The organism is Arthrobacter sp. U41, assembly GCF_001750145.1.
Lineage (GTDB): Bacteria > Actinomycetota > Actinomycetes > Actinomycetales > Micrococcaceae > Arthrobacter.
Genome location: NZ_CP015732.1, coordinates 3,820,267 through 4,276,127 on the forward strand (window position 1 = coordinate 3,820,267; position 455,861 = coordinate 4,276,127).

Genomic DNA, 455,861 nt, shown 5'->3' on the forward strand with positions numbered 1-455,861 from the left:
CGTCGTCCTGGTAGCTGTAGGGGACCTCACGGTCGAACCACCCCGGAAGGTCCAGGGTGACGACGTCCACTCCGCCCAGCGGCGGCAGACGGCGGACCACGACGCGCTCGGCGACCGGGCCGAACGGCACCTCGAACGCCAGCACCTTGCTCCCGCCGAGCCCCCGATACCCCGGGATCACCAGGCGGACGTCGAAGCCGAGATTGGCCAGCCTCTTCGGCAGCGCACTGCTGACGTCGGCCAGCCCGCCCACCTTAACGAACGGATAAGCCTCCGCGCTGGCGAACAGCACGCGCTGAGTCTTTGGCGGCGGGCTGTGGCCGCCATCAAGCACGGTGTCCATCACGGGGTCCGCGAGTATTCGAATGGAGCCGGAATCGGCATTTTCCCACCTCACTCCAAGTCGCTGGAAAGTCCATCAGCGTTTGTTGTGTGGAGACAGTCTTGTCCCGTCCGAAGAGGAGTGTCAACATCAAAGCCAAAGGTGATGACGCCGGCGGAATACCGGGCGGCGGAATACCGCTAGGAGCAAGAGATGGCTCGATCCGGATCGCGGCTGGCCAAGGCCCTCCGAAGGGTGCTCGGGTACTTCACGGTGAGCGCGGTCTGCGGCGTACTGGCCGCCAGCCTCGTGGTTCCTGCCGTCGCCGGGGCGGCTGTCGCGCTGCGGGAATCGATCGTGTTCTTCAATGGCCTGCCGTCCGAATTGAGAGTCGATTCGCCGTCGCAGTCGACCACGGTTTTGACCTCGGACGGGAAGCTGATCGCCACGTTTTACGCGGAGAACCGGGTGAAGATCAGCCTGGACCAGATGTCCCCCCACATCAAGGACGCCATTGTCGCCGTCGAGGACCGCCGCTTCTACGAACACGCAGGGATAGACCCCCAGGGGATTCTTCGCGCCCTGACATCGAACCTGACCAGTGGCAGCAGGCAGGGAGCCTCAACCCTGACCCAGCAGTATGTCACCAACATTCTCAATGAGTCCCTGATGTCGGCGGACAAGGGAGACCGGATCGTCCTCAGCGGGCAGAAGAGCGTCGGCGACAAGGTCCGCGAAATAAAGCTCGCGCTCGAACTGGAGAAGAAGTACACGAAGGACCAGATCCTCGAGGGCTACCTGAACATCGTGTTCTTCAGCCGGGATGCCTACGGAATCGAAGCCGCGTCGCGCCACTTCTTCAGCACCACAGCCAAGGACCTGACCCTGCCGCAGGCAGCCCTCCTCGCCGGCATGGTGAAAAGCCCCAGCTTCTACAATCCGGCCGTCTACCCCGACAACGCCCTCGCCCGGCGCAACCAGGTCCTCGACGCAATGCTCGAGGTCGGCCACATCTCCCAGGCAGAACACGATGCCGCCGCCGCCGCCGGGGTGGAGCTCAACATCACGCCGGGGAAACAGGGGTGCGCCGGTGCGGAGATGGCACCGTACTTTTGCGACTACGTTTCGCACCTCATTCTCAACAACCCGGCCTACGGCGTCGACCTGGCCACCCGGGTCAGCAGTCTGTACCGCGGCGGTCTGACCATCACCACCACGCTGGACAGCCGGCTGCAGCTGGCAGCGCAAGCGCAGGTTGATGCCACGGCGGGCGCTAACCCGGACAAGTGGGGCGCGTCGCTGGTCTCCATCGGTCCGGGCACGGGGAAGATCCTGGCGATGGCGCAGAACACCGTGTTCCTCCCGGAACCCGGGAAATTCGATACCCAGCTGAACTTCAACGTGGATTCCAAGGACGCCAAGGGAAATGACCTGAACGGCGCCGGCGGATTCCAGCCCGGATCCACCATGAAACCGTTCACTTTGGCGCAATGGCTCAACGAGGGCAGGTCCCTGGCTGACACGGTGGATGCCTCCCGGCGGACGTATCCCCTCGATTTCCCTTGGAAGTCCAGCTGCGGCGAGGTGCTCGGTGCCTACAACACGAAGGAGAAGAACCGCGGCGCGGCGGACGACCTGCAGAACAACGACGACGGTTACTACCACAAAATGCGCGTCGACTACGGGTTGTACAACTCCATCAACACCGCCACCTTCGCGGAGGCCGCCCAGCTGGACTTTTGCGGCATCCAGAAGATGGTGGATGCCGCTGGAATCCACAGCGGTCTGGATCACGCACCGGTCAACATGCATCAACTCGGCAACCTGCTGGGGGCGACTGGCGTGGCGCCCCTCGTTTTGGCCAATGCCTTTGCCACCTTCGCCAACGACGGCACGTACTGCGAGCCCGTCGCCATTGTGGCAGTGACCGACTCGGCGGGACAGCAGTTCCCGGCCCAGACCACATCCTGCCGTGAGGCCATCAAGCCCGACGTCGCCCGGGGCGTGAACTCCGTGCTCCAGGACGTGCTGAAAAAGGGGTCAGGCATCTACATCAAACCCAAGGTCCACACCCGCTTCCCGGTGGCGGCTAAGACCGGCACCTCAAACACCAACGGCGCCACCTGGGTGGTCGGCTACACCAGCGGCCTGGCCACAGCATCCTTCTTCGGGGACGCCCTGGAAGGTCAAAAGCGGCCCGGCCAGAACATCACCGTCAACGGCAAGTTCTACAAAAGCATTGACGGCTATATGCTCGCCGGCCCGCAGTGGGCGAACTACATGCTCGAGGCCGGCGGACTCTATCCGGCGGAGCGATTCCCGCCGCCGCCGGAGGCGATGACCCAGAAACCTGATCGGGACGACGATGACGATGACGACGACGACGACCGGGACTGAACCGCGCACGGGCAGGCACCGCGCCGACGCCGCCATCGGCGCCGGCCGGCCTCCTGCACCCGTAGCTCAGCGGGCAGAGCAGTGGATTTTTGATCCTCGGGTCATGGGTTCGAATTCCACCGGGTGCACCCCAACTTCGTGGCGGATGGACTAGGTAGTTCCGGGTTCAGGCCCTGACGGGGACGATTTCCCCTCGCTCTGGGGGTTGATAAGGAACCCGGGCCCATCGAGCGGGCGGTAGCCGCTGAGGAACCAGTGGGCGCCGGCGCCCATCAGGAGAAAGCCGATGACGCCGATGATTGTGAGCTGGGTGATGATCCCCGCGATTATCAGTGCGAAACCGGCCAAAGCGGCCAGGATACCGAAGACTGCGCGGGCAGCCATCCCGCGCGGATGTCCGGACTGCAATTCGAGGTTGAGGTCCGGGTCGCTTGCGGCCAGGTCCTGTTCGAGCATTTCAAGTCGTCTGCGCTCTTCATCCGACAGCGGCACGGGATCCTTCCTCCCCGAAAGTGCGGCCGGAAACCCAGAGCCGGAACCATGGCGCCGACTCCCCGGCCATGGGCACGGGACGTGCTTGCGTCTATTATCTGCCTGTTTCCGGACACTATCCAGAGGCCCGCCCACGGATCGCCCCCGGGCACCCACGAGGTATTATTCAAGGTTCCTCCGGATGCGAATTCGTGGCGGTCACCCGGATCCGGGCAACGCGCAGGCCGCCCCCGCCCATCGCGACCACCGTCAACACGTGGTCGCTCACTTCCACCCGATCCCCCCTGCGGGGCAGGCGGCCCAACCGATCCATGACAAATCCGGCGACTGTCTCGTAGTGACCGTCTGGCAGTGCAATGCCGGTCACCGACTCAAACTCCTGCAGAATCAGTCCGCCGTCGACGTCGACGGATCCGTTGGCCACGCTGACGCGATCCTCGTGGTCGGCCCCGGTGTCGTACTCGTCGTAGATTTCACCCACCAGTTCCTCGACCAGATCTTCCAGGGTGACGATGCCGTCCGTGCCGCCGTACTCGTCAACCACCAGCGCGATGTGATGACCCAGCCTGCGCATTCTGGCCAGTGAAGGCAGGACCCTGTTCGTTCCCGGCAGCGGAAGGATTTCCCGAACAATTTCGTTCACGGTCCGCTCGTCAAAGTCTTCTTCATGCCGGGGCATCAGGTCTCGAATGTGGACGAATCCGAGGACGTCATCGGCGGTCCGGCCAATCACCGGATAGCGCGAGTACGGGCCGTCCTTGACCATGCTGCGTGCGGCCGCAATGCTCAGTGTGCCGTCGATGAAGGCCACCTCCGTGCGGGGGCGCATGACTTCCTGCAGCGAACGGTCCCCCGCCCCAAACACGTCCTTGAGGATGCTTCGGCTGTTTTCCTCCAGCATGTCGCTCTGTGCAACCATGTCCCAAAGTTCCTCGGAGCTGACACTGTCCTGTTTGGCGTTGGGATCCCCGCCAAATAGCTTGACCAGGGCATTGGTTGACACGGACAGAATCCAGATGACGGGTCGCATGATTTCCGAAAGCATGATCAGCGGAGGGGCCAGAACCTTCGTGAAGCCAACAGCGTTCTGCATCGCCAATCTCTTGGGCACCAGCTCACCCAGCACCAGGGACAGATATGCCACCAGCAACGTCATGCCGATAAAGGACGCCGGCTCGGCCGCAGGACCCAACCCCAGACCTGCCAGGAGGGGCTCTATGTCGGGTGCAATCGTGGAAGCACCGTAAGCGGCTGAGAAAAAGCCCGAAAGCGTCACACCAATCTGGACGGTGGAGAGGAATCGGTTGGGGTTCCGCGCCAAGGCGGCAGTCTTGGCCCCGCCCCTCCCCGCCTTCTCTATCAGGCGCACCTGACTTTCGCGAAGCGACACCAACGCCATTTCCGTACCTGCGAAGACCCCTCCCAACAGCACAAAAAAGAGAACCAGGAAGAAATTGCCCAAGGTGCCGCTGTCCATGAACCGACCCTACCGAACCCCACAGATAGCTGGCAGCCCGAGGGGCACCCAATCTACAGGCATCGGCCAGTCGGCAGTGATCAGAAAATGACGTCGGCGAGGTCCTCGTTGGCTTCTTCCACGTCAAAGGCCGTGGGGTCCAGCGTGTCTCCCGGCAGCATTCCGAGCCATTCCCGGTATTCCTTGTGGTCTTCGTGGCGGGGATCATTGACCGCCTGGACAATGTTCGCCCACCCCGCGGTGCCGCCGCTGTCCTCCACCGGCGCCGCGCCGCGTCCCGAGGTGCACCGCGGAAGCTGCCCGCCGCCGTCGTCGTCCGCCAGAACTTTCTCTACCTTGAGGGCGAGCACCCAGTTGTCGCCAAAGTCGTAGGTGTAGCTCATGGTGCTTCCCACAGCAGGCATCAGTTCACCGACTGTCGCCTTCGATTCGTCGCGGGATGCATGACCGTAGAAATCGTCCTCGCCGTCCGGATTCAACGGCGCATACGCCCGTCCGCGGAATCCTCCGATCCGGAACTCGTGCAGGTGATAGTCGAGCCAGCCGAACAGTGCCTGGATCGCCTGGTGCAGTTGAGGGAGCGGCATGCCGGCCGGAACCAGGATGCGCCGCCAAACGGGCGGTTTCGAATCGTTGAGCGTGATCTTCAGCTGAAGAATTGGCGTAGCGGCAGGCCGCGCTGCTTCCCGGGCCGGGGACATTGCCGGGGCCGGAGCTGTCGGCTCCTGAGCTGCATGGCTGTGCCCGGTCGGTTCGACCTCGATATCGTCCGGGTCCGACCCGAGGCCCAGGTCAGCCAGCACCCAGTCGTCGTCGAAGACATTCGCAACGCACCGGATGAGGGCCGGCGGGACCCGGAAGTGGGTGTCGATGGTCAGCAGCCCCAGCTCCGCGAGCTCCTCCATCCGGGTCAGGGCCACGCCGGTCAACAGGCCCGCCATGGCCCGTTCCGCGGGCGGCGCGTGGTCCGGGGCGGCAAGAACCCGTGCCTTCTCCGGCGGGTCCGCCGTTGCCGCGGCGAGCAGGATCGATGCCTGCAGCCCCGCTACCATCCTTTCCCACGGCTGCGCCGGATCCCATCCGAGCACGGCTCTGTCCAGGAACTGGTCAACGAAGAACACCATTTCCTCCAGCCGCTCCGAAGGCCCCCCGGTCAGGAAGACGCCGGCATCGGCCAAGGGAGTTGCCTTCGTCGGCTTGATCTCAATGAGCTCGGCCGCTTCCAGCGCGTTCCAGAGCTGCGCCAGCAGCGGCACCTCGTACATGCTCCGGACCGTCGGCACGGGGCCATCGGTACCCGCTGTGCCCGGAAGCGGGAAGCCGGACCGCTGCCTGCCACCCCTAACGGCGACGCCGACACAGGCAGCGGCCGCTTCAACGTCGCGCAGGCGGAGGGCGCCGGTGGCCGTGACGGGTTTCCCCTCTCCGATCCACTGGAGCAACGCGGTGGCCCGCCGGATGAGCGGCAGCCCGGCGAAGGCAGCCAGGGCCTCCCGGTCGGGGACGTCCGGTACGTCGATGAAACCCTGGCCGCCCTCATCCTCCGCGGTGGTGTCCAGGAAGGCGAGCACTGCCGCCAGTTGATCCTCGGAGCCGCTCCACCGGCCGGTGTCGACGAGGAATTCGACGAAGGCGCCAACGGAGTGAACGACGTACGTGGTGCCATCGAAGCCACCCGTTTCGCCAGCCGGGGCGCTGCCGTCGTCCAACGCGGCCTCGATCTCCTCCGAGACGGCGACCGACAAACCGGCAGGTTCCAGGCTCGTCACGTCGGCCGCGGCCATGCATTCCATATAGCGGCCCATGACTGCCTTTATCGGCACCAGGCTCTCCAGGGCGGCAGCAGCCGAGCCGGGTGATACCTCCTCGAACCACCGGACAAATGCCGGAGTGAGCACGTCCACGGCACGGCCGGCCCGGAACGTGCTCAGGGATTGGGGTGCGGAGGACCGGGCGCCGGAGCCTCCCGCCCCGCCCGCGCCCTGATGCCGGTTCCTGCTGTTTTTACTCATGGTTCCCTGCCTGGTCGCGAACTTTTTTCCTACGACGACGGTACTGAGCCTGCGGGCGGCATGCCAGTGCCGTTCGTGAATGCCCCGCAACTTTTCAGGAGGCCGCCACCCGCGGGGAACTCAGCAAGCGACAGGCCACGTCTGGGACACGTCGCCCCTGGACCTCAGCGGTCAGTCGCGCGGCCGCATGAGCGGTGGGTTGAGCACGGCCCGCGTCGGCTGACCGGCGGCCGGGCGGGCGGCCCCGGCCAGCCGGAAAAGCGCCGCAGGGCGGCCGGTCTCGCCCGTCGTCATCCGTCCCGTGTCTTCCAGAAAACCGGGCGTTCCCGTGGCCTTGCGGTGGAAATTCCGGGCGTCCAGACGCACGCCCCAGACGGCCTCGTACACAGCCCGGAGCTGGGCGACGGTGAACTCCTCGCCGCAAAAGGCCGCCCCCAGCGGCGAGTATTCGAGCTTTGACTTTGCCCGCTCCAAGGCGTCGGCGAGGATCCGCTCGTGATCGAAAGCGAGCTGAAGGTCGCCATCTTGGACCTGGCCCACCGGGTACCAGGCGGCGTGCTCGGCGTCGCTCCCGGCGGACAGGACGGGAAAGTTGGGTGCCAGCAGCAGGTGGGCCACCGTGAGCACATCCCCGCGCGGGTCGCGCCCCCTCGGGCCGTAGCTCCCCAGCTGTTCCAGGTGGCCCGGGACCTGCTCGACGCCGGTTTCCTCCGCCAGTTCGCGGCACGCCGCCGTCACCAGGTCCTCGCCGGGCAGCACGAAACCTCCCGGCAGTGCGAGCATTCCGCGGAAAGGCTCGATCAGGCGGGTGACAAGCAGGACGTTCAGGACGTTGTTGGCCACGGTGAGGGCGACGACGTCGACCGTCACCGGGAAGCGAGCGGGCGCCGGGTGGGATTCAGGCATGAACCCATAGTAGGTAGTTATCGTCACCTTGACAATAACGATGAGCGGGCCCTAGGGTTTGGTTATCGTCAACCTGACGACAACATCGAACGGTTTAGGAGTATCCCAAATGGCCAGCATCAAGCGCTACCCCTGGATCAGCCACTTCCTTGGCAGCCCCACCGGCCACGTCGTCCACCTGCAGAAAGGCACGGTCAGGCACCAGGGTGTTGGCCAGGCCTTCTGGTTCCGGCCGGCGAATTCGGTGCTCAGCGAGGTTCCCGTGGATGACCAGGAACTGCCGACGCTCTTCCACGCCATCACCCGTGATCACCAGGACGTGAGCGTCCAGGCAAACGTCACCTACCGCTTCATCGACCCGGTGTCCGTCTCCACCCGGCTCGACTTCGGCCTCCAGCCGGCCGGCTCGGCCCAGGCGGCCGGGAAGGAGCAGGTCGCCACCATCATCGGCCAGCTGTGCCAGAGCCACGCCATCGACCAGATCGCCACCACCACGCTCGCCGAAGCCCTGGAGCGCGGGGTCAGCCAGCTCCGCAGCGTTCTCACCGCAGCACTCCGCGCGGACACCCGGCTCCTGTCCACCGGTATCGAGATCCTTGCGGTGCAGGTTCTGGCGGTCCGGCCGGAGGCCGACGTCGAGAGGGCACTGCAGACGCCGGTCCGGGAGCAGCTCCAGGCCGAAGCGGACCGGGCCGTGTACGAGCGGCGGGCCGTCGCCGTCGAGCGGGAACGGACCATCTCCGAGAACGAAATGGCAAGCCAGATCGAACTGGCGACTCGTCGCGAAAACCTGGTCGCCCAGGAAGGCGCCAACGCCCGGCGCCACGCCGAGGAAAGGGCCGCGGCGGGACTCATCGAGGCACAGGCCTCGGCCGAACGCTCGGGCATCAGCGCCTCCGCCGAGGCGAACCAGATCCGGCTCGTCGGCGAGGCAGCCGCGGCGCGCGAGGCCGCCACCATGGAGGTTTACCGGGGCGTGGAACAGGCCACCCTGCTGGCCCTGGCACTCCGCGACGCAGCCGGATCACTGCCCAACATCGGCAACCTCACCATCACCCCGGACCTGCTTAGCGGGGCACTTGCCGGGCTGTTCCGGGAGCCCGCAGGCGGCCCGGTCCCGGCTGCGGCAGCCGGCGTCAGCGCTGCGGCAGCCACCCGGGCCGGGAAGTAGGATCCGGAGATGGCAACCCCCCGTCTCGTCATCGTCCACCGGCGGACCGAGCTCCAGGAACTCCTGGACCGGCACGCCACCCGCGGCCAGGCCGAATTCTTCCTCCGCACCCGCGGCCGCACCCTCCAGGATGTCCAGGAGCGCCACGACGGGCTCACCGCGGCCCTGGCGACCATCCGCTCCGCGGTTCCTGCCGAGTGGCGCCACGCCGAGGTGGAGCGCGCGGACCTGAGCCGCTTCCTGCTCACCCCGGAGGACATCATCGCGGTGGTGGGCCAGGACGGGCTGGTGGCCAACGCGGCGAAGTATCTCAACGGCCAGCCCGTCATCGGGATTGATCCCGAGCCGGGAGCGAATCCGGGCGTGCTGGTCAGACACACGCCCGGCGCGGGGGCAAAGCTGCTGCAGGCGGCCGGACAGGCCGGCCCGGCGGAGCGGCTGCGCTGCCAGGAACTCGCCACCGTGACGGCACGGCTCGACGACGGGCAGGAACTCTCTGGGCTCAACGAGGTTTACATCGGGCACGCCTCGCACCAGTCGGCCCGGTACCTGCTCACCGCCCCGGACGGCCGGGCCGAGCGCCACTCCTCTTCGGGCCTGATCGTCTCCACGGGCACGGGCGCGACCGGCTGGTGCGCCTCGATCGCCCTGGAACGCGGAGGACGCGCCTTGCCGGCACCCACGGATCCCCGGCTCGCGTGGTTCGTCCGCGAGGCCTGGCCCTCCCCCATCACCGGAACCGCGCTGACCGAGGGTGTGCTGGGCGCGGGCGAAACACTCCGCGTCACGGTGGCATCCGACCAGCTCGTGGTGTTCGGGGACGGCATGGAAGAGGACCGCCTCACCGCCTCCTGGGGCCAGGAAATCACGGTCCGGTTGGGCGCACGGCCGCTGCGGCTGGTGGGGTAGGTCATCCAGCCCGCTGAAAGTCGCCTTGCCCTAGAGCGTTTCGCGGAGCCGTGATCAGTACAGAAAGATCGGCAGCCAGTCGCGATTGTGCGCGTGCACCAGCGCGAGGAACAGCACGAAGTCAAAGAGCAGGTGCACCGTCACGACGTAGGTGAATGACTTTGTCAGCTTGAACGTGTAGCCCTGCAGCAGCGCGAACGGGAACGTCAGCAGCGGGCCCCAGGCCTGGTAGCCGATTTCCCACAGGAAAGACGAAAAGATCACGGCCTGCAGGATGTTGGCGAGCCAGTCCGGGAAGTGCCGCCGGAGCAGGGTGAAGGTGGTGCAGATGAAGAACAGCTCATCCCAGATTCCAACCGCGTTTACGCCGAGGAAGAGCCGCCAGAAGATGGTGGGTTCGGAGGCGTCCGGCCAGTTTTGATACACCCCCGTGCGGATCAGGTAGGCAGGCAGGATCAGGTAGGCGAGTGCCACGACACCGAGCAGGTACACCTTCGCCGCCAACGGCCATTTGTGTCCCGTTTTCACCGGGAAGGTGATGAGCTTCTCGCGGTAGGCGAACCGCGACACCAGCCACGGCACGAGCACGGCCAACGCAAGGACTCCACCCATCAGCGCCATGTGCGTCAGGCTCAAATCAGCGTTCAGGGGAACCACGCTGATGACAACCATTCCCACCGCCACCAGCGCAAGGTGCCGCAGGAATTCGCGGTCGATCAGAGCGGCAGAGACCACGCTCGACGCGAGCATGCCGTAGCCGGCGAGGTCATTTTCGACGCCGAAAAGCAGCACTCCGGAGACCGAGAGCAACACTGCCGGCACAAGCTTCCGGGTCAGCGCGGTGCGCGGCGGTTCCGTCGAGATCGTTCTCACCCCACAAGCATGTCAGCGCCGGCCCCCGAGCGAAACGCTTACCTGCCGGCTCGGTGACTGTGCTTCCTAGTAGGCTCAAGCCCACATGTGACTGACAGGAGGCTGCAGTGGCCGAAACACTGACTGAGACAACGGTGGCCGAGGTGATGGCCGAGCTGGCCGGGCTTGAGGATCCGAGGGCACGCGCGGTGAACGAGAAACACGGTGACGATCACGGCGTGAACCTCAGCAAACTGCGCGCGCTCGCGAAACGGCTGAAGACGCAGCCCGTCCTCGCGCGCCGGCTCTGGGCGACGGGTGACACCGCGGCGAGACTGCTGGCGATCCTGATCTGCCGCCCGAAGGCGCTTGGGCGTGACGAGCTGGACGGCATGCTGCGCGAGGCGCGGTCCCCCAAGGTGCACGACTGGCTGGTGAACTACGTGGTGAAGAAGAACCCGCACTCCGAAGAGCTGCGCCGGGTGTGGTCCGCCGATCCGGATCCGGTGGTGGCGAGCGCCGGCTGGGCGCTGACCACCGAACGCGTGGCGAAAGAGCCCGAGGGCCTCGACCTGCCAGGACTGCTCGACGTCATCGAGGCGGAGATGAAAAACGCCCCGGACCGTTTGCAGTGGGCGATGAACCACTGCCTGGCGCAGATCGGAATCGAGCATGCCGGGCTGCGTGCCCGCGCACTCGACATCGGCGAGCGCCTGGAAGTGCTCAAGGACTATCCGACTCCCCCGGGCTGCACGTCCCCATTCGCGCCTGCCTGGATAAACGAGATGGTGCGGCGGCAGGAGGATAAATAGGGAGACGTTCGCGTTCGGGGTTCGTGCCGGACAGTGCGAGGTGACGGCGGGAATCTGCGCCGATGAGTATGCGATAGCCGTCAGTGTCCTCGAGCGCGCGAGTGACGATGCCGACCGGCGAATAACGTCCCGGGCAGACCCGACGTTGCAGGCCGCGGCGCTATTCCTCGACGGAGCGGAGGATCCAGCTGGTGCGTGCGGGTATTTTGTAGACGGCGCCTGCATGGACCCTTGTCGGGGCCGGGCCGTCCCAGCTTGTCAGGGCAACTTCCCACTGCGCCGGAAAGTACTCGGCGGTGTCAACCCGTCTTAGCAACGTCGTCGTTGAGTAGCTTGGTGAATACTTCCCTCGGTGTGAAGTAGCCCAGGACGGCGCGTGGTCTGTCGTTGAGTTCATCGGCGATGGAGTCCAGGAACGGCTGGTGGCTGGGAAGGACTTCGCCTTTGGGCAGGTATTCCCGGATGAGGCCGTTGGTGTTTTCGTTGCTGGGCCGCTCCCACGGTGAGTGCGGGTGGGCGAAGTACACGGGCAGGTCCGTGGCGAGTGTCAGCTGGGCGTGGCGGGCCATTTCGGTGCCCTGGTCCCAGGTCAGGGATCCGCGCATCAGTGCCGGCAGGTCATTGACTTTCTCGATCAGCACATCGGCCAGTCCTGCAGACTTTTTGCCGTCGGGAAGGCCGAGCATGATCAGGAATCTGCTGTTCCGCTCCACCAGCGTGGCCACAGCGGTCCTGCCGGCCTTGCCGACCACGAGATCCCCTTCCCACGCCCCTGGAACCCGCCGGTCCGCGGCCTCTTCCGGGCGGTCATCGATGCTGACCATGCCGATGATCCTCCCGCCTGTCCGCTCACCCAACGGCTTGCGGGTTTTTCGCTTGGTTCGTTTGGACTGCAGCAGGATCCCGGACTTCGCCAGCTCGCCCTTGGGCAGGGCGTAGATCCACCGGTAGATGGCCTCGTGGGAGACGGTCCGGCCTTGCGCGTCAGGAGATTTAACCATGGTCTCAACGCTGGTCTCCGTGGCTTCCAAACGCAAGCGCCCGGCGATCTGCCGCGGCGTCCTGGACCGGAACAGGTCAGCCTTCACCCGTGCCGCGAGGACAGGATCGGTGTCCATCTTCCGGGCCTGCGGACGGCTGCGTTTCCGCTCCGCCCTCACGTCTGCGGTGACAGGGCGGTAGCCACGGGTCTTGGTGGAATTCCGCCGCCGTTCACGCCACACGATCGTGTGGTCCCGGCCGATATCGGACCCGATCTGCCGGTCCGTTTTACCGGCCTGAAGCCCCACCGCGATATCCGCCCGATCCGAAAAAGTCAACGCCCTGCGCGCCACCGGCAACCCCTCTATTCAACGTGTTGTTGCTTCGAGGGTATGACACCGCCCTCCTTTGGCGTTTGGTGCAGCACATCCTTCGAGGAAGCGTTAAAAACGATGAGAAAGTCGTCTTCGGGTTCGTTCCGGCGGGTCCGGACGCCCCTGCCGCTCAGGTAGCAGGCGAGGGATTTTCCCCAGGACTGGTCCCACTGGCTTCCTGACCGGGGTGATCCGTCGGCATTGAGCCACAGGATGTCGGGCAGCCTGAGTCCCTCTGCCGGAGCGACCGGCCTCCCGTCGAAGTAGGTGCGGCGGCGGAACACCGGGTGGTCCCGGCGCAGCGTGGCCAGCTTCGAGCTGAAATCGATCATATTCTCGTCCGCCAAAGCCCAATTGATCCACGAGATCTCGTTGTCCTGGCAGTAGGCGTTGTTGTTGCCTCCCTGGCTGTGGCCCAGTTCGTCGCCGTGGCGCAGCATGGGGACGCCCTGGGCGAGGACGCAGGTAATCATGAGGTTGCGCATTTGGCGCGCGCGGAGGGCGGTGATCTCCGGGTCGGTGGTGGGTCCCTCGGCGCCGCAGTTCCAGGAATAGTTGTTGGGCTCGCCGTCGCGGTCGTCCTCGCCGTTCGCCATGTTGTGCTTGTGGTCGTACGAGACGAGGTCCCGCAGCGTGAAGCCGTCGTGGGCGGTGACAAAGTTTACGGACGCGCTTGGCTGGCGGCCGTCGTCCTGATAAAGATCGGCGGAGCCTGTGAGGCGGTTTGCCAGCTCGGCGGTGAGACCCGGTGTACCGCGCCAGAAGTCGCGGGCGACGTCGCGGAATTTGCCGTTCCATTCCACCCACCGTAGGGGAAAGTTTCCGAGCTGGTAGCCCTCGGGGCCGAGGTCCCACGGTTCGGCGATGAGCTTGACCCCGTCAAGCACAGGGTCTGCGTTGATCAATTCGAAGAATGCGGACAGCATGTCGACCCGGTCCGAGGCGCGGGCCAACGCAGGGGCGAGATCGAACCGGAATCCGTCGACGTGCATCTCCTCCACCCAGTAATGGAGCGAATCCATCACCATGCGCAGGACCGTCGGCGAACCCACGTTCAGGGTGTTGCGGGTTCCGGTGTAGTCCTGATAGTTGGCCTCGTCGCCGGGGACCAGATGGTAGTAGGCACTGTTGTCGATTCCGCGGAAGCACAGGTTGGGTCCGTCGGCGCCGCCTTCGGCGGAGTGGTTGTAGACGACGTCGAGGATCACTTCGATGCCTGCCTGGTGGAGGGCCTTGACCATGTCTTTGAACTCGGCGACCTGACCTCCGGGCCGCAGCACGCCGGAGTCCACCGCATAGGCGTTGTGGGGTGCGAAATAGCCGATGGGGTTGTAGCCCCAGTAGTTTGACCTGCCATCGCCGGGTTCGTCGGTGACGAACTGCTGGACCGGGAGCAGTTCCACCGCGGTCACGCCGATCCGCTTGAGGTGCGCAATGACGGACGGATGCACCAACCCCGCGTAGGTACCGCGCTCGAGGGCGGGAACGTCAGGGTGCAGCCTGGTCATGCCCTTGACGTGGGCCTCGTAGATGACTGTCCGGTTCAGGGGAGTTGCGGGGCGGGTGTCCGTTTCCCAGTCGTAGGCGGTGTCGACCAGGACGGAGACGAAGGTTTGGCTCCGGTTGTCCCTCATGTCCGGCGTGGACGGGTCGTTGAGGTCGAAGGCATACAACTCGGGTCCCCAGATGAGCCGGCCGTCGATGGCCTTGGCGTACGGGTCCAGCAGGAATTTGTGCGGATTGTGGCGGAGGCCCCGGGCCGGCTCCCAAGGTCCGTCGACGCGGTAGCCGTAACGCTGGCCGGCCCGGAGCCCTGGCAGGTGCGCGGTCCAAACCTCGTCGTCCAGGGCCATGGGGTGCAGGGTCTCGACGCCGGCGTTGTCCACCAGGCACAGGTCGACAGCGGTCGCCGTGGTGGAGACCAGCGCGAAGTCCGCGCCCTCTGGGGTCAATGTCGCGCCGAGGGCCGCGGTGGGGCGTCGGACATCCGGGAGTGCTTCCACGGCGCCATGCTACGTGGCAACGGCGAACATCAGGGGCGCGGGAGCTTGTTCCTGGAGCGTGTCGGGTTAACTTGATGCCCCCGGTAGCCGGGCGCTGCGAAAGGCCTCGATTGTGAAACCTTGTCCGCAGGATTGGTTGACGCCGGTTCTGCCCCGGGTAACACTGTCGAGGTGAGCGAATCGGAAAAAGAAACCATTGTCCGCGCGGTTGTCGACCGGCTGTCAGCCCGTTTTCCGGAGGCGCCGCGGCCGCATATCGCCGGTGTCGTGGGAGAAGAGTATGAGTCCTTGGCCAACGGTCGAATCAGGAGTTACATCCCCACCCTGGTGGAGCATGAGGCGAGGACCCGGCTTCAACGGGAATTTTCCTTCGAGTCCCCTGACGGCCACTTTTAGGCTGTGATCCCCGCATCAGCCGGCAACGGCTGAGCCGTCACGTGGGACTCCGCGCGCTTTGATCCCGAGCCCTGGAAACCGCCAGGGTCATGCCCTTTGAATCCTCGGGCTTTGTTGAATCCGTCCTTTGCCGAGCCGCCGGGAAGCTGGCGAATGCTTGCCGCGAGGGCCTTGCGTTCAGAGTGTTTGGCTTAGGTCAGAGTCCATGAGCGTTTTGACAGGCCGAACCAGAACCCTTCGATGGCGGTTTTGGCGTGCAGGTCGCCGGAGCCGTAGGCTGCGCCGAGCGCCACATACAGCGGGGCCCAGTGTTCGCTGCGAGGGTGCGCCTCGCGGGCTGCCGGGGCCTTGTGGAGGAAATCCAGGATGGAGTCGACGTCGCCGCGCGCCATTGCTTCCTCCGCCCATTGATCGAACTCACGGGAGACCGAGGGCGGGGCACTGTCGGGTCCGCCGGCGGGGTTGAACCAGCGCAGATTGTGCGTGGTGAACCCCGAACCGACAATCAGCGTGCCGCGGTCGCGCAACGGCGCCAGCGACTTGCCCAGATCAAACAGGCCCTGCGGATCAAGGGTGGGCATGGACATTTGCACGACCGGTACATCCGCGTCCGGGAACATCTCCTTGAGCGGGACGTAGGCGCCGTGGTCCAAGCCGCGGTTCTCGTCGCGCTCGACATGGTGGCCATGGCCGCCCACGAGCTTCTCCACCTCGGCAGCCAGCCCGGGAGCCTGCGGGGCGTCGTAGGTGACGTCGTAGTACTTCTGGGGGAAACCGCCGAAGTCATAGACGAGACCCGGTTTGCGCCCGGTGGCGCTGAGCGTGACCGGGGCGTTTTCCCAGTGGGCGGACACCATGAGGATGTCCCTGGGCTTGTCAAAGGTGCCGGCCCAATCGTTGAGTTCGCGGGTCCAGGTGCTGTCGTCAGCCAGCGGCGGCGCACCATGGCTGAGGAAGAGTACTGGAGGGCGGTCGAGTGTCGTTGTCATGACAGCATTCTATCCGGTTTTACTTGAAGGTTCAAGCGTCCGAGCTTGCTCCTTGCCAATCAGACGCACCAGCTGCCAGCAGATAGCCGGCACCGAAAACGGGCCCCGCACGTGGGCCGGGCCGGGCCGGGACCGAGAACCACCAGCACGGGGTCACGATCACCAGGTGCTCGCACCAGCGCATCGTCGCGGGCGTTCGCCAGCGGCGGCTCCAGCGGCTGGGGGTGGGTGAAACCGCCGGGAAGGACCGGGGCGAAGTCCATCTCCCTCAGCATCAGGTGCTCGACCTCGTGACCGGCAGCGCGGGCACCTTCCACCTAGGCCCGTGCCAGAGCGTCGCAGTAGCTGCCGGCGTCGGGATGACCGTCGATCGCCAGAACCCGCGTATCGTCCTCCAAACTGCATCCTTCGCTCCGGGGCGTCAGCACATCCCGGGTCACGAGTGGTCGGTGGCGGCTCTGGGGTCCCCTGCCAGCTGCGCGGCGATGTCCCGGGCCCATCCCTCGATCTCCCCCCATTCCCGGTAGTCACCGAAATGGATGCCCAGGGCCCGGACCAGCATCCCGGATGAGCGCGGGAACTGTTCAGGCCAGGCGGTCCCGGAGAACAGGTGGTGGCCCCGCGTGCGGACGAGCTCCCGCAGCGCTTGGGCGATCCGCCGGTCCTGCGCCGCACGCCCTGGCTTGCGTAACCACCGGGGCAGTCCGGCGGACATTCCCACGCTGAACAACCACACCGGCCGGGCCCGCAGAGCATCCTGGTGCCGGTGGACGAACTCGGTGGCCTCAGGCAGCCACGCCTGGCCGTGGATCGCACTGCCCAGCACGACCGCAACATAGGTACCGGGATCGGCAATCTCCTGCACCGCCACGACGTCGACCGCCCAGTTCGAGTGCTGCAGGGCACCGGCGATCCAGCGGGCGATCTCCGCCGTCGATCCGTGTGCACTGGCATATCCGACCAGGATCCGCATGCAAGCCACTCCCTTTGTGGGCCATGGTAGTACGGACTAGTGGACGGCAGTAGAGGACCGTTCATAACATTGCCGGCTGGGAACCCAACAGCCGGGTTGACTCGCGCCGGACCCGTTGACGGTTGCGTGTATCGTTCTCCGGCGTCATGCCGCGCCGTTGTAGGGCGCGCCATGCGCCGCTAGCCTTGAAGCCAGCACACCGCACCACCGGCGCGCCAGGCCGTGCGCCGGTTCCACCGAAGAACCCGGGAAGGGTGCCAGCTGTGGAACAACACATGATCCGGCGGCTCACTGGGTGGGCCGCCGTCGGAATGGTGGTTTTCTGGGCGGCCCAGTTCCCGTTGTACCTGGTGAATGCCGTCCGTGGAAATTTACGACGGCGTCGGCGGCGCGGCGGAGGCCTACCGGATCCGTAACATCATCTTCACCAGGATATTGCTTGATCTGGGTCTCTACGTGGCTGCGATGGTCTTCGCTGCCGGACTGGGCCACCTCATTAGTCGAGCCAATCCGGACTACGGGTGGGCGGGGTCGCTGGTGGTTGCTTCCATGGCCGTGTGGGTCGGCGTGACCCTGGTGGCCAACGGATTAGAGGGGGGTCTTGCCCTGGATGCCATGGCACCGGACCCGGACCCGTCAGTGAACCGCGCGCTGACGCTGGCCTACATCCTGATTTACAACAGCTCCATCGCGTTTACAACAGCTCCATCGCGTTCGCCATCACCGGCCTCTTTCTGGGTGCTGCCGGCTGGGCGGCCGCCGCTACCGGCGTCCTTCCGCGTTGGACCCGGTGGGTCGCCTACTTTGGGGTCCTGTTGTGTGCGGCGGCGGTGCCATCCATGTATGGCGGGCCGCTGGACCGGGGCGGTTTCTACAACGCCGCCGGCTGGGGCCCGGTGATTATCGCCAACCCCCCGCCGGCGCTCTGGGTGGTGATCGCGGCGGTGCTGCTGTTGCGTCGGCCTGCCACGCCGCCGGCCGGAGAGGCAGGCAGACGGTGAAGGTTGTGGTGGCTTCTGTGTCCGGACACGGATCCACCTGGGAACCGGGCATGACGTAAGCACATCCTTACGGTGATTGAGGCTGGATTGGGGGCGTTGTAAGCTCTCGACCAACCCAGGGGTGCCGGGTATGGCTAAAAGCTAAACGGCTGGACTTTGCGTCACGGCTCCGAAGGAATGGCCGCCCGGACACCCCGCGATGGCTCGACCGCTAATTGAGAGAAGCGATCCGATCGCGATGTAAGGACACGACGGCGCGGCCATCCGCTTGGGCCCTAACAGGACAACGCGATGGAGGCATACATGCCTGAACTCTGGGCCGGCATCGACGCCGGAAAAGCTCATCAAAAACAGGCGCCAAAGACGCGGCAGTCATCGCCGACCAAGCAAGGATGCGACGGGACCTGCAATCCATCCGCAGCGGCGACCAGATCAGCACCGATCCGCGCCTACTCACCTCACGCCGCAAAGGCCTGGTCTGCGACCGAACACGCGCCCTCGAAGCATCCGGATGCACAGTGTGCACCATGGGCGCCGGCCCTGGAAGTTGGCACTAGGACCGCGCCCGAAGACGGGGTACCGGTGTCGGTTTCCGCCGCCGCAGAATTTGTCACTTGAATTGAAAAAGCCCGAGATACTATCTCCATACGCGCCCCGATGTATCCCCCAATAACATCGGGGGCGCTTCCACGCTCTTAGACGATGTCCAACCCCTGAGAACCGCCGGTCCCGACTACACAGGAGGCCGAAAGTCGGTCAACGCGCCCCGCCGCGCCGTAGCCCTCGGCACCGCCTTCATCGAACCGGTCGTTTTACTCCGGCGATTTCTCCGCTGATCGTCAGATCTTCTGCCACCTCACGCAGTTTCCTGTTGGAGCTGGAGCTGGCGCGGGTAAGGACAAGAAAGGCCTGCTGGGCGCTTAATTTGTAGCGTTCCATCAGGATGCCCTCCGCCTGGCCGATGAGCTGGCGGGACATCAGAGCTTCCTTGAGCTGACTGATTTTCTGGGAGTCGGCGAAAGCCACGGCTGCATGGGCGGCAACGAGCAGCCCAATCTGCTCGGACTCGAGATCAAAAGCGTCCGGCCTGGCTCCGAACAGGTTCAACGCCCCCATCCGGTCGCCTTCGACGAACAACTGGAGTGAAAGCATGCTGCGCGCCCCAAGCTCAACGGCGCCACTGCAGAACGCCGGCCAACGGGTCTCAGTGCTGAGGTCGGGCACCCGCACAATCCGGTGCTCGTAGGCCGCATCCAGGCAAGGCCCTTGCCCGGTGGAACTTTGCAAAGCATCAACCCTGCGGGGGAGGACTCCCGAAGCGATTTTTGCCTCAATCGTCCGACCGGTGACCAAGCTAATGGACGCATCGGCGGCGCCGGGGATGAGCTCGACGGCGGCCTGGACTATTCCGGCCAGGACGGTGTCGAGGTCATCTTCCTGCTGCAGCTCCCTGGCCAGCTCGCCGAGCTGAGCGGCCAGGTCACCGCTGACACCCCCACTCTGTCCTGACGTCCCGGAGGGACCATCCATCTCTGACGCGTCGATGCTCATCGACCCACCTCGTTCTTCCGTTACCTCTGAGCCTATGCCCGACATCCGGCAATAGATCCATCCCGTACCGGACTTATTCTCCAGCGCGGCCAGCACAGTCCCGCTGTCCACAAAAGGGGACACTTCTTGCGGGTTATCCACCGCTACGACTGCGCGACATTCCAGCTGGGCGGGGGCGGGGTACCCTCGACCTCCCTGGCCTCGAAGTGGCTCAGAAGATCGCCAGTGGCCTTCGCCATTACATACCAGGCGTTTTGGCTACTAAGGGATCCAGCCTCTGGGGGCGGCCGGTGTAGTGGTGGCCGCCCCCAGACTGCCGGTCTCAGGCTCGCTGGGCCCCGGGCTGGCCGTTCCGGACCACGAAGGAAGCGTCGACGACGGCTGGCGAAGTGGTATCTGCGGCCGACGCCACCACGAGGTAATCGCTGCGGAACTCGTCCGGGGTCACGGTGCAGCGGGTCCAACCTCGCTTGTCGGGGTTGATGTAGTGGGTGTGCGGGTTGGCTGGCAGGCCATTCTTGATTGCCTGGGCCCAGCCGCAACCGGAGCTGATGGAGGTTCCGACGAACTCTGCGGCGACCACTTTCGAACCCGGGTCCGCGTGGTCGAGCAGGACATCGTTGACGAACGCGGAGTGCCAGTCGCCGCTCAGGATGACGGGGTTAGCCGGGTTCTGCTGGTTGATGAAGTTCGTGAGGCGGTTGCGGGAGACGACGTAGCCGTCCCACTGGTCGTGGTTGACCGAGAGGGTTTCGGACGGGTCATAGTCGTACTGAGCCATCATTGTCTGCTGGGCGATGACGTTCCAACGGGCGGACGATGACGCGAGCCCCTGGAAAAGCCACTGTTCCTGCGCATCACCCATCAGGGTGCGTGAGGGGTCGTAGACGCCGGGGTGCTGCGGTCCGCCCGGGAAGTTATCGGTCAGCTGGTCCGAGCGGTACTGGCGCGTGTCCAGGACGTGAAATCTTGCCAGGTTGCCGTAGTCCAGCCCTCGGTACAGGACCATGTCCGGGCCTGTGGGCCGTTGCGGGCGGCGAAGCGGAAGGTGCTCGTAGTAGGCCTGGAAAGCGTTGGCGCGCAGCTGGAGGAAACGCTGCGGTTCGTTGGAAGCCTCGTTGTCGGCCTGGGACACACCGTCAGCCCAGTTGTTCTCGATTTCGTGGTCATCGAAGGTGACGACGAAAGGGAACCTCGCGTGCGCGGCCTGCAGGTCGGGCGAGCTCTTGTACTTGGCTTGGTTGTTGCGGAAATCGGCCAGCGTCTCGTGGTTTTTGCCCTCGTAGGTGTAGTCGCCCACATGCACGACGAGGTCGAGGTCCTCCTGCGCCATGGTGCGGTAGGCGGCGTAGCGGCCGCCGGCCCACGACTGGCATGAGGCCAATCCGAAGGTGATCCGCCCCGGATCCGATCCGGCCGCCGGTGCAGTGCGGGTGTGCCCGACCGGGCTTTCCTCGCTGCCGACGCGGAAACGGAACCAGTAGTCCGCGGACGGGCGCAGCCCCTCGACCTCGGCGTGCACGGAGTGGGCCAGTTCGGGGATCGCGCTCTCAGTACCTGCTTTGACGACAGTGCGGAATTCCGGGTCGGCGGCAATCTGCCAGTTCACCTGGACCTTATACGGTGGCATGCCGCCCAGCCCGTCTGCTGCCAGGGGCTCGGGTGCCAGACGGGTCCACAACACGATGCCATCGGGGGTAGGGTCACCCGACGCGACGCCCAGGGTGAAGGGGTTCTGCGGAAATTGGGGTTCAGCCCAGGCGGGTGCCGTGGAGAAGCCGTAGATGGCAGCTGTCGCGGCCGCGCCCCCGGACAGGGCGAGGAAACGGCGGCGGGACGTGGCAAAGGTACGGGACAAGTTGTCTCCTGAGGGGGTTCGGCTGATACCCAGCCCATTCAGCCAGTGGGAGCTATGGGGAGTGTGAACCCGTAGTGAACGCACCACGAACCTTGGCGGGAGTCTTGGTCAGGGCCCTTCAGGACGCGTTTGCCACACGAAGTCGGCCGGGGCCCGCACCTGCGTAGCGGGGTGTTTTCTTGTGCGGCACTGCTGCGTCGGTCCTGGTTCATTTGCCCCCCGTACCGTCAGTCCGGGGGCGCCCCCGGCACAAGGCTCAGGCTGGCTAATCAGCCCCCCATAAACAAAGGAATCACGGATGCGCATCCCCACACGACCCTTCATCCCCGCTGTTGCAGCCACGTTGGCTCTTGGCGTGGCAGCGTCCGCGCTGTCCCTGTCCCCGGCCACGGCGGCCCCGGCGTCCGGCGAGGGCAAGCCTCTCTTCGAGTTCGGTGTCGTCGCCGACGTCCAGTACTGCGACTGCGACACGAAGGGAAGCCGCAACTACCGGGGGTCGCTGCAAAAGCTGTCCGAGGCGGCCACCACCTTCAACAGTGCAGACCTGGCCTTCACCATCCAGACCGGTGACCTCATCGACAGGAACAAGGAAAGCTTCGACCAGATCCTTCCCGTTTGGGAGCAGATCCAAGGTCCACGGCACCACATTCTGGGCAACCACGACTTCCCCGTCTACACCGACGAAGTAGAGAGCCTTCTGGGAATGCCAAACCAGTACTACGACTTCAGCCGGGACGGCTTCCGGTTCGTTGCCCTCGACACCAACGACATCAGCACCTACGCGAACGCTCCTGAGTCCCCCAAGCGCGGACAGGCGGAGACCATCCTGGCCGCGAAGACGTGGGAGGGCGACAGCAACGCCCAGTCCTGGAACGGCGGAGTCGGCGAGGAGCAGATGCGCTGGTTCGAGAGCGTGCTCAGTGACGCAGAAGCGAAGGGCGAAAAAACTGTCGTCCTGGGCCACATGCCGGTCGCTCCCCTGAACGAACATAATGCCTGGAACGACTCGGCCATCATCGCAACCATGGAGAAGCACCGTAGCGTTGTTGCCTACCTCAACGGACACAACCATATGGGCAATTACGAAGAGCGCAACGGCATCCACTACGTGAACCTTGAAGGCATGGTGGAGCAGGACACCAACGCCTACTCAGTAATCAAAGTCCACGAGGACCGACTGGTCATCGACGGTTACGGCCGCGAGCCCGACCGCCAGTTGAAATTCGCCTCCAAGTAGGCCAGGGCCGCTCCGCACGTTGACGTTGCCTTGTTCGCGGGAAGTGACCTTGTGTATGTCAGCAGTTCGCAGGGGCGGGTAATCGCAGTCGCGGGTGAGTGGGAGGAGGTCCTGCTCGTCAGGGGTCAGGGAGTCGAGCAGGGCATCGTCCCAAAGCTCGACGCCCCCAGAGCTGCACGAAATCCGGATAGCCTTCCACGTCGTCCATTACGGCACTAAGGAGCTCCTCCGTAGCCTCTTTCCCGGTGCCATCCAACGGGCGGCTGGAGTGTGTTGACTGCGGCGACGGGCAGTGACAGCGGATGCTGTCCGTCGCGGCCTTTGTCGTCCCCGAGTACCTGCGCCTCGTCGCGCATCAGGACAAGCCCGGCCCTTCCGGATTTCACCGCAATGCGAGCTGTGTCCAGGAGGTCGGCTGCCAGGTTGGCTTCCTTCGAATTTGCCGAGCCCCCCAGAGGCACGGTGACATCTTCAAATTCAAATGTCACGGTCGCCAGCGACCGCGCACCGATGATGACGGCCTCCGTCTTCTGCCGAAGGTTCTCGGCCCGCGAAACCTGGGTCTGAACGTCCAGGAGAACATCGTGGAGCACTCCGACGGTCGCGTCTTCGCGGTTGTGTCGAGGCTCCAGCTGCAGCCTGCCGACGGCCCAGTTGAGCTCCCCCTTCGTCACTTCTTCAGAGTGCTTGAGCAACACCGTCTTCCCTACCCCGCGGAGACAGGTAATGCGATAGTTGGCGGGGATCTTGGGTGCTCCCCTGAAACAGAAATTCTTTAGAACTGAATAGCCGGGCAGCTAAGGACTGGTTTGCCCGGCAGCCTCGTCCTGGTTGCCAAAGAGTTCAAGGAGACGCAGTGCCTGGCCGGGCGACTACGGGTTCAGCGCGCTATCCCGGACGCCGATCCGATCTGCCGGGATAGGCTCGCACCATGAAGCGTCGGGGGTTACTTCTTGTGCTGCTGGGTGCGGTGGCCGTTGTGCTGGCTCTGGTGATGTTCAGCCGCGGATCCGGCAGCACCGTCTGCCCGGCCATCGGGTACGCCTACGTCGGCGACGTGGAGTTGGTCTTCCCGCAGGATCCGGTGTCGGTCGCGGCCTGTTTCGGGGAGGGCTGCACTGCCGCCGCCGTGACCAGGAGCCCTGACGGCAAGTGGCTGGTGCCGCAGTCACAGCCCTATCTGGTCCCGCCTGTCAGCGTCACGTCTGTCTACGTTGAAGCGGCGGACTCTTCAGGTGCCCGCATCGCCAGCGCGCTGCCCATCGTGACGGAGCCGACTGGGGAATATCCCTATGGGCGAGAATGCGGAGGACCGGTCAGGTTCAAACCTGTACAGGTGCCGTTCGGCTGAGGCATCATGCACCGATGCCGTGCCGCCAGATGGGCATCCATCTCGGGGAACTGTGTCAGCTTCGTTTTGACCGGGGCAATATCTGCAGTGGATTTATTTGCGTGGCTGGCCACGAGGACGCGGTCCCGGACAGGGTTCTCGTCCAGGATGGCTTCGACAGGGCAGCCCAAAGCCCGGGCAATGGAGATGACATCGTCCATCCTGGCCGCGTGGCTCCCGCTCTCGAGGCGATTCAAGGTGGGCAGCGAGATGCCGGTGAGGGTCTCAAGATTCCGCTGGCTTAGGCCTGCTTCAATGCGGGGTTCGGCGATGGAACATCTCCCCCGATCTCTGAGCCAGTCCATGCCGAATGCTCCTAGAATGACGCCGTGGACACCATCACCCCGGCATACGCCCGTCTCCGCAGCGCCGTCACGGAACGCCTCAACGCCCATGACCTGCCCGGCGTCATGGACCACGGGGCGCCGGAGCCGCCCAGCGCCAAGATGGCTGCCCTGGCCGCTGGCCTGCAGGCCATTCACAGCGGTTTCGTGCAGTCCTAACCAGCTCTCAGCGCAGTCATTATCGACACCCAGAGTGGCCGCCTGCTCAGAGCCGCCCACACAGCGGAACCCGCGAATGCTAGGGATCCGGGAAAGATCAGGCCGCGCCCTTCCGCGTCTGTGGGTGAGCGGACGATGAAGCTGAAGTTTAGGGCCGGTCCGCATGCGACGCCGGCGGCAACATAGGCCAATGACGGACCAATCTCGCGCAGGATTGGTGAGCGCCATGCCGTCCATACCATCGGGCATCTGGCCACTCGATTCTGCTAGCGTCTACCTTGAAGAAGTCAGAAAGACCCTCGAAGACGTCTTTGGAGCTGACGAATCTTGGAGAGGACTTGTCTTTCCTGTGGTGCCAGCGGGTAACGACGGCATCAGACCGGAGGGCAAACTTTCCGGAGCGCGACGCAAGAGAGTTCTCGCCGATAATCTAGATTTATTTACATCAGGGATCTTCGGGAACCCCAATGACGTCGCCTACTATCAAAATGAAGTCGAAGGTTCTAATCGAAAGGAGGACCTTCCTCCAAGGCCAGTGTTTGCCGGATGTGACGCTCACAGCTTCGATGAACTGGAGAGCTGGCTGGGACGCGAATCACGCGGAGCGACCCACAAAAACGTTACATGGATTAAAGCCGACCCAACATTTGAAGGGCTTTTACAAACTGCCATCGAGCCATCGGAGAGGGTCCGGCTTCAGGCAACCAAACCAGACCGAAAGCAGCCGTACCAAGTCATAACTTCGGTCAGCTTCACGGACTCGGCTAACTTTCCGTCCACCGTGACTCTTAATTCGAATCTAGTTTCCATCATTGGAAGCCGTTCCTCAGGAAAGTCGTCCTTACTTGCTCATATTGCCCACGCGGTGGATAGCAAGTATACGAAGAAACAACAACTCGAAAGCGGATTCTTCGGCTCGCTGGAAGAGACTGGGCCGGCAGCCGGCAGAACATGGAAGGACACACCACCGGGGCTATGCGAGGTTACCTGGGGAGACTCTGCGGGCACAATGGGGAAGGTCATCTACATTCCGCAGAATTCTCTCTTCAATCTCAATGAGCGTTCTTCAGAAATTACCGCAAGGATCGAGCCCATCCTCTTTAGAGCCCGCGGTGATTTTGAAATAGCTCACCGAAAGGCGTCCACCGACATCGAAAACATCGGCGGAGAAGTACAGAAATCCCTGAAGAGCTGGTTTTCCAGATCTGCTGAAATTCGGGATTTCTCAGAAAAGATGGCTGATGTTGGTGACCCCGAAGCGATCCGGAAGCAAAAGGAAGCTTTGGCTTCCCAACTAGCCAAACAACGCGCTGATGCCCAATTGCTAAGCGACGATATTGTCAAATACCAGTCTGTCATGGAGCAGTTATCGACGCTTAGCGTAGATAAGGTGAGCAAGCTCGGGGATCTGAGTGCGCTGGGTCCGTACTTCACTTCGGCAGCCGATCAGTCCGAGGACGCGATATCCGCTAATGTGGCAGTGTCAATCACCACATCGCCTACTCCGGCGGCGCTGCCCCTGGCAGTTCAGCAGCCCGCGGCCAAGCTCATATCCGACGCTTCCGCAAGCTTGAGCAAGGCTATTGCAGATCTCCTTGTCGCCCACCACCAGCAGGTAACAGCCAAAGTCGCGGCCATTGAAGTGGAAATCAGCGATTTGAGGGCAGAAAATAGCTCCCTAATCGAACGGAATGAGGCGAATACGGTTGTCGATGAATTGGTCAAGCAGCTCGCTCAGCAAGATAGTGCCCTTGCTCTTATTGACAAGTTCGAACTCGAGCTCAAGTCGCTCGTGGAATCTCGAGACGAAAGCATCTCCAGCCTAGTTTCCAGTTTGGAATGCCGCGCTCAGCTGATTGACAATCACCTCCACTACTTTGCCGACGGGCTTGTGGAAGTCGATGGAATGTATTTCGGTATCGAAGGCGGCCATGATGCGGGGAAGCTGTCAGCTATTTCTCAAGATTTCGATCAGCGATCAAACACGGACTTTGTAGAACGCAATGTCGGCCTAAAGATCGAGCAGGTTCTCGCCAAGCCCTCTGATTTTCTTGAGGCACTGGTTGCGGGGGACCAGAAACTGAAACAAGGGAAGTCAATGACCGCAGTTGCCGAGCAGGTCTTCACGTTTGTGCCTGACTTTCACTTCTTTGCGGAACTCGAAGGCGACAGAATCGGAGGATTTGGCCGGTCGTCGATGACACCAGGGAAACAGGCGATGTTTGCGCTCCAACTCATCCTCAATGAGTCGGATGATCGCTGGCCGCTCTTGATCGACCAGCCTGATGACGACCTAGACAGCCGCTCGATCTACGATCATGTTGTGCCGTACCGGAAAAGGCGCAAAACCGAACGTCAAGTGATTATGGTGACGCATAATGCCAACCTTGTCGTGGGCGCTGACAGCGAGCAAGTCATCGTAGCGAACCGCCATGGATCCGACAGCAAGAACGCTGGGGGCAGGACTTTCGACTACCTAGCTGGGTCCCTCGAGCACACGCTGACCTACAGAGAGAGACCCCACAAACTCGAAAGCTGCGGCATACGTGAACATGCCTGCGAGATTCTGGATGGCGGTACAGAAGCATTTCAGAAACGGAAAGACAAGTACCGCGTTTAGTCTCCGCTCCTGTCACGCCAATATGAATGGCCCCGCACGCGGAGCGTGCAGGGCCATTCAGGTTTCGACATCCTTCATCAAGAAAGAATTGCGGGCCGAAACCTCACAGCTGACGCGGGAAACGACTGATCTAGAAGTCCCAGTCGTCATCTTCAGTATTGACAGCCTTGCCAATGACATATGACGAACCCGACCCGGAGAAGAAGTCGTGGTTCTCGTCGGCGTTCGGCGACAGCGCCGACAGGATGGCCGGGTTCACGTCGGTGACGGAGGCCGGGAACATCGCTTCGTAGCCCAGGTTCATCAGGGCCTTGTTGGCGTTGTAGTGCAGGAACTTCTTGACGTCCTCGGCCAGGCCGACGGAGTCGTAGAGGTCGTGCGTGTACTGGACCTCGTTCTCGTACAGCTCGAAGAGCAGCTCGAACGTGTAGTCCTTGATCTCCTGCTTGCGCTCCTCGGACAGGCCTTCCAGGCCCTTCTGGAACTTGTAGCCGATGTAGTAGCCGTGCACGGCCTCATCGCGGATGATCAGACGGATCAGGTCGGCCGTGTTCGTCAGCTTGGCCCGTGAGGACCAGTACATCGGCAGGTAGAAGCCCGAGTAGAACAGGAAGCTCTCCAGCAGCGTGGAGGCCACCTTGCGCTTCAAGGGATCGTCGCCTTGGTAGTAGTCCATGACGATCTGGGCCTTCTTCTGCAGGTTCACGTTTTCGGTGGACCAGCGGAATGCCTCGTCGATCTCCTTGGTGGAGGCCAGCGTGGAGAAGATGGAGGAGTAGCTCTTGGCGTGCACGGACTCCATGAAGGCAATGTTCGTGTAAACAGCCTCTTCATGAGGGGTGATCGCATCCGGAATCAGCGAGACAGCGCCCACAGTGCCCTGGATGGTGTCCAGCAGTGTCAGACCGGTGAACACGCGCATGGTGAGCTGCTGCTCGTCCGGGGTCAGCGTTGCCCACGACTGGACGTCGTTGGACAGCGGGATTTTCTCCGGCAGCCAGAAGTTGTTGACCAGGCGGTTCCAGACGTCCACGTCCTTGTCGTCCTGGATGCGGTTCCAGTTAATGGCTTCAACGTGGCTAAGCAGCTTGACCTTCTCGGTCATGTCATCCCCTAAAAGTTGGGTTCTTCGTTAAGTTAAGCGTACGACGGCGGGCGGACGCCCGCCGTCGTACTGGCACAATTTAGTTGAATATTAAAGCATGCAGCTGACGCAGCCGTCCACCTCAGTCCCTTCCAGCGCGAGCTGGCGGAGACGGATGTAGTAGATGGTCTTGATGCCCTTCTTCCAGGCGTAGATCTGGGCCTTGTTGATGTCGCGCGTGGTGGCGGTGTCCTTGAAGAACAGCGTCAAGGACAGGCCCTGGTCCACGTGCTGCGTGGCGGCGGCGTAGGTGTCGATGACCTTCTCGTAGCCGATCTCGTACGCGTCCTGGTAGTACTCCAGGTTGTCGTTCGTCAGGTACGGCGCCGGGTAGTACACGCGGCCCAGCTTGCCTTCCTTGCGGATCTCGATCTTGGACGCCACCGGGTGGATCGAGGAGGTGGAGTTGTTGATGTAGGAGATCGAGCCCGTCGGCGGAACGGCCTGCAGGTTCTGGTTGTAGATGCCGTGCTCCATGACGGAAGCCTTCAGCTCGCGCCAGTCATCCTGCGTGGGGATGTGGATGTTCTGGAACAGCTCGGCAACCTTGGCGGTCTGCGGGACCCATTCCTGGTTGGTGTACTTGTCGAAGAACTCACCGGAGGCGTACTTGGACTTCTCGAAGCCGCCGAAGGTCTGGCCGGTCTGGATGGACAGGCGGTTGGAGGCGCGGATCGCGTGGAACACCACCGAGTAGAAGTAGATGTTGGTGAAGTCGATGCCTTCTTCGGAGCCGTAGTGGACCCGCTCGCGGGCCAGGTAGCCGTGCAGGTTCATCTGGCCCAGGCCGATGGCGTGGCTCTGGTCGTTGCCGCGGGCGATCGAGGGCACCGAGGTGATGTTGGACATGTCCGAGACGGCCGAGAGCGCGCGGATGGCGGTCTCGATGGTCAGGCCGAAGTCCGGCGAGTCCATCGCCTTGGCAATGTTCAGCGAACCCAGGTTGCAGGAGATGTCCTTGCCGGTCTGGTCGTAGGACAGGTCATCGTGGTACGTCGTGGGCTGGGAGACCTGGAGGATCTCGGAGCACAGGTTGGACATAATGATCTTGCCGTCGATCGGGTTTTCCCGGTTCACGGTGTCCTCGAACATGATGTACGGGTAGCCGGATTCGAACTGGATCTCGGCGAGGGTCTGGAAGAACTCGCGCGCCTTGATCTTGGTCTTCTTGATCCGCGAATCGTCCACCATCTCGTAGTACTTCTCGGTGACCGAGACGTCGGAGAACGGCATGCCGTAGACGCGTTCGACGTCGTACGGCGAGAACAGGTACATGTCCTCGTCCTTCTTGGCCAGCTCGAAGGTGATGTCCGGGATCACGACGCCGAGCGAGAGGGTCTTGATGCGGATCTTCTCGTCCGCGTTCTCGCGCTTGGTGTCCAGGAAGCGGTAGATGTCCGGGTGGTGGGCGTGCAGGTACACCGCGCCGGCACCCTGGCGGGCACCGAGCTGGTTGGCGTAGGAGAAGCTGTCCTCGAGGAGCTTCATCACGGGGATGACGCCGGAGGACTGGTTCTCGATCTGCTTGATCGGCGCGCCGACCTCGCGGATGTTGGTCAGCGCGAACGCCACGCCGCCGCCGCGCTTGGACAGCTGCAGCGCGGAGTTGATGGAACGGCCGATCGACTCCATGTTGTCTTCGATCCGGAGCAGGAAGCAGGAGACCAGCTCGCCGCGCTGCTTCTTGCCGGCGTTCAGGAACGTCGGGGTGGCCGGCTGGAAGCGGCCCTCGATGATCTCGTCGACCATCTGGGTGGCGAGCTGCTCGTCGCCGCGGGCCAGGTGCAGGGCCACCATGCAGACGCGGTCCTCGTAGCGCTCCAGGAAACGCTTTCCGTCGAACGTCTTCAGCGTGTACGAGGTGTAGAACTTGAACGCGCCCAGGAAGGTCTCGAAGCGGAACTTCTTCTTGTACGCGCGGTTGTAGAGATCGCGGATGAAGTTCATCGTGTACTGGTCGAGGGTTTCGCGCTCGTAGTAGTCGTTCTTGACGAGGTAGTCGAGCTTTTCCTCGAGGTCGTGGAAGAACACGGTGTTGTTGTTCACGTGCTGCAGGAAGTACTGGTGCGCGGCCTCGCGGTCGGCCTCGAACTGGATCTCCCCGTTCGGGCCGTAGAGGTTCAGCATGGCGTTGAGCTCGTGGTAGCCCAGGCCCTGGAAGGCAGCCGGCATCGACGGCTTCTCACCGGGGACCGTGTGCTTCTCCACGGCTACTTCTGTTCTTGCGACAGTCGTGTCCAAAATACTTCCAATCCTTGTTGTACACGGCTGACGTCTTCCGGCGTCCCCATGAGTTCGAATCGATATAGGTGCGGGACCTGGCATTTCGCGGCGATGATGTCACCGGCCATGCAGTAGTTGTCCCCAAAGTTCGTGTTGCCCGCCCCGATCACTCCGCGGATCTGTTGCCGGTTGCGCGGATCGTTCAGAAAGCGGATGACCTGCTTCGGAACGGATCCCTCTCCCCCGGTGCCGCCGTAGGTGGGAAGCACCAGCACATAGGGCTCGGTGGCCACGAGCGCGGGTTCCTTCGCGTGGAGGGGAATCCGTGCCGCGTCGATGCCCAGCTTCCGGACGAAGCGTGCGGTGTTCTCCGACGTGGAGGAGAAGTAGATGAGGTGGCTGCTGGTGGTTTGGACGGTGTCTGCTGCCAGCGGCGTATCGGCTGTTGCCAGTGCCATGGAGTCACTCACCTCATCTGACGTGAATTCTTGCGGAGCGTTTCAGGCTACGGCGACGGCGACAGCCTGCGCCAGTTCCTCGATCTTGTCGGGGCGGAACCCTGACCAGTGGTCCTGGTCGGTAACGACAACCGGGGCCTGCATGTAGCCCAGGGCCTTCAGGCGCTCGAGGGCATCCGCATCCTGCGAGATGTCGACGCTCTGGTAGGTGATGCCCTTCTTGTCCAGCGCGCGGTATGTCGCGTTGCACTGAACACAGGCCGGCTTCGTGTAAACCGTAACGGTCATGGTCCCTGTCCCCTTTTACTAAAGTCTGTATTTTTCGTTCACAGGGCCGGTGCGGGACAGGAATCCTTATCCGTTGCTGGCCCCAATCGGCGGACTTTGCCGCTGGTGGAACTGTAGTCCGATACTACATGCGGCACTACATGTAGTGCGCGATGCCGGCGCGGACCCCTAGATGATGTATTACAAGTATGTCATTTTATGCACCGCCCGTCCACAGGCTGCGGGCTCAAAAATGTCCGGGTTTCCGCGCTTTTGGGAGACGAAATCCACAGGCTGTGGAGTACCTTTGCACAATTAACTCCCCTGCGTGTCGCGCTGGAGACGGCGTGTCGCCGGTGGCGCCGAAGCGGCCCAGCGGTGCCGCACACCACTAGATATGGTGTCCGGGAACACGAAGAAGGCGGGCACCCAGGAGGTGCCCGCCTTCCACGGCGTGAGGTGTCTAACAGGACCCGCTAGTTGCCGGCTTCGCCCGCCTTGCGGCTGTCCAGCACGATCTGCTGCACGTCGAGGTAGCCGGTCTCGAAGCCGGCGCGGGAGTAGCAGAGGTAGAACAGCCACATGCGCTGGAAGATCTCGTCGAAGCCCAGGCCGTGGACCTCGGCGGCGCGGGCCATAAAGCGTTCCTCCCAGAGCCGCAGCGTCTGGGCGTAGTGCTCCCCCATGGCGAGGCGTTCACGGACGCGGAGTCCGGTCTGCTTCTCGGTGATCTCCTCGATGGCGCGCACGGAGGGGATCACCCCGCCCGGGAAGATGTACTTGTGCACCCAGGTGTAGCTGGAGCGGGTGGCCAGCAGCCGGTCGTGCGCGATCGTGATCGCCTGGATGGCGACCTTCCCGCCGGGGGCGAGGACCCGCTCGATTGTCTGGAAGTAGGTGGCCCAGTACTCGAAGCCCACCGCCTCGATCATTTCGACGGAGACGACGGCGTCGTACTCGCCCTCGACGGCGCGGTAGTCCTTGAGCTCGATGGTGACCGCGTCGGCGTAGCCGGCCCCGGCCACCCGCTGGCGGGCCAGTTCCTGCTGCTCGCTGGAGAGGGTGACCGAGTAGACCGTGGCGCCGCGCTGGGCCGCCCGGAGCGCGAGTTCGCCCCAGCCGGTGCCGATCTCCAGCACCCGGGTGCCCTGGGTGACACCTGCCTTGTCCAGCAGCCGGTCGATCTTGGCCTGCTGGGCGTCGGCGAAACCGTCCCATGCAACGCTCTTGAGTGCCTCGCCGGACTCCGGGAAGAGCGCACTGGAGTAGGTCATGGTCTCGTCCAGGAAGGTGGCGAAGAGCTCGTTGGAGAGGTCGTAGTGCCGGGAGATGTTCGAGCGGGTGTTCTGCTCGGTGTTGCGTTCCTTGCGCGGCTGGCGCGGCAGGTAGAGGGCGCGCAGTTTCTGCAGCGGTTCGGGCACGAGGTTGCCGACGCTGGCCGCGAACACCTCGAGCACGGCGGTGAGGTCCTCGGCGTCCCAGTCACCGGCCATGTAGGACTCGCCCAGGCCGATCAGTCCGCCGTCGCCGAGCCGGGCCGCGAAGGCTTCGGGCCGGTTGATCGTCATCACCGGGTAGGCCGTCAGGGCCCCGGCCTGCACGGAGGCGTGCTTGCCGAGCACGGTGCCGCCGGGGTACCGGACCTCCAGCGGCAGCCGGCGCACGGCGGCTTTGAAGATGGCCTCCGCCACGCGGCCCGCGACCGCTGCTTTCAGCCCGGACGGGACGGTCGCGATGCCGGGCCAGATGTCGGCGTCCACCACCGCGGGCGGCTGCGGGACGGTGTAGGGCACCCCGGACCGGGCGGCCACGGCAATTGAGGCTGCGGAGACGGAAACCGCGGAATCAGGAGCAGCGGCCTCGGGGGCAGCGGAGCCGGGGGCCAGCCCGGCGGAGGCAGCCGCCGGCGCCTTCTGGGGGCGGCCTGCAGCGGATCCGGTCGCTTCGGTAATGGTCACTGAACTGCCTCCTGTGAAGGGTGGTGTGGTCGTTTGATGACGGGCAGCCGACGTGCCCAAAGCTTAATTCCCTGCCAGCGGATCTGCACGGAGACGCGCAAGGGTGCCAGCGGGACCGCGAGCGCCGCCGCGAGGATGTTCCGCACGGTTGCCTCGTGGCGTTCGCCGTCCACGCTGGCGATAAAGGGCTGCTGCCCCTCGCGTTCCAGCACGATCGAAACAGCGAGCCGCTCGCCGGGCTCCGGCAGCTTCATCCGGTACTGGCCCTCGACGTCATTGAACGGTGAGACGTAAAACGCCTTCGGCACGCTCGCCCGGCCGGCGTCGTCCGTTTCGAGCAGGTAGCAGTGCCGTTCCCCGTAGGTGTTGTGCACCTCGGCGAGGACGCAGCGCAGCTCCCCGGCACCGTCGTGGCACCAGAACAGGCTCAGCGGGTTGAACACGTGCCCGAACATCCGGGCGCTGGCCAGCATGGTGATCCGGCCGCCGTCGAGGTCGATCCCCCGGGTGGCGAGGAACGCCTCGACATTGCCGCGGAGGGTGCCGTCCGGGTCGCCCAGGTGGTCCGCGGCGCTGAAGCCGGCCAGCGGCCGGAGCAGGCGGGGCAGCGCGGGGATCCGGTCGACGTCGACGTACCAGCTGTAGCTGCGGTAGGTGAAGGCGTTCTTCAGCGGGGTGCGCCGCACATGCGCGATGGAGGTGCGGTAGATGGCAGCTGGTGCGCTCATGAGCCCTCCGCGGAGACAGTCTGCAGGTCAGGATCTATGGCGACAGTATCAAGTGCGACGGCGGCATCGTCCCAGGAGCGTCCGAGCCGCGCAGCCGCCCGGACCCCGGAGAGGGCGCCGTCCTCGTGGAAACCCCAGCCGTGGTAGGCGCCGGCGAAAGCCAGCCGGCCATCGCCGAGCCCGAGGATCCGCTGCTGCGCCTGGAGGGATTCGGGGGTGTACTGCGGGTGCTCGTAGACCATGCGCTCCAGCACGGTGTCGTCCGCAATCAGCTCCGATTCGCCCAGGCTGACGATGTAGCGCCCGCCGTCGGCGGGGTCCAGCCGCTGCAGCCGGGTCATGTCGTAGCTGACCAGGACCTTGTCCGGCCGGGCGTCGCAGGAGGGCAGCCGGTAGTTCCAGGACGCCTTGGCGTTGTCACTGGACGGCAGGACGGCGTCGTCGCGGTGGAAGACGGTGTGGTTGACCGAGTACGGCATCCCGCCGAGCGCTTCCTGCTCGGCAGGCGAGGCGTCGGTGAGCATGTCCAGTGCCTGGGCCGGGTGGGTGGCGATCACGACGGCGTCGAAGGTCTCGGTGGTCACGGCGCCCGTTCCGGTCCTGATGGTCAGTTCCACACTGCCGCTGTGGCGGCGCACTCCGGTGACCGGGCTGGCGAGGCGGATGTCCGGCAGCGTGGCGGCAAGCTTGTCCACATACGTGCGCGAGCCTCCGGTCACGGTGCGCCACTGCGGCGAGCCTGAGACGCCGAGCAGGCCGTGGTGGGCCAGGAAGGTGAAGAGGTAGCGGGCCGGGTAGGCGAGCGCGGTGGTGGGGTCGCAGGACCAGACGGCGCTGACGATCGGGGTCATGAAGTGCGAGATGAAGTAGCCGCTGAATTTCTCCCGGGCCAGGAACGCGCCCAGGGTCAGCTCCTCCCCCGCGGGGGCCGTCTCGGCGAGCAGGGCGCGGGCCTTGCGGTAGAAGCGCATCACCTCGAGCAGCATCAGCAGGTACCGGCCGCGCAGCAGGGTGGCGGGCCCGGGGAGGATGCCGCGCCCCTTGGCCCGGGCGCCGGCGTATTCCAGGCCGCAGCCGTCGCAGCGGACGGACATGCTCATTTCCGACTCCTGGGTTTCAATGCCGAGCTCGGCGAAGAGCCGCAGCAGCGTCGGGTAGGTCCGTTCGTTGTGGACGATGAAGCCGGTGTCGATCCCGAGCATCGGGCCGCCGGCCTGAGGCACGTCGTGGGTGTGGGCGTGGCCGCCGAGCCGGGGTTCGGACTCGAAGAGAGTCACGGTGTCGTGCCGGTTCAGCACATACGCGGCGGTCAGTCCGGCCACGCCGCTGCCGATCACGGCTATCCGACGGCCCTCGGGAATCCCTGCTGCATCTGACACTGATCTGCTCCTGTTGGCTGGTACGTCGACTGGCTGAATCGTCCTGGTCAATCCTCTTAGGGGCAATTCGTCGCCGGAGCGTTCACGGATGTGTCCGGGTTCCAACAATTTCCCCTTCTGCCAAATGTGCCAGAATGAAGCGGGATTGCGGTCCCGGCTCACCGGAATTAGGCGAAGGGCAACCCTTGATTAACCCCGTCCACCTGCGGACCCTTGTCGAAGTGACCCGGCTGGGCTCCTTCGCGGCGGCCGCCACCCGGCTGGGCTACACGGCGTCGGCAGTGTCCCAGCAGATGTCCGCACTGGAGCGCGACACCGGCGTCGAGCTGTTCCAGCGCTCCGCCCGCAGCATCCAGCCCACCGAAGCCGCCCTGGTCATGACCCGGCACGCGGCCAAGGTCCTGACCGATATCGAGGCGCTGATGGCTGCGGCGTCCCGCACCGGGGACACCACCCGGCAGGAACTCCGGCTCGGCATCTTCCCCAGCCTGGCCACCTATGTGCTGCCGCGGATCCTGGCGAACCCGGCATGGAAGAAGCTCGGCATCGACCTGCGCGTGTCCGTGGCGGAGCCCGCCCAGACCATCCAGGGCCTGCGCACCGGCGGCGAACTCGACGTCGCACTGGTCTACCAGGTGGGGCAGTCCGGCCTCGCCTGGCCGCACACCGTGAACCGGCAGTGGATCGGCGACGACGACTTCCGGGTGGTGCTGCCCGCGGCCTGGGGCATCGGCACGGACTCCAAGGTCGCCGCGGACCACCTCTCCGACATGCCGTGGATTGTGCACCACCCGGGCACCTCCGACGCCACCGTGATCGAGCGGCTTTTTGCCAGCTGCAACCTGCACCCGCGGGTGGTGGCGTACAGCGATGACTTCCACGCGAGCCTGGAGATGGCCGCGGCCGGGCTGGGCGCTGCGCTGGTCCCCGAACTTGCCCTGCTGCACCGCCCCGCCGGGGTGGTGGTGCTGGACGTTCCCGAGATCCGGCTGGCCCGCAACGTCTTTGCGCTGCTGATCAATGAGAAGCAGACCGCCCAGGTCCAGCTCTTTCTCGACCTGCTGGGCGATACCTTCAACTCCCCGGCCCTCAAGCCGGCGGGTCCCCGCAAGGGCTGAGCCTGCGGTTGGGGACGGGTCAGTTCTTGCGCAGCCGCTGCATCAGCCGCTGCCGGAGGCCTGCCCCCGCCCCGGCAAGGGTGCTGATGATCCGGTGCTTGGTCTTGTTGTAGGGCGGGTAGATCAGTTCCAGGGTGTCGGGGCGGAACGGCTTGGCCAGGGTGGACCGCTCGTGCGAGAACGTCCGCAGCGAGTGCTCCCCGTGGTAGGCGCCCATGCCGCTGCCGCCGACACCGCCGAACGGCAGTCCCGGCACCGAGAGGTGCGCCGCCGGGACGTCGAAGCACAGCGCCCCCGAGGAGGTGCGTTCGGCGAAGGCCCGGCGGGTGTCGGCGTCGTTGCTGAACACGTAGAGCGCGAGCGGCTTGGCGCCGTCGTTGATGATCCCGATGGCCTCATCCCGGCCGGAGACCGGGACCAGCGGAAGCAACGGGCCGAAGATCTCCTCCCCCATGACGGTGTCCCCCGGGGCGGGCCGGAGCAGGGTCGGGGCGAAGTGGCGGCTGGCGGCGTTCCGCTCGCCGCCGTGGACCACGGTGCTGCCGTCGGCGAGCGCGGCGATCCGTGCGAAGTGGCGGTCGTTGACGATCCGGCCGTAGGACTCGCTGAGGGAGGAGTCCGTGCCGAACATCGCGCCGATCGCTTTGACCAGTTCGCGCTCCAGCGGAACCAGCACGTCCTCGGTGGCCAGGATGTAGTCGGGCGCCACGCAGGTCTGCCCGGCGTTCATGAACCGGCCCCATGCGAGGCGCTTGGCCGCCTTGGCCAGGTCCGTGGAGGAATCCACGTAGGCCGGGGACTTGCCGCCCAGCTCCAGGGTCACCGGCGTCAGGTTCTCCGCCGCGGCGCGCAGCACCACCTTGGCGGTGGCTTCGCCTCCGGTGAAGAAAATGTGGTCGAAGCGCATCGCCAGCAGGGCGGTGGTTTCCGGGATGCCGCCCTGGACCACCTCCGCCGCACCGGCCAGGTATTCCGGGATCCAGCGGGCCAGGGCCGCCGAGGTGGCGGGGGCATGTTCGCTCGGCTTGAGCACCACGGTGTTGCCGGCAGCGAGGGCGCCGGCCAGCGGGGCGAGCAGCAGCTGCAGCGGGTAGTTCCACGGGCCGATCACCAGCACAACCCCCAGCGGGGTCAGCTCCGTCCAGGCCTTGGCCGGCTGGACGGCAAGCGGCACGGCGACGGGGCGCGGCCGCAGCCACGCCTCGAGGTTCTTTTCCAGGTGCGCCGCTTCGGCTGTGACAAATCCTATTTCCGTCAGCAGGGACTCGGTGGCGTGCTTGCCCAGGTCGCTGTCCAGCGCTTCGGCGAACTCCGTGTGGCGCTCGGCCACCATCCGGCGCAGGCTGCGCAGTTGCTCCAGCCGCCAGGCCAGCGGACGGGTGGCACCGCTGTCGAAAAATGCACGGGCACGGGCGACGGCGGGGGCAACGTTTTGCATCCGCCCAATGTACCGGCGCCGGGTCCGATATCCGTCAAGTACGAGAAGAATTTTCCTGTGCCCCGGGCCTTCCGCGCGTAGCCTTGAAGAATGGCTGAGCAGACGAAAACGCGCGTAGTCGAACCTTGGGTATTCTGGCCGGCCGCCGTGGCGGTGACGCTGTTTGCGGGGTTTGCCCTGCTTTCTCCCGCAACCGCCGAAGCGATGTTTGCTGCCGTCCAGGCCAACATCGTCAATTCCTTCAACTGGTATTACGTCCTGATCACCAGCTTCTTCGTGGCCTTCAGCCTGTTCCTTGGATTCAGCCGGTTCGGAGACATCAAGCTGGGCCATGACGACGACAAACCCGAGTTCTCGCTGATGGCCTGGTTCTCCCTGCTGTTTGCCGCCGGCATGGGCATCGGGCTCGTTTTCTACGGCGTCAGCGAACCTCTCAGCCACTTCGCCAGTCCGCGTCCGGGAGTCTCGGGAACGCCCCCGGAGCTGGCGCAGCAGGCGTTGAGCCAGACCTATTTGCACTGGGGCGTGCATGCCTGGTCCATCTACGTGGTGATCGGGCTGTCCCTTGCCTACGCCATCCACCGGCGCAAGCGACCGGTGTCCATCCGCTGGGCCCTTGAACCACTCCTGGGCAAGCGGGTGCAGGGGGCGTGGGGCAATGTGATCGATGTTGTCGCCCTCGTCGGCACGCTCTTTGGCGTGGCCACCTCTTTGGGACTGGGCGTTCTGCAGATCAGCGCCGGGCTGGAGAGCAAAAACCTGGTGCAGGCCAGCCAGGGTTCCGAGATCATTATCATCATCGTGATCTCCTTCTTCGTGCTGATGTCCGTCCTGTCGGGAGTGACGAAAGGCATGAAGTGGCTGTCCATCATCAACCTGGTGCTCGCCGGGATCCTGGTGGCGTACCTGCTGGTCCTGGGACCGTCCACCTTCCTGCTCCGCGAGTTCGTGCAGTCCATGGGCTCCTACATCCAGAACTTTGTCAGTCTCTCCTTCAACGTCAATGCGTTCACCGGCGAGGCCGGGGCGGCCTGGCAGGCCTCCTGGACTTCGTTCTACTGGGGCTGGTGGATCTCCTGGGCCCCCTTTGTGGGGATCTTCATCGCCCGTATTTCCCGCGGGAGGACGGTCCGCCAGTTCGTTGCGGGAGTCATCCTGGTGCCCACCCTGGTCGGCGTCCTCTGGTTTAGTGTCCTTGGCGGAACCGCCCTGGCTGTGCAACTGGGCGGAAACGGCACCCTCCTGGAGCCCGACGGCAGCGTCGACGTTTCCAGCGCGCTGTTCAACATGCTCTCCTACGTACCGGGCACCGCGGTCCTGACTGTCGGCGTGATCCTCCTGATCGCGATCTTCTTCATCACCTCCGCTGATTCCGGCGCCCTGGTCATGGGGATGATCGCCACCGGCGGCCAGGTCAACCCGAAAAAGCGGGTGCGTACCTTCTTCACCGTCATTACCGCGGTGCTGGCCATTTCGCTGCTGATCTCCGGTGGCCTGGTGGCCCTCCAGACGGCGGCGATCATCATCGCCCTGCCGTTTAGCATCATCATGCTGCTGATTTGCTGGGCCACCACCATCGCCTTCAGCAGGGAACGCCGGGCCTACGAAAGGGCCCGGCGCGCCCAGCTGGTCGATCACATCGGCGATTTCTACGGCCTGGAGGTTGAGGAGCTCGCCGAGCACGGCATCCTTGGCAGCAGTCCGCGGTGGATGCAGATGCTCCGCCGCCGGGGCGCTCCGGCCGGGACCGCTGTACCGGAGGAAATCATGCCAAGTCCCGAGCCGTCCACCGCCGCGGTGGACACCGTCATGGCGGCCGGGCCAACGCCCAAGCACGCCTCCGAGCGGGCGCTGCTGGTGGAGAACGCCGAACCGGACGACGTATTGATCGCCGATGTGGACACCGTTGTTGACCATGATCCCCGGGCGTCCCAGGACGTCCAGGACGTCCCGGATCGCGGGGACGCCACGCCGAGCCGATGGTAAGCCGGCCAGACAAAGACCGCCGGAATGCTGGAACGGAGCGGTTTTCAGGGCTATGTTGAAGATATGAACAAGGTAGCGAGCAAGCACTTCGGAGAGGTTGAGCTCAACCACGGACGGGACCACAGTTTCACTGCCAAGCATGAACTGGCGGGCCAGACCGTGGAGCTTGACCTGAATGTCAACGCGCATGACCGTTTCGACGAAGCGGCGTTGCACAAAGTTGACTACCGGTTGCGTTTCCTGCCTGAACTCGTGGACCAGGTCCGCGAAATGATCGCCGACGAGCTGGAGCAGGACGGCACCAGCCCGCAGGAGTACCGGCACTTCCACTGCAACGCGATCAAGGACGAGCACCTGAAGACGGTGTTCGGCGTCGAGGACAAGAGCCAGCTCACCGACGCGGTGTTCCTGAAAGCGCTGAAGCTCGGCCATGTGGGCATCTTCCCGGGCCAGCCCGAACGCTACTTTGTCCTGGACTTCACGCTCGGCAAGCATTTCACCGACGAGGTCCTGGTTGCCTCGGCGGACGAGGACGGCGTCGTGGACGACGAGATCCTCTGGGAATCCTGAGTCGAGTGCTCCGAAACGGCCCTTCTGAGCGTTCCAAAGGGCCGCAGCTCAGCAATCGATGAGTAAAACGTACGACGCCGGCCGGTCACCTTTGAAAGGTGGCCGGCCGGCGTCGTTGGTTCAGCCCGTCAGGCGGGCCGATCCCTGGCTCCGCGGAGCGCTACTTGGCAGCTTCCAGCAGTCCGGCGCGGACCGTCTTCGTGGCCGCGACCAGGTTCCGCAGGGACTCTTCGGTCTCGGCGTAGCCGCGGGTCTTCAGGCCGCAGTCCGGGTTGACCCAGAGCTGGCGGGACGGGACGTGCCTGACGGCCGTGCTGAGCAGTTCGGTGACTTCCTGCTCGCCCGGGACGCGCGGCGAGTGGATGTCGTAGACGCCCGGACCCACGCCGCGGCCGAAGCCGTGGGTCTCGAGGTCGTGGACGACCTCCATCCGGGAGCGGGCAGCCTCGATCGAGGTGACGTCGGCGTCGAGGCCGTCGATGGCGTCGATGATGGCGCCGAACTCCGAGTAGCACAGGTGGGTGTGGACCTGGGTGGCATCCCCGGCGCCGGTGGTGGCGAGGCGGAAGGACTTGACCGACCAGTCCAGGTACGCGGCCTGGTCGGCCTTGCGCAGCGGCAGGAGTTCGCGCAGGGCGGGCTCGTCGACCTGGATGATCTTGATGCCGGCGGCTTCCAGGTCGGCGATCTCGTCGCGGAGGGCCAGGGCGACCTGGTTGGCGGTCTCGCCAAGCGGCTGGTCGTCGCGGACGAAGGACCACGCCAGGATGGTGACCGGGCCGGTGAGCATGCCCTTCATCGGCTTGTTGGTGAGGGTCTGCGCGTACCGCGCCCATTCCACCGTGATGGGGGCGCTGCGGGTGACATCGCCCCACAGGATGGAGGGCCGGGTGCAGCGTGAGCCGTAGGACTGGACCCAGCCGTGCACCGTGACGTCGAAGCCTTCGAGGTTTTCGGCGAAATACTGGACCATGTCGTTGCGCTCGGGCTCGCCATGGACCAGGACGTCGAAGCCGAGCTCTTCCTGCAGCTCCACAACGCGCTTGATCTCATCCTTCATAAGCTGTTCGTACTGTTCGGTGCTGAGCTCGCCCTTGTTGGCGCGGGCCCGGGCGGTGCGGATTTCAGCGGTCTGCGGGAAGGAACCGATCGTGGTGGTGGGCAGCGGCGGCAGGTGCAGGGCCTTGGACTGGGCGGCTTCGCGGACGCCGTAGTCGGCTCGGCTGAAGTCGGCGTCGGTCAGGGCCGCCGTGCGGTTCCGCACCTCGGCGCGGCGGACGCCGTCGGCTGCGGCGCGGTCGGCGATGATGCGGGTGGCCTCATCGATGGCCGGCCGGACGGCGTCCGGGTCGGTCAGCAGGCCGGCGAGGGTGACGACCTCGGCGGCCTTCTGGTCGGCGAAGGCGAGCCAGCTGCGCAGCTGCGCGGAGAGCTGGACTTCCTCGTCGACGTCATGCGGGACGTGCTGGGTGGACGTGGAGGTGCTGACGGCGAGCCTGGCGACGGACTTCTTCAGTTCGGCGATTTTCGCCGCGGAGGCGGCCAGATCGTTGCGCCAGATGTTGTGGCCATCCACGACGCCGGCGACGAGGGTCTTGCTGCCCAGGGCGGCCAGGGCCGCGGCGGACGGGACTTCACCCTTGAAGACGTCCAGGTGCAGGGCGTCGATGCCGGTCGCGACGAGGGTGCCCAGCTGGCCGTTGAGTGCGCCGTACGGCGTGGAGACGAACAGCTGCGGGCGGTTGGCGGCGGCGGAGAGCGCCTCGTAGGAGCGGGCGACGGCGGCCTGGATCTCGGCGGCGGGGGTGTCCTGGTCCACCACGAGGGCGGGCTCGTCCAGCTGGACCCAGCTCGCGCCGGCGGCGGCCAGCTTCTCCAGCAGTGCGGTGTAGACCGGCAGGACATCCTCGAGGCGGGACATCGGGTTGAAGCCGGCCGGGGCGTCATCGGAGGCCTTGCTCAGCAGCAGGAAGGTGACCGGGCCGACGATGTAGGGGCGGGTCTGAACGCCGTTGGCGAGGGCGTATTCGAATTCCTCCACGATGCGGTTGGAGGTCAGCGAGAAGCTGGTCTCCGGGCCGATTTCCGGGACGAGGTAGTGGTAGTTGGTGTCGAACCACTTGGTCATTTCCAGCGGCTGCTGGTCCTTGGTGCCCCGGGCGAGGGTGAAGTAGCCGTCAATGTCGAGCTGGCCCTGCGCGTTCAGGAGGTTGCCGAAGCGGGCGGGCACGGCGCCGAGGTGGGCGGCGGCGTCGAGCACCTGATCGTAGTAGGAGAAGGTGCCGGGCACGGCCGCGGCCTCGGTGAGGCCCAGGCCCTGGAGGCGCCTGGCGGTGCCGAGCTGGATTTCCTTGGCGGCGGCGTCGAGGGCGGCGGCGTCGATCTTGCCGGCCCAGTAGGCCTCCACGGCCTTCTTCAGTTCGCGCCGCCGGCCGATGCGCGGGTAGCCCAGGATCGAGGCAGCCGGGAATGGAGTGGGGTTGAGCGTGTTCTTTTCAGTCATGGGAAGTCCTAAGAGTTGGGGGTGTGGTGCGGAGGGAAGATAGGAGTTGGTGAAGGCGCCGTCAGCTGGCGAGCTGGCGGCGTCCGGCCGTGCGCTGCTGCCGGCGGCCGGCGGTGCGCTGGTGGCTGCGGCGCGGCCGGGGCAGCGCGAGCTTGTCCAGCACGTCAAGAGCCGCGGTGTGTTCGTTGAAGGTGTAGAGGTGCAATCCGGGGGCGCCGGCGTCCAGGGCCGCGTTGGCCAGGTCCACGGTGGCGCCGACCCCGATGCGGGCGCGCTGGGCATCGCTGTCGGCGGCGGCAAGCCGTTCGATCAGTGCCGGGTCCGGCTCCACGCCGGTCAGCTCGCCGAGGCGGGTGAGCCGGCGGATGCTGGTCAGCGGCATCACGCCCGGGATGATCGGGATGGTGACGCCGGCCCGGCGTGCCCGGGTCAGCAGATCCGCGTATTGCTCGGTGTGGAAGAAGACCTGGGTGATCGCGAAGTCGGCGCCGGAGCGCTGCTTGGCGAGCAGCACCTCGACGTCGTGCGCCTCACTCGGGGATTCCGGGTGCCGGGTGGGGTACGCGGCGACGCCGACAGCCACCTTGCCGGCGCAAAGCAGCGCGGAGCGGCGCTGTTCGACGCGGCGGATGAGCTCGATCAGGTCCTGGGCGTAGCGCAGCGAACCCTCGGGAGGGACGGCACCGTCGTTGGGCTGGTCGCCGCGCAAGGCCAGGATGCCGCGCACGCCGACGTCGAGCAGTTCGCCGATGATCTCGGCGAGCTCCTGGGGGGAGTTCCCCACACAGGTCAGGTGCGCCAGGGGCCGCAGGGTGGTTTCCTGGACGAGGCGGTTGATGAGTTCGACGGCGGTGTTCCGGTTGGAGCCGCTGGCGCCGTAGGTCACGGAAACGTAGTCCGGGTCCGTGCTTTCCAGTTCGCCGATGGTGGTCCAGAGCGATTCAGCCGCCGCGGGCGACCGCGGCGGGAACAGTTCGTAGGACAGTGCGACAGGGGCCGGTCCGGCAAGATTTGGATGGGTGTCAATAAGGCTTGGTGGAGACATTTGCGTCCTTGGCTGTGAACACAGACAGCACTGCCCGGAAAACGGGAGCCGTCGGTGAATTGAGTTTGGGGAACACGGAGGAAACTCCAGCAGGACGCAGCCGCGACTGTTACGCCTGATACGAAGTTGTCCGTGAGCAAATGTCAGGCCCACATGGGGGCACCCACACCCTCCTGGGCCGCCGCGGGGCTGACCTTTCAGCGGAGGATCGCTGACACGTTACTGAGGTAACTTGGATAGAACTGTACGGGCCACCCGGGAGGCGTTCAAGTCGGCCCCGAATTAAGACGCACCTTTACGGCGCATTTCCGGCCCGGACAGAATTTTCTTCGCCAAGGGGCTCCCCGGGGCCTGTCCGTGATCGGTGCCGGAGGCCGGGCCGGCGGGCGCCGGCACTCCCCATCGGGCCCGTGCAGGACTATCCTTTTGCCATGATCCAGCTTCCAGCCAGCTACCAGGAGTATCTCGCCGGCAAGAGCGAGAGTTTCATCAACACGGTCCGGCCGATTCTGATGCAGTCGGCGGCGGACAAGTCACACGGTGTCCGGGTCTCCTACAACCCCGGCCCCACCGGCCACCAGGCGCACCTGGACGAGTCGATCCCCTTCGGCACGATCATCGAGGACATCGACTGAGGCCATAATCCCCGCCCGGAGGGCCGGGGACCTGCCCTAATCCCCCAGCAGGAGGCGCTGGGAGCGGGGTGCCAGCGTGTGTTCGAGCACGAGGCAGGCGGCGCCGATCGCGCCGACATCCTCGCCGACGCCGGTGCCGACCACCTCGATCGCATGGATCTTCTTGGTGGCACTGCCCTCCCGGACCAGCTCCGGGATCCGTTGGAGGTAGCGCTGCGAGAGGCAGGTCCAGAACGGTCCGCCGAAGACAACACGGTCCACATCCAGGGCGTTGGTCACGGTCGAGACGGCCCGGGCCACCAGCACGGCGGAGTGGTCGATGATTTCCACTGCCCTGGGGTCGCCGGCTGCGGCGGCGGCACACAGTTCCAGGAAGCTCTCCTGGAGGGAGGGGCCGGTCACCTCGGCGAGGGGTCCGTCCAGCACTCCGGCTGCGACGCCCTGGGCGACCAGCACCGGGGGGATGCAGGAGGACTTGACGCAACCGCGCAGCCCGCAGTCGCAGGGCGGGCCGTCAGGATCAACCAGGATGTGCCCGATTTCACCGGCGTTCCCCGACGTGCCGCGCACCACCTCATCGTTGAGCACGATCCCGCAGCCGATTCCGGTGCCCATGTACATAAAGATGAAGCTGCCGGCGCCGCTCGGCCCGCCTGCCCAGGTCTCCGCCACGGCGGCGCTGGTCACGTCCTTGTCGACGATGGTGGACAGGCCGGTGGCCGCGGCCAGGGCATCGCGGAGCGGCACCCGGTCCCAGCCGAGCAGGAGCGGAGGGTCGACGACGGTGCCCTCCTCGAGGTCGATCGGTCCGGGCGAGGCGATGCCCAGGCCGGCGATCCTGGCCGGGTCGACGCCGGAATCCGAGATGAGCTGCTTGATTTCGGCGGCGATGGTGTCGATGACGGCCCCGGCGTCGGTGCCGGCCGGGGTCTTGATCCGGGAATGCTTGACCACGGCTCCGACCAGGTCCAGCACCACGAACGTGGTCAGGGCCGGATCAAGATGGACGCCCACGGCATACATGCCGGAGGAATTGAGCCGGAGCATGGTCCGTGGCTTGCCTGGTCCGGTGCCTTCCTTGCCCGCCTCGTAGATGAGGTCCTGGTCCAGGAGACGGCGGGAGATGTTGGAGATTGTCTGCGGGGACAGCCCGACGATCTGGGCCAGCTCGACCCGGCTCAGGCCGGCCGGGGAACGCCGGATGGCGTCGAGGATCACGGTGAGGTTGAAGTCCCCCATGCGGGGCAAATTGGTTCCGCGCCGCGGCGAGGGCTGGCGGATCTCAGTCACTGATAACCCCTAAACGTCTTTGGCTGGGCACTGCTTATGTCAGAATCGTACGTTACGCCCCTGTGACCGCCCACCCGCCCGCTTCACACTTCGGCTGATTTTCGGATGCTTGCCGTCACAGTGAATTTAGGGTTTCGGCCGACTTCACGGGTAGGGCCGATCAGCCGCTGCAGGGCGGGCTGGTAGTGCAGGTGGCTGTTGAACACCGTCCAGAGCTCCCCGCCGGGGGCGAGGACCCGCGCGGCCGCCTCAATGAGTTTAACGCCTGCCCCCGCATGCACCGCCGCGCCGACGTGGAAGGGCGGGTTCAGCAGGATCAAATCGGCGTCTCCGGCCGGCAGCAGGCCCATGGCGTCGTCTTGGAGGACAGTGATCTGTGCGCCGAGGCCGTTGGCTTCCGCCGTCGCCCTGGCGGAGTCGACGGCGGCGGCGGACTGGTCGGTGGCCGTGACCCGGGAGCCCGGGTGGCTGCGGGCGTACATGGCCGCGAGGATCCCGGTGCCGCAGCCCAGGTCAATGGCGTGCCGTGCCGGCGGCATCCGGGGCAGGAACTCCAGCAGGAACCGGGTGCCGATGTCCAGCCCGGTGCCGGCGAAGACGGCTCCGCGGGCGCACACGGTCAGTCCCAGCTCGGTGTTGACGTCGGTGATGGGGAACGGCGGGGCGCCGTCGGCGGGCCGGGGGCTGCGGGCCAGCAGGATCCGGGATTTTTGCCGGGCATGCTGGGGCTGGACCTCGCTGAAGTGGCGCTCGAGCACCGCATTCATGCCCAGGCTCATGTGTTTGACCCGGCCGCCGGCCAGCAGCACCACGTCGGGGGCGGCGTGGCGGGCGATGGCGTCGGCGATCTCCTCGAGCTCCGCCAGCGACTTGGGCAGCTGGAGGAGCACCACGGTGGCCCCGGCCAGTAATCCGGCACCGAGCGGAAGCTGCTCGAAGCCGCCGTCGACGCCCAGCTTCCCGGCGTTGTGGCGAAGGGCACGCTCCCCGGTGATGAGGTCCTGGTGCACCCGGACCGGACCGGTCACCCCGCCGCCGGGGCTGGCTGCGCCGAGAGCAAGGGCCCCGAGGGTCAGCGCACCGTAGCGGTCCCCCACGATGGCGAGCTGGCTGCCGGGGCGCAGGAAGCCGGCAGCGGACAGGTCCACGGCCGTGTCCAGGAGGAGCTTGTCCGTGGCGTCCCAGGCCTGCAGGTTGGCGGCCTCCACGTCCGGGAACCTGCCCAGCCGGGAGAAGAGGGATTCAAGGGTGTTGTCCGCCACGCGCGAGCTGCCGCCTTTTTTGTGAGTCAGGGTGTTCGGGCCTGGAGGTTGCGGGCCCCTGCCAACTTATCCTGCTCCCCGAAAATATGCAGGATGGCCGCCACCGCGGTCCGGCCGGCCCGGTTGGCGCCGATCGTGGACGAGGACGGACCATAGCCAACCAGGTGGACCCGCGGTTCCGCCGAGACCTGGGTGCCGTCCAGCGCGATCCCGCCGCCGGGGCCGCGCAGGCGCAGCGGGGCGAGGTGCTCGAGTTCGGCCCGGAAGCCGGTGGCCCAGAGGATCACGTCGGCGTTACGGAAGCTGCCGTCGGCCAGCCGCACTCCCCCGGGCTCGATGGCGCTGAACATGGGGTGGCGCTCCAGCACCCCGCGGGCGGCGGCCGCGCGCAGTACCGGGGTCCAGATCAGTCCGGTGACGGCGACGACGCTTTGCGGCGGGAGTCCTTGCCGCACGCGCTCCTCGACGAGGGCGACGGCGTCGTGCCCGGCCTGCCGGTCGAAGGCGGCGTCCCGCCAGACGGGTTCCCGGCGGGTAAACCAGCTGGTGCTGGTGACGTGGGAGATTTCCTCGAGCAGGCCGACGGCGGAGATGCCGCCGCCGACCACAATCACGTGCCGGCCGCGGAACTCCTCGGCGGAGACGTAATCCGCGACGTGCAGCTGCCGGCCGCGGAAGCTCGCCTGGCCCGGGTAGATCGGCCAGAACGGCCGGGTCCACGTGCCGGTGGCGTTCATGACGCCCCGGGCGGTCCAGTCGCCGCGGGAGGTGGTGATCCGCAGCCGGCCGGCCGGGTCGTTGTCCTCCCGGGAGACGGCCCGGACCTTGACGGGACGTTCGATGGCCAGCGCGAGCTGGTGTTCGTAGCCGCCGAAGTAGCGGGTCAGGAAGCTTGAGCTGGCTTCGTCCGGGTCGACGGAGGGCTGCGGGATGCCGGGCAGGTCGCTGATGCCGTTCACGGTGGCCATCAGCAGGCTCTTCCAGCGGTGGCGCCAGGCTCCGCCGGGGCCGTCCTCGGAGTCCAGGACGATGTAGCTTTTGGCCGGCCCCCGGGGTGGATCCCGGTCCTCTGTCCCGGTCGCCGCCGGGACAAAGCCCCGGCGCTGCAGGTGGTAGGCAGCGGAGAGACCCGCTTGGCCTGCGCCGATGACGACGACGTCGGCGGGCCTGACCGGGCCGTCATTCGCTGCGGTCATGCCGGTCGTGCCGGTCAGATCTTCTTGACCACGCTGGATTTCAGCTGCATGGGACCGACGCCGTCGACCTTGCAGTCGATGTCGTGGTCCCCGACGCCGTTGACGAGCCGGATGCCCCGGACTTTGGTGCCGACCTTGATGACGGTGGAACTGCCCTTGATTTTGAGGTCCTTGATAACCGTGACGGTGTCCCCGTCTGCGAGGATGTTGCCGACGGCGTCCTTGATCGGCTTCGCTTCCTGAACTTCGGACTCCGGCTCCGCGGCCGGCGACCACTCGTGGGCGCACTCCGGACAGACCAGGAGCGCCCCCATCTCGTAGGTGTATTCACTGGAGCATTCGGGGCACGGGGGCAGGGTCTCGTTCACGTCCCCAATATTAGTCGAGCGGGCGGGACCCGGCCCGTGGAAGCTGCATTGCTAAGCCGCCGACCCGGCTCCCGAGGGACGGGGACCTGCGGTGAGCAGTAACCGTAGTCAGTGCGGGCGTCTGGGGCCAGCTGCCATCCATCCGGTAACGCCGCCGAGCACAGTGAGGCCGGGAACGAGATTCCACGACAGACCCTGCAGCTCCCGGAGCAACCCGGGGCTGGCCTCCAGCACCGGGGTGATCAGCAGGTATGCGACGGATGCCAGCACGAAGCCTGCGGCTGCCCCGCCGAGCGCTCCCCACAGCCTCAGACGGCGTTCCCGTCTGCCCGGTGCCGGGGACGGTGGAGTCATCATGGCCCTCCTGGGGTTGTCTGGGTTTACGCAAAAGTGACGGCGAGCAGAAACAGCCCGCCGAGGCCCAGAACAAAGCTGAGCGTGTGGGAGAGCTTGGCTACGGCGCTTGCGTCGGCGGTGAACTGCGGGATCAGGTCGGCTGCCGCAATGTAGATGAAATTGCCGGCCGCGAAGGGGACAAGGAAGGCCACGTTTAGAGTGCCGGAGAGCCCGTAGGCCGTGACCCCGCCGATCAGGAACGTCAGTGCCGAGGCGACATTGAACATCAGTGCGTGACGGCGGCTCCACCCGCTGTGGACGAGGAGCCCGAAATCGCCAAGTTCCTGGGGAATCTCGTGAGCGGCCGCGACGAGCCACGTGATGATCCCAAGCCTGATATCCAGGACGAAAGCACTGCCAACCGCCAGGCCCCCGATGAAGTTATGCAACCCGTCGGCCATGAGAATCAAGTATCCCACCGGACGGTGTGCACTTTTGCTGCGGTGGCAATGATGCCAGTGCAGGAACTGCTCCAACACCAGAAATGACACGAACCCGAGAGCCAGCGACCCGTAGACGGCCAGGACATTCCCCACGGCCTCCACCGCTTCCGGGAGCATGTGGAACAGCGCGCCGCCGAGGAGGGATCCGGCGGCCAGGGCCACCAATGGAAGGACAACCCGTCCAAAGTATTTCTCCGGGAGTAGGAGCGTCACACTGCCGACCAGGGCCAGGGAACTCATCAGTACACCGCTGATCACAATCCACACCAGGGTCGGCACGCTCGCTTGCTCTCCTGCCTCAGAATGACATAACTGCCCTCTTGCTCGGGCCACGGCGCCGTTGTAAAACGTAGGCATGCGCCCGGCGAAAAGGAGGCCAGCCATGTCCTGCCATCACTGCAACGGCGATGCCTCCGGCATCCCGTCGCCGAGACACCGAAGTAGCGTTCGTTAGTCCGTGTGTTTCTTGTCCTCCACCCAGGTGTGGCCTTGTTCGTCGCGTTCCACTTCCAGCTCGGAAATTTGTTCGTCCGACATCAATTCCGCTTCGTCGTGCTTGTGAACGACCTGGGTGGTTGAGTCACCCCGGTCAGCCGGTCCGAACACGGCCCTAAAATGCCCCGTCGCACGCATGAATCGGTCTACAAAACGTGGTTTGCTCACCATTCAGATGCACCTCCCTCTGCCAACACGCGGTTGTAGGTGACCGTACAGCGCCCTCCCGCATCGGGCTAGGGCCGAAGGCCCGGCCTTCAGGTGTCTCATGAAATGTGAGACAGGTTGGTTTCTTGTGAGGTGGCCGCAGGACGGGGCTCGGTATCGCTGGTGAACTTGCCCAGGCAGTCATCGGCGGACCGAACCGGGCCATCAACCCTGCGGACATCCGCGGCCGGGCCCGTGGAAGCTGCATTGCTAAGCTGGCTCGACACAGCGAAGGCGGCACACCCATGACTCACACCCCGGTTCAATCCGACGGCACGGTTTCCCGGCTGCGCCTGGTCTGGCGCACCGCCGGGCGGCTGGTGCTGGGCGGGTTCCTGCTGGTGGCCGGCATCAGCCACCTCTGGTGGAGCCGGGAAGCCTTCTACGCGCAGGTGCCGCCCTGGCTCCCGCTGGACCGGGATTTTGTGGTGGTCGCCTCGGGATTGGTGGAGATCGCCCTGGGCCTGGGCCTGCTGCTGCTCAGGCGGCGGCGGGTGGCCCTCGGGTGGATTGTTGCGGCCTTCTTCGTGGCGGTCTTCCCGGGCAACATCTCGCAGTTCGCCACCGGCACCGATTCGTTCGGCCTGGATTCGGACCTGAGCCGCGGAATCCGCTTGCTCTTCCAGCCGGTGCTTGTGCTGTGGGCCTTGTGGTCCACGGGTGCGTGGAGGGCCTGGCGGGAGAGCCGGCGAGGCGGCCAGTAAAAAAGCCCCCGGGGGTTCCGGGTTGGCGGCCAGACACCGGGAAACAAAGGAGGCCCTGCTCAGTGAGCAGGACCTCTTCGGTGGAGCTGAGGGGACTCGAACCCCTGACCCCCTGCATGCCATGCAGGTGCGCTACCAGCTGCGCCACAGCCCCGAATTTGCGTGGGGAAACCGCCCGGCGAAGGACCATTTTCCCGTAAGCAACCTGTTTATCTTAAACCACAATTCCCGTTCACGCGAATCGGCACGCCCTTGCGTGAGAAAAAAACCTGGCAGGCCTTCATTTCTTCAGAGGGGGCACCCATCCGCAGACAAAAAATCCGCCGGAATCTTTCGATTCCGGCGGATTATCCGGTGGAGCTGAGGGGACTCGAACCCCTGACCCCCTGCATGCCATGCAGGTGCGCTACCAGCTGCGCCACAGCCCCGAATTTTCGTTGCTCCGACTCCGTCAGCTTCCGCTTTCGACTCCGGCTCTTTGTCCGGATCTCTCCGAAGCAACTCAAATATCTTAGAACAGCCCTTCGGAAAATTCCAAATCGGGCATATTCAGCTTTTGCCGCGTGGCTGCTACTCCGATTCGGCTGCTGCCGGGGCCTTGGCCGAGGCGTCATCCCCAAGCTGCAGGTCCACGACGGGGCAGTCCTTCCAGAGGCGCTCCAGGGCGTAGAAGACCCGGTCTTCCTCGTGCTGGACGTGGATGACGATGTCGCCGTAGTCCAGCAGGACCCAGCGGCCGCCTGAGCGCCCTTCGCGGCGGATCGGCTTGAGGTCGAACTTGGAAAGTTCCTCCTCAATGCCGTCAACAATGGCGTTGACCTGACGCTCGGACGGTGCGGAGGCAATCAGGAAGATGTCGGCCAGGGCCAGCCGCTCGCTGACATCCATGGCGATGATGTCCTCGGCGAGTTTCTCCGCGGCAGCTCGGGCTGCGTGGCGGGCTGTTGCGATGGATGAATCTGTTGCAGTCACGGGACTCCTTGTTGGGGTGAAAAGCTTGTGTTGGGAAATGCGTGGGGTGGCCGGCGGCCGGGAGGGCCCGGCCAGAGCGAAGCTGCCTAGCCGGACAGACCGGTGATGATCAGCGTGATGCCGGCGATCAGCGCGATCAGGCCCATGGCCAGCACTGCCAGCTGGATCCGGCGCAGACTGCGTGCCCTGCCGAGGCCGGCGGTGGCAGCGTCCAGGGGTTCGAGGCCGTAAGCGGCATTCGCTGCGACTGGCGTCCTGCGGGAGAAGTCGTCTTCGGACCGGGCCGCGGCGGGGTTGGCCGCTGCAGGCCGGGCTGTTGCCCCAGGAGCCGCTGCCTCGAGGGCCGCTGCTTCGTGGGCGGAGGCGGCCAGGGCGGCGGCCTCCGCGCGAGCCAGCACTCCGGCGCGGCCGATGGTGGAGCCCGAACCCCGCTGGCGGGACGACGACGGACGGCGGGTGCCGGACTTCCGGGGCGACTCAACCCGGGGACCCGGGTGGGTGACGACCGGAACGTGGGACGTGGCAGGGCGCTTCAGGACGGGCCGCTCCACGCCGGGAACCTGGACGAACTCCAGGGGTGTGACCATGGCCAGGTTGTTGGCCGTGGTCGGATCATTCCGCGCTGGTTCCGGCGTGCTGTTCTGCTCGGCCAGCTTCAGTTTCGCGGCGGCCCGGCGGTTCAGCACCGCGGCCCGCTCGGCCAGGGCAATCTGCTCCGCCAGCACGTCAGGGTCGACGGCGTCGGGATCGGTCGCGTTGATGTGTCCCATTTTGGCGAGCTGGTTTTTGGCCTGCTCGGCCAAGAGTTCCCGGGCGGCCAGGGCCTGTTCCACGGTCATTCCCTCGGGGCCCTGACGGCCCGTGCCGGCGGAGCCGCCGTCGTCGGTCTTCTGCGCCGGCTTTTTGGCAGCGGGTGCAGGCAGAGCACCGGGCTGGACAGCGGGGGCCTTGTTGGGCCGGGGAACGACCGGGGTGGCCCGGGTCCGCGGCGAGGCGGGGACGATCAGGTTGGCCGCGGTTGCCGGGGCTGTTTCGGCTGCCAGCTGCAGCAGCCGGAGCTGGCGCCGGGTGGGCGGTCCCCCGCCGGCGAGGTTGCCCTCCTTCTCGGCAAGTTCCTTGATCGTGCGCAGGGTGGCGCGGTCGCGTGCGCGGACCTGCGAGGACCGCTCCGGGCCGGCAGTGGTGCGGATGGAGTCCACGGGGCCCGGATTCCGACGGCGGCCGGTGCTTTCCGCCTCAGTGGGCTCGCCGGGGTCGACAACGCCGGGGGCAGCAACGCCGGGGGCCCGGGGGCTGGCAGGACGCTGCGCACCGGCAGCAGGCGAGTCGGCAGCCGGCGCAGGGCCATTCGAGGCAGCACGAACCGCGCCGGGGCCGGTGGTGCCGGGCTCCTGGTTCGCTTCCAGGCGTTCATCTCTGGCCTGGCGCAGTTCGCGGCGGCTGCGGATTGGTGGCTGTTGCTGACTCATGGCAAACTCATTCGGTGCTGGCGGGTTGGGCTAACTCGGTGCTGCGGTCATAGCGTGCGGCGCCATTGCCGGCGGAAGTGTCCCCCGGGTCCGGGTCGCCGCCGTACAGCCCGTACTTGGCGATGTACTGGACGACGCCGTCGGGGACGAGGTACCAGACGGGGTTCCCCGCCGCGACCCTGGTGCGGCAGTCCGTCGAGGAGATCGCCATGGCGGGGACCTCGAGCAGGCTTACGTCCTTGCGGCCCATCCCGTCCAGGACATGCCCGGGGCGGGTGACGCCGACGAAGTGCGCGAGGGACCACAGCTCGTCGATGTCCTTCCAGGACAGGATCTGCGCCAGGGCGTCAGCTCCGGTAATGAAGAACAGGTCCGCATCGGGACGCAGCGTGTGCAGGTCCCGGAGGGTATCGATCGTGTACGTGGGCCCGGGCCGGTCCACGTCGACCCGGCTGACGGTGAAGCGGGGGTTTGAGGCGGTGGCGATGACGGTCATGAGGTACCGGTGCTCGGCCTCGCTGACCTTTTTGCTCATCTTCTGCCAGGGCTGGCCCGTGGGCACGAAGACTACTTCGTCCAAGTCGAACTTGGCCGCGACCTCGCTGGCCGCGACAAGGTGGCCGTGGTGGATGGGATCGAACGTGCCACCCATCACACCCAGACGCAGGCGGCGCTTGGCGCCGCGCTGCTTCACGGTGGCCGAAATATTAGTGCCCTTGGCCGTGGTCGTGCTTGTTCGGGTGCTGGCGGTGCGGGTCCACGTGCTCCTCGACGGCCTCGTGGCGCTTGCCCAGGTTGGAGTAGGACAGCGTGATGAACAGCATGACCATCAGCAGCGCGAACATAATGGCGCCAATGGCGAGGGGCGGCGCAATGAGCGGCGCGAGCTCCTCATGGCCTGATCCGCCGGCGGCGGCGACGATTGTGGCGATCTGCTGCGACAGCATGTTCTCCCCTAGTGAGTTCAAGATTTGAGGACGGCGGGTATCCCCGCCGTTCCGGACTTCTGTTCCATGTTACAGCGTTACTAGACCCTGATCTGGCCCTCGCCCTGGACGATCCACTTGGTGGTGGTCAGTTCGGTCAATCCCATCGGGCCGCGGGCGTGCAGCTTCTGGGTGGAGATGCCCACCTCGGCGCCCAGGCCGAGCTCGCCGCCGTCGGTGAAGCGCGTGGAAGCGTTCACGATTACGGCGGCGGAATCGATCTCCGCGATGAAGCGCTCTGCGTTGGCCAGGTCATTGGTCAGGATCGCTTCGGTGTGGCCGGTGGTCCAGGTGCGGATGTGCTTGACTGCCTCGTCGAGGCTGTCCACCATGGCCACGGCGAGGTCCAGGTCCATGTATTCGGTGGCCCAGTCCTCATCGGTGGCGGGGACGGTTTCGACCGTGTCCGGAAGCGCGGCGCGGATCCGTTCGTCGGTGTGCAGGGTGACACCGGCAGCGCGCAGGGCTGCGGCCACGGCCGGCAGCACTGTTGAAGCGGAGTGGACCAGCAGGGTTTCGACGGTATTGCAGACACTCGGCCGCTGGGTCTTGGCGTTCAGCAGGATCTCCACCGCCATTTCCTCGTTCGCGGAGGCGTCCAGGAAGATGTGCACGTTGCCCTCGCCGGTCTCGATCACGGGAACCTTGGCGTTGGCCACGACGGACTGGATCAAATCCCGGCCGCCGCGGGGAATCAGGACGTCGACCCGTCCGCGGGCGCGCATCAGGGCGTTGGCCCCTTCGCGGCCGAACTGGTCGACGCTCTGCACGGCGTCGGCGGGCAGGCCCACCGAGTCGAGGGCCTCGCGGAGCACGGTGACGAGGGCGGAGTTCGTGGCGGCCGCGGCGGTCCCGCCGCGCAGGATGACGGCGTTGCCGCTCTTCAGCCCCAGCCCGGCAATGTCCACGGTGACGTTGGGTCGCGCCTCGTAGATGGCGGCGACGACACCCAGGGGCACGTTGATCTGGCGCAGCCGCAGCCCGTTGGGGAGGGTCTGGCCGCGCACCACGTTCCCGACCGGGTCCGGCAGGTTGGCGAGGTTCTCCAGCGCGTCGGCGAGGCCCTGGATGCGCGCGTCGGTGAGGGTGAGCCGGTCCAGCATGGCAGCGGATGTGCCGTTTGCTTTCCCTGCGGCGACGTCCGTGGTGTTGGCGGCGAGGATCTGGGCCTTGCGCTCCAGCAGGGCGGCGGCAATGGCACGGAGGCCGCGGTCTTTCCAGGCCCGGTTGGCGCGCCCCATCCGGCGGGCGGCCTGGCGTGAGCGGTCGGCGATGGCGTGCACGGCTTCCTCGACCTCGGCCGGTGAAGGTTGCGTCTTCACTTGCCCGGGCATCGGGGATACCTCTGTGGCATCGATGGTATTCTCAGCGGCTTGGGGAATCAGTGCCTCAGTCATCCTTCAAGTCTAGGCGGGCGTGCCGGCTAAACCAGAACCAGGTCGTCAACGTGGACAACCTCACGGTCAAATCCCCGGCCCAGCGACTCCCCGAGTTCCACCGTGGAGCGGCCCAGCATCTGCGGCAGCTCATCTGCGGAATAGTTGACCAGCCCGCGCGCAATGACGGTGCCGTCGGCAGCGACCATTTCCACGGCGTCCCCTGCTTCGAAATTGCCTTCAACCGCCGAGATCCCGGCTGGGAGCAGCGAGGTGTGGTTTTTACTCACGGCAGTCACCGCGCCGTCGTCGAGGATCAGCCGGCCCTGCACGTGCGCGAGGTGGGCGAGCCACATCATCCGCACCGGCTTGCGTGCCCCGTTCACGGTGAACCAGGTTCCAACGTCTTCGCCGGCCAGGGCCGCGGCCACATTCGCCGTCGACGTGACCATCGCAGGGATCCCGGAATCGGCCGCCATGATGGCCGCCTCCACCTTTGTCTGCATGCCTCCCGTTCCAACACCGGCCTTGCCGGGATCGCCGATGGTCACACCCTCGAGGTCCTGCGGGCCGTCGACGCGGGGAATCCGTTTGGCGCCCTTCGCCGGAGGTCCGTCGTAGAGCGAATCTACGTCGGACAACAGCACCAGGGCATCGGCGCGGACCAGGTGGGCCACCAGGGCCGACAGCCGGTCATTGTCGCCGAAACGGATCTTGTGCGTGGCGACGGTGTCGTTTTCGTTGACCACCGGCACTACGCCCAGGTTAAGGAGCCGATTCAGGGCGCGGAAGGCGTTCATGTGGTGGCTGCGCCGCATGAGGTCATCTGCGGTCAGCAGCACCTGGCTGACAGTCACGCCGTGGGCGCCGAAGGCCTGCGTGTAGCGCGCCATCAAAAGGCCCTGACCCACGCTGGCGGCTGCCTGCTGGGTGGCCAGGTCCCGGGGCCGCTTGGCCAGTCCCAACGGTGCCAGGCCGGCTGCGATGGCCCCGGAGGACACCAGGATGATTTCCATGCCCGCGTTGCTTTTGACCGCCAGGGCGTCCGACAGTGCGATGAGCGCTTCTTCGGAAATGCCGCCCTTGATGCTGGTGAGCGACGACGAGCCGACCTTGACCACGATGCGACGCGCTCTGGTGAGCACGCTCCTGTCGTCGCTGGGTCCCTCGATGACTACTGCGGAATTAACACTCACGTCTGCGGGTTCACTCCTCATTTTCTTCGCTGAGTCCGCTCTCCGTGAGCGGCTTGGGGCGGCGTCCGCTGACGGATTCGGTCCAGATTCCGGCCTTGCGCTCGGCTTCGAGCTCGGCGCGGGCCGCGGCCTTGGCCTCGCGGCGTTCGACCTGCTCGTCGCGCTTCTGTCCACGGGTGGGGCGGTCGCCGATGTCGGCGAAGCGCACGTCGGTGCCGCGCGGAGCGGCCAGCAGTTCGGCGCCGGCCATCATGGTCGGCTCCCAGTCGAAGACGACGCCGTCGTCCTCGCCGATGACGACCATGTCGCCCGGCTTGGCGCCCTGCTTGAAGAGTTCGTTTTCGACGCCGAGCTTGGCCAGGCGGTCGGCGAGGTAGCCGATGGCCTCCTCGTTGGTGAAGTCGGTCTGCTTGACCCAGCGCACGGGCTTGTCGCCCAGGACGCGGAACAGCGGCTCCAGGTTCTTCTCCTCGCGGCGGATCTTGAAGCCGGATTCGTTGACGGCGCGAGGCTTGAGCACCGGTGCGTGGACCTTCGGCGGAGCAGCGGCGACGGCGTCGCGGGCGGCCTGGACGATCTCTGCCATGGCGAAACCAAGCTGGCGGAGGCCCTCGTGGCTGGTGGCCGAGATTTCGAAGACCTTGTAGCCGCGGGATTCAAGTTCCGGGCGGACGAATTCGGCCATGTCCTTGCCGTCCGGGAGGTCGACCTTGTTCAGGGCGATCAGGCGCGGACGGTGGTTCAGCGGAACGACTTCACCGTCGGAGCCCGCAAAGCTCATGTCCACGGCGTACTTTTCCAGCTCGGCCTCGATGACGGCGAGGTCGGAGAGCGGATCGCGGTCCGACTCGAGCGTGCCGCAGTCGAGGACGTGCACCAGGGCGGCGCAGCGCTCGACGTGGCGCAGGAAGTGGTGGCCGAGGCCCTTGCCTTCGCTGGCGCCTTCAATCAGGCCCGGGACGTCGGCGATGGTGAAGCGCACCTCGCCGGCCTGGACCACGCCGAGGTTCGGGATCAGGGTGGTGAAAGGGTAGTCGGCGATCTTGGGCCGCGCGGCGGACATCGCGGCGATCAGGCTGGACTTGCCGGCGGAGGGGAAGCCGACGAGGGCGATGTCGGCGATGGACTTCAGTTCCAGGACGACGTCAGCGGCTTCGCCTTCGATGCCGAGCAGCGCGAAGCCGGGGGCGCGGCGCTTCTGCGAGGAAAGCGAGGCGTTGCCCAGCCCGCCGATGCCGCCGGCGGCGGCGATGTATTCGGTGCCTTCGCCGACGAGGTCCGCGAGGACACGTCCGTCCTTGGACTTGACCACGGTGCCCTCGGGAACCGGGAGGATCAGGGTTTCGCCGTGCTTTCCGGCGCGCCAGTCGCCCATGCCGGGGCCGCCGTTGGTGGCGTGGCGGTGCGGGGCGTGGTGGTAGTCGAGCAGGGTGGTGGTCTGGGGATCGACCCGCAGGATGACGTCGCCGCCGTTGCCGCCGTTGCCGCCGTCGGGGCCGCCGAGGGGCTTGAACTTCTCGCGGTGAACGGAGACACAGCCGTGGCCGCCGGTACCGCCGGATACGTGCAGTACTACCCGGTCTACAAAGCTCGCCACGTGGATCTCCTCAGTGCTGTTCCCCGGGCCTCCAAAGAGTCCCAAGATGATTGTAATGCGGTTAAAACACCGGTGGAGCGGACCTAATGGCCCGCCCCACCGTTTTAAGACTTGTTGTTACTCTGCAGCTGCAGCAGCCACAATGTTCACAACGCGACGACCGCGGCGGGTGCCGAACTCGACTGCGCCGGGGGCCAGTGCGAACAGGGTGTCGTCCCCGCCGCGGCCAACGCCGGCGCCCGGGTGGAAGTGGGTGCCACGCTGGCGGACGATGATCTCGCCTGCGGAAACTACCTGGCCGCCGAAGCGCTTGACGCCGAGGTACTGGGCGTTGGAGTCACGACCGTTGCGAGTGGAACTCGCGCCTTTTTTATGTGCCATTTGAAAATGCCTGCCTTAAAAATTCTGGGGAATCTGCGGAAAACCTGAACAGTAACGGTTAGTTACTTGATACCGGTGATCTTGACCTTGGTCAATTCCTGACGGTGACCCTGGCGCTTCTTGTAGCCGGTCTTGTTCTTGAACTTCTGGATGACGATCTTCGGACCACGAAGGTCTTCGAGGATCTCAGCCGTAACCGTTACCTTGGCCAGGTCCGCGGCAGCGGACGTAACCTTGTCACCGTCTACCAGGAGCAGTGCGGGCAGCTCAAAGGTGCTGCCGGCTCCACCGGGGACGCGGTTCAGGGTAACGAAGTCTCCAACGGAAACCTTCTCTTGGCGGCCGCCTGCGCGGACAATCGCGTACACCACTGGGGAACTCACTTCTCTCGACGTTTATTACTAGATTTGCGTGCGGAACCTGGGTCCAAAGTTTTCTGGTCCGGCTCACGCTGTGCCTCTACGCCGGTGGATTCCCCGGGGGAACCCATGAGCTATCCCGTGGACATTCGCACTCGAAATCAAGTGGAGCGTCCTCAAGGTCATAACCCAAGTGTTGGCGTAAGCACCGAAGATCTAGACTACGCTAATTTTGCCTTCGGCCGCAAATGAGGCTGGTTCCGAAGGGAGGTACGTGATAGGCGCCACTCTGTATGGACAGAGCCTTGCCGCAACGACTTCCGGAACCGTGCCCAACCATCGTACAGGCTCCCCCGGCTCCCCACGTCAGGCGTGCCGGCGCGGCGCGTCGAAGAAATCGACCTCGTAGCGGGCAGACTGCCGGAAGGCCAGGGCCATCGCGTCCCGTTCGCTCTCCGACGCCGCCCGCGCCGCAGCGTCTGTGTAGGCGACGGCCTGCCGGGTGGCGGCCGCGAAGTCCTCATCGGCATAGGTGCGCAGCCACACCGCGTAGCGATTCTCGGCCGGGGCGCCCGCGGCGAGGAACTGCCCGTGCAGGGTTTCCCCGACCTCGGCGTAGAGCCAGAAGCACGGCAGCACCGCGGCGAGCAGCACCGCGTAGCTGCCGGACACCGACGCGGCCAGCAGATGGTCCACGTAGGACTTGGTGACCGGCCCGGGCGTCACGTGTGCCGTGCGGCCGCTCAGCCAGGTCCGGTGCAGATCGGATTCCACTTCGAGGCAGTGCTGGGCGGAGCGGGCCCAGAAGAGCTGCTCAGCCTCGGTGGGTGCGATGGCGGCGGCACGGGCCAGGACCCGGGAATAGCCGTTGAGGTACAGGGCGTCCTGGGCGAGATAGTAGGCGAATTCGTGCTCCGGCAGCGACCCGTCGGCAAGGGCCTTGATGAAGTCCAGTCCGTAGATCGACTCGAGGTCGGCGGTTGCGGAGGCCCGGAGGGCGGCGGCGAATTCACCGGCGGCCGGTATCCGCCGGGTCCGGCCGTGGTCCTCGGTCTGCTGCTGGACATGATGGAAGTGGTGGACCGGACCGTTGCCGGTTCCGACGTCAAGCTTGTCCGAGCTGCGCAGTGCCCCCTGCAGCCAGGGTTTGACCTCGCGGAGCGCAGCCTCCCAGTCCCCCGCCCCGGCGTGTCCAATGGTTCTGGCTTGCACGGTAGCCATGGCCGAGGACAGCGAACATCCTGTCCCGTGGCTGTTGCGGGTGGATACCCGCTCCCCCGGCACCACCACGACGTCCTGGGCGAGGAGTCCGCCGGTGTTGACCAGCGCGTCGGGGCATCCGCCGCGCTCAAGGTGTCCGCCCTTCACCAGGACCGTGGTTCCGGTCTGCGCGGCGAGCCGTTTGCCCTGTTCCAGCGCCCCGGACCAGTCCTCGGCGGCGGGTTCCCGAAGCAGGATGGCGAGCTCGGCGAGGTTGGGGGTGATCAGGTCCGCATACGGCAGCAGGGCGTGCAGGGCAGCCTCTGCGGACTCCTGCAGCAGCCGGTCGCCGCTGGTCGCCACCATCACGGGATCCAGGACCACGACGCCGGGGCGGGTCTTCGCCAGCCAGCTGCGCACGGCGTCGATCACGGAGGCATCCCCCAGCATCCCGATCTTGACGGCGTCGATGCTGATGTCCTGGCTGACGGCGTCGAGCTGGGCGGTCAGGAAGGCCGCGGGCGGGACATGGACGGCGCTGACGCCGCGGGTGTTCTGCGCGGTCAGGGCCGTGATGGCCGCCATGCCATAGCCGCCGTGGGCGGCAATGCTCTTGAGGTCGGCCTGGATCCCGGCGCCGCCGGAGGGATCGGAGCCGGCGATCGCCAGCACGCGCGGGATCCGGGGCGCCAAGGGGGCAGGGTCAGACGGAAGAAATGATGAGGCGGTGGTCAAGAGAGACATCCCTTCGCCGGTGCTAACCGGACAGGTTCAACGGGTCTGGATCTCAGCCGGCTCGATGCGCGGCACCCCGTGTCAGTGATCCAGCCTAGCCTCATCCGTTAACGAAACCGCGGGCACGGCCCGAACCTGGCGTATTGCTACGCCGTCCGGACCGCACCCGCGGCCTTGCTGAACTGTTTCGGTTAGAGCTCCGAGGCCGGAACTCCGACGCCAAGGATGATCGGCTCGCTCGCAGCAGGCTTGGCGGCCGGCGTTGTTGCTGCCGGTACCTTCGCCTCGTGCACCGAGACCGCTGCGGCGTGCGGAGTTTCCTGCCGCTGTTCCACGGAGGTCTCGTTGGCTGCACCCTGGGCGCGGCTGGCGCTCCGGTTGCGGCGGCCGCGACGGGCACGTGAGGTTCCGGCCTCGGCTTCCGCCTCGGTCTGGGAACCCGGCGCCTGGGTGCGTCCCGGGCCGGTTCCGCCGGTGCGCGCCGGAGCTGCCGCCGCGGACCGGGCGGCCGGGGCCGTCGCCGCGGCTGACTTTGCCGCCGGCGCCTGGGCTGCCTCGGCCTCACCCAGGTGGGCGAAGGCCTCTGTCAGCAGGTCCAGGGTCAGCGCGGGCGCATTGGCCTTGTCGGCGTGCTCCACGAACGGCAGGGCGACCTGCTCACCGCCGAACGTCAGCACGGCGGCGGGCCGTCCCGCTGCTTCCTCTGTGGCGGCCAGCTCGACGACCGCATCGACAGCGGCCTGGCGGGTCTCGGCGTCGGCAGCGGTGGCTGCCTCCCCGTCATGCAGGTGCGCGGCGTGGGCCGCCGCGGCGATGTTCGCCAGCGCTGCCCGGGTTGCCTCGGCCTTGGCGTGGCGTTCGGCCTCGGTCGGCTCGGGATGGACTGCTGCCGGGACGTACTGGTCCTCCTGCCCCTGGCCGCCCCTGCCGCGGCGCCGGCTCTTGCGTTCGGTCCGCGCGGCCGGCTGCTGGTGTTCCGTGCGCGGGACGTGGTGCTCGGCGGCAACAACGTTGGCGCGGCGGTGCTCGACCGGCTCGTCGTGGGTGACGATGCCGCGGCCGGCGCAGGTTTCGCACTGTTCGCCGAAGACTTCCAGCAGCCCGGTGCCCATCCGCTTGCGCGTCATCTGCACGAGGCCCAGGGAGGTCACCTCCGCCACCTGGTGTTTGGTGCGGTCCCGGCCCAGGCACTCGACCATTCGGCGCAGCACGAGGTCGCGGTTCGATTCAAGCACCATGTCGATGAAGTCGATGACGATGATGCCGCCGATATCGCGGAGCCGCAGCTGCCGGACGACTTCCTCGGCAGCTTCGAGGTTGTTCTTGGTGACGGTTTCCTCAAGGTTGCCGCCGCTGCCGGTGAACTTGCCGGTGTTGACGTCCACCACGGTCATGGCCTCGGTGCGGTCGATCACGAGGGAGCCGCCGGAGGGCAGGAAGACCTTGCGGTCCAGCGCCTTGTGGATCTGCTCGTCGATGCGCCAGGCCGCGAAGATGTCTGTGTCCTTGGTCCACTTCTCGAGCCGGCCCACGAGGTCGGGCGCCACGTAGGTGACGTAGGCCTCGATGGTGTCCCAGGCTTCCTCGCCGGAGACGATCAGCTTGGAGAAGTCCTCGTTGAAGACGTCACGGACTACCTTGATGGTCAGATCGGGTTCGCCGTAGAGCAGCTCGGGGGCGAGGATCTTGGTGGAGGTCGACTGGCCCTCGATGCCTTCCCACTGGGCGCGGAGGCGGTTGATGTCGTGCGTGAGCTCTTCCTCGGACGCGCCCTCGGCCGCGGTGCGGACAATGACGCCGGCATCTTCCGGCAGCCGGTCCTTGAGGATCCGCTTGAGCCGGTTGCGTTCGACGTCGGGCAGCTTGCGGGAGATTCCGGTCATGGAACCGCCGGGAACGTAGACGAGGTAGCGGCCGGGCAGGGAGATCTGGCTCGTGAGGCGTGCGCCCTTGTGGCCGACCGGGTCCTTGGTGACCTGGACCAGTACCGAGTCGCCGGACTTCAGCGCGTTCTCGATCCGGCGCTGCTTGCCTTCGAGGTTGACGGACTCCCAATTGACTTCGCCGGCGTAGAGCACGGCGTTGCGGCCGCGTCCGATGTCCACGAAGGCCGCTTCCATCGACGGCAGCACGTTCTGGACCTTGCCCAGGTACACGTTGCCGATCAGGGAATCCTGCTGGGTCTTCGAGACGAAGTGCTCGGCCAGCACGCCGTCCTCGAGGACGCCGATCTGGATTCTGTCGTCGCGCTGGCGGACGATCATCTGGCGGTCAACCGATTCGCGCCGGGCCAGGAACTCGGCCTCGGTGATGACGGTGCGGCGGCGACCGGTATCGCGGGATTCACGGCGGCGCTGCTTCTTCGCCTCAAGCCGGGTGGAGCCTTTGAGGGACGTGACGCGGTTGTTGACCGGCGCCTCGGTGGCCGCACGGGGTGCGCGGACGCGGGTAACCGTGTTGGGCGGATCGTCGTCTTCCCCGCCGGTCAGTTCCAGGTCCTGGTCACCGCGGCGGCGGCGGCGGCGGCGGCGCGAGGTCACGCCGTCTTCAAGCGGCTCCTCGGAGCCCTCTTCTTCCCCGTCTCCGGCGCCTTCGGAGTCGTCCCCGGCGCCGGTCTCATTCTCGGATCCGCGGCTGCTGCGTCCGCGGCGGCCGCGACTGCGACGACGGCGGCGGCTGCCGGCATCTTCGCCGTCGACCTCCTCGCCTTCATCTTCCTCGGCTTCTTCGGCTTCTGCCGCCGCCGCAGGGGCCGTGGCAGGGCGCGCGGCGGAGGTCAGGTCGGGGGCCTGGAAGATCATCGAGGTGACGAATCCCGGCTCAAGGAAGAGCGAGGAGGCGGCGGAGGGTGCTTCTTCGGGCGTCGCCGTAACGGGTGCTGGGGGGGCTGCTGTGTCCGCGGCGGCGGGGGCCTGCGGCGCGGCGGCGGGCGTCTGCGCAGCCTGTGCAGTTTCATCCGCTGCGGGGGTCTCGGCGGCGGGGGCTTCCACGGCGGGCGCAGCGGCCTTGGCGCGGCTGGCGCGGCGTCGGACGGGCTTCTCGACCGGCGCCTCAGCGGCCTCGGCTGCCGGCGCTTCGGCGAGGGCAGCCGAGGCTGCTTCGTCAGCGAAGGCCGGAAGGGGTTCGGCCGGTTCTGCAACCTTGCGGGCGCGGGAGCGGCGGACGGGTGCCTTGGCCTTGGCTTCGGCGGCCGGAGCTTCTGCGGCCGCAGCTTCGGCGCCGTCGGCGGGGGCTGCTGTGTCAGCTGCGGTCTCGGCCTTGGGAAGGGCCTTGCGGCGGGTCCGGACCGGCCGCTTCGGCGGCGTGGCTGCTGCCGCTGTTTCCGCCGCGTCAACAGTTACTGCTGCTGCTGCGGTGACAAGCGCGTGTTCGTTACCCGTTACAACCTGGTCATTATCCATATGTGGCAACACTCCTGCCCCTGACGTGCCGCCACATCCGGCACCCGTTGGGGCAAATATTTGTCAGCACCCGCAGGCAGTGACAGAAGTCAATTGGATACCCTCAGGTTCGCACCGGCAGTGGGGTGCGGCAGCCCTGGAGGGCCGGCGGAATTGTTCTGAAACCCGTTGATCTACACGCCACAACCAGGTGCCGTCCAATGGCATTGCGGGACAGCCCGGATCAGAGGATCCGAAGCTCCCTGCTCATCATTGGCGGTCTTTGGAACAAAGTCGCCGGACCGGAGCCCGGATGTGGATCGGGTTCCAGCCATGATCATTGTCTCACAGGACCCGTCAAAGCAGGCGTAGCCACTCATCCGGCCCGCGTCGTGTGCCGAAGTACTGGGGACGGCACGACGCATCCCGGACTTCATTCAGTCTCCGGCGATACAATCGGACCAGTTGCACCCGACCCGAAGGACATTCATTCCATGCCCAGCATCTCCAGTGCCACCGGCGAGGCAACCGCGCAGCAGCGAAGCTCCAGCACCTCCGCTGCGGAACGGCCGTTGCCTCCGATGACCCGCGGCCGCCCGTTCGCGTGGCTCCTGCTGATTACCGGCATCGTCGGCTGGCTCGCCTCCGGCGCACTGGTGCTGGAAAAGCTGGAGGTCCTCAAGGATCCCAGTCACGTGACCGTGTGCGATGTGAACCCCTGGATCTCCTGCGGACAGGTCATGCAGACCTGGCAGGGTTCGGTGTTCGGCTTCCCCAACATGCTGATGGGCATCGTCGCGTTCGCGGTCATCATCACCACGGCCATGGGCCTGCTCGCGGGGGCCACCTTTGCCCGCTGGTACTGGCTGGGGCTGCAGGCCGGCGTGACCCTGGGCTTCGCCTTCGTGGTGTGGCTCTGGTCGCAGGCGCTGTACTCCATCCACATCCTGTGCCCGTTCTGCATGGTCGTCTGGGCTGCGATGATTCCGCTGTTCGTCTGGGTCACCGTCCGCAACGTGAGCCACGGCGTGATCCGGCTGGCCGAGGGCCCCACCAGGATCCTGGGCGACTCCGGCTGGATCATCACCGCGCTGCTCTACGTCGCGGTCGTGTCCACCATCTTCTTCGCCTTCATCCAGGTCTTCATCGGGACGTCCGGCTACTAAGCACCTCCTCCCGCTTGCTGCCCCGTTCAGCCCTGCGGATTAACCTCCCCGCCGAGGTGACAGTTAAGGCCCATGTTCGTCGCGAACATGGGCCTTAACTGTCACCTCGGCTAAGTGTCACCGCGGCGGGGAGGGCGGGTCCGGGAAAGTTAGTCCTGGAACCAGATCTTGATCTCGCGCTCCGCGGAGTCCAGGGAGTCGGAGCCGTGGACCAGGTTCTGCTGAACCTTCACGCCCCAGTCGCGGCCGAAGTCCCCGCGGATGGTGCCGGGGGCCGCAACCGTCGGATCCGTGGCGCCGGCGAGCGAGCGGAAGCCCTCGACGACGCGGTGGCCCTCGAAGATCGCGGCGACAACAGGTCCGCTGAGCATGAATTCGAGGAGCGGCTCGTAGAACGGCTTGCCCACGTGTTCCTCGTAGTGCTGCTCCAGCAGTGCGCGGCTCGCTTCGACCTTCTTGAGTTCGGCCAGGGTGTAGCCCTTGGCTTCGATGCGGGCGATGATGCTGCCGGTCAGGTTGCGGGTGACGCCGTCGGGCTTGATCAGGACGAGGGTGCGCTCAATGCTCACAGCTGCTCCTAGGTGTTGGGGCGGGTTTGGAAATTAGTCTAGTTGCTCTGGTCTTCGGGGTGGGCTGCGTCCCAGGCAGCCTGGTCGCGTTCCCGCTGGGCGGCCTCGCGGTCAATCCTGATGCCGGTGCGGATCCCGTACCACCAGGCCACCGCGAAGAGGCCGCCGACCAGGAACATCGCCGGTTCCAGGATGCCGGTCAGGATCAGCACGATCTGCAGGATCCAGCCCAGCGCCACCCCCCACGGTTTGGAAAGGACAGCGCAGGTGAAAACGTACACGAGGCACAGCGCGATCCCGACGGAGAAGATCAGGACCGGCGCGAACTCGTCCCGCCGCAGCCCGAAGACGGTGAGGGTGCCGAAGAGCACCACGAAGGCTTCAAGCAGCAGCACCGTTGAGGCGAACATGACCTTGGTGGAGCGGCGTTTTTTGGGCATGCCCGGGCGCCATTCGCGCTGGGCCTTGGTGAGTTTCGCCATGGTCTAGGCGTCCGCCTTTCCGAGCAGGATCCGGGCTTCCGCGACGAGCGTGATGGATCCGGTGACGAGGACGCCGCCGGCGAGGTCATCGTTGGCTTCGGCGCGTTCCACCGCCCATTCGAGGGCGTCGTCGAGCTTCTCCGCGACGTGGATGTTGTCCTCGCCGAACCCCAGCTCGAGGGCAAGTTCCGCGAGGTCCTCGGCAGGGACGGCACGCGGCGAGTTGGACTGGGTGAAGCAGTACTCGGCGGCCAGGTCGCCGAGGGATTCCTTGAGCTGGCGGAGGATTTCCTCGGCGTCCTTTTCACGCAGGACACCGACCACCACCACGAGCTTGGTGAAGCTGAAGGCCTCATGGATGGTCTCGGCGGAGACCCGGATGCCTTCGGGGTTATGCGCGGCGTCCACGATGATGGTCGGCGCGGTGCGCACCACTTCGAGGCGTCCGGGTGAGGTGACGGAGGCGAAGGCTTCCTGCACGAGTCCGGCGTCGAGCGGCTTTTCGGCGCCGAAGAAGGCCTCCAGCGCAGCGATCGCGACGGCGGCGTTCTCCGCCTGGTGTGCGCCGTGCAGCGGCACGAGCAGATCCTCGTAGCGGCCCGCGATCCCCTGGATGGTGACCATCTGTCCGCCGACGGCGACGGTGCGGGATTCGACGCCGAACTCGACACCTTCGAAGCGGAACGGAACGTTCGTTTCCTTGGCCTTTTCCAGCAGGACCTGTGCCGCGTCCCGGGGCTGCGCGGCGCTGACCAGGAAACCGCCGGGTTTGATGATGCCGGCCTTTTCGTGCGCGATGTCCTCCGTGGTGTCACCGAGGAGCTCCGTATGGTCCAGCGAGATCGGGGTGACCACGAAGACCTGCCCGTCACCGACGTTGGTCGCATCGGTGATTCCGCCCAGGCCCACCTCGATGACGGCAACGTTGACCGGCTGGTCGGCGAAGACCGCGAAGCCCAGGATCGTGAGGCATTCGAAGTAGGTCAGCCGGGGCTGGCCCTCGGCCTCGAGTTCGCCGTCCACAATGGCCAGGTACGGGCGGATCTCGTCCCAGATCCGGACGAAGGTCTCATCCGACACCGGTTCGCCGTCGATACTGATCCGCTCGGTGACCTTGGACAGGTGCGGGCTGGTGTAGCGTCCCGTGCTCAGTCCGTGGGCACGCAGCCCCGCCTCGATCATCCGGGCGGTGGAGGTTTTGCCGTTGGTGCCGGTGACGTGGATGATCGGGAACGCCTTGTTCGGCTCCCCCAGGATGTCCATCGCCCGGTGCAGCGGGGCAAGCCGCGGCTCCATCTTGTTTTCGGGCGCCCGGCCGAGCAGCTCGGCGTAGACGCTTTCCACGGAGAATTCGTCGGTCATGGTTTAGGCCTCTACTTTTTCTGCCGCGGTCCTGGCAACACTGACCTGCGGTTCCTTGACGTCGGCCGGGACGGCGTCCAGCCGGACCGTCAGGGTTTCGGTCTTGACGAGCTCCGCGTTGGCCAGCAGGGCATCGACGACGTCCTGCTGCGCGGTCACGGTGGTGTGGATCCGGTCGCTGACGTTCAGCCCGGCATCCTTGCGGGCCTGCTGGATGGCACGGACCATGTCGCGGGCCGCGCCTTCGGCTTCGAGTTCGGCAGTGACCTCGGTGTTGAGGACCACAAAGCCGCCGCCGGGCAGCACTGCGGCCGCCCGTGACCCTTCGCCTTCCGCGGCTTCGGCCACGACGGTTTCCAGGGTGTATTCCTGCGGCTCAAGCGCGAGCCCGCCGGCAACAACAACACCCTCGACACCGTCGATTGTCTGGATGGACCAGTCGCCGGACTTGGAGCCCTTGATGGCCTGCTGGACGTTCTTGCCCAGGCGCGGACCCGCGGCGCGGGCGTTGAGCACGAGCTTCTGCTCGATCCCGAACTCCTCCGGGGAGGCGCTGTCGGCGTCGAGCAGCCGGACGGAGCGCAGGTTGAGTTCGTCGGCGACGACGGCGGCGAAGCCTTCCAGCGCGCCCGCGCCGGGTGCGACGACGGTGAGCTCCTGCAGCGGCAGGCGCACCCGCAGGTTGGCGGCCTTGCGCAGCGAGGATCCGGTGGAGCAGATCTGCTGGACCCGGTCCATCGCTTCAACGAGTCCCGGGTTGGCCGGGAACAGCTCCGCGTCCGGCCAGTCGGCCAGGTGCACGGAGCGCCCGCCGGTGAGCCCGCGCCAGATCTCCTCGGAGATCAGCGGCAGCAGCGAGGCCGAGACCCGGCAGACTGTCTCCAGCGCGGTGTAGAGCGCGTCGAAGGCGTCAACGTCCTCGTCGAAGAAACGCTGGCGGCTGCGGCGGACGTACCAGTTGGTGAGCATGTCCAGGTAGCTGCGCAGTTCGTCGCAGGCGCCGGAGATGTCATAACCGTCCAGCTGCGTGGTCATGTTCCGGACCAGGTCACCGGTGTTGGCCATCAGGTACTGGTCCAGGGTGTCGGCGTAGCCGTCGTAGCGCAGCTTCGCGTCATACCCTGACTCTGTTCCACCGGCTCCGCCGGCCGCGTTCGTGTAGAGGGTGAAGAAGCTGTACACGTTCCACAGCGGCAGGATGACCTGGCGGACGCCGTCGCGGATGCCCTGCTCGGTGACCACGAGGTTGCCGCCGCGCAGGATCGGGCTGGACATCAGGAACCAGCGCATCGCGTCCGAACCGTCGCGGTCCAGGACCTCGGAGACGTCCGGGTAGTTGCGCAGGCTCTTGGACATCTTCTGCCCGTCGGAGCCCAGGACGATGCCGTGGCTGATGACGTTGCGGAAGGCCGGCCGGTCGAAGAGCGCGGTGGAAAGGATGTGCAGCATGTAGAACCAGCCGCGGGTCTGGCCGATGTACTCGACGATGAAGTCCGCCGGGTTGTGCGTGTCGAACCATTCCTCGTTCTGGAACGGGTAGTGGACCTGTCCGTAGGGCATGGAGCCGGAGTCGAACCAGACGTCCAGGACGTCCTCGACGCGGCGCATCACGGACTGGCCTTCCTCCGGGGTGCGCGGGTCATCCGGGTTCGGGCGGGTGAGCTCGTCGATGAACGGACGGTGCAGGTCCACCTGGCCGTCCTTGTTCAGCGGCAGGCGGCCGAAGTCGGCCTCGATCTCGGCGAGCGAGCCGTAGACGTCGGTGCGCGGGTAGTCCGGGTCGCTGGACTGCCACACCGGGATGGGGCTGCCCCAGTAGCGGTTGCGGCTGATGGACCAGTCACGGGCGTTGGCGAGCCACTTGCCGAACTGGCCGTCCTTGACATTGCCGGGGATCCAGTTGATCTCCTGGTTCAGTTCGGACATGCGGTCCTTGAACTTGGTGACCTCGACGTACCAGGAGGAGACCGCGCGGTAGATCAGCGGGTTCCGGCAGCGCCAGCAGTGCGGGTAGCTGTGCTCGTAGCTGGCCTGGCGGACCAGGCGGCCCTGGGCGCGGAGCACCTGGGTGATCGGTTTGTTGGCCTCGAACACCTGCAGCCCGGCGATTTCGGCGAGGTCGCCGTGGCCGAAGAGCGGCAGGAAATTCGCGCCCTCGTCCACGGACAGGACCACGGGGATGCCGGCCTCTTCACAGACCTTCTGGTCGTCTTCACCGTAGGCGGGGGCCTGGTGGACGATGCCGGTGCCGTCGGTCGTGGTGACGTAGTCCGCGACGAGGAAGCGCCAGGCGTTCTCGGTGCCGTACTTTTCGGCGTCGTGGAAGTAGTCCCAGAGCGGCTCGTATGTCAGCCCTGCGAGTTCGGCTCCGGTGTGGCGGGAGGTGACAGCGGCCTCGGCAGCCGCGGCGCCCTCGGCGCCGTCGCCGTAGCCGAGGTCCTTGGCGTAGGCGCCCAGCAGGTCCGCGGCGAGCAGGAAGCTGTCGGTGACGGGGGCTTCGGCTGCGGCAGCCTTGACGCCGTTCGGACCGGCCGGCAGGACGACGTAGCTGATGGCGGGCCCGACGGCGAGCGCCAGGTTGGTGGGCAGGGTCCAGGGCGTGGTGGTCCAGGCGAGCGCCTGCACACCGGCGAGCTGGCGGGACAGTTCCGACTCCCCCGCCGTGATCGGGAAGGTGACCGTCACGGTCTGGTCCTGGCGGTTCTTGTAGACGTCGTCGTCCATGCGCAGTTCATGGTTGGACAGCGGCGTCTCGTCCTTCCAGCAGTACGGCAGCACGCGGTAGCCGTTGTACGTCAGGCCCTTTTCGTGCAGCTGCTTGAAAGCCCAGAGCACCGATTCCATGTACTCGACGTTGAGCGTCTTGTAGTCGTTCTCGAAGTCCACCCAGCGGGCCTGGCGGGTGACGTAGCTCTTCCACTCGTCGGCGTACTTCATCACGGACGCGCGGCAGGCGTCGTTGAACTTGTCGATGCCCATGGCCTCGATCTGAGTCTTGTCCGTCATGCCCAGCTGCTTCATCGCCTCCAGTTCGGCGGGCAGCCCGTGGGTGTCCCAGCCGAAGCGGCGCTCGACCCGGCGGCCGCGCTGGGTCTGGTAGCGGCCCACGAGGTCCTTGGCGTAGCCGGTGAGCAGGTGGCCGTAGTGCGGCAGGCCGTTGGCGAAAGGGGGACCGTCGTAGAAGACGAATTCGTTGCTGCCAGGTGCGCCGCCGGGAAGGTCGGCGTCGCGCTGGTCGATGCTGGCCTGGAAGGTGCCGTCCTCATCCCAGTACTTGAGGATGCGTTCCTCGACCTCCGGGAACTTCACGGAAGCCGACACACCTGAGGTGTTGGAAGCAGAGCTGGTGGCACCTGCGCCGGAGGGTGCGGCGGAGGCCTTCGGGTAATAAGTCATCTCGACATCCTGGGTTGAGCTAGTGAACAAATGGATTCATTCAGGATGCGAGGACGGCTCCCGGGCTGCCTTTCGACAACACCGGCACCGCGGTACCACCTCACTTACCGTCGCGGGACCCCTGTAAAAGGAGAGCCCCGGCGTCGGCCGCTCATTGACTGCTGTAACGGGCTTACCCGTCCGGTTCTACCAGCCCTGGCGCACACAGACGCGGCGTCGGGGCGTTCTTCCGGAAGCTCACCGGTGATGGCCGGGTCAAAGCTGCTACGAGAAGTCTAACAACTGCGGCGGGCCTGCAATGCCTACACTGAATCCCATGATGTTCCGGGCCCGGGGCCGCGCCGCCCCCCGAACGCCGGCCGGCCGGGCTACGGCCCGCTGGCGGTTCCTGGCGGGGCTGGCGGCGGCGCCGGTGGTGGTGGTGTCCGTCTTCCGTGCCGTGCCGCGGGACTGGCCCATCACCGTGGTCCAGCTGGTGTCCTTCACCCCGTGGCTGGTGCTGCCTGCCACCGCCTCGCTGCTGTTCGCGGTGCTGGGCCGCCGGCGGTGGATGGCGGGCGCCGCGGCCGGCCTCGTGGCCGTGCAGCTCTTCTGGCTCGTCCCGCTGGACGACGCCCGGGCTGCCCAGGATTCCGCGGAGGGCACGGTGGAGCTGAGGACCATGAGCCTCAACGCCAAGCTTGGCAAGGCGGACGCGGCGGAAATCGTGAGGCTGGTGCGCGAGCACGGCATCACGCTGCTGACGATCCAGGAATACACCCGGCCGCTCGAGGACCGGCTGGGCGCCGCCGGTCTGGCCGACCTGCTTCCGAACAGGATCAGCGCCCCCGCGGGCGGCGCCTCCGGGAACGCTGTCTACTCCGTCCACCAGCTGGCGGCGACCGGGTTAGTACCGGACTCGCATTTTCAGATGCCGATAATCCGCGTCACCGCGGCATCCCGTGGGCAGCGGGCGGTCGTGGAACTGACGAATGTCCACGCCCGCGCTCCCGTGGGCGTTGGCCTGCCGAAGTGGCGCAATGACCTCGCGGCACTCGGCCGGCAGGTAAACCGGTCCGGGAATGTGGTGCTGGCCGGTGACTTCAACGCCAGCTATGACCATGCCGAGTTCCGCCGGCTCCTGCAGGACGGGGACCGGAAGCTGGTGGACGTGGGAATGATCCAGGGCTCACGGCTGGTCCCGACCTGGCCCATGGAGGACCTGCTGCTGCCCGGCATCACGATCGACCACCTCGTGACCAGTCCGTCGGTTGGCAGCGCGGACTATGCGGTGCACCGGGTGCCGGGAACGGACCACGCCGCCATCATGGCGACGCTGTCCGTCCCGGCCTCCGGTTAGGCCAGGCAACGCGGGGTCACCTACGGCCCATAAACCGGGGGTTTATGGGCCGTAGGTGACCCCGCGTTGGTGTGCCGGGACTTCCGGGGCTAGGCCTTGCGGATCAGCTTGTAGTTGGCGGCCTGGGCGACCGGGCGGATCACGATCTGGTCGAGGTTGACGTGGTGCGGGGCCACGACGGCGAACCGGACGACGTCGGCGACGTCCGCCGCGGTGAGCGGCTTTTCGACGCCCTGATAGACCTTGGCGGCGGCGGCCTGGTCGCCGAGACGGTTCAGCGCGAACTCCTCGGTCTGGACCAGGCCCGGCGCCACCTCGATCACGCGGAGGTTGTGCTCGGCCTCTTCTAGCCGCAGGGCCCCGGTGAGGGCGTGCTGGGCGAACTTCGCTGCGTTGTAGCCGCCGCCGCCCTCATAGGCGGAGAGTCCCGCCGTCGAGGTCAGGTTCAGGACGGTGCCTTCACCGCAGGCGCGCAGCATCGGGAGGAACGCCCGGATGAGCTTCATGGTGCCCAGGACGTTGACCTCGAACATCCATTCCCAGTCCTCGGTCTTGGCCTCGGCTACCTTGTCCGCGCCGCGGGCGCCGCCGGCGATGTTGATGAGCGTGTCGATGCCCCCGGCGCGGGTCACCTCGTCGAGGAGCCGGGCGACGTCGTCGTCATCGGTCACGTCGGCCCGAAGGGCGACGGCGCCGGTTTCCGCGGCGAGCGCCTCCAGCCGGTCCGCACGGCGGGCGACGGCGTACACGGTCCACCCCTCGGTCCGGAGCGCACGCACGGTGGCCTCGCCGATTCCGGTGCTGGCGCCGGTAACTACTGCTGCTTTGTACTGCATTCGCTCATTCATGGCACCACCCTAGTGGATCAGGGCACCGTGCTCGGTTCGAGATCCTCGTCCTCGAGACCCAGGATCTTGAGCTTTCCGCTCTTGCGGTCGGCGAGGTATTCCTTCATTTCGCGTTTGATGACCGGCAGCAGCAGGTAGACGCCGAGCAGGTTCACGAAGGCGCAGACAAACAGTGCAGCATCGGCAAAGCTCAAGACCTGGGTGAAGGTCAGGACAGTTCCGACAACGGTGAAGAACAGGAAAATACTCTTGTAGGTGACCTCGGAGACCTTGCTCCGGCCGAAGAGGTACTCCCAGGCCTTCAGCCCGTAGTAAGACCACGTGATCAGGGTGGAGAAGGCGAACAGCGAGACGGCCACGGCCAGCACCGCCGGGAACCACGGGAGCACCGTGGCGAAGGCATCAGAGGTCAAGATGACGCCGTCGGGGGCGCCGTTCCCGGCCTGCACCGTGTCGATGCCGGCCTGCAGGCTCGGCGCACCGGCGATGACGATCGCGAGCGCTGTCATGGTACATATGACCACTGTGTCGATGAGGGGCTCGAACATGGCCACGAAACCCTCGCTCACGGGCCGGTGGGTCTTGACGGCCGAGTGCGCAATGGCGGCGGAACCCAGGCCCGCTTCGTTGGAGAACGCCGCACGCTGGAAGCCCACGATCATGACACCAACGACACCGCCGGTCATGCCTTCAGCATTGAAAGCCCCGGACACGATCGATCCCAGCGCCGCGGGCACCTGGGGCAGGTTGGCGAGGATGACGAACAGGCAGGCCAGCACGTAGATGATGCCCATGGCCGGAACGAGCTTGCTGGTGGTGACACCGATCGACTTGATGCCGCCAAGGATCACAGCGGCGACGAGCGCGGCCAGGATGACCCCGAAGATCACCGCGGCACCGGCGCTGCCGAGCGGGCCGTCCTCGCCTCCCGTGACGTTTTGCACCTGGGCGAACGTCTGGTTCGCCTGGAACATGTTGCCGCCGGCGATCCCGAAGATCAGGATGGAGACCGCGAAGATGCCGGTGAGAGTCTTCGCCGGAACACGCCCGAACTTCTTGAACGCGACGGGCAGGTATTTGAAGGGGCCTCCGGTCACCGTTCCGTCCGCGTGGATTTCCCGGTACTTCACCCCGAGGGTGCACTCGGCAAATTTCGTGGCCATGCCGAGCAGGCCTGCCAGGATCATCCAGAACGTGGCACCGGGGCCGCCGAGGGCCATGGCGGCGCCGACGCCGGCGATATTGCCCAGCCCGACAGTGCCGGACAGTGCGGAGGTCAACGCATGGAAGTGCGGCACCTCACCGGGATCGGATTTGGACGAGTAGTGTCCGCGGATGACCTCGTGGGAGGTCTTGAGCCCGTGGAACTGGATGAAGCCGAAGTAGATCGTGAAGATCACGCCGGCGGCGATGAGCCAGGCCACGACGGCCGGAAAGCTCACCTCGCCGACGGTGATGGGAAAGAACACAATGGTGGAAACGATTTCGGTGACGGGCTGGAACACCGTATCGGCGGCGCTTTCGACGGCGGCCAGCCAGCCGATCTCGTCGGACGCGGCTTTAGCTGGCACAGCTAGGTAAATAGACATCCCTCTACTAGAACGTTCATTGGACGTGATGGCAATCACACAGCGAATATCCTACATACGCAAGGGCCCCGCTCTGGAGGGTTCCTCCATGGGCGGCATTGACGGAATTGCGCATCGGCCCTGGACGGCCGCGCGGGTGCTGTTCGCAGCCGCCCCGTCGCCCCTGCGCCGCGGGGTACGCCCGCCATGAAAGAATTGCGGCATGGCTGAAGACACTCAGGGTACAGACACGCCCACCACTGCCCCCATCAACGTTCCTGACAGGCCCGCCCTGGAGGGGCTGGAAGACGCCCTCACCCGGCGCTGGCTTGACGAAGGGACCTACAAGTTCAACCCGGACACCACACGGGAGCAGGTCTACTCGATCGACACTCCCCCGCCCACGGCGTCGGGTTCGCTGCACGTGGGCCACATGTTCTCCTACACCCAGACCGACGTCCTGGCTCGCTACCAGCGGATGACCGGCAAGAACGTCTTCTACCCGATGGGCTGGGACGACAACGGCCTGCCCACCGAGCGCCGTGTGCAGAACTACTACGGTGTGCGCTGCGACCCCACCACCGCCTACGACGCCGGCTACCGGCCGCCGGCCGAGCCGGCCAAGAACCAGCGCGACTTCGATGTCGTCTCGCGCCGGAACTTCATCGAACTCTGCGAGGAGCTCGCCGTCGAGGACGAGAAGGTCTTTGAGAACCTCTTCCAGAGGCTGGGCCTGTCCGTGGACTGGGACCTGACGTACCGCACCATCGATGACAAGTCCCGGGCCATCTCCCAGCGCGCCTTCCTGGCGAACCTCGCCGCCGGCGACGCCTACATGGCCGAGGCACCCACCCTCTGGGACGTCACCTTCCGCACCGCCGTGGCCCAGGCCGAGCTCGAGGACCGGGAGGTCGCGGGCGCCTACTACCGGTACCCGTTCTTCACCGAAGACGGCGAGAAGATCTACATCGAGACCACCCGCCCGGAACTGCTGGCCGCCTGCGCTGCCCTGGTTGCGAATCCCGACGACGAACGGTACCAGCCGCTTTTCGGCAAGAAAGTCACCTCCCCGCTGTTCGGCGTCGAGGTGGAGGTCAAGGCCCACCCGCTGGCCAAAGCGGACAAGGGCTCCGGCATCGCCATGGTGTGCACCTTCGGCGACCTTACCGACGTCACCTGGTGGCGCGAACTCCAGCTGCCGACCCGCGCGATCGTGGGGCGCGACGGCCGCATCATCGGCGAGACGCCGGAGTGGGTCACCACCGCCGAGGGCCGCGCCAGCTTCGAGGCGATCGCGGGCAAAACCGTCTTCAGCGCCAAGGAAGCCGTGGTGGAACTCCTGGGCGCCGCCGGCCTCCTCGACGGTGAGCCGAAGAAGATCATGCACCCGGTGAACTTTTTCGAGAAGGGCGACAAGCCCCTCGAAGTCGTGACCTCCCGCCAGTGGTACATCCGCAACGGCGGCCGCGACGCGGAACGCCGTGAGCGGCTCATCGCCCGCGGCCACGAGATCGACTTCCACCCGGCCTTTATGCGCTCACGCTACGAGAACTGGATCTCCGGGCTGAACGGCGACTGGCTGGTTTCCCGCCAGCGTTTCTTCGGTGTGCCGGTGCCCGTCTGGTACCCGCTGGACGCCGACGGCAACCCGGACTACGAGGCTCCCCTGGTCCCGTCCGACGCGCAGCTGCCGGTGGACCCCGCAGCGGACGCTGCCCCCGGCTACGAGGAAGCCCAGCGCGACGCGCCGGGCGGCTTCACCGGCGACGCCGACGTGCTGGACACCTGGGCGACCTCCTCGCTGACCCCGCAAATCGTGGGCGGCTGGAGCACCGACGAGGCGCTCTTCGCCAAGGTCTACCCCTTCGACGTGCGCCCGCAGGGCCACGACATCATCCGGACCTGGCTGTTCTCCTCCGCGGTGCGCGCCGACGCACTGCAGGACTCCGCACCGTGGAAACACGCCGCCATCTCCGGCTGGATCCTGGACCCGGACCGCAAGAAGATGTCCAAGTCCAAGGGCAACGTGATCGTCCCCACCGACGTCCTCGAGGAATACGGCTCGGACGCCGTCCGCTACTGGGCGGCCTCGGCCAAGCTCGGCGCGGACACGGCCTACGAGATCGCGCAGATGAAGATCGGCCGCCGGCTGGCGATCAAGCTGCTCAACGCCTCGAAGTTCGTGCTGAACCTGGGCGCCACCGAGAACTCCGTGGTGTCCGGGGACCTCACCGTGCTCAGCAACCCCCTGGACCGGGCCGTGCTGGCCCAGCTCTCCGATGTGGTCCAGCAGGCCACCAAGGCGTTCGAGAACTACGACTACGCCCGGGCGCTGCAGATCACCGAGAGCTTCTTCTGGCACTTCACCGATGATTACGTGGAACTCATCAAGGACCGCGCCTACGGTGCCGCGGGCGAGGCCGAGCAGGCTTCCGTGCTCGCAGCGCTGGCGACGAGCCTGGACACGCTGCTGCGCCTTTTCGCCCCGTTCCTGCCGTTCGCCACGGAGGAGGTCTGGGGCTGGTGGCGCACCGGTTCGGTGCACCGTGCCGACTGGCCCTCCGCCATCGCGATCGATGGGGACACGAACCTGCTGGCGACCGTCGGGACCGCGCTCAGCGGCATCCGAAAGGCCAAGTCCGAGGCGAAGGTCAAGCAGCGCACCGAGGTGCTCTCCGCGACCATCACGGCCCCGGATTCCCTCACCCTGCAGCTGCAGGCCGGTCTGGCCGACCTCAAGGCTGCCGCCAACGCCCGGGAACTGACCGTGGTGGGCGGCGACGGCGAACTGACCGTCAGCGACGTCGTCCTGGCCCCGGCCGAGGCCTAGGCGCCGCGGCCCGTAGCCGGTTGCCGCCTGTTTTAGGGCAAAGGGGAAGCCCCATCAGCGTTTTGCCGTTGGTGGGGCTTCGACTTTTCGATTGTCACGTGACGTCTTAGACAATCTGGCAAGATCCTTGGATTTTCAGGTCTTCCTACCTCGTCACTGGTAGCCATCATCTGACTTTGCCGAAGGCTGCGTCGGATGAGTGTCACTGAATCTTTGGTTCCTGCGTCCCGCTTCTTTCGAAGTGGGTAAGTCCTATTGTTGTCCTGCCCTTCCGGATGCGCAAGGGCCCCGAAAGAACTACATCTGAGTAATTCTTCCGGGGCTTTTTGCTGTCCGGGGCGTCCTGCGGGGCGTCAGTTGAAGACGGGGTCTTCGGTCCGGCTGCGCTTGATTTCGAAGAAGTACGGGAACGATGCCAGGGCCACCGAGGCATCCCAGAGGCGCCCTGCTTCCTCACCCCGCGGGATGCGGGTGAGCACGGGGCCGAAAAAGGTGGTCCCGTTGAAGGAAACGATGGGCGTGCCCACGTCCTGGCCCACCAGCGAGATCCCGGCCTCGTGGCTGGTGCGCAGGGTGGCATCGATGGCGTCGTTCTGGCCGGCTGCCGCCAGCTCCGCCGGCAGGCCGACCTCGGCCAGGGACTTGGAGATGACCTCGGCGATGTCCTTATTGCCTTCGTTATGGATCTTGGTGCCCATGGCGTCGTAGAGCGCCCTAACATAAGCGCTGCCGTGCTGCTCGGCGGCGGCCGTGATGACGCGCACGGGCGCCCAGGCCTGGAGCAGGAACGCCTTGTACTCTTCCGGGAGCTCCTCGCGGTCCTCGTTCAGCATGGCAAGGCTCATGACGTGCCATTGCGTGCTCATGTCGCGGACGGCTTCCACCTCGCCGATCCAGCGGGAGGTTACCCAGGCGAAGGGGCACATCGGATCGAACCAGAAGTCGGCCTTGTTGTTCTCTGCTGCAGCGGTCACGGTTTCAGGCACGGGTAATCTCCTAAGGAAGTCTGCGGGGGAAAAGCGCACCAGCTCAAAGCACCGGGCATGTCAAAAGTGACAGCGACCGGTGCGGCCCGTTTATTCCGGATCAGGCGGACTTGCGGCGCTTGACGTCGTGGGCGACCATCGTGGGCGCGGCCTTCTTGGAGACGACATCCTCGGTGATGATGACCGTGGCGATGTCGTCGCGGCTCGGCAGGTCGAACATCACCGGGAGCAGGACTTCCTCCATGATGGCACGGAGCCCGCGGGCGCCGGTGCCGCGTTCGAGCGCCTGGTCGGCAATGGTGTTCAGCGCTTCCTCCTCGAAGACGAGCTCGACGCCGTCGAGCTGGAACATCTTCTGGTACTGCTTCACGAGGGCATTCTTCGGCGTGGACAGGATCTGGATCAGCGCTGCCCGGTCCAGGTTGGAGACCGTGGTGATGACCGGGAGCCGGCCGATGAATTCCGGGATGAGCCCGAACTTCAGCAGGTCCTCGGGCATGACCTCGCCGTAGGAGTCGGTGTTGTTTTTGACTTCATTGAGCGGGGCGCCGAAACCGATGCCCTTGCGCCCCGACCGCGAACCGATGATCTCCTCCAGCCCGGCGAAGGCGCCGGCGACGATGAAGAGCACATTGGTGGTATCGATCTGGATGAATTCCTGGTGCGGGTGTTTGCGGCCGCCCTGCGGCGGGACCGAGGCGACGGTGCCTTCCAGGATCTTCAGCAGGGCCTGCTGCACCCCCTCGCCCGAGACGTCCCGGGTAATGGAGGGGTTTTCACTCTTGCGCGAGATTTTGTCGATCTCGTCGATGTAGATGATGCCCTGTTCCGCTTTCTTGACGTCGTAGTCGGCGGCCTGGATGAGCTTCAGCAGGATGTTCTCGACGTCCTCGCCGACGTAGCCGGCTTCGGTCAGGGCCGTGGCGTCGGCGACGGCGAAGGGGACGTTAAGGCGCCGGGCGAGGGTCTGCGCGAGGTAGGTTTTGCCGCAGCCGGTGGGGCCGATCAGCAGGATGTTGGACTTGGCGATCTCAACGTCGTCGTGGTGCACACCCTCGGCGAGACTGCCGCTCTTGGGTGCATGCCCGGCCTGGATGCGCTTGTAATGGTTGTAGACGGCGACGGCAAGGGAGCGTTTGGCGGGCTCCTGGCCGATCACGTATTCCTGCAGGAAGTCGAAGATCTCACGGGGCTTGGGCAGCTCAAAACTGCCCAGGTCAGCTACTTCGGCGAGTTCTTCCTCAATGATCTCGTTGCAGAGTTCAATGCACTCGTCGCAGATGTAGACGCCGGGCCCGGCAATGAGCTTTCGCACCTGCTTCTGGCTCTTTCCGCAGAAAGAACACTTCAGCAGATCCGTGCTCTCGCCAATCCGAGCCATATGTGAACCCCTTTTAGTATCTTGCTGCCGGCTGTATGGAAGTCCTGCGCAGCGCTGCACCCGTTACTGGAATCACGGACGTTCCTTGGGGGACGCCAGCCGTGACATGTTCCACTCTAGGTCACTTTGGGCCTGTTGGGTGGAAAGCCGACGCCGGTGCGGCCACATTAAGGGGACCGCACCGGCGTCGGGTACTGCTTCTTAGGTTATGGTCCGCTACCGGGTGATTGCCTGGGGCTTCATCTTGCGGGAATCAAGCACCTGGTCGATCAGGCCGTAGTCCAGGGCGTCGGCCGCGGTGAGGATCTTGTCACGCTCGATGTCATAGTTGACCTGCTCCGGGGTCCGGCCGGAGTGCTTGGCCAGGGTGTTCTCGAGCCACTCGCGCATGCGCATGACCTCGGCTGCCTGGATCTCCAGGTCCGAGGCCTGTCCGCCCTGGCCGCCGGAGAGCGACGGCTGGTGGATCAGGACGCGCGCGTTCGGCAGCGCCAGGCGCTTGCCCGGGGTGCCGGCCGCCAGGATCACAGCGGCGGCACTGGCCGCCTGGCCCAGGCAGACGGTCTGGATTTCCGGTCGGATGTACGTCATGGTGTCGTAGATCGCCGTCATGGCGGTGAAGGAGCCGCCCGGGGAGTTGATGTACAGCGTGATGTCGCGGTCCGGGTCAGTGGACTCCAGCACCAGCAGCTGCGCCATGACGTCGTCGGCCGAGGCGTCGTCGATCTGGACACCGAGGAAGATGATGCGGTCCTCAAACAGCTTGGTGTACGGGTCCTGACGCTTGAAGCCGTAGGGGGTGCGCTCCTCGAACTGCGGCAGCACGTAGCGGCTGCTGGGCAGGTTGCCGGCAGTCGAACCGAAGTTGTAGTTCATGTTCATTGCTCCTGAATTCATTGCTGTCTGCGTGCCGGTCAGTTCTCGGTGGATGACGTGACAGGGCTCTCGCCCGCGCTGTCGCCGTCGCTGTTGGCGTTGGTTCCGCCGCCGCCGGCCACGGAACCCGCGTGCGCCGCGATCTTGTCGAAGAAGCCGTATTCGAGGGCTTCCTTGGCCGTGAACCACTTGTCGCGGTCGTTGTCCTTGAGGATGGTATCGACCGTCTGCCCGGTCTGAGTGGCCGTCAGTTCAGCCATGACCTTTTTCATGTGCAGGATGAGCTCGGCCTGGATCTTGATGTCCGAGGCCGTGCCGCCGATGCCGCCGGAGGGCTGGTGCATCAGGATGCGGGCGTTGGGGGTGGCATAGCGCTTGCCCTTGGTGCCGGAGGAGAGCAGGAACTGTCCCATCGAGGCCGCGAGGCCGGTGGCGACGGTGACGACGTCGTTCGGGATGAACTGCATGGTGTCGTAGATGGCCATGCCGGCGGTGACAGAGCCGCCCGGTGAGTTGATGTAGAGGTAGATATCCTTCTCGGGGTTCTCGGCCGAGAGCAACAGCAGCTGCGAGCAGATCGCGTTGGCGTTCTCGTCGCGGACCTCGGAGCCGAGCCAGATGATGCGCTCTTTCAGCAGGCGGTTGTAAATGTAGTTATCCTGGGCTGCCGGATCGACAGTAGCCATCCGGGGAGCCCCTGCTTGCTGTGACATGTGTACTTACCTCTCGCTGGCGACGGTGACGCCACTGGACGACATCACTGAACTTTCCTACATGGACACTAACGGTTTTCCCGGCTGCTTTGTGCTCAGGCGCGGGGCTGTTCGCTGACGGCGCACGATTGCCCCGGAGGGTTCATTGCCGGCTTAAAAAACGGCACCCCCGGATCAAAGATCCGGGGGTGCCGTGGAATGACGGGAACAGAAAGTCTTAGAACTTCACTGCTGCCGGGTCATCGTTCTTCGCGGTCTCGGTCGCTGCTTCTTCGGTAGCGGCTTCCTCGACGTCGGTCTCGGCAGCTGCCTCAACCGGCGCTTCTTCGCCGCCGGGGCGGACGAATTCGCTGAGGTCAACCTTGTTGCCTTCAGAGTCCGTGACCTCGGCCTGGCCCAGGACAACGGCCAGTGCCTTGCGGCGGCGGACCTCGGAAACCATCATCGGGACCTGGCCGCTCTGATCGATGATCTGGGCGAACTGGTTCGGGTCCATGCCGTACTGGCCGGCGGTGGTGACGATGTAGTCGATCAGCTCGTTCTGGCTGACATTGACTTCTTCCTTTTCCGCGATGGCGTCAAGGATGATCTCGTTCTGGAAGGCACGCTCGGTGTTGGCCTTGACCTCGGCGCGGTGCTCCTCGGTGTCGTGTTCGCCTTCACCGTGGGCGTTCTCGGCGTTGAAGTGCTGCTCGAGCTGCTCTTCGACGACGGAGTCCGGGACGGGGACCTGAACGAGCTCAACGAGCTTGTCGAGGACCTTGTCGCGGGCTTCAACACCCTGCTCGACGACCTTGGATTCTGCCGCCTGCTTGGCGAGGTCCTCGCGCAGTTCGGCCAGCGTGTCGAACTCGGAAGCCAGCTGGGCGAAGTCATCGTCAGCCTCGGGAAGCTCGCGCTCCTTGACGGACTTGACGACAACCTTGACCTGCGCGGACTCACCGGCGTGCTCGCCGCCCACGAGGGTGGTGTCGAAGATGGCGTCCTCGTCGGCGCTAAGGCCGGTGACGGCCTCGTCGAGGCCTTCGAGCATCGTTCCGGCGCCGACCTGGTAGGACAGCCCTGTGGCGGAATCAACCTCGGCACCGTCGATGGTGGCGGTGATGTCGATCGTCAGGAAGTCCTTGTCGGCGGCCGGACGGTCCACGGACTTCAGCGTGCCGAAGCGGCCGCGGAGTTCGTCCAGGGCCTTGTCGACGTCGGCGTCGGTGGACTCAGCGGCGGCAACCTCAACCTTGATGCCGGCGTAATCGGGCAGTTCGATCTCGGGACGCACGTCAACCTCGGCGTGGAACTTGAGTTCACCGTCGGTGGCGGACGGGTCCGGAACCTCGGTGATCTCGACCTCGGGACGGCTCAGCGGGCGGATTCCGGTTTCCTGGACGGCTGCCTGGTACCAGCCATTAAGGCCGTCGTTGATGGCAGTCTCCAGCACGTAGCCGCGGCCAACGCGCTGGTCAATGAGCTTGGAGGGGACCTTGCCCTTGCGGAAACCGGGAACCTGGATCTGCGAAGCAACAGTCTTGTATGCCTCTGCGATGCTGGGCTTCAATTCCTCAAAGGGGACCTCAACATTGAGCTTGACCCGCGTGGGGGTGAGGTTCTCGACAGCGCTCTTCACAGTCTAAGTACTCCTGGTTTTTAGGGGGTGGGGTTCTGCACCGCCAAGGGTCTGGCAGTACCTGCAGAGTCGGGGTGACAGGATTTGAACCTGCGACTTCCTGCTCCCAAAGCAGGCGCTCTAGCCAAGCTGAGCTACACCCCGTAAGTGCACAGAACAGTCTACGATCATCCTGTGGTGATTTGCACATTTGACACCGGGGCCCTGAATTGGGTTTAGTTGTATCCGGCTTCAACAGCCGCCCGGAAGTTTTGCTGGATGACTCCTGCAAATACCCGGGGACGTAGCTTAATGGTAAAGCCTCAGTCTTCCAAACTGATTACGCGGGTTCGATTCCCGTCGTCCCCTCGGAAATATGACGAAAAAGCCCCTCTTCGGAGGGGCTTTTCTTGTTCCGCAGGAGCTTTGTTCCACAGACGGCCGCTGACCCGCCAACCCGGGCTTCGTGACCCGCTCAGGGCACCTGGCAGGCAGGGCACCAGTAGAGCTTCCGGGCGCCGAGCTCGGTCAGTGCCACCGGAGTGCCGCAGTCCCGGCAGTCCAGTCCCTGCCGCCGGTAGACGAAGTGCGAGTCCACCGCCGCGGGCAGGCCGTTCCGGGCAGAGCCCCCCGCGTCGCCCCCGGCGGCGCCCTCGCCACCCCAGTAGCGCGGGGGTGTGGTGATGATCCGGCCGTCACGGACGCCGTCGGACATCATCGCAACGGTGTCGTCCCAGAGCCGCCCGGCCACCTCCGCGGACAGCGCCTTGCCCGGCAGCCACGGGTCCAGGCCCTGCCGGAACAGCAGCTCCGCACGGTAGACATTTCCGACCCCGGCAATGGCCTTCTGGTCCATCAGGAGGGCCGCGAGCGGCGTGCGCCTGGCCAGGATCCCGGCGATGAAGGCCTCACGGTCGCCGGGAAGGTTGCGCAGCGGGTCGGGACCGAGGCGTGCCCGTACGGCCGCCGCCTCCGCCTCGGTGAGCGTCTGGCAGGTGGTCGCACCGCGGAGATCGGCCCAGCCGTGGGCGCTGGCGAGCCGGACGCGGACGGCGCCGACCGGTGCGGGCGGGCCCTCGTACCGGGCCGGACGGGCCACGCTGCCGTCGTCGTAGATCTCCCGCTCCCCCACCTTGCGTGGCGCCCCAATGCTCGACGCGCCACGGAAAGTCGCATCGCCGCCGAAGTCCCAGGCGCCATAGAGGCCCAGGTGGACATGCAGCAGCAGCCCGTGCTCGAACTCCAGGAACAGGTGCTTTCCGTGCGCGTCGGCGCCGGTTACGGTGTGGCCGTCCAGCAGCGCCGCGCCCTGGACAAAACGTCCCTGCGGACTTGACACCGCGAGCCGCTCCCCCGTGAAGACGTCCCCGAACTGCCGGGCCAGCCGGTGGACGGAATGCCCTTCCGGCACTAGGCGATGACCTCGCCGGTGCGCTCGTAGGCGGCGATTTTGCTGATCCGGCGGACGTGGCGCTCGTCATTGCTGAAGGGTTCGGCCAGGAACGCTTCGATGATTTCGGTGGCTTCGTCGACGCTGTGCTGGCGGCCGCCGACGGCGACGACGTTGGCGTCGTTGTGTTCACGGGCCAGCTTCGCAGTGGACAGGTTCCAGGCCAGAGCGGCCCGGACGCCCTTGACCTTGTTGGCGGCAATCTGCTCGCCGTTGCCGGAGCCGCCCAGGACGATCCCGAGGGCGTTGGTTCCGGCGGCCTGGTCCGCCATCACCGCGAGCGCGGCGTTGATGCAGAACGAGGGGTAGTCATCCAGGGCGTCGTACTCTTTGGGGCCGTGGTCCACCACCTCGTAGCCCTTGGCGCTGAGGTGTTTGACCAGGTGGGCGCTGAGTTCCATGCCGGCGTGGTCGGTGGCGATGTGCACGCGCGGGAAGTCACTTGGGGTCACGGCGTATCCGTTCGTTGGGGCAGACCCGTGGCATCACTCGGGTCTGCGGGGCGGTTTGGCGGCTGTTCCCAGCCTACTAGGGCACCGGAGGGAGGGCTTGTTCGGCCGCCGGACGGGCGTCACAACTCGGTGGCCTCGCCGGTCCGGCGCGCCCTGGCCGCCACCCGCGAGATCACCCGGGCGAGGTTGTCCGCCGTCGTGGCATTCCCGGCACTGACGGTCAGGGTCCGCCCGTCCAGGCGGTCGACGACGACCGCGGGGCCGCTGCTGACCAGCAGCACCGCCGAGGTGCCGCGGCTCCGGTAGCCCCAGCCGCCGTAGTCAGCTGCCCGGACTTCCTTCGGTGTTGCCGCCTCGATGGCCGAGGCCGGCACGTCCATGACCCTGACGAACCCGGCGGCGAAGACCCGCAGGCCGCTCCGGTCCACCCGGAGGCGGGCAAACAGGCTCGCCGCAGCCAGCAGGGCCAGGCCGGCCAGGAGGGCAGCCAGCCAGGGCACGGCGATGGTGAGGAGGGCGGCGGGAAGCAGGGTGGCGATCCCGAGCATCACAAAGACTGAACTGCGGGCGTGGACCCACAGGCTCACTGAATCCCGGGCCAGATCCGGATCCAGTTCGCGGGCCAGGGCCTCCTGCATCGCCTGGTCGTCGTCCGTGGACCAGCGTTCATCGGCTTTGAAGACGAAGCCCATGACGAAGCCCAGCCCCAGGGCAGCGCCGCTGCCCATGGCGAGCACCGCCACGTCCACCTGCGCCTGGCTCGCGTCCGCCAGGCCGAGCTGTCCGACCAGCACTGCGGCGAGAACGGTGGTGATGAAGAGGCTCACGAACAGTCCTGCGCCCATCATGATCCGGCGCATAATGGCCGGACGGGACAGCGGCACGGCCTGCACCAGCACGGCCCAGCCAATCAGCACGATCATGGCGGCACCGCCGCCGATGACGGCCCCGAACGGCGCGAAGTCCGCTGCACCGGCCCCGGTCCAGCGGATGGCCAGCGGCTCGGGCAGATCGGAGCGGATCAGGAACGCGCAGACCACAAACGCCGCCGCGAGCATGAGCGGGAACCCCGCGGCGAAGCGCAGTGCCCTGGCGTCCACAGAATCCCGAAGCTTTCCCATATCCCCAACGCTACCCCCGGCGCTTCGGCGTTCGGTATCTTGAGTGACCCAGGCAACTTGCCAAGTGCCGCACAAGTGAAAGAATGATTTCACAGTACCGATTTGCCCGTCCCTAAGCATCCCGGAGGCCCAATTTTGCCTGGAATGAACCTGACGCGCGCCGAAGCACGCGAGCGTGCCAAACTGATCGCCGTCGACTCCTACGAGGTCGAACTGGACCTGAGCCGCGGGGAGAAAGTCTTCGGCACCACCACCGCCGTGAAGTTCTCGGCCCAGCCGGGCTCCTCGACGTTCATCGATGCCGTTACCGACTCCGTGCTGGGTGTGACCCTGAACGGGCGCGAGCTTGACCCGGCAGAGGTTTCCGACGGGGTCCGGATCCAGTTGCCGGAGCTGGCGGCCTACAACGAGTTGCTGGTTGTGGCCGAGGCCCCGTACATGAACACCGGCGAGGGGCTGCACCGCTTCGTGGACCCGGTGGACCAGGAGGTCTACCTCTACACCCAGTTCGAGGTTCCGGATTCCCGGCGGATGTTCGCCGTGTTCGAACAGCCCGACCTCAAGGCCAGCTTCACGTTCACGGTTATTGCCCCCTCGCACTGGGATGTTGTGTCCAACTCCCCCACTCCGGTGCCGGTCGAGACCATCCCCGGCACCGACGGCGGCGCCCGCTCCGTGTGGGAGTTCACCCCCACACCCCGGCTCTCCTCCTACGTCACGGCGCTGATCGCCGGGCCGTACCAGTGCGTCCGCAGCGAAGTGGTCGCCGCCGACGGGAAGGTCACCCCGCTGGGCGTCTTCGCCCGCAAATCCCTCATGCAGTATCTCGACGCGGACAACATCTTCGAGCTCACCCGCCAGGGCTTCGAGTTCTTCGAGGCGCAGTTCGGCTGCCCCTACCCGTTCGAGAAGTATGACCAGCTCTTCGTGCCGGAGTTCAACGCCGGTGCCATGGAGAATGCCGGGGCCGTGACCATCCTGGAAGGCTACGTCTTCCGCAGCAAAGTCACCGACGCCCAGGTGGAGCGCCGCGCCATCACCGTGCTCCACGAGCTGGCCCACATGTGGTTCGGGGACCTCGTGACGATGCGCTGGTGGAACGACCTCTGGCTCAACGAGTCCTTCGCGGAGTACATGTCCCACCTGGCCGCGGTGGAAAACACCAGGTTCGACCGCGCCTGGACGACGTTCGCCTCGGTGGAGAAGTCCTGGGCCTACCGCCAGGACCAGCTCCCCACAACGCACCCGATCTTCGCGGAGATCAACGACCTGGAGGACGTCGAGGTTAACTTCGACGGCATCACCTACGCCAAGGGCGCCTCAGTGCTGCGCCAGCTCGTGGCATGGGTGGGTCCGGAGGAGTTCATGGCCGGTGTCCGCGAGTACTTCCGCAAGCATGCCTGGCAGAACACCGAGCTCAGCGACCTGATGGCTGAACTTGAGAAAGCCAGCGGCCGTGACCTGGACGAGTGGGGAGGTCTCTGGCTGGAGACTGCCGGGGTCAACACACTCAAGCCGGAGCTGTCCGTGGGCGAGGACGGGACGATCTCCTCCTTCGCGATCCTGCAGTCCGCCACCGAGGCCCGGCCCACCATCCGTCCGCACCGGCTCGCCGTCGGCTTCTACAACCTCAACGGCGCCGGGAAGCTGGAGCGCGTGCACCGCGAGGAGCTCGACGTCGCGGGCGGGCGCACCGAGGTGCCGGCGCTGGCCGGGCTCGCCCGGCCGGACCTGATCCTGCTCAACGATGACGACCTCGCCTACGCCAAGGTCCGTCTCGACCCGAAGTCCCTCGCCACGGCCACGGCCCACCTCAAGGACTTCAGCCAGAGCCTTCCCCGCACCCTCGTGTGGGGCTCGGCCTGGGATGCCGCCCGCGACGGCGAAACCCCCGCCCGCGGCTATGTGGAGCTGGTTCTGGCCAACATCGCAGAGGAATCCGATTCCTCCGTGATCCAGGTCCAGCTGCGCCAGCTGGCCACCACACTGAATTTCTACGTGGCCGCCGAACACAAGGAAGCCACCGCGGTTGCCGCCGCCGACCGGCTCTGGGAGCTCGCCGCGGGCGTCCCGGCCGGTTCCGACGCGCAGCTGCAGTTCGTCAAGTCCTATGCGCTGCTGGCCCGCAGCGCCGGTCAGCTCGACACCGTGTCCGGCCTGCTGGAGGGCCGCCTCACGCTGGAGGGCCTCACCGTTGACCAGGACCTGCGCTGGGAACTCGTTGCTTCCCTCGTCGTCGGCGGGCGGGCCGGCCAGGAGAAAATCGACGCCGAGCTGGAGCACGACAACACCGCCACCGGGCAGAACGCGGCGGCCCTCGCCAAGGCCGCCATTCCGACGCCCGAGGCCAAGGCCGCGGCCTGGGAATCGATTGTGGTCAAGGGCGAGCTGTCCAATGCGCTCCAGGGCTCGGCCGTCAGCGGTTTCAGCCGGGTGCTGGACGGTTCCCTGCTGGAGCCCTACGCGGAAAAGTACTTCGACGCCGTACCGGGCATCGTCAAGAACCGCACGCACGCGCTGGCCCAGCAGATCGTCGTCGGACTCTACCCGGCGCAGCTGACCACGCAGGCGACCGTGGACCGCACCGATGAGTTCCTTGCCTCGCTGCCGGAGGACAGCGCGGCGCTGCGCCGGATGATGCTGGAGAACCGCGACGGCGTGGCGCGCGCACTGCGCGCCCGCCAGGCCGACGTAGGCTAGCTTCTCCCATGCAGCTTGCAGCAGGGGCCGTTTCGGACGCCGTGAACGGCCCCTGCTGCCAGTCAGTTGGTCGGGGGGTGACCTAGGCTGGAGCCATGAGCCTCGATGAGCACCGCTATGCGCTGACAGTGCGTTGGACCGGGAACCTTGGCGAAGGGACGGTGTCGTACCGGGGGTATTCACGGGACCACGACATCGGGATCCCCGGGCTTCCCGTCCTGCCGGGCTCCGCGGATCCGACCTTCCACGGCGACCGGAACCGCTACAACCCGGAACAGCTGCTGCTGGCTGCCCTGTCCCAGTGCCACATGCTCTCCTTCCTGCACGTCGCGGTGAAGCACGGCGTGGTGGTGACGGCGTATGAGGACCGGGCCGAGGGGCTGATGCGGACCAACCGGGACGGCAGCGGACAGTTTGAATCGGTCACGCTCAAGCCCCGGGTCACCCTGGCGGCGCCGGTGGCGGCGGAACTGATGGAAGAATTGCACGCCGGAGCGAACAGGGTCTGCTTTATCGCCCGGAGCGTCAATTTCCCGGTACTGCACGAGCCGAGCGCCATGGTTGAGGGCCGGGAGGACTGAACGGCCCAGCCGGTCCCGGCGGCACCTGGCGGGCTGATTCTGCTGACGGGAATACCGTGCCGCCCGGGACCTGAATGCGTGTGGGGCTGCGCTGCGGCGCTAATGTTGAAGTAGACCAGAGTGTTATGCGCCCGGCGAAAGCCGGGCGCCTATCCGGAGGCCCGACACTGCCGGCCGGCCGCCGGGACGCAGCAACAAGGAGTACCCCCCGCCGATGATCAGCCTGACCACTATTGAACCGATTGCCGCCCCGGACATCTCGGCCATCAACCTGCCGGGTGTTCTCATCAGCCTGGGAGTCGGCGTTGCCGTGTGGCTGGTGGCGTCGTTCGTGATCGCCGGAATCACCAAACGCGTTGCCGCGGGCAGCACGTTTTTCAAGAAGCCGCACTTCCGCTGGGTGGCCCCGGCCCTGCGCGCCCTGGACCACGAGCGCCGGGTCCAGCGGGCCAACACCATCGGCTCCCTGCTCAACAGTGTGGTCAGCGTGACCGTGGCCGTCCTCACCACCATGTACGTGCTCAACAACCTGAACGTGAACATTGCGCCGATCCTGACCAGCGTTGGAATCCTCGGTATCGCCATCGGCTTCGGCGCCCAGCAGCTCATCCGCGACTTCCTGGCCGGCATCTTCATCACCATGGAGGACCAGTACGGCATCGGCGACATCATCGAGACCTCCGAAGTGGTGGGCACGGTGGAGTCCATGAACCTGCGGATCACCCGGGTCCGGGCGGAGGACGGCGCCATCTGGTACCTGCGCAACGGCGAAATCCTGCGGGTGGGCAACCGCTCCCAGGGCACCTATGTGCCGCCGGAAACACCGGCGGTGGAAGAAGCCGACAACGCACCCCAGCAGAAGGCCGGAGAATAGAGCCATGACAATCCCCAGTGCCGGCGCACCCCGCCAGCCCAAGCAGCTGCTGCAGAACGATCCGTTCAGCCAGCCCGGCTACACGGACAGCTTCTACGACGCCGTGGGGGGCCACGAGACCTTCGTGAAGCTCATCGACGTGTTCTACGACGGCGTCGCGACCGACCCGCTGCTGCGTCCCATGTACCCCGAGGAGGATCTTGGCCCCGCAAAGCGTCGCTTCCTGATGTTCCTCGAGCAGTATTGGGGCGGCCCGACGACGTACGGTGAGGAGCGCGGGCACCCCCGGCTGAGGATGCGGCACCAGCCGTTCCGGGTGACGCCCGAGGCCAAGGACCGCTGGCTGCACCACATGCGCACCGCGGTGGATTCCCTGGAGCTCCCGCCCCTGCACGAGGGGACGCTCTGGGACTACATGGAGCGGGCAGCCCTCTCCATGGTGAACAGCCCGTCCGAAGCCTGAGGGGCCCGCGCGGTTCTGTGCAGACCCGGGATCAGCGCCGCGTGTGCCGCACTGCCAGCGCGGAGCGCGCATTGCCGGCGCCATGCAGGAGGGTCGCGATGACGAGGAATGTGACGAGCACCTGCGCCGTCGTCGTCAGCGCTGCCGGCCAGCCGCCGTCGAGCGTCGGATCAAGGAAGTCGTAGACGTACCAGCCGTCGATGGCTCCGCGCACCCACGAAAACACGAGGAAGGCGGCCGGGTAGCTGAGCCACACGAGCGGCCGACCCCATTTGCCGCGGACGGTCCTCGTGACCAGGAGCCAGTCCAGGGCTGCGAACAGCGGAGCCACGCGGTGGTGTGCGAGCTGGGGCCAGTACAGGTCAAGGCTCCACCACGGCTCCTCCGGCGGGGCCACCAGGACCACGTAGATGATGCCGGTCATCACCAGGTAGAACGCGAGCGCACCGAACAGGTGGTCCCACCACTCCGGCAGCCGGGTCCGCGGCAGGGCGGCGGATATTATGAGCACGATCCCGAGGGCGAGGTTCGACTGGACCGTGAATTCCGAGTAGAGCTGGGCGACGTCCACGTCATTGCCGGGGAGCGTCGCATCGAAGGTCTTCCGGGCCAGGGCGACGAGCACGAACACGCCGACCGCGAAGCGGAGCGCGCGGATCCAAATGCGGTCCGGATGCAGTGCATCGTTGAGGCCAAGGTGCCGCTCGACCGGGGGATCCAGCACAGACATGCCGCTCATGCGCTCAGTATGCCAGCCCCGTCAAGCCCGGCGAGGGCGCCAGGCGATCATCACGGCTGCTGACGAGCGCCCTTACAGCCCCGAACCGGTGCGGGCCAGGACGTGCCCGCGGGCTCCGCTGAGCCGGAACCAGCGCCCGGCCCGGTAGAGCTGCTGTTCACCGTCGGCCAGGAAGCCGAGGGCGAGGGCTGCGAACGCTGCGCCCAGCGGAAGCCCGCCGGCACCCGGCAGTTCCCTGCCCCAAACTGTGGCGCGGGCGTTGTTGACGATCAAGGCTCCGGGTTTGTCCGGGATGATGGCGGCGATCTCGGTGATCCCGGCCTCGGCGGACCGGCGCAGCCCGGCGTCCGGCAGCGTCACCACGGCCTCCCACCCGGTACGGGGCGCTCCGACGCCGGCCCACGATTCGGTGACGGTCACCGGCGGCAGCGGCAGCTCGACGTCGTTCTCCCCGGCCCGCGCCAGGCGGTCCAGCACCGCCGAGATGGGAACGGTGACGTCAGTGTCGGCCGGTTGCGCCAGGGCCATCGTGCGCAGCCCGAGGATCGTCGGGGTCGACTCCCCCAGCAGCCGCGGGCGCAGCACACACACGTAGGCGGCGAGCACCGTCCCGGACGCCTGGAGCCGGATGGCGCCGTCGTCGATCGATCTGGCACGGGTCGCGAAGGTGCGCAGATCGGCGAGGTCTCGTGGATCGGTGAACTGCAGGGGCTGGGTAAGGACATCAGACACATTATCGACTCTACCGGCTGTGCCTCTTTGGGACGGTGCCGGAGGGACGTCTAGAGTCGAACCATGACTGAAGCCGAAGCCGGATTGCAGGCCCCGCCGACACAGGACCCCACCTCCTCCCTCCTCCAACTGCTGAACCTTGGTGAGCTGGAGGGCGCCCGGACGGACGAGGACATCTTTATGGGCCCCTCCCAGCAGCAGCCCCGGCACCGCGTGTTTGGCGGCCAAGTGCTCGCGCAGTCGCTGATCGCCGGGAGCCGGACGGTTCCCGAGGGGCGCGGCGTGCACTCCATGCACGGATACTTCCTGCGCCCGGGGGATGCCAACAAGCCGATCACCTTCGGCGTCCAGCGGCTCCGGGACGGCCGCTCGTTTTCGGCGCGGCGCGTCCACGCGTACCAGGAGGGCATGCCCATCCTGTCCATGATCGCGTCGTTCCAGGACGAGGACGAAGGAATCGAACACCAGACCGAGATGCCGGCCGGCATCCCCGCGCCGGAGTCGCTGCCCAGCACGGCTGACCTGCTGGGCAAGTTTGACCACCCGGTGGCACGCCACTGGGCCTACGAGCGGCCCTTCGATATCCGGCACGTCGACCCGGCACTGTACGTCTCGGCGAAGGGCCACAAGGAACCGCGCAACGCCGTCTGGATGAAGACCTTCGGCCCCATGCCGGACGATCCGGACCTGCACCGTGCCGCCCTGGCCTACGCCAGCGACTACACCCTGCTGGAATCCATCCTCCGCAAGCACGGCATGAGCTGGATCACCCCGGGCATGTCGGTGGCCAGCCTGGACCACGCCATGTGGTGGCACCGGCCGGTCCGGGTCGACGAGTGGCTGCTCTATGTCCAGGAGTCCCCCAGCGCCCAGGGCGCCCGCGGCCTGGCTACCGGCAAGATCTTCAGCCGCGACGGCAGCCATGTGGCCACGGTGGCGCAGGAGGGCATGATCCGGGTTCCGACGGACTTCAAGAACAAGGTCCGGGGCGCCGTCCAGTCCAAGGTCCTGCAGCACCAGATGCGCAAGGCTGAACGCGGCTGAAATTCCGCACGAAAAAGGCCGGCTCCCTGGGGAGCCGGCCTTTTCTCTTCCGCTCTGTGCCGCGCGGGCTTAGCTCGTGGCCTAGTCGCGGGTGAGGCGGCGGTGGGTTACGCGGTGCGGCTTGGCTGCATCCGGGCCGAGGCGCTCGATCTTGTTCTCCTCGTAGGATTCGAAGTTGCCTTCGAACCAGTACCACTTGGAGGGGTTCTCCTCGTCGCCTTCGTAGGCCAGGATGTGGGTGGCGACCCGGTCCAGGAACCAGCGGTCGTGCGAGACCACCACGGCGCAGCCGGGGAATTCGAGCAGGGCGTTTTCGAGGCTGCTCAGCGTTTCGACGTCAAGGTCGTTGGTCGGCTCATCGAGCAGCAGCAGGTTTCCGCCCTGCTTCAGGGTCAGAGCAAGGTTCAGGCGGTTGCGCTCGCCACCGGAGAGCACCCCGGCCTTCTTCTGCTGGTCCGGGCCCTTGAAGCCGAAGGCGGCGACGTAGGCACGGGACGGCATTTCGACCTGTCCGACCTGGATGAAGTCGAGCCCGTCGGAGACAACCTCCCACAGGGTCTTGTTCGGGTCGATGCCGCCGCGGCTCTGGTCCGCGTAGGAGATCTTGACGGAGTCACCGATCTTCAGCTCGCCGCCGTCGAGCGGTTCGAGACCGACGATGGTCTTGAACAGGGTGGTCTTACCGACGCCGTTGGGGCCGATGACACCGACAATGCCGTTGCGCGGCAGGGTGAAGGAGAGTCCGTCGATCAGCGTGCGGTCCTCGAAGCCCTTCTGCAGGTTCTTCGCCTCCAGGACGAGGCCGCCCAGGCGCGGTCCCGGCGGAATCTGGATCTCTTCGAAGTCCAGCTTGCGGGTGCGGTCTGCCTCGGCAGCCATTTCCTCGTAGCGGGCAAGACGGGCCTTGGACTTGGTCTGACGTCCCTTGGCGTTGGAACGGACCCACTCCAGTTCCTCGGTAAGCCGCTTGGCCTGCTTGGCGTCCTTCTTGCCCTGGACTTCCAGACGGGCGCGCTTCTTCTCGAGGTAGGTGGAGTAGTTGCCCTCGTAGGGGTACAGGTGGCCGCGGTCGACTTCGGCGATCCACTGGGCCACGTGGTCAAGGAAGTACCGGTCGTGGGTGACGGCGAGTACGGCGCCGGGGTAGGCGGAGAGGTGCTGTTCAAGCCAGAGCACGCTCTCGGCGTCGAGGTGGTTGGTGGGCTCGTCGAGGAGCAGCAGGTCCGGCTTCTGGAGCAGGAGCTTGCAGAGGGCGACGCGGCGACGCTCGCCACCGGAGAGCAGGGTAACGTCGGCTTCGGCCGGCGGGCAGCGGAGGGCGTCCATGGCCTGCTCGAGCTGGGAATCGAGATCCCAGGCGTCGGCGTCGTCGATCGCTTCCTGCAGCTGACCCATTTCCTCCAGGAGGGCATCGTAGTCAGCGTCGGGGTTGGCCATTTCTTCGGAGATCTCGTTGAAGCGCTGGATCTTGCCGTAGATCTCGCCGACACCTTCCTGGACGTTGCCCAGGACGGTCTTTTCCTCGTTCAGCGGCGGTTCCTGCAGCAGGATACCGACCGTGTAGCCGGGGCTGAGCCGGGCCTCACCGTTTGACGGCGTGTCCAGTCCGGCCATGATCTTGAGAATGGTGGACTTACCCGCACCATTCGGGCCGACAACGCCAATCTTGGCCCCCGGGAAGAAGGACATGCTTACGTCGTCGAGGATGAGTTTTTCGCCAACAGCCTTGCGGGCCTTGGTCATTGTGTAGATAAATTCCGCCATGCCTACAAATCTAGTGGTTCGGCCCGGATAACTCACATTCAGACTGTTCCCCGGCGACACCGGACTGCGGCCCCGGACCCGGCCCCACGTGGCGTGACGCCCGGCCCGGGCGTTTACAGAACCACGTTGCCCTTCAGGCGGCCGCCCCTTTCAGCTCGCCGGTCTGTTCGTCGAGTTCCTCGACCTCGCCGTTGACGTCGTCGATGAAGACCATGTGGGTTGCCGACTCGTCGCCGTCGTTGTCGTCGTCGTGCCCCTCAGGGGGCTGGTCGTCCTCCAGGTTCCCTTCATAGCTGCCCTCCGGGGAGGCCGCTGCCGCACCGGAGGGACTGGCGGCGGCCTGGGGCCCGTTGCCAGCCGTCCGGATGAAGTTGGCGGAACCCCACATAAGGTCGTGACCGACGGACTCGGCGTCGATTTCAACCGCGTGGTAAAACCGGCCGTCCCTTTCCCAGCTTCTTATTTTGAGCCGTCCCACGACGATGACCTTCTGGCCCTTCTTGACACTGCAGCCGATGTTTCCGGCCAATTGCCGGTAGCCCTGGACCCTGAACCAGTTGATGTTCCCGTCGGACCAGGTGTTCGCGGCGCGGTCGTAGCGCCGTTCGGTGGAACCCAGCCGGAACGACGCCGTCGCCACTCCGCCCGGCGTCGTCGAAGTCGTGATCTCCGAGGCGACGAAGCCACGGACCGTGATGTTGTCACTCATGCTCATGTCCTGTCTCGAAATGTTGTGCCCTAGCAGGCTCTTTCAGCTTCGCGCCGGGGACGACCCATCGCGAGGGGCACGACCCGCCATGTGGATAACCCCGGGCCGAACAGCGCCGGGGAGGCCGGGCCGGTGTCCGGGCAGGCTGGACTCAGCGCGCCCGGGTGTCCCTGACCTCGGACACCCGCGGGACACGGTAAACTTTTTGAGGCGTCCCCCGGCAGCAGCCGGGCCGGCACGCCCCAGTAGCTCAGGGGATAGAGCAGCGGCCTTCTAATCCGCCGGTCGGGGGTTCGATTCCCTCCTGGGGCACCAGCGCGGGGCTGGCCTGCGGAACTTACCGCGGGCCAGCGCCGACCGCATTGTCGACAACGCTCACGGCCGCCCCTCCTGCTCGAGGCATCCCCTGCGGCGCCCTACCGTCGTCCGTCCCGTGCCAACGGCCCGCGCTTTCGCCGGGGCCTGCACCGCGCCCGCGGCCCGAATACTCCCAGCCAGCCATCAGCCCACTTATTATTGAGTGGACAGGCAGGACATTCCAGGGAAAGCCTGCGCGCCCTGCCGCAACCGAAAGGTATGGCCGCCATGACCCAGACACCCCGCGGATTCGATCCCTCCGATCCCAACGGCCCCAGCGAGGCTTCCCCCACCCAGTACCCCGGGGCGGCTGAGGCCCCGGCCGGGTCCGGGGCAGCGGGCTCCAGCACCGGGGCTCCGTCGGGCAGCACCGATCTTGTGCCCGGAGCTGCGGCTTCCCCAGCAGCGCCGGCTGGGGAACCTCCCCGTGCGGTGCAGCCAGAAAGGCCGGCCCCCGCCCCGGAAACCCGCCAGGTTACCCGCGCTGGCATGGTCTGGGCCGCAGTCGCCAGCGCGCTGGTGGTGCTGATCCTGCTCATCGCCTTCATCCTGCAGAACCAGGACTATGTGCTGGTGAAGTTCTTTGGCCTGGAGGGGTCGGTCCCGCTCGGCATTGCGCTGTTCATCGCGGCAGTCGGCGGCGGTGTGCTGGTGGCCATCGCCGGGGCCGCCCGCATCATTCAGCTGCGGCTGGCCGCCCACCGCCAGCGTGTCAGCCGCCAGGCCGGCAAGGGTGCCCGCACGCGCTGACGCCGGGCGGGCGCTAACCTCGTTCCATGGGTGAAGCAGGACCGCGCGGGCAGGCAGCGGTCACCACCGCTGCGGCGGACTGGCCCGACGTCGAGCGTCTCTTTGGCATCCGCGGCGAGCCGTCGCGCTGCTGGTGCCGGTTCTTCGCCCTGACCGGAGCGCAGTGGTCCGCGTCGACTCCGGAGCAGCGGAAAGCCCAGTTGCGTGACAAGTTCGACGGCGGCGGCCCTGCTCCGGGGGTGCTGGCCTTCCGCGGCGGCAATCCTGTGGGCTGGTGCGCCGTCGAGCCGAGCCGCTGCTATCCCAGGATCCTGCGCTCCAAGGTTTTGACCGCGGCCGGCCCCGAGGTGGCTGCGGATCCCGGCAGGGACCAGGTGTGGTCCGTGAGTTGTTTTGTTGTCTCCCCCGGCCAGCGCCGCACCGGCGTGGCAAGGGCGCTGCTCGCAGCCGCCGTCGGGCACGCGTTCGTCCACGGCGCAGACACGGTGGAGGGCTATCCGGTCGATGCCGCGCAACGGCCCAAAGCCGGCCCGGCCGATCTCTATCACGGCACCCTGGGTCTTTTTCTGGCGGCCGGCTTCCAGGTGGTCAGCGACGCGGTGCCAAGGCGGGCCGTCGTGCGCCTGACGGCGCTCCGGGCCGGCGCCGCTGCGCCGGCCGTCCAGCGCAGCCCGGGCCCGGAACCGTCCACGGGCCCTAAGGCAGGGTCAGGATGACCGGTCCGTCCGCGGTGATGGCCACGGTGTGCTCGCTGTGGGCCGCGCGGCGGCCGCTGGCCGAACGGAGGGTCCATTCGTCGTCGTCGTGGAAGTAGTCGTCCTTGCCGCCCAGGATCAGCATCGGCTCGATGGCAATAACCAGGCCCTCGGTCAGCTTGATGCCGCGGCCGGGCCGGCCGTCATTGGGAACGTGCGGTTCGGCGTGCATTGTCGTGCCGATCCCGTGGCCGCCGTGGTCGGCCAGCAACCCGTAACCGGCGCGGCGCGCCGCCCCGCCGATCGCGTAGCCGAGGTCCCCCATCTTGTTCCCGATCCGGGCGGTCTCGATGCCGCGGGCCAGGGCCGCGTTGGTGGCCTCGATCAGGGCCTGGTCCACCGGGTCGGCCGTGCCAACGATGAAACTGATTGCCGCGTCACCGCACCACCCGTCGAGGAACGCGCCGCAGTCCACGCTGAGCAGGTCCCCGTCCTGGAGCCGGTAATCGTTGGGGATGCCGTGCACCACCGCATCGTTGACGGACGTGCAGATCACCCCGGGAAACGGCACCGAGGCCCACCGGGGTTTGTAGTTCAGGAACGCCGGCGTCGCCCCGGCGTCGGCGATCGTCTCAGCCGCCAGGGCGTCCAGTTCCTTCAGGGACACGCCGACGGCGGCGGCGTTCCGGACGCGTTCCAGCGTGTTGGCCACCACCCGGCCGGCTTCGCGCATCAGGGCAATCTCGGCTGGGCTTTTGATCATCGACATGCCTCAACTCTAAAGCCGGCCGGAGCGTGGCTAAGGTTGCCTCATGGCCAGCCCTGAACTGATTTCCGCGATCCGGTCACAGCTGAGGGGTGCTGCCGATCCGGTCCGGGCGGCAGGGGCACAGGCCTATCTGAAGTCCGAGATGCCCTCGCTGGGCGTCCGGGTTCCGGAGGTCCGCCGGATAGTCAAGGCCGCCGCCAAGGAACTGCCTCCCGGTTCCCTCAAGGACTTGCAGTCCGCCGTGCTGGAGTTGTGGCGGGGCGCACGCTGGCGGGAGGAACGGTACGCGGCCATCGACCTCACGGGGTTGAAGCTGGCGGCCGGCGAGTTGAGCATGCTGCCGCTCTACGAGGAGATCATCCGCAGCGGCGCCTGGTGGGATCTCGTGGACGGGGTCTCGCACCGGATCTGCGGGCTGCTTCAGGCGCATAGGGAGGACATGTCCCCTGTACTCCTCCGCTGGAGCACGGACGCGGACCTCTGGATCCGGAGGGCCGCCATCACGGCCCAGCTCGGCGCCAAATCAGCTACGGATCCGGCTCTTCTGGCAGCGGTCATCGAACCGAACCTGGCCGACCCGGAGTTCTTCATCAGGAAGGCGATTGGCTGGGCCCTGCGTGACTTTTCCGCCACGGATCCGGACTGGGTCCGGGACTTTGCGGCGCGGCACGGCGCGGCGCTTAGCCCGCTCTCCCGCAGGGAGGCCCTGCGGAACCTCAGATGACCGGGCGGGTGGTGACCGGTTCCTCGGACTTGCTGAAGAGCAGCTTGGTTTTGGGGTCCAGGAAAATCAGGTACAGGGCGAAGAGTAGGGCAATGATCGCGGCGGCGTTCCGGGCGAGGGCGAGTGCCAGGCCGAGATCTGCGGTCTGCAGGTAGGGGAAAACTTCCAGCTGGTCCGAGATCGCGTAGACCATAAAGAACGACACGATGAAGTACAGCGCCTTGACCTGCCAGTCATCACGGATGCCGGTGACGGCGAAGAGCGGGATGAGCCAGACGACGTACCAGGACTGGATCATCGGGGCGAGGACGACGACGGCGGCGAACGCCAGCGTGAGACGGCGGATCAGGCGGTCATAGTCGCCGCGGAAGATCTGCCAGGCGATGATGCCGAGCGCCAGCAGCTTCCCGGCGTCATAGACCCACTTGGCCAGCCCCCAGCCGTCGAGCCCGAAAGCGTTGAAGATGGAAGCGACCACCAGGCCCAGCAGCCCGACCGGGGCGTACCAGATCCAGATGCTGCCGGGGGCGGAGAGGCCGTTGATCCAGCCGAAGCCGAAGCCGTTGACCATGCTCATCGCGTACAGCAGAGCCAGGCTGATGCCGGCGGTGAGTCCCCAGAAGACGAATTTCCGCGGCCAGCTGGCGTTCTTTCCTGCCCAGAGCAGGCCGATGAACGGCAGGAACACGATCGTAATGGGCTTGACCGAGATAGACAGGGTCACGAGGACCAGGCCGAGGATAACCCGCCGGGTGGCGCAGTAGTAGAGCCCGGCCAGGGCCAGGCCGATCATGAGCGCGTCGTTGTGGACGCTGGCGATGAAGTTGGTGAGGAAGAGGGGGTTGGCGGCGGTAAGCCACAGGGCGCGGTGCGGGTTGACGCCGTGCAGTTCGGCGAGCTTCGGCACATAGATGATGCACAGCACGATCCCGACCGCCGCGGCGAGGCGGAACAGCATGATGCTGCCTTCCGGGTGCACATTGGTGGACCAGACAACGAACTGTTCGATCCATAGGAACAGCTGGCCGTAAGGTACCGGCGCCTCGGTCCACATCTTGTCGGCCCCGAGCTGGAAGTAGTTCGACAGTGCGGAGATGCCGTTTTCGTAGGGGTTGAAGCCCTCGACCATCAGCCGGCCCTGCCCGATGTAGGCGTAGACGTCGCGGCTGAACAGCGGGACGGAAAACATCAGGGGCAGTCCCCACAGGACAACCGCCTGCAGCGTCGCATTGCGGGCCTCCGCTCCCCAGACCCGCACGCGCTGGCCGAGCCTGAGCCAGGACCGGACCAGCAGCATCCCGCCGATGGCCAGCAGCACAATGCACAGGCCAACGCCGACGGCCTCGGTGCGCATCCAGATGAACAGCGGAACGCGGCGGAGTTCGGACGCCGGGGCGAGCCAGCCCACGCCAAGGGAACCGATCGCCATAAACAGAGAGCCGATAAATCCCGCCAGCAGCGGTGAACGGGCGTTGTCCACGTCAGCAATGGCTGCCACCGGGGACGTGCCGGCAGCCGCTTTCCCCGCCGCAGGCACAGGCACCGTCATCTCAGGATCGTCCAATCTGTTGTGGGGCTCTTCTCCGCCCTCAGCCGGCCGTGAAAACCGGCCCGGGGCGCGCCGCGATGACGAAAAATATCGACGCCCGCGTACCCGAAATCCTAGCACCGGACCGCCCGGCAGCGACGAAACGGTAGGCTGGGCGCGTGCCTATATCTAATGAACGCATCGTCTGGATCGACTGCGAAATGACCGGCCTGGACAGCGTCAACGACGCCCTCATCGAGGTGGCTGCGCTGGTGACGGACTCCGAGCTCAATATCCTGGGCGACGGGGTCGACGTCGTCATCAAACCCGATGACGCCGCCCTTGCGCAGATGAACGACTTCGTCCGCGACATGCACACCCGCTCCGGGCTCCTGGCGGAACTCCCCCGCGGCAAGACCATGGCGGAGGCCCAGGCCATCGTGCTGGACTACATCAAGAAGTGGGTGCCGGATCCCAAGAAGGCCCCGCTGGGCGGCAACTCGGTGGGAACCGACCGCGTCTTCCTGGTCCGCGACATGCCCGAACTGGTGGAACACCTGCATTACCGGGTCATCGACGTGAGCACCATCAAGGAACTCTCCCGGCGCTGGTATGCGCGGGCCTACTTCCAGTCCCCCGCCAAGCTCGGCGGCCACCGCGCCCTCGGCGACATCCAGGACTCCATCGACGAACTGCGCTACTACCGCGAGGCCGTCTTCGTCCCCGCACCGGGTCCGGACAGCGCCACCGCGCAGCGGATCGCCCGCAGGGTGACGGGAAAGCCGGACGAACCCGCCGCCGAAGGCACGCCCTCCGAGCCGGAAACGGCTGCCGGCGGCACCCCCTCCGAGGCTGCCTCCGGGACGCCGGCGACGTAGTCCGCCGGCCGGCCGCCGTTAAGTAATCTCCGCCACGTTTGCGGAAATTTTTGGTGAAAATCCGAAAAGTGGCAAAAGCAGCGCCGAAGAGCAGGTAAGCTATTTGTCGTTGCCTTTTCAGCCAGCCGGTCCGCCGGAGGGCATGGCGGGGCACATGGTGGGCGTAGCTCAGTTGGCAGAGCGCCTGGTTGTGGTCCAGGAGGTCGCGGGTTCAACCCCCGTCGCTCACCCTCATGAAGGACGGCAGTGATCCGCCCTTAGACGAAGGCCGTACCGGATATCCGGTGCGGCCTTTGTCGTCTGTCCATGGAACCGTGCACGGAAGGAAACGCTATGCAGCGCAGGCTTTTTGAAGAAGACCACGAGATGTTCCGTGAGATGGCGACCGAGTTCAACACGCGCGCCGTTGCACCGCACTACGCCCAGTGGGACAAGGACCACATGATGTCCCGGGACCTGTGGTCGGCGGCCGGCGAGCAGGGCCTGCTGGGCCTGGCCGTTCCGGAGGAGTTCGGCGGCATGGGCATGGACGACTACCGCTTCCGCGCCGTACTGGACGAGGAGTTCGCCAAGAGCAACCACCTCGCGGTGGGCCTGGCCTTCCACCTGCACGATGACATGGTCCTCCCCCACCTGCTGGCTTACGGCTCCGACGAGCTCAAGGGCCGCTGGCTTCCCGGCATGGTTTCCGGCGAGACGGTCACCTCGATCGCCTGGACCGAGCCCGGCGCGGGTTCAGACCTCCGCGGCATCCGCACCAAGGCCGTCCGCGACGGCGACGACTGGCTGATCATCGGGCAGAAGACCTTCATCGGCAACGGCATCTCCGGGGATGCCTCCCTGGTCCTGGCCCGCACCGACGCCGGCACCGGGCGGGGAAAGCAGGACTCCTTCTCCCTGTTCATGGTCCGCAAGGGCGAGGGCTACACGGCCGGCAACCAGCTGGACAAGATGGGCCTCAAGGCCTCGGATACCGCAGAGCTGTTCTTCGACGGGGTCCGCGTTCCGCACGCGGACCTCGTCGGCGAAGAGGGCAAGGGCCTGCAGTACGCCGCCGAGCAGCTCCCCCAGGGCCGCCTCGCGATCGCGGTGGCAAGCTCCGCCGTCGTCCGCGCCGTCTACGAGGCGACCGTGCGTTACACAAAGGACCGCAACGCCTTCGGCGAACGGATCATCGATTTCCAGAACAGCCGCTTCGAGCTGGCCGACATCCTCACCGAGGTCGAAGTCACCGAAACCTACGTGGACCAGGCGGTCCTGGCCTTCAACGCCGGCGAGCTCGACGCCGCCTCCGCCGCCCGCGCGAAACTGTGGGCGTCCGAGCGCGCCAAGTCCGTCACCGACCGGTGCCTCCAGCTGCACGGCGGCTACGGCTACATCCTGGAATACCCCGTGGCACAGGCCTTCCTCGCTGCCCGGCTGCTGACGATCTTCGGCGGCACCAACGAAATCATGCGCGACGTCGTCGGCCGCACCATCGCAGACTGACCCGACTCCGTTTTGACAGCACAGCAGAGGAAGCAGCTGACATGACCGTTTTGCCCATCACGATCTGGGGCGAGCCCGTACTGCACCGCCGGGCCCCGGAAGTCGAAGTCTTCGACAACGAACTCCGGACCCTGATCGCCGACATGTTCGAGACCAATGAGGCCGCCAACGGCGTCGGCCTTGCCGCGCCGCAGGTCGGGGTGGGCAAACGGCTCTTCATCTACAAATACGAGAACGACGACGGCGCCCCGCCGTCCGGGGCCGTCGTCAACCCGGTGCTGACCCTCTCCAAGGTCTCCGGCGCGCTGCCGGACCCGGACGAGGACGAGGAGGGCTGCCTGTCCTTCCCCGGCGGGCAGTACCCGCTCAAGCGCGCGGAGTGGGTCCGGGTGCAGGGCTTTGACGGGGACGGCAACCCGGTCGAGTTCGAGGCGACGGGCTGGTTTGCCCGGGTGATCCAGCACGAATACGACCACCTCGACGGCAAGCTCTACGTCAACCGGCTGATCGACCGTTACGCCCGCAAGGCCATGAAGCAGGCCAAGAAGAGCGGCTGGGGCGTCCCCGGGCTGACGTGGATGCCCGGCGTGGATCCGGACCCGTTCGGGCACTGAGGTCCGGGCTTACCCGCTCCGGTCGACGGCGGCCAGGATCGCCGCTCCCAGTTCGGCCGGCCGGGTGAACTGTGGCCAGTGCCCGGTGGGCAGGTCCACGTACTCGACGTCCCGCACGCGGCCGAGTTCCGCGACATACGGGTGGCCGGCCCCGATCATCTCGATGAGCATGGAGGACGGGAACTCGCAGGCGATGACGGTCGCAGGGACGTCGTAGCGCCGCTCGTCGTGCAGCCGCTGCTGGTCCTTGGCCACGGCCGTCGGCTGCGGGACGGCGCGGGCCCGGAACATGGCCCGCAACTCCTCGTCCAGGTCGGTGAGGTCCTCATCCTCGAAGAATTCCCACGGGGGAAGCGGGACCTCGACGCCGTCGTCCGGCAGCTCGTCGTTGATCACGCCGCCTTCGCCGAGCGGACCGCTGTCCACATAGATTGCCCGGACCACCCGGTCCGGGCGGGCGTCGACGGCGCCGTAAATGATGGCGCCCCCGCCCGAGTGGCCGACCAGGACGACCGGGATGTCGAGCTCGTCAATCTCCGCCACGACGGCGTCGATGTGGGTGCGCAGGCCGATGCCGGACCGCCGCGCGTCAGCTGATTCCAGCCCGGGCAGGGTAAGCGGGTGGACCCGGTGCCCGGCGGCGACCAGCGGCGGGGTCACCTGCTCCCATGACGAGGCGTCCAACCAGAATCCGGGTACCAGGATGATGTCCATGCCGGTACCCTACCTGCCCGGGTCTGCAGCCGCACGGACCGGCGGGAAGATTCCCTCCCGCCGGGCTATTCCTCACCGGATTTCTGCAGGATCGCGGCGTGATCCGGAACGTAACGGAACAACTCCCGCGGCGGGCGCGTGTAGTTGACGGCCTTGGGCCTTTCCGGCAACGTCACCTGCTCTGTCCGGACTTCGGTGTAGTCAATGCTGGAGAGCAGATGGGCGATCATATTGATCCGGGCCCGTCGTTTATCCTCTGCCTCGACCACGTACCAGGGGGATTCGGCAGTATCCGTCTGCATGAACATGTCGTCCTTGGCCCGTGAGTAGTCTTCCCAGCGGAGGATCGCCTCCCGGTCCATCGGCGAGAGTTTCCATTGCCGCATCGGATCATCCAGCCGGGACTTGAAGCGCCGTTCCTGTTCGGCGTGGCTGATCGAAAACCAGTATTTGAACAGCAGAATGCCGTCCTGGACCAGGAGGCGTTCAAAGACCGGGCACTGGGCCATAAAGCGTTTGTGTTCCGCGGGCGTGCAGAACCCCATCACATGTTCAACGCCGGCCCGGTTGTACCAGGAGCGGTCCATCAGGACGATCTCCCCCGCTGCGGGCAGGTGCTGCACGTAGCGCTGGAAATACCATTCACCCCGCTGCCGCTCGGTCGGGGCCGGCAACGCCACGATGCGCGCGGCGCGCGGGTTCAGGTACTCCGTGAGCCGCTTGATCGCGCTGCCCTTGCCGGCGGCGTCGCGCCCCTCAAAGATCACCAGCACGCGCGCCCCCGTGCTGCGGACCCATTCCTGCATCGCGACGAGCTCCGCCTGGAGCCGGAAGAGTTCGGCCTCGTAAACGGCCAGGGGCAACCTCTCCGTACGTCCCTCGGGTTGCCCCTTGGCGCCCTTCCGGCCTGCCTGTACCTTGCCGGAGCCGGCTTTGCCGGCGCCGTCCTTGCGATGTGCCATGGTTCCCGTTCCACTGGTTGCGGCGGACTTTCGTGTCGCCAGTCCTGCCGCGCTTATTCTCGCCGAGCGGCCGACCGCCCACAAGGGGACGCCCCGCCGGGGACACCGGCAACGCCAAGCTCCTATGCTTGGGCCATGGAAGCCCCCCGACCGATGGCGATGCAACCCATCCTCACTCTCACCATAAATCCCGCCCTGGACGTCAGCACCTCAACGGAGCAGGTCATCAGCGGCCACAAGCTGCGCTGCGGCACCACCCGCCTCGACCCGGGCGGCGGAGGCGTGAACGTGTCCCGGGTCGTGCAGCGCCTCGGTGGCCGGACCCTGGCGGTCTACACCGCCGGCGGACCCACCGGAGAGGCGTACCGCCGGCTCATCGAAGCCGAACGCATCGCCACCCTGGCCATACCGATCCAAGGGAGCACCCGCGAGGACTTCACGGTCGATGAGACGACAACGGGAAAGCAGTTCCGTTTTGTGCTTGAGGGCCCCGAGCTGAGTGAGCCCGAGTGGCGTTTGTGCCTTGCGCTTGTGGCGGATTCGATTCCGAGGGGCGGGTATGTCGTGGCCAGCGGAAGCCTGCCCCCGGGGGTTCCGGAGGACTTCTACGCCCAGGTGGCCCGGCTGGCCCGGCAGCAGGATGCACGCTGCATCGTGGACGCCGCCGGGCCGGCACTGGCCGAAGCCCTCGCCGAGGGGGTGTTCCTGGTGAAGCCGAGCCGCCGGGAACTGGGGCTGCACTTCGGCACGACACTCGAGAGCGATGCAAGCCAGGTCGAAGCGGCCGCAGCGCTGGTCGCCGACGGCTCCGCGGAACATGTCGCCCTGACCCTGGGCGGCAAGGGCGCAGTGCTCGCCTCGAAGTCCGGAATTCTCCGGCTGGCCGTGCCCCGGGTGCAGGTTCGAAGCACCGTCGGAGCCGGCGACAGTTTCCTGGCCGCTTTCGTGCTCCGCCTGGCCCAAGGCCGCACCCTCGAGGAAGCGCTGCGGGCCGCCGTCGCCGCCGGAAGCGCCACGGTCACAACGCTCGCCACCGAACTCTGCCACCGCGAGGACGTCGAACGGCTGGAGGCCCAACTCGCCGCCCGGGACCTGGACGGGAGCGCGGCAGGGTGAAGCCGGGACCGGCAGCGAAGCCGGCGGCCCTGCGGCGGCCGGCCCCGTCAGGCTCCCCGTCCAGGCGAACCCCGGCCGCTGCAAGGCAGTTGTCGTTCCGCCGTCGTTTCCTCTCGGCCAGCGCAGGCGGCACACTTGGGGAGAGGCCTGCCTACCACTACAAGGAGCACCCATGACCACGGCCAAACCAGTCATTGTCTTTGACGTGAACGAAACACTCTCTGACATGTCCCCCATGGGGCAACGCTTCAGCGAGGTGGGGGCCCCGCCTGAACTGGCAGAGCTCTGGTTCGCGGCGCTTCTGCGCGACGGTTTCGCACTCACCGCCAGTGGGGACAACGGATCCTTCGCCGCTATCGGGGCGGACGCACTCCGCCGGCTGCTGAGCCGGGTGGAGCCTGATCGTGGCCTGGAGGCAGCGGTCGAGCACGTCATGGGCGGCCTGGCCGGCCTCGGAGTTCATCCGGATGTCCCCGCCGGGGTCCGGTCCCTCTCCGCTGCCGGGTTCCGGCTCATCACGCTCAGCAACGGCTCTGCCCAGATCGCCCGGAAGCTGCTCAGCGAGGCGGGGATCCGGGAGGAGTTCGAGATGCTGCTTTCGGTCGAGGACGCGCCTGCCTGGAAGCCTGCCCGCGCCTCCTACGAATATGCCGCCGCCTCCACCGCGTCCGAGACGTCGGCCATGCTGCTGGTCGCCGTCCACCCGTGGGACGTCCACGGTGCGGTCCGCGCCGGGTTGCGCACGGCGTGGGTGAATCGGACTGGAGCAGCCTATCCGGGCTACTTTGAGGCCCCGGAGTTCACCGTTGCCGCATTGACCGAGCTTCCAGCCGTTTTGGTCGCGGCGTGATCTGGCGGAGGTCTACTGAGCAGCCGCAACGATCGTCTGCTGCCCGGGGCAGGTGCTGAGGATCCGCCTCATCGCCTCCTTCTCGGCCGGGGTAACCCACAGCCGGTAGGCCGCCTTCACGGAGATCTGCCGGGCGACGTAGTGGCAGCGGAAGGCCTTGTTCGCCGGCAGCCAGGTGGCGGCGTCGGAAGCCCCCTTGTCCTGGTTCGCGGGGCCGTCGGCGGCGATCAGGTTCAGCGGATCGTTCGCCAGGTGCTCGCGCTGCCCTGCGGTCAACTGCTGGGCACCCTTTTGCCAGGCGTCCCCCAGCGCCACAACATGGTCAACCTGAACGTCCTTGCTGCTCCCGGCTCCCCGGCGGAACGGGATCAGGCGGCCGGTGTACGGTTCGCGGAACCAGCCGGCGGCCACCAGGCAGCGGGATCCCGCGGTGAAGGCGGTGTCCGACAAGTCGCGGCGGAGGATGTCGTTGCGGGTATCGCATCCGTTGCGGTCCGCGTCCAGCCAGGCCTGGCCGAAGGCGCTCCGGTCGTAGGTGTCCTTGGCGGCGCGTCCCTTCACCGCCAGCGTGTCCAGCAGCGCCGCTGCCGGGCCCGGTGGAACAGTCCGAACGGAGGGGATGGCGTTCATCCAGCCCGCTGCCAGCACGGGCGCCTCGCGGGGTCCGTCGGCGGGTCCCTCGACGGCGGCAAACTGCCCGGCGGTGAAGAACCAGCCGAGTCCCGCGAGCAAGGAGAGTGCGGCGGCGGTCAACAGAACCCAGGCCTGGCGGGACCGCCGTCGTGCCCGCCGGAACCCGGCCCAGGTGAGGGTCATACCGGCGTCCCGGCGGGATGCTTCCGGACCGGCCCTTCCCGGGCAGCACTGTGGGATCCAGGGCGTACCGGCGCGGGGCGAATTCGTTCCACCCCCGAAGCCTAGGCCCGGCCCCCGCTGCTGCGGCCGTTATCCACAGTGTGGAGGACAGGTGCCCTGCTAGTTCTCTTTCGTCACGCGCACAAGGTCTTCGTTGGCGAGGGCCATCAGCGATTCGAGTTGCCGGACCCGTGCCTCGTCGACCTCTCCGGCCGCATGCTTGGCACGGGCATCATCAAGGAGCCGTTTGGCTTCCTTGACGTTCCGCCGAGCGACGTCCAGCGCGTGTTCCAGGGTGGTTTCGTGCTCTACTGCCGAGTTCTGTTCCATTGCACTATTGTGGTGCCCTTTCCCGGCCGATTCCAGAGGATCGGCCGGGAAAGGCGGAACAGACTTTAGCGCGGCGGGGTCAGGCCGTGACCTCGACGGGCAGGCCGGCTGCCTCCAGGGTCGCTGCTGCATCTTTGGCCGGGAACGACGGCGGGTTCACGCCGGCCATCTCCTCCATGACGCGGACCACCTGGCAGCTGTAGCCGAACTCGTTGTCGTACCAGACATAGAGCACGAGGTTCTTGTTGGTGCAGATCGTGGCCAGGCCGTCGACGATGCCCGCGCGGCGCGAACCGACGAAGTCCGTGGAAACAACCTCGGGCGAATCGATGTAGTCGATCTGCTTACGGAGTTCCGAGTGCAGCGACATTTCCCGCAGGTAGTCGTTGACCTCGTCCTTGGTGGTGCCGTTTTCCAGGCTCAGGTTCAGGATGGCCATCGAAACGTCCGGGGTGGGGACGCGGATGGCGTTGCCGGTGAGCTTGCCCTGGAGCTCCGGCAGGGCCTTGGCGACAGCCTTGGCGGCACCGGTCTCGGTGATGACCATGTTCAGCGCTGCGGAGCGTCCGCGGCGGTCTCCCTTATGGAAGTTGTCGATCAGGTTCTGGTCGTTGGTAAAGGAGTGGACCGTCTCGACGTGGCCGTGCACCACGCCGTAGCGGTCGTTGATGGCCTTCAGCACCGGGGTGATGGCGTTGGTGGTGCAGGAGGCTGCGGTGACAATCTTGTCCGAATCGGTGATCGCCGCGTGGTTGATGCCGTGCACAATGTTCTTCAGGTCGCCCTTGCCCGGTGCCGTGAGCAGCACCCGGGAAACGCCCTTGCTCTTCAGGTGCTGGGACAGGCCCTCGGCGTCGCGCCAGCGTCCCGTGTTGTCGACGACGAGAGCGTCGTGGATGCCGTAGGCGGTGTAGTCGACGGTGGCGGGGTTGTCCGAGTAAATGACCTGGATCTGGACACCGTTGGCGGTGATGGTGTCGTTCTCGAGGTCCACCTTGATGGTGCCCTCGAAGGAGCCGTGGACCGAATCGCGGCGCAGCAGACTGGCGCGCTTGGTCAGGTCGTTGTCCGAACCGCGGCGGACCACGACGGCGCGCAGGCGCAGGCCGTGGCCGCCGCCGGCCTTTTCGATCAGGAGGCGGGCCAGCAGGCGGCCAATGCGGCCAAAGCCGTAGAGAACGACGTCGGTGCTGGTGCGGTCGTCTCCGCCGCGCTTGCCAACAACCTCGGCGAGTTCCTTACGGAGGAATTCATCCAGGGTGGCGCCGTTGCCCTCGACCCGGTACTTCTCGGTGAGGCGGGCGATGTCGATGGCAGCGGCGCCGAGCTCAAGTTTGGTGAGGGCGTCCAGCAGCGGGGCTGTTTCTTCGAGACGCAGTTCTTCCTTGCTCATCCGGCGGGCGAAGCGGTGCGCCTTGAGGATGTTCATGGTGGATTTGTTGATCAGGCTGCGACCGTGGATGGAGGTGACCACGTTGTTTTCGCGGTACAGCCGGCCGATCACCGGGATCATGGCCTCGGCGAGCGCCTCCCGGCCCATCCACGTATCAAGACAAGAATCTGACGTCTGGCTCACAGAAATACCTTCCTAGAATCCACTGCATACGACGTCGTATGCGGAAGTCGGCTGCCGGAGGGTGTCCGGAACCTCGGCGCCGGCGGGGATTCGGTCCACCCCGGGCGCCTGTGTCGAGCAAAGAAAAGCCACCGGCTGCGAACGCAGACCCGGCGGCAGAACTTCTACGTTCAGCATCCAGTCTAACGGCGGCCCGGCCTGCTCCGGTGCCCGGTGACGCGTGAAATGACTCACACAGCGGGGGCCGCCGCGCTCACTGTCTCCTCAGCACGCCTACCGCGCGTCCTGCAGGATCATGTCGACGGCCTTTTCCGCGATCATGATGGTCGGCGCCTGCGTATTTGCACTGACCAGCCGGGGCATGATCGAGGAATCAACGACGCGCAGTCCCTCCAGCCCGTGGACCTTCAGCCGCGGCGAAACGACAGAATCATCAGTGGTTCCCATGGCGCACGTGCCGACCGGGTGGTACGAGGTCCGCCCGTAGGAGCGCACGAAATTCACATACTCGTCCCGGGTTTCCACCCGCGTGCCGTCGCCGATGTGCTCAGCCTTGGTAAGCGCCGCCATCGACGACTGCTCCATGATCTCGCGGCTCTGCCGCACCCCGGCGATGGCCATCTCGAGGTCGTAGTCGTCGGCGAGATAGTTCGGATCGATGAGCGGTGCTTTGCTTGGATCGGAGGACACCGGACGGACGGTTCCCCGGCTCCGTGGCCGCAGGAAATAGGAGTTCAATGTGGCACCGAATCCGGGCTTCAAAGCCGTGGCGCCCGTCCCCAACCGCGCGGCGGGGAGGAAGTGGAACTGCAGGTCGGGGGTCTTTTCATCCTTGTTTGCGTAACTGAAGCCTCCGGCCTCAACAAGGGTTGAGGCGAACGGTCCCGAACGGAAGGCAAGGTACTCCACACCGGCCAGGACCGTGGCAGGGCGCACCTGATTGAGCCGGTCCAGGCTGTGGTAATCGGTGAGTTCGTAGACGATGTCAACGTCGCAGTGGTCATGCAGGTTCTTGCCGACGCCGGGCAGGGCGTGGACGGTATCGATGCCTGCGGCGGCGAGATCCTCCGGATCGCCGATGCCCGAGAGTTGCAGCAGCTTGGGCGAACCGAAGGCACCCGCGGAGACAATGACCTCGCGGCCGGCGCTGTACGTTCGCGCGCTGCCGCCTTCGATCGCCTCAATTCCGACGGCCCGGCCGTTCCTGACGATCACCCGGGAGACCGTCACGTTGGCCCGGACAGTGAGGTTGGGCCGCCTGCGGGCCGGCCGGAGGTAGGCGACGGCCGCGCTGCACCGCCGGCCGTTCTTGGTGGTGGTCTGGTAGAAACCGACGCCGTACTGCTGGGCGCCGTTGAAGTCGCTGTTGTAGGGCAGCCCAAATTCCTGACCCGCTTTTACGAAGGCCGCCGAGAGCTTGTGCGGGCGAAGCAGGTCGGAGACTCCGAGCGGCCCCTGGGTGCCGTGGTGCGGCGCCGAGAGCCGGCTGTTCGACTCCGATCGGACGAAGTACTCACTCACTTCATCGGCGGACCAGCCTTCGCAGCCAAAATCCGTGACCCAGCTGTCGTAGTCCTCGGCCACGCCGCGGGTGAACACCTGGGAGTTGATGGACCCTCCGCCGCCCAGCACGCGGCCCTGGGCGAGCGGGATGCGGCGGCCGTTGCAGTGCTTCTGCGGAATGCTGGCGTAGTCCCACTGGTACGGGCCGTTCTTCAGCTTCGGGAAACCCGCGGGGACATGGATGAACGGATGACGGTCGGACCTGCCCGCCTCAAGCAGAAGGACCCGCACCGAGGGGTCTTCACTGAGCCTGCCGGCCAGAACGCTGCCGCCGCTGCCACCCCCGGCAATGACATAGTCGTAGCTTTCGTCGTCCGGCACTATGACTCCTATGCTTTTCGCTGACTGCGCCGTTGTTTGAAACGTTCCCTGCAGTCTCTGGTCCCGCCGGGACGATGTCAAGCATTCGGGTCGGCCCGTATCCGCGCAGGCATCCGGGCAGGCAAAAGGCGCCCGGCAGCGGAAACGGCGGCAGGGACTCCCTGTGGTGTGAATGGATGGGTTGACCGATACGCCGGGTTCTGTGTTCCCGCGCCGTTACCAGCGCGGGAATAGCGGCCATCCATCTACGAACGCCGTTGCCGACGCCCTCCAGCAGCCTACCCGGGCACTCGGGCGAGCAGCCCTCAAACGTGCCCTGTCTGGCCTTGCTCCGGGTGGGGTTTACCTAGCCTTCCCGGTCACCCGGGAAGCTGGTGGTCTCTTACACCACCGTTTCACCCTTACCTGCCCTGCAGCCCGTGCAAGCACGCGCCGCATGCAGGCGGTCTGTTCTCTGTGGCACTGGCCTGCGGGTTACCCCGAGTGGGCGTTACCCACCACCCTGCCCTGCGGAGCCCGGACGTTCCTCGAGCCACTTGCGTGACGCGCGGCCGCCTGGTCAACCCATCCGCTGTCCATTCTACGGTCAGCGCGGACCCGTCCGGGGACACCACCGGGCGCCGGGCCTATGATCGGGGAATGGACCAATCCGCCCTGAGCCGGCGCCGGCTCCTTGAGCTGGCAGGAATCGGACTGGGCGTGTCAGCTCTCGCGGCCTGCACCGCCGACACCGCACCCGCTGCCCCCTCAGCCGCATCGTCTTCACAGCCATCGTCCCGCGCCGCCCCGGCCAGCCCGACGACGGCCGCACCACCGGTCCCCGCAGCCCCGTTGACGGTCCGGACCAGCACGGGATCATTTGTCTCGGCCTTCCGCCCCGGGATCGCCAGCCACTGGTCGCTGGCCGCGCCTGAACTGCCGCCCGGCGGCGCGCAGCCCGAACTTCCCGTGGCCGTGTTCCTTCATGGACTCGGCGGCAGCCACGCCGTCATGCTGGATGGGCTCGCGGCCCACGAGGCGCTCCAGCGGCACCTCGACGCCGGCGGCGAACCGTTTGCCCTCGCCGCGGTGGACGGCGGGAACACCTGGTGGCACCCCCGCGCCGACGGCAGCGACACCCAGGCGATGCTGGTCAAGGAATTTGTTCCGTTCCTCGGCGAGAAGGGTTATGACCTGGGCAGGATCGGCCTCTTCGGCCTCTCGATGGGAGGCTTCGGCTCCCTCCTGCTCGCGTCCCAGGGGCGGCTGCCCGGGGTCCGGGCCGTGGCGGCCATGAGTCCGGCGGTCTGGGAGCACTACGGCTCAAGCATGGACACCGCCTTCGACAGTCCGGCCGACTTCGCGGCCCACGATGTGTTCGCGCTCCGGGCCCGCCTCGCGGCGGTACCCAAACGGATCGACTGCGGCACCGGGGACGACCTTGCCGCGACTGTTCGTGACTACCGGGCGGAACTCCCGGGCGCCGTCGAGGGCGGTTTCCAGTCCGGCGGGCACGACGACAGCTACTGGCGCTCCATCCTGCCCGAAGTGTTGTCCTTCCTCGGCCGCAACCTCCGCTGAACAGGCTGACCCGTGGGCCGCTGCGCGGCTCCGGAGGCGGGCCGGCTCCGTACGAACCCGGCAGCGGGCCGCCGCTAAGATTGGACGGTGCTGATTCTGCTGCCGCCCTCCGAAGGCAAAACCCCCGCCACGGCCGGCAACGCCGTCGACTGGACCACCCTGAGTTTCCCCGGGCTGAACGCGAACCGGGCCACGGTGCTGGAGGGGCTCGGAACGGTCAGCGCCCATGAGGACGCCCTGGCCCTGCTTGGCGTTGGCGCCTCGCTGCGGGCCGACGTCGAACGCAACACGAGGCTGCACGCCGAGCCTGCGGCCCCCGCCCACCAGGTCTACTCCGGGGTGCTCTACGACGCGCTGGACTACAACTCCCTCACCCCGGCGCAGCGGAAGAGGGCGGACGAGTGCGTCCTGGTCATTTCCGCGCTCTGGGGTGCCATCCGCTTCGGCGACCGGGTGCCTGCCTACCGGCTGTCGATGGCGACCGCACTGCCCGAAGTCGGACGCCTGGCGTCCTTCTGGAAGCCGCAGCTCAATGCGGCCCTCGCGTCGTCCACGGAAGGGGAGCTGCTGGTGGACTGCCGCTCCAGCACCTACGCCGCCGCGTGGACTCCCCCGCCCCCGCAGACCGTTGCCGTGAACGTGTTCACCGAAGTCAACGGCGCGCGGAAAGTGGTCAGCCACTTCGCGAAGCACACCCGGGGCGAATTTGCCCGGCACCTGCTGGCCCGCCGGGGCAAGGCTCCGCAGACCCCCGCCCAGCTGGAGAAGGCGGCGGCCGAGAAGTGGACCGCCGAACTGGTCGAGGGCACGGCCCGGAAGCCGCACACCCTCAACCTGATCCTGCCCAACTGAACGCAGCAGGGGCCGTTCTGAGTGCTCAGAACGGCCCCTGCTGCGTATTTAGTTCTGGGTGGTTACGACCACTCAGCGGAGCGGACCAGAATGCAGCCGGAATCCGGGCAGAACACAACGTCATCCTCGGCCGCAGCCTTGATTTCGGCGAGGTCGCCCGGGCTCAGCTGCATGCCCGAGCCCTCAGACGTTCCATGGAAGAGGCGGGCGGCACCGACCCCCCGCTTGGCCAGGGTCTTCTCGTAGATCGCCAGGAGGCCGGCATCCAGACCCTCGGCGAACTCGGCGCGTTTGCCGCGCACCACCGTGGCCTCGGCCGCGATCTCGGCGATCTGCTCGTCCAGCTCGGAACGGATGGAGCCGAAGGAGCCCTGGATGTCATCAACGATCTGCTGCTGGGTGGCCTGGCGCAGGCGCAGTGAGTCCAGCCGCTCCAGGACTTCCAGTTCGACGTCCTCAAGGTCGGAGCGGCGCTTGTTCAGGGACACCAGGTCGCGCTGCAGGGCCACGAGGTCCTTGGACAGGCCGGTGCCGCTGTTGAGCCTCGCCTCGTCACGTTCGATCCGGGAGGCGACCTGCTCCACATCCGCTTCGGCGCGTTTGAGCTCGAGTTCCGCGTCGTGGACGGCGACCTTCGCAGCCCCGAGTTCACCGTTGGCCACGCTGAGGGCTGCTTCAAGATCGGTGATCCGGGAGTCGCTTTCAAGGCTTCGGCGGCGGTTGGACAGGGATTTGAGTTTTGCATCAAGTCCCTGCAATTCGAGCAACTTCAACTGTTCCGCCGGTGCTGCCTTGGCCACTATTTACCTCCGCTTGTTCCCTTCCGGCCGGAGCCGGGCACCTATTCGGCGCTCCCTAGACTCTAGCGCCTAGCGTGCTCCCCAGCCTCGCTACGCTCACCCGGGGCCCCTCGCACGCCAGGCTTAGCCCGGAGTCAGAATGAAGTCCCACGGATCGCTGTTGGTGGTGCTGACCCGGATCTCGACGTCGTGCCCCTGATCGCTCAGCACGTTGCCCAGCGCCTCCGCCGCGGCCGGCAGCCACAGCCATTCGCTGGCGAAGTGGGAAACGTCGATCAGGTACGGCCGGTCATTGACCGCCGCCTCGCGGGCTTCCGACGCCGGATGGTGCCGGAGATCCGCGGTCAGGTAGACGTCGGCGTTGCTCGCCCGGACCTCGCCGAAGAGGGAATCACCGGCGCCGCCGCAGACGGCGACGCGGCGTACCAGCCCGTCCCGGTCCCCCGACACACGCACCCCGCCGGCGACCGCGGGCAGGATGCCGAACACGCGGGCGGCAAAGTCGCCCAGGGTTAGGACATCCTTGAGGTCCCCGACCCTTCCGATGCCTTCCTCCGGCAGACCGTTCGCGGCCGGGGTCAGCGGGGTGACGTTCTGCAGGCCCAAGGCGTCGGCGAGGACGTCCGAGACGCCGCCGACGGCGGAATCACCGTTTGTGTGGACCGTCAGCAGCCCGGTACCCGACTCAATCAGGCGGTGCACGGCCCGGCCCTTGGCGGTGGTCGCGGCCACCGAGGTGACCCCTTTGAGCAACAGCGGATGGTGGGTAATGAGCAGTTCGGCGCCGAATTCGATGGCCTCCTCGATCACTTCGAGCGTCGGGTCGACGGCGAAGAGGATCCTGCTCACCTCGGCGGAGGGCCGGCCGGCCACGAGGCCCACCTCGTCCCAGTCCTCCGCGAGGGATTCGGGCCAGAGCTCTTCCACGGCCAGCAGGATCATGCCCAGGGTGGGCGCCCCGGGTGTCTCCCGGGGTTGGTTGCCGGGAGCGTCGGTTCCTTCGGAAGGGCCAGCTGAAACGTCGGTGTTTACAGGTTCCATACCCCATTTTTACCCTATCTACGGGCAAGCCCGGAGCCGCCGGGAATCTTCGGGGCCGTTCAACCATTGAAGAAGGCATGAGAACTTTTGTCCTCGGCGGAGGCTGCTTTTGGTGCCTCGACGCCGTCTACCAGACAACCAAGGGTGTCAGCGCCGTCGTTTCGGGCTACACCGGCGGCCATGACCGCAACCCCGACTACTACGCAGTCTGCTCCGGAACGACAGGCCATGCCGAGGTGGTGGCGGTGACCTTCGATGAGGAGATCATCCCGGCTGTGGTCATCCTGGACATGTTCTTCGCACTCCACGACCCCACCACGCTTAACCGTCAGGGCTACGACGTCGGAACCCAGTACCGCTCCTCCATGTTCTACGAGACGACCGAGGAAAAGATCCTCTTTGAGGACGCGATCGATCGAAACCAGTCGCTTTGGGCGCATCCGATCGTCACGGAGGTGTGCCGGCTGCCGGTGTTCCACCGGGCGGAGGAAATCCACCAGGACTACTTCGCCAAGTTCCCCGAGCAGGGCTACTGTCAGGTGATCATCAATCCGAAGCTGGCCAAGGCCAGGAAATATTACTCAGCATGGCTTAATGCTTAGCAGGGGTCCGCGGGCCATCGTTAGGCTGACCTCAGTATTCCCTCTTCAACAGACAGGCGCAGACACCCATGGCACGGATCTATGACGACGTTACCCAGCTGGTCGGCGGCACCCCGATGGTGCGGCTCAACCGGCTGACCGAAGGCCTTGACGCCACGGTGGCCGTCAAGCTCGAGTTCTACAACCCGGCCAACAGCGTCAAGGACCGGATCGGTGTCGCGATCGTCGACGCAGCGGAGAAGTCCGGTGCCCTCAAGCCCGGCGGCACCATCGTCGAAGGCACCTCCGGCAATACCGGAATCGCCCTGGCCATGGTCGGCGCCGCCCGCGGCTACAAGGTCATCCTGACCATGCCGGAAACCATGTCCACCGAACGCCGTGTCATGCTTCGCGCCTATGGTGCCGAGATTGTGCTCACTCCCGGCTCCGAGGGCATGCGTGGCGCCGTGGAGAAGGCCCAGGAGATCGTGGCCAACACGGAGAATTCCATCTGGGCCCAGCAGTTCGCCAACGAGGCCAACCCCGAGATCCACCGCGAGACCACGGCAGAGGAAATCTGGTCCGACACCGACGGCAAGGTGGACATCTTCGTCGCCGGCGTCGGCACCGGCGGAACCGTCACCGGCGTCGGACAGGTGCTCAAGGAGCGCAAGCCCGAGGTGCAGATCATCGCCGTCGAGCCGAAGGACTCCGCCATCCTCAACGGCGGTGCACCGGGCCCCCACAAGATCCAGGGCCTCGGCGCCAACTTCATTCCGGAAATCCTGGACACCAACGTCTACGACGAGGTCCTCGACGCCACCCTGGAGGACTCGGTCCGCGTGGCCCGCGAACTCGGCGTCAAGGAGGGCATCCTCGGCGGCATCTCCTCCGGCGCGATCGTCTGGGCAGCCCTGGAACTCGCCAAGCGCCCGGAGAACGCCGGTAAGCTGATTGTGGCGATTGTCTGCGACTTTGGTGAGCGTTACATCTCCACCGTGCTGTACGACGACATCCGCGGCTGAGTCCGGCCCGCAATCCACGATTTCGTAGAAAGGTCTTTGTGAGCTTCTTCGCAAGACTGAAGGAAGACCTCGACGCCGCCCGGTCACACGACCCGGCGGCTCGGGGGTCCATTGAGAACTTCTTTACCTACTCCGGCCTGCACGCGATCTGGGCGCACCGCCTGACGCACCGGCTGTGGCAGAACCCGGCGCTTCGCTTCCCGGCACGGCTGATATCCCAGCTGGCCCGCTTTTTCACCGGGATCGAGATCCACCCCGGAGCCACGATTGGCCGCCGCTTTTTCATCGACCACGGCATGGGGGTCGTCATCGGTGAGACCGCCGAAATCGGCGAGGACGTCATGATCTACCACGGCGTGACGCTCGGCGGCCGCTCCCTGGCCAAGGTCAAGCGCCACCCCACCCTCGAGGACCGCGTCGTCATCGGCGCCGGAGCCAAGATCCTGGGACCGATCACCATCGGCCGGGACAGCGCCGTGGGCGCCAATGCCGTGGTGGTCAAGGATGCCCCGGCGGAATCGATCCTCACCGGGGTGCCGGCCACCTGGCGGCACCGAGACGCGCAGCGTGAGACCAAGCCCGCCGTCGACCCGGCCGAATACCTGATCGAATACCGGATCTGACCGGCTCTGGCCGGCTCTGGCCGGCTCTGGCCGGCCGCCGGTACCGGCATGAGGGCGGACGCTACGCGGGAAACCGTTTGTTGATGTTCCAGATCACGACGTCGAAGGCCCGGTCCGGCAGCAGCCGCCGCAGCAGCAGGATGGCCCGGGCGCCTTTGCCCACCGGATAGCGGGTCCTGGGCTTCGGGGATGTTGCGGCGTGGACAATGGCGTCGGCAATGACGTCCGGGGGCGTGGACATGATGGAACCGACGGTGGATGCCAGCGCCGCCGCCACCACCTTCGCCTGGTCCATATAAGGTCCGTGCCCGGACGTGGCCAGCAGGCTGTCGCCGGAGATGGCGCCCCACTCGGATTCCGTTCCCGACGGCTCGATAATGGACACATCGATGCCGTGGGGCTTGAGCTCGATCCGCAGTGAATCGCTCAGGCCCTCGACGGCGAACTTCGTGGCGTGGTACCAGGCCCCCAGCGGCTCATACATCTGTCCGCCGATCGAGGACACGTTGATGATCCTCCCCCGGCCCGCGGCCCGCATTCCGGGCAACACAAGCTGGGTCATCCGCGCCAGTCCGAAGAGGTTGACGTCGAACTGCCGCCGCCCCTCGGCCAGCTCCACTTCCTCCAGCGAGCCGTAGGAACCGTAGCCGGCGTTGTTCACCAGGACGTCGACCCGGCCGTGGGCGGCAATCACCTGGTCGACGGCGGCGGTCATGGAATCCTCGTCGGTGACGTCCAGCGCCACGACCGTCACTCCATGCGCCTTGAGGGGTTCCATCTTCTCGACGCGACGGGCCCCGGCGTAGACCGTGAAACCGCGCGCCGCGAGCTTCCAGGCTGTCTCATAACCGATTCCGGTGGAGGCACCGGTGACAAATGCTACGGGCTGGGACATCTGCTGCACTCCTGGGACGCTGACGGGGGCTGCCGGCTGCCGGGAGCCCCGGGAGGGGAGCCCGGGGAAACGCGAACGGCCGGTGCTCCCAGCGTAACGGGGAGCACCGGCCGCCTGCTTCAGCCGTGAGACTAGTGGGTGTCCACTGCCTCGATTTCAGATTTGTCCTCGCCCCAAAGGGTGTGGAAGGTTCCTTCTGCGTCGACGCGGCCGTAGGTGTGCGCGCCGAAGAGGTCGCGCTGGCCTTGGATCACGGCGGCCGGGAGGCGCTTGCGGCGCAGGCCGTCGTAGTAGGCCAGCGAGGAGGAGAACACCGGTACCGGGATGCCGAGCTGGACCGCGGTCGAGACCACCCGGCGCCAGGCCGGGAGGACGTCGGCGATCGCCTTGGTGAACGCCGGGGCGAACAGCAGGTTCGCCGGCTTCTCCGCCGCGGCGTAGGCCTTGGTGATCTCCTTGAGCAGCTCGGCGCGGATGATGCAGCCGCCGCGCCACAGCGAGGCGATCTCGTCCAGCTTCAGGTCCCAGCCGTATTCCTTGGCCGCCGAGGTGAGCATGTCCAGCCCCTGGGCGTAGGAGACCAGCTTGGAGGCGTACAGCGCCTGGCGGACGTCCTCGACGAAGCTCTCGGGGACCTCGACGTCGGTCTCGCCGCCGGCGAGCAGTTCCTGGGCCAGCTTCCGCTGCTCCGTCTGGGAGGACAGGGCCCGGGCGAAGACCGATTCGGCGATGCCGGAGGTCGGCGAGCCCAGCTCGAGCGCGGAGATGACCGTCCAGCGGCCGGTGCCCTTCTGCCCGGCGGCGTCCACCACGACGTCGACGAACGGCTTGCCGGTCTTCGCATCCACGTGGCCGAGGACCTCGGCGGAGATCTCGATCAGGAAGGAGGCGAGGTCGCCCTTATTCCACTCGGCGAAGATTTGGGCCTGCTCGGCCGGTTCAATCCCTGCGCCGGAGCGCAGCAGGTCGAACGCTTCCCCGATGACCTGCATGTCGGCGTATTCGATGCCGTTGTGGACCATCTTGACGAAGTGGCCGGCGCCGTCGGTGCCGATCCAGGCGCAGCAGGGCTTGCCGTCGACGTGGGCGGCGATCTTCTCCAGCAGCGGGCCCAGGGCGTCGTAGGACTCCTTCGAGCCGCCGGGCATGATTGAGGGGCCGATAAGGGCGCCTTCCTCTCCGCCGGAGACCCCGATGCCGACGAAGTGCAGATCCTTCTTGGCCAGCGCTGCCTCGCGGCGGCGGGTGTCCTCATAGTGGGAGTTGCCGGCGTCGATGATGATATCGCCCGGTTCCAGCAGCGGCTCGAGCTGTTCGATCACGGAGTCGACCGGCTTGCCGGCCTTGACCATGATCAGCACGCGGCGCGGCTTCTCCAGCGAGTCGACGAGCTCCTGCAGGGTCTCCGTGCGGATGAAGTCGCCGTCCGTGCCGTGCTTAGCCAGCAGGGCATCGGTCTTCTCAACGGACCGGTTGTGCAGGGCAACGGTGAAGCCGTTCCGGGCCAGGTTGCGGGCGAGGTTGGCCCCCATCACCGCAAGGCCGGTGACACCGATGTGTGCTGACATCAAAACTCCAATTCATTTCTGTGCAACGGGTGCAGTTCGTCCCGCGCATGAGGCGGGACTGTCTTCTTGGGATCAGTGGCTGTCAATAAACCATATGTATTTCCGCGGCCAGCTGGAAAGCAGTGCCCACGTGGCGGAATATGGCGCGTCACAAACAGTCTATGATTTCCGGCGCCCCCTGCGCCGGTCCGGGCCGCAACGTCGGCTGGAACAGTATCGGCCGCACTATGCTTACGACTATGTCAACCAGCCTCCACCACCGCGCGATTGAGCACCTGGGCGCCCGCATCGTCGCCGGCGAGCTCCCGGCCGGCCACATCATGCTGGCCGAGCACCTCGAAGATGAACTCAAAGTGTCCCGTTCGGTGGTCCGCGAGGCGGTGCGGGTCCTTCAGTCGCTCGGACTGGTCGAAACGACCAAGCGTGTGGGCATCCGGGTACTGCCGGCCAACCGCTGGAACCCCTTCGACCCCCAGGTGATCCGCTGGCGGCTCGCCGGCAAAGGCCGCGGCGCCCAGCTGCGCTCCCTCGCCGAACTGCGCACCGCCGTCGAACCCGTTGCCGCCGAACTGGCCGCCGTCAACGCCCCCGGGGAGATCCGCCGCGAGCTCGTGGACGTTTCGCACGCCATGCGCGACGCCGGGCAGGCCGGGGACGTGCCGCGGTTCCTGGAACTGGACATCCGCTTCCATTCCCTGCTGCTCACCGGCTCCGGGAACGAGATGTTCGCCAACATGGTGGGCCAGGTGGCTGAGACGCTGACCGGCCGCACGGTGCACGGCCTGATGCCGGACCACCCCCGCGACACGGCGCTGCAGCGGCACGTGGACCTGGCGGAGGCGATCGCCGCCGGAAACCCCGCAGCAGCCCGCGAGGCCTCGGACCGGATCATGCGGGAGACCATCGCGGAGATGGAACCCGAATGGAAGGACCAGCCCAGGGTGTTTGTCCCGGTCCAGCGGCCCTAACAAGGGCTCGGCCGTCCGGGCCGCCAGCGAGGCCGCAGTCCATAGGATGGTTCCATGACCCCTGTTGAGACCGTTGTCGCGATCGCCGTCCCCCTCGAAGCCGAGCACGTGGAGCGCATCCGCGCTGTCGACCCGTCCGTGACCGTGCTGTACGAGCCCGATCTGCTCCCCCCGGAACGCTACCCCGCCGACCACACCGGGGACCCGGCCTTCCGACGCACCCGGGAGCAGGAGGACCGTTACTGGGCGCTTTTGAACAGCGCCCAGGTGCTCTACGGCATCCCGAACGAGAACCCCGGCGGGCTGGCCCGGATCGTGGCCAGCAACCCGCATCTGCAGTGGATCCAGGCCATGGCGGCCGGTGCCGGGGGCACCGTGAAGGCGTCGGGGCTCGACACCGAGGCCCTCGGCAAGCTCAAAATCACCAACTCCGCCGGGGTGCATGCCCTGCCGCTGGCTGAGTTCTCGGCGCTCGGTGTCCTCAACGGCTTCAAGCGCACCGCGGAACTTGCCCGGGACCAGGCCGCCAAGACCTGGCCGGAGGTGCGCACTCCCACAAGGCTGGTCAGCGGCTCACACCTGGTGATCACCGGACTCGGCGAGATCGGACTGGAAACGGCCCGGATCGCCCGCGCCCTCGGGATGACCGTCAGCGGCACCAAGCGCACGGTGGAGGCACTCGACGGAATCAAGGAAGTGACGGACAACGACGGCCTCGCCGGGCTGCTCCCGGCCGCCGACGCCGTCGTCAACACCCTGCCCGGCACGCCTTACACCGAGAAGCTGTTCAACCACGACATCTTCGCCGCAATGAAGCCGGGCACCGTGTTCGTCAACGTGGGCCGCGGCACCGTGGTCGACGAGGACGCCCTGCTGGAGGCACTCGACAACGGCCAGGTGTCCTACGCCTGCCTGGACGTGTTCGCCGTCGAACCGCTCCCTGCGGACAGTCCGCTGTGGAACCACCCAGGAGTGATGGTTTCCCCGCACTCCTCCGCCTTGAGCGCAGCGGAGAACCGTCTCATCTCCGACCGCTTCTGCAGCAATCTGCGGATATTCCTCGACGGCGGCGATCTCCCCCACCTTGTCGACCCTGTTCACTTCTACTAGCCGCTTCGGTCGGAGACTCCATTCGGCAACGCCTGTCGGCAACGTCGGCCGGGACAGGCTCCCCGCGGGACGTCGACCCGAGGGCGCAGGCCGTTGACGGGCGACCCGAAGCCAGCAATTACGCCATCGAATAGGCATTTTTGCCGCTCAGAGTCGCCGCCGCGTGTTTCACATTTCCAAATATTCACGGTATATTCGTTTCAGGCCTTCCACCGCGGCATCCCCCAATAGTCGCGGTGGAGGGCCTTTCCAATGCCCCGGCGCATGCGGTACGAAATGCCACGGTGATGAAGCGTCTAGGCCGCGTCCGCGACCGCCTCCCGGAGCCGCCAGCCGCCGCCCAGACCGTCACGGATGATTTCCATCGTGGTGAGGGCCGAACCCGAATTTCGGCCAAGCCTCGCCTGGACCTGCCATACCTCGACATCAACGCGGCTAAGTCCCTTGGGCATCCGCCGCTCTGCCTCCCACCAGCTCACCCGCTCGAACCAGCGGACCGGCTCAGCGCCGACGATCCATTCGCGGCCGGCGCGCACCACCGCGAGGGGCTGTCCATCCGGACCAGATTTCACCATGACGTGTTCCATGCCAGCCACGGTAGGGTCAGGCTCCGACAATATCCGCGGCGCTGCCCCGCCGTGGAGATGTGAGCAGGGCACCGCCCGGCGCTGGCTCCTTCAAGCAGCCGCCGGGGGTTGACTGGTTGCCACCGAACGCGTCGGGACCTTCGACCCTACTGTCGCATCGCGGCACTGGATCAGAGTGAAACGTGCAGGAACGACCGCTCCTCGCTATCGCCAAACATAATCGCGAGCCTTAGACCGGAAGAACCATGCCCCCGCACCGCGACTCAATGGATGGCCCCGTAGTCGCCGCTGCGCGACAGGCGCTCGAGGCCGCCGACGTCAACCTCGTCCTGCCCTTCGTCCACCCCGACGGTGAAGCCGAGGTCCGGGCCATGTTTGACACGGTGATGCCTGTTAGGGGCTTGGCGCCGGGGGCTCGCGAAGTGGCGGACCGCCTCTTCTTCGAAACTGTTGTGCGCATTCACCGCGCCGGGGAAGGCGGGCCGTACACAGGTCTGAAATCTGCCGGCCTCTCAGTTGGACCGGTCATCCCACTTGCCGAACGTGCTGTCGAGACCGGTTCACCAGACGAGGTCGGGACCTTCCTGACCGCGGCGTTGCGCAACGAGCTTAAGCGGCGGCTGGAACTGGTAAATACCCTGAAAGCCACCAAGGACCGCTCCACGGACCATGCCCGGCAGTATGTTGAGGCGATGCTCGACTTCGAGGTCTACAGTGACCAGGTATTCCGGTCAATCGTCGTTGCGGGCACAGTGGCCGGAGGGAATCCGCGTTCGAGCATCACGGGTAGTTTGCGTCCGTTTTGCTGGCCGAGAACCCGACCACGGGCTGGCGACGCACTCACCCGCAGCCACCGGTCGGGCGGTCGGTCCCCAGCTGCGGAACTAACGCCCGCTGTCGCTTTGCTCCGAGCTCGCTTGGGGCTGCATCACGTACACAAGCGCTCCTGTTGGGTCGGTGAACATGCAGATGCGGCCGACCTCCGGGATGTCGTGCGGCTCCTCGAGCACGGTTCCGCCAAGGCCGCGGACGTGGCCGGCGATTGCGTCCACGTCAGCCACGGCAATGTATCCGATCCATCGTGGCGGCGGCGAGCCGGCATAGTCGCGGGGGGTCGGATTCATCATCCCGGCCACGTCTTGGCCATTGCGGCGGAAGAGGGTGTAGGTGCCCAGCGGCCCCGCGTCGACTTCGTGGCGGTCCCATCCGAACAACTCGCTATAAAAGGTGCCGGCAATTTGTTGATCGGGTGTGACGAGTTCGTTCCAGATGAAGGTGCCGGGTTCATTCATCTCAGTCTTCCTTTCGGCTGTTCCGTGCCATGGACCGGAGGTGTCCGTGATCGCTCCCGCGCGGGGACTGCCTGACCGAACCCGTCTTCAGTTTCCGCGCCCCGGGACCGCGTTCCTCAGGGCCAATGGTCCCCAATGCCTCGGGAAAAGCGCACCCAACCCGAGGCCCCCGACGCCGGGGCCGGACTGCCCGGCATCCCGTTGGCACAGGAGCTGCAGCGTCCGCCTTTCAAGGCGCCAAGTCTTCACGGTTCCCTTGCTCAGTGCCCCCGCGGCAGAGCGAAACACAAAAAACCCCGCCGTGCGGCCCTTGGGCGCGCACTGACGGGGTTTGTCTTGGTGGGTCCTACCGGGATCGAACCGATGACATCCACGGTGTAAACGTGGCGCTCTACCAGCTGAGCTAAAGACCCAAACCGCTGTTTCCGCGCTTGCGCGCTTGAACCAACGAACAGTTACTGTACCGGACGAACCCTGCGGAGCGCCAATCGGACTCAGAGCGGCGGGAGTTCAGCAGCCAGCCAGCTGAGCGCCTCGCTGACGCCGGCGTCGAGCTTGACGGTCGCAAGCTCATCCCCGCGGGTCTGGCCCCGGTTGATGATAACAACGGGCTTTCCGTGCTTGGCAGCGTGCCGGGCAAACCTCAGGCCGCTCATCACCGTCAGCGAGGAGCCGGCAACCAGCAAGGCACCGGCCTGGTCCACCATGGCGTACGAGCGTTCCACCCGGTCCTTGGGGACGTTCTCACCGAAGTAAACGAAATCAGGTTTGAGCGTGCCGCCGCAGGCCGGGCAGTGGGCCACGACAAAACTCTCGATCAGGGCGGCGTCCTCGACCACCGCATCGGCGTCCGGAGCCATTTCGACCAGGCCGCCCGAGAGCGCCCGTTCCAGGAAACCAGGGTTGAGTTCTTCCAGCACACCCGCCAGCAGCGTCCGGCTGTAGCTCCGGTGGCAGGCGAGGCAGACCACCCGGTCGAAGCGGCCGTGCAGGTCCACCACGTTGACGCTCCCGGCGTCCTCGTGGAGCCGGTCAACGTTCTGGGTGATGAGTCCGGTGAGCAGCCCGCGGTGCTCCAGCCGGGCGACGGCGGCGTGGCCGTCATTGGGGTCGGCACGTCGCAGGTGGGACCATCCGATGTGGTTCCGGGCCCAGTAGCGGCGCCTGTTGTCCGCTTCGCCGACGAATTCCTGGTATGTCATGGGCGCCCGGGGGGCGGCGCCCGGCCCGCGGTAGTCCGGGATACCGGAATCGGTGCTCAGCCCGGCCCCGGTTAGCAGCGCAAAACGCTCCCCTGCGAGAATGTTGTGGATTTCCCGCAGGACCTCGAGCTCGTCCCGGGCGGGAGTCCCGGCGGGGACCGGGGGCAGGCTGGCAAAACCAGTCATGCCGATCCCGGGCCGCCGTGTCCTCACTGCGTCAGCTCCCGCCGAGTCCCGCCAGAGCGGACCGGTACTCTGCGAAATCCCGGGCCTGGCCGCGGGGATTCACCACCCTGTAGCGGACGATCCCGCTTGCGTCGATGATGAAGGTTCCGCGCTTGGCCATGCCGCTCGCGGGGTCGAACACGCCGTATTGCTCGGCGACGGCCCCGTGCGGCCAGAAGTCCGCCAGCAGGTCGAAGGCATAGCCTTCCTTTTCCGCATAGGCCCGCTGGGCGAACTTGCTGTCCACCGAGATCCCCAGGACGGCGGCGTCGGCGTCCTCGAACAGTGCCAGGTGGTCCCGGATTTCGCACAGCTCACCCGTGCAGATGCCGGAGAAGGCGAACGGGAAAAACACGATCACGACGTTCCGGCCCCGGAGTTCCGAAAGCCTCACCGGCTCACCGAACTGGTTCAACAGCTCAAAGTCGGGAGCGACACCGCCGAGAGCGGGCACAGCCTGTGCGTCAGCGGCCTCATCCCCGAGGAGACGGACCGCGCCGGCTTGGGTCACTTGTTCTTCCGCGTGACCCGCGTGGCGCTCCAGTCCTTGGAGACGCCCGCGGAGGTGGTGTAGTGCAGGCCCGCGGTGGGTGCGGCATCCTGGATGTCCGCCGGTGAAACATAGCCCACCCGGCCGGACTTCGGGGTCAACACCCAGATAACGCCGCCCTCAGCAAGGGTGGTCAGCGAGTCAACCAGGGTGTCAACGAGGTCACCATCGCCGGACCGCCACCAAAGAATGACGGCATCGACCACCTCGTGGTCGTCCTCATCGAGGAGTTCCGAGCCCGTGAGATCTTCGATGTCGTCGCGCAAATCGAAGTCGACGTCGTCGTCATAGCCGAATTCCTGAATCAGGTCACCGGTTTTGAAACCCAGTTTTTCCGCCACATTTACCGAAGTGGCGGCGTCGGCCTCGCTCACGTGTTGCTCCTATGCTTGGTGTTTTCAAAAGCTCTAGTGATTTCCATTACTCCAAGCCAACACCCTTTGCGCCTGCGCTTCAAGCTGTTGGCCCCGCGATCCGCCATATTCTGCGTCACACACGGCGATCCGAGCACCGCCGGGCGGCACATCGTCACACAACCAGTATGCCCGTCAAATACAACCGGACCCCCACGCGACAGCTACGCATCCCCGAGATGTGAGGGCTAGAGTGGCTGATGACGACTACGCCCGCGAGGGCGAACGCCCCGCTGACACAGGCGGGAATAGTTGTGATTGGACCTTGCCCGGCGCACATGACCGGGCAGTTGTAACCGATATGTCGCACACGTCGCGTTCACGCCAGGCAGTTACCCTGCCGGAGCTGAGGGTGCCGATGAATGCGCTCAAAGAGAGGTTGGACGTGGCTGCAGGAGAAGAGACCTCCCATATCCTCAGCGGGTTGACAAACCAGCTGCCTGATCGTGATCCAGAAGAGACCGCCGAATGGCTGGAGTCCCTGGATACGCTGATTCAGGAACAGGGCACCGAACGTGCCCAGTACATAATGCGCAGCCTGCTTCAGCGGGCCGGCGCGCAGAGCGTGGGCGTTCCGATGGTCACCACCACGGACTACGTCAACACGATCCCTGTGGACCAGGAAGCACCGTTCCCCGGCGACGAGGAAATTGAGCGGAAGTACCGGGCCTGGCTGCGCTGGAACGCAGCGGTGATGGTGCACCGGGCGCAGCGGGCCGATATCGGCGTCGGCGGGCACATTTCCACCTACGCCGGTGCCGCGACGCTGTACGAGGTTGGGTTCAACCACTTCTTCCGCGGCAAGGACCACCCCGGCGGCGGGGACCAGATCTTCTTCCAGGGCCACGCCTCCCCCGGCATGTACGCCCGGGCCTTCATGGAAGGCCGGCTCTCCGAGGAGGACCTGGACGGCTTCCGGCAGGAGAAGTCCAAGGAAGGACATGCCCTGTCCTCCTACCCGCATCCGCGCCTGATGCCGGAGTTCTGGGAGTTCCCCACCGTCTCCATGGGCATCGGCCCGATGAACGCGATCTACCAGGCACAGTCCAACCGGTACCTGCAGAACCGTGGCATCAAAGACACCAGCGACCAGCAGGTCTGGGCGTTCCTGGGCGACGGGGAAATGGACGAGCCGGAGTCCCGCGGCCTGCTCCAGCTCGCCGCGAACGACAAGCTCGACAACCTCAACTTCGTGATCAACTGCAACCTCCAGCGCCTCGACGGACCCGTCCGCGGCAACGGCAAGATCATGCAGGAACTTGAGGCGTTCTTCCGCGGCGCGGGCTGGAACGTCATCAAGGTCGTCTGGGGCCGGGAGTGGGATGACCTGCTGGCCAAGGACGAGGACGGCTCGCTCGTGAAGATCATGAACGAAACCGTCGACGGCGACTACCAGACCTACAAGGCCGAGTCCGGCGCGTTCGTCCGCGAGCACTTCTTCGGGCAGACCCCGCAGACGAAGGAAATGGTCCAGGACCTCACCGACGACCAGATCTGGAACCTCAAGCGCGGCGGCCACGACTACAACAAGGTCTACGCCGCGTACAAGGCCGCGACCGAGTTCAAGGGCAAGCCCACGGTCATCCTCGCGCACACCGTCAAGGGCTACGGCCTGGGCACCCACTTCGAGGGCCGCAACGCGACCCACCAGATGAAAAAGCTCACCCTCGCGGACCTCAAGGCTTTCCGCGACCACCTGCGCATCCCGATCACGGACGACCAGCTCGAAGGGGACCTCTACCGGCCCCCGTACTACCACCCCGGCATGGATTCCCCCGAGATCCAGTACCTCATGGATCGCCGCCGCGCGCTCGGGGGCTTCGTCCCCGAACGCCGCTCCAAGCACTCCGAGGTCACCCTCCCGGCGGAAAAGGTCTACGAAGTCGCGAACCGCGGCTCCGGCAAGCAGCTGGCGGCCACCACCATGGCCTTCGTCCGGCTGCTCAAGGACCTCATGCGGGACAAGGAATTCGGCCAGCGGATCGTTCCGATCATCCCGGACGAGGCCCGCACCTTCGGCATGGACGCGTTCTTCCCGACCGCGAAGATCTACAACCCGAACGGCCAGAACTACCTGTCCGTGGACCGCGAGCTGGTCCTGGCGTACAAGGAGTCCATCTCCGGGCAGATCGTGCACGCCGGGATCAACGAGGCCGGTTCGGTGGCGGCGTTCACCGCGGCGGGCACGTCCTACGCCACGCACGGTGAACCGCTGATCCCGATCTACGTCTTCTACTCGATGTTCGGTTTCCAGCGCACGGGCGATTCCTTCTGGGCGGCAGCGGACCAGATGACCCGCGGGTTCATCATCGGCGCCACGGCCGGCCGCACCACGCTGACCGGTGAAGGGCTGCAGCACGCGGACGGGCACTCACCCATCCTGGCCGCAACCAACCCGGCAGTCCTCAGCTACGATCCCGCCTACGGCTACGAGATCGGCGTCATCATGCGCGACGGCCTCAACCGCATGTACGGTCCGGGACCGGCGGACAACGACCCGTCGCGGAACGTGATGTACTACATCACGGTCTACAACGAGCCGATTTCCCAGCCCGCAGCACCGGCGGAACTCGACGTCGAGGGCATCATCAAGGGCATCTACCTGCTGGCACCGGCCAAGATTGACGGCCCGCGCACGCAGATCCTTGCCTCCGGTGTGTCCGTCCCCTGGGCCCTCGAAGCCCAGCGGGTCCTCGCCGAGGACTGGGGCGTCTCCGCGGACGTCTGGTCCGTGACGTCCTGGACGGAACTGCGCCGCGATGCCATGGCCGCCGAGGAAGAAGCCTTCCTCAACCCCGGCCAGCCCGCCCGCGTTCCGTTCGTCACCGAACAGCTTGCCGGCGCGACCGGTCCGATTGTGGCCGTCACCGACTACATGAAGGCCGTGCCGGACCAGATCCGCCAGTTCCTCCCGAACGAGTTCGCCTCGCTCGGAGCCGACGGCTTTGGTTTCTCCGACACCCGCGCCGCAGCCCGCCGCTTCTTCAAGAACGACATCCACTCCGTGGTTGTCCGTTCCCTGCAGATGCTGGCCCGCCGCGGCGAGGTGGATGCCCAGGCTCCGGCCCAGGCGATCGAGAAGTACCGCCTGCACAACGTCAATGCCGGAACCACCGGCAACGCCGGCGGCGATTCCTAGAGTCAGTCCGGCAGCATACGACGGCGGTCCCCACCGGAAGGCGGGGGCCGCCGTCGGCAGTTAATCTGCGCCTAATCTGCGTTCACGGGCCGGGGCGCGACGCCGTCCCGGCTAGGCTGCGGCGCTGTGATCCAGCACAAAGCGCGTTGTAGCCTTTGCACAAATGGAGCTTGGGCGGGCCGCACCGTATGCTCGATGCATGGCCGAGCCGATCACCACTCCCGCAAAACGTAAGCCCGCCTCGAGGGCGGTGCCTCCGGAGAAGGTCGAGACGCTCAAGAAGCTTCGGGCCAGCGTGGGGCAGCTCTCCACAACGACGCTGCGCCAGTTGGAGAAGTCCCTGCCGTGGTACAGCCGGTTGAATTCCGACGAACGCTCGGCCCTGGGCATGGTGGCGCAGAACGGGATCGCCGCCTTCGTCACCTGGTATGAGCGCCCGAGCTCGCCGTCATGGATCCTTTCCGACGTCTTCGGCACCGCACCCACCGAGCTGACCCGCTCCATCAGCCTGCAAAAGGCCCTCCAGCTGATCCGGATCGTCGTTGAAGTGGTCGAGGACCAGGTACCGGTGATCGCCCCGGAGGCGGACCAGGGCGCGCTGCGGGAGGCGGTGCTGCGGTACTCCCGCGAGGTGGCCTTCGCCGCCGCCGATGTCTATGCCCGCGCTGCCGAGACCCGCGGATCCTGGGACACCCGGCTCGAAGCACTCATTGTGGACGCCATCCTGCGCGGCGAAAACACCGATGCCCTGCGGTCCCGCATTGCCGCCCTGGGCTGGAAGGCCCAGGAGCGATTCACCGTTATGGTGGGCAATTCCCCGTCCGAACCGAACGCCAGCTACGTCAGCGAACTGCGCCGCACGGCCGGGCGCTTCGCCGAAGACGCCCTCGTCGGGATCCAGGGCGACCGGCTCATCCTCATCCTCGGCGGGCTCCACGACCGCGAAACGGCCTACCTGAAGCTTGCCGAACTCTTCGCCCCTGGGCCGGTTGTCTACGGCGCCGAGGCGGATTCCCTGCTGGACGCCAGCGGCTCGGCCCAGTCCGCCTTCGCGGGGCTGACTGCTGCCCGCGCCTGGCCCGCCGCGCCGCGCCCGGTGGCAGCCGACGACCTCCTGCCCGAGCGCGTCATCTCCGGGGACGACGCCGCCAGGCGGTCCCTCGTCAAAAACATCTACCGGCCCCTGCTCGCGGCCTCCAACGGGCTGGTGGAGACCCTCGGCGCCTACCTCGAACTCGGTCATTCGCTCGAAGCCACAGCCCGGCAACTCTTCGTCCATGCCAACACCGTGCGCTACCGGCTCAAGCGCGTTTGTGACGTCACCGGCTGGGATCCGCTGTTGCCGCGGGAGGCCTTTGTACTCCAGACGGCCCTTGTCGTGGGCCGGCTTGCCGCCCCGCTCAAACCCGCCACCGAACGACAGCCGTCACGTAACAACCTCTGAGCAGTTGTAGACTTCCTACAAAGTGACCCGGTGAGCTTGGTGCATGAATGCACCGATAATCACGCCGCAATTTGGAAAGCTGGATACGTGCTTGCAATCGTTTGCCCTGGACAGGGCTCCCAGACCCCCGGCTTTCTCGCCCCTTGGCTGGAACTGCCCCCCGTCGCAGGCCATCTGGCCGCCCTCAGCGAAATCGCAGGCATCGACCTCACCGCCCACGGCACCACCTCGGATGAAGAGACCATCAAGGACACCGCTGTTGCGCAGCCCCTGATCGTTGCCGCCGGGCTGGTGGCCGCTAAGTCCCTGTTCGACGTCGAACTTTCCACCCTGCCGGTCATCCTGGCCGGCCACTCCGTCGGCGAAATCACCGCTTCCGCCCTGGCCGGCGTACTGACTGAAACCGAAGCCATGACCTTCGTCCGCGAACGAGCCAACAGCATGGCAGCCGCCGCGGCGGCCACCCCTACCGGCATGAGCGCCGTTGTGGGCGGCGACCCGGCCGAGGTTCTGGCCGCGATCGAGGCCTGCGGTGCAACGGCGGCCAACGTCAACGGCACCGGCCAGACCGTCGCGGCCGGCACCCTCGACCAGCTCAAGGCCCTTGCGGAAAACCCGCCGGCCAAGGCCCGGGTCATCCCGCTGAAGGTCGCCGGGGCGTTCCACACCTCGCACATGTCCCCCGCCGTCGCAGCACTGCAGGCCCTCCGGCCCAGGCTGCACCCGCGGAACCCGCAGGTCCCCCTGCTCTCCAACTTCGACGGCCAGCCGGTCACCGATGGTGACGCCGCCGTGGAGAGCCTGATTGCCCAAGTGTCCCGCCCGGTGCGCTGGGACCGCTGCATGGAAACGCTCGTGAAGCGCGGCGTGACCGGCGTCATTGAACTGGCCCCCGCCGGAACGCTTGCCGGACTGGCCAAGCGCGGCATGCCGGGCGTGAAAACCGTAACCGTCAAGACCCCGGACGACCTGTCCGCCGCCCTGGCCCTATTCGCAGAACTGGAAGGACAGGCATGAGCGTTCCCACCTTGAAGCAGGCGCCCCTGCACGAGAACACCCGCGTCATGGGAGTCGGTGCCTACCGGCCCGACGTGATCGTCACCAACGATGACGTCTGCCAGTGGATCGACTCCTCCGACGAGTGGATCCGCCAGCGCACCGGCATCATCACGCGGCACCGCGCCCCGGCCGACATCAGCGTCATCGACATGGCCGAAGGCGCTGCCCGCGAGGCACTGCAAAAGGCCGGCATCGAGGCCTCCCAGCTCGGCGCCGTCATCGTCTCCACGGTCACCCACCCCTATGCGACCCCGTCCGCCGCTGCGAGCCTCGCCGACCGCCTCGGCGCGACGCCGGCACCGGCCTTTGACATCTCCGCCGCGTGCGCCGGCTACTGCTACGGCATCGCCCAGGCCGATGCGCTGGTCCGCTCCGGCGCTGCCGACTATGTCCTGGTGGTCGGCGCTGAAAAGCTCTCTGACGTCATCGACAACACCGAGCGCACGATTTCCTTCCTGCTCGGCGACGGCGCCGGCGCCGTGGTGATCGGCCCCTCCGACACTCCGGGCATCGGCCCGTCGGTCTGGGGCTCGGACGGCAGCAAGTGGGACGCAATCGGCATGACCGGCTCCATGCTGGACCTCCGCGAGCTCGCCACGGCCGGGAAACACGGCGGTGCGCTGAGCGCCGAAGAAGCCGCCGTCACCGACGCGGCCGTCTGGCCGACGCTCCGCCAGGACGGCCAGACGGTGTTCCGCTGGGCGGTCTGGGAGATGGCCAAGGTGGCCCAGCAGGCACTGGACGCTGCCGGCATCAGCGCCGATGACCTCGCGGCCTTCATCCCGCACCAGGCGAACATGCGGATCATCGACGAGATGGCCAAAAAACTGAAGCTGCCGGAGCACGTCATCATCGCGCGGGACATCGCCGATGCCGGCAACACCTCCGCAGCCTCCATCCCCCTGGCCACCCACCGCCTGCTGCAGGAAAACCCGCAGCTCAGCGGCGGGCTGGCATTGCAGATCGGCTTCGGTGCCGGTCTGGTCTTCGGTGCCCAAGTGATCGTGCTTCCGTAGGCGTCCCTGTTTTCCCCGTCTTTCCCCAGCTTCACATCCCACCACAAGCCGAACCCTCGGTTTGAATCATTTCCGTCCGAAGCTGCCGGCACACCGGCAGCCCAGGGCAACAACAAGAAAAGGAGCCATCAATGGCGAGCAACGAAGAGATCCTGGCCGGCCTGGCTGAAATCGTCAACGAAGAGACCGGCCTGGCCACCGAGGCTGTCGAAATGGACAAGTCCTTCACCGAGGACCTGGACATCGACTCCATCTCGATGATGACGATTGTCGTCAACGCTGAAGAGAAGTTCGGCGTGCGCATCCCGGACGAAGAGGTCAAGAACCTCAAGACCGTCGGCGACGCCGTCAGCTTCATCGCGAACGCACAGGCCTAAATAAGGCCCCGGCCGGTCCGGGGGGCGCAACTGCACCCCCGGACCGCGCCACCTGCAGCACCCTCCAGTGCAACACCCCAGAATTTTTCAAACGCGGGCCCCGCAACCACCCAAGGTTCCGGATACGGCTGGCGCACCGACAGAGAGTGATCCCATGGCACGCAAAGTAGTCATTACCGGTCTGGGTGCCACCACACCCATCGGCGGCGATGTCCCCACGATGTGGAAGAACGCGCTCAAGGGCGTCTCCGGCGCGCACACGCTTGAAGATGACTGGGTGGCCAAATACGAACTGCCCGTCCACTTTGCCGCACGCGCCACCACGCCCGCGACCGAGGTCCTGAGCCGCGTCGAGGCCAAGCGCATGGACCCGTCCACGCAGTTCGCCGTGGTCGCCTCCCGCGAGGCATGGGCCGACGCCGGCATCACCGAAGTCGACCACGACCGCCTGGCCGTGGCTTTCGCCACCGGCATCGGCGGCGTCTGGACCCTCCTTGATGCCTGGGACACCCTGCGCGAAAAGGGCCCCCGCCGTGTCCTGCCCATGACCGTGCCGATGCTGATGCCCAACGGCCCGGCAGCGGCCGTAAGCCTTGACCTGGGTGCCCGCGCCGGCGCCCACACCCCCGTGTCCGCCTGCGCGTCCGGCACCGAAGCCGTTCACATGGGCCTGGACCTGATCCGCTCCGGCAAGGCCGACGTCGTCGTCTGCGGTGGCGCCGAAGCCGCGATCCACCCGATGCCGATCGCAGCGTTCGCCTCCATGCAGGCACTCTCGCGCCGCAACGACGATCCCGAGCACGCCTCACGCCCCTACGACCTTGGCCGCGACGGTTTCGTCATGGGCGAGGGCGCCGGCGCCCTGGTGCTGGAAGCCGAGGAACACGCGCTGGCCCGCGGCGCCCGCATCTACGCCGAACTGGCCGGCACCTCGGTCACCGCCGACGCTTACCACATCACCGCCCCGGACCCCCAGGGCCTCGGCGCCACCCGGGCGCTGAAGGCGGCCATGTTCGACGGCCGGATCCAGCCCGAAGATGTGGTGCACGTCAACGCGCACGCCACCTCCACCCCGGTCGGCGACAAGCCCGAGTACGCGGCCCTCAAGGCCGCCCTGGGCAAGCAGTTGGACAACGTCGCAGTCTCCGCCACGAAGTCGCAGATGGGGCACCTGCTGGGCGCTTCCGGTGCGGTCGAGGCCGTCCTGACCGTCATGGCCATCTACGACCGCAAGGCGCCGGTGACCATCAACCTGGAACACCAGGATCCGGAGATCCCGCTCGACGTCGTCACCTCGGCCCGCGACCTGCCTTCCGGCAGCATCGCGGCGCTGAGCAACTCCTTCGGCTTCGGTGGCCACAACGCCGTGATCGCGGTGCGCAGCGTCTAGCTCCGTCTCCCCCGCAGCACAACAAGATGGCGGCAAGGTTCTTCGGAACCTTGCCGCCATCTGTCATCTGACGCTGCTATGGGGTGTGTGTTGCGGTGTTCTGGCTCCGGCGTCCTAGCCGACCTGGTGGAGCCAGCGCACCGGAGCGCCTTCGGCGGCGTGCCGGAAGGGCTCAAGCTCTTCGTCCCAGGCCTCGCCCAGGGCGAGGGAGAGCTCATGGTAGACCGCGGAAGGGTCGCCGGCGCCGGATTCGTAGGCATAGCGGATGCGGTCCTCGGAGACCATGATGTTGCCGTGCACGTCCGTGACAGCGTGGAAGATGCCAAGCTCAGGCGTGTGCGACCAGCGGCCGCCATCCACACCCTGGCTGGGCTCTTCGGTGACTTCATAGCGCAGGTGCGCCCAGCCCCGGAGAGCCGACGCCAACTGCGCTCCCGTGCCCGGTTTTCCGGTCCACGACAGCTCGGCCCGGAACATTCCGGGCGCTGCTGGCTGAGCAGTCCACTCAAGATCTGTCCGCTTGTCCACAACAGAACCTATGGCCCACTCAACGTGGGGGCACAGGGCAGTTGGGGCCGAGTGAACGAACAACACACCGCGGGTCAGTGCAACAGACATTCCATCCTCCATAGCTGTAGGTACGTCTTCCCCAACGACCTCTGCCTGGATGTCTGTCTGTTGCGCGGGTCCGTAGTGAGCGGTGGTCCTAGCCAGACTATTAAGTTGCTGCCCGGTTCCGGCGGTGCTTGATCAAGAGCTTCAAGCGACACTTGAAAGTTGCCGGGCGTGAGTCCCATTCTGCCGTACCCTTCCTAATTACGCCAGTGAAATTCGGCGCGTCTTCCCCGGCGCGCCGCGCGGCGTCACGTAGGGGCCCTTTCGGGGACAGGTTCGGCCTGGAACTCCGGGGTCAGGCCCTCGGATGGGCCTGCTGGTAGCTCTGCCGCAGCCTCTCGACCGAGACATGGGTGTAGATCTGGGTGGTGGCCAGGCTGCTGTGGCCCAGAATTTCCTGCACCGCGCGGAGGTCCGCCCCGCCGTCGAGCAGGTGCGTGGCGGCGGTGTGGCGGAGGGCGTGGGGCCCGGTGGCCGAGGTGTCCCCCAGAGCCTCCAGCAAGTCGTGGACGACAGTGCGGACCTGCCGCTGGTCGATCCGTTTGCCCCGCGCGCCGAGGAACAGTGCCGGGCCGGAGGCGGCCGCGGCCAGGGCGGGGCGGCCGCGGCGCAGCCAGTCGTCGACGGCGAGCGCCGCGGGCAGTCCGTAGGGCACGGTACGTTCCTTGTTGCCTTTGCCAAGCACCCGCAGGGTCCTGCGGTCGGGATCGAGATCGTCCACGTCGAGGCCGGACAGTTCGCCGACCCGGATGCCGGTGGCGTAGAGCAGTTCAACCATGGCCCGGTTCCGCAGGGGCATGGCCCCGCCCTCGGCGGCAGCGGATTCCGCCCCTTCGACGAGCCGCAGGACCTGCTGCTGATGCAGCACCCCGGGCAATGACTTCTCCCGTTTCGGTGCCTTCAGCCGCAGGGCCGGGTTCCCCTCGATCAGCTCCTCACGGACGGCCCAGGCGGTGAACGCCCTGGCCGTGGCGGAGCGCCGGGCCAGGGTGGCCCGGGAGATGCCCGCTTCGCTCTGCGATCCGAGCCAGCGCCGCAGGGTGCCCAGCTCCAGCCCGGCGAGGTCCTCGACTCCTTCCGAGGCCGCATGCTCCAGGAGGCTGCGAACGTCGGAGAGGTAGGCGCGGACCGTGTGGACGGAACGGCCCCGTTCCGCCTCCAGATATCGCCCGAAGCTCAGGGCTGCGGCGGCCAGTGCGGCCGGGATCTGTTGGGTGGACACTCTCCTACTGTCGCAGGATTCGCCCGCCGGTCAAGGAACTCCACGGCGAGCCGCTGGTGCGCGCGGTCTCTGCTCTCTCGCGGCCGACACTCCGCGGGAAACAACCGGCCCCTCAGGCTGTTGTGCCGGACCGCCGCCAGCCCCCACGGTGCGACTCGGCCAGGCCCAGCAGCCCCAGCCGGCCCAGGCCCGCCCGGACCGATTCCGCGCTCAGTCCCGCGACGGCAGTGAGCTTGTCGACAGAGGTGGTGGTCCGCAACGGCAGGGCATCCAGCAGAATGAGGTCCTCCAGGGTCAACCCGTCCTGCACCGCCGCCCGGCCGCTCTTGATCTCGGGCAGCGATTCGCCGCTGGGCCCGGCAAGCTCCGCGATCTCTGCCGCATCGGTGACGCAGACCGCCCCGCCTTCCCGGAGCAGCCGGTGGCAACCCGCTGAGTTGGCGCTGTGCACTGACCCGGGCACCGCGCCGACGGCTCTGCCCAGGGTTTCCGCGTGGTGGGCCGTGTTGAGCGCCCCGGACCGCCATCTGGCTTCCACGACGACGGTGACGGAAGCCAGCGCGGCGATCAGCCTGTTGCGCTGGAGAAATCTGTACCGCGTCGGGGCGGACCCCGGCGGGACTTCGGCCAGTACGGCGCCGAGGTTCGCAACTGACCGCAGCAGGTCCTCGTTGCCGGACGGGTAGAAACGGTCCACTCCCCCTGCCATCACCGCAATCGTGGGTATGCCGCCGGAGGAGCCACCGGCAAGGGCTGACCGATGGGCGTGCGCGTCGATCCCATAGGCGCCGCCGGAGATGATCGTGAATCCCCGCTGCGCCAGCGAATACGCGAGGTCGCCCGTCACGGCGGAACCGTAGGAGGTGCTGTCCCTGGAACCCACCAGCGCAATTGATTTGTTGGCCGGAGGCAGCGGCTGCTCGACGCCGCGCCACCAGAGACAGATTGGCTCCTGCAGTCCGAGGTCGCCCAGTTGCCGGGGCCAGAGTTCGTCCGAAGGCATGATCACCCGCCCGCCGAGCCGCTGCACCGTTGCGAGGTCCCGTGCCGGAGCCAGGTCCGGAACCCGCGGCGCCCAGCGTTTTTTGGCGATCGCGAGGCCCGTCCAGCCACTCCCCAGGCCGTTCTCGTCCAACAGCCCGGTCATCTCCCTCTCCAGCTCCGGTCCGGCGGCCAGCTCACCGGTGGCGATCCTGAGCCCGTCCTCCGCCCCGGCAAGGTGCACGAGTGCGAGGCCTGCGGCGTCCTGCGGCTCGAAGAGCCGGGACAACGCCGCCCGGGCGGTCCGTTCGCTCTCTGTCATGGTGTTGTCCTTTCACTGGCTGGCGGATAGCGGTGATGGCCGAATTTCTTGCCGATGCGTCCGGTGGAGCTCTGCTAGGCGGCGGCCTGCCGAAGACTGAGAGCCAGCCCGATATCGTCCGCCTCCGGGACGGCACGGAGGCCGAGGTCCGCCAGCGTCCAGGCCAACAGCTGCATGCTAGATTTGCATACGTGAAAGCAATCATTTATCTCCGCATCAGCATGGACCGCACCGGCCAGCAGCTAGGCGTCACCCGCCAGCTGGAGGACTGCCGCCGAAAAGCCGCCGAACGGGGCTGGGAAGTCGTCGCCGTGGAAACGGACAACGACCTCAGCGCCTACAGCGGCAAGCGCCGCCCCGCCTTCGAGGCCGTCCTCGCCGCTGTGAGCACCGGCCGCGCTCAGGTAGTGATTGCCTGGTCCTTGGACCGGCTGCAGCGCAACCGCCGGGACGAGGTGCGCCTCTATGAGACCTGCCGGGACAACGCCGTGCAACTGGCACTCGTGAACGGTACCGATCTGGATTTCTCGACGGCGGCCGGCCGCTTCGTCGCCGACGCCCTGGGTAGCGTTGCCCGCATGGAAGTTGAGATGAAGTCAGACCGGCAGCGCCGCGCCGCTGAGCAGGCTGCAGCGGCCGGCAAGCGCAGCGGCGGCCGCCGCCCGTTCGGTTATGACGCCGACGGCATGACGATCCGGCCCAGCGAGGCCGCCGCCGTCGTCGCCGGCTACGAGTCCTTCCTCGCTGGCGTCCCCATCACGGAGATAGCACGCGCGTGGAACGATCAGGGATTCTTCACCGGGCAGGAGCGCCGCGGGGCAAACCTGGGCCAGCCCTCGCCCTGGACGCGCTCAAGCGTCCGCGACGTGCTGCGCAATCCCCGGTACATGGGCAAGCGTGCCCACCGTGGCGAGATTGTCGCCGACGCAGTATGGCCGGCCCTTGTGTCCGAACCAACGTGGCAGGCCGCACAGGCGATCCTTGCACACAGGGCAGGCCTGCAGACGCCCAACGCCGCCAAGTACCTGCTTTCCGGCATCGGCCGCTGCGGTGTGTGCGGCGGCAACATCCACGCCGGGGCCACAGCACGTGCCGGCGTCCGCGGCTACCGCTGCGCAGAGACAACTGGCCACTTCGCCCGCAAGGCCGATCCGGTAGAGGACTACGTTGCCCAGGTCATCACGGCCCGCCTGTCCATGCCCGACGCCGGCCACCTCCTGACCGACACCACTAAGGCGGACCTCCCCCAGCTGCGCACCGACGCCACCGCGCTCCGGCAGCGCCTCAACTCCCTTGCCACGGACTTCGCCGACGGGGAACTGACGGCCCAGCAGTTGCGCGCCGCGTCGTCCCGCATCAAGGAGAAGCTGGCAGCAGCAGAGGCCTCCATGGCGGACGCGGGCCGAGTGAGCCTGTTGGGACCGCTAATCCATGCCAGCGACGTCCGCGCCGCCTGGGACGGGCTGCTGACCAGCCAACAGCGCGCCGTCATCGACACCCTGGCAACCGTGACGCTGCACCCCCCAGGGCGCGGCGTGCGCAACTTCAACCCCGATACGGTGAGCATCGACTGGAAATCGAACCTATAGCGACACGCCCAAACCCTGCCGCGCTCGAAATCTCCATTAGAGGTTGAAAGATTGCGTTAATGTGTAACCAGTAGCAACCCCCGCAGCGGAGTCCGAGCGCGTACCGGGAGGCCAAGAAACCACAGCTTGTAAAGGCACCATCCGCATCACGTAGGTAGGCAGGGTACTCGGACCCGACCAACTCCCACGGAGCCGCGGGCAGTAATTTACTGTCCCCGGAGGCTCCCCTTGCCAACGCCCGCCACAGATGAGCTGCTCACCGTCCGTGAAGCAGCCACCATTCTGCGCGTCTCCCCTGAATCAGTCCGCCGCCGTGTCCGCGCCGGCTCACTCCCCGCCTGCAGGCTCAGCCAGCGGGCCATCCGCATCCGCCGCGCCGACCTCGACACCATCACGACACCTGATGAATCCCTCGAGGCGCACATCGCCAAACTCGTCGCCGCAGCCCCACCGCTAAGCCCCGAACAAAGCACCCGGATCGCCATGCTCTTCCGGCCTGTAGCAGGTGCAACCGCGTGAGCCCGGACATGGAAAAGCCCCCGGCTGGCGAAACCAGGGGCCTGAAGGAGAATCCAACATCTTCCGCACCAATTCTAAGCCCTGACGGACTCAATCACTCGGAACAAGCACAGCTGATTCCGCTGCAGTCCGCGGACCTGAAGCAGCACAACGGCCCCGCCAGCGTCACCCAGCACGGCGACCAGGCACCGGCCCCCCAGGCACCCGCCCCGGCTGAAACCAAGCTCGTCCAGGAGGGCGCACAGATCCACCGCGGGCAAGTCCGCATCGCCTACATGCTCGCCGACGCCGGCAACGGCCAGCTGCTCCACGTCTACGGACTCGGCTGGCACTACTGGAACGGACGCTGCTGGCAGGAGGACCGCACCGGCCACGCGAAACGCGCCGTCCTCTTCGTCCTCGCCGACTGCTACAAACGGTCAGCCAACGATCCGGAACTGCGCATCGACGTCCGCAAATGCGAGACGGCCGCCGGCATCGAGGGCGTCCTCAAGATCGCCTCAGCGCTCCCGGAATTCGCCGTCACCGCCGACCAGCTCGACGCAGACCCCTACCTGCTCAACGTCGCCAACGGAACCCTGGACCTGCACACCATGCAACTCCACCCCCACGACCCGGCCAACCGCATGACACGCTGCACCAACGCCGCGTGGAACCCCGCAGCGGCCGGCCCCACATGGGAGGCCTGCCTCACCCGCTGGTTGCCCGACGCCGACGCCCGCGGATTCCTGCAGCGCTACGCCGGGCTCGCGCTCGCCGGCAAGGTCCTTGAGCACGTCCTCGCCATCCTCACCGGCCCCGGCCGCAACGGTAAAGGCGTCTGGTACGGGGCATTCAGCGCCGCCCTGGGCAACTACGCCGCCGCCGCCGAACCGGACCTGTTCATGCACCGCGAAGGGGCACACCCCACCGGGGAGATGGACCTCCGCGGCCGGCGCTGGGTAGTCGTCTCAGAATCCGACAAGGACCGGCGCCTGGCCGAGGCCACCATGAAAAGGCTCACCGGCGGCGACATGATCCGCGCCAGACGCCTCTACCAGGACTTCACAGAGTTCACCCCGTCGCACACGGCAGCGCTTGTCACCAACCACCTGCCGAAAGTCAGCGGAGACGACGCCGCCATCTGGGCCCGAATCCGCGTCATCCCTTTCGACGTCGTGATCCCGGCAGAGGAACAGGACCCGCACCTGCCCGAAAAACTGCAGCTGGAGATGGACGCCGTCCTTGCCTGGGCATTGACCGGCTGGCAGGCCTACCAGCGTCAAGGCCTCGCCGCCCCCGCCGCCGTCCTCGCCGCGACGGACAACTACCACCGCGACGCCGACGCCCTGGGCAGGTTCATCAGCGACGAATGTGACACCGGGCCCGGCTACTCCACCCTTACCGAACCGCTGCACCAGGCATGGAACGAATGGGCCGCAGCGGACGGCGTGGCACCCATGAGTAAACGGGCGTTCGGCGCTGCGCTTGAGCAACGCGGCTATCAGGCGAGGAAAGGAACGGGCGGCGTCCGCATCCGCGCCGGAATCCAACTCAAAATCGTCAACGTTTTCAGCTTTCCGAATGCCTCCAACAACCAATAGTGGCGCAAGTGGCATAAGAACTTTTTCTTTCCATACGTGCGGGTATACAGAAGTTCCTCAAGCTGTGCCACTTACGCCACTCCCCCCAAAAAACCCCTAGAAATCAAGGAATTTCAGATGAGCGCAAACCCCAGCACCGTCCAGGCCCTGCAAATCGACGGACTCAACACCCTGCAAATCGGCGGCCTAACCATCACCAAGGACATCGCCAAGCAGCTCGACCAGCTGCACTCCATGCACGACCACACACGGTTTGAGCCGTTGGGCCGGGTCCGCACCGGCCAAGGCTTCGAAGGCATGGAAGTACTCGGCCGCGACACCGCCACCGGGGCCCTCGTCATCATGCGCCACACACCCAATCCCCGCTGGGTCACGGAAGCCTACGACGACGCCGGCAAGACGCGCTACCGGACCGCCAACGACGGCAAGGACGAACTGCGCAACGCACTCACCAACGCCTACAGCCAGCTGCCGCTCATCGTCCTCCCCAAGGACGGCCGGCCATGACCCACACCACCCGCCCCAACGAAACGAAGGACAACTGACATGGCGAAGCAAGCCCACGACCAGGGAGTCAAAAAGAGCCGCAAGGACAAGCTTAAGCAGCCGTCCGTCACCAATTACGACGCCGTCGCGGAATCACTCGTTGACCGCGGGCTGTGCAGCCGCTACATCCTCTTCGGCCACCGCAAATGACAGCCCCGAAACTCATGGCCCGGCCCGACCAGCCCCGCATGGTCATCAAAGGCCGGCCCTGGACCTGGCACGCACCGGACGCCCCCGACGAAGCAGGCGTCGCACTGGTCATCGCGACCTCAAGGGTCGTCCAATTCCTCACCCCCGAACAGGCCATCACCCTCGCGGACCAACTCGTTGACGCCGCGGAATCACAGACCCACAACCACCCAACCGGCCACACGGCCACAAACGAAGGAACCGAATCATGACCCGCACAGCACCCATCAATTTCTCCGGCGGCAACAACTTCGCAGCCAACATGCGCCCGCCCAAGGAACTCCTCCCCGCCAACGTCGTCACCGCCCTGGCAGCGTACGACGACCTGCTGAACCGCCACTTCGCAGCCCGCGTCCGGGCCACCGCACTCAACAGCGACACCGCCACCGCCGAAGCGGAGAAGACCGACAACGCCGCCGTCGCCGCGGCCGTCGCCGCCAACGCACCCATCCCGGCACCCGAGGCGAAGAACGCCCTACTGAAGGCCCTGGAAGAATCCAACCGCGAACTGCAGGGCTTCGACACCGCCATCGCCGACGCAGAGAACAACCTCCGCACCCTCACCGAAAAGGCCGCAATCGCCTCCGGCTACGACCCGGCCAAAGAACACCAGACCATGCTCACCGCAACCAAGGGCCACCTCGACGCCGCCAACGCGGCGTTCGCCGCCTTCGCAGACCGTGAAGTCCTCAACGCCTGGATGATCAGCGGCGCACCCTTCGTCCCGCGCACCGCCGTCACCGTCCTCGACGTCCTTGCCCTCGAGCGAGGCATGATGGACGGCCGCAAGAATGTCCCCGTTCGGGAGATCCTCGACGGCGTCGTGAACGCGCTCAAGGTAGGCAAGTAACCATGGCCGGCATCGCATCGACACCCGGCGAAGTCCTCGCCGAAATCACCCGCGAACGCGGCAAGCGCCCCGCCGTGGACCACAACGGGCGCGTGCTCACCGTAGCGCCGGCAGAGTACACCGCAGGCCCGAACGGATGGCCGGTGAAGGTAGAGCCCACACCGCCCGCCGCCGTGCCGCCCGTCCCCGCCAGCACAGAACCCGCCGACTGATGGCAGTCATGGCAATCATCGGCGGCACACAAGGCCACGAGGTTACCGTGAGCGAAGTGGAGTCAGGCCAAGGCAGAGGCCAAGGCTTCGCACAGTGTGAGTGTGGATGGACGGCCACGAACATCATGGTCAACCTCACCATCTCCAACTCCCTCGCACACGCCAGAGCCTGCAAGAGGCGCAGCGAGCACGACGCCGCGGCTGCTGCACAGTGAGCCCCGTTGCCCGCCTGTCTTGCCCACACAGGGCAGGCGGGCAACGGACCCCCTGACGGGGCGGGGGGCACCCCCTTCCACCCCCTCCGATAGAGACGCGCCGGAGAGGGCATCGTCCTGCCGGGCATCGAAAATACAACCGTTTTCCCTTTCTGAGGAGGCACCACATGGCAGCTGACAAGCCTGCCGCACCTCGTGAGCTGGCACCGCGTGGGCGGAAGTTCTGGCGGCTCACGGTCGAAGTGCATGAACTGGAGCCGGAGGAACTCGAGCTGCTGCGCGAGGCGTGCCGGACGCTGGACAACCTGGACGCCTTGGGGCGTGCCATCCGCGTTGACGGGTCCATGGTCAAGGGCTCGGAAGGTCAGAGCCGCATTCACCCCGCGTTCGCTGAGATGCGCGGCGCGCAGGTGGTCTTGGGCCGGCTGCTGAAGCAGCTGGCGTTCCCGGAACCGGAGGCGGAACAGTCCGAGGCGTCCAAGCGTGCCCAGAAGGCCGCACAGGAGCGCTGGCGGATGGAAGCGGAACGGAAGGTCGGCCGCCATGCGTAGGCGGGACCAGGCAGCGGCCACGCACAACGGGCTCTTGGCGGTCCCGGCCTACCTCCTGCCGATCACGGCCAGGGAACGGCGGCTCACAGCTCTCGGCGGGGAACCGGTGCCGGCGGATGAGGTCCCCAGGGGCGCGGATTTGCTGGCGGCGTGGTTGGAAGATCATGGCTGCGAGCGCAAGGACTACACAACACGAAACGCCGCCATTCGGGCGGGGTCGAAGCTAAAATTATTGGAGCGGCAGGCATCCCACAGTGCACCGTCTCCACGTTTGAGGAAGAGGTAGTGGGATGTCGAACGACCATGTGATTGATGTCAAGGCCCGGGCGGACTTCACTGCGCTGTCCAAGGGCCTCGCGGACGCTGAGCGGGACCTGGGCAAAGCGAAGGAGGGTTTCTCGAAGTACGGGTCCGAGGCTGACAAGGCCACGAAGCAGACCCAGGGCTTTGTGGAGAAGAACCGCGGCCACATGGAGACCGTCGGGCGGGACTCTGCCATCATGGGTGGCGCCATCCTCGCCGGCATTGCCGTGGCCGTCCACGCCTACTCTGAGTTTTCCGGCCGCATGGCCCAGGTGCAGTCCCTCTCAGGCGCCACGGCTGCCGAAATGGACGTCCTCACCAACTCGGCCCTCACCATGGGCACCGCGTTCGGGTTGTCAGCGAATGACGTCGCCGACGCGGAGATTGAGCTTGTGAAGGCCGGCGTCTCCGTGAAGGAGATGATCGGCGGGGCACTGCCTGGCGCTTTGGCGCTGGCCGCCGCCGGCCAGATCGACGTCGGCAAAGCCACGGAAATCGCGACGATCGCGCTGACCCAGTTCAACCTCAAGGGCAAGGACGTCCCGCACGTCGCTGACCTCCTCGCTGCCGGGGCCGACAAAGCCCTGGGCGGCGTCTCCGAACTCGGTGAGGGCCTGAAGCAGGGCGGCCTGATCGCTTCCCAGTTCGGCCTCAGCATCGACGACACCGTTGGCACCTTGTCAGCCTTCGCCAACGCGGGCCTGCTCGGCTCCGACGCCGGCACCTCCATGAAGACCATGTTCCTGGCCCTCGCGTCCCCGTCGAAGGCAGCGCAGGCCGCACTGGATCAGTACAACATCACGGCGTACGACTCCAAGGGCGCGTTCATTGGTGTTGAGGCGCTCGCCGGGCAGTTGAAGGACAAGCTTGGCGGCCTGTCGGATGCGCAGCGCAACGCTGCCCTGTCCACGATCTTCGGGACCGACGCCATGCGGTCCGCGTCAGTCCTGGTGAAGGAGGGGTCGGCCGGGATCCGGAAGTGGATCGATGACGTCAATGACCAGGGGTTCGCCGCGCAGCAGGCCGCCGGGAAAATGGATTCACTCAACGGCGACTTCAAAAAGCTGAAGGCGTCCGTTGAGACCGGGCTTATCCAGATGGGTGCCGCAGCGGATGGCGCCCTTCGCCCCGTGGTCCAGGCACTGACGGGTGCGATCACTGCTTTCAACGGACTCGACGACAGCACAAAGTCCACGATCCTCACGGTGGCCGGGCTCGCCGGTTCCACCCTGCTGCTCGGCGGCATCCTTCTGAGCACGATTCCGAAGATCGCCGAAACGGCAAAGGCCATCCAGGCACTCCGTGCCGCGTCGCCCGCCGCGTCGGCTACCATCACGGCGCTGGGGAAGGCTGCGCTGCCGGCCGCTGCCGCGCTCACGGCCCTCCTGATCATGGACCGCATCGGTGACTCGATGAAGCCAGCGACGAAGTCCGTTGAAGAGGCAGTGCAGTCTTTCGTCAAGCTCGGCAAGGAAGGGAAGTCCGCCGGAGATATCTTCGGTAAGGACTTCTTCGGGTCCTCGAACGGTGCAGCACTCTCGGGTGAAATCCGTGGCGTGGGCGATGCGCTGAAGGAGGTCAACAACCTGGACCTCGGCGACAACCTGAACGACATGGTCTTCGGGATCACTTCGGCGTTCGGCATGCCGGTCAGCTCTCAGATCAACGAGACCCGCGCGTCCCTCGGGAAAATGGACGACGCGCTGCAGTCCCTGTCGACGTCGGGGTCCTTTGATCTGGCGGCGAAGGGCTTCAAGCAGATCACGGAGGAGGGCCTGAAACAGGGCATCGCTGTGGAGACGACGGCCAAGTCCTTCCCGCAGTACATGGATTCGCTGCGGAAGCTCTCGAACGACCTGAAGGTCCCGCTGAACGACCAGGAACTCCTGAACTGGGCCCTTGGTGAGGTCCCGCAGAAAATGAAGGACGCGCAGACTTCCACGGAGGGCCAAGCCAAAGCAGCGGAGGTCGCGGCCAAGGCCACCGAGGCGCAGCAGAAAGCCCTCGACGAGCTCGGCATCGCAGCTGACGGGGCGATCCTGCACCTGGACAAGCTTGTGCAGTCCATGCAGGCGTCCGGGCTCATCAGCATCTCTGCGGATCAGGCAGCGATCAACTACCAGAAGTCGCTCGAGGAAGTCGACGCGATGGTCTTCAAGAACGGCCAGACCCTCGACATCCACACCAAAGCCGGCAAAGAAAACATGGAGTCCTGGCTGGGGCAGGCCAGCGCCGCGAACAACGCCACCCTGGCGAACGCGAAGAACGGCATGTCCTCGGAGGAACTGCAGGTCAATCTGACCGACCAGTACTACAAGCTGCGGGACAACGCACTCGCCTTCGGGGCGGGCGCCACAGAGGCCGACAATATGGCACGCAAGGCTCTTGGCATCCCCAAGGACGTCAAGATCGAAACCGCGATCCAGAACTACGCCGACACCATGGCGAAGGCTCACGCGATCAAGCAGGCCGTCGACGGCATCACCTCGGTCAAGACGATTTTCTTCCAGACCGACGCGTCCGGGTTTTACGACCCCAGCGCCGGCACGGACGGTAAGGGCGCCGGGTCCGGTGGGATGTCCAAGGGGCCGAGAGCGTACGCGAAGGGCGGCGCCATTGACGACGCACCGGGGCCCAAGGGCGTGGATTCCCAGCTGATCTACGCGGCCAAAGGCGAACACATGCTGGACACCTCCGACGTGGACGCGCTCGGCGGCCAGTCCGGCGTCTATGCCATGCGCAGGGCACTCCACAACGGCGGTGTGCGGCCCACCTACGCAGCGGCCCCACCAGCTGCTCCGGTAGCCATGGGCGGATTCGGCGGCGGCGGCGGCTCGCCGGAAGTCCGGGTCTACATCGGCAACGAACAGATTGACGCCCGGATCGAGTACGTCTCGGAAGGCGTCACCACCAGGGCACTCAACGGCGTCTCCCGCCAGGTCGGAGGTATGCGACGATGACCGCCATGACAACTCCGGAGCGTGGCCTAGGATTTGACCATGGATAACCTGCACCCAGACGACCAGCCCCCGGCAACGTGGCGGCGAGACGTCTCCGAGGGCGAAACAGAACAAGCCGTCCACGTAGCGTTTACAGACCCGGCCTTCGAACTCGGCGTCCTGTTCTGCAGCCTGTTGAAAGACCCGGACGTCACGGCATTCGAGCTCAGCCAGCTGGTCACGCCGGAGTCCCTGCCCCAATGGGGGGACTTCAGCGGCGCCATTGAATGGTTCCGCGGAATTGACGATGTAGGGTACGGCAGCAACGTTGACCGCGCCCTGGGAGACGACGCCGTGGCCTACTTCAAGGTCTTTTCGGGGACGACGTCCAGCTACCAGGTCACTGACCTGCAGATCATGAGCGGCCCCGGCGTCCTCACCTTGGTGAACCGTGAAGGCGCCGGCTGGCGCGTCCATGGCGTCGGCTCCCACATCCACCCCGAACAGATACCGCACTAGGCCCCTTCCGGACACAGAGAACCCCGCCAGTCAACGCGACTGACGGGGTTTCTTTGCTTTGCGGCTATGAGGCAGCGCTGAGTGTTCCCAGCACGCTGAGGAGGTCAGAGGCCAGTTCCCGCGCGGCGTCAACGCTCATGCCTTCGGAGTCCCCCACGTAGACCAGGACGCCCTCCTCCGGGCTCCACGTCGTCTCGACGGTGCCCGCGCCCGGGCCCTTGTGCAGGTCCCCGCTGAGCTCAACCTCGCCTGCAGTAGTAGCGAGTGAGTTGAAGCCGGCCGGCGCGGCGATGGTGGTTGTGCTCATGAGATAAATCCCCCTGGTTGATGTTGGTATGAGATTAGCGGATTACGGTGACGCTATCGGGATGCCATTCCTGCCGTGAGCCGTCCGGCATCGTCACCCAGATTCCATGCCGGGTAACGCGCCAGACCTTTACAACCGGCCCGTCGACGTTCCCGAACATGCCAGTGAACTGCACAGTTCGGCCCGCGAACTTCGCTTTGAGCTCCTGCAGGTCCACGCGGCCCTACCCCCTAAATCCTCACGTCTGCTAATTACGTGTACAGCGTAAACGCAGCACCCGGTCGTAGCCGCGGGCCGTGAGCACGCCGCGTTCCATGGCATGGTCCAGGATTCGCGTGGTGGGGGCGCCGAGGCGTAAGGCACCCCGGAGCACGCGCCCCGGGACCTGGGCGTTGGTCTCCATTCCGAACGGCAGCAGTCTCGCCAGCTGGCACTCCCGCGCAACCTGGACACGGGCGGCGATGGTGGCCGTGTCCTCCTCGGCTCCCGGCTGGCCAAAGTCGGCCAGAGACACCCGCTCCAGCTGCAGCTGGATGTCGACCCTGTCCAGCAGCGGGCCGGACAGTCGGGCCAGGTACCGCCGGCGCATGGTGGGGGTGCAGATGCAGTCGATGCCCTTGCCCGTTGCCTTGCCACAGGGGCACGGGTTGGCCGCAAGAACCAGCTGGAAGCGGGCAGGGTAAGCCGCTGTTCCTGCCGAACGGTGAAGCACGAGCTCGCCACTTTCCAGCGGCTGCCGCAGGGCATCCAGCACCCGGCGTTCGTATTCAGGGGCCTCGTCGAGGAACAGCACGCCGCGGTGGGCCCGGGAGGCGGCCCCGGGTCTTGGCAGCCCGGAGCCGCCACCGATGATTGCCGCCGAGGTGGCGGTGTGGTGGGGGTTCTCGTATGGCGGCCTCCGCACGAGCTGAAGGGAGGCTGAGGTCAGTGCACAGAGTGAATGAATGGCGGTCACTGCCATGGCTTCGGCGTCCCCGAGGTCCGGCAGGAGCCCGGGAAGCCGTTCAGCGAGCATCGTTTTGCCCGCGCCCGGCGGACCAGTCAGCAGCAGATGGTGGGCGCCGGCAGCGGCGACTTCCAGAGCCCTCCGGGCGTCACCCTGCCCGGAGACGTCGCACATATCCGGCGGCGTGAAGGAAGACGCGTCAGCCCCGCCGTCAGATTCGCCGGGCTCAGGCACAGGTTCAAAGCCGAGGGCGAGCTCCTGCGGATCGGCGCCGAAATCGAAGGCCAGGCGGGCCAGCGTGGCGTAGCCCTGCACCCGGGCACCCGGCACGAGTTCCGCCTCGGCGGCGTTTGCCTGCGCCACGACTACGTCGGTGTAGCCAGCGCGCACCGCGGCCATGACGGCGGGAAGGACCCCGCGGACCGGCCGCAGCCTGCCGTCCAGTCCCAGTTCCGCGATGAACACCGTGCGGCCGGTGGTCCGGACGTCGTTGGCGGCCAGCAGGGCCGCCATGGCGATGGCCAGGTCGAAGCCGGAGCCCCGCTTGGGCAACGATGCGGGGATGAGGTTGGCCGTGATTTTCCGGCGGCTCAGTGGGATGCCGGAGTTCTGGGCAGCCGAGCGGATCCGTTCCTTGGCCTCGTTCAGCGAAGCGTCCGGCAGGCCCTTCTCTATGTGATGATTGGGCAATGACCAAGACAGCAGCCCTCTACATCCGGCAGTCACAGACGCACGATGACACTATCTCTCCGGAGCTACAGGATAAGAACGTACGACGATTCATTAAGGCACAAGGCTGGATTGCCGGGAAAGTCTACTCAGACATAGATATCTCAGGCCGGAAGATGGACAACAGGCCGGGACTGCTGGCGCTGGTGGAGGCCTATAAAGCCAAAGAGTTTGATGTTGCCGTAGCTGATGATTACAGCCGGTTCTCTCGTGACATGACAGATGGCTCTTCCATCATCGGCAACATGCAGCTTGCCACTGCTTCTGAAGGTGTCCCTGATCCTGAGGACGACTTTCCGCCGCTGCTGTATATGCTCCTTGCTCACAAGTACTCACGCGATATGGGCAAGCGCTGGAGGAACGCGCTGATGCACCGCCTAGCCAAGGGTCTTCCGCCGTCAGGCAAGCAGCAGTTCGGCTATGACAAGATCAACGGCTCCTACGTGCAGAACGCTGATGCTGCAATCCTGAAGGAAGCCTATGACCGCTACACAGCAGGGGAAGGCGTACGGAGCATCTGTACTGACTTCTCCGCTCGTGGCCTTGCTGCTCCGGGCCCGCGTGGTTGGTACTCCGGAGGCATGTTCGATCTTCTGGACAAGGTTTTCTACGCAGGCAAGATTGCTTGGAGTCCGAAGAAGGGCGAAGAGCCGCTAGTAGTGGAAGGCGCACATGAGGCCATCCTGTCTCCGGGTGAATGGGCTGCATACCGGAAAGCTCGCGAAGACCGCAAGGCCAACCTCAGGCCGAAGAATCCCAAGTGGATGCTCTCAGGGCTGGTGGAGTGTGGGCTTTGTGGCGGGAAGATGCTCAGCCATTCCGATGCAAAGGGCAAGAGACATCTGATGTGCGGCACCTACAACGCACATGGCAAGGATGCCTGTAAGGGTCTCTTCCGGAAGCAGTCAGTAGTAGCCATGAAGGTCTGGCTCTGGCTTGGCTCACACCTTGAGGAATGGGCATCCATCTCCCCTACTGACGAGGAAGCGCAAAAGGCCGCTGAGAAGGCTCTGACGGATGCTCAGGCTGCTTTGGAAGAGGCCAAGGTAGAGCGGGATGAATTCATTGAATGGGCATTCGAGAACCGGAAGACGCTCAGCATTGATCCTGCCAAGGCTCAGGCAAGGGAAGATGCCGTAAAGGACGCTGAGGAAGCTGTAGAGAGCGCACAGGCCGCGCTAGCTACGTTTGTACCGGCATCGGATGTGCATGAGCGGATATCGGAGGGTGCGCTTCTTATGGGCTTCTCGGAAGACCCTGAAGAAGAGCCGAGTGAAGAAGCCACAGCCCGATTCAGGGAAGCGCTGAGCAAGGTAATAGAGCGGGTCGTAGTCCTGCCTTCCACCGCTGCAAGCCCTAGAGACCCCAACCGCGACCACTATTCGGAGATTCGGATTGAGACCCGTACGCTGTAGGGGTACGGGCAGGATTTGCCTCTAGCTCTACAGGTCCCCGTCTACCTTCACTGGTAGGCGGAAATCAGGATGTTTCCCAAAATGAGGCTCTGTCAACTTCGGTTGGTGGGGCCTCATTTTTTGTCCGGAACGGTGTTGACAGGACCGATGGAAAGTACTAGACTACGCACCCTCTGAAAATCTATGGTAGAATAGATAGTATCAAGGCAGTTAAGTCAAGCCCTACGGGGCAACTTTTTATTTAAGGAAGAACATGCACACCAACGGCAACTATGAGCGCACCGAGCTTGTCCGAGCTAAGACCTCCCTGACCTTCGCCAAGAAGCGTCTGAAGCAGGCACAGCAGGACGTACGCGACCAAGAACAGAAGATCACCGAACTACAGAAAGAAGAGAACTAATGACAGCAGCAGAAGCCCTAGAAGCCCTTGGAGTCGATCTAGAAAACGAAACACCGGCAGATGCCCTTGGGAAGCTTGCTATCGCGCTGGTGACCCTACAGAAGGCCGGAGAACGGGCAGAGGGACGGGCCGCTTGGGAAGCAGATATGGACCGAATGAATAAGCGCCACGAAGCAAACAATATGAAGAGCTACTACACCGGAGAGAACAACTTGCAGAAATAGGAAAAGCCCCTGCTACTAACAGAGGCTGATCCCAGAGTATTACAAATAGAATAAATCGACCCAACCATTCTATCACGAAATGAACAGGGTCATGTCATCCATACACTGAAAGAGTATCACAGAATGAGCATTGAAATCGATCCATGGGGCGGGTTCCCCGCTATCAACACAGAAGTTCCAACCACACTAGAGGGCTACCAAGCCGAAGTACTGGCAGGTAAGACCTACATCACCGCCGAAATGTTCGCAGCAGTGGGCTACACGGTCGAGTACATCGAAACCGGCTCATGGCTGGGAGACCAACTGAAAGCCGCAGAGCTAGCCGAGCATGGCCTTCCCTGCTACCTCAAGCTAGACGATGCATGGGAGTACTCCCTTAAGACTCCTCAGGAGCTAGAGGCAGCAATAGCCGAGCTATCCACAGAGAACCTAGAGTCAGCAGCCAAAGAGCAGTACTGGAATAAATTCCCTAACCGCCTCAAGGGTGTTGACGAAATGCTCAAGACCCCTGAAATCGAATGGTTGGTTCAGGACAAGGTTCACAGCACCGGACTCTTCCAGCTTTATGGCGCTTCCTACGCCGGTAAGACCCTGATCACCATTGACCTTGTAATGAGCTGGTGCGCTGGTCTGGACAACTGGCAGGGCTACCACCTGAACAACGGTGGGGAGCCTCAGGAGGCCCTGTACATAGCCGCTGAAGGCGGAGCTGCTGTATCCGTACACGTTGACGCTTGGATCAAGTACCACCGTGTGGACAAGGCGCGTCTTGCAGGCCTGAAGTTCCTCGATGGTGGAGACGGTGACCACGTGTTCCTGTCTGTCGGCAAGAAGGCCGAAGCTGTCCCTGAAAATGATTCATGGGACCGCCTCTTCAAAGAGGTAGTTGAAGCGGGTATCAACCCATCCCTAGTGGTATTCGATACACAGATTGATATTGCTCCCGGTGTCGATGAGAACTCCAATACCGACATGGTTGGGATTCTCCGAGAAATCAAACGTAAGGCTGACTCTGCCGGATTCATGGCTATGGTCATTCACCACACCGGACACGATGGATCAAGAGAGCGTGGCGCTTCCGGCATGAAGGGCAAGTGTGACGCTCAGGCAAGGCTAGAGGTTATCGGTAAAGACACCGGACAGGCCAAACTCACTTGGACAAAGGTAAAGGGCCGTGAATGCCCAAAGGACATTATCAGCTACCACATTCAGGGAAGTAGGCTATTGCCCGACCTTGATTCGGAAGGTGCTGTATGTGTCCCAATTTCCAACCTTGATGCAAGCAAGACTTACACAACCTCCGAACACCAGCTAGCAAAGCAGATGACTAATGCTCTAAGCATCAAGGGCAAGCTATCCGCAGTAAAGCTTTCGGAGGAAATCGGTGTAGGCCGTAATACCGTGAAGTTCAAAGAAATGATTGATGCGCTCCTGACAAGCAAGCAGATCACCATAACCGGTAAAGGCCCAACATTGGCTTATGAGCTTGCTCCGAACTTCCACGATGACACTTTGTCCTGAATCTACCTGTCAGACAGATAGCCCTAATTAAGACCCCAATCGTACAGATAGATTCGTACAGGTAGCTGACAGATAGAGGTACCAATACCTCTACAGCCCTTTATATACAACAATCTACCTGTCAGACAGATAGCTTACAGATACTAATTTGTCTACCTGTCTACCTGTCACCCCCTTTAGGGGGGACAGGTAGGAGACCGTACAGATAGCACCAAACAATAGATAGGAAACACCATGGAACACATTGAACTAGACCCAACCAAGAACTACCTGAACGAAGAGCCATTCTTCATTGCAGACAAGGACGGGAACGCACACATCCTCCGCCCAGCAGACTTCGACCCACTGAAGGAAACAAACTAATGACAAGACTAGCACGATCAATAGAGACATTGGAAGCGCATCTAGAGAGGCTGAACACTCAACGTGAAAAGGCAGAGCAGAAGCGGGACCTAGCCAATACGGTTATCGATGGACTCAACACCGAAATAACCAATTACCAGACCGAGCTGGATGAGCAGCAGGCAATCCAGCAGGCTAAGGCCGACGCTGAACAGGCCGTAGTCGAAAGGGCATTAGCGCGTGAAGAGAGAGCCCAGGCTGAGGCTAAGGTCGCAAAGGCCAAGGCTAGGGCTGAGGCTAAGGCAGCAGCGGAACCTAAGCGCGTGTTTAGTGACGAACATAGAGCCAAGCTCAGCGCGGCAAAGAGGGGTGGACTAAACCCTACGGCGCATAATCGATTTCACGTAAGCACCGGCACGGTTGACTATTCATGCACGCACTGCATGTTTGAACAAGGGCAGAAGAGGGTAAGCAATGTGTAAGGAATGCCGAGAAGACCTAGGACTAGTCAAGCGCGAATGCGCAGACTGCGAAGCAATGGAAGGAGGGAACTAAATGTCAGATGCAGATTACACTAAAGCGATTCAGGATATCCGCCAAGCGATAGCGGATATAAGAGCTGATTTACGCAGGATTGAGAGCACGATGGTATTGCAAGAGGATCACCGTTTATATCATCACCTACCGTTTATGCGGAATAAGTAGGATATAATTGAAGTATCCATATAAATTGGGTATTAGTTTGACAGCCGGAAAGACGGCGGTATCTGACAGTTCCGAAATAGACGAACTGGACGGATATGTAGGCCCCGCTAGCCAGCGGTAATAAGTAGGCAACCAACAGCCCTTGCCCCCCAGCAAGGGCATTGGTGTTTAGCACAGGATGTGCAACCGGATGCTGACCGGAGAAACAGGCAAAATGACGCAGCGATATTGAATTAGATAGGCGCGTCATCATGCCCGAAACAACAGCAACACTATGCGTTCACTGCTCCGCATCAATAGAGCAGATAGGTATGGGCTGGTACCACAGGCCCACCGCCGGTACATACAAGAAGGCCTGCCCTGTTTGGGGATACGTGGCTACTCCAGCTAAGGCCGGTGCCTAATGCCCAGCGGATACAGCACCAAGCGCAGCAACAGGGCACGAGCGATAGTCAAGGCCCAGCTACCCGCACCATGCTTCAGATGTGGTGGCATCGTGACAGCAGAGATGAACTGGCACGCGGACCACACCACACCTCGCGCATTCGCTGAGGCCGCAGGTATGACCGAGGCACAGACTGACGCGGCCCACTCGTTGGCACCAAGCCACGCGTCTTGCAACATGAAGGCGAACAAGAGACCGAGCCAAACCAAAGCGCAACGAGTAGAGAAGCGCATCCCGAAAGTTCAGCGTCCAACTTTTGAAAATTTGAAAGTCGATGACGTTTTTTCTGACGAGCACCAATACCCCGTTCCTTGCCCCACAAAAACCCTCTCCGATGCGGCGGAGGAGGCACAGGATGATGTCTAAGACATTTGGAGCCGTACCCCGGTACATTTCCTCATACCCAGAAAACACGAGCCTTACAGAGGCGCACAACGGCGCAAGCATTTTGCGTTTGCCGCTATTCCCTCAGGGTGAATTGGTGGCCTCCGTCCTTGAAGCAACGAGGGAAGACGGGAAGCCGCTTTATCCCCGCGTAGTTATCCAGCTCCCCCGCCGTTCCACTAAGACAACTTCCGTGCAAGCCGTACTTCTCGGACGCTGCTTCTCTCGTGGCGGATACAAGGTAGTTGCTACCGCTCAGAGCCAAGCAATTGCACGCCGCATCTTCCTTGAAATGGCCAACTCCTTGAAGGCCGCATATCCGGATGAGGAATTCCGTCCTTTCCAAATCCGCATCGGTAACGGGCAGGAGTCCATCCAATGGGACAACGGTTCTATGTGGTGGATTGTGGCCCCTAGAGCCAGCTCCTACCGTTCCCAGTCCGCCGACGTTCTCCTGTTCGATGAAGCTGGAGAGTACTCCGCAGAGCAGACGGAAGACCTGATAGAGGGTGCCCTGCCGTTGGGCGATACAAGGCCTCACTTCCAAGTCATTGTGTCCGGTACTCCTCCTAAGACTCGTGAGGGGATGCTCTGGAAGTTCCTTGTAGAGGCACGAGCTGGCAAGCGCCGTTACGGCATCGTGGACTTCTCGATGTCTCCGGAGGATGACCCAACCTCTGAGGCTACGTGGTACCGAGTGCATGCCGGTCTTGCTTGTGGCCTCACTGATATTGAAGTCATCCGGGAACGCTTCGAGGGAATGTCTCTCCAGTCCTTCATGAGGGAATACCTCTGTGCTGATCCGTCCGCTTCCAACCTCCGTGCCATCGATGCTGAGGACTGGAGCGCCACTCAAGTTGCTGAGCTGCTGGCTCTGCCCGGGTCTGGCTTCTCAGCAGCTTTTGATGTGGCTCCTGATGGGTCTTCCGCAGCGCTGGCAATCGCTTGGTACAACGAGCAGGGCACGCCGTGTGTGCAGCTCCTAGCGCACAAGGCCGGTTACTCATGGCTCCCTGTTGAGCTGGCTAAGTTGCTCAAGCTCCATAGGGGCCTGCCGGTTATCTATGACCGCATCGGTAACAACCTTGCCGTTGTTCAGGAGATGCAAAAGAAGCGCGGTATCTCCCTTACCGGGATGGAATCCATCGGTGCTGCTCAGGTGTCCGCTGGAGTGACAATCCTTATGGCTGCTCTTTCCGATAGGAACCTGATTCATGCCAAGGACGCAAGCCTTGATAATGCCGTTGAAGGTGCCAACTTCCGCTATGTAAACGATGCCCGCCTATTCGGTAGGCGTAGTAGTACGGAGGATGTCTCCCCGTTGGTGGCAATTTCCAATGCGCTTTACCATGCAGCAGGCCAAAGAACGCGTTCTAATAACCGTCCTAAGAGCCGCATAAATAGGTAGGACTCTGCAAAGCTTGCAAATACTGCTGATATAATGTACGTAGCGGAGAAAGTAATTAGCAGTCTTTCCTCAGAAATTCACCTGATGGCTTCCCGCTCCTAGACGAACGATGCATGACGTATTCACGACGCATCGACTAAAGACGAAATGACATCTCACCCGGTTTCTGCCATGACCCCGGGTGAGGTGTCATTTTCATTTAACACACATTCACAGATGAGGCCCCATGGGATTTTTCAGCAAGCGTTCGGACAAGCTCATGACCGCTGCCCTCAGCGTGCCCGTAACCCCTACTCTTTCGCTGCCCGCAGGCGTTCTCAGTGAGACCCTGCCGCTAGCCGCAGTCATCTTTCCGGACTTGGACCTTACCAACTACCCCGTAACCGTCTCTGAAGCCATGGCTGTACCCGCAGTCAGCAGGGCAATTGCCCTATATTCCACCCTCTCAAGCCGCTTTGTACTCGATTCTGAGGACAATTCAACGCCTTGGCTCTCGACTTCAGCCGGTTATATCACCCCTCAAATGCGTATCGCACGCACGGTTCAAGACCTGATCTTCCATAATTGCTCCCTCTGGCAGGTTGAGCGCGATACATTCGGCACTATTACTGATGCTCAGCACGTAGAGAAAGCCCGCTGGAGCGTTGATTCTCTCGGAGTCCTCAAGGTTGATGACAATCCGCTGACCGCTGCTCAGTTCATTTACTTCGGAGGTCTGCTTCCCGGAGCTGGCTTCCTTGAGAGCGGACGCCACAGCGTCAGGCAGTACACATCAATCTCCGCAACGGTCAACGCACGAGCTAACAACCCTGCTCCGGTAACTGTCGTTGCGGAAACCGTTGATGGCGGTGCTGATCCTGAGGAAGTTACTCAGGCCATGGATGACCTTGAGGCCGCAGGCCGTGCAGGAGTCCGCAACGCTCAGGTATTCCAGCCTTACGGACTTGAATTCAAGGCCTTCGGAGGCCCGGATAACGCTAACGAATTCATGACTTCCGCAAGAAATGCAGTCCGTTTGGACCTTGCAAATCACCTAAACATTAATGCGTCCCTCCTAGAAGGCTCCGCTGATGGGTCTTCTGACTCCTACACAAACACTTTGATGACACAGAACGAACTTCTAGAGCTGTCATTGAAGGGCTACACCGAGCCGATCTGTGACCGTTTGACCGCTGAACTCGGAGTGAAGGTGTCCTTCGACTACTCCACATTCGACACAGCACCTAATGATTCATCCGATAAGGGCGTAGTCCCTGTACCAACCGAGGAAGTCTAATGACTAATTCAATCCGCGTTTACGGTGAACTCCTCGCTAGCGAATCAGACCGCGTCCTTCGTTACCGCCTATTGCCTTTCGGCTCTATCGGGCGAACAAACGTAGGAGCTGTCATCGCTAGCGCTGACTCCGTAGAAATCCCTGAGGATATCTCTCACCTAACTCTCAACACCGAGCACAACCAGATGACCCCGGTTGGCCGCTTTGTTTCTGTTGAGAAGGGTGAAGATGCCCTTTATGCATCCGTCTCAATCTCCAAGTTCAAGCGTGGAGATGAGGCCCTAGCCCTTACCGCTTCCAAGGCCCTTACCGGTATCTCGGTTGAGATCGCAGGAGCGGTAATTCAGGACGGGAAGTTGGTAGGTGGCGAGCTTATCGGCGCGGCACTCTGCAAAACTCCCGGCGGTGTCAACCCGTCTTAGCAACGTCGTCGTTGAGTAGCTTGGTGAATACTTCCCTCGGTGTGAAGTAGCCCAGGACGGCGCGTGGTCTGTCGTTGAGTTCATCGGCGATGGAGTCCAGGAACGGCTGGTGGCTGGGAAGGACTTCGCCTTTGGGCAGGTATTCCCGGATGAGGCCGTTGGTGTTTTCGTTGCTGGGCCGCTCCCACGGTGAGTGCGGGTGGGCGAAGTACACGGGCAGGTCCGTGGCGAGTGTCAGCTGGGCGTGGCGGGCCATTTCGGTGCCCTGGTCCCAGGTCAGGGATCCGCGCATCAGTGCCGGCAGGTCATTGACTTTCTCGATCAGCACATCGGCCAGTCCTGCAGACTTTTTGCCGTCGGGAAGGCCGAGCATGATCAGGAATCTGCTGTTCCGCTCCACCAGCGTGGCCACAGCGGTCCTGCCGGCCTTGCCGACCACGAGATCCCCTTCCCACGCCCCTGGAACCCGCCGGTCCGCGGCCTCTTCCGGGCGGTCATCGATGCTGACCATGCCGATGATCCTCCCGCCTGTCCGCTCACCCAACGGCTTGCGGGTTTTTCGCTTGGTTCGTTTGGACTGCAGCAGGATCCCGGACTTCGCCAGCTCGCCCTTGGGCAGGGCGTAGATCCACCGGTAGATGGCCTCGTGGGAGACGGTCCGGCCTTGCGCGTCAGGAGATTTAACCATGGTCTCAACGCTGGTCTCCGTGGCTTCCAAACGCAAGCGCCCGGCGATCTGCCGCGGCGTCCTGGACCGGAACAGGTCAGCCTTCACCCGTGCCGCGAGGACAGGATCGGTGTCCATCTTCCGGGCCTGCGGACGGCTGCGTTTCCGCTCCGCCCTCACGTCTGCGGTGACAGGGCGGTAGCCACGGGTCTTGGTGGAATTCCGCCGCCGTTCACGCCACACGATCGTGTGGTCCCGGCCGATATCGGACCCGATCTGCCGGTCCGTTTTACCGGCCTGAAGCCCCACCGCGATATCCGCCCGATCCGAAAAAGTCAACGCCCTGCGCGCCACCGGCAACCCCTCTATTCAACGTGTTGTTGCTTCGAGGGTATGACACCGCCCCCGCCTTCCCTGACGCCGTTCTAATGGCTTCCGATTTCGGAAACATAGAGGAAGCGCTAAACACACTTTCGGACGCTGTAGACAGCCTTAAAACGGCTCTCAGCACGGATTCTGAGGCACCCGTCGAAGAGCCAGTTACCGAAGAAACAGCAGTACCCGAAGAAACCCCCGCCGATTCCTCAGACGAGGAAGAAGACCCATTTAAGAAAGGCCTAACCGCCATGGAAACAAACGCAATCCCAACAGCCCTTACCGCTTCCAATGGTGGATCGGCTAAAGTTACATCATTCGAGCAGGGCGTAGCGCTTATCGCTTCCGCTGCTAAGTCGCGCAACCGCGCTCTCATTGAGGCAATCAACGACGCTGGCCTTGCTGGTGAGCAGAACATGTTCGCTGCTCTTGCCAACGTAACCAACGCTGACTCAGTCGGTTCTTCACAGGCCACATGGCTTGGTGAGGCATGGATGCAGAAGGCCTACCAGCGCAAGTATGCTCCGCTCCTAACTTCCGGAACCTTGACCGGTTGGAAGATGGAAGGCTGGAAGTTCGTACAGGGTCCGCTTGTCGATGACTACGCAGGCTTCCCGGCTCAGGTACCTACCCGCACAGTGAGCGTTGAGACCTTCTCCACAGAGGCGCAGCGTCTTGCCGGTGGCAACTCCATCGACCGCAAGTTCAAGGACTTCAACGACACCGAATTCCTTAACGCTTACTACCGCGCACAGATCGAAGAGTACGCCCGCAAGTCCGATCAGAAGGCCCTCCTTCACATCGTGACTAACGCTGCTTCTGTAGTGGCCGGAACTGTCCCAACAGGCGTATCCGCAACCGCTGCTGCAATCGTTGACGGCGCTCTCCAGATCATCTCCGATGACCTAGCTACTCCGTCCGCTGCAATCGTTCCGGTTTCCATGTACCGCGAGCTGCTTCTTTCCCGCAATGACGATTCCCTCCAGTACCTCAGCTCTGCTCTTGGTCTTGAAGGTGGCTCACTTGCCGGATTCAACATCATCCCTTCCGCAGATGTTGCCGCAGTGCACGTTATCTCCAAGCCTTCCGCAGTCTTCTACGAGCTTGCCGGTACTCCGGTACGCGCTGAAGTTGAGACTCCTGTGAATGGCGGATTCGATACCGCAATCTTCGGTTACTACGCATCCGTACAGCTTGACGCGCGCGGCATTGTCCGCGTTGACGCTCCGGTTGTTCCGTAATTACTAAATCTCACCTAAAGAAAGGAGCGTAAGCCATGTGGAATGACCTACTCGATAGCACATTCATTGAAGAATATTGGTCCGAGGCCGCAGAACTTTCAAACCTCGTACTGGAATCCCTGTTCGATGCGGCTCATGAAGTTTGTGTGGCTTACGCTCCTCTTCTTCCGGCTGAAGCACCTGTCCCGGTGAGCTACAAGCTTGCCGAGATTATGCAGGCCCGCCACATCTGGACGCAATTTGCCGGGGGTAATAGGGATGAGATGGGCACAGACGGTTTCACCGTGACTGTTTACCCTCTTGTCTTTGCTGCCCGTGACTTGCTCCGTCCGAAGACCAGCCCTTTAAGGAAGCTAGGCCGATGAGCGATCTAACACTACGCGAGAAGGTAGCTTCTCAGATCAAATCAGATAACCCCGAATTCATTGTCAAGGCCTTTGCTGCCGCAGCTCCCGATAACCTCGGAGCGGGCAAGGTACAGGTAGCCGTATGGCGAGAATCCCTCGCTCCTAATCAGCTATCGCTTGATCATAACCTCACCGTTCAAGTTCTAACTAAAGTCGCTAATACCCTAAAGGGCGAAGAGGCTCTAGATATTGCGTTGGATGGGGTGCTTCTTTCAATCGAGAGAATGCCGGGTGTCCTCTGGACTAATGCAGAGCGAGCGGTATTCGATGAGAAGTATGTCGGATATCAGCTAACTCTTAAAATTGTCTCCCCTAATGTTTACAAAACTCTTGTTCGAGAAGAACAGAAAGCAGTATAAGCCATGAGCAATCCCCTATTCATGAAGTCAGCAACTTTGACTATCGACGGAATTTCGTTCGAAGACCTCGTTTCAAACGTTGTATTCACTCCTACAACTCCTACAACTTCCTTCAAGGGAATTTCCGGAAACGTTGCTACATCAATCGGTTCCACCGAATGGGCCGTTACCTTCGATTACGCGCAGTCCTTTGACACTGCCGGTTCCCTTGCACTGAAGCTCTTCAATGACTCCGGTGAAAAGGTCTCCGTTATCTTCAAACCTGAGGGTGCCGCTGCTGCAACTACCGTTACAGCAACCGTGACGCTCCTACCGGGCACCATGGGAGGCGCTGTTGATGCAGCTTCAACCTCCTCTGTAACCCTGCCTGTTGATGGCAAGCCTGTAATCGTTCCGGCAACTGCCTAAGTCCGATGTTTGAAGCAGATGAGGCCCGCCTTCGCGAGGCACGAAAACTCTTCCGCAAGTTGCCTTCTGAGATCAGGAATGACCTCAGGAAGTATCAGCGTGCGGAGGCGGGTCCTATCTGGAAGCAGGAAGTAGCAGCTAAGGCGGGAGCTACCAAGCTCTCAGCTAAGACCTTCAAGAGCGGTAACACCGTGAAGGCTGGAGCGGTAATCACGCTCAAGGCCGGTGGCTCCAATAAGAAGCTTTCCGGTGGCGCTACCCCGGCTGAGCTAGTCCGTCCTGCCGAGTTCGGTTCCGGACGTAGGGACAACTACACGAAGTACCGCAGACGCTCCCCTAACGGCAAAGTCCACACCGTTACCCGCAGATCCTCTCGCCAGCTTCCTACCCGCAGACGCGGCGGATATGTCATCTACCCGGCTGCTGGACGCTCAATCTCACGTATTACCTCACTGTCTGTTCAGACCGTGACCAAAAGAATTTATCTCTCCATAGGAGGTTAGCCGTGGCTGGACGCCCAATTGAAATCCCGATTACCGTTGATTCTGACGGAGCCGAAAAAGGCGTTAGCAATGTTGCTGATTCTTTTGAGGAGTTGGAAGACAATCTCAAAGACGTAAACAAGGCAAGCGAAAAGGCCGCTAAGGGTATGTCTGACGATATGTCGGACGCTGCCAAGAAAATTGACCGTGACCTCACGCAGTCTTTAAAAGAGGTTGAGGACCAAGCTAAGACCACCGGCAAATCCGTTGGTAAGAACGTCAAGGACGGCGCTGACAAAGCCGGAGAAGGCTTCGAGCAAATGTCCGAAGATGCCAACTCCAACGCACGAGAAGTTGCCGCATCCTTTGACGGTTCCGCAGAGTCTTTGGTTGACGGGTTCCAAGGTGCTGCCGCTGAGATGTTCTCAGGGTTCGGACCTGCCGGGGCCGTTGCCGGTCTGGCCGTTGCTGCCGGTTTGGGTATTGCCATGGCCGCACTTCAGGGTAATGCAGACCTCATCAATGAGAACAAAGAGAAGATGCTTGACCTTGCTCAGACGGTCAGGGACAACGACGGCACTCTCAGCATGGAAGATTACATCCAGTCCATGGAGGACTACGGATACGCAATTCAGGATTCGAAAGAATGGTTCGAATTCTTTCAGGCTGACGCAGTATCCGGATTTGAGAAGATCAGGGACGGCGCTGACAAGGCAGGCGTATCCATAAAGGATGCTTTTCTAGGTCAGTTCGGTTCCGCAGAAGACGCTAAGGACGTTCTCTCTGCTCTTGAAGATGAGTTGAAGGACCTTGAGTCTCAGACCGGCGATACCTCCTCTGCATTCGAGGCGTACGGCGGCGTAGTTGATATGACTGACCCTGCTATCCGTAATCAGATTGAGGGTAACAGGGAGCTATCCGAGACAGTCAAGAATCACATCAAGGAACTTGAAGCTGCCGAGGAAATTGAGCGCATCCGCAGGGAAGCAATTGAGGGGACCACTGAGGCAACCCTTGAAGATATCGATGCACTCCGAGAGCGCAATGACCTCATTCAGGAAGGCGTTACCTCAGAGCTTGACTACATGGATCAGGTTGTAGAAACCAACAAGACCATTGAGGAAAACGGCAAGACTCTCGATATCAATACACAGAAGGGCCGCGATAATCAGCGTGCCCTCATTGATCAGTCGGACGCTGCCCTTGATTGGGCGGAAAGCCAGCTAAAGGCCGGTGCATCTGCCGATGTCGTAGCCGAAAAACTTGGTACCCAGCGTGAAGCCCTGCTTCTCCAGCTTGACACCATGACCGGTAGCCGTGAGGAATCTATAAGACTTGCTGAGTCTTACGGTTTGATCCCTAAGGAAGTCATCACCGAAATCAAGACCAACGGTGGAGCTGAGACTAAGGCTGAAATTGAGGGTATCCCCGCAACCAAGGACACAACAGTATCCGTTGACGATGGCGGTACCACTGCCGCTGTTGAGGCACGCGTACAGGCCGTTAAGGACACCAACGTAAAAGTTGACGTTGACGACGAGTACACCGTAAAGGAAGTACAGAATCGCATTGACGGAATCCGAGGACGCGACGAAGTCAAGATTGATGTTGATGACGTTTACACAGTGTCCGAAGTGCAGAAGCGCATTGACGGAATTGACGGCAGAGACGTTGATATCAGTGTCCGCCTAACCAACCTTCAGGCCGTTAAAAACGAATTGGCATTCCTTACAATGCCGCGCACAGCCTACGTTGACATTGTTCAGCGCAGAGGACAGGAAGCCCCATAATGACTACCCTTACAGCAACTCCGGATATCGCTACAGCTTCCGTCCTGCTATCGATCACTAAGACCGCATCCGTTGCACGTATTGAGCGCACCGATATTAACGGCGTGCATGAGGTCCGTGTGCCCGCCTACACGCTTCCCAGCTACGGAACGGGCATTCTCCACATAACGGATTACGAGGCCGCACACGGTATCAATACGTACCGAGTGTACCACACTGGCTCAACCTCCGTAGCGGTCAGGGCCGCTATCTTGGGCCTGCCGCAGCCATGGGTCTTTGTTGCCACGCTTCCGGAGCTGTCCGTGACCGTTCCGCAGATCACTACCTATCAGTCTTCCCGTAGCTCTTCAACGATCCTTCACAAGGTCATTGACCGTAGGGAGCCTGTTGTGAATATGGGCAAGCTTGGTCTCCGTGAGGGACAGCTTGACATCTGGTGCCCGGACTACCTGAGCACTCGTGAGCTGGATACCGCGATTGATTCCGGTGAGATTCTGATGCTCCGTCAGACGGTTCCGGGACTCGATATGTGGTTCACGGTTTCCGATATCGACGTACAGCCGGTCTCTGAGGAAGGCGCTCTGACTCAGTACCGCTACTCCGTGCGCTTCCAAGAGGTCTCCCGTCCTAGCGGTTCCCTCAAGGGTGCACGCGGCTGGACGTATGAAGAGCTTGCTAACTCCTTTGCTACCTATGACGAGGTCACTGCTGCTTACGCAACTTACGGTGACTTGCTCATCAATAAGGAGTCCTAATGAGTACAGGAGACTTCAAGGCTGAGGCTGAGCAACTGATCAGGGGCAAGGTTGACCACCTGTTCAGGGCCGAGGCAATCCCTGCTTCCGGAAGCCCTTTCGAGCTGGACGTTATCTCTATCGGAATCGGATTCGATGAGGCATGGGTTCCGCACATTCAGGCAGACGTTACGTGCGCTCTTCCTGACGCTGAGAAGCTGGCTCTACTCGATGCCCGCCTAGGGTGCCGCGTGGAAATCACCACCGGTTACCGCTACGGCAAAGACGATGAGGAAAGCCATATGATGGCTAACCTTCACCTTCGCTCCTACCGCATCAACAAGGGCAACTCAGAGATCACCCTGAGCCTTTCATCTGATGAGGACCTTCTACGGGATTCCATTACGTACGGTTCCGAGAGGCCCAACCGGGAAAGCATCAATGCATTTGTCATGGATGTTGTCAAGCTGACCTACTCTGACTACCCGTTCTCCATCTATTCATCCTTTGGGCAGTTCGATTTCGGCGCAGCTCTGGAGGGTGAGCCTGCCACGCTGACAACCGAATCAACAGCGCTTGTGGGTGAGTTCGGGGAAACTGCTTGGTCCCTTCTGGAGGAAGCCCAGCGCCGTACAGGGACTTGGATTTACAGCTTCAACGGGCGTGACTGGATGATTACTACCCGTCCTGAAATCACGTCCGAACCTGTCCACTCCCTGACCGTTGGAGAGAACGGAACGGTTATTGAAAATGAGTCCGTTCTTTCAAGGGACAGCTTCTATAACCAAGTCCTTCTTCGCTACGAATGGACAGACGAGACCATGCTTCCGGCTGATCAGTTCGTAGTAGGACAGGCCCACGTAACCGGAGGCCCGTTCAGTATCAACACAATCGGGCCTATGGCCTACGTGGAGACTATCGAGCGCCGTATGAGCAGGGCTGAGGCTAACGCAGCGGCACGAGACAAGCTCACACGCACGCTGACCAAGGGCTATGAGTTCACGGTGCTGGCTGTAGCTGCCTATTGGCTCCGTGCCGGGGATACGGTCAGCCTCACCAACGGTGACAAGACGGAGAACGTACTTGTCAAGTCAGTCAATTTCGATCCAGCAGAGGGCACTATGTCCCTCACGCTACGCAAGCCAGAACACGCAACAATCACTTCAGAGGCCTAGGCCGGAAAGGCAGTCATGCCAAACACAACTAATTGGGGCATCGAGTACCCAAACGGAACCACCGCACCGAACGTACCCGCAGGCCTTCAGGCTCAGGCTGAGAGTGTAGAAGTTGCGCTGAATGCCATTGCCCTTGCTCCAATGATCATCTGCCAGAAGAGCAATGGTCAGGTACTCGCGTCACCGGCATGGTACAGCGTTAAGTGGGATACCCACGTGCACACTCAGGGCATTACGCACACTCCCGGTGACTCAACGTTCATCGTCTCCGAAGCTGGCATCTATCAGGTCAATACACGCGTTGCCTTCAACGGTCCTAACGTGACTGGATCGATCATGGGCAGCGTCAACGGCATCCACAAATCGGATATATACGACGACGAAATCGGCGGCGCTACCGCATGGCCGAAGCCGCAAATCATCCAGTACGTGAAGCTCAATGCCGGGGATGCCTTGGAAATCGTGGCCTACGCAAATGTCGCCAACACGGAAGTATCGTCACAATCTACTTTCCAGTTGGCAAAGGTTGCCGGATTCTAGGCAAAGTTCGACGGCGGAGCCTAAGCCAGAATCTAACGATTCGGTAAAGGTTTCGCCGTTATGTGGCACTAGCACACCTTGTCAAGAGTGTATAATACATCCGCACACAAAACTCCGAGTCCCCGCCGTTGCGCTTCCCCGTAACGGCGGGGATTTTGTGCGTTTTGGGCGGTAACGAGATTTTTTGACTACTTGCCACATTTAGGCGTGGCTGGCGTCCGGCAGTCCCAGGATGATGAAGGCCGGGAGGGTCTGGCCGATGTCAGCTTCCACTTCGACGATGTAGCCGTTCAGCCCGACGAGGGCCACCGAGTAGGTCCGGCCGAGCGCCACCTAGCCCACCCCCTTGAGGTGTTCCACGGCGGGGCCGCCGGTGCCGTCGTCGAGCACGGCGATCACATCGACCCGGCGCAGCGGGAAGCGAAGTTCATGGTCGCGGCACCACGCGGAGGCCAGCCGGTGCAGCCGGGCCAGTTTGTCGGCGCCGACGGCTTCGAAAGGGTGCCCGTAGGCGAGGGACCGGCGTGTCTTCACTTCGGCGATGACCAGAGTGTCGCCGTCCAGCGCGACGATATCGATTTCACCCTCGGCACACCGCCAGTTGCGGTCCACGATCCGCATGCCCTGGGCTTTGAGGTAACCGGCCGCGAATTCCTCCCCGCGCCGGCCCAGCACGTCTTTAGCTCTCATAAACCCAGCGTGCGCCGCGGTAAGGGGTTGGCACAGCCGTGCAGGACGCTATGTGGGAAACCCTCGGCAAAGACCCGGCCAATCAGTAGCGCGGCGTAACCGGTCAGCAACGCGGAGCGCCCGCAGATTGTCGGCTGTAAGCAACACACCTGGCCATCCGGCAACCCTGAATTCGCGGCCTTGGCCTCGCAGGTCAAGGCCCGGCCGGCTTCCCGGATCAGGTCAACTCAATTTTCATCGAAGTGAGCTACATCCCGGCAGAGGAGGACCGCCCGGAGATGGTCCTTCGCTTTCGGGACATCAGCAATGAGTAGGACTCGGCCGCACTCAGGATGACAACAGTCGGCCTCAGGCAACTGCACGCCAGCATTGGTGAGGTTCCCCGGGAGCTCGAATAGCCGGGCCGGCGGGTCAGCCGGTCAGTTCCCGAGATCCCCGGCCTTGGGGAGGGCGAGTTCCTCGCTGCGCGGGAGCTCCTCGACGTTGACGTCCTTGAAGGTGATGACGCGGACGCTCTTGACGAAGCGCGCGGAGCGGTAGACGTCCCAGACCCAGGCGTCCTGCAGCGTCAGGTCGAAGTAGACCTCGCCGTCGGCGCTGCGGGCCTGCAGGTCAACGTGGTTGGCCAGATAGAAACGCCGTTCGGTCTCGACCACATAGCTGAACAGCCCGACAACGTCCCGGTATTCGCGGTAGAGCTGCAGCTCCATGTCGGTCTCATAGTTTTCAAGGTCCTCGGCACTCATGATTCCATCTTGCACCATCCGGCGGCGCCCGCGCGCCACTGTCCGTCCCGCGGGACCCGCCGGCACCCCGTTGCGCTGCGGGCGGGCACGGTGCCGGCGTCAGTCTGCGAGCAGCTGCCAGCTCACCCGGTGGTAGGGCGTGGGACCGGCGGCGCGGAGCGCGTCCTTGTGCGCTGCCGTGCCGTAGCCCTTGTTTTCGTACCAGCCGAAGGCCGGATACTCGTGGTGCAGTTCGCGCATCATGCCGTCACGTTCCACCTTGGCCAAAATGGATGCCGCGGCAACGCTCAGGCACTGCAGGTCCGCCTTGACGAGCGTATGCACCGGCGCGTCGCAGGCCGGCTCCGCGGGCCCCTCGTCGAACAGGGACGGCTGGGTCGCCGGCGAGAGCCAGTTGTGGCTGCCGTCCAGCAGCACCACGTCCGGGGTCACCCCGGCGGCCAGGACCGCGAACCAGGCCCGGGTGCCGGCGAGCCGGAGCGCGGCGACGATGCCGAGGGCGTCGATCTCATTCGCCGATGCGTGCCCGACGGCCGAAGCCACACTCCAGCGTTTGACCAGCGGCACGAGGCGTTCGCGGTCCGCCACCTTGAGCAGCTTGCTGTCCCGCACATCGGCGAGCAGCTTCTGCTGGTGAAGGTCGATCACGGCGATGCCCACGCTGACGGGCCCGGCGAGGGCGCCGCGGCCCACCTCGTCGATACCGGCGAGGAGCCGGGCGCCCGAGCTGCGGAAGCGGCGCTCGTAGTCGAGGGTGGGGGCTTCTGACATGGCCTTGGCCCGCTATTTTCCGGCCGGGGCGGGCACGTCGCGGAAGACGTCCGCGTAGTTGTCAAGGGCGGTGACGCGGTTCAGCGGCCAGGCAATCACCGCAGCCTTGCCTTCGATGTCGGCGATGTCCACGAAGCCGCCGTTGCTGTCCGTGTGCGCGCGGGAGTCGGCGGAATGGTTCCGGTTGTCGCCCATCACCCAGACCTTGCCTGCGGGGACCACGACGTCGAAGTCGCGGGCCTGGGGTACTTCGGCGGGGTTGATGTAGCTCTCGTCCAGCGGCGCGCCGTTGACCATGAGCCTGCCGCCGGCGTCGCAGCAAACCACACGGTCACCGGGCAGTCCGATGACACGCTTGACGAGGTGCTGCTCCGAGTTGTCCGGCAGCAGGCCAATGAACGTCAGCCCGTCCTGCACCCAGGTGAAGGGGCCGGCTTCTTTCTCCGCCATGGGGACGAGCCAGCCCTGCGTGTCACGGAACACGACGACATCGCCATGCTCCAGGGCGAAAGGCTCCGGGACAAGGAGGTTCACGAAGATGCGGTCGTTCACGTCCAGGGTGTTGACCATGGATTCGGACGGGATGTAGAAGGCCCGGAAAAGGAAAGTCTTGATCAGGAAGGACAACACGATGGCGACGAGCACCACCGTGGCCACTTCCTTCACCCAGAGGAACAGCGGGCTGTGGCGCTCCCGGGACTTGGCCTTGCGCGCACGCTTGGACGCGGTCCCAGCATGGGCCGGTCCTCCTGCAGCCGGGGTGTCACGGTCGTCCGGAGTCGGATGCGCAGGAGCGTCCTGCACAGGGGTGACAGCGGAGCCCCCGCCTACCGGGAGCTCCGCCGCGGGGATCGCTGAGGAGGTAACCCGGGGCTGGTCCTGCCCGCGCGGATCAGGAGTCCGGGGTCCGGTCTCGGGCATTTACTGTCCGTTCTTTTCTGTCGTCGTGGCGGCCTCGGCTGGCCGTGCTACTGCTGTAAATCTATCAAGCGGCCAGATGATCCGGACGGGTCTGCCGATCACCCGGTCCACCGGCACCATGCCTCCGCCGGGGGCGCCCAGAAGGCTGCGGGAATCTGCCGACAAGGAGCGGTGGTCCCCCATCAGCCAGAGCCGGCCGGCGGGAACAATCACGCTGAACTCCAGCTCGCTGGGGGCATCCCCGTCATAAAGATAGGGTTCCGCAACTTGCTGGCCGTTGACTGTGAGCCTGCCCCCGGCGTCGCAGCAGACCACGTGGTCACCGGGGAGGCCGATGACGCGTTTGACATAGGTGTTATCGCCGCCGGAGAGGCCGATCCAGTGCCCGACGCCGCCGAGAAACTCCAGCACGGGGCCGTTGCCGCTGTTCAGCGGGGCGAAGGATCCTCTGCCGTCAAAAACGATGATGTCGCCACGGCCCACCGGCTCGGCCCGGTAGTCCGTGCGCGAGACGAGGATCCTGTCCCCCTCGCGGAAGAGCGGCTCCATCGAGGCGGAGGGGATGTAGTAGACATCGAGCCACAGGGAGCGGACCAGTCCGCTGATAAGGACGGCGAGGATCACGGCGGCCAACACAAAACGCCAGCCGAGTTTCCTGGGCTGGCGTTTTGTGTGTTCCATGGTCCGTGTCCTCTAACGCTTTTCTGAAGTGAACAGCGCTGTTGCGGATGCTCCGGCGCTGGCCGGGCACGGTCCGTGGACCCGCGGCGGAAGCCTGCGTTCGAGGTCGGGCAGGACTTACTTTGCGGTGTGGAAGTCGCGCTTTTCCTTGATCTTCGCGGCCTTGCCACGCAGATCGCGCATGTAGTACAGCTTGGCGCGGCGCACGTCACCCTTGGAGACGAGCTCGATCTTGTCGATGATCGGGGAGTGCACCGGGAAGGTACGCTCCACGCCCACGCCGAAGGAGACCTTGCGGATGGTGAAGGTTTCGCGCAGGCCGTCGCCGTGGCGACCCAGGACGAAGCCCTGGAAGACCTGGACGCGGGAGTTCTTGCCTTCGATGATGTTCACGTGAACCTTGAGGGTGTCACCCGCGCGGAAGACGGGAACATCGGTGCGCAGCGAGGCTGCATCTACGGAATCGAGAATATGCATTGATTCACTCCTGGTGAACGCCACAGGTCCTTCACGTTGGGGTCACGGCGGCCAAGCCCGGGCGGATATGCGGCCCGGAAATTCCCGCCGAAAATTTTGTGAATCCGGCTCCGTCAGGACTTGACAGGACCGGGGTGCCGCGCTGTTGATCACGCTCCCCCTGTGGCAGGTTCGCAACCCAGCAGGCACAAGGACTAATTTTGCCACATCCGGGGCTTTCCAGCCAATCCGCTCAGGCGGATTCCCCGCCGGCGTCCGCGCGGCGCTCGAGGTGGCCGTCGACGACGTCGTACCCGAGGTCCGCGAAGGCGGTGCGATCCGCGCGGGGCAACTTGGCGGCGTCGAACACCTCGAGCAGGTCCGGCCGGCGTTCGGCGGTGCGCCGGTACTGTTCGTGCCGCCGCCATTGGGCAATCTTGCCGTGGTTGCCGCTGAGCAGCACCGCCGGAACCTCACGGTCCCGCCAGCTGGAGGGCTTGGTGTACACGGGGTACTCTAACAGCCCGTCCGAGTGCGATTCCTCCACCAGGGATTCCGGGTTGCCGACGACGCCGGGCAGCAGGCGGCCAATGGCCTCCACCATGGCCAGCACTGCCACTTCGCCGCCGTTGAGGACGTAGTCGCCGAGGCTTACGGGCCGCACCGTGAAGTGCCCGGCGGCCCATTCCATCACGCGCTCGTCGATGCCCTCGTAGCGGCCGCAGGCGAACACCAGCCGTTCCTCTTCCGCCAGTTCGTGGGCCGTGGCCTGGGTGAACCGCTCCCCCGCCGGTGACGGCACAATCAGGACCGGCCTCGCCGCGTCGATGGGCCGGTCGGCCGCCACGGCTGCCAGCGCCTGGGCCCACGGCTCGGGCTTCATGACCATACCGGCGCCGCCGCCATACGGGGTGTCATCCACCGTCCGGTGGCGGTCCGTGGTGAAGTCCCGCAGGTCGTGGACGTTCAGTTCCAGCAGCCCGTCCTGGCGCGCCTTGCCGATCAGCGAGAGTTCCAGCGGCGCCAGGTACTCGGGGAAAATGCTGACAACGTCGATCCTCATTTAGGCGTCGTCTCCGGCATCGGGACGCTCCTCGGCGGCGGCGCCGTCGGACTTCGGCTGCTCCCCGGATGTCGGCTGCTCCCCGGCCTTGGCCACCTCGTCGTCGGCATTGACCTCGAAGAGGCCCGGAGGCGGGGTGACGAGGACGTAGCCTTCCCCGACGTTGACCTCGGGGACGATCTGCTCCACAAACGGGATCAGGATTTCTTTGCCATCCGTCGCGGTGACCATGAGCAGGTCCTGGACCGGGAGGGTGCGGAGGCCGGACACCTTGCCGACCACCTGGTCACCCACGCGGACTTCCAGTCCCTCGAGCTCGTGCTCGTACCAGCCTTCGTCGTCCTCATCATCGTTGAGTTCTTCAGTTTCGATGAACAGCTTGGCGCCGCGGACAGTCTCCGCCTCGTTGCGGGTTTCAATCTCCTCAAAGGCAAGCAGCAGGATGTCCTTGTTCCAGCGTGCGCTGAGGATGGTGAGCGGGCCGGCCGAGGCGGGTTCCACCACGAACTGGGTTCCGGGGACGAAACGGTCGCCGGGCGCATCCGTGAGCACTTGGACGGTCACTTCGCCGCGGATGCCGTGGGGCTTGCCGATTCGTGCCACCTGAAGCTGCATCTGTTCCTCTGTTCGGGGTTGGTGATTCTGTGGGTCTATGGGGAAACAGTTCGGCCCCTCCACCATTATCTGGTGAAGGGGCCGGACTCAAGACAAGTATTGCTGAAAGCGTTACCGGCGGCGGTCGGTGTCGACGACGTCGACCCTGACCGGCTCGCCGTCCGCCAGTGCTGCCACCACAGTGCGCAAGGCGCGTGCGGTGCGGCCCTGGCGGCCGATCACCCGTCCGAGGTCGTCCTGATGAACGCGCACTTCGAGGGTGTCCCCGCGGCGGTTGTTCTTCGCACTGACCTTGACATCCTCAGGACTGTCAACGATCCCTCGGACGAGGTGTTCGAGCGCTTCTGCCAGCAATTTACTCAGCCTCGGTGGTCTCTGCTTCGGCGGCGTCGGCGGGAGCCTCGGCAGCGTCATCCTTCTTGGCCTTCTTGGTGATGGCTTCCGGGATGATCACGGAACCCTTCTCCGGGGTCACGAACGGAGCCTTGGGGGCCTTGGTCTTCAAGGTGCCCTCCTGGCCCGGGAGACCCTTGAACTTCTGCCAGTCACCGGTGATCTTGAGGATCGCGGCGACCTGCTCGGACGGCTGTGCGCCGACGCCGAGCCAGTACTGGGCACGGTCCGTGTCGACCTCGATGTACGAAGGCTCTTCGGTCGGGTGGTACTTGCCGATTTCTTCGATGGCACGGCCGTCACGCTTGGAGCGTGCGTCCATGACGACGATGCGGTAGTACGGTGCGCGCATCTTGCCAAAGCGCTTAAGGCGAATCTTTACGGCCACTTTTGTGGTCACTCCTGTTTCTGAAACGGGGTCGAGCCCGGCGTTCTGCACCCGTGGGGCGGGCCGTACTAGGGGGTTCTAAAAGGACAAGATCCGGACGCGGAGAGAGGGGCCACGCAGATCGAGTACCTGTTTATTGTGCCAGATCAGCGGCGGGATTTCGACTTGACACCCGCAACCGGTCCATTTGGGGGCCTGAGGTGAGTCAGGAAGTCCAGACGTAGAGGCCTGATTTGCTGGCAGGGTCGACGCCGGCGGCCAGTTCCGCGAGTTGCCTGACGTAGCGGCCTGCCTGCTCCGCGCCGAAGGGCATGTCCTCCTCGGCGGCCCAGCTTTCGGCGACGTCGGCCAGGACGTCGCCTTCCCCCTCGGTCTCATAGCTGAGCAGCTCGGCAAGGGCCCGGACCATTGCCGGCGGGACGCCGAGCAGGGAGTCGCTGGCGACATCGACCATGGCGAGTTCGTAGTCGGCGCCGGAGGCGTGGACGGCAGTGCCGGCCAGGTCGCCCAGGCGCTCGACCTCGAAGTCGGTGATGTCCGCGATCCGGACGGCGCCGGGGGCCGCGGGGGCCCCGCCGTCCAGGGCGGTGGCGCGCTTGAGGGCTTCATCGTGGGTGGAGACAAAGACTTCGGTGAATCCCATGGAGCTCATCCTTAGGTGTCTGGCGGCGCTGGTCCGCTGTTTTCGGCGTCGCTTCAGCCTAGCCGCTCCAGCCCGGCGGGTGCTCAGACTGGACATGCCCTCCCCTTACCGTGACCAGTGGACATAAAGCCACTATGTCCACTCGCTGCCGCCTGCGCTGAACATGTCCCCGAGGCCCGATAGCTGCGGATGCGTGACGGGAACCGCGGGCACTCAGCGAACGGCGACGCGGATCCGGTTGCGCCACGGGTCCTCGAAGCGCAGTTCGGCGCCGGTGTGGTGGGACTGGACCCCGGCAGTCTTGAGGCGGTCGGCGAGGGTCCCGACATCGTCGCCTGCCGGTACTTCGATCAGCACCTCGCCGAGGCCCAGGGTGTCGCGGCGGGGGCCGGCGCCACGGCTGTTCCAGACGTTCATGGCCATGTGGTGGTGGTAGCCGCCGGCCGAGACGAACAGGGCCTGACCGTGCCAGCCCGCCGTCTTTTCGAACCCGAGGGTTCCGACATAGAAGTCCTGCGCGGACTGGACGTCGCCGACCTGCAGGTGGACGTGGCCGACGCCGGCCGCGGCCTCGCGCTGCCCGCTTACGGATTCCTCGGTCAGGAACTGCTCGAGGTAGCGCTGCGGCGGCAGGGCCAGGCTGTCCATCACCACGTTCTTGCCCTCCCAGGCCCAGGCCTCGCGGGGACGGTCCCAGTAGAGCTCGATGCCGTTGCCCTCCGGATCCGTAAAGTAGAAGGCTTCGCTGACCAGGTGGTCTGCGCTGCCAGTGAAGGACTGGGGCTCGTACTGCGCAGCGCTGGCGACGGTGGAGGCCAGGGCGGACTGGTCCGCGAACAGCAGGGCGGCATGGAAGAGGCCGGCCTCACCGCGGGAGGGGACGCTCAGGCCCGGCGCCGGCGCCAGGTGGACCAGGGGCTTCTGCTTGCGGCCCAGGTAGAGTCCGCCGTCCTGCTCCGTCACAATATCGAGGCCGAGGGCGCGCTGGTAGTAATCCGTCATGACCTTCATGTCGCCGACCTTGAGCATCACGGTGCCCATGGTGAGTTCTGCGGGAAGAAGATCCCGTGTGCTGTTTTCTGCAGTCATGTGATCGATCGCTCCGGTGCTTCGGTGGCCACCGACCCTCGATGACCTTTCATAGAACTAAATTCCTTGAAGCTTCAATTTATTCCTAGTGAATCCGAAGTCTCCTACCGGAGCAGTTCGCCGCGCAGCACGATATTCCTGAGGTCCCGCAGGGTGGCCAGATTGCTGCGTGGATCCTCGGCGCAGACCAGGACGTCGGCGCTGGCACCGTCCCTGAGGCCGCCGGCCCCGAGCCAGGCCCGCGCGGCCCAGGCGCCGGCATCGAGGGCTGCCCCGGCCGGGAGCCCGGCTGCGTGCAGGGCCTGGAGCTCGTCGACGATGCGCCCGTGCGTGATCACGCTGCCGGCGTCCGTCCCGGCGTAGATAGTGACGCCGGCTTCGAAGGCGGCCAGGACACGTTCGGCCCGGCGCTCCCAGAGGGATCGCATGTGCGCCGCGTACCGGGGGAACTTCGCCTCCGACTGCGCGGCGATGTCCGGGAAGGTGGCGATGTTGATGAGCGTGGGAACGATCGGCACACTCTGTTCGGCGAAACGCGCCAGATGCCGCGGCAGCAGGCCGGTCGCGTGCTCGATGCAGTCGATCCCGGCGTCGAGCATGTCGTCCAGGGTGTCTTCGGCGAAGCAGTGGGCCGTGACCCGGGCGCCTTCATCATGGGCGGCCGCGATGGCGTCTTTCAATTCCGCCGCGGGGAAGCTGGCGGCGAGGTCGCCGGCGTCGCGGTCGATCCAGTCCCCCACGAGTTTGACCCAGCCGTCGCCGGCCCGCGCCTGCTTGCGCACGGCCTCCACCAGGTCCTCGGGCTCCACCTCGACGGCGAAGCCCCGGAGGTACCGCCGGGTCCTCGCGATATGCCGGCCCGAGCGGATGAGGCGCGGCAGGTCCGCCCGTTGCTGGATCCAGCGGGTGTCGTGGACGGCGCCGGCGTCGCGGACGAGGAGGGTTCCGGCGTCGCGGTCGGTCATGGCCTGTTCTTCCGCCAGCTGCTCCGGGACGTCCCCGCCGGGTCCAAGACCGATGTGGCAGTGCGCGTCGACCAGTCCGGGGATGACCCAGCCGTCCAGGATCAGGTCCGGGGCGGCGGCGGGCCTGCGGAAGGTCAGGAGGCCATCGACGGACCAGAGTCCGCGGTGTTCCTGCTCGGGTCCGGTGAGGACGGGGCCGCTGAATTCGATGATGCCGGTCATGGCTTAAAGCCTAAGCCGCATGACGACCCGCCGGCCAAGATCATCCAGCCCCGGCAGTGCTTCGTAGGCCCGCAGGGCGGCCAGCGCCTTCCCCGGCTCGGCGAGCTCCGCGAAGCCGCAGCTCGCGTAAAACCGTGCATTGAACGGGACGTCCCTGAAAGTGCAAAGGGTCATGAATTCATAGCCGCGTATCCGGGCTCCGTCGATGGCCGCCTCCACCAAAGACCTTCCGACCCCGCGCCCAGCAGAGTCGGGATGCACGGAGACTTGTTCCAGATGGGCCTGGCCGCCAACCTCATCAACACGGGCAAACCCCACAGTCGGATTCCCGGCGACCAGTATGAAGAGCGTCTCACCCGACGTCGGGGGCCCTGGGGCCGGGAGCGCGCGGTACCCGACCTCCGCCTTGAGCAAGCGGTCCGCCGCGGCCTCAAGAGCCGGGAGGGCCGCGAGGTCTTCAGGCGTCGCTGTCCTGATGCGGGGTACGGCCTTGGGCTGAGTCACGATGCCACGCTAACACCGCGTCAACACGGCGTCGTGAGGGCCCCGTCACACGCGCCAGGCTTTCCGACGGCACGTGGTAGCTTCGTCTACGACCACACGGGTGCCCTTGCAGGGGCTGAGATCGGGCTGACGCAGCCTGCGACCGTTGAACCTGTCCGGGTAATGCCGGCGAAGGAAGTGAGTATTTCCGTGAACACGCAATTGACGCAGCACAGCCCTGTCCAAAACCGGGACGACGACGAGCAGGCAGTCCCGGTCCAGCCCGCGGCCCCCACGCAATCGCTGAGGTCCCACTCCCTGGCGTTCGCCACGGACGCCGAACACGGCATCCGCGTCCCGGTGACCGAAATCGCGCTGGCCGACTCCCCGGCCGGCGCCGCCAACGCCCCGTTCCGCGTGTACCGCACCGCCGGTCCCGGAAGTGAACCGGTCCGCGGGCTGGAGCCTTTCCGGGGTCCCTGGATTGCCGCCAGGGAGGACACCGAACCTTACGAGGGCAGGGCCCGGGAACTGCTGGATGACGGCAGGTCGGCAGTGCGGCGCGGCGCAGCGTCGGCCGAGTGGATGGGCGCCCGCCCGGTGCCGCGCCGCGCCGTCGACGGCAGGACGGTCACGCAGATGCGGTACGCGCGGGACTGGGTGATCACCCAGGAGATGCGGTTCGTCGCGCTGCGCGAGAACTGCGACGTCGAGCTGGTCCGCAGCGAGTTGGCCGCGGGCCGCGCCATCATCCCCAGCAACGTCAACCATCCTGAATCCGAACCGATGATCATCGGCAAGGCGTTCCTGGTGAAAATCAACGCCAACATCGGCAACTCCGCAGTAACCAGCTCCATCGCTGAGGAAGTAGACAAACTTCAATGGGCCACCCAATGGGGTGCGGACACGGTGATGGACCTCTCCACCGGGGACGACATCCACACCACGCGCGAATGGATCATCCGCAACTCCCCTGTGCCCATCGGCACGGTCCCCATCTACCAGGCGCTGGAGAAGGTCAATGGTGAGGCGAACGCCCTTACCTGGGAGATCTTCCGGGACACCGTGATCGAGCAGTGCGAGCAGGGAGTGGACTATATGACCATCCACGCCGGGGTGCTGCTGCGCTACGTGCCGCTGACGGCCAACCGGGTCACCGGCATCGTGTCCCGCGGCGGAGCGATCATGGCCGGCTGGTGCCTGGCCCACCACCAGGAAAATTTCCTCTATACCCACTTCGATGAGCTGTGCGGGATCTTCGCCCGCTACGACGTCGCGTTCTCGCTGGGTGACGGGCTGCGGCCCGGCGCGACGGCGGATGCCAACGACGCGGCGCAGTTCTCCGAGCTGGACACCCTGGCCGAGCTCACGCAGCGGGCCTGGACTTTCGACGTACAGGTCATGGTGGAAGGGCCCGGGCACGTGCCGTTCCACCTGGTCCGGGAAAACGTCGAGCGCCAGCAGGAACTCTGCAAGGGAGCCCCGTTCTATACGCTGGGGCCGCTGGTCACCGATATTGCACCCGGCTATGACCACATCACCTCGGCGATCGGCGCCACCGAGATTGCCCGCTATGGAACAGCGATGCTCTGCTACGTCACGCCCAAGGAGCACCTGGGACTGCCCAACAAGGACGACGTAAAGACCGGGGTGATCACCTACAAGATCGCAGCCCACGCCGCGGATCTCGCCAAGGGCCACGCCGGTGCGCATGAACGCGACGACGCCCTGTCCAAGGCACGGTTCGAGTTCCGCTGGCGGGACCAGTTCGCGCTGTCCCTGGACCCGGTGACGGCCGAGGCGTTCCACGATGAGACGCTCCCCGCGGAGCCGGCCAAAACGGCACATTTCTGCTCGATGTGCGGACCCAAGTTCTGCTCCATGCGGATCAGCCAGGACATCCGGGACGAATACGGCTCAGCGGATCCGCAGGCCGCGCTGGCGGCCGGAATGCGGGAAAAGAGCAACGAGTTCATCGCCTCGGGCGGCAAGGTCTACCTGCCGGCGCCTGCCGTCGGCGGACCCGAAGCCGGCTAGGACGCCTCGGCGTGCTGGTGCCGCCCGACGTCGGCGATGAAGGCCCGGATGGCCCGGTTGCCCTCCGGCGAATCCTGGGGCCGGTGGCCGCCGGGCGCAACGCGGTGCAGGGCGCCGGTCTCACGCAGGTAGCCCGCGATTTCTTCATAGAGCGGCTCCCAGCCGCCGGTCAGGACCAGGGTGGGGACGCCGGGGACGATCTGCAGCGGGGCTTCCCAGGGCGGCGCCTGCAGCCGCAGGCGGCGTGCCTCCAGCTGGTCCTCCGGGCTCGGGGCACCAAGGGTCGCCTGTGCGGGGGTGTGGGCCGCGGACACCCGGCGGACGAATTCGCGGTGGAAATCCTCGTCGCTCAGGTGGTGGCGGACCTCGAAGAGCGGCTGCATCAGGGCGCGGTGCGCCGCCGTCGCCGGCTGGTCCGCGGTGAGCGAGAGGCAGGCCGGTTCCACGAGAGTCAGGGAGTGCACCAGCTCCGGCCGTTCGACGGCGGCCATCATGGCGGAGATGGCCCCTTGCGAATGGGCCACGACGTGGCCGCCGGCCTCGCCGCGGCCGTCGTCGGCCAGGGCGTGGAGGACGATGGCGGCGTCGGCGGCGAAGTCTGTTTCCAGCGGCTCGGCGGCCGGCTCATACCCGTGGCGGCGCAGGAACAGCGCGTCGTAATTCAGCGCCATCCCGTGCTGCTTCGGCCACGCGGCAGCGCCGAAGCTGCCCGCCCCGTGGACGAATACTATGCGCTGCTTGTACATGGTCTAACCCTATGACACCGGCCCGACAACGGGCCGCCGACATCTCGGCCGGCAGTGCCTATTTGCCGCCGCCAAGGAACTTGTCGAAGCCCTTGGGCAGGTTCAGCTGGGAGGGATCGAAGTCGCCGCCCTGCTGGCCGAATGCGGCACCGGTCGGAAGGGCCTTGGCACCTTCGGCCCGGCGGGCCTGGGCATCCTTGAGCTCCTGCGCGGCCTTGGCCGGGTTGCCGGAGCGGGACTTCTTCTTCGGCGCGCTCTTGGCGCCCTTGCGGGCCCCGCCGCCACCGCCCATGCCGGGCATCCCCGGCATTCCGGGCATGCCGCCGCCGGCAGCCATCTTCTTCATCATCTTCTGGGCCTGGGCAAAGCGTTCCAGCAGGCCATTGACCTCGGAGACGTGCACCCCCGAACCGCGGGCAATGCGGGCACGGCGGGAACCGTTGATGATCTTGGGGGCGACGCGTTCATGCGGCGTCATGGAACGCACAATCGCCTCGACACGGTCGATTTCACGCTCGTCGAACTGCTCCAGCTGCTGCCGGATGTTCTGCGCACCGGGCATCATCATGAGCATCTTCTTCATGGACCCCATATTGCGGATCTGCTGCATCTGGGCGAGGAAGTCCTCGAGGGTGAAGTCTTCCTGGTCGGCGAACTTCTGCGCCATCCGGGCAGCCTCGTCCTTGTCCCAGGACTTCTCCGCCTGTTCGATCAGGGTGAGCACGTCACCGAGGTCGAGGATGCGTGAAGCCATCCGGTCCGGGTGGAAGAGCTCGAAGTCGTCCAGGCCTTCGCCGGTGGACGCGAACATCACGGGCTTGCCGGTGACCGAGGAGACGGAGAGCGCGGCACCGCCGCGGGCATCGCCGTCGAGTTTGGAGAGCACGATGCCCGTGAAGTTGACGCCCTCATCGAAGGCCATGGCGGTGTTGACCGCGTCCTGGCCGATCATGGCGTCGACCACGAACAGCACTTCGTTCGGAACGATGGCGCGGCGGATCTGGCGCGCCTGTTCCATCATCTCAGCGTCCACGCCGGTCCGGCCGGCGGTGTCAACGATCACGACGTCGTGCAGCGTGCGGCGGGCTTCCTCGACGCCGGCGCGGGCGACCGCGACCGGGTCACCGGCGGGGTGGTCCAGTTCGGTGGAGGTGGCGCCCGGGTGCGGGGCGAAAACGGGCACGCCGGCGCGCTGGCCGACGACCTGGAGCTGGGTCACGGCGTTGGGACGCTGCAGGTCGCAGGCCACCAGCATGGGGCTGTGGCCCTGCGCCTTGAGGTACTTGGAGAGCTTGCCCGCCAGGGTGGTCTTACCGGCACCCTGGAGGCCGGCGAGCATGATGATGGTCGGCCCGGTCTTGGCAAGGCGGATCCGGCGGGTCTCGCCGCCGAGGATCTCGACGAGCTCCTCGTTGACGATCTTCACGATCTGCTGGCCCGGGTTCAGTGCGGCGGAGACTTCGGCGCCGAGGGCACGCTCGCGCACCCGCCCGGTGAATTCGCGGACCACGGGCACGGCGACGTCGGCGTCCAGGAGGGCACGCCGGATTTCGCGGACTGTGGCGTCAACATCCGCCTCGGTCAGGCGGCCCTTGCCACGCAGATTCTTGAAGGTTGCTGTCAACCGGTCAGAGAGTGAATTGAACACGTGCCGTGCACTTCTTTCAGTGGTTCTACGGATGGCGGCCGGTCCGGCACGCCAGCGTCGCGACTGATGTTCGCCTGAACGAACCGCCTCGACAACGGGACTCGACTATCTAGGGTACCAAGCCGCGCCTTCAAGATGGCATGCTGACTTAGATGACCAGCCAAACAACAGTGAAAACCCTGCTCATCCTGGGCGCCTCGGGCGACCTCACCGGCAGGCTCCTGCTGCCGGGCCTTGCCCGGCTCGTGTCCCGGGGACGCGCCGGCGGGCTGACCCTGGTCGGCGCCGGCTCGGATGCCTGGACTCCGGACCAATGGCTGGAGCGCATCGAAGAATCCTTCGCCGACGCCAACTCCCAGGCCGAGGCCTATGGCCGGCGGGAACTGAAGCGGATCCGCGACACCACCAGCTACCACCAGCTCGACGTCACGGCCGAGGGGCAGCTGGCCGGCCTGCTGGCGCAGCTGGAGGGGCCCGTAGCCGTCTACTTCGCCCTGCCGCCGCGGGTCAGCCAACTGGCCTGCGAGGCGCTGGCTCCCGGCCAGGTGCCCGCCGGGACACGGCTGGTCATGGAGAAACCGTTTGGTTCCAGCGCGGAGTCCGCCCGGCACCTCAATGAAACCCTGGCCGCGCTGGTTCCTGAGGACCACGTCCACCGGGTGGACCACTTCCTGGGCAAGGCCACGGTGCTGAACATCCTGGGCCTGCGCTTCGCCAACACCTTCCTGGAGCCGGTGTGGAACCGGGAGCACATTGAAAAGGTCGAGATTGTCTTCGACGAGGACCTCGCGCTGGAGGGGCGCGCCCGCTACTACGACGGCGCCGGCGCCCTGCGCGACATGGTCCAGAGCCACCTCCTGCAGATCATGGCGCTGCTGGCGATTGAGCCGCCCGCCTCGGTGGAGGAGCGGGACCTCCGGGATGCCGTGGCCACGGTGCTGCGGGCCAGCAGCATCAAGGCGCCCTACGCCAAAAGCACCCGCCGCGCCCGGTACACCGCGGGATCGATCGGTGGCCGGAAGGTCCCGGACTACGCCAGGGAAGACGGCGTCGACGCGGCCCGCGGCACCGAGACCCTCGCCGAGGTCGAAGTGGGGATCGACAACTGGCGCTGGCAGGGCGTCCCCTTCATCCTGCGCTCCGGCAAGGCCCTGGGCGTCAAACGCAAGGAAGCCGTGGTGACGTTCCGGCCGGTGCCCCACCTGCCCAGGGGCTTCACCGGGGTGGACTCCCCCAACCAGCTGAGGATCGGCTTCGGACCGGACACGCTGCAGTTCGACGTCGATGTGAACGGCCCCGGCGATGTCCTCAGCCTGGACCGCGCCACCCTGCAGGCGGAGCTCAGCGCCTCGGAACTGCTGCCGTACGGGGAGGTCCTCGAAGGTGTCCTGACCGGCGATCCCCTGCTCTCGGTCCGCGCCGACACCGCGGAGGAGTGCTGGCGGATCCTGGAGCCCGTGCTCAAGGCCTGGGCACGGGACAGTGCGCCGCTGGAGGAGTACGCCGCCGGGAGCGCCGGGCCGGAAGGCTGGCGGGCAGGCTGACCGGCCGGCGTCGTTGTCCCTTACGGCCGCCGGACGCACAAGAGCGGGCCGGGTGCCTTTTCAGGTTCCCGGCCCGCTCTGTTGGTGTGAAGCTGGTGCCTAGATGGCAGCCGATCCGCGTTCGCCGGTGCGGACCCGTACTGCCTCGAACACATCCATCGTCCACACCTTGCCGTCCCCGGCCCGGCCGGTGTTCGAGCTGGCGATGATGACATCCAGGATGTCGTCCGCCTGTTCGTCGGTGGCCAGGACCTCTACCCGGATCTTGGGGAGCAGGTCCACGTTGTACTCGGCGCCGCGGTACACCTCGGTGTAGCCGCGCTGCCGGCCATAGCCGCTGGCCGCACTGACCGTGAGGCCCTGCACGCCGTAGGCTTCGAGCCCTTCGCGGATGGTGTCGAGCTTTTCGGGCCGGACGATTGCTGTGATCAGTTTCATGCCTCCACACTTTCCTTGCCTGCTGCTGCGGTCTTCTTGCCGTTGGAGGACGCGTCCGCCGTTTCGGCGGCGGGAACCACGGTCTGGGCCTTGCCGGTGATCAGTTCGTGCAGCGGGGTGAAGCTTCCACCGTGGCCGCCCACACCGAATTCGTAGGCGGTTTCGGCGTGCAGGCTGAGGTCCACGCCCACCACTTCCTGCTCCTGGGAAACCCGGAAGCCCATGGTCTTGTGGATGGCGAAGGCGATGATTGCGGTCATCACTGCGGAGTAGGCGATGGCGATGCCGGCCGCCGCGAGCTGGGCCCACAGCTGGGTGAGTCCGCCGCCGTAGAACAGGCCGCCGCCAACACCGTCAGCCGGGAGGGCGATGAAGCCCAGCGCCACGGTGCCGATGATGCCGGAGACCAGGTGGACACCGACGACGTCGAGCGAATCGTCAAAGCCCCAGCGGAACTTGAGACCGACAGCCAGGGCGGAAGCGGCACCGGCGATCAGGCCGAGGCCCAGGGCGCCGACCGGGCTGACGTTGGCGCAGGCCGGGGTGATGGCGACGAGGCCGGCGACCACACCGGAGGCGGCACCGAGCGAGGTCGGGTGACCGTCGCGGATACGCTCCGTGATGAGCCAGCCGAGCATTGCCGCGGCGGGGGCGGCCAGGGTGTTGACCCAGATCAGGCCGCCCTGTTCCGCCGTCGTTGCTGCGCCGCCGTTGAAGCCGAACCAGCCGAACCACAGGATCGCAGCACCGAGCATCACAAACGGGATGTTGTGCGGGCGGTGGTTGGGGTCCTTGCCGAAGCCCTTGCGGTTGCCGATGATCAGCACGAGGACCAGCGCGGCAACACCGGCGTTGATGTGGACAACCGTGCCGCCGGCGAAGTCGATCGCCGGGCCCAGGGCCTGGCCGATGGCGCCCTCCGGGCCGAACAGCCCGCCGCCCCAGACCATGTAGGCCAGCGGGCAGTACACCAGCGTCACCCAGACCGGGACGAAGACGGACCAGGCGCCGAACTTCGCGCGGTCAGCGATCGCGCCGCTGATCAGGGCGACGGTGATGATGGCGAAGGTGGCTGCGTAGCCGACCTTGATGAGTCCGTCAGGGGTGTCAATGCCTTCCAGCCCGAAGGTGGCGAACGGGTTTCCAACCATCTGCATGAAGCCCTCGCCGGAGCTCATCGAGGCGCCCCAGAGCACCCAAACCACACCGACCATGCCGATGGAGATGAAACTCATCATCATCATGTTCAGTGCGGCCTTGGCGCGCGTCATGCCGCCGTAGAAAAATGCGAGTCCTGGTGTCATGAACAGCACGAGCGCTGCTGCCACCATCAGCCATACGTGACCTGCGGTAAGTTCCATGGTGCACGTCCTCCCTTGCTTAGATGCGATCTAAAGATGTTGCGGAGTTCTCCGCGTGCCTCAACGCGGTTTGCGTTCTAAGAAGAGTTTGTCGGCGGCGTGTTTCGCCGGCGGAGGAATTAGATTGCCGGGTTGTTACAAGAACCTCCCGGAAGTAAATGGTGCAAATCGTTCTTGTTACGGTTATGTTTCACGCGTTCCAACGTCCCCTCTCCCCCGCCCGTACCGCCAGGAAGCCACCGCCATGAGTAAGACCCCCCGCCCCGCGGGATCCCCGCCGCAGGCCGGCACCCGGAGCAACGGCAAAGCGGCGCTGCCAAGGGACATCAAGGTGATGTTGGTGGCCGCCTTCCTCATCGCCCTCGGCTTCGGCCTGGTGGCGCCGGTCCTCCCGCAGTTCGCCACCACCTTCGACGTCGGGGCGACGGCGGCGGCCGTGATCGTGAGCATCTTCGCGTTTATGCGGCTGGTGTTCGCTCCGGCGGGAGGCGCGCTGATTGTGCGGCTGGGCGAACGGCCGGTGTACGTGGCCGGACTGTTGATCGTTGCGGCGTCGACGGCGGCGTGCGCCTTCGCCCAGGATTACTGGCAGCTGCTGATCTTCCGCGGCCTCGGCGGTGCCGGCTCGGTCATGTTCACGGTGGCGTCGATGGCCCTGGTGGTCCGGCTGGCGCCGCCCGAGAGCCGCGGCAGGGTGTCCGGGGCGTACGCCTCGGCGTTCCTGATCGGCAATGTGTGCGGTCCGGTCGTGGGCGGGCTGCTGGCCGGATTCGGCCTGCGCGTGCCGTTCCTCGTTTACGCGGCCGCCCTGGTCCTGGCGGCCCTGGTGGTGCAGACCCAGCTGAGCCACGTGCCGGCGTCCTCCCGCCCGGACGGGAGCACGGCGCCGGCCATGGAGCTGCGCGAGGCCCTTCGGGACAGCGCATACCGGGCGGGGCTGTTCTCCAGTTTCGCGAACGGCTGGGCGACCTTCGGCGTGCGGATGGCCACGGTCCCGCTGTTCGCCGTCGCCGCCCTGAACGCCGGACCGGAATCCGCAGGCTGGGCCCTGGCCATGTTCGCCGCTGCCAACGCGGTGGCGCTGACGTTCTCCGGCAAACTCGCGGACAGCCTGGGCCGGAAACCGATGATGGTTTCCGGACTGCTGGTCACCGGAACCGCGACGGCCGCCATCGGCTTCACCCACGAGCTGCTCTGGTTCCTCGTGGCGACCGCCGTCGCCGGCATCGGTTCGGGGCTCCTGGGTCCCGCGCAGCAGGCGGCCATGGCCGACGTGATCGGCAACGAGCGCTCCGGCGGGCGGGTGCTGGCCATCTTCCAGATGACCGCCGACAGCGGCGCGATCATCGGACCGGTCCTGGCCGGGCTCCTCGCCGACCGGCTGGGCTATGGCTGGGCCTTCGGCGTCACCGGCGGCGTGCTGGTCGCAGCCGCCGCGGGCTGGCTGCTGGCCCGGGAGACATTCCACCGGCCGGCCACACGCAGCGCCTGACTCCCTCCCGATTAAACGCCGCTGGCCCGCCGGTGCTGCGGTTGATAACCACAGCACCCGCGGGCCAGCGGGCAGCCTATTCGGGAGACACGCCCTAGTTCAGGATGGCGTCAACGAAGCTCTCGGCGTCGAACGGGGCGAGGTCGTCGGCACCCTCGCCGAGGCCGATCAGCTTGACCGGGACGCCGAGCGACTTCTGGATGGCCACCACGATGCCGCCCTTGGCCGTCCCGTCCAGCTTGGTCAGGACGATGCCGGTGATGTTCACGACTTCGGCGAAAACGCGGGCCTGGTTCAGGCCGTTCTGTCCCGTTGTGGCGTCCAGGACCAGGAGCACCTCATCCACCTCGGCCAGCTTCTCAATGACGCGCTTGACCTTGCCGAGCTCGTCCATCAGGCCGACCTTGTTCTGCAGGCGGCCGGCGGTGTCGATCATCACGACGTCGACCTCCTGGTCGATGCCTGCTTTGACAGCCTCGTAGGCGACCGACGCCGGATCCGCGCCGTGGACGTCCGACTTCACGGTCGCGACGCCGACGCGCTGGCCCCAGGTGGCGAGCTGCTCTGCCGCGGCGGCGCGGAAGGTGTCCGCCGCGCCCAGCAGGACATCCTTGTCCTCGGCGACGAGCACGCGGGCGAGCTTGCCCACCGTGGTGGTCTTGCCAACGCCGTTGACACCCACCACCAGCACGACGGCGGGCTTGTCGGCGTGCCGTTCGACGCGCAGGCTGCGGTCCATCGTGGGGTCCACAAGCTTGATGAGTTCCTCGCGCAGCAGTGCCTTGACCTGCTCCGGGGAACGCGTGCCGAGCACCTTCACGCGTTCGCGCAGCGCGTCCACGAGCTGCAGGGTCGGCTCGGTGCCGAGGTCGGCGAGCAGGAGCGTCTCCTCCACCTCGTCCCACACGTTTTCATCGATCTTGTCTGCGGAGAGCAGTGCCAGCAGGCCTTTGCCGAGGATGTTGTTGGACTTGACGAGGCGTTCGCGCAGGCGGATCAGGCGGCCGGCCACGGGCAGCGGTGTTTCCACCGGAACGATTTCCAGGCCGGCGACGTCGTCCGGGACTTCCACTGTTGCCAGGCCCTCGTGGTCGGCGACGTCTGGTGCCTTGCGTTCGCGCGTCGGCGCAGGGCGGTCCTCGAGAAGGGTGCCGCCGCCGGCACCCGGCTGCACGGGATCGTTCTCGTCACGCTTTCCCGGGTAGTTGGTGATGTTCTTCCGGGTCTTCATCAGGACCGGAATGAGCGCACCGAGGACCACCAGGGCGGCGAGAATGGGCAGAAGAATGGGGAGGATGTCGTTCACTCCCCTAGCTTCTCACAAACCCCAAATGCGCCGCGGCGCGTGCGTCAAGGCTCGGAACAAGTGAGTCGGCAATTCCGCCACGAGCCGGCCAATACGCCATCCGCCCCGGCGGCGATCCGGGGTGCTAGGATCGGCGCGGTTGCCCGTCTGGCGAGCCCTGGGTGCAGCGGTACCTGCACGAGCAGACTTCTTCCGACCCGGTCAACCGGGAGCCTATCGCGGATCCGCCCCTCGACTGAAAGCCGTGACTCCATGCCCCACGCACCCACCCGGTCCGCCACTCCGTCCCCCACGGCACCTTCCCCGGCTGCAGGCGCCCGCAGGGGATTGCTGGTCGGGGGCGTAGCGTGTTCCACCCTCGCCGTCGGCGTTCTGGCGGGGCTGTTGTTGTTCTTTGCCAAGGTCGAAGACACCAGCGCGCTGGAGGCATCCGTCACCGTACGCGGTTCGTTCCTTTTGACCGAACGGCAGACGGAGATCGTCTCGCTGCTGGTCGCCGCGCCCGGTGTGCTGCTGCTGCTCGCCACGATCGCCTTCTTCTTCTACGTGCTGCTGGGGCGGGCGACGGAGCTCGGGATCGAGCAACGGCATTGGTGGAGGGGCGGTTCGGTGACGGCCCAGATGAAGCCCCTGGAAACCCGGTACCACCTCGCCTGGATCGCCGTGCGTGGCTGCTCCTGATCGTGCTGCCGGTCCTGCTGGCCTGGGGCGGCGCCTGGCCGGCAACGCTCGAGGACACCCAGGCCGCTTTCACCTTCATGACGCTGGGCTTCTATGGCGCGCTCTCCGCCGCCCTGGCCATAATCCTGACCGTTTCCCTCGTCAAGAAATCCACCTACCGGGTACAAATCCGAAGGCGCGGCGCGGGCGCCACGAGCGGGGGCGGGGGTAAGTCGTTCTGGCGCTGGTTCACCTTCCGCTGGCGCTTCGACCTCTGGCTCGCCGGCGTCGGCGGCGCGCTGAGCGGCTCCTGCTGGATGGCGCTCATGTTCGACGACACGGCGTTCTTCCTGACTGCGCTCTTCCTCGGGTTGTTCTTTACCGTGGCCGGTCTTCTCACCGCCGTCCAGTACTGGCGTGCGGGCGAGCCACTCGGCCGGGGAGAGTCCTTCTCGTGACGAGCCCGTACCGGAGCCAGCGGATGGCTGCCGGGCCGGCCGAGGCGGAAGAAGCTCTTCTGGCCCGAAAATCCCACGTTGCCGCGGTAAACAGGCGCTTCGGCAGGGGGCTCTCCATCGCGGGCGTCACCCTGGTGGCGCTATGCCTGGCCGTGCTGTTCGGAGGGGGCCTGGTTCTGACCTGGGTGGACCAGCGCGTGGCGGCCGGGGTCGGCCGTGACCGGTTCGATGGCCTGGCCGGCATCGCCATGGGAAGCCTGGCGGCCCTGCCGGCCATCATCCTTCTTTTCGCGATGTGCTGCCTGATCCCCGGCGAACAGCTGCGCCGCGGTTGGATGGCACCGTCGTCGACACTGCAGAAGGCCCCGCTGTCCATGGCGTCGATGGTGTCGGAATTCCGGGTGCTCGGCTTTGGCTGGCACTTGCTCTGGTCGACGATCGGCCTCGTGGTGTCTGCCCTGCTCAGCGGCATCCCGGTGGTCTCCTGGTTCACCGGAGCGTGGCCGGAGACGGTCTCCGACGACTATGGCTTCAGCGGGCTGTGGATGATTTATGGATCCATCGCCCTGGGAATCACGATCGCGTCGTTCGCGTCGCTGATCAAGAAGTTCGGCTGGCTGCGGCAGTACCGGATTCGGGGTGAAGCGATTAGTGACGGCGGCCCCGGCAAGACCTTCTGGCGCTGGGTGAACTACCGCTGGCGTTTCGACCTCTGGCTGTCCGGCGTCGGCGGGGTGCTGCTGGGGTTTTCTCCGACGGTTCTCTCTGAAGCGGTGGGGCCGTATGGCTCGGTGGATGCGCTGTCAGCCGAGCTGCCGGACTTCATCCGGCTGGCTGGTTCCGGCGTCCTGCTTGTGAGCCTTGGAATTGCCGCCGCCCTCAACTTCTGGCGCGCGGGCGAACCCCTCGGCAGCGCGGAGTCGGCCGCATAGCCCGGGTGTTTCGACAACGGAACGCCGAGTTCTTAGGCGGGAATCAGATTTCTCACAACTTCAGCGGCCCGAAAGGCTGGAACGATGGCATCAGCGTTCACGAAAGTACTGTCGACGGGCGTGGGTGCGGCGGCGGTAGCGGCCGCCGCATCGCTGGGTTTGTCGGGATGTTCCCAGAACGGAGGCTCCGGCGACGTCAAGGACGCGATCTCGGCGCTGCACACATCGCTGGTCGCCATCGACGGGGTCGAAGAGGCCGAGGTGAATGGAAGTTCCGATGGCTCTCCGGATCGGCGCCTGGTCAACATCACCCTGTATCTGGACAGCCTGTCTCCGCAGGCGGTGACCCCCGCGGTCGAGCAGGCGCTGGCACAAACCTGGGCATTCGACGCGTACATCCCGGTGGGCTACTCCGTCCAGGTCTGGCCGGCCCCTGTGCCGGCGCCACCGCGCGACGCCGGCACAATGGTCGACCTGACCCGGACCCAGGCGGAGCTGGGGCTGGGCGGCTATGTGTACAACCGCCAGCTGCTTATCACGGCCGGGGAACTCAAGGCCGCGCTCGGAGCCCGGCAATAACAGGCCGGCGGCATTCCACGGCCCGCTAGACCTGCGCGCCGAGGCGCTGGCTGATGACGGTGGAGACGCCGTCGCCGCGCATCGTGACACCGTACAGGGCGTCGGCAACTTCCATGGTGCGTTTCTGGTGCGTGATGATGATGAGCTGGCTGGATTCGCGCAGCTCCTCGAAGATCGTGATGAGCCGGCCCAGGTTGGTGTCGTCCAGGGCCGCCTCCACCTCGTCCATCACGTAGAACGGTGACGGCCGGGCTTTGAAGATCGCGACGAGCAGGGCCACCGCGGTGAGCGAACGTTCACCGCCCGAAAGCAACGAGAGCCGCTTGATCTTCTTGCCGGCCGGCCGCGCCTCGACCTCAATGCCGCTGGTCAGCATGTCCGACGGGTCGGTGAGGACCAGCCTGCCCTCGCCGCCGGGAAACAGCCGCGCGAATATCCGGACGAACTGCGCCGAGGTGTCCTCGAACGCCTCGGCAAAGACCTTCTGGACCCGCTCGTCGACTTCCTTGATGATGTCCAACAGGTCCTTGCGGCTGGATTTCAGGTCCTCAAGCTGGGTGCTGAGGAACTGGTGGCGTTCCTCGAGGGCGGCGAATTCCTCCAGCGCCAGGGGGTTGACCCGGCCCAGGGCCGACAGGTCCCGCTCGGCCCGTTTGAGCCGCTTCTCCTGCTCCTCGCGGACGAAGGGCTTGCCGGTCACGAGCTCGTGTCCGTCCTCGTCGACCGGGGCGCGCAGGGCGGCCCACTTGTCCGCCGATTCCGCGGCGGCCACGGGCACGGGCTGGTCCGGGCCGAAATCGGCCACCAGCTGGTCGGCGGTCAGTCCCAGCTCCTCGACGCTTCTGAGCTCCAGGGTTTCAATCCGGAGGCGCTGCTGGGTGCGGGCCAGTTCGTCGCGGTGGACGGAGTCGGTCAGTTCGGCCAGTTCGCGGGCGAGGGCATCGTTGCTGCTGCGCACCGCGGAGAGCTCGCCGTCCAACTGCTCCCTGCGTTCCTCGGCGCTGTCCCGCTCCAGCGCGGCGAGTTCCACGGAGACATCGATGAAGCCGATCACCTGCCCGACGGCGGCGGACACCGCGGCAGCGCGTTTGGCCTGGAGCCGGCGTCGGCGTGCCCGCTCAGCGGCTTCCTCCCGGGCGCGCCGTTCGGTGGCGGCGGCGCGTTCGAGCGACGACGCCCGGTTCCGGATGGCCGTGAGCTGTTCCTCGGCGCTGCGCAGGGCGAGACGGGCCTCCATCTCGGCGCTGCGGGCCAGGGAAGCGGCCAGGGCCAGGGCGTCACGGTGTTCCGGGGAGGGTTCTTCCTCCGCCGGTGCTTCCTGCGCGGCGGCGAGCCGTGCCGCCACGGCTTCCAGCGCCGCTTGTTCGCTGACGATGTTGGCCTCTGCCTTGGCGAGGGTGGCCCCGAGCCGCCCGCTTTCGCCGACGGCGCTGCGCAGCACGGAATTCAGGTGGCCCAGGCGTTCGGCGACGGCCGCCAGCCGGGCATCCGAATCGTGGAGTTTCTCAAGGGCCGCATCGGCACGGTCCTGCGCCACGGCCCGCCTGGCCTGTGCGGACGCGAGGGCGAAACGCTGGCGTTCCAGGTCCGCGGTCACCGAGGCAAGCCGTGAGGAGGCGTCCTCGACGGCGGCCTGTACTTCGATCAGCGAAGGAGCCTTCGCGGAGCCTCCGCTGACCGTCAGGGCGGTCAGGACGTCCCCGGCCCGGGTCACGGCGGTCAGTTCCGGGCGGCCGGCCAGCAGCTGCGCCGCACCTTCCAGGCCCTCGACGACGGCGATGCCCGCCATCAGCCCGGGCAGCGGCAGCCCGGAGGCGGCATCCTCCGAACCGGATGCCGTGACCAGTTCGGAGGCCCACCGGGCGCCCGCGGGCAGCTGCCCGTCGAAGGTGCGCCGGCCCGCGGTTGCGCCCGCCAGCAGCAAGGCGGCCCGGCCGGCGTCGTCGTCCTTCAGGCGCTGCACGGCAGTGGCCGCAACCTTGCTGTCCTGCACCACGATGGCGTCGGACGAGGCGCCCAGAGCCGCCGCGATGGCGGCCTCGAAGCCTGGTTCCACCGTGATCATGGACGCCAGGGAGCCAAGCACACCGGCAATTCCCGAGCGGAGGATGTGGCCCGAACCGTCCTTGCGGTTCAGCCCGAGCTGGAGGGCGTCGCGGCGGGCGAGGAGGGCGCCGCGTTCGCGTTCGCCCTCGCGTTCCGCCGCCTTCAGCGCGTCGATCTCGGCGTCGATGGCGTCGAGATCCGCGCCGGCTTCCTCGTAGTCGGCGTCGAGGGTCTCCTCGCCGTCCTCCACTCCGGCGGCCTGGGTTTCGAGGGCGGTGAACTCGCTGTGGGCCTGCCGGCGGCGTTCCTCCCCGGCCTTGAGGGATTCACGGAGCCGGCCGAGTTCCGCCTGCGCGGACTCGACCCGGGAGCGTGCGGCGCCCACCTGTCCGGCAAGCTTGGCCAGGCCCTCGCGGCGGTCCGCGGCGGCGCGGAGCAGGGACGCGAGCCGCTTGTCCTCGGCGGCGGCGGCTTCTTCAGCGTCCTGTTTGGCGGCAGTGGCGTTGGCCAGACCGCTGCGGCGGTCCACGATCTGGCGCTCCAGCCCGGCTTGTTCCTCCCGGACGCGGGCGGCCTGCCGGTCGAGCTGCTCCGGGTCGCGGCCGGAATCAGGGACGTTGTCGGAGGACCCGAGCAGCCGGCGCCGCTCCTCGGCGAGCAAGCCCAGCGAGCGCAGCCGTTCCCGCCCGGCGGAGAGCCGGTACCAGCTGTCGCGCGCGGCATTGAGCTTGGGCGTGGCTTCCGCGGCAAGCTGCTCGAGGCCTGCCTGGCGCTGCCTGCCGAGCTCGAGTTCCTGCCCGACGACGCCGCGGCGGGCCTTGAGCGCGCTCTCATCGGCGACGTCCTGGGCGAGGGCCTGCTGAAGCTGGACCAGGTCGTCCGCGAGGAGGCGGGAGCGCGCATCGCGGACCTCGAACTGGACGGTCTGGGCCCGGCGTGCGACTTCGGCCTGTTTGCCCAGCGGTGTGAGCTGCCGGCGGATTTCGCCGGTGAGGTCGCTGAGCCGGGAGAGGTTGGCCTGCATGGCTTCGAGCTTGCGGACCGTTTTTTCCTTGCGGCGCCGGTGCTTGAGGATACCGGCGGCTTCTTCGATGAAACCGCGCCGGTCCTCCGGGGTGGCGTGGAGGACCTTGTCCAGCTGCCCCTGTCCCACGATCACGTGCATCTCCCGGCCCAGGCCGGAGTCGGAGAGCAGTTCCTGGATGTCCAGGAGCCGGCAGCCCGCGCCGTTTATGGCGTACTCCGAGCCGCCGGTGCGGAACAGCGTGCGGGAAATGGTGACTTCGCTGTATTCAATCGGCAGGGCGCCGTCGCTGTTGTCAATGGTGAGTGAGACGTGGGCCCGGCCCAGCGGCGGACGCCCGGACGTGCCCGCGAAGATCACGTCCTCCATCTTCCCGCCGCGGAGGGTCTTGGCGCCCTGTTCGCCCATCACCCACGCCAGGGCGTCCACCACGTTGGACTTGCCCGAGCCGTTGGGGCCGACCACGGCGGTGACGCCTGGTTCAAATTCGAAGGTCGTCGCCGAAGCGAAGGACTTGAATCCCCGGACGGTCAGGCTCTTGAGGTGCAAGGTACTTCGGATCTCCTGGCTGGCGGAAACGGCTGTTCCTGTCCTAAATCTACCGCCATCGCGCCAAAATCAGCGGATTTAGGCTTTTCCCAAGGAAATCCTTTGCTGCCTTTCTGCAGGCAACCATAAGATCGCGGCTAAGAGAGTTGCCTGACGCTGCTCGGGCCGGCGGTCTCACACCGTCCCGACTTGGCAGAGCGCAGTTGTTGCTGTGTTCCACCACTGGCGCAGGGGACGCCTGAGGGCAGCTCCGGCATTGGGACAACTGAATACGTGGTTGGCTGCGCCGGGGGGTGGCGGCACGGGGCGGGGCACGATGCACCGGTCCGATACCGCGACAGCGCACTCACTCAGGAGTTCTTATGTCCGTTTCCTCAGCCACCCGCTCACTGACGGCGCTCAAACGAGCCGTCATTCCCCTGGCCGTCGCTTTGGTTGCTGCGCTGCTGCCGGTTGCTGCGCCGGCGGGGCTCCTGCCGATGGCCAGCGCTGCGGATCCCTGCTCGCCGCTGCTTAACGCTGTGGCGTGTGAAAATTCCAAACCTGGGAGTGCGCCCTCGGAATGGGACATTACCGGCGCAGGCGATTCAGACATTCAAGGCTTCTCAACCGAAATCAGTGTCAATGCCGGCCAGCCAGTCAAATTCAAGGTGGACACCGACGCCGCCAGCTACACGATCGGCATCTACCGCACGGGCTGGTATCAGGGACTTGGCGCCCGCAAAATCGCCGATGTCACTCCGGCAGCCTTCCGGCAGAATCAACCCCAGTGCCTTAGCGACGTCACCACGGAACTCTACGACTGCGGAACGTGGGCCGTGTCCGCGACCTGGCAGGTTCCCGCGACGGCCGTCTCCGGTGTCTATATTGCCCTGCTGACGCGGCCGGACAACGGCAGCCGGAGCCACATCACCTTCGTGGTCCGCTCCGACGGCAGCCGTTCCGACGTCGTGTTCCAGACGTCCGATACCTCGTGGCAGGCCTACAACAGCTACGGCGGCTCGGACTTCTACGAGGGCGCACAGAATGGCCGTGCCTACAAAATCAGCTACAACCGTCCGGTGAATACGCGCGGCGCCGTGGACGGCCGAGACTTCTACTTCAGCAACGAGTACCCCCTGGTCCGCTTCCTGGAGAAAAACGGCTACGACGTCAGCTACATCAGCGGGGTGGACACCGACCGGAACGGTGCCCAGCTCCTCAACCACAAAGTATTCCTCTCCGTGGGCCATGACGAATACTGGTCCGGCGCCCAGCGGGCCAATGTCGAGGCCGCCCGCGATGCCGGCGTGAACCTGCAGTTCCTCTCCGGCAATGAAGTGTACTGGCGGACACGGATGGAGCCGTCGCCGGTCGACGGTGCGGCCGGCCGCACCATCACCTCCTACAAGGAGACCTGGGCCAACGGCAAGATCGACCCCAGCACGCAGTGGACCGGCACCTGGCGCGATCCCCGCTACGCCTCCCAGGCAAACGGCGGCGGTCTCCCCGAAAATGGCCTGACCGGAACGATGTACATGTCCAACTTCACGGATCTGCCCATCACCGTCAGCGCCGCCGAAGGAAAATCCCGGCTCTGGCGCAACACCTCCCTGGCGACTCTCGCGGCCGGCAGCTCCGCGGAGCTGGCGCCGCACACCGTGGGCTACGAATCCAACGAGGACCTGGACAACGGGTTCCGGCCCGCTGGGCTGATCCGCCTGTCCACCACCACGGGGACGACACCGCAGTATCTGCAGGATTTCGGCAACACGGTGAAGCCGGGCACCACCACGCACAACACGACCTTGTACCGCGCCCCCAGCCGGGCGCTGGTCTTCTCCGCAGGCACCGTCCAGTGGACGTGGGGGCTGGACCAGGAGCACGACGGCGACGGCGCGGCGCCCGATCCGCGGATGCAGCAGGCGCAGATCAACCTGCTGGCAGACATGGGTGCCCAGCCCGCCACCCGTGACGCGGCGCTCTCCGCGGCGACAGCCAGCAGCGACACGACGGGCCCGACCGTGGCGGTATCCTCCCCCGCCGAAGGAACCACCATCCCGCACGGCACCAGCGTCACGGTCTCCGGAACGGCCAGCGACACCGGCGGCATCGTGGCAGGCGTCGAAATCTCCACCGACGGCGGAAGCAGCTGGCATCCTGCCCAGGGCAAGCAAAGCTGGACCTACACCTATATCCAGAAGGGCCTCGCCACCGCCAGCATCCAGGTGCGCGCGGTGGACGACAGCGCCAACATCGGCGCACCGTTCACCCGTCAGCTGCAGCTGACCGGACCGTACTCGGTCTTCGGTCAACAGGTCCCCGATGTACCGGATTCCCAGGACGGCGGAGCCTACGAGCTGGGCCTGAACTTTGTGCCCAGCGTGGACGGCTTCATCACCGGGGCGCGCTTCTACAAAAGCGCCGCCAATACCGGAACCCACACCGGTTCGCTCTGGAGTTCCGCAGGCCAGCGGCTTGCCACGGCCACGTTCACGGCGGAGACGGCATCCGGCTGGCAGGAAGTACTGTTCAGCCAGCCGGTTCCGGTCGCCGCCGGGCAGAAGTACGTTGTCTCGTACACCGCCCCGAACGGCCGCTATGCGAGCAAGGACTTCCAATGGGCCAGCTTCGGTCTGACCGACCCGCCGTTGACGGTGGCTGGCGGCTTCGGGAGCGCCCCGGCCGGTGTGTACGCCAGTCCGGGTGCATTTCCGTCGACCAGTTACATCAACGGCAACTATTTCGTGGATGCCCTGTTCAGCACTGTGGACACCTCCGAGCTGACGGCTTCCGGACACTGGCCGCTGGACGGCTCATCGAGTGTCCCGCAGGCCACAACAGTCGGGGCGGTCTTCTCCAAGCCCGTCACAGATTCGAGCGTGCAGCTGAGGCTCTCGGCCAACGGGACGGCAGTCGCGGGCACCACCGGCTATGACCCCGCGAGCCGGAAGGTCACCTTCACTCCTGCCGCGGACCTGGACCTGGGCACCGTTTACACTGTGGCGCTCAGTGCCACGGACGCGAGCGGCGGCTCGTTGACCAGCGGCGCAACGTGGTCTTTCACCACGGTGACCTCTCCGCCGGCACCGGGCAGCTGTCCCTGCAGCCTCTACGACGACTCTGTTGTCCCCGGGATCCAGGAGGCCCGGGACGGCGTGCCGCTGACTCTGGGCGTCCGGTTCTCCAGCATTGCTGCAGGGACCGTCACCGGCGTCCGCTTCTATAAGTCAGCGGGCAACACCGGCACGCACACGGGGACGCTGTTCACCGCGTCCGGAGAGCAGCTTGCCACTGTCACCTTCGCAAATGAAAGTACCTCCGGCTGGCAGACGGCGACCTTCAACCAGCCCATTGCCATGACGGCGAACACCGAATACATCATGGCCTACAAGAGCACCACCGGAGCCTACTCCGCGACCGTGAACGGCTTCGGACCCGGGCTGAGCGTCGGGAACCTTAGAACGCCGTCCGATGCCGGGGCGTACTCGTATACGAATGATTTCCCCAGTGCCCGCTCCGCAGCCAGTTACCTCGTTGACGTGGTGGTCCAGTATCCCGATCCGCCGTTCGTGGCCGGGGCGCAGACACCGCTGCCCGGCTCGTCGAGCGTCGCTCTGGATACCACGGTCTCCGCTGCCTTGTCCAAGCCTGCGTCGGGGTCGGGTCCGGCGCTGACCCTGACAGGTCCCGGCTCCGTCGAGGTTCCCGGTACGGTCAGTTACGAGGAGCCGACGGGCAGGGTCACCTTCACGCCGACGGCGCCCCTGAGCCCGGCGGCCAGCTACACGGCCACCTTGACCGCAACCTCGGCGACGGGACAGACGCTCAGCGGCGGGGACACCTGGACCTTCACGACCGTTCCTTCCCCGCGGACCGAGGGAGTCTGCCCGTGCTCGCTGTACCAGGACACCGTGACTCCGGGCGCACCGGAATTCAACGACGGGGTACCCCTCACTCTGGGCGTCCGTTTCGCCAGCGATTCGCCCGGTCAGGTCACGGGCGTCCGCTTCTACAAGTCCGCGGGCAACACCGGAACACACACCGGAGCACTGTTCACCGCCTCCGGCCAGCAGCTGGCGGCCGTGACCTTCACCGGGGAATCCTCCGCCGGGTGGCAGACGGCCTCCTTCAGCCAGCCCGTGGACATCGCCGCGAACACGGAATACGTGGCCGCCTACCGCACTCCCACCGGGGTTTACTCTGCAACACCCGGCGGATTTGCCTCCGGGGTCACCAGCGGACCGCTGCGGACGGCCTCCGGAGCCGGCGCGTTCACGTACGGCGGCGACTTCCCCGGATCTTCCTCGAGCGCAAGCTACCTGGTAGACGTCGACTTTGTCGTGTCGGTTCCGCCGCTCAACGTGACAGCGCAGACGCCGGCGGCAGATTCCCTGGGCTTCCCGCTGACCTCGAAACCGTCGGTGTCGTTGTCTGAGCCTCTCCAGACCGGCTTCACGTTCGAACTGTCAGCCGACGGTGCCGCCGTCGCCGGCACCTCCGCGCTGTCGGCGGACGCCAGGACGATCACGTTCTCGCCGGCAGAGCCGCTGCCGCCTGCCACCATGATCACCGCCAGCCTGAGCAATGCAGTCTCCGCCCAGGGCGCCGTGCTCGCGCCGCTCAGCTGGCAGTTCACAACATCCGATCCCGCCGGCGCCGAACAGTCACTCTTCGGCTCCCTGCTCCCGGCCGTCGCTGCCGCAACCGGGGACACTGCATCCATTGAGCTGGGTACCGCCTTCTCGGTGTCAGTGGCGGGCAGTGCCACGGGCGTCAGGTTCTATAAGGGCGCCGGTAACACCGGAACGCATATCGGCTCGCTGTGGACTGCGGCCGGGGAGAGACTGGCCCAGGTGACGTTCACTGACGAGACAACCACCGGCTGGCAGTCGGCCGCGTTCTCTGCTCCCGTCGCGCTCGAGCCGGGGCAGGTCTACGTGGTGTCTTACCTGGCTCCCAACGGCAACTACTCCTCCACAGCGGCGTTCTTCGCCGAACCGTGGAGCAACGGCGTCCTGACGGCGCCGGGCCCGCAGAACGGCCTGTACCAGTACGGGGCCGGCGGTTCCGTACCGGCCACCTCCTGGAACTCCACCAACTACTTCGTTGATATCGGCTTCGCACCTGCGTGGCCGTAGGATGCGGCTGCCGGAAGTCCGGCCCGTCAGCGCACCACTGACGGCGACCAGGCGTGCTCGATGTAGAGGGAGGAACGGGCCGCGGGATCCGCCTTGATCTGCCAGATATCGCTGTCGCCGGAGCCACTGTCGCGGGCAAGCCCGTAAAGCAACGTCTGGTCGTCCAGCCATTCGATCTGGTCATCCACGCTGCGCGTCTCGGACAGGACGGTTTCCCGGCCGGTGCCCAGATCCAGGAAGGCGACACGCCAGTGCGCGGCCAGGGATCCGCCGGTGTTCTTCTTGAACGCGATCCGGGTGCCGTCGGGAGAGAGCGACGGGCACTCCACGCCGTCGTGGATGGCGGTGAGGGTGCGTGCCGAAATGCTGCCCTGCACCAGCCAGACGCGGCCGGATGATGCCGCCGTCGCGTAGAACGTGTCGCTGTGGCCCGGAGCGAAAGTTACGCCCCAGATGTTGCGGTCCGCCGCGGTGACGCGGGTGCCATTGACCAGCAGGGCGAAGTCCTCCAGGTTCCCGGTTCCGCCGCCCTGCGGCGCCCTGATGGAAGTCTCCGTCGAGAAGCCCCCGCTGCCGTACGAGTGTCCGGAGACGAACACCGTTGTGGCCACCAGGGATCCGTCCGCGCTCATCCTCGTGCGGCTGGGAATGCCCGGTACTGCCCAACTCCCGGTCGGCTGCCAGTCCGGGTTCAGCAGGACGGCTTCGAAGTTGGTCACGAGACCGCGGTTGGTCTTGAGGCAGAGAATGCTTTCCACGGTGCCGTACACCCGGTCGCAGGCCACCCCTGCCAACGTCCGCTCGCCGGCAGGCTCCGACAGCGGAACGGTGCCAATCATTCCGTAGCCCGCCCCCGGCGCCGTGTTGCGGAACAGGACAGAGTCCTTCTTCAGCACGGCGACGCCGGAGGCTACCCGGGCTGCCGATACCGCCGCCTGGCTTTCCTGAAAGCGCTGGAACGCCGCCGCAGCGTAGGCTCCGGCGGCGGCCATTATCAGTGCCGTGACGACCAGCAGAATCCCCCACCGCGGCGTGCTGCCTGCGGCGTTCAAGCTGCCGGCCTCTGCCGCTTGCCGCCGCGCAGGACGAACCAGGACGCGACAATGGCTGCGGCAAGGCTGCCTCCGACCACCACCATCGCACCGGAGGGACCCAGCGCGAACCACAGGACGCCAAAGCCAACGGAAGCGGCCATCCGGCTGAGCGCCACCACTGTCTGGGCCGCGCCGAGACCGGTGGCAAGCATGTCCGGCGGAGTCAGTTGGCTTGCCAGCGCGGCCAGCACGCCGTCCGTCGCGGCGTAGAAGGCCCCAAGCAGGACCAGGCAGGCCACGGTGGATCCGAGTCCCCCAATCGGTGCCGCAGCCAGCAGGTAGCAGGCAAGCAGGGCCACGTGCCCGGCAATAAAGACCCGTGCCTTGCCCCAGCGGTCCGCCAGGCGGCCCAGCGGAACGGCGAGGGCCAGGAACACCACGTTCGTGCCCACGTAAAGCAGCGGGAACCACTGCACAGCAAAGGAGTCCCGGTCCTGCAACACCAGGTAAATAAAGCCGTCGCCGACCGTCAGCAGGCCCAGTATTCCGGCGGCGGCCAGAAGGCGGCCAAGGCCGGGTTCCCGCAGGAGCCGCCAGCGGAATCCCCACACCGGCCCGGTGCGGCGTTCCTCCGCCAGGCCGCCCGGCGTCCGGGTTCTCAGATTTGGCACCAACAGCGTGAGAACCGCGACGCCAACCGCCGCAAAGGCCAGGGAGACCACAAAAACGGTGGTGTATCCGGTGGGCATCATCATGAGGATGAAAAAAGCCAGCAACGGGCCGCTTGCCGCACCGATGTTGTCCAGCATCCGGTGCACGCCAAAATGCCGCGCCAGGTATTCAGGCTGGGCTGAGACTGCGATCAAAGCATCACGGGGCGCCGTCCGGATCCCCTTGCCAATGCGGTCGGCCGTCACCACTGCCGTCAGGGCCCAGAATCCGCCGGCGAACAGGAGCCCGGCCCGGGCCACGGCGGAGAGCCCGTAGCCGGCGAGGGCCACCCGTTTGGGGCGCCCGATGCGGTCCGACGCATACCCTGCAGCGATCCGGACGATGGCGCTCGCGCCCTGGTTGATGCCATCGATGATTCCAAACGCAATGATCGAAAGGCCGAGGAATCCGGTGATGTACAGGGGCAGGATTGCGGACACGGACTCGGACGATACATCCGTGAGCATGCTGACCACGCCCAGCCAGAGAATGACCGGGGAGAGACGGAAAGGCCGTTTCAGCGCCCCGGCCGGGCTGGTGGCGACCGGATCCAGGTCCTTCTTGCCGCCGTTGCGGTCTGAAATGGAGAGGTACACGCGTTACCCGCCTGCCGCCGCGCGCAGATTTCCCAGCAGCATAAAACGCGTGCTTCCCGTCCCCGTGGTTACAGTGGTGAGGGTCAGCGAATCAGTGCCCCGGCTGAACCGAATTGAGCGCTGGCCTTCCGCGGCAGGTACGGGCTCGGACCAGAACTTCAGCGGCCCCAGGATCTGCTGGAAGTGCCCCGCCACCGAATCCTGGCTCGAGGCGACGAGGGCATCCGCGGAAATCTGCAGGGATCCGTCGGCGGAGGAGACACCCGTGGAGACCACCACCGTTCCCTCGGGAAAGGTGATGACCTCAGCAGGGAACCCGTCCACGACGTTGCCCTGGGCTGATGCCGTCTCCGGCAAGGGCCGGCCAATGAGGGGAGCCGGAGGCGAGGGCATGGGCAACCCGGAGGGAGATGCACTCACGGGCGGGAGGACCTCGCGCCCCGCGGGTGCCGTGGCTGATCCCTGGGAGGATCCTCCGTCCGGCGCGGCGGCGCCGTTGCCGGCTCCGGGGGATGTCGCCGCGCCAGGTTTGCCCGGTTCCGCTGAGGGCCCGGCGGCCTGCGGCGGCCCGCCGCCTCCCGGTGCCGCCAGACTCGAGTCAGCGGCCTGTCCTGCCGCCGTGTGATCCAGCACGACGGCGGTTCCGGCCAGGATCGCCGCCAGACCAATCCCCGCGATGACAAGCCCCCTGGCCTTCACGGGTTATTCCCATCCCGGCGGGACGCATCCACTGCGATCCCGGTTCCCAATCCCCTAGCACCCATCGCCACAGTCTTTCAGCGGGATCCACGGTTCGTAAGAGTAGCGGTACCTGTTTTTTGCCGCCGGTTTTTGCCGACCGCGGCGGCAGCTACCAGCGCCCGTTACGCGGCGGCGGCTGGCAGACCGGGCACGAATAGGAGGAGCGGTTCATGAACTGGTCCCGTTTCATCACGCTGACCAAACCGGCGGCGGCGCAGCGTTTGCATTCCTGGCCCTCGCGTCCGTAGGCGTTGAGCGAGCGGTCGAAGTAGCCGGAGGCCCCATTGACGTTGACATACAGCGAGTCAAAGCTGGTGCCGCCGGCCGCCAGGGCGTCGGTCATCACCTCGCGCGCGGCGTCCAGGACACGCTCAGCCTCCGCCCGCCGAAGCGTGTCCGTGGGCCGGGCGAAGTGCAGCCGTGCCTTCCAGAGGGACTCGTCCGCGTAGATGTTACCGATTCCCGAGACGAGCCCCTGGTCCAGCAGGGCGCGTTTGAGGCCTGTCTTGCGGGTCCGCAGGCGCCGGTAGAACTCATCGAAGGAGAAGTACGGATCCAGCGGGTCCCGCGCGATGTGGGAGGCTTCCTCAGCGATGAGAGGCAGCGGCGCTGCGGCGAGGCCGCCGGGACCGCCGTCCGCCGTGGGGATCAGCGAGGTGAGGAAGAGCCCGCCAAAGATCCGCTGATCCACGAACCGGAGCTGCTGCGGCATGCCATCGGCGGGGCTGAGGTGCAGGCGCACCTTCAAGTGCTTCTCGTCGGAAACTGAGGAGTCCTGCATCAGCAGCTGTCCGGACATGCCCAGGTGCGCCATGAGAGCCACCGTAGGGGCAAAGGGTGCGGCCGGGCCGTCGCCGGAGTCAGTTGCCGGAGTATCGGCCAGCGGCAGCCAAAGGAACTTTCCGCGCCGGACCACGTCAAGGACGCGGGCGCCCTCAAGGTTGCCCGCGAAGTCCTCCGGGCCGAGCGTATGCCGGCGGACGGAGCGCGGATCCACCACCTCAACAGCGGTGATGGTCCGGCCCCGCACCCAGCTCACAAGGCCGCGGCGGACAACTTCGACCTCGGGCAGTTCAGGCACAGTGCGTGCCTAGTTGCCGGTCTCGGACTGCAGGGGGTGCCCGTCAGGCGCAGCGGAGCCGACGGCCGGCTCGGCCGCCGACGTCACAGCCGAAGGTGCCGAGAGCCTGCGCCAGGCATCCGCGGCCGCCTCCTGCTCGGCTTCCTTTTTGGAGTTGCCGGAGCCGGTGCCGTAGTCGGTGCCGCCGATGCGCAAAATGGCTTCGAAGGCACGGGCGTGGTCCGGGCCGGAGCCCTCCACCGCATAGTTGATCGTCCCGAGCTGGCGGCTGGCCGCGAGCTCCTGGATGCTCGTTTTCCAGTCGGTGCCGGCCCCGAGGGCAGCGGCGTCCTGCAGCAGCGGTCCGATCAGGCGCATGACCAGCTGGCGTGCCGTCTCGATGTCATTGGAAACATAGGTGGCGCCGATCAGCGCCTCCATGGTGTCCGCGAGGATCGAGGCCTTATTTTTGCCCGCCGTGAGCTTTTCGCCCTGTCCGAGGTAAATGTACTCACCAAGGCCGATGCTGCGGCCGATGCCCGCGAGTGCCCGGGTGCTGACGACCGCGGAACGGCGCTTGGCCAGGTCCCCTTCGGGCAGCGTGGGGTTGTCACGGTACAGAGCGTCGGTTACCGAGAACCCCAGGATGGAGTCGCCCAGGAACTCGAGCCGTTCGTTGGTGGGGATGCCGCCGTTTTCGTAAGCATAGGAACGGTGTGTGAGCGCAAGACAAAGCGTCCCGGCGTCAATAGTGACACCGAGACGCTTCAGAAGCTCTTCAGTTGAAGACATCTTATTCAGCCAGTTGGCGGATTAGACGTCTGCGACCTTGCGGCCCTTGTATTCAAGGAACAGCGCGGTGCCAGCCGAGTCGGTAACGACCTTTGCCTGGTGCGGCAGGCTGTACGTAACCTGGCCGTTCTCGACAGTCTTCACCAGGTGGGGGGCAGTTGCCTTCCACTGGGAGCGGCGGGCGCGGGTATTCGAGCGAGACATTTTCCGCTTCGGGACAGCCACGGCTAACTCATTTCTCTCTAGTCCAACACTTACAAATCAGTTTTGCCGGTCAGGCTTAGCCAAGTCAGCTAGGGCAGCCCAGCGAGGATCTACCACCTCGTGGTGATGCCCCGGCTCGTCTTCCAGGCGAACTCCACATTCGGAGCAAAGGCCCTGGCAGTCTTCCCGGCACACCGGCTGGAACGGCAGCATGGTTACAACTGCGTCCCGCAACACCGGTTCAAGATCGATCAGATCGTGCTCGACTCGACGTTGCTCTTCTTCGTCTTCTTCGTCGGAGAACACAGCGTCCTCGTAGAAGAAAAGTTCTTGCACATCAACCTCAAGGTCATACGCAAGGGGATCCAGGCATCGGCCGCATTCGCCAGTAACTTTGACGATCGCGGTTCCTGATACCAGAATTCCTTCGTGTACGGCCTCCAGCCGCAGATCCAGCTCGACATCCGAGCCTTCCTGCACGCCAATGAGCGCCACACCAAGATCACTCGGTGCGGGTACATGTTCTGTCAGCGTCCGCATGCTTCCCGGACTGCGTCCGAGGTCCTTGACGTCGAACGCCAAGGGCGAACTAGCATCTCGTTTAATGAGAACTCCTGTTGAACATATGACCGACGTACTATCTTAGCCTGATCTTCCGGGCGGACTCAAACCGGGGCACCCCGCGGTTCGCACCGCAAGCCGCTTTGGATTCGGGCCTCGCAACCGGCAGCAGGCCGCCGAGTACCGATCAAGCTTACCCTCTGCGCGGCTGATCCTGGTCCGGCTCGCCCGGGTGCAGCCGTTTCAGCACCGAGCGGGGCACAAACTCGGAGACATTGCCGCCCAGGGTGAACACTTCCTTGATCAACGTCGAGGACAGGTGGAGGTAGTGGCTCTCGGCCGGCAGGAAGACCGTCTCGACGCCGCTCAGCTGGCGGTTCATCGTCGCCATCGGCAGCTCATAGTCAAAGTCGGAGGAGGAACGGAGGCCCTTGACAATCGCGGACACGCCCCGCTTGCGGCAGTATTCGGCGAGCAGCCCCTCCCCCACCGGCTCCACCACGATGCCCCGCAGGGAGGCCAGGGTCTCTTTGGCCATGTCGATCCGCTCCTCAAGCGTGAAGCGGTATTTCTTGGCGTAGTTCGTGGAAACGCCAACAATGACCTCGTCAAAGAGGCCTGCGGCCCGGGCAATGACTTCCAGGTGGCCATTGTGGATGGGGTCAAAGGAGCCAGGGCATACGGCGCGTCTCATGCTCCGAACCTACCGTATTGCGGCTGCGGCCCGGGATAACATGGCTGAATGTCAGCATCGAGCATTCCCTTCACCGTGTCCGGAGGCGTGGTTCTCGTGACGGGAGCCGCCATGGGCATGGGCCGTCTTTACGCCCTGCGAGCTGCCCGCGGGGGCGCCGGCGTCGTAATCCTTTGGGACGTCGACGCCGATGGCCTGGCGACAACCGCCGCCGAAGTGACGGCGCTCGGCGCCCGTGCCGTGGTCCGCCGGGTGGACCTGGCCGACCCCGCGGCGATAGCCGAGGCCGCGGCGGAGTGCCGGGAGGAAGGTCCGCTGACGCTGCTGATCAACAACGCCGGCATCGTCCGCGGAGCGCTCTTCTGGGACCACAACCCGGAGCGGGACATCGCCCTGACCATGGACATCAACGCGCTGGCGCCGATGTACGTCACCCACGCGTTCCTGCCGGACATGATGGACGACGCCGGCCGGCCGCGCCGGATCCTCAACATCGCCTCCGCGGCCGGCACCGTGTCCAACCCGAGAATGAGCGTGTACGCGGCATCCAAGTGGGCCGTCATCGGCTGGAGCGACTCGCTCCGGCTGGAACTCGAACAGCAGGGCTACGGCCACCTCGCCGTGACGACATTCTGCCCCAGCTACATTTCCACCGGAATGTTCGACGGCGCCCGCGGGCCGCTGCTGACGCCGCTGATGACGCCGGAAGACGCAGTGGACCGGGCCTGGCGGGCCACCGCCGCGGGACGGCCGCAACTAATCGCCCCGGCGACCGCGCAGCTGGGGAAGGTCCTGCGCGGTCTGCTGCCCGTGCGGGCGTGGGACTTCGTGGGAGGGAAGGTCTTCGGGATCTACTCCACAATGGACAAGTTCACCGGGCGGGGCGAGAAGGCGGGCACGCGATGAATTCCCCGATCCCGTTGCCGTGGCAGCGGACCGCGAGGGGAGCCAACCTGCTCGCCCCCGACGGCGCCCTCGGCGTCACGATCTTCGAGGAAATGACGACCCTCGCGCTCCAGACCGGCGCCATCAACCTCGGCCAGGGCTTCCCGGATGAGGACGGCCCGGTGGAGATCAAGGCCGCAGCGCAGGCCGCCATCGCCGCCGGGGCCAACCAGTACGCCCCCGGTAAGGGCATCCTGGAGCTGCGCGAGGCGATTTCGCTCCACCAGGAGCGTTTCTACGGCCTGGAGCCGGACCCGCACACCGAGATTATTGTCACCACCGGCGCCACGGAGGCCATCGCCGCCTCGCTGCTCGCGCTCGTGGGGCCAGGCGATGAGGTCCTCACCTTCGAGCCGTTCTACGACTCCTACGGCGCGATCATCGGCCTCTCCGGCGCCCGCCACGTCACCGCCCCGCTGCTGGCCCCCGACTTCATGCCGGACCTGGCCGCCCTCGAAGCGGCGTTCAGCAGCCGCACCAAGGTGGTGCTGGTCAACAACCCGCACAACCCCACCGGGGCGGTTTTCCCCCGCGAGGTGCTGGAACGCGTCGTCGAGCTCGCCATCAGGCACGACGCCGTCATCATCACCGACGAGGTCTACGAACACCTCACCTTCGGGGCCCGGCACATCCCGGTGGCCGCCCTCCCGGGTGCCGCGGAACGCACCCTGACGATCTCCTCCGCCGGGAAGACCTTCTCCTTTACCGGCTGGAAGATCGGCTGGCTCAGCGGGCCGGAGCACCTGGTCGCCGCCGCCCGCACGGTCAAGCAGTTCCTGAGCTACAGCTCCGGCACCCCGTTCCAGAGCGCCATCGCCGCCGGCCTGGGACTGCCGGATGAGTTCTACGTCGGCATCGCCGATACGCTCCAGCTCAAACGGGACATCCTCAGCGAGGGTCTGCGCGCCGCGGGACTGGATGTCTTCACCCCGCAGGGAACGTACTTCGTGAACGTGGACACCGCGCCGCTCGGCATCACCGACGCCGTCGACCTCGCCCGCCGGCTTCCAGCGCTCGTGGGCGTCGCGGCAATTCCGGTGCCCGTGTTTTGCCACCCGGAAGGTGCCGAACGCACCCGGAGCCTGCTGCGCTTCGCGTTCTGCAAGCGGATCGACGTCCTGCAGGAGGCCGCCGAACGGCTCGCAACCCTCCGCGACGTCCTCTGATGGAGGACACCCCCGCGGCCACCCGCTTCCTGCGCACCACCGGGCAACACGGCTCGATCGAACCCGACGCCTTCACCGGTGGCGGTTTTGTGCTCAGCATCGGCGGGGCGGAACAGTCGCACGTTAACCTTGCGGACCCCTCGGACATCTTCTACGAGTACCTGCGCAGGATCGGCCACGTGGTTGATCTCGCGGCGCCATGGGGCGAGCCTGTCACGGCCCTCCACCTCGGCGCCGGGGCGCTGACCCTCGCCCGCTACATCCAGGCCACCCGGCCGGGCTCCGTGCAGTACGCGGTTGAGCTGGAGCGGGAACTGCTGGACTTCGTGCTGGAGCAGCTCCCCCTGCCCGCCGGCACGGAGCTGCACACACTGATCGGCGACGCCCGGGAGGCCCTCGCCGAGCTGCCCCCGGAGCTGCTCTTCGACGTCGTGATCCTGGACATCTTTTCCGGACCCGAGGCACCTGAACACATCGCCTGTACCGAGTTCTACCTCGAAGCCGCGGCAAGGCTCAGTCCGCGCGGGGTCCTGATCGTCAACGTGGGCGACGAACCCGGGCTCACCCTAGTCCGCAGCCAGATGGCCGCGCTGCGCCGGGCCATGGCCGACGTCGCCGCCTTCGCCGAGGCAGGCATGTTCAGCGGCCGCTACCCCGGCAACATCATTCTGACCGGCACGCAGGGGCCGTGGCCTCAGGTGTGGACGGCGGCGCTGACCGCCCGCGGGCCGCACCCCGCGAAGCTGCTCTCCGGCGTCGATCTGGACGCGCTCTCAGACTAGTCCTGCGGCCAAGGACCTCGGGCCGCCCTCCCTGCTTTCCGGGAACATCGTTGAGAACATAATCATTGACAATCTCAATTGTATAGGTTGTCATTTATGTAGTTTCGGTGCTGCCCCAAGGCGTTTGCCTGGGTAAATGGCCCGAACGTCTGATAACTCACCCCAAGGAAGTGGACTGTTATGAACAGACTTAAATTTGCCGTCGTCGGAGTTGCCGCGGCGTTGCTGCTCTCCGGCTGCGGCGGCGGGTCGCCGTCCGGGTCCACCTCGAACACCCCGGCCGCCGGAGGCGATGGTGTCCGCAACATCAGCGTCGGTGTGATCCCGATTGCGCCGTCCGCTGCCGTGCAGCTGGGCATCGACGAGGGGATCTTTGCGAAGCACAAGCTGAAGGTCGAGCTGCAGAGCGGACAGGGCGGGGCGGCGACGCTTCCCGCCGTCTCGACCGGAACGATGAACTTCTCGGTGGGAAACCCGCTGTCCGTGCTCCTGGCCAAGAGCAAGGGCCTGGACATGAAAATCGTCTCCGGATACTCGAACTCCCTCGCCGCCGGCAATGACATCAATGGCGTCGTCGCCAGGGCGGACTCCGGCATTGCTTCTGCCAAGGACCTTGTAGGCAAGAAGGTCGCGGTCAACACCGTCAATGCGCAGGGGGACCTGACCATCAAGGAAGTTGTGTCCAAACAGGGCGGCGATCCGGGCGCGGTCCAATTCCTGGAACTGCCGTTCCAGGACATGGCGGCCCAGCTGGCCCAGGGCAACGTGGATGCTGTCTGGGTTCCCCAACCGTTCCTCTCCAGGCTTTTGGCGGAAGGCAACAGGCTGGTGACGTACAACAACCAGGAGGCGCTGCCGGGCCTGCCCACCATGGTCACCTTCACCAGCGGCAACTACGCCCAGCAGAATCCGCAGGTGGTCTCTGACTTCAAGGCCGCCATGACCGAGACCCTTGCCCTGGCGCAGAGCAATCCCGACAAAGTCCGGGCCCTGTTGCCGACGTTCATGAAGATGCCGGAGGCCGTGGCCAAGGAACTCCGGCTGGAAGAATTCGACGGCAAGCTGGATGAACCCATCCTGGGCGAACTTGGCGAGCTGATGGCTAAGTACGGAATTGTGCCCTCAACGCCAGACGTTTCGGGCACGATCCTGAAATAGCAGCGCTCTGGTGATCGGGAGAGGGCGACGGCGGAAATCTCCGCCGTCGCCCTCTCCCGCACGGAGCCTAGTCCGCGGCCTCGACGCCGGGTTCGGCGAACCAGAGTTTCGTCTCGCCGTACTTGCGTTCCGCGAACCGCTCCATCCCGTCCGGCCAGGACGGCTCCGGGGTCCGGGATGAGCGCTCCACGACGACGACGGCGCCTTCGGCCAGGTGCGGGAGCAGCTTGGCCAGCACCCCGGCCAGGGCCGGTTCGTCCAGCGGGTAGGGCGGGTCCAGGAAGACAAGGTCCCAGCGGGCGGACTCCTGGGTCCGCTCAAGGAACGACTCAACCTTGGAGCGGTGCACGGTGACGACCTTGCGCCCGGCAACGGTGTTGACCAGGTCCGCGTTGCGCTGGCAAACCTCGCTGGCCTTCCCGTCGAACTCCACCAGGTCCACGCTCCGCGCGCCGCGGCTGGCGCTTTCCACGCCGAGCGAACCGGAGCCGGCGTAGAGATCCAGCACGCGGGCGTCCGCGATCACCTCGAAGGCGTCCAGCCGGGAGAAGAGCGCTTCCTTGACCCGGTCCGTGGTGGGCCTGGTCAAGGACCCTGGCACGCTGACCAGCGTGGTTCCGCCCGCGGCCCCGGAAATGATGCGGCTCACGGCCGGGCCGCCCTGGATGGATGGATCGTGCTATCCGCGTTCAAGGAACGCCTCCTTTTCCGGGTTGAGGTATGCGTCGATCGCCGCGGCGAGGACGGGGTGCGCGCCCAGCGACGGGTCCCCGCCGACAATCTGCCAGGCGTCCTGCCGGGCCCTGGCGATCACGTCCTCATGTTCAAGGACCCGCAACAGCTTCAGCGTGGACCGGCCGCCGGACTGGGAGGCGCCCAGGATGTCGCCTTCACGGCGCAGCTTGAGATCCTCCTGGGAGAGCGCGAAGCCGTCGGTGGTGGCCGCGACGGCGTCGAGGCGTCGCCGGCTCGGGTGGCCGGGCTCGAGGGTCGTGACGAGCAGGCAGGTGCCCGGCAGTCCGCCGCGGCCCACCCGGCCGCGGAGCTGGTGGAGCTGCGAGATGCCGAAACGGTCCGCGTCCAGGATCACCATCAGGGTGGCGTTGTGGACGTCCACGCCCACCTCGATCACGGTGGTGGAGACCAGGAGCTTGGTCCGGTTGGCCGTGAAGGAGGCCATCGTTTCGGACTTCAGCACCGGGTCCAGCCGGCCGTGCAGCGGAGCCACGGGCACCCCGGCCAGCGCCGGTTCGTCCCGGAGCTGGTCCACGACGGCGGTGACGGAAGCCAGTTCGCGTGCCCCGCTGTCGCCCTCGAGGTCCGCAGCGGTTGGTTCAGCCTCGCCGGGGCTGAAGTCGCCGTCGTCGTCCGAGCCGATCTTGGGACAGACGATGTACACCTGGTGGCCGGCGTCGATCTCTTCCCGGGCACGGCTCCAGATGCGCGTGGCCCACGCCGGGTGCTCCGCGAGCCCGACGACATGGGTGGTAATCGGCGCGCGGCCGGCCGGGAGTTCGTCGAGGACGGACGTTTCGAGGTCGCCGAACACGGTCATGGCCACGGTCCTGGGGATGGGAGTGGCCGTCATGACCAGCAGGTGCGGGGGCTTCCTGGCTTTGGCCCGGAGCACATCGCGCTGTTCGACGCCGAACCGGTGCTGCTCGTCGACCACGATCAGACCCAGGTCGTAGAAGGAGACGTTGTCGCTGAGCAGGGCGTGGGTGCCGATGACGATCCCGGCGGTTCCGGAGGCGGCGTCCAGCATCGCCTGTTTCCGGGCCGCGGTGGGCATGGAGCCGGTGAGCAGTGTGACCTGGACCGCGTCGGGGCCGAGGCCGCCCAGCATGCCGTCGCGGGACAGCGGCCCGAGGGTGCGGCGGACGGATTCGAAGTGCTGCGCGGCGAGGACCTCGGTGGGGGCCAGCAGGGCGGCCTGTCCCCCGGCGTCAACCACCTGCAGCATGGCGCGCAGGGCCACAATGGTCTTGCCGGAGCCGACCTCGCCCTGGAGCAGCCGGTTCATCGGCGAATCCTGGGCGAGTTCCGCGGCCAGGGTTTTGCCCACGGCGGCCTGGCCGGCGGTCAGGGTGAACGGCAGCTGCCGGTCAAAGGCGGTCAGCAGCCCGTCCGTGACGGGACGGCGGGCGGTGGCCTCCTCCGCGGCGAGCTGGGCGCGGCGCCGGGCGAGGGCGGACTGGAGCACCAGGGCTTCGTGGTAGCGGAAACGGTCCCGGGCCAACTGCCAGTCGGCGGGGCTTAGCGGGGCATGGATCATCCGGTAGGCGTCCGCGACCGGCAGGAACTTTTCCCGGGCCGTGATGTCCGCCGGCAGCGGATCGGGCAGCCCGCCCAGGTCCGCGGTCTTCAGCAGCGCGGCGATGACCCTCTCGATGGCCAGGCTGGTCAGCTTCGCGGTGGCCGGATACACCGGCATGGGCATGGCTGCGCGTTTCTCCGGATCCATCCCGGGGGTGTCCGGATCGTCGTCGAGCAGCCGGTACTCGGGGTTGGTCATCGAAAGGGCGCGCTGGTAACGGGTCACCTTTCCGGAGAATATGGCCCGCCGGCCCGGCTGCAGTTCGGCCCTGGCCCGTTGGCCGTTGAAGAAGCTCACCTTCAGGGTGCCCGAGACCTTCCCCGTGTCCGGGGCAGCAGCGTCGTCGGTGATCACGACGTCGATCAGCGAGCCGCGGCGGGTCTTCATGGACCGGCTGCTGCTGGAGACCACCCGGGCGACGAGGGTGATTTCCTCGTCCAGCGGAACCTCGCTGATGGGCGTGAGTTCGCCGCGGTTGAAATAGCGCCGGGGGAAATAGTCCAGCAGTCCGCCGACGGTGGTGATGCCGAGGTGCTTTTCGATCGGCGTGGCGGAACGCTTGCCGATCCGGCGTTCCAGGCCCAGACCCATTTCGGCGTTGGACAGGTCAGCGTTCATGTCCGTCGGGGACCTGTCCTGCGGGTGCACGGTCACCGGCGTCGCGGGGTTCGGCGTCCGGCACAGCCAGTTCGGAAACGCTGATGTCCGAGGGCACACCGAGGGAACGGATCAGGGCCACGGCAGGCTCAGCGGCGGGGACATGGACGTGGACACGCCAGCGGTAGGCCCCGGAGGCGTCGGCTGCCCCGCCGACCTGGCTCATGATGACGGAGTCGCCCATTTCATCGAGCCGCTGGCGCATCATCGCGGCGTCCAGCGGTGAGAGCGTGATGGTGCACATGACCTCCACGCCCTCGTCCCGCGGCATGCCGGCGTGGATGTGGGGGTCCTGGACGTCGTAGCCGTGAAGCCCGTCCAGCAACTGATCCTGGAGTTCCTCGCCGAGGATGGCGGAGCGGAGGCAGTCGAGGATCAGCAGCATCCCGACGCCGCCGGCGTCCACCACGTGGGCGGCATGCAGCGCCTCCAACTGGTCCTCGGTGCGCACCACAGCCGCAACGGCCGCGTCCACGGCAGCATCCAGGGCCAGGCCCAGGGTGTGGTTGCTGTCGTCGCCGTCGTGTGCGGAGTCCACGGCCGCTGCGGCACGGGCCGCGGCTTCCATCACGGAGAGCATGGTCCCGGGAACCGGGTCGCTCAATGCCGACCAGGCCCGGAGCTGGGCGCGGTTCAGGGCGGCGGCCAGCAGCGGCGCGCTGAGCCGGTGGTGGCCGGCGAGGGGTTCGGCTGTGGCGCAGAGGAAGACGGCGAACAGGGTGCCCGAGTTGCCGCGGGCCTGTTCCATCGCGGCCAGGCCGGCGCGGGCAAGGGTGGCGCCGACGTCGTTCCGGGCCGGATCCGGCGGGCCGAAGGAACGCGGTGGCGGTTCCGCGCTGATCTGGGGTATCGCGGCGGTATCCAGGCTGTGGAGTGCCTGGGCGGCGGCGCGCACCGTGAGGTACAGGTTGGTGCCGGTGTCGCCGTCGGCGACGGGGAAGATGTTGATGGCGTTCAGGCGGTCGCTGTGGTTTCCAAGCGTGGTTTCTGCCTTGCTCAACCACCGCTTCATCGCTTGCGCGTTCGCGGCAATCTTAGTCTGCAAAGTGATCCCATCCCACAGTTTCAGCGGGCCTGCCCGCTATTCTTACGCCCGTGCTGTCCGTTGGTGCAGGGGCTTCTACCGAGCCTATCGCAGTGAAACCGTGAGGCAGCTGAACGCCCGGCGGGAATGTGGCGAGCAGCCCGTGGTCCTCGCCGCCGCCCAGGACCCAGGCCATCGGATCGGCGCCGAGCAGTTCAGCGGCAGGCAGCAGCGGACCCGCCAGTTCCCTCAGGACCGCCGCGTCGAGGTTCAGGACGGCACGGCTCGCGGACGCCATCCGCTGCCCGTCGCGGACCAGCCCATCGGAGATGTCCATCATGGCCGTCGCACCGGAATCCCGGGCCAGCGGGCCGGCGGCGAGCGGGGGAAGGGGCCGGCACTGGGTGTCCATCAGGGCACGCTGTGCCCTGTTCAGGGTCGCGACGGGGTTTGCCGATTCCAGCAGCGCCAGGCCCGCCGCAGCTCGGCCCACGGTGCCGGCCAGTGCCAGGGTGTCCCCCGGCCGGGCGCCGGAGCGCAGCACGGCGGCGCGCCCGTCGAGGGTGCCGAGGATCGCCACGCTGACCGCGAGCTCGCGGCCCCGGCCGAGGTCGCCGCCGGCAACGGCGCAGTCCGGGGCACCGAGTTCCCGGATGCCTGCACTGAGTCCGTCGGCAAAGTCCTCGACCCATGCGACACGGGTTTCCGGGGGCATGGTGAGGCTGACCACGAGGGAGGTGGCACGCGCGCCCATCGCGTTGATGTCGCTGAGGTTTTGCGCGGCGGCCTTCCAGCCGACGTCGTAACCGGTGGTCCGGTAGCCGTTGTTCCACTCCAGGCGGAAGTCCTGGTCCGCCACCTGCGTGTCGATGCTCAGGACTGTCCGGCCGTCCCGCGCGGCCACAATGGCGGCGTCGTCGCCCGGGCCAAGGATCAGCGAGGTGTTGTGTTCCTGCCCGGCATGCAGGCGCGGGAAGATGCGTTCCAGGAGCTGGGATTCGGAGAGCTCCGCCACGGTCAGTGGCGCCTTGGTCAATGGCGGTTCGGGCGGGGCCGCTTTTGACGGGTTCGCTTCCGGCTCGGTCGCTTCGGGGCATGGGGCAGTCTCGTGTTCAGGCACAGCCCTACGCTACCGCGCGGCGCGGACAACGGCGGCGGCTGAGAAGGTGGTCACATCGAATCAAGGTAGTCCCGGAGCCGCGTTGCGGCTGCGGGAGGGCGGAATCCCTGGGCGGCCAACTTCGCCAGTTCGAGCGAACTGTTACGCGGCCTCGGAGCGGCCCCCTTGTCCTTGAAATAATCCGTGGTGCTGACGCCTGTCACGGCGGTCCGGGATCCCCCGGAGAGTTCGAACACATCCGCGGCGATGTCGGCCCAGGACTGGGAGGGCCCGTCGTTGCTGAGGTTGTAGATCCCATACGGGGCGCCCGTGGCGAGCAGGTGGCGGATACCCGCGGCGATGTCCTCGGTGAAGCTGAGCCGGCCGGTCTGGTCGTTGACCACCTGCGGCGCTATGCCGCGTTTCGCCAGGGAGGCCATGGTGCGGACGAAGTTGTTGCCGTCGCCGATGACCCAGCTGGTGCGCACGATGTAGTGCCGGGGCACCACGCTGACGGCGGCGTCGCCGGCGGCCTTGGTCTGGCCGTAGACGCCCAGGGGCGAGACTGGCTCGTCTTCGGGGTGGATCTCACGGGTGCCGTCGAAGACGTAGTCGGAGGAGACGTGCACCAGGGTCAGGTTGTGCTCGACGGCGGTGCGGGCCAGGCGGGCGACGGCGGTGACGTTGATGGCCCAGGCGGCCCTGCGGCCTTCGGGGGTTTCGGCGGCGTCCACGGCGGTGTAGGCGGCGGCGTTGATGATGGTGGCGTAGTTTTTCCAGGTCCGGGCGGTGAAGGACTCCTCGGTGCCGAGGTCGAATTCCGCCCGGCCGGCGAACTCGACGGACGGGTCGCCGTCGTAGAGTTTCCGCAGCGCCGTGCCGAGCTGGCCGTCGGCGCCGACAACGAGGGTTTTCTTCGGCGGCATCGGGGCCACGTCCGCGAGCCGGGGGTGGTTTTTGTCCTTCTCGGAGAGTTCGGCCTGGTCCAGCGGGACCGGCCAGGGGATCGCGGCACTCTCGTCGGCGAGGTTCAGGAAGGTGTACCGGCCCTGGGCGTCGGCGGACCAGTGGTCGTTGACGAGGTAGGTGTAGGCGGTGTTGTCTTCCAGGGTCTGGAACGCGTTGCCCACCCCGCGCGGGATGAAAATCGCCTGGCTGGCATCCAGTTCGGCGGTGAACACCGCGCCGAAGGACGGTCCCTCGCGCAGGTCCACCCAGGCCCCGAAGATCCGGCCGGTGGCGACGGAGATGAACTTGTCCCACGGCTCGGCGTGGATCCCGCGGGTCGTGCCGGCCTTTTCGTTGAACGAGATGTTGTTCTGCACCGGCGCGAAGTCCGGCAGGCCCAGGGCCAGCATCTTTTCCCGCTGCCAGTTCTCCTTGAACCAGCCCCGGTTATCACCATGGACCGGCAGGTCGTACAGGACCACGCCGGGAATCGGGGTGTGGTGCGCGGTGAGCTTTTTCGAGAACTCGATCGGCATAATCTACTGGCCCTGTTCCAGGTACTTCGCTTCCGTCGCGGCCTTCTGCGGCCGCCACCAGTCCTCGTTGTCCCGGTACCAGGCAATGGTGTCCTCGAGGCCGGCGTCGAAATTGGAAAACCGCGGCTCCCAGCCGAGCTCGGTGCGGAGCTTCGTGGAGTCGATCGCGTAGCGCAGGTCGTGCCCGGGCCGGTCGACGACGTGGTCGTACGCGTCCGGGGCCAGGCCCATGTGCTTGAGGATCAGTTCGACGACGTCCTTGTTGTTCTGCTCCCCGTCCGCGCCGATCAGGTACGTCTCCCCGATCCGGCCCTTCTCGATGATCGCCAGCACCGCGGAGGAATGGTCGTTGGCGTGGATCCAGTCCCGGACGTTCTCGCCCTTGCCGTACAGCTTGGGGCGGATCCCGTCGATCACGTTGGTGATCTGGCGCGGGATGAACTTCTCCACATGCTGGTACGGGCCGTAGTTGTTCGAGCAGTTGCTGATCGTCGCCTGCAGCCCGAACGACCGCACCCAGGCCCGCACCAGCAAATCCGAGCCGGCCTTCGTCGAGGAGTACGGGCTCGAGGGGTTGTACGGGGTGTCCTCGGTGAACCGTTCCGGGTCGTCCAGCTCCAGGTCGCCGTAGACCTCGTCGGTGGAGATGTGGTGGAACCGCCTGCCGTGCTTCCGGGCCGCCTCGATCAGCGTGTAGGTGCCGATGATGTTCGTATCCAGGAACGGGCGCGGGTCATGCAGGGAGTTATCGTTGTGTGACTCCGCGGCGTAATGGACCACCACATCGGCCCCGGCAACCAGTCCCTCGACCAGGGCCGCGTCGCAGATGTCCCCCTGCACGAATTCGAAGCGCTCCCCCGGCAGGCCCTTCAACGACTCCAAATTTCCGGCGTAAGTGAGCTTGTCCAGCACGGTCACGTGATCGTCGGTGTTCTCAAGGACATAGTGGACAAAGTTGGAACCGATGAACCCGGCGCCACCGGTGACAAGGAGTTTCTGCATGATTTCCATCGTTCCACAGCGAGGACGATTTGGTTGAACCTGAAAGCTCAGTGGAGGATTGGCGTCATGCGCGGAATTATCCTCGCCGGGGGGACCGGTTCACGGCTGCATCCGATTACGTTTGGCATCAGCAAGCAACTGGTCCCGGTCTATGACAAACCGATGATCTATTACCCGCTGTCCACGCTGATCCTGGCCGGAATCCGGGACATCCTGATTATCACCGCCCCGCAGGACACGGACCCATTCCGACGTCTGCTCGGTGACGGCTCGCAATTCGGGGTCAGCATCACCTACAAAGTTCAACCGTCTCCGGACGGGCTTGCCCAGGCCTTCATTCTTGGCCAGGAACATGTCGGGCACGATTCCGTGGCCCTCGTTCTCGGCGACAACATCTTTTATGGCCCCGGAATGGGTACCCAGCTTGGCAAGTACGCAGATGTCGAGGGCGGATCGGTGTTCGGCTACTGGGTGCAGGATCCGGGGGCCTACGGCGTTGTCGAGTTCGACGACACCGGCCGTGTGCTGACGCTGGAGGAGAAACCCTCGCAGCCGAAGAGCAACTATGCGGTGCCCGGACTCTACTTCTATGACAACGACGTCCTGGAGATTGCCCGGGAACTGAAACCGTCGCCCCGTGGCGAACTCGAAATCACGGACGTGAACAAGGCGTATCTTGGGCTGGACAAGCTGCATGTCGAGATCCTGCCCCGGGGAACGGCGTGGCTGGACACGGGCACGTTCGACGATCTCAATGACGCGTCAAATTTCGTCCGGACAGTCCAGAAGCGGCAGGGACTGATCATTGGTGCGCCGGAGGAGATTTCGTGGCGGCTGGGATTCCTCAGTGATGAGGAGCTTCGGGCCAGGGCCGAGCCACTGGTGAAAAGCGGCTACGGCTCCTACCTCCTCGGGCTGCTTTAGGCGCTTCCCAGTCGCCTCCGGGGGTAACCGGGCCGTACGGTCGTCGGGCCGCACCGGGATAGGCTTAAAGTATGCAGCGCTTACGTTTCCCGGCTTCCGCACGTCCGTTCCGTATTCTGGCCACGGCGGCGGCCGCGGGGATCCTGCTCAGCTCCTGCGCTCCGGTGGTCGACGTCACGCCCGCCAAGGACGCGGCGAACGCCGCCTGTGCCCCGATGATGGTGGCTCTGCCGGACGCGATCGGCGAGGCCAAGCTGAGGAAGACCAACAGCCAGGCCACCGCGGCCTGGGGTGACCCGTCCCTCGTGATCCTGCGCTGCGGCGTGAATGTTCCGGGGCCGACGACGGACCGCTGTGTCAGCGTCAACGGCGTGGACTGGGTGATCAAGGAAGGCGACCCGGTGTGGACCCTGACCACGTTCGGACGCGAGCCCGCCACCGAGATCCTGATGGACCCGGACAAGATCAGTTCCGCCACCGTGCTCGCAGACCTCGCCGCTGCTGCCGCGAAGGTGCCCCAGACGCGGAACTGCGTGGGCCAGGCGGATCTGCAGAACCTTCCGCCGAGCCAGTAGGCCCTACCGCAGTCCGGTCTTGCGGTGCAGCGCCAGATAGATCAGTTCGTCGATCAGTTCCGCGTAGCCCAGGCCGGAGGCCTTCCACATCTGCGGGTACATGCTCTTCGGCGTGAACCCGGGCATGGTGTTGATCTCGTTGATGATGAGTTCGCCGTCAGGTGTGTAGAAGAAGTCGACCCGGCTCAGTCCCTCCGCCCCGACGGCGTCAAACGCCACGGCAGCCAGCTCGCGGACCCGGGTGATGGCCTCGTCCGGGAGGTCGGCCGGGCAGCTGAGGTCCGCGGCGTCATCCACGTATTTGGCGTTGAAGTCATAGAACTCGTGCCCGCCGCCGGCCACGGAAATCTCTCCCGGCATGGACGTCCGGGGAGCGTCGGTCCCCCGGCCCTCCAGTACGGCACACTCAATCTCGCGGCCCACGATGCCTGCCTCGATGACGAGTTTCGGATCGTGCTCACGGGCGGCCTCAATGGCCGCGTCAAGGCCTTCGAGGGAGTCCACCTTGGAGATGCCCATGGAGGAACCCGCCCGTGCGGGCTTGACGAAGACCGGGAAGCCGAGCTTGTCCACCCGCTTGCGGACGGTCTCGGGGTCGTTGCGCCACTGCCGGTCAGTGACGGCTATGTACGGCCCCACATGGAGCCCGGCGGCTTCAAACACCACCTTCATGAAGTGCTTGTCCATGCCCACGGCGGACGCCAGCACCCCGGCGCCGACATAACGGGTGTCGGACAGCTCCAGGAACCCCTGGATGGTGCCGTCCTCCCCGAACGGGCCGTGCAGCAGCGGGAAGACCACATCCACGGCGCCCAGTTCCTGCGGGATCTCGTTCGGGGAGGCCACAATCAGCTGGTGTTCGCCGCCGATTTCGGCCAGCGCCACGGTCCGGGCCGAGGATGCAACCTCGGGCAGGGAGGATGCCGAGAGTGACCAGTCGTGGGTGTCCCCGGAGGCCAGCACCCACTGGCCGGTTTTGGCGATCCCGATCGGGATGACCTCGTACTTCGTCTGGTCGATCGCGCCGAGGACCCCGGCAGCCGTCACGCAGCTGACGGCGTGTTCGCTGGAACGGCCGCCGAACAGCACCGCAACGCGGGGCCTGGGACGGGGGCTCAGGCCCTCTGCGCTCACGTTTTCTTCAGACACGCTCAGTAATCGCCTTCAGGTTTCAGGTCCCGGGACAGCAGGAGCGGTCCCAGTTCGTCGACGGACAGTTTTCCGGCCAGCACGGCAACGACCGCCGCGGTGATGGGCATCTCGACTCCGAGCTTGCCGGCCAGCTCCTGGACGGCCTGGGCGGATTTAATGCCCTCGGCCGTCTGCGTCATTTCGGCGGTGACCTCGTCCAGGGTCATGCCTTTGCCCAGCAGCCGTCCGGCCGTGTGGTTCCGGGACAGCGGCGAGGAACACGTCGCCACGAGGTCACCCAGGCCGGCCAGTCCGGCCATCGTCCGGGCCTCGCCGCCCAGGGCCAAAGACAGCCGGGAGGTCTCGGCGAGGCCGCGCGTGATTACCGAGGCCTTGGTGTTGTCACCCATCTGCTTGCCTTCGCAAATGCCGACGGCCAGGGCAATGATGTTCTTGACGATCCCGCCGATTTCGACGCCGACAACGTCGCCGGTGGTGTACGGGCGGAAGTACGGGGCGGTGCAGCTCCGCGCGATCCAGCCGGCCGCGATCGGGTCGGAGCAGGCCACGACAGAGGCGGTGGGCTCCTCCCGTGCGATCTCCATGGCCAGGTTGGGTCCAGAGACCACGGCGATCCGGTTGGCGGGAATGCCGAGTTCCTCGGAGATGACTTCGCTCATCCGGGCGTCGGAGTGCAGCTCAAGTCCCTTCATCAGGGAAACCACCAGGGCGCCGGGCGCCAGGAGGTTCTTCCATTGGCGCAGCTGCGGCCGCAGGCTCTGGGCCGGAACGGCCAGGACCACGAGCTCGGCGCCGGCAAGGACCTCGGCGACGTCGGTGGACGCGGTGATGCTGGGCGGGAGGGCAATGTCCTTGAGGTACTGCTCATTCCGGTGCTTCAAGTTGATCTGGTCAACGACTTCGCCGCGGCGGCCCCAAAGCCGGATGTCGCGTTCGACGCCGGAGGCCGCGGCTGCGTCGGCGAGGACCTTCGCGAAGGTGGTCCCCCAGGACCCTGCTCCCAGCACTGCCACCGTGGCAGCGGAGGATGCCGCACCGAGGTCGCTGGTCATTTGGCGCCGTCCGAGCCGGCGGCAGTTCCGGCGTCGGAGGTCCCGGCGTCGGGCGGACCGCCCGCAGTAGCGCTGCCGGTGGCACCGGCGGTGCCGCCCTGATCGATGAAGCGGCCGTGCGTGGGCTGGTTGTGGGCCGAAGGGTCCCAGCGGACCAGAGGGGGCTGTCCGCCGCGGAGGGTGGCCAGGAGTTCAGTGATGGCTTCCATGATCACGTTGGTCGCTTCGGTGAGAGTGGCCTTGTCCAGCGGGCGTCCGGCGAAAGCGCTGAGGTCCACGGGATCGCCCACAACCAGGCGGGAAGTCTTGCGCGGAAAGATGTGAACCCTTTTGGCGTAGCGGGGCAACACCTCGTGGGCTCCCCAGTGTGCCATCGGGACCACGGGGATACCGCTTTCCAGCGCCATGCGCGCCGCTCCGGTGTGCCCCTTCATCGGCCACAGTTCGGGATCCCGGGTCAGCGTACCCTCGGGGTAGATAATGATGGCCCCGCCCCCGTCCACCACCTCCTTGGCGATCTGCAGCGAGCGGTTGGCGCCCGCCGTCGAGCGTTCCACCGGGACCTGTTTGGTCGCTCGCAGCACGGCTCCCAGGACGGGCACCTTGAACAGTCCGGCCTTCGCCAGGAAACGCGGCATCCGCTTCTGGTTGTAGAGCATGTGCGCCACCACCAGCGGATCGATTTCGGTGCAGTGATTGGGTGTTGCGATGAAGCCGCCGGCGGGAAGCTTCTCCAGGCCGATCCATTCCTTCCGCATCAGGAGGTTCATGACGGGCCGGACAATCCCGGCGACAATGACAAAGGTGATGCGGCTCGTGGCCGTTTCCTTCACTGGTTCCCCCGCTACTTGGCCGAGGTGATGTCGAAATCGGCGCCCAGGCCCGCGAGCTTTTCGGTAAAGCGCTCGTAGCCGCGGTTGATGATGTCGATTCCGGTGACCCGCGAGGTGCCGTTGGCGGCCAGGGCCGCGATCAGGTGACTGAATCCGCCACGCAGGTCCGGGACGTCAATGTCGGTCCCGGTCAGCTGGGTGGGGCCGGAAATCACGGCTGAATGCAGGAAGTTGCGCTGGCCGAACCGGCACGGCACACTGCCGAGGCATTCGCGGTGGACCTGGATGTTGGCTCCCATCCGGATCAGGGCCTCCGTGAAGCCGAAGCGGTTCTCGTACACGGTTTCGTGGACGATGGACACACCTTCGGCCTGCGTCAGGGCCACAATCAGCGGCTGCTGCCAGTCGGTCATGAAGCCGGGGTGCACATCCGTTTCCAGGACCAGCGGGTTGAGCTTGCCGCCCTTGTGGTAGAACCGGATGCCGGCGTCGCCGATGTCCATCCCGCCGCCGACCTTGCGGTAGGTGTTCAGAAAGGTCATCATGTCGCGCTGGGTGGCGCCTTCGACGAAGATGTCGCCGCGGGTGACCAGCGCCGCGGAGGCCCAGGACGCCGATTCGTTGCGGTCCGAGAGGGCGCGGTGGTTGTAGCCGCCGAGGTCCGGGACGCCCTCGATGCGGATGGTGCGGTCCGTCTGGACGCTGATGATGGCGCCCATCTTCTGCAGCACCGCGATGAGGTCGACAATTTCCGGTTCGGTGGCCGCGCCGGAGAGTTCAGTGATGCCCTCGGCCCTCGTGGCGCTTAGCAGCACCTGCTCGGTGGCACCGACCGAGGGGTACGGCAGGGAAATCTTTGCACCCTTGAGCCCTCCGGGGGCGGAGATGTGGATGCCGCCGGGACGCTTTTCCACCACGGCGCCGAACTGCCGCAGCACGTTCAGGTGGTAGTCGATCGGGCGGTCGCCGATCTTGCAGCCGCCCAGGTCCGGGATGAAGGCCTCGCCGATTGCGTGGATCAAGGGTCCGCACAGCAGGATCGGGATGCGGGAATCGCCGGCGTGCGCGTCGATCGCCGTGTGGGAGGCCGTCTTCGCGTTGGTCGGGTCGAGGGTCAGGTCCCCGGTGACGGGGTCTTTCTCGACGGTGACGCCGTGGAGCTGGAGCAGGCTGGTGACAACCTCGACGTCCTTGATTTCGGGGACGTTGCGCAGCACGGACGGCTCGTTGCCCAGCAGGGCAGCCACCATGGCTTTGGGGACAAGATTCTTGGCCCCCCGCACGGTGACGCGGCCAGTTAGCGGGACGCCTCCGCGGATTGTCAGAACACTACTCATTTACCGGTTTCCTCACGACTACTCGCCCCCAAATCCTTACAAAGGCACCAGCTAAGCATAGGAGCTAGCGTTACCGATCTGAAATACGGCGCGCGCCGGGCCTGTCGCCGCCGTCCCGGCCGCCGCCGTCGAAAACCCAAAAACGCGGGGTCACTTGCGGCCGGTCCCAACGTGCGGACGGGCGGTAAGTGACCCCGCGTTGCGGTAGGGGTTGCGGTGGGGCTCGAGGGTCAGGACTGCTGGAACAGCTAGGACAGTTTGGCCGGCAGGGTTTTGGGCATAAACGACGGCCTGGTGGCCTCGAAGGCGGTGATGTCTGCCTCATGCTTGAGGGTCAGCCCGATGTCGTCCAGACCCTCGAGGAGGCGCCAGCGGGTGTAGTCGTCAATCTCAAACGGCGCCACGATGTTGCCGCACTGGACGGTCTTGGACACGAGGTCGACGGTGACTGCGGTGCCGGGGGCGTTCTCCAGCTCCTTCCAGATGAGTTCGATGTCGTCCTGGGCCAGTTCGGCGGCGAGCAGGCCCTGCTTGCCGGAGTTGCCCCGGAAGATGTCGGCGAAACGGGAGGACAGCACGGTCTTGAAGCCATAGTCCTTGAGCGCCCAGACGGCGTGCTCGCGGGAGGAACCGGTGCCGAAGTCAGGTCCGGCAACGAGCACGGAGCCCGCATTGAACGGTTCCTGGTTCAGGATGAACGCCGGGTCCTTGCGCCAGGCCGCGAACAGCGCGTCTTCGAAGCCGGTCCGGGTGATGCGCTTGAGGTAAACGGCCGGGATGATCTGGTCCGTGTCGACGTTGCTCTGGCGCAGCGGGACGCCGATTCCGGTGTGGGTGGTGAACTTTTCCATGGCGGATCCTTCTAGGCTGTGTGGATCTGAGCGGTGCGGGTCTGGGCTGTGTGGATTCGCGCAGGCCCGTTAGGCTGCGTCGGAACGGAGCGCGGCGGACTCCGGAGCGGGGTCCAGGTCCGAGGGCGAGCTCAGGGTGCCGCGCACCGCCGTCGCCGCTGCCACAACCGGGGAGACCAGGTGGGTGCGTCCGCCCTTGCCCTGGCGGCCCTCGAAGTTGCGGTTCGAGGTGGAGGCGCAGCGCTCCCCGGGTTCGAGCTGGTCCGGGTTCATGCCCAGGCACATGGAGCAGCCGGCGAAGCGCCATTCGGCGCCGAAGTCCTTGAAGACCTTGTCCAGGCCCTCGGCCTCGGCTTCGAGCCGGACGCGGGCGGAACCGGGCACCACGAGCATCCGGATGTTGGGGTCCTTGGTACGGCCGCGGACGATGTCCGCGGCCGCACGGAGGTCCTCCATCCGGGAGTTGGTGCAGGAGCCCAGGAAGACCGTGTCCACCCGGATGTCCTTCATCGGGGTGCCGGCTTCCAGCCCCATGTACTGCAGCGCGCGTTCCGCGGCGGCCTTGGCGTTCTCGTCGCCGATGTCCTCGGGCGAGGGCACCTTGGCGGAGAGGGACACGCCCTGGCCCGGGTTGGTCCCCCAGGTCACGAACGGTTCCAGGGTGTCGGCGTCGAGGTCCACCTCGACGTCGAACGTCGCGTCGTCCTCGGTGCGCAGGGTGTTCCAGTACTCGACGGCGGCATCCCATTCGGCGCCCTGCGGGGCGTGCGGGCGGCCGAACATGTAGTCGTAGGTGGTCTGGTCCGGTGCGACGAGTCCGGCGCGGGCGCCGGCTTCGATGGACATGTTGCAGATGGTCATCCGGGCTTCCATGGACAGCGCACGGATCGCGGAGCCGCGGTACTCGAGCACGTAGCCCTGTCCGCCGCCGGTGCCGATTTTGGCGATCACGGCCAGGATGATGTCCTTGGCGGAAACGCCCGGCCGCAGGGTGCCCTCGACGTTGATGGCCATGGTCTTGAAGGGCTTCAGCGACAGCGTCTGGGTGGCCATAACGTGCTCGACCTCGGAGGTGCCGATGCCCATCGCGAGGGCGCCGAACGCGCCGTGGGTGGAGGTGTGCGAGTCGCCGCAGACCACGGTCATGCCGGGCTGGGTGAGGCCCAGCTGCGGGCCCACGACGTGGACGATCCCCTGCTCGGCGTCGCCCAGCGAGTGCAGCCGGACACCGAATTCCTGGCAGTTGTTGCGCAGCGTCTGGATCTGTGTGCGGCTGGTGAGATCGGCAATTGGTTTGTCGATGTCCAGCGTGGGAGTGTTGTGGTCCTCGGTGGCAATGGTGAGGTCCGGCCGGCGCAGCGGGCGCCCGGCCAGCCGAAGGCCCTCAAAGGCCTGCGGAGAGGTCACCTCGTGCACCAGGTGGAGGTCGATGAAGAGAAGGTCGGGCTGGGCGTTGGCTCCTTCGCCGTCGCCTTTGCGCACCACGTGCGCGTCCCAGACTTTCTCGGCCAGTGTCTTTGCCACGGCCTTCTCCCTTCACTGCGGTGTTCGTACTTGCCGGCTTGTTTGTCTCCACTGAATCAGCACCCACGTGTAATGCGCCAGCGGGTTGACTTGCATCTCAGATAATGAGACGGCAATATCATTACATGGACAATTCTAGTGGCGTCGGTGTCATCGATAAAGCGGCCCATGTGCTTGACGCACTTGAGGCCGGGCCCACCACCCTGGCACAGCTTGTCGCTGCCACGGGACTGGCGCGGCCCACCGTGCACCGGCTGGCCCTGGCGCTGGTCCATCACCGGCTGGTCAGCCGGGACATCCAGGGCCGTTTTGTGCTCGGTAGCCGCCTGGTTGAGCTCGCCTCCGCCGCCGGCGAGGACCGCCTGATCGCCTCCGCCGGACCGGTCCTGATGCAGCTGCGTGATGCCACCGGTGAGAGCGCCCAAATCTTCCGCCGGCAGGGTGAGTGGCGCGTCTGCGTGGCCTCCGCCGAACGCCCCATCGGCCTCCGGGACACCATTCCGGTCGGCACCCAGTTGTCGATGAAGGCCGGCTCCGCGGCCCAGGTGCTCCTGGCCTGGGAGGACCACGACCGGCTCCTGGAAGGCCTGCAGGCCGCCCGGTTCACCCCCACCGTCCTGGCCGGGGTTCGACGGCGGGGCTGGGGCCAGAGCCTGGGCGAGCGCGAGCCGGGGGTGGCGTCCGTTTCTGCCCCCGTGCGCGGCCCCTCCGGCCGGGTAATCGCCGCGGTCTCGATCTCGGGGCCGATTGAACGCCTGACCCGCCAGCCGGGCCGGCTGCACGCCGAAGTGGTCTGCAACGCGGCCCGTGTGCTGACCGAGGCCCTGCGCAAGACCAACGACTGACGGCATAGGCTGTCCGCATGAGCAGCTATGCGGTGTTCCTGCGCGGGGTCAACGTCGGCGGCATCACCATCAGGATGGCCGACCTCAGGCAAGCCCTGGAGCCCCGTCCGTTTTCGGGCGTGAAGACGCTCCTGGCAAGCGGAAATGTCGTGCTTTCGAGCGAACTGTCCCCGGCCGGCGTTAAGAAGGAATTCGAGGAGTGCCTCCGGGAGGCCTTCGGCTATGACGCCTGGGTCGTGGTCCTGGCGGCGGACCGGGTGGGCGAACTGGTGGCGGCGTGCCCCTACCCCGCGGACGACACCTCAACGCACACTTACCTCACCCTCGGCTCGGACACCGAGGTGCTCGATGAGCTGTATCAGGCAGGCACCGCCTTGGGCGGAGCTGAGCTGACGCGGCTGGGGCCCGAAGCCCTGGCGTGGCTGGCGCCGGCCGGCGGCACCCTGGACAGCCCGTTCAGCAAGCTGGCCTCGAAGCCGAAGTACAAGGCCTCCACCACCACACGCAACCTGCGCACCATGGTCAAGGTCCGCGACGCCGCAGTCCGCTCAGCGTGACGCCGCCTGCAGGGCCTTGTGGAAAGAAGCCAGCCGGCTGACCTCCAGCTCCACAGGCTCCACCACCAAATCCTCCGCTACGGCCGCGACGGAGGCCTTGAGCCGTTTCCGTGCAGCCGCGCCCCGTGCCCGGGCGGCCGCACCCGTGATGAACTTTGCCAGGACGGCCAGGACAATCCCGAGCAGCGCTCCGCCGGCGATCATCACGGTCGGCACCGGCCAGCCCTCCACCAGCGGCACCGGGGGAACGGAAAGCTGCAGGTAGCCCAGCGCCGCCAGGACGCCGAGCCATGCGAAGCCCCCGAGGGCGGTCAGCAGTGCCAGCCACTGCACGATGTTGAAACCCGCCCACCACCAGGCCTTGCTGCCTGCCTTCAGCTCCGTGGAGGCGATGGCCTGGTCGAGGGCGTCCGGCAGCTGCTCACGGCCGTCGCGGGCGGCACCGCGGATCACCGCACGCCAGGGGCCGGGGGCGCCGTCGGACGCTGCGTCAGCAAATTCCCGGACGGCGGCATCCGTGCGGGCCCGCTCCGGGGCACCCGCCGGCGGCAGCGAGGTGCGGTTGAGTTCCGCCCGGGCGCCCTCCCGGCGCAGGTTCAGGCGCCTCAGCGGATCGGGCCGGAAGCGGACCAGCCACCGCGTCACCGGCCAGCCGGTGCGGCGGGCCGACTCCAGCTGATAGGACCGGACAACGGCCTCCACCACGAGCGGGACGTTCGCGGCAACGGACAGCTCCTCGGCTAGCCTGGCTTTTGACGCTGCTTTGACCCCGGCCGATTCCCCCTGCCCGGACGCCTCAGCGAGCCGGGCCGCGGCCCGTGTGACGTCCGCGCCGAGGCGCTGGGACTGGGCCTGCCGCTGCGAAGCCACCTGGCGGATGGCGGCCCGGACCTTGTCCACACCGGTCCCCACCACGGCGGAGGCGCCAATGACCTGCACCTTGCTTAGCCCGTCCCGCGCCAGAATTGCCTTGAGCGACTCCAGCACCGGGGCGATCTCATGGGCGGCCAGCCTGTCGATCTGGTTCAGCACGACCAGGGTGACGGCACCGTGGGAGGCCAGCGGGGTGAGGAAATCGTTGTGCACCGCCGCGTCGGCATACTTCTGTGGATCGAGCACCCAGACGAGGACGTCAACGAGTCCCACCATCCGCTCCACGATCTCGCGGTTGGCGGCGCGGGTGGAGTCGAAGTCGGGAAGGTCCAGGAGGATCAGGCCCGTGCCTTCATCCGCGAAACCGGGTACCGGGGAGGCGTGGTGCCGGTTCCGGACTGCCAGCCAGTCCAGCAGCTCATCGCTGCCCGCAGCTCCCCAGATACCGGCCAGCGGCTCCGAGGTCGTGGGCCGCCGCGCGGCCGCCGTCGCGATTTCCGCCCCGCTGACGGCGTTGAAGAGCGAGGACTTTCCGCTGCCGGTGGCCCCGAAGAAGCCGACGACGGTGTGGTCTGCCGAGAGGGAACGCCGGGAACTGGCCCGGTCGAGCACCTGGAGGACGCCGTCCAGAACGTCCTCCGGGAGCGCTCCGGCGGCCAGTTCGCGCGCCTCGTTCAGGGCCTCAAGCCTGCGGTCCAGCCGGGAGGCCTCGGCGGCGGCGCCATGGCGGCTCATACGGAGGCCGCCAGCCGGCGGAGCGACGCGGCATGGCCGGCGAGCACCGCAGGAGGGACCCCACCGGAAATTTCAAGCCGGGCCAGGAAACGCTGCTGCTCGGCCTCGAGCAGGCGCTGGCAGCGGGCGTGGAGATCCTCACGGGCGGTCCTGGCCAGCCGGCGCACGGCGTCCTCGCCGAACACCGCTTCCAGCAGCCGCTGTCCGGCGACGGCGGTGCCGCCAGCGATGCCGACCTCCAGGCCGGTCAGCCCGGCGGTCATGGAGAACACCACAATCATCAGGGCAGCGCCGAGGCCGTTAATGCCGAAGGACAGCCAGCGGGCCTGGGTGCGCCTGCCCTGGCCTTCGGTCCGGATCAGTTCCATCAGGCTCCCCTGCCATGCCCGGATCTCGGCAGCGGCTTTCTCCGCAAAGCCTTCGGAGGTCCCCGAGAGGTCGTCGCTGCCCAGCAGCTGGCGGCCGGCCGGATCGGAGCGCCAGCGTCCGTCTGTGGCTTCGGCTGCGTTGGCGGCCTCATCGATAATGACGGCCTGCAGGCCGCTTTCGATCGCCGTCTCCACCCGCACGGCCGGCGCCGGTTCGCCACGGAAGAAGGCTCCGACCCTGTCGCGGAAGCGGCCAACGTTCTGTTCCATCGCCCGGAAGAACTCGCCGGTGCCCACAAAGTCCTGCCAGCGGGCCAGGACCTCACCCCGGAGGAGGGCGCCGTCACGGGTGGCCTCAAGGATCCTGGCTACGGCGTCCCGGTAGGCGTCCCGGGCGTCCCCGGCAAGGACCTCGGCCGCATGTTCCTGGGCAACGGCGGCCTGCGCCACGGTCTCGACGCGGTTCCCCAGGGCCTTGACGGTCCCGTTCAATGTCCGTCTGGCGATGTCGGCGCGCCCGGCAGCGTCGGCGGCGAGTTCCTGCAGCCAGAGCCGCAACGGCCCGACGGCGGCGGGCGGAAGCATCCCGAACCCGTCCAGGACCGCCTCGGGTACAACGAAGAGGCGGGCCCCGCCCAGGCCTTCCCTGCTGAGCATGGACTGCAGGTCGGCGCTGACCTCGGCCTCAGCGGCGGCCGGGACCCGGTCCAGCACCACCGCCACGGTAATGTCCCGGGAGGCAGCGTCCAGCAGCAGTCGCCACGGGACGGCGTCGGCATAACGGTTGGCGGTGGTGACGAAGACCCACAGGTCTGCGGCGGCCAGCAGCTGGCCGGCGAGCTTGCGGTTGTCAGCGGAGATGGAGTCGACGTCGGGGGCGTCCAGCAGGGCGATTCCCTGCGGCACGGCCGGATCGGCGACCAGCACCAGCGAGGTGATCGCTGCCGCGTCCGGGGTGGGACCGGCCTGGCTGGCCGGCAACGGCTCACGGTTCACCGTGCCGCGGATCCGGCTTAGGCTCGGCAGGACCCGCTGGTCCTCAAACCAGCGCCCATCGGCGGGGTGATGCAGCAGGATCGGCTGGCGTGTGGTGGGCCGGATTGCACCGGCCCGGGTGACGGCGTGCCCGACGAGTCCGTTGACCAGGGTCGATTTCCCGGCGCCGGTGGACCCGCCCACGACGGCCAGCAGGGGCGCGTCCAGGCTGCGGTAGCGCGGCAGGATGTAGTCCTCGAGCTGGGCGAGGGCGTTGCGGATGTCCCGCCGGGCTTCCTCCGAGCCGGGAAGCGCCAGCGGCAGTGCGGTGGCAGCCAGGTCGCGATGGACGGCTTCCAGCAGTTCAACGGCCTGGCCGCGGGATTCTTCGGAACTCACCGAATCATCATGCCAGTTCCGGGGCAGCCGGTTCCGCGCCATGGGAGGGGGAACAACGAAAAACGGCCCCGGGCTGATGCCCGGGACCGTCTCATTTGTGACCCCAGCGGGATTCGAACCCGCGTTACCGCCGTGAGAGGGCAGCGTACTAGGCCGCTATACGATGGGGCCGCGTACTCTCCAGAACGGCATTGCTGCCATTCGCGCTAAGCGATTATTTCATACACTCAGCAAGTGTTTCAAATCGTTGAGCCGATTCAAAACCCCTGATCAGCCGCCGAAATCCGCGGATTTTTCAGAGCTGGGATACCAGGACTCGAACCTAGAATGACGGTACCAGAAACCGTAGTGTTGCCAATTACACCATATCCCAATGGAACTTTCGGGCCGGATTCCCGGGTCTAAACCCGCGCTCCCGGCGCCTCAGCACGAGTAATTACTTTACCCGAGAGTTTTCATCCGCACAAATCGGCCAGCTCTGGGCCCCGTGGACGGGCCTCCGCATCGCCGGGCACACCCCCGACAACGGAAACCCTTGCCAATCCGGCCTCAACAAGTTTACGCTCGGTAAGTTACCAGCGAGTAACCAACCCTCCCCCGGTCCGCTGCGGGCAGCGGCGCGGAATTTTCCGGCTGTTAGCTGCATCACAGCCCGGGGCCGGCAGCAAAGCCGCTGCCGGTAACCACCGTCGAGAGGAACCATCCGTGACACAGAGTCGTGCCGCCACCAGCAAGACCCGCTCCCGTAGCCAGCAGATCGCCATCGCCATTCTTGCCCTGCTGCTCATCGCCCTTCTGGGGTTCTACACGCTCGTGACCGGCCGGATTACGGATGGTTCTGCCCGGCTCAAGGAAGGCGCCGGGCAAGCCTCCGCCGGAGCCGCCCAGCTGAAAGATGGTGCCGGCAAGCTCGCCACGGGCGCCGGACAGGCGGACACCGGTGCCGGCAAGCTTTCCGACGGGGCCGAAAAGGTCCATGCGGGGATCAGCCAGAAGCTGGCCCCTGGCGCCGAGAAGCTCCAGGCCGGTGCGGACCAGCTGTCCGCGGGTGCCGTGAAGATTGAAACCGATGTCAACAACAAACTGGCTCCCGGCGTCTACAAGGTCGACGTCGGCGCGCAGAAGCTTGCCGCTGGGGCTGCGCAGCTCTCAGCTGCCCTGTCCCCCACTGCCGGGGGCAACGCGGAGAACAACCTGGCCGACGGCGCCACGCAGCTTGATGCGGGCGCGGCCCGGCTGGCTCAAGGGTCCGGCGAGCTGGCGGCAGGGACGGTCCAGCTCAAGGGCTACCGGGGCGCCAACAACGACCCGGCAGCCGGGACCGGAACCGCGGCCCTGGCGCAGGCCCTCGAACTGTTGCAGGCTGCCGCCTCGGATCCCGTGCAGGGCCTGGTGCCGCTGGCCGCGGTCAAGGACAAGATCGCCAAAATCACTGCCGGCGCCCTGAAGCTGGACGCGGGAGCCTCCCAGCTGCAGACCGGTGCGGGCAGCCTGCAGGCGGGCGCGGGGCAGCTCCACGCGGGGACCGGCCAGTTGACTGCAGGGTTTGGGACCCTGGCCAACAAGCTCAACAGCCGGGACCCCAACCAGCCCGGCGTGGTCCTCGGCACCGAACTTCTGGCCGACGGAACGTCGAAGATCCGGACGGGCATGGACGGCGTTCCGGGCGACCCCGCCCGCCCGGGGCTCATCAAGGCTGCGGCGAGAATGACCGAAGGCAGTGCCCGGCTTGTGGAGGGCACCGTGGCCCTGAACGCGGGCATCAAGGGTGATCCGGCGGACCCGGCCAATCCGGGCCTGTTGAACGGATCCCTGGCCCTCGCATCGGGCGCCTCCGAGCTCTCGGCCGGCAACACCAAACTGGCGTCCGGTTCCACGCAGCTGTCCACAGGGGCGGACAAACTGGCCGACGGCAACGCCCGGATTGCCGAGGGCACCGGCACTCTGCACTCGAGCGCGGCGGCCGTCTCGCCATCGAACATGGTCGGCCCGTCCGACGCAGCCCTGGCCCTCGGAATGGTCAGCGTGCTGGGCCTCGGCTCGCTCGCAACCTTTCTGGTGCTGCGGACCCGTCGGGCGGCGCAGGCCGGCGCAGCGCCGGCGGACAGTTAGGCCAGCAGCTCCAGCAGCGAACCGATTTCGCGGCCGGCAAAGCCCGGGGCCGGTTCCCCGCCGCGGTTCAGCCAGACACCCAGGAGCCCTGCCGCCGTCGAGCCGTCCGCGTCGAGGAGCCTGTTGTCCCCCACGTAGAGCGTTTCGCCGGCGCCGGTGCCGAGGCGGCGGACGCCCTCCAGGTAGATGGCCGGATCCGGCTTCGCCGCGCCCACGGTGTCCGTGCCCACCAGGACACTGATGCGTTCCAGCCCGGCGGCGTCCAGCTTGACCCGCTGGTAGTCGTGGACGTTGTTGCTCACGGCGCCGTAGGGGATGCCGGCGGTATCCAGCGCGTCGAGCATCGGGATGACGTCGTCGAAGGCGCGGATGTAGCCGTGCTGCCGGCTGGCGTAGGAGCTGACCCAGTGGTGTGACTGCTCGCCCTCCTCCAGTTCCACGCCGAAGTGCCCCAGGGCGGCACGGCCCCGGAGCAGCCGCTGCTCGTTGAAGCTCAGTTCCCCGGCCAGGTAGCGGTCGTAGAAGTGGGTGGTCTCGCGGGTGAAGATCCGCCCGAACTTCTCCCACCCGGCCTCATCGAGGCCGGGCAGGAGATGTTCGCTGACGTCGCGGAGCGCCGACGTCATGGAGAACTCAAGGTCCACGAGCGTGTCGTCGATGTCGAACAGCACACCGCGGATACCGCCCAGGCCGGCGGCCAGCGCGCTGGTGCGGGCCTCGGGCCGGCTGCCGGGCCTGCTGCCGGACTGCAGGGCAGTCATCAGCCGCGGAAGGCGCGCAGCCGGGCCAGGGACGAGTCCTTGCCCAGGATCACCATGGATTCGAACAGCGGCGGGGAGATCCGGCGGCCGGAGATGGCCGTGCGGACCGGGCCGAAGGCAAGCCGCGGCTTGACCCCGAGTCCCTCCACGAGGGCCTCCTTGAGGGCGGCCTGGATGCCCTCGGCGTTCCAGTCTGGAAGCGGTTCCAGGGCGGACAGGGCGGCATCGAGCACTTCGGTGAGGTTCTCCGGAAGCCCCTTGCGGGCGTCGTCGGCGACGTCGATCGCGTCGTCGTTCTTGAACAGGAAGGCGAGCAGTTCGGGGGCCTCGCCCAGCAGCGAGATGCGCTCCTGGATCAGCGGGGCCGCCTCGGCGAGGATCTCCTCCTGGCGTTCGGTCAGGGTGTCGCCGACGAAACCGGCGGTGCGCAGGTACGGGACGAGACGGCCGCGGAAGTCCTCGGCGTCGAGCATCCGGATGTGCGTGCCGTTGATGGCCTCGGCCTTCTTGATGTCGAAGCGGGCCGGGTTGGCGAGCACGTCGTTGACGTCGAAGTGCTCGATCAGCTGGTCCACGGTGAAGATGTCCTCGTCGGCGGAGAGGCTCCAGCCGAGCAGGGAGAGGTAGTTGAGCAGGCCCTCCGGGATGAAGCCGCGGTCCCGGAGCAGGAACAGGTTGGACTGCGGGTCACGCTTGGAGAGCTTCTTGTTCCCCTCCCCCATGACATAGGGCAGGTGTCCGAAGACCGGCAGGTAGCTGGCTACGCCGATGTCCATCAGCGCGCGGATCAGCACCACCTGGCGGGGCGTGGAGGAGAGCAGATCCTCGCCGCGGAGCACGTGGGTGATGCCCATAAGGGCGTCGTCCACGGGGTTGACCAGGGTGTAGAGCGGGGAGCCGTCTGCGCGGACGATCACGTAGTCCGGAATGCTGCCGGCCTTGAACGTGATGTCGCCGCGGACCATGTCGGTGAAGGTGACATCCGTATCCGGCATCCGCACGCGCAGCACGGGCTTGCGGCCCTCGGACTGGAACGCGGCCAGCTGCTCCGCGGAGAGCTCGCGGTCGAAGTTGTCATAGCCCAGCTTGGGGTCGCGGCCGGCGGTGCGGTGGCGGGCCTCAACTTCTTCCGGGGAGGAGTAGCACTCATAGGCGTAGCCGGCCTCGATCAGCTTGGCGACGACGTCCTTGTACAGGTCCAGGCGCTGGGACTGGCGGTACGGCTCGTGCGGTCCGCCGACCTCGACGCCTTCTTCCCAGGTGATGCCGAGCCATTTCAGGGCCTCGAGCAGCTGCTGGTAGCTCTCTTCCGAGTCTCGCGCCGCGTCGGTGTCCTCGATGCGGAACACGAAGGTGCCCTTGGTGTGGCGGGCGTGGGCCCAGTTGAACAGGGCCGTGCGGATCAGGCCGACGTGCGGGGTGCCGGTGGGTGACGGGCAGAAGCGGACACGGACCGGGGTGTCGGCGGTGACTTCGCTGGTCACGGAGGGGGCGGAGCTGGAGACGGCGTCGGGCGCGGAGGGAGTAGTCATAGTGGTACCAACATTACCAACCCCCATCCCGGCCGGACGCCCGGGGTTTCCGCTGCGAAAACGGACAGCCGCACCGTGGATCCACGGGGCGGCTGTCCGAAACCGGAGCTGTTTCTTTGTGGCGTTTCGCCCTAGCGGCGAACGACCGGGTTGGAAAGGCGGCCGATTCCCTCGATCTCGACCTCAAAGCGGTCACCGGCCTGGACGAGTCCGACGCCGGCCGGAGTGCCGGTCATGATGACGTCGCCGGGCAGCAGGGTGAAGGCCTGCGAGACGATGGCGACGAGTTCGCGGACGCCGCGGATCATCTGGCTGGTGCTTCCGTCCTGGCGCAGTTCACCATTCAGCCGGCCCTGGATCCGCAGGTCCTCGGTGTTCAGTTCGGTCTCGATCCACGGTCCCAGCGGCGCGGAGGTGTCGAAGCCCTTGGCCCGGGCCCATTGCAGGTCGGTCTTCTGGACGTCGCGGGCGGTGAGGTCGTTGCCGCAGGTGTAGCCGAAGATAACGTCATCGACGCGCTCCTCCGGGACGTCCTTGCAGATCCGGCCGATCACAACGCAGAGTTCGGCTTCGAAGGAGACTTCCTCGGAGAACTCCGGCAGGACGATGGGATCGTTGGGCCCGATCACCGAGGTGTTGGGCTTCAGGAAGAGCAGCGGCTGCTTCGGGATTTCATTGCCGAGTTCCTGGGCGTGTTCGACGAAGTTGCGGCCGACGCCGATGACTTTGCTGCGCGGGATGATCGGAGCGAGCAGCCGCACGTCCTCCAGCTTGTGCCGGACGGCGGTTCGTTCCACGCCGTGAAAGAAGGGGTCGCCGTTGATGACAGTGACTTCCTCACTGCCGGGCTCACCTTCAACAATGCCGTAGAGGGGATCAGAATCGACAACAAACCGGGCGATACGCATGGCTCCAAGCGTACCGTCTCCGCCGGGCTAGGCCGTGCCGCTGTCCAGGCGCAGGTAGTGCAGCTGGGCCGCCACGGAGAGTTCAGCCGCAGGCCGCACGGCGGGATCGACTGCGGCGTAGACGGCGTCGGCCACCTCGGTCACCTGCGCCCCAGCGCCGAGGCTCGACAGCGCGGAGCGGATCTGCGCCAGGCGGTCCTCGCGGTGGTTCCGGTAGGCACGGACGATCGTGTCAAGGGCGGGCAGCATCGGCCCGTGGGCCGGGAGGACGGTCGAGGCGCCCAGGCTTTCCAGCCGGTCCAGCGAGGCCAGGTAGTCACCCAGGGTGCCATCCGGGTAGTCCAGGACCGTGGTTCCGAGTCCGAGGATCGTGTCGCCGGTAAGGACCGACCCGTGGGCGCCATCGTGCGGCAGGTGGAAGCAGACCGAGTCCGAGGTGTGGCCCGGCGTCGCCAGCACCCTGATTTCCGCCCCGGCAGCGTGGATGACTTCGCCGTCCACAAGCGGGCTGCCCCCATGGCAGTGGGCGGGATCCATGGCGCGCACGGGTGCCCCGGTCAATTCGGCGAACCTGGCTGCGGCGGCGGTGTGGTCGGCATGCCGGTGCGTAATCAGGATGAGTTCAACGGCGCCGGCCCGGGCCAGTTCCTGCAGGTGCGGCTCATCCAGGGGACCCGGATCAACCACGACGGTGCCGGCGGCGCCCGGGGCGCAAATCACGTAGGAGTTGGTCCCGTGCAGGCTCATCGGCCCGGGATTGGGCGCAAGCCTGAAACGGGTCAACTCTGTGCTGCGCACCATGGCGCGGGGGTCATCCGGGATCACAGTTCCATCTTCCCACCGAAGCGGCGCTCACACGAGCAGCATTGCTGCAATGACCGCCGGAAGGAGTGCCTCGGCGATGGCGCTCGCCCACAGCCGCCGCTCGGACAGCACCAGAATGATGCCCAGCAGCACATGGCCCAGGCAGGTGAAAAGCAGCAGCGTCCGCCCGGCCGCCGGCTCCGGACCCGCCAGCAGCACCGCGCCGACGATCGCGCCCGCTCCCCAGATCATGTTGTAGAAACCCAGGTTAAAGGTCCACATCCGCACGGCGTCCGTGTCCTCGGGCCTGATCAGGAACAGCCGGTGGAGGCGCTGGTCCCGGAAGAAGAAGGACTCGAGGATCCCGACGAGGATCAGCAGAATCCCGAACGCCACACCCAGAACCTGAATGAGTCCAGTCATGGGCAATATTGTGCCCGCGCGTCCGGGGTGCCGCCAAGGACTTCCGGCCGGTCAAATCTCAAGCCAACGACGACGGCGGCCCGCACCGGAAGGTGCGGGCCGCCGTCGGGCGCTGCCTGATGCCGAGGCGCTACGTTCTAGGCCAGCCGGGTCAGCCAGCCGTGGATGTCCTCAACGGCTCCGGTCTGGATGCCGAGGAGCTGCTCGCGGATGATCATGGTGGTCTCCCCCGCCTTCGCGTCCTCGGAGCCGATGAACTCGGTGTCGTCCTTGAGCACGCCGATCGGTGTGATGACGGCGGCGGTTCCGCAGGCGAAGACCTCGGCGACCTCGCCGGAGGCCACACCGTCGCGCCATTCATCCAGCGTGATCTTGCGTTCGGTAACCTCGCGGCCCATGTCCCTGGCAACCTGGATGACGGACATCCTGGTGATGCCCTCCAGGATGGTTCCGCTCAACGCGGGGGTGACCAGCGAGCCGTCCTTCATCACGAAGAACACGTTCATGCCGCCCAGCTCTTCGACGGCGTTGTCATTGAACTGGTCGAGGAAGAGCACCTGCTTGCAGCCGTGGGCCTCGGCTTCCTGCTGCGCGATCAGCGAAGCGGCGTAGTTGCCGCCGCACTTCGCGGCTCCGGTTCCGCCGCGGCCGGCGCGGGCGTATTCGCGGGAGATCCAGATGGAGACCGGCTTGAGCTCCCCGCCGAAGTAGTTGCCAACCGGGGAGGCGATGACGCGGAAGGTGACTTCGCGGGCGGCACGGACGCCCAGGAAGGCCTCGGTGGCGATCATGAACGGCCGCAGGTAGAGAGCTTCGCCGTCGCCGGAGGGCACCCATTCCCGGTCCACCGAGACAAGCTCGCGGATGGCACCGACGAAGTACTCTTCCGGGAGTTCGGGGAGCGCGAGCCGGCGGGCCGACTTGTTCAGGCGTGCGGCGTTGGCCTCGGGGCGGAACGTCCAGATGGAACCGTCGGCGTGGCGGTAGGCCTTGAGTCCTTCGAAGATTTCCTGGCCGTAGTGGAGCACTGCAGCGGAGGGGTCCAGGGAAATGGGGCCGTAGGCCTCAATGCGGGCATCGTGCCAGCCTCCCTTGCCCTCGGCATCGACGCTGTAGTCGACGATGGCGGTGTGGTCGGTGAAATAGTTGCCGAAACCCGGGTTCGCCAGGATGGCAGCACGTTCTTCAGCGGACTTCGGGGTTGCCGAAAGCCTCTGGGTGAATTCGACGCCATGGGCAGTCTGAGTCATGGTTCCTCCACGGTCGGCTGCCTGGCATGTGAACGTGGTTCAGCGGCGGACCACGGCAGCATATTGGTGATTCGAAACAAGCTTACGCCCGTTGGCGGACCCTCCAGCGCGGCGCCGGGGAGGGACCTACAGGGCGGCGGCGATGGCGTCGCCGATCGCGCTGGTGCTGCGGAGCGCAGCGCTGCGGCCTGCGATGTCGGCAACGACGGCGGCTTCAATCTTGCGGGCCGCGGCGCCGTAGCCAAGGTGGTCCAGCAGGAGCGCGGCGGAGAGGATGGCCGCGGTGGGGTCCGCCTTCTGCTGGCCGGCGATGTCCGGTGCGGAGCCGTGTACGGGTTCGAACATGGACGGCGCGGTGCGTTCCATGTTGATGTTTCCGGACGCGGCCAGGCCGATACCTCCGGTGACCGCAGCGGCCAGGTCGGTGATGATGTCGCCGAAGAGGTTGTCCGTGACGATCACGTCGAAGCGGGCCGGATCGGTGACCATAAAAATGGTGGCGGCATCGATGTGCAGGTAGTCATGGCTTACCTCGGGGAATTCCCGGGCCACGGCCTCCACGGTGCGCTTCCAGAGGTGCCCGGCGAAGACCAGGACGTTGTGCTTGTGGACAAGGGTGACCTTCTTGCGCGGCCGGTCGTTGGCGCGGCGGAAGGCGTCCCGGACGACCCGTTCCACGCCGTGGGCGGTGTTGAGTGAAACCTCGGTGGCGACCTCGTGCGGGGTGCCGGCGCGCAGGGTGCCGCCGTTGCCAACGTACGGGCCCTCGGTGCCCTCGCGGACCACGATGAAGTCGATCTCCCCGGGGTTGGCGAGCGGGCTGGCGACGCCCGGGTACAGGCGGGACGGGCGCAGGTTGACGAAGTGGTCCAGGCTGAAACGCAGCTTGAGCAGCAATTCACGCTCGATGATGCCGGACGGGATCCTGGTGTCGCCGGGGGCTGCCCCGACCGCTCCGAAGAGGATGGCGTCGCGGGTGCGGAGGTCAGCGAGGGTTTCCGCCGGCAGGGTCTCGCCCGTTTCCAGCCAGTGCTGGGCGCCCAGCTTGTAGTGGGTCTGCTGCAGGACGATGCCCTCGGCCGCGGCCGCCTTCTCAAGGACCTTCAGGGCTTCGGCCGTGACCTCGGGGCCGATGCCGTCGCCGGGAATAACAGCCAGGTCAATCGTGGATGCGCTCATGTTTTCAGCGTAGCCAAGAGATCCACATGCTGGTCAAGTCGTCTCATTATTCGAACAGCCGTTCTTCCTGCCTCCGGCGTCTCCCGTGGCTCCCACTCCTCCATCCCGCCGAGGTGACATTTCACGCCCATGTCGCCGCGTGCGATGGGCGCCAAGTCTCACCTGGGCGTCTGCGCGGCCGGGGGCAGGCAGTTGCGCGCGGGTGCCGGGTGGATCACGGTCCGCGGGCCGGCGTGGCGACCACCACGACGTTCTTTCCCCAGGGATCCTCCGTGTAGCAGCTGATCAGCACCAGGCGGTTGGGCACGGCATCCCAGACCGGGCTGTCCTTCAATGTGGCCTTTGTGTAGGTCGTGACCGAGTCCACCACGTAGGCGAGTTCACCCGTCGCCGTGGCGACGGTGAGGGTGCCGCCCGGGACGGCCGCCGAGCTCAAGTGGTTGAACGGCGCGTCCAGGCCCTCCCAGCTGTGGCCGATGACGTAGGTCGTGTTCTCGGAGCCGGCCCCGGGGGTGCCAAAGGGGGTGAGCCAGTAGCCGTCCATCGTTTCCGGTGGCACGATGCTCCGGCTTTCGGCATCGCCGGTGTCCAGCGCCAGGGGGTGGACCACGACATCCATGCCCGCTGCCGGGTAGGTGATGCGCTGCGGGACGGACGCCGCGGGGCCCTGGGCCCCCGGGACCGCAGCCGGCGCGGGCTCCGCGGGCGGAACCAGCCCGGCACTGTTCCCGCTCGGGTCAATGGCGCCGGACGGCGGCGGCTGCGTGCCGGACGCACTGGTCAGGGACTTGGATGCCGCCGGCTCCTGGCCGTAGGCGGGCTGACCGTGCGCCGGACCGGATGCTGCGTAGAACAGCCAGGCGGTGATGATTCCCAGCACGCAGAGGGCCAGGATGAGCATGTCCCTCGGAGAGAGCGCCGGGCCACGGATACCGGGTTCCCGGCGCCGGCCGATCTGAGGGTGGCTGCCCATGGGTGCTCCTGTTGACGTGACTGCGCTGTGTGAAGGAAAAAGTGAAGGGCGGGTGCTGCCATGCAGCGCCCGCCCCCCGTGCTGCTGCTACTTAGTTTTCGGTGCTCCGGGCGCGGCGTACGCCCTGACGAAGCACCACGGCCGCTCCCGCGGTGAGAGCTCCGGTCAGTGCCATCAGCCACACCGGAATGCCGGTGTCCGAGGTCCGGCCCACTGCGGTCTGCACGTTGTAGCCGACGTTGGTTTTCTTGGCGACAGCTGCTGCCGCTGCTGCCTTCGGAGCCACAACAGCAGATGCCGACGCGGGGCCAGCCGCGGCCGGGGCAGCCGATTCCGGCTCCTCTTCCGCTTCCGGGGTTTCCTCCAGCGGTGTTTCAGCCACCGGATCCGGGGTCTCAACCACCGGATCCGGGGTTTCATCCACCGGGTCCGGGGTTTCATCCACCGGGTCCGGGGTTTCATCCACCGGGTCGACAACGACGGTCGCGCAGCCGTTGGCCAGGAACGCCATATTCGCGGTGGTCCAGTTCTGGCCTTCGGGGAAAATGTCCCCTTCGTTGGGCGGCACGATGTCGAGCGTGTCATTCGCATGGGTCACCAGCGCGTTGAGGCTGACGGGCTCGGAAACGAACGCGTTCCCATCCGCACTCGTGGCGTGGCAGATCGTGATCTTTTTGTCGTTTTCCGGAGGGGCCGCGTTGGCGGAGACCGTGGCGGTCATCAGGCCCAGTCCCACTACTCCCAGTGTGGCAATTGTTTTTCTCATTTGTCCGTCGCTCCGTCTCGTCAGTTTAACAGCTGGCTTGACCGTGCGGAGTAACCATCATCGAGACCCAAGAAAAAACAAATTCGAGACCTCCAAAGCGAATTGAAAGGTGACAGTTACTCCCCAGCAGTGTCCTCAGTTCGCTTGCTATTTCAGGCTAGGCGGGCACCATGGCACGTGTCGTGAGTAGTTGCTACTCGTCTAATCGATGGATTAATACTCGGTTCGGAGGCCCGGGGTACTCAGTACCCGACGCCAGATTACCTGCCGGTAACCTGTCGGAGCCGCCGGGCGGCAGACCGGGACTCCAAAACCCGTTTAACTACTCGGAAGGGCTCCCTGACCACTCGGAAGTACAACGCAAATACTCCCCCACCCTTTGGTCAAAGGTGAGGGAGCATTTGGGTCGGACAGCCCGCCCACGGGCTGCGGGCCGGAAGGCGGTCAGGCCTCGGCGGGCTCCTCGTATTTCGGGAAGACCGGGGCCGGCGCGGGCAGCGCGGTCCCGGCTTTGATGGGTGCGCCCAGGGCGGCGAACTGCCGCGCCTGCCCCTCCTGCTGGCCGAGGGTGTCGAGGATGGACGCCGCCGCCGCCGGCATGACCGGCTGGGCAAGGATGGCGACGATCCGCAGCACTTCGAGGGTTACATACAGGACCGTGTTCATGCGGTCGACGTCGGTCTTCCGCAGCACCCAGGGCGCCTGCTCGGCGAAGTACGCGTTGGTGTCGCCGAGGACGTTCCAGATTGCCTCCAGGGCGCGGCTGAACTCCTGCTTTTCGAACGCCGCGCGGGAGATCTCCAGCAGCCCGTTTGCCTGGGCCAGCAGCGCGGCGTCCTCGGCGCTGAAACCGCCGGGGACGGGAACGGCGCCGTTGCAGTTCTTCGCGACCATGGACAGCGAACGCTGGGCCAGGTTGCCGAAGTTGTTGGCGAGGTCAGCGTTCATCCGGCCCACGATCGCGTCGTGGCTGTAGGAGCCGTCCGCGCCGAAGGGCACCTCGCGGAGCAGGAAGAAGCGCACCTGGTCCAGTCCGTACTGGGCGACCCAGTCCGCGGGCGCCACCACATTGCCCAGCGACTTGGACATCTTGACGCCCTGGTTGTGCAGGAAGCCGTGGATCATGACGCGCTTGGGCAGTTCCAGCCCGGCGGACATCAGGAACGCCGGCCAGTAAACGGCGTGGAATCGGGAGATGTCCTTGCCGATCACGTGGAGATCCGCCGGCCAGTACTTCCGGAAGGACTCTGATTCGGTGTCGGGGAACCCGACGCCGGTCAGGTAGTTGGTCAGCGCATCCACCCAGACGTACATCACGTGGTCCGGGTTGCCCGGGACGGGGACGCCCCAGTCGAAGGAGGTCCGGCTGATCGACAGGTCCTCGAGGCCTCCCTTGACGAAGCTGACCACCTCGTTGAAGCGGTTGTGCGGTGCGCCGAACGAGGGGTGGTCCGCGTAGAGGGCCAGCAGCCGGTCCTGGTAGGCGGAGAGTCTGAAGAAGTAGCTCTCCTCTTCGGTCCAGGTCACTTCGGTGCCGGTTTCGGACGCATAGCGCAGCCCGTCGGCCTGCACCTCGGTCTCGTCCTCAACGAAGTACCGCTCGTCGCGGACCGAATACCAGCCGGCGTACTTGGAGAGGTAGATGTCGCCGTTGGCTTCCATCCGCTGCCAGAGCGCTTTGGCCGCCTCGTAGTGGTCCGGGTCCGTGGTGCGGATGAAGCGGCTCAGGGAGATGCCAAGGTCATCGCTCATCTGGCGGAACGCGGCCGAGTTGCGGTCCGCGAGCTCCTTGACCGGGATGCCTTCCTTCTCCGCCGTCTGCTGCATCTTGAGGCCGTGCTCATCCGTGCCGGTCATAAAGAAGACGTCGTAGCCGTCCAGGCGTTTAAAGCGCGCCATCGCATCGGTGGCGATGACCTCGTAGGCGTGGCCGATATGCGGCACGCCGTTTGGGTAACTGATGGCCGTAGTGATGTAGAACGGGGTCTTTTCGGAAGCTGTCACAGGTTAAACCTAAATCAGTTCGGTGAGGGTATCGCTCTGGCGGACAAGTTCGTGGTCATGTGAAGCCACCAGGACGGCGATGCCGTCGGAGGTCGTGTCCTTGAGGATGCTGATGATGCGGTTGGCCGAGGCCCGGTCCAGGCTGGCGGTCGGCTCATCGACCACCAGCACACGGGTGCCGAGGATCAGGGCCCGGGCGATTGCGACGCGCTGGCGTTCACCGCCGGAGAGCTGGGCCGGCCGGTGGCGCATGCGCCGGCCCAGGCCGACGAGGTCCAGGAGGTCCTTGGCCATGTCGCGGCGCTTGTCCACCTCGCCGTCCGGAACCGCGGGGAGCAGGACGTTTTCGAGCGCGCTCATCCCGTCGATCAGCGCGCCGCCCTGGTCGACGTAGCCGATCAGGGCGCGGCGCCGGTCGGCGATTTCGTCGTCGCCCATGGTTTCGAGGGAATCTCCCTCCCAGAACACCCGGCCCGACGTCGGCAGGGTCAGGCCCGCGCCGACGGTCAGGATGCTGGTCTTGCCCGAACCGCTGCGGCCGGCGACGCAGTGCATCTCACCGGCGTGCAGGGTCATGTTGAAGTCGTCCACCACGTTGACGGCCTCGGCTCCTCCCTTGCCGCCGCCGTAGTGGATCGTGATGTTGCTGAGCTCCAGCGGCGTGGCGTGGTCGGTGGCCTTCACGATCGTGTTGGCGCGCGTCTGGTGGGCGCCGCGGCGGCTGCTCGCCGTCATCCGGTCGTGAGCCTCACGGTCGAGGTTCAGGTCGTTGTTCATCGGACCACTTTCGTTGCAATTGGAATCCAGCAAAGTACAGCCACGAGCCCGGCGACGGCGGCCCAGAGCGCGGCATAGGGGGCCAGGAGGAGGCCGATACCCAGGGCGCCGAGGACGCCCATCGGCAGGGCGACCATCCCCACCATGGCATTTTCGAAGAAACGGACCTGGCCCAGCATGTCCGGGTTCCAGCCCATGGCCTGCAGCGTGCCGAGGTACTGCCTCTTGGCCTGCAGCTCGAAGCGGCCGGTGACCATGGTCAGCAGCAGGCCGACGGCCACGCCGGACAGCCCGAGGATAATGCTCGGCAGCGCGATGGACGTGGCCGCCAGGCCACTGAGCGCGCTTGCTCCGGCGGCCCGGGGAATGTCGATCAGCAGGGCGGCCATCCCGCCGACTGCAGCGCCGAAGACGGCGACGGCGACGGCCAGGGAAATGGTGTTGAACTTGTTGCTGCTCAACTGCCGGTTGGCGAAGGTCAGCGGCGAGTCCACGGCAATGAGGCGTTCATCGTGCTGCGGTTCCTGGTCCACCACCTCGCGGTGGCGCAGCTGCTGGGCGGCGAAGACGGCCGCTCCCGCATAGAGCACCAGCACCGAGGCCGACACGACCGCCGTGGCCGGGTTCCAGCTGACCAGGCTCAGGATGATTCCGGCGACGGCGAGCAGGGCAGCGCCAACGCCGAATTCGGCCAGCACCCAGGACCGGATCCGGCGCTGGGTCCAGCCCATGGCTCGCAGGGTTCCGGCCTCGCTGCGGCGTTTGCGGACGTAGCTGACGGTCGAGGCCCCGGTCAGCAGGGCGGCACCGCAGAGCGTGAGGAAGAGCAGGGTCAGATTCGTGCCGGTGAGGGACCCGGAGACGGCCTCCGCGGCGTCCTGGCGGACCCACGACTGCTGGACAGTCCCGAGCGGGGACTCCTTGCCGGCGTCGTCCTTGGAATAGCCGGGGACGAAAATGCTGGCGTCCTCCCGGGCGGAACCGGCAACGATGGTTGCCTGCAGGCCCATGTCGCGGATCTCGCTCGCGAGCTTCTCCACCTCGGGCTGCGCTTCCTTCCAGCTGCCGGGCACCTTGGCACGGACGCGCACGGCGTCGATCACGGAGGCGTTGTCCTCATAGCCGCGGGCGGCGGCGAGGCCGTAGAAGTCAGTGATGGCGCCGGCGGACTGGCTGGCCAGGCCCGTGGCACTCAGCGAGGGCTTGAGCTCGGTATTGCCGGCGTCCTTGCCGGAGGCGTCCTTGGTGAGTGTGAACGGTGCGGGGTCGTAGCCGCCCAGGGGCAGGCGGTTGACATCGCCGGCGGCCTCCTTGACGGTCTCGGCGTCGAAGGTTCCGTAGACCATGGCGAGCGGAGTGGCGAGCTTCTTGCCGGTCTCGAGGTCTTCGCGGTAGGAGCGCTCGTCGACGGGCTTGCGCTGCGTCTGGTCCACGGGCGCACCGTTGGCCGCTTTCTCCGGGAGGCGGTTCACGGTCACCCAGTCACCGGGGGTGGCGCTCTTGTCCACGGCGCCGTTGCCTGCGGTTTCCCCGTCCTGGTACTTCGGGGCGGAGGCGAAGTCGGTGCTCCAGGTCGCGGGGTTGTAGAGGCCCTGGCTGAAGCTTCCGGCGTCACCGAGCAGCTGCGAGAGGTCCTTGGACCCGGGCCAGGCCAGGGCAAACGGGGACTTGGAGACGAACGGGAGGTAATCCTTGTCCAGCGAGCGGGTCACGGTCCCGACGTCCTTGGTGACGTTGCCGGACGCGTCGATTTCCTCGATCTTGACCGAGTACTTGAGGTCCAGGGACGTGCCGGAGCGGACAATCATCGGGATTGCCTGCGAGTCCTCTGTCAGCAGGCCGCTGCGCTTGGCCTGCTGGTACTGGCTCATCAGCGGGGCCCAGTACTTGAGCTTGACGCCGAGGAAATCGGGGCCTTCCTTCAATTCGTCCATGCCGATGCCGGTGGTGAAAAGACTCTCGAAGTGCCGGCCGATCGCACCCGCGTTGCGGGCGTCGGCGGGCGGGGCCTTCTCCAGCGGGGCCAGGAAGTCTCCGGCGGGCCCGAGCAGGGCACGCTCGGAGACGGGGTCGACGGCGACGACGGATTCCGTCACCTGGGGCGCGAACGGCAGGGAGACGGAGAGATTGAAGAGGCTGTGTTCCGAACCGCCGGCCGGGGCCGGGAACTTGATGCCGGTCTCCCCCGCCGGGCCCGCAATGCGCACGTTCTTGCCGCCGGCGACCTGCTCTTCAATGAGCTGTGCCTTGCCGAGGGATCCTTCGGCCATGGTCTTGAACAGGGTCTGGTCGGAGTGGCCGTCGGAGCTGACGGCGCTGGCGGTCAGCCGGTATTTCCTGGGGGTGTCGGACAGGACCGACTCGGCGGCGGGCCACTTGCTCGGATCCGTGGCGCTGGGGTCCCCGGCGGTTCCCGCGAGTCCGGCGTTGAAGCCGAGGTAGTCCGTGGCATCCAGACGCGGGGACTCGAGGTTTTGGGTGACGCGGGAGACGAGGCTGATCGGCGCTGCCACGGAGGTGCCCGAGAGCTTACGGAGGGAGTCCAGCTGCTCGAAGCTGATGCCGCCCTGGCCGGTGGCGATCTCCGGCTGCATGAGGCCGCCGTTGTCCTCCGCCCCGGCCTGGACCAGGACGTCGTAGAGCCCCCGCGAGTTCTGGTCAACGGTGCGGTTCAAGGCGGCCTGTGACTGACCCTGGACGAGGACCGAGAGGCACATCGATACGATCAAAATGGACGCGGTCAGCAGAAGCACTCTGCTTCTGATGAACCTCTGGACGGCGTTCATTGGGCTCCTGAAAGCTGGATTGCGTGCGCACACCACAGTTCATTCCATGCGGAAGTGAAGGGGTCCCCTGCCGGGTGTGCAAAAGTAAAGGCCGGGCTGCCGGCCGGATCCGAAATTCGGACCTAGTCATTGTACGCAGACCAGCCATGCGCTGGTGGCCACCGGCGGCGGTCAGTCCCGCCGCCGGTGTCCACGGTGCAGACGTCAGTCCTCGAGGTCAACCTCGCGCACCATGTCAGCACCGATTCCGGCCTTGATGGCATCCAGGACCTGCTGCGGGACGGCGCTGTCGATGGTCAGCAGGGCGAGCACCTGGCCGCCCTCGTCCTGCCGCGCAACCTGCATACCGGCGATGTTGATGTTGTTCATGCCAAGGATGTGGCCGATGGTGCCGATCACGCCGGGGCGGTCCGAGTAGGCAACCACAACGAGGTGTTCGCTGATCGGAATCTCCACCTCGAAGCCGTTGATCCCGACGAGCTTCTGGACCTGCTTGGGACCCGTCAGGGTTCCGGCCACGGAGATCTGCGTGCCGTCGCTGAGGGCCCCGCGCAGGGTCAGCACGTTGCGGTAGGACTCGGTATCCGGCGTCGTGATCAGACGGACGTTGATGCCGCGCTGCTCGGCGATCACCGGGGCGTTGACGTAGGAGACCTGCTCGGTCACAATGTCGGCGAAGATGCCCTTGAGTGCCGCGAGTTCGAGCACCTTGACGTCGAGGGAGGCGATTTCTCCGGCGACCTCGACGTCGAACTGGGTGAGCGAGGCGTGCGTCATGGCGGTGAAGATGCGTCCCAGCTTTTCCATCAGCGGGATGCCCGGGCGGACGTCCGGGGCGATCACGCCGCCGGCGACGTTGACCGCATCGGGAACCAGTTCCCCGGCCAGGGCCAGGCGGACGGACTTGGCGACCGAGACGCCGGCCTTTTCCTGCGCCTCGTCCGTGGATGCGCCCAGGTGCGGGGTGACCACCACGTTGTCGAGCTTGAAGAATGGCAGGTCGGTGCTGGGTTCCTTGACGAAGACGTCGACGCCGGCACCGGCGATTTCGCCGGACTCCAGGGCGGCGTAGAGGGCTTCCTCATCGACGAGACCGCCGCGGGCGACGTTGACGACGTACGCGGTGCGCTTCATCTTCTTGAAGGACTCGGCGCCGAGCATGCCGACGGTTTCCGGCGTCTTGGGCATGTGGATGCTGATGAAGTCCGACTGCGCGAGAAGCTCATCGAGGGTCACCAGCTGGACGCCGAGCTGGGCGGCGCGGGCGGAGGTGATGTAGGGATCGTAGGCGAGGATCTTGGTGTCGAAACCCTTCAGGCGGGCGGCGACGAGGGCGCCGATCCGGCCCAGGCCGATGATGCCGATCTTCTTCTCGTAGAGTTCGATCCCGGTGTACTTGGAGCGCTTCCACTCACCGTCCTTGAGGGCGGCGCTGGCCTGCGGGATGTGGCGGGCGAGGCTCAGGATGTGGCCGACCGTGAGTTCCGCGGCGGAGACGATGTTGGAGGTGGGCGCATTGACCACCATGACACCCGCCTGGGTGGCAGCCTTGATATCGACGTTGTCCAGGCCCACGCCTGCGCGGGCGATGACCTTGAGGTTCTTCGCGGCGGCGATGGCTTCGGCGTCCAGCTGGGTGGCGGAGCGGACCAGGATCGCGTCGACGTCGGCGATTGCAGAGAGCAGCTGGGAACGGTCGGCGCCGTCGGTCTGCCGGATTTCAAAGTCCGGGCCAAGGGCCTCGATCGTGGCGGGCGAAAGTTCCTCAGCGAGGAGTACTACGGGTTTGGTGCTTGTCACCGGTGACCTCTTTAGCTCTCTTGTATAACAGGCGGGGATTTTGGTGAAACATTGGTGCTGCAGAAAAACAGTGGTGCGGAACAGCAGGGAAGCCGGACCCCCGGGGGTGTCCGGCTTCCCTGCCGGTCAGTGCCTAGCGGGCGACTGAGCCTTCGGTGTAGTCGTCTTCGTTCTTGATCCAGGAGAACAGCTTACGCAGTTCGCGGCCGGTGGCCTCGATCGGGTGGTCCTCACCCTTCTTGCGCAGCGCCTTGAACTCGGGGGCTCCGGCGTCCTGGTCGTCGATGAAGCGCTTGGCGAAGGTGCCGTCCTGGATGTCCGCCAGGACAGCCTTCATGTTTTCCTTCACGTCCGGGGTGATCACCCGCGGGCCGGAGACGTAGTCGCCGTACTCCGCGGTGTCCGAGACGCTCCAGCGCTGCTTGGCGATGCCGCCCTCAACCATAAGGTCCACGATGAGCTTGAGCTCGTGCAGCACCTCGAAGTAGGCAACCTCGGGCTTGTAGCCGGCTTCGGTGAGGACCTCGAAGCCGTACTGGATCAGCTGGGAGGCGCCGCCGCAGAGGACAGCCTGCTCGCCGAAGAGGTCGGTTTCGGTCTCTTCGGTGAAGGTGGTTTCGATGACGCCCGCACGGGTGCCACCGATGGCCTTGGCGTAGGACAGGGCCAGTTCCTTGGCCTTGCCGGACGGGTTCTGCTCGACGGCGATCAGGTCGGGCACGCCGCGGCCGGCCTCGAACTCGCGGCGGACGATGTGGCCCGGGCCCTTGGGGGCAACGAGGGCGACGTCGACGTCTGCCGGGGGCTTGATGTAGCCGTAACGGATGTTGAAGCCGTGACCGAAGAACAGGGCGTCGCCCGGCTGCAGGTTCGGGGCGATGTCCTCGGCGTACACGTGGCGCTGGACCTGGTCCGGGGTGAGGACCATGATCAGGTCGGCTTCGGCGACGGCGTCCGCGACGTTCAGGACGCGCAGGCCCTCGGCCTCGGCCTTGGCGCGGGACTTCGAGTCCGCCTTCAGGCCGACGCGGACGTCAACACCGGAATCGCGCAGGCTGAGGGCGTGGGCGTGGCCCTGGGAGCCGTAACCGATGACGGCGACGGTGCGGCCCTGGATGATCGACAGGTCGGCGTCGTCGTCGTAGAACATTTCAGTCACTGGGGTGTCTCCTTATGAGTGGATTCGTAGGTGGTGCTTGTCGGTGAAACTTGTCTGAAGCTGGTGTGGTGCTGCGGTCAGGCCCTAAGCGCTGCGCAGGGCCCTGTCGCTCATGGAACGGGATCCCCGTCCCACGGCCAGGGTGCCGGACTGCACGATTTCGCGGATGCCGAAAGGCTCGAGCACCGAGAGCAGTGCCGTGAGCTTTTCGGGGTGCCCCGTGGCCTCAATGACCACCGACTCCGTGGAGACGTCGACCACCGATGCGCGGAACAGGTCTGCAGCCTGGGTGACCTGCAGCCGTGTTGCGGCATCCGCCCGTACCTTGACCAGGATGTGGTCACGCTGTACGGAAGATTCGGAGGTGAGCTCAACGATCTTGATCACGTTGACCAGCTTGTTCAGCTGCTTGGTGATCTGTTCGATCAGCTCACCGTCGGCGTCGACGACGACGGTCATCCGGGACATGCCCGGAACTTCCGTCGGCCCGACGGCCAGGGAGTTGATGTTGAAGGCCCGGCGGGCGAAGAGGCTGGCGACGCGGGTCAGCACACCGGGCTTGTCTTCGACCAGAACGGACAATGTGTGGCGGGTCATGTTCAGTCCTCCTCTTCCCATTCCGGGGTCATGTTGCGGGCAACCTGGATCATGTCGTTGCTGACTCCGGCGGGGACCATCGGCCACACCATGGAGTTGGGGCTCACGACGAAGTCAATGACCACGGGGCGGTCGTTGATCTCCAGGGCCTTCTGGATGGTGGCATCGATGTCCTCGTCGCGGTCGCAGCGGAATGAAGCGCAGCCGTAGGCGTCCGCCAGCTTGACGAAGTCCGGGATCCGGACGGTGTCGTGGCCGGTGTTGAGGTCGGTGTTGGAGTATCGGCCCTCATAGAACAGGGTCTGCCACTGCCGCACCATACCCAGTGAGGAGTTGTTGATGATCGCGACCTTGATCGGGATCTTGTTGATCGCACAGGTGGCCAGTTCCTGGTTGGTCATCTGGAAGCAGCCGTCGCCGTCGATCGCCCACACCACACGGTCCGGATTGCCCACCTTGGCGCCCATGGCTGCCGGCACGGCGTAGCCCATGGTGCCGGCCCCGCCGGAGTTCAGCCAGGCGTGGGGGCGTTCGTACTTGATGAACTGTGAGGCCCACATCTGGTGCTGGCCCACGCCGGCAACGTACACGCCTTCCGGGCCGGTGAGGGCACCGATGCGCTCGATCACACGCTGCGGGGCGCTGAGGCCGTCGTCCGGCTCGGTCCAGCCCAGCGGGTAGGTTTCCTTGAGATTGTTCAGGAAGGTCCACCAGTTGGTGTAGTCCGGGATGCCGGAGACGGCGAACAGGGCGCGCAGGGCGTCGCTGAGTTCGGGAATGATCTCCTTGACCGAGCCCACGATCGGGACGTCGGCGGTGCGGTTCTTGGAGATCTCGGCCGGGTCGATGTCCGCGTGGATGACCTTGGCGTTGGGGGCGAAGGACTTCAGGACGCCGGTCACCCGGTCGTCGAAGCGTGCCCCCAGCGTGATGAGCAGGTCCGACTGCTGCAGGGCGGTCACGGCCGAAACGGTGCCGTGCATGCCGGGCATGCCGACATGCTGCGGGTGCGAGTCCGGAAAAACGCCGCGGGCCATCAGTGTGGTGACCACGGGGGCGCCGGAGAGTTCAGCGAGCTCCAGCAGTTCCGCCGAGGCGTGTGCCTTGACCACACCGCCGCCCACGTAGAGCACGGGCTTGCTGGCCGCCGCGATGAGCCTGGCGGCTTCGCGGACCTGCTTGTTGTGGCCCCGGAGCACCGGGTGGTACCCGGGCAGGTCGATCTTGGGCGGCCAGGAGAAGGTCATCTTGCCCTGCTGGGCGTCCTTGGCGACGTCCACCAGAACTGGACCGGGGCGGCCGGTCGAGGCAAGGTGGAACGCCTCGGCCATCACGTGCGGGATGTCGTTGGGGTCGGTCACCAGGAAGGAGTGCTTCGTGATCGGCATGGTGATGCCGACGATGTCCGCCTCCTGGAAGGCATCGGTGCCGATGACCGCGCTGGAGACCTGTCCGGTGATGGCCACCATCGGCACGGAGTCCATGTGGGCATCCATGATGGCGGTGACGAGGTTGGTGGCACCGGGGCCGGAGGTGGCGATGCAAACGCCAACCCGTCCGGTGACCATGGCGTAGCCTTGCGCGGCGTGGCCGGCTCCCTGTTCGTGACGGACCAGAATGTGGTTCATTCGGGACGCCATCAAGGGGTCGTAGGTAGGCAGGATCGCGCCACCGGGCAAACCAAAAATATCGTCCACGCCGAGTTCTTCGAGCGAGCGGACAATTGCTTGTGAGCCGGTCATCACCGTCGGGGGTACGACGTTGTTCGGCCCAAGGACAGGAGAGACGGCAGCAGTGTCGACGCCGGCGTCGGCCGGACGGTCGACGCGTTCCGAAGCCTTGGAGGCTCCAGCGGACTTGTTGGCCATCAGCGAGGGGCTGATCGGCGATCCTTTGCTCATCGGACTCTTCCTTTGTGGATCTACGGTTGGATCTGCGGTGATCGTGGAACTGCTGGTCTTGCATGATGCTGGTGATACCGGTGATGCGGAAATAAAAAAACCCCTCAGCCTGACGGCTCTTCGAGGGGTTTGCGCGTGACGGTTCGTTACCAGTCGGGCTATGGAGCCACGCGCTCGGTAAGGACGACGACTGCATTTGCAGCAGCGCGACTGGTAACGGATGCGATCATGCGTTCAGTTTTCCCTCTTAGGGAGACAGGTGTCAACGGGCCTGCACTCTGTCTCACTATCTGGACTTCATTGTCCACTGATTGAACGCCTCCCCCAACCGGGTCGCCGTTGCGGCCGTTCTGACCGCTCACAAAGGCCGCAACTGCGAGCCAGTTGGGTTTAGCTGTTCAACGTGTGCTACCCGCAGTATGCGCCGGTGGAGGCGCTGTGTACGAGTTTCGCGTACTTGGCGAGCACGCCCTTGGTGAACTTGGCCGGGAGCGGCTCCCAGCCGACCTTGCGGGCTTCGAGTTCCGCCTCGTCGACCAGGAGGTCGAAGCTGCGGGCGGCCATGTCCACGCGGATCCGGTCACCGTCCCGGACGAAGGCGATGGGGCCGCCGTCGACGGCCTCCGGGGCAACGTGGCCGATGCAGAGGCCCGTGGTTCCGCCCGAGAAGCGGCCGTCGGTGAGCAGCAGCACGTCCTTGCCCAGGCCCGCTCCCTTGATGGCGCCGGTGATGGCGAGCATTTCGCGCATGCCCGGACCGCCCTTGGGGCCCTCGTAGCGGATGACGACGACGTCGCCGGCCTTGATCTGGCCCTTGTCCAGCGCATCCAAAGCACCCTGCTCACGTTCGAAAACGCGGGCGGTGCCCTCAAAAACGTCGGCATCGAAGCCTGCACTCTTCACGACGGCTCCCTCGGGGGCCATCGTGCCGTGCAGGATCGTGATGCCGCCGGTCTTGTGGATGGGGTTGTCCATGGCGCGGAGGATTTTGCCGTCCAGGTCCGGCGGGTTGATCGCCGCGAGGTTCTCCGCGACGGTCTTGCCCGTCACGGTGAGGCAGTCGCCGTGCAGCAGGCCGGCGTCGAGGAGCGCCCGCATGATGACCGGAACGCCGCCGATCTTGTCGACGTCGGTCATAACGTAGCGGCCGAACGGCTTGAGGTCGCCCAGGTGCGGGATTTTGTCGCCGATGCGGTTGAAGTCTTCCAGGGTCAGTTCGACCTCGGCCTCGCGGGCGATGGCCAGCAGATGGAGCACGGCGTTGGTGGAACCGCCGAAGGCCATGGTCACGGCGATCGCGTTTTCGAAGGCCTTCTTGGTCATGATGTCGCGCGCCGTGATGCCCTTTCGCAGGAGATTAACGACGGCTTCACCGGACTTGCGGGCAAACTCATCGCGGCGGCGGTCGGCCGAGGGCGGGGCGGCCGAGCCGGGCAGGGACATGCCCAGCGCCTCGCCGATGCAGGCCATGGTGTTGGCGGTATACATGCCGCCGCAGGCGCCTTCGCCCGGGCAGATGGCTTTTTCGATGCGGGTCAGGTCCTCGAGGCTCATCTTGCCCGCGGCGCAGGCGCCGACGGCTTCGAAGGCGTCGATGAGGGTGACTTCCTTCTCGGAGCCGTCCTCGAGCTTGACCCAGCCGGGCATGATGGAGCCGGCGTAAAGGAAGACGGCGGCGAGGTCCAGCCGCGCGGCCGCCATCAGCATGCCGGGCAGGGACTTGTCGCAGCCGGCCAGCAGCACGGAGCCGTCGATGCGCTCGGCCATCATGACGGTTTCCACCGAGTCGGCAATGACTTCACGGGAGACCAGGGAGAAGTGCATGCCCTCATGGCCCATGGAGATCCCGTCCGAGACGGAGATGGTGCCGAACTGCATCGGGAAACCGCCGCCGGCGTGGACGCCTTCTTTGGCGCCCTGGGCCAGCCGGTTCAGCGAGAGGTTGCAGGGAGTGATCTCATTCCAGGAGCTCGCCACGCCAATTTGGGGTTTGGCGAAGTCGTCGTCACCCATGCCGACCGCCCGGAACATCCCGCGCGCGGGCGCGGCGTGGATCCCGTCGGTTACGACCCGGCTGCGGGGCTTGATGTCCGGTTTGGTCTCTGTGGCTGTCTGGGTGTCCTCACTCATGGGTTAAAGTCTAGGGCTCCCCCGCGGGGGACAACGACCTGAGGAGGTGCATTAAGCGTAAAATCGGGAATATTGCGACCAAATAGTGGACTTCCATCTCACCTGTTGGACCCCATCGCTCCCGTGGCTCAATTCAGGTGAGCCGCATCACGCAGTTCCGGGGCTTCGGCCACGGACTGGGCCTCGGCCTTGAGCAGGGCCAGCACCTGCTGGATGGTGGTCCGCGCCGCGACGTCGGGACGCGCGAGGGCCACGATGCTGCGGCTGGCCTTGACCCCGGCCAGCGGGCGCAGCACGAAACCGCGGCCCTGGTTCTTCAGGGCGGTGTAGCGCGGCAGGAGACTGAGTCCGTGCCCGGCGCTGACCAGGGCCTCGAGGACCCGCAGGTCGGGGAAAGTCTGGGCGCGGACGGCGGGGGAATCGGCCTGCACTTCAATCTGGCGGAGCACCGTGTCGAACGGGAACCCCTCGGGCACGCCCATCCAGGGGAATCCGATCACGTCCTCAGCCCGCAGCGTTGACTTGCCGGCGAGCGCATGGCCCTCGGGGATTGCGACGTCCAGCGGTTCGTCCAGAAGCGGCACGACTGTCAGCCCCAGCCGGGCAAAAACGTCGGGCCCATCGACGCTGTGCGCCAGCACGATGTCGTAGTCCGCCGTCAAGCCGGCGAAACCCGCGCCATTGGGGTCCTCGAAATGCGCCTCGAAGCGGAGACCATCGATGGCTTTGACCCGGTGCAGGAGGCCGGGGAGGAACATTTCGGCGGCGCTGGGGAAGAACGCTGCTCTGACATGCGTCTGCCAGCCGCGCCGGTAGGTGTCGATGGTGGCTTCTGCGCGGGCCATGGCGGTGGATACCTCGGCTGCCGCGCCCGCCATCGCGAGTCCGGCCTCGGTGAGGCGGACTCCCCTGCCCGATTTCTTGACCAGGACCACCCCCAGCTCCTCCTGGAGGGTCTTGAGCTGCTGCGAGACGGCAGAGGGCGTCACCTTCATGGCCTCCGCCGTGGCGCCGACCGTTCCGCGGTCTGCCAGCTCCCGGAGAATCCGCAGTCTCTTGAAATCCATGAGGAGAGGCTACAGGGCGGCGGACTCGAGGCTGGACAGCCCCCTTCGGGCGGACGTACCGTCAAACAACGGCAACCTTGCCTTATGGACCGAAAGGCTCTGCTATGGATTGGATCATCTGGCTCGTCGTCATCGTGGCGATTGTTGCCGTCGTCTGGTGGCTGCTGAACCGCAACAGCTCACGGGACCGCTCCGGCGCCGCGGGCACCGGGACGACCGCCACCCACGGTTCCACCCCGGCCCATGCGGACGCCGCCGACCACGAACCCACCCACCGCGGCGCCCTTTCCGGCGGCGGGTCTGCCGCTTCAGCGTCGGCGGCCGGCCTTGCCCAGATGCCCGCGGCGGCAGGTTTCGGCCGGGCCGAACCCGCGGCCGAACCTGAGCCCGAGGCCGGTCCGGTGGCTTCGCCCGCGCCGGCCGCTGAATCGGCCAAGGCCGTGGAGAGCCCGGAATGGGAAACCCAGTGGTCCGAGACTCCGCAGGCTGAACCACACGCCGCCGTCCACCAGGAACCGGGCCACAGCGGTGCCCATGGCGCCCACGTGGTGGAAGTCCCCGCGGCCGGGGCCGCGGAAACGCCTGCCGCCCCCGTGCACCACCCTGAATACCCCGTGCACCACCCTGAATACACCGAACCCCACGCCCCGACCCTCCCCGGCGCCGAATCAGCTGCGGCAGAGGCCGAGGCTGAGGCTGGCTTCGCCGCGAAGGCTGAAGAACGCCGGACTGAGGTGCCGGCCCCGCCGCCGTCGCAGGTGACGGCCGAGTCCCCTGTTCCTGGGGCCGAGACCCGGGAGACGGCGATGTCCTCGGCTGCCTCCGAAACGGCCGCCGGCCACCTGGCAGAACCCGCAGGGCATCTCGCCGTGGACCAGCCGTATGGCGAGGGATCGGCGGCTCCGGCCCCTGACGGCAGTGGACCCGAGGGCTTCTCGGTCAAGGGCGTCGCCTCCTCGATGGTGTATCACGACGAAACCAGCCCCGCCTTTGAGGAAACCCGGGCCGAGGTCTGGTTCCTGTCGGCGGCCCATGCCGAGGCCGCGGGCTTCCGGCCGCCGCGCCGGACCCGGCAGTAGCCCGCAGTTCTGGCACTGAGAACTGCGGCACAGGACCCGGAGCGCTGATGATGAGGACACGGGCGGGGCAGTGGGTGGGCCTTTCGGTGGCAGCCGCGATCGTGCTGAGCGGCTGCACCCCGGGCGACGCGGGCGGCACCGCGGCACCGGCCGCCACCGCTCCCCCGGCCGGCGGCGGCACCGCGGCCCCAAGCCCGGCGGGTTCCGGCCCCTCCGCGGGCCGCCAGGCCGTGGGCCAGCCCACGGTTGCCGAAAAGATCGACGCCGCACTGCAGCTGCCCTGGTCAACGGTCTTCCTGCCCGACGGCACCGCGGTCATTTCCGAACGCGACAGCGCCCGGCTCCGCACCATCGCGCCCGGCCCCCGCAGCGGCCGGGCCGGCACGCTGGGGAAAGTACCCGACGTCGTACCCGGCGGCGAAGGAGGGCTCCTGGGGCTGGCATTGTCACCGGAGTTCGCGACGGACCGTTTCCTTTACGCCTATTACACCTCCGCGAGTGACAACCGGATCGCGCGGCTGCGCCTCCAGGAGCGTGACGGGACGCTGGAACTCGGACCCTCAGAGGTCATCTTCACCGGCATCCCCAAGGCGTCCACGCATAACGGCGGACGGATCCGGTTCGGACCGGACGGCCACCTTTACGTGGGCACCGGTGATGCGCAGCGCCGGGGGCAGCCCCAGGACCCGAATGCCCTCGGCGGCAAGATCCTGCGCATCACGCCGGAGGGACGCCCCGCGCCGGGCAATCCCTTCGATGACAACCCGGTGTACAGCCTGGGCCACCGCAACGTCCAGGGCCTCGCCTGGGACAGCGCCGGCCGGCTGTGGGCGAGCGAATTCGGGCCCGACGTCAACGACGAGCTCAACCTGATTGTGCCGGGCGGCAACTACGGCTGGCCGGAAGTAACGGGTGCCCCGCGGCGTTCCGGCTTCCTCGACGCGAAGCTGGTGTGGCCATCGACGGCGGATTCCTCCCCCAGCGGGCTGGAGATCGTCGCCGACACGGCCTACCTGGGTGCCCTTCGTGGCCAGCGGCTGTGGGCGGTTCCCCTGAACGGCGAATTCGCCGGTGATTCTGTGGGCTATTTCACACGGACGTACGGGAGGATCAGGAACGTCTCTTTGGCTCCGGACGGCCGCCTGTGGGCCCTCAGCAACAACAAAAACCCTGATTTTGTGCTGGTTTTGGAGCTGCCGGAGTAGACCCGGGACAGAGGCACGGCCCGATTTCACAGTCCGCCCAAACTCGTGTAGAGTTTCATGTCGTTGCGGAGAACAACGCGGGAACAAAAAGCCGGCGGTGAACAAAAACAACAGATGCACCTCTAGCTCAACTGGCAGAGCAATTGACTCTTAATCAATGGGTTCCGGGTTCGAGTCCCGGGGGGTGCACCAAAGAAAAAACCCCGTCTTTACTGGCCAAAGCCAGGAAGGCGGGGTTTTGCTTTGCCCGGATCAAGCCCGGGGGAATCCAAGGATCCAATCAGCCGAAAGCGTCCTGGGCATGGGCGCGGATGGCTCCGATCACCGGCGCCGATCCCTGGGTGCGGTAAACATCGATCGGCCGGGCGCCCAGGTGCACACTGGGGCTGCACATCCAGAGCATGGCCTGGGCCGGGGTGAAAGCGCTGTGGAGATGGCCCACCAGTGCATCCAGGTCCGCAAGCTCGAGTCGGCCCTTCGCGTCCGGCGCCTCCTGGCCGGATGCCCAGCGGTCCAGAAGGTCCTCGCTGACGCCCAGCAGGGGTGCCGCGGCGTCGGTGCCCAGAGATTTTATGAGCCGGTCGGCGATTGCCTTTGGGCCATAGCCGGGGGCGTCCCGCAGCTCCGCGAGACTGGCAAATACCGTGGTGGCAGACAACGCCGGTTCCTCAGCGCCCGTGTCTTGTAGTTGTTCCATGACGCAATGCTATTTATTGGCATACGCGTGGAATAGGGCCGCAGGACCTCCGGGCTTGTCAGCCCCGCACTGCTTCAGATATTTGCCGTCCCGGGCGTAGAGTCGGCTCAAGCATCCGAACGGGAGTGGGGAACCGGTGAGACTTGAAGGGTGGCATGTCATGGTGTCTCTGGCAATGCTGGTGATAGTGGCCATCGTCGTGGTGGCAGTGACGCTCATCGTGTTAGGGACGGTGCGCCGGTCCCGACGGAAGAACGGCGACGATCCATGGCCGCCCTCCGTGTAGGGCAGGCTTTGTTCACTTCTCCGGGCACAGGCCGGACTATTCGGTCACCGGGCCCGCGGGGGCAGCAGTGCGGGCAGTACGCCCGCGGCGGCCGCCGGGCCACATTTGAACAGCCATCACGAACGCCCAGACGGCCATCAGCAGCAGAGCCACCAACCGGGGAGCCGAGTCGAACAGGCCAACATAGGACACCATCAGCCCATGGACAATCCAGGCGGCTCCCGAGCCCGCAGCCAGCCATCCCGGCCAGCGGGAATATACGTTGCCATAGGCGATAGCCAGGCCAAAGAAAATAAGCGTGAGCCCGAGCAGGATATTGGAGTAACTCTGCAGCGCGTATTCAGTCCATCTCAGCCCCATTGCGGCCGAGAACGCTGAAGACTCCTGATCGGCGGGAGCATTCGCCCAGGAGTCAACCGCCCATTTGAGCGCAACACCGTCCACCGCCTGGAGCATGGTGATGCCCGCCGCAGTGAGCACCACCGCGGCAAGGCCGAAGCGGGCCAGCGCAGTTGGACCTTCCTGCTTGGCGGTCATGGCAAAGTACAGTGCAACGAGGCCGCCGAAGAACACCAGTGCGGCGGCCCATTGCGTGAAGTGGATGGCAATCCAGCCGTCGCTCTGCGCATACTCCCCAAAGACCGCCGTATGGTTCATGACGTCTTCCCTGGACGGGTGCACGGCCGTCGCGGCCACCAACAGGATGACCCCGAGGGGAAGCGCAACCGCGCCGATCCTCCCCCAGGGTGCCCCTGGTTTCACACGCGTTTCCATCGCTTCTCCTCTCCGGGCTGGCGGCATCCCGGCATGGCCGGAGATCCCCTGGGGGTGCATCGCGAGCCCTGGATTTGCTTCAATGTCTCTGGAGCGGGCGCGTTAGAGGTCCGCCCTAAAACTAGATTAAAAGCTTGGAAGAAAAACGTATAGGGCGCGGCGGTGATCGAAAAAACAGCATCCGCACGGGTCCGTGATTCAGGATTTGCGCCGGACTGCCGCTGCCAACTGGAAGTGGATGGGCAGGGCCAGCTGGACCGGAGCAGCGCCGACGGGCTCGTCAAGCAGCTCGTTGATCGAGGTCTGCCCTTCCAGCTCTCCTGTCAGCTTCGCGTCCATCATTTGAGCCTATGCGCAACAGACGCCGGGTCCGGTGAGGGACACGGGGCGGAAGCCGCCGGCGATCAGCTCCCCGGGCCTCCGGCATCCGTCGTTGCGCCGCGAACTACCAGCACCGGGCAATGGGCGTGGTGGACGGTCTGGGTGGAGACCGATCCGAGGATCATGCCGGCAAAGCCACCGCGTCCGTGCGAGCCCACGATGACGAGATCTGCATGTTGTGAGGCGTCCACCAAAGCCGACGCCGCGTTGCCCTGCACCAGGCTCCCCGTGACTGCCACGCCGCGGTCCCCCACCCGGTTAAGCTCCTCCTCGAGGACCGCCCGTGCGTCCTCCTCGATGCCCTGATACACCCAGACCTGCCCCATGGCATCGCCAACATACGGATAGTGCCAGGCAGAGAGGGCCAGGACCTGCCCATTTCGGAGTCTTGCCTCGTCCACGGCCCAGTCCATGGCCGCCCGCGACGGGTCCGACCCGTCCACGCCGACGACGATCCTGAAGCCGCCGTTACTGGAACCACCCATGAGTCAGCCCTCTCGTCTGGTCCGCTTCTCCGCCGCATCAGCCGGGCGGGCGCGGACAGGCTCATCCTTGCACTGCCGGAGCGGATCCGGGAAGGGCCTCACGGCACCTTCCAGGGCCGGGGGCGTGCTGCGGGCTTCGGGACCAGCCGGGACTTACTCCGGCCTGGGGTGGGGCATCCGACGTCGAACGGCCGGGTAATGGGGAAGAGAGCCCCTAGTTCGCCTCGACGGGCAGGCCCGGTTCCGCAGTGGTGACGATTGCCTTGACCTCCGGCGTGGAAATCCTGGTCGCGAGTTCGCGGACGACCGCCTGGAGCTCCTGCCGGAGCACGTCCGGGTCGATCGAGGCGGCGGCAAGCACCGAACGTTCCATGTCCGCGGCTTCAGCCACGGCCTCACGGCCCCGGTCCGTCAGTGACACGACGTGGCTGCGGCGGTCGGAGGCACTTCGCTGCCGGGAGATATGACCGTGTGCTTCCAGCCGGCTGAGAGTCTTTCCCATGGTCTGCGCCTGTACGCGCACCAATTGGGCAAGTTGTGCCTGAGTCATTGGTCCGTTGACGGAGAGCACTTCCATGGCGATGACCCCGGCGTGGGTCAGTCCGATGGCCCCGAGTTTCTCGTTCCAGGAGTGTTCAACGAGGCGTGCTGCCGTGGACAATAGGCGCCCAGTGGGCCAGCGATCCATATCAGGCATACCAACGAGTATAGCGAGCGAAGGATTCGTTGCTCGCATCAACGCTCAGTAGGCTTGGGATATCTGCATCCGAGCCCGCCCGAGAAGGAGCATAACGTGGCTGAACGACTCAACCCCGGCGATCTGGCCCCAGCTTTCGCCCTCAAGAATTCCGACGGCGTAGAGGCCTCCCTTGGGGACTTCCACGGCCGGAACACCATCGTCTACTTCTACCCGGCGGCCTCCACCCCCGGGTGCTCGAAGCAGGCCTGCGACTTCCGGGATTCGCTGGCGTCCCTGCAGCAGGCCGGTTACGACGTGGTTGGCATTTCCCCCGACCCCGTGGAAAAACTCGCCAAGTTCGCCGCCGCGGAAGGCCTGACCTTTCCCTTGCTGTCCGACCCGGACCACACCGTCGCCGGGGCGTACGGCGCCTGGGGGGAGAAGAAGAACTACGGCAAAACATACGAAGGGCTCATCCGGTCCACGGTCGTCGTTGACCCCGAAGGGAAGGTTGTCCTCGCGCAGTACAACGTTCGGGCCACCGGGCATGTCGCTAAACTCCGCCGGGACCTCACGGTCGACGCGTAGACCCCAGCCGGCGCTGGCGCCCGGCCGCAGCCCTTCGATGCACGGTGAAACGTACGCCGCCGGACTGTGTGCCGGGAAATGTACAATGGAGCCTGTCATCCGCCCTCGACGGTCCATTGAAACGTTGAGGAACGGCGCCGCGCGCGAGTGGTGAAATTGGCAGACACGCAGGATTTAGGTTCCTGTGCCTTCGGGCGTGGGGGTTCAAATCCCCCCTTGCGCACCTTAAGAGAGCCCCGGTCTTCGGACCGGGGCTCTCTTTGCTTAACCGCTGAAGCTGTCCAATGCCGACGCCCGGGCACCTGAAGTTCCGGGCAAAACCAGCCGCAGAAAAGAATTCCCATCCTGTACCCATCCGTTTCCCCCGACCCCGCGAATACCCATTGAGACACCAACCAAGGGTCGGTGCCCGACAAGTCGGAAAAGGGCCAGAGCGGCAATAGTCGACGCTGGCAATGATCGGCACAACAAAGGAGAAACCGAAATGCAGACCATCAAGCGCACGACTCTTTCCGTTGCAGGTATCGCCGCTGCGGCCATGCTCAGCCTCACTGCCTGCGGCGGTTCCACCACCACCGCACCGAGCTCCTCGGCTCCGGCGTCAACGCCGATGGAATCGAGCATGGCACCGTCGCCGTCCACCAGCTCGGCAGCAGCCATGGATCCGGCCGCGAACCTCGTCGGTTCCGGCTGCGCGGCCTACGCCGCCCAGGTTCCCAGCGGCGCCGGCTCCGTCTCGGGAATGGCCCTCGACCCGGTAGCAGTTGCGGCGTCCAACAACCCGATCCTCACCACCCTGACTGCCGCTGTTTCCGGCAAGCTCAACCCGAAGGTTGATCTGGTGGACACCCTGAACGGCAGCGAGTTCACCGTCTTCGCTCCGGTCGATGACGCTTTCGCGAAGATTGACGCCGCCACGATTGAAACGCTGAAGACGGACGATGCCCTGCTCAGCAAGATCCTGACCTACCACGTTGTCCCCGGCCAGCTGAGCCCCGATGAGATCGTGGGCACACACGCCACGGTCCAGGGCGGTTCCGTCACGGTGACCGGCACCAAGGATGCCCTCAAGGTGGACGACGCCGGCGTCATCTGCGGCGGTGTGAAGACGGCAAACGCCACCGTCTACATGATCGACTCGGTCCTCATGCCCAAGTAGGCAGCACTGAACGCTCCTGCTGCGGTTCCAGCCTGACTCACTGGACCAACCGGGAGAAACGAAGGCCCGCACCCCTGGTGCGGGCCTTCGTTTGTGTGGGCCGCCGGCTGAGACCCGGCTGACTCACAGCGGCCGTCCGGGCCGGTCCACTAGAATGGGCCTGTTCCGCAGCCGGCGGTCCATCCCGAGTCCCCCGAGGTGATTCCCGAGTGCCCAGAAGTACAGTGTCCAGCGGTACCGCGAGCCCCAGCAGAATGCGGGCCCGTGCAGTGCGCCGCGTTGCAGCGGGTTTCGGTGCCGTGCTCCTGCTGCTGCCGCTCGCCGCCTGCACCGGCACCCCCGCACCAGTGCCCGGGTCCGCGACTGCCTCGGCCAGTTCCACCGATGCCGCCCCGGACGCCGTTTTCACCTTCGGCACCGCCTCGCAGCCGCTCGGTCTGGATCCCGCCGTCGTCTCCGACATTGAGTCCTACCGGATCACCCGTCAGGTCCTGGAAGGGCTCGTCGGTGTCGACCAGACCACCGGGGAGCCCACGCCGCTGCTGGCCACCGAATGGACCACGGGCGACGAAGGCCGCGACTACACCTTCCAGCTCCGCGAGAAGGTGACCTTCCACGACGGGACGGCCTTCGACGCCGCCGCCGTCTGCAGCAACTTCGACCGCTGGTTCAACTTCCCCGACACGCTGCGTCAGCAGGCCCCCGGGACCACCTTCAAGGGCGTTTTCAAGGCCCACGCCGATCAGGCGTCGCTCTCCATCTACAAGGGCTGCACCGCCCTGGCTCCGGACAACGTCAGGATCGAGCTCACCCAGCCCTTCACCGGGTTCCTGCAGGCGCTCACCCTGCCCGCCTTCGCCATGTCCTCGCCCCGGGCCCTTACGTCCCAAAACGCCGACCAGCTGAACCAGAGCCGCGACGGCCAGCCCGTCTCCGCCTACGGGCTGCACCCGGTGGGTACCGGCCCGTTCACCTTCAGCTCCTGGGACCCGGGCAGCATCACGCTCGCGAGCAACAAGGACTATTGGGGGGACAAAGGCCAGATCGGCACCATCAACTTCGTCACCTACGATCACACCCAGACCCGGATGCAGGCCCTGCTCGACGGCAAGATCGACGCCTACGACGCCGTTACCGTCGGCAACTTCGACCAGCTCGTGAAGCGCGGCCAGCAGATCATCCAGCGGGATCCCTTCTCCGTCATGTATCTGGGGATGAACCAGGAAGTGCCCATCCTGCAGAACCTCAAGGTCCGCCAGGCCGTCGAAATGGCGCTGGACAAGGACACCCTGATCCGCCGTTTCTTCATTGACAACACCGCGCAGGCCACGCAGTTCGTCCCGCCCAAGCTCAGCGGCTTCAACAACAACGCCCCGGCCCTGGGCCACAACCCGGCGAAGGCGAAAGAGCTGCTCATCGAGGCCGGCTACCAGGGCGAGGAGCTGAAGTTCTACTATCCGCTGAACGTCACCCGGCCGTACCTGCCCACACCGGAAAAGGTTTACGCGGAAATCAGCAAGCAGCTCACCGCGGTCGGACTGAACATCAAGCCGGTGCCGGTCGAGTGGTCCGAGGGCTACCTCCAGAAAGTCACCTCCCCCGGCGACCACGCACTGCATTTGCTGGGCTGGAACGGCTCCTACTCCGACCCGGACAACTTTGTGGGCCCGCTCTTCGGCGAAAACACCGGCGAATTCGGTTACCAGGACCCGCAGGTCTTCTCCAAAATCGCCCGGGCGCGCGGCCTGCCCGAGGGCAAGGAGCGGACTGAGCAGTACCAGACCATCAACGCACAGATCGCCGCTTCGGTCCCGGCCGTGCCGATCGCCTACCCGATCTCGGCGCTGGCCCTGTCGGACCGCGTACTGACGTACCCGGCGTCGCCGGTCCTGAATGAAGTTTTCACGAAGGTCGAGCTAAAGCCTTGACGGGCGGACCCAATTTCAGTATGAGGCCGGTGCGGGGATATTCTGTGACAGCCAGACCCGCTGCTATCGGAGACTGATGTGACTTTCATTTCCAAGACCCAACATGCCGACGTCGTCCTGATTGGCGGAGGCATCATGAGCGCCACGCTGGGCGCTTTCCTCAAGCAGCTCGAGCCGAACTGGACCATTTCACTGTTCGAGAAGCTCGAGGAGCCGGGTCTGGAAAGCTCCGGCCCCTGGAACAACGCCGGCACCGGCCATGCCGCACTGTGTGAGCTTAATTACTCTCCCGCTGCCAAAGACGGCTCCGTGGACCCCGCCAAAGCAATCCTCATCAACGAGCAGTTCCAGCTGTCCCGCCAGTTCTGGTCCCACCTCGTCACGAACGGCATGATCGGATCCCCCAAGGGTTTCATCAACACCGTCCCGCACATGAGCTTCGTGATCGGCGAGGACAACTCCAGGTTTCTGCGCACCCGCTATGAGGCGCTCAAGCCGAACCCGCTGTTCCGCTCGATGGAGTATTCCGAGGACCACGCCCAGATCGCCAAGTGGGCCCCCCTGATCGTCAAGGGCCGCGACCCGAAGCAGCACATCGCCGCCACGCGCGCCGCGGAAGGCACCGACGTCGACTTCGGTGCGCTGACCCGGGAACTGACCACCTACCTCGGGAACAACGGCGTGGAGGTCAACTACGGCCACGATGTCTCCGGCATCAAGCGCGCGTCCGACGGCGGCTGGGACCTTTCGCTCAAGCACCCCGAGTCCGGCGAGCACGGCTCGATCCACGCGAAGTTCGTCTTCGTGGGCGCCGGCGGCGGGGCCCTGCACCTGTTGCAGGCCTCCGGCATTCCGGAAAGCAAGGGCTACGGCGGATTCCCGGTCTCCGGCCAGTTCTTCCGCTGCACCGACGAGAAGATCGCTGCCCAGCACAGCGCCAAGGTCTACGGCCAGGCGTCCGTCGGCGCCCCGCCCATGTCCGTCCCGCACCTGGACACCCGGTTCGTCAACGGCAAGCGATCCCTGCTGTTCGGCCCGTACGCCGGCTTCTCCACAAACTTCCTGAAGAACGGCTCGTACTTGGACCTGCCGCGTTCCATCCGGCCCTCGAACATCATCCCGATGCTGGCCGTTGCCAAGGACAACATGGACCTGACCGCCTACCTGGTCAAGGAAGTCGCCAAGCGCCACGGCGCCAAGGTCGAGGCCCTGCGCGAGTACTACCCCGCGGCGACAGACGGCGACTGGGAACTCATCACCGCCGGCCAGCGTGTACAGATCATCAAGAAGGATCCGAAGAAGGGCGGAGTGCTGCAGTTCGGCACCGAGGTCATCGCCGGCCGCGACGGATCCATCGGCGCCCTGCTGGGCGCGTCCCCGGGCGCGTCCACGGCCGTGCCGATCATGATCGAGCTGCTGCAGAAGTCCTTCCCCAAGCAGTTCAAGGGCTGGCAGCCCAGGTTCCAGGAGATGATGCCCGGCTATGGCGTCAAACTCAACGAGAACCCGGACCTCGCCGCCCGGCTCGAGACCGACACGGCCAAGGCACTGCAGCTGGAACCGGTCAACGCCGCGCGCAACTGACGCACTGCTCCGGGTTGCGGTCGGTTTGATCCCTTTCAAGTACTTCCGTCGACCCATCAGGAGATCATGAGATGTTCCGGCTCGCAAAGCTCTCACTGGCCAACCGGGCCCTGATCGCGCTGGTGACCGTCTTCGCGTCGGTCTTCGGCGTGATCACGATGTCCTCACTCAAGCAGGAGCTCATCCCGTCCATTGAGTTCCCGCAGATTACGGTCCTCACGTCGATGCCGGGCGCCTCCCCCGAAGTCGTGGACAAACAGATCAGCAGCCCGCTGGAGACGGCGCTCAAGGGCGTGGAAGGGCTGGAGTCGACGTCGTCCACCTCACGCAACGGCGTCTCACAGATCAGCATGGTGTTCACCTACGGTTCGAACCTGGACCGCGCCCGGAACCAGATCGACCGCGCCATCTCCAACGCCAAAAGGTCGCTGCCGGACGATGTCCAGCCCCAGGCGATCGCCGGAAGCATCAGCGATTTCCCGATCGTGTTCCTTGCTGTCTCCTCGGACAAGCCGCTCAGCGAACTGAACGCCGACCTTGCCCGGCTCACGGTCCCGCGGCTGCAGAAGCTCGACGGCGTCCGCGGCGCCGAGGTGACCGGCGGAGCCACCCAGCACATCAAGATCCTCCCCCGCCCCGAGGCCATGGCGGCCTCCGGCGCGAGCATCCAGTCCATCAGCGAGGCCCTGAAGAACAACGGGGCGCTCGTTCCGGCCGGCACCCTCGAGGAGCAAGGCAAGACGCTGTCGCTGCAGATCGGCAGCCCCGTTGATTCACTCGATGCCATCAAGGCGCTGCCGCTGGGCGGCGCCAAAAACGCTGCGACCATCGGCAGCGTGGCGGACGTCAGCATCACCGAGGACGCCCGCACCTCGATCACCCGGACCAACGGGGAGGAAACCCTGGCCCTGTCCGTCACCAAGAAGCCCGAAGGTGACACCGTGGGCATCTCCAACGCGGTGAAGGACTCCATCCCCCAGCTTGAGGCCGAGCTCGGCTCCAGTGCCAGCTTCACACCGATCTTCGACCAGGCACCGTTCATCGAGAAGTCCATCAAGGACCTCACCACAGAGGGCCTGCTGGGCCTGGGCTTCGCCGTCGCGGTGATCCTGGTTTTCCTGATGTCCGTCCGCGCCACCCTGGTCACGGCCGTCTCCATCCCCTTGTCGCTGCTCATCACGTTCATCGGGCTTTCAGCCACCGGCTACTCGCTGAACATCCTCACCCTTGGCGCGCTCACCATCGCGATCGGCCGCGTGGTGGACGACTCGATTGTGGTGATCGAGAACATCAAGCGCCACCTGAGCTACGGGGAGGCGAAGATCACCGCGATCCAGACGTCCATCCGGGAGGTCGCCGGCGCCATCACGGCCTCGACCCTCACCACCGTGGCCGTCTTCCTGCCGATCGCCTTCGTGGCCGGCCTGGCCGGCGAGCTGTTCCGGCCGTTCGCGCTGACCGTCACCATCGCCCTGCTGTCCTCGCTGCTGGTCTCCCTGACCATCGTGCCCGTGCTGGCGTACTGGTTCCTGCGAAACCCCGCCGACAAGGCGGGCACAGCCCGGGAAGCCACAGCCCGGGAGATCGCGGCGAAGGCCCACGAGGCGGAGCAGCGCACCGTCCTGCAGCGCGGCTACCTCCCGGTCCTGACCAAGACCCAAAAGCACCCGGTGGTGACCCTGATCGCGGCCGCGCTGGTCCTGGGCGGCACCGCCGCCATGACCCCGCTGCTGGCCACCGACCTGCTGGGCAACTCCGGCGAAAACAGCATGACCGTCCGGCAGGCGCTCCCGGCCGGCACCAGCCTGGCCGAGGCCAACGCCTCGGCCATCAGGGTCGAGGACGTCCTGCGCGAGATCGACGGCGTCAAGGACGTCCAGGTCACCACCGGCAACGCCCAGACCGGCTTCTCCGCGCTGCTCTCGGCCGGGGCCTCGAACTCCAGCTTCACTGTCGTGACGGTGGAAAAGGCGAACCAGGGCAAACTCAAGGAGACCGTCCGCAGCGCGCTTGCCGGGATCCCTGATTCCGGCAAGCTCACCGTGGGCTCGCAGCAGGGCGGCTTCGGCACGTCCTCGACGGTGGACATCACACTCAAAGCTGCCACCACCGCCGATCTCCGGACCGCGAGCGACACCATGGTGGCGGCCATGGAGGGCGTGCCCGGTTCCTCCGAGGTGGCGACCAACCTCGCCGCCAGCCAGCCGGTGGTACAGGTCAAGGTGGACCGGGCCAAAGCCGTCGCCGCAGGTCTGAGCGAGGAGCAGGTGGCCGGCGTGCTTGCCTCAACCATCAGCCCCATCCCGGCCGGAACCGTGCGGATCGACACCAACGACTACCCGGTCCGCATCGGCGAAGGCACCCGCTTCACCAGCATCGACGCCGTCCGGCAGACCCCCCTGCCGACGTCGGCAGGTCCCGTGCCGCTGGCCAGCGTCGCCTCCGTCGAGCAGGTCGACGTTCCCGTCTCGATCACCGCCAGCAACGGCCAGCGGACCGCGCGCGTGTCCGTTACGCCGTCGGGCGCCAACCTCGGCGCGGTCAGCACCGAAGTTCAGGCCCGGCTCAAGACCGTCCAGCTGCCGGCGGGCGTCACGGCGGAGATCGGCGGCGCCACGACGCAGCAGGCCGAGTCCTTCGCCCAGCTCGGCCTGGCTCTCCTGGCTGCCATCGCGATCGTGTATGTGATCATGGTGGCCGCGTTCAAGTCGCTCATCCAGCCGCTGATCCTGCTGGTCTCGGTGCCGTTCGCGGCCACCGGTGCCATCGGGCTGCTGCTGGTCACCGGCGTGCCGCTGGGCCTGCCCTCACTGATCGGCATGCTGATGCTGGTGGGCATCGTGGTGACGAACGCCATTGTGCTGATCGACCTCATCAACCAGTACCGCCAGCCGCGGAACGGCGAACCGGGGATGACCGTGGCCGACGCGATCACCCACGGCGCCCGCCAGCGGCTCCGGCCGATCCTGATGACGGCGCTGGCCACCGTGTTCGCGCTGACGCCGATGGCCCTGGGCCTGACCGGCGGCGGCGGCTTCATCTCGCAGCCGCTCGCCATCGTGGTGATCGGCGGCCTGATCTCCTCCACCGCCCTCACCCTGGTCCTGGTTCCGGTCCTGTACCGCCTCGTGGAGGGACGGCGCGAGCCGAAGGCCCTGGCGAAGGCCGCCTTGGCTGGCGGTGTTGAGGCCGGTGCCGGTCCGATTTCCGCCCCTTCCCGTGGCCGCCGGGCCGCGCCCGGGGCCGTCCCCGACGACTTCCCGGATGACGTTCCCGACGACGCACGGGTCCCCTCGGGCTCGCACTAGCAGCCGCTGATCCCGCGGCACCCCTCAGATCCGGACGGCCTTGTGGCGGCGAGGAGAGTGGGCACCGTGGGCCGCCCTGGCCGGTGTCAGGGACCTTCCGGCGGTTGCCGGCAGCGCCCGGTGGCGGGGCCCGCTGGGGAGAGGTGCCGGGCGCCGGTCACGCTGCGGATGGCTCACTTCGCGGGCCGGGTTGCCGACGTAGGTGGTGTTTTCCGGGACGTCTTCGCCCTTCATCAGAAACGCGTCGGCCTCAAGGGTCGAGCCGTCTCCCATCGTCACCCCGTAGTGGACGAAGGCTTCCACGCCTACGGTGCAGCGGTTCCCGAGAACAATACGGCCGGATTTGAAGGTTCCGTCCTCCAGGGAATGGCCCTGGATCACGGTTCCTTCATTGAGCGCACAGTCATCACCGATGCTCACGAGTGTTTTCTCCGGTATGCCGCAGCCTGCATCGTAGAGCCGTTTGCCGACTTTGACGCCCAGTAATCTCATGAACCCGGACTTGAACGGGGTCCCTCCGAAGGGCGCTCCGGTCAACAGCTTCCAGAGCCGTTCGTGCTTCCAGAAGTAGTGGTCGTAGATGGAACAGTATTCGGGCTTCAGGCTGCGGAAACCCATCACGGAACGCTCCACCAGGATGGAGAAAAAGGTGCTGAACAGCATAAAGCCGAGCATTGTGCCGGAAATCGCCAGCACCCCGATGTAGCCGTGCGCCGAAACGGCAACAGCGCCGCTGAGCGTGGCCGTATAGATCATGAACCAGCGGATGGTCAGGAACAGCGCCATGCTCCGGATGTTGTACCGGTTCTTCGCCGGGAGGAGCCTGTTTTTCGCCTCCTCCAGCTTGTCCTCGCTGAACTGCGCGTCGCGCTGCACGGAGCGGGGAATTTCGAAGGGGGGTGAGCCCAGCAGGCCCACGTCCGACCGGACGGGCCCGTCGATCGGGACCATCACCTTGGTGCCCAGGAGGCAGTTCTCCCCGACCCGGGCGCCAATCGGGAAGGTGATGTCGTTGCCCAGGAAGTTGCGGCCGGCCACGCTGACCCGTGAGAGGCGGAACGAGGTGCTCGAGAAGTCTGCGTTCATCATGTTCAGACCGTCTGAGGCCATGGTTCCCGATCCGACGGTGCTCAGGAACGGCGACTCGTGGGCCACGGCCGGACCGAAGTTCGATCCGGTCTGCACCACCTTGCCCAGGTCATAGCCCAGGGCCTGCAGGTAGTGCACGATGTAGGAGCTGTCGCCGAAGAGGTTCTTGTACACGCCGGCGTTGGAGATCCCCGCCATCATCCGCTGGAGCGAATAGTGCACCCCGTACAGCGGGTAGACCTTGTCCGGGGTGAGGAAAAGGTTCAGCAGGCGCGGGACGCTAAGGACAAAGATGAGGCCGCCGATCAGCCCGGCGATGAACAGCACCAGAGTCACGAGCGCTGTATCGACAAAGAACTCAAGGGCACCTAACTGCAGATGTCCGGTCTCCAGGTAGGACGGCAGGAACGAGGCCAGCCCCAGGACGAAGACCGGGACGACCAGGACAAGGCGGTTGAACAACTGGAGCAGGCTGAAGATGACGCGCCTGCGCGTGCTGCAGTTCGCTTCGGGAACCCGCCGGAATTGGGTACTCGTGCGTTCAGCGGGGGAACCATGCCAGCTTTCTCCGTCGGGGACGGCCTGGTTTGTCTGCAGGGCCGAGGCATGTCCCAACTGGCTGTCATCCCCCATCGACGTGCCGATGTCGAAAGTGGTCTTCTCCGAGACAAGAACGTTCCGGCCGAACGTCACCGGACCCTTCTCGAGGACACCCGGGCGCGCCCGGTAGCAGAGGAAGAAGGAGTTCTTATGGATGACGGTGTTCTCGCCGATGGTGAGCAGGTCCGTGCACACCGGCACTGTCCGGGAGAAGATCACCACACCCTTTCCGATTTTTGCCCCCAGCATCCGCAGGTACACCACGTAGAGCGGTGAGCCCGCAAACAGCACGAGCGGGTTAGCCCGCGTCAGGGTCTTGACTGCCCAGAACCGGACGTAGTCCAGGCTCCATATTTGAATCAGCCCCGGCTTCCACCGCCCCACCAGGACCCATTTCGCGAGGACCGGGGTCAGGGAAAGCACCACGAAGGTGGCGGCGCCGAAGCCCACGGACCGCAGCCACATGTCAATGGGCGAGGTTCCCCCGGACGCCCATAAGAAGCCGAAAACCAGCAGCCAGGCGGCATACATCGTGTAGCCCAGGAAGACCAGCAACTGGATGGTCCCGCAGAGAAAGTACTGGAAGGAGCTGGCACGGGGCAGTGATGGCGGGGGCACCAGGTCAGCCGACGGCCCCGCCGGTACCAGTTCAGCTTCAATGCCCCTGGCTTCGAGACACTCGGCAAGCTGCCGCACCGTTGGGTGCTTGTAGACGTCCTGCATGGCCGCTGACGGCAGCCCGGTTTCTTTTCTGACACGGGCGCAGAAATGGGCCATCAGCAACGAGTCGGCGCCCAGGTCGTTGAAGAAATGCGCGTCCGTGGACACTTTCTCCAGTCCCAGCACGGCACCCAACTGCTCCGCCAGGGCCTTCTCGGACTCCGTGGCCGGGGCGGTGTAGGACCCGTTGCCCGCCAGGCTCAGCCTGTGCGTCGGCTGGGGTAAACGCTTCCGGTCCACTTTTCCGCTGGCCATCATGGGCATGGACTCAAGCTGTTCGAAATAGCCCGGAACCATATATCCTGGAAGCCGGGTGCGGAGCATCTGGCGGATTTCACGGGCATCGATGCTCACTACGTCCTTGCGGAGGGTGTAGTAGGCGGCCAGTTCGACCGATCCGCGCTCCGGCTCAAAGGTCTGAACCACTGCCTGCGCGATCCCCGGAAGCTGCAGCAGGAACGACTCAATTTCGGTCAGTTCGATACGGTACCCGCGTATTTTGACTTGTGTGTCGATCCGCCCGAAGTACTCGATCTCCCCCGCCGCATTGATCCGCCCCAGGTCCCCCGTGCGGTAAATCCGGCCGGAGGGATTGTTTCCGATCCCGAGGAAATCCGGAATGAACGCCCGCTCAGTCAGATCCGGTCGGTTGACATAACCCCGGGCCAGGCCCACGCCGGCGAGTCCGATTTCCCCCGATTCCCCGGATGGCAAGGCCCGGGAATCATCAGGGTCCAGAATGACAGCCGAGTAGGTGGGCAGCGGCACTCCCAGCGACACCGGGCTGTCGGGGTCAAGGACGGCCCACGTGGCCGTGACGGTCGCCTCGGTGGGCCCGTAGACGTTCAGGAAGCGACGGCCGGGGCGGTGCCAGCGGGTGACCAGATCCCGGGGGCACGCCTCCCCGGAGACCAGCAGGAACCGCAGGCCTGGCAGGTCTTCGTCAAGGGTCGCCAGGAGTGTCGGTACGCAGCAAAGGGCTGTGATGCTCTTTTCCTGCAGGTACTCAGCAAGCTCGGCACCCAGCAGGCTGGGTCCGCTCGGCTTGGGCACCAAGGTGGCCCCTGCCAGCCAGGAGACCCAGATTTCCTCCACCGAGAAATCAAAGGCGATCGTCATCCCCTGGTAAACCCGGTCCGCTGACCCGATGCCATAATGTTCGGACGCGACACGGACAAAATTGCAGATACTGGCCTGCTCCACGGCCACGCCCTTCGGCCGGCCGGTGGTACCCGAGGTGTAAATAATGTAGGCCAGTTCATCGGTTGCCCCGCCCAGCTCCGCACCGTTCATTCGGTCGGGGTCTTCCGCGTCGACGTGCGGCTGCGCATGGTCAAGGCACACCGTCTGGGCGGCGACTTCAGGCAGCAGGTCCTTCAGATGTGACAGGGACAGAACCATGGCCACATCGGCGTCTTCAACGATGTATTTGAGTCGGTCCGGGGGGAACCCCGGATCCAGGGGCACATAGGCGGCGTGGATTTTAAGCGTCGCCAGCATCGCCACGTAGGCACGCCACGGCTGATCGAACAGCAGCGCGATGCGGTCCCCGGGCCGGGCCCCGCAGGCCAGGAGGTGGCGGGCCAGTTGATTCGCCCGTCCATCCAGCTCCTGATAGCTCAAAATAACGTCACCGGCGTCGACCGCAATCTGGGCACCACGTCCATCGTTTCGCAACCTGTCACAGCGGTCCTCGAATAGCTGTTCCAGCCGTTCGCCCTGCTGCCAGCGGGCGGCCTGGTCCGGGGCGGCCGACGTCAGGATCGTTCCCTCCGTTGCCCCGCCGTCGGTCGAGATCTTGCCGCGCAACTCAGCGGGGGCGGTGATGCCACTATGGACCTTCACCTTTTTACTCATGGATTGCTTCCTTCGCATGAAGTGACGTGTGGCGGACGGTTGCTGATGTCATCGACGGCTCCGAACGGGCGGCGGTGTCATTCACGAGATGATCCGGGAGTGCAGCGAGCCGCCCCGCGAGGCAGGGCTCGGCGCCAAACCCCGGAGGCCGTGGCCCCAGCGGATGTCGCCGCCCGGGTCCCGGCCGTGGGCCGTCGGTGAGCCTGACTGTGCCGTCTCCCCCGCCGCCGGGGCCATGCCGAACGCCAGCCGGACGGCGCGCTCGGCATCATCGATCCGCCCGGCGCGGGTGATGGCCGCGACATAGGTCTCCGATATTTCGACCAAATCGACTTCGATACCGGCTTCCGACAGGGTCCACAGGAAGGTGCAGACGACGTCCGGCGAGGACCGCATGCCCACGCCGGTGACTGAGACCCTGCCGACTTCACCGCGGTGCTGCAGTGCCTGGAAACCTATGGTCGCTTGGGCAGCACCCAGCACCGCGAGGGCGGGAGACGCCTCCGGTGCCGGGATGATCAGGGCAACGTCGGAACGCGTGGAGCCTGTGCCTGCCGCGCTTTGGACGATTGTCTGGACGTTCACCCCTGAACGCGAAAGCACCTGGAACAGACGCGCCATGCTGTCGGGTTCGTCGGGAACTCCGACAACGATGACCTTCGCCGCCGAGTTCACGCCACCCACGCCGGTCACGACAGGTTGTTCCCTCACCGGTTTCCGGAACGGGTGGCGGTCAAGTCCAGGCAGGATCAGCGTTCCCGGCGCGGGCACGAATGAGGACCGGACATGGATCGGAATGCCGAATCGGCGGGCGTATTCAACACACCTCAGGTGCAGCACCTTGCACCCGGAGGCCGCGAACTCCAGCATGACCTCGCTTGAGAGGACGCCGATTTTGCGGGCCTTCGGGACAATTCGCGGGTCCGCGGTGTAGACACCGTCCACATCCGTGAAAATCTCGCAGATGCTGGCGCCGAGTGCCGCGGCCAGCGCAACTGCGGTGAGGTCTGAGCCACCCCGGCCGAGGGTGGTTACCCTCTTGCCCTTCCTGGTTCTTCCCTGAAAGCCCGCAACAATCGGAGTTTCTCCACGGGCCAGGGCGGTGCGGATGCGGTCGGGCCGGACGTCAGTGATCTGGGCTTTGCCGTGGACGCTGTCGGTGATGAGGCCCGCCATGCTGCCGGTGAAGGTGACGGGCGTCTGGCCAAGATCTGCCAAGGCGATGGCCAGCAGTGCCGACGACACGAGTTCGCCGGTGCTCAGCAGGGCGTCGAGGTCGCTGGGACGCGGTCGGCGTGAGACTTCGGCGGCCAGATCGCACAGTTCATCGGTGGTGTCGCCCATGGCGGAGACAACCGCCACGACCTGGTACCCGTTCTCCCGGGTCATGGCGATCCGCTGGGCCGCGCGGAGGATGCCGGAGGGATCCGCGAGGGATGAGCCCCCGAACTTTTGCACGATGACGCTCCCCCGGGGAGTCGTCCGGTCCCTTTCGTCTAGCACGACCCAAGGCCTAACCATCCAGCCGGGGATGTCCTATCCCTAGGCAATGGACTTCACCGTGACCTTCCCGCCGGTCACCGACTCGGCTGCGTCTGCAAGGATGTCGAGTCCCTTCAGCAACTGTGCGGGGTCTATCGTCAGCGCCGGCATCGTCTTGATGACTTCGCCCTCCGGCCCCGAGGTTTCCGCCAGCAGGCCCCGGGCGAACGACTCGGCCGCGATTTTCCCTGCCATCTGGTGGTCGGGGTAGTAAATGCCCGCTAGCAGTCCCCGGCCCCGGACGAGCGCACCTTCAGTACCCGCTGCGATCTGGGTGAGGCCCTCGTGCAGTTGCGAAGCGAGCCCCGCGACTTTCGATTCAAACCTCCGGTCCTGCCAATAGAGCTCCAGGGCAGCAGTTCCGGTCACGAACGCCGGGTTGTGTCCCCGGAAGGTCCCGTTGTGCTCCCCCGGCTTCCAGATGTCCAGTTCCGGTTTGAAGAGTGTGAGGGACAGGGGCAGTCCGAACCCTGAAATGGACTTGGAGAGGCAGACAATATCGGGGGTTATGCCGGCATCTTCAAAACTGAAGAATGTTCCCGTGCGCCCGCATCCGGCCTGCACATCGTCAACGATGAGCAGGATGCCGTGTTGGTGGCAGAGTTCTGCAAGGCCCCGCAGCCAGGAGGGCCGGGCGGCTCTGAGGCCGCCCTCGCCCTGTACGGTTTCCACGATGACCGCGGCGGGTTTGTCGACGCCTGAGCCGCTGTCCTCCAGCGCATGGCGAAGCCACAGGAAGTCGGCTGGCTGGCCGTCAAGGAATCCGTCATAGGGCATGCTGGAGGTGTTCGTGAGGGGAACCCCGGCGCCCTCCCGTTTCATTGAATTGCCTGTCACTGACAAAGAGCCCAGCGTCATTCCGTGGAACGCATTCGTAAAGCTGATGATGTGTGTCCGGCCGGTGACCTTTCGGGCCAGCTTCAAGGCCGCTTCCACCGAGTTTGTACCCGTGGGACCGGGAAACATGACTTTGTAGTCAAAGTCCCGGGGCTTCAGGATCAGCTCATGGAAAGTTTCCAGGAAGCGTCGTTTAGCCACCGTTTTCATATCGAGGGAATGAACTATTGCACCGGAGAGAAGATATTCCACGAGCGGTCGGAGCAGCTCCGGGTTGTTGTGTCCGTAGTTCAGCGCTCCGGCGCCGGAGAAGAAATCAAGAAAGTCCCTGCCGTCCTCGCTGTAGAGAGTACTGCCTGCAGCGCGGTCAAAGACCGTGTCCCAGGTGCGGCAGTAAGTGCGGACTTCCGACTCCAGATTTTCAAAGATATCCATCATTAGCTTTCCTTCGTTCTTTCCCCAGCCTTGGAGCGGCTCAGACATCCGGAAAACGGTCACGGCGAGCGAATTGCTGCGGCGCAAAGTCGCAAACAGGAAGTGACCGGGTAACTCCAAGCTATGTAACCCCGGTAGCTTCGGGACCCGTAGGCCGTACTCGAAAACTCGCCGCCCATCCGACCCGGTCTACTTAGCTGTACTCACACAGGAGGGGTGTTCACTCAAGTAGTCAGCATTCCGCCGCAGCAGCCCGCCGGCGGGCCGCCCCGGACGGCACACCGAAGGGGCTGCTGCGGTTATCGAGAAGCGGCTGTTTAGCCCCGCGGGGCCAGCGCGTACGTGGCGGTGGCGTAGGCCAGGGCGGCGGACATTTCCTTGAGCAGGTCCGGGTTGGTGTTCTTGATGGTGTCGCAGGCCCGGTGGTAGCAGGAATCGAGGTCCTTGCCGGCCGTGCCGCCGTAGGACTGCACCTGGGCCCTGGTCTTGGTTTCCACGTCGCCGCTGAACAGTCCGCCGCCGGGGATGCCGGCCTGCAGGAACGGCTCGTAATCGGACCCGCCGTCAAACGGCGTGGTTTCGGCCGGCAGCGAGTTCTCCTCGAAGAAACGGAAAAACACGTCTTCGATCTGCTTCGAACCCGCCGGGCCGGCCTGCTCGAAATCGGACCCGTCGCCGTCGTGGATGGACCGCACCCCGTTCGGGGAGGCCAGCATGTCCACGTTCAGGTTCGCCGCGGTCCGGGCCTTCTCGGCCCGGCTCAGCTCATCGACATAGTGCTGGGATCCGTACAGGCCGTCCTCTTCAGCGCCCCAGAACGCAAACCGCACCCGGTTCGCCGGGGTGATCCCGTTCTCCTTCATCCAGCGGGCAATCTCAATCATGGCCGCGACCCCGCTGGCGTTGTCATTGATCCCCGGCCCCTCGCGCACCGAATCCAGGTGCCCGCCCACCACCACGGTGTTCTCGGCGCTGCCCCCGGTATCGGCGAGGATGTTGAAGCTCTCCACCTGCTTCCGGTTCTTGCCCTCGCCCCGGAAGGAAAAGGCCTGCCGGACCGGGTTGTACCCGGCCGCGCGCAACTGCTCCTCAACGTACCGGGCGGATTCCTCATAACCGGAGGTCCCCGACGCCCGGTTCCCATCATTGTCATCAGCGATGCGCTGCAGCGCCTCCAGGTGATCCACCATGCCCCGGCCCTTGAACTCCGCCAGGACCGCCCGTGCGTCCACCCCGCCCACCGGCTCCAGCCGCGGAGCCGTGCATCCCGGGAGGACGAGGCTGATCGTCAGCAAGATCGCGGCGGCCGCTGCGGTTCCAAGCCTTTTCATCATGTGGGCATCCTCCAGGCTATGAAGATAACGCCCTGGCCTCTTCTGAGAAAGTGCCGGCCCTCCCCTACCGGAGGAACACCCGTGGGGAATATTCGGACGTGGCGGACGTTATACCGCTCAATAGATGCAAATGCATCTAAATCGGCTATAGTAGAAGCAGCTCCCGGAAAAGTCCGGCCACGGAAGGGCATATCATGCAGATCGGCGTCTTCAGCGTCAGCGACATCACCACCGACCCCACCACGGGTCGTACCCCCACGGAGCACGAACGCATCAAGGCGTCCGTGGCGATCGCCAAAAAGGTCGAGGAAATCGGCATGGATGTCTACGCCATTGGCGAGCACCATAACCGGCCTTTCTTCTCTTCCTCCCCCACCACGACTCTGGCCTACATTGCCGCGCAGACAGAGCGCATCATCCTGTCCACCGCCACGACGCTGATCACCACCAATGACCCGGTGAAGATCGCCGAGGACTTCGCCATGCTCCAGCACCTGGCCGACGGCCGCGTGGACCTGGTCCTGGGCCGCGGCAACACCGCCCCCGTCTACCCCTGGTTCGGCAAGAACATCCAGGACGGAATCGAACTCGCGATCGAGAACTACAGCCTGCTGCGCCGCCTCTGGGACGAGGACACCGTCAACTGGTCCGGCAAGCACCGCACACCGCTGCAGAACTTCACCTCCACTCCGCGCCCGCTCGACGGCGTAGCCCCCTTCGTCTGGCACGGTTCGATCCGTACGCCGCAGATCGCGGAAGTCGCTGCCTACTATGGCGACGGATTCTTCGCCAACAACATCTTCTGGCCCAAGGAGCACTACCAGCAACTGATCGGCCTCTACCGCGAACGCTACGAGCACTACGGCCACGGCCAGGCCGACCAGGCAATCGTGGGCCTCGGCGGACAGTTCTTCATGCGCAAGAACTCCCAGGACGCCGTCAAGGAGTTCCGGCCCTACTTCGACAACGCCCCGGTCTACGGCCACGGCCCGTCGCTCGAGGACTTCACCTCGCAGACCCCGCTGACCGTCGGCAGCCCGCAGGAAGTCATCGAAAAGACGCTGAGCTTCCGTGAGTACTTCGGCGATTACCAGCGGCAGCTGTTCCTGATCGACCACGCGGGCCTGCCGCTGAAGACCGTGCTGGAACAGCTGGACCTGTTCGGCGAGGAGGTCCTGCCGGTCCTGCGCAAGGAATATGCCGAGAAGACCCCGGCCCATGTCCCCGAACCGCCCACCCACGCCGGACGTGTCGCCGCGTCCCTGGCCGCAGCCGGGCAGTCCTCCGGCGAAACCGCCCGCACCGCCGGCACGAAGAGCGTGTGATGTCCGCCAAAACCACCCAGTCGCCGGTGCGCCTGGCCGCGGAAACCTGGGAATCCCTGTTCCGCGCCCAGGTGGCGGTCATGCGCCGGCTGCAGGCCGGCCCGGCGTTCAAAACCCTGGCCGTGAACGAGTACGACGTGCTGTTCACGCTCTCGCGCTGCCCGTCGGGGTGGCTCCGCCAGAACGAGCTCAACGACCACGTGCTGCTGAGCCAGTCCAGCCTGAGCCGGCTCGTGGAACGCCTCGAAAAGCGCGGCCTGGTGGAGCGGATGCCGGCGCCCGACGACGGCCGCGGCGTCCTGGTCAAGCTCACCGAGGCCGGCTGGGAGCTGCAGAAGCAGATCGGCCGGGAGCATGTCCGCGACATCGCCAACCTGGTGGGCCCGGCCCTGACAGCGGCGGAGCAGCAGGAGCTGCTGCGCCTGACGGAGAAGCTGCGGGCCTCAGTGACGGCACGCTGACCCGCGGTGCAGGGCCCCGGGGCCGCTGACGCTTAGTGGAGCGTGACGAGCTTCGCCGGATCCTCATCCGGCAGCTCGCCGTCCACGACGGCAGTGACCTGGAGCTGCGTCAGGGACAGGCTGCCGCCCACCGTCGACAGGAACGCGGTGTCCGAGGAATCCCGGCCGGCGGTGATCCGCAGCATGCTCTCCCGCGGTGCCAGGCCGGTGGGGTCGATGACGTGCCAGGCACCGTTGATGTGGGCCTCGGCCACCGCGTGGAAGTCCATGGGACTCAATCCCGGGGCATAGACGGCGGCCAGCCTGGCCGGGACATTTCTCGCGCGCAGCAGGGAGATGGCCAGGTGGGCGAAGTCGCGGCAGACCCCGCGGCGGTGCAGCAGGGTCTCGACGGCGCCGTCGGTCCCCCGTGAGGATCCGCTGATGTAGCGCAGCTCGCTGAAGACCCAATTGCGTACGGCGTGCAGCAGCTCCGCGCCCTGCAGGCCGCCGAATTCCGCGTAGGCGGTGGGCAGGAGCCGGTCGGACTCGGCGTAGCGGCTCGGCCTGACGTAGCGGATGAGTTCCATCAGCCGGGTTTCCTCCGGCAGCGCGAACCCCGTAACGGTTGCCGTGTACTCCACGAGGACCTCCGTGGGGTCCGCAAATTCCATGTAGTGGAAGCGCCCGCCGTGATGGTCCGAGAGCTCAGTCAGCGGGACATCGGTGCCGCCGGAGGTCACGGACAACGACTCCATGAAGCCGCCGTAGCCGGCGTTGCGCGCCAGGGACACCGCCAGCGCGACCTTGGTGTCGGCCACGGTTTTGAAGGACAGGCGGGTGGCAACAGAGCGTTCCATGTATCTCCGGGGTGTGAGGTAACGGCGGTGAAGTGGCCGCTCCCGGCCCTGCGGGTGGGCGGGCGGTGCGGGACTAGTTTTTGATCTTCAGAGACATTAGCATCCGCTGGACGTTGGCGAATTCCGAGCCTTCGTTGACGTATTTGGCCGCCTGGTCGAGGGTGTCGAACGCCTTGGCCGGCGCAACCTTCTGATCCGGGGCGAACGCCTTCAGCTCCGCCAGGTCGCCGAAGGAGTAGTCGCCCATGCCCTCAGGGCCGCGGACCAGGCTTTGCAGCGCGCAGGACTTCCCTGCTGGACCGCCGACGATGTTGGTGATGCCGTAGGAGCCAAAGTACTTGTAGCCCTGGATCACCCGGAACACCACACGCGGCTCGATCGTGCCTTCCCCGCCGCGATGCGGCAGCTCCACCGGGACGCTGCTGACGACGACATACGGTTTCGCGGTCTCGTCGGCGCAGGCCGCGGCCGGCTGCGGGCTGAGCCCGGTCTGCAGGGTGGCGAGGTAGCCGCCCTTGGCGTCCTTGACCTCGATCTTCAGGGCGCCTGTCAGGGTTCCCTGATCCGGGGCCACCGACTGGGCGATCCACTCCTGCGGGAGCTCGAAGCTGACAGTCTTCGCCGGATCGGTGAAGACCTTCCAGGGGGCCGCGGTCGAACCCGGTTCCGCCGGGCCGGTGCTCGTGGATCCCGTGGCAGCGGCGGTGGAGCCGGGCGAAGCGGCCGGTGTGCTGCCGGCCGCTGATGATTCCGGGGAGGGCACGCTTCCGCCTGCGCCCGGGCTGCTGCCCGCGGTCCAGGCCGGGGTGCCCTTGTTTTCGCTGCTGCAGCCGGACAGCGCGGCCGCCGTCAGCGTCAGGGCAGCGGCGATCCGGCTGCCGCGGGCCAACGTCCGCCGGAATGTACCCGTCCCAGTCATGGTGCCAGCGTAGCGGGACTTCGGGACGCCCGGAGTACCCGGATCGGTGTTTCCTGGAAGCCGCCGCCGCGCTGCAGCAAGTCCTGCGGGATCGGCGTCACCGGGTGCCATCAGCACGGCGGGCGCGCCGCCGAAGGCGCCGTTCGCCGGAAGGAAAGCGGGATACGCTGGGGACATGGCGGATCAGGATTTTGTCTCCACGGATTTCGGGGACCAGGACAGCGTGGCGGAGATCTCCGCCGTCGACATCGCGGACTGGCGGATCCGAACCTTCGCGCTCTACGCCAATGTGCGCAAAATCGCGGCGGAGGATCCGGCCGAGGCGCATTCCTACTGGCGCCAGGAGCGGGACCGGATGTTCGGCACGCACCCCGCCTCGCCGCTCACGGCGGCCGCGAAGTCCAGCTTCAGCGGGCTCAAGACGGCGGACTACGACCCGATCCACCGCTTCCACATTCCGCTCACCATGCAGGGCGCCGGACGGGAAATGAACGTGGAAACCGGGACCGACGGTGTGGTCCGTTTTGTCCGGCTGGGCACCTTCGATCTGCCGGAACTGGGCCAGCTCGCCGTGTGGAAGCTCAACGGCTACGGCGGTGGCATCTTCGTGCCGTTCCGTGACGCCACTGCCGGGCAGCCCGGCGGCAGCTATGGCGCAGGGCGCTACCTGCTGGACACCATCAAGGGTGCCTTCCACGGGGTGCGGGGTTCCGGCCCGGAGGCTGAGTTCGTCGTTGATTTCAACTTCGCCTACAACCCGTCATGCGCCTACAACGAGGCGTGGGCCTGCCCCCTCCCCGGCCCGTCCAACCGCCTGGCCGTGGAGATCCCGGTCGGCGAGCTGTACTGAGCGGATGGATGCCCAGCTCGAGCAGCACTCCCCTGCCCCTGCCGTCACCGCCGTCCCTGTTCCCGTCCGTCGCCGGCACCGCGGCGTCCTCCGTTACCCGCTGGTCCGCCAGCTGCTGAGGTTCACCGCCGTCGGGCTTGTCTGCACGGCGACGTCCCTGGCGCTCTATGCCCTCCTCCGCCCGTACCTCGGCTCACAGCCGGCCAACGCGGCGGCCCTCATCCTCACCTCACTGATGAACACGGCGCTGAACCGCCGGCTGACATTCAAGATCACCGAACGCCACCGGATGAAGCGCGACCATCTCAACGGCCTGATCGTGATCCTCGTGGCGCTGCTGATCACCGGAGGCAGCCTCGGCGTCCTGCACTGGATCAACCCTGGGACCACCGTCGCAGATGAGTTGTGGACCACCACGCTCTCCGGCTTCGTGGCGACCGCCGTACGTTTCACCCTGCTTCGGCACTGGATCTTCCGCCGGGCCCGCCACCGCTAGGTTTTCCGCACCCCGCCGCGCCGAAGACCCCCGCTTGCGCTGTCGGATGACGTGTTTTGGAGGGCCCCGGAACAGCACTAAGTGACAGGGCAACCGGGGTCAGGGGGCGCCGAGGGACCGGACGCTCCCGACGGCGGTGCCGACCGCGGCCGCTGCCTCCTGCAGCTCAGCGGCCGTGATCGTTGAGTCGAAGCTGAAGCGGACCGCGGTCTGCGCGATCTCGGCGTCGATGCCCATCGCCCGCAGCACCGGGGAGGGCTCGTCTGAACCCGCCGCGCAGGCCGAGCCGCTGGAGCAGATGACTCCCAGGCGTTCGAGTTCGAGCAGCACGGATTCGCCGCTGGTTCCCGGGAAGCAGAACGAGGCGACCGAGGGGAGCCGCCCGCTCGGGTCGCCGGTGAGCACCGCGCCCGGAACCTGCGCCTGCACCGAGCGGATGAAGTCGTCCCGCAGGGCGGAAACGTGTGCCGCGCGGTCCCCCTGTGCGGTCAGCGCGAGGGTGAGCGCCGTCGCGAGGGCGACGGCACCGGCCACGTTCTCGGTCCCCGACCGGCGCCCGCGTTCCTGCCCGCCGCCGTGGATCACCGGTTCCAGCCGGATCCGGCTCCGCACGAACAACGCCCCGCTTCCTTTCGGCGCGCCCAGTTTGTGGCCGGAGATACTCAGCGCGTCCACGCCCAGTGCCGCGGTGTCGATGGTCAGCCAGCCGGCGGCCTGGACCGCGTCGGTGTGGAACGGGATTCCCTGGGCGCGGGCCAGCGCGGCCAACTGTGCCACCGGCTGCACGGTTCCCACCTCGTTGTTGGCATAGATGATGCTGACCAGGGCGGTCTCGGGCCGGAGCACGGCGGCGAGGGCCTCCCCGGTGACGCGGCCGCAGGAATCGACCGGCACCACGTCGACGGCGAAGCCGTGCACTCGTTCCAGGTAGCGGGCGGACTCCTCCACGGCAGGGTGCTCGACGGCGCTGATGACCACCCGGTCCAGCCGGGGGTCCGCGGCCCGGCGGGCCAGCGCAATGCCCTTGACTGCCAGGTTGTCCGCCTCCGTGCCCCCTGAGGTGAAGACCACCTCGCCCGGCCTGCAGCCGAGCGCCCGGGCCGTTGCTGCACGTGCCCCGGCGAGCGCCGCGGCGGCAGAGTCGCCGAGCGAATGGTGGCTCGAGGGGTTGCCGAAGTCCCCGCTGAGGTAGGGCCACATGGCCTCGAGCACCTCCCGGCGCACCGGTGTGGTGGCAGCGGCGTCCAGGAAGATCACGGCGTCGCCCGGCCGGCCGTCTGTTCGCCGATCATGTCGCCGGTCACGTCGCTGATCATGCGGCTGGTCACGTCGTTGATCATTTTTCGGTCAGGCCCAGTTCAATATCCAGGCCCAGGTCCAGGGCGGCGACACTGTGGGTAAGTCCGCCGATCGAGATGACGTCCACCCCGGCGGCGGCGATGCCGGCCACGGTGGCCAGGTTGACGTTGCCGCTGGCCTCGACCCGTGCCCGGCCGCCCACGAGGGCCACTCCGGCGGCGAGGTCCTCCGGGGTGAAGTTGTCGAGCATGATGGTGTCCACCCCGGCGGCAAGCACCGGCCCGATCTGGTCGATGCTGTCCACCTCCACCTCGAAGTGCGTGGTGTGTCCGAGGCGCGCCCTGGCCTCCCGCAGCACGGCGGTGAGCTTGGCCGGGTCTCCCCCGGTCAGAACGGCCAGGTGGTTGTCCTTGGCCAGCACGGCGTCGGAGAGGCCAAAGCGGTGGTTGGCCCCGCCGCCGCAGCGCACGGCGTACCTTTCGAGCACCCGCAGGCCCGGCGTTGTCTTCCGGGTGTCGGTGATGCGTGCCCCGGTGCCGTCCACGAGGGCGACGAACTCCGCAGTTTTGGTGGCGATTGCGCTCATCCGCTGGACCAGGTTCAGTGCCACGCGTTCGGCGAGCAGCACGGCCCGGGCGTTCCCGCGGACCCTCGCGAGCGCCGTGCCGGCGGCAAAGGCGGCACCGTCGGCCACCAGGAGTTCGACGACGGCGTCCGGGTCAGTGAGCTTCATCGCGGCAGCGAACACCTCCCCGCCGCTGAGCACGCCGGGCACGCGGGCGGCCAGGACCGCCGTCGCGCGGGTGTCCGCGGGGATGAGCGTCTGCGAGGTGATGTCGCCGTACGGCGCGTCCTCCAGCAGGGCTGCCCGCAGCACCGCGTCCACGGCGGCTGCGGGCAGGGTTCCGGCGAGCGCCGTCACCGGGAGTGCGCCCGGGCGGGCGGCAACGGGAGCTGTCATGACGAAATCCTTTGTTTGGGACGGGATGCGGCTGCGTGCCGGCGGCCGTGCTGGCCGGGCGGCGGGGCCGCGAGCAGGGCGGGGGCTGCGGGCAGGGCGGGGCGGGCGGCTGCGGGGTCCGTATCGGCACGATAGTGTGCGCCCAGCGAGCCGGTGCGTTTCCGGGCCGCCGCCACCAGCAGCTGCGCGGCGAGCAGCAGGTTCCGGTCCTCATGGGCGGACTGGTCCAGGGCGGCCCGGTCCTCGCCGGCCGCGGCCGCAGCCCACTCCTCGAGCCGGACGGCGGCGGCATCAAGGCCCGCACCCGTGCGCATCACCCCGGCGGCGCCGGTCATGAGGCGCCGCAGCGCGTCCCTGCTGAACGCAGCGGTGCCCTGCCGCGGCTCCGCGGCGGCCATCGCGTCCCTGGCACCGCCCGGCGATTCAGCCGGACCGGGTCCCGGACCCGCTGCGCCCAGGAATGCCTCCACCGCACGGCGGCCGAAGACCAGCCCTTCCAGGAGCGAATTGCTGGCCAGCCGGTTGGCGCCCTGCGCTCCCGTGCACGCGACTTCACCGGCCGCGTACAGTCCCGGCACGGAGGTGCGGCCCCAAAGGTCGGTGGCCACGCCGCCCATCCAGTAGTGGGCCGCCGGGGAAACCGGGAGGGTTTGTGTGGTCCAGTCGTAGCCGGCGGCGCGGGTGGCGGCGGTGATGGTGGGGAAACGCCGGGCCAGGAAACCGGGACCGCGGGCGGCCTCGATCCCCCGGGCGTCCAGGAAGACGGGGCTGTCCGCCGGTGCACCGGTCGCGGCGAGGTGCAGGGCAATGCTGCGGGAGACGACGTCGCGCGGGGCCAGCTCGGCGGCCGGGTGGTAATCCGGCATAAAGCGGTAGCCGGCCGCGTCGAGCAGGACAGCGCCCTCCCCGCGAACCGCCTCGGAGATGAGCAGGGCCGGCGGACCGCCGGGGACCTCGTCCGCCGCCAGCGTGGTGGGGTGGAACTGGAAGAACTCCAGGTCCCGGACGGCTGCGCCGGCCCGCCAGGCCAGGGCCAGCCCATCGGCCGTGGCGACCGAGGGATTGCTGGTGCGGGCGAAGAGCCGGCCGGCGCCGCCGGTGGCCAGGAGCACCGCGTCGGCGTCCAGCTGGCGGGGCTGTCCGTTGGCCAGGTAGGCGACGCCGGTCACGCGGGCGGCGTCCGCCGTCGGGCCCGGTTCCCGGGGATCGGTGAGCAGTTCGGTCACGAAGGCGCCGGTCTCAACCCGCAGCCGGCCCTGGAACGCGCGGTCCAGGACTGCGGCTACGAGGGCGCGGGCGATCCGGGCACCCGTGGCATCTCCGCCGGCGTGCAGGATGCGGGCGGCGGAATGTGCCGCCTCAAGGCCAAGTGCCGGGGCGCCGCCGGGGCCGGCGTCGAAGTGCACGCCCAATCGCTGCAGCCCCGCGATGTCCCCGGCCGCCTCGGCGCACAGAACACGCACGGCCCCGGGGTCGTTGAGCCCCGCGCCGGCGGCGAGGGTGTCGGCGATGTGGGCCGCGACGGAATCGCCGGGCGCGGCCTCCCCCGGAGCGAGCACGGCCGAGACGCCGCCCTGGGCATAAAAGGTGTTGCTCAGCTCAAGGGTCCCCTTGCTCAGGAGCACCACCTCGCAGGCCGGTCCGCCGTCGGGCGCAGCGTCAAGGACGGCGTCGGACGCGAGCAGCGCGGCGTACAGTCCGGCAATGCCGCTGCCCACCACCACCAGGCGCCTGGTCACGGCCGCGCCGCCAGCATCCGCTCAAGGGCAACCCTGGCCGGGGCGGCGACGGTGTCCTCCACCGTGATGCGGTTGACCACCTCGCCGCGGACCAGCGCTTCCAGGACCCAGGCGAGGTAGCCGGGGTGGATGCGGTACATGGTGGAGCAGGGGCAGATGACCGGGTCCAGGCAGAAGATCGTGTGCTGCGGGTTCTCCGCGGCCAGCCGGTTGACGAGGTTGATCTCGGTGCCGACGGCGAAGGTCGCGGGCTCGGCCGCGGCGGCGATGGCCTTGCGGATGAAGTCCGTGGAGCCGGCGGAATCGGCGGCGTCCACCACTTCCATGGGGCACTCCGGGTGCACGATCACCTGCACGCCGGGGAATTCGGCGCGGGCCTTCTCGATCTGGCCGACGTTGAAGCGCTTGTGGACCGAGCAGAAGCCGTGCCACAGGATCACCCGGGAGTCCTTGAGGGTCTGTTCGTCGTTGCCGCCGAGGTCCTTGCGCGGGTTCCACATTGGCATCTGTTCCAGCGGCACCCCCATGGCCTTGGCGGTGTTGCGGCCCAGATGCTGGTCCGGGAAGAACAGCACGCGCCGGCCCCGCTCGAATGCCCATTCCAGCACCGTGGCGGCGTTGGAGGAGGTGCAGACGATCCCGCCGTGCTCGCCGCAGAAGCCCTTGAGGGCGGCGGAGGAGTTCATGTAGGTGACCGGGATGACCGGGACCCGGCCGTCGGCGTCGGGCTCGGTGCCGAACAGTTCCTCAAGCTGTTCCCAGCACTCGGTCACGGAGTCGATGTCCGCCATGTCCGCCATGGAGCAGCCGGCGGCCAGGTTGGGCAGGATCACGGCCTGGTCCGGCCGGGAAAGGATGTCCGCGGTCTCGGCCATGAAGTGCACACCGCAGAAAATGATGGCTTCGGCGTCGGGCCGGGTCAGGGCGGCATTGGCCAGCTGGAAGGAGTCCCCCACGAAGTCGGCGTATTCCACCACTTCGTCGCGCTGGTAGAAATGGCCCAGGACGACGGCGCGGTCCCCGAGGGTTGCCTTGGCGGCCCGGATCCGGGCGTCAAGTTCGGCGTCGCCGGCGAGCTTGTACTCCTCCGGAAGCTGGCCCTGCCGGGGGGTGGACGCCGGGGCGAGGTCCGCCGCGGAGGCGCCGGGGCCGTAGGCGGGCACGCCGGCGCGGGCCTCGGCGAGGTCGTAGTCCCAGGGCCCGCGGGCGAGCGCCGGGCTGCAGGTGGAGGCTGTAGCCCTGCCCTTGGCCGTGCTGCTGGCGGCCTGTTCGCGCGTGATCAGCTGGATGGCCGTGTTGACGCTGCTCATGGTGTGCTCCTGTTGTCTGGGTCAAGGCCTGGGCGGCCGGTAAAGCGGTAGAGGCGGGGCGGGCGGTGTTTGCCACCCTGCAGGTAATGCTCGGTTGCTTCGATCTCCGGCGTGGCTTTGATCTGCCGGCGGAAATTCGCCGGGTCCAGCTCGCGGTCCAGCACGGCCTCGTAGACCTCCCGGACCTGCGCCAGGGTGAAGTACTCGCCCAGCAGGTGGTACGCGATGGACCCGTAGGCCATCTTGTTGCGGAGCCGCCAGAGCGCGTACTCGATGATCGCGTTGTGGTCGAAGGCCAGTTCGCCGAGCCGGTCGGCGCGGAACCACCGCACGTTTTCGGATTCGTCCGCGAGCGCGGCCTCGGTGGGCTGCACCAGCGCCCAGTACACAATGGAGACCACACGCTGGGTGGGCGAACGGTGCAGCCCGCCGAAGGCGTAGAGCTGTTCGAGGTAGCTGGGCGCCAGGCCGGTGGTCTCCTGCAGGTTCCGCGAGGCGGCATCCGGCAGGGACTCGGAATGGGTCAGCGGGCCGCCGGGAAGTGCCCACATCCCCTTGAAGGGTTCGCGGATCCGGCGCACCAGCGGGATCCAGAGGGTGGGGCGGCCGGAACGCTCGCTGGGGCGCAGGGCGAAGATCACCGTGGAGATGGCCAGCGACGGCGGCGCGAGCTGGCGTTCGGCGACGTTTGCTGCTGCTGTGTACACGGTGATTCACCCCGCATTCTGAGGTTCGGGCCGGTCCCCCGGGACTGTCCCGTCGTTCCGGCCAACCGCCGGAGTAGTTATGGTCAACTTGACCAGAACTAATTCTACGACGTCACCGGCCGGGCGCAAAATGTTTCAGCTCTCACATTCCGGCGGCGCCGGAGCGGGCCGGGGTGCAGCCTGGCCCGCCGCACTCACCTGGCCCTGGCGGCGGCTTCCAGCAGCGGGAGCGTGCGGCCCTGGAAGTGGGTGTTGAGCACAATCACTGAGGAGGAGCGAAGCACCGTCCGGGTTGCGATCATGGCATCGAGCACCCGCTGCAGGTCAGGATTGGAGCGGGCGGCAATGCGGGCCATCAGGTCCGAGCTGCCGGAGACGGTGTGGATTTCTATCAGTTCCGGGATCTCCGCGAGCGCCTCGACAACCGCGTCGTGCCCCAGGTCCTGATTGATGGTCAGCGAGCAGAAGGCGACCACCGGGAAACCGAAGCGGGCCGGATCCGGCTGCGGCACCCACGAGCCGATGACCCCGGTGTCCTGCATCCGGTCCAGCCTCGACTGCACGGTGGCGCGCGCAACCTTGAGCACCCGGGAGGCCTCCAGCACCGAGGCCCGCGGTGAGTCGGTGAAGAATCGGACAATCTTCGCGTCCAGAGGATCCACGTCCATCAAAAATTCCTTCTTCGGCCAGGTTTGCAGTACAAACCGGTGCGCTAGATCCGTTTACGTCCAACAAACTGTCACCATGATCTCACGGCCGACGCACCGGGACCCCGCCCTGTGGCGGTAAATTCAATAGGTCCCATAAGGACCAAAAGATCCACGACCACAAGAAGGTTCGCCAGCATGACAATGAAGTCCACCGCGGAGCGCCCCGGCCTGAAACTCGGCCACAGCATGAAGCCACGCCAGCTCACCATGATGGGACTCGGCAGCGCCATCGGCGCCGGCCTGTTCCTGGGCTCGGGGGCCGGAGTCCAGGCCGCCGGACCCGCCGTCCTGATCTCCTACCTGGTCGCGGGAACCCTGATCATCCTGGTGATGTGGGCCCTCGGCGAAATGGCCGCCGCGAACCCCAACAGCGGCGCCTTTTCCGTCTACGCCGCCAAGGCCATGGGCAGGACCGCCGGCGCAACCGTGGGGTGGCTCTGGTGGCTGCAGCTGGTCGTGGTCATCGCCGCCGAGGCCCTCGGCGCTGCCGCCCTGCTCTTCACGGTATGGCCGGTGGTCCCGGTCTGGGCCCTGTCCCTGGTCTTTATGGTGCTCTTCACCGCGATCAACCTCGCCGGGGTGAAGAACTTCGGCGAGTTCGAGTTCTGGTTCGCCATCCTCAAGGTGGCCGCCATTCTGCTGTTCCTCGGCATCGGGACCGCCCTGCTGCTGGGCTGGCTGCCCGACGTCGAGTCCCCGGGCCTGTCCAACATCACCGCAGACTTCGCCCCGGCAGGCCTGGGCGGCATCGCCACGGCGCTCTTCGTCGTGATCTTCGCCTTCGGCGGCACCGAGATTGTCAGTGTTGCCGCAGCCGAGACCGAGAACCCGCAGCACAGCGTGGCGCAGGCCATCCGCACCGTCGTGTGGCGGATCCTGGTCTTCTACATTGGCTCGGTGTTCGTCATCGCCGCGGCCCTTCCGTACACCTCCGACGCCCTGGCGTCGCCCTTCGCCGGCGTCCTGGATCTCGCCGGGATCCCCGGCGCCGGGTCCGCCATCACCCTGGTGGCCGTCGTCGCTCTCCTCTCGGCCCTGAACGCGAACCTCTACGGCGCGTCCCGGATGGTTTACTCACTGTCCGAACGCGGCGAGGCTCCCCGCTTCCTTTCCAAGCTCAACAAGGCGCGCGTGCCGGTGCTCGCCGTCGGCGTCTCCGTGGCGTTCGGATTCCTGGCCACCGTGCTGGAGCTGCTCTTTCCGGAGCAGATCCTTCCCGCGCTGTTCCAGCTGGTGGGCTCGACCTGCCTGATGGTCTGGGGCTCCGCGCTGGTGTCCCAGCTGATCCTCCGCCGCCGCGCCGACCGCGAGGGAACCGTCCTCCCGCTGCGGATGAAGGGCTTCCCGGGGCTGACGGTCTTCGGTCTCGTGCTCCTGGCCCTGATTTTCGCCGTCGGCTTCAGCAGCCCGGACAGCAGCAAGCAGCTCGTCAGCACCATCGCCCTGGTCGCCGGCATTGCCGCTGCCTGCTGGATCGGCGCCCGGCTGACCCGCAACCGCGGCGTGGAACCGGCCGAGCAGGCCGAACCCGCCGACGCCGGGAAGTAGCCGGACCGGGCTGCACAAACTGTAAAGCTAGACTGCGGTCTCGCTGACACTCTTGTGCAGTCTGGCCAGCAATTTTCCGGCTGATTGCACAGCTCCGGGCGGGTGACTAGGGTCACAACCATGGACACACTTCCCGTGGCTTCCGGCGACGCCGCCGATCCGCTCACTCCCGCCCAGCTCCGCGAGCTTTATTCGCTGATGGTGGCCGTCCGCCACCTGGATACTTCGGCCATCGCCTGGCAGCGCCAGGGCATCATCCCCGGCTACGCCCCCGAGCTTGGCCAGGAGGCGGCCCAGGTGGGCAGCGGCTATGCCGTTGACACCACCCGGGACTTCGTCTTCCCGACCTACCGCGAGATGGGCGTAGCCCGCACCATGGGCGTGGACATGGTGGCGTACATGTCCACCCACAAGGCCACCTGGCACGGCGGCCTGTACGACCCGCTGGAGTCCCGGCTCGCCCCGATCCAGGCGGTGGTGGCCGGCTCGGTGCTGCACGCCGTCGGCTGGGCCCACGGCCAGACCCTGGATCGGAAGGACGGCGTCGCGATGACCTATTTCGGCGACGGCGCCTCCTCCCAGGGCGATGTGCACGAGGCCCTGAACTTCGCCGCCGTGATGAAGACCCCCGTGGTCTTCTTCGTCCAGAACAACGGCTGGGCGATCTCGGTTCCCACCGAACGCCAGGTGGCCGGCGGCTCCGTCGCCGCCCGTGCCGCCGGCTACGGCATGCCGGCCCTGCAGATCGACGGCGACGACGTTGTCGCCGTCGTCGAGGCCACCCGGCGCGCCTTCGCGCACGCCCGGGCAGGCAACGGCCCCGTGCTCATCGAGGCCATGACCTACCGCCGCGGTCCGCACTCGACCTCCGATGATCCCGGACGCTACCGCTCACTCGACGAGGAGCGCGACGGCGCCGGCCAGGACCCGCTGCAGCGCTTCCGGCAGCAACTGCTCGCCGACGGAATCGCCGACGAGGCCTTCTTCGCCGGGGCCCTGGCCGCGGCCAAGGCCGAGGAGGAGCAGATCCGCACCGGCATCCAGGCCCTCGACTCCCGGCCCGGCACCGAAATGTTTGACCTGGTCTTCCAGGAAACCACCCCTGCCCTGCAGGCCCAGGCCGCCAACTGGCGCGAGGAGTCCGAACATGTCTAACTCGATTCTCGAAGGCGTACCCGCCGCAGGCGACAACACCGCCGACAACACCTCCGACAACACCGCCAGCAGCGCGGTAAGCCCGGCAGCCGCCACCGTGATGTCCATGCAGCAGGCCCTGAACCGGGCCCTCGACGAGGTCCTCGCGGAGAACCCGAAGACCCTGGTCTTCGGGGAGGACTGCGGCCGGCTCGGCGGCGTCTTCCGCATCACCGACGGACTGCAGGCCAAACATGGCGAACAGCGCGTCTTCGACACACCGCTGGCGGAATCCGGAATCCTGGGCATGTCCGTGGGCCTGGCAATGGCGGGGTTCCACCCCATCCCCGAGGTCCAGTTCGACGGCTTCGCCTACCCGGCCATCAACCAGATCGTCTGCCAGATCGCCCGGATGAACTACCGCAGCCGTGGCACCATGCCGATGCCCATCACCCTGCGCGTGCCCAGCTTCGGCGGCATCCGCGCCCCGGAGCACCACGGCGAAAGCCTTGAGGCGCTCTTCGCCCACGTGCCGGGCCTGAAGGTGGTCTCGCCGTCGAACCCGCACGAGGCGTACCACCTGCTCAAGTACGCCGCCACGCGCCCGGACCCGGTGATCTTTATGGAGCCGAAGTCCCGCTACTGGCAGAAGGGCGAGGTGGACACCGCCAGTCACGACGCAGCCGGCGGCTCCCCCACCGGCGCGAAGGTCATGCGCGAAGGCCGCCACCTCACCCTCGTCGCATGGGGTGCCATGGTCGCCCGCTGCCTCCAGGTGGCCGAACTCGCCGCCGAGGACGGGATCGACATCGAGGTCCTGGACCTGCGCTGGCTCAAACCGATCGACGCCGGGGCGCTGGCCGCCTCCGTGCGCAAGACGCGGCGCGCCGTCGTCGTCCATGAAGCGCCGCTGACCTCCGGGCTCGGCGCCGAGGTGGCCCAGCTGATCACCCAGGGCTGCTTCGACACGCTCAGGGCCCCGGTGGAACGCGTCACCGGCTTCGATGTCCCGTACCCCTCGGGGGACCTGGAAGACGAATACATCCCGAACATTGACCGGATCCTCTTCGGGATCCAGCGAGTATTGGAGTACAAACGTGGCTGAAATTTCCTTCCCGCTCCCCGACCTCGGCGAGGGCCTGATTGAGGCAACCGTGCTGGAATGGCTCGTGGCCCCGGGCGACCAGGTGGAGCGGAACCAGCCCCTCGTTGAGGTTGAAACGACGAAGTCAGCCGTTGAATTGCCCAGCCCTCAGGCAGGTAAGGTGGTGCGTATCCACGGCGGGCCCGGTGACAAGATCAATGTCGGCGAGCCCCTGATTGTGTTTGAGGTTCCGGACAACACCGCCGGAATCGTGGGCACCGTCCCGAAGGAAGAGGCACCGAAGCGCCGGGTCCGCCTGAGCGCCGTACTTGATGAGGACTGACACCATGAGCGGCAGACACACCGGCGAACAGCATTCCCACACCGTCGAGGGCACCGACCCCCAGCTGCATGTCGGCGTGCATGAGCCCGCGTCCGACGCCGGACTGCGCCCGGTGCTGCTGCTGCACGGCTTCTCCTCCTCCTCCAAGCTCAACTGGGAGGACACCGGCTGGCTGGCCGCGCTGCTGGAAGCCGGCCGCCGCGTCATCACGGTGGACCTGCCCGGCCACGGCCGCAGCGGGGCCCCCGAGGACATGGACTCCTACACGCCCAGCAGGATCCGCGCGGACCTGCTGCAGATCGCGTTCGACGCCGGCGTCCGGCCCCTGCGTGACGGCGACCCCTCCAGCGGGCTGGACCTGATCGGTTACTCGCTCGGCTCGCGGCTGGCGTGGGAATTCGGCGCCACCCAGCATGAGCTCGTGCACCGGCTGGTCCTCGGCGGGCCGAACGTCTCCGATCCGCTGGCTGACTTCGACCTGGTCGCCGCGCAGCGCCACCTGGCCGACGGCACCCCGATCGCCGACGCGTCCACGGCCGGGCTGCTGAAAATGGCCCAGATGCTGCCCAGCAACAATATCTTCTCGCTGCTGTCCCTCGTGGAGGCCGTCAAAAGCGAACCGTTCGATCCGGCCGAGGCGGTGCCGCACATGCCGATGCTGCTGGTGGCCGGCGAGAAGGACGAACGCGCCCGGTCGATGCCGGAGCTTGCCGCCCTGGGCGCCAAGGCGGGCGCCATGGTCGAGCAGCTGGTCCTGCCGGGCCGGAACCACACGAACGCCATCACCAGCCGCGCCTTCAAGCAGGGGGCCATCAGCTTCCTAAGCGTCTAGTCTCCCCAGCCTTCCCAAACCAACGCGGGGTCACCTTCGGCCCATCCGAACGACGCGGATGGGCGTGGAGTGACCCCGCGTTGTTTTTGCGGGGAACTGGCTGGGGTTCTAGTACTCGACACCCGGCTCGGGCTTGCCCTCCATTTGGAAGCACGCGGAGGAGGACAAAATGTTGAGCGCGTTCCGCTCCGGGTTGAATTCGATCGCGTGCCGGTAGCCTTCCTCACTGACGATCACCAGTTCCGGGTCGCCGTTGACGCTCCTCTTGTCCCTCACGGTCCAGCCGCTCTTAGCGGACCAGTCGGCCTTGATCTGCTCCAGCAGGGCCGCGCCGTCGGCGACTTCGCTGAGGACGATATCCAGGGTGCCCGGCCAGTAGAAGCCGCCGGTCTCACACTCGAAGAGGGCACGGGAGGTCTCGGTCTGTCTCGTCCTCGATACAGCCGCGGAGGGGACCACCGACAGCAGTTCATCCTGCTGCGCGCGGGTGGACTGTTTGGCGGTGGCAAGATCCATGCTGGGGCTCCGGGGTTCGGTGGCGGGTGCGCAGGCTGCCAGTGAGGCTGCCAGGCAGAGGACGGATACGGCGTAGGACAATCGTGAGGGATGCCTGGCGGTGTTCATTTACGGCGCCCAAATACCACGCGGGCGATGTCCTCGCGGGCTTCCCGGTTCTTGTTATCCTGTGCGCTGGCGATCAGGCTGTGGTTGTCTATCTTGGCCATCGGATCCGTTGTGATCTTTACCGGGCCGACCTGATAGTTCCTGGCAGGGTCATCGTAGATGTGCTTCGTAAACGCCGGATCCTCCAGCGGGTAGTTGTCGCCCACAAGGCCCAGCCGCTGCGCGGTGGCCAGCGCATCAAAGTCATAAGCGAAATGGTGGTATTCGGTCTCCGGATCGGCCTTCCAGCCGTCCGGCATCCAGGCACCTGAAAGGGAGAGCTGTTTGTCGTAATGTGTCCCGTACATTTCAGACGACGCTACCGCAGCTTCGCCCCAACTGTGAGACACCGCCACCGTCCGGGAGCCGGGCGGGTTCTGCACCGCGAGACCTTCTTCGAAATCCGCGAGCTTTTGGCCGGCCTGCTCCCCAAAGCTCTTGTCCGCTGACTGCACGAACGTCTGGTCCTGGGGGAACCCACTGTTCTTGTAGACAAAAGCCGCCGTGCTGCCGTCCGGATCCGACTGCTGCAGGAACGCCGCCATTTTCTGGGCGCCGCCCGAATAGAAGTCCTCTGCTTTCGCAAAGGTTCCCGGGACGTACGTCAGGACCGTCGTGGTGCCGCCGTCGTACCGGCCAATCAGCTCGATGAGATTCCCGTTGACGGGATCGTAGGCGGCGAGACTGATCTGTCCGTCGAGTACCCGCCGAAGGTATCGGGCCTCCTCGCTCCCGCCGTGTCCGCTTGCCTCAAGGCCCGCCAGTTGCCCGGAGGCGGCAACCCGGTTGGCCTCGATCCTGCTGGCGATCGGGAGTCCGTCCAGGTTGCCGGCCGTCAGCGGGTGGAGCCGGGCGAACTCGGCCTGCCGTTCCTCCCCGAGACCTGCCCACCATTCCTGGACCTGCTGAGGGGACATTGCCCCGAGTCCGGCCGATGTGGGAAAGGCAGCGGACGGCGCCGCCGGCAGTGCCGTGGCCGCGGGCCCGGCGACTGACGTGTCGGCGGCTCCGCTGGCATTTTCTTGCTGGTCAGCGTTGGCCGCGAGCTCCCGCTGCATCTTTTCCAGCAGCTGGACGGCCCGAATCATGGAACGCGAATGGCTGGTCTCCCAGTCCGTTCTGAACGCTCTGGCATCGTTTCCCTGCCAATACCCTGACGCGGTAAGCTCCGATGCCAGCCGGCGGTGGAGGGTGCTGAGCGTCAGGGCGCTGCTTCCGGCCTGCGACGCCAGCGTGCGAAGGTGCGCCACGTCCGCGCCGTAAAAGCTTCCGGCCATGGATTCCCCCAAGTCATCCCCCCATTGACGGGTCGGCCGGCACGGTCAACCCGTGGACATGCTACAGCGTTTTTCCATTCGATGGATGGATAGAACTCCCCGCAGGAATACCGGCCCCGATCTCGCGCCGCTTCCCCTGCCGGACGTAGGCTGGCCGCACCGGAATGGGCCGGAACCGGAAGAGGGCCGCCATGGGCATGCGCTTCACAGACCGCGAGCAGGCAGGCAGGCTGCTGGCCGCTGCCCTGCCCCAGTTCCGAGGACGCCCGGACACCGTGATGCTGGGCCTGGCTCGCGGCGGGGTCCCGGTTGCCGCGGCGGCCGCCGCGGCGCTCCGGCTGGACTGGGACGTGCTTCCGGTCCGCAAGCTGGGGATTCCCGGGCAGGGGGAAACGGCCTTCGGTGCGCTGGCTGCGGTCAACGGGCGGGTGGTGCAGGTATTGAACCGGCCTTTTGTGGATCAGCTGCTTGAGCTGGGGATCCCACAGTCAGCACTCGATGAGGTTGCGGGGTTCGAGCAGGCGGAACTTGAGCGCCGCGACCGGGCCTATCCGGGGCCGCGGCTGCCGCTGGCAGGCAGAACCGTGATCGTGGCCGACGACGGGATGGCCACCGGGGCGACGATGCGGGCCGCGGCCGAAGCGGTGCGGGCGGCCGGTGCGGCGACCGTCGTCGTCGCCGTTCCCGTCGCCTCGCTGGAGGCACAAACGTCCCTGCAGCAGATCGCCGACGCCGTCTTCAGCCTCCTTATCCCCGGCCAGTTCCGCGCCGTCGGCAGCTACTACCGCACCTTCCGGCAGGTGCGGGACGACGACATCGTCCGGCTACTGGGCACCCGGCCCGCCTGAACAGCAACGCGGGGTCAGATCCGGCCCATGCGGAGCCACTTTATGGGCGCGAGGTGACCCCGCGTTGGCTTAACGGCAGAGGGGCACGGACCTTGCGGCCCGCGCCCCTCTGGCTTGCTTGGTGTTAGTGCCTTGCCGCATCATCCGTTGCGCCGTGGCTGACGCCGAGCGCGCGGCCCTTGGTTTCCCCGGCCAGCAGGACGCCGACTGCGGAGATAACGCACAGGATCATGATGTAGATGCCGATGGAACCGGTCCACCCGGTGCCCTGCAGCAGGGCCTCCGCGATGGTGGCCGCGAACGCACCGCCCAGGATGGCGCCGAAGGCGTAGCCGATCGAGATGCCCGAGTAGCGCACGTTCGCCGGGAACATCTCGGCGTACATTGCGGACATCGGGCCGTAGGACAGGCCCAGGCCGATGGTCAGGACGAACAGCGCGACACCGTAGAGCACGATGTTCTTGGTGTCGATGAGGGCGAACATCGGGATCATCCAGGCGAAAACGATGCCGTAGCCGATCAGGAAGGTCTTGACGCGGCCGATCTTGTCCGAGAGCCAGCCGCCGACCAGGGTGAAGATGAGCCAGCCGAAGGACGCCAGCGTGGTGGCCAGCAGGATCTGTGCGACGGGCATCTTCAGGGACTTGGTGGCGTAGGAGATGAAGAATGCGATCAGCAGGTAGCCGGCAGCGTTGTTGCCGATGAAGATCATCGTCGAGTAGAGGACGGCCTTCTTGTGCTTGCGGATGAGCTCGCCGAGCGGCGCCTTGCTCTCTTCCTTGCGGTCCTGCATCTCCTTGAAGACGGGGCTCTCAGCGACGGCGCGGCGGATCAGGTAGCCGACGACGATCAGCACGATGGAGAGCAGGAACGGCACACGCCAGCCCCAGGACGCGAAGTCTTCCTTCGACATGCTGGTGTTGAGGAAGTACAGCAGGCCGGTGGCGAGGATCATGCCGACCGGAACACCGATCTGCGGGTACGCGCCGAACAGGCCGCGCTTGCTCTTGGGTGCGTGCTCGACGGCCATCAGGGCGGCGCCGCCCCATTCACCGCCGGCGGAGAAGCCCTGGATGACACGGAGCAGGATCAGCAGGACCGGGGCCCACACGCCGATCTGGGCGTAGGTCGGCAGCATGCCGATCAGCGCCGTGGCGGCACCCATCATGATCAGGGTGAAGACCAGCATGGCCTTGCGGCCGAGACGGTCACCCAGGTGGCCGGCGACGATGGCGCCCAGCGGGCGGAACAGGAAGCTGATGCCGATAAGGGCAAAGGACAGGATCTGCGCCAGGCCCGGGTTGGAGGCGTTCAGCGGCGCCAGGAACAGCGGGGACAGCAGGGTTGCCGTCAGCTGGGCGAAGATGAAGAAGTCGTACCACTCGATGGTGGTCCCGACCAGGGTGCCCGCGAGGACCTTGCGTTCCTCATGCTTGCTGCTGGGGCCCGCCTCAGAATCGACACTTGAAGTTGCGGTCATTGGAACTCCGTTGCTGGGGGCAGAGGTACTGCCCGGGGTGGGTGCGATGCGAATAACTGAATGCCTCTGGCATTTACTGATCGAACGGTCAGTTAGTATTCAGAATCTTACTATGAAATATGCGCTAGGTCACACATTTTGAAAAAAGGCTTCCCGCTGCCAATAAATGACACCGGAGTGCCCGGTCAGTCGGCCCGGTTCAGGAACTCCCGGACCCTGGCCCGGACGGGCTCACGGTCATAGCTGTTGACCATGGCCGCGGCCATCCTCACCGGATCGCCGAAGAAGAAGTACTCGTACAGCGACTGCCGGCCGGAGAACCCGGAGACCGAGGCGTCGAAGGCCAGCTTGAACAGCCGGACTCGCTCCGGGCCGGTCAGCGACTTGCCCTGCAGGTACATCTCGATATCGGCCCGGGCGTCGCTGTTGACGTCGGCCTCGCCGGGAAGCGCCATCAGCCCGGAGGCGGAGAACTTCCTGATGATCTGCGGGAACCGCTGGGCGACTTTCGGGTACCAGTTGCGGGCGGCGTTCAGCGTGGACCACTTCGGCAGCATAACGCCGGCCTCGTTGAGCGCCGCGTCCACTTCGGAGGCCCGGACCAGCGCCTTGCCGATCTCGACGTCGACGATCAGTTCGGCGATGTCCTCCTGGATGTGCTGGAAACCGTCGATGCCGATCGAGTCGGCGAGTTCGGAGGCCAGGCCCAGGAAGAACTCGCTTTTCGCGATGGTCCTGGTGACCACCTGGTGCGTCATCAGGGCGCCGGCGCCGGTTTCGGAGTAGAAGCCGTTGCACAACTGCGGATTGCCGAGCATGAAAATGCGCTCGTTGGGGACGAAGACATTGTCGAAGACCGCGACGGCGTCCATTTCCTCGTAGCGCGACGCGAGCGGCTCGTCGTGGGTGCTGCCGCCGTTGTACAGCGAGGTGCGGCACAGGTAGCGCAGTCCCGGCGCGTCGTTGGGGATGGCGAAGGCGTAAGAGTACGGGGCATCCTCCGGCGTTCCGCGGAGCACGGTGGACGGGAAGACCAGGAGCTCGTCCGCGATCGGGGCGATGGTGGCCAGCATCCTGGCACCATGGACGACGATCCCGTCCTCGCGCTCCTCGACAATCCGGGCCGATAGCTGGCCGCCGAGCTGTTCGGAGCCGGAGACGGAGCGGTTGACCTGCGGCGGGATCAGGGTGTGCGTGGCGAGGACGTCGTTTTCACGCGCCCACTCGTAGTAGTTGCGGATGTTTTCGCCGAATTTGGGGTCAGCCTGGGAAAACCACTTCTCGGCCGTGCTGAGGGCGGTGAGCGAGGAGTTCATGTAGTCGCCGGAGCGGCCCAGGAAGCCGTTGGAGGACTCGGCCCAGGTGGAGATGGCGCGACGGCGGCGCTCGAGGTCCCCGACGGTCTTCGGCACCAGGAAGGATGCGTTTACCAGGTCCCCCGTGGTGGGCGAGGTGTACGTCAGCGCGTCCTGGTACTTGGGGTCGTGCTGCATATCGAAGAGTTTGGCGTAGGAGCGCGCCACATTCCGGAACGCGGGATGCTCGGCGATCTTCTCGCTGATAACCTCGCCGTCGATCACCACGTGCGGGGTCATTCCATTGAGCTTGTCCAGGTACTGCTGTCCGGTACGGATACCCATTGTTTATCTCCAGTCGTCGTTGAGCTGAGTCGTAAGAGGCGGAGTTGGTGGTGCGGAGGGTCAGAGCAGGTCCTCCATCCCCAGCTGGCTTTCCGGGATGGTCGTGAAGGTGCCGTTCGCGAAGGCCAGCGCGTCGCCGTTGCGGTAGTTGAAGTCCATTACCTCGCCGATGTAGAGCGTGTGGTCGCCGCCGTCGTACGCCGCCCAGGGCTTGCATTCGAAGTAGGCGAGCACGTGGGAAAGCCGGGGAGCCGTCTCGCCCTCGACCCAGAGCGGCTCGGGTCCGGGGCGGCCGGCGAAGTGCATTGCGAGCTGCCGCTGTTCCGCACCCAGGATGTTGACCGTGAAGGGCCTGCCGGCGAGCTCGTCGTGCGCCTTCGCCGTGCGGGCGATACTGACGAGCACCAGCGGCGGGTCCAGGGACACGGAGGTGAAGGAATTGACGGTGATGCCATGGCGCTTGGTGGCGCCGTCAAAGGTCACGATCGCGACGCCTGTGGCGAACCGGCCCAGGCTCCCGCGGAAGTGCTGGGCCCGGGGTCCGGACGTACGGCCCGGAACAACCGGAACGGGTTCGGTGCGGGGCCTGGCAATCATCATTGATCCCTTGCATTTGCCGATGATGTTGTGGGGGCGTGTTCTGCAGCTCTTGTCCTGACGGCAAAATTGTTCTATAATCGAACACGTAGTTCCCATATGGAACGCTAGCGCACTGTGAGGCGGAGCACAAGGGCCGTCCGGTGCATCCCGGCTTCACGACCGACCGCACCTAGGATGGACCCATGACCCCGACCGCCGGCAGCGCCCAGGCCTCCCCGTCCCAGACGTTGTCGCGCGGCATCCGCGCCCTGGAAATCCTCGCCGAAGCCGAGCACCCGCTGACCATCGCCGAACTCGCGGATGCGATGGGGGTGCACCGCTCCGTGGCCTACCGGATCCTCCGCACCCTGGAGGACCACTCCCTGCTGGTGCGCGACGACGGCGGCCGGGTCCAGCCCGGCCCGGGCCTGGCGGTCCTCGCCCGGGGAGTTTCGCGGAACCTGCAGACGGCGGCCCTGCCGGAGCTCACCCAGCTCGCCAATGCGCTGATGATGAGCGCCTTTGTTGCCGTCTGGGACCACGAGGAATGCGTCACCCTCGTCACCGTGGATCCGCGCCACACCGGGGCCACCGTGGTCCAGCATCCCGGCTCCCGGCATCCGATCAGCGCCGGCGCCCCCGGCATCGCAATCCAGTCGGCCTTGTCAGACCAGGAATGGGCCGACGCCGCGCCCGGCATCCCGTACCGGGCCGAAGCGGCCGAGGCGCGACGCCGGGGTTATGCCGCCAGCCACGACGAGGTTATCGCCGGCGTCTCCTCGCTGGCCGTCCCGATCCGGGTGCCGGGCGGGCGGCCGGCGGCCCTCGGCGTTGTCTACATCCGCGCCGCCCAGGACCCTGCCGAGGTCGCCGCGGCCCTGGCTGCGAGCGCCGCGCGGATCGAAAGCCAGCTGGGCTGATGCCCGGCCTTGCCCGGGCCGGGGGGCCGGGCTCCCTTCGAGGTAATGCTTGACAAGCGGTACGGTCTCCGGCAGTTTGTATCGTATACGATTTCGTACTCAATGAGGAGAATGATTATTTCCATGGCTGAGCACTACATCCCGGACGACCTCCCGACCCGCATCCGCCACTACATCAACGGCGAATTCGTTGACTCCGTCAGCGGGAAGACCTTCGACGTGCTGGACCCGGTGTCGAACGAAACGTATGCCACCGCCGCGGCCGGACAGAAGGAGGACATCGACCTGGCCGTCGCGGCCGCGCGCAAGGCCTTCACCAGCGGCCCGTGGCCGCGGATGAAGCCGCGCGAACGCGCCCGCATCCTGAACAAGATCGCGGACGCCGTCGAGGCCCAGGAAACCCGCCTGGCGCAGCTGGAGACCTTCGACACCGGGCTGCCGATCACCCAGGCCAGGGGCCAGGCCCTCCGCGCGGCGGAGAACTTCCGGTTCTTCGCGGACCTGATCGTGGCCCAGTTCGATGACGCCATGAAGGTCCCCGGCGCGCAGATCAACTACGTCAACCGCAAGCCGATCGGCGTCGCCGGGCTCATCACGCCCTGGAACACTCCGTTCATGCTGGAGTCCTGGAAGCTGGCACCCGCACTGGCCACCGGCAACTGTGTGGTGCTCAAACCCGCCGAGTTCACGCCGCTCTCGGCGTCCCTCTGGGCGCAGATCTTCAAGGACGCAGGCCTGCCCGACGGCGTGTTCAACCTGGTCAACGGCCTCGGCGAGGAGGCCGGCGACGCGCTCGTGAAGCACCCGGACGTGCCGCTGATCTCCTTCACCGGCGAAACCACCACCGGCAAGACGATTTTCCGCAACGCCGCGGAGAACCTCAAGGGCCTGTCCATGGAGCTCGGCGGCAAGAGCCCGGCGATCATCTTCGCCGACGCCGACCTGGACGCCGCGATCGACTCCACCCTGTTCGGGGTCTTCTCGCTCAACGGCGAGCGCTGCACCGCCGGGTCCCGCATCCTCGTCCACCAGGACATCTACGAGGAGTTCTGCGACAAGTACGCCGCCCGCGCCAAAAACATCGTGGTCGGTGACCCGCACGACCCCAGGACCGAGGTCGGCGCCCTGGTCCACCCCGAGCACTACGACAAGGTCGCCCGGTACGTCGAGATCGGCAAGTCCGAGGGCCGGCTGCTGGCCGGCGGCGGGCGGCCCGAGGGGCTTCCGACCGGCAACTACATTGCACCCACGGTCTTCGCCGACGTGATGCCGGACGCCCGGATCTTTCAGGAGGAGATCTTCGGCCCCGTGGTCGCGATCACCCCGTTCGCGGACGACGCCGAGGCGCTGGCTTTGGCGAACAACACCCGGTACGGGCTGGCCGGCTATGTCTGGACCAACGACCTGACCCGCGCGCACAACTTCTCGCAGAACCTGGAGGCCGGCATGGTCTGGCTCAACAGCCACAACGTCCGGGACCTCCGAACCCCCTTCGGCGGCGTCAAGGCCTCCGGCCTCGGCCACGAGGGCGGCTACCGCTCGATCGACTTCTACACCGACCAGCAGGCCGTCCACATCACCCTCGGCACCGTGCACACGCCAAAGTTCGGCGCCTCGGCGGCGCGGTAGCCCGTGCGCTATCACTTCGGTCGTTCCGGGGCCCTGTGTGCAACTACACCTCATAGGGCAACCGCGGGTCAGCCTGCGTTAGTTGGGGGCCGTTGCCCTGTTCCGTCGCCGGGACACGACGGCGGCTGCCGCACCCAGCAGGAACAGTGCCGCCGCGGCGCACACCGGCACGAGGAACGCCGCGGGATAGCCGTGGTTCTGCGCCAGCGGCCCCGCGACGGACGAGCCGATCGCGGTGCCGGCGACGATGCCGCTGGCCAGCGCCGTCATGACCGTGCCGAGTTTTCCGGCCGGGGCGGCGAATCCGCCAATCGCGAAGACCGTGACCATCAGCGGTCCCACCGGCAGCCCCAGGACAAGCAGCACGAGGACCATCGGCAGAGCGGTCGAGGGCAGTAGCAGCAACAGCGAGAGACCCGCCATCAGCGCCGCGCAGGCCAGCCAGCGGGCGTTTGCGGTGAACCGCCGGGGCCAGTACGCCACCGAGAGGGCAGCCGCGGCGGAGCTCAGTCCCATCACCGCGTAGAGCAGGCCGGCCAGCTCGGAGGTGGCGAAGCTGGCGGAAAAGGAACTCAGCGAGGTCTGGGTGGAACCGAAGAAGGTTCCCATGCAGACCATGGCCAGTACCGGGAGTCCGACGGCGGCGAAGGCCACCGCACGCTGTCCGGCGGTCCGGGAGGCCCGGAGCTGTTTGTCGTGCGCCGCGCCGGCCACGGTCCGCGCCGGCGTCCGGACCACTGCGTGATGCGTGGGGTGCACGGCAAAGGCCGGGACGAGCGTGATGGTCAGTGCCGCGGCGAGGGCGAGCGGCAGCCACGGTGTGATCATGCTGGCGAGGATCCCCACCAGCGCCGGGCCCAGGACAAAGGTCAGTTCGTCGGCGGTGCTTTCATAGGACAGGGCAGTGTCCAGGTCCGCGGGGCTCGCGCCGGGTCCGCCCCGGGAAGTCAGTGCCATCCAGCGGACCCGGGCCAGCGGTCCCACCTGCGGGCAGCTGGCGCCGGCAACGAAGGCAGCCACCAGGACGGGGACGGCCGCGGCCAGGTCCCGTCCGCCGGGAATCAACTGGGCGGCGAGGATCAGCGCGATGACGGCGACGGTGTTGAAGACGGCGGCGAAGATCAGCACGGGGCGCTGTCCCAGCCGGTCCGCCAGCGCGCCGAGGACGGGGGCGCCGAGGGCCGAACCGATGCCCACCGCGCCGGCCGATACCCCGCCGACCGCATAGGAGCCGGTGACTGCCGTGACCAGGGTGAGGGCCCCGACGGTGAGCATCGCGAGCGGGAGGCGGGCGAAGAGCCCGATCGGGATAAAGCCTCGGCCGGCAAGCAGCGGAAGCCGGGCAAAACGCCCGCCAGTGTGTGTTGCCCGCGGCGGGGCTGCAGGTTCCGGCGGAGCTGAGGGCACGGAAGGTGCAGCGGTTTCAGGACGGTGCGGCGCCGCGGCGGCGGGCACCTGGGAAGACGGTGAAAGGGCCATGATTCCGGGTTCGTTCAATGGTGCGCATCGTCCCTCCTCCCGATGCGCGCGACCCGGTAACGCCCCAAGTCTAGCCCCGCCGGGCCCGCGCAGCCGGTCAGTGCCGGATCGCGCCGGGCCGGGGCGGGTGTCAGCCCTCGGCGTCGTCCGAAATGTGCAGGGTGGAACCGTTGCGTCCCTTGACCACCTGCAGCTGGGTGCTGATGCGCTGTTTCATCTCCCCCACATGGCTCACCAGCCCGACCACACGGCCGCCGTCCCGGAGCCCTTCGAGGGCGTCCATCACCTGTTCCAGAGCCTGTTCGTCGAGGCTGCCGAATCCCTCGTCCACGAACAGTGTCTCGATGTCCACACCGCCGGATTCCTGCTGCACCACGTCCGCCAGCCCAAGGGCCAGCGCGAGCGAGGCCATGAAGGACTCACCGCCGGACAGCGTTGCGGTGTCGCGCCGCTGACCGGTCCACTGGTCCACCACTTCCAGGCCGAGACCGGATTTCGCACCGCGGGCCGCTCTGGCGTCCGTGTGCTGCAGGGTGTAGCGGCCGTCGCTCATCCCGATCAGCCGTTCCGAGGCCGCCACCGCAACCTGCTCAAGCCGGGCGGCGAGGACATAGCTGTTCAGGCTCATCCGGTAGTTGTTGTCACCGGCGCCCCGGGCCGCGTCGGCGACGGCGGTCAGCAGCTGCGCCCGTTCGCGCGGTTCCCGTCCGGCTGCCGCGAGCTGAGCGTAGTTCGCGGTGATCGTGCCCAGGGTCCGCACGGACTTTTCCGCGAGACCGGCCGCGAGTTCCGCGTCCCGGGCAGAGCGCTCCGCGGCGGCCGCGTCCGCACGGAGCCCTTCTACACGTTCCTCGGCGAGGGGGCCTTCCGTTTCCAGCTCGTGCGCCGCCAGCACGAGTTCCTCGCTGGCAAAGAGTTCCCCGATCCGGGCCGCTTCGTCCTGTGCGGCGCGGACCGCAGATTCCAGTGCAGCCGCGTCCGCGGCCGGAAGCAGCACGGCCCGGGCCGCATCCGCGGATTCGAAGCCGGTGCCCGGAAGTGCGAGCGCGAGCTGCTGCCGGGCATCCCCGGAACGGGCTGCGGCCTGTTCGACCCGGGCCCGCGCCGCGGCGGCGCGTTCCAGCACGGCCGTTGTGCCGTCCAGCGCGGTGATCCGGTCGGCCAGGACCGGGTGGCCTGCCCGGAGTGTGTCGAGGGCAAGTTCAAGGGAATCGGCTTGCTCCTGGACTTCCGTGAGGGTGGATTCGGTCTGGGCGATACTGGACGCAGCGGCCGTCCGGGCCTGCTCGGCGCCGGCGATCTGCTCATCCAGTTCGGAGTGCCGCGCACGGTTGACGGCGAGGTCATCCGCGGCGCGGCGCGCTTCGGCGGCACGTTCCCTGGCCAGGGTGGCGTCCTGGCTGGCGTCCTCGGGCGCGGTGTTTCCGCCCTGGGCCGCCAGCACGGCGATGTCCTGCTGGGCATCGGAGAGTTCCCGTTCGAGCGACGCGAAGGCAGCTTCTGCGGCCTCGCAGGCCTGCTGCGCGGTTTGTTCGGCCTCTGCCACTGCCAGCGCTGAAGCGGCGGCGGGTGCGGGGACCGGATGCTCAGGGCTACCGCAGACCGGGCACGGGACTCCGGCCTGCAACTGGGAAGCGAGTTCGGCCGCGGCATTGGCCAGCCGCTCCTCGCGGAGATCTAGCCAGCGCTGGCGCCGGTCCTGGTACTCCTCCCGGGCGCCGCGATGGCGTTCCGCAACCGCTCCGCAGGCTTTCTGGGCCGCGGCGTAGCGCCGGACCAGGACCAGGAGCTCCTCGGCAGCGGCTGCCTCCTTCGTCCGCAACGGCACTTCCGCGGCGAGCTCTTCGAGCGGACGCAGCCCGGCGAGCAGGGCAACAGATTCCTGCCGCAGGGCGGCGAGGACGGCAGCCCCGGACGTCTGTGCGTCTTCCAGCTGGGCCACGTCCCCGCGGAGGTTGTCGATCCGGCCCCGCAGTCCGGAGAGCCTTGCTTCGTCGGGCAGCCGCTCCTCCAGCACCGCACGCAGTGAACGGAGTCCCCCCAGCGCGGACCGGAGGGCACCGCCGTCGAACGCGGAGCCGTCCGCAGCGCCGTCGCTAATGGCGGGGGCAGCGGAGATGGAGCCCGGGTGCCCGTCCGCCGTTCCGTTGCGCAACATGGCAAGTTCGGGGTCGGTGAGGGAAGCTGAGTGCAGCTCTTCCGCGGCGGCGGCCATGGCGGCCGCGGCCAGTTCTTCCGCCAGCCCGGCACTGTCCACCGCTTGCAGTTGCCCGCCCAGGACCTCGGCTTTGCGGTGCAGGCCCAGCTGTCCGCTCCGGGCGGCGGCGTCGGCGGCGGTGGCCTCAACCTCGGAGCGCCGGCGTTCCGCCGCGGCCAGCCTGGCCTGTCGGGCAGCGCGCGCCGTCGCGGCGTCCCTCTCGTGCAAACGGTCGACGCGCAGCCTCTCGGCCTGCAGCGCGGCCGCGCGGCGCTGCTCCGCGGCAGTGGCCGCATTCTCCCCGAGCCAGGCCAGGAAGGAGTCCGGATCGATCCGGTCAGGAGCATCCGCCGTGTCGAGCTCAAGCGCCGCTGTTTCGGCTTCCGCCTGGGCGAGCAGGAGCTCGAGCCGGCCGTTGAGGCCGGCGACCTCGGTGCGGGCGGCCTGCGCCTTCCGGCCGAGCTCCTGTTCCACGGCTTCGAAACGCTGGGTGCCGAAGAGGCTTTGCAGCAGCTCCAGGCGGTCGGCTGCTTTGGATCGCAGGAAGGCCGCGAAATCGCCCTGCGGCAGCATCACCACGCGGGTGAACTGCTCCCGGTTCATACCGAGGACCCCGGCGATCTCAGCGCCGGCTTCGTCGTTGCGGCCGGACTTCTCGGTCCATTCGCCGTCGACGCGTTCGCGCAGCACGGTATTGGCCTGCTGGACGGTGAAACCCTTTTTGCCCCGGGCGCTGGGTTTGTCCCAGGCGGGAGAGCGCGAGACCTCGAAGTGCCGCCCGCGCGCGGAGAACTCGCAGGTGACCCGGGGCTCCACGGTGGCCCCGGCGTGGTCGCTGCGCAGCCGTTTTCCGTCCTGCCGCGCCCCGGGCACCGAACCGTAGAGCGCGAAGCAGATGGCGTCCAGGACGCTTGTCTTGCCGGCGCCGGTGGGACCGTTCAGCAGGAACAGTCCGTGCGCGCTCAGGCGGTCGAAATCGATGTGTTCGGTGCCGGCGAAGGGTCCGAAGGCGGAGATTTCCAGACGGTGGATCCTCACAGCGAAATTCCTTCCAGGCGCACGGATTCCAGTGCTTCGGCCAGGGCAGCTGCCTCACGGTCATCGGCTGCCCGGCCCCGGACGTGCTCCAGAAAACCGCAGCAGATGGACAGGTCATCCGTGGCCTCGGCGAGTTTGCTGCTGTAGCTGGTTCTGGCGGCGGCGCCGGCACCTTCCGGGTCGAACCCCAGGACCAGGGTGTCGGGGAACCGCGAGCGCAGTCTTTCCATGGCCTGGGCCGGGCGCTGCGCGTCGGTCAGGGTGATCTGGCAGTAGGCGGATTCCGCCCACGCGAGATCGCCGGCAGAGAGCAGATCCTCCAGTGTGCCGCGCAGCACGGCCAAGGTCCGGGGCGCCTCCCAGAGCACCTCACGGACCTCGCCGATGCCGCCGGCGCCGACGTCCAGGAGCCAGCTGCCCTTCTTGTGCTGCGCTTCCGAGAAGGAGTACGCAAGCGGGGAACCGGAGTATCGGACGGAGGGCGAGAGCGTCTGCCGGCCGTGCAGGTGGCCGAGCGCCGTGTAGCCGAAGCCGTCGAAGAGATCCAGCGGGACGGCGCCGACCCCGCCGATGCTGAGGTCCCGCTCGCTGTCGGAGCTGATCCCCCCGCTGGCGAAGGTGTGGGCCAGCACCACGGAATGGACCGTCCGGGTCCCGGCCCGGGCCGCAAGATCGGCCCGGATCCGTGCGGTGGCCGCCCGGGTCACCTCGAAGTGGCTGGCGGTTTCGACGCCGAGCTGTTCGGCCACCAGCCGCGGCTCCAGCCAGGGAATGCCGTAGATGGCGAGCAGCGGCCCGGCGCCGCCGTCCGTGTCCGCACCGACGTCGAGCGGGAACAGCACAGGCTGGTCGAGTTCGGCGAGCCGGGTACGCAGGTGCACTCCTCCGCGTTCCAGCAGCCGGGAGGCGAAGCCGAGCCGGATGGCCGAGTCGTGGTTGCCGCTGGTCAGCACTACCTGGGCGCCGGCGCCGGTCAGGCCCACCAGGGCGTCATCGAGCAGCCGGACGACGTCGACCCCCGGAAGGGCGCGGTCGAAGACGTCGCCGGCAATCAGGACAACGTCGACCGACTCATTCCGCACGAAGCTGACCAGCTGCTCGATGAACGCGCGCTGGGCGTCGAGCATCCCGACGCCGTGGAAGGACCGGCCCAAATGCCAGTCCGAGGTGTGCAATAACCGCATGCTCCTACGGTATCGGCTGGCACCGACGGTAATGCGCCAACGCTCCGCAACAGCAACGCGGGGTCACCCAGCGCCCATCATCCGCCGCCGGATGGGCCGGAGGTGACCCCGCGTTGCAGGTGCGGGTTACTCGCCGCGCTCTCTTCGCTCTCCGCGTTCCCCGTCGAAGAAGGCGCGCGCATCATCGCTGCCGGCAACCGGTCCGCCGCCGGCCGCGGGTCCCCGTGCCGGCACCGGCATCTCGTCCTGGGCGTCCACGTCGCCGGCGTCGTCCAGCTCGTCCACCGCAGCGTTCACGGGCACGGGGGCCGGGGTTGACTGAGCGAAGCCGCGGAAAACAAGTCCCGCGAGGGCCGCGCCCACCAGCGGAGCTACCCAGAAGAGCCACAGCTGCCCCAGCGTGTCGGAGCTGCTGAAGAGCGCGGACGCGGTGGCGCGCGCCGGATTAAAGGCAGTGTTGCCGGCCGCCTGGCCGAACTGCAGCAGGACCGCCATGGTCAGGCCGACGGCGAAGGGCGCGGCCAGCCGTGACGGGTTCCGGGCGGCGGTGGTGCCCAGGTAGACGGCCACGAGCAGGGCAGCACCGAGCACCTCAATGAGCAGCACACCGGCCAGCGGGACCTGGATGATGGAATTCTCGCCGAAACCGGCGGTCACCGTGTCAAAGGCGGTCCGGGTATCGGCGATGTTGGGGACGGTGCGCAGGATACCGAAGAGCGTCACCGCGCCGAGGAGCGCGCCCACCAGCTGCGCGCCCACGTAGGCCCCCGCGTCAGCGAGCCGGATGCGGCCCGCAATGGCGTTTCCCGCCGTAACAACGGGATTGAAGTGGCCGCCGGAGAGGTACCCGAACGCCAGCATCGCCGCCGTCAGTGCCAGCCCCGCGGCCAGGGCGGCGGAGAGCGGGTTCGACTGCGGAATGGTGAACAGCGGAACGCCCAGCCCGGCGACCACCACGAAGAAGGTTCCGAGGGCCTCGGCGGACGACCGGCCCAGCAGCCCGGGCCGCAGTTCGTCATCGGGAGTGGCGGCCGGCCGGTCGGGCGACGCGAGGGCTGACGCAGGCGTGATCATGTTCAGGGATTCCTTTGCTTGGGGGTCAGCGAGCAGTCTGTCAGCGGAGTCTGGACGTTGGCTGGAACCGGACTGGAACCCCAACGTGGAGTGCCGGCTCCCGGTGGGGACGGGGGTAAAATTCTTAGTCATGAGTAACGAGCCCGTCATCACGCCCGCACTGGCACCAGCCCCCTCGCACGAATCCCGGATCCACGGCTGCCTGCTGGGCGGCGCGCTCGGTGATTCGCTGGGGTACGCCGTCGAATTCGACGACATCTCGGCCATCCGCGGGAAGTTCGGCCCGGAGGGACTGCAGGATTTTTCCGCTCTCGACGGCGGCAGCCACTTCTCCGACGACACGCAGCTCACGCTTTACACCGTGGACGGGCTGCTGGAGGCGCTGGAGTGGGCCAACTCGGGGGTGGGCGCGGACACCAACGCCTGCCTGTGGCTCGCCTACCTGCGCTGGCTCGGCACCCAGGGCGTGGCGGTTCCGGAATCGGCACCGTTCCAGCCGCCCCGCTGGATCGACTCCCACGTTGTCCTCAAGCACCGCCGCGCCCCGGGGAAGACCTGTTTGACCGGACTGGCGACCGGGGAGATGGGAACGTTCTACCGGCCGGTCAACCCGGACTCCAAGGGCTGCGGCACGGTGATGCGCTCGGCCCCGTTCGGCCTGATCCCGTACATCGAGGCCGGCGCCGTCTACAAACTCAGCTCCGACGCGGCCTCGCTGACCCACGGGCATCCGGCGGCCCGGCAGAGCGCGGGCATCTTCAGCCTCGTCATCCATGCCCTGACCGCCGGACACGGTCTGCGCGAAGCCGCCCACTTCGCGCTCGGGGAACTGGGCGCGGGCCATCTGCGCAAGGGCGAAGAACCCGACCCGGACGTGGTCGCGCGGCTGGAGGCTGCGCTGCGGCTGGGCGGCGCGGGGGACCCGCTGGCCCCCGAGGAGCTGGTCCGGGAACTCGGCGAAGGCTGGGTGGCCGAGGAGGCACTCGCCGTCGCGCTCTACGCGGTGCTCGCCACGGCGCCGGATCCGGCGGCTGCCGGGCACCCCGAGACCCACTTCCGCGCGGCAATCGCCCTCGCGGTGAACCACAGCGGGGACAGCGACTCCACCGCGTCGATTGCCGGCAACATCCTGGGCACCTTCTACGGCGAGGACTGCCTGCCGGCGCAGTGGCTCGCAGCGCTTGAGGCCCCGGAGGTCATCCGGGGCATGGCGTCGCGGCTGGCAGCAGTAACCGGAGCCTGAACCGGCGCCGGCCGGTGCCGCAGGCGCTCAGCCGCGGCGGAGCGAGATGTTGTTGCAGGCCTCGCACACGTCCTCGGGGATCAGGCCGCGGCGCTGCAGGAAGCCGAAGACTGCGCAGCCGAGGCAGAACCCGGCGAACGCCTCCAGGGACGCGGCAACAATGAGGACCGTCAGCAGGATCCACGCCGCCGGCGCCAGCCCCGCGGCCAGCAGGAGGGCGGCGGCGGTGGACAGGGCCGCACCAATGCCCTGCGCGAAGCGCTTCGGCGGGCCCGGGACCAGCCGGGTCTTCCCCAGCCGCGGCGTCAGCACCTTTACGGACAGCTGCGCCAGCGGCGAGATCCGCGGGCCGAACAGGACCCGCAGCCAGAACCCCGCGGCAATAACGGCCAGGCCCCAGCCGAAGCCGGTCAGCAGCGTCGCCACGGACAACAGCACCACAAGTCCGGCGGTGACGCGGGCCGCGTACTCGTTCACCGGATTGGGAAACGCAAAGGCCGTCCTCCAGCCGGTTCCACTCCGCCGGGCAATTGCGGGTGTCGGCGTCGCGGGTGGTGCCGAGGTCAGTTTGCTCATCCTTCAAGGCTAGGAGCAGGCCCCGCCCGGGCGAAATGTTTGTTGCGCAGTATGACCGCGGAAGCTCCGGACCGGCCGGTTCAGGCCAGCGCGGCGGAGGCGACGTGCCCGCCCACCATCTGCAGGAATTCGCCTTCGGAAAGGACCTCGATCCGCTGGCCGCGGTCGTGCAGCTCCAGCACGCGCCGGGCCTTGCCGGTGAGGCGGCCGGAGCGCAGGTCGGCGGCCACGAACCCGTCGCCCACCACCAGGACGGTGGTGCGGGCCGTGACCCGGCTCTCGGGCCGGGCGCCGAACTCGGCGGAACGGACCTTCGCCTCGGGCCGGGGGATGGCCAGCTCGCCGGTGAACACCACGGTCTGCCCGAACAGGGGGTGCCCGGGCTCGGCGAGGGCGTTCGGCGGCGGATTGGCGCCCTCCTCCGGCCAGCCGGGCTGGTAGGCGCGGACCGCGCTCACGGCAGGCCCTCCCCCGGCGAGTGCGTCCAGGGCCGACTGGCTGGCTTTGGAAAGCGGATCGCGCAGCGGGTCGAAGGCGGCCTGGCGGGAGACCGTCAGGCCCAGGGACAGGTAGAGCTCCGCGATGCTGCCGGCGCCGTTGCGCGCGGCAATGTCAATCAGGATCCCGGCGCAGGCCCGCGCGTCCTCGGCGGCGTCGTGGTGGTTGACCAGCGGGACACCGGCCTCCCCGGCCGCGTAGGGCAGGGAGTTGGAGACCAGGGAGTAGCAGCGGCGGGAGAGCATGACCGTGCAGACGAAGTCATAGGCCGGGCCCGGGAGGCCGGAGACCTCAAGTCCCGAGCGGATCACACCGAGGTCGAAGGCGGCATTGTGCGCGGCCAGGACGTCGCCGCCGATGAAGGCGCCGATCTCCGGGAACAATTCACCGAAGCGGGGCAGCCCGGCCACCTGCTCAGGCCGGATTCCGTGGATCCGGACGTTGTGGTGGTCGAAGCGGTCGTGGTTTTCCGGCGGCCGCATCAGCCAGGACGCCTCCTCGACCACGACGCCGCCACGCACCTTGCTCAGGCCAACAGCGCACGGTGAACCGCGGAAGCCATTCGCGGTCTCAAAGTCGATCGCCGTAAAGTCCAAACCCACGCCCCAAACTTTACCGCCGGATTCCGGCGCGGCCCGCACCGGCCCCGCCCGCGGCATCCGCCGGGAGCGCCCGACGGCGGCTGTCAAGTACCCTTGACGGGTGAACCTTTTTGCTTTGAGTGACCTTGCCGTGTCCACGATCGGCGGTGCAGGACCGGTCCAGCCGCAGCTGGCCTCGTTCCTGCCCGACTGGCTGAACCCCCAGGTCTTCCTGGCCGACCCCGCCCTCGCGCCGTGGGTTGTGCTGCTGGTCTGCGGCATCATCTTCGCCGAGACCGGACTGCTGATCGGCTTCTTCCTACCGGGCGACTCCCTCCTGTTCACGGCCGGACTCCTGGTCGCCACCGGGACCATCAAGTTCAACATCTGGGCTTTCGTGCTGCTGATCATCGGCGCTGCGATCGTCGGGAACCAGGTCGGCTACCTGATCGGGTCCAAGGCCGGACCGGCCATCTTCAACAAGCCGAATTCCAGGCTCTTCAAGCGCGAAAACGTTGAAAGCGCCCACGCCTTCTTCGAGAAGCATGGCGGCAAGGCGCTGATCCTGGCCCGTTTCGTGCCGATCATCCGGACCTTCGTCCCGGTGATCGTGGGCGTCGCCCAGATGAGCAAGCGCAAGTTCTTCGTCTTCAACGTGATCGGCGCCGTGCTCTGGGGCGGCGGCGTGACCCTGCTGGGCTTCCTGCTGGGCGATACCTTCCCGTGGGTCCGCGAAAACCTGGACATCATCTTCATCGCGATCGTCCTGCTCTCGGTGATCCCGATCGGCGTTGAGGTCGCCCGCGGCTTCGTCGCCAAGCGCCAGGCCGAAAAGTACGGAACCGACCTCGTCGAGGAGTTCATCGAGGAGCACGAGCCCGAAGAGGAACGCAAGACGCCGTAACTCCCGTCCCGGACCAGCGGTTCCGGACCAACCAGCGCACAAGGAAGGCGCCCCACAGTGTGGGGCGCCTTCCTTTGTTAACGTCCGGTTGCCGCCGGCTGGGCTACCTCCCGGACAGCGCCGCCACGATCGCCGGGAGCAGCGCCCGGAACGCGTGCCCGCGATGGCTGATGGCGTTCTTCTCCTCCGCGCTCAGCTCGGCGCAGCTGCGGTCCAGCCCGCTGGGCTGAAGGACCGGGTCGTAGCCGAAGCCGCCGGCACCGCGTGGTTCGCGCAGCAGGGTCCCCTCGAGCTGCCCGTACTCCACAACTTCCCGGCCCTCCCCGGAGGCGGAGCCCGGGACGGCCAGGGCCGCGGCACAGACAAATGCGGCGCCGCGGTACGCGTCGGGAACGTCCGCCAGCTGGTCAAGCAGCAGCCGCAGGTTGGCGGCGTCGTCCCCGTGGCGGCCGGCCCAGCGGGCCGAGAAGATCCCGGGAGCCCCGCCCAGCACATCGACGGCGAGCCCGGAGTCGTCGGCGATCGCCACGAGCCCGGTCGCCTGCGCCACCGCGCGCGCCTTGAGCAGCGAGTTCTCGGCGAAGGTCACACCGGTCTCGGCAACGTCGGGAGCGCCGACGGCGCCCGCGTCCACCACCTGGGTGTCGACGTCGAGGCCGGGCACCTGCCCGCGCAGCAGCTCACGAAGTTCCCGGAGCTTGCCCCGGTTGTGCGTGGCGAGCACCAGTACCGGCGCGGGTCCGGGCTGCGCTGCTCCCTGCTTTGCGGTGCCCCCTGTCACGGGGCTTCCGCCAGGGTGTCACGCTGGATGGCGGCCAGCTGCTCCGTGCCCATCAGGGCCAGGTCCAGCAGTTTGTTGAGCTCATCACGGTCGAAGGGGGCGCCTTCGGCGGTTCCCTGGACTTCGACGAACTTGCCGGACCCGGTGACGACGACGTTCATGTCGGTCTCGGCGCGGACATCCTCGACGTACGGCAGGTCCAGCATCGGGATGCCGTCGATGATGCCGACGGAGATGGCGGAGACGGTGTCGATCAGCGGCTGGGCGTTGCGGGCGATCATCTTGTTCTCGCGGGCAAAGCGGATGGCCTCGGCCAGGGCCACGTAGGCGCCGGTGATGGCGGCAGTGCGGGTTCCGCCGTCGGCCTGCAGGACATCGCAGTCCAGCACGATGGTGATCTCGCCCAGGGCCTTGGTGTCGATGATGGATCGCAGCGAACGGCCGATGAGCCGGGAGATTTCGTGGGTGCGGCCGCCGATCTTGCCCTTGACGGACTCGCGGTCGGAGCGGGTGTTGGTGGCGCGCGGAAGCATGGCGTATTCGGCCGTGACCCAGCCGCGGCCCTCGCCCTTGAGCCAGCGCGGGACGCCCTCGGTCAGGGAGGCCGTGCACAGCACCCGGGTGTTGCCGAACTCGATCAGGGCCGATCCCTCGGCCTGCTTGGACCAGCCGCGGGTGATGCTGATCGGACGGAGCTGATCGGGGGTGCGGCCATCGGCGCGGATAACGGGGACAGTTAGGGCTTCGGAAGTCATGCCATTAGCTTATCGACCCTTCCCGGAACGACCGCGCCCACCAGGACTGCCCGGAGGGCGGGGTCCCGCTCAGATGGTGTAATGCACTCCTGCGACGGCCACGGCCACGTGCTGGCCGAAGACGTCCTTGGCTTCCGCCATAACGGTTGTCGGGGACGTCCAGACCGGGATGTGGGTCAGCAGCAGCCGCCGGGCAGCTGCGGCCACGGCGGCCTCCCCGGCGCGCTTGCCGGTCAGGTGCACGTCCTTGATGCCGTCGTCGCGGCCTTCCTCGAAGGCCGCCTCGCAGAGGAACAGATCGGCGTCGCGGGCAGCGTCCTCGAGACCGCTGCAGGAGTCGGTGTCGCCCGAGTAGCTGAGCACCCGGGTGACGGGGTTGCCGTCGCTGTCCGGTTCGGTGACCTCCACCCGGAGCGCGTACGCCTCTTCCACCGGGTGGTTGACGGCGTAGGGGGTGACCGTGAACGGTCCCATGGTCACCGGCTTGCGCTCGGACCAGTTGCTGAAGTCGAATTCCTCGTGCATCCCCGGGTCCAGTTCCAGGCCGTAGGCCGTGGCCATCCGGTCGGCAGTGGCGGCGGGGCCCCAGACCGGGATCCTGCCCCGTCCCCAGCCGCCCGGTTTCCAGCGCACCGCGACGTGGAGCCCGCACAGGTCCATGCAGTGGTCCGGGTGCAGGTGGGTGAGGAAGATGCCGTCGATGTCTTCCAGATCCGTGTAGCGCTGGATGGCCCCGAGCGCCCCGCTTCCGAGGTCCAGGACGATCTTCCAGTTCCGTTCGCCGTCGGTGGCGGTCAGCAGGTAGCACGACGCCGGTGAGCCCGGCCCCGGAAAGGATCCGGTACAGCCCACGATGGTCAGCTTCACAGCAGTGTTCCCCCGCCCGCGGATCCGGCTACGAAGTTGGAGATCCTGGACCGGCCTGGGCCGGCCTGGGCAGCGGCGATCATCTCCGGCGTGATCCTGGCCAGGCTGCCCGTGGGGTACTGGGCCGCGACGTGGTCCACGTGGCGGACGCTGAGGACCTCGGGCCCGAGGAAACGGCGGGCGAGGTGCTCGAACTGTGCGGCGTCCCCCGTCGCGATGAAGTTGTGGGTCGGGTCCGAGGCGTCAGTGCGTTCCAGCCCGCGGGAGGCCAGCGCCCGGTAGACGTCCTTGGCCGTCTCCTCCGCGCTGGAGACGAGGGTGACGTCCTCCCCCATCACGTAGGAGATCACGCCGGTGAGCAGCGGATAGTGCGTGCAGCCCAGCACCACGGTGTCCACCCCGGCGGCTTTGAGCGGTGCCAGGTATTCGCGGGCGACGGCGAGCAGTTCCGGCCCGGTGGTGATGCCGGCTTCGACGTAGGGCACGAACGCGGGGCAGGCCACCGAGGTGATGCGCAGGTCCGGGGCGGCGGCAAAGGTGTCCTCGTAGGCGCGGGAGCCGATGGTGGCCGAGGTGCCGATCACACCGACGCGGCCGCTGCGGGTGGCGGCGACGGCGCGGCGGACCGCCGGCTGGATCACTTCGATGACGGGGATCCCGTAGCGGGCGGTGTAGCGTTCGCGGGCGTCGCGCAGCACGGCGGCGGACGCTGAGTTGCAGGCGATGGTCAGCAGCTTCACACCGGAATCCACCAGTTCATCCATCACCCCCAGGGCGTTGGCCCGGACCTCGGCGATCGGGAGCGGGCCGTAGGGTCCGTTGGCGGTGTCGCCGACGTAGAGGATGGATTCGTTGGGCAGCTGGTCGATGATGGACCGGGCCACGGTGAGTCCGCCGACACCGGAATCGAACACACCGATGGGGCGCGATCCCATCCGGCTGGCGGCGGTACTGCTCGCTGGGGAGTCCGCAGCAGCTCCCGCTGCCGGATCCGTGCTCGATGCTGAAGTCATGATTATTCGAGGATAGGGCTTAGCCCGTGGCGCGGCCATCTCATTGTGTCGTCCGACTCATGTCTAATTTGTCACATGCGTCGGAGGAGTCCGCCGCCGGGCGGCAGCCGGCGCCGCTGTTCAGCGGCGCGTCTCCAGCGACTGCAGCATCGCCTGGACCAGGGATTCCTGGAGCCAGGTGGTGAAGTTGTAGACCAGGGCAAGGTAGCTTTCGACGTCCTCGGCCTGGGACCAGTCCTGCATCAGGTGCACGTGCCCGGCATCCTCGTCGTCGCGGATGTCCAGGCGTTCGGCCAGCACCAGCCGGACGTCGTTGAGCGCCATCGACCAGTGCCGCGCGTCGGCGGGGGTCAGGACCAGTTCATCCTTGTCCAGCCCGAGGGACGCGGCCTTCAACGCACCGATCTTGCTCTCGCGCAGCGAACGCTCGGTATACCGGCGGAACTCCAGCGAGGCGGCGTCGTCGTTCTTCGAGACGTTCGGGAGCAGCCGGCGCAGGGCACGGTCCGAGGGTTCACGCGCCGCGGAATCGAGTCCGACGAGCGCGGCGAGGGGGTCCTGGTTGGTGCGTTCCTCCGGCTCCAGCATGGACACGACGTCGTCGAACAGGCTGCGCAGCAGTTCCCGCTCGGCCGGTTCCAGATAGCCGGTAATGCCCTTGATTCCGAACTTGAATGCCTTAGCCACGTTTTCCTTTGCCCTTGCCTGAACCTGAGCCCTCGCCGCTGCCGGTGGCTTTTTCCACCGTGGCCCAGAGACCGTAGCCGTGCATCGCGACCGCGTGCTGCTCCACCTGCTCCTTACTGCCGTGCGCCACGATGGAGCGCCCCTTTTTGTGGACCTCCAGCATGAGCTTGTTGGCTTTGGCCTCCGAATAGCCGAAGTAGCTGCGGAACACGTAGCTCACGTAGCTCATCAGGTTCACCGGATCATTCCAGATCACGAGGTTCCAAGGGATGTCCGGGGCGGTCAGGACATCGGTCGACGTCACTGTTCCGGTCTGGGTGCTCTCCTGGGTGTCAGGGCCGAGCGCAACGCTGAGGGTCATCTGTCCATTCTATGGGGATGCGCACTAGAGTGAATTTGTGAGTACCTCAGCTGGCTGGGAACGTCCCCGCACGTCCCTGTACACCGACCATTACGAGCTGACCATGCTGCAGGCCGCGCTGCATTCCGGCGCCGCCCACCGCAGGTCAGTCTTCGAGGCCTTCGCCCGGCGCCTGCCGGACGGGCGCCGCTACGGCGTTGTGGGCGGCACCGGCCGGCTGCTGGAGGGCATCGCGGACTTCCGCTTCGGCGACACCGAAATCGATTTCCTCCGCCGCACGAAGGTGGTCAACGAGGAAACCCTGGACTATCTGGCCGGGTTCTCCTTCTCCGGCGACATCTGGGGCTACGCGGAGGGTGAAGCGTACTTCCCCAACTCCCCCATCCTGATCGTCGAGGCCACCTTCGCGGAGGCCTGCATCCTCGAGACCTACATCCTCTCGATCCTCAACCACGACAGCGCCATCGCCTCCGCGGCCTCGCGGATGATCACCGCGGCCGGCAGCCGCCCCTGCGTGGAGATGGGCTCGCGCCGCACCCAGGAGGAATCGGCCGTCTCTGCCGCCCGGGCCGCCATCATCGCCGGCTTCGACAGCACCTCCAACCTTGAGGCCGGGCTCCGCTACGGGCTTAAAACGGTCGGCACCGCCGCGCATTCCTTCACCCTCCTGCACGACACCGAACGCGAGGCCTTCGAGGCGCAGATTGCCTCGATGGGCGCCGGAACCGCGCTGCTGGTGGACACCTACGACGTCGAGGCTGCCGTGCGCACCGCCGTCGAACTGGCCGGCGACAAACTCGGTGCGGTGCGCCTGGATTCCGGGGACCTCGTGGCCCAGGCGCAGTGGGTCCGCCAGCTCCTCGACGATCTGGGCAACGAGCGGACGCGCATTATCGTCACCTCCGACCTGGACGAATTCGCCATCGCCGCCCTGCAGTCCGCCCCGGTGGACTCCTACGGCGTCGGCACCTCCCTCGTGACCGGTTCCGGCGCCCCGACGGCGAGCATGGTCTACAAGCTGGTCAGCCGCACCGACGACGACGGGAACTTCGTTCCCGTCGCCAAGGCCGCCAAGAACAAATCCAGCAAGGGCGGCCGCAAGTACGCCCTGCGGAAGCTCAACGAGCGCGGCACGGCCACCCAGGAGATCGTCGGAATCGGGCACCGCCCGGAGGACGACGGCAACGACCGGCCCCTGCTGCAGCAGTTCGTCAAGAACGGCGCACTGCTGCCCGGCTGGACCGGGGCGGAGGGTGTGCTGCGGGCCCGCAAGCGTCACGCGGACACCATGAAGGAGCTTCCCGCCGTCGTGAACCGGCTGCAGCGCGGCGAAGCAGCCATCCCCACCATCTACGAGGAGAACTGATGTCCCGCGCCCTGATCATTGTCGACGTCCAGAACGATTTCTGCGAAGGGGGCTCGCTGCCGGTCGCAGGCGGGGCGGACCTCGCCGGCGCCATCAGCGAATACGTCGACGCCCACCACGGACAGTTTGACCACATCGTGGCGACCCAGGACTGGCATATTGATCCCGGCGCGCACTTCTCGGAGGACCCCGACTTCGTCGGCAGCTGGCCGAAGCACTGCGTGGCCGGAACCCGCGGCGCCGAACTCCACCCGGACCTCGACACCGAATACATCCAGGCCTACTTCCGCAAGGGCCAGTTCACGGCGGCCTACTCGGGCTTTGAAGGGCTGCTCGCCCCCGACGACGCCGTGCCCACCGGTGACCGGAAGCCCGGTGCCATGCCGGTCTCCGGGGCCGCCCCCGGGAGCGACTTCGACGCCGGAGCCACCGCCGGCAGTGAATACGCCGGTGGCGAGGACGCGATCGGGCTTGACGACTGGCTGCAGAGCCACGACGTCGAAGACGTGGTGGTCGTCGGCATCGCCACCGACCACTGCGTCAAGGCGACTGCCCTGGACGGGGTGCAGGCCGGATACTCCGTGACCGTGCTGCGTGACCTGACCGTCGGGGTCGCCGAGGATCTCGACGACGCCGTTGCTGAGATGGAACTCGGAGGGGTTGACATCGCCTGACGCGGTGGCGTCGCGTGCCGGATTGTGGCGACATCCGGCCGGACCGCTGACCGGAAAGCCGCGCTCCGGCAGTAGACTCGAAATCCCTGCCAATATCGCCTGACCCGTAAGGACCCCGGAGTACATCATGAAGAAGACCCTGACCGTCCTGATCGCTGCCGGGGCTCTGCTCGGCGCCGCCGGCTGCTCGGCCCCCACGCAAGACACCACTGCGGAAACCTGCGCCCGGGTCCAGACCGTCGGCGCCGGACCCACCTCCAACGAGGACAAGGCAGGGATGATCCGCCTCGCGAACCGGCTCAGGCCGGTCGAGGCCACCGCCTCCGCGGACCTGAAGACCCCGCTGCACTCCATCATTGAATTCCTGGACGAGTCGGCGAAGGAGACCCCGGACTCCGCCAAGCTGCAGGAGATGCAGGGCGCGTACACCTCTGCAGGTCAGGCCCTCAGCGCGGCCTGCGGCGGCGGCCAGTAGCGGCGAGCCTGCGGCCAAAGAGCGCGCAGAAAAGGGACCGGGTGACCCCGGTCCCTTTTTTCATGCCGTTTTTGTGCCGTTTTTGTGCCGTTTTAGTGCCTGCGGGCGGCTACTTCCGGCCGATGAACCAGTCCTGGAGCTTCCGCAGCCGGGTCTGCAACTGCTCCTCGTTGGCCTGGGCCACGGCCGGGCCGCCGCAGACCGTCCGGAGCTTGGTGTGGATGACGCCGTGCGGCGTGCCCGTACGGGCAGACCAGGCCGCGACATTCTTGGCCAGTTCGGTGCGCAGGTCCATCAGCAGGCGATGATCCGGCACGGCGGGTACCTCAGCGGCCGGACCGGCGGCACCCTGCGGGGCCCGCGCATTCTTGCGGTTGAGCTGGGCGTGCTGGCGCTGGCGCAGCAGCGTGCCGACCTGTTCGGCGTCGAGCAGTCCGGGAATCCCGAGGAAGTCGAGCTCGTCCTCGGAGCCCACCTCGCCGCCGGTGCCGAACTCGCCGCCGTCGAACAGCACGCGGTCAAAGGAGGCCTGCGAATCCAGGGCCTCAAACTTGCCCTTCATCAGCGAATCGGAGGCCTTCTCCTCGCGGTTCGCCTCGTCCATCAGCGAGTCTTCCGGGTTGAAAAGCCCGTCGCCGTCGTCCTTCTCGGGGCGGTCCAGGGCGTGGTCCCGCTCGGCTTCCATGGAGTTGGCGAGCGCCATCAGCTGCGGCACGGAGGGCAGGAAGACCGACGCCGTCTCGCCGCGTTTCCGGGCGCGCACGAACCGCCCGACAGCCTGGGCGAAGAAGAGTGGAGTGGCGGTGGAGGTCGCGTACACACCGACGGAGAGCCGGGGCACGTCCACACCCTCGGAAACCATCCGCACGGCCACCATCCAGCGTTTCTCGCTGGCGGTGAACTCCTCGATCTTGCTGGAGGCCTTGGTGTCGTCGGAAAGGATCACCGTGGGCGATTCGCCCGTGATCCTCTTCAGCTGGCCGGCGTAGGCACGTGCGTCCTCGTGGTCTGTCGCGATGACCAGACCGCCGGCGTCGGGAACCGTCCGGCGCACCTCGCTCAGCCGTTTGTCCGCCCCGGCAAGCACCGCCGGGATCCATGCTCCTGTGGGGTTCAGCGCGGTCCGCCAGGCGTGCGCGGTGACATCCTTGGTGACCGCCGACTCGCCGAGGGAGGCCGCCATCTCCTCGCCGGCGCTCGTGCGCCAGCGCATCTGGCCCGAGTAGGCCATGAACATCACGGGACGGACCACGTGGTCCCGGAGCGCCTTGCCGTAGCCGTAGGTGTAGTCCGCCCTGGAACGGCGGATGCCGTCCCGGTCCTCGGCGTATTCCACGAACGGGATGGGCGAGGTGTCGGAACGGAACGGTGTCCCCGTCAGTGAGAGCCTGCGCGCCGCGGGCTCGAAGGCCTCGCGCAGCCCGTCGCCCCAGGAGAGTGCCTCCCCGCCGTGGTGGATTTCGTCGAGGATGACGAGGGTGCGGGCGGCCTCGGTTTTGGCCCGGTGCAGCAGCGGTTTGCTTGCCACCTGGGCGTAGGTGACGGCGACGCCGATGAAGCCGCGGCCGTGCTGGCCGTCGGCGTTCTTGAAGTTCGGGTCGATGGCGATCCCCACCTTCGCGGCGGCGTCAGCCCACTGCCGTTTCAGGTGGTCCGTGGGCGCCACGATGGTGATGCGGTTGACGACGTTGGCCTCGACCAGCATGGACGCCACCCGCAGCGCGAAGGTGGTCTTGCCGGCGCCGGGCGTGGCCACCGCCAGGAAGTCCTTCGGATGGGTGCTGAAGTAGCTGTCGAGGGCTTCCTGCTGCCAGGCACGGAGTTTCGGCGCGGTGCCCCAGGCGGCCCGCTCAGGATACGCGGGAGGCAGGACGGGTCCGCCGAAGAGTGTCTCTGTCACTTAGGTGCCCTCCATTCCGCGCACTGCCGCCGCTGCCGGAGAAAACCAATTAAGCACAAAAACACCAATCTTTTCGGATGAACCGTAAGCAATCACCGGCCGGCACGGACCGGTCATCAGTCACCGGGAGAACAGGTCGCTCCGGGTCCAGGGCGGCGCGCCTGAGGGCGGGACGCAGGGACCTGCCGCGCCGCCGCCGCGAACTACCGCGCTACTTGTCGCCGGAACCGTTGCCGCCGTCTTTGCCCGGGCGGAGGCCGTCGTAGACCTCTTTGCACTCGGGGCACACGGGGAACTTCTTCGGGTCGCGGCCCGGCGTCCAGACCTTGCCGCACAGGGCGATGACCGGTTCACCGGACAGCGCCGATTCCATGATCTTTTCCTTGCGCACATAGTGCGAGAAGCGGTCCCGGTCACCGGGTTCCACTTCCTGGCGCAGTTCCTCGCGCTCGATCGTGGCCGTCGACGTCCCGGCTCCGGAGAGCTCGCGCATCGGGTCGTTTTCGAGGGGATCGGTCATGCTGTTCATGTGACCCATCTTAGCCGCTCGATCTGGCGGACGTGCGACGGTACCCCGGCGGGATCGCGGGAACCGGTCCCTACAGGCCCTGCCACGAGGGCTTGTTCTCGTAGCTGTGGCGGTAGTAATCGGCGAGCCGCAGCGACGAGGCCGCCGCCTCGTCAACCAGGATCGTGGCGTGCGGGTGCAGCTGCAGGACGGATGCGGCGCAGATGGCGGCAACGGGTCCTTCCACGAGGTCCCGGACCGCCTGGGCCTTCTGCGCGCCGGTGGCGATGAGGATCACATGCCGGGCTTCCAGGATGGTTCCCAGCCCCTGGGTCACGACATGGTGCGGGACCTGGGACAGGCTCCCGAAGAACCGTGCATTGTCCCGGCGTGTCTGCTCGACCAGGGTCTTGACCCTGGTCCGTGAGGCAAGGGATGAGCCGGGCTCGTTGAACGCGATGTGGCCGTCAGTTCCGACTCCCAGCAGTTGCAGGTCCACTCCTCCGGCCGCCCGGATGGCGTCCTCGAAGGCCATACAGGCTGCGGGGATGTCCGCGGCGCCGCCGTCCGGCCCGCGCACGTTCGCCGGGTTGATGTTCACCCGTTCCGTGAATTCGCGCCTGACCACCTCACGGTAGGACTCCGGGTGGCCGGCCGGCAGACCCACATACTCGTCAAGGGAGAAGGCCCGCACCCGGCTGAAGTCCAGGCCGTCGCGCTCGTGCCGCAGGGCCAGCTCGTTGTAGACCGGCAACGGTGACGAACCGGTGGCCAGGCCCAGGACGGCGTCGGGCTTGCGCCGGAGCAGCGCCTCAATCGCATCCGCCGCGAGCGCGGCGATCAGCTTGCTGCCGGACAGAATGACAACTTCCATGGCCTGCCTTTGCGCTTGCCGTGCCCCTTGGCGGTTGTGCCTTAGTGGCAGGCTACCGCAGTCCCGGCCCGGGCGCGCGGGTCAGCGGTGGACGGCGACCTGGGCCAGCAGTTCCGGCCCCCGGGCGTCGAGCCATTTCCCGCCCAGCCGCACCCCGGCGGCAAACAGCCCGAGCCCCAGGCCCGGGCCCACCACCAGGTTGATCCAGCCGGGCACGGCACTGCCTGTGGCGAATTGTGCCGCCACCAGCGCCACTTCGGGCACCAGCAGCAGGAAGAGCACCCCCATGCCGCCGAACTGGACCGCCATGGTCTGCGCCACATTGCCCGGCGGTTTCTTGAACGGGCTGTCGCCGGGGATCGGCACAGCGGCGGTGTAGCGTGCCGATACCACCGAGGAGAGACCCAACCCGCTGAACAGGACACCGAGGGACAGCCCGAGCACGCCGGGCAGCAACTGCCAGTCCGCGCCAAAGACGAACGGCAGGACGCTGAGCGCCAGCACCGCCGGCAGGGCGAAGACCAGGCACGCAACGGCCCGGCCGAGCCGGTCGTGGACCCCCCGCACCCCCGTGGACAGGTGCAGCGCGAAAGCGGTGCTGTCATAGGAAACGTCTGTTGAGATGGACCAGGCAAGCAGGAACGCTGTCAGCGGTCCGACGAAGAGGAGCAGACCGTAGGATCCCGTCTGGGCGGCCTGGAACAGAAACAGGACCGGCAGCAGCGGGACAACCACGAGGGCGCCCGCGTAGCGGGGATCCCGGACCCAGTAGCTCAGCGACCGCGCCGCGACCGCGCCGGTTGGCGTTGCCGGGAACAGCCTGAAGAAGCCCAGTCCCCGGGCTCGTCTTTTGGAGCCGCCGGAGTAGGACGGCGTCACGAGCGCCCGCTGAAGCAGCAGCTTCCAGCACAGCGCGAGTCCGGCGAGTGTGGCCAGCGCGATCAGGAACTTCAGGGCCGCGGCGCCGTAGCTTCCCGCGGCAAGTTCCCCGCCGAGGGACCACGCTGCCCCCGCCGGGGTCCAGGACAGCGTCCGGGCCAGCCCGGTCAGGAAGTCCCCGGAACCGGCAATCCCTTCGGCGACACCCGCCACGATCGGTCCCATCAGGACGAGGGGAATCAGGAAGACGACCGCACTGGCGTCCTTGAAACGGCGGGAACTCGCCAGCCCTGCGGTGGCCGTGGTGACCACTTTGGACAGCACAATGCAGCTCAGCACACCAAGGACCGCGCCCACCAGGGCTCCCCCGGCGGCGGGAAGGCTCCGGGACCAGGTCCCGACGGTGCCAAGTGCCACCAGCGCGGTCGCCGTGCCCGGAATTCCGATCAGCCCGCCGAGGGCCAGTCCGGTCAGCAGCTGGGGCATCGGCACAGCGAACGTGGTGAACCGTGCCGGGTCAAGGGTCATATCCGCGGCCGAGGCCGCGATCGGGACAACGGCCCACCCCAGCAGCGCCGCCGCGCCGCCCAGCACAATGACCGTCTGGGCCAAACCGGCGTCCGCCCCGCGGAGGAGCAGCAGCCCCGTGATGCCGAGCCCGACGAGTCCCAGCGCATACAGGGTGCCGATGCCGAGGCCCACCAGCTGCCACGGGCTGCGCCGGAGGCTGTTGCGCAGCAGTGTCAGCTTGAGCCTTAGAAGGTCCGCAACCATTCCAGCCCTTCCGTGTGGTTGCGGCCGCCGACCAGCTGGACGAAGCGGTCCTCGAGGGACTCACCGGCCCGGACCTCGTCCACCGTGCCGGCGGCGAGCAGCCGGCCGGCGGCCACAACGGCGACGTGGTCGCACATCCGCTGCACCAGGTCCATAACGTGGCTCGAGACAATGACGGTGCCGCCGGAGGCCACATAACGGTCCAGGATCTCGCGGATGTTGGCGGCGGACACAGGATCCACCGATTCGAACGGCTCGTCCAGGACCAGCAGCCGGGGCGCGTGGATCAGGGCCGAGGCGAGGGCGATTTTCTTCGTCATGCCGGCGGAGTAGTCCACCACCAGCGTTCCGGCGTCGGGACCCAGGTCCAGTGCGGCGAGCAGTTCCTTGACGCGCACGGCCACAACGTCCTTGTCCATGCCGCGCAGCAGGCCGGCGTAGCTGACCAGCTGCGCGCCGGTCAGCCGGTCAAAGAGCCGGACACCGTCCGGGAGGATGCCCATCAGCTTCTTCGCTTCCAGCGGGTGCGTCCAGACATCCACTCCGTGCACGAACGCCGTGCCGAACTCGGGCCGCAACAGTCCCGTGGCCATCGACAGGGTGGTGGTCTTGCCGGCCCCGTTCGGGCCGACGATCCCGTAGAAGGAGCCGGCCGGAACGTCCAGGCTGAGGCCGTCGACGGCGATCTTGTCGCCAAAGCGCTTGGCCAGCCCGCGCAGCGACAGCGCGGGAACCGCCGGCCCCGGCTTGTTTCCAGGGGCAGGCGGACGCGGCTGCTGAAAAGTCATGTCGCTAGACTAACCGTCCCGTGCGGGGAACGGATCGTCCGCAGGGCACAGCCGGGCCGGCGGACCCCGCCCCGGGCCCCGTCCCGCTAGAAGGAGTGCCGGGGAACGGCGCGTTCGTACTGCGGCGGCCAGGCCAGCTCATGGCCCAGCTCGAACGCGGCCCGCAGCCACCAGTGCGGGTCGCGCAGCGCGGCACGGGCGATGAAGACACCGTCGGCCTGGCCGGTGGCAACGGCGTGCTCGGCCTGGCCGGCCGACGTCAGCAGCCCCACGGTACCCGTCCGGACCCCGGTTTCACGCCGGATCCGCGCGGCGAAGCCGGTCTGGTAGCCGGGTCCCACCGGAATCTGCTGGTACGCCACGGCGCCGCCGCTGGACACGTCCACCAGGTCCACGCCGTGTTCGGATGCCGCTTTGGCCATCCGCACCGACGCCTCAATATCAAGGCCGCCCTCGGCCCAGTCCGAGGCAGAGATCCGGAGCAGCAGCGGCATGGAGTCGGGGATGACGTTCCGCACGGCATCAACAACGGCCAGGGTCAGCCGGTTCCGGCCTGCCTCGTCGCCGCCCCACCGGTCAGTGCGGTCGTTGACGAGCGGACTCTGGAACTGGTGCAGCAGGTAGCCGTGGGCGCCGTGGATTTCGATCGTGTCGAAGCCGGCTCCCACGGCCCGGACCGCAGCCGCGGCGAAATCGGCGATCACGCCGCCGATCTGCTCCTCCGTCATCGCCGACGGGGCCTCGTAGCCGTCAAAGGCCGAGGTGCCGGGTCCCGCGGTGGGCCAGCCGCCGTCGGCGACGGCCACCGTGCCCTGCTTGCCGGAGAACGGCCAGTACGAGGACGCCTTCCGGCCCGCGTGCGCCAGCTGGGTGCCGATCTTGGTGTCCGCGGTGCCGTGCCGGTGCACGAAGGATGTGATCCGTTCCCATGCCGCGGCCTGATCGTCGTTGTAGAGTCCGGCGTCCCGGGGGCTGATCCGTCCGGAGGCGTTCACGGCGGCCGCCTCGGTGAGGATGAGGGCGGCTCCTCCCGTGGCAAAGGAACCCAGGTGCATCAGATGCCAGTCGTTGGGAACTCCTTCCCCGGTTTCCGGCTCACAGCTGTACTGGCACATCGGAGACACCCAGCCGCGGTGCTGCAGGTGCAGGGCACGCAGTTCCAGCGGCGTAAAAAGCGCCGAACCCATCAGAAGAGGACCCGTGCGAGGTTTTGGCGCGCTTTCGCGACGCGGGCGTCGGCGGTGCCCACGACGTCGAACAGTTCCAGCAGCCTGACCCGTGCCGTTTCCCGCTCCGGTCCGAAGTTCCTGCCGATGAACGCAACGATCCGGCCCAGTCCGTCCTCGACGTGTCCGCCGGCAACGTCCAGGTCAGCCACAGCCAGCTGGGCTTCGAGGCTGTCCGGCTCGGTGGCGGCCTGCTGGCGCAGCGCTTCGGTGTCCGCGGCGGACAGCGGCTGGAGCCGGCCCATCAGCTCCACCTGCGCGAGTCCGGCCTTGGCCTCGGAATCGGCGGGCATCTCCAGGAGGGCCTGGCGGTAGGCGTCCGCGGCGGCGGCGTAGTCACCGGCTTCGATCGCGTCAAACGCTTTCTGGTGCAGGGGCGGCAGCGGCGGCGCCTCGGCCTCATCGGCGCCGGGTCCGCCGGCGCCGATCCGCCCGGTCACGCCGTTGGCGGCAGCGACCTTGAGCAGCTCGTCCAGCAGGCTGCGGACCTGCTGTTCCTCGGCGGCACCCTGGAAGAGGGGCACCGGCTGGCCCTTGACGAGGGCCACGGCGGTGGGAACGGCCTGCACCTGGAACGCCTGGGCAAGTTGCGGGAACACCTCGACGTCGGCGGCGCCGAGGACCAGCTGGCCCTCGTAGCTGTTCACGATCCGCTCGAGGACGTCAGCCTGCTCGGCCGAGCCCGGCGAATAGGCGGCCCACAGCGCTATGACAACGGGCACCTGGGCCGAGAGCTCAACGAGTTCCTGGAAGTTGGCTTCGGTGATGTCCACCCGAAGCGGCCGGCCGGGATGCTCCGCACCCCCGTTGCCTGCGGCGGGAGTACCCGGTGTGCCGGCGGTGCCGGCGGGGGCCGGGCCGGCCGGTGGCGCAGCGGGACGCTGTTTCAGGGCGGACAGGTCGACGGCGCCCCGCAGGTTGAGCGGGTTGGCGGCAGCCGGCGGGACGGGGCGGGAAGCTGGCGAAGTCATGGTTCCACTCTAGCCACATCGGCCCCCGCCGGTGCCACGTGAGGGGCCCCGGCAACAGAAAAGACCCGGCCTTGCGGCCGGGTCTTTTCTGTCAGCGCCGGTCAGGCCGGCGCTACTCCTCTGTGGGCCTGGTTGCGGGCCTACTTAAAGCTGGCCCCCACGAGGCCGCGGGTGGCGGCCACGAGCTTCATCGGGTCCTGGGACCCTGCCGGGGGGATATAGACGGCCGCGGACTCGGCGAAGTTCAGCACCATTCCGGTGCTGGTCTCCTTGCCGCCGGCCAGGGCCGCTGCGTCGTCACCGATGGTCAGCTTGTCGCCGGCGGCCTTGGGGGTGCCATCAAACGCGAAGTTCAGGCGGCCCAGGGCCAGTGCTCCGCCGTCTGCGGTCCGGAACACCACAATGCTTTCCGGGACGACCTTGTGGGTGAAGGAGAAGGTGCCGTTGACGCCCGAACTCACCACATCGGCCTGGTAGGCCAGCGTGTCAGCGATGTACGGGGACGACGCGCCTTCGGCGAGTTTGTCCTTGAACGCGGAGTCGGCGGAATTCAGCCGGTCGCCCAGCCCGCCCAGTGCTTCCTCGCCGCTGTAAAGCAGACCCGTTTTGTCCGAGGGTGCCAGTGTCTCGGTGCCGCCGCGGGCGATCCCCGGGAAGGTCGTTCCCGGCTGCAGCGGCGTCGTGAGGACCAGCTTGTAGTTCTCCCGCGGGGATACCTGGGTCAGGGTAAGCAGCTGAGGCACAACGTTGCCCTCGCCCTGGGTGACGGCCATGACGGTGCGCGGCCAGCTGCGCTTGTCAGTGACCACTGTCGTGAGGAGCTTCGTGGCGCGGACCGGCATCCGGGCCTCGTAGGTCCCGACCTGGGAACGGATCTTGTAGTTCTGCGTGCGGACCTCGAGTTCGGGTCCGGCCACGCGCGGCTCGAGTTTGCTGGCATCCTTGGCCGCGTCACCGGCGTCGGCCGCACTGGCAACCTGTTCAAGGATGCGGCGGAACTGGGCATCAACCAGCACCGGTGAGCCCGGAGCCTGCCCGGCGGCGGCAGAGGAAGGACTCGGCGACGGGGCGGGCGTCTGGCTGGCGTGGGCCGCGACGCCGCTTCCGGCGACGGCCGTGGCGGTCAGCACCGCCACAACCACGCCGGAGCGCCGCAGGCGCCGGGCGATGGTGGCGGGTTCGGCGGTGAGTTTTTCGGAGCCGGTTTCGTTCCGTGCCGTTCCCGTGCGTGCCTCAGGCTTGGCCTCGGCGCGGGGGGAAGGCGTGCTGCCGCCGGTTGCCGTGCCACTGCCCGGTCCGCCGTTGCCTGTCCCGGCGCGGGCGCCGGACTTGGGCTTGAGCACCAGCAGGGCGGCTCCGGCCAGGATCAGCAGGCCGCCGAGAACCATAAAGGGAATGGCCCACGGAGTGGAAGTGTCATTCGGGAACGTTATGGTGATCGAGCTGGGGGCCGGCTTGGTCCCGTCCGTGGCGAGCAGCAGGTCCCAGTCGCCGTCCGCCGGCGGGGTCCAGTTGTACTTCAGCTCGCCGCTGGCGTTTTCGGTGGTTACCCACAGGTCCGATCCGGCGGGCGAGGGCGCGGTCGCTTCGCCGCCGGCATGCGTCAACTGCAGCGCCTTGCCGTCCTCGGAGACGCCGGAGACGGTGTTGTGCGCGGTCGTGCCGACCCAGGCCTCGACGTCGTCCGGGCGGCCGGCGGCCAGCATGAAGCTGCCCTCGCCCTTGACATTGATCGTCACCGGGCCGTCGTGCAGCGTGCGGAGCTTCCCGTCAAAAACGGTCAGCGGTGCGGCGGCGGCATCGGCCGGTGCGGTGGCGGTCACGGTCTCGGCCGGAGCCCAGAATGTCTTCTGGCCGATTCCGGCGAGCAGTGTCAGGAGGCCGAGCAGCACTAATGCAACTGCAGTCTTGAAACGCAAAATTTTACCTATCATCAGCGGACACTTAGCTTCAATAGTAACCATTTTGTTACCAGAGAGTCAGATCGGGCAGGTTGTCAACCCCTGCCGCGGCACCCGCGGGAACCATCCAACCGCGCCAAAACAAGCCTGCTGATAAGGTTTGCGGTGATCATCACACCATGGCCGCGACAGCGGCTTCGCCGGGAATATCCACAGGACAAGGGCTTTCAACGCAGTGACTGGACACACGGACTCGTCCCCCTCAGGACCGGAAGAAAACCAGGACTCCGGCAGTGCGGCAGTGCGTACCCGGGACGGGGTTTCCCACCGCCGGACGGCCCTGGCCGGGGTGCTGAACTCGATGGCCCACCGCTTGCGTCAGCCCCTTCCGGGCGCCCAGCCACGGCTCCGCTTCGAGATGCCCCCGGAGCAGGAGCTCGACGAGACGACGCCGGAGAGCGAGACCAGCGCCCGCTTCGGCCATCCCGGCCCGCGGATGTCCTCCCAGCACCCCCTTTACGTCGGGTTCATGGGGACGGTCGGCGTGGGCGTGGCCCTGCTCGTCTACTGGATCGGTTCCAACACCACCCAGCTGCTGCTCTGGATCGTGGCGGCACTCTTCATCGCCCTGGGCCTGGACCCGGTGGTGCGCTGGCTGGAGGGGAAAAGGCTTCCCCGCGCCGCGGGCATTGTGGCCGCTGTTTCCACGCTGGCCCTGGCGATTGCCGGGTTCTTTGCCACCCTGATCCCCACGATTGTCCAGCAGGTCACCCAGATCGTCGAAGAGGCGCCGCGCTGGGTCACGGACTTCATTAACTCCGACTTCTTCCGCAGCATCGACAACCAGTACGGGGTGCGGGAACGCATCACCCAGGAGCTGGAAAAGTTCGTCAACAACCCCGAGGCGATGGGCGGCATCTTCGGCGGCGTCGTCGGTTTCGGCACCACCCTGGCGAACGGCCTGTTCGGGGCCCTGATCGTGCTGGTGCTGAGCCTCTACTTCCTGGCGGCCCTGCCTGCCATGAAGAAGTGGGGCTACCGGCTGGCCCCGCGGTCCCGCCGGGCCCGGGTCGCGGCCCTGTCCGAGGAAATCACCGGTTCGGTGGGAAACTACGTCATCGGCCAGGCCGTCGTCGCCCTCCTGAACGCAACCTTCGCCTTCATTGTGATGTCGATCGTCGGCGTTCCGTTCGCCGTGCTGCTGGCCTTCGTCGTGGCGCTGCTGGCATTCATCCCCCTGGTTGGCGGGCTGATTGCCGGCGTCATCGTCACCGTGATTGCCCTGACAGCGGGGTGGCAGACCGCTGTGGTCTTCGCCATCTGCTATTTCGCCTACCTGCAGTTCGAGGCCTACTTCATCTCCCCGCGCATCATGCAGAAAGCGGTCGCCGTGCCGGGCGCCGTCGCCGTCATCTCGGTGATCGCCGGCGGCAGCCTGCTGGGCGTGCTGGGCGCGCTGATCGCGATCCCCACCGCGGCCGCCATTCTGCTTTTGGTCAAGGAAATCTTCATCGTCCGCCAGGACAAGCACTGACATTTTCCGCTACAGAAAAGGACAGCCGCTGCGTGGATCCACGCAGCGGCTGTCCTTTTCTGTAGCGGAAAGGCAAGAGACCCTCAGGCGTGCGCCGTGGCCACGGGGCCGGCCCATTCCTGCGGCAGTTCCGTCCCGGCGCCGCCGGGCAGGACCTCATCGACAATTTCGTTGAGCACCCGGCCGGCGTATTTCTCCCCCACCCACAGGTGCTTGGCACCGTCCACGCCCACGACGCGGGCCTGCGGCACCAGGGCAAAGCGCTCCGCGGCCTCGGCCGGCTGGAGGTAGTCGTCATGCTCGGGGACCAGCACCTTGAGCGGCTTGCCGGCGGACGCCCACTCCTTGAGGTGCACGTCCGTGGCCCGGTGCAGCGGAGGAGAGAGCAGGATCGCTCCCTCGACCTCGGAGGCCACGGGTTCCGCCGCCCCGTACATCAGCGCGAGCTCGGTGCCGAAGGACCAGCCCACGAGCCAGCGGTTCGGCAGGCCGCGGTCGACGGCGAACCGCACGGCCGCCTCGACGTCGAGGCGTTCGCCGATGCCCTCCTCGAACGCCCCGTCACTGGTTCCCCTGGGGGATCCGGTGCCGCGCGTGTTGAAACGGAGCACGGCGATTCCGGCCAGGGCGGGAAGCCGGTAGGAGGCCTTGCGGTAGACGTGCGAGTCCATAAAACCGCCGTGGGTCGGGAGCGGATGCAGGGTGATGAGGGTGGCCTTCACCGCGCCGGACTCAGGGAGCGCCAGCTCGCCGACGAGCCGGTGTCCGTCGCTGGTGCGGAGCTCCACGTTCTCCCGGCGGGCCGGGAGAACGGTGGACGCACGGATCGCGGTCGGTGCGGAAGGCTGGCTGAAGACGTACGACGCCGGGTCAAAACTCATGCGTCCAGCTTAGCGAAAGCATCCGGCCCCCCGGTCAGCGGTAGCGGTAGCTGCGTGAGGTCCAGCAGTTGCTATGCCAGTGCCGCCGCTCCGCAAGGCCCGCGGCGGCCCCGAAAAGATGGTCCTCGGACCACACGACGAGGTGCGCCACGCCGGGCAGCACCGCCGTCGAGCAGCCCGGGCAGATGTAGGTCTTCTCCGCCCGGCCGGCGGTCACGGGCCGGACCGACCACTCGCCGTCAGGCGCAGTCTCCCGGCGCGCGAAGCCCGAACGGGCGCGCTCCAGATCCAGCTCCGGCACCGGGCCGCCCTTCGCGCCGGGCTTCGGGACCTTGCCGGAGGCTGCCCTGCCTGGGACGGCTCGGCGGGGGCGGTTGGAACGTGGCATGGTTCCATTCTGCCCCAGACCGGGTGCCCCTTCTCCCGGCAGACGGTAGTGTGGACCGGGTGCGTTTAGTCATAGCCCGTTGCTCCGTTGATTATGTCGGCCGGCTCAAGGCCCATCTCCCGCTGGCCACCCGGCTCCTGTTGGTCAAGGCCGACGGTTCCGTTTTGGTCCATTCGGACGGCGGTTCCTACAAGCCGTTGAACTGGATGAGCCCCCCGGCGTCCCTGCGGGTCTCCACCCCGGACGAGGTCGATGTCGAAATCGGCGTGGTGGAGCAGTGGACGGTGCAGTCCGCCAAAACCGACGACCGGCTCATCATCAACATCCATGAGCAGCTCCATGACACCTCCCATGAGCTCGGCCAGGACCCCGGGCTGATCAAGGACGGTGTGGAGGCGGACCTGCAGCGGCTGCTGGCCGACCAGATCGAGCTCCTCGGCACCGGTTTCTCCCTCATCCGCCGCGAGTACTTCACGGCCATCGGGCCGGTGGACATCCTGGCCAGGGACGCCAAGGGCGGCACCGTGGCCATCGAGCTCAAGCGCCGCGGTGACATCGACGGCGTCGAACAGCTCACGCGTTACCTCGAACTGCTCAACCGCGACCCCCGCCTGGCTCCGGTCCGCGGAATCTTCGCTGCCCAGCAGATCAAGCCGCAGGCCAGGGTGCTGGCAAACGACCGTGGCATCGACTGCGTCACCCTCGACTATGACGCCATGCGCGGCGTCGACGACGTCGAATCCCGGCTTTTCTAAAGAGTCCTTTCCAAAAAGGCGGGAGTGTTTGCCCGGGCCTGCAACGCGGGATGCGCCGGGGAAGCCCGCCTGTGCCGGGGAGGGACTGCGGCACCGTCTGCGTTCATCGATTCTTTGGACATAATTTATGGAATTGTGCGCCGCGACCGTTGACCTGCGGCGACGGTCATGAAATTCTTATACGAGTCTTTGTGTAGGTGTTTTTCATGCTCGCAAGACATGTTGCGAGCGTGAAGCGCCTGCCGCCGAAGCCCGGTAATTCCGGTCCCACAGCCAGGGTTCTTCTCGCGGAGTGACCAAGTCCGGCACGAAGTGTGCCGGACTAAATCAAGACCATAATGAGGAGAAATACATGGCACAGGGAACTGTCAAATGGTTCAACGCTGAAAAGGGCTTCGGCTTCATCACCCCGGATGACGCCGATGGCGATGTCTTCGTTCACTACTCGGAGATCCAGACCGGTGGCTTCAAGACCCTCGACGAGAACGCCCGCGTTCAGTTCGAAATCGGCCAGGGCGCCAAGGGCCCCCAGGCCACCGGCGTGACGCTGGTCTAGTACGCCGCAGCGGACCTGCCTGCGGCAGTCTGCGCGAAAAAAATGATCCCCGGCTTCCGAGCCGGGGATCATTTTTTGCTTCAGCGTACGAGAGTCCTGAGCAGCCGCGCACTTTGTCGCACGGACAGGCCGGGGAGATAGGCCCGGCTCAGTGCCCTGCCCATGGCGGGCAGCTGCAGCGGGTCCTGGTAATAGAGGTACAGGGTCCGGTAATCGGGCTTGAAACGGGACTTGAAGGTGGCCAGCGAGCGGAACCCGTACACGGGCTCCAGCGCTTTGCCGACGACGTCGAGGATTCCGGCCAGCCCCTCGGATCCGGCCTCACCGCCGGCAACGCCAGCCGCGTTCGCGGTATCTTTCGCCAGCGGCGATCCGGAAAGGGAGATGACTTCCACCGAGTTGCGTAGCTCCTTCACCGCGGAGGCGATCAGGAATTCCATCACGCCGGGGAAGGCGTCGCCGCGCCTGCGCATGAAGTCCAGCGTCCAGCTCACGAGACGCCCGTCCGCATACACCGGCAGCCAGCTGGTGACACCCTGGACCTGTCCCTCGGCATCCACCGCCAGGCAGCAGAGCACCTCCTCGTCCTCAAGCTCATCGATGCCACCGAGGGTGAAGCCCATCTCCGGGACGGACTTTTGGGCGGCCCATTCCTCCGAAACCTCGCTCAGCTGGGCGCGCAGCGCAGGCGCGAAGTCGGCGTACCGTCCCCACACCGCGCGCACCCCGGTCTTCTCGGCCCGGTTCAGGGCTGTCCGGACGTTCTGCCAGTCCTTGCCCTTGAACTCCAGTGAGCGCACAGCCAGCCGGGTCTCCTGGGCCACCGCCACCCGCCGGAAGCCGCGGGCTGCCAGCATCGGCCACAGCTCGTCGGTGCAGGAGTAGAAGCTCGGAATGAGGGCGTGTTCGGCGCAGTACCGGATGAAGCCTGCCGCGGTCTCCTCGCGGAACGCCGCCGGGCCGAAGGGCCCGGCCAGCGTCAGCGCGACGTTGCCATGCTGCTGGTAGGCCACTCCCCCGCGGCGCTCCGGCGCGAACCAGTACTTGTTGGGTTCCCACAGCGCCATCCAGGACAGCGAGTCCCCGCCCTGGCGGATCAGGCCGCGGGCCACGTCACGGTCCCCCGCTCCCGCATCCGTACGGTGCAGCCTGCGCTGCAGGACCAGCCAGACTGCGGCCAGGGCGACCGTCCAGAAGATGATGCCGGAGCTGGCGAAGAGGAAGGACTCGACCGCGTCGCGGCCCTGGAAGATGCGGCTGTAGATTCCGGGGATGGGGAGCGGCAGGTACTGACGGGAGAGTTCCGCGGCCAGGCCCAGCAGGCCGCCGTCGCGGTCCATGCCGCCGGCGGCGAGCCAGACGCCGGTGTAGCCGGAGGCGAGCACGAGCCAGGTGCCGCCGACGACGGCGGCAAGACTCCGGCGGGCCCTGGGACTTGTTTCAACGCGGAACTGCCGGCGGTTGGCAGCGAGCAGGACCACGAGCACGAGCGGAACCACCACCAGGGGAAGCACATGGACAAAACCTGACCCCATCACGCCGGTACGCGGCCGGTCGGGGTACTGCGGAATCCTGGCGATCAGGGACAGGTAGACGGCCGCCATGGCCGTCACGGCGAGCTGGAGGGTGATCGCGATCCGCAGGGCAAGCCGGCGGCCGTGCCGCATGCCGTCCGCACAGATGAGCAGGAGCACCACAGGCACAACCGCCAGCGCGAAACCCAGCGGCCCTGCGAAACCGGCGCGGCCGGCCTCCAGGCAGCTGACGTCGATCGTGCCGCCGCAGTTCTGTTCCAGTTGGCTCAGTGTGGGCAGCGGATTCAGGACGACATCCCGCAGCAGGGCCAGCGGCCCGGTGGGGGTCCGGACTGTGGCCGTCAGGATGGGGCCGACGGCAAAAATCGCCACGGTGAGGGCGAGCAGGTTGCGGGTTTCGCGCCCGGTGGAGCGGTGCCGGTGCAGGGTTCCCTTGTCGCCCTGGATCCACCAGCCGGCCGACAGCCCGGCCAGCGCACCGGCGAATCCGACGATGGTCCCCGGGTGCCCCACGTACAGCACGAGCATCAGGGAGATGGAGATCACGGCGGTGCGCAGCCTCCGCTGCCACAGCGTGGGCAGCAGCCCGCTGGACGCCAGCGAGACGGCGAGGACCGCGGCGTACGGGCCCATCAGCGCAGCGTCCCCCATCCGGCTCAGCCAGCCGTCGTCGACATGGCGGGCGATCTGGGTCAGCAGCAGGAACAGCGTGACCGCGGCGAACTGGGCGGCGAAGTAGAACACGGCCGTGCGCCGCGTGCCCAGCTTCCGCTCGGCGAGGCCCAGCAGGACCAGGATCATCAGCGCGGCCGCGGCGTAGGCCAGCAGGTTCGTGGCGAAGAACATGGAGGTGAACAGCGACCACCAGCGGCCGGACTTCAGGCCCGGGGCACTGACGGACGCCACGTCCAGCAGGGATTCCGGCGGTCCCGCGAGGAAGCTTCCGGTGGCTGCCCCGGTGACCAGGAAGACCGCGAGGACCGTGAGGGTGAAAGGGATGGCGCGCAGATGGCCCAGCGCCTGCCGCAGGCCCTCACGGCCGAGGCCCCGGAGCGAGGCAGCCCCGGTCCCCCGCTGCCGTGCCGTTACTCCCGGGCTCACTGCGGGACGCCCCAGCGGGACGCCAGGAAGTCGAGCCCGGCGGGCAGCCCCTTGGATCCGGTCTCCCAGGAGTGCCCGGCACCAGGGATCTGGCGGGCCTCCACGGTGAACCCGGCGGCGCGCGCGGCCCCGGACAGGAGCTCCATATAACCAACGAACTCAGGGTCCCGCTCACCGGCGCCAAAGTAGATGCCATGCCCCTCGTAGCGGCGCTCCTTCATGAGCCGCAACGGTGTCTGGCGGTCGAAGGCTTCGGTGTCCCCGCCGAAGGCGGCCAGGATGGTCTTTTCCCGCTCCTTGGCGAGGGCAGGTTCCTTCTCGCTCGAGAAGGCCAGTGCGGAGCTGTAGATCTCCGGATGCCGGGTCACCATCTGCATCGCGCAGGTCGCGCCAAAGGAGAAGCCGCCGGCCGCCCACTGCGCGGGGTCCGGATCCACGTCCAGGGTCCGGTTGATCCAGGCCGGCACGTCCACGGCGAGGAAGGTGTCCGCCCGGGCAATCCTGCTGTCCATGCAGAGGGTGTTGCCCGAGGCTGAGGCGTTCGGGTCAACGACGACCACCACCGGTGCCACGCCGTGGTGCGCTGCCGCGAACCGGTCCATCCGGCTCCGCAGCGCCCCGCCGGTCAGCCAGTCTGCCGGACCACCCGGCTGGCCGGAGAAGAGGACCAAAACCGGAAGGGCCGGCCGGGGTGTGCTCCGGTAGGCCGGCGGGAGATAAATGTAGGCCTCGCGGCTTTCGAACCCCGAGCTGGAGCCGGGGATCCCGGCGCGGCGCAGCACCCCGCTTTCGGGCAGGCCGGCCGGCGGCTGCCAGGCGGACAGGCTGGTGGCTGCGGCTCCCGGGGTGCGCTTCAGCGCGTCTTCCAGCGGCTGGATCCGCGCCACGGCCGTGCCCATCAGGTCGCTCACCGTGTGGTTGAGGCCGAAGTAGCCGTTGATCTGGACGGCGGAGAGCAGGACGACGCCGAGCAGGGCGCCCGTTGATGCCACGGTCGTCCGGGCAGGACGCCGTGCGGGGTTCAGGCCGTGATCGGGTCCGGAGCCGGCGTCGGGTCCGGGCGCCGCGGGGCCGGCGCTTCGCCAGGTCCGCCACAAGTGCAGAATCCAGAGCAGCAGCGCCGCGACCGAGGCAAGCAGCCAGGCAAGCACCTCCCGCGGCAGTTCGCCGGGGAAGACGGGGAAGACGTAGATCATCAGCCAGTGCGCGGCGGCTAGCAGCGCGGAGGCGGCCAGCACGACGGCGGCGACTGGAAGCAGGAAAACCATCACGCGGGGGGCGTCTGTGTCGCGGGGGCGGTAGCGCCCGCACTGCCGCAGGAAGTAGGCCATGCCCGCCGCGCCGGCAGCCCAGGCAATCCAGAGCACCGGCCCGTCGACCAGGCGGATGCCGTCTAACAGGTCCACCAGGCTAGCGCCAGGTGCCGACGCCAATGACCGGCCCGGCCTCAAGCCAGGAGGACAACCCGGTGTAGGCGTCGAACCGCATCGCGAGCAGGACGTCCCGGCCCTCGTAGCGGAGTTCGACAATCACGGCGTCGGGCTGGACCTTCACGAGTTCGGATTCAGTGGGCTTGCGCCGGCCGATCAGCTCGAGCGAGCTCCGCCGGAAGGTGTGTTTGGGCCGCATGCTTAACGAGGCAAGGCGGAACCACTCCAGGTCGTTGTCCTGATAACGACAAACCCCCATCTGCCAGCTGTTCCCAGCCGTGCAAATGGAGGCGTCCACCGTGCCCAGGGCGCGCCGCAGATTGAAGCGGCGCACCCCGGAAAGGCACAGTGCAGATACCAGCAACGCAAAGACCGTTGCCAAGGCGATGAACGGAAAAACTGTATCGTTCATCAAGGTCGTGCTAGCGGATCCCCGCAGTAGCCGCGTCGCCCATTTGGGCGTTGTCAGCGACAATGACGACCCGGTTGTTGTCGACGGAGAAAAACCCGCCGTCGACAACTACGGCAATACGGTCACCGGAGACCGGCTGGATTGCCAGCTCACCTTCGGCCAGAATCGCCAGCAGGGGCGAGTGGCCGGGCAGGATTCCGATTTCACCATCGCTGGTGCGGGCCTTGACCATCTTGGCCGCTCCGGACCACACGAAGTGGTCCGCTGCGACAATCTCAACCTCAAGCTCAGCCATATTACTTGGTCTGTTCCTGGATCTTGGCCCACTGGCGCTCGACATCATCCAGGCCGCCGACGTTGAAGAACGCCTGCTCTGCAATGTGGTCGAGTTCGCCGTCGCAGATCGCGGTGAAGCCTTCAACGGTGTCCTTGATGGACACAGTGGAGCCTTCGACGCCGGTGAACTGCTTGGCGGTGTAGGTGTTCTGCGAGAGGAACTGCTGGATGCGGCGTGCACGCGACACGACGATCTTGTCCTCTTCGGAGAGCTCATCAACGCCGAGGATGGCGATGATGTCCTGGAGTTCCTTGTTCTTCTGCAGGATCTGCTTGACGCGGACGGCCGTGTTGTAGTGGTCGTTGCCGATGTACTGCGGATCCAGGATGCGCGACGTCGACGTCAGCGGGTCAACGGCCGGGTACAGACCACGGGAAGCGATTTCACGGGAAAGTTCCGTGGTCGCGTCGAGGTGTGCGAAGGTCGTTGCCGGTGCCGGGTCAGTGTAGTCATCCGCGGGAACGTAGATGGCCTGCATCGAGGTGATCGAGTGGCCCTTGGTGGACGTGATGCGCTCCTGGAGGAGACCCATCTCGTCGGCCAGGTTGGGCTGGTAGCCCACGGCCGACGGCATGCGGCCGAGGAGGGTGGAAACCTCGGAGCCTGCCTGGGTGAAGCGGAAGATGTTGTCGATGAAGAGCAGCACGTCCTGGTTCTGCACATCGCGGAAGTACTCCGCCATGGTCAGGGCGGACAGTGCCACGCGCAGACGCGTTCCCGGCGGCTCATCCATCTGGCCGAATACAAGGGCGGTGTCCTTGAGGACGCCTGCCTCTTCCATTTCGACCCAGAGGTCGTTGCCCTCACGGGTACGCTCGCCGACACCGGCGAACACCGAGGTGCCGCCGAAGTTGCGGGCAACACGGGTGATCATTTCCTGGATCAGGACGGTCTTGCCGACACCGGCACCACCGAACAGACCAATCTTGCCACCCTTGATGTACGGGGTGAGAAGGTCGATGACCTTGATGCCGGTTTCCATCATCTCGGTGGAACCCTCAAGCGTCGCGAAGGCCGGAGCCTTGCGGTGGATGGGCCAGCGCTCGGTGATCTCGAGTTCGGCCTCAGTCACGTCAAGCGGCTGTCCGAGGACGTTGAAGATGTGTCCCTTGACGACGTCGCCGACGGGCACGGAGATGGGGGCTCCCGTGTCCACTACTGCGGTACCGCGGACGAGGCCGTCGGTTGCCTGCAGCGAGATGGCGCGAATGACGTTGTCGCCGAGGTGCAGGGCAACCTCAAACGTGATGGTCTTGGTCTCACCGTTGAGAGTAATCTCGGTGGTGAGTGCGTTGTAAATCGAGGGGATTGCGTCAGCCGGGAATTCGACGTCGACAACCGGGCCAATAACACGTGCAATACGGCCGGTAGCACCGGTCGTCGCGGCTACGTGTTCGGTAGCTGTGGCAGTCATCTCTCTCACTTCACTCAGTAGATGGCGTTGGGGTTAAGTTTACTTTGGTGCAGGTACAGCAGGATCCGGGCTCGTGGAGGCTAGGACGCGTTCAACGCGTCGGCACCGGCCACGATTTCGGAAAGCTCCTGCGTAATTTCAGCCTGGCGGGCAGTGTTGCGCAGACGCGTGAACTTCTTGATGAGGTCCGTGGCATTGTCGCCGGCGGACTTCATTGCCCGCTGGCGGGCAGCAAGCTCCGAAGCCGCTGCCTGCAGCATCGCGGCGAAGATACGTGATTCGATGTAGCGCGGCAGCAGAGCATCAAGAACCTGCTCCGTTTCCGGCTCGAATTCGTAGAGCGGCAGGAGGTCCGATTCGGACGCCGCCTGCTCTTCGACAACCTCAAGCGGGAGAAGACGGACTACCGTCGGCTCCTGCGTGACCATGGACTTGAAGCGGGTGTAGACGACATGGATCTCGTCGACGCCGCCCTCTGCGTAGTCTGTCGCAAAGTCAGTCAGCAGTGCGTCGCCGATTTCCTGTGCGGTGGCAAACTCCGGTGCGTCCGTGCCGCCGGTCCAGACACGCCCGTAAGGACGGTTCCGGAAGTCGAAGTATGCCTGAGCCTTGCGGCCGACCAGGTACATCTTGACTTCCTTGCCCTCCTCGACGAGCAGCTCGTTGAGGCCTTCCGCCTGCTTGAGCACGCTCGCGGAGTACGAACCTGCGAGGCCACGGTCCGAGGTGATTACCAGGACGGCGGCCCGGCGGATCTGCTCCGGCTCGGTGGTCAGCGGATGGTCGATCTCGCTCTGGCTTGCGACAGCAGAAACGGCACGCGTGATGGCGTTTGCGTAAGGCAGTGAAGCTGCTACGCGTGCTCGGGCCTTGCCGATGCGCGAGGTAGCGATCAGTTCCATCGCCTTGAAGATCTTGCGCATCGACGTCGTCGAGCTGATCTTCTGGCGGTAGACCCGAATCTGGGCTCCCATACTTATCCTTTCCTAAGATCCCGATGGCCGGGGCTGCCGGAACCCGGTGGGGTCCCGACAGTCCCTGCCAGCGAAACTAGCGCTTCTGCTTGACGATTTTTTCCTGGTCGACCTGTGCCTCGTCGATGGGGGCGTATTCTTCGTGCCCCGCACCAACCAGCAGGTTGTCTCCCTCGCCGAAGAAGCCCTTCTTGAAGTCCACGATCGCGGTCTTCAGTGCTTCTGCAGTGTCATCGCTCATGACGTTGGTCTGGGCCAGCGTCGTCAGGATGGAGGACTTGTGCTTGAGGTGCTCCAGGAACTCGGTCTCGAAGCGGTTGATGTCCTCAACCGGAACTTCGTCGAGGTGCCCGTTGGTACCGGCCCAAATGGAGACGACCTGGTTCTCAACCGGGAACGGCGAGTACTGGCCCTGCTTAAGCAGTTCCATCAGTCGTGCACCACGGGTCAGCTGCTGGCGCGATGCCGCGTCGAGGTCCGACGCGAACATGGCGAATGCCTGCATGTCGCGGTACTGAGCCAGTTCCAGCTTCAAGGTACCGGAGACCTTCTTCATGGACTTGACCTGGGCTGCGCCACCCACGCGGGAAACGGAGACACCCACGTCGACGGCCGGACGCTGGTTGGCGTTGAAGAGATCCGACTGCAGGAAGATCTGGCCATCGGTAATGGAGATCACGTTGGTCGGGATGTAGGCGGAGACGTCGTTTGCCTTGGTCTCGATGAGCGGCAGGCCGGTCATCGAACCTGCACCGAGCTCGTCGGAGAGCTTGGCACAACGCTCCAGCAGACGGGAGTGCAAGTAGAAAACGTCGCCCGGGTAGGCTTCGCGTCCCGGCGGGCGGCGGAGCAGCAGCGATACTGCCCGGTAGGCCTCAGCCTGCTTGGAGAGGTCATCAAACACGATGAGCACGTGCTTGCCGCCGTACATCCAGTGCTGGCCGATGGCCGAACCGGCGTACGGTGCCAGGTACTTGAAGCCTGCGGGGTCGGACGCGGGGGAAGCCACGATGGTCGTGTACTCCAGTGCGCCGTTGTCCTCGAGCGTCTGACGGACAGCCGCGATGGTGGATGCCTTCTGGCCAATGGCTACATAGATGCAGCGCACCTGCTTGTTGACATCGCCGGAGGCCCAGTTGGCCTTCTGGTTGATGATCGTGTCGATCGCGATGGCCGACTTGCCGGTCTGACGGTCACCGATGATCAGCTGACGCTGGCCGCGGCCGATCGGGATCATGGCGTCAATAGCCTTGAGTCCGGTCTGCATCGGTTCGTGAACCGACTTGCGCTGGGTCACGCCGGGCGCCTGGAGTTCCAGGGCACGGGTGGTCTCGGCCTTGATCTCGCCAAGGTCATCGATGGGCTCGCCCAACGGGTCGACAACTCGTCCGAGGAAGGCGTCGCCCACCGGTACGGACAGAACCTGTCCGGTGCGGTGAACTTCCTGGCCCTCTTCGATTCCGGTGAAGTCACCGAGGATGATGACGCCGATTTCGCGGACGTCGAGGTTCTGGGCCAGGCCCAGCGTGCCGTCTTCGAAGCGAAGCAGCTCGTTCGCCATGACCGAGGGAAGGCCCTCAACACGGGCGATGCCGTCACCTGCGGTTGTTACACGGCCGACCTCTACGCGCTCTGCGTTTCCGGGTTCGTAGGACGCCGCGAACTCGTTCAACGCATTACGGACGTCGTCGGCGTTGATGGTCAATTCGGCCATCTGCAGTCCCTGCTCTCCTGTTTTCGTGATCATCGTTGCTCACGATGACCGGGGTTTCGTTTCGTTAAGTTGTGCTTGTCCGGCTACCCGGCAAGCTGACGGTGAAGCTGGCCCAGGCGGGCGAGGACCGAAGCGTCAACCACTTCGTCACCTACCTGGATCCGGATGCCACCGATCAGTGCCGGGTCAACGTTCATGTTGATCTTGAGCTCGCGCCCGTAGAGGGCATTCAGCCCCGCCTGCAGACGGCTGGTCTGGGTCTCGGTCAGCGCACGGGTGACGCTGACCGTTGCAATCCAGCGCTGCTGGCGCTTGGCTGCAAGCTCGGCGAAACGACGGACGAGCTTGGTCGCCTTGAGACCCCGGGGATGCGAAACTGCCTGTCCGATGAGGACTTTCGCTTCCTCGCTTGCACTGGGTACAAGCTTTTCGGCCAGGGCAACCTTGGCAGCCGGGCTCGCCTGCGGTTCGGACACAGCACGCTGTACCTCGTGGTTGGACTCGACGACCTGGTTGAAGGAGAACAGATCGTTCTCCAGCGCTTCCAGCCCGCTGATTCCTGAGGCAGAGACGGCAGACTTGTTCTCGGCAACGGCGATTACCACCGAAGCGGCAAGAGTCTCGAGGGCATCGCCGATATCCCGAGCCGATGCCCAGCGTGAGCCGGCCAGTCCGCTCGCGATTTCCACAGCATCCGCGGAGACTTTCCCGCCGAAGAGCTGCTTGATAAGCGCCGACTTTTCGTCACCGCTGCGGGACGGATCGGTCAGGGCGCGGCGCAAGCCAGCCGAGCTGTCCACCGTTCCCAGGATTCCGAAGAGTTCCTGAGCCAACTGCAGCGAGGCGAAGGGAAGCTTGGCTTCCAGCGCCACGAGGGCCGCGGTCAGCGATTCGCTCGATACACCTGCCATTACTTAGCTGCACCTGCGTTCTGGTTCTCCAGATCTGCCAGGAAGCGGTCAACCACACGCGCCGAACGCGCGTCATCGTCAAGCGACTCGCCAACGATGCGGCCTGCCAGCGTGGTGGCCAGCGTGCCGACCTCCGCGCGGAGGGACACAACGGCGGCCTGGCGCTCGGACTGGATCGCCGCGTGCGCCTGAGCCGTGATGCGGGCAGACTCTGCAGCTGCCTTCTCCTTCAGATCCGCGAGGATCTGAGCGCCTTCGGCACGTGCTTCCTCGCGGATGCGGTTGGCCTCGGCACGGGCATCAGTGAGCTGCTGCTTGTACTCTTCGAGTGCAGCGGAAGCCTCTGCCTGGGCCTTTTCGGCCTTGGCAATGCCGCCTTCAATGGCCTCGGCACGTTCTGCGAAGGTCTTCTCGAACATCGGGACAATAAACTTGACCACGATGAACATGAGGACAGCGAAGCCGGCGAGAACGACGCCCATTTCCCAGGGATTGGGAACCAGAGGGTTAGCGCCCTCTGTGGCGGCTGAGATGATCAGCTGATTCATAATTCACCCGTCCTTATCTACTCGGTTCTGGATGTTCGCTTAGTTCTGAAAATTCAGACTAGAGAACGAACGCGAAGACCAGGCCGAGGATGGCGAGGGCTTCAGTCAGCGCGAGGCCGAGGAATGCGATCGGCTGGAGCACACGCTGTGCCTCCGGCTGACGTGCGACGCCGTTGATGTAAGCGGCGAACACGAGACCAACACCGATACCACCGCCGATTGCGGACAGACCGTAACCTACGAGGTTGAGATTGCCTTCCATTTTTTTCCTTTCAAGATGCCATCTATGTGGCAGGTTGTTTGGTGTGCTTTCATCCCCCGTAAGGGGAAGTTTTTTGGGTGCCTAGTGGCTATCCGCGTGCAGGGCGCCTTCGATGTAGATGGCGGCCAGCAGGGTGAACACGTAGGCCTGCAGCGCCATGATCAGCGCTTCCAGCATGTACATGGCAATCGCACCGCCGAGCACCAGGACCGAGGTTCCCTTGAGCAGGATGTTCTCCTGCATAACGAGGAACTCGATGCCCGAGCCGGCGATCATCACGATCAGGTGGCCGGCCAGCATGGTCGCGAACAGACGGAGGCTGTGCGTGACGGGGCGGACCAGGAAGTTCGAGATGATTTCGATCGGGATGATCAGCGGAAGAATGTAGATCGGCACTCCGGAAGGCACGGTGGCCAGCTTGAAGTACTTCAGTCCGTTCTTCTTGACGCCGATGGCGATCCAGGTGATGTACACGATTCCGGCGAGCACGTAGGCGCCGCCGACGTGCGAGAAGCTCGGGAGCTGGAGCACCGGAATGGCGCCGTAGATGTTGTTCACCAGGATGAAGAAGAACAGGCTGAACAGCAGCGGAACATACTTCATGAAATCTTTGCCGCCGATGATGTCCTTGGCGATGCCGTTGCGGACGAAGCCATAGGCGGCTTCGCCGGCGAACTGCAGTTTGCCGGGAACAAGCTGGCCCTTTCGGGCAGCTAGCAGAAAGAATGTGGCGATAATAACGACCGAAAGGATTACCAGCAGCATCTGCTTGGAGAATCCGTCGGCCGCCCCCCACGGCAGGATTGCCGGCAGGTGCATTTCTTCAATTCCAGGAGGCGTAAAAGTTCCTGAATCTTGGGCCGGGAGCGCAAGCGCGATCAACGCGTTTCCTCTCTGCAGTGTCCATCATTGGGCGTTGGTAGGGGAAAGTCGACGTTGCGGTCAGACTCTCCCCCTGTGAAATTATTTGGCATTACTGATCCTCGTCCTTGGACGGGCCACGTGCAGCATTGTCCCCGCCAGTCGAATTACGCGAACTGGTGAGGCCGTGCATATGAGAAAGATAGAACCCTCCCGCGGCTCCAAGCAGAGCGCCTGCGAGCACAATCCAGCGGGTTCCCCACAGATTATCCAGACCCCACCCTATCAAACTCCAGACCATGATTCCGCCAACAATGTAGCTGAAGACGGCGATCCCGGCGTTGTATCCGCCGTCGCGTCCGTTGTCCGAAACACCGGGGGCGCCGGACGTCCTTCTGGGGGTGCTGGGCTTGCTGTTGTGTCGGTCCTTGCGGCTAAACATCAGTGCCGCCTTCCGGGGTGTCGGGGTCGTTGTAGAGCTGGAGCCGCGCCTTGCTGAAGCCGTAAATCTCGGCGGCCTGCCACAACACCACAGTCACAACGGCGCCGGCCAGGAACCAGCGCCCGTTCAGCCAGTCGGGGCTGCCGATGGCGAACAGCACCACGGCGAAGCCGACGACCTTGACGAAGTAGGTGGCCGCAAACAGGCCGATGGCTCCGGACGAGTGATTGCGGCCGCCGAAATGGCCGACCAGGAGGCTGATGGCGAAGAAGGCGATCACGAGCGCCCCGCCGAAGAGGGACGACAGCGCGGCCGCCGTGCCGTCAAGCAGGAGCGCTGCCAGGCTGGTGAGCAGCAGGGCGCCGCCGCCAGCAGCCGAGCTGATGGCCAGCAGGCGCAGCCACAATGATTTTGTGGGACCCGAGACACCAACTTCTCCGGCGCCGGACTTTCGTCCGGGTTCGGCGTTGGAGGTCATAGGATCCCAATCGTCGAGGGTGTTTGCTGGTCGCAGTGGCGCGGCGAAGGACCGCACATGAATTCTACATGAGATAGAACATGACGGCGCCCGGGGCCGGGGTGAGGCCGCCGTGCGGCCTAGGACACCGGTACCCGGGTGACCTTCTGCCGCCGCCGGAAGTGCCGGATGAGGTCCGGCGAGGCGAGGTAGAGCGCCAGCACGGCCAGACTTCCGGCGACACAAAGCACCACCATGGGCAGCGGTGCGGTGGCGGCGATGAAGCTGAGCACGATGACTGCCATGGTGCAGGCTGCGACGGTGCCGGCCGACTGCAGGTGTGAGAAGCCGACGTCGGTGAGCCGCTGGTATACATGCTCGCGGTGGGACGCGTACCACCGTTCGCCCGCCTTGATCCTGCGCAGCAGGGTATAGCCGGTGTCGGCCACGTAGACCAGGATCGGCGCCAGGACGTATTCCACATAGACGCCGCTGAGGAACCCTGCCACCGCGAGTGCCGACACTGAGGCTCCGAGCAGGTAGCTGCCGACGTCGCCCAGGAACACGGAGCCCCGGGCGAGGTTCCACGGCAGGAATCCCAGGAAGGCCATGGCCAGCACCGCGCCGCCGGCGGTGAGCCACGGCTGTCCGGCCAGTTGCCCGGCCACCGCGTACGCGGTGCCCGCGAGGATTCCGTGGAAACTGGAAATCCCGTTGACGCCGTCCATGAAGTTGGCAATGTTGATATAGGCGGCAATGGCCAGCGCAGCCAGCGGCAGCCACCAGAAGGACTGGCCGGTGAGGAGGAGCAGGGCCGTTGAACCGGCGGCACCGATTCCCAGCTGCGCGGCGGCGCGGCCACGGATGGAGAGACCGCGGAGGTCTTCGATCCAGCCAACCACCGCGCTTGCCACGATGACCGCCAGGACCACGAGGAAGACTGACCGGTCCACCGTCACCGCCCCCAGGAGGACGGCGGCCGCGTAGCCGATGGCGGTGGCCAGGGAAACGGCAACGCCCATGCCACGGATGGTGGTCCGGCCGTGGGATGACCTGGCCGACGGCACGTCCACAACGCCCATCCTGACCAGCCACGGCTTGACCACAAAAGGAAGCAGGACGCTTGCCAGCAGGGTGGCGCCGGCAGCAAGGAGCACAGGCATCATGACGCCGCCCTCATGCTCTCGCCCGGCTCATCGGCTTCCTCGTCGGGGAGGGACTCGATGTCGATCCCCTGCTCGGCCTCGCAGCGGGCCAGCCAGACATCGAGGTCCAGCGCGGCCGGGTCCTGTTCGTGGGCCCTGGTGTGCGAAATTTTGGGATGCAGGGGGCGTTCGTCCAGCTCGCCGGTGCCGACGAGTTCCTCGTGGAGCTTCTCGCCGGGCCGAAGTCCGGTGTAGACGATCTCCACCTTTTTGCCGGACATCGCGATCATGCGCTGGGCGACATCCAGGATCCTGACCGGCTCCCCCATGTCAAGGATCATGACTTCGCCGCCGCGTCCGATTGCGCCGGCCTGGATGACCAGCTGGCAGGCTTCCGGGATCGTCATGAAGAAGCGCGTGACTTCGGGGTCTGTGACGGTCACGGGCCCGCCGACCCGGATCTGTTCCGTGAAGAGCGGCAGCATCGAGCCGCGGCTGCCCATCACATTGCCGAACCGGACGGAGACGAATTTGCGGCCGGTCTGGCCGGCCATCCAGGCGGCCAGCTTTTCGGCGACGCGTTTGGAGTGGCCAAGCGCCGTCGTCGGGTTCGCTGCCTTGTCCGTGGAGATATTCACGAAGTGTGAAACGCCGGAACGCTCGGCCGCTCGCAGCACGTTGAGGGTGCCCAGAACGTTGGTTTTCCAGGCTTCGATCGGATACTGCTGCAGCAGCGGCGCGTGTTTGAGGGCGGCAGCGTGGAACACCACCTCGGGGCGGCGGTCCTGGAAGATCTCCTGGAGTGCGGCGCCGTCCCGGATGCTGGCCAGGACCGTGTCGCGGCCGGCGAGCAGTCCGCGGCCGGTGATGGAGATCTGGGTGTGCTGCAGCCCTGTTTCGTCATGGTCCAGCATGATCAGTTCCGCGGGTGAGAACTGGACGATCTGCCGGCACAGTTCGGAGCCGATGGAGCCGCCGGCACCGGTGACCAGAACGCGTTTGCCCTTGATGTAGCCCGCAATCTCGTCGACCTTGATATCGACCGGCCGCCGCCCGATCAGGTCCTCGACCGCCACATCGCGGAAATCGGAGAAACCTTCGGGTGCCCCGCGGCCGAGCATGTCCCTCAACGGGGGTAGGACCAGCACCCTGATGTTCATTCCGGCGACGGCGTCTGAAATCCGCCGGACGACGGAGGCCTCGACATTGGCGAAAGCCAGCACCAGGACGGTGGCGCGGGTGCGCCGGATGATGGCCGGCAGGTCGTCGCCGCGGCCAAGGACCTGGACTCCGGAGAGCCGCAGGTGCTTCTTGGTGGGATCGTCGTCGATCAGCCCGACCGGGAAATACGGCGAATCGGCGTCCTGCAGCATGCGCGTCAGCAGCGAGTTTCCGAGGAAGCCCGCACCGTAGATCAGGGTGTTCTGGGCGCCGTCGCCGGGCCGGTTCTTGCCCTCGACGTAGAGCCGTTTGGCGTAGCGGGCAGCTCCCATGAAGAGGCAGGCGAACGGGAAGGCGATGAGCCCGACACTGCGGCCGATCCCGATGGCCTCATAAAGCACCAGCAGGCTCAGCGTGATGGAGGCGGCCACAATGACGGTGACGAAGACGAGGGCCTTGGCTTCCTGGAAGCTGCCGAAGGGATACCTGCCGCGGTAGAGTGCCAGCGCGTAGCCGGCCAGGGCCTGCACCACAACGGCGATGGCCATGATGATCATGGCACTGACGAGCTGTTCTTCCCGGATGCCCATTTCGTAGCGCAGCAGCAGCGCCAGGACGATCGCCACGACCCACGACATCGAATCGAGGAAGAGCTGGACCCAGATCCAGAGCGGGGGCTTCTTCTCGTCAAGTGCTGCGGCAGGTTCGCGCGCTTCAGATTTTGTAGTCAACAGAGATTGCAACCGACTTCCAATACCACGGCGGCCATGCGCCTGTTTCAAAAAATTACCCAGCCGTGCAACTGCCGGACTGCAGCCGGGTCTAGGACGATACTAATCGCTGTCGGGCCGGAATCCCGGGTCCGTAACGCCCGTACGGGGCCGGTTCACCCGGATCCGGGCTTGATTCAGGCCGGTTCCGGACCCGCCGCAGCGGGCACCGGCGGCATCGGCTGCCAGCTCCGGTCGGCGAGGATGCCGCGCGATTCGCGCCACCCCTGCCACAGGGCGCCGGCCCCCTTCAGGCTGCGTTCGACCAGCACCAGGCGCACAATTTCCTTCAAATAGGTCAGGGCCGTCCCGGCACCGAATCCGAGCCGGTGGTACTTGCCGTGCGCGCGCAGGTACTGCGCCACGTGGCCGCGGTTCCGCATCACGTAGCGCCGGCTCAGGTCGGAAGAATCGTTGAGGTGGCGCACACCCAGGTCCACCTGGCGCTGGGCCCGGACCTTCTTGATGACAAAGGCGTTCACGTAGACCACCGGCGTCTGCTGCGCCGCCAGCCACCCGTAGATAAGGTCATCCCAGGTGATGAAGAAACGCGGGTCCGGCAGCCCGATGTCCCGGGCCAGAGACGCCTTGATCAGCATGCCCTCGAAATTTCCCACATTGGTGCGGAAAACCTCGGATTTGCGGAAGACATCGCCCGAGACAGGCAGGAAGACGCCGAGTGCCTCGACGAAATGGTGCTGCCAGAAGAACGGCTTGCCCGCGGCGTCGTAGCGGCGCCCGATCATGCAGGAGTAGTCGGTCGTGAACCGGTCCAGCGCCTCGACCGCCCCCGGGAGCACCTCGACGTCGTCATCCATCAGCCACAGCCAGTCGGCACCGGCCGCCAGGGCAATTTCAACGCCGCGGGAGAAGCCGCCAGAACCGCCGACGTTCGCCGCAAGCCGTTCGTACTGGATCGGCAGCCCCCCGGCGGCCACGGCGCGGGAGACAACCTCCGCGGTGTGGTCGCTGCTGGCGTTGTCCACCACCACGATCCGGTCGGGCCCGGTGGTCAGGCGGCTGAAGGAGTCGAGCAGGTTCTGCAGGAAGTCGGCACGGTTGTAGGTGACGACGACGGCAAAGAGGTTTTTCACGCCGGCCTAGCTGTTGGCGGACATCAGTTGGGCGGGCGAGCCGAAGCCCTTTCCGCGGAAGCCCGTGGAGTAGGCCCGGAACCAGTGCGCGAGGCCCTTAAGGTCGCCGGTCTTCAGGAAGTAGTACGGAAATCCGACAATGTCCGCGCCGAACCAGCGCAGGTTCCGGTACTTCCGGGTAAGGTAGCCGCGGTTGCGGAAGTAGCAGTACCGCTTGAAGTCGCCCTCAGGAATGACCGGGGTGATGAAGCCTCCGAAGACCGGCTTCATTTCGGTCCAGGTGGCGGGGTGCTGGACGGCGACGGTGGCCAGGGTGCCGTATTTAAGGCCGGCCTTCTTGACCCGTGAGAGGAAGTCCACCTCATCGCCGCGGATAAAGAACTTCACGTCGGGGATTCCGATTTTGTAGAAGACCTCCGTGCGGATCAGGGCGCCGTTGAAGAAGTGCACCATGTCCGGAAGGTACCCCATCGGAGCCAGCCGGGAGCGGTCGTTGGTCAGCAGGCCGTTGATCCGGAAGTTGAACGAGAGCCGGTTGGGATCGGCCGTGGCGGCGACGAGCGGGCTCACGATATCGAGCTGGTGCTCCTTGGCGGTCTTGAGCAGCTCGGCCAGGCAGCTCGCATCCTCGGGGTGGCCGTCATCGTCCATCATCCAGATCCACTCCGCGCCGCTGGCCATGGCGGCCAGGATCGCGTAGGCGAATCCCCCGGCACCGCCGAGGTTCGCCTCCGAGCGCAGGTAGTTGATGTTGTCCCCGCCGGCGTTGACGATCCCGGTCGCCGGGACGGTGCCCGAGTCCACCAGCGCGATCGAGTGGATCGGGGCGGTCTGTTCGGCCAGCCCCTTGAGCAGGAGGGTGAGTTCCTCAGGGCGGTCAAAGGTTACGGCCGCGACGGCGACTTTGGGCTGCATGTCAGTTCCTCGGTGAATCGTCGGCGGTGCCTGAAGGGGCGGCGGTGGTTTCGGTGGCTGCGGTCGTTTCGGGGGTCCCGGGGGCGGACGGCTCCTCGCCGAGGCCCAGCACACCCGGGACGACCTCGCGGAGCCGCTCCAGGCTGATGGCGCCCTGGCGGACCACCCGCAGCGGCACGGCGGTGGCATCAACAATGGTGGACGGCAGCGCGTCGGCACCCTCGGCCGGGCGCGGCCCGCCTTCAAGGTAGACCTCCACCGACTCTGCCAGCTGGGCTTCGGCGGCGGCGGCGGTCTGCGCCGCGGCCTGGCCCGTGCGGTTCGCCGAGGAGACGGCCAGCGGCCCGGTCAGCGTCAGCAGGTCCTGGGCGACGTCGTCTGCCGGGATCCGCAAGGCAACGGTGCCCTTGGTTTCGCCGAGATCCCAGTCAAGGGACGGCTGGGCGTGCAGGATCAGGGTGAGTCCGCCGGGCCAGAACGCCTCGGCAAGACGCCGCGCCTCGGGCGGAACGTCCGTGGCGAGGCCATCGAGGGCATTGAGCCTGGGGATCAGGACGGGCGGGGGCATCCTGCGGCTGCGGCCTTTGGACGCCAGCAGCAAGGTCACCGCGAGGGGGGAGAACGCATCGGCGGCGATCCCGTACACGGTGTCCGTGGGGAAGACCACGCACTTGTGCTCCCGGATGGCCCGCTGGGCGTGTTCGAGTCCTGCAGCGCGTTGCTCAGCTGCCGTGCAATCGTAGCTAGTCGTCACTGGCCTATTCTTTCATCACTTCGTGCGTTGCCCTGGTTACCGAAGGGCAGCCGGGTCGGCGAGGACGGCACTGGTGGCCCGGTCCCTGCCGTTGAGGTCGCGATGGGTGGTCACAGCGGTCCACCGCCCGGAGCGCTCCAGCATCCCGGCAATCCAGCCGGCCTGGATTTCGGCGTGTTCCATCACGAAGTAGCCGCCGGGCACCAGCAGCCTGGCCGCGGAGGCAGCAGCCGCCGTCGGAAGTTCCATTCCGTCCGCTCCCCCGCCGTACAGTGCCTCGGGAGGATCGTGCAGTGCCACTTCGGGTTCGTTGGGGACCGCCTCGGCGGGGATGTACGGCGGGTTGGAGACCACGACGTCGAACGAACCGTTGTGCTCCGGCAGGGCATCGCGCAGATCGCCACGGATCAGGTGCACGCCGAGGGGCAGCAGGTTCCGGGCGGCCCAGGCGTGGGCAAACTCGCTGAACTCGACGGCGTAGACGTCGGAGCCGGGAACCTCGTGCGCGATTGAGCCGGCGATGGCCCCGGAACCGGTGCCAAGATCCACGACCTTGGGATGCGCCATGCCCTGCAGCCGGTCGATCACCAACTGGACCACGGATTCAGTTTCCGGGCGGGGAATGAACACCCCCGGCCCGACCGCCAGTTCCAGGTGGCGGAAGTGCGCGACGCCGGTGATGTGCTGCAGCGGTACGCGCCGGGCCCGATCGGCGACGAGGTCCTGGTAACCGTCCGGGGCCGGGGTGTCGCCGAGCATCAGGGCGCGGAGCCGGCCGAGCCCGACGCCGAGCAGGTGCTCGGCGAGAAGTTCGGCGTCGACCCGCGGGCTGGGGACGCCGGCGGCGGCCAGGACGGCGGTGGCCTCGCGGACCGCGTCCGCGAGGCTTGGCCCGGTGCCTTCTGTCATCACGTTGCGGGGCCGGACTAGTCGCCGATGGCGTCGAGGCGGGCCTGTTCGTCCATCTCGATGGCCGACTGGATCACCGGCTCCAGGTCGCCGTTCATGACCTGGTCCAGGTTGTAGGCCTTGTACCCGGTGCGGTGGTCAGCGATCCGGTTTTCCGGGTAGTTGTACGTCCGGATGCGCTCCGAGCGGTCCATCGTGCGGATCTGGGACTTGCGCTGGGCCGAGTTCTCGGCGTCGATCTGCTCCTGCTGGTGCGCCAGGATGCGGGCGCGGAGGACCCGCATGCCGGCTTCACGGTTCTGCAGCTGCGACTTCTCGTTCTGCATGGCCACCACGATGCCGGTGGGAAGGTGGGTGATCCGGACGGCGGAGTCGGTGGTGTTCACGGACTGGCCGCCCGGTCCGGAGGAACGGTAGACGTCAATCTTGAGGTCGTTCTGGTTGATTTCGAGTTCTTCGGGCTCGTCCACTTCCGGAAGCACCAGCACGCCGGCTGCGGAAGTGTGGATGCGGCCCTGGGATTCCGTCACGGGAACGCGCTGCACGCGGTGCACGCCGCCTTCGAACTTGAGCCGCGCGTAAACGCCCTCGGCCGGATCGTTCGAGTTGCCCTTGATGGCCACCTGGACATCCTTGTAGCCGCCGAGGTCCGATTCGTTGGCGGAAATCATCTCGGTCTTCCAGCCGCGGGACTCCGCGTACCGGGTGTACATCCGCAGCAGGTCGGCCGCGAACAGGGCAGCCTCGTCGCCGCCTTCGCCGCCCTTGACCTCGAGGATCACGTTGCGGGCGTCGTCCGGGTCGCGCGGGATCAGGAGCCGGCGCAGCTTGGCCGCCGCCGTTTCCAGCGCAGCCTCCAGCTCGGGCACCTCAGCGGCAAACTCCGGGTCCTCCCCTGCCATTTCCTTGGCAGCCGCAAGGTCATCCTGGATGGCGTGCCAGGCGTGGTACGCCTCGACAATGCCGTTCAGCTGGGCCGAGCGCCGCCCCAACTTCCGGGCCAGCTTCTGGTCAGCATAAACAGCAGGATCCCCAAGCTGTGCCTGGATGGCGTCATGCTCATCCAACAGGCCCTGTACGGACTCAAACATTTTCAAAACCTCTTTCGACTCTCTCAAGTCTAGTAACTGCAACGCGGGGTCACTTACCGCCCGTTCCAGGGGCCCTGATGGGCGCTAGGTGACCCCGCGTTGCTTCTTGAAGCGGAGGAACCGGTTAACGCAACAACCGCCCGTGACATGGGCGGCCCGGGGAGGGCCGCCCATGTCCGAGCGGTTAAGCGTCGCTACTTGTCGTTATCGGACTTCGCACCAAGCGTCGTCTTCTGCACCTGCATAAGGAACTCGACGTTGCTCTGGGTCTCCCGGATCTTGTTGGTCAGCAGCTCAAGGCTCTGCTGCGTTTCGAGTCCGGACAGGACGCGGCGCAGCTTCCACATGATCTTGACTTCCTCAGGGGACAGCAGGTTTTCCTCACGGCGCGTACCGGACGCGTTGACGTCCACGGCCGGGAAGATGCGCTTGTCCGCGAGCTGGCGGGACAGGCGCAGTTCCATGTTGCCGGTTCCCTTGAACTCCTCGAAGATGACCTCATCCATCTTGGAGCCGGTCTCGACGAGAGCCGTTGCCAGGATGGTCAGTGAGCCACCGTTTTCGATGTTGCGGGCTGCACCGAAGAAGCGCTTCGGCGGGTACAGCGCTGCCGAGTCGACACCACCGGAGAGGATGCGGCCGGAAGCCGGTGCCGCCAGGTTGTAGGCGCGGCCCAGGCGGGTCATCGAGTCGAGGAGAACCACAACGTCCATGCCCATTTCCACGAGGCGCTTCGCACGCTCGATGGACAGTTCGGCCACGGTCGTGTGGTCGTCGGCGGGACGGTCGAAGGTGGAGGCGATGACCTCGCCCTTGACGGTGCGCTGCATGTCCGTGACTTCTTCAGGGCGTTCGTCAACGAGCACCATCATGAGGTGGACCTCAGGATTGTTAATGGTGATGGCGTTGGCGATGGACTGCAGGATGAGCGTCTTGCCGGCCTTCGGCGGCGAAACGATCAGGCCGCGCTGGCCCTTGCCGATCGGGGCAACCAGGTCGATGACGCGGGGACCGATCTTCTTGGGGTCCGTCTCAAGGCGCAGGCGCTCGGAGGGATACAGCGGGACGAGCTTCGCGAATTCGACGCGGTCCTTGAGTTCCTCGGGGGTTTTGCCGTTGACGGAGGTGACCCGGACCAGGGCGTTGAACTTCTGGCGGGCGGTCAGCTGGCTGCGGTCTTCGCCTTCACGCGGTGCGCGGATGGCTCCGACGACGGCGTCGCCCTTGCGCAGGTTGTACTTCTTGACCTGGGCGAGGGACACGTAGACGTCGTTCGGGCCCGGCAGGTAGCCGGAGGTGCGGATGAACGCGTAGTTCTCCAGCACGTCCAGGATGCCGGCGACAGGCAGCAGGACGTCGTCCTCGGTGACCTCGACGTCGTCGACGTCCGGTCCCTGGACGCGTCCCCGACGGCGGTCGTTGCGGTCGCGGAAGCGGTCGTTGCGCGAGGTGTTGTCGCGGCTGTCCTGCCCCCCGGAGCGTTCGGGACGGTCGTTGCGGTCGTTGCGGTCACGCCGGTTGCGGCGGTTCCGGCGGCTGCCGCCGTCACTGTCGTCGTTGTCGCGGTTGCTCTCGCGGGTGGCGGTGCTCTCGCGGGCCCCTGCAGACTCGTCGCGGCCGCCGCGGGTGCGGGTGCTCTCACGGCGCTGGCCGTCTTCGCTGCCCTGTTCGGCCTGGCGCTGTTCGGAACGCTGTTCCGTACGCTGTTCGGTGCGGTCGGCCTGGCGCTGTTCGGAACGCTGTTCCGTACGCTGTTCGGTGCGGTCGGCCTGGCGCTGCTCGCCGGAAGGCTGCTCGGCCGGGGCCTCGACAACTGCTGCGGCCTGGGCTGCACCCTGGCCCGAAGTCTGCACTGAGCCCTGTCCTCCGGACTGCTCGGCAGCTTCGCCGCGGCGGCGGTTGCGGGTGCGGGGCTGGCGGGTGCGTTCGCCGGCGTCCGTCCCGGACTGCACTGCGCCGGCCTCGGCGGGAGCAACAGGAGCCTCCGCTGCAGGAGCGGCTGCGGCCGGGGCCTCGGCTGCGGGGGTTGTGATGACCCCGTCGCTGCCGGCGCGGCGGCTGCGGCCACGGCCACGGGCACGCGGGTTTTCCTGTGCCGGGGCTTCGGCCTCGGTGGCGGCAGCGGGTGCGGCGGCCGGAGCCGCGGCCCGGGAGACGGAACCGTTGTCGGTCGCCTTTTCAGCGGCGCGGGCCGGAGCCTTGCTCACGGGAGTGCCGGCGCGGTGGGCGGAAATGGCCGACACGAGATCGCCCTTCCGCATCCGGGAACCGCCGGAAATCCCCAGCTGGCTGGCAAGAGCCTGGAGCTGTGCGAGCTTGAGGCCGGCAAGGCCGCTGCTCTTGGCGGGTGCTGCCGTTGACGATCCGGCAGCAGAAGATGATGTTTCCACAGCTGAAGACAGCTCAGTGGTTTCGGTCACGAAGGATCCTTCCCCCTCGACGGCGTCCAGACTAGGAGCTGGACGCGATGATTTGATCTGGGCTGCAGTTCAGATCTGCAGCCGGGATTTCGGCCTTGCCGGATGGATATTGGCCAGCACGGCCGGATATTGCTTCACCTGGCGCGTTCCGGAAGAAATGGAACGGCGGGCTGACTTTTCAGGGGTGCAGAGATTAATTCTGCGGATTCCTGCGACAGACCAAAAGCAGGTGGCACCGGAAAATATTGCGCAGTGAAAGATGAGAGAGGCAACTGGGCCAACATCGCGGTCTTTTGAACAGTAACTAAATTACCGCCTGCGTGATTACCGCCGGTGCACTTCCACTTTAGCACCTTCAACGTCCACGGCCAGCTTCATCACACGCCAGCCCACGTCCGGCGTGTTGCCCGAGGTGAAGGCGCCGATGAACTCGACGGCGGCCCCGGCCTGCGCTTCCCCATTGGCAAGGACCAGCACGGTGGGGCCGGCCCCCGAGACGACGGCGGCAAAGCCTGCCCGCCGCAGGGCGGCGATGAGGTCCGCGCTGGGCCGCATCGCTTCGGCGCGGTAGCTCTGATGCAGGTAATCCTCGGTGCCGGCAAGCAGCAGTTCCGGCTTCTGCGTCATGGCGAGGATCAGCAGGGCCGCACGCCCCGAATTCATCGCCGCGGCGTGGTGGCCCACCGAGGCGGGCAGCAACGCCCGCGCGACTTCGGTGGACAGCTCAAAGTCCGGCACGGCAACCACGGGGATAACCGCGGAGGCAACCGCGGCGCAGGTGCTGCTGTACTGGTCACTGTCCTGCCAGGACAGCGCCAGTCCGCCGAAAATCGCCGGTGCGACGTTGTCGGGGTGGCCTTCCATCTCGCTCGTGAGCTGCAGGACCCAGTCCTTGCCCCGGCGGGACGCTTCCGGTACCAGGGCATTGGCGGCGGTCACGGCGGCAACCACGGCGCAGGCCGAGGAGCCCAGGCCGCGGCCGTGCGGATTGACGTTGTCTGCCGTGATTCTCAGGCCCGCGTGCCGGAAGCCGAGGCGGTGCAGGGCCTCAGTGATGGCTTTGACGACCAGGTGGCTGGCGTCGCGGGGCAGGGATTCGGCCCCTTCACCGCTGAGCTCAAATTCCAGCGCCCCGCTGTCCAGGGTTTCCACCGTCAGGGTGTCGAACAGCGTCAGCGCCAGGCCGAGGCTGTCATACCCGGGGCCGAGGTTCGCGCTCGTGGCCGGTACACGGACCGTCACGAGCTGCCCGGCCGGAACCGCCGGCGTGTCGGCGGCGGACTCGGCCGGGATGGTGAGGGTGGTTTCCACGGTTATTTTTCTTCCAGTCCCAGGGCTGTGGCCACGGTGACCACGTCGTTCGAGACCTTCACGGGCTCCACTTCGCTGCCATCCTCGGTGCGGAGCGCCCACTGCGGGTCCTTGAGGCCATGGCCGGTGACGGTGATGACGATGGTCTTGCCGGCCGGCACTTCGCCTGCCGCGTGCTTCTTGATCAGGCCGGCGACACCGGCAGCGGAGCCCGGTTCGACGAAGACGCCTTCGCGGGCGGACAGCCAGCGGTGGGCGGACAGGATTTCCTCGTCGGTCACGGCCTCAATCAGGCCGCCTGATTCATCCCGCGCGGCGATGGCGCTGTCCCAGGACGCGGGGTTGCCGATCCGGATGGCGGTCGCGATCGTGTCGGGCTCCATGATCGGGTGGCCTGCGACGAACGGTGCCGCGCCGGCTGCCTGGAAGCCCCACATGACCGGGGTCCTGGTGGAGACTGCGGCCAGTGTGCCGGCCGTGGCGGACTCGAACGGCGCGCAGTATTCCTTGTAGCCCTTCCAGTACGCGGTGATGTTACCGGCGTTGCCGACCGGGAGCACGTGGAAGTCGGGTGCGTCTCCGAGCCAGTCGACCACTTCGAAGGCGCCGGTCTTCTGGCCCTCGATCCGGGCCGGGTTGACCGAGTTGACCAGGAACACCGGGTAGGACTCCCCCAGCTTGCGGGCAATGTCGAGGCAGTCATCGAAGTTGCCGTCGACCTGCAGCAGGGTTGCGCCGTGCGCGATCGCCTGGCTGAGCTTGCCCATCGAGATCTTTCCCTCGGGCACGAGGACCACGCACTTCAGCCCGGCCGCCGTGGCGTACGCGGCGGCGGACGCTGAGGTGTTGCCGGTGGAGGCACACACCACGGCCTTGGCGCCGGCGGCCACCGCGGCCGTCATGGCCATGGTCATGCCGCGGTCCTTGAAGGAGCCCGTCGGGTTCATGCCCTCGACCTTGAGGTAGACATCGCTGCCGGTGAGCGCGGAGAGCTGCTGCGCGTGAACGAGCGGGGTGCCGCCCTCCCCGAGGGTGATTACCTGCGTCGCCTCGGTGACGGGCAGGCGTTCGGCGTATTCGCGGATAACGCCGCGCCATTGGTGAGCCACTTAGACTCCTTCTACCCGCAGTACGGATGTAACGGAATTGATGACGTCCAGGCCCTTGACGGCCTCGACGGTGGCCGCAAGTGCAGCCTCGCTTGCGCGGTGGGTAACGATCCGGAGCTCTGCAGATTCGATGTTGGAATCCGCATCGCGGTGGATGGTCTGCCGCATGATTTCAATGGAGACGCCGTGCTCGGCGAAGAGCTGGGCAATCTTTGCCAGCACACCGGGCTGGTCCGCGACGTCGAGGCCGATGTAGTAGCTGGTCACCGCGGCGGTGATGGGCAGCGCAACGACCTGTCCCGTTGTGGTCTCGGCGCGGCCCGGGCCGCCGAGGACGATGCTGCGGGCGGCGGAGACGAGGTCGCCCATCACGGCGGACGCGGTCGGCTTTCCGCCGGCGCCCTGGCCGTAGAACATCAGTTCGCCGGCGTTTTCGGCTTCGATAAAGACGGCGTTGAACGCGCCGTGGACAGCGGCCAGCGGGTGTTCGCGCGGCAGCAGCGTGGGGTGCACGCGGACGGAGACCCCGATATCCCCGTTGGCGTCCGTATCCGTGCCTGTTTTTGTGCCTGTTTCCATGCCTGTTTTTGTGCCTGTTTCCATGCCTGCGGCAGTCAGCTTCTCGGCGATTGCCAGCAGCTTGATGACAAATCCGGCGTCCTTTGCCGCTGCGATGTCCGCGGCGGTGACGGAGCTGATGCCTTCGCAGTACACGTCATCGAGGGAGAAACGGGTGTGGAAGGAGAGCGAGGCAAGGATCGCGGCCTTGGAGGCGGCGTCGTAGCCCTCGACGTCGGCGGTGGGGTCGGCTTCCGCGTAGCCCAGGCGCTGCGCCTGGGCCAGCGCGTCGGAGAACTGCGCGCCGGTGGAATCCATCTGGTCCAGGATGAAGTTGGTGGTTCCGTTGACGATGCCGAGCACCCGGGTGATCCGGTCACCGGAGAGGCTGTCACGGATGGGCCGCAGAATGGGGATGGCACCGGCGACCGCGGCTTCGTAGGAGAGCTGCACACCGGCTTTGTCCGCTTCCTCATGGAGAGTCGGGCCGTCCTTGGCAACGAGTGCCTTGTTGCCGGTGACAACACAGGCGCCGTTCTGCATCGCGGTCAGGATCAGGGTCCGGGCCGGTTCGATCCCGCCCATCAGTTCGATCACCAGGTCGGCGTCCTTGACCAGGGTCTCGGCGTCGGTGGTGAACAGCCCGCGGGGCAGTTCGACCTCCCGGGGGGCGTCGAGATTGCGCACTGCGATGCCGACCAGCTTCAGGCGGGCACCGGCGCGCGATGCCAGCATGTCGGCGTCGTCAAGGAGAATCCGCGCAACCTGGGCCCCAACGTTGCCACAGCCCAGCAGGGCTACTTTCAGGGTTCGCAATTCGGTCATTCAGACTCCCATGTCGCGGTTGAGCAGATCTTCTTCGGTTTCCCCGCGGACAATGAGCCGGGCAGATCCGTCGCGCACAGCGACAACGCCCGGCCGGGCCAGATAGTTGTAGTTGCTAGACAGGGCCCAGCAGTAGGCGCCGGTCCCCGGTACAGCGAGCAGATCACCGGCTGCCACGTCCTCGGGCAGATATACATCTCTAACAACTATGTCGCCGCTCTCGCAATGTTTGCCCACGACGCGGGACAGCTGCGGGGCCGCGTCCGACGTCCGTGAGGCCAGAATGGCCGAGTAATCCGCGTCGTACAGCACCGGGCGCGGGTTGTCGCTCATCCCGCCGTCCACCGACACATACCGGCGCGGGTACGTAACGTTCCCGCCGGGTCCGGCAGGGCCGGCGGGAACGCCGGAAACTCCGCCGCCGGCAGCCGGGGCATCGACCCGGACCGTCTTCAGGGTGCCCACTTCGTAGAGCGTGAAGGTGGTGCTTCCGACGATCGCGCGGCCCGGTTCGATCGAAATCCGCGGGGCGGAGATCCCCAGCTCGGCGCATTTGGTCCGGACGACGGCGGCCATCGCCTGGGCGATCTCGGCAGCGGGGCGCGGGGTGTCCACGGGCGTGTACGCGATGCCGTAGCCGCCGCCGAGGTCGAGTTCCGGGAGCACGATCGAGTACTTGGACTGCATCGCGGCGAGGAAGTCCAGCAGCTTCTGCGCCGCGAGGGCGAAGCCGTCCGGTTCGAAAATCTGCGAGCCGATGTGGCAGTGCAGGCCCAGCAGTTCGATGCCGGGGTGGCCCGCAGCCGCGGCCACGGCCTCTTCGGCCGCGGAGAGTCCGGCCTGCTCGGTGGAATCCCCGGCCATGGAGAGCCCGAACTTCTGGTCCTCGTGGGCCGTGGCGATGAATTCGTGGGTGTGGGCGTGCACCCCCGGGGTCAGCCGAAGCATGACCTTGGCGGTTTCCCCGCGGTACTCGGCGATCTTGGCGACGCGTTCGAGCTCGGCGAGGCTGTCCACCACGATCCGCCCGAGCTTCATGTCCAGCGCACGGTGGATCTCGCCGTCGGACTTGTTATTGCCGTGAAGCGCGACGTCGGCGCCGGGGATCCCGGCGCGGGCGGCGACGGCGAGTTCCCCGCCGGAGGCCGTGTCCAGGCGCAGTCCCTCTTCCTCGACCCAGCGGACCACTGCGGTGCACAGGAATGACTTCCCGGCGTAGTACACATCGACTCCCCCGCAGATGTCGGCGAAGGCGTCGTTGAAGGCGTCGGAAAAGGCACGGGCCCGGGCCCGGAAGTCGTTCTCGCTCATCACGAACAGGGGTGTGCCGAACTGGCGCTGGAGCTCGCTGACGGGGATGCCGTCAATGGCGAGTTCACCGGCGTCGTTCCTGGCGACCCCGCCGGCCCACAACGGCTCGTGCAGGGCGTTGAGGTCCGCGGGGACCTGGAGCCACTCGGGCGCGAGCGGGGAGGCGGCGGTGGACGGGTTGGTGGTCATGGCGGTTACATCCGTTCCGGCGCCGAGACGCCCAGCAGTTCCAGTCCGTTGGCCAGCACCTGGCTGGTGGCGTCGTTGAGCCACAGCCGGGTGCGGTTGAGATCGGTAATCGGCTCCTCGCCCTGCGGTGCAACGCGGCAGGAGTCATACCAGCGGTGGTAGGCGCCGGCGATGAGTTCGAGGTGGCGGGCCACGCGGTGCGGCTCCCGCAGTTCGGCTGCCCGGGCCACGACCGAGGGGTAGCTGCCAAGGTGGGAGAGCAGCTCATTCTCGGTCGCGTGCTCCAGCAGGGAGGCCTCGAAGATGTCTTTGCCGTCCACGTGGCGCTCCACCCCGGCGGCGACGGCATTGCGGGCGGTGCCGCGGGACCGGGCGTGCGCGTACTGGACGTAGAACACCGGGTTTTCGTTGCTGTGCTTTTTCAGCAGCTCCGGGTCAAGGGTCAGCGGCGAATCGGCCGGGAACCGCGCCAGCGAGTAGCGGACGGCGTCCTTGCCCAGCCAGGAGATGAGGTCCTTGAGCTCGATGATGTTGCCGGCGCGTTTGGAAAGCTTCGCGCCGTTGACGGAGACCAGCTGGCCGATCAGGACCTCGATGTTGACCTCGGGGTCGTCCCCGGCGGCGGCGGCGATGGCCTTGAGCCGGTTGATGTAGCCGTGATGGTCGGCGCCGAGCAGGTAGATCTTCTCGGTGTAGCCACGGTCTTTTTTGGACAGGTAGTAGGCCGCATCGGCGGCGAAGTAGGTCGGCTCGCCGTTGGCGCGGATCATCACGCGGTCCTTGTCGTCGCCGAAGTCCGTGGTGCGCAGCCAGACCGCGCCGCCGTCGTCGTAAACGTGGCCCTGTTCCCGGAGCCGCGCGACAGCGTCCTCGATCGCGCCGGCATCGTGGAGCTCCTGCTCGGAGAAGTAGACATCGAATTCGACGCCGAACTCGGCGAGGGTGCGCTTGATGTCGTGGAGCTGGGCCTTGTACGCCGCGCCGCGGATCACCGGCAAGGCGGCGACATCGGTCAGTTCGCGAATGTCCGGGTGCTGGGTCAGCACCTCGTGGCCCAGATCGGCGATGTATTCGCCCGGGTACCCGCCCTCGGGCACACCGCGGCCGTGCAGCCGGGAGAGCACGGAGTGGGCAAAGACGTTCATCTGCGACCCGGCGTCGTTGATGTAGTACTCGGCGGTGACGTCCGCGCCGGAGGCCCGCAGGACCCGGGCGATTGCGTCACCCAGGGCGGCCCAGCGGGTGTGGCCGATATGCAGCGGACCGGTGGGATTCGCGGAGACGAACTCCATGTTGACGGTGTGGCCTGCGAGCGCAGTGTTGGTGCCGTATCCGGACCCCGCTTCGACGATGGCCTTGGCTAGGGCGCCGGCGGCGGCAGCATCAACGGTGATATTCAGGAACCCCGGTCCGGCGATGTCGACGGCGGACACCCCGTCGATGGACTTCAGCCGGGCGCTCAGGACCGAGGCGAACTCCCGGGGGTTGGTGCCCGCTTTCTTGGCAAGCTGCAGGGCGATGCTGGTGGCCCAGTCGCCGTGGTCCCGGTTCTTCGGACGCTCAACACGCACCTCACCCGGGACGTCGGATGCGGTAAGCCCGATTTCACCGGCGGCGACGGCGTCCTGCAGGCAGGCGGATATGGCGAGGGAGAGTTCTTCAGGGGTCACAGTTCCAGCCTACCGGTGGCCCGCAGTGTGGCGGAATTTGGCGCCCGTCGTGACAGCCGGCTCACAGCGTGAACCATTACGCTGATTTCAACGTCGTGATCGGAGTATGCACTGCGGGCCGCCAGTGCCGGCCCGCAGCCTCCCGCCACTGCCCATCCCATCGTCGCCAGAGAATGGAGCCGCTGCATGAACACCACCTTCCGGAAAAGCGTCGTCGTCGGCATCGCCGGCCTGTCCCTGGCCGGCTGCGCGCCTCAGGCTTCGGGCAGCCAGGGAACCGGCAGCGCACCGTCAGCCGCAGGCAGCGCCACCTATCAGGACGGCACCTTCAGCGCCGACGGCAACTATGTCTCGCCCAACGGCAACGAGACGGTGGGCGTGACCCTGACGCTCACCGGGGGCGCCGTGTCGGATGTCCAGATCACCCCGCACCCCTCCAACCCCAACACCAAGAAGTTCCAGGGGGAATTTGCCGGCGGCATCAAGGCCCAGATCGCCGGAAAGAAGCTCGATGAGATCAAAGTCTCAAAGGTAGCCGGCTCTTCGCTGACCAGCGGCGGCTTCAACCAGGCCGTGGAAAAGATCAAGTCCGAGGCACGGGCATAACAGCACGTCATAACCGGCTAGTAGCCAGCAGGAGGAACCGTGCCGCATCCGGGCTGGACGGATTTCAGCTTCGACGGAATCGGTACCCGTTGGGAGATCTCAACCCCGTCCCCGCTGTCCGGCGCGCTCCGCAGCGGGCTGCTCGCAACCGTGGCGGACTATGACGCCGCCTGGTCCCGGTTCCGGTCCGACTCCCTGGTCGCAGAAGCCGCGCGGCGCCCTGGACGCTACGTGTTCCCGGCCGGGGCCTCCACCCTCGGCCCGCTCTACAAGACCCTGTACCGGCTCAGCGGCGGAGCCATGACTCCGCTGATCGGCGGCAGCCTGGAACAACTCGGCTATGACGCAAGCTACTCCCTGCGTCCGGGCGGCCCGCCGCTGCCAGCTCCGCCCTGGGAGGAGGTGCTGGACTGGCAGGGCACGGTGCTCACCACCCGGGCCCCCGTCGTGATCGACGTCGGGGCTGCCGGAAAGGGACAGCTGGCCGACCTGTTGTCCGCCGGACTGCGCGCCGGCGGCGTCGGAGAGCACTTCATCGACGCGAGCGGCGACCTGGTCAACGCCGGACCCACTCCGGTGGACGTGGGCCTGGAGCATCCCTATGATCCCGCCCGGGCCATTGGAATCGTCAGCCTCGGCGCCGGGGCACTCTGCGCTTCCGCCGCCAACCGGCGCGCCTGGGGCGACGGGCTGCACCACGTGCTGGACGGCACCACGGGCGCACCCGTCCGCACCGTCGTCGCCGGCTGGGCGATGGCACCGACGGCCGTGGTGGCCGACGCGCTGGCAACTGCCCTGTTCTTCGTCGAGGGACCCCGCCTGCGGGAAGAGTTCGATTGTTCGTGGCTCGCCGTCCACTCGGACGGCCACGCGGAGTATTCAGCTGATTTTGAAGGGGTGCTTTTCTCATGACCGCCACCATCTCCACTCCGTTCAGTTCGCGGCTGGACACGATACTGGGCCGGTTCACGATGTACCGGCTGGTCCTCTGGGTACTGACCGTGCTGGCCGGCTACAGCCTGTTGCTGAACATGCTGGGCTGGCTGACGTTCGGGGGCCCGGAGATGATCGCCCACCTGGCACTCTGCCTCGGCCTGACCTACGGCTCCAACCGGGCGCTCGCGGCCGCGTTCCACGTGCCTGCGCATTCTGAGTCGTCCCTGATCACCGGCCTGCTGCTCTACTTCCTCTTCTGGCCGACGCAATTCTCGGCCACCGGACTGCAGTATCTGGACCTGGCCGGCGTCGCCCTCGCCTGCGTCCTCGCATCGGCGTCCAAGTACGCCCTGGCCTGGCGCGGTCGCCACATTTTCAATCCGGCGGCGGCTGGCGCTTTCATCACCGGGCTGACCGGCCTCAACATCGCCACCTGGTGGGCTGCCACCCCCGCCATGCTCTGGCTGGTGCTGCCCGGGGTCCTGCTGGTGCTCTACCGGCTGCGGAAGCTGCTGATGGCGGCCGTGTTCACGGTGGTGGCGGTGTCCCTGGTGGCCGTGGAGCTGCTGCGCACCGGCATGGGAGCGGGCGGGGCGCTGTGGCAGGCCCTCGCCCAGCGCCCCGTGCTGTTCTTCGTCGGCTTTATGCTGACCGAGCCGCTCACCCTCCCGCCGCGCCGGTGGCAGCAGCTGGCGCTGGCCGCCGTCGTCGGACTGCTGTTCGCCCTCCCCTACAACCTGGGCTTTCTCGCCAACTCCCCAGAACTGGCACTGCTGGTGGGAAACGCGCTCGCCTTTCTCACCGGTCAGCGCGGCCGCATTCAGCTCCGCTTCCGGGGCTCCCGCCCCTTGACCCCGACGACGACGGAGTTCAGCTTCCAGCCGGAACGCCCGCTCCGCTTCACCCCGGGCCAGTACATCGAACTGAACCTGCCGCATGCGAAGGCGGACCGCAAAGGCCGCAGGCGGGTGTTCAGCCTGACCAGCCCCCCGGACTCGACGGAGCTCACGGTCGGGGTGGGTACGGCCGAGCCGTTGTCCACGGCAAAGCGGTCGCTCCTGGCCCTGGAGCCCGGCGACGAACTGACGGCCACCACCGTGGGCGGGGATTTTGTCCTGCCGCGGAAACCGGAGGTCCCGCTGCTGCTGATAGCGGCCGGCATCGGCATTACCCCGTATCTGGCCCAGCTGTCCGGCGGCTCCGCCGGGGAGCGGGACGTGGTCCTGCTGTACCTGGCCAGGAACGCCAGCGAACTCGCCTACACCGGGGAACTCGAACGCTCCGGCGCCCGGGTCATCGCCCGGCTTGCCGACGGCTCCGCGCCGCCGGCGTTTATGCGCGATGCGGGCGCCGCCCGGATCGACGGCGCCTCGCTGAGGGAGCTCGTCCCCGACATCGCGGGCAGGGTTGTCTATGTCTCGGGCTCCCCCGCGAGTGTCCGTTCCCTCCGCGCCGCCGCCCGCCGGGCCGGGGCCCGGAGGATCCTCGTGGACTCCTTTGCGGGCTACTGAGCGCGCCGATTTTCCCTTCGAGCCCACCTTCCTGCTAAGCTCTAGGACGTCCCGCCGGTAACGGCAGGAACCCTGACTGCCCTCGTAGCTCAGGGGATAGAGCGTCTGCCTCCGGAGCAGAAGGTCGTTGGTTCGATTCCAATCGAGGGCACAGACACAAGAACCCCTAGGATCCACTGGATTCTGGGGGTTCTTTCGTGTTGGCTGACAGGGTGCAGGGTTAACGGCCGCGCCGCGGCCGTTCGAATGGGGGCAACGCATGGACTTCGGTGCAGCGCTGCTGTTTCCGTTCCAGTGGCTGGTGTCGGCCGTCATGGTGGGACTCCATGACGGCCTGAGCGCCCTCGGTATGCCGGCGGCCAGCGGCTGGACGTGGACCCTGTCCATCATCGGGCTCGTCCTGGTCATCCGCGCCGCCTTGATCCCGGTATCCCTGAAGCAAATCAAGGCCCAGCGCCGCATGCGGCTGTTGCAGCCGGAGTTGAAGAAGCTGGAGGACAAGTACAGGGGCAATACGGACCCGCTCTCACGGCAGGCCATGGCACAGGAGCAGATGGCCCTCTACAAGAAGCACGGCACCAACCCGTTCTCAGCCTGCCTTCCGATGCTGATCCAAGTGCCGTTCTTCCTGGCGCTCTTCACCGTGCTGTCCGGCATTACGACGGCGGCCACCAGCGGTACGGGCATCGGCGCCATGAGCCACGAACAGGTGGTCCAGTTCGAGAAGTCGAGCATCTTTGGCGCCGCGCTGTCCGCCTCGCTGCTTCACGGCACCCCGGGCAGCGGCAACGCGGTCGCGGTGTGGCTGCTCTCGATCGTGATGATCCTTGCCATGACGGCGGCACAGTTCATCACCCAGAAGCACATCATGGCCACGAGTGCATCCGCGGAGTCCATGGCGGGCCCGTTTCTGCGGCAGCAGAAAGCGGTGCTCTACGCCTTGCCCATCGTCTTCGGCATTGGTGGCATCATCTTCCCCATCGGCGTCCTGATCTACTGGACCACGACGAATTGGTGGACCATGATGCAGCAGTTCGTCCTTGACCCGCGCTCCCGGTGAGAGACCGGGAAGGATCTTCCGGCCGGCTCAGCTCCGGGCCTCCACGATCTCCTTGAGCTTCGCCAGCGCCAGCGCCACGCTTCGTCGAACATGGCGACGAATTCCTCCTCACTGTCGAGCTCCACGTCCACTGTCGTCACCCCGCCGGCGGCGCTGAAGGCGTACTTCTCATGGGCGCCCATAAAGGCCTTCGCGGCCTCGCTCGTGGTGTCGTCCTCGCCGTTAACGACCTGCCCGATATAGCGCAGGGAAATCAACTCGTGCGGTCTGTTCTCCTCGACCGTGGCGATCATCCCGGCCACGGAACCGTCGCCGTCGGGCCCGAGGAACCGGATTTCGCTGCCCTGGCTCCAGTTGCCCTCGTAGTAGGAATCGCTGTTGAACACGCTGGTCCACTCCCGGTACGTGGCATCGTTCAGCATGGTGGTCCACACGTCCCGCACGGGGGCGTCGATCGTCACCGAATACCTTAACTTTTCCATGCCTGATTTTAAGTCCGGGCCGGAACTGCGGACCACACCGGAAAGTGGGAGGCGCGCCACCCTGCCAATTGTCGGTGCCCGCTCGTAGGCTGTCTGCATCGGCAGCGGGGTTCCGGCGGCCGGGTGGCTGGACTGGGTGCCGGCTGCCGCACCGCCACCACGGGATCCCGCCGAAGTACTAAGGGGTCTCACATGCACTGTTCCATCATTCCTCCGTACATGCTCCGCCGCCTGGCGGCCCAGCGCGAACCGGAGCTCTCCGACGCCGCCCGCGCGGCGAAGGAAGCCCTGCACCACGTCCCGAGCTTCCAGGCGTCCCGCGCCGTGCCCGGGCCCGGCAGCCATCCGGGAATGCGGGAGCCCCGGCCGGCCCCGCCGGAACGGACGGTCTACGACGCCAAATTCGCCGAGCAGCTCCCCGGCAGCGTGGTCCGCAAAGAAGGGGAACCGCCCACCGGCGATCCCGCCGCCGACGAAGCCTATGACGGGCTGGGACACACCCACCGCCTCTACGCCGACGCCTTCGACCGGAACTCGATCGACGGCAACGGCCTCCACCTCGAGGCCACGGTCCACTACGGCCGCCTGTACGACAACGCATTCTGGGACGGCCGGCAGATGGTTTTCGGCGACGGCGACGGCCAGGTGTTCCAGCGGTTCACGAAGTCGTTGAGCGTCATCGGCCACGAACTCGCCCACGGCGTCACCCAGTACTCCGCAGGGCTGGTCTACCGCAACCAGGCCGGGGCGCTGAACGAATCGATGTCCGATGTCTTTGGGGCGCTCGTTGAACAGTATGTCCGGCAGCAGTCGGCGGCGGAGGCCAGCTGGCTGATCGGCGAGGGCCTCTTCACGGATCAGGTCCAGGGGACCGCGTTGCGCTCCCTGCAGGCTCCGGGGACCGCGTACGACGACGACGTGCTCGGCAAGGACCCGCAGCCGGACTCCATGGACAGCTACGTGCACACGAGCGCGGACAACGGTGGGGTGCACATCAACTCCGGGATCCCCAACCGGGCGTTCTTCCTGGTTGCCACCGAGCTCGGCGGCAACGCGTGGGACGCTCCGGGCCGGATCTGGTACGAGACGCTGACGGGCGGCACGCTGGTCCCGACGGCCACGTTCGGGGCATTCGCCAAGGCCACTGCCGCCTCCGCCAGGGAGCTTTTCGGGGCGGATTCCCCAGAGCATGACGCCGTGCGGTCCGCGTGGGAAACTGTGAAGGTAAAGTTCCCTGGAGCCAGACGATAACCAAGCTCATGGCGATCCGAGACCCATGATCCTTACCGTCTCCTGACGATGCGAGACCGATGAAAATCACTGTCCAGCGCAGCGGCGGCATTGCCGGCATGAAGCGGACGTGGACCGTGCAGCCCACGCCGCCGGAGGACACGGAGGTGTGGCAGCCCCTCATTGAGGCCTGCCCCTGGGACACCGTCCCCGAGTCCGGCCGGAGTGCCGCCGGCCAGCCGGACCGGTTCCTGTACAGCATCCGGGCCGGACAGCACCGCGTCACCCTGCCTGAACAGGCCGTCACCGGACCCTGGCGGGATCTTGTCGAGACGGCCAAAGCGGCGGCCGAGCCCCCGCCGCCGTCGGACGGGCTGCCGCTCCGCTGACTTCAGCGCGACTGGTCTCCGCGCTACTGGCTTACCCTGAATGGCCGCCATCTACACCGCGGCGGCCAGGTGTCCCCGGAAGGTCCGGCGGTAGGACTGCGGGCTGGTATCCAGGACCTTGGCGAAGTGGTGCCGCAACAGCACCGAGTGGCCGAACCCGGACTCGCGGGCGATTTCGTCGATGTTCAGGTCCGTGGTCTCGAGCAGTTCCTGGGCCCGCAGCACCCGCTGGGAGTTGAGCCAGGCCGCGGGGGTCGCACCCGTCTCGGAGCGGAAGCGCCGGGCAAACGTCCGGGGCGACATGTGGACGCGCGCGGCGAGCTCATTGACGGGATGGTCCTCCGCCAGATGCAGCACCATCCACTGCAGCAGTTCCTCCATGGGTTCGGAGCCGCAGGGCGGGATCGGCCGGTCGATGAACTGGGCCTGGCCGCCGTCCCGGTGCGGCGGAACCACCATGTCACGGGCGATGGCAGCCGCCACGGCGGCGCCGAATTCCACCCGGACCAGGTGGAGGCAGGCGTCGACGCCGGCGGCCGTTCCCGCGCTCGTGATGATCCGGCTGTCCTCGACGTAGAGGACGTTTTCATCCACGCGGGCCGCGGGATACCGGCCGGCGAGCTCCCGGGAGAAGTGCCAGTGTGTCGTGCAGCGGCGGCCGTCGAGCAGCCCGGCCCGGGCCAGGGCGAAGGCTCCGGAACAGATGGACATAACCCAGGCACCGCGGGCATGCGCGGCCCGCAGTGCCGCAAGGACGGATTCGGGCACGTCCTCGTCCCGGCCGTACGGAATCATGATAACGAGGTCCGCGTCCGCTGCTGCGTCGAGTCCGAGCCCCACGTGCAGGGACAGCCCGGACGTCATCGGAACGTCGCCCGGAACCGGGGTGCAGACGCGGAAATCGAAGGCCGGCACTCCGGTACCCCGGTCCGACCGGTCCACCCCAAAGACCTCAAACGCGGTCCCGAACTCGAAGATCGAAAAGTTGGGCACCACGATCATCGCCACTGATTTGATCATGACTCTATTCTGACAGACAAAGTGGCAGAAATTTGTCCTTTTTGGGCATTTCTGCCACTTTTTTTGGTGCCGCCACCGGAGAACCATGGAGGTATGGAACTCCTCGGAATCGCCCTCATTGTCCTCATCGTCGTCGGCCTCGCCGCCACCATCGCCGCCCTCCGCAAGGACGGGCTTGGCCACAACCCGCCCGTCCGGTCGGAAGACTACTGGTCCGCCCTGGACCTGCCCAGCACCAACTACACCTTCCGGATCTTCTGAGTCCCGGCGGAGACAGGATCCCGCCGCACCACCACCCGCTGCCCGGCCCCGACAGGGACCGGGCACTGCTTTGTCCCGGAACCGCCGAGCGGACGGTTCCCAGTAGACTGAGTGCAGCCATGACACTGCATATCTCCTACCCCGCCGAGCTGCCGGTCTCCGAGCGCCGCGAGGACCTGATGGCCGCCATTGCGGCCAACCAGGTGACCATCATCGCCGGCGAGACCGGTTCCGGTAAGACGACCCAGATTCCCAAGATGTGCCTGGAGCTGGGCCTCGGCGAGAACGGGCTGATCGGACACACCCAGCCGCGCCGGCTGGCCGCCCGCACGGTGGCCGAGCGCATCGCGGAGGAACTCGGCGTCGAGATCGGCCAGGAGGTTGGCTTCCAGGTCCGCTTCACCGGGCAGGTCAGCCGCGAGACCAAGGTCAAGCTCATGACCGACGGCATCCTGCTGGCCGAGATCCAGCGCGACAAGCTGCTGCGCAAGTACAACGCAATCATCATCGACGAGGCACACGAGCGCAGCCTCAACATCGACTTCATCCTCGGATACCTCAAACGGATCCTGCCGCAGCGGCCGGACCTGAAGATCATCATCACCTCGGCCACCATCGATCCGCAGCGGTTCGCCAAGCACTTCGGCACCGAGGAAGAGCCTTCGCCGATCATTGAGGTCTCAGGGCGCACCTATCCGGTCGAGATCCGCTACCGGCCGCTGTCCCAGCCGGCCGGCGGGGCCGCCGGTGACAGCGCCGACGACGCTGCAGCTGCGGCCTCCGATGACGAGCTGGAAGAGGACCGCGATCCGCTGGATGCCGTCTGCGACGCCGTCGACGAACTCGCTCAGGAGGCTCCCGGCGACATCCTGGTCTTCTTCTCCGGCGAACGCGAAATCCGTGACGCCGCGGAGGCCCTCAACGGCAGGATCCAGTCCAACCGGAAGCTGGCCGGCACCGAGGTGCTCCCCCTCTTCGCCCGGCTGAGCCTGGAGGAACAGCACAAAGTCTTCCACCCGGGCAGCAAGCGCAGGATCGTGCTCGCCACCAATGTCGCGGAGACCTCCCTGACGGTCCCCGGCATCAAGTACGTCATTGACACCGGCACCGCGCGCATCTCCCGGTATTCGCACCGCACCAAGGTCCAGCGCCTTCCGATCGAACGGGTCTCCCAGGCCTCCGCCAACCAGCGCTCGGGCCGTTGCGGCCGTGTCTCCGACGGCATCGCGATCCGGCTGTACTCGGAGGAGGACTTCGAGTCCCGGCCGCCGTTCACCGACCCCGAAATCCTGCGCACCAACCTCGCCGCCGTCATCCTCCAGATGACCGCGATGGGCGTCGCCCGCGGACCGAAGGATGTCGAGAACTTCCCGTTTGTGGAGCCGCCCGACTCCCGGGCCATCAATGACGGCGTCACCCTCCTGCGCGAACTGGGCGCCTTGAGCGCCGCGCGTCCCCAGGAGGAGACCGGCGACGGCGACGGCCGCCCCGGCCGCCGGCCGGCGGCCGGGAGAAGCGGCGCCGGGCTGACCGCCGTCGGGCAGCAGCTTGCCCAGCTGCCAGTGGACCCGAGGCTCGGCCGGATGATCGTTGAGTCCGGCAAGCGCGGCTGCGTCCGCGAGGTCATGATCCTCGCCGCGGCGCTCACCATCCAGGATCCGCGCGAGCGTCCCCAAGGGGACGGCTCAGGCAAGCAGCAGCTCGCCGCGGAGAAGCATGCGCGTTTCCGGGACGAGAACTCGGACTTCACCGGATTCCTGAACCTCTGGAACTACCTGCAGGAGAAGCAGCAGGAGCTCTCCTCCACGGCGTTCCGCCGGCTCTGCCGTGCCGAGTTCATCAACTATCTGCGCGTGCGCGAGTGGCAGGACCTTTTCGCCCAGCTGCGCCAGCTCGCCCGTCCGCTGGGGATCAGCCTGAACAACAACCGCCTGGCAGATCCGGTGGGCAACCATGAGGGCATCCACATCAGCCTGCTCTCAGGGCTGCTGAGCCATGTGGGCATCCTCGACGAGCGCAAGCGCGAGTACGCCGGCGCCCGCGGCAGCCGCTTTGCGATCTTCCCGGGCTCGGCGCTGTTCAAGAAGTCCCCCACCTTCGTGATGGCCGCTGAACTCGTGGAGACAAGCCGGCTGTGGGCCCGGGTGGCCGCTAAATTCGATCCGCTCTGGGTCGAGCAAGTGGCGCCGGATCTGGTCAAACGCAGCTACAGCGAACCGCACTGGTCCAAGAAGATGGGCGCGGTGATGGCCCACGAGAAGGTCACGCTGTACGGCGTGCCCATCATTCCGAGCCGCCGGATCAACTACGGCAAGGTGGATCCGGAGCTCTGCAGGGAACTGTTCATCCGGCATGCCCTGGTCGAGGGCGACTGGCAGACCCACCACAAGTTCTTCCACCGCAACCGGGCCCTGCTCCTTGAGGTCGAGGAGCTTGAGGCGCGGATGCGGCGCCGGGACATCCTGGTGGACGACGAGACGCTCTTCGAGTTCTACGACGCCCGGATCGGCAAGGAGGTCGTGTCCGAACGCCACTTCGACAAGTGGTGGAAGGACGCCCGGCAGCACGATCCCGCGCTGCTCGATTTCGACCAGGCGCTGCTGATCAGCGAGGACGCCGACGCCCTGGATGACTCGGCCTACCCGAAGACCCTGCTGCACAAGGGTTTTGACCTGCCGCTGAGCTACGAGTTCCACCCCGTCGCGCCGGGGTCGCCGCCCAACCCGTCGGACGGCGTCACCGCCGAGGTGCCCGTGCTGTTCCTGAACCAGCTCGACGACGCTGCGTTCCGCTGGCTGATTCCGGGCCAGCGCGTGGAGCTGGTCACGGCCCTGATCAAGTCGCTGCCCAAGCAGGTGCGCAAGAACTTCGTGCCGGCTCCGGACGTGTCCCGGCAGGCCGTCGCGGCCCTCGAGGCGGACTTCGATCCGGCAACCGACGATCTGGAGGCCGCACTGGAACTGGTCCTGCGGCGGATCCGCGGCCAGGTCATCCCGCCGAATTCCTGGCACTGGGAAGCGGTGCCGCCGCACCTGCGGGTGAGCTTCCGCGTCGTGGATTCCCAGGGGAAGGTCCTGGACGAGGGCAAGGACCTCGGCGTGCTGCAGGAACGGCTGGCGCCGGCCACGCGCCGGGCGATCGCCGAGTCGCTGGGCGCCACGCCCGCGACGACGGCTCCGACATCGAACGGCCGGTCCAACGGGAGGTCCAGCGGCAATGCGACCGGCAAGTCGGCAGGCCGGGCCGCAGGCACGGCAGCCGGGACCGCGGCTTCCGCCGTTTCCGGCGCTTCGACCGGTTTCGCCGAGCAGGCGGGGCTGACCTCCTGGCCCGTCGGAACGGTGCCGCGCCAGGTCCAGGGCACAGTGAAAGGGCATATTGTCACCGGCTACCCTGCGCTCGTGGATGAGGGCAGTTCCGTCGCCCTAAGGCTCTTCCAGACAAGCTCCGAGCAGGAACAGGCCATGCGCGGCGGCGTCATCCGCCTGCTCGCCCTGAGGGTGCCGCCGCCGGACCGCTACGTCCTGGAGCACCTGAACAATACCGAGAAGCTGACCTTCAGCCAGAACCCGCACGGTTCCGTCACGGCGCTTATTGCCGACTGCGCCCTCGCCGCCATCGATAAACTCACCCCCGCCGAGCTGCCGTGGGACGAGGCGTCCTTCAACGCACTCTACGAGAAGGTCCGCGCGGAACTGATCGACACGGTCTTCACCGTCACCGCCGTCGTGGAGCGCATCCTGGCCAGCACCCGGCGGATCGAGAAGGCGCTCAAGGGCACCACGAGCCTGGCCCTGATCAGCGCCCTCAACGACATCAGGAGCCAGCTGGAACAGCTCGTGTTCCCCGGTTTTGTGGCACGCACGGGCTACAGCCAGCTCAGCCAGCTGCCGCGCTACCTCGCGGCGATCGAGAAGCGGCTGGAGAAACTCCCCACCAACGTCCAGCGGGATGCCCAGAGCATGACGGCAATCCAGGCGCTGGAGGACGATTACGACGACGCCGCGTCCGCACTGCTCCCGGGCCGGCGGGCCGGAGCCGAGTTAACCCAGGTCCGCTGGATGATCGAGGAACTCCGGGTGAGCCTGTTCGCCGTCGAACTCGGTACCGCCTATTCGGTCTCCGAGAAGCGGATCCGCGCTGTGCTTAACAAGGCGCTGGCGGCTTAACAAGGCGCTGGCGCCGGCCTGACGTCCCAAGGGGACAGCCGGGCCGGTGCCAGCGGATGGTGACAGCCGTCTATTCTCCCGGGACGTGCGCCGCGTGCCCGGCGTTCCGGAGCCCGTCGCGGAGTTTCTCGGCGTTGGCATCCAGCCGCGCGGGATCGGGGTGCTGGTCCACCGAACCGAAGTCGAAGTCCGCCATGGTGTTGGACGGCCACACGTGGACGTGCAGGTGGTTGATTTCGTAGCCGGCCACGATGAGTCCGGCGCGTGCCGCGTCGAACACCTCGACCTGGACGGCGCCGATCTTCTGGGCCACCTGCATCACCCGGCCCAGCAACTCGGGCGACGCATCGGTCCAGCGGTCCACTTCCTCGGTCGGCACCACGAGGGTGTGGCCGTCGGCGAGCGGGCCCACGGTCAGGAACGCCACGACGTCGTCCTCGCGCCAGACGAAACGGCCGGGGATCTCGCCGTTGATGATCCTGGTGAAGAGAGTGCTCATGCGTCTGCCCTTTCCGAGGGTGTTCCGAGGGTACTGGTGTCCAGGACAAAACGGTACTTCACGTCGCCGGCCACCATGCGGTCGTAGGCCTCGTTGAGCTGGTCGGCGCGGACCACCTCGACATCGGAGGTGACGCCGTGCTCGGCGCAGAAGTCCAGCATCTCCTGGGTCTCGGCAATGCCGCCGATCAGGGACCCGGCGTACGCGATCCGGCGCCGGATCAGCGCGCCCGGGTTCACCGGCGGCATGTCCTCCGAGGGCAGACCCAGCTGGAAGAGCGCCCCGTCCACGCGCAGGGTGCGGAAATACGGGTTCAGGTCGTGGGGCGCGGCGACGGTGTCGATGATGACGTCGATGCTGCGGTTCGCGGCGTCCATCGCGGCCTCGTCGCGGGACAGGATGACGTCATCGGCGCCCAGTTCGCGGGCGGCGGCGATCTTGGATTCCGAGGTCGTGAAGACCTTCACTTCGGCACCCATGGCCTTGGCGAGCTTCACGGCCATGTGGCCCAGCCCGCCCAGGCCCACGACGCCGACAACGTCCCCCTCCTCGACGTCGAAGTGGCGCAGCGGGGAGTAGGTGGTGACGCCGGCGCACAGCAGCGGCGCGGCCGCGGCAGGGTCGAGGCTTTCCGGGACGTGCAGGACGTAGCGGCGGTCCACGACGATGGAACTGGCGTAGCCGCCCTGGGTGGTGGTGTCCTCGTTCCGGCGGTCCTTCGAGCCGTAGGTTCCGGTCATGCCGTTCTCGCAGTACTGTTCCAGGCCGTCCAGGCAGCTCTCGCATTCCCGGCAGGAATCGACCAGGCAGCCGACGCCGACACGCTCGCCGGGGGTGAAATCGTCGACGGCGGAACCGACGCGGCTGACCCGGCCCACGATTTCGTGGCCGGGGATGAGCGGGTAGTTCTGGTTTCCCCATTCGCCGCGGGTGGCGTGGACATCCGAGTGGCAGAGCCCGCAGAATTCGATGGCGATCTCGACGTCGTCTTCCTTCGGCGCGCGGCGGGCCACCGTCAGGGGAACCAGGCCGCTGTCGCTGGCTGTCGCACCGTAGGCGGCGGAAAGGCGGGGGTCCGGCGTCGAGTTTTCCGGGGCGTCCCTGCTGTCCGTGGTCAGATCGGGAAGCGGCTTGGCGAGGGGCGGCGGTACGGGGCGTCCAGGAGTCATGGTTCGACGCTACCCCCGGGTGACGGGTCTTATCCAATCAGAAGAGGGAGCAGCCTGACCATCCGCCGAACGAAGAGCAACGCGGGGTCAGTTCCGGCCCATCCGGCGGCCGATTATGGGCGCGATCTGACCCCTCGTTGGTGTAGTGGGAGGCCTGGGGGGTGCTGTCGCCCGCGTCCCGGAGGTGCTGCATGGGCGCCCTTGCGGTGGCATCCGGACGCGGCCGCCTGAACAAACAACCGCCGCCGGCCTCCGCCTAGTCCGCGGCGGCGCCTTCGGCGTACGGCGCGTCCCCGGTCGCCACGGGGTTCGAGGGCTTGTTGGACCACTCGGAGAATGACCCGGGATAGAGCGCCGCCGGGAATCCGGCGATTTCGAGGGCAGCAATTTCGTGGGCCGCCGTGACGCCGGAGCCGCAGTAAACGGCGGTCGGGACGTCGGCGCGAACCCCGAGGCCCGTGAAGCGATCCCGCAAGGCCGCCGGGGGCAGGAACCTGCCTTCTGCACCGACGTTGCCGGTGGTGGGGGCGCTCACGGCTCCCGGGATGTGGCCGGCACGCGGGTCCACCGGCTCGAATTCCCCGCGATACCGCTCCCCCGCCCGGGCGTCCAGCAACAGCCCCTGCCCGGCCCAGGACGCCGCCTGCCCGGCGTCGATCACGGGCATGGCACCGCCCGACAGCACGACGTCACCCGGTTCCGCCTGCCGTTCGCCACTTTCGAGGTCGAAGCCCGCGCCACGCCACGCGGCCAGGCCGCCGTCGAGCAGGTACACCTCGGGAAAGCCGGCATTCCGCAGCATCCACCAGAGCCGTGCCGCGGCCAGGTTGCCACTGTCGTCATAAGCCACCAGGACGTCACCGCTGCGGACGCCCCAGGAGCGGACCGACGCCTGGAACTGCTCCAACGGCGGGAGCGGGTGCCGGCCGCGGCTTGGATCCGCCGGACCGGCCAGTTCACTGGCGAGGTCCACGAAGACGGCGCCCGGGAGGTGCCCCGCGCGGTACTGCTCCCGGCCGTGCGGGTCGCCGAGCGCCCAGCGCACATCGAGCAACACCGTTCCCGGGCCGGTTGTGTCGGCGCCGTCCAGCCGGTCCTTCAGGGTGGCCACATCCATGAGCGTCTGCATCCGCCCACTCTATCCATGGGAATCTGCCGGCGCGGGTACGCTGGTGCGGTGATCAGAGCACAACAGCAGGACAGGGCCTGGGCCGACGGGGCACTTCGCCGCATCAACGCCGAGAACAACCGGTCCGCAGACACCCACCTGTATTCGGTCCCGCTTCCGGAGCACTGGGGCGTCCAGCTCTACCTCAAGGACGAGTCAACGCACCGGACCGGCAGCCTGAAGCACCGCCTGGCCCGGTCACTGTTCCTCTTCGGGCTGGTCAACGGCTGGATCCGCGAAGGCACCACCATCGTTGAAGCCTCCAGCGGCAGCACGGCCGTGTCGGAGGCCTACTTCGCCCAGCTGCTGGGGCTGCCGTTCATTGCGGTGATGGCCCGGACCACCAGCCGGGAGAAAATCGCGCTGATCGAGCAATTCGGCGGCTCCTGCCTGCTCGTGGACCATGCCTCGGAGGTCTACGGGGCCGCTGCGGACCTCGCACGGCGCACCGACGGCCACTACATGGACCAGTTCACGTACGCCGAACGGGCCACGGACTGGCGCGGCAACAACAACATCGCCGAGTCGATTTTTGGCCAGCTCGCCCTCGAGGAGCACCCGATCCCCCGCTGGATCGTGGTGGGCGCCGGCACCGGCGGCACCAGCGCCACCATCGGCCGGTATCTCCGGTACCACCGCCACAACACCGAACTGGCCGTCGTGGATCCGGAGAACTCCGCGTTCTACCCCGGCTGGCTGGAAAGCCGCGGGGCACCCGGCGGCGGCCCCGGCAGCGGCCCAGCCGCCCCGGACCCCGTCGCCGCAGCGGCCGCCGGGGGGCAGCCCTCGCGGATCGAGGGAATCGGCCGGGCGCGGCTGGAACCCAGCTTTGTCCCGGCCGTCATCGACCACATGATCCCGGTACCGGACGCGGCTTCGGTGGCCGCGATGCGTCATCTGCTCGACCACGCCGGCCTGCACGCGGGCCCTTCCACCGGCACCAACCTGTGGGGGGTCTGGCAGCTCATCGCGGCCATGATCGCCGAGGGCCAGCGCGGCAGTGTCGTGTCGCTGATGTGCGACGGCGGGGACCGCTATGCCGGGAACTATTACAGCCCGGACTGGCTGCGGTCCCAGGGCCTGGACCCCGAGCCGCATGAAGCGACCCTCCGGGAGTTCTTCGCCAGCGGCACCTGGCCGCACTAGGCGTCCGGGTCAGGTGTACCGGTTCTTTCCTAGATCTCGACGCTGTCCCCGCTCGAGAGGTGCCGGTATTCGGTGCCGTACCTGGCGCCGAACCGGCTCACATGCCCTTCCACCAGCCGGCGGCCGTTCTCATTGAGCAGGGCATCGTGGATCGGGAAGGCTTTCGGGGCGCGGACTCCGATCACGAAGTCGACCACCTCCCCCACCTTGTTCCAGGGTGCGTGGACCGGCACCAGCAGCGTCCGGACCTCCACGCCGTCGGGCACGATGAAGGAATCGCCGGGGTGGTAGACGTTGGAGTCCACGAAGTAGCCGATATTGGCCACCACCGGAATCTGCGGATGGATCAGCGCGTGCTGCCCCCCGAAGCTCCGGACGGAGAATCCGGCCGTCTCGAAGTCCTCGCCGGGGGCCACGGCATGGATCCGGGGCCCGGCGTCGGGCGCCTTCTCCCGCAGCTGCGCCGCGACCCCCGCCGGCGCGAACAGCTGCAGCGAACCGCCGGCCAGCAGGGCTGCGGTGACGGCGTCGACGTCGATGTGGTCGGGATGTTCGTGGGTGATCAGCACGGCGTCGGCGCCGGCGAGGGCCTGGTCCGTCTCGGAGAAGTTTCCCGGGTCGAACACCAGCACCTTGCCGTCCTTCTCCAACCGGACACAGGCATGCGTATACTTCGTCAGCAACATCTGGCCAGCCTAGGGTTCCTCCCCGGCGGTGTCCACGTACCCGGCTGGTAATCTGGGACCTTGCCACCACCCCGTACCGAGACCACCAGCGAAGCGAGTTCCACGATGTCCCAGGGCGCCACCGCCGACGGCAGCCGGACAACGCTGCCTGCCCCTGCCGCAGTCAAAGAGCAGCGCGTCACGAAGCAGCGACTCGCGGTGAGCGCCGTCCTGGACGAGCTGCCGGACTTCGTTAGCACCCAGGAGCTGCACCGCATATTGCAGGACCGAGGCACCTCGGTGTCCCTCGCCACCTCCTACCGGATCCTGCAGTCCCTCGCGGATGAGGGCCTGGTGGACGTCCTCCGCAACGCCGACGGCGAGGCCGTCTACCGGCGCTGCGCCGTCACCGGCCATCACCACCATCTGCTGTGCCGCAGCTGCGGCAAGGCCGTCGAGGTCGAGGCCCCCGCGGTCGAGGCCTGGGCCGCCCGGACGGCGACCGAGCACGGCTTCACAGCGGTGGAACACACGGTCGAGATTTTCGGGCTCTGCCCGGACTGTACCGCCCGGGCTGCCGGCTAGTTCCTGGACCCGGAGGCGGGAACGGGAGCCTCGTCCTCGGCGTCGTCGGCGGTGATCAGGATGTTGCCCTCCGAAATGGATTCGGACAGGACATCATGCTCAATCGCGGTGGCCAGCGGCTTTTGCCTGACGAAGCACATCAGCACGGCGGCGACCACCGCCAGCGGTACCATCCAGATGAAGATCGGCGTCAGCGCGTCGTTGTAGGAGGAGATAATCGCCTCCTTGACCGGCGCCGGAAGCTGGCTGACCACTGCCGGGGTCAGCGAGTTCGCTCCGCCGGGGGTGCCGCCGCCTGTTGCCGCGGCCGGCAGGCGCTCGGCGAGCAGCTCGGCCAGCCGGCTCGCGAACAGGCTGCCCACCATGGCGGAGCCGAGGGTGGCCCCGATCTGGCGGAAGAAGTTGTTCGACGCCGTTGCGGTGCCGACCTCGCGCAGCGGGAAGGAGTTCTGCACGATCAGCACCATGATCTGCATGCTCAGGCCCAGTCCCAGTCCCATCACGGCCAGGTAGGCGCAGATTTCCCAGAGGGGCGATCCCGGCTTGAGCGTGGACAGCAACACCAGGGCGAGGGCGACCAGCACGCCGCCGGCGACAGGCATCCACTTGTAGCGACCGGTCCGGCTGACCAGCTGGCCGGAGACCACCGAGGCCACCAGCAGGGCGCCCATCATCGGGATCATCAGCAGACCTGATTCGGTGGCGTTCACGCTGAAGGCCATCTGGAGGTAGGTCGGCAGATAGCCGATGGCGCCGAACATGGCCACGCCGATCAGCAGGCCGGCCACCGTTGCCAGATTGAAGTTGAGGTCCTTGAACAGGTGCAACGGAATGATCGGCTCGGCCGTCCGGCGTTCCACCAGGACGAAGGCAACCCCGCTGAGAACGGTGCCGGCGATCAGTCCGAGGATGATCGGATCGCTCCATTCATACTTGCTGCCGCCCCACGTCGCGAACAGCACGAGGCAGGTCGTTGCGATCGCGAGCAGCACCATGCCGCCGAGGTCCAGGCGCGGTTTCCCGCGGTGCTTGGGCAGCTTCAGGAAGAACACGGCTCCGGCCAGCGCCAGCAGGCCCAGCGGGATGTTGATCCAGAACACCCAGCGCCAGCCGGGTCCCTCGGTGAACCAGCCGCCCAGCAGCGGACCGGCGACAGAGGCGATGGCGAAGACGCCACCCATCATGCCCATGTACTTGCCGCGTTCGCGGGGCGGCACGACGTCGGCGATGACGGCCTGCGACAGGATCATCAGACCGCCGCCGCCGAGGCCCTGAACGACGCGGGCGGTGATCAGCACACCCATGTCGTTGGCGAGGCCGCCGATGACGGAACCGATCATAAACAGGATAATGGCCGCCATCAGCAGGGCTTTGCGTCCCATCAGGTCGCCGAGTTTGCCGTAGATGGGCATGGTGATGGTGGAGGCGAGAATGAAGGCCGTGATCACCCAGAGCATGTCGCTGACGCCGTGAAGTTCGCCCACGATGGTGGGCAGTGCCGTGCTGAGCACGGTCTGGTTCAGGGCGGCCAGAAGCATCGAGAGCATCAGGCCCACGAAGAGCAGCACCATGTGCTGCTTGCCTTTTGCCGGTCCTTCTGCCGGTCCCGCGGCGGGGACAGCATGCTGGGTCATGAAATTTTCCTTAGTAAATGGTGGAGAAGGGTCACTGACGGCCCGAGGGTCTCCGCGGAGATTCCCTCGACGGGGTCGAAATCAGCTGAGGTGAGATTGAAGCGGATGGGGACGCCGGCGATCATGACCAGCATGCGTGCGGCTTCCTCCGCGCCGAAGCCTTCGGCGCCGGCCGCCCACCCGGGGTCCTGGGCCATCAGGCCGGAGACCCCCTGGGAGACGAGGCTCTCGGCTTTGACCATGTAGTCCATATGGCGTCGGGCCAGATGGGGGTAGCGGGCAATCAGTTGGCGGCGCCGTGCGCGGTCGGTGCCTCCGGTCGCAGTCAGGGCAACGGTCATCAGGAGGCGCGAGATCTGCCCCACCAAGTCATCCGCCGTGATGGAGATTCGGGACAGCTGCGCCGCTTCAAGGACAGGTTCACGCAACCCCAGGATGGCGTCTTCCTTCACGGCGAAATAGTTGAAGAAAGTCCGCGGGGAGACGCCGGCACTGGATGCGATGGCCTCTACCGTGGTCTGGTCGACGCCGTGCTGCAGCGCAAGCGAAGCGGCCGCCTCATGCAGGGCCAGCCAGGTCTCGGCTTTTTTCCGCTCGCGCAGGGGCAACGGAGCTGCAGTAGTCATGCCCTAAATAATTGCACGACTGCAATGATTGCGCCAATGCATACTTGCACCGCTGCAATAATCCGGCGGGACCGCTCCGCGGTTCAGGCCGCCGGCACCGCGGAAGTGCGCAGCACCCGGCCGTTCAGTCCGCGCCTGGTCCGGGCACCGCCGATAATCCGGCAGACCACGTAGATCAGGAAGGACAATGTGGTCACATACGGGCTGATCGGGATCCGGCCGCCGAGGGCGAGCAGGATGCCGCCGACCGTAGCCGTCATGGCGAAGACCACACTAAGCATCACCACCAGGCGGGGTGATGACGTGACGCGCATGGCCGCCGCCGCGGGAGTGATCAGCAGGGCCAGCACCAGCAGGGCGCCGACAATCTGGATGGAGAGGGCCACGCTGACACCGAGCAGCAGCATAAACCCGATGGCCAGTGCCCGGACGGGCACCCCGCGGGCCGATGCGACGTCGGGGTCCACGCTGGCGAAGGTCAGCGGGCGCCAGATGGCCAGAAGGGCAAGCATCACGACAACGGCGGCGCCTGCCAGCACCTGGAGCTGGACGGTGCCGACGGACACGATCTGACCGGTTAGCAGGCCGAACTTGTTGGCGGCGCGCCCCTCATACAGGGAGAGGAACAGGATCCCCAGTCCCAGCCCGAAAGGCATGATCACGCCGATGATCGAGTTCTTGTCCCTGGCGCGGACACCCATCAGACCCAGCAACAGCGCCGCCACAACGGATCCGACCAGGGAGCCCAGGACAATGTCCGTGCCGATCAGGAGGGCAAAGGCCGCGCCGGCAAACGAGAGTTCGGAGATGCCGTGGACGGCAAAAGCCAGGTCCCGCTTCATCACGAACGTACCCATCAGCCCGCCCAGCAGGCCGAGCACCGCGCCAGCCCAAAGTGAGTTCTGGACCAGGACGAGCAGTTCGCCGTAGTTTTCGAAGTTGAAGATTGAATTCAGCAGGCTGTCCAGGTCCATCTAGCCCACCTCCCCCGCCACCGCGTGGGCGTCCTCGTGGTGGTGGGTCGCGGCATCGGGCAGTCCGACGACGATCAGCCGCCCGTTCGCGTGGATCACTTCGACGTGGCTGCCATAGAGATCGGAGAGGACCTCGGTGGTCATGACCTCCTCCGGCGGACCCACCCGGAACCGCCCCCCTGCCAGGTACAGCACCCGGTCCACGTAGTCCATGATCGGGTTGATCTCGTGCGTCACGAACACCACGGCACTGTCCTGGTCGCGGCACTGCTTGTTGATCAGCGCACTGACTTCCTGCTGGTGATGCAGGTCAAGGGAGAGCAGCGGTTCATCGCAAAGCAACACCTTGGGATCCGCGGCCAGCGCCTGCGCGACACGCAGCCGCTGCTGCTCGCCGCCGGAGAGCTGGCCCACGGGAACCTTCGCGTAATCGGAGGCTCCTACCAGGCCGAGCAGCTCATCGATTCTGCGGTTCGCTTTCGCCGCGCCCAGCCGGAGCCCCCAGCGGTGGCCGTCGACGCCGAGCCCCACGAGGTCGCGGGCGCGCAGCGGGGTATCGGGGTCGAACGACTTCTGCTGCGGTATGTAGCCGATCCCGGGGTTGCCGCGCGCCACGGGCCGGCCCGCGAGTGTGGCCGAGCCGGAGCTGAGCTCCTGCAGTCCGAGCAGGACTTTGAGGAAGGTGGTTTTTCCGCTGCCGTTGGGGCCGAGGACGGCGAAGAATTCACCCGGGTTGATCTCCAGATCCAGGCCCTCCCACAAGGAACGTTCACCGAACGCCAGGGAGGCCCCACGGAGGCTCACTACGGGTGTCAACTTGGATTTCCTCGAATTCTGCGCGGGCCCTCGGCTCGCGCCCTCTGCCTGGACTGCTGGGCTGGGCTGTCTGCTAATCCTAGGCCAGGGCCTTGCCGATGTTGTCGACATTTTCAGTCATCCACTGGAGGTAGGACACGCCGTCGGGCAAGGTCTCGCTGAAGTTCACCACCGGGACACCGGCGGCTGCTGCCGCGTCCTTGACTGCGACCGTCTGCGGGCCCTCGGTCTGCTGGTTGTAAGCCAGCAGCCTGATGCTGCCGGACGCCATAAGGTCGGTGGCGGCCTTGAGTACGGCGGGGGGCACGTCGGTGTCTTCTTCGATCGCAGCGGTGTATTCGGCCGGGGTCTGGTTTACCAGGCCGGCCGCGTCGAGCAGGTACATCGGCACCGGTTCCGTCACAGCAACGGACGCCCCGCCGGCCGACGCCCTGATTCCCTCCAGCTTGGCTTCGAGGCCTCCGAGCGAATCCTTGAAGGCCGCGGCATTGCTGCGGAATGACTCGGCCGAGGACGGCTCGAGCTCTCCAAGCCTGGCCGCGACGGCGTCAGCCAGCCGGGCCATGGCGGGCAGGCTGTACCAAACGTGCTCGTTGAAGCCGGCAGGGGTGCGGGCGTGCCCGTCGGCATCGGCGGCGGCGGACTCGCCGGCAGGCTCTGCCGGAACCAGTCCGGAGAGCTCCACGGCATTCAGGACGCTGCTGGGCTCCAGCCCCGTGTCTTCTGCGAGCTTGTGAATGAAATCGTCGTAGCCGCCGCCGTTCTCCAGCACCAGCTCGGCCTTCGAAACCGCCAGCTTGTCCTGCGTGGTGGCTTCATAGGAGTGCGGGTCCTGGCTGGTGCGCGCGATGATGGAATTGACCCGCACCTTGTCTCCGCCGACGGCGCCCGCGATGTCCCCGTAAACGCTGGTGGAGGCTACCACGTCGACAATCCCGTCGGCGCTGCTCTCCGGGGAGGTCCCCGACGTCGGCGCGCAGGCCGTCAGGAGCACGCTCAGGCCGGCAAAAGCGGCAACGATGGCTTGGGCAGCAGGACGACGCACGGGGGACCTCGGATCTGTTATTGAGAATCAGGAGCAATAGCAACTGCTTCGAGTGTATCCCTAAATAGGAATGATTCCTATTTAGGGATACCCCGGGCGCTACTGCTGGTCCTGGCCGAGCCTCCGGTAGCCGGTGGCCTGGGTGGCGTCCCTGATCTCCCCGACGAGCTCCTCAATAACATCCTCGAGGAACAACACACCCTGGGTGAGGCCGTCCGGACCGATGACGCGGGCCAGGTGCGAGCCGGTCCGCTGCATCACGGACATGGCCTTCTCGATCTCGTCGTCCATGGCAAGGTTCGCCAGGGACCGGATGTGGCTTTCGGCGATCGGCTGGCGGTAAGCCGCGTCCGGGATGGACAGCACGTCCTTGATGTGGAGGTAGCCGGAGAGCATTCCGTCCTCGTCCAGCATCGGGAAGCGTGAGAACCCGGTGCGGCTCACGGCCTTTTCGAATTCCACCGGCGTGGTGGCGGGCTTCAGCATCACCAGCTTGTCCAACGGGACCATGACGCGGGACGCGGTGTGTTCCGAGAACTCCAGCGCACCGGTGATCAGGCCGGCGTCGTCATCCACGAGCCCGTGGCGGGTCGATTCCTGCACGATCGACTGCACTTCCTCCAAAGTGAAGGAGGACGTGACCTCATCCTTTGGCTCGATCCGCATCAGTTTCAGGATGTGGTTCGCTGACCAGTTGAGGGCCACGATCACCGGCTTCACCGCACGGGCGATGAACATCAGCGGCGGCGCCAGCAGCAGTGCTGCCTTGTCCGCAACGGACACCGAGATGTTTTTCGGGACCATCTCGCCGATCGTGACGTGCAGGAACGTGACGACCAGCAGGGCGACGGCGAACGCCGCAACGTCCGCAATCTCCACCGGGACGCCGACCGCTTCCAGCGGCACCACCATCAGATGATGGATTGCCGGTTCCGCGACCTGCAGGATCAGCAGGGAACAGACGGTAATCCCCAGCTGCGCGCAAGCCAGCATCAGGGAGACGTTCTCCATCGCGCGCAGGGTGGTCTGCGCGCGCTTGGAGCCCGCCTCGGCCAAGGGCTCGATCTGGCTCCGGCGCGCGGACATGACCGCGAATTCGGCGGCCACGAAGAAGGCGTTGCCGATCAGCAGGACGACCAGCCAGAGAATTCCTGCCCAGTCGCTCATTCGGCACCCACCTCGGTGGTGGAGTGGTTCCCGCGGTGGACACGGCCGGGCTTGAAGCAGATCCGGTCGATCCGGCGCCCGTCCATGCGGGTAACGCTCAGGGTTCCGCCGCCGACGTCGACGGTGTCCCCTACGGAGGCAATCCGGCCCAGCTGGCTCATCACGTAGCCTCCTACCGTTTCATAGGCAGACTCGTCGGGAACGGTCAGTCCCGGGATCTGTTCGGAGAGTTCATCGGGGCGCAGCAGGCCCGGGAAGTACCAGTCCCCCGAGGCGCTCTGCAGCAGCCCCGGCCGGACCTTGTCGTGCTCATCGGCCACTTCTCCGACGATTTCCTCGACCAGATCCTCGAGGGTGGCGATGCCGGCGGTTCCGCCGTACTCGTCCAGGACCACTGCCAGCTGGAGATTGCCTTCGCGCAGTTCCGCGAGCAGGGCGTCCAGGTGAATGGTTTCCGGAACCCGGAGCACATCGGTCATGATGGCACCGGCCTCCAGCTTGGCGCGCCGGTCCGAGGGGACGGCGATGGCCTTCTTGATGTGGACCACGCCGCGGATGTCGTCCGAGGATTCGCCGATGACCGGGAAGCGCGAATAGCCGGTGCGGCGTGCCGCCTCCACAATGTCGGACACGGGCTGGTCGGCGTCGATGGTCTCGACCCGGATGCGGGGGGTCATGACATCCGCTGCCGTCCGGCCCGAAAACTTGAGCGTCCGGGCGATGAAGTTGGCGGTGCCGGCGTCAAGGGTTCCCATGGCCGCCGAGCGGCGCACGAGGGAGGCCAGCTCGGCCGGGGTCCGCGCACCGGAAATCTCTTCCTTGGCCTCCAGCCCGAAGATATTGAGTACCTTGTTGGAGAAGCCGTTGAGCACCACAATGGCGGGTTTGAAGATCGCCGTGAAAATCAGCTGCGGACCGGCCAGCGCCTTGCCGACCTGGAACGACAGCGCAATCGCCATGTTCTTCGGAACCAGTTCGCCGATCAGCATGGACAGCAGCGTCGCAAAGGCCATCGCGAGGATCAGCGACACGGAGGCAACTGCGGCCTCCGGCAGCCCCAGGGCGCCCAGCGGGCCTTCGAGCAGTTTGCCGACCGACGGTTCCATGACATAGCCGGTGAGCAGGGTGGTGATGGTGATGCCCAGCTGGCAGCTCGAGAGCTGCGTGGACAGGGATTTGAGGCACTTGAGGAGGGGCGCGGCGGCAGTGTCGCCGTCGTCCACGGCCCGCTGGACAGTGGCCTGGTCAAGGGCCACGAGGGAGAATTCAACGGCTACGAAGAAGCCGGTTCCCAGGATGAGCAGCAGTCCTGCTCCGAGAAGAAGCCACTCCATTTAGCGGCCCGCTTCCGGGGCAGTGGCGTGCAGCGGAGTCCCGGCGGAGGAGCAGCGGGTGGCCGGGTGTTGGAGGAGTCCGCCCGGCGGAGGATGGTCGGCCGCGGCCGATCCTGTTTCCTGAAAGGCTCCGGCCTGGTGTGCCGCCGGAGAATGATGGGCACGTGAACGGGGTTTGCCGGCTCTTCGGGTGGACTGCGCGGTAACGGATTCCGTTTCCCGCTGACAGCCCCCAGGCCGGCACCTAGATTTACTGTCCATAAGAAGTTCAGTCTACAGGAGCAGCTGCCGCCGGCTGCTGCCCGGGTGACGCCCGACGGCGGCCCCGCGCCGCAGCGGAGCAGCTCACCAGCTCTGCGGGACCGGGCGGCCTTCCTCGTAGCCGGCCGCGGACTGGATCCCGGCCACGGCGCGTTCCCGGAACGCCGCAAGGTCCGCGGCGCCGGCGTAGCTCATGGAACTGCGGAGCCCGGCGGTGATCATGTCCAGCAGATCCTCGACGCCGGGCCGCGCCGGATCGAGGAACATCCGGGAGGTGGAGATGCCTTCCTCGAAGAGGGCCTTGCGGTCCTTTTCGAAGGCGCCTTCGCGCTGGTTGCGGTTCTGCACGGCCCGGGCGGAGGCCATGCCGAAGCTTTCCTTGAACTGCCGCCCGCCGGCGTCCTGCTGCAGGTCGCCGGGGCTCTCGTGCGTGCCGGCGAACCAGGACCCGATCATGACCTGGCTTGCGCCGGCGGCGAGGGCAAGCGCCACGTCCCGCGGGTAGCGGACGCCGCCGTCGGCCCAGACCCGCCCGCCGGCAGCCCGCGCGGCGGCCGCGCATTCCAGCACGGCGGAGAACTGCGGCCGGCCGACGGCCGTCATCATCCGTGTGGTGCACATGGCCCCGGGGCCAACACCGACCTTGACGATGTCCGCACCGGCCTGGATGAGTTCGCGGGTCGCCTCGGCGGTGACCACGTTGCCTGCCACCACGGGCACCCCGGGGTTAAGGCCTTTCACCGCGGCCAGGGCGTCAAACATCTTCTGCTGGTGGCCGTGGGCGGTATCGAGGACCAGCACGTTGACCCCGGCGGCGAGGAGTTCCGCGGCCCGGCCGGCGACATCGCCGTTGATCCCGACGGCGGCGGCCACCTTGAGCCTGCCGGAGGCGTCCAGGGAGGGCCGGTACAGGGTCGAGCGGAGGGCTCCCTTCCGGGTCAGGACTCCGGCCAGGACGCCGTCCCGCTGGACCGGCGCGAAGTCGGTCCCGGCAGCGTCCATCGCGTCGAAGGCGGAGCGCAGTCCGGCGCCTGATCCGCCGGCGGGCCCGGCGCCGCCGCCGGCGGGGGCGTTCTCCAGCACAGCCGCGTCCAGCACCAGCGGCTGGTGGCGCATCACCGAGGCCAGCGAGGCGAAACGGTCCTGGCCCTCGCAGTCCGCGGCCCGGACGATGCCGGCCACGGCACCCGAGTCATCCACGACCATAATGGCGCCGTGCGGCCGCTTGCCCATCAGGTGCAGGGCATCAATGACGGTGCTTGCCGGCGACAGGGTGACCGGGGTTTCCAGGACGGGGTGGCGGGTCTTGATCCAGGCCGTCACCTCGCGGATCACCTCAAGCGGGACGTCCTGCGGCAGCACCGCCAATCCGCCGCGCCGGGCCATGGTCTCGGCCATCCGTTTGCCGGTCACTGCCGTCATATTGGCCGCCACCAGGGGAATCGCGGAGCCCGTCCCGTCATCCGCAGCCAGGTCCACGTCCAGGCGGGAGGTGACCTCGGAGCGGGACGGTACCAGGAAGAGGTCCGAATAGGTCAGGTCGGTGGTGGGCTCGGTCAGGAAGCGCACGGCTGCTCCTTTAAGTAGTCATTCCGGTGCTGAACGGGTTCTCAGTGCGAGTCTAGCGAGGCTTTCCACCGGCCGCGGCACCCGCCCGGAGGCCGCTCCCGCTGCAGCCCCCTGGTTGGCGTCCGGCTTCCTTCCGGGGGCTCCTTTGACCGCCGGTTGGGGTGCCGTGACGACGCTTTGAGCCGACTTGATGATTTGAGTCACCCTTATTGGCGGTTTGGCAAGAATCGTCACTAGACTGGCAGGGGTCTGGGTTCACTGGACGCGGAGACTGGTTCAATCGTCGTGCTGACGCACCGTGAAACCAGTGGGAATCAAACTCATGGAAGAGGCGTAATTCAAGTGCCAGAGCAGCCTAGCCACCGTCTACCAGAGGAATTTGGCGGAAACGAGTGGCTCGTTGACGAACTGTACGAGCGGTATCAGCAGGACAAGAACACCGTGGATGCCAAGTGGTGGCCGCTGTTCGAATCCTTCGACGCCGGAGACAGTTCGTCCACCAACGGAGCCTCAGGCGCAGCGACAGTTGCGTCCCCCACCCGCGAACTTCCCGTTGTAGCCCCGGCTGCCGCGCCGGCAGCGCAGCCGGCCGCGCCCGCCCCTGCTGCAGCGCCTGCCCCGGCCGCCCCTGCCGCCGCGAAGAAGGCCCCGGCCACCGTTGCGCGCGACGGCTCCAAGACCTCGGAAGCCCGCCCCGGCAGCCAGCCGATCCCGGCCCAGCTGCCCAAGAACATTAAGGCCCCGACGGCCCCGGAGGAGGACGTCGTCTCCGTCCTCCGCGGCCCGGCCAAGGCCATCGCGACGAACATGATCACCAGCCTGGAGGTCCCGACCGCCACCAGCGTCCGGGCGATCCCTGCGAAGCTGCTGATCGACAACCGTGTGGTCATCAACTCCAACCTGGCCCGCGCCCGGGGCGGCAAGGTTTCCTTCACGCACCTGATCGGCTACGCCGTCATCCGCGCCCTCGCCCAGTTCCCCTCGATGAACGTCTACTACGACGTCGTCGACGGCAAGCCTGTCGCGGTCCAGCCGGCGCACGTGAACTTCGGCATCGCCATCGACATGCCGAAGCCCGACGGCAGCCGCCTGCTGATGGTGCCCAACATCAAGAAAGCGGAGACCCTCAACTTCTCCGAGTTCTGGCATACCTACGAGGACCTGATCAAGCGCGCCCGCGCCGGCAAGCTGACCGCCGACGATCACTCCGGCACCACGGTGTCGCTGACCAACCCCGGCGGCATCGGAACGGTGCACTCGGTGCCGCGCCTGTCCAAGGGCCAGGCCGCCATCATCGGCGTCGGGGCACTGGACTACCCGGCGGAATTCCAGGGCGCCAGCGCGAAGATCATCGCGCACAACGCCATCAGCAAGGTCCTCACGCTGACCTCCACCTATGACCATCGCGTCATCCAGGGTGCCGGCAGCGGCGAGTTCCTGAAGCTTGTGCACCAGCTCCTGCTCGGTGCACAGAACTTCTACGACGATATTTTCGAGTCCCTGCGCATCCCGTACGAGCCCGTGCGCTGGAGCCCGGACCTGCAGGTGGACCCGGCCGACGAAATCAACAAGGTCGCCCGCATCCAGCAGCTGATCCACGCCTACCGCGTCCGTGGCCACCTTATGGCGGACACCGATCCGCTGGAATACGTCCAGCGCAAGCACCCGGACCTCGACGTGCTGACGTACGGCCTCACGCTGTGGGACCTGGACCGCGAATGGCCCACCGGCGGCTTCGGCGGCAAGCCGATGCTCACGTTCCGCGACATCCTCGGTGTGCTCCGCGATGCCTACTGCCGCACCACGGGCATCGAATACATGCATATCCAGGACCCGGCAGAGCGCAAGTGGTTCCAGGACCAGATCGAGCACCCCTACTCCAAGCCGAGCCGTGACGAGCAGCTGCGCATCGTCTCCAAGCTGAACGCGGCCGAGGCGTTCGAGACCTTCCTGCAGACGAAGTTCGTCGGCCAGAAGCGCTTCTCGCTGGAGGGCGGCGAGTCCCTGATTCCGCTGCTGGACGCCATCATCTCCGATGCGGCCGACGACGAGCTCGACGAAGTGGCGATCGGCATGGCCCACCGCGGCCGGCTCAACGTGCTCACCAACATCGCCGGCAAGACCTACGCCCAGGTCTTCCGCGAATTTGAAGGCACCCAGGACCCGCGCTCCGTTCAGGGCTCCGGCGACGTGAAGTACCACCTCGGCACCGAGGGCACCTTCACTTCGGACAACGGCAAGGAGACCAAGGTCTACCTCGCTGCCAACCCGTCCCACCTCGAGGCCGTGGACTCCGTCCTCGAGGGCATCGTCCGCGCCAAGCAGGACCGCCTCGACCAGGGCGAAGCCTTCCCCGTGCTGCCGATCATGGTGCACGGCGACGCCGCCTTCGCGGGCCAGGGTGTTGTGGCGGAAACGCTCAACCTCTCCCAGCTGCGCGGTTACCGCACCGGCGGCACCATCCACATTGTGGTCAACAACCAGGTCGGCTTCACCACCGCGCCGTCCTCGTCCCGTTCCTCCACCTACTCCACGGACGTCGCCAAGATGATCCAGGCGCCGGTGTTCCACGTGAACGGCGACGACCCGGAAGCCGTGGTCCGCATCGGGCAGCTCGCCTACGAGTTCCGCCAGCGGTTCCACAAGGACGTTGTCATCGACATGGTCTGCTACCGCCGTCGCGGGCACAACGAGGGCGACGACCCCTCGATGACCCAGCCGCTGATGTACAACCTGATCGAGGCCAAGCGTTCGGTCCGCAAGCTGTACACCGAATCCCTGATCGGCCGCGGTGACATCACCGAGGAGGAAGCCGAGCAGCTGCTGCGCGACTACCAGGAACGGCTGGAGCGCGTCTTCGCGGAAACCCATGCCGCGCAGACCTCCCCGATCCCGATCATCACGGCGGATTCCGCAGCGGTGTCCGATCTGGAGCGCCCGATGGCCCAGCAGTCGGACTCCCGCACCAGCGCTCCGGCGTCGACGGCGATTTCCGCCGAGATGCTGGCGCGCATCGGCAAGGCCCACGTGGACATCCCCGAGGGCTTCACGGTCCACGCCAAGCTCAAGCAGCTGCTCGAGAAGCGTGAGGTGATGTCCCGTGAAGGCGGCATCGATTGGGGCTTCGGCGAGCTCGCGGCCTTCGGTTCGCTCATCATGGAAGGCGTTCCGGTCCGGCTCGCCGGCCAGGATTCGCGCCGCGGCACCTTCGTGCAGCGTCACGCCGTCTTCCACGACCGCGCCAAGGGCGACGAGTGGCTGCCGCTGGCCCACCTCTCCGATGACCAGGCCAAGCTGTGGATCTACGACTCCCTGCTCTCGGAATACGCGGCCATGGGCTTCGAATACGGCTACTCGGTGGAACGCCCGGATGCCCTGGTGCTCTGGGAAGCGCAGTTCGGTGACTTCGTCAACGGCGCGCAGACCATCATCGATGAGTTCATCTCCTCGGCCGAGCAGAAGTGGGGCCAGCGCTCCTCGCTTGTGCTGATGCTGCCGCACGGCTACGAAGGCCAGGGACCGGACCACTCCTCCGCCCGGATCGAGCGCTTCCTGCAGATGTGCGCCGAAGAGAACATGATCGTGGCCAACCCCACGACCTCGGCGTCTCACTTCCACCTGCTGCGCCGCCAGGCGTACAGCCGGCCGCGCAAGCCGCTCATCATCTTCACGCCGAAGCAGCTGCTCCGCCTCAAGGCCGCAGCGTCTTCCGTGGAGGACTTCACGACCGGGACGTTCCAGACCGTCATCCCCGACCACGAGCAACTGCAGGGCGGCGCCGTCGAACGTGTCCTGCTGGTCTCCGGCCGCCTGTACTACGATCTGCTGTCCACCCGGCAGAAGACCGGAGACAAGACCACCGCGATCGTCCGGGTCGAGCAGCTTTACCCGCTGCCCGCCGCCGAGATTGACGCTGAGCTTGCCAAGTACCCGAACGCCGAGGTTGTCTGGGCACAGGACGAGCCGGCCAACCAGGGTCCGTGGCCGTTCATCGGCCTGAACCTTCCGGACGCACTGGACCGCCGGGTCCGCCTCGTGTCCCGCCCCGCCTCGGCTTCCACCGCGGCAGGATCGATGAAGCGTCACGCGGCCGAGCAGGACGCGCTGCTCAAACAGGCATTCGCACGTAAGTAAGGTCAGCGCTGCCCGGCCGGAGATTGAAACTCGCAACTCCGGCCGGGCAGCTTTGTTTAACCGGCACTGTCCCCGACCATCGCTGATGGCCGGAAGGACGGTTCACTGGACGCTCTGAAGTAAAGAGGTAGTCGTGGAAGATCGAAAGCTGCGGATCGCAGCCGTGGGCGATGAACTGCTGGCCGGCCTGGGTGATCCCCGCGCGCTGGGCTGGCTGGGGCGGGTGCTCGCGCGCACGCCGCAGGACGGGCTGTCCCTGGAATGCTATTCCCTGGCGTGCCCGCAGGAAGGCACGGAAGGCCTGGCAGCCCGCTGGTTCGAAGAAGCCGGGCGCCGCTTCAACAGCCAGCACGAGAACCGCCTGGTGATCGGGCTATCCGGCCGCGATGTCGAGTTTGGACTCTCCACCGCCCGCAGCCGGCTCAACCTCGCCAATATCCTTGACTCCGCCTCGCAAAACAAGATCGAGGTCTTCGTCGTGGGCCCGCCGCCGACCCTGGACCCGGTGCACAACCGCAGGCTCGGTGAGCTCAACACGGCCTTCGCCGACGTCACCACCCGCCGCAAGCACCTCTACGTCGACACGTTCTCGCCGCTGCTGAACCACGAGCAGTGGCGCCAGGACCTGGCGGGCAACGGCGGCACCCCCGGCCAGGCAGGTTACGGACTGATGGCATGGCTCGTGCTGCACCGCGGCTGGTTCCAGTGGCTGCGGATTGACGCCCCGGAGTAAACGGCACCCGCCGCCCCCGGGTAGATCCGCGATATATCTTGACCGTGCCAAGCCGGCGATATATCGTGACTTCTATAGTCGCGATATATCGCAATCGTTCGCATGACATATCGCCTTCCCGGAGGAACCATGACAGAGAACAACTGGACCGTCACCGGTCCGCAGACAATCGACGTCGACGGCGTCACCTCGCTCAAGCTCGGCATCGTCCGGGGACGCTTCGATATTGTCGCGCACGATGAACCCGTCGCCCGGGTCGAAGTCTCCGAGGTCCACGGCGACCCCCTCGCCATCAGCCTGGTCAACGGACGCCTTGAGGTCCGGCACCAGCTGCACGGACCGCAGGGCTGGTTCAAGAACCTCATGGACACCGTCAACAACAGCAGCAGCAATTCCGTTGTTATCAGCATCGCCCTGCCGGCCGGCGTCGACGTCGAGGCGGGAACCGTCAGCGGCGACGGCATGGTTTCCGGGAGCAGCGGTGACACCCGGCTGAACACGGTCTCCGGCTCCGTCCTGGCCGACGGCACGTCGGGGAGCCTGTCGGTCAAGACCGTCAGCGGCGAGGTGATCGCCCGCAACCACAAGGGCGTCCTGACGGCCAAGAGCGTCTCGGGCGAGATCACCGCATCCGGCGAGTTCACCAACATCCGTGCCAACACCGTCAGCGGAGACCTCAGCTTCGACCTGCACAGCTTCACCCAGGACTTCGGCGCCAATTCAGTCTCGGGTGATGTCACCATCCGCCTCCCGCACGACGTCGGCGTGGACATCATCGCCAAGTCCGCGAGCGGCGCCGTCGTCATTGACGACCTGAAATACAGCCAACCCGGCGGCACCGTGCAAACCATTGCCGGACCCGATACCCAACTCATGCTGGTCCGGACCAATTCGGTCTCGGGAAAAACGGCGATCTTCCACGGCCAGCCGATCGCGGACCCCAACAAGGGGCCCTGATGCCTCCGGTCTTTGCCCACGGGGCGCTGCGGCTCTACCTGCTCGCGCTGCTGGAGCCAGGTCCGAAGCACGGCTATGAACTCATCAAGGCGCTCAGCGAACGCTTCGGCGGCACCTACTCCCCCAGTGCCGGAACCATCTATCCGCGGCTTGGCAAGCTCGAGGAGGAAGGGCTCGTCGCCACCCTCACCGAGGGCCGCCGGACCTACTACAGCATCACCCCGGCCGGACTCGTGGAGCTGAACAACCGGCGGGACGAAGTCGCCGGTGTGGAAAACGACATCTCCGCGTCAGTCCGGCGCCTCGCGGACACTCTGCGGCAGGACATCAAAGTCAATATGCGCGGGCTGCGGGCGGACCTGGCCGCAACGGCCGAGGCCGCGCGTTCCTCCGCCCGGGCGGCCGGATCAACGGTCGCCTCGCTGGCGGGCCAGCGCTACTCGCAGGAGAGCGATGGCCGGCTGCGGGAGGCGGAGATGCTGGTGCAGGCCTTCCGCGACGACGTCCGCGTGGAGCTGCGCCGCCACGGCGGACGGCATCCGATCACGCCCGTGACGCTGGAGACGGTCAAAACGGTGCTGGACCAGGCCCGGATCTCGATCCGGAATTCACTGGACTGAATCTCCGGCCGTGATTCGCTCTCTGCGGCACCTCCCGCCCCGCCGGTTCGCGGCGGGTGCCCCGATGTGGGAGACTTGAGGGCAGCTCTTTTGAGTACCAAAAATTAAGGAGGCCAGCTATGAGCAAACGTGCACGTAAACGTCGTGACCGTAAGCGTGGCGGCGCGAACCACGGCAAGCGCCCCAACGCCTAAGCAAAGCTTGGAATGACAGCTTTAGTCGAATGACCCCGGAAACCTCACGGTTTCCGGGGTCATTCGTTTTGGTTCGCGGGACTGGTGCCGCGGAACTCATTCCGCGGAACAGCTCGGGGCCGGAGGGGTCAGGCCTCCACCGGGTTGTTGGAGTGGATCCGGTCCAGGATCGAATTCTTGAGGTTCTCCGGGGCGGCCTCGGTACAGGAGCGCTTCACCATGACGCGGATGACACATTCGAGGTCGTACTGCTCAAAGCATTCCGGGCACCCGTCCAGGTGGTCCTTGATCTCGGCGATGTCATCGTGTGTGAGGGCACCGTCCAGATACTCGTAGATACGTTGCATCCGGGCGTCGTCGCAGTCGCCCAGTCCCTGGCAGTCGCTCATTTCCTGTTCTCCTGTTTGTTGCTTTCGGCCGCGGTGGTGGGACCCGCCCGGAATCCCCGCTCGGCGGCATAGTCGGCGAGCATGTCCCGGAGCATCTTCCGGCCCCGGTGCAGGCGTGACATCACGGTCCCGATCGGGGTGTTCATGATCTCTGAAATTTCTTTGTACGCGAATCCCTCGACGTCCGCGAAGTACACCGCCAGCCGGAATTCCTCCGGGATGTCCTGCAGGGCCCGCTTCACGTCCGAATCCGGCAGGTGGTCCAGAGCCTCGGCCTCGGCCGAACGCAGGCCTGAGGAGGTATGTGACTCCGCCCGGGCGAGCTGCCAGTCCTCGATGGTGTCCGAGTTCGACTGCAGCGGCTCGCGCTGCCGCTTGCGGTACAGGTTGATGTAGGTGTTCGTCAGGATGCGGTAGAGCCAGGCTTTCAGGTTGGTGCCCGGCTTGTACTGGTGGAAGGCCGAGAACGCCTTCGTGTACGCCTCCTGGACCAGGTCCTCGGCATCAGCGGGATTCCGGGCCATCCTCATGGCTGCGGAGTACAGCTGGTCCACGTACTGCATGGCGTCGCGTTCGAACCGTACCCGGCGTTCCTCCGTGGTTTCAGTCGTCACGTCCAGCGCCTGCCCGTCCACAATCGTCTCCTGGGCGGCGGCATCCTGCACCGTGTCCGTGGCGTCGGACGCCCGCGCCACTCCCGGTTCCGGGGCAGGGTCTGAAAGTGCGCCGGCGGGGCCGGTAGCAGGTGACTTGGCGGGCGTGGCGCCGTTTCCGGCTACCTCATGCATGGCCGCAACGGCCGGATCCAGGGTGCTCATTGCCTTCAAGTCTACTGTTAGGCTCCGTCGGGTGCCCGTCACTGCCGGCACCGTTCCGTCCCGCAGGGCAGCGGTCCACGACTCCGCCGGATCTGCCGGGAGTTTCCCCATGTCCTTGAGGCGAATGTCCGTTACGGGAATGTCCTTCACCAGTATCAAATCTCCGCCTTCCTGCGCCACGGCGGGGCGCTCCAGCCGGGCCACTGTGTTCCAGCCCGCTGTCCGGGCTGTTCAGAACCAAAATCCGGCCGCATTTAAACAGCCGGGACCTGTCATTCACAACCCGGCCCGGCAGGCAAATATTCCGCAAAAGTGCAAGACTAGAACCGGTTCTCCCGCATTGATTCCGCGGTTCGTCCACCCAGGAGGAAATTCATGTCGTTTGTCCGCTTTCTCGCCCGGCCCATGCTCGCATCCAGTTTCGTCCTTGCCGGCATGGACAAGCTAAAGAATGCGGATGACACTGCCACGCAGCTCTCACCCCTGCTGCGGCGCGCGGCTGAATCGCTGCCGTTCCAGACCAACGAGAAGGTCCTGGCCCGCGTTATCGGCGGCACCCAGGTCGGAGCCGGCGTGCTTTTCGCGCTCGGCAAGTCGGCACGCCTCGCCGCTACCATCCTGGCCGTCATCTCGGCGCTCAACGGTTACGTCGAATGGCGCAGCGCGGACATCAGCTCCAAGGACGGCCGTGACGCCCGGCGCAAGCAGCTACTCAAGAACGTCTCCCTGACCGGCGGGGTCCTGCTCGCCGCCGTCGACACAAACGGCCGGCCCAGCCTGGCCTGGCGCGCCGAGCACCTCGCCGCGGACGCCAAGAAGAACGCAGGCCACCTCGCCGCCGATGTCCGGAAGACCACCGGCAAGCAGCTGAAGAAGGCCGACAAGGCTGTGCGCAAGGCCGTAGACCACACCGTCGGAGCCTAAGACAACAATGACAGGCGCCACCCCCGCAGCAGCCCGCCCCGTTCCGGCCGACAGCGTTCCGCCCTGGCGGGCGCCGTTCGCCGTTCGGCCCGTCGACGCAACGGTCACCGTTCCGGGATCGAAGTCCCTGACCAACAGGTACCTGGTGCTGGCCGCCCTCGCCGACGGGCCCTCGCGGTTGCGTGCCCCCCTGCATTCCCGCGATTCGGCCCTGATGATCGAGGCGCTGCGGCAGCTGGGGGCGACTATCACGGAAGTTCCGGGCGACGGCGCCTTCGGCCCTGACCTGGCCATCACGCCCATCAGCCTGGATGCCCCGGAGGCGCGGTCCGCTGTCGATTGCGGGCTGGCCGGGACGGTGATGCGGTTCGTCCCTCCCGTCGCGGCCCTGCGCCGCGGAGTAACACTGTTCGACGGCGATCCGCACGCCCGGAACCGCCCGATGGGTCCCATCATCGCGGCGCTGACCGGGCTGGGCGTCGCCGTCAGCGCACCCGGCGGCGGACCGGCGTCCTCGCTGCCGTTTGCGGTCGAGGGCACGGGCGAAGTCCGGGGCGGCCACCTCGTCATTGACGCCAGTGCTTCCTCGCAGTTTGTCTCGGCGCTGCTCCTGGCCGGAGCCCGATTCACGGGGGGACTGCACCTCGAGCACGTAGGCAAGCCCGTCCCCAGCCTGGACCACATCAACATGACGGTCGCCGTGCTCCGCGGCGCCGGTGTCGCCGTGGACGATTCCCGCCCGAACCACTGGGTCGTCTCCCCCGGGGCCATCCGCGCCTTTGACCTCAGGATCGAACAGGACCTCTCCAACGCCGGGCCGTTCCTCGCAGCGGCGCTGGCCACCCGCGGCACGGTCCGGATCCCCAATTGGCCGGCCAGGACCACCCAGGTCGGCGATCTGTGGCGCGGCATCCTGACCACCATGGGTGCCACCGTCACGCTCACCGACGGCACCCTGACCGTCACCGGCGGCCCGGAGATCAAGGGCGCGGACTTCGACGAGACCAGCGAACTCGCCCCCACGGTCGCCGCCCTCTGCGCCCTCGCCAGCGGCCCCTCGCGGCTGGGCGGCATCGCCCACCTCCGCGGCCACGAAACAGACCGGCTGGCCGCCCTCGTGGCGGAGATCAACCGCCTGGGCGGCGACGCGGAGGAAACCTCCGACGGTCTCATCATCCGGCCCGCGCCACTGCACGGCGGGGTCGTCCACAGCTACGCCGACCACCGTATGGCCACGGCAGGTGCCATCCTGGGCCTGGCCGTCCCCGGCATCGAGGTCGAGGACATTGCGACCACAGCCAAGACGATGCCGGACTTCCCGCGGCTGTGGGAATCCATGCTCGCCCAGGGCGCCGGCGGAAGTGCAGCCCCCGCAGACGCCATCCCCGCAAAGAAGGACGCCGCCGGTGGCACGCAGCACTGACTCCTGGGACGAATCCGACGTCCGGATCCGGCCCAACAAGAAGGGCACCCGGCCCCGCACCAAGGACCGACCTAGCTACGACGACGCCGTGACCGGGCGGATCATCACCGTTGACCGGGGACGCTACACCGCCGTCGTCGCCGAGGGCACGCCCGAGGAGCGCAAAATCATCGCCGCCCGGGCCCGGGAGCTGCGCCGCAACCCCGTCGTGGCCGGCGACTTTGTCTCGCTCGTCGGGGATGTCACCGGCGAGCCCGACACCCTGGCCCGTCTGGTCAGGATCCAGGACCGCAAGACCCTGCTGCGGCGCAGTGCCGATGACACGGACCCGATCGAGCGCGCCGTCGTCGCCAATGCCGACCAGCTGGTGATCGTGGTGGCAGCTGCCAATCCGGAGCCCAGGACCGGGTTCATCGACCGCGCCCTTGTGGCCGCGTACGACGCCGGGATCGAGCCGCTGCTGCTGGTCACCAAGGCCGACGTCAAGGATCCCGCGGAGCTCCTCGCCAATTACCAGCACCTCGCCTTCCCCGTGATCATCTCCAAGACGGCGGACTCCGCAGCCTCCGGCATCGATGCCCGCTCGGACGACGGGTTGTCCGCCCGGCTGGACAAGGACGCCGTCTCCCAGCTGCGCGCCTACCTGGACGGGAAGGTCACCGTCATGCTGGGCCATTCCGGCGTCGGCAAGTCCACCATGGTCAATGCGCTGACCGGCGCCGAGCGCGCCACCGGCGGTGTCAACGCCGTCACAGGGCGCGGACGCCACACGTCATCCTCGGCGCTAGCCCTGAAGGTCAACGACGCCCCCGCAGGCAGCTGGATCATCGACACCCCCGGCATCCGCTCCTTCGGCCTGGCCCACGTGGACCCCGACCGGATCCTGCACTCCTTCCCGGACCTTGAACCCGGAACCGACGCCTGCGAGCGGGGCTGCAAGCACGACTCCAGCGCCGTCAACTGCGGCGTGGACGCCTGGGTGGCCGCCGGCCACGCGGGCGAATCCGGCCCGGCCCGGCTCAGCTCGCTGCGCCGCCTGTTGGGGACGGACCCGCGGATGGAAGCACAGGACGTCAAGGAGCTGGGCACCGTCTCCTGAGCGGGCAATCGGGGCGCGGATCGCCCTGTGCCGGGCCGCCTCCGGCGGCGCAGCCACCCGGCCTCCCGCCAGGGCGCCCGCTTTGGCGGTAGTTTGGAACCATGAGTCAACCCGCTTCGAGCTACAACGATGACCTGCGCCTTGCCCATGTACTGGCAGATTCCGTAGATTCCCAGACCATGAGCCGCTTCAAGGCACTCGACCTTCGGGTCGAGACGAAGCCGGACCTGACGCCGGTGACGGACGCCGACAAGTCCGTCGAGGAAGCCATCCGCGGCCAGCTGTCCCGCTCCCGGCCGCGCGACGCCGTCCTGGGCGAGGAGTTCGGCAGTTCCGGCCACGGCTCCCGCCGCTGGATCATCGACCCGATCGACGGGACCAAGAACTTCGTCCGCGGCGTCCCCGTCTGGGCCACGCTGATCGCCCTCGTCGACGAGGGCGAGCCGGTCGTCGGCGTCGTGAGCGCCCCGGCACTGGGGAAACGCTGGTGGGCTGCCAAGGGCGCCGGCGCCTACATGGGTCGGTCGCTGGCCGCCGCCACCCGGCTGAAGGTCTCCAACGTCTCCAAGCTCGCGGACGCCTCGCTGTCCTACTCCAGTCTGGGCGGCTGGAAGCAGCGCGGCAACCTCGATGAGTTCCTGGGCCTGACCGAGGAAGTCTGGCGCACCCGCGCCTACGGCGACTTCTGGTCCTACTGCCTCGTGGCCGAAGGCGCCGTCGACATCGCCTGCGAGCCTGAACTGAACCTCTACGATATGGCCGCCCTGGTTCCGATCGTCACGGAGGCCGGCGGACGCTTCACCTCCCTCGAAGGAGAGGACGGCCCCTTCGGCGGCAACGCCCTCGCCACCAACTCCATCCTGCACTCGGAGGTCCTCAAACGCCTCAACCCGGGGCTGGACGACCTGCTCTAGGCCCTGGCGGCGGCCGTTTCGACCGCACCTCCCGGAGCCGTGCCGTAATAAAGCGCTTCACATAAGGGCCCTGTCTTTTCCGCTCCCGCACGGATGTCCTAGGCTCGAAGCAGGTCACGAGTGCCAGCGCTAAACCCCGGTTTGCTGGCCGGCAACCCTCCATTCGCGGTGGGGTGCCCCGGGTGACGACCTGGCCGGTCCGGAACGGACCCGGCAAGCGCGGATCCCCGGTGCGTGGGGTCCTTTTCGAGCGAGGTCCCATGACGACTGCCACTTTTCCTGCCACTGCCGAACTGCCGTCCGGCGCCGGCCAGACCCTCCACGAGGCGAGGTTCGCCGTCGCCCGCCGGCCCCTGGCCGCGGTGACCGGCGCCGAGATCCAGGCCCCCCTCATTCAGGGCGGCAGCGTCCGCTACGCCAACCTGGATTACGGCGCCTCGGCCCCTGCCCTGTCCGTGGTTTCGGCGTACCTCAACGAGATCCTGCCGTACTACGCCAGTGTCCACCGCGGCGCCGGTTATGCCTCCCAGATCAGCACCTCGGTCTACGAGAACGCCCGCAGCATTGTCCGGGATTTCGTCGGCGGCCGCCCGGACGATTCGGTGATTTTCACCCGGAACACCACCGATTCCCTGAACCTGCTGGCGGGCTGCCTGCCGGTCGCCGACGGGTCCCACACCGGCGAGGTGCTCTATCTCGACATCGAACACCATGCCAACCTCCTGCCGTGGCAGAGCGTGCCGCACCGCAGCGTCATCGCCGCTCCCACCCTGGCCGCGACGCTGGAACTGCTCCGCGGGGAACTCGCTTACGGCGGCGTCAGCCTGCTCGCCGTGACCGGCGCCTCCAACGTCACCGGAGAGATCCTGCCGATCCGGGCCCTGGCCGCCCTGGCCCACGAATTCGGCGCCCGGATCGTCGTCGACGCCGCGCAACTGGCGCCGCATCGGCGGATCAATATCGCGGCGGACGGCATCGACTATCTCGCCTTTTCCGGGCACAAGCTCTACGCACCGTTCGGCGCCGGAGTGCTTGTCGGCCGTCCCGACTGGCTCGACGCCGGCACACCGCACCTGGCCGGCGGCGGAGCCGTCCAGGATGCCCGGATCGACACGGTCAGCTGGACCACCGGTCCTGCCCGGCACGAGGGCGGTTCCCCCAATGTCCTTGGCGCCGCCGCCCTGGCCCGCGCCACCCAGGTGATTGCCGACCTTGACGCGGAACAGTGGCACGCGCACGAAAACGCCATCCGGTCCTTCCTCGTCGAGGGCCTGGCCCGGATCGACGGCGTCAGGGTGCACCAGATCTTCTCGGATAGTGCTTCCTTCGATGCGCCCGCAGGCACCGGGCCGGGCACCGGCACAATCGGCGTCGTCAACTTCTCGCTGGAGGGCTACGACGCGGGCCTGGTGGCGGCCTACCTGTCGGCCGAACACGGCATCGGTCTGCGCGACGGCCGCTTCTGCGCGCACCCCCTGCTCCGGCGGCTCGGGCTGCCCTCCGGATCGCTGCGGGCCAGCTTCGGCCTGGGTTCCCGGCTGGAGGACGCCGAGCGGCTGCTCGCCGGAATCCAGGACCTGCGCCGGACCGGCCTCGGCTGGGACTATGTGGTGGACGCCGGACGCTGGGTGCCGTCCAACGACACCCGCAGCTACCCGCACTGGGCTCCCAACACACCCGGCACCGCCGGCGCCGCGCCCTGCACGCTGGACTGATGGCCCGGCGGGGGCAAAGCCAAGGAAACGCGGCCCGTGCTTCGTGCGGTAAATTCGGAAGGTACCCATCCGGACCTGCCTAAGGAGAACGCACGTGGCACGCGGCGGACCCAAACTGCACCAGGAGCGGCGCCAGAAGCTGGGGCAGAGCTTCCGGGACGGCGGGGAACACTACGAACGCGTCCGCCCGGGCTACCCCGCTGACTCGGCCGACTGGCTGATTCCCGCCGGCGCGAAGGACGCCGCGGACGTCGGCGCCGGAACCGGGAAGTTCACGGCGCTGCTGGTGGCACGCGGCCTGCACACGGTGGCCGTGGACCCTTCCGCCGACATGCTGGAACAGCTGCGCAGGACACTGCCGGGCGTCACCGCCGTCGAGGGTACCGCCGAGGACACCGGGCTGCCCGCCGAAGCTTTCGACCTCGTGACCGTCGCGCAGGCTTGGCACTGGTGCGATCCCCTCCTGGCCAGCACGGAGATCGCCCGGATCCTCCGCCCCCACGGCGTGCTGGGGCTGATCTGGAATCAGCTGGACACGTCCGTTCCCTGGGTGCACCGGCTCTCGCGGATCATGCATGCCGGCGATGTCCACAAGCCGCACTTCAAACCGCCGCTGGGTCCGGAATTCACCGGGCTGGAGAGCCATCTCACCCGCTGGGAGGATCCGGTGCGCACTGCGGAGATCATGGAGCTGACGAAGTCCCGCAGCTACTATCTGGCGGCCGGCGAGGCGACCCGGGCCAAGGTGCTGGGCAACCTCGACTGGTACCTGCACGAACATCTGGGCCACCGCCCCGGCGAGGTCCTCCCGCTCCCCTACCTGACGCAGAGCTGGCGGGCAGTCCGCGCCTGATCCCGCCCGCCGCCGTCGACAGCGTGGTCCTGGTCGTGGCGGTCCGCCTCGTCCTGCTGTGGCTGCCGGTCTCCGGCGCCGCCTGATAGTAGGCTGGTTGCTGTGAAGACCAGTCCGCCCTCCTCCTCGATCGAGGATTACGTCAAGGTCATCTACTCCTTCACGGAGTGGCAGGACAAGCCCATCACCTCCACCCAGCTGGCCCAGCGCCTCGGCGTGGCCAACTCCTCGGTCTCCGAGATGGTCCGCAAGCTCAAGGACCAGGGACTCGTGGACCACCAGCCCTACAGCGCCATCAGGCTCACGGCCGACGGCGTCCGGCTGGCGTTGTCCATGGTCCGGCGGCACCGGCTCATTGAGACTTTCCTCGTCCGGGAACTCGGCTACCGCTGGGACGAGGTCCACGACGAGGCCGAACTTCTGGAACACGCCGTCTCGGACACTTTCATCGAACGCATGGCGGCCAAGCTCGGGAACCCGGTGCGGGACCCGCACGGTGATCCGATCCCGGCAGCGGACGGCTCCGTGCTGATGCCCGCCGCCCACCGGATGAGTGAGCTCGATGACGGGCACACCGGCCGCATCACCCGGATCAGCGACGAGAACCCCGAACTGCTGCGCTATCTTTCCGCCGAGGACATCGGGCTGGACGCGGACGTCGAGGTGCTGGGCCGGAAGCCTTTCGGCGGCGCCCTGGTCGTGCGGATCGGCTCCGGCGGCACCCGGCAGGAGTTCGACCTCGCCGAGGAAGTCGCGTCCGCCCTCTGGGTCCACAGCGACACTGCCCATCCCGGCTGCAGCCTCAAGCGGCCCTGAATGCGGCCCGCACCGACCGGAGCCGCGGCATGAAGCGCGCGGCCAAGGCACCAGCACCGGCGGCTGCCGGGGCCCGGCCCGGGCTGCCAGGCTGGCGGGCGTGGGCCGCCGTCGCCGTTGGCGGCCTGATCGGAACGGAGCTGCGCTACGGGGCCGGACTGGTGTTCCCCGAGGCCGCCGGCACCATCCCGTGGACGACCCTGGTGATCAACATCGTGGGCAGCTTTGTCCTGGCGGCCCTCACCACGGTCTGGATCGCACGGCCGAAGACCGCCTTCTGGCTGCGTGCCGGTCTGGGTCCCGGGCTGCTGGGTTCCTTCACGACCTTTTCGGCCGTGGTGTTCTCCATCGACCAGCAGTTCCGTGGCGGACTGCACACCGGCTGGATGGCCTATCTGGGGCTGTCACTGGTCCTGGGGCTCGGCGCCGCGGCCGCCGGGTGGAAAACCGGCAAGGCCCTGGCCGACCTGAGCGGCGGGGCCTCATGATCACGGCCTTACTGGTGGCAGTCTTCGGTGTCGCGGGCGCCTTGCTGCGCTTCGCCGTCGACTCCTGGTTTGCGCACCACCCGGGGCGCCGCCCGCACTGGCCCTGGGCGACCCTGGTGGTCAACGTGACGGGCTCCTTGATCATTGGCGCGGCCATGGGGATGACGGCCCGGCTGGGCCTGGGCGCCGAGTGGCAGTCCGGCCTCTCGACCGGGCTCGCCGGCGGCCTGACCACCTTCAGTTCCTGGACCACCGCCACGGTGCGGCTGGTCAGCGAGACGCGGTACCGCGCCGCGGGCCTCAATGTTGCCGCCAACCTGGTCGCCGGACTGGCGGCAGCAGCGCTCGGAGTGGCGCTCACGTCTCTGTGACGAGCCTAACGCCGGCGTCCTGTGGGCGATTTGGGGACCCTCCCATCCCGTATCGTTAAAGGATGGTTACCCGTCGTGTTGCTGCCCAGATCCTTGATATTCCGCTGGAGATGGCCCACCGTCACGGCATCCCGCCCCGGCTGAGCGACGCCGAGCTCGGCGAACTCCTGGACAACCCGCCGGCGTGGCTCCTTCAGTCCAAAGCCAACCGGACCGGCAAACGCCCCATCTGGGTCCAGCTGACGTGCGCTGTCTGCGGATTCTCCGAGGCAGCCCGGCCGAAGAAGTGGTGGCCGGACTTCACCTATGTGTGTTGCGCGCACCACGCTCCGTATGAGATCCCCGCCGCCGGCGCCGGGCTGGTCCGCAGCGAGTATGAGGGCGTGGGCAGCCGCTTTGTCGGCATCGTGGACGTTGCGGTGCCCGAGGCGTAACTTAATATCACGGGGCCATTCCGGCCCCCTGCCGTTAGGGAGCGCCCACATGCCTGACAAGACGCCGCACCGGAGCATGGCAAAGAAACCGGTGAAAACCATCAAGGAAAAACGGGCCGAGAAGAAGTCCAGGAACGTCGCGGAAACGCACGCGGACCCGGTCGCCCACATCAAGAAGCGCTGAGCGCTGCTCGCCAGCCGAGCCGCCCAGGCAAAACAAAAGGCCGGAAGCTGACGCTTCCGGCCTTTTGTGTGGAACTCTACGGGGTGGAGCGCCGTCTCCGGCGCTCCGTATGGTGGAGATGGGGGGAATTGAACCCCCGTCCGATGTCGTGTTGTCAGGGCTTCTCCGGGCGCAGTTTGCGTTGGATTTTCTCGGCCCCAGCCATGCTACAAACAGCTGGCTGATCCGGGCCCAGTCATCTAAGAGTCCCGTCCACCCCGATGACGGGGGTAAACAGCGGTGGCTATCTAAATGACGCCAGGATCCGGGGCAATAGCAACCTCGGGCTGACGGACTGTCTTACTGCTTAGGCAGCGAGAGCGAAGTCAGTGCGTTTTGATTCGGCACTTATTGGTTTGCAGACAGCGTTTACGAGATAATTCTGCATCCTCGGCCCGCTTCACCTGTCGCGACTAACATCGTCGAAACCGATCATCCCCGTATTTTTTTATCAAACCGGTCTGGTCTGGTGCTGAACCGTTGCTGCGGTTTCCGCGCCGTTCCTTCCCGGACTACCTAGCATAACGCACGTCCCCGCAGAATCATTCCCGCGGGCCGGCGGCGGTGTTCGCTACCGCCGGTTCCGCTCGCGCATGACGCGCAGGGCCTCGCGCTTGTCCTGCTGTTCGCGGAGGGTCTGGCGTTTGTCGTATTCCTTCTTGCCGCGGGCCACGCCGATCTCCACCTTGGCCCGGCCGTCCAGGAAGTACAGCTGGAGGGGGACGATGGTGAAGCCTGATTCGCGGATCTTGTGCGAGATCTTGGTGAGCTCGTCGCGGTGCAGCAGCAGCTTGCGCCGGCGGCGGGCGGCATGGTTGGTCCAGCTCCCCTGGTGGTACTCGGGGATGTGGATGCCCTCCATCCACAGCTCGTCGTTGTAGAAGGTGCAGAAGCCGTCGACCATGGAGGCGTGCCCCTCGCGGAGGGACTTCACCTCGGTGCCCATGAGCGCGATCCCGGCCTCGTAGGTGTCGAGGATGTGGTAGTCGTGCCGGGCCTTGCGGTTGGTGGCCACTACTTTGCGGCCACTTTCTTTCGGCACGGTGGAACTCCTTGGATCGATGGGTGGGCCGCAGCCTGTGCGGCGCGGACTCCTACCAGTTTACGGCAGGGCCGCGGGTCGGCCGGGAGGCTTCCGCTCCGGGCGGATCAGAGCAGGTTCATCGGGTCCACGGCACTGCCGTTGAGCCAGGTCTCGAAGTGCGAATGGCAGCCGCTGGAATTGCCGGTGGTTCCCGAGTATGCGATCAGCTGTCCCTGGCTCACCTGCTGTCCGGAGGAAACCGTCACGCTGACGTTGTGGTAGTAAATGGTGGTCAGCGAGTTTCCCTGGACGACACCGTGGGAGATCTTCACGTTGTTGCCGCCGCCGTCGTTGGCCCAGCCTGCCGAGAACACTTTGCCCGCTGCCGCGGCGTAAACGGGCGTACCGCAGGCCGCAGCGAAGTCGATCCCGGTGTGCATGTAGCCGCCCTGGCCGTAGAAGTCGATGGTGCCCGGCGGCGTGGCGCGCCAGCCGAAGCCGGAGCTGATCGGAACGCCGTTGAAGGGGTGCCGGAGCCCGAACGCTGACGGGTTTCCGGGCGGGGCGGGGACGTACGGGGCGGGAGCCTTGGTCTGGCCCTTGGCGCGGGCGGCCGCCGCGGCGGCCGCTGCCGCCGCCTCGGCGATCCGGCGCTGTTCGGCTTCCCAGGCCTCACGCAGCTTACGGTCGCGTTCGGCGATGTCCGCCGCTACCGCGTCCTGCTGGTTCTTGACCTGGGCGAGCTGGGTCTGGATACCGGGCTTGGCGGCCTGGAGCTCGGCGTCGAGCCTGCTGGTGTCGGAGATGAGCTTGTCCACCTGGGCCTTTTTGGCCTCCGCCTCGTCACGGGCGGCCTGTTCGCGTGCCAGCGCGGCGTCGGCTTTGGCTTTGAGGTCCGTGATTTCGGCTTCCACCGCTTCGAGCCGGGCCTGGGAGTTGACGTTGGTGGCGTTCTGCTGGGTGAGCTTGTCCATCGCGGAGTTCTGGCTGCGCATTGCCTGGTCGGCCAGGTCGATGGTCTCGGTGAGGCTGCCGCCGTTGTTCGAGCCGAAGAACAGTGAAAGGTTGGAGGGCACGCCGCCGGACTTGTAGGCCTGCGTGGCGATCTGTCCGATCAGCTTTTTGGTGTCGGCGATCTTCTGCTTGTCCGTCTCGAGCTGCTGGGTGATCTTGGCCTTGTTCTGCTGCGCAAGGTCCACGCGGGCGGCAAGGGCCTCGGCCTCCTTCACGGCGCTGGCCACGCGGCCCTGGGCTTCCAGCAGGGCCTGCTGCGCACCGGGAAGCTGGCCCTGGTAGAGGACGAGATCCGCGGCGGCCTCGGCGATCCGGGAGTCCACGAACTCCAGGGAATGCTGGACCCGGGCCGCTTCCTCGCGGAGCGCCGCCTGCTGGTCCTCGAGGGTGTCGGCGAACGCCACCGGGGTCGAAGCGCCCATGCTTGCCGCCAGGACAACCGCCAGTGCGGCGCTGACCAGTCGGCTGCGGCGGCCGGCCACAGGACGGCCGGGCATAGCCGGACGCGGGGCCAGTCGATGCATCGGTGTCATGGGCCTTCTCTTTTCGTTGCGCACCCTAGACCCTCAAGTATCGACGGAGGGTTAGGAGCGATGATACGCCTGCCAGGAGAACGCCGAGGCCGATCAGGGCCGGCGCGAGGATAAGCGTCTGAGCTGCGGAGATGAAGGCGGTGTCCGGATATTGCTTGGAGAGGTACCCGCCCAGGAAGAAGTGGGCCACGGCCCAGAGTGTTCCAGAGGCCAGCGCCGCGCCAATCACGGCGGCGATCACGCCCTCGAGGATGAACGGCAGCTGGATGACCATCTTCGATGCCCCGACCAGGCGCATGATTCCGGTTTCCCGGCGCCGGCTGAAGGCCGAAAGCCGGATCGTGGTGGCGATCAGCAGGATTGCACAGACGATCATCACGCCGGCAACGCTCACGGCCACGAGGGAGGCTGCGTTCATGACGGAAAAGAGCCGCTCCAGGAGCTGGCGCTGGTCGATCACGGTTTCGACGCCGGCCTGCGAGGAAAAGGTCTCGCTGATGATCTGGTACTTCTCCGGATCCTTCATGTTGATCCGGAAGGAGGCCGGGAGCTGGTCCGGCGTCACGGAGTCCACGATCGGGGAATTGGAGAACTGTTCCTTGAAGTGCTTGTAGGCGTCGTCCTTGGACTCGAACTGGAAGTCGTTGACGTACTGGGCCACCGCGGGCGATTCCAGGAGCTTGCCCAGGTTGTCCTGCTGTTCCGGGGTGGCCGGGCCGGTGGCGCAGCCGGCCGCCGTCGACCCGTCACTGCAGAGGAAGATGGCGACCTGGACCTTGTCGTACCAGTAGCCCTTCATCTGGTTGATCTGCAGCTGCAGCATGCCGGCGGCACCGACAAACGTCAGGGACACGAATGTCACCAGGATGACCGAGACCACCATGGAGAGGTTGCGGCGCAGGCCGCTGCCGATTTCGGCGAGGACGAACTGGAGCCTCACAGCTGGCCCTCCCCTGCGGCAGGTGTTCCGGCGCCGGGTTCGCGGCTGGGGATGCCAGCCGGGACGGCGGCGGGTTCGGGTTCCCGTCCGCTGGCGTCCCGGAGGCGGCGCGACGCTCCCACGACCGGAATCATCGAGGTGTAGAGGGCCTTCGCCTCGTCCCGGATGATGACGCCGTTGCGGAGTTCAACAACGCGTTTGCGCATCTCGTTGACGATGTCGTCGTCGTGGGTGGCCATGACCACGGTGGTGCCGTTCTGGTTGATCTTGTCCAGCACGCCCATGATGCCCATGGAGGTGGTGGGGTCCAGGTTTCCGGTCGGCTCATCGGCCAGCAGGATGCCGGGACGGTTGACGACGGCGCGGGCGATCGCCACACGCTGCTGCTCGCCGCCTGAGAGTTCGTGCGGAAGGCGGTTTTCCTTGCCTTCGAGCCCCACGGTTTTCAGGACCTCGGGAACGGTGTCGCGGATGACGCTGCGGCTCTTGCCGATGACCTGCATGGCGAAGGCGACGTTGGCGAACACGGTCTTCTGCGGGAGCAGGCGGAAGTCCTGGAAGACGACACCGATCCCGCGGCGGAGCCGGGGCACGCGCCAGCTGGAGATGTTTGCCACGTTCTGGCCGGCCACGTAAACGGCACCGGAGGAGGCGCGGTCCTCTTTGAGGACGAGGCGCAGAAAGGTCGACTTGCCGGAGCCTGAGGCACCGACAAGGAAGGCGAATTCGCCACGGTCGATCTCAAGGTTGATCGAATCCAGCGCCGGTCGCGCTTTCTGGTCATAGACCTTGGTGACATTTTCGAAACGGATCATGGCCCTAAATACCCTGCAGGACGTGGACGGTACAGCCCAGCTCTGCCGCCGGTGCGCGGGCTTTCTAGTGGGGGAAGTAGAGCTCCGGCTTCTCGACTATACGCACGGTCCCCGGCGGATCGGCCTGAGCACGGGGGCGTGTCGCGGGATTAGAGCGGAGGGGCAGGTGTGACGCAAGAGGCAGCAGGGGTGTTTTTTTGCCGCGCCCGCGTGGGACCCGTGTCCCTGGCGGGCTTGTCCGCGGTTGTTTGGCCGCGTTATTTGTCCGCGCTATTTGTCCGCGTTGCGGTTGTCGGTCCGCCAGCGGATGCCGGCGTCGATGAAGTCGTCGATCTCGCCGTCAAACACGGCCGAGGTGTTGCCGACCTCGTGCTCGGTGCGGAGGTCCTTGACCATCTGGTACGGATTCAGGACGTAGGAGCGCATCTGGTCTCCCCAGGAGGCTTTGACGTCGCCGGCGAACGCTTTCTTCTCGGCGTCCTCCTGCTCCTTCTTGAGCAGCAGGAGCCGGGACTGCAGCACGCGCAGGGCGGCGGCGCGGTTCTGCAGCTGGGACTTCTCGTTCTGCATCGAGACGACGGTGCCGGTGGGGATGTGGGTCAGGCGCACTGCGGAGTCCGTGGTGTTGACCGACTGGCCGCCCGGGCCGGAGGAACGGAAGACGTCAACGCGGATCTCGTTGTCCGGGATGTCGATGGAGTCCGTCTGCTCGATCAGGGGGATGACTTCGACGGCCGCGAACGAGGTCTGGCGGCGGCCCTGGTTGTCAAAGGGGCTGATCCGGACTAGGCGGTGCGTCCCGGCCTCGACGCTGAGCGTGCCATAGGCGTAGGGGGCCTTGACCTCGAAGGTGGCGGACTTCAGCCCGGCTTCTTCGGCGTACGAGGTGTCCATGATGGTGGTCGGGTAGCCGTGGCGTTCGGCCCAGCGCAGGTACATCCGGAGCAGCATTTCGGCGAAATCCGCGGCGTCCACGCCGCCGGCGCCGGCGCGGATCGTGACGACAGCCTCGCGCTCGTCGAATTCACCGGACAGCAGCGTCACGACTTCGAGTTCCTTGAGCGCCTTGCGGATCGATTCCAGTTCGGTGGCAGCCTCCCCCATGGAGTCGGCGTCGTCCTCATCCTGGCCGAGTTCCACGAGGACCTCGAGATCGTCAATCCGCGAGGTCAGCGAGTTCAGGCGCGCGAGTTCGGACTGGCGGTGCGAGAGCCGGGAGGTGATCACCTGGGCAGCCGCGGGATCGTCCCACAGATTGGGTTCGCCGGCCCGTTCGCTGAGTTCAGCGATGTCTTCCTTCAGCGCCTCGACATTCGAAACGTTCTCGATGGAGGCGTAAGTGGCGCGCAGGGCGCGGATTTCTGCGGGAAAATCAATATTTGCCATGGTTTTTTAAGCCTACGCTATCCGTGCGAGCCGCCCGGACTGGGTGGTGGTCCAGGTCGCGGTGCAGTGCGAGGGGCAAGCGCGCGAGGCTAACGCGTAAGCCGGGAGCGCGCCGTCGAGCTCGCTTCGATCCTGATGCCGTCGGGAACCAGGAAATTGACCACGGGCGGGTGGACGGCAGCGCTGAGCACCACAACGGCGGTGGAACCGTCCGGGCTGCCCGTCCCGGGCTCGACGGCGAGACCGCTGAACCGCGTGAAAGCACTGCTGCGGTCCAGGAAGTCACCGGCGGTCCCCCGCACACGTGCGCCGGTCAGGACTGCAGTGGGGCTGCCGCCAACCGTTTCGAGCTGTCCCAGCGTAAAACTGTCCGCGGCGGCCACCGAGGCGCCGTCCGCCAGCGACAGGAGCTTTTTGTGCTCGATGTAGACGCTGGACGCGGCGATGACGACCGTAGTGAGCAGCAGGGCGAGCAGCACGAAGCCGATAATCAGCACCATCAGCTGCCCGGCATCGCTGCGTTGATGCCCGCGCTGCTGATCCGCTTGGTGCGGCTGCATTCGTGGCTGCGGTCGCTGCCTGGGGCGATGCCTTCCGGGGATGCTCATCGGAAGCGGCCAACCAGCTGGGTAGCGGAGGCGCTGAGCTGCCCGGCGTTCAAGTCGAGTACCTCGCTAAACGGGACGAACGGCAGCGGCACCGCGAGATGGACGGTGACCGTCACAGCCGTGCCGGCGGCCATGCAGTCGGCGGGGGCGCAACTGGTCTCGACCCGGGCGTTCGCCGCGGAGTGCCCGTGGTCGGCGAGCGCCAGCAGGACCGCCTGCTCGGCGGCGGCCCTGCCTCCGGCGGCATCAGTCTGGGCAACGAAGACCTTGGCGGCCTGGTCCGCGGCGCCGACGACCGCGAATGAGCCGCCCTGGAGCTGGCCCATGGTGATGATGAAGTAGACCAGCGGCACCATCAGCAGCAGCGACAGGAACGTGAATTCGACGATCGCGCTTCCCCGTTCGGCGTCGTCCGGGCGGCCGGTATTTGTCCTCGCGGCCCATCCCCCGGGCCGGCGGTCCGGAGAGTCAGGGCTGGATGGCGGCATGGCCCTTCACCTCCAACACTGCCCGCGGGCCGATCAGCCCGATCACGGGCAGCGGCGCGCGGACCGTGACCTCCAGGGTCCGGACGCCCTGGTACGTGGCTTCGCTCGTAGTCACGTCCTGGGCGAACTCCTGGTTGAGCGCTACGCCAATCAGCTGCGCAGCCCGGTCCGTGGCATCGACGGCACTGCGGTCCGCAAGGGTGCCATACCGGGCGCCCGAGGCCGCAGCATCGATGAGCGTGTTCCGGACGTGCAGAACAAGGGTGAGCTGGACGATGGCGAGGAAGAACAGCGTCAGTAGCCCGCCCACGAGGACGAAGTCCACCACCGCCGAGCCGCGTTCGTCAGTTTTGCCCCAGCCGCTGCCGGGCGGACGCACGCGCTACTGCCCGACCTTGTCCATGGCCTGGTTGAACAGTCCTTCCAGTGCGGGGCCGGCAAGCGCGAGGAGCGCGGCGACGAGGACGGCCGACATCAGCGTGATCATCACCCAGCCCGGAACGTCGCCCCGCTCGCGATGATCACCGGGCCGGTCAGGCTGCCGACCAGTGGCCTCGTGCGCCGTGGCATGCCTTGGCACCAGGCTGATGGTGTAGAACAACAGCGCCATGCGATTCAGGATCTGCTTCACTTTCTCCCCTTTTGTCGGTGGTTCGTCTCTTCCTGCTGCTTCCGTGCGTGTTCCTTTGCTGCTGTTACAAACCCATGCTGATGGCGGCCAGGCCCGGAAAGACGGCGAATACGACCGTCAGCGGCAGGACGCCGAAGACGACGGGAACCATCATTCCGATTTCCTTCTTTCCTGCCGACTCCATCAGCTCGCGCTTTGCCGTATCCCGGGCGTCCTGGGCCTGGGCCCGCAACACATCGGCGAGGGGTGTCCCCCGTTCAACGGCGACGACCAGCCCGTCGACGAAGCGGAGGAGCGGGCCAAGCTCTGTCCGTGACGAGAACTCCTGCAGGGCTTCCACGAGCGGCTTCCCTGCCCTGGTCTCCGCCAGGACGCGGGTGAAGTCCTTTGACAACTCCCCCCGGGCGCTGCGGCAGACTCTGTCCAGTGCGCCCGTGGCACTTTCGCCCGCGCTGACGGCCAGCGCCATGAGTTCGGCGACGCTGGGGAACTCCGCCATCATGCGCGCTTCGCGCCTCCTGACCTGGGCTCCCAGCAGGTAATCGCGCCACATATAACCCCCGGCGGCGCTGCCAATCACCAGCACGACGGCAAGGAGGGGGCTGAGCCGTCCGGCCGCGCCGAACAGCAGTACTGCCCCAACGGCCGCGACGAAGCCGCCCGCGCCCCAGAGGAGCTGTTCTGCCCGAAAATCGGCCGGCGACTTGACGCTCCCGGCCCTGGCCAGGCGGCGGTTCAGAGCCGAGGTACCCGGATTCAACCTCCCAAGCCACACAACGGCGTCGCCGATGACCGGACGCAGGATGCGTTCCAGTGGTCCGAACGGGGTGAAATTTCTCGGCACGGCGCGCAGGAGCCGGGATTCCAGGTTGTGGGACTTCAGTTGCGGGCCGATGCGTTCCACGAAGGTCGCGGGCCGCATAAAAGGCAGCCTGATCAGCAACAGCCAGAGACCGCAGCCAAGGACGGCTCCAGTGGCGACGGCAGTCGCCATCAGCCCGGTCACCGAAGGACCCTCTCATCTGCCGGCAGCGCTCCAATGCGCAGCATGATGGCATAGGAGATCAGGGACACGGCAAGTCCGCCCAGCAGAACGGCGGCCCCAAGCGGTGTGTTGTAGGCAGCGACCGCTTCGGGCCGGCTTGCCAGCAGCATCAGGACGACCCAGGGGGCGGCCACGGCAAGGCGTGCGGCGTTGACGGTCAAGGACTGCCGGGCCTCCAGTTCGCTTCTGGTGCGGGCACTTTCCCGCAGGAATTCCGACAGCGTGCCCAAGAGCCGGCCGAGATCCGAGCCGCCCACTTCCCGGGTCAACCGCAGTGCTTCGACGATGCGGTCGGCCACGGGATCCGCCAGCCGGTCCTTCAGCCTGGTCAGGGACGGATCGAACTGCCCTCCCGAACGGTAGTCGGAGCCAAAGTCGCGGAACACCTGGCGGAGTTCCTCGGGGCCCTTGTCGCCGAGTTGGATGAGGGCTTCCGGCAGAGACAGGCCTGCACGGATCGCCGACCGCAGATGGTCGACGACGTCGGGCCACAGTTGTCGCAGGACAGCAGTGCGCTTCCGCGCGCGCCATTTCACGATGGCCAGGGGCAGCCAGCCCCCGAACAGGCCAAAGCAGCCGGCGATCGGCCACGACCTGGTCACCGCAAAGAACGTCAGCAGAGTGAACGCTCCGACGCCGACACAGCTCGCCAGCAGACCGGGGCCGCTGACCTTCTCAATTCCTGCGGAGCCAGCAGATCCTCCAGCCGGCTCGGTCTCGGCCTTCGCTTTGCCGTCTTTGGCTGTTCCCAAGCAGACCACCAGATCAGCAGGAGCCCGGCGCCGGCGAGCATGCCCAGCAGCGCCGCCATCAGCGCGGCTCCAGCAGGGCCGCGACGTCGTACCCCGCCCGGGCAAACTTCTCAGCTGACGGCATCGAGTTGGCCTTGGGTTGCAGCTGTCCGTCCTTGAAGGCGAAGACCATGGAGGATTCGATGATGCCGTTTTCCACTCTTCGGCCTAGCGACAGGATCTCCGTGACCTCCCGGCGGCCGCTGGCGTGCCGGGCACAGTGGACCACGAGGTCGATGCAGGACGCGACCGTCGGAACCACAAAGGCGCTTGAGATGTTTTCGCCCGCCAGCAACGGAAGCGTGCAGATCTTCGTGACCGCGTCGTGGGCCGAATTTGCATGGACCGTGCACATCCCTGGAAGCCCGGAATTCAGGGCGATCAGCATGTCCAGGCTCTCGGCCTCGCGCACCTCCCCGACAACCAGCCGGTCCGGCCGCATGCGCAGCGCCTCCTTAACCAGCCGCCGCATGGGGATTTCGCCTTCGCCCTCGAGGTTGGGCTGCCGGCACTGCAGCCCCACGACGTCCCGAAGCGGAAATTGCAGCTCGAAGATCTCCTCGACAGTGACGACGCGCTCGCGCGTTCCGATGCTCGCGGCCAGACAGTTCAGCATTGTGGTCTTACCTGCCTGGGTGGAGCCGGAGACCAGGATGTTCAGGCCGCTGGCCACGGCAGCTCCGAGGAACCGGGCTGCCTGCGGCGTCAGTGTCCCCAGTTCCACCAGGTGCTCGAGCCTGCTGGCCTTCACGACGAACTTGCGTATGTTAATGGCCCAGTGACGCCGCGTCACGTCCGGTATCACGACGTGCAGGCGGGAACCGTCCGGCAGCGCCGCGTCCACGAATGGGGACGACATGTCGAGGCGGCGCCCCGAACTCTTGAGCATCCGTTCCACGAGGTCCCGGACCTGCTGCTCCGTCAGCGAGACCGAGGTCAGCTCGGATTCGCCGTTCCGCGCCACATAAATCTCGTTGGGGGCGTTAAGCCAGATTTCCTCGATGGCCGGGTCGTCGAGCAGGGGTTGCAGGGCACCAAAGCCGGCCACTGCGTCAAAGACAAACCTCCGGGCGGTGTCCAGCGGGCCGATGGGCGGGAGGGGCGCCAATAAGGCGCGCTCGTCGTAATCCATCACCGCCGCCTCAACGAGGCGGCGGACTTCGCCGACCTGACTCAGCGGGTCGAGGCCGCGCCGGCGAATCAACTCGCGGACTTCGTCCTCGACAATACGAACAGCCTCCACGATGGCCCCCAATATGACTGCCGCCCTGTCTCCGGGGCACTGCAATTGGGTTAAAGCTAGGGGTGCCCAGGCCGCAGGACAAGGGCCGGTCAGGTGGCATGTGGAAAACCGGCGCCACGATTCATAACAATTCTCACACTAGTAACACCAGAAACTCTGGGTAACCCGAATCTCCGGTGTTAGGGTGAGCGCGACAAGTCAGACATTCTCACATCCCGGACAGCTTTGCGTTACTCAGTCCAGGCGCGAGACCACCGCGACACGGCCACTATCGTGTCGTTTTCCGGAGCGGCAAATGAAGCGGACCCTACTTCCCCCCAACAGTCACCTCGGCAGCCGGGTCGGCGCCGCGCTATTGGCCGTCGCCCTCCTCGCTGGCCCAGGTCTGGCTGCTCCTGCGGATGCCGTCGAGCCGACAACAACGGCAACCACGGCTGCAACGACAGCAACGACAACGCCTCCCGCGCCAGCCACCGCGGCCACTCCCACGGCTCCGCCCGCTCCGACTCTGGACACGGCCACGCTGGAACCTGCGACTCCGGCTGGCACTGTCCAGGTAACGGCTGATAAATCGTCCGAGGCCTACAGAAGCGCCATGGCCGAGGCCACCAAGGCCGGCGGTGCTGAAATGGGGCAAGGAACACACAACGGCGCATCGGCCGACGGAGACAAGCTTGCGACCACAGAGGCACTGGCCACGGAAGGTACGTGGATGCCTGGCTTCGGCGTACAGGGACTCGACGTCAGCAAGTACCAGGCCGGAATCAACTGGCAGACCGAGTGGAACATGGGCGCCCGCTTCGCCTACATCAAGGCAACCGAAGGCAATTACTACACCAGCACAACGTTCAGCGACCAGTACCTGGGATCAAGAGCCGTTGGCATGATCCGCGGCGCCTACCATTTCGCCAACCCCGCGGCCTCCTCCGGCGCCGATCAGGCCCGGATCTTCGTGCAGAAAGGCGGCGGCTGGAGCGCCGACGGATACACACTCCCTCCGGTGCTCGACTTTGAGGGAAACCCCTACGCCGGCCAGACGATTGGCGGCTACTACCAGGGGAACACCTGCTACGACATGACCCCGGGCGAGCTGACGTCGTGGGCACGCGACTTTGGCAGCACCGTGCAGGCGCTGACCGGGCGTCTGCCGGTCATGTACACCACCACTTCCTGGTGGAACTATTGCACCGGCGGGCCCACAGGTTTCGGCGACTGGCCGCTGTGGATCGCCCGCTGGCCGAGCTCGCCCAGCGACAACCCGGGCACCCTGCCCTCCAGCTGGGCCAACTACAGCTTCTGGCAGTACAGCGAGTCGGGCCCGTTTGCAGGCGGCGGCGACTCAAACGTCTGGAACGGTGATTACGCCAGCCTCAAGCAGTTTGCCACTGGTGGCGTGCCGGCAGCGGCGAGTCAGGCGATTGCCGCTGTGGCAGCTGAGTCGACCTCGCTCGGAGCTGAGACGTCGGCCATCATGTGCGGCCAACCCCAAGGCGGCTGTTACCAGGACTACCAGGGCGGGGCCATCATCTGGTCCGCCGCTACGGGCGCGCACCCCACGTCCGGAGACATCCGCGCAGCCTGGGCCCGGACCGGATTCCTCACCGGCTTCCTCGGTTACCCGACTTCTGACGTTGTCTGCGGCCAGCCCGGCGGCGGCTGCTACCAGGACTACCAGGGCGGGGCCATCATCTGGTCCCCCGCCACCGGCGCGCACCCCACGTCCGGAGACATCCGCGCAGCCTGGGCCCGCACCGGATTCCTCACCGGCTTCCTCGCTTACCCGATTTCTGACGTTGTCTGCGGCCAGCCCGGCGGCGGCTGCTACCAGGACTACCAGGGCGGGGCCATCATCTGGTCCCCCACCACCGGGGCGCACCCCTCCACCGGCCCCACCCGCACAGCCTGGGCCAAAACCGGATTCCTCACCGGAGCTTTGGGATACCCAACCTCCGACCTGAACTGCGGCCTCGTCAACGGCGGCTGCTACCAGGACTACCAGGGCGGGGCCATCATCTGGTCCCCCACCACCGGGGCGCACCCCTCCACCGGCCCCACCCGCACAGCCTGGGCCAAAACCGGATTCCTCACCGGAGCTTTGGGATACCCAACCTCCGACCTGAACTGCGGCCTCGTCAACGGCGGCTGCTACCAGGACTACCAGGGCGGGGCCATCATCTGGTCCCCCACCACCGGCGCGCACCCCTCCACCGGCCCCACCCGCACAGCCTGGGCCAAAACCGGATTCCTCACCGGAGCTTTGGGATACCCAACCTCCGACCTGAACTGCGGCCTCGTCAACGGCGGCTGCTACCAGGACTACCAGGGCGGGGCCATCATCTGGTCCCCCACCACCGGCGCGCACCCCTCCACCGGCCCCACCCGCACAGCCTGGGCCAAAACCGGATTCCTCACCGGAGCTTTGGGATACCCAACCTCCGACCTGAACTGCGGCCTCGTCAACGGCGGCTGCTACCAGGACTACCAGGGCGGGGCCATCATCTGGTCCCCCACCACCGGCGCCCACCCCTCCACCGGCCCCACCCGCACAGCCTGGGCCAAAACCGGATTCCTCACCGGCCCACTCGCCTACCCCACCAGTGACATTGTCTGCGGCCTCGTCAACGGCGGCTGCTACCAGGACTACCAGGGCGGGGCCATCATCTGGTCCCCCACCACCGGCGCCCACCCCTCCACCGGCCCGATCCGCACCCGCTGGGCGGCGCTGAACTTCGTCGACGGGCCCCTGGGCTACCCCACCGGCGACGTGACCTGCGGTCAACCCGGAGGCGGCTGCTACCAGGACTACCAGGGCGGGGCCATCATCTGGTCCCCCACCACCGGCGCCCAACCCAGCCTCAAAGGCCCAATCCGTGACTTCTGGGCCGCCACCGGATTCCTCACCGGACCCCTCGGCTACCCCACAACAGCACAAACCTGCAACCCATCCGGAGACCTCTGCACCCAACAATTCGCAGGAGGAAGAATCTCTTGGACCGCCGCTCGCGGCGCATACATCGGCTAACCCCGGGGGCCCGCCCCTCGCCGCCTCGACGCTCCGCCCACCCCTCAACCCACAGACCATGGACAGCCGCACCACCACCTTTGGCGCAGCAAAATGAAGGAAACAATGAATCCCATTAGGTTGATAGCTGCTGTTTCTGCCTCGCTATTGTTAGCGGCGTCTTTGACGACCATTTCACTGGCGCCGGCTATGGCGGCGGCGCCTGTGGCTGCTGTGAAGCAGAACCCGCTCACTGTTAACCCGTCGCCGCTAGCGCCACCGTCCGTTGAGCAGAGCGATGGAGCACCCACGACCGTCCACACCTTCGAAGTGCCTCCGGCACCGGGGGCCAAGGGTAGCGCGCCTTCCACGGGGGCAGCTACCGAGTCGTATTCGCTGACGCGTCAAGGCAAGATCGAAGTCACCCTCATGACCGTGCAGTTGGCCGACCAGTCGCCAACCGAAACCGCTGGAATTTCCCTCCCGGCGGCAAATGCAGCAGTCGACGCCGCGAGCCGGTATTGGCAGACCATGTCCAACAATCGATTGTCCCTTTCAGTTGTTAGCACTCGCACTGGAGTGAAGTCTGCGGCAACGTCGAATCAGTCCTATGGCCAAATCATGGACACTGTCACCCGCGAACTAAACTGGATTGCAAATCCTTACACGGCTTTGGTCGTTTTCATTGCGACGCCAACGTTGTCCTCAAATGCCTACGGCGCTGGGTGGAGCACGGCCTCGGGGGTCAGCGGCCGTGTGCTTATGCCGCTGCCCGGACGGCTGACCGACAGCGTTCTCACTCATGAGTTCGGACATGTCTTTGGCTTGATGCATTCTGACAGCCTGCAATGCCTCAGTGGAGCCTCGGATGTTGCCAGCAATGCTGATGGCACGCTCGCGGACTCAAGCTGCACGATCCGCGAATACGGCAACACCATGGATCTAATGGGCGTCTCGCAGCTCAGCCAACCGACGATCAGCTCAAGCCTGTGGCAGTACGGCGGTTTCGGCAGGGGCGACGAGATTCTCGACGCTGGCAAGATCACCGATAGCAGAAGCTTCACACTCACGGCATGGGCCGGAACTGCCCCTAACCGGGCCGTCAAGTTCACCGACCCTATCAGTGGAGAGGCGTACTACCTGGAACTGCGGCTTCCCGTTGGCTATGACGCTGCAACTGCGGTCGGAGGCAACCGGGGCGTAAACATTGTCCAGAGTGGAGGCAGATCCGCTGCTAGCTCGATTATCCTGATGCCGAGCACGAAACCCTACTCCGGCTACTACGGCCAGAACCATGCGTGGCAGGCGGGCCAAGCCTTCACAACGCACGCGGGGACTCGCGTGTCCATCGGGTGGATCTCTGACACGGCGGCCGGCGTGACCATTGAATCGACGGCCGCCATCGCGAGCCGTGCGATGGCGCCGGTGGCGTCGGCGACCACAGGCCTCGGCAGCCCCACCTCCGGAGTTGTCTGCGGGCTTCGAAACGGCGGCTGCTATCAGGACTACCAGGGCGGGGCCATCATCTGGTCCCCCGCTACCGGCGCGCAACCCACCATGGGAGCGATTCGGGCACGATGGGGCGCACTTAACTTTGTTGACGGCCCAATGGGTTACCCCACCTCGGGTGAGTTCTGCGGATTGCCGCAGGGCGGCTGCTACCAGGACTACCAGGGCGGGGCCATCATCTGGTCCCCCACCACCGGGGCGCACGCCTCCACCGGCCCCACCCGCACAGCCTGGGCCCGCACCGGATTCCTCGACGGCCCACTCGCCTACCCCACCAGTGACATTGTCTGCGGCCTCGTCAACGGCGGCTGCTACCAGGACTACCAGGGCGGGGCCATCATCTGGTCCCCCACCACCGGCGCGCACCCCTCCACCGGCCCCACCCGCACAGCCTGGGCCAAAACCGGATTCCTCACCGGAGCTTTGGGATACCCAACCTCCGACCTGAACTGCGGCCTCGTCAACGGCGGCTGCTACCAGGACTACCAGGGCGGGGCCATCATCTGGTCCCCCACCACCGGCGCCCACCCCTCCACCGGCCCCACCCGCACAGCCTGGGCCAAAACCGGATTCCTCACCGGCCCACTCGCCTACCCCACCAGTGACATTGTCTGCGGCCTCGTCAACGGCGGCTGCTACCAGGACTACCAGGGCGGGGCCATCATCTGGTCCCCCACCACCGGCGCCCACCCCTCCACCGGCCCAACCCGCACAGCCTGGGCCAAAACCGGATTCCTCACCGGCCCACTCGCCTACCCCACCAGTGACATTGTCTGCGGCCTCGTCAATGGCGGCTGCTACCAGGACTACCAGGGCGGGGCCATCATCTGGTCCCCCACCACCGGCGCCCACCCCTCCACCGGCCCCACCCGCACAGCCTGGGCCAAAACCGGATTCCTCACCGGCCCACTCGCCTACCCCACCAGTGACATTGTCTGCGGCCTCGTCAACGGCGGCTGCTACCAGGACTACCAGGGCGGGGCCATCATCTGGTCCCCCACCACCGGCGCCCACCCCTCCACCGGCCCGATCCGCACCCGCTGGGCGGCGCTGAACTTCGTCGACGGGCCCCTGGGCTACCCCACCGGCGACGTGACCTGCGGTCAACCCGGAGGCGGCTGCTACCAGGACTACCAGGGCGGGGCCATCATCTGGTCCCCCACCACCGGCGCCCAACCCAGCCTCAAAGGCCCAATCCGTGACTTCTGGGCCGCCACCGGATTCCTCACCGGACCCCTCGGCTACCCCACAACAGCACAAACCTGCAACCCATCCGGAGACCTCTGCACCCAACAATTCGCAGGAGGAAGAATCTCTTGGACCGCCGCTCGCGGCGCATACATCGATTAGCTATGGGCACACAAATTCGTGAGGGGACCGGGTTACTGAGGAGTTGCAAGATCGGAGGCAATTCGGGTTGCGATTCGACTGCGTCCCGGGGCGTACCCTCTCGGCCGCCCGCCGCAATAGGGTGCTGGCTGAATAGGTGGCGGTCAGGATATGAATTCCGGCGAGCCTCTCGTAATCCATCATCCTCTCTGAGATTTGCGGTTATTCTGATTGCGGTCTCGAAGGTAGCTAACTGGGGGAATAAATGAACAAGATTAGACAACAACACCGCATAGCCTGGGCCATTGTGGGTTCGATCACTTTAGTTGCCGCCTTTGGCTCGACGGCCAATGCAGAGACCACCCCGGCGCCAGCGCCCCTCCCCTCGGTCTCCGCTACAGTGACACCGCCCAGCGACGCGCCGACTTCGCCCTCTGTCAATCAGAGCAACTCCGCCGCCCCGACGAACACGCCGACCCTCCAACCCGAACCCGCCTCGCCTTATCCGACTATCGAGCCAACTCCATCCTCACCAGCAGCCTCGGCACCAGCTGAAGCGGCAGTGGATCCGAGCGAGCCGTTGTCTGCGGGCGCGCAAGCTGTACTGGATCGTTGGCTAAGCCTTGGTGGGGATTCCGGCGTTCTGGGTGCGGCCAAGGCACCAGCCACATGTGGATTGACGGGTGAGGGCTGTCTCCAAGAATTTACTCATGGCAGCATCTCCTGGACCGAAGCTACCGGTGCACACCCAATTACGGGCGACATTCTGGCTCGATGGTCCTCAATGAACGATGTCGACGGCAGAATGGGCTATCCTACCGACTCCGAGACATGCGGACTCCCCCAAGGCGGCTGCTACCAGGACTATCAAGGTGGCGCCATTATCTGGTCCCCCGCGACCGGAGCCCAAGCCACATGGGGCCCGACCAGAGCTCGCTGGGGGACCCTCAACTTCGTCGACGGCCCTATGCGCTATCCCACGGGGGACGTGACATGCGGTCTGGCCCGGGGGGGCTGCTATCAGGACTACCAAGGCGGCGCCATCATCTGGTCCCCTGCTACCGGAGCCCAACCCACGTGGGGCGCCACCCGGATGCGGTGGGCGACCCTCAACTTCGTGGACGGTCCCATGGGCTACCCCACCAACGCCGAAACGTGCGGCCTGCCCCGAGGGGGCTGCTACCAGGACTATGAAGGCGGAGCTATCATATACAGCCCCGCTTCGGGAGCGCACCCGACGTGGGGAGCGATCCGGACTCGCTGGGCGGGCCTCAACTTCGTCGACGGCCCCATGGGCTACCCGACTAACGCAGAAACCTGCGGGCTTACGCAGGGAGGGTGCTACCAGGATTACCAAGGCGGCGCGATTATCTGGAGTCCGGCCACCGGAGCCCATCCCACGTGGGGCGCCACCCGGATGGAGTGGGGAGCGCGAAACTTTGACCGTGGTTCCCTTGGATTTCCCACGAGCGGCGAATCCTGCAACGGGGACCAATGCGTGCAGTTCTACCAGTTCGGAAAGCTCAGCTGGTCGCCCTGGGCCGGCATCGGATACTCCCTTTATCCATCCAGCTACTGCGAGTCACTCAACCGCGGAACCGCACGGTACCCGGGGGGAACCTCCCGAGTTTCCTTCGCAGTCGCCGAAAACTACCCCTCGACGCGGGTCTCATTTGTCAATTGCTTCCGGCAGAACGGCCGCTACGTCACAGAGTGGAGCACCTCCGGATTCAACGGAGAAAGCGGATTTGCCCGCCCTGGCGTGGCTTCTGGCCCAACCATTAACAAGTACTCGCCCACGGGCTCTTTCACGGTGACGGACAGCTTCGGGTTGAGCAACCCGGGAACGGCGCTGAATTACCTCACGTTGAACCCGTACTCGCGGTGGGGCGGACGGCTGAATTCGAACTATAACAAGTACTTTGAATCCAGCGCCGACATCTTCCCGGACGAGAACATGTGGTATTACGCCACTCGCCGATCGGGCGACTACAGGCAAGGCGCAGTTATCAATTACAACCGGCCCCCTGACTCCCCGATCACAATGAATGCTGGTTTCGCGATCTTCCTCCACGCAAATCCGGTACCGACGTGGGGGTGCATCTCGCTAAGTGAAAGCGACGTCGTGCGCTACCTCCGAACGGCCGCCCCCGGCGATCGACTCATAATGGGCGTAGGCTCCGATGTCTTCCTATAAGCGCCCCCTTGCTGTCTGTACCGCATTGCTGATCCTGGGCGCTTCCACAGCCTGCACCCCGGATGGTCCGTCACCCGTCGCCACACCCAGCGCCTCCACTATCTACGCTTCACCCACTAGCGACCCCACAACCCCAACCACCGCCCGGGACGGCCGGACCGTCCTCCCGACGACGGAGTCCTCGGCTTGCTCGCTATTGAACGAGACCGTGATTCGGGAAGCGCTCGGGGAAGTCGCAGCAGCACTCGAACCGGTACAGCCGAGCGTGGAAAGGCTCCCGGACGGGACGATTAAAGACTCTTGCTTGTACCCCTTCGACAAGGGAGGGGCTACGACCAATGCTCTCCTCGTGGAAGTCCACACTTACCCGAGCCCGCAGGTAGCGGTGGATTCCGATCCATTTGCCCTCCTGATGAATGCTGTTGACCTCCCTGGCCTGCGGAAACCGACTAAGTTCGCCGTCAACACCCTCAGTGAATCAACGGAGTTCGCGGTGGCATCGCTCGACGGCGCGCGGGTTGTCAGATTGGTTGCAGCCCTTCCGTCAGCGACTGCGTGGGACCGAGCTGCCGGTCAGGATCACATGTTAAAACTCGCGACAGCAGCTGGGCTCTAACTCCAGAAGTGGGCCGCAAACCTCAGGAAATAAAGCCACAAAGCAGCGGCGCTGGGACAGACGGCCAGCCAGAGGGCCGCCTGCCTGGCTCCGCTGGATTACGCCAAGAATTACACACCTCTGGCGCAGAAACTGACGCAATCACGAAAGTCCTTTGCAGGTCCCGGCACGTGACCGGATCCCCAACAGGCTGCTCCCTAAACTGATTCGACGTGTGGCCCCAGCGCCACCCTGGCCGCGAGAAGTCGAGTCCGCGTTCTATGAAGGAAATAATGAACCACTTACGGACCCTGGCAGCACTCCTCTCAGCATCGCTGTTATCGGTGGCAATTGCCACTTCGGGGCCGCTAAGCCCCGCGACTGCCGAGACTCCCCCGCCCGCGCCGCTTACCTCCGCGACTCCCGAATCTGCCCCTTTAGGGAATTCGGAAGAGCAACCTGACGGCACTCCTACATCCGTCCACTCTTTTGAAACGCCTCCTCCTGCCGGCGGGAAGGGACAAGTGCTGGATACCGGGATCGCCGCAGAGGCGTTCTCTCTGGCCCGGCAGGGAGACATCAAGGTTTCCCTGATGACTGTCCAGCTCTCGGACAAGTCTGAAGCGGAGACCAACGCCATTTCGCTGGTTTCCGCCAACACCGCCATCCAGGTGGCGAGCAACTACTGGAAAACGATGTCCAACAACCGGCTTTCGTTCTCTGTGTCGAACACACGCACGGGCGTAAAATCCTCGGCGGCGTCCTGGCAGTCCTATACCCAAATCATGGAAACGGTCACGCGGGAGATCGGCTGGGTCAGTAATCCCTACACCGCCTTGGTCGTGTTTGTCGCTTCTCCGACCCTATCCTCGGGGGCCTATGGCGCAGGGTGGAGCACTAACGGCATCAGTGGCCGTGTCCTGATGCCGCTGCCGGGCACCCTGACCAACAGTGTCGTTACGCACGAATTCGGCCACCTCCTAGGGCTGATGCACGCCGATAGCCTGCAGTGCGGGAGCGGGGCAACGGACGTGGCCAGCCTGTCAGATGGCACATTCGCCGACCCAAGCTGCAGCATTCGCGAATACGGCGACACCATGGACCTGATGGGTGCGTCCCAAACCAGTCAGCCCGCCATCAGCTCCAGCTTGTGGCAATTCGCCGGTTTTGGTCGCGGCGACGAGATTTTCGACGCCGGCACGGTAGGCGACCGGCGAAGCTTCACCCTGACCGCGTGGGCAGGGACTGCCCCCAACCGCGCCGTCAAGTTCAGGGATCCGGTCAGCCAAGAGGTCTACTATCTTGAGTTGAGGCTACCGGTTGGCTATGACACGGCTACCGCCGTCGGCGGAAACCGCGGCGTGAAGATCGTCCAGAACGGGGGGTCGACGTCGGCCAGCTCTATCATCCTGATGCCCAACGCGAAACCGTTTGCAGGGTACTACAGCTATCAACACGCTTGGCAGGCCGGCCAAATCTTCACCACGCACGCCGGAACAAAGGTGTCGATCGACTGGATTTCGAGCTCGGCCGCCGGGGTAACAATCGAATCGACTTTTGCCGCTGCGAGCAAGGCGATTGCGGCGGTGGGGTCGTCGTGGGCGGCACTTGGTGCCTCGACGTCGGGAGTGGTCTGTGGACTGCGGGACGGCGGATGCTACCAAGACTACGAGGGTGGGGCCGTTATCTGGTCCCCGGCCACTGGGGCCCAGCCCACGTGGGGCGCTATCCGGGCCCGGTGGGGGTCATTGAACTTCGTCGACGGCCCCATGGGGTATCCGACTTCGGCTGAGGTCTGTGGTCTGCCGCAGGGCGGCTGCTACCAGGATTATCAGGGCGGCGCCATCATATGGTCACCGGCCACCGGCGCGCAGCCCACCTCGGGTGCAATCCGCGCCAGGTGGGCGGCTCTGAACTTCGTGGACGGCCCGCTGGGATACCCAGCCAGTGGCGTAACCTGCGGCCAGCCCGGAGGCGGCTGCTACCAGGACTATCAGGGCGGGGCGATCATCTGGTCCGCCGGCACGGGCGCCCATGCCTCGACGGGACCGATCCGCACGGCGTGGGGCGCCACCGGCTTCATTGGCGGGTCGATGGGGTACCCAACCGCTGAGGTGACGTGTGGCCTGCCACAGGCCGGCTGCTACCAGGACTACCAGGGTGGAGCCATTATCTGGTCTCAGGCCACCGGCGCACGGGCCACATCTGGTGAAGTTCGGGCACGCTGGGCGGCGCTGCACTTCGTCGACGGACCCTTAGGCTACCCCACCGGAGATATGACCTGCGGCCAGCCCGGAGGCGGCTGCTACCAGGACTACCAGGGCGGGGCGATCGTCTGGTCCCCCGCCACCGGCGCCCACGCCTCCGCTGGCCCAATCCGCACCGCCTGGGGTGCCACCGGCTTCCTTAGCGGACCCATGGGATACCCCACGGGTGGAGTGACCTGCGGTCTGCCGGAGGACGGCTGCTACCAGGACTACCAGGGCGGGGCCATCATCTCGTCCCCCGGAACCGGAACCCGTGTGTCGACCGGTCCGATCCGTACCCGCTGGGCGGCGCTGAACTTCGTAGACGGACCCTTGGGCTACCCCACCGGCGAGGTGACCTGCGGTCAGCCCGGAGGAGGCTGCTACCAGAACTACCAGCGCGGGGTCATCTCCTGGTCTACCGGCACCGGCGCCCACGCCTCCACCGGCCCAATCCGCACGGCCTGGGACGGCACCGGATTCCTTAGCGGCCCGCTCGGGTACGCAACCGGGGAAGTCACCTGCGGGCTGCCGGAGGGCGGCTGCTATCAGGACTACCAAGGCGGGGCTATCATCTGGTCCCCCGGCACCGGCGCCCGGCTCTCGATCGGACCGATCCGCACCGCTTGGGCCGCCACCGGCTTCCTCACCGGCCCCCTCGGCTACCCCATCGGCGACGTAACCTGCGGGCTTCCGCAGGGCGGCTGCTATCAGGACTACCAGGGCGGCGCCATCATCTCCTCCCCCGGCACCGGAACCCGCGTTTCAACCGGTCCGATCCGCACCCGCTGGGCGGCTCTGAACTTCGTTGACGGACCCTTGGGCTACCCGACCGGCGATGTGACCTGCGGCCAGCCCGGAGGAGGCTGCTACCAGGACTACCAGGGCGGGGCTGTGTGTGATCGACTATCTGTAGGCCGTTTCAGCCAGGAATTTGAGCCATGTTGGTGGCTCGTTTCAGGCCAAAAGAGCGGTAAGAATTAGGCCAGTTTTTTCTTCCCGGAATCAGGTTTCGGGGGCTTGCCTGAAGTTAGAGATCACCCGGGTGGTCGGGGGCCTTTCCCAGAGTGTTGGGGACATGGGCCCGCCACCCCCAGATAGGTTCCTTACGGTGCTGCCATTGCGAAGCGTATGCGCCGGAAGGGCTGGAAAGTGAGATGACGGTACCCATGTCCGTTCAAGAAAATATCAGAAGACTCGACTCCCAGGGAGTCCCGGTGCGTCAGATCGCCCGAAGGCTTGGAGTGAGCCGGACCTCGGCGGCCAAGTACGCCGAGCAGGAGGACTTCTCCCCGGCGCCGCGGGCACCGCTGGCCAGGCCGGGGGCCTCGGTGCTGACCGGGTTCGAGCACATCATTGAGCGGTGGCTCATCGAGGATCAGCGCCGGAACCGCAAGCAGCGGCATACGGCGAAGCGGATCTTCGACCGGCTCGTTGACGAGCATGGTTTTACCGCCACCTATTCACCGGTCCAGCGGTACGTGAAGAAATGGTTGGCCGCCCACCGGCAGCCCGGTGAGGGGTTTACCGAACTGGTCTGGCCTGCCGGCACCGTGCAGGTCGACTTCGGTCAGGCCGAGGCCATCGTTGCCGGGATCCGGCAGGTCCTGCATATCCTGGTGGTGACCTTCCCGTTCTCGAACATGCGCTTCGTGCAGGCGTATCGGGGCGAGACCGCCGAATGCGTGGCCCACGGGCTGCGGAGGGTGTTTGAGCACATTCGGGCTGCGCCGCGGCACATGGTCTTTGATAATGCCACGGGCATCGGAAATCGGGTGGGAACCCGGGTGACCGAGACGAAGCTGTTTGGCGCCTTCAAACTCCACTACAGGTCCGAGTCACGCTATTGCAATCCGTACTCGGGCCATGAGAAGGGCAACGTGGAGAACGCGGTGGGGTTCCTGCGCCGGAACTTCATGGTCCCCGAGCCGGAGGCCGCCACCCTGGAGGGGCTGAACAAGGACCTCATGGCGCGCTGCGACGCGTTGGCCACCACCGTGCACTACCGCAAGGGCCTGCCCCTGGGTGAGCTGTTCGCCCAGGACGTTGCGGCGTCCATAGACCTGCCGGGGATCGGTTTCGATGCCGTGCGCTACGAATCGCGCAAGGCCGACAAGACCGGGAACCTGCTCATTGACGGGAACACGTACGCCGCCGGGCCCGCTTTCCACGGGCGAATGCTCACGGTGGGGTTGGGACACGACGTGGTGCAGATCCTTGATGAGCATTCCGAACCTGTCCGCACGTTCCCGCGCGTCTTCGGCAAGCAGGCCGAGACGGTCTTTGACCCTGCTTCCCTGGTGCCGTTGCTGGTGACGAAGCCCGGGGCGTGGTCCCATTCGCCGCTGCGGGCCCTGGTGACGGACCCGGTGCGTGACTGGTTGGACCGGGCCACGGCCACGGATCGGCGCCGGCTGCTCAACTCGGTGGATGCTGCCTCATCGGTGGCGGGATTCGATGCCGCGGTGGCCGCTGCCGACACCCTGATCCAGCGCGGGGATGCACCGGACATGGCCATGCTGGGCATGCTGGCCCGCCGTCTGGCTGATGGCACCGAACCGGAGGCAACGAACGTGGACCTGAGCGTCTATGACACCTTCACCACCCTGAACACCACCACAGGAGAAATAGCATGAGCACGATCACCGTCCAGGACCTCCTTGAGGCGGGCAAGCACGCCTCGCTGACCGGCAGCGTGTTGACCGATTGGGCCGAGAAGGGCACCCCGAAGCAACGTGAATACCTGCACGGGGTGCTGGTCGCCGAGCACGAATCCCGGCAGGAGTCACGGCGCCAGCGGCTGTTGAAGGCCGCAAGGTTGCCGGCCATGAAAACACTCACCGGGTTCGACTACAGCAGTGTCAGGTTCCCGGAGGACTACGGCCGCGGACCTCTCGAATCCCTGGATTTCATCAACCGGGCCCAGGACCTGGTCCTCTACGGCGACGTGGGCACCGGCAAAACTCACATGGCCACCGCCCTGGTGGCCGCCGCCTGCCGGCAGGGCATCCCCGCCAGGTTCTTCACCACCTCCGCCCTGGTCATGATGCTGCGCCGCGCCAAGGACGAAGACCGCCTCGACAAGGAACTGGCCTCCCTGGCCAAGAACCGGCTCCTGGCCATCGACGAGCTGGGCTACCTCCCGATCGACGCCGAAGGGGCCAGGCTACTCTTCCAAGTGATCGCGGACGGGTATGAAAAACGAAGCCTGATCATCACAACAAATTTGGAGTTTTCCCGCTGGGGCACCGTGTTCGGAGACGACAACATGGCCGCCGCCGTCATTGACAGATTGGTCCACCACGGGCGGCTTCTGCAGTTCCGCGGCGAGTCCTACCGGGTCAAAAATGCCCTCATGAAATAGCCAACCGCTGAAATGGACCAGAAAAGAGCCGACGTGGCCTAATTCTTAGCGCTGAAACGGCCTACTTAAACTTGACGAAACACACGGGGCGATCATCTGGTCCCTCGCCACCGGCGCCCACGCCTCCACCGGCCCAATCCGCACGGCCTGGGCAGGAACCGGCTTCCTCACCGGCCCCCTCGGCTACCCCACCGACGAGGTGACCTGCGGGCTGCCGCAGGGCGGCTGCAAACAGGGCTACCAGGGCGGGACCATCTCCTGGACTCCCACGTTGGGCGCGAGCGTCAAGCTCACACCCCAGCAATAGCTACTAGACCTTAGGCGAATCGCCTTGGGCGGCTCCAGCGGTCGATACCACGCGTCGGCGGCGAAAGTCGGGAGTAGTTGTTCACAAAATCCCTCGGCCGAGGTACCCAACCGAACGCCTCCGCGTTGTCGGGGTTACGTCCCGGACCACGCATCTCCGGACAGCCCGTAATTCTAACCTCGGACTGCCGGCGTCTATCGGCGACGGCCAGCCTGCCTAACCCCGCAATGTACGCTTGACCCTAGAAACCACCGGGCTGTAGAAACGGAAGACCAACCAGAGCGTATGGCGGCACCAAAGGAAACCTCTACGAGTCCCCGAAAAACTACTGGGGACCGTCCAGCCTCGGCTGTAGGCATTGGTTCCGCAGTTTCGGCTGCCTCAGGCATTCTGATCCTCTTCATCGCTAGTCACGCGTTGACTAAGGAGGAGAACTCAGAGTTTTTGTCCTTCTGGGCCGCGCTGTTCTTCGTTTACGGGGTGTTGGGCGGCGTCCAAACCGAGTCCACCCGGGCGGCGTCCGTCGTCGCTCTGAGGGACCGAACCGATGGGCAACGCTACCCTCGACTCATCACGGCGGGCCTCATCAGCGGCGCCATTGTTGCCGCGGTGATAGCCGCCCTGTCGCCGGTCCTGACAGCTTTCGATTTCTTCCAGCACTCGCACATCATTGCGCTCGGTCTCGTCTTCACGGCCATCCTTTACGCCGGACACAGCGCCCTGGCCGGTATCCTTCAGGGGAGCGGCCAGTGGTCCCTTTACGGCCGGTTCCTCATCGTGGATGCGCTGCTTCGGCTGGTTTGCATCGGCGTCGCAGCCGCCTGGTCCTTGGGGCTCTTGGGCCTGGAGATAGCTACCTTCTGCGCCTTGAGTGCTTGGCTCCTGATGCTCGCGTTCTCCAGAGTCGCCCGCGAATCCCTGAAGGTCCGGGCTGACGTGCCACTGAAGAGGCTGCTGTCGCAAATCTTGCATGCAGTGATTTCGTCCGTCTCATCCGCAGCCCTGATAGTCGCCTTTCCGCTCCTGCTCAAGATGACCACGCCTGCTGCCGTTTTCGAGCAATCGGCCCCTCTCCTCCTCGCCATTTCCATGACCAGGGCGCCCATCATGGTGCCATTGCAGGCCTTCCAAGGCGTGGCGATCGCGCACGTCGTTAGAGCGGGATCCGAAGGATGGCGAGCCCTTCACCGCCCCATCCTCGTCCTCTCGATTATCGGGGCTCTTGGGGCGGTGGCGGCCTTCGTAGTCGGACCCAGCCTGATGTTGCTGTTTGGGCCGGAATACGAAGTGAGCGGCCTGACCCTTGCCCTGTTAACGCTGGCTTCCCTGGTCATGGCCGTCCTCACACTCACTGGAACTGCGACGCTGTCTACGGGCCATCACAGGGCGTTTTCGTCCGGCTGGGCCTCAGCCACAGCGGTTGCCGTTGCTATCCTTCTGCTACCGCTTTCGCTCGAGGTCCGGTGCATCCTCTCACTGACCATCGGGCCAACAGTCGGGATACTCGTCCATCTGCTCGCTTTGCGGAAACCGCCAGTGTCCGCCGCTCCTGGGCCGGTATCGTCCGGACCCGCAACCTGAGGCTTCTGAACCCGGTCTCGAGGATTGAACCCAAACCTGCGCCCACGGGGTCCGTGTGGCGCGGGTTTGTTGGGGATGCCGTAGCTCGAAGATGACGTACTTGGACTGGTTGGGCCCCCGTTAGCAGTCCAGCGTCTATGCGATAGCTAATTGGTTTTCTTGCGTCCAGTTTTCCCAATAGCGTTTCGGCGTCATGCCGTCCAGGGATCCGTGGGGCCGTTCATGATTGTAGATAGCTTTCCATTCCTCGGCCAAATACTTGGCTTCGGCCATGGTGTCAATGATTTCTCCGGAGAGTTGTTCCCTTCTGAATTGGGCGTTGAATGATTCGATGAAGCCGTTCTGCCAGGGTGATCCCGGGTCGATGAATGCGGTGTCGACCCCGGCGGTGTTGCACCAGCTGACCAGTGCCTCAGCGGTGAACTCGGGCCCGTTATCGCACCGGACGTAGGCCGGGGCGGTGCCGGTTTCGGCGATGATGTTCTCCAGCACCGCGACCACGTCGGCGGCCTTGAACGACCGGCGCGGGATGATCGCCAGCGCGGTGCGGGTGTATTCGTCGAGACGAAAGAAGAACCGGATGTGCCGGCCGCAGGAGGTCACATCCGACTCGAAATCAAAGCTGACCACATGCATCGAATACTCGGCTGTGAGCCGTTTCTGCTCCCCGGCACCGGGCCCGGTCCGGCGCTTCTTCCGCGCCCTGGGTTTACAGACCAGGCCTTCGTCGCGCCAGAGCCGGCGCACCCGCTTCCTGTTCAGCGCCACGCCGCCCCACTCGGACTGGGCCAGCAGATGTCAGCGGGCCTTCCGCCAGCCCCACGCGGGGTGCTTCACGGCGACAGCGCGCAGGGCAGCCCGGAGCTGCATTTCCTCGAAGCCCATGTCGGGTTTCTTCTTGCGGAACGCGGACCGGTTCTGGCCCAGGAGCGCGCAGGCGAAGCGTTCGGAAGCCCCGAACTTCTCCACCGCCATGCGCACGGCACGGCGGCGGGGCTCGGGGCTCAGAATTTTCCCTTGGCCACCTCGTTGAGGATGTCGATGGCCAGTTCCTTCTCAGCCAGCAGGCGCTTGAGCCGGGCGTTCTCCTTCTCCAGCTCCTTCGTCCGTTTGGACACCTCGGCGTTCTTCTCGGACCCGTACTGGTTCAGCCAGCGGTACCAGGTCGCCTCGGTGACCTGAAGCTCCTTGACGACCTCGACCATCGGGCGTCCGTCATTGAGCATCTTCTGGCCCTGCCGGACTTTGGCGATGACCTGCTCGGGGGTGTGTCTGCGTGCCATGATTCGTGAATTTCCTCCTGTGTCCATTCTCGGACACGAAACTCACACAGACACTGGACTTCTATCCGGGGACCCAACCAGGACCATCGCCGGTCGGCAGAGAAACTACCCTTGCAGCACAAAACCTTTCAGGCGCTCCAGCACGATGCTTCTCTCCAGATTCGTGAAGTGGTACGCCTTCCCCCGCGCTCCAAACTCCCGACGCTGCTCAGCGGACATCTGGTACATGGCCCGGATATTGTCTGCAAGGGCGGCGGAGTCGGCTGCTGGACCCACGAAGCCGCACTGTGCTTCATCTTCCACGAGGGTACGAACCTCGCCGTCCATTGCAAGGACCAGAGGGCGCCCCGAGGCGATGTACGACATCACCTTGGCAGGCACGGTGGCCTCCAACAGTTCACTCTTGACTAGGCAACCCACCAGAACGTCCGCCAATGTCGTATATTTCGGAATGTCGCCGACTGGATGGTGCCCTTCGAAGCGGAACACGTGACGAAGGCCGCGACGCTCGACTTCCTTCTCTACGTCGCCGCGGCTCATTCCGTCCCCCACGATGACCCAGGAGATATCGCTCAGCCCTTCGGACTTGAGGATCTCCGCCGCCTCGATCATCGTCTCAAACGACTGGGCAGGACTGATGTTGCCGGCGAAAACGACCTTGAATCCTTCGCCAAGATGGTCAGCCAGCACCGGATCATGGATCTCTCTCTCGTAGAGACTCTCGCAGGCCTGAGGCACGACGGTGATCTTGTCGTCCGCAAGACCCGTGATGTCTTTGATTCGGGCCCGCATTTGTTCCGACAGAACGACGATCTTGTCGGGTTGCCGGTAGTGCCAGTGGGATACCTTTTCAGCCATCCGGCGGAAAAATCTGTTCCGTATATTGAGGACAGAGAACAAGTTCTCAGGCCACAGGTCAAGCACATACATCGTAGATTCGATACGGCGCAACTTGGAGAGGATTATTCCGGAGATCGACATCATCACTGGCGACAACTGGTAGAGGAATATCTTGTCGTACTTGCCGAACATGAGTCGAGGCAGGTGAAGAAGACTGGCGATGGGGAACGAGACGTAGTTCAGAAAAATGCGCAAGCTCGAATTGTCACCGCGAGGTAGTTCTGGAGCACGGTAAATCACGACCCCCTCATGCTCTTCCTTGTACGGGCCCTTCCAGGAGTACCCCGGGAAAAACTCACCTTTGGGGTAGTTTGGCAGGCCGCAAAGAACCTCCACGTCGACGCCACTAGCAACGAAGTAGTCGCAGATATCATTGATCCGAAACCCCTCGGGCCAGAAGTGCTGGCCCACTACCAAAACCTTGGGTGTGTGGTCCACTACTATGAAGCCGTCTTGATCGAAGGCAGCAGGTCCTGGATGTAGTCAGTGGTCTTGATCTTTTCGATGATCTGATCCACTGTCAGCTGCTGGGTGTTGTGAGACGTGTACTCCTCCAACGTCTCGCTCACTTCGTCGCCGGAGTCGAAAAACTTCTCGTAATTAAGGTCCCTCGTGTCAGCAGGCACGCGGAAGTACTCACCCAAGTCCTCCGACTTGGCCCGCTCTTCCCTGGTTAGAAGTGTTTCGTGCGCCTTTTCACCGTGACGCGTACCGATGACGTTAATTTCGGAATCGGAGTTGAAGAGAGTCTTCATCGCGGTAGCCAGGTCGCCTACCGTCGACGCGTCCGCCTTCTGTACAAACAAGTCACCCTGGTTAGCATGCTCGAAGGCAAAAAGGACCAGTTTGACGGCTTCGTCGAGGTTCATCAAGAAGCGGGTCATGTGAGGATCCGTCACGGTGAGCGGCTTACCGGCGCGGATCTGGTCCGCGAACAACGGGATGACAGACCCACGCGAAGCCATAACGTTTCCGTACCGGGTGCAGGAGATCAGGGTCTCGCTGGCTTCAACGTTCCGGGATTTGGCGATGACAATCTTCTCCATCATGGCCTTGGACGTTCCCATGGCATTGATCGGATAGGCCGCCTTGTCGGTGGACAAGCAGACAACCTTCTTCACTCCTGCGTCGATGGCAGCCGTGAGGACGTTGTCCGTGCCGAGGACGTTGGTCCTCACCGCCTCCATGGGAAAGAATTCACAGGACGGGACCTGCTTCAGGGCTGCTGCATGAAAGATATAGTCCACACCGCGCACTGCTTCGCGGACGCTCTCAATGTTGCGAACGTCTCCGATGTAAAACTTGAGCTTGTCGTTGTTGTAAGCCTTGCGCATGTCATCCTGCTTCTTCTCATCGCGGGAGAAGATGCGGATCTCGCCTATGTCTGTGTGCAGGAAGTGCTTCAGAACCGTGTTGCCAAAGGAGCCAGTCCCCCCGGTAATCAAAAGTGTCTTGCCCTTGAACAACTTGTCTCCTCAGGTCGGCAGATAGTGGCGGCTGCGAGCGTGGCTGCAACCGTTAGATGATATCAGCGGCTTGCGTTTGCGCCGTTGACGGGCCCCTGGTGGTTGCCGTGACTGGCCATGGCCAAATTCGGCTCGTACAGGTTTCGGCGTAGAATCGCAATCATGCTTAGCCCAATAACCCGTCGCGTGCTCGTGATCATGCCGGCCTGGAACGAAGGCGAATCCGTGGGAAACACGGTTTCGGAGGTACTCGCCCTAGACGAAGGATATGACGTCCTGGTAGTCGACGACGGATCGAAGGACGCCACCGCGTCGATCGCCGCCTCGGCTGGTGCGACCGTCCTTCGGCTACCTTTCAATATGGGTGTGGGCGGTGCCATGCGCGCTGGCTTCAAGTATGCGGATCGTTACGACTACGATGCTGTCATCCAGGTGGACGCGGACGGCCAGCACAATCCGCGGGAAATAGCGGCGGTCCTCAAAGGGCTTGAAATAGCAGATATTTCCATCGGTGCGCGCTTCGCGGCCAAGGGCGACTACAAAGTCTCCGGACCACGGCGCTGGGCTATGGTGTTCCTGGCTACCGTAATCTCCGCATTGGCGCACACGAAGCTAACAGATGTAACCTCGGGGTTCCGGGCGGGCAACAAACGCGCCATCGCACAGTATCTGGATCACTATCCGGCTGAGTACTTGGGGGACACAATCGACTCTTTGGTCGTAGCTGTTAAGTCCGGCTGCACAGTCACCCAGATACCGGTGGCGATGCGTCCTCGCCAGGGAGGGACTCCTAGCCACAATCCAGCCAAGTCCGCCCTTTACCTCCTGCGCTCAGTGTTTGCTCTCCTATTTGCCGTGACTCGAAGCCGGTCCCAAATCGCCACACAGGAAGGCCCTGCCTGATGGGAAGCACCCTTGCCCCGTTTATTTTCGCTTTGGTAATGGTGGGGATCGTGCTGGAGCTCGTCCGGCGTAAGGTCTTTCGCGAAAAGTATGCGGCCCTCTGGCTAATCATCGGGGCGAGTGCGCTGGTCCTAGCTGGCTGGCCTGGATTGCTGTCCGACCTCAGCAGGCTCCTGGGCGTCCAGGTTGCGTCAAACCTGCTATTTGCACTCTGTATCGTGCTTCTACTCGGGGTATGTCTCCATCTTTCGTGGGAACTCTCAGTGGTCGAGGACGAGAATCGAACATTGGCTGAAGAGGTGGCCATACTGAGGGCCGCAGTGGAGCGACTGGATGCCCAGCTGAATCGTTTGGGCCTAGCCGATGAAGTCCCCGACAAGTCCGTGCGGATGCCAAACGGATCCCATACGACGGGTAAACCCGAAGATTGACTCGACCACCCCCACAACAAGTGGGCCACTCCTCGTAGCGTAGAATTTGATGGTCCATCTTGATACTCCTTGGATTACGGCGTACGCCCCCAAGGAAATACAACGGTCGTGAGTTACCGGGGATCCCTGTAACCACCTCTACCCGGGGGAATCCGTGAGCAGCCCAGTCCTTGACAGAGCCCACAAAGTCGGGCGGCGGGCACTCCAGCATTCGTCTGCCAGGTCCCAACCTCGTGGGGCGCGTCTGGCGGTCTTGTGGTTCGTGGTTGCGCTAGTCTCCGCGACGAGCTTTGTGGCAGTCGTTGCCATTAGGTCCATCGGTGGCCTGACTGGGTGGCGCTATCTTGTCGTCCTTGCCCTCATGATGGTAATGACCCCGGTCGCCAGGAACTTGTCCCAACGGATTTTAATCGTCGTAGTCCTCCTGGCTGGAACAGCACCGTTCATGTGGTGGTTCACTGCCGACGTGACATATCTCGACCGCGGAACAACCCTGTTCGCACTGACAGCCGCCTCCCTCACCGGCGCATTGGCTCATTCCGCGGTCTTCCGGTTACCTTTCCGGCGCTTCCTACCTCACATACATGTGGTCGATGCCCTGCCGGTAGTTGCCGCTGCCGCATCGACCTGGGTTGTTCAGACCTTACTTTTCACAAAATCCCTAGAATCCACAGTCCTCATACTCACTCGCTCTTGGGATTTCGCCCCGCACTTCAACATGTTCAACATGATCCGAAACCACGGTTCAGTAATTGCATTGCTGCCCTCTGCGCCAGATGGAAGCCAATGGTCCGCTGCGTCTTATCCACAGGGGTACCACGCGCTGCTGGCTACTCTAGCTGAGGTTGTGTCGGGCAGCGAAGCCAGCGACGTCGCACGCGAATCCATCCTCTTCCTCAGGCTTGTCGGAGTAGTAACGGTCCTCGGCACTCTGCTCGTTGTCGCGTCCCTCACATCTCTGCCCGTCTTTCGCCGAAGTCTCCTGGTGACCCTGCCTTATGTGAGTATTGCGGCCACCGCTTGGATTGTCGGGCCCGGGGCCATCCCGGTATTCGGAGCGTTCCCCAATTTTGGGTTAGGCGTCGCCCTCTGCGTGGCCGTCGTCGTCATTGTGCAACTGCGCCGCTTGGTGCACCCGGTGGCGTCTACGGCCCTGCTGGTCATGGCCGTGACTGCTGTGGCGCACGGCTGGATACTACTGCTTGTTCTCTGCCTTCCCAGCGTCCTCGTATATGTTGCCCACCTCTTCTGGCATCGGCGAGAACTCGGTTGGCGTAAGTTGGCTCTTCAGTCGGCAGTTCTAGCGGTTGGCATGGCTGGAGTCCTTGGCGCAGTCTGGCAACTCCGGAAGTTGTCTGCTGGCGACGTCCTTACGACAACGGGGGGCATAGCCCAAGCTGATACAGGCGTGGCTGTGCTTTGCATCATTGCCAACGCCTTCGTTGCCCTGGCGTTCTATTCGCGGCGGAAAGTGGGACAAGCGGAGGACCGGCGCGGAACGCTAACGTCGCTTCATGTGCTGGCAACACCTCTATTTGCTGCGATTCTCCTTATCGCCTTGGCTGCCTTCCAGCTGATGAGTCCAGCGGGAATTACCTACTATTTCTACAAGTCTTTCCTCGCCGTCGAGCTCGTCGCTATCGTTTGCACAGTAATCGGTGCGGCAGAACTGTGGTCTCCGCTCCTGGCGTCCCATACTGAGCGCAAGTCCTTTATTGCCGCCTCCCTTTTGACTTCACTGGGCGCGACACACTTCTTCGGTTTGCCCTTCACAGGGCTCAGCGACAGAGGGTTGTCGCCTACCGCCCACGGATCCGTAGGGGTCCTGCAACAGGCCGATGCGCTATCGGAGCCTTCGCCGCAGCTGGTCCAAAAATTGGCCAGAATGGCCGCTCTCAGCAATGAGCGTCCTTTCATCTACGTTGGCTTCGATGAAGGCTTTGACCCTCAGTTGGCGGCCCAGTGGTCGCTCACCCTTCAGGGGACCTGGACCGAGTCCATCCACACCGCAATTCCAATGGTTAGGCCGTTGTACAAGGGACCCTCCCATGTACCCGAGTCCATCGACGCTGTTCTCACGTCTCTTCCCGACGTAGACGTAGTGGTCAATCCTGAGTTAGTTCCCGAGTTGCGGGCCTGGCGGCCACAGTACGCGTCCAGGATCATCACGTATTAGGGGGCCCGACGGGCGACTGGGACGATGCGTCGCCGAGCGCGGACGCCCAAAACCCTCAGGCAAGTAAGTCTGGCAACGAAAAGGCCACCTCCTGACTGCAGGAGGTGGCCTTCAGACAGTGGGTTAGCGGTCCCTATTGACGAAGATTCCGGCCCGTTGGTGGTGGGTGTGGGCAGTCGATCGGATGAAATTTACTACCCGACGCGAAGTGTCGCTTATCTGGTAGTCCGCCGGAATTACCGGCGGTCCATCCGTCTCAAACTGATCCAGAACGATCCCAATGGCGTCAACAATTGCGTCGGCCTTGACCCCGGTCGTGATGATGGCAGCGGTATCGAGAGACTCGGGCCGCTCAATTGCATCCCTCAGAGTGACGGCGGGGAAGCCCAGCAGAGAGGACTCCTCGCTAATCGTTCCGCTGTCGGAGAGGACCAGTTTTGCCTCCTGCTGCAGCCTGACGTAGTCGTTAAAGCCGAAAGGAGGATGGAAACGCAATCCTCGCTTAAGCTCTTCTGGCTGTTCCTCCAGACGCTTCCGTGTCCGCGGGTGCGTGGAGACGAGGACGGGGAGTCCATAGCGCTCACTGACGGACTGGAGAGCCTTCAGAATCTCAGCAAGGCGCTCAGGACTGTCGACGTTTTCTTCCCGATGCACGCTGACCATGAAATATCCGCCGGTGATAAGCTCCTGGCGCTTGAGGACATCACTGGCCGCAATGGCGTCGGCATTGCCCAGCAATACCTCCTTCATGGGGGAACCTGTGAGAAGAAGCCGGGACGGGTGGAGCCCTTCCGACAGCAGGTTGCGGCGAGCATGCTCGGTGTACACCAGGTTGTAGTCGGCAACATGGTCAACGAGTTTGCGGTTGGTTTCCTCGGGAACGTTCTCGTCAAAGCAACGGTTGCCGGCCTCCATGTGGTAAACCGGGATCTTCAAGCGCTTGGCCATAAGGGCGGAAATGCAACTGTTGGTGTCTCCCAGGACAACCATTGCATCTGGCTTCTCCTGAAGGAGCACCTGCTCAGTCTTCGCCAGGATCGATCCGAGGACGGCTCCCAGAGAAGATGTGTCCGCTGCCAAGAAATGATCAGGCTTGCGGAGTCCCAAGTCTTCGAAAAAGACTTCGTTCAACTCATAGTCGTAGTTCTGGCCGGTGTGCACCAAAACGTGGTCCGTGCTTCTGTCCAGGCGTCGAATTGTGGCAGCCAGACGAATTATTTCGGGCCTTGTCCCAACAATAGTCAAAACTTTTAGCCTGCGGCCAGCGTCGGTCATACTTCCTCCGGGAAAGTGTCGGGAGAGGCTGGATCAAAGATTTCATTGACCCAGAACATCGTATATAGCTTATCGGATCCAATATTTGTGATCTTGTGCGACCACATCGTTGGCATGTCGATAGCGACAGGATTCTGCCCGTCGACGTGATAACTAACAACTTCATCAGTGAAAAGTTTTCGCATGGAAATTTCAGCGGTTCCCGACAAAACGGTGAATCGTTCAATCTTGCGACGGTGGTAGTGCTGCCCTCGGGTCACGCCGGATACTGTCGTCGAGAACGACGACTGACCCTCGCCTCCACCGCTGCGGACCACTTCGAAGAATGCTCCACGGGCGTCTTCCTTCCGGTCCAGAGAAATCGGGAGCCGATCGCCCACTAGGAAGGAGCGGTAGGTATTGAACATGTCTCGCTCAAAAGGCCCGGAAATATCGGGAATCGTCCCGGTGGAGTATTGAGCCGCAGTCTCTTGGATCAAGGCAGCAACCTCGCTGACCAACTTCGTCGTGGCGAGTCCCAGCGCGTCCTCCGGTTCGTGAAGCCCGAGGAGGACCTCCGCGGCCGTCTGAGCGTGCAGCAGCGTCAGTGCCTTGTCATCCTGAATCTGCAGTGACTTGCCGTCGGCTGCAAGGTGGCAGAACGTGGCGACGACCGAGTTGTAAAAGGGGAGCCCATGTTCGCCGAAAAGGTTGGGGAGCTTGACGTCAACGAATCGAGCGCCGGCGTTCCTAGCCGCTTCCTCCAGGATATTTCCTGCCTGCTCCTTGCCTAGCGCGTACGGTGAGCCATTGCCAACTTGGATAGAGTTGGCGTACACAACGGTCGATGGCTTCACGGACGATGATTCCAGCGTTCGCGCCAGTTGCTCCGCGAATAGCACGTTGCCCCGTCTGACAGTCTCGTCGTCGCCCCGGTTAACGCCGGCTACGTGAACCAGGGTTGTAGCGTTTTCGAGGGCAGTGACAGCCAAATTCGCGTCAAATTTTTCGCCCAACGCAATCGACTCGACTTTTTCACCAAGGGAATGAGCCAGGACCTTCGTGTGCCACCCTAAAAAGCCGTTACTTCCGGTTAATGCAATCGTCACTTCAGTGTTCCTTCCAACGTCGATGCCGTCACTGTCCGCACGCAGTCAGTTTGTACAATTTCGCTTGTCCTTCGGAATCCACGAGGCGCGCGACGCCATCCGTGATGAGATTATCCAAGCCGCGGTAGCCGTGGTCCCATCCCTGGATTTCTTCGTGCCCAAAATCCAAAACGTAGCTGATTTGAAGGCGCCGGACCACTGGGCAAACTGCCGGATCAGCATTCGCCGCATTTAGACCGTCGAATATTTCCGTTGCGTCGTCAGGCACCTCCCCCAGCAAATGTAGCTGGAGAAGCTTCCGCCCTGAGAACGCATAAGCCATGGCGCTCCCATTCCATGGGTTGCCAACCATGGTTGCCCCTTCTGGCACTTCGTTGGGGAGTCTCTTCATCAAGGCCAGCTCATCGGTAGACACCAAAGGGGCATCGTTGGTCAGCTGATAACCGGAAGCCGCCGATGACTGCGCCTCGCGCACGTTTGCCTGCTGCGTGGTAAACCCGAGGATTCCGGTCAAGACTAATGCCACGATTCCGACGGCGTATCCCCGCAGCCTAGCCTCCTGGAACCCAGCCCTGACCTTAGAAATGGGAGGCAGGGCCGCCATGGTCGGGACAATCCATTTGTCCCAGCAACGAACGGCGCCAACTACGGCTAGGGGCAAGATCATCACGGGAAGGAGCGAAGCGAGACGGGGAGAATCGTTGTACCAGACACCTGTAAAAAAGGTCCTCATAGGTCCAAACGGCGCAGAGGCAACGACAACAAACAATCCGGCAATCACGCCATACATGCCGATAAGCCAAGGCTGTGTCCGCCGCAAAATGATTGACACAATGCCAGCGACGGACAGGATCATGACCACCCAGGACACCGGACGCCCAATACCCGAGCTTGTAATCACCTCGCCAATCGCGCGGCCCGTAGTCTCAATCGGCTGCCATGTGGCCGCGCTCTCCACTGGACGGACTGATTGCCAGATAATAATCAGCGCGGACACTCCAAGGAGCAGGACGGCAACCATGCCTGAGAGTGCAAGCGATCGTCTTCCAGTTCGCGCGACAACTCGACGAGTGGAACGAAACCAGATAAACAGCAGCGGGGGCAGCATCAAGGCTAGCAGTGCCATAGTGCTGCTCGGATGGGCAAGCGTCAGACCAGGAAGCACGGTGAACAGCAACAGCCATGACACGGTCCTCGGTTGCAGTAACTGATGACCAAGTCCCAGCGCCTGAAGTCCCAGTCCGATTGCCACCGGCAAGAGGGCGTTACCCAGAAAGTTCGGATATAGGACGCCAAAGTCGAGAAGGAGCAAGGGGAAAGCGCCAAAGGCAGCGGACAGGACTCCTGCTGCGACGCTGACGACAACGCGGTTCCCCACAATCGTCTGAGCCAGGAAAATGCAACCCAAAGGCCAGACAATTGAGCCCACGACTAGGTTGATGATGTTGACGGCGACGGGAATGCTGGCGCCGGTGAACTCGGCCAGCAGCGAGACGAGATCGTGCCATGCTGAGGGGTAGAAAGTGCCTCCGGTCATCGCGCTCACCATAAACGAAGATCCCGAAGCCGTGTCTTGGATGTATCGGATCGCATTCAAGTGAAAGACGTTGTCAAGCGTCTGCGAGAAGGACTCCGGGGTGCCGAAAACGGCCATGAGGCGTCTTCCGATAAGGAATGCCGCGGCGCCAATTGCGGCAGCGTGACCCGCGCCCGCGAGCCAGTTAATGGTTCGTGGCTTGCGGACCGCCATGTCCTTGAAAACGAACCAGGTCACGGCAAGCGCCACCGTCGCCACGACTACCGCCAGGGCGCTCACCGGAACTAGGGACCACTCCAACCCGACGATCGGCGCAATCAGCGCGGCGACTGCCACAATTGAAACAGTGACAGCGGGAGCAATGGCCACCAGAGCCATTCCGCGGACTCTACTTGCCCATACAACCAAGAAGCCTGGGACAAACAGGATTGCCAGTCCCGCGAGAACATACGGGATTGTCGACGACCATGACAAAAGAATCCTCCAAAGCATTTTTATTCAACGGCAGCTGCGGGCGCTTGGACCGAGCCTTCGACCGCCTCCAGAAATCCTACTCGACTTGCAGAGGACGGCGGCCCGACAGGGGCCGAAGCCTCGGAGGCGGGCAGTCAGATTAAGTGCGGATGTGTTGCATCATTTCCACAGCACGCGCCGGCCTGGGCTGTCCTCCCCGTCCTAGGACGACCTGAGCCGCGCCACGGCCTCATGGATGGGTCCGTCAAAGGAGACTTCACCGTGTTGGAGCACGATTCCACGGTCACAAATGCGCGCGACCAGATCCAAGTCGTGGCTGACGACAACGAGCGTCTTGCCTAGGCGCGCCAGTTCCTGAATCTTTTCTACACATTTACGCTGAAAAGGTTCGTCTCCGACCGCAAGAATCTCATCGATCAGGAAAACTTCCGGATCAGTGTGGACGGCGACAGAAAAAGCCAGCCTGAGGTACATTCCGGATGAATAGAATTTGACCTCGGTATCAATGAACTGGCCGATTTCAGAGAATTCGATGATCGATTCGAATTGATCCTTTGTCTCCTGCTCGGTCATCCCCAGGATGGCGGCGTTGAGGTAGACGTTGTCGCGGCCCGTCAGGTCCGGGTGGAAACCCGCTCCGACCTCGATAAGGCCAGCCACCCGTCCCCGGGTTCGTACCGTTCCAGAGTCCGGAAGCATCACACCCGATATGTGTTTGAGCAGTGTCGACTTCCCTGATCCGTTGAATCCAAGGAGCGCTACTGACTCACCCTGTTTGATCGAGAGAGCCACATCCTTCAAGGCATGGAACTTCTCGGTCAGTTCCCCCTTGCGTCCCTTTAATAGCCATACGGCTGTCTCCTTGAGCGAGCGCGAATGACGGAGCACAAACTGTTTGTTGATTGTGTTGATCTCAATTGCAGTGATTTCTGTATCAGGCAATGTCTGCATCTCTATAGTTCCTGGGCAAATCGGCCTTCGAGACGGCGGAAGGTCAGTTGGCCCGCCATCACTGTCAGCACTGCCACTATCAATCCGGCCGGCAGCCAAATGGTGAGTAGGTTGGGCGGCAACTCCGCGGTTCCGTCGGTGGTGGGGAACCAGAAGGCGTAGTGGAAAGACTCCACGGCAATGGTCATCGGGTTCATCTGATAAAAGAACGTAAAGGTTGGCCCCAAGGCTGCGCGGACCTGCGTCCAACCGTAGAGGACCGGCGAGGCCCAAGTGGCCACCATGAGTAGCAGATCGACCAGGTTTTCCGCGTCCCGGAAGTAGACATTGGCGGCCCCGAAGAGGAGCCCCAACCCGATGGCAAGCAGAGCCACGAGCAGGAACGCCGGGATGGCCACCAAGATCTGCAACAGATTCGGCTGCCATCCCGTGAAGATGCAGGCGATGAGGAGGACGACGAGCTGGGGGAAGAAATGCACTGCGGCAACCCATACCGAGGCAACCGGAAACAACTCCCGGGGGAGGTAAATTTTCTTAATCAGGCCGCCGTTAGCCACCATAGAGCGTGAGGCGTTTGACAGCGCTTCCGTGAAGAAGTTGATAAGGATGATTCCGGAAAACAAGTAGACCGCATAGTTTTCTGTGCCCTGACTCTGCCCAAGGAAGACACCCAAGGCAAAGTAGAAGACGCCAAACTGGATGCCGGGCTTCACGTAGGACCAAAGAATACCAAGTATGGACCCGCGGTACCGGACCGTAAGCTCCTTCGCGACGAGCAGGCGGAGAAGATATCTCCGCCGATATACGTCTGCGAGCCCAGCCCCTGCCCCGGCAATTGTAAGCTCAGAACTCATTTGCCAGCACTATCCCTTGCCGCCGCTTCACTGATCGTGGTCTCCCACGCCTGCGGGGACGTGACCTCACGTAGCTGGGCGCGGTATTGTTCCTGAAGTTCTTTCCAGTTCTGGCGCAGCTTCAGATGCAGCAGAATGCTTTCACGCAACAGTGCGCGCGCCTTTTTCGCATCTCGCTTGTACCAGGAGGCGCCAGTTCCGTCGGCGTTAGTTACCACTGCGCTGTCCAACTGGGATAGCCGCCACCACTTGCTGTCCTGATGGGCAATAGCCGTCTCGGGGTTTAGGGCAGACATCTCCGACGCGGGAATCGCAGTCTGTTTCACCAAAGTCTTGGCCAGCCAGGGTCCAAGGGCGTAAAGCTTCGGCGCGGAGGGCTCCATCCCTTTGCGCGGAGGCCTGCGACGGCGCGGCGGGGGGAACGCGGCCGGGTCCTTCTGCATCGACGAGTCCGAGAAGTCACCCTTCATTGCCCGCAGTTCCGGGGCGCGTGTGCCAATCGTCCGGTGCATGTGCTCTGGACCGCTCAGTACGTCGCGGAGAGCCATCACACGCGCCGAGGCTGCGTAGTACTGCATCGAGAAGATATGTTTGACGTCAACTGCCAGGCTCTGCCTCAGCAGGTCTCCGCCCTTGTCGTACGGAGAATGGATCAGGCCGGCAACGAGGCGGTTCCGGCCGTGAAAATATGCCTGCCAGTCGACAGAATCGTCTTTGTCAATCCAGGAGACGTGCCATACAGCGGTGCCCGGCATGGACACAGTCGGATACCCCGCGGCCTTTGCCCTGAGTCCGTACTCCGCATCATCCCACTTTATGAATACAGGCAGTGAGAGCCCGATATCTTTGATGACCGCCGTCGGAATCAGGCACATCCACCAGCCATTGAAGTCAACATCCCAGCGCCGATGCATCCAGGAGGTAGCCCGGAGGTTCTGGCTGGCCAGGTTGTGACGGTGATAGAGGTCACCGCTCGGTCCCCACAGGAACTTCCACATGTTGACCGACTCGGCATAGGCATGCAGCACTGACCGGTCGTACATATCGAACATGTGGCCGCCGACAATAGTCGGAACGCGACAGAAGTCCGCAAAGGTTGCGGAGCGGCGGATGCCCTCTGTCTCGACCACGACGTCGTCGTCCAGCAGCAGTACGTAGTCCGCGATCTCGCCGTCGACAGACTCAAGCATGTTCCTTGAGAAGCCGCCAGATCCACCGAGGTTAGGCTGGTTGATGACCCGCAGCTGGGTCCCCATATCCGCGGCGATGTCGCCGAAGCCGGGTACGTCCTGGACCTTTTCGTTGCCCTGATCCACAACGATCATCTCGTGGAGGATCGCTCGGAGCTCCGGGTCGGCAGCGATTGCCGCGATGGTGCGGCTGCAGTAGTCCGCCCGGTTGAAAGTTGTCACGCCGATGTTGAGCCGACCTGCGGGTTTCCCGTTATCGGGAACTGACCAGTCCGCGGAAACCAGCGCCATGCCATCGGCATCGGCAATCAGATCGAACCAGTACCAGCCACCATCGCCGAACTGCTCAAGGGAGAGCTCATGAGTGTTGGTTGATTCGCCCGAGACACGGAAGGATTCGACACGTTGGGTCACGCCGCGCGCGTTTGACCGGTACACCACGAGCGAGCCGGATCCCGAGGTCTGGACGCGCAGGCTGACGGTGGACACGGTGGTCCACTTGCGCCAGTACGCAGCGGGAAAGGCATTAAAATATGATCCAAATGACAGCCGCTTACCGGCGCGGACCCGAACGGCCCTCCTCCCCAGAAGGTCATCGGGGTGCAAGTCAGTTCCCGCGGAAGGCATGTTTACGGTGATGGCCGGCTTCTCGTCTGTCATCGGCACGTTGGGAACTGCGTCCGAGTCCATGTACAGAGGAAGGACATCAAGGTCCTTATCAGCCGGAAATACTACATGCTGAACCACGCGGAGGCCGATGGTACCAGCCGGTTCCTCCAACGACTGGGGATTAAGGTGGGCAGACTTGCTGGCAGACGACGTCAGGTCACTCATGCGTCCACTCCCCCGCTCTCAATCTTGGTGCCGCCCTCAAAATGCGGGCGGATCTTGTTATCAAACATCGTCAGAGCGGACCCGATGGCCATGTGCATGTCGAGGTACTTGTACGTGCCAAGCCGTCCGCCGAACAGGACGTCCTTCTCGGCAGCTGCCAGGTCACGGTACTTGAGCAGGCGTTCGCGGTCCGCCGCGGTGTTGATCGGGTAGTAGGGCTCGTCGCCCTTCTCCGCGGCGCGGGAGAACTCGCGCATGATGACGGTCTTTTCGCTCTGGTAGTCGCGCTCCGGGTGGAAGTGGCGAGGCTCAATAATGCGGGTGTAGGCCACATCGGCGTCGTTGTAGTTGACCACCGACGTTCCCTGGAAGTCGCCGACGTCGAGCACTTCTTCCTCGAAGTCAATGGTGCGCCAGGAGAGGTCGCCCTCGGAGGAATCGAAGTACCGGTCGACAGGCCCGGTGTAGATGACCGGGATATTGCCGACGACTTTGTCCTTGCTGTACTCGTGTGACTCGTCGAAGAAATCAGTGTTGAGCCGGACCTCGATGTTCGGGTGCTCCGCCATCTTCTCGATCCACGCGGTGTAGCCGTTCGTCGGCAGACCCTCGTACTTGTCGTTAAAGTAGCGGTTGTCGTAGTTGTAGCGCACCGGAAGGCGCGAAATGATGCTCGCGGGCAGGTCCTTGGGATCCGTCTGCCACTGCTTGCCTGTGTAGTGCTTGATGAAAGCTTCGTACAGCGGCCGGCCGATTAGCTGGATACCCTTGTCGTTGAGGTTTTGCGGATCGGTACCGGCCAGTTCTCCGGACTGTTCCTTGATCAGTTCCTGGGCCTGGCCCGGGGTCAGGTTGGCGCGGAAGAACTGGTTGATGGTGGCCAGGTTGATGGGCAGTGAGTAGACCTCGCCCTTGTGAACGCCGTACACCTTGTGAACGTAGTTAGTGAAGGTTGTAAAACGGTTCACGTACTCCCACACGCGCTCGTTTGAGGTGTGGAAAAGGTGGGCACCATAACGGTGTACCTCAATACCGGTCTGCTCTTCTTTTTCGCTGTAGGCATTGCCGCCGATGTGGTGGCGGCGGTCGATGACGACGACCTTCAAGCCCAGCTCAGTGGCGGCCTGTTCTGCGATTGTCAGGCCAAAGAAGCCTGACCCTACGATAACGAGGTCAGCGGTCACAAAATCTCCTGGTTCGAATGTGGGCAGCCCAACGTTGTGCATTGTCTGCTGGTCCAGCCTACCCGAGACAGGGTATGAACCGGCGAATCGAGGCACGCGCCCGGGTCCACTGTGAGCCCTGTCGTCGGGTAGTTTTTCGAGGTCACCACGGCTTTCCACATAGGCCGAATCCCCCACTCCGAGTCACCGGAGACACGCCTAGCGTTGGATGCAACGACTATGCCAGAAAGGATCCCTCCTCGATGATGCTGCACTGCACCCTGGTGCCGGCGCCGGGGTCCGCACTCACCACAGGTCCGGTGGAATTGGCCATCGATGTGCCGGCTGCCTGCCCCGGCGCCGAGCTGCAGGCGGCAATCTCCCTGCGTTACGGTACCGGGGCACTGACAGTGGACCGGGTCCTGCTCGCCGCTCTGCACGTCGGAGAGGGCCCCCTGGTGAACGGTGCCGTGTTGGTGGACGGCGCAGCCCCGGCCGCCGCCCTCGACGCGGCACCGCTCGTGCTAGCCGTGCACAGCGGGCCGGGCGCCGGCTTGATCTTCCCGCTGCGACGCGGGCGGTTCCGGATCGGCCGCAGCGGGACCGAGATTGTCATTCCGGATGCGGAATTGTCCCGCGAACATGCGCAGCTGGACGTCACTGATTCCGTCGTCACGCTCCTGGATCTCGGGAGTGCCAACGGGGTCAGCGTCGACGGAAGGAGGGTACATGCGGCTGCCGTCTCCACTGACTCACTGATCGACTGCGGCGGCTCGTCAATGTCCCTCATTTTCGGCGGGGGCCAGGACCCTGCGATCCCGCCCGCTGCCGGTTCCGATGTCTCGGAACCGTTGCTGGTCAACAATCCCACGGTGCAGAGCAACAAAGCGGCCCTCCTCCTGGCTGCGGTTCTCCCCCTGGCCATTGGACTCGGCCTAGCCATCCTGACGGGAATGTGGATCTTCCTGGCTTTCACCCTCGTGTCCGCGGTTTCCATTGTCGTGCCCATCGTCGCCGGTAGGAGGCAGCGCCGCGAGCGGGAGGCCGCCGTCGCCGCGGCAGTGCTTGAGGACAAGGACCGACGACGGCGGGCCGCGCCATCCGCAGCCGAGTTGTCCCTTCACTCTTCATGGGCCGAACCCGCCCCGGCGACGGTTTCCGTCACCACCGGCCCGGTCTGGTTGCGGCTCGGACAGGCGCCACAAAGCGCAAATATCCGGCTGGACCCGCCGGATCCCGGTTTCCGGACACCGCTGCTCGGAACGATGCCGGTGACGCTTGACCCGGGGATGACGGTGACAACTCTCCGGGGCCCGGAAACCGCTGTGGCCGGCCTGGTCAGATCCGTCGTCATGCAGCTTGCCTGCTACCCGGCGGCCCGGCTTACCAGGATCATCATCCATGGCCCAACCCCCTCACTGCTTGCCGCACGCTTCCTGGCAGCCGTAACTCTGTCCGTGCAGGAGGCTTCGACCCTGGAAACCCTGGCAGCCGGCTTCGGCCAGGGCTATGAGCGCGGTGTGCTGATCATCGTCAAAGCCCGGGGAACCGCTGCGCTGCGCTCCGTGGCTGTCAGCCGCGGCTGGCAGGTTCTCGACTGCTCCGGCCATCCGGTCCCGGCCGCCGGCGTGTCCCTCGTCCTCAATGAGCGCACCGCAACGGTTTCAGCCGCGCAATCTTCGCGGGAGTTCACCCCAGATCTGGTTCCGTCAGGGGTCTTCGACCGCACCTGCCGCCGCCAGCGGGCACCAGCGTCTGCCTCAGCACCCGGGACATGCAACCGCGAAGCCCGCTCCCTGGGCGAGCTCCTTTCCCTCTCGGCGGCCGGCATCTCCTCGCGGTGGGCCGGCTCCGCCAGCGCCCGTGGTCTTCCCGTCCCGGTCGGCATGGGAATTTCCGGCACCCTGCGGCTGGATCTCCAGGCGGACGGTCCGCACTTCCTGGTGGCGGGCACCACCGGATCCGGCAAATCAGAATTCCTCCGGACCCTGGCCGCAGCGTTGGCGGCAACGTACCCACCTGACCGTGTAAATCTTCTGTACATCGACTTTAAGGGCGGCTCCGGCCTGCGGCCGCTGGCTGGCCTGGACCACTGCGTCGGGCTCCTCACGGATTTGGACGTCAGTGAGGTGGCGCGCACCCTTGTTTCCTTGGGGGCCGAGGTACGCCGCCGGGAGGAGCTCCTCGCCTCGTACCGGGCCGCCGATCTCACAGCCTACGAGACACTTGATCCCTCCGGGCCGCCCCTGCCCCACTTGGTTCTCATCATTGACGAATTCAGGATGCTCGTTGACGACGCGCCTGAATCCCTGGCGGAGCTGATGCGGATTGCCGCGATCGGGCGTTCTCTCGGGATTCACCTCGTCATGGCAACCCAGCGCCCCCAGGGCGCCGTTTCCGCGGACATCCGCGCCAACGTGACCAGTTGCATCGCTTTAAGGGTTCAATCCGACGTGGAATCCATTGACGTCATTAATTCCCGGCTGGCGGCGGGCATCCCCATTACGAGTCCGGGCCGCGGCTACCTTGTCCGCGGAAACGAAGCGCCGGAAGAGTTCCAGACGGCCACAGTCGCTTCAGCAGGTCAAGCGAGCGTCCGCGCCCCAACCGTTATGGAGGCGGTGGAGTTTCTCTGCCGCCCGTCAGCTGATGAGTCCCCCTGCGTAGCGGGCGGCTTCGCCCCGGAGCCTTCCCTGGCGGTCACGGAACTGGTGGAAGCAGTCCACGCGGCCTGGGAGGCGACGGGCGCAGACCCTCCGCGCCGTCCCGTCGCGGGCCCGCTCCCCAAACAGCTGCCGTTCCCGCCGGCAGGAAGCCTCGGCCGGATCAGGCTGGGGCTGTTGGACGTTCCCGAAGAACAACGCGTCTCCGAATTCGTGTGGCATCCGGGCACCCACGGCCATCTGGGACTGGTCTCAGGGAACAACGGCGGCGCCGACGCCGTCCTGGGACTCATCGTGAATCAGCTCCTCAGCTGTCACGACGAACCACATCTCTACCTCCTCGATGCCGCCGGTTCATTCAGCGCAGCGGTGACATCCCCGAGGGTGGGGGCGGTTGTTGGGCTGCACGACCTCCGGAGGGCAGTTCGTGTGCTGGAGCGTGTCTCCGAAGAAATGACCCTGAGGCTGAGCACCGCTCACACGGCTGACGCACCAGCTCTCGTCCTGGCACTGTGCGGCTGGGGATCCTGGCTGTCGGCTTTTCGGGCCGGTCCTCTGGCATGGGCCGAAGATCTGGTCCAGGACATTGTGCGCGACGGGGCACGTGCGGGGATCACCGTCCTTATCGCCGGTGAACGCGAACTGGTGACCGCACGGTTCTTCGCTGCCGTTCCCAACCGGATCTTTCTGCCCGCCGGATCGACCGAAGAGGGACGGCTCGCCTGGCCCCGGCTGCCGGCCATCGAAGCGATCGCCGGCCGGGTCGTGGTTTTTGGGCCGCTGTCCGCCGCAGCCGCCTCCTCCGGTCACGTCGGACAGCTCTTCGAACCTTGCTCCCCCCGCGTCCAGGGCGCGGCTGCCCCGGCTGTGCGGACCCGGCCGTTCCGCGTCGAGCCCCTTCCGGTACGGGTGACGGTCTCCGAAGTCCTCGCCCGAGCCGGCCCCGGTGCTGCGGGCCGGGGAGAAGCCCCGTCGCCTTCCGCGGGCATCCCGGCCACAT

The 455,861-nt window shown here is 66.0% G+C and carries 406 protein-coding genes, 13 tRNA genes, 2 other RNA genes, 5 pseudogenes and 3 riboswitches (2 of these 429 only partly in view); of the genes and pseudogenes, 166 read left to right on the plus strand and 260 right to left on the minus strand.

The window, feature by feature from the left end:
• A protein-coding gene (locus tag ASPU41_RS17395) for a glycogen/starch synthase (protein ID WP_197515695.1) crosses the window boundary here: on the minus strand, positions 1-292 show its 5' end (the start). 3,167 nt of this gene lie to the left of the window's left edge; 292 of the gene's 3,459 nt are visible here — the first part of the coding sequence; it begins with the start codon at positions 290-292; its stop codon lies off the left edge, out of view.
• A 243-nt stretch (positions 293-535) separates the two neighbouring features.
• Here ASPU41_RS17395 and ASPU41_RS17400 point away from each other — a divergent pair, with 243 nt between their 5' ends.
• Positions 536-2,719 carry a transglycosylase domain-containing protein gene (locus ASPU41_RS17400; protein ID WP_069951981.1) on the plus strand — a complete coding sequence of 728 codons (2,184 nt, stop codon included), beginning with the start codon at positions 536-538 and terminating at the stop codon, positions 2,717-2,719.
• A 55-nt stretch (positions 2,720-2,774) separates the two neighbouring features.
• Positions 2,775-2,847: transfer RNA gene (locus ASPU41_RS17405), tRNA-Lys, on the plus strand.
• Between the two features lie 22 nt (positions 2,848-2,869).
• Here ASPU41_RS17405 and ASPU41_RS17410 read toward each other — a convergent pair.
• From ASPU41_RS17410 to ASPU41_RS17425, 4 genes are all read right to left on the minus strand, one after another.
• Positions 2,870-3,175: a DUF3040 domain-containing protein gene (locus ASPU41_RS17410; protein ID WP_231941110.1), complete on the minus strand. Its 306-nt coding sequence runs from the start codon at positions 3,173-3,175 to the stop codon at positions 2,870-2,872.
• Between the two features lie 202 nt (positions 3,176-3,377).
• The gene (locus ASPU41_RS17415; protein ID WP_069951982.1) at positions 3,378-4,688 is read right to left on the minus strand and encodes a hemolysin family protein; all 1,311 of its coding nucleotides are present in this window, start codon (positions 4,686-4,688) and stop codon (positions 3,378-3,380) included.
• An 80-nt stretch (positions 4,689-4,768) separates the two neighbouring features.
• The gene (locus ASPU41_RS22260) at positions 4,769-6,700 is read right to left on the minus strand and encodes a plasmid pRiA4b ORF-3 family protein (protein ID WP_083266595.1); all 1,932 of its coding nucleotides are present in this window, start codon (positions 6,698-6,700) and stop codon (positions 4,769-4,771) included.
• 171 nt (positions 6,701-6,871) lie between these two features.
• The gene (locus ASPU41_RS17425; protein WP_197515696.1) at positions 6,872-7,606 is read right to left on the minus strand and encodes an NUDIX hydrolase; all 735 of its coding nucleotides are present in this window, start codon (positions 7,604-7,606) and stop codon (positions 6,872-6,874) included.
• Positions 7,607-7,715: 109 nt separating this feature from the next.
• On the opposite strand from ASPU41_RS17425, the gene ASPU41_RS17430 reads away from it, so the two are divergent.
• Together ASPU41_RS17430 and ASPU41_RS17435 are read left to right on the plus strand one after the other, a co-directional pair.
• Positions 7,716-8,777 (plus strand): SPFH domain-containing protein, encoded by a 1,062-nt coding sequence (locus ASPU41_RS17430; protein WP_069951984.1) that lies wholly within the window; start codon positions 7,716-7,718, stop codon positions 8,775-8,777.
• Between the two features lie 9 nt (positions 8,778-8,786).
• A complete protein-coding gene (locus ASPU41_RS17435) occupies positions 8,787-9,686 on the plus strand; it encodes a hypothetical protein (RefSeq protein WP_069951985.1) in 900 nt (299 codons plus the stop codon).
• A 54-nt stretch (positions 9,687-9,740) separates the two neighbouring features.
• On the opposite strand, the gene ASPU41_RS17440 is transcribed toward ASPU41_RS17435, so the two are convergent.
• Positions 9,741-10,559 carry a CPBP family intramembrane glutamic endopeptidase gene (locus tag ASPU41_RS17440; protein ID WP_069951986.1) on the minus strand — a complete coding sequence of 273 codons (819 nt, stop codon included), beginning with the start codon at positions 10,557-10,559 and terminating at the stop codon, positions 9,741-9,743.
• A gap of 146 nt (positions 10,560-10,705) precedes the next feature.
• Between ASPU41_RS17440 and ASPU41_RS17445 the strand changes: the two genes are divergently transcribed.
• Positions 10,706-11,350, plus strand: a complete 645-nt coding sequence (locus tag ASPU41_RS17445) for a DNA alkylation repair protein (protein ID WP_197515862.1) — start codon at positions 10,706-10,708, stop codon at positions 11,348-11,350.
• 299 nt (positions 11,351-11,649) lie between these two features.
• Here the strand turns inward: ASPU41_RS17445 and ASPU41_RS17450 are convergent, their stop codons facing one another.
• Both ASPU41_RS17450 and glgX read right to left on the minus strand, forming a co-directional pair.
• Positions 11,650-12,684 (minus strand): IS30 family transposase, encoded by a 1,035-nt coding sequence (locus ASPU41_RS17450; RefSeq protein ID WP_069952410.1) that lies wholly within the window; start codon positions 12,682-12,684, stop codon positions 11,650-11,652.
• 11 nt (positions 12,685-12,695) lie between these two features.
• Positions 12,696-14,708 carry a glycogen debranching protein GlgX gene (glgX, locus tag ASPU41_RS17455; RefSeq protein WP_083266596.1) on the minus strand — a complete coding sequence of 671 codons (2,013 nt, stop codon included), beginning with the start codon at positions 14,706-14,708 and terminating at the stop codon, positions 12,696-12,698.
• A gap of 171 nt (positions 14,709-14,879) precedes the next feature.
• Between glgX and ASPU41_RS17460 the strand changes: the two genes are divergently transcribed.
• Positions 14,880-15,104 (plus strand): three-helix bundle dimerization domain-containing protein, encoded by a 225-nt coding sequence (locus ASPU41_RS17460; RefSeq protein ID WP_069952783.1) that lies wholly within the window; start codon positions 14,880-14,882, stop codon positions 15,102-15,104.
• A 191-nt stretch (positions 15,105-15,295) separates the two neighbouring features.
• Here ASPU41_RS17460 and ASPU41_RS17465 read toward each other — a convergent pair whose 3' ends face one another.
• Both ASPU41_RS17465 and ASPU41_RS17470 read right to left on the minus strand, forming a co-directional pair.
• The gene (locus ASPU41_RS17465; protein ID WP_069951989.1) at positions 15,296-16,093 is read right to left on the minus strand and encodes a dioxygenase family protein; all 798 of its coding nucleotides are present in this window, start codon (positions 16,091-16,093) and stop codon (positions 15,296-15,298) included.
• A gap of 436 nt (positions 16,094-16,529) precedes the next feature.
• A complete protein-coding gene (locus ASPU41_RS17470) occupies positions 16,530-17,066 on the minus strand; it encodes a flavodoxin domain-containing protein (protein WP_069951990.1) in 537 nt (178 codons plus the stop codon).
• Between the two features lie 830 nt (positions 17,067-17,896).
• Between ASPU41_RS17470 and ASPU41_RS22780 the strand changes: the two genes are divergently transcribed.
• Positions 17,897-18,067, plus strand: a complete 171-nt coding sequence (locus ASPU41_RS22780; RefSeq protein WP_157357037.1) for a hypothetical protein — start codon at positions 17,897-17,899, stop codon at positions 18,065-18,067.
• 347 nt (positions 18,068-18,414) lie between these two features.
• Positions 18,415-18,570: pseudogene (locus ASPU41_RS22265) on the plus strand (IS110 family transposase); the annotation flags it as partial.
• Positions 18,571-18,862: 292 nt separating this feature from the next.
• Here the strand turns inward: ASPU41_RS22265 and ASPU41_RS17475 are convergent.
• Both ASPU41_RS17475 and ASPU41_RS17480 read right to left on the minus strand, forming a co-directional pair.
• Complete coding sequence (locus tag ASPU41_RS17475; RefSeq protein WP_069952784.1) at positions 18,863-19,618, minus strand: GAF and ANTAR domain-containing protein; 756 nt, start codon at positions 19,616-19,618, stop codon at positions 18,863-18,865.
• 322 nt (positions 19,619-19,940) lie between these two features.
• Entirely contained in the window at positions 19,941-21,476 is a 1,536-nt protein-coding gene (locus tag ASPU41_RS17480) for an alkaline phosphatase D family protein (RefSeq protein WP_069951991.1), read from the minus strand.
• Positions 21,477-21,774: 298 nt separating this feature from the next.
• Between ASPU41_RS17480 and ASPU41_RS17485 the strand changes: the two genes are divergently transcribed.
• Complete coding sequence (locus ASPU41_RS17485; protein ID WP_083266597.1) at positions 21,775-22,713, plus strand: metallophosphoesterase; 939 nt, start codon at positions 21,775-21,777, stop codon at positions 22,711-22,713.
• A gap of 215 nt (positions 22,714-22,928) precedes the next feature.
• Here the strand turns inward: ASPU41_RS17485 and ASPU41_RS17490 are convergent, their stop codons facing one another.
• Positions 22,929-23,408 (minus strand): hypothetical protein, encoded by a 480-nt coding sequence (locus ASPU41_RS17490; RefSeq protein WP_069951992.1) that lies wholly within the window; start codon positions 23,406-23,408, stop codon positions 22,929-22,931.
• Between the two features lie 236 nt (positions 23,409-23,644).
• On the opposite strand from ASPU41_RS17490, the gene ASPU41_RS17495 reads away from it, so the two are divergent.
• Positions 23,645-24,064: a hypothetical protein gene (locus ASPU41_RS17495; protein WP_157357038.1), complete on the plus strand. Its 420-nt coding sequence runs from the start codon at positions 23,645-23,647 to the stop codon at positions 24,062-24,064.
• On the opposite strand, the gene ASPU41_RS24120 is transcribed toward ASPU41_RS17495, so the two are convergent.
• Positions 24,004-24,498, minus strand: coding sequence for a helix-turn-helix transcriptional regulator (locus tag ASPU41_RS24120; RefSeq protein ID WP_442856255.1), 495 nt, complete (start codon positions 24,496-24,498; stop codon positions 24,004-24,006). The two genes, ASPU41_RS17495 and ASPU41_RS24120, sit on opposite strands and share 61 nt — an antisense overlap.
• Between ASPU41_RS24120 and ASPU41_RS23115 the strand changes: the two genes are divergently transcribed.
• Together ASPU41_RS23115 and ASPU41_RS17505 are read left to right on the plus strand one after the other, a co-directional pair.
• The gene (locus ASPU41_RS23115) at positions 24,433-24,606 is read left to right on the plus strand and encodes a hypothetical protein (protein ID WP_197515699.1); all 174 of its coding nucleotides are present in this window, start codon (positions 24,433-24,435) and stop codon (positions 24,604-24,606) included. The genes ASPU41_RS24120 and ASPU41_RS23115 overlap by 66 nt on opposite strands.
• Before the next feature lie 190 nt (positions 24,607-24,796).
• Positions 24,797-27,226, plus strand: a complete 2,430-nt coding sequence (locus ASPU41_RS17505) for a TrlF family AAA-like ATPase (protein ID WP_197515700.1) — start codon at positions 24,797-24,799, stop codon at positions 27,224-27,226.
• A 130-nt stretch (positions 27,227-27,356) separates the two neighbouring features.
• Here ASPU41_RS17505 and nrdF read toward each other — a convergent pair whose 3' ends face one another.
• The 7 genes from nrdF to ASPU41_RS17540 all read right to left on the minus strand — a co-directional run bounded on the left by nrdF (position 27,357) and on the right by ASPU41_RS17540 (position 35,383).
• A complete protein-coding gene (gene nrdF, locus ASPU41_RS17510) occupies positions 27,357-28,331 on the minus strand; it encodes a class 1b ribonucleoside-diphosphate reductase subunit beta (protein ID WP_024368367.1) in 975 nt (324 codons plus the stop codon).
• Positions 28,332-28,421: 90 nt separating this feature from the next.
• Positions 28,422-30,542 (minus strand): class 1b ribonucleoside-diphosphate reductase subunit alpha, encoded by a 2,121-nt coding sequence (nrdE, locus tag ASPU41_RS17515; RefSeq protein ID WP_069952786.1) that lies wholly within the window; start codon positions 30,540-30,542, stop codon positions 28,422-28,424.
• Positions 30,543-30,580: 38 nt separating this feature from the next.
• Entirely contained in the window at positions 30,581-31,051 is a 471-nt protein-coding gene (gene nrdI / locus ASPU41_RS17520; RefSeq protein ID WP_069951996.1) for a class Ib ribonucleoside-diphosphate reductase assembly flavoprotein NrdI, read from the minus strand.
• Positions 31,052-31,093: 42 nt separating this feature from the next.
• Positions 31,094-31,339 (minus strand): glutaredoxin-like protein NrdH, encoded by a 246-nt coding sequence (gene nrdH, locus ASPU41_RS17525; RefSeq protein WP_069951997.1) that lies wholly within the window; start codon positions 31,337-31,339, stop codon positions 31,094-31,096.
• 455 nt (positions 31,340-31,794) lie between these two features.
• Positions 31,795-33,276, minus strand: a complete 1,482-nt coding sequence (locus tag ASPU41_RS17530; protein ID WP_442856212.1) for a class I SAM-dependent methyltransferase — start codon at positions 33,274-33,276, stop codon at positions 31,795-31,797.
• Positions 33,273-34,004, minus strand: a complete 732-nt coding sequence (locus ASPU41_RS17535) for a DUF1365 domain-containing protein (protein WP_069951998.1) — start codon at positions 34,002-34,004, stop codon at positions 33,273-33,275. The genes ASPU41_RS17530 and ASPU41_RS17535 overlap by 4 nt, the downstream gene beginning before the upstream one ends.
• A complete protein-coding gene (locus ASPU41_RS17540) occupies positions 34,001-35,383 on the minus strand; it encodes an NAD(P)/FAD-dependent oxidoreductase (RefSeq protein WP_069951999.1) in 1,383 nt (460 codons plus the stop codon). Before ASPU41_RS17540 ends, ASPU41_RS17535 begins: the two co-directional genes overlap by 4 nt.
• A gap of 185 nt (positions 35,384-35,568) precedes the next feature.
• Between ASPU41_RS17540 and ASPU41_RS17545 the strand changes: the two genes are divergently transcribed.
• Positions 35,569-36,501 carry a LysR family transcriptional regulator gene (locus ASPU41_RS17545; RefSeq protein ID WP_069952000.1) on the plus strand — a complete coding sequence of 311 codons (933 nt, stop codon included), beginning with the start codon at positions 35,569-35,571 and terminating at the stop codon, positions 36,499-36,501.
• 19 nt (positions 36,502-36,520) lie between these two features.
• On the opposite strand, the gene ASPU41_RS17550 is transcribed toward ASPU41_RS17545, so the two are convergent.
• Positions 36,521-37,939: an aldehyde dehydrogenase family protein gene (locus ASPU41_RS17550; RefSeq protein WP_069952001.1), complete on the minus strand. Its 1,419-nt coding sequence runs from the start codon at positions 37,937-37,939 to the stop codon at positions 36,521-36,523.
• 90 nt (positions 37,940-38,029) lie between these two features.
• Here ASPU41_RS17550 and ASPU41_RS17555 point away from each other — a divergent pair, with 90 nt between their 5' ends.
• Entirely contained in the window at positions 38,030-39,925 is a 1,896-nt protein-coding gene (locus tag ASPU41_RS17555) for a BCCT family transporter (RefSeq protein WP_083266599.1), read from the plus strand.
• Between the two features lie 63 nt (positions 39,926-39,988).
• Positions 39,989-40,495, plus strand: a complete 507-nt coding sequence (locus tag ASPU41_RS17560) for a DUF2004 domain-containing protein (protein WP_069952002.1) — start codon at positions 39,989-39,991, stop codon at positions 40,493-40,495.
• 160 nt (positions 40,496-40,655) lie between these two features.
• Here the strand turns inward: ASPU41_RS17560 and metE are convergent, their stop codons facing one another.
• Together metE and ASPU41_RS17570 are read right to left on the minus strand one after the other, a co-directional pair.
• Positions 40,656-42,998, minus strand: a complete 2,343-nt coding sequence (gene metE, locus ASPU41_RS17565) for a 5-methyltetrahydropteroyltriglutamate--homocysteine S-methyltransferase (protein ID WP_069952003.1) — start codon at positions 42,996-42,998, stop codon at positions 40,656-40,658.
• A 61-nt stretch (positions 42,999-43,059) separates the two neighbouring features.
• Positions 43,060-44,043 (minus strand): methylenetetrahydrofolate reductase, encoded by a 984-nt coding sequence (locus ASPU41_RS17570; RefSeq protein WP_069952004.1) that lies wholly within the window; start codon positions 44,041-44,043, stop codon positions 43,060-43,062.
• Positions 44,044-44,474: 431 nt separating this feature from the next.
• Between ASPU41_RS17570 and ASPU41_RS17575 the strand changes: the two genes are divergently transcribed.
• A complete protein-coding gene (locus ASPU41_RS17575; protein ID WP_069952005.1) occupies positions 44,475-44,678 on the plus strand; it encodes a hypothetical protein in 204 nt (67 codons plus the stop codon).
• A 36-nt stretch (positions 44,679-44,714) separates the two neighbouring features.
• Here ASPU41_RS17575 and ASPU41_RS17580 read toward each other — a convergent pair whose 3' ends face one another.
• From ASPU41_RS17580 to ASPU41_RS17610, 7 genes are all read right to left on the minus strand, one after another.
• Complete coding sequence (locus ASPU41_RS17580) at positions 44,715-45,917, minus strand: ROK family transcriptional regulator (RefSeq protein WP_069952006.1); 1,203 nt, start codon at positions 45,915-45,917, stop codon at positions 44,715-44,717.
• 134 nt (positions 45,918-46,051) lie between these two features.
• A complete protein-coding gene (locus ASPU41_RS17585) occupies positions 46,052-47,230 on the minus strand; it encodes a class I SAM-dependent methyltransferase (RefSeq protein WP_069952007.1) in 1,179 nt (392 codons plus the stop codon).
• 26 nt (positions 47,231-47,256) lie between these two features.
• Positions 47,257-48,426: an NAD(P)-binding domain-containing protein gene (locus ASPU41_RS17590; protein WP_069952008.1), complete on the minus strand. Its 1,170-nt coding sequence runs from the start codon at positions 48,424-48,426 to the stop codon at positions 47,257-47,259.
• A gap of 14 nt (positions 48,427-48,440) precedes the next feature.
• Positions 48,441-48,794, minus strand: coding sequence for a zinc ribbon domain-containing protein YjdM (locus tag ASPU41_RS17595; RefSeq protein WP_069952009.1), 354 nt, complete (start codon positions 48,792-48,794; stop codon positions 48,441-48,443).
• 108 nt (positions 48,795-48,902) lie between these two features.
• Positions 48,903-49,151 (minus strand): hypothetical protein, encoded by a 249-nt coding sequence (locus ASPU41_RS17600; protein WP_069952010.1) that lies wholly within the window; start codon positions 49,149-49,151, stop codon positions 48,903-48,905.
• 23 nt (positions 49,152-49,174) lie between these two features.
• Positions 49,175-49,912, minus strand: coding sequence for a ZIP family metal transporter (locus ASPU41_RS17605; protein WP_197515701.1), 738 nt, complete (start codon positions 49,910-49,912; stop codon positions 49,175-49,177).
• 171 nt (positions 49,913-50,083) lie between these two features.
• Positions 50,084-50,299 (minus strand): hypothetical protein, encoded by a 216-nt coding sequence (locus ASPU41_RS17610; protein WP_157357040.1) that lies wholly within the window; start codon positions 50,297-50,299, stop codon positions 50,084-50,086.
• Between the two features lie 281 nt (positions 50,300-50,580).
• On the opposite strand from ASPU41_RS17610, the gene ASPU41_RS17615 reads away from it, so the two are divergent.
• Positions 50,581-51,039 (plus strand): DoxX family protein, encoded by a 459-nt coding sequence (locus ASPU41_RS17615; protein ID WP_069952012.1) that lies wholly within the window; start codon positions 50,581-50,583, stop codon positions 51,037-51,039.
• An 81-nt stretch (positions 51,040-51,120) separates the two neighbouring features.
• Here the strand turns inward: ASPU41_RS17615 and ASPU41_RS17620 are convergent.
• From ASPU41_RS17620 to ASPU41_RS17680, 13 genes are all read right to left on the minus strand, one after another.
• Positions 51,121-51,193 (minus strand) — tRNA-Ala (locus tag ASPU41_RS17620).
• Positions 51,194-51,394: 201 nt separating this feature from the next.
• Positions 51,395-51,467, minus strand: a tRNA-Ala gene (locus tag ASPU41_RS17625).
• A gap of 142 nt (positions 51,468-51,609) precedes the next feature.
• Positions 51,610-52,011, minus strand: a complete 402-nt coding sequence (gene rsfS / locus ASPU41_RS17630) for a ribosome silencing factor (RefSeq protein ID WP_069952013.1) — start codon at positions 52,009-52,011, stop codon at positions 51,610-51,612.
• An 86-nt stretch (positions 52,012-52,097) separates the two neighbouring features.
• Complete coding sequence (locus ASPU41_RS17635) at positions 52,098-53,480, minus strand: hypothetical protein (protein ID WP_069952014.1); 1,383 nt, start codon at positions 53,478-53,480, stop codon at positions 52,098-52,100.
• Positions 53,481-53,487: 7 nt separating this feature from the next.
• Complete coding sequence (nadD, locus tag ASPU41_RS17640; RefSeq protein WP_069952789.1) at positions 53,488-54,132, minus strand: nicotinate-nucleotide adenylyltransferase; 645 nt, start codon at positions 54,130-54,132, stop codon at positions 53,488-53,490.
• A 55-nt stretch (positions 54,133-54,187) separates the two neighbouring features.
• A complete protein-coding gene (locus tag ASPU41_RS17645) occupies positions 54,188-54,427 on the minus strand; it encodes a hypothetical protein (protein ID WP_069952015.1) in 240 nt (79 codons plus the stop codon).
• Between the two features lie 80 nt (positions 54,428-54,507).
• Positions 54,508-55,863 carry a glutamate-5-semialdehyde dehydrogenase gene (locus ASPU41_RS17650; protein ID WP_069952016.1) on the minus strand — a complete coding sequence of 452 codons (1,356 nt, stop codon included), beginning with the start codon at positions 55,861-55,863 and terminating at the stop codon, positions 54,508-54,510.
• A gap of 26 nt (positions 55,864-55,889) precedes the next feature.
• Positions 55,890-57,059 (minus strand): glutamate 5-kinase, encoded by a 1,170-nt coding sequence (proB, locus tag ASPU41_RS17655; protein WP_069952017.1) that lies wholly within the window; start codon positions 57,057-57,059, stop codon positions 55,890-55,892.
• Positions 57,049-58,635, minus strand: a complete 1,587-nt coding sequence (gene obgE / locus ASPU41_RS17660) for a GTPase ObgE (RefSeq protein ID WP_069952018.1) — start codon at positions 58,633-58,635, stop codon at positions 57,049-57,051. The genes proB and obgE overlap by 11 nt, the downstream gene beginning before the upstream one ends.
• A gap of 117 nt (positions 58,636-58,752) precedes the next feature.
• A complete protein-coding gene (gene rpmA / locus ASPU41_RS17665; protein ID WP_069952019.1) occupies positions 58,753-59,016 on the minus strand; it encodes a 50S ribosomal protein L27 in 264 nt (87 codons plus the stop codon).
• Positions 59,017-59,078: 62 nt separating this feature from the next.
• Positions 59,079-59,387 carry a 50S ribosomal protein L21 gene (gene rplU / locus ASPU41_RS17670; protein ID WP_018773353.1) on the minus strand — a complete coding sequence of 103 codons (309 nt, stop codon included), beginning with the start codon at positions 59,385-59,387 and terminating at the stop codon, positions 59,079-59,081.
• A gap of 354 nt (positions 59,388-59,741) precedes the next feature.
• Positions 59,742-61,319: a bifunctional hydroxymethylpyrimidine kinase/phosphomethylpyrimidine kinase gene (locus ASPU41_RS17675; protein WP_157357042.1), complete on the minus strand. Its 1,578-nt coding sequence runs from the start codon at positions 61,317-61,319 to the stop codon at positions 59,742-59,744.
• Positions 61,302-61,399: riboswitch (TPP riboswitch) on the minus strand. It overlaps the preceding gene by 18 nt.
• Before the next feature lie 102 nt (positions 61,400-61,501).
• Entirely contained in the window at positions 61,502-64,711 is a 3,210-nt protein-coding gene (locus ASPU41_RS17680; protein WP_069952021.1) for an Rne/Rng family ribonuclease, read from the minus strand.
• A 473-nt stretch (positions 64,712-65,184) separates the two neighbouring features.
• Between ASPU41_RS17680 and ASPU41_RS17685 the strand changes: the two genes are divergently transcribed.
• Positions 65,185-65,856, plus strand: a complete 672-nt coding sequence (locus tag ASPU41_RS17685) for a vitamin K epoxide reductase family protein (RefSeq protein ID WP_069952022.1) — start codon at positions 65,185-65,187, stop codon at positions 65,854-65,856.
• A 149-nt stretch (positions 65,857-66,005) separates the two neighbouring features.
• Here ASPU41_RS17685 and ndk read toward each other — a convergent pair whose 3' ends face one another.
• From ndk to ileS, 4 genes are read right to left on the minus strand one after another with little or no spacing between them, the layout of a single operon-like run.
• On the minus strand, positions 66,006-66,425 hold the full coding sequence (gene ndk / locus ASPU41_RS17690) for a nucleoside-diphosphate kinase (protein ID WP_069952023.1): 420 nt from the start codon (positions 66,423-66,425) through the stop codon (positions 66,006-66,008).
• A gap of 38 nt (positions 66,426-66,463) precedes the next feature.
• Complete coding sequence (locus ASPU41_RS17695; RefSeq protein WP_069952024.1) at positions 66,464-66,907, minus strand: DUF4233 domain-containing protein; 444 nt, start codon at positions 66,905-66,907, stop codon at positions 66,464-66,466.
• Between the two features lie 3 nt (positions 66,908-66,910).
• Positions 66,911-68,269 (minus strand): bifunctional folylpolyglutamate synthase/dihydrofolate synthase, encoded by a 1,359-nt coding sequence (locus ASPU41_RS17700; protein WP_069952025.1) that lies wholly within the window; start codon positions 68,267-68,269, stop codon positions 66,911-66,913.
• Positions 68,270-68,272: 3 nt separating this feature from the next.
• Positions 68,273-71,665, minus strand: coding sequence for an isoleucine--tRNA ligase (ileS, locus tag ASPU41_RS17705; RefSeq protein WP_069952026.1), 3,393 nt, complete (start codon positions 71,663-71,665; stop codon positions 68,273-68,275).
• 298 nt (positions 71,666-71,963) lie between these two features.
• Here ileS and ASPU41_RS17710 point away from each other — a divergent pair, with 298 nt between their 5' ends.
• Positions 71,964-73,004: an endonuclease/exonuclease/phosphatase family protein gene (locus tag ASPU41_RS17710; RefSeq protein ID WP_157357043.1), complete on the plus strand. Its 1,041-nt coding sequence runs from the start codon at positions 71,964-71,966 to the stop codon at positions 73,002-73,004.
• An 89-nt stretch (positions 73,005-73,093) separates the two neighbouring features.
• Here ASPU41_RS17710 and ASPU41_RS17715 read toward each other — a convergent pair whose 3' ends face one another.
• A complete protein-coding gene (locus tag ASPU41_RS17715) occupies positions 73,094-73,852 on the minus strand; it encodes an SDR family oxidoreductase (RefSeq protein WP_069952028.1) in 759 nt (252 codons plus the stop codon).
• Between the two features lie 17 nt (positions 73,853-73,869).
• Complete coding sequence (locus ASPU41_RS17720) at positions 73,870-75,441, minus strand: alanine/glycine:cation symporter family protein (protein ID WP_069952029.1); 1,572 nt, start codon at positions 75,439-75,441, stop codon at positions 73,870-73,872.
• Positions 75,442-75,643: 202 nt separating this feature from the next.
• Between ASPU41_RS17720 and valS the strand changes: the two genes are divergently transcribed.
• Complete coding sequence (gene valS / locus ASPU41_RS17725) at positions 75,644-78,250, plus strand: valine--tRNA ligase (protein WP_069952030.1); 2,607 nt, start codon at positions 75,644-75,646, stop codon at positions 78,248-78,250.
• A 353-nt stretch (positions 78,251-78,603) separates the two neighbouring features.
• Here the strand turns inward: valS and ASPU41_RS17730 are convergent, their stop codons facing one another.
• The 6 genes from ASPU41_RS17730 to ASPU41_RS17755 all read right to left on the minus strand — a co-directional run bounded on the left by ASPU41_RS17730 (position 78,604) and on the right by ASPU41_RS17755 (position 83,971).
• Positions 78,604-79,236, minus strand: a complete 633-nt coding sequence (locus tag ASPU41_RS17730; RefSeq protein WP_069952031.1) for a mycothiol-dependent nitroreductase Rv2466c family protein — start codon at positions 79,234-79,236, stop codon at positions 78,604-78,606.
• A 100-nt stretch (positions 79,237-79,336) separates the two neighbouring features.
• Positions 79,337-80,617, minus strand: a complete 1,281-nt coding sequence (gene clpX / locus ASPU41_RS17735) for an ATP-dependent Clp protease ATP-binding subunit ClpX (RefSeq protein ID WP_069952032.1) — start codon at positions 80,615-80,617, stop codon at positions 79,337-79,339.
• A gap of 216 nt (positions 80,618-80,833) precedes the next feature.
• Positions 80,834-81,493, minus strand: coding sequence for an ATP-dependent Clp protease proteolytic subunit (locus ASPU41_RS17740; protein ID WP_069952790.1), 660 nt, complete (start codon positions 81,491-81,493; stop codon positions 80,834-80,836).
• Positions 81,494-81,531: 38 nt separating this feature from the next.
• Complete coding sequence (locus tag ASPU41_RS17745) at positions 81,532-82,179, minus strand: ATP-dependent Clp protease proteolytic subunit (protein WP_069952033.1); 648 nt, start codon at positions 82,177-82,179, stop codon at positions 81,532-81,534.
• A gap of 244 nt (positions 82,180-82,423) precedes the next feature.
• Positions 82,424-83,827, minus strand: a complete 1,404-nt coding sequence (tig, locus tag ASPU41_RS17750) for a trigger factor (protein ID WP_069952034.1) — start codon at positions 83,825-83,827, stop codon at positions 82,424-82,426.
• Positions 83,828-83,896: 69 nt separating this feature from the next.
• Positions 83,897-83,971, minus strand: a tRNA-Pro gene (locus tag ASPU41_RS17755).
• A 133-nt stretch (positions 83,972-84,104) separates the two neighbouring features.
• On the opposite strand from ASPU41_RS17755, the gene ASPU41_RS17760 reads away from it, so the two are divergent.
• A tRNA-Gly gene (locus ASPU41_RS17760) sits at positions 84,105-84,175 on the plus strand.
• Positions 84,176-84,281: 106 nt separating this feature from the next.
• On the opposite strand, the gene ASPU41_RS17765 is transcribed toward ASPU41_RS17760, so the two are convergent.
• From ASPU41_RS17765 to ASPU41_RS17775, 3 genes are all read right to left on the minus strand, one after another.
• Positions 84,282-85,217: an Fpg/Nei family DNA glycosylase gene (locus ASPU41_RS17765; protein WP_069952035.1), complete on the minus strand. Its 936-nt coding sequence runs from the start codon at positions 85,215-85,217 to the stop codon at positions 84,282-84,284.
• Positions 85,217-85,657, minus strand: a complete 441-nt coding sequence (locus ASPU41_RS17770) for a ribose-5-phosphate isomerase (protein ID WP_069952791.1) — start codon at positions 85,655-85,657, stop codon at positions 85,217-85,219. Before ASPU41_RS17770 ends, ASPU41_RS17765 begins: the two co-directional genes overlap by 1 nt.
• Positions 85,658-85,827: 170 nt before the next feature.
• Positions 85,828-86,829, minus strand: coding sequence for a hypothetical protein (locus ASPU41_RS17775; RefSeq protein ID WP_069952036.1), 1,002 nt, complete (start codon positions 86,827-86,829; stop codon positions 85,828-85,830).
• A gap of 144 nt (positions 86,830-86,973) precedes the next feature.
• Here ASPU41_RS17775 and pepN point away from each other — a divergent pair, with 144 nt between their 5' ends.
• From pepN to ASPU41_RS17795, 4 genes are all read left to right on the plus strand, one after another.
• The gene (gene pepN / locus ASPU41_RS17780; RefSeq protein ID WP_069952037.1) at positions 86,974-89,529 is read left to right on the plus strand and encodes an aminopeptidase N; all 2,556 of its coding nucleotides are present in this window, start codon (positions 86,974-86,976) and stop codon (positions 89,527-89,529) included.
• 95 nt (positions 89,530-89,624) lie between these two features.
• Positions 89,625-90,110, plus strand: coding sequence for an OsmC family protein (locus ASPU41_RS17785; protein WP_069952038.1), 486 nt, complete (start codon positions 89,625-89,627; stop codon positions 90,108-90,110).
• A gap of 214 nt (positions 90,111-90,324) precedes the next feature.
• Complete coding sequence (locus ASPU41_RS17790) at positions 90,325-90,984, plus strand: mechanosensitive ion channel family protein (protein ID WP_069952039.1); 660 nt, start codon at positions 90,325-90,327, stop codon at positions 90,982-90,984.
• A gap of 4 nt (positions 90,985-90,988) precedes the next feature.
• The gene (locus ASPU41_RS17795) at positions 90,989-91,447 is read left to right on the plus strand and encodes a globin (protein ID WP_069952040.1); all 459 of its coding nucleotides are present in this window, start codon (positions 90,989-90,991) and stop codon (positions 91,445-91,447) included.
• 31 nt (positions 91,448-91,478) lie between these two features.
• Here the strand turns inward: ASPU41_RS17795 and ASPU41_RS17800 are convergent, their stop codons facing one another.
• Positions 91,479-92,186 carry a Pr6Pr family membrane protein gene (locus ASPU41_RS17800; protein ID WP_069952041.1) on the minus strand — a complete coding sequence of 236 codons (708 nt, stop codon included), beginning with the start codon at positions 92,184-92,186 and terminating at the stop codon, positions 91,479-91,481.
• 72 nt (positions 92,187-92,258) lie between these two features.
• Positions 92,259-92,918 carry a hypothetical protein gene (locus ASPU41_RS17805; RefSeq protein ID WP_069952042.1) on the minus strand — a complete coding sequence of 220 codons (660 nt, stop codon included), beginning with the start codon at positions 92,916-92,918 and terminating at the stop codon, positions 92,259-92,261.
• Positions 92,919-92,981: 63 nt separating this feature from the next.
• On the opposite strand from ASPU41_RS17805, the gene ASPU41_RS17810 reads away from it, so the two are divergent.
• Positions 92,982-93,962 (plus strand): acyl-CoA thioesterase, encoded by a 981-nt coding sequence (locus ASPU41_RS17810; RefSeq protein ID WP_069952043.1) that lies wholly within the window; start codon positions 92,982-92,984, stop codon positions 93,960-93,962.
• An 81-nt stretch (positions 93,963-94,043) separates the two neighbouring features.
• Here ASPU41_RS17810 and ettA read toward each other — a convergent pair whose 3' ends face one another.
• Complete coding sequence (gene ettA, locus ASPU41_RS17815) at positions 94,044-95,726, minus strand: energy-dependent translational throttle protein EttA (RefSeq protein WP_069952044.1); 1,683 nt, start codon at positions 95,724-95,726, stop codon at positions 94,044-94,046.
• Between the two features lie 133 nt (positions 95,727-95,859).
• On the minus strand, positions 95,860-96,435 hold the full coding sequence (locus tag ASPU41_RS17820) for a single-stranded DNA-binding protein (RefSeq protein WP_069952045.1): 576 nt from the start codon (positions 96,433-96,435) through the stop codon (positions 95,860-95,862).
• Between the two features lie 239 nt (positions 96,436-96,674).
• Here ASPU41_RS17820 and ASPU41_RS17825 point away from each other — a divergent pair.
• The 3 genes from ASPU41_RS17825 to ASPU41_RS17835 all read left to right on the plus strand — a co-directional run bounded on the left by ASPU41_RS17825 (position 96,675) and on the right by ASPU41_RS17835 (position 98,258).
• Positions 96,675-96,750: transfer RNA gene (locus tag ASPU41_RS17825), tRNA-Arg, on the plus strand.
• 270 nt (positions 96,751-97,020) lie between these two features.
• Positions 97,021-97,542, plus strand: coding sequence for a LapA family protein (locus ASPU41_RS17830; protein WP_069952792.1), 522 nt, complete (start codon positions 97,021-97,023; stop codon positions 97,540-97,542).
• Positions 97,543-97,568: 26 nt separating this feature from the next.
• Positions 97,569-98,258, plus strand: coding sequence for a GNAT family N-acetyltransferase (locus ASPU41_RS17835; protein WP_083266602.1), 690 nt, complete (start codon positions 97,569-97,571; stop codon positions 98,256-98,258).
• Here the strand turns inward: ASPU41_RS17835 and map are convergent.
• The gene (gene map / locus ASPU41_RS17840; protein ID WP_069952046.1) at positions 98,239-99,006 is read right to left on the minus strand and encodes a type I methionyl aminopeptidase; all 768 of its coding nucleotides are present in this window, start codon (positions 99,004-99,006) and stop codon (positions 98,239-98,241) included. The two genes, ASPU41_RS17835 and map, sit on opposite strands and share 20 nt — an antisense overlap.
• A gap of 43 nt (positions 99,007-99,049) precedes the next feature.
• Here map and ASPU41_RS17845 point away from each other — a divergent pair, with 43 nt between their 5' ends.
• A complete protein-coding gene (locus tag ASPU41_RS17845; RefSeq protein WP_069952047.1) occupies positions 99,050-99,730 on the plus strand; it encodes a DNA alkylation repair protein in 681 nt (226 codons plus the stop codon).
• On the opposite strand, the gene mptB is transcribed toward ASPU41_RS17845, so the two are convergent.
• A complete protein-coding gene (gene mptB / locus ASPU41_RS17850; RefSeq protein ID WP_197515702.1) occupies positions 99,723-101,279 on the minus strand; it encodes a polyprenol phosphomannose-dependent alpha 1,6 mannosyltransferase MptB in 1,557 nt (518 codons plus the stop codon). The two genes, ASPU41_RS17845 and mptB, sit on opposite strands and share 8 nt — an antisense overlap.
• 200 nt (positions 101,280-101,479) lie before the next feature.
• On the opposite strand from mptB, the gene orn reads away from it, so the two are divergent.
• From orn to def, 4 genes are all read left to right on the plus strand, one after another.
• Positions 101,480-102,136 carry an oligoribonuclease gene (gene orn / locus ASPU41_RS17855; RefSeq protein ID WP_231941361.1) on the plus strand — a complete coding sequence of 219 codons (657 nt, stop codon included), beginning with the start codon at positions 101,480-101,482 and terminating at the stop codon, positions 102,134-102,136.
• A gap of 157 nt (positions 102,137-102,293) precedes the next feature.
• Positions 102,294-102,366, plus strand: a tRNA-His gene (locus ASPU41_RS17860).
• A 103-nt stretch (positions 102,367-102,469) separates the two neighbouring features.
• Positions 102,470-103,624: an acyl-CoA dehydrogenase family protein gene (locus ASPU41_RS17865; RefSeq protein ID WP_069952049.1), complete on the plus strand. Its 1,155-nt coding sequence runs from the start codon at positions 102,470-102,472 to the stop codon at positions 103,622-103,624.
• A 41-nt stretch (positions 103,625-103,665) separates the two neighbouring features.
• Positions 103,666-104,238 (plus strand): peptide deformylase, encoded by a 573-nt coding sequence (def, locus tag ASPU41_RS17870; protein WP_069952050.1) that lies wholly within the window; start codon positions 103,666-103,668, stop codon positions 104,236-104,238.
• Positions 104,239-104,247: 9 nt separating this feature from the next.
• Here def and ASPU41_RS17875 read toward each other — a convergent pair whose 3' ends face one another.
• A complete protein-coding gene (locus tag ASPU41_RS17875) occupies positions 104,248-104,952 on the minus strand; it encodes an alpha/beta fold hydrolase (RefSeq protein ID WP_069952051.1) in 705 nt (234 codons plus the stop codon).
• Positions 104,953-105,017: 65 nt separating this feature from the next.
• A complete protein-coding gene (gene ppk2, locus ASPU41_RS17880; protein WP_083266603.1) occupies positions 105,018-105,914 on the minus strand; it encodes a polyphosphate kinase 2 in 897 nt (298 codons plus the stop codon).
• A 135-nt stretch (positions 105,915-106,049) separates the two neighbouring features.
• On the opposite strand from ppk2, the gene ASPU41_RS17885 reads away from it, so the two are divergent.
• Together ASPU41_RS17885 and ASPU41_RS17890 are read left to right on the plus strand one after the other, a co-directional pair.
• The gene (locus ASPU41_RS17885) at positions 106,050-107,030 is read left to right on the plus strand and encodes a 1-phosphofructokinase family hexose kinase (RefSeq protein ID WP_197515703.1); all 981 of its coding nucleotides are present in this window, start codon (positions 106,050-106,052) and stop codon (positions 107,028-107,030) included.
• Between the two features lie 172 nt (positions 107,031-107,202).
• Complete coding sequence (locus ASPU41_RS17890) at positions 107,203-107,880, plus strand: haloacid dehalogenase type II (protein ID WP_069952052.1); 678 nt, start codon at positions 107,203-107,205, stop codon at positions 107,878-107,880.
• A gap of 12 nt (positions 107,881-107,892) precedes the next feature.
• Here the strand turns inward: ASPU41_RS17890 and ASPU41_RS17895 are convergent, their stop codons facing one another.
• The 5 genes from ASPU41_RS17895 to rnpB form a co-directional block, all read right to left on the minus strand.
• Positions 107,893-108,696, minus strand: a complete 804-nt coding sequence (locus ASPU41_RS17895) for an HNH endonuclease family protein (protein ID WP_069952053.1) — start codon at positions 108,694-108,696, stop codon at positions 107,893-107,895.
• Positions 108,697-108,855: 159 nt separating this feature from the next.
• Positions 108,856-109,065 carry a hypothetical protein gene (locus ASPU41_RS17900; protein ID WP_069952054.1) on the minus strand — a complete coding sequence of 70 codons (210 nt, stop codon included), beginning with the start codon at positions 109,063-109,065 and terminating at the stop codon, positions 108,856-108,858.
• 79 nt (positions 109,066-109,144) lie between these two features.
• Positions 109,145-110,605 (minus strand): glyceraldehyde-3-phosphate dehydrogenase, encoded by a 1,461-nt coding sequence (locus ASPU41_RS17905; RefSeq protein WP_069952055.1) that lies wholly within the window; start codon positions 110,603-110,605, stop codon positions 109,145-109,147.
• Between the two features lie 309 nt (positions 110,606-110,914).
• Positions 110,915-112,525, minus strand: a complete 1,611-nt coding sequence (locus tag ASPU41_RS17910) for a GMC family oxidoreductase (RefSeq protein ID WP_069952056.1) — start codon at positions 112,523-112,525, stop codon at positions 110,915-110,917.
• 173 nt (positions 112,526-112,698) lie between these two features.
• An RNA gene (gene rnpB, locus ASPU41_RS17915) (RNase P RNA component class A) lies at positions 112,699-113,092 on the minus strand.
• A gap of 72 nt (positions 113,093-113,164) precedes the next feature.
• Between rnpB and ASPU41_RS17920 the strand changes: the two genes are divergently transcribed.
• Positions 113,165-114,085, plus strand: a complete 921-nt coding sequence (locus ASPU41_RS17920; protein ID WP_069952796.1) for an alpha/beta hydrolase — start codon at positions 113,165-113,167, stop codon at positions 114,083-114,085.
• Positions 114,086-114,172: 87 nt separating this feature from the next.
• Complete coding sequence (locus ASPU41_RS17925) at positions 114,173-114,937, plus strand: YaaA family protein (protein WP_069952057.1); 765 nt, start codon at positions 114,173-114,175, stop codon at positions 114,935-114,937.
• 62 nt (positions 114,938-114,999) lie between these two features.
• Here the strand turns inward: ASPU41_RS17925 and ASPU41_RS17930 are convergent, their stop codons facing one another.
• Both ASPU41_RS17930 and ASPU41_RS17935 read right to left on the minus strand, forming a co-directional pair.
• Positions 115,000-115,737, minus strand: coding sequence for a zinc ribbon domain-containing protein (locus ASPU41_RS17930; protein WP_069952058.1), 738 nt, complete (start codon positions 115,735-115,737; stop codon positions 115,000-115,002).
• 123 nt (positions 115,738-115,860) lie between these two features.
• Positions 115,861-116,778 (minus strand): Nif3-like dinuclear metal center hexameric protein, encoded by a 918-nt coding sequence (locus tag ASPU41_RS17935; RefSeq protein ID WP_069952059.1) that lies wholly within the window; start codon positions 116,776-116,778, stop codon positions 115,861-115,863.
• Positions 116,779-116,855: 77 nt separating this feature from the next.
• On the opposite strand from ASPU41_RS17935, the gene msrA reads away from it, so the two are divergent.
• The 3 genes from msrA to epsC all read left to right on the plus strand — a co-directional run bounded on the left by msrA (position 116,856) and on the right by epsC (position 119,007).
• The gene (gene msrA / locus ASPU41_RS17940; RefSeq protein ID WP_069952060.1) at positions 116,856-117,380 is read left to right on the plus strand and encodes a peptide-methionine (S)-S-oxide reductase MsrA; all 525 of its coding nucleotides are present in this window, start codon (positions 116,856-116,858) and stop codon (positions 117,378-117,380) included.
• A gap of 68 nt (positions 117,381-117,448) precedes the next feature.
• A complete protein-coding gene (cysK, locus tag ASPU41_RS17945; protein ID WP_069952061.1) occupies positions 117,449-118,384 on the plus strand; it encodes a cysteine synthase A in 936 nt (311 codons plus the stop codon).
• Between the two features lie 38 nt (positions 118,385-118,422).
• Complete coding sequence (gene epsC / locus ASPU41_RS17950; RefSeq protein WP_069952062.1) at positions 118,423-119,007, plus strand: serine O-acetyltransferase EpsC; 585 nt, start codon at positions 118,423-118,425, stop codon at positions 119,005-119,007.
• Between the two features lie 61 nt (positions 119,008-119,068).
• Here the strand turns inward: epsC and ASPU41_RS17955 are convergent, their stop codons facing one another.
• Both ASPU41_RS17955 and gndA read right to left on the minus strand, forming a co-directional pair.
• Entirely contained in the window at positions 119,069-119,902 is an 834-nt protein-coding gene (locus tag ASPU41_RS17955) for an oxidoreductase (RefSeq protein ID WP_069952063.1), read from the minus strand.
• Between the two features lie 131 nt (positions 119,903-120,033).
• Positions 120,034-121,470 carry an NADP-dependent phosphogluconate dehydrogenase gene (gndA, locus tag ASPU41_RS17960; protein ID WP_069952064.1) on the minus strand — a complete coding sequence of 479 codons (1,437 nt, stop codon included), beginning with the start codon at positions 121,468-121,470 and terminating at the stop codon, positions 120,034-120,036.
• Between the two features lie 239 nt (positions 121,471-121,709).
• Here gndA and ASPU41_RS17965 point away from each other — a divergent pair, with 239 nt between their 5' ends.
• Both ASPU41_RS17965 and ASPU41_RS17970 read left to right on the plus strand, forming a co-directional pair.
• Positions 121,710-122,438: a FadR/GntR family transcriptional regulator gene (locus tag ASPU41_RS17965; protein ID WP_069952065.1), complete on the plus strand. Its 729-nt coding sequence runs from the start codon at positions 121,710-121,712 to the stop codon at positions 122,436-122,438.
• Positions 122,439-122,492: 54 nt separating this feature from the next.
• Positions 122,493-123,548, plus strand: coding sequence for a D-2-hydroxyacid dehydrogenase (locus ASPU41_RS17970; RefSeq protein ID WP_069952066.1), 1,056 nt, complete (start codon positions 122,493-122,495; stop codon positions 123,546-123,548).
• Between the two features lie 296 nt (positions 123,549-123,844).
• On the opposite strand, the gene ASPU41_RS17975 is transcribed toward ASPU41_RS17970, so the two are convergent.
• Positions 123,845-124,123 (minus strand): hypothetical protein, encoded by a 279-nt coding sequence (locus ASPU41_RS17975; RefSeq protein WP_083266605.1) that lies wholly within the window; start codon positions 124,121-124,123, stop codon positions 123,845-123,847.
• A gap of 278 nt (positions 124,124-124,401) precedes the next feature.
• On the opposite strand from ASPU41_RS17975, the pseudogene ASPU41_RS24125 reads away from it, so the two are divergent.
• Positions 124,402-124,788: pseudogene (locus tag ASPU41_RS24125) on the plus strand (DUF6448 family protein); the annotation flags it as partial.
• A gap of 231 nt (positions 124,789-125,019) precedes the next feature.
• Here the strand turns inward: ASPU41_RS24125 and ASPU41_RS17985 are convergent.
• The 5 genes from ASPU41_RS17985 to ASPU41_RS18005 form a co-directional block, all read right to left on the minus strand.
• The gene (locus ASPU41_RS17985; protein WP_069952069.1) at positions 125,020-125,427 is read right to left on the minus strand and encodes a VOC family protein; all 408 of its coding nucleotides are present in this window, start codon (positions 125,425-125,427) and stop codon (positions 125,020-125,022) included.
• Between the two features lie 337 nt (positions 125,428-125,764).
• A tRNA-Val gene (locus ASPU41_RS17990) sits at positions 125,765-125,840 on the minus strand.
• Positions 125,841-125,921: 81 nt separating this feature from the next.
• Positions 125,922-126,815, minus strand: coding sequence for an NAD-dependent protein deacetylase (locus ASPU41_RS17995; RefSeq protein ID WP_442856213.1), 894 nt, complete (start codon positions 126,813-126,815; stop codon positions 125,922-125,924).
• Between the two features lie 31 nt (positions 126,816-126,846).
• A complete protein-coding gene (locus tag ASPU41_RS18000; RefSeq protein WP_069952070.1) occupies positions 126,847-127,365 on the minus strand; it encodes a peroxiredoxin in 519 nt (172 codons plus the stop codon).
• Entirely contained in the window at positions 127,362-127,778 is a 417-nt protein-coding gene (locus tag ASPU41_RS18005; protein WP_069952071.1) for a DUF3052 domain-containing protein, read from the minus strand. Before ASPU41_RS18005 ends, ASPU41_RS18000 begins: the two co-directional genes overlap by 4 nt.
• Before the next feature lie 397 nt (positions 127,779-128,175).
• On the opposite strand from ASPU41_RS18005, the gene aceE reads away from it, so the two are divergent.
• The 6 genes from aceE (at position 128,176) to fabF (ending at position 136,242) form a co-directional block, all read left to right on the plus strand.
• On the plus strand, positions 128,176-130,956 hold the full coding sequence (gene aceE, locus ASPU41_RS18010; protein WP_197515704.1) for a pyruvate dehydrogenase (acetyl-transferring), homodimeric type: 2,781 nt from the start codon (positions 128,176-128,178) through the stop codon (positions 130,954-130,956).
• A 199-nt stretch (positions 130,957-131,155) separates the two neighbouring features.
• A complete protein-coding gene (locus tag ASPU41_RS18015) occupies positions 131,156-132,400 on the plus strand; it encodes a PucR family transcriptional regulator (protein ID WP_069952072.1) in 1,245 nt (414 codons plus the stop codon).
• Between the two features lie 87 nt (positions 132,401-132,487).
• Complete coding sequence (locus ASPU41_RS18020) at positions 132,488-133,417, plus strand: ACP S-malonyltransferase (RefSeq protein ID WP_069952073.1); 930 nt, start codon at positions 132,488-132,490, stop codon at positions 133,415-133,417.
• Positions 133,414-134,475, plus strand: coding sequence for a beta-ketoacyl-ACP synthase III (locus tag ASPU41_RS18025; RefSeq protein ID WP_069952074.1), 1,062 nt, complete (start codon positions 133,414-133,416; stop codon positions 134,473-134,475). The genes ASPU41_RS18020 and ASPU41_RS18025 overlap by 4 nt, the downstream gene beginning before the upstream one ends.
• Positions 134,476-134,606: 131 nt before the next feature.
• Positions 134,607-134,852, plus strand: a complete 246-nt coding sequence (locus ASPU41_RS18030) for an acyl carrier protein (protein WP_018773434.1) — start codon at positions 134,607-134,609, stop codon at positions 134,850-134,852.
• A 154-nt stretch (positions 134,853-135,006) separates the two neighbouring features.
• The gene (gene fabF / locus ASPU41_RS18035; protein WP_069952075.1) at positions 135,007-136,242 is read left to right on the plus strand and encodes a beta-ketoacyl-ACP synthase II; all 1,236 of its coding nucleotides are present in this window, start codon (positions 135,007-135,009) and stop codon (positions 136,240-136,242) included.
• Positions 136,243-136,356: 114 nt separating this feature from the next.
• Here fabF and ASPU41_RS18040 read toward each other — a convergent pair whose 3' ends face one another.
• The 3 genes from ASPU41_RS18040 to dprA all read right to left on the minus strand — a co-directional run bounded on the left by ASPU41_RS18040 (position 136,357) and on the right by dprA (position 139,382).
• Entirely contained in the window at positions 136,357-136,860 is a 504-nt protein-coding gene (locus ASPU41_RS18040) for a DUF3145 domain-containing protein (RefSeq protein WP_069952076.1), read from the minus strand.
• 292 nt (positions 136,861-137,152) lie between these two features.
• A complete protein-coding gene (locus ASPU41_RS18045; RefSeq protein ID WP_069952077.1) occupies positions 137,153-138,079 on the minus strand; it encodes a tyrosine recombinase XerC in 927 nt (308 codons plus the stop codon).
• A gap of 112 nt (positions 138,080-138,191) precedes the next feature.
• Positions 138,192-139,382 carry a DNA-processing protein DprA gene (gene dprA / locus ASPU41_RS18050; RefSeq protein WP_069952078.1) on the minus strand — a complete coding sequence of 397 codons (1,191 nt, stop codon included), beginning with the start codon at positions 139,380-139,382 and terminating at the stop codon, positions 138,192-138,194.
• Positions 139,383-139,573: 191 nt separating this feature from the next.
• On the opposite strand from dprA, the gene ASPU41_RS18055 reads away from it, so the two are divergent.
• The 11 genes from ASPU41_RS18055 (at position 139,574) to ASPU41_RS18110 (ending at position 149,397) form a co-directional block, all read left to right on the plus strand.
• On the plus strand, positions 139,574-140,971 hold the full coding sequence (locus tag ASPU41_RS18055; RefSeq protein ID WP_197515705.1) for a recombinase family protein: 1,398 nt from the start codon (positions 139,574-139,576) through the stop codon (positions 140,969-140,971).
• Positions 140,972-141,199: 228 nt separating this feature from the next.
• Positions 141,200-141,490: a helix-turn-helix domain-containing protein gene (locus ASPU41_RS18060; RefSeq protein WP_069952080.1), complete on the plus strand. Its 291-nt coding sequence runs from the start codon at positions 141,200-141,202 to the stop codon at positions 141,488-141,490.
• Positions 141,487-143,073 (plus strand): DNA primase family protein, encoded by a 1,587-nt coding sequence (locus tag ASPU41_RS18065; RefSeq protein WP_197515706.1) that lies wholly within the window; start codon positions 141,487-141,489, stop codon positions 143,071-143,073. Before ASPU41_RS18060 ends, ASPU41_RS18065 begins: the two co-directional genes overlap by 4 nt.
• A gap of 117 nt (positions 143,074-143,190) precedes the next feature.
• Positions 143,191-143,580, plus strand: coding sequence for a hypothetical protein (locus tag ASPU41_RS18070; protein WP_069952081.1), 390 nt, complete (start codon positions 143,191-143,193; stop codon positions 143,578-143,580).
• Positions 143,581-143,619: 39 nt separating this feature from the next.
• On the plus strand, positions 143,620-143,769 hold the full coding sequence (locus tag ASPU41_RS22785) for a hypothetical protein (RefSeq protein ID WP_157357045.1): 150 nt from the start codon (positions 143,620-143,622) through the stop codon (positions 143,767-143,769).
• Complete coding sequence (locus tag ASPU41_RS18075; RefSeq protein ID WP_157357046.1) at positions 143,766-144,020, plus strand: hypothetical protein; 255 nt, start codon at positions 143,766-143,768, stop codon at positions 144,018-144,020. The genes ASPU41_RS22785 and ASPU41_RS18075 overlap by 4 nt, the downstream gene beginning before the upstream one ends.
• Positions 144,017-144,658, plus strand: coding sequence for a hypothetical protein (locus tag ASPU41_RS23785; protein WP_069952083.1), 642 nt, complete (start codon positions 144,017-144,019; stop codon positions 144,656-144,658). Before ASPU41_RS18075 ends, ASPU41_RS23785 begins: the two co-directional genes overlap by 4 nt.
• A gap of 2 nt (positions 144,659-144,660) precedes the next feature.
• A complete protein-coding gene (locus ASPU41_RS18085; RefSeq protein WP_069952084.1) occupies positions 144,661-144,870 on the plus strand; it encodes a hypothetical protein in 210 nt (69 codons plus the stop codon).
• A gap of 382 nt (positions 144,871-145,252) precedes the next feature.
• Positions 145,253-145,636, plus strand: coding sequence for a hypothetical protein (locus ASPU41_RS18095; protein ID WP_069952086.1), 384 nt, complete (start codon positions 145,253-145,255; stop codon positions 145,634-145,636).
• A 290-nt stretch (positions 145,637-145,926) separates the two neighbouring features.
• Entirely contained in the window at positions 145,927-148,899 is a 2,973-nt protein-coding gene (locus ASPU41_RS18105; protein ID WP_069952088.1) for a phage tail tape measure protein, read from the plus strand.
• Positions 148,900-148,938: 39 nt separating this feature from the next.
• Positions 148,939-149,397, plus strand: a complete 459-nt coding sequence (locus ASPU41_RS18110) for a hypothetical protein (RefSeq protein WP_069952089.1) — start codon at positions 148,939-148,941, stop codon at positions 149,395-149,397.
• Positions 149,398-149,461: 64 nt separating this feature from the next.
• Here ASPU41_RS18110 and ASPU41_RS18115 read toward each other — a convergent pair whose 3' ends face one another.
• Entirely contained in the window at positions 149,462-149,704 is a 243-nt protein-coding gene (locus ASPU41_RS18115) for a hypothetical protein (RefSeq protein WP_069952090.1), read from the minus strand.
• A 247-nt stretch (positions 149,705-149,951) separates the two neighbouring features.
• Complete coding sequence (locus tag ASPU41_RS18125; protein WP_231941111.1) at positions 149,952-151,340, minus strand: YifB family Mg chelatase-like AAA ATPase; 1,389 nt, start codon at positions 151,338-151,340, stop codon at positions 149,952-149,954.
• Here ASPU41_RS18125 and ASPU41_RS22790 point away from each other — a divergent pair.
• The 9 genes from ASPU41_RS22790 (at position 151,340) to ASPU41_RS18160 (ending at position 159,921) form a co-directional block, all read left to right on the plus strand.
• Entirely contained in the window at positions 151,340-152,794 is a 1,455-nt protein-coding gene (locus tag ASPU41_RS22790; RefSeq protein WP_157357047.1) for a recombinase family protein, read from the plus strand. The two genes, ASPU41_RS18125 and ASPU41_RS22790, sit on opposite strands and share 1 nt — an antisense overlap.
• 253 nt (positions 152,795-153,047) lie before the next feature.
• Complete coding sequence (locus tag ASPU41_RS22795) at positions 153,048-153,194, plus strand: hypothetical protein (RefSeq protein ID WP_157357048.1); 147 nt, start codon at positions 153,048-153,050, stop codon at positions 153,192-153,194.
• The gene (locus ASPU41_RS18135) at positions 153,194-153,418 is read left to right on the plus strand and encodes a hypothetical protein (RefSeq protein ID WP_069952093.1); all 225 of its coding nucleotides are present in this window, start codon (positions 153,194-153,196) and stop codon (positions 153,416-153,418) included. Before ASPU41_RS22795 ends, ASPU41_RS18135 begins: the two co-directional genes overlap by 1 nt.
• A 123-nt stretch (positions 153,419-153,541) precedes the next feature.
• Positions 153,542-154,939, plus strand: coding sequence for an AAA family ATPase (locus tag ASPU41_RS18140; RefSeq protein WP_069952094.1), 1,398 nt, complete (start codon positions 153,542-153,544; stop codon positions 154,937-154,939).
• A gap of 234 nt (positions 154,940-155,173) precedes the next feature.
• Complete coding sequence (locus ASPU41_RS23790; protein ID WP_269450058.1) at positions 155,174-155,302, plus strand: hypothetical protein; 129 nt, start codon at positions 155,174-155,176, stop codon at positions 155,300-155,302.
• The gene (locus ASPU41_RS18145) at positions 155,302-155,763 is read left to right on the plus strand and encodes a hypothetical protein (RefSeq protein WP_069952095.1); all 462 of its coding nucleotides are present in this window, start codon (positions 155,302-155,304) and stop codon (positions 155,761-155,763) included. Before ASPU41_RS23790 ends, ASPU41_RS18145 begins: the two co-directional genes overlap by 1 nt.
• Before the next feature lie 1,245 nt (positions 155,764-157,008).
• Entirely contained in the window at positions 157,009-158,223 is a 1,215-nt protein-coding gene (locus ASPU41_RS18150; RefSeq protein ID WP_157357049.1) for a hypothetical protein, read from the plus strand.
• A gap of 226 nt (positions 158,224-158,449) precedes the next feature.
• Positions 158,450-159,499, plus strand: coding sequence for a hypothetical protein (locus ASPU41_RS22800; protein WP_157357050.1), 1,050 nt, complete (start codon positions 158,450-158,452; stop codon positions 159,497-159,499).
• On the plus strand, positions 159,499-159,921 hold the full coding sequence (locus tag ASPU41_RS18160; RefSeq protein WP_069952098.1) for a hypothetical protein: 423 nt from the start codon (positions 159,499-159,501) through the stop codon (positions 159,919-159,921). Before ASPU41_RS22800 ends, ASPU41_RS18160 begins: the two co-directional genes overlap by 1 nt.
• On the opposite strand, the gene ASPU41_RS18165 is transcribed toward ASPU41_RS18160, so the two are convergent.
• Positions 159,908-160,942 (minus strand): IS30 family transposase, encoded by a 1,035-nt coding sequence (locus ASPU41_RS18165; RefSeq protein ID WP_069952410.1) that lies wholly within the window; start codon positions 160,940-160,942, stop codon positions 159,908-159,910. The genes ASPU41_RS18160 and ASPU41_RS18165 overlap by 14 nt on opposite strands.
• Positions 160,943-161,016: 74 nt before the next feature.
• Here ASPU41_RS18165 and ASPU41_RS22805 point away from each other — a divergent pair, with 74 nt between their 5' ends.
• From ASPU41_RS22805 to ASPU41_RS18195, 8 genes are all read left to right on the plus strand, one after another.
• Positions 161,017-162,204, plus strand: a complete 1,188-nt coding sequence (locus tag ASPU41_RS22805) for a phage major capsid protein (RefSeq protein ID WP_157357051.1) — start codon at positions 161,017-161,019, stop codon at positions 162,202-162,204.
• Positions 162,205-162,239: 35 nt separating this feature from the next.
• Positions 162,240-162,569, plus strand: a complete 330-nt coding sequence (locus ASPU41_RS18175) for a hypothetical protein (protein WP_069952100.1) — start codon at positions 162,240-162,242, stop codon at positions 162,567-162,569.
• The gene (locus ASPU41_RS22810; RefSeq protein WP_157357052.1) at positions 162,566-162,970 is read left to right on the plus strand and encodes a hypothetical protein; all 405 of its coding nucleotides are present in this window, start codon (positions 162,566-162,568) and stop codon (positions 162,968-162,970) included. The genes ASPU41_RS18175 and ASPU41_RS22810 overlap by 4 nt, the downstream gene beginning before the upstream one ends.
• A gap of 3 nt (positions 162,971-162,973) precedes the next feature.
• Entirely contained in the window at positions 162,974-163,378 is a 405-nt protein-coding gene (locus ASPU41_RS22815) for a hypothetical protein (protein WP_157357053.1), read from the plus strand.
• A 505-nt stretch (positions 163,379-163,883) separates the two neighbouring features.
• Positions 163,884-165,650 carry a hypothetical protein gene (locus tag ASPU41_RS18180; protein ID WP_157357054.1) on the plus strand — a complete coding sequence of 589 codons (1,767 nt, stop codon included), beginning with the start codon at positions 163,884-163,886 and terminating at the stop codon, positions 165,648-165,650.
• The gene (locus ASPU41_RS23525; protein WP_069952102.1) at positions 165,650-166,405 is read left to right on the plus strand and encodes a hypothetical protein; all 756 of its coding nucleotides are present in this window, start codon (positions 165,650-165,652) and stop codon (positions 166,403-166,405) included. The genes ASPU41_RS18180 and ASPU41_RS23525 overlap by 1 nt, the downstream gene beginning before the upstream one ends.
• Positions 166,405-167,559: a hypothetical protein gene (locus ASPU41_RS18190; protein ID WP_069952103.1), complete on the plus strand. Its 1,155-nt coding sequence runs from the start codon at positions 166,405-166,407 to the stop codon at positions 167,557-167,559. Before ASPU41_RS23525 ends, ASPU41_RS18190 begins: the two co-directional genes overlap by 1 nt.
• A gap of 15 nt (positions 167,560-167,574) precedes the next feature.
• The gene (locus ASPU41_RS18195; RefSeq protein ID WP_157357057.1) at positions 167,575-168,099 is read left to right on the plus strand and encodes a hypothetical protein; all 525 of its coding nucleotides are present in this window, start codon (positions 167,575-167,577) and stop codon (positions 168,097-168,099) included.
• Between the two features lie 201 nt (positions 168,100-168,300).
• On the opposite strand, the gene ASPU41_RS23795 is transcribed toward ASPU41_RS18195, so the two are convergent.
• From ASPU41_RS23795 to ASPU41_RS18265, 15 genes are all read right to left on the minus strand, one after another.
• Positions 168,301-168,432, minus strand: a complete 132-nt coding sequence (locus ASPU41_RS23795; RefSeq protein ID WP_269450059.1) for a hypothetical protein — start codon at positions 168,430-168,432, stop codon at positions 168,301-168,303.
• Positions 168,433-168,789: a YraN family protein gene (locus ASPU41_RS18200; protein WP_069952105.1), complete on the minus strand. Its 357-nt coding sequence runs from the start codon at positions 168,787-168,789 to the stop codon at positions 168,433-168,435.
• Positions 168,790-169,208: 419 nt separating this feature from the next.
• Positions 169,209-169,535 (minus strand): DUF2469 domain-containing protein, encoded by a 327-nt coding sequence (locus ASPU41_RS18205; protein WP_069952106.1) that lies wholly within the window; start codon positions 169,533-169,535, stop codon positions 169,209-169,211.
• A 99-nt stretch (positions 169,536-169,634) separates the two neighbouring features.
• Positions 169,635-170,306 carry a ribonuclease HII gene (locus ASPU41_RS18210; protein WP_069952107.1) on the minus strand — a complete coding sequence of 224 codons (672 nt, stop codon included), beginning with the start codon at positions 170,304-170,306 and terminating at the stop codon, positions 169,635-169,637.
• A gap of 12 nt (positions 170,307-170,318) precedes the next feature.
• Positions 170,319-171,227: a signal peptidase I gene (lepB, locus tag ASPU41_RS18215; RefSeq protein WP_069952108.1), complete on the minus strand. Its 909-nt coding sequence runs from the start codon at positions 171,225-171,227 to the stop codon at positions 170,319-170,321.
• Positions 171,228-171,908: a signal peptidase I gene (gene lepB, locus ASPU41_RS18220; protein WP_069952109.1), complete on the minus strand. Its 681-nt coding sequence runs from the start codon at positions 171,906-171,908 to the stop codon at positions 171,228-171,230.
• Between the two features lie 117 nt (positions 171,909-172,025).
• On the minus strand, positions 172,026-172,385 hold the full coding sequence (rplS, locus tag ASPU41_RS18225) for a 50S ribosomal protein L19 (protein WP_069952110.1): 360 nt from the start codon (positions 172,383-172,385) through the stop codon (positions 172,026-172,028).
• A 232-nt stretch (positions 172,386-172,617) separates the two neighbouring features.
• A complete protein-coding gene (gene trmD / locus ASPU41_RS18230; protein WP_069952111.1) occupies positions 172,618-173,427 on the minus strand; it encodes a tRNA (guanosine(37)-N1)-methyltransferase TrmD in 810 nt (269 codons plus the stop codon).
• Complete coding sequence (gene rimM / locus ASPU41_RS18235) at positions 173,428-174,042, minus strand: ribosome maturation factor RimM (protein ID WP_069952112.1); 615 nt, start codon at positions 174,040-174,042, stop codon at positions 173,428-173,430.
• Positions 174,043-174,153: 111 nt separating this feature from the next.
• Positions 174,154-174,396, minus strand: coding sequence for an RNA-binding protein (locus ASPU41_RS18240; protein WP_056426755.1), 243 nt, complete (start codon positions 174,394-174,396; stop codon positions 174,154-174,156).
• Position 174,397: 1 nt separating this feature from the next.
• The gene (rpsP, locus tag ASPU41_RS18245) at positions 174,398-174,823 is read right to left on the minus strand and encodes a 30S ribosomal protein S16 (protein WP_069952799.1); all 426 of its coding nucleotides are present in this window, start codon (positions 174,821-174,823) and stop codon (positions 174,398-174,400) included.
• Positions 174,824-175,028: 205 nt separating this feature from the next.
• Positions 175,029-175,466, minus strand: a complete 438-nt coding sequence (locus ASPU41_RS18250; RefSeq protein ID WP_069952113.1) for a hypothetical protein — start codon at positions 175,464-175,466, stop codon at positions 175,029-175,031.
• A gap of 213 nt (positions 175,467-175,679) precedes the next feature.
• On the minus strand, positions 175,680-176,555 hold the full coding sequence (locus tag ASPU41_RS18255) for a VOC family protein (RefSeq protein WP_069952114.1): 876 nt from the start codon (positions 176,553-176,555) through the stop codon (positions 175,680-175,682).
• A 104-nt stretch (positions 176,556-176,659) separates the two neighbouring features.
• Positions 176,660-177,742, minus strand: a complete 1,083-nt coding sequence (locus tag ASPU41_RS18260) for an amidohydrolase family protein (protein WP_069952115.1) — start codon at positions 177,740-177,742, stop codon at positions 176,660-176,662.
• 3 nt (positions 177,743-177,745) lie between these two features.
• Positions 177,746-178,246 carry a GNAT family N-acetyltransferase gene (locus ASPU41_RS18265; protein ID WP_069952116.1) on the minus strand — a complete coding sequence of 167 codons (501 nt, stop codon included), beginning with the start codon at positions 178,244-178,246 and terminating at the stop codon, positions 177,746-177,748.
• Between the two features lie 86 nt (positions 178,247-178,332).
• A riboswitch (TPP riboswitch) is annotated at positions 178,333-178,440 on the plus strand.
• Here ASPU41_RS18265 and thiC point away from each other — a divergent pair.
• Complete coding sequence (gene thiC / locus ASPU41_RS18270) at positions 178,436-180,262, plus strand: phosphomethylpyrimidine synthase ThiC (RefSeq protein ID WP_069952117.1); 1,827 nt, start codon at positions 178,436-178,438, stop codon at positions 180,260-180,262. It overlaps the preceding riboswitch by 5 nt.
• Here thiC and ASPU41_RS18275 read toward each other — a convergent pair.
• Complete coding sequence (locus ASPU41_RS18275; protein ID WP_069952118.1) at positions 180,259-181,008, minus strand: alpha/beta fold hydrolase; 750 nt, start codon at positions 181,006-181,008, stop codon at positions 180,259-180,261. The two genes, thiC and ASPU41_RS18275, sit on opposite strands and share 4 nt — an antisense overlap.
• A 58-nt stretch (positions 181,009-181,066) precedes the next feature.
• Positions 181,067-182,656 carry a signal recognition particle protein gene (gene ffh, locus ASPU41_RS18280; RefSeq protein WP_069952119.1) on the minus strand — a complete coding sequence of 530 codons (1,590 nt, stop codon included), beginning with the start codon at positions 182,654-182,656 and terminating at the stop codon, positions 181,067-181,069.
• A gap of 152 nt (positions 182,657-182,808) precedes the next feature.
• Between ffh and ASPU41_RS18285 the strand changes: the two genes are divergently transcribed.
• Positions 182,809-184,200: a glucose-6-phosphate dehydrogenase gene (locus tag ASPU41_RS18285; protein WP_069952120.1), complete on the plus strand. Its 1,392-nt coding sequence runs from the start codon at positions 182,809-182,811 to the stop codon at positions 184,198-184,200.
• A 99-nt stretch (positions 184,201-184,299) separates the two neighbouring features.
• Here ASPU41_RS18285 and ASPU41_RS18290 read toward each other — a convergent pair whose 3' ends face one another.
• Complete coding sequence (locus tag ASPU41_RS18290) at positions 184,300-184,638, minus strand: P-II family nitrogen regulator (RefSeq protein WP_024366371.1); 339 nt, start codon at positions 184,636-184,638, stop codon at positions 184,300-184,302.
• The gene (locus ASPU41_RS18295) at positions 184,635-185,999 is read right to left on the minus strand and encodes an ammonium transporter (RefSeq protein WP_069952121.1); all 1,365 of its coding nucleotides are present in this window, start codon (positions 185,997-185,999) and stop codon (positions 184,635-184,637) included. The genes ASPU41_RS18290 and ASPU41_RS18295 overlap by 4 nt, the downstream gene beginning before the upstream one ends.
• A gap of 244 nt (positions 186,000-186,243) precedes the next feature.
• Between ASPU41_RS18295 and ASPU41_RS18300 the strand changes: the two genes are divergently transcribed.
• Positions 186,244-187,491 (plus strand): MFS transporter, encoded by a 1,248-nt coding sequence (locus tag ASPU41_RS18300; protein WP_069952122.1) that lies wholly within the window; start codon positions 186,244-186,246, stop codon positions 187,489-187,491.
• Positions 187,492-187,585: 94 nt separating this feature from the next.
• On the opposite strand, the gene ftsY is transcribed toward ASPU41_RS18300, so the two are convergent.
• A complete protein-coding gene (ftsY, locus tag ASPU41_RS18305; RefSeq protein ID WP_069952123.1) occupies positions 187,586-188,797 on the minus strand; it encodes a signal recognition particle-docking protein FtsY in 1,212 nt (403 codons plus the stop codon).
• A 252-nt stretch (positions 188,798-189,049) separates the two neighbouring features.
• On the opposite strand from ftsY, the gene ASPU41_RS18310 reads away from it, so the two are divergent.
• From ASPU41_RS18310 to ASPU41_RS18325, 4 genes are all read left to right on the plus strand, one after another.
• Positions 189,050-189,478 (plus strand): hypothetical protein, encoded by a 429-nt coding sequence (locus ASPU41_RS18310; protein WP_157357058.1) that lies wholly within the window; start codon positions 189,050-189,052, stop codon positions 189,476-189,478.
• Positions 189,479-189,480: 2 nt separating this feature from the next.
• Complete coding sequence (locus tag ASPU41_RS18315) at positions 189,481-189,915, plus strand: hypothetical protein (protein WP_069952125.1); 435 nt, start codon at positions 189,481-189,483, stop codon at positions 189,913-189,915.
• Entirely contained in the window at positions 189,912-190,847 is a 936-nt protein-coding gene (locus tag ASPU41_RS18320) for a hypothetical protein (RefSeq protein ID WP_157357059.1), read from the plus strand. The genes ASPU41_RS18315 and ASPU41_RS18320 overlap by 4 nt, the downstream gene beginning before the upstream one ends.
• 84 nt (positions 190,848-190,931) lie before the next feature.
• Positions 190,932-191,426: a hypothetical protein gene (locus ASPU41_RS18325; protein ID WP_069952127.1), complete on the plus strand. Its 495-nt coding sequence runs from the start codon at positions 190,932-190,934 to the stop codon at positions 191,424-191,426.
• Positions 191,427-191,451: 25 nt separating this feature from the next.
• On the opposite strand, the gene smc is transcribed toward ASPU41_RS18325, so the two are convergent.
• Entirely contained in the window at positions 191,452-195,045 is a 3,594-nt protein-coding gene (gene smc / locus ASPU41_RS18330; protein WP_197515707.1) for a chromosome segregation protein SMC, read from the minus strand.
• Between the two features lie 362 nt (positions 195,046-195,407).
• Between smc and ASPU41_RS18335 the strand changes: the two genes are divergently transcribed.
• On the plus strand, positions 195,408-200,165 hold the full coding sequence (locus tag ASPU41_RS18335; RefSeq protein WP_069952128.1) for a DUF4082 domain-containing protein: 4,758 nt from the start codon (positions 195,408-195,410) through the stop codon (positions 200,163-200,165).
• A 26-nt stretch (positions 200,166-200,191) separates the two neighbouring features.
• Here the strand turns inward: ASPU41_RS18335 and ASPU41_RS18340 are convergent, their stop codons facing one another.
• From ASPU41_RS18340 to coaD, 8 genes are all read right to left on the minus strand, one after another.
• Complete coding sequence (locus ASPU41_RS18340; RefSeq protein WP_231941397.1) at positions 200,192-201,157, minus strand: hypothetical protein; 966 nt, start codon at positions 201,155-201,157, stop codon at positions 200,192-200,194.
• Between the two features lie 56 nt (positions 201,158-201,213).
• The gene (locus ASPU41_RS18345; protein ID WP_197515708.1) at positions 201,214-202,506 is read right to left on the minus strand and encodes an MFS transporter; all 1,293 of its coding nucleotides are present in this window, start codon (positions 202,504-202,506) and stop codon (positions 201,214-201,216) included.
• Positions 202,507-202,509: 3 nt separating this feature from the next.
• The gene (locus ASPU41_RS18350) at positions 202,510-203,205 is read right to left on the minus strand and encodes a hypothetical protein (protein ID WP_069952130.1); all 696 of its coding nucleotides are present in this window, start codon (positions 203,203-203,205) and stop codon (positions 202,510-202,512) included.
• A gap of 151 nt (positions 203,206-203,356) precedes the next feature.
• Positions 203,357-204,328: a bifunctional DNA-formamidopyrimidine glycosylase/DNA-(apurinic or apyrimidinic site) lyase gene (gene mutM / locus ASPU41_RS18355; RefSeq protein ID WP_069952131.1), complete on the minus strand. Its 972-nt coding sequence runs from the start codon at positions 204,326-204,328 to the stop codon at positions 203,357-203,359.
• A gap of 9 nt (positions 204,329-204,337) precedes the next feature.
• A complete protein-coding gene (rnc, locus tag ASPU41_RS18360) occupies positions 204,338-205,099 on the minus strand; it encodes a ribonuclease III (protein WP_069952132.1) in 762 nt (253 codons plus the stop codon).
• Positions 205,100-205,120: 21 nt separating this feature from the next.
• Positions 205,121-205,324, minus strand: coding sequence for a 50S ribosomal protein L32 (gene rpmF / locus ASPU41_RS18365; protein WP_009356569.1), 204 nt, complete (start codon positions 205,322-205,324; stop codon positions 205,121-205,123).
• A gap of 36 nt (positions 205,325-205,360) precedes the next feature.
• Positions 205,361-205,885: a YceD family protein gene (locus ASPU41_RS22290; RefSeq protein ID WP_083266610.1), complete on the minus strand. Its 525-nt coding sequence runs from the start codon at positions 205,883-205,885 to the stop codon at positions 205,361-205,363.
• Between the two features lie 172 nt (positions 205,886-206,057).
• Entirely contained in the window at positions 206,058-206,558 is a 501-nt protein-coding gene (coaD, locus tag ASPU41_RS18380; protein ID WP_069952135.1) for a pantetheine-phosphate adenylyltransferase, read from the minus strand.
• Positions 206,559-206,606: 48 nt separating this feature from the next.
• Between coaD and ASPU41_RS18385 the strand changes: the two genes are divergently transcribed.
• The 4 genes from ASPU41_RS18385 to ASPU41_RS18400 all read left to right on the plus strand — a co-directional run bounded on the left by ASPU41_RS18385 (position 206,607) and on the right by ASPU41_RS18400 (position 210,609).
• Complete coding sequence (locus tag ASPU41_RS18385; protein WP_069952136.1) at positions 206,607-207,464, plus strand: SDR family NAD(P)-dependent oxidoreductase; 858 nt, start codon at positions 206,607-206,609, stop codon at positions 207,462-207,464.
• Entirely contained in the window at positions 207,461-208,669 is a 1,209-nt protein-coding gene (locus ASPU41_RS18390) for an aminotransferase class I/II-fold pyridoxal phosphate-dependent enzyme (protein WP_069952137.1), read from the plus strand. Before ASPU41_RS18385 ends, ASPU41_RS18390 begins: the two co-directional genes overlap by 4 nt.
• Positions 208,669-209,451 (plus strand): spermidine synthase, encoded by a 783-nt coding sequence (locus ASPU41_RS18395; RefSeq protein WP_197515709.1) that lies wholly within the window; start codon positions 208,669-208,671, stop codon positions 209,449-209,451. The genes ASPU41_RS18390 and ASPU41_RS18395 overlap by 1 nt, the downstream gene beginning before the upstream one ends.
• A gap of 180 nt (positions 209,452-209,631) precedes the next feature.
• Entirely contained in the window at positions 209,632-210,609 is a 978-nt protein-coding gene (locus tag ASPU41_RS18400; RefSeq protein WP_069952138.1) for an ABC transporter substrate-binding protein, read from the plus strand.
• A 67-nt stretch (positions 210,610-210,676) separates the two neighbouring features.
• Here ASPU41_RS18400 and rsmD read toward each other — a convergent pair whose 3' ends face one another.
• The 6 genes from rsmD to rfbB form a co-directional block, all read right to left on the minus strand.
• Complete coding sequence (rsmD, locus tag ASPU41_RS18405; RefSeq protein ID WP_069952139.1) at positions 210,677-211,258, minus strand: 16S rRNA (guanine(966)-N(2))-methyltransferase RsmD; 582 nt, start codon at positions 211,256-211,258, stop codon at positions 210,677-210,679.
• A 30-nt stretch (positions 211,259-211,288) separates the two neighbouring features.
• The gene (locus tag ASPU41_RS18410) at positions 211,289-213,544 is read right to left on the minus strand and encodes an ATP-dependent DNA helicase RecG (RefSeq protein WP_069952140.1); all 2,256 of its coding nucleotides are present in this window, start codon (positions 213,542-213,544) and stop codon (positions 211,289-211,291) included.
• Positions 213,534-214,595 (minus strand): DAK2 domain-containing protein, encoded by a 1,062-nt coding sequence (locus tag ASPU41_RS18415; RefSeq protein ID WP_069952141.1) that lies wholly within the window; start codon positions 214,593-214,595, stop codon positions 213,534-213,536. The genes ASPU41_RS18410 and ASPU41_RS18415 overlap by 11 nt, the downstream gene beginning before the upstream one ends.
• 22 nt (positions 214,596-214,617) lie before the next feature.
• Positions 214,618-215,628 carry a thiamine-phosphate kinase gene (gene thiL / locus ASPU41_RS18420; protein ID WP_442856256.1) on the minus strand — a complete coding sequence of 337 codons (1,011 nt, stop codon included), beginning with the start codon at positions 215,626-215,628 and terminating at the stop codon, positions 214,618-214,620.
• 149 nt (positions 215,629-215,777) lie between these two features.
• Entirely contained in the window at positions 215,778-217,190 is a 1,413-nt protein-coding gene (locus tag ASPU41_RS18425) for a sugar nucleotide-binding protein (RefSeq protein ID WP_069952143.1), read from the minus strand.
• 3 nt (positions 217,191-217,193) lie between these two features.
• The gene (gene rfbB / locus ASPU41_RS18430) at positions 217,194-218,192 is read right to left on the minus strand and encodes a dTDP-glucose 4,6-dehydratase (RefSeq protein WP_069952413.1); all 999 of its coding nucleotides are present in this window, start codon (positions 218,190-218,192) and stop codon (positions 217,194-217,196) included.
• 66 nt (positions 218,193-218,258) lie between these two features.
• Here rfbB and rfbA point away from each other — a divergent pair, with 66 nt between their 5' ends.
• Together rfbA and ASPU41_RS18440 are read left to right on the plus strand one after the other, a co-directional pair.
• Positions 218,259-219,116, plus strand: coding sequence for a glucose-1-phosphate thymidylyltransferase RfbA (rfbA, locus tag ASPU41_RS18435; protein ID WP_069952144.1), 858 nt, complete (start codon positions 218,259-218,261; stop codon positions 219,114-219,116).
• 71 nt (positions 219,117-219,187) lie between these two features.
• The gene (locus ASPU41_RS18440) at positions 219,188-219,691 is read left to right on the plus strand and encodes a DUF3515 family protein (protein WP_069952145.1); all 504 of its coding nucleotides are present in this window, start codon (positions 219,188-219,190) and stop codon (positions 219,689-219,691) included.
• 3 nt (positions 219,692-219,694) lie between these two features.
• Here the strand turns inward: ASPU41_RS18440 and ASPU41_RS18445 are convergent, their stop codons facing one another.
• From ASPU41_RS18445 to leuC, 6 genes are all read right to left on the minus strand, one after another.
• Entirely contained in the window at positions 219,695-220,840 is a 1,146-nt protein-coding gene (locus ASPU41_RS18445) for a D-alanine--D-alanine ligase family protein (RefSeq protein ID WP_069952146.1), read from the minus strand.
• Positions 220,841-220,842: 2 nt separating this feature from the next.
• Positions 220,843-221,895 carry an NAD(P)H-dependent glycerol-3-phosphate dehydrogenase gene (locus ASPU41_RS18450; RefSeq protein WP_069952147.1) on the minus strand — a complete coding sequence of 351 codons (1,053 nt, stop codon included), beginning with the start codon at positions 221,893-221,895 and terminating at the stop codon, positions 220,843-220,845.
• Positions 221,892-222,728: a lysophospholipid acyltransferase family protein gene (locus tag ASPU41_RS18455; RefSeq protein WP_083266612.1), complete on the minus strand. Its 837-nt coding sequence runs from the start codon at positions 222,726-222,728 to the stop codon at positions 221,892-221,894. The genes ASPU41_RS18450 and ASPU41_RS18455 overlap by 4 nt, the downstream gene beginning before the upstream one ends.
• A gap of 11 nt (positions 222,729-222,739) precedes the next feature.
• Positions 222,740-224,065, minus strand: a complete 1,326-nt coding sequence (murA, locus tag ASPU41_RS18460; RefSeq protein WP_069952148.1) for a UDP-N-acetylglucosamine 1-carboxyvinyltransferase — start codon at positions 224,063-224,065, stop codon at positions 222,740-222,742.
• 248 nt (positions 224,066-224,313) lie between these two features.
• Positions 224,314-224,916: a 3-isopropylmalate dehydratase small subunit gene (gene leuD / locus ASPU41_RS18465; protein ID WP_069952149.1), complete on the minus strand. Its 603-nt coding sequence runs from the start codon at positions 224,914-224,916 to the stop codon at positions 224,314-224,316.
• 69 nt (positions 224,917-224,985) lie between these two features.
• Positions 224,986-226,440, minus strand: coding sequence for a 3-isopropylmalate dehydratase large subunit (leuC, locus tag ASPU41_RS18470; RefSeq protein WP_069952150.1), 1,455 nt, complete (start codon positions 226,438-226,440; stop codon positions 224,986-224,988).
• 125 nt (positions 226,441-226,565) lie between these two features.
• Between leuC and ASPU41_RS18475 the strand changes: the two genes are divergently transcribed.
• Together ASPU41_RS18475 and ASPU41_RS18480 are read left to right on the plus strand one after the other, a co-directional pair.
• Positions 226,566-227,285 (plus strand): IclR family transcriptional regulator, encoded by a 720-nt coding sequence (locus ASPU41_RS18475; protein WP_069952151.1) that lies wholly within the window; start codon positions 226,566-226,568, stop codon positions 227,283-227,285.
• Positions 227,286-227,302: 17 nt separating this feature from the next.
• A complete protein-coding gene (locus tag ASPU41_RS18480; RefSeq protein ID WP_069952152.1) occupies positions 227,303-227,842 on the plus strand; it encodes a DUF1697 domain-containing protein in 540 nt (179 codons plus the stop codon).
• Here the strand turns inward: ASPU41_RS18480 and ASPU41_RS18485 are convergent.
• From ASPU41_RS18485 to ASPU41_RS18500, 4 genes are all read right to left on the minus strand, one after another.
• Positions 227,834-229,450: a GTPase gene (locus ASPU41_RS18485; protein ID WP_069952153.1), complete on the minus strand. Its 1,617-nt coding sequence runs from the start codon at positions 229,448-229,450 to the stop codon at positions 227,834-227,836. The genes ASPU41_RS18480 and ASPU41_RS18485 overlap by 9 nt on opposite strands.
• Entirely contained in the window at positions 229,447-231,234 is a 1,788-nt protein-coding gene (locus ASPU41_RS18490; RefSeq protein WP_083266613.1) for a dynamin family protein, read from the minus strand. Before ASPU41_RS18490 ends, ASPU41_RS18485 begins: the two co-directional genes overlap by 4 nt.
• Before the next feature lie 56 nt (positions 231,235-231,290).
• Positions 231,291-231,363, minus strand: a tRNA-Glu gene (locus tag ASPU41_RS18495).
• Between the two features lie 130 nt (positions 231,364-231,493).
• Positions 231,494-231,565 (minus strand) — tRNA-Gln (locus ASPU41_RS18500).
• Between the two features lie 332 nt (positions 231,566-231,897).
• On the opposite strand from ASPU41_RS18500, the gene ASPU41_RS18505 reads away from it, so the two are divergent.
• A complete protein-coding gene (locus ASPU41_RS18505; RefSeq protein ID WP_069952154.1) occupies positions 231,898-233,304 on the plus strand; it encodes a hypothetical protein in 1,407 nt (468 codons plus the stop codon).
• Here the strand turns inward: ASPU41_RS18505 and ASPU41_RS18510 are convergent.
• The 18 genes from ASPU41_RS18510 to ASPU41_RS18595 all read right to left on the minus strand — a co-directional run bounded on the left by ASPU41_RS18510 (position 233,301) and on the right by ASPU41_RS18595 (position 256,121).
• Positions 233,301-234,065, minus strand: a complete 765-nt coding sequence (locus ASPU41_RS18510) for an HAD family hydrolase (protein ID WP_069952155.1) — start codon at positions 234,063-234,065, stop codon at positions 233,301-233,303. The two genes, ASPU41_RS18505 and ASPU41_RS18510, sit on opposite strands and share 4 nt — an antisense overlap.
• Positions 234,065-235,597, minus strand: a complete 1,533-nt coding sequence (gene gltX / locus ASPU41_RS18515; RefSeq protein ID WP_069952156.1) for a glutamate--tRNA ligase — start codon at positions 235,595-235,597, stop codon at positions 234,065-234,067. Before gltX ends, ASPU41_RS18510 begins: the two co-directional genes overlap by 1 nt.
• Positions 235,598-235,728: 131 nt before the next feature.
• The gene (locus ASPU41_RS18520; RefSeq protein WP_069952157.1) at positions 235,729-236,505 is read right to left on the minus strand and encodes a fumarylacetoacetate hydrolase family protein; all 777 of its coding nucleotides are present in this window, start codon (positions 236,503-236,505) and stop codon (positions 235,729-235,731) included.
• Positions 236,506-236,532: 27 nt separating this feature from the next.
• The gene (locus ASPU41_RS18525) at positions 236,533-237,306 is read right to left on the minus strand and encodes an MBL fold metallo-hydrolase (protein WP_069952804.1); all 774 of its coding nucleotides are present in this window, start codon (positions 237,304-237,306) and stop codon (positions 236,533-236,535) included.
• Positions 237,307-237,357: 51 nt separating this feature from the next.
• Entirely contained in the window at positions 237,358-237,732 is a 375-nt protein-coding gene (locus ASPU41_RS18530) for a DUF1304 family protein (protein WP_069952158.1), read from the minus strand.
• 137 nt (positions 237,733-237,869) lie between these two features.
• Positions 237,870-238,982, minus strand: a complete 1,113-nt coding sequence (locus ASPU41_RS18535) for a branched-chain amino acid aminotransferase (protein ID WP_069952159.1) — start codon at positions 238,980-238,982, stop codon at positions 237,870-237,872.
• Between the two features lie 126 nt (positions 238,983-239,108).
• Positions 239,109-240,161, minus strand: coding sequence for a 3-isopropylmalate dehydrogenase (locus ASPU41_RS18540; protein ID WP_069952160.1), 1,053 nt, complete (start codon positions 240,159-240,161; stop codon positions 239,109-239,111).
• A gap of 214 nt (positions 240,162-240,375) precedes the next feature.
• Positions 240,376-241,134 (minus strand): class F sortase, encoded by a 759-nt coding sequence (locus ASPU41_RS18545; RefSeq protein WP_069952161.1) that lies wholly within the window; start codon positions 241,132-241,134, stop codon positions 240,376-240,378.
• Between the two features lie 91 nt (positions 241,135-241,225).
• Positions 241,226-241,900, minus strand: a complete 675-nt coding sequence (locus ASPU41_RS18550; protein ID WP_157357060.1) for a hypothetical protein — start codon at positions 241,898-241,900, stop codon at positions 241,226-241,228.
• A gap of 444 nt (positions 241,901-242,344) precedes the next feature.
• Entirely contained in the window at positions 242,345-243,904 is a 1,560-nt protein-coding gene (gene metG / locus ASPU41_RS18555; protein ID WP_069952163.1) for a methionine--tRNA ligase, read from the minus strand.
• A 9-nt stretch (positions 243,905-243,913) separates the two neighbouring features.
• Complete coding sequence (locus ASPU41_RS18560; RefSeq protein ID WP_442856214.1) at positions 243,914-244,681, minus strand: ABC transporter ATP-binding protein; 768 nt, start codon at positions 244,679-244,681, stop codon at positions 243,914-243,916.
• Positions 244,678-247,467, minus strand: a complete 2,790-nt coding sequence (locus tag ASPU41_RS18565) for an ABC transporter permease (RefSeq protein ID WP_069952164.1) — start codon at positions 247,465-247,467, stop codon at positions 244,678-244,680. Before ASPU41_RS18565 ends, ASPU41_RS18560 begins: the two co-directional genes overlap by 4 nt.
• 204 nt (positions 247,468-247,671) lie before the next feature.
• Entirely contained in the window at positions 247,672-249,267 is a 1,596-nt protein-coding gene (gene serA, locus ASPU41_RS18570; protein ID WP_069952165.1) for a phosphoglycerate dehydrogenase, read from the minus strand.
• A 133-nt stretch (positions 249,268-249,400) separates the two neighbouring features.
• Positions 249,401-250,426, minus strand: a complete 1,026-nt coding sequence (ilvC, locus tag ASPU41_RS18575) for a ketol-acid reductoisomerase (RefSeq protein ID WP_197515710.1) — start codon at positions 250,424-250,426, stop codon at positions 249,401-249,403.
• 84 nt (positions 250,427-250,510) lie between these two features.
• A complete protein-coding gene (gene ilvN, locus ASPU41_RS18580) occupies positions 250,511-251,023 on the minus strand; it encodes an acetolactate synthase small subunit (protein ID WP_069952167.1) in 513 nt (170 codons plus the stop codon).
• 2 nt (positions 251,024-251,025) lie between these two features.
• On the minus strand, positions 251,026-252,924 hold the full coding sequence (locus tag ASPU41_RS18585; protein ID WP_069952168.1) for an acetolactate synthase large subunit: 1,899 nt from the start codon (positions 252,922-252,924) through the stop codon (positions 251,026-251,028).
• A 408-nt stretch (positions 252,925-253,332) separates the two neighbouring features.
• Entirely contained in the window at positions 253,333-255,054 is a 1,722-nt protein-coding gene (ilvD, locus tag ASPU41_RS18590; protein ID WP_069952169.1) for a dihydroxy-acid dehydratase, read from the minus strand.
• A gap of 128 nt (positions 255,055-255,182) precedes the next feature.
• Positions 255,183-256,121 (minus strand): LysR family transcriptional regulator, encoded by a 939-nt coding sequence (locus ASPU41_RS18595; RefSeq protein WP_069952170.1) that lies wholly within the window; start codon positions 256,119-256,121, stop codon positions 255,183-255,185.
• A 104-nt stretch (positions 256,122-256,225) separates the two neighbouring features.
• Between ASPU41_RS18595 and ASPU41_RS18600 the strand changes: the two genes are divergently transcribed.
• The 3 genes from ASPU41_RS18600 (at position 256,226) to ASPU41_RS18610 (ending at position 258,597) form a co-directional block, all read left to right on the plus strand.
• Positions 256,226-257,200, plus strand: coding sequence for a sunset domain-containing protein (locus tag ASPU41_RS18600; protein WP_069952171.1), 975 nt, complete (start codon positions 256,226-256,228; stop codon positions 257,198-257,200).
• Positions 257,201-257,247: 47 nt separating this feature from the next.
• Positions 257,248-258,405: a PQQ-dependent sugar dehydrogenase gene (locus ASPU41_RS18605; protein WP_069952172.1), complete on the plus strand. Its 1,158-nt coding sequence runs from the start codon at positions 257,248-257,250 to the stop codon at positions 258,403-258,405.
• A 116-nt stretch (positions 258,406-258,521) separates the two neighbouring features.
• Positions 258,522-258,597, plus strand: a tRNA-Lys gene (locus ASPU41_RS18610).
• 88 nt (positions 258,598-258,685) lie between these two features.
• Here the strand turns inward: ASPU41_RS18610 and ASPU41_RS18615 are convergent.
• Entirely contained in the window at positions 258,686-259,102 is a 417-nt protein-coding gene (locus ASPU41_RS18615) for a hypothetical protein (RefSeq protein ID WP_157357061.1), read from the minus strand.
• A 160-nt stretch (positions 259,103-259,262) separates the two neighbouring features.
• Between ASPU41_RS18615 and ASPU41_RS23800 the strand changes: the two genes are divergently transcribed.
• Positions 259,263-259,388 carry a hypothetical protein gene (locus ASPU41_RS23800; RefSeq protein ID WP_269450060.1) on the plus strand — a complete coding sequence of 42 codons (126 nt, stop codon included), beginning with the start codon at positions 259,263-259,265 and terminating at the stop codon, positions 259,386-259,388.
• 36 nt (positions 259,389-259,424) lie between these two features.
• Here the strand turns inward: ASPU41_RS23800 and ASPU41_RS18620 are convergent, their stop codons facing one another.
• From ASPU41_RS18620 to ASPU41_RS18630, 4 genes are all read right to left on the minus strand, one after another.
• A complete protein-coding gene (locus ASPU41_RS18620; protein ID WP_069952174.1) occupies positions 259,425-260,162 on the minus strand; it encodes a hypothetical protein in 738 nt (245 codons plus the stop codon).
• A 198-nt stretch (positions 260,163-260,360) separates the two neighbouring features.
• Complete coding sequence (locus tag ASPU41_RS22830; RefSeq protein WP_157357062.1) at positions 260,361-260,504, minus strand: hypothetical protein; 144 nt, start codon at positions 260,502-260,504, stop codon at positions 260,361-260,363.
• 62 nt (positions 260,505-260,566) lie between these two features.
• The gene (locus tag ASPU41_RS18625) at positions 260,567-261,028 is read right to left on the minus strand and encodes a universal stress protein (RefSeq protein WP_069952175.1); all 462 of its coding nucleotides are present in this window, start codon (positions 261,026-261,028) and stop codon (positions 260,567-260,569) included.
• A gap of 214 nt (positions 261,029-261,242) precedes the next feature.
• On the minus strand, positions 261,243-261,716 hold the full coding sequence (locus ASPU41_RS18630) for a MarR family winged helix-turn-helix transcriptional regulator (protein WP_069952176.1): 474 nt from the start codon (positions 261,714-261,716) through the stop codon (positions 261,243-261,245).
• Positions 261,717-261,821: 105 nt separating this feature from the next.
• Here ASPU41_RS18630 and bcp point away from each other — a divergent pair, with 105 nt between their 5' ends.
• The 6 genes from bcp to ASPU41_RS18660 all read left to right on the plus strand — a co-directional run bounded on the left by bcp (position 261,822) and on the right by ASPU41_RS18660 (position 270,274).
• On the plus strand, positions 261,822-262,295 hold the full coding sequence (gene bcp, locus ASPU41_RS18635) for a thioredoxin-dependent thiol peroxidase (RefSeq protein WP_069952177.1): 474 nt from the start codon (positions 261,822-261,824) through the stop codon (positions 262,293-262,295).
• Positions 262,296-262,436: 141 nt separating this feature from the next.
• Positions 262,437-262,518 (plus strand) — tRNA-Leu (locus ASPU41_RS18640).
• Positions 262,519-262,779: 261 nt separating this feature from the next.
• Positions 262,780-263,454, plus strand: coding sequence for a fasciclin domain-containing protein (locus ASPU41_RS18645; RefSeq protein ID WP_069952178.1), 675 nt, complete (start codon positions 262,780-262,782; stop codon positions 263,452-263,454).
• A gap of 254 nt (positions 263,455-263,708) precedes the next feature.
• Positions 263,709-265,382 carry an ABC transporter substrate-binding protein gene (locus ASPU41_RS18650; protein ID WP_083266614.1) on the plus strand — a complete coding sequence of 558 codons (1,674 nt, stop codon included), beginning with the start codon at positions 263,709-263,711 and terminating at the stop codon, positions 265,380-265,382.
• 78 nt (positions 265,383-265,460) lie between these two features.
• Complete coding sequence (locus ASPU41_RS18655) at positions 265,461-266,966, plus strand: malate:quinone oxidoreductase (RefSeq protein WP_069952179.1); 1,506 nt, start codon at positions 265,461-265,463, stop codon at positions 266,964-266,966.
• A gap of 71 nt (positions 266,967-267,037) precedes the next feature.
• Positions 267,038-270,274, plus strand: coding sequence for an efflux RND transporter permease subunit (locus ASPU41_RS18660; protein ID WP_069952180.1), 3,237 nt, complete (start codon positions 267,038-267,040; stop codon positions 270,272-270,274).
• 24 nt (positions 270,275-270,298) lie between these two features.
• On the opposite strand, the gene ASPU41_RS18665 is transcribed toward ASPU41_RS18660, so the two are convergent.
• From ASPU41_RS18665 to ASPU41_RS18680, 4 genes are all read right to left on the minus strand, one after another.
• Positions 270,299-274,540: a Pls/PosA family non-ribosomal peptide synthetase gene (locus tag ASPU41_RS18665; protein ID WP_069952181.1), complete on the minus strand. Its 4,242-nt coding sequence runs from the start codon at positions 274,538-274,540 to the stop codon at positions 270,299-270,301.
• An 81-nt stretch (positions 274,541-274,621) separates the two neighbouring features.
• Positions 274,622-275,998 carry an aspartate kinase gene (locus tag ASPU41_RS18670; RefSeq protein ID WP_231941113.1) on the minus strand — a complete coding sequence of 459 codons (1,377 nt, stop codon included), beginning with the start codon at positions 275,996-275,998 and terminating at the stop codon, positions 274,622-274,624.
• An 84-nt stretch (positions 275,999-276,082) separates the two neighbouring features.
• The gene (gene ectB, locus ASPU41_RS18675) at positions 276,083-277,354 is read right to left on the minus strand and encodes a diaminobutyrate--2-oxoglutarate transaminase (RefSeq protein ID WP_069952807.1); all 1,272 of its coding nucleotides are present in this window, start codon (positions 277,352-277,354) and stop codon (positions 276,083-276,085) included.
• A 317-nt stretch (positions 277,355-277,671) separates the two neighbouring features.
• On the minus strand, positions 277,672-278,688 hold the full coding sequence (locus ASPU41_RS18680) for a M20/M25/M40 family metallo-hydrolase (protein ID WP_083266616.1): 1,017 nt from the start codon (positions 278,686-278,688) through the stop codon (positions 277,672-277,674).
• Positions 278,689-278,882: 194 nt separating this feature from the next.
• Here ASPU41_RS18680 and ASPU41_RS18685 point away from each other — a divergent pair, with 194 nt between their 5' ends.
• Complete coding sequence (locus ASPU41_RS18685) at positions 278,883-280,013, plus strand: LLM class flavin-dependent oxidoreductase (RefSeq protein ID WP_069952182.1); 1,131 nt, start codon at positions 278,883-278,885, stop codon at positions 280,011-280,013.
• Positions 280,013-280,474, plus strand: a complete 462-nt coding sequence (locus ASPU41_RS18690; RefSeq protein ID WP_069952183.1) for a MarR family winged helix-turn-helix transcriptional regulator — start codon at positions 280,013-280,015, stop codon at positions 280,472-280,474. Before ASPU41_RS18685 ends, ASPU41_RS18690 begins: the two co-directional genes overlap by 1 nt.
• A gap of 32 nt (positions 280,475-280,506) precedes the next feature.
• On the opposite strand, the gene ASPU41_RS18695 is transcribed toward ASPU41_RS18690, so the two are convergent.
• Together ASPU41_RS18695 and ASPU41_RS18700 are read right to left on the minus strand one after the other, a co-directional pair.
• Positions 280,507-281,313 (minus strand): transglutaminase-like domain-containing protein, encoded by an 807-nt coding sequence (locus tag ASPU41_RS18695; protein WP_069952184.1) that lies wholly within the window; start codon positions 281,311-281,313, stop codon positions 280,507-280,509.
• Between the two features lie 73 nt (positions 281,314-281,386).
• Complete coding sequence (locus ASPU41_RS18700; protein ID WP_331712763.1) at positions 281,387-282,409, minus strand: hypothetical protein; 1,023 nt, start codon at positions 282,407-282,409, stop codon at positions 281,387-281,389.
• Between ASPU41_RS18700 and ASPU41_RS18705 the strand changes: the two genes are divergently transcribed.
• Together ASPU41_RS18705 and ASPU41_RS18710 are read left to right on the plus strand one after the other, a co-directional pair.
• Positions 282,408-283,082 (plus strand): DUF1684 domain-containing protein, encoded by a 675-nt coding sequence (locus ASPU41_RS18705; RefSeq protein ID WP_069952185.1) that lies wholly within the window; start codon positions 282,408-282,410, stop codon positions 283,080-283,082. The two genes, ASPU41_RS18700 and ASPU41_RS18705, sit on opposite strands and share 2 nt — an antisense overlap.
• Before the next feature lie 4 nt (positions 283,083-283,086).
• A complete protein-coding gene (locus ASPU41_RS18710) occupies positions 283,087-283,578 on the plus strand; it encodes a GtrA family protein (RefSeq protein WP_069952186.1) in 492 nt (163 codons plus the stop codon).
• Positions 283,579-283,677: 99 nt separating this feature from the next.
• Here the strand turns inward: ASPU41_RS18710 and ASPU41_RS18715 are convergent, their stop codons facing one another.
• From ASPU41_RS18715 to ASPU41_RS18740, 6 genes are all read right to left on the minus strand, one after another.
• Positions 283,678-284,835 (minus strand): cysteine desulfurase family protein, encoded by a 1,158-nt coding sequence (locus ASPU41_RS18715; protein ID WP_069952187.1) that lies wholly within the window; start codon positions 284,833-284,835, stop codon positions 283,678-283,680.
• A 79-nt stretch (positions 284,836-284,914) separates the two neighbouring features.
• Positions 284,915-285,838: a carboxylating nicotinate-nucleotide diphosphorylase gene (nadC, locus tag ASPU41_RS18720; protein WP_197515711.1), complete on the minus strand. Its 924-nt coding sequence runs from the start codon at positions 285,836-285,838 to the stop codon at positions 284,915-284,917.
• Positions 285,835-287,577 (minus strand): L-aspartate oxidase, encoded by a 1,743-nt coding sequence (gene nadB, locus ASPU41_RS18725; protein WP_083266617.1) that lies wholly within the window; start codon positions 287,575-287,577, stop codon positions 285,835-285,837. Before nadB ends, nadC begins: the two co-directional genes overlap by 4 nt.
• Positions 287,574-288,887 (minus strand): quinolinate synthase NadA, encoded by a 1,314-nt coding sequence (gene nadA, locus ASPU41_RS18730; protein ID WP_069952188.1) that lies wholly within the window; start codon positions 288,885-288,887, stop codon positions 287,574-287,576. The genes nadB and nadA overlap by 4 nt, the downstream gene beginning before the upstream one ends.
• Positions 288,884-289,594: an NUDIX hydrolase gene (locus ASPU41_RS18735; RefSeq protein ID WP_069952189.1), complete on the minus strand. Its 711-nt coding sequence runs from the start codon at positions 289,592-289,594 to the stop codon at positions 288,884-288,886. Before ASPU41_RS18735 ends, nadA begins: the two co-directional genes overlap by 4 nt.
• Positions 289,595-289,788: 194 nt before the next feature.
• On the minus strand, positions 289,789-290,262 hold the full coding sequence (locus ASPU41_RS18740) for an Lrp/AsnC family transcriptional regulator (RefSeq protein ID WP_069952190.1): 474 nt from the start codon (positions 290,260-290,262) through the stop codon (positions 289,789-289,791).
• A 177-nt stretch (positions 290,263-290,439) separates the two neighbouring features.
• On the opposite strand from ASPU41_RS18740, the gene ASPU41_RS18745 reads away from it, so the two are divergent.
• The 5 genes from ASPU41_RS18745 (at position 290,440) to ASPU41_RS18765 (ending at position 295,245) form a co-directional block, all read left to right on the plus strand.
• Positions 290,440-291,852 carry an amino acid permease gene (locus ASPU41_RS18745; RefSeq protein ID WP_069952191.1) on the plus strand — a complete coding sequence of 471 codons (1,413 nt, stop codon included), beginning with the start codon at positions 290,440-290,442 and terminating at the stop codon, positions 291,850-291,852.
• 120 nt (positions 291,853-291,972) lie between these two features.
• Complete coding sequence (locus ASPU41_RS18750; RefSeq protein ID WP_069952192.1) at positions 291,973-293,007, plus strand: thiamine pyrophosphate-dependent enzyme; 1,035 nt, start codon at positions 291,973-291,975, stop codon at positions 293,005-293,007.
• 100 nt (positions 293,008-293,107) lie between these two features.
• Positions 293,108-294,091: an alpha-ketoacid dehydrogenase subunit beta gene (locus tag ASPU41_RS18755; RefSeq protein ID WP_231941398.1), complete on the plus strand. Its 984-nt coding sequence runs from the start codon at positions 293,108-293,110 to the stop codon at positions 294,089-294,091.
• Positions 294,084-294,413 (plus strand): biotin/lipoyl-containing protein, encoded by a 330-nt coding sequence (locus ASPU41_RS18760; RefSeq protein ID WP_056426240.1) that lies wholly within the window; start codon positions 294,084-294,086, stop codon positions 294,411-294,413. The genes ASPU41_RS18755 and ASPU41_RS18760 overlap by 8 nt, the downstream gene beginning before the upstream one ends.
• Before the next feature lie 4 nt (positions 294,414-294,417).
• A complete protein-coding gene (locus ASPU41_RS18765) occupies positions 294,418-295,245 on the plus strand; it encodes an alpha/beta fold hydrolase (RefSeq protein ID WP_069952194.1) in 828 nt (275 codons plus the stop codon).
• A gap of 108 nt (positions 295,246-295,353) precedes the next feature.
• On the opposite strand, the gene ASPU41_RS18770 is transcribed toward ASPU41_RS18765, so the two are convergent.
• Both ASPU41_RS18770 and ASPU41_RS18775 read right to left on the minus strand, forming a co-directional pair.
• Positions 295,354-295,869, minus strand: coding sequence for a hypothetical protein (locus ASPU41_RS18770; protein WP_157357063.1), 516 nt, complete (start codon positions 295,867-295,869; stop codon positions 295,354-295,356).
• A complete protein-coding gene (locus tag ASPU41_RS18775; protein WP_069952196.1) occupies positions 295,866-297,185 on the minus strand; it encodes a WXG100 family type VII secretion target in 1,320 nt (439 codons plus the stop codon). Before ASPU41_RS18775 ends, ASPU41_RS18770 begins: the two co-directional genes overlap by 4 nt.
• Before the next feature lie 191 nt (positions 297,186-297,376).
• Here ASPU41_RS18775 and ASPU41_RS18780 point away from each other — a divergent pair, with 191 nt between their 5' ends.
• Positions 297,377-298,033 carry a phosphoribosyltransferase gene (locus tag ASPU41_RS18780; RefSeq protein ID WP_069952197.1) on the plus strand — a complete coding sequence of 219 codons (657 nt, stop codon included), beginning with the start codon at positions 297,377-297,379 and terminating at the stop codon, positions 298,031-298,033.
• Positions 298,034-298,157: 124 nt separating this feature from the next.
• Here ASPU41_RS18780 and ASPU41_RS18785 read toward each other — a convergent pair whose 3' ends face one another.
• From ASPU41_RS18785 to ASPU41_RS18795, 3 genes are all read right to left on the minus strand, one after another.
• Positions 298,158-299,513, minus strand: a complete 1,356-nt coding sequence (locus ASPU41_RS18785; RefSeq protein ID WP_069952198.1) for an MFS transporter — start codon at positions 299,511-299,513, stop codon at positions 298,158-298,160.
• A 185-nt stretch (positions 299,514-299,698) separates the two neighbouring features.
• A complete protein-coding gene (hpaB, locus tag ASPU41_RS18790) occupies positions 299,699-301,153 on the minus strand; it encodes a 4-hydroxyphenylacetate 3-monooxygenase, oxygenase component (RefSeq protein WP_083266618.1) in 1,455 nt (484 codons plus the stop codon).
• 60 nt (positions 301,154-301,213) lie between these two features.
• Complete coding sequence (locus ASPU41_RS18795; protein ID WP_442856215.1) at positions 301,214-301,753, minus strand: flavin reductase family protein; 540 nt, start codon at positions 301,751-301,753, stop codon at positions 301,214-301,216.
• A gap of 182 nt (positions 301,754-301,935) precedes the next feature.
• Here ASPU41_RS18795 and ASPU41_RS18800 point away from each other — a divergent pair, with 182 nt between their 5' ends.
• Both ASPU41_RS18800 and hpaE read left to right on the plus strand, forming a co-directional pair.
• Positions 301,936-302,652 (plus strand): IclR family transcriptional regulator, encoded by a 717-nt coding sequence (locus ASPU41_RS18800; RefSeq protein WP_069952199.1) that lies wholly within the window; start codon positions 301,936-301,938, stop codon positions 302,650-302,652.
• Between the two features lie 123 nt (positions 302,653-302,775).
• Positions 302,776-304,281, plus strand: a complete 1,506-nt coding sequence (gene hpaE, locus ASPU41_RS18805) for a 5-carboxymethyl-2-hydroxymuconate semialdehyde dehydrogenase (protein ID WP_442856216.1) — start codon at positions 302,776-302,778, stop codon at positions 304,279-304,281.
• A 78-nt stretch (positions 304,282-304,359) separates the two neighbouring features.
• On the opposite strand, the gene ASPU41_RS18810 is transcribed toward hpaE, so the two are convergent.
• The 4 genes from ASPU41_RS18810 to ASPU41_RS18825 all read right to left on the minus strand — a co-directional run bounded on the left by ASPU41_RS18810 (position 304,360) and on the right by ASPU41_RS18825 (position 311,253).
• Positions 304,360-305,760: an MFS transporter gene (locus tag ASPU41_RS18810; RefSeq protein ID WP_083266714.1), complete on the minus strand. Its 1,401-nt coding sequence runs from the start codon at positions 305,758-305,760 to the stop codon at positions 304,360-304,362.
• Between the two features lie 130 nt (positions 305,761-305,890).
• Entirely contained in the window at positions 305,891-308,995 is a 3,105-nt protein-coding gene (locus ASPU41_RS18815) for an AAA family ATPase (RefSeq protein ID WP_069952201.1), read from the minus strand.
• Entirely contained in the window at positions 308,992-310,179 is a 1,188-nt protein-coding gene (locus ASPU41_RS18820) for an exonuclease SbcCD subunit D (RefSeq protein WP_069952202.1), read from the minus strand. Before ASPU41_RS18820 ends, ASPU41_RS18815 begins: the two co-directional genes overlap by 4 nt.
• 126 nt (positions 310,180-310,305) lie before the next feature.
• Positions 310,306-311,253 (minus strand): MIP/aquaporin family protein, encoded by a 948-nt coding sequence (locus tag ASPU41_RS18825; protein ID WP_069952203.1) that lies wholly within the window; start codon positions 311,251-311,253, stop codon positions 310,306-310,308.
• Between the two features lie 130 nt (positions 311,254-311,383).
• On the opposite strand from ASPU41_RS18825, the gene ASPU41_RS18830 reads away from it, so the two are divergent.
• Positions 311,384-312,496, plus strand: a complete 1,113-nt coding sequence (locus tag ASPU41_RS18830) for an ADP-ribosylglycohydrolase family protein (protein WP_069952204.1) — start codon at positions 311,384-311,386, stop codon at positions 312,494-312,496.
• Positions 312,497-312,523: 27 nt separating this feature from the next.
• Here ASPU41_RS18830 and ASPU41_RS18835 read toward each other — a convergent pair whose 3' ends face one another.
• Entirely contained in the window at positions 312,524-313,072 is a 549-nt protein-coding gene (locus ASPU41_RS18835; protein ID WP_083266619.1) for a DUF4395 domain-containing protein, read from the minus strand.
• 80 nt (positions 313,073-313,152) lie between these two features.
• Positions 313,153-314,172 carry an exonuclease domain-containing protein gene (locus tag ASPU41_RS18840; RefSeq protein ID WP_069952205.1) on the minus strand — a complete coding sequence of 340 codons (1,020 nt, stop codon included), beginning with the start codon at positions 314,170-314,172 and terminating at the stop codon, positions 313,153-313,155.
• A 115-nt stretch (positions 314,173-314,287) separates the two neighbouring features.
• Here ASPU41_RS18840 and ASPU41_RS18845 point away from each other — a divergent pair, with 115 nt between their 5' ends.
• A complete protein-coding gene (locus ASPU41_RS18845; protein ID WP_069952815.1) occupies positions 314,288-315,055 on the plus strand; it encodes a VTT domain-containing protein in 768 nt (255 codons plus the stop codon).
• 103 nt (positions 315,056-315,158) lie between these two features.
• On the opposite strand, the gene rdgB is transcribed toward ASPU41_RS18845, so the two are convergent.
• The 6 genes from rdgB to clpS form a co-directional block, all read right to left on the minus strand.
• A complete protein-coding gene (gene rdgB / locus ASPU41_RS18850; protein WP_069952206.1) occupies positions 315,159-315,836 on the minus strand; it encodes an RdgB/HAM1 family non-canonical purine NTP pyrophosphatase in 678 nt (225 codons plus the stop codon).
• On the minus strand, positions 315,833-316,591 hold the full coding sequence (rph, locus tag ASPU41_RS18855; RefSeq protein ID WP_069952207.1) for a ribonuclease PH: 759 nt from the start codon (positions 316,589-316,591) through the stop codon (positions 315,833-315,835). Before rph ends, rdgB begins: the two co-directional genes overlap by 4 nt.
• Positions 316,592-316,660: 69 nt before the next feature.
• Positions 316,661-317,458, minus strand: coding sequence for an MBL fold metallo-hydrolase (locus ASPU41_RS18860; protein WP_069952208.1), 798 nt, complete (start codon positions 317,456-317,458; stop codon positions 316,661-316,663).
• On the minus strand, positions 317,455-318,471 hold the full coding sequence (gene murI, locus ASPU41_RS18865; protein WP_442856217.1) for a glutamate racemase: 1,017 nt from the start codon (positions 318,469-318,471) through the stop codon (positions 317,455-317,457). Before murI ends, ASPU41_RS18860 begins: the two co-directional genes overlap by 4 nt.
• Before the next feature lie 120 nt (positions 318,472-318,591).
• Positions 318,592-319,158 carry a DUF2017 domain-containing protein gene (locus ASPU41_RS18870; RefSeq protein ID WP_069952210.1) on the minus strand — a complete coding sequence of 189 codons (567 nt, stop codon included), beginning with the start codon at positions 319,156-319,158 and terminating at the stop codon, positions 318,592-318,594.
• The gene (clpS, locus tag ASPU41_RS18875; RefSeq protein ID WP_069952211.1) at positions 319,151-319,519 is read right to left on the minus strand and encodes an ATP-dependent Clp protease adapter ClpS; all 369 of its coding nucleotides are present in this window, start codon (positions 319,517-319,519) and stop codon (positions 319,151-319,153) included. The genes ASPU41_RS18870 and clpS overlap by 8 nt, the downstream gene beginning before the upstream one ends.
• A 37-nt stretch (positions 319,520-319,556) precedes the next feature.
• Between clpS and ASPU41_RS18880 the strand changes: the two genes are divergently transcribed.
• The 3 genes from ASPU41_RS18880 to ASPU41_RS18890 all read left to right on the plus strand — a co-directional run bounded on the left by ASPU41_RS18880 (position 319,557) and on the right by ASPU41_RS18890 (position 322,034).
• A complete protein-coding gene (locus tag ASPU41_RS18880) occupies positions 319,557-320,885 on the plus strand; it encodes a nicotinate phosphoribosyltransferase (protein ID WP_231941114.1) in 1,329 nt (442 codons plus the stop codon).
• Positions 320,885-321,559, plus strand: coding sequence for an isochorismatase family protein (locus tag ASPU41_RS18885; RefSeq protein WP_069952212.1), 675 nt, complete (start codon positions 320,885-320,887; stop codon positions 321,557-321,559). Before ASPU41_RS18880 ends, ASPU41_RS18885 begins: the two co-directional genes overlap by 1 nt.
• A 127-nt stretch (positions 321,560-321,686) precedes the next feature.
• Positions 321,687-322,034, plus strand: coding sequence for a hypothetical protein (locus tag ASPU41_RS18890; protein ID WP_069952213.1), 348 nt, complete (start codon positions 321,687-321,689; stop codon positions 322,032-322,034).
• Between the two features lie 109 nt (positions 322,035-322,143).
• Here ASPU41_RS18890 and ASPU41_RS18895 read toward each other — a convergent pair whose 3' ends face one another.
• The 8 genes from ASPU41_RS18895 to ASPU41_RS18930 form a co-directional block, all read right to left on the minus strand.
• A complete protein-coding gene (locus ASPU41_RS18895) occupies positions 322,144-323,934 on the minus strand; it encodes a DEAD/DEAH box helicase (RefSeq protein ID WP_069952214.1) in 1,791 nt (596 codons plus the stop codon).
• Between the two features lie 211 nt (positions 323,935-324,145).
• On the minus strand, positions 324,146-324,454 hold the full coding sequence (locus ASPU41_RS18900; RefSeq protein WP_442856257.1) for a DUF3039 domain-containing protein: 309 nt from the start codon (positions 324,452-324,454) through the stop codon (positions 324,146-324,148).
• Positions 324,455-324,533: 79 nt separating this feature from the next.
• The gene (gene nagB, locus ASPU41_RS18905) at positions 324,534-325,316 is read right to left on the minus strand and encodes a glucosamine-6-phosphate deaminase (protein ID WP_069952216.1); all 783 of its coding nucleotides are present in this window, start codon (positions 325,314-325,316) and stop codon (positions 324,534-324,536) included.
• 81 nt (positions 325,317-325,397) lie between these two features.
• Complete coding sequence (locus ASPU41_RS18910; protein ID WP_069952217.1) at positions 325,398-326,969, minus strand: transporter; 1,572 nt, start codon at positions 326,967-326,969, stop codon at positions 325,398-325,400.
• Positions 326,951-327,757, minus strand: a complete 807-nt coding sequence (locus tag ASPU41_RS18915; protein WP_069952218.1) for an ABC transporter ATP-binding protein — start codon at positions 327,755-327,757, stop codon at positions 326,951-326,953. The genes ASPU41_RS18910 and ASPU41_RS18915 overlap by 19 nt, the downstream gene beginning before the upstream one ends.
• 86 nt (positions 327,758-327,843) lie before the next feature.
• Positions 327,844-328,944: an NADH:flavin oxidoreductase/NADH oxidase gene (locus ASPU41_RS18920; protein ID WP_069952219.1), complete on the minus strand. Its 1,101-nt coding sequence runs from the start codon at positions 328,942-328,944 to the stop codon at positions 327,844-327,846.
• Entirely contained in the window at positions 328,944-329,954 is a 1,011-nt protein-coding gene (locus ASPU41_RS18925; RefSeq protein ID WP_069952220.1) for a tetratricopeptide repeat protein, read from the minus strand. The genes ASPU41_RS18920 and ASPU41_RS18925 overlap by 1 nt, the downstream gene beginning before the upstream one ends.
• Positions 329,955-330,094: 140 nt before the next feature.
• Positions 330,095-331,888, minus strand: a complete 1,794-nt coding sequence (locus ASPU41_RS18930) for a hypothetical protein (protein ID WP_069952221.1) — start codon at positions 331,886-331,888, stop codon at positions 330,095-330,097.
• Between the two features lie 328 nt (positions 331,889-332,216).
• On the opposite strand from ASPU41_RS18930, the gene ASPU41_RS18935 reads away from it, so the two are divergent.
• Entirely contained in the window at positions 332,217-333,389 is a 1,173-nt protein-coding gene (locus ASPU41_RS18935; protein WP_157357148.1) for an AI-2E family transporter, read from the plus strand.
• Positions 333,390-333,472: 83 nt separating this feature from the next.
• Here ASPU41_RS18935 and ASPU41_RS18940 read toward each other — a convergent pair whose 3' ends face one another.
• Both ASPU41_RS18940 and ASPU41_RS18945 read right to left on the minus strand, forming a co-directional pair.
• Positions 333,473-334,270, minus strand: coding sequence for an alpha/beta hydrolase (locus ASPU41_RS18940; RefSeq protein ID WP_069952223.1), 798 nt, complete (start codon positions 334,268-334,270; stop codon positions 333,473-333,475).
• Positions 334,271-334,304: 34 nt separating this feature from the next.
• Positions 334,305-334,658 (minus strand): ATP/GTP-binding protein, encoded by a 354-nt coding sequence (locus ASPU41_RS18945; protein ID WP_069952224.1) that lies wholly within the window; start codon positions 334,656-334,658, stop codon positions 334,305-334,307.
• A gap of 59 nt (positions 334,659-334,717) precedes the next feature.
• Between ASPU41_RS18945 and nucS the strand changes: the two genes are divergently transcribed.
• Together nucS and ASPU41_RS18955 are read left to right on the plus strand one after the other, a co-directional pair.
• Entirely contained in the window at positions 334,718-335,413 is a 696-nt protein-coding gene (gene nucS, locus ASPU41_RS18950) for an endonuclease NucS (RefSeq protein ID WP_069952817.1), read from the plus strand.
• A gap of 352 nt (positions 335,414-335,765) precedes the next feature.
• On the plus strand, positions 335,766-335,969 hold the full coding sequence (locus ASPU41_RS18955; protein ID WP_069952225.1) for a cold-shock protein: 204 nt from the start codon (positions 335,766-335,768) through the stop codon (positions 335,967-335,969).
• Positions 335,970-336,049: 80 nt separating this feature from the next.
• Here the strand turns inward: ASPU41_RS18955 and ASPU41_RS18960 are convergent, their stop codons facing one another.
• The 26 genes from ASPU41_RS18960 to argS all read right to left on the minus strand — a co-directional run bounded on the left by ASPU41_RS18960 (position 336,050) and on the right by argS (position 365,599).
• Positions 336,050-338,605 (minus strand): rhomboid family intramembrane serine protease, encoded by a 2,556-nt coding sequence (locus ASPU41_RS18960; RefSeq protein ID WP_069952226.1) that lies wholly within the window; start codon positions 338,603-338,605, stop codon positions 336,050-336,052.
• A complete protein-coding gene (locus ASPU41_RS18965) occupies positions 338,602-340,011 on the minus strand; it encodes an alpha/beta hydrolase (protein ID WP_069952227.1) in 1,410 nt (469 codons plus the stop codon). Before ASPU41_RS18965 ends, ASPU41_RS18960 begins: the two co-directional genes overlap by 4 nt.
• A gap of 4 nt (positions 340,012-340,015) precedes the next feature.
• Positions 340,016-340,447, minus strand: a complete 432-nt coding sequence (locus ASPU41_RS18970; protein ID WP_069952228.1) for a DUF2550 domain-containing protein — start codon at positions 340,445-340,447, stop codon at positions 340,016-340,018.
• Between the two features lie 10 nt (positions 340,448-340,457).
• Positions 340,458-340,742 carry a F0F1 ATP synthase subunit epsilon gene (locus ASPU41_RS18975; protein WP_069952229.1) on the minus strand — a complete coding sequence of 95 codons (285 nt, stop codon included), beginning with the start codon at positions 340,740-340,742 and terminating at the stop codon, positions 340,458-340,460.
• Between the two features lies 1 nt (position 340,743).
• Positions 340,744-342,198: a F0F1 ATP synthase subunit beta gene (gene atpD, locus ASPU41_RS18980; protein ID WP_069952230.1), complete on the minus strand. Its 1,455-nt coding sequence runs from the start codon at positions 342,196-342,198 to the stop codon at positions 340,744-340,746.
• Between the two features lie 80 nt (positions 342,199-342,278).
• Complete coding sequence (locus ASPU41_RS18985) at positions 342,279-343,172, minus strand: F0F1 ATP synthase subunit gamma (RefSeq protein WP_069952231.1); 894 nt, start codon at positions 343,170-343,172, stop codon at positions 342,279-342,281.
• 76 nt (positions 343,173-343,248) lie between these two features.
• On the minus strand, positions 343,249-344,886 hold the full coding sequence (gene atpA, locus ASPU41_RS18990; protein ID WP_069952818.1) for a F0F1 ATP synthase subunit alpha: 1,638 nt from the start codon (positions 344,884-344,886) through the stop codon (positions 343,249-343,251).
• A gap of 83 nt (positions 344,887-344,969) precedes the next feature.
• On the minus strand, positions 344,970-345,797 hold the full coding sequence (locus ASPU41_RS18995) for a F0F1 ATP synthase subunit delta (RefSeq protein WP_069952232.1): 828 nt from the start codon (positions 345,795-345,797) through the stop codon (positions 344,970-344,972).
• Positions 345,797-346,345, minus strand: a complete 549-nt coding sequence (locus ASPU41_RS19000; RefSeq protein WP_069952233.1) for a F0F1 ATP synthase subunit B — start codon at positions 346,343-346,345, stop codon at positions 345,797-345,799. The genes ASPU41_RS18995 and ASPU41_RS19000 overlap by 1 nt, the downstream gene beginning before the upstream one ends.
• Positions 346,346-346,403: 58 nt before the next feature.
• Positions 346,404-346,607, minus strand: coding sequence for an ATP synthase F0 subunit C (atpE, locus tag ASPU41_RS19005; protein WP_009356484.1), 204 nt, complete (start codon positions 346,605-346,607; stop codon positions 346,404-346,406).
• 81 nt (positions 346,608-346,688) lie between these two features.
• Positions 346,689-347,489: a F0F1 ATP synthase subunit A gene (gene atpB / locus ASPU41_RS19010; protein ID WP_069952234.1), complete on the minus strand. Its 801-nt coding sequence runs from the start codon at positions 347,487-347,489 to the stop codon at positions 346,689-346,691.
• A gap of 91 nt (positions 347,490-347,580) precedes the next feature.
• A complete protein-coding gene (locus tag ASPU41_RS22295; RefSeq protein WP_083266622.1) occupies positions 347,581-347,910 on the minus strand; it encodes a hypothetical protein in 330 nt (109 codons plus the stop codon).
• Positions 347,903-348,388 (minus strand): hypothetical protein, encoded by a 486-nt coding sequence (locus ASPU41_RS19015; protein WP_069952235.1) that lies wholly within the window; start codon positions 348,386-348,388, stop codon positions 347,903-347,905. Before ASPU41_RS19015 ends, ASPU41_RS22295 begins: the two co-directional genes overlap by 8 nt.
• Before the next feature lie 119 nt (positions 348,389-348,507).
• Positions 348,508-349,533 (minus strand): MraY family glycosyltransferase, encoded by a 1,026-nt coding sequence (locus tag ASPU41_RS19020; protein WP_083266623.1) that lies wholly within the window; start codon positions 349,531-349,533, stop codon positions 348,508-348,510.
• Positions 349,530-351,404 carry a polysaccharide biosynthesis protein gene (locus tag ASPU41_RS19025; RefSeq protein WP_069952236.1) on the minus strand — a complete coding sequence of 625 codons (1,875 nt, stop codon included), beginning with the start codon at positions 351,402-351,404 and terminating at the stop codon, positions 349,530-349,532. Before ASPU41_RS19025 ends, ASPU41_RS19020 begins: the two co-directional genes overlap by 4 nt.
• A 176-nt stretch (positions 351,405-351,580) precedes the next feature.
• Positions 351,581-352,537 (minus strand): glycosyltransferase, encoded by a 957-nt coding sequence (locus ASPU41_RS19030; protein ID WP_069952237.1) that lies wholly within the window; start codon positions 352,535-352,537, stop codon positions 351,581-351,583.
• A 6-nt stretch (positions 352,538-352,543) separates the two neighbouring features.
• Positions 352,544-353,452, minus strand: a complete 909-nt coding sequence (locus ASPU41_RS19035) for a glycosyltransferase (protein ID WP_069952238.1) — start codon at positions 353,450-353,452, stop codon at positions 352,544-352,546.
• Between the two features lies 1 nt (position 353,453).
• Positions 353,454-354,206, minus strand: coding sequence for an L-threonylcarbamoyladenylate synthase (locus tag ASPU41_RS19040; protein WP_083266624.1), 753 nt, complete (start codon positions 354,204-354,206; stop codon positions 353,454-353,456).
• A gap of 36 nt (positions 354,207-354,242) precedes the next feature.
• Positions 354,243-355,115 (minus strand): peptide chain release factor N(5)-glutamine methyltransferase, encoded by an 873-nt coding sequence (gene prmC, locus ASPU41_RS19045; protein ID WP_069952239.1) that lies wholly within the window; start codon positions 355,113-355,115, stop codon positions 354,243-354,245.
• A 17-nt stretch (positions 355,116-355,132) separates the two neighbouring features.
• Positions 355,133-356,206: a peptide chain release factor 1 gene (gene prfA / locus ASPU41_RS19050; protein ID WP_069952240.1), complete on the minus strand. Its 1,074-nt coding sequence runs from the start codon at positions 356,204-356,206 to the stop codon at positions 355,133-355,135.
• A gap of 194 nt (positions 356,207-356,400) precedes the next feature.
• Positions 356,401-358,626, minus strand: a complete 2,226-nt coding sequence (gene rho / locus ASPU41_RS19055; RefSeq protein WP_069952241.1) for a transcription termination factor Rho — start codon at positions 358,624-358,626, stop codon at positions 356,401-356,403.
• A gap of 324 nt (positions 358,627-358,950) precedes the next feature.
• On the minus strand, positions 358,951-359,937 hold the full coding sequence (gene thrB, locus ASPU41_RS19060; protein WP_197515712.1) for a homoserine kinase: 987 nt from the start codon (positions 359,935-359,937) through the stop codon (positions 358,951-358,953).
• 2 nt (positions 359,938-359,939) lie between these two features.
• The gene (gene thrC / locus ASPU41_RS19065; protein WP_069952242.1) at positions 359,940-361,046 is read right to left on the minus strand and encodes a threonine synthase; all 1,107 of its coding nucleotides are present in this window, start codon (positions 361,044-361,046) and stop codon (positions 359,940-359,942) included.
• Positions 361,047-362,429 carry a homoserine dehydrogenase gene (locus ASPU41_RS19070; protein WP_069952243.1) on the minus strand — a complete coding sequence of 461 codons (1,383 nt, stop codon included), beginning with the start codon at positions 362,427-362,429 and terminating at the stop codon, positions 361,047-361,049. It lies immediately after the preceding gene.
• Complete coding sequence (gene lysA, locus ASPU41_RS19075) at positions 362,430-363,929, minus strand: diaminopimelate decarboxylase (RefSeq protein WP_069952244.1); 1,500 nt, start codon at positions 363,927-363,929, stop codon at positions 362,430-362,432.
• Positions 363,930-363,934: 5 nt separating this feature from the next.
• Positions 363,935-365,599, minus strand: a complete 1,665-nt coding sequence (gene argS, locus ASPU41_RS19080) for an arginine--tRNA ligase (RefSeq protein ID WP_069952245.1) — start codon at positions 365,597-365,599, stop codon at positions 363,935-363,937.
• A gap of 186 nt (positions 365,600-365,785) precedes the next feature.
• Here argS and ASPU41_RS19085 point away from each other — a divergent pair, with 186 nt between their 5' ends.
• From ASPU41_RS19085 to yidC, 5 genes are all read left to right on the plus strand, one after another.
• Positions 365,786-366,205 (plus strand): FMN-binding protein, encoded by a 420-nt coding sequence (locus tag ASPU41_RS19085; RefSeq protein WP_069952246.1) that lies wholly within the window; start codon positions 365,786-365,788, stop codon positions 366,203-366,205.
• Positions 366,206-366,244: 39 nt separating this feature from the next.
• A complete protein-coding gene (locus ASPU41_RS19090; RefSeq protein ID WP_069952247.1) occupies positions 366,245-367,117 on the plus strand; it encodes an FAD:protein FMN transferase in 873 nt (290 codons plus the stop codon).
• A complete protein-coding gene (locus ASPU41_RS19095) occupies positions 367,114-368,652 on the plus strand; it encodes an FAD-dependent oxidoreductase (protein ID WP_069952248.1) in 1,539 nt (512 codons plus the stop codon). Before ASPU41_RS19090 ends, ASPU41_RS19095 begins: the two co-directional genes overlap by 4 nt.
• A gap of 78 nt (positions 368,653-368,730) precedes the next feature.
• Positions 368,731-368,803 (plus strand) — tRNA-Arg (locus ASPU41_RS19100).
• 108 nt (positions 368,804-368,911) lie between these two features.
• A complete protein-coding gene (gene yidC, locus ASPU41_RS19105; RefSeq protein ID WP_069952249.1) occupies positions 368,912-369,712 on the plus strand; it encodes a membrane protein insertase YidC in 801 nt (266 codons plus the stop codon).
• Here the strand turns inward: yidC and ASPU41_RS19110 are convergent.
• Positions 369,646-370,194 carry an SRPBCC family protein gene (locus ASPU41_RS19110; RefSeq protein ID WP_157357065.1) on the minus strand — a complete coding sequence of 183 codons (549 nt, stop codon included), beginning with the start codon at positions 370,192-370,194 and terminating at the stop codon, positions 369,646-369,648. The two genes, yidC and ASPU41_RS19110, sit on opposite strands and share 67 nt — an antisense overlap.
• A gap of 192 nt (positions 370,195-370,386) precedes the next feature.
• Between ASPU41_RS19110 and ASPU41_RS19115 the strand changes: the two genes are divergently transcribed.
• Together ASPU41_RS19115 and ASPU41_RS19120 are read left to right on the plus strand one after the other, a co-directional pair.
• Positions 370,387-371,445, plus strand: coding sequence for a M4 family metallopeptidase (locus tag ASPU41_RS19115; RefSeq protein ID WP_069952250.1), 1,059 nt, complete (start codon positions 370,387-370,389; stop codon positions 371,443-371,445).
• Between the two features lie 59 nt (positions 371,446-371,504).
• A complete protein-coding gene (locus ASPU41_RS19120) occupies positions 371,505-371,813 on the plus strand; it encodes a protealysin inhibitor emfourin (RefSeq protein ID WP_069952251.1) in 309 nt (102 codons plus the stop codon).
• 51 nt (positions 371,814-371,864) lie between these two features.
• On the opposite strand, the gene ASPU41_RS19125 is transcribed toward ASPU41_RS19120, so the two are convergent.
• The gene (locus tag ASPU41_RS19125; protein WP_069952252.1) at positions 371,865-372,833 is read right to left on the minus strand and encodes a GlxA family transcriptional regulator; all 969 of its coding nucleotides are present in this window, start codon (positions 372,831-372,833) and stop codon (positions 371,865-371,867) included.
• 93 nt (positions 372,834-372,926) lie between these two features.
• Here ASPU41_RS19125 and ASPU41_RS23120 point away from each other — a divergent pair, with 93 nt between their 5' ends.
• Together ASPU41_RS23120 and hrpA are read left to right on the plus strand one after the other, a co-directional pair.
• Positions 372,927-373,094, plus strand: a complete 168-nt coding sequence (locus tag ASPU41_RS23120) for a hypothetical protein (RefSeq protein ID WP_197515713.1) — start codon at positions 372,927-372,929, stop codon at positions 373,092-373,094.
• A 119-nt stretch (positions 373,095-373,213) separates the two neighbouring features.
• Positions 373,214-377,263: an ATP-dependent RNA helicase HrpA gene (hrpA, locus tag ASPU41_RS19130; protein ID WP_069952253.1), complete on the plus strand. Its 4,050-nt coding sequence runs from the start codon at positions 373,214-373,216 to the stop codon at positions 377,261-377,263.
• Between the two features lie 70 nt (positions 377,264-377,333).
• Here the strand turns inward: hrpA and ASPU41_RS19135 are convergent, their stop codons facing one another.
• The 3 genes from ASPU41_RS19135 to ASPU41_RS19145 all read right to left on the minus strand — a co-directional run bounded on the left by ASPU41_RS19135 (position 377,334) and on the right by ASPU41_RS19145 (position 380,060).
• Positions 377,334-377,762, minus strand: a complete 429-nt coding sequence (locus ASPU41_RS19135) for an HIT family protein (protein WP_069952254.1) — start codon at positions 377,760-377,762, stop codon at positions 377,334-377,336.
• Positions 377,759-378,931, minus strand: coding sequence for an NAD(P)-dependent alcohol dehydrogenase (locus tag ASPU41_RS19140; protein WP_069952255.1), 1,173 nt, complete (start codon positions 378,929-378,931; stop codon positions 377,759-377,761). Before ASPU41_RS19140 ends, ASPU41_RS19135 begins: the two co-directional genes overlap by 4 nt.
• Before the next feature lie 256 nt (positions 378,932-379,187).
• Positions 379,188-380,060 (minus strand): sulfurtransferase, encoded by an 873-nt coding sequence (locus tag ASPU41_RS19145; RefSeq protein ID WP_069952256.1) that lies wholly within the window; start codon positions 380,058-380,060, stop codon positions 379,188-379,190.
• 48 nt (positions 380,061-380,108) lie between these two features.
• Between ASPU41_RS19145 and ASPU41_RS19150 the strand changes: the two genes are divergently transcribed.
• A complete protein-coding gene (locus ASPU41_RS19150; RefSeq protein WP_269450062.1) occupies positions 380,109-381,245 on the plus strand; it encodes a PLP-dependent cysteine synthase family protein in 1,137 nt (378 codons plus the stop codon).
• Between the two features lie 29 nt (positions 381,246-381,274).
• Here ASPU41_RS19150 and ASPU41_RS19155 read toward each other — a convergent pair whose 3' ends face one another.
• A complete protein-coding gene (locus tag ASPU41_RS19155) occupies positions 381,275-381,931 on the minus strand; it encodes an MBL fold metallo-hydrolase (protein WP_069952258.1) in 657 nt (218 codons plus the stop codon).
• Between the two features lie 105 nt (positions 381,932-382,036).
• On the opposite strand from ASPU41_RS19155, the gene ASPU41_RS19160 reads away from it, so the two are divergent.
• On the plus strand, positions 382,037-382,495 hold the full coding sequence (locus tag ASPU41_RS19160) for a Fur family transcriptional regulator (RefSeq protein ID WP_069952259.1): 459 nt from the start codon (positions 382,037-382,039) through the stop codon (positions 382,493-382,495).
• Here ASPU41_RS19160 and ASPU41_RS19165 read toward each other — a convergent pair.
• The 8 genes from ASPU41_RS19165 to ASPU41_RS19200 form a co-directional block, all read right to left on the minus strand.
• The gene (locus tag ASPU41_RS19165) at positions 382,492-384,129 is read right to left on the minus strand and encodes an MDR family MFS transporter (protein ID WP_069952260.1); all 1,638 of its coding nucleotides are present in this window, start codon (positions 384,127-384,129) and stop codon (positions 382,492-382,494) included. The genes ASPU41_RS19160 and ASPU41_RS19165 overlap by 4 nt on opposite strands.
• Positions 384,126-384,755, minus strand: a complete 630-nt coding sequence (locus tag ASPU41_RS19170; protein WP_083266626.1) for a TetR/AcrR family transcriptional regulator — start codon at positions 384,753-384,755, stop codon at positions 384,126-384,128. The genes ASPU41_RS19165 and ASPU41_RS19170 overlap by 4 nt, the downstream gene beginning before the upstream one ends.
• An 83-nt stretch (positions 384,756-384,838) precedes the next feature.
• Entirely contained in the window at positions 384,839-385,729 is an 891-nt protein-coding gene (locus tag ASPU41_RS19175) for a metal ABC transporter permease (protein ID WP_069952262.1), read from the minus strand.
• Entirely contained in the window at positions 385,730-386,545 is an 816-nt protein-coding gene (locus ASPU41_RS19180) for a metal ABC transporter ATP-binding protein (RefSeq protein WP_197515714.1), read from the minus strand.
• 79 nt (positions 386,546-386,624) lie between these two features.
• Entirely contained in the window at positions 386,625-387,590 is a 966-nt protein-coding gene (locus tag ASPU41_RS19185) for a metal ABC transporter solute-binding protein, Zn/Mn family (protein WP_069952264.1), read from the minus strand.
• A gap of 99 nt (positions 387,591-387,689) precedes the next feature.
• On the minus strand, positions 387,690-388,757 hold the full coding sequence (locus ASPU41_RS19190; RefSeq protein WP_069952265.1) for a hemolysin family protein: 1,068 nt from the start codon (positions 388,755-388,757) through the stop codon (positions 387,690-387,692).
• Positions 388,754-390,091 (minus strand): hemolysin family protein, encoded by a 1,338-nt coding sequence (locus ASPU41_RS19195; protein ID WP_069952266.1) that lies wholly within the window; start codon positions 390,089-390,091, stop codon positions 388,754-388,756. Before ASPU41_RS19195 ends, ASPU41_RS19190 begins: the two co-directional genes overlap by 4 nt.
• A 345-nt stretch (positions 390,092-390,436) precedes the next feature.
• The gene (locus tag ASPU41_RS19200; RefSeq protein WP_069952267.1) at positions 390,437-391,921 is read right to left on the minus strand and encodes a GuaB1 family IMP dehydrogenase-related protein; all 1,485 of its coding nucleotides are present in this window, start codon (positions 391,919-391,921) and stop codon (positions 390,437-390,439) included.
• Between the two features lie 342 nt (positions 391,922-392,263).
• Here ASPU41_RS19200 and ASPU41_RS19205 point away from each other — a divergent pair, with 342 nt between their 5' ends.
• The 5 genes from ASPU41_RS19205 (at position 392,264) to ASPU41_RS24130 (ending at position 398,559) form a co-directional block, all read left to right on the plus strand.
• A complete protein-coding gene (locus ASPU41_RS19205; RefSeq protein ID WP_069952268.1) occupies positions 392,264-396,055 on the plus strand; it encodes a multifunctional oxoglutarate decarboxylase/oxoglutarate dehydrogenase thiamine pyrophosphate-binding subunit/dihydrolipoyllysine-residue succinyltransferase subunit in 3,792 nt (1,263 codons plus the stop codon).
• A gap of 133 nt (positions 396,056-396,188) precedes the next feature.
• Positions 396,189-396,788: a GDSL-type esterase/lipase family protein gene (locus ASPU41_RS19210; protein WP_069952269.1), complete on the plus strand. Its 600-nt coding sequence runs from the start codon at positions 396,189-396,191 to the stop codon at positions 396,786-396,788.
• 129 nt (positions 396,789-396,917) lie between these two features.
• Positions 396,918-397,745 carry a DUF4097 family beta strand repeat-containing protein gene (locus ASPU41_RS19215; RefSeq protein ID WP_069952270.1) on the plus strand — a complete coding sequence of 276 codons (828 nt, stop codon included), beginning with the start codon at positions 396,918-396,920 and terminating at the stop codon, positions 397,743-397,745.
• Positions 397,745-398,365 (plus strand): PadR family transcriptional regulator, encoded by a 621-nt coding sequence (locus ASPU41_RS19220; RefSeq protein ID WP_069952271.1) that lies wholly within the window; start codon positions 397,745-397,747, stop codon positions 398,363-398,365. The genes ASPU41_RS19215 and ASPU41_RS19220 overlap by 1 nt, the downstream gene beginning before the upstream one ends.
• 119 nt (positions 398,366-398,484) lie before the next feature.
• Positions 398,485-398,559 (plus strand): 50S ribosomal protein bL37, encoded by a 75-nt coding sequence (locus ASPU41_RS24130; RefSeq protein WP_104061284.1) that lies wholly within the window; start codon positions 398,485-398,487, stop codon positions 398,557-398,559.
• A 128-nt stretch (positions 398,560-398,687) separates the two neighbouring features.
• On the opposite strand, the gene rsrA is transcribed toward ASPU41_RS24130, so the two are convergent.
• Both rsrA and ASPU41_RS19230 read right to left on the minus strand, forming a co-directional pair.
• Positions 398,688-398,948: a mycothiol system anti-sigma-R factor gene (gene rsrA / locus ASPU41_RS19225; RefSeq protein ID WP_069952272.1), complete on the minus strand. Its 261-nt coding sequence runs from the start codon at positions 398,946-398,948 to the stop codon at positions 398,688-398,690.
• Entirely contained in the window at positions 398,945-399,766 is an 822-nt protein-coding gene (locus ASPU41_RS19230; RefSeq protein WP_157357066.1) for a sigma-70 family RNA polymerase sigma factor, read from the minus strand. The genes rsrA and ASPU41_RS19230 overlap by 4 nt, the downstream gene beginning before the upstream one ends.
• 375 nt (positions 399,767-400,141) lie before the next feature.
• Here ASPU41_RS19230 and ASPU41_RS19235 point away from each other — a divergent pair, with 375 nt between their 5' ends.
• The 11 genes from ASPU41_RS19235 to ASPU41_RS23805 all read left to right on the plus strand — a co-directional run bounded on the left by ASPU41_RS19235 (position 400,142) and on the right by ASPU41_RS23805 (position 408,987).
• Positions 400,142-400,690: a DoxX family protein gene (locus ASPU41_RS19235; RefSeq protein ID WP_069952273.1), complete on the plus strand. Its 549-nt coding sequence runs from the start codon at positions 400,142-400,144 to the stop codon at positions 400,688-400,690.
• 7 nt (positions 400,691-400,697) lie between these two features.
• Positions 400,698-402,113, plus strand: coding sequence for a 3-phosphoshikimate 1-carboxyvinyltransferase (gene aroA / locus ASPU41_RS19240; protein WP_069952274.1), 1,416 nt, complete (start codon positions 400,698-400,700; stop codon positions 402,111-402,113).
• Complete coding sequence (rsgA, locus tag ASPU41_RS19245) at positions 402,097-403,212, plus strand: ribosome small subunit-dependent GTPase A (RefSeq protein WP_069952275.1); 1,116 nt, start codon at positions 402,097-402,099, stop codon at positions 403,210-403,212. Before aroA ends, rsgA begins: the two co-directional genes overlap by 17 nt.
• Before the next feature lie 101 nt (positions 403,213-403,313).
• Entirely contained in the window at positions 403,314-404,126 is an 813-nt protein-coding gene (gene hisN / locus ASPU41_RS19250; protein ID WP_069952276.1) for a histidinol-phosphatase, read from the plus strand.
• A gap of 112 nt (positions 404,127-404,238) precedes the next feature.
• Positions 404,239-404,352, plus strand: a riboswitch (SAM riboswitch).
• Positions 404,353-404,386: 34 nt separating this feature from the next.
• Positions 404,387-405,841 carry an aminotransferase class V-fold PLP-dependent enzyme gene (locus ASPU41_RS19255; RefSeq protein ID WP_069952277.1) on the plus strand — a complete coding sequence of 485 codons (1,455 nt, stop codon included), beginning with the start codon at positions 404,387-404,389 and terminating at the stop codon, positions 405,839-405,841.
• A 94-nt stretch (positions 405,842-405,935) separates the two neighbouring features.
• On the plus strand, positions 405,936-406,694 hold the full coding sequence (locus ASPU41_RS19260) for a class I SAM-dependent methyltransferase (protein WP_069952278.1): 759 nt from the start codon (positions 405,936-405,938) through the stop codon (positions 406,692-406,694).
• A gap of 102 nt (positions 406,695-406,796) precedes the next feature.
• Positions 406,797-407,510 carry a metal-dependent transcriptional regulator gene (locus ASPU41_RS19265; RefSeq protein WP_069952279.1) on the plus strand — a complete coding sequence of 238 codons (714 nt, stop codon included), beginning with the start codon at positions 406,797-406,799 and terminating at the stop codon, positions 407,508-407,510.
• 29 nt (positions 407,511-407,539) lie between these two features.
• Positions 407,540-407,998 (plus strand): fluoride efflux transporter FluC, encoded by a 459-nt coding sequence (locus ASPU41_RS19270; RefSeq protein ID WP_069952280.1) that lies wholly within the window; start codon positions 407,540-407,542, stop codon positions 407,996-407,998.
• Positions 407,995-408,369, plus strand: a complete 375-nt coding sequence (locus ASPU41_RS19275) for a fluoride efflux transporter FluC (protein WP_069952281.1) — start codon at positions 407,995-407,997, stop codon at positions 408,367-408,369. Before ASPU41_RS19270 ends, ASPU41_RS19275 begins: the two co-directional genes overlap by 4 nt.
• Positions 408,370-408,431: 62 nt before the next feature.
• On the plus strand, positions 408,432-408,803 hold the full coding sequence (locus tag ASPU41_RS19280) for a hypothetical protein (protein ID WP_069952282.1): 372 nt from the start codon (positions 408,432-408,434) through the stop codon (positions 408,801-408,803).
• A gap of 49 nt (positions 408,804-408,852) precedes the next feature.
• Positions 408,853-408,987 carry a hypothetical protein gene (locus ASPU41_RS23805; protein ID WP_269450063.1) on the plus strand — a complete coding sequence of 45 codons (135 nt, stop codon included), beginning with the start codon at positions 408,853-408,855 and terminating at the stop codon, positions 408,985-408,987.
• Positions 408,988-409,097: 110 nt separating this feature from the next.
• Here the strand turns inward: ASPU41_RS23805 and ssrA are convergent.
• From ssrA to ASPU41_RS19345, 13 genes and pseudogenes are all read right to left on the minus strand, one after another.
• Positions 409,098-409,466: a transfer-messenger RNA gene (gene ssrA, locus ASPU41_RS19285) on the minus strand.
• Positions 409,467-409,597: 131 nt separating this feature from the next.
• Positions 409,598-410,068, minus strand: coding sequence for an SsrA-binding protein SmpB (gene smpB, locus ASPU41_RS19290; RefSeq protein WP_024367797.1), 471 nt, complete (start codon positions 410,066-410,068; stop codon positions 409,598-409,600).
• Positions 410,069-410,175: 107 nt separating this feature from the next.
• Complete coding sequence (locus tag ASPU41_RS19295; protein ID WP_069952822.1) at positions 410,176-411,588, minus strand: M23 family metallopeptidase; 1,413 nt, start codon at positions 411,586-411,588, stop codon at positions 410,176-410,178.
• A gap of 34 nt (positions 411,589-411,622) precedes the next feature.
• On the minus strand, positions 411,623-412,537 hold the full coding sequence (gene ftsX / locus ASPU41_RS19300) for a permease-like cell division protein FtsX (RefSeq protein ID WP_069952283.1): 915 nt from the start codon (positions 412,535-412,537) through the stop codon (positions 411,623-411,625).
• Positions 412,534-413,352 (minus strand): cell division ATP-binding protein FtsE, encoded by an 819-nt coding sequence (gene ftsE / locus ASPU41_RS19305; RefSeq protein ID WP_069952284.1) that lies wholly within the window; start codon positions 413,350-413,352, stop codon positions 412,534-412,536. The genes ftsX and ftsE overlap by 4 nt, the downstream gene beginning before the upstream one ends.
• Positions 413,353-413,622: 270 nt before the next feature.
• Positions 413,623-414,738: a peptide chain release factor 2 gene (prfB, locus tag ASPU41_RS19310; RefSeq protein WP_069952285.1), complete on the minus strand. Its 1,116-nt coding sequence runs from the start codon at positions 414,736-414,738 to the stop codon at positions 413,623-413,625.
• Between the two features lie 89 nt (positions 414,739-414,827).
• Positions 414,828-415,298, minus strand: a complete 471-nt coding sequence (locus ASPU41_RS19315) for a pilus assembly protein TadG-related protein (protein WP_231941115.1) — start codon at positions 415,296-415,298, stop codon at positions 414,828-414,830.
• 44 nt (positions 415,299-415,342) lie between these two features.
• Positions 415,343-415,834, minus strand: a complete 492-nt coding sequence (locus tag ASPU41_RS19320; protein ID WP_083266628.1) for a hypothetical protein — start codon at positions 415,832-415,834, stop codon at positions 415,343-415,345.
• A complete protein-coding gene (locus ASPU41_RS19325) occupies positions 415,815-416,213 on the minus strand; it encodes a TadE/TadG family type IV pilus assembly protein (protein ID WP_069952286.1) in 399 nt (132 codons plus the stop codon). The genes ASPU41_RS19320 and ASPU41_RS19325 overlap by 20 nt, the downstream gene beginning before the upstream one ends.
• Positions 416,214-416,216: 3 nt before the next feature.
• Complete coding sequence (locus tag ASPU41_RS19330) at positions 416,217-416,465, minus strand: hypothetical protein (RefSeq protein ID WP_157357068.1); 249 nt, start codon at positions 416,463-416,465, stop codon at positions 416,217-416,219.
• A 64-nt stretch (positions 416,466-416,529) separates the two neighbouring features.
• Positions 416,530-417,471 (minus strand): type II secretion system F family protein, encoded by a 942-nt coding sequence (locus ASPU41_RS19335; RefSeq protein WP_231941116.1) that lies wholly within the window; start codon positions 417,469-417,471, stop codon positions 416,530-416,532.
• Positions 417,468-418,321, minus strand: a pseudogene (locus ASPU41_RS19340) (type II secretion system F family protein). The gene ASPU41_RS19335 and the pseudogene ASPU41_RS19340 overlap by 4 nt, the downstream one beginning before the upstream one ends.
• Positions 418,321-419,544, minus strand: a complete 1,224-nt coding sequence (locus ASPU41_RS19345) for a CpaF family protein (RefSeq protein ID WP_069952826.1) — start codon at positions 419,542-419,544, stop codon at positions 418,321-418,323. Before ASPU41_RS19345 ends, ASPU41_RS19340 begins: the two are co-directional and overlap by 1 nt.
• Positions 419,545-420,139: 595 nt before the next feature.
• Between ASPU41_RS19345 and ASPU41_RS23810 the strand changes: the two genes are divergently transcribed.
• The 10 genes and pseudogenes from ASPU41_RS23810 to ASPU41_RS19385 all read left to right on the plus strand — a co-directional run bounded on the left by ASPU41_RS23810 (position 420,140) and on the right by ASPU41_RS19385 (position 435,673).
• On the plus strand, positions 420,140-422,566 hold the full coding sequence (locus tag ASPU41_RS23810) for a GH25 family lysozyme (protein WP_269450064.1): 2,427 nt from the start codon (positions 420,140-420,142) through the stop codon (positions 422,564-422,566).
• A gap of 807 nt (positions 422,567-423,373) precedes the next feature.
• On the plus strand, positions 423,374-425,404 hold the full coding sequence (locus ASPU41_RS23815; RefSeq protein WP_269450084.1) for a hypothetical protein: 2,031 nt from the start codon (positions 423,374-423,376) through the stop codon (positions 425,402-425,404).
• Between the two features lie 244 nt (positions 425,405-425,648).
• Positions 425,649-426,773 (plus strand): annotated as a pseudogene (locus ASPU41_RS23570) (hypothetical protein); the annotation flags it as partial.
• Positions 426,774-426,881: 108 nt separating this feature from the next.
• Complete coding sequence (locus ASPU41_RS23575) at positions 426,882-427,580, plus strand: L,D-transpeptidase family protein (RefSeq protein ID WP_231941506.1); 699 nt, start codon at positions 426,882-426,884, stop codon at positions 427,578-427,580.
• A gap of 196 nt (positions 427,581-427,776) precedes the next feature.
• On the plus strand, positions 427,777-428,196 hold the full coding sequence (locus ASPU41_RS19365) for a hypothetical protein (protein ID WP_069952288.1): 420 nt from the start codon (positions 427,777-427,779) through the stop codon (positions 428,194-428,196).
• 503 nt (positions 428,197-428,699) lie between these two features.
• Entirely contained in the window at positions 428,700-431,405 is a 2,706-nt protein-coding gene (locus tag ASPU41_RS19370; RefSeq protein ID WP_069952289.1) for a M43 family zinc metalloprotease, read from the plus strand.
• A gap of 185 nt (positions 431,406-431,590) precedes the next feature.
• Positions 431,591-433,057, plus strand: a complete 1,467-nt coding sequence (istA, locus tag ASPU41_RS19375) for an IS21 family transposase (protein ID WP_083266303.1) — start codon at positions 431,591-431,593, stop codon at positions 433,055-433,057.
• Complete coding sequence (istB, locus tag ASPU41_RS19380; protein ID WP_197515653.1) at positions 433,054-433,785, plus strand: IS21-like element helper ATPase IstB; 732 nt, start codon at positions 433,054-433,056, stop codon at positions 433,783-433,785. Before istA ends, istB begins: the two co-directional genes overlap by 4 nt.
• Before the next feature lie 94 nt (positions 433,786-433,879).
• Positions 433,880-434,092: an LGFP repeat-containing protein gene (locus ASPU41_RS24135; RefSeq protein WP_442856258.1), complete on the plus strand. Its 213-nt coding sequence runs from the start codon at positions 433,880-433,882 to the stop codon at positions 434,090-434,092.
• A 417-nt stretch (positions 434,093-434,509) separates the two neighbouring features.
• Positions 434,510-435,673 (plus strand): hypothetical protein, encoded by a 1,164-nt coding sequence (locus ASPU41_RS19385; protein WP_069952290.1) that lies wholly within the window; start codon positions 434,510-434,512, stop codon positions 435,671-435,673.
• A gap of 135 nt (positions 435,674-435,808) precedes the next feature.
• Here the strand turns inward: ASPU41_RS19385 and ASPU41_RS19390 are convergent.
• The 3 genes and pseudogenes from ASPU41_RS19390 to ASPU41_RS19405 all read right to left on the minus strand — a co-directional run bounded on the left by ASPU41_RS19390 (position 435,809) and on the right by ASPU41_RS19405 (position 439,322).
• A pseudogene (locus ASPU41_RS19390) lies at positions 435,809-436,956 on the minus strand (IS3 family transposase).
• Positions 436,957-437,061: 105 nt separating this feature from the next.
• A complete protein-coding gene (locus tag ASPU41_RS19400) occupies positions 437,062-438,267 on the minus strand; it encodes a glycosyltransferase family 4 protein (RefSeq protein WP_231941117.1) in 1,206 nt (401 codons plus the stop codon).
• 29 nt (positions 438,268-438,296) lie between these two features.
• Positions 438,297-439,322: a polysaccharide biosynthesis protein gene (locus tag ASPU41_RS19405; RefSeq protein ID WP_069952293.1), complete on the minus strand. Its 1,026-nt coding sequence runs from the start codon at positions 439,320-439,322 to the stop codon at positions 438,297-438,299.
• A 162-nt stretch (positions 439,323-439,484) separates the two neighbouring features.
• Here ASPU41_RS19405 and ASPU41_RS19410 point away from each other — a divergent pair, with 162 nt between their 5' ends.
• The 3 genes from ASPU41_RS19410 to ASPU41_RS19420 all read left to right on the plus strand — a co-directional run bounded on the left by ASPU41_RS19410 (position 439,485) and on the right by ASPU41_RS19420 (position 442,832).
• On the plus strand, positions 439,485-440,225 hold the full coding sequence (locus ASPU41_RS19410) for a glycosyltransferase family 2 protein (protein ID WP_069952294.1): 741 nt from the start codon (positions 439,485-439,487) through the stop codon (positions 440,223-440,225).
• Entirely contained in the window at positions 440,225-440,656 is a 432-nt protein-coding gene (locus ASPU41_RS19415; protein WP_069952295.1) for a DUF2304 domain-containing protein, read from the plus strand. Before ASPU41_RS19410 ends, ASPU41_RS19415 begins: the two co-directional genes overlap by 1 nt.
• A gap of 292 nt (positions 440,657-440,948) precedes the next feature.
• Positions 440,949-442,832, plus strand: a complete 1,884-nt coding sequence (locus ASPU41_RS19420) for a hypothetical protein (RefSeq protein ID WP_157357069.1) — start codon at positions 440,949-440,951, stop codon at positions 442,830-442,832.
• Positions 442,833-442,955: 123 nt separating this feature from the next.
• On the opposite strand, the gene wecB is transcribed toward ASPU41_RS19420, so the two are convergent.
• The 7 genes from wecB to glf all read right to left on the minus strand — a co-directional run bounded on the left by wecB (position 442,956) and on the right by glf (position 452,219).
• The gene (wecB, locus tag ASPU41_RS19425; RefSeq protein ID WP_069952297.1) at positions 442,956-444,107 is read right to left on the minus strand and encodes a non-hydrolyzing UDP-N-acetylglucosamine 2-epimerase; all 1,152 of its coding nucleotides are present in this window, start codon (positions 444,105-444,107) and stop codon (positions 442,956-442,958) included.
• Positions 444,104-445,195 carry a polysaccharide biosynthesis C-terminal domain-containing protein gene (locus ASPU41_RS19430; protein WP_069952298.1) on the minus strand — a complete coding sequence of 364 codons (1,092 nt, stop codon included), beginning with the start codon at positions 445,193-445,195 and terminating at the stop codon, positions 444,104-444,106. The genes wecB and ASPU41_RS19430 overlap by 4 nt, the downstream gene beginning before the upstream one ends.
• Positions 445,196-445,223: 28 nt before the next feature.
• Positions 445,224-447,110 (minus strand): DUF6541 family protein, encoded by a 1,887-nt coding sequence (locus ASPU41_RS19435; protein WP_231941118.1) that lies wholly within the window; start codon positions 447,108-447,110, stop codon positions 445,224-445,226.
• Positions 447,111-447,407: 297 nt separating this feature from the next.
• Positions 447,408-448,157 (minus strand): ABC transporter ATP-binding protein, encoded by a 750-nt coding sequence (locus ASPU41_RS19440; protein ID WP_069952299.1) that lies wholly within the window; start codon positions 448,155-448,157, stop codon positions 447,408-447,410.
• Positions 448,158-448,159: 2 nt separating this feature from the next.
• Positions 448,160-449,011, minus strand: coding sequence for an ABC transporter permease (locus ASPU41_RS19445; protein WP_069952300.1), 852 nt, complete (start codon positions 449,009-449,011; stop codon positions 448,160-448,162).
• Positions 449,008-451,035: a glycosyltransferase gene (locus ASPU41_RS19450; protein ID WP_069952301.1), complete on the minus strand. Its 2,028-nt coding sequence runs from the start codon at positions 451,033-451,035 to the stop codon at positions 449,008-449,010. Before ASPU41_RS19450 ends, ASPU41_RS19445 begins: the two co-directional genes overlap by 4 nt.
• Entirely contained in the window at positions 451,032-452,219 is a 1,188-nt protein-coding gene (gene glf / locus ASPU41_RS19455; RefSeq protein ID WP_069952302.1) for a UDP-galactopyranose mutase, read from the minus strand. The genes ASPU41_RS19450 and glf overlap by 4 nt, the downstream gene beginning before the upstream one ends.
• 242 nt (positions 452,220-452,461) lie before the next feature.
• On the opposite strand from glf, the gene ASPU41_RS19460 reads away from it, so the two are divergent.
• On the plus strand, positions 452,462-455,861 hold the 5' portion of the coding sequence (locus tag ASPU41_RS19460; RefSeq protein WP_069952303.1) for an FtsK/SpoIIIE domain-containing protein. 590 nt of this gene lie beyond the right edge of the window; 3,400 of the gene's 3,990 nt are visible here — the first part of the coding sequence; it begins with the start codon at positions 452,462-452,464; the stop codon falls past the right edge of the window.

What these genes read in the sequence shown, in the direction of transcription:
- ASPU41_RS17400 (WP_069951981.1), top strand. Translation starts at nt 536, where the DNA reads ATGGCTCGATCCGGATCGCGGCTGGCCAAGGCCCTCCGAAGGGTGCTC.
- ASPU41_RS17410 (WP_231941110.1), bottom strand. Translation starts at nt 3,175, where the DNA reads ATGCTCGAACAGGACCTGGCCGCAAGCGACCCGGACCTCAACCTCGAA.
- ASPU41_RS17415 (WP_069951982.1), bottom strand. Translation starts at nt 4,688, where the DNA reads ATGGACAGCGGCACCTTGGGCAATTTCTTCCTGGTTCTCTTTTTTGTG.
- ASPU41_RS22260 (WP_083266595.1), bottom strand. Translation starts at nt 6,700, where the DNA reads ATGAGTAAAAACAGCAGGAACCGGCATCAGGGCGCGGGCGGGGCGGGA.
- ASPU41_RS17425 (WP_197515696.1), bottom strand. Translation starts at nt 7,606, where the DNA reads ATGCCTGAATCCCACCCGGCGCCCGCTCGCTTCCCGGTGACGGTCGAC.
- ASPU41_RS17430 (WP_069951984.1), top strand. Translation starts at nt 7,716, where the DNA reads ATGGCCAGCATCAAGCGCTACCCCTGGATCAGCCACTTCCTTGGCAGC.
- ASPU41_RS17435 (WP_069951985.1), top strand. Translation starts at nt 8,787, where the DNA reads ATGGCAACCCCCCGTCTCGTCATCGTCCACCGGCGGACCGAGCTCCAG.
- ASPU41_RS17445 (WP_197515862.1), top strand. Translation starts at nt 10,706, where the DNA reads ATGGCCGAGCTGGCCGGGCTTGAGGATCCGAGGGCACGCGCGGTGAAC.
- ASPU41_RS17465 (WP_069951989.1), bottom strand. Translation starts at nt 16,093, where the DNA reads ATGACAACGACACTCGACCGCCCTCCAGTACTCTTCCTCAGCCATGGT.
- ASPU41_RS17470 (WP_069951990.1), bottom strand. Translation starts at nt 17,066, where the DNA reads ATGCGGATCCTGGTCGGATATGCCAGTGCACACGGATCGACGGCGGAG.
- ASPU41_RS17475 (WP_069952784.1), bottom strand. Translation starts at nt 19,618, where the DNA reads ATGAGCATCGACGCGTCAGAGATGGATGGTCCCTCCGGGACGTCAGGA.
- ASPU41_RS17485 (WP_083266597.1), top strand. Translation starts at nt 21,775, where the DNA reads ATGCGCATCCCCACACGACCCTTCATCCCCGCTGTTGCAGCCACGTTG.
- ASPU41_RS17495 (WP_157357038.1), top strand. Translation starts at nt 23,645, where the DNA reads ATGAAGCGTCGGGGGTTACTTCTTGTGCTGCTGGGTGCGGTGGCCGTT.
- ASPU41_RS24120 (WP_442856255.1), bottom strand. Translation starts at nt 24,498, where the DNA reads ATGGGCGTTGAGGCGTTCCGTGACGGCGCTGCGGAGACGGGCGTATGC.
- ASPU41_RS17505 (WP_197515700.1), top strand. Translation starts at nt 24,797, where the DNA reads ATGACGGACCAATCTCGCGCAGGATTGGTGAGCGCCATGCCGTCCATA.
- nrdF (WP_024368367.1), bottom strand. Translation starts at nt 28,331, where the DNA reads ATGACCGAGAAGGTCAAGCTGCTTAGCCACGTTGAAGCCATTAACTGG.
- nrdE (WP_069952786.1), bottom strand. Translation starts at nt 30,542, where the DNA reads ATGCCGGCTGCCTTCCAGGGCCTGGGCTACCACGAGCTCAACGCCATG.
- nrdI (WP_069951996.1), bottom strand. Translation starts at nt 31,051, where the DNA reads ATGGCACTGGCAACAGCCGATACGCCGCTGGCAGCAGACACCGTCCAA.
- nrdH (WP_069951997.1), bottom strand. Translation starts at nt 31,339, where the DNA reads ATGACCGTTACGGTTTACACGAAGCCGGCCTGTGTTCAGTGCAACGCG.
- ASPU41_RS17535 (WP_069951998.1), bottom strand. Translation starts at nt 34,004, where the DNA reads ATGAGCGCACCAGCTGCCATCTACCGCACCTCCATCGCGCATGTGCGG.
- ASPU41_RS17550 (WP_069952001.1), bottom strand. Translation starts at nt 37,939, where the DNA reads ATGCAAAACGTTGCCCCCGCCGTCGCCCGTGCCCGTGCATTTTTCGAC.
- ASPU41_RS17555 (WP_083266599.1), top strand. Translation starts at nt 38,030, where the DNA reads ATGGCTGAGCAGACGAAAACGCGCGTAGTCGAACCTTGGGTATTCTGG.
- ASPU41_RS17560 (WP_069952002.1), top strand. Translation starts at nt 39,989, where the DNA reads ATGAACAAGGTAGCGAGCAAGCACTTCGGAGAGGTTGAGCTCAACCAC.
- metE (WP_069952003.1), bottom strand. Translation starts at nt 42,998, where the DNA reads ATGACTGAAAAGAACACGCTCAACCCCACTCCATTCCCGGCTGCCTCG.
- ASPU41_RS17570 (WP_069952004.1), bottom strand. Translation starts at nt 44,043, where the DNA reads ATGTCTCCACCAAGCCTTATTGACACCCATCCAAATCTTGCCGGACCG.
- ASPU41_RS17575 (WP_069952005.1), top strand. Translation starts at nt 44,475, where the DNA reads ATGATCCAGCTTCCAGCCAGCTACCAGGAGTATCTCGCCGGCAAGAGC.
- ASPU41_RS17580 (WP_069952006.1), bottom strand. Translation starts at nt 45,917, where the DNA reads ATGGGGGACTTCAACCTCACCGTGATCCTCGACGCCATCCGGCGTTCC.
- ASPU41_RS17590 (WP_069952008.1), bottom strand. Translation starts at nt 48,426, where the DNA reads ATGACCGCAGCGAATGACGGCCCGGTCAGGCCCGCCGACGTCGTCGTC.
- ASPU41_RS17600 (WP_069952010.1), bottom strand. Translation starts at nt 49,151, where the DNA reads ATGATGACTCCACCGTCCCCGGCACCGGGCAGACGGGAACGCCGTCTG.
- ASPU41_RS17610 (WP_157357040.1), bottom strand. Translation starts at nt 50,299, where the DNA reads ATGGTGAGCAAACCACGTTTTGTAGACCGATTCATGCGTGCGACGGGG.
- ASPU41_RS17615 (WP_069952012.1), top strand. Translation starts at nt 50,581, where the DNA reads ATGACTCACACCCCGGTTCAATCCGACGGCACGGTTTCCCGGCTGCGC.
- ASPU41_RS17635 (WP_069952014.1), bottom strand. Translation starts at nt 53,480, where the DNA reads ATGAGTCAGCAACAGCCACCAATCCGCAGCCGCCGCGAACTGCGCCAG.
- nadD (WP_069952789.1), bottom strand. Translation starts at nt 54,132, where the DNA reads ATGGGTGGCACGTTCGATCCCATCCACCACGGCCACCTTGTCGCGGCC.
- ASPU41_RS17645 (WP_069952015.1), bottom strand. Translation starts at nt 54,427, where the DNA reads ATGCTGTCGCAGCAGATCGCCACAATCGTCGCCGCCGCCGGCGGATCA.
- ASPU41_RS17650 (WP_069952016.1), bottom strand. Translation starts at nt 55,863, where the DNA reads ATGACTGAGGCACTGATTCCCCAAGCCGCTGAGAATACCATCGATGCC.
- proB (WP_069952017.1), bottom strand. Translation starts at nt 57,059, where the DNA reads ATGAGGAGTGAACCCGCAGACGTGAGTGTTAATTCCGCAGTAGTCATC.
- rpmA (WP_069952019.1), bottom strand. Translation starts at nt 59,016, where the DNA reads ATGGCACATAAAAAAGGCGCGAGTTCCACTCGCAACGGTCGTGACTCC.
- ASPU41_RS17675 (WP_157357042.1), bottom strand. Translation starts at nt 61,319, where the DNA reads ATGTCTCTCTTGACCACCGCCTCATCATTTCTTCCGTCTGACCCTGCC.
- ASPU41_RS17680 (WP_069952021.1), bottom strand. Translation starts at nt 64,711, where the DNA reads ATGGATAATGACCAGGTTGTAACGGGTAACGAACACGCGCTTGTCACC.
- ASPU41_RS17685 (WP_069952022.1), top strand. Translation starts at nt 65,185, where the DNA reads ATGCCCAGCATCTCCAGTGCCACCGGCGAGGCAACCGCGCAGCAGCGA.
- ASPU41_RS17695 (WP_069952024.1), bottom strand. Translation starts at nt 66,907, where the DNA reads ATGGCGAAACTCACCAAGGCCCAGCGCGAATGGCGCCCGGGCATGCCC.
- ASPU41_RS17700 (WP_069952025.1), bottom strand. Translation starts at nt 68,269, where the DNA reads ATGACCGACGAATTCTCCGTGGAAAGCGTCTACGCCGAGCTGCTCGGC.
- ileS (WP_069952026.1), bottom strand. Translation starts at nt 71,665, where the DNA reads ATGACTTATTACCCGAAGGCCTCCGCCGCACCCTCCGGCGCAGGTGCC.
- ASPU41_RS17710 (WP_157357043.1), top strand. Translation starts at nt 71,964, where the DNA reads ATGCCTACACTGAATCCCATGATGTTCCGGGCCCGGGGCCGCGCCGCC.
- ASPU41_RS17715 (WP_069952028.1), bottom strand. Translation starts at nt 73,852, where the DNA reads ATGAATGAGCGAATGCAGTACAAAGCAGCAGTAGTTACCGGCGCCAGC.
- ASPU41_RS17720 (WP_069952029.1), bottom strand. Translation starts at nt 75,441, where the DNA reads ATGTCTATTTACCTAGCTGTGCCAGCTAAAGCCGCGTCCGACGAGATC.
- valS (WP_069952030.1), top strand. Translation starts at nt 75,644, where the DNA reads ATGGCTGAAGACACTCAGGGTACAGACACGCCCACCACTGCCCCCATC.
- clpX (WP_069952032.1), bottom strand. Translation starts at nt 80,617, where the DNA reads ATGGCTCGGATTGGCGAGAGCACGGATCTGCTGAAGTGTTCTTTCTGC.
- ASPU41_RS17740 (WP_069952790.1), bottom strand. Translation starts at nt 81,493, where the DNA reads ATGAACTACAACTTCGGTTCGACTGCCGGCAACCTGCCCAGCAGCCGC.
- ASPU41_RS17745 (WP_069952033.1), bottom strand. Translation starts at nt 82,179, where the DNA reads ATGGCTACTGTCGATCCGGCAGCCCAGGATAACTACATTTACAACCGC.
- ASPU41_RS17770 (WP_069952791.1), bottom strand. Translation starts at nt 85,657, where the DNA reads ATGGAACTCAGCGCCCACCTGGTCAAACACCTCAGCGCCAAGGGCTAC.
- ASPU41_RS17775 (WP_069952036.1), bottom strand. Translation starts at nt 86,829, where the DNA reads ATGGGAAAGCTTCGGGATTCTGTGGACGCCAGGGCACTGCGCTTCGCC.
- pepN (WP_069952037.1), top strand. Translation starts at nt 86,974, where the DNA reads ATGAACCTGACGCGCGCCGAAGCACGCGAGCGTGCCAAACTGATCGCC.
- ASPU41_RS17785 (WP_069952038.1), top strand. Translation starts at nt 89,625, where the DNA reads ATGAGCCTCGATGAGCACCGCTATGCGCTGACAGTGCGTTGGACCGGG.
- ASPU41_RS17790 (WP_069952039.1), top strand. Translation starts at nt 90,325, where the DNA reads ATGATCAGCCTGACCACTATTGAACCGATTGCCGCCCCGGACATCTCG.
- ASPU41_RS17795 (WP_069952040.1), top strand. Translation starts at nt 90,989, where the DNA reads ATGACAATCCCCAGTGCCGGCGCACCCCGCCAGCCCAAGCAGCTGCTG.
- ASPU41_RS17800 (WP_069952041.1), bottom strand. Translation starts at nt 92,186, where the DNA reads ATGAGCGGCATGTCTGTGCTGGATCCCCCGGTCGAGCGGCACCTTGGC.
- ASPU41_RS17810 (WP_069952043.1), top strand. Translation starts at nt 92,982, where the DNA reads ATGACTGAAGCCGAAGCCGGATTGCAGGCCCCGCCGACACAGGACCCC.
- ettA (WP_069952044.1), bottom strand. Translation starts at nt 95,726, where the DNA reads ATGGCGGAATTTATCTACACAATGACCAAGGCCCGCAAGGCTGTTGGC.
- ASPU41_RS17820 (WP_069952045.1), bottom strand. Translation starts at nt 96,435, where the DNA reads ATGAGTGACAACATCACGGTCCGTGGCTTCGTCGCCTCGGAGATCACG.
- ASPU41_RS17830 (WP_069952792.1), top strand. Translation starts at nt 97,021, where the DNA reads ATGACCCAGACACCCCGCGGATTCGATCCCTCCGATCCCAACGGCCCC.
- ASPU41_RS17835 (WP_083266602.1), top strand. Translation starts at nt 97,569, where the DNA reads ATGGGTGAAGCAGGACCGCGCGGGCAGGCAGCGGTCACCACCGCTGCG.
- map (WP_069952046.1), bottom strand. Translation starts at nt 99,006, where the DNA reads ATGTCGATGATCAAAAGCCCAGCCGAGATTGCCCTGATGCGCGAAGCC.
- ASPU41_RS17845 (WP_069952047.1), top strand. Translation starts at nt 99,050, where the DNA reads ATGGCCAGCCCTGAACTGATTTCCGCGATCCGGTCACAGCTGAGGGGT.
- mptB (WP_197515702.1), bottom strand. Translation starts at nt 101,279, where the DNA reads ATGACGGTGCCTGTGCCTGCGGCGGGGAAAGCGGCTGCCGGCACGTCC.
- orn (WP_231941361.1), top strand. Translation starts at nt 101,480, where the DNA reads ATGACCGGCCTGGACAGCGTCAACGACGCCCTCATCGAGGTGGCTGCG.
- ASPU41_RS17865 (WP_069952049.1), top strand. Translation starts at nt 102,470, where the DNA reads ATGCAGCGCAGGCTTTTTGAAGAAGACCACGAGATGTTCCGTGAGATG.
- def (WP_069952050.1), top strand. Translation starts at nt 103,666, where the DNA reads ATGACCGTTTTGCCCATCACGATCTGGGGCGAGCCCGTACTGCACCGC.
- ASPU41_RS17875 (WP_069952051.1), bottom strand. Translation starts at nt 104,952, where the DNA reads ATGGACATCATCCTGGTACCCGGATTCTGGTTGGACGCCTCGTCATGG.
- ppk2 (WP_083266603.1), bottom strand. Translation starts at nt 105,914, where the DNA reads ATGGCACATCGCAAGGACGGCGCCGGCAAAGCCGGCTCCGGCAAGGTA.
- ASPU41_RS17885 (WP_197515703.1), top strand. Translation starts at nt 106,050, where the DNA reads ATGGAAGCCCCCCGACCGATGGCGATGCAACCCATCCTCACTCTCACC.
- ASPU41_RS17890 (WP_069952052.1), top strand. Translation starts at nt 107,203, where the DNA reads ATGACCACGGCCAAACCAGTCATTGTCTTTGACGTGAACGAAACACTC.
- ASPU41_RS17895 (WP_069952053.1), bottom strand. Translation starts at nt 108,696, where the DNA reads ATGACCCTCACCTGGGCCGGGTTCCGGCGGGCACGACGGCGGTCCCGC.
- ASPU41_RS17900 (WP_069952054.1), bottom strand. Translation starts at nt 109,065, where the DNA reads ATGGAACAGAACTCGGCAGTAGAGCACGAAACCACCCTGGAACACGCG.
- ASPU41_RS17905 (WP_069952055.1), bottom strand. Translation starts at nt 110,605, where the DNA reads ATGGGCCGGGAGGCGCTCGCCGAGGCCATGATCCCGGTGATCGGCCGG.
- ASPU41_RS17920 (WP_069952796.1), top strand. Translation starts at nt 113,165, where the DNA reads ATGGACCAATCCGCCCTGAGCCGGCGCCGGCTCCTTGAGCTGGCAGGA.
- ASPU41_RS17935 (WP_069952059.1), bottom strand. Translation starts at nt 116,778, where the DNA reads ATGGAACCTGTAAACACCGACGTTTCAGCTGGCCCTTCCGAAGGAACC.
- msrA (WP_069952060.1), top strand. Translation starts at nt 116,856, where the DNA reads ATGAGAACTTTTGTCCTCGGCGGAGGCTGCTTTTGGTGCCTCGACGCC.
- cysK (WP_069952061.1), top strand. Translation starts at nt 117,449, where the DNA reads ATGGCACGGATCTATGACGACGTTACCCAGCTGGTCGGCGGCACCCCG.
- ASPU41_RS17955 (WP_069952063.1), bottom strand. Translation starts at nt 119,902, where the DNA reads ATGTCCCAGCCCGTAGCATTTGTCACCGGTGCCTCCACCGGAATCGGT.
- gndA (WP_069952064.1), bottom strand. Translation starts at nt 121,470, where the DNA reads ATGTCAGCACACATCGGTGTCACCGGCCTTGCGGTGATGGGGGCCAAC.
- ASPU41_RS17965 (WP_069952065.1), top strand. Translation starts at nt 121,710, where the DNA reads ATGTCAACCAGCCTCCACCACCGCGCGATTGAGCACCTGGGCGCCCGC.
- ASPU41_RS17970 (WP_069952066.1), top strand. Translation starts at nt 122,493, where the DNA reads ATGACCCCTGTTGAGACCGTTGTCGCGATCGCCGTCCCCCTCGAAGCC.
- ASPU41_RS17975 (WP_083266605.1), bottom strand. Translation starts at nt 124,123, where the DNA reads ATGGTGAAATCTGGTCCGGATGGACAGCCCCTCGCGGTGGTGCGCGCC.
- ASPU41_RS17985 (WP_069952069.1), bottom strand. Translation starts at nt 125,427, where the DNA reads ATGAATGAACCCGGCACCTTCATCTGGAACGAACTCGTCACACCCGAT.
- ASPU41_RS17995 (WP_442856213.1), bottom strand. Translation starts at nt 126,815, where the DNA reads ATGACTGGTTTTGCCAGCCTGCCCCCGGTCCCCGCCGGGACTCCCGCC.
- aceE (WP_197515704.1), top strand. Translation starts at nt 128,176, where the DNA reads ATGAATGCGCTCAAAGAGAGGTTGGACGTGGCTGCAGGAGAAGAGACC.
- ASPU41_RS18015 (WP_069952072.1), top strand. Translation starts at nt 131,156, where the DNA reads ATGGCCGAGCCGATCACCACTCCCGCAAAACGTAAGCCCGCCTCGAGG.
- ASPU41_RS18025 (WP_069952074.1), top strand. Translation starts at nt 133,414, where the DNA reads ATGAGCGTTCCCACCTTGAAGCAGGCGCCCCTGCACGAGAACACCCGC.
- ASPU41_RS18030 (WP_018773434.1), top strand. Translation starts at nt 134,607, where the DNA reads ATGGCGAGCAACGAAGAGATCCTGGCCGGCCTGGCTGAAATCGTCAAC.
- fabF (WP_069952075.1), top strand. Translation starts at nt 135,007, where the DNA reads ATGGCACGCAAAGTAGTCATTACCGGTCTGGGTGCCACCACACCCATC.
- ASPU41_RS18040 (WP_069952076.1), bottom strand. Translation starts at nt 136,860, where the DNA reads ATGTCTGTTGCACTGACCCGCGGTGTGTTGTTCGTTCACTCGGCCCCA.
- dprA (WP_069952078.1), bottom strand. Translation starts at nt 139,382, where the DNA reads ATGACAGAGAGCGAACGGACCGCCCGGGCGGCGTTGTCCCGGCTCTTC.
- ASPU41_RS18070 (WP_069952081.1), top strand. Translation starts at nt 143,191, where the DNA reads ATGAGCGCAAACCCCAGCACCGTCCAGGCCCTGCAAATCGACGGACTC.
- ASPU41_RS22785 (WP_157357045.1), top strand. Translation starts at nt 143,620, where the DNA reads ATGGCGAAGCAAGCCCACGACCAGGGAGTCAAAAAGAGCCGCAAGGAC.
- ASPU41_RS18075 (WP_157357046.1), top strand. Translation starts at nt 143,766, where the DNA reads ATGACAGCCCCGAAACTCATGGCCCGGCCCGACCAGCCCCGCATGGTC.
- ASPU41_RS23785 (WP_069952083.1), top strand. Translation starts at nt 144,017, where the DNA reads ATGACCCGCACAGCACCCATCAATTTCTCCGGCGGCAACAACTTCGCA.
- ASPU41_RS18085 (WP_069952084.1), top strand. Translation starts at nt 144,661, where the DNA reads ATGGCCGGCATCGCATCGACACCCGGCGAAGTCCTCGCCGAAATCACC.
- ASPU41_RS18095 (WP_069952086.1), top strand. Translation starts at nt 145,253, where the DNA reads ATGGCAGCTGACAAGCCTGCCGCACCTCGTGAGCTGGCACCGCGTGGG.
- ASPU41_RS18105 (WP_069952088.1), top strand. Translation starts at nt 145,927, where the DNA reads ATGTCGAACGACCATGTGATTGATGTCAAGGCCCGGGCGGACTTCACT.
- ASPU41_RS18110 (WP_069952089.1), top strand. Translation starts at nt 148,939, where the DNA reads ATGGATAACCTGCACCCAGACGACCAGCCCCCGGCAACGTGGCGGCGA.
- ASPU41_RS18115 (WP_069952090.1), bottom strand. Translation starts at nt 149,704, where the DNA reads ATGAGCACAACCACCATCGCCGCGCCGGCCGGCTTCAACTCACTCGCT.
- ASPU41_RS22790 (WP_157357047.1), top strand. Translation starts at nt 151,340, where the DNA reads ATGACCAAGACAGCAGCCCTCTACATCCGGCAGTCACAGACGCACGAT.
- ASPU41_RS22795 (WP_157357048.1), top strand. Translation starts at nt 153,048, where the DNA reads ATGCACACCAACGGCAACTATGAGCGCACCGAGCTTGTCCGAGCTAAG.
- ASPU41_RS18135 (WP_069952093.1), top strand. Translation starts at nt 153,194, where the DNA reads ATGACAGCAGCAGAAGCCCTAGAAGCCCTTGGAGTCGATCTAGAAAAC.
- ASPU41_RS18140 (WP_069952094.1), top strand. Translation starts at nt 153,542, where the DNA reads ATGAGCATTGAAATCGATCCATGGGGCGGGTTCCCCGCTATCAACACA.
- ASPU41_RS23790 (WP_269450058.1), top strand. Translation starts at nt 155,174, where the DNA reads ATGGAACACATTGAACTAGACCCAACCAAGAACTACCTGAACGAAGAG.
- ASPU41_RS18145 (WP_069952095.1), top strand. Translation starts at nt 155,302, where the DNA reads ATGACAAGACTAGCACGATCAATAGAGACATTGGAAGCGCATCTAGAG.
- ASPU41_RS22800 (WP_157357050.1), top strand. Translation starts at nt 158,450, where the DNA reads ATGGGATTTTTCAGCAAGCGTTCGGACAAGCTCATGACCGCTGCCCTC.
- ASPU41_RS18160 (WP_069952098.1), top strand. Translation starts at nt 159,499, where the DNA reads ATGACTAATTCAATCCGCGTTTACGGTGAACTCCTCGCTAGCGAATCA.
- ASPU41_RS22805 (WP_157357051.1), top strand. Translation starts at nt 161,017, where the DNA reads ATGGCTTCCGATTTCGGAAACATAGAGGAAGCGCTAAACACACTTTCG.
- ASPU41_RS18175 (WP_069952100.1), top strand. Translation starts at nt 162,240, where the DNA reads ATGTGGAATGACCTACTCGATAGCACATTCATTGAAGAATATTGGTCC.
- ASPU41_RS22810 (WP_157357052.1), top strand. Translation starts at nt 162,566, where the DNA reads ATGAGCGATCTAACACTACGCGAGAAGGTAGCTTCTCAGATCAAATCA.
- ASPU41_RS22815 (WP_157357053.1), top strand. Translation starts at nt 162,974, where the DNA reads ATGAGCAATCCCCTATTCATGAAGTCAGCAACTTTGACTATCGACGGA.
- ASPU41_RS23525 (WP_069952102.1), top strand. Translation starts at nt 165,650, where the DNA reads ATGACTACCCTTACAGCAACTCCGGATATCGCTACAGCTTCCGTCCTG.
- ASPU41_RS18190 (WP_069952103.1), top strand. Translation starts at nt 166,405, where the DNA reads ATGAGTACAGGAGACTTCAAGGCTGAGGCTGAGCAACTGATCAGGGGC.
- ASPU41_RS18195 (WP_157357057.1), top strand. Translation starts at nt 167,575, where the DNA reads ATGCCAAACACAACTAATTGGGGCATCGAGTACCCAAACGGAACCACC.
- ASPU41_RS18200 (WP_069952105.1), bottom strand. Translation starts at nt 168,789, where the DNA reads ATGAGAGCTAAAGACGTGCTGGGCCGGCGCGGGGAGGAATTCGCGGCC.
- ASPU41_RS18205 (WP_069952106.1), bottom strand. Translation starts at nt 169,535, where the DNA reads ATGAGTGCCGAGGACCTTGAAAACTATGAGACCGACATGGAGCTGCAG.
- ASPU41_RS18210 (WP_069952107.1), bottom strand. Translation starts at nt 170,306, where the DNA reads ATGTCAGAAGCCCCCACCCTCGACTACGAGCGCCGCTTCCGCAGCTCG.
- lepB (WP_069952108.1), bottom strand. Translation starts at nt 171,227, where the DNA reads ATGCCCGAGACCGGACCCCGGACTCCTGATCCGCGCGGGCAGGACCAG.
- lepB (WP_069952109.1), bottom strand. Translation starts at nt 171,908, where the DNA reads ATGGAACACACAAAACGCCAGCCCAGGAAACTCGGCTGGCGTTTTGTG.
- rplS (WP_069952110.1), bottom strand. Translation starts at nt 172,385, where the DNA reads ATGCATATTCTCGATTCCGTAGATGCAGCCTCGCTGCGCACCGATGTT.
- trmD (WP_069952111.1), bottom strand. Translation starts at nt 173,427, where the DNA reads ATGAGGATCGACGTTGTCAGCATTTTCCCCGAGTACCTGGCGCCGCTG.
- rimM (WP_069952112.1), bottom strand. Translation starts at nt 174,042, where the DNA reads ATGCAGCTTCAGGTGGCACGAATCGGCAAGCCCCACGGCATCCGCGGC.
- ASPU41_RS18250 (WP_069952113.1), bottom strand. Translation starts at nt 175,466, where the DNA reads ATGGGATTCACCGAAGTCTTTGTCTCCACCCACGATGAAGCCCTCAAG.
- ASPU41_RS18255 (WP_069952114.1), bottom strand. Translation starts at nt 176,555, where the DNA reads ATGACTGCAGAAAACAGCACACGGGATCTTCTTCCCGCAGAACTCACC.
- ASPU41_RS18260 (WP_069952115.1), bottom strand. Translation starts at nt 177,742, where the DNA reads ATGACCGGCATCATCGAATTCAGCGGCCCCGTCCTCACCGGACCCGAG.
- ASPU41_RS18275 (WP_069952118.1), bottom strand. Translation starts at nt 181,008, where the DNA reads ATGTACAAGCAGCGCATAGTATTCGTCCACGGGGCGGGCAGCTTCGGC.
- ASPU41_RS18285 (WP_069952120.1), top strand. Translation starts at nt 182,809, where the DNA reads ATGACCAGCCAAACAACAGTGAAAACCCTGCTCATCCTGGGCGCCTCG.
- ASPU41_RS18290 (WP_024366371.1), bottom strand. Translation starts at nt 184,638, where the DNA reads ATGAAACTGATCACAGCAATCGTCCGGCCCGAAAAGCTCGACACCATC.
- ASPU41_RS18295 (WP_069952121.1), bottom strand. Translation starts at nt 185,999, where the DNA reads ATGGAACTTACCGCAGGTCACGTATGGCTGATGGTGGCAGCAGCGCTC.
- ASPU41_RS18300 (WP_069952122.1), top strand. Translation starts at nt 186,244, where the DNA reads ATGAGTAAGACCCCCCGCCCCGCGGGATCCCCGCCGCAGGCCGGCACC.
- ASPU41_RS18310 (WP_157357058.1), top strand. Translation starts at nt 189,050, where the DNA reads ATGCCCCACGCACCCACCCGGTCCGCCACTCCGTCCCCCACGGCACCT.
- ASPU41_RS18325 (WP_069952127.1), top strand. Translation starts at nt 190,932, where the DNA reads ATGGCATCAGCGTTCACGAAAGTACTGTCGACGGGCGTGGGTGCGGCG.
- ASPU41_RS18335 (WP_069952128.1), top strand. Translation starts at nt 195,408, where the DNA reads ATGTCCGTTTCCTCAGCCACCCGCTCACTGACGGCGCTCAAACGAGCC.
- ASPU41_RS18340 (WP_231941397.1), bottom strand. Translation starts at nt 201,157, where the DNA reads ATGGCCGCCGCCGGAGCCTACGCTGCGGCGGCGTTCCAGCGCTTTCAG.
- rnc (WP_069952132.1), bottom strand. Translation starts at nt 205,099, where the DNA reads ATGTCTTCAACTGAAGAGCTTCTGAAGCGTCTCGGTGTCACTATTGAC.
- coaD (WP_069952135.1), bottom strand. Translation starts at nt 206,558, where the DNA reads ATGAGACGCGCCGTATGCCCTGGCTCCTTTGACCCCATCCACAATGGC.
- ASPU41_RS18385 (WP_069952136.1), top strand. Translation starts at nt 206,607, where the DNA reads ATGTCAGCATCGAGCATTCCCTTCACCGTGTCCGGAGGCGTGGTTCTC.
- ASPU41_RS18390 (WP_069952137.1), top strand. Translation starts at nt 207,461, where the DNA reads ATGAATTCCCCGATCCCGTTGCCGTGGCAGCGGACCGCGAGGGGAGCC.
- ASPU41_RS18395 (WP_197515709.1), top strand. Translation starts at nt 208,669, where the DNA reads ATGGAGGACACCCCCGCGGCCACCCGCTTCCTGCGCACCACCGGGCAA.
- ASPU41_RS18400 (WP_069952138.1), top strand. Translation starts at nt 209,632, where the DNA reads ATGAACAGACTTAAATTTGCCGTCGTCGGAGTTGCCGCGGCGTTGCTG.
- ASPU41_RS18410 (WP_069952140.1), bottom strand. Translation starts at nt 213,544, where the DNA reads ATGAACGCTGACCTGTCCAACGCCGAAATGGGTCTGGGCCTGGAACGC.
- ASPU41_RS18415 (WP_069952141.1), bottom strand. Translation starts at nt 214,595, where the DNA reads ATGAAGCGGTGGTTGAGCAAGGCAGAAACCACGCTTGGAAACCACAGC.
- ASPU41_RS18425 (WP_069952143.1), bottom strand. Translation starts at nt 217,190, where the DNA reads ATGCCGATCGAGTTCTCGAAAAAGCTCACCGCGCACCACACCCCGATT.
- rfbB (WP_069952413.1), bottom strand. Translation starts at nt 218,192, where the DNA reads ATGCAGAAACTCCTTGTCACCGGTGGCGCCGGGTTCATCGGTTCCAAC.
- rfbA (WP_069952144.1), top strand. Translation starts at nt 218,259, where the DNA reads ATGCGCGGAATTATCCTCGCCGGGGGGACCGGTTCACGGCTGCATCCG.
- ASPU41_RS18440 (WP_069952145.1), top strand. Translation starts at nt 219,188, where the DNA reads ATGCAGCGCTTACGTTTCCCGGCTTCCGCACGTCCGTTCCGTATTCTG.
- ASPU41_RS18450 (WP_069952147.1), bottom strand. Translation starts at nt 221,895, where the DNA reads ATGACCAGCGACCTCGGTGCGGCATCCTCCGCTGCCACGGTGGCAGTG.
- murA (WP_069952148.1), bottom strand. Translation starts at nt 224,065, where the DNA reads ATGAGTAGTGTTCTGACAATCCGCGGAGGCGTCCCGCTAACTGGCCGC.
- leuD (WP_069952149.1), bottom strand. Translation starts at nt 224,916, where the DNA reads ATGGAAAAGTTCACCACCCACACCGGAATCGGCGTCCCGCTGCGCCAG.
- ASPU41_RS18475 (WP_069952151.1), top strand. Translation starts at nt 226,566, where the DNA reads ATGGACAATTCTAGTGGCGTCGGTGTCATCGATAAAGCGGCCCATGTG.
- ASPU41_RS18480 (WP_069952152.1), top strand. Translation starts at nt 227,303, where the DNA reads ATGAGCAGCTATGCGGTGTTCCTGCGCGGGGTCAACGTCGGCGGCATC.
- ASPU41_RS18485 (WP_069952153.1), bottom strand. Translation starts at nt 229,450, where the DNA reads ATGAGCCGCCATGGCGCCGCCGCCGAGGCCTCCCGGCTGGACCGCAGG.
- ASPU41_RS18490 (WP_083266613.1), bottom strand. Translation starts at nt 231,234, where the DNA reads ATGGCGCGGAACCGGCTGCCCCGGAACTGGCATGATGATTCGGTGAGT.
- ASPU41_RS18510 (WP_069952155.1), bottom strand. Translation starts at nt 234,065, where the DNA reads ATGACTGCCCTGCAGTCCGGCAGCAGGCCCGGCAGCCGGCCCGAGGCC.
- gltX (WP_069952156.1), bottom strand. Translation starts at nt 235,597, where the DNA reads ATGACTACTCCCTCCGCGCCCGACGCCGTCTCCAGCTCCGCCCCCTCC.
- ASPU41_RS18520 (WP_069952157.1), bottom strand. Translation starts at nt 236,505, where the DNA reads ATGCGTATCGCCCGGTTTGTTGTCGATTCTGATCCCCTCTACGGCATT.
- ASPU41_RS18525 (WP_069952804.1), bottom strand. Translation starts at nt 237,306, where the DNA reads ATGGTGCGCAGCACAGAGTTGACCCGTTTCAGGCTTGCGCCCAATCCC.
- ASPU41_RS18530 (WP_069952158.1), bottom strand. Translation starts at nt 237,732, where the DNA reads ATGACTGGACTCATTCAGGTTCTGGGTGTGGCGTTCGGGATTCTGCTG.
- ASPU41_RS18535 (WP_069952159.1), bottom strand. Translation starts at nt 238,982, where the DNA reads ATGACTCAGACTGCCCATGGCGTCGAATTCACCCAGAGGCTTTCGGCA.
- ASPU41_RS18540 (WP_069952160.1), bottom strand. Translation starts at nt 240,161, where the DNA reads ATGAGCGCATCCACGATTGACCTGGCTGTTATTCCCGGCGACGGCATC.
- ASPU41_RS18545 (WP_069952161.1), bottom strand. Translation starts at nt 241,134, where the DNA reads ATGGGCAGCCACCCTCAGATCGGCCGGCGCCGGGAACCCGGTATCCGT.
- ASPU41_RS18550 (WP_157357060.1), bottom strand. Translation starts at nt 241,900, where the DNA reads ATGAGAAAAACAATTGCCACACTGGGAGTAGTGGGACTGGGCCTGATG.
- ASPU41_RS18560 (WP_442856214.1), bottom strand. Translation starts at nt 244,681, where the DNA reads ATGAACAACGACCTGAACCTCGACCGTGAGGCTCACGACCGGATGACG.
- ASPU41_RS18565 (WP_069952164.1), bottom strand. Translation starts at nt 247,467, where the DNA reads ATGAACGCCGTCCAGAGGTTCATCAGAAGCAGAGTGCTTCTGCTGACC.
- ilvN (WP_069952167.1), bottom strand. Translation starts at nt 251,023, where the DNA reads ATGACCCGCCACACATTGTCCGTTCTGGTCGAAGACAAGCCCGGTGTG.
- ASPU41_RS18585 (WP_069952168.1), bottom strand. Translation starts at nt 252,924, where the DNA reads ATGAGCAAAGGATCGCCGATCAGCCCCTCGCTGATGGCCAACAAGTCC.
- ilvD (WP_069952169.1), bottom strand. Translation starts at nt 255,054, where the DNA reads ATGAGTGAGGACACCCAGACAGCCACAGAGACCAAACCGGACATCAAG.
- ASPU41_RS18595 (WP_069952170.1), bottom strand. Translation starts at nt 256,121, where the DNA reads ATGGATTTCAAGAGACTGCGGATTCTCCGGGAGCTGGCAGACCGCGGA.
- ASPU41_RS18600 (WP_069952171.1), top strand. Translation starts at nt 256,226, where the DNA reads ATGGATTGGATCATCTGGCTCGTCGTCATCGTGGCGATTGTTGCCGTC.
- ASPU41_RS18605 (WP_069952172.1), top strand. Translation starts at nt 257,248, where the DNA reads ATGATGAGGACACGGGCGGGGCAGTGGGTGGGCCTTTCGGTGGCAGCC.
- ASPU41_RS18615 (WP_157357061.1), bottom strand. Translation starts at nt 259,102, where the DNA reads ATGGAACAACTACAAGACACGGGCGCTGAGGAACCGGCGTTGTCTGCC.
- ASPU41_RS23800 (WP_269450060.1), top strand. Translation starts at nt 259,263, where the DNA reads ATGGTGTCTCTGGCAATGCTGGTGATAGTGGCCATCGTCGTGGTGGCA.
- ASPU41_RS18620 (WP_069952174.1), bottom strand. Translation starts at nt 260,162, where the DNA reads ATGGAAACGCGTGTGAAACCAGGGGCACCCTGGGGGAGGATCGGCGCG.
- ASPU41_RS22830 (WP_157357062.1), bottom strand. Translation starts at nt 260,504, where the DNA reads ATGATGGACGCGAAGCTGACAGGAGAGCTGGAAGGGCAGACCTCGATC.
- ASPU41_RS18625 (WP_069952175.1), bottom strand. Translation starts at nt 261,028, where the DNA reads ATGGGTGGTTCCAGTAACGGCGGCTTCAGGATCGTCGTCGGCGTGGAC.
- ASPU41_RS18630 (WP_069952176.1), bottom strand. Translation starts at nt 261,716, where the DNA reads ATGGATCGCTGGCCCACTGGGCGCCTATTGTCCACGGCAGCACGCCTC.
- ASPU41_RS18645 (WP_069952178.1), top strand. Translation starts at nt 262,780, where the DNA reads ATGCAGACCATCAAGCGCACGACTCTTTCCGTTGCAGGTATCGCCGCT.
- ASPU41_RS18650 (WP_083266614.1), top strand. Translation starts at nt 263,709, where the DNA reads ATGCGGGCCCGTGCAGTGCGCCGCGTTGCAGCGGGTTTCGGTGCCGTG.
- ASPU41_RS18660 (WP_069952180.1), top strand. Translation starts at nt 267,038, where the DNA reads ATGTTCCGGCTCGCAAAGCTCTCACTGGCCAACCGGGCCCTGATCGCG.
- ASPU41_RS18665 (WP_069952181.1), bottom strand. Translation starts at nt 274,540, where the DNA reads ATGAGTAAAAAGGTGAAGGTCCATAGTGGCATCACCGCCCCCGCTGAG.
- ectB (WP_069952807.1), bottom strand. Translation starts at nt 277,354, where the DNA reads ATGGATATCTTTGAAAATCTGGAGTCGGAAGTCCGCACTTACTGCCGC.
- ASPU41_RS18680 (WP_083266616.1), bottom strand. Translation starts at nt 278,688, where the DNA reads ATGATGAAAAGGCTTGGAACCGCAGCGGCCGCCGCGATCTTGCTGACG.
- ASPU41_RS18685 (WP_069952182.1), top strand. Translation starts at nt 278,883, where the DNA reads ATGCAGATCGGCGTCTTCAGCGTCAGCGACATCACCACCGACCCCACC.
- ASPU41_RS18690 (WP_069952183.1), top strand. Translation starts at nt 280,013, where the DNA reads ATGTCCGCCAAAACCACCCAGTCGCCGGTGCGCCTGGCCGCGGAAACC.
- ASPU41_RS18695 (WP_069952184.1), bottom strand. Translation starts at nt 281,313, where the DNA reads ATGGAACGCTCTGTTGCCACCCGCCTGTCCTTCAAAACCGTGGCCGAC.
- ASPU41_RS18705 (WP_069952185.1), top strand. Translation starts at nt 282,408, where the DNA reads ATGGCGGATCAGGATTTTGTCTCCACGGATTTCGGGGACCAGGACAGC.
- ASPU41_RS18700 (WP_331712763.1), bottom strand. Translation starts at nt 282,409, where the DNA reads ATGTCCCCAGCGTATCCCGCTTTCCTTCCGGCGAACGGCGCCTTCGGC.
- ASPU41_RS18710 (WP_069952186.1), top strand. Translation starts at nt 283,087, where the DNA reads ATGGATGCCCAGCTCGAGCAGCACTCCCCTGCCCCTGCCGTCACCGCC.
- nadC (WP_197515711.1), bottom strand. Translation starts at nt 285,838, where the DNA reads ATGACAGCTCCCGTTGCCGCCCGCCCGGGCGCACTCCCGGTGACGGCG.
- nadA (WP_069952188.1), bottom strand. Translation starts at nt 288,887, where the DNA reads ATGAGCAGCGTCAACACGGCCATCCAGCTGATCACGCGCGAACAGGCC.
- ASPU41_RS18740 (WP_069952190.1), bottom strand. Translation starts at nt 290,262, where the DNA reads ATGGACGTGGATCCTCTGGACGCGAAGATTGTCCGATTCTTCACCGAC.
- ASPU41_RS18745 (WP_069952191.1), top strand. Translation starts at nt 290,440, where the DNA reads ATGACAATGAAGTCCACCGCGGAGCGCCCCGGCCTGAAACTCGGCCAC.
- ASPU41_RS18750 (WP_069952192.1), top strand. Translation starts at nt 291,973, where the DNA reads ATGGACACACTTCCCGTGGCTTCCGGCGACGCCGCCGATCCGCTCACT.
- ASPU41_RS18755 (WP_231941398.1), top strand. Translation starts at nt 293,108, where the DNA reads ATGTCCATGCAGCAGGCCCTGAACCGGGCCCTCGACGAGGTCCTCGCG.
- ASPU41_RS18765 (WP_069952194.1), top strand. Translation starts at nt 294,418, where the DNA reads ATGAGCGGCAGACACACCGGCGAACAGCATTCCCACACCGTCGAGGGC.
- ASPU41_RS18770 (WP_157357063.1), bottom strand. Translation starts at nt 295,869, where the DNA reads ATGAACACCGCCAGGCATCCCTCACGATTGTCCTACGCCGTATCCGTC.
- ASPU41_RS18775 (WP_069952196.1), bottom strand. Translation starts at nt 297,185, where the DNA reads ATGGCCGGAAGCTTTTACGGCGCGGACGTGGCGCACCTTCGCACGCTG.
- ASPU41_RS18780 (WP_069952197.1), top strand. Translation starts at nt 297,377, where the DNA reads ATGGGCATGCGCTTCACAGACCGCGAGCAGGCAGGCAGGCTGCTGGCC.
- ASPU41_RS18785 (WP_069952198.1), bottom strand. Translation starts at nt 299,513, where the DNA reads ATGACCGCAACTTCAAGTGTCGATTCTGAGGCGGGCCCCAGCAGCAAG.
- hpaB (WP_083266618.1), bottom strand. Translation starts at nt 301,153, where the DNA reads ATGGGTATCCGTACCGGACAGCAGTACCTGGACAAGCTCAATGGAATG.
- ASPU41_RS18795 (WP_442856215.1), bottom strand. Translation starts at nt 301,753, where the DNA reads ATGATGATTGCCAGGCCCCGCACCGAACCCGTTCCGGTTGTTCCGGGC.
- ASPU41_RS18800 (WP_069952199.1), top strand. Translation starts at nt 301,936, where the DNA reads ATGACCCCGACCGCCGGCAGCGCCCAGGCCTCCCCGTCCCAGACGTTG.
- hpaE (WP_442856216.1), top strand. Translation starts at nt 302,776, where the DNA reads ATGGCTGAGCACTACATCCCGGACGACCTCCCGACCCGCATCCGCCAC.
- ASPU41_RS18810 (WP_083266714.1), bottom strand. Translation starts at nt 305,760, where the DNA reads ATGGCCCTTTCACCGTCTTCCCAGGTGCCCGCCGCCGCGGCGCCGCAC.
- ASPU41_RS18820 (WP_069952202.1), bottom strand. Translation starts at nt 310,179, where the DNA reads ATGCGGTTATTGCACACCTCGGACTGGCATTTGGGCCGGTCCTTCCAC.
- ASPU41_RS18825 (WP_069952203.1), bottom strand. Translation starts at nt 311,253, where the DNA reads ATGATCACGCCTGCGTCAGCCCTCGCGTCGCCCGACCGGCCGGCCGCC.
- ASPU41_RS18830 (WP_069952204.1), top strand. Translation starts at nt 311,384, where the DNA reads ATGAGTAACGAGCCCGTCATCACGCCCGCACTGGCACCAGCCCCCTCG.
- ASPU41_RS18835 (WP_083266619.1), bottom strand. Translation starts at nt 313,072, where the DNA reads ATGAGCAAACTGACCTCGGCACCACCCGCGACGCCGACACCCGCAATT.
- rph (WP_069952207.1), bottom strand. Translation starts at nt 316,591, where the DNA reads ATGACTTCCGAAGCCCTAACTGTCCCCGTTATCCGCGCCGATGGCCGC.
- murI (WP_442856217.1), bottom strand. Translation starts at nt 318,471, where the DNA reads ATGACTTCAGCATCGAGCACGGATCCGGCAGCGGGAGCTGCTGCGGAC.
- clpS (WP_069952211.1), bottom strand. Translation starts at nt 319,519, where the DNA reads ATGACCCTCAGCGTTGCGCTCGGCCCTGACACCCAGGAGAGCACCCAG.
- ASPU41_RS18885 (WP_069952212.1), top strand. Translation starts at nt 320,885, where the DNA reads ATGTCCCGCGCCCTGATCATTGTCGACGTCCAGAACGATTTCTGCGAA.
- ASPU41_RS18890 (WP_069952213.1), top strand. Translation starts at nt 321,687, where the DNA reads ATGAAGAAGACCCTGACCGTCCTGATCGCTGCCGGGGCTCTGCTCGGC.
- ASPU41_RS18900 (WP_442856257.1), bottom strand. Translation starts at nt 324,454, where the DNA reads ATGACCGATCCCCTCGAAAACGACCCGATGCGCGAGCTCTCCGGAGCC.
- nagB (WP_069952216.1), bottom strand. Translation starts at nt 325,316, where the DNA reads ATGGAAGTTGTCATTCTGTCCGGCAGCAAGCTGATCGCCGCGCTCGCG.
- ASPU41_RS18910 (WP_069952217.1), bottom strand. Translation starts at nt 326,969, where the DNA reads ATGGTTGCGGACCTTCTAAGGCTCAAGCTGACACTGCTGCGCAACAGC.
- ASPU41_RS18915 (WP_069952218.1), bottom strand. Translation starts at nt 327,757, where the DNA reads ATGACTTTTCAGCAGCCGCGTCCGCCTGCCCCTGGAAACAAGCCGGGG.
- ASPU41_RS18920 (WP_069952219.1), bottom strand. Translation starts at nt 328,944, where the DNA reads ATGGGTTCGGCGCTTTTTACGCCGCTGGAACTGCGTGCCCTGCACCTG.
- ASPU41_RS18925 (WP_069952220.1), bottom strand. Translation starts at nt 329,954, where the DNA reads ATGACTTCGCCAGCTTCCCGCCCCGTCCCGCCGGCTGCCGCCAACCCG.
- ASPU41_RS18930 (WP_069952221.1), bottom strand. Translation starts at nt 331,888, where the DNA reads ATGATAGGTAAAATTTTGCGTTTCAAGACTGCAGTTGCATTAGTGCTG.
- ASPU41_RS18935 (WP_157357148.1), top strand. Translation starts at nt 332,217, where the DNA reads ATGGCCCACCGCTTGCGTCAGCCCCTTCCGGGCGCCCAGCCACGGCTC.
- ASPU41_RS18940 (WP_069952223.1), bottom strand. Translation starts at nt 334,270, where the DNA reads ATGAGTTTTGACCCGGCGTCGTACGTCTTCAGCCAGCCTTCCGCACCG.
- ASPU41_RS18945 (WP_069952224.1), bottom strand. Translation starts at nt 334,658, where the DNA reads ATGCCACGTTCCAACCGCCCCCGCCGAGCCGTCCCAGGCAGGGCAGCC.
- ASPU41_RS18955 (WP_069952225.1), top strand. Translation starts at nt 335,766, where the DNA reads ATGGCACAGGGAACTGTCAAATGGTTCAACGCTGAAAAGGGCTTCGGC.
- ASPU41_RS18970 (WP_069952228.1), bottom strand. Translation starts at nt 340,447, where the DNA reads ATGAACGATACAGTTTTTCCGTTCATCGCCTTGGCAACGGTCTTTGCG.
- ASPU41_RS18975 (WP_069952229.1), bottom strand. Translation starts at nt 340,742, where the DNA reads ATGGCTGAGCTTGAGGTTGAGATTGTCGCAGCGGACCACTTCGTGTGG.
- atpD (WP_069952230.1), bottom strand. Translation starts at nt 342,198, where the DNA reads ATGACTGCCACAGCTACCGAACACGTAGCCGCGACGACCGGTGCTACC.
- ASPU41_RS18985 (WP_069952231.1), bottom strand. Translation starts at nt 343,172, where the DNA reads ATGGGAGCCCAGATTCGGGTCTACCGCCAGAAGATCAGCTCGACGACG.
- atpA (WP_069952818.1), bottom strand. Translation starts at nt 344,886, where the DNA reads ATGGCCGAATTGACCATCAACGCCGACGACGTCCGTAATGCGTTGAAC.
- ASPU41_RS18995 (WP_069952232.1), bottom strand. Translation starts at nt 345,797, where the DNA reads ATGGCAGGTGTATCGAGCGAATCGCTGACCGCGGCCCTCGTGGCGCTG.
- ASPU41_RS19000 (WP_069952233.1), bottom strand. Translation starts at nt 346,345, where the DNA reads ATGAATCAGCTGATCATCTCAGCCGCCACAGAGGGCGCTAACCCTCTG.
- atpE (WP_009356484.1), bottom strand. Translation starts at nt 346,607, where the DNA reads ATGGAAGGCAATCTCAACCTCGTAGGTTACGGTCTGTCCGCAATCGGC.
- ASPU41_RS22295 (WP_083266622.1), bottom strand. Translation starts at nt 347,910, where the DNA reads ATGTTTAGCCGCAAGGACCGACACAACAGCAAGCCCAGCACCCCCAGA.
- ASPU41_RS19015 (WP_069952235.1), bottom strand. Translation starts at nt 348,388, where the DNA reads ATGACCTCCAACGCCGAACCCGGACGAAAGTCCGGCGCCGGAGAAGTT.
- ASPU41_RS19020 (WP_083266623.1), bottom strand. Translation starts at nt 349,533, where the DNA reads ATGATGCCTGTGCTCCTTGCTGCCGGCGCCACCCTGCTGGCAAGCGTC.
- ASPU41_RS19035 (WP_069952238.1), bottom strand. Translation starts at nt 353,452, where the DNA reads ATGCAGCCCAAAGTCGCCGTCGCGGCCGTAACCTTTGACCGCCCTGAG.
- prmC (WP_069952239.1), bottom strand. Translation starts at nt 355,115, where the DNA reads ATGACAGAAGGCACCGGGCCAAGCCTCGCGGACGCGGTCCGCGAGGCC.
- prfA (WP_069952240.1), bottom strand. Translation starts at nt 356,206, where the DNA reads ATGTTTGAGTCCGTACAGGGCCTGTTGGATGAGCATGACGCCATCCAG.
- ASPU41_RS19070 (WP_069952243.1), bottom strand. Translation starts at nt 362,429, where the DNA reads ATGACCGAATTGCGAACCCTGAAAGTAGCCCTGCTGGGCTGTGGCAAC.
- lysA (WP_069952244.1), bottom strand. Translation starts at nt 363,929, where the DNA reads ATGACCACCAACCCGTCCACCGCCGCCTCCCCGCTCGCGCCCGAGTGG.
- ASPU41_RS19085 (WP_069952246.1), top strand. Translation starts at nt 365,786, where the DNA reads ATGAACACCACCTTCCGGAAAAGCGTCGTCGTCGGCATCGCCGGCCTG.
- ASPU41_RS19095 (WP_069952248.1), top strand. Translation starts at nt 367,114, where the DNA reads ATGACCGCCACCATCTCCACTCCGTTCAGTTCGCGGCTGGACACGATA.
- yidC (WP_069952249.1), top strand. Translation starts at nt 368,912, where the DNA reads ATGGACTTCGGTGCAGCGCTGCTGTTTCCGTTCCAGTGGCTGGTGTCG.
- ASPU41_RS19110 (WP_157357065.1), bottom strand. Translation starts at nt 370,194, where the DNA reads ATGGAAAAGTTAAGGTATTCGGTGACGATCGACGCCCCCGTGCGGGAC.
- ASPU41_RS19115 (WP_069952250.1), top strand. Translation starts at nt 370,387, where the DNA reads ATGCACTGTTCCATCATTCCTCCGTACATGCTCCGCCGCCTGGCGGCC.
- ASPU41_RS19120 (WP_069952251.1), top strand. Translation starts at nt 371,505, where the DNA reads ATGAAAATCACTGTCCAGCGCAGCGGCGGCATTGCCGGCATGAAGCGG.
- ASPU41_RS19125 (WP_069952252.1), bottom strand. Translation starts at nt 372,833, where the DNA reads ATGATCAAATCAGTGGCGATGATCGTGGTGCCCAACTTTTCGATCTTC.
- ASPU41_RS23120 (WP_197515713.1), top strand. Translation starts at nt 372,927, where the DNA reads ATGGAACTCCTCGGAATCGCCCTCATTGTCCTCATCGTCGTCGGCCTC.
- hrpA (WP_069952253.1), top strand. Translation starts at nt 373,214, where the DNA reads ATGACACTGCATATCTCCTACCCCGCCGAGCTGCCGGTCTCCGAGCGC.
- ASPU41_RS19135 (WP_069952254.1), bottom strand. Translation starts at nt 377,762, where the DNA reads ATGAGCACTCTCTTCACCAGGATCATCAACGGCGAGATCCCCGGCCGT.
- ASPU41_RS19140 (WP_069952255.1), bottom strand. Translation starts at nt 378,931, where the DNA reads ATGACTCCTGGACGCCCCGTACCGCCGCCCCTCGCCAAGCCGCTTCCC.
- ASPU41_RS19145 (WP_069952256.1), bottom strand. Translation starts at nt 380,060, where the DNA reads ATGCAGACGCTCATGGATGTGGCCACCCTGAAGGACCGGCTGGACGGC.
- ASPU41_RS19155 (WP_069952258.1), bottom strand. Translation starts at nt 381,931, where the DNA reads ATGTTGCTGACGAAGTATACGCATGCCTGTGTCCGGTTGGAGAAGGAC.
- ASPU41_RS19160 (WP_069952259.1), top strand. Translation starts at nt 382,037, where the DNA reads ATGTCCCAGGGCGCCACCGCCGACGGCAGCCGGACAACGCTGCCTGCC.
- ASPU41_RS19165 (WP_069952260.1), bottom strand. Translation starts at nt 384,129, where the DNA reads ATGACCCAGCATGCTGTCCCCGCCGCGGGACCGGCAGAAGGACCGGCA.
- ASPU41_RS19170 (WP_083266626.1), bottom strand. Translation starts at nt 384,755, where the DNA reads ATGACTACTGCAGCTCCGTTGCCCCTGCGCGAGCGGAAAAAAGCCGAG.
- ASPU41_RS19175 (WP_069952262.1), bottom strand. Translation starts at nt 385,729, where the DNA reads ATGGACCTGGACAGCCTGCTGAATTCAATCTTCAACTTCGAAAACTAC.
- ASPU41_RS19190 (WP_069952265.1), bottom strand. Translation starts at nt 388,757, where the DNA reads ATGAGCGACTGGGCAGGAATTCTCTGGCTGGTCGTCCTGCTGATCGGC.
- ASPU41_RS19195 (WP_069952266.1), bottom strand. Translation starts at nt 390,091, where the DNA reads ATGGAGTGGCTTCTTCTCGGAGCAGGACTGCTGCTCATCCTGGGAACC.
- ASPU41_RS19215 (WP_069952270.1), top strand. Translation starts at nt 396,918, where the DNA reads ATGACAGAGAACAACTGGACCGTCACCGGTCCGCAGACAATCGACGTC.
- ASPU41_RS19220 (WP_069952271.1), top strand. Translation starts at nt 397,745, where the DNA reads ATGCCTCCGGTCTTTGCCCACGGGGCGCTGCGGCTCTACCTGCTCGCG.
- rsrA (WP_069952272.1), bottom strand. Translation starts at nt 398,948, where the DNA reads ATGAGCGACTGCCAGGGACTGGGCGACTGCGACGACGCCCGGATGCAA.
- ASPU41_RS19230 (WP_157357066.1), bottom strand. Translation starts at nt 399,766, where the DNA reads ATGAGCACCCTGGATCCGGCCGTTGCGGCCATGCATGAGGTAGCCGGA.
- ASPU41_RS19235 (WP_069952273.1), top strand. Translation starts at nt 400,142, where the DNA reads ATGTCGTTTGTCCGCTTTCTCGCCCGGCCCATGCTCGCATCCAGTTTC.
- aroA (WP_069952274.1), top strand. Translation starts at nt 400,698, where the DNA reads ATGACAGGCGCCACCCCCGCAGCAGCCCGCCCCGTTCCGGCCGACAGC.
- hisN (WP_069952276.1), top strand. Translation starts at nt 403,314, where the DNA reads ATGAGTCAACCCGCTTCGAGCTACAACGATGACCTGCGCCTTGCCCAT.
- ASPU41_RS19255 (WP_069952277.1), top strand. Translation starts at nt 404,387, where the DNA reads ATGACGACTGCCACTTTTCCTGCCACTGCCGAACTGCCGTCCGGCGCC.
- ASPU41_RS19270 (WP_069952280.1), top strand. Translation starts at nt 407,540, where the DNA reads ATGAAGCGCGCGGCCAAGGCACCAGCACCGGCGGCTGCCGGGGCCCGG.
- ASPU41_RS19275 (WP_069952281.1), top strand. Translation starts at nt 407,995, where the DNA reads ATGATCACGGCCTTACTGGTGGCAGTCTTCGGTGTCGCGGGCGCCTTG.
- ASPU41_RS19280 (WP_069952282.1), top strand. Translation starts at nt 408,432, where the DNA reads ATGGTTACCCGTCGTGTTGCTGCCCAGATCCTTGATATTCCGCTGGAG.
- ASPU41_RS23805 (WP_269450063.1), top strand. Translation starts at nt 408,853, where the DNA reads ATGCCTGACAAGACGCCGCACCGGAGCATGGCAAAGAAACCGGTGAAA.
- ASPU41_RS19295 (WP_069952822.1), bottom strand. Translation starts at nt 411,588, where the DNA reads ATGCATCGACTGGCCCCGCGTCCGGCTATGCCCGGCCGTCCTGTGGCC.
- ftsE (WP_069952284.1), bottom strand. Translation starts at nt 413,352, where the DNA reads ATGATCCGTTTCGAAAATGTCACCAAGGTCTATGACCAGAAAGCGCGA.
- prfB (WP_069952285.1), bottom strand. Translation starts at nt 414,738, where the DNA reads ATGGCAAATATTGATTTTCCCGCAGAAATCCGCGCCCTGCGCGCCACT.
- ASPU41_RS19315 (WP_231941115.1), bottom strand. Translation starts at nt 415,298, where the DNA reads ATGCAGCCGCACCAAGCGGATCAGCAGCGCGGGCATCAACGCAGCGAT.
- ASPU41_RS19320 (WP_083266628.1), bottom strand. Translation starts at nt 415,834, where the DNA reads ATGCCGCCATCCAGCCCTGACTCTCCGGACCGCCGGCCCGGGGGATGG.
- ASPU41_RS23810 (WP_269450064.1), top strand. Translation starts at nt 420,140, where the DNA reads ATGGCCGAGGCCACCAAGGCCGGCGGTGCTGAAATGGGGCAAGGAACA.
- ASPU41_RS23815 (WP_269450084.1), top strand. Translation starts at nt 423,374, where the DNA reads ATGCATTCTGACAGCCTGCAATGCCTCAGTGGAGCCTCGGATGTTGCC.
- istA (WP_083266303.1), top strand. Translation starts at nt 431,591, where the DNA reads ATGTCCGTTCAAGAAAATATCAGAAGACTCGACTCCCAGGGAGTCCCG.
- istB (WP_197515653.1), top strand. Translation starts at nt 433,054, where the DNA reads ATGAGCACGATCACCGTCCAGGACCTCCTTGAGGCGGGCAAGCACGCC.
- ASPU41_RS19410 (WP_069952294.1), top strand. Translation starts at nt 439,485, where the DNA reads ATGCTTAGCCCAATAACCCGTCGCGTGCTCGTGATCATGCCGGCCTGG.
- ASPU41_RS19415 (WP_069952295.1), top strand. Translation starts at nt 440,225, where the DNA reads ATGGGAAGCACCCTTGCCCCGTTTATTTTCGCTTTGGTAATGGTGGGG.
- wecB (WP_069952297.1), bottom strand. Translation starts at nt 444,107, where the DNA reads ATGACCGACGCTGGCCGCAGGCTAAAAGTTTTGACTATTGTTGGGACA.
- ASPU41_RS19435 (WP_231941118.1), bottom strand. Translation starts at nt 447,110, where the DNA reads ATGGCTCTGGTGGCCATTGCTCCCGCTGTCACTGTTTCAATTGTGGCA.
- ASPU41_RS19440 (WP_069952299.1), bottom strand. Translation starts at nt 448,157, where the DNA reads ATGCAGACATTGCCTGATACAGAAATCACTGCAATTGAGATCAACACA.
- ASPU41_RS19445 (WP_069952300.1), bottom strand. Translation starts at nt 449,011, where the DNA reads ATGAGTTCTGAGCTTACAATTGCCGGGGCAGGGGCTGGGCTCGCAGAC.
- ASPU41_RS19450 (WP_069952301.1), bottom strand. Translation starts at nt 451,035, where the DNA reads ATGAGTGACCTGACGTCGTCTGCCAGCAAGTCTGCCCACCTTAATCCC.